Source organism: Synechococcus sp. MIT S9509 (assembly GCF_047303035.1).
GTDB lineage: Bacteria > Cyanobacteriota > Cyanobacteriia > PCC-6307 > Cyanobiaceae > Synechococcus_C.
Genome location: NZ_CP138940.1, coordinates 334,734 through 790,981, shown reverse-complemented (window position 1 = coordinate 790,981; position 456,248 = coordinate 334,734). Strand labels below are relative to the sequence as shown.

The following is a 456,248-nucleotide window of genomic DNA, read 5'->3' as shown; positions in this document are numbered from 1 at the left end:
AGCGAGAACGCCGAGATGATCAGTTCTTTCAAGAAACACCTCAACAAGATCAGCTCCTGCATTGGCTCCGAAATTCAGAAGGGTGTCGAGACGTTGACGCCAGGGGTGGTGGCCTGGGTCCAGATCATTGAACCCAGCCGGAGATTTTTGAAGAGTTGACTGCATCAGCGAACACTGGGCTGATAATTTTCACTCCGAACAGGAGACATCAGAAAAAGGGAGGCCATCTGCCATCCATTGGCAACCCAGTGGGGAAGTTTGCGAACAAATTTGAGTGGAGCAGATGCAGGGGTCTTATCCACCGAGTCGAGTGATTCGTTGTTGGTGACTATTTTTTCAAGACGCTCATAGAAACGAGGATTCTTGACGTCCAAAACCACTGGGAACACCCTCGCGGAAGTTTCATTGGTCTTGTCAATCACCATGCGGTCGTATTCACGGGCATCGAGCCCAAGTGCCTCATAAAATTCTTTTCTCGCAACGTCTCTCACGTACATCGTTGCAAAAACAGCCAGCAGGAAGAAGCGACACCAGAGCCTTGCACGAAGACCACGGACAGTATCCGGCTGGGACTTCATCAAGGCATCAAAGAAGTCACCATGGCGGTTTTCGTCCTGACACCAGTTTTCAAAAAAGTTGAAAATAGGAAAGATTTTACTTTCAGGATTCTTTTCAAGATGCCTGAAAATTGCTATGTAACGCCAGTAGCCAATTTTTTCAGAAAGGTATGTGGCATAAAAAATAAACTTAGGCTTAAAAAAGGTGTATTTCTTGTTTGCAGTCAAAAAACCAAGGTCCAGTTGAAGACCAAAATCACTCATGGATTTGTTCAGGAAACCTGCATGTCTTGCTTCATCTCTGGCCATATGTGCAAAACATTCGGCAAGAAGAGGATTTTTTGCCTTGATGCGACGACTCAACTCTTTGTAGAGAAGAAATCCAGAAAACTCTGAAGTACAACTCTGTTCAAGGAACTCAATGAAAACGCGTCTTGTTTCCGGATCAAGTTTATCGGCAGCACCATCGAACTCTTCATTACGAACGAAGTGGTGACGGTTGTAGTCCTTGCGGAACTCCTCGCAGATCGCCTCAAGCTCAGCCTCATTGGGTCGGAGATCCATCTCCGCCATGGCTTCAAAGTCCGTTGTGTAGAAGCGCGGAGTCAGGATCGTGTCTTTGACCGGATCCTTCACGGCGACGCCGGAACCCCCGGTTTTTGCGGTATTCACAGCGGTGGGAGGCACCATCAGATCCAGCGTGTCTTCACTTCATCGTAAATGCAGTCCCGACACAGTCGGGGCTGGGTGTAACCCATTGGATCAGTTACCTCCGAACCATTTCTGACCGTTCAGGCGCTGAAGCAATCGGGATTCCAATAAGGCCAGGTTGATGCGTTTCTCATCAATCAAGAACGACTCGAGCAGACTTGGATCTGAACCGGATTCCGCAAGAGCAATTGTTTTGCCGGAAGTGATCGCATCGGATGCAAAACAAAGCCAGAAACGTCGTTCAGCAGGTAAAACGCCCTGAACCATCCAACAAGCTCCTCCCACGACAGGTCTTTCGCCTTCAACAAGTTCGAGGCTGATCGGCGCACTCTCGCGCTCGGTCAATGACTTGGTGAGTGTCGGCAAAAAGTCTTCCTGTATGAATGTTGCAAAAGGCTTGTCTTCGGGCTTTTGTTTGGCGGCTGGTTTGGCTGGCTTGTCCGGCTTGTCTGTTTTGGCCGGTTTGTCTGCTTTGGGCTGTTTTTCAGCTGTATCAGCCTTTGCGGGTTTGGCTGCTGGATCAGCCGCGGGCTTGTCAGCCTTGTCGGTATCGGCCTTGATCGGTTCCGCGGCCGCGGATGGCTTCTCTGCCTTGTCCGACTGGGCTGGCTTGTCCGGCTTGTCTGCTTTGGGCTGTTTTTCAGCTGTATCAGCCTTTGCGGGTTTGGCTGCTGGAACAGCCGCGGGCTTGTCAGCCTTGTCGGTATCGGCCTTGATCGGTTCCGCGGTCGCGGATGGCTTCTCTGCGCTGCCCGACTGGGCTGGCTTGGCCGGCTTGTCGTCTTTGGGTTGTTTTTCAGCTGTATCAGCCTCCGCGGGGTTGGCTGCTTGATCAGCCGCGGACTTGTCAGCGGCAACCACTGCTTCGGTTTGCTCCGATGGTGCAGAGGCCTTCTGTTCTGCTGAACCCGCAGCTTTGGTTGCCGTATCCGGAACGGAACTTGCTTCCTGTTTTGGAGGAGTGTCGGGGGTTTCGCTCACCGAACCTGTTTCGCTCGCGGGACTGTAGACAGCCCGGTGCACCTCTCACCAGTTTCACCAATCTGTCGGAAGCGGCTGATTCCAGTCTTCGCTTGATGTTGTTGAAGTCTGAACAGACTGCGCGGCAACACTTTCTCTGGGGTCGGCATCGGCGTCACTGCTCCTGGACGCACGTCCGGTTCTGATCACCCTGAACGGCACTGAAACAGTAGGAGCAGGCTCATGCACGTCTCTCTGGGGCCAGGGCATTGTTGCCGCTGTGGTGGCGGTGTGATGCGTTTCCTGCTCAGACGATTCTTGTTGCCATGCAAAGGGGCGACGGACTTCTCTTTGCATGGACTGTTGTGATGACGATCCTGCCGCCAGAACCCCTCCAGATCCAAGAACCGCTCCCGAGGTGGCGGCAACAGCCATCCAGACCCCGATGGGCAGCTTGGGTAACTCCCAGGTGAGAATGCGCAGACCGCCAGCCTTGCCCAGATTGAGTCCACCAATGAGCAAGGTGAGCAACAGTGGCGAAAGACAGGGGATCAGCAGAAGGCGCTGAAGAGATGTCATGACAGAGGCCCCTGCCAACGCTTCTGATCGGTGAGGGACTCACCTAACGAATCAAAAAGCCGCATCACCAGAAAATCAAGCATGTCGTCGATGCTTTCAGGCTGTGTGTACCAGGCCGGAATTGGTGGAGCAATTCTTGCTCCCGCTTCAGCGAGTGTGGTGAGGTTGCGTAAATGCAAGAGGTTCCATGGCATTTCCCGCGGTGCGATCACGAGAGGGCGCCCCTCCTTGAGATGAACATCCGCGCAACGCTCAAGCAGGTCACCTGCAAGGCCAGCAGCCAGGCGACCAACGGTTCCCATGGAGCAAGGCACCACCACCATTCCCCTGGTTGGAAAGCTTCCACTCGCGACAACAGCCGATTGATCATTCCACCGATGACAAATCAGCTGTCCTTCACTGACTCCGAGCCTTTCCCTCCAGAAACGTTCCTGAAGTCGGGGATCAACTGGAACAGAAATCGACCTTTCAGCCCTCCAGACGCCGTGGGCCCCTCGACTGAGGATCACATGCACGCTGAGATCACGGCGCAACATGCATTGCAGTGTGCGTTCAGCCAACTGCTGAGCGGACGCACCGCTGATACCGATCACATAGGGAGTCATTCCTCGCTCACAGCCACCGGCAGAGGATCATCTGAACGAGCGGCAATGGAAGGAACCACCTCGAGATCAATCTGATTTCTCAGAACATCAACCTTCAGTACCTTTACTTCGACGGTGTCACCCAATTGATAAACACGCCTGCTTCTACGACCAACAAGACGGTTCTGTCTTGAACGGTATTCATACCAGTCGTCATTCAGTGAGCTGACATGCACTAAACCCTCAACCATGGAAGGTGCGATTTCAACAAAAAATCCATAGCTCTGAACCCCGCTGATGACGCCGGTCTGCTGCTGATCGATCATCGGCTCGGCGCTGCGGGCCTTGGACATTGCGAGCACATCCCGCTTCAGTTCGGCCACCAGGTGGCGACGGGCATTCAAACGCTGAACAGTGCGCTCACGGATCAGGTCTTGAATTTTCTGTTCCTGTGATGCTGTGAACAGAGGCCAGTTCAATGAAGCGGCAACTCCCTTCTCTCCCAGTTTCACTTTGTTCTTCTGACGAACAGTCGGGCGATCCTTGCCGTCATTGAGCAGCGAACAGAGCACCTGCTGGTTGATGACATCGGCCTGATGCAAGGTTGGGCAGCACCACGGTGCGAAGGGATTCAAACGCTTCTTGTTGTTGGTAATGACATCGGAAGGATCCGAATCATCAATCTGAGGCTCATCTACCGAAGCAATCGAAGCCTCATCCGAGGAATCGGACGGGATTTGGTTGCTCTGACTGGAAACCCGGTAGCTGCTGTCAGGCAAAGCCAGCTTCAGTTGCAGGTTAAGGACATGACTGGATTTGCTGTTCGCAAGAGCCAGAGCCAGCTCGGATGCCATGGGGGCTCCGTCCTCATCCAGTTCGAGACAAACGTCCAGAGCGACGGCAGCCTTGGCAACATCGTTGAGAGCCGCATCATCCGCTGGTGGTGCGTCGAGGAGTATCGCCGGCAAACCAAGCTGACGACTGTGTTCTTCCCAGACACGATGAGCATGCCGGGTGAGAACGGAGAGTAAGGAATTCGGACAACTGGTATTCAGTGGTATCGCCCAGTTCTGCCCATCACCGTCGGGGGAGACCCTGTTGAGATCACCCAGATCATCCGCTTGAGCACGATTCAGATCCAGTTCGATGCGACCTTCCGATCGTTCGGCCTCCTGAAGCTTTTTTGCACAGAAAATCAGTGTTTCAAGCTGACCGATCTGATCTTTGATCGGCTTCAGAGCGGCAGGGATCGCTCTTGATTTGGGTTTACGAGATTCAAGAGCCTGGAGAGCATCAGTATCGACCTCAGCGACCGGGCAAACGCGACTGAGACAAAATTCCCAGTCACGCCATTCACCTTCCGATCCGATGTCAAGGCGTAACGAGACAGCGTCCTGAACCTCACCGACACGGAAACAACAGGCTTTCTCAAGCGCAGGACCGAGCAGAGGCTGCCAATGTCCACCGAGACAAAGGCTTTCTGCCTGATTGAGGAGCCACTGGTCGTAACTGTTCCCCTGGCTAAGACGTTCAGCCACAGCAGGGGCATGGATCCACAGTCGTGCCCCACCTTCGTGGGGAATGACATGAACAAGCGGCAATGCAGGAGCTCCATCGGCAGTCCATCCCCTGAGCATCAGTGCAGGTTGTTTGCTCAGATCCTGACGTTTCTTGGAGGTTGGAGCCTTGAAACTTGCACGAGGAGCAGCCGGACGCTGATGAAGATTGGCTTTCGTGAGCATCAGTTCACGATCAGCATCCGCACCACCGTCGAGAGGAAGCGATCGAGCAACGTGACCACGTGCCGGGAACTGCGCAATCGGAAAGCGATCAAGGACCACTTCGGCCACAGCCGTCCCGACGGGCTTGTCCGCGTGGCTTGCATCGTCTGGAGACAATTCGATCGATGCCAGCAAGCGATCGTCGAGAGGAACGGCAACAACCCGTTCATCCTGCTGTTCAACTGATGCAAGCAGGCTGGTGGTGGCCCGCTCAAGAATGCACTGCACCCCACCTTCAGGTGAGCGGCGTCTGCCGCCTTCACGGGTCAGCCTCACTAGCACACGATCGCCGTTCCAGGCGTGATTGAGCTGATGATCTCGGATATAAATATCATCTCCGCCGTCATCACGAATAGCGAAGCAGAATCCCTTGCTGCTGCAGCGAAGACGTGCCTCAACCAGATCAACAGCTGTTCCCCGACTGATGGCTCCATTGCTGTCGAGATCGAGGATTCCAAGGCGTGTCAGACCCTGTAGTGCAAGCCCAAGGGACTGTTTCTCAGCGCGATTGGTCAGGCGCAGAATCTTTTCGAGCCTGGCGGTCTCAAGGTTTCCTTCTGAAGGAACCTGATCAAGCAGGTCAGCGACCGTGAATTTCATCGGAACGGTGTACGGGAAGCGGCCTACAGGACCGGGAGGAGTCGTCTCGGGAGCGCTTGCAGCGGAAGAGTGCGCAATCCCTAAGGAACCAATAGTACGGGCCATGCGCGCACTTGGAGTTTCAGTCGTCAGCTGTTGCTGCTGACTCTGTCCCACTGAGAAGCGGCCAGAGCAATTTCAGTCCAATCGCAAGAAATCCAAGCGATGCCATGAGTTGCAACCAGTCGGCGGGAACGATGCCTGACAGAGATCCACCTGCAATGGCACCGATCAGGCTTGCCAGCACGAGCGCCGAGGCTGAGCCCAGAAACACAGCCAGCGGGCGGTTGGAGGTTCCGCTGATGGCAACCGTGGCCAGTTGTGTCTTGTCGCCGAGTTCCGCCAGGAAAACAGTGGCGAATGTGGAAAGAAGCAGGGGCAGATTCATGAAGGAGAAAGGTTCAGCGGCAGCTCGATCAGGACATGCCTCTCAGACAGGATTCGAGGACATCAACGATTGCAGTGCCTGAGAACCAAGCCAGAGGCCCAGGCCCAGCATCAACAATCCAGCCATCTGCTCAAGTCGCTCCGGCTGCATCACCGTTGAAAGCCAGCGTCCGACCAGGACACCGACAAGGCTGGAGCAGATCAACGCCAGTGCAGCACCGCCGAACACCAGCCAGGGCTGACCTGATTGTGCCGACAGCAGCAGTGTGGCGAGCTGGGTCTTGTCGCCAAGCTCAGCAAGGAAAACCGTTGTGAAGGTTGTCAGCAGAACAGTCGTGAAACCAGGACGTTGTGAGGTGCCGGAATCAGTCATCACGAAGGTTCCGATGAACGGATGAGACGTTCGAACTTACGCAGTTCCCTGCTGCGACCGCCATGAACCGAACGGATCTGTTGTCGGCAACAGGCGATTGCGAATGAATCCGCCTGCTCAGGATCAACACCGAACAAACCGCAGAGACTGCTGACTCGGCAGAAATCAGGACGGGAGTCATAGATGCGACAACTCCTCGAGCCACTGTCGAAATGGATGCACCAGCCGTCAGTTCCCACCATGGAGAGATATTGCTGTTGCTGCAGCGGATCCAGTGATTCGACAGCTTCCGGACGTTCATCAGGTGCCAGGCGGCAGCAGGCGCCGCATTGATTCATGCACGACCATTTCTCTCCATGGCGTGTCACGGGCAAACCCCGGAAACAGCGACAGCCCCTGGCAGCTGTGACAAGCCATCACAGAGGGAAGGCAGCTCCTGTACGAGAAGGGGGAGTGCCCCGTAGCCTGGACAAGGCATCATGCCTTTCAACTGCTTCCGTTTCATGGGACTCGATTTCCACCTGATCGCCAATTTCGCGGCACTGGCCCTGATCACCCTGGCCGGCCCCGCTGTGATCTTCATTCTCTTCTATCGCCGCGGTGCGCTCTGAAGCTTGCTGAGTCCGTGATACACCGGATCTCTGCAGACAAGTCGTCCGGTGTAAGCAGCCAAGACTGCTGCAAGCACAACTCCAGCGAACAGCTGTTGGTCTCCCGCCAGCCTCCAGGCGAAAACGATGGATACCAGCGGCAGTTGTGTTGCTCCTGAAAGGCCTGCTGCCAGTCCCAGGCCGATGCCGACCTGCGAACTGATTCCTGCGACGGCGCAGATTGTGTATCCAAGAACTGCACCGAAGGTGAGTGAGGGATCAATCAGTCCTCCAGGGACCCCTGGACTCAAAGCCAACATCGGCCCGATCACTCTGACCAGCGTCATCCATATGCTGATGATTCCCGTGATGATGTCGTGCTGAGGGCTCAGGGGAGTTGGCATTCCCTCTGCGATGAGCTGGCGAACAAGCGCTTCACCATCCGACGTGGAGGTGCCCCAGCTCATCAGAGCCAGGGCTGTCAACCCAGCACCGAGCCAGAGACCTGTCTGCAGGGGCCTGGTTCTGACAACCGGAGCCAGACGCCCGGTCAGCCAGACAAGTCCCTTGTTGAACAACCCACCGACGAGTCCGCAGACGATTCCGATCGGAAAAGCCAGCATCAGCTGCTCGATTTCGGGTGATGCGATGTTGAGGACACCAAGTCCGAACATCGGTTCTCCTCCGATGTTTGAGAAACCTGCAGCGGCGACGCTGACAACCAGCGCCGGCCAGATCGTCACGATCGAATACTCAGCGGTGAGTTCCTCAAGCATGAAGACAGCACCCAGCAGCGGTGTGTTGAAACCACCTGCAAGTCCTGCACCACCACCGATGGCGACGATCTGGCGTTCATTCAGGGAAGGAAGCCAGCCGCGGAAACGCTGATGAAAGGACCTCGCCACAGCTGCACCGAACTGAACCACCGGTCCTTCCCTGCCGAGAGGAAGCATCGCGACGGTGGCGATCGACCAGAGAATTCCTCGCTGAACAGTTCCCGGAGCTGCCATGGCTCGAGGCAGTTGTGACGGGTCTTCAAGTCCATTCATCGTTGATGGAATGCCGGAACCTGCTCCGGCGTTCCATGGACCCCGCTGGAGAAGCAGCAACAGCGGCATCACTCCCAGCGGCATCAAGGCCACGCCCACTCCTCTCCAGGTCCACTGCTCGGCCGCTGATGTCGGCATCAGTGCGTAAAGCTGATCCTGAATGCGATCGACGAGATTCAGCGGTAGGCAGGCCAGTCCGATCAGCACCCCGACCAGAACAAGACCGATGAAATGACGCGCAACACCTTTGAGCCGACTCTGTGACGGCAGCGTCCCAGGAATCAGGACGGGTTCATGGCGGCTGTCCGGACTCATGGGCGTAAACCGAGACCGATACAGGCCTCCTGCAGTAATGCCGCAACGTAAGGGTGCCTGGCACGACTGTCGTCGCTTTCAAGTTCACCCTCGCGATTGACACGGCTCACCAGAAACTGCCCGTCTGAATTGATCAACTTCAGGCTGTTGCTGTCAACGCGATGGACGCGATAGCACCCACGCGAACGCTGCAGTTCCATCACTTCAAGGTGAGGACGAAGGGCCTGGATCTCAAGTTGAAAACGTGTCTCTCCTCCCCAGTGATTCTGAGTCACTGTGTAGGTCGCATCAATCATCTGACTGAGTTCAGCCTTTTCAGGCCAACGCCAGACAATCGCCTGACGCTCAACTCCACGTTGTTCAAGTTTCAGGCGTAGATGTCCCCCACGCAGCACCTTTTGATCAGTGATCCGGCACCCCCTGGACCAGAACAGCGGTTTTGGATGACCAGCCCCGAACGGTTCCAGCTTCTGCAGAGCGTCCCAGAATGAATGATCGATTTGATCGAGCTCCAGAAGCGCCTCAGGTTCGACCAGCAGATCCTCGCCTCGTTTCTGCAGCCATTCCGCCGCAAGCGTGTTGAGAGCCTGATGCAAGGCACTGACAGCCGTCACCTGCACAGTGAATCCGCCCGCGGCGGGATGGCCTCCGTGTCTGACCAGAAGATCACTGCAGTGCTGCAGTGCACGATCAACAGCAAAACCATCCGGTGCGCGCACCGAAGCACGCATTTGCCCGTCTCCGTCACTGGCCAGCAACGCCGCTGGGCGTTGATAACGCTCAACAAGACGCGCGGCAACAATGCCGATCACCCCGTGATGCCAATGGCCCTGAGCAAGCAGCAGAAAGGGAGGCAGCGGTGAGGGATCACTTTCAAGCAATGCCACAGCCTCCGCTTCGATCGCATCGCACAGCTCGCGTCGCTGACGGTTGAGAGCATCACACCGGCGCCCGAGCTCAAATGCACGATTCGGATCGTCAGCAGTGAGAAGGTCGACCACGAGGGAGGGTTCGCCGATGCGGCCCACCGCATTGATTCTCGGAGCCAGCTGGAAACCGATGTCATCGGCACGCAAAGGACGATCTCCAAGCCCGGCCAGTTGTTGCAGGGCCTGAACTCCAGGGCAGCGGCTTCGATGCAGATGATTCAGTCCTTCCCGCAACAGGATTCGGTTCGCACCTGTGAGTGGAGCCATATCAGCCACTGTGCCGATGCAGAACAGATCTCTCGCTGTGCTGATCGAAGCAGGGTGATTCAACTCCGCGGCCAATGCTCTGGCCAGCACGTAGGCCAGTCCGACCCCTGCCAGACAGCCATAGGGAGAGCCTTTTGGCGTGGTGTCGGGATGAATCAGAGCCAGCGCCTTCGGTCGGTTGGCAGGAAGAGTGTGGTGATCGGTCAGAACCACCTCCAGATCAAGCTCTGAAGCTCTTTCGAGAGCTTCATGAGCGGCGACTCCGTTGTCGACCGTCACCAGCAGACGGACACCATCCGCATGGAGCTGTTCCACCATGCCTCTGTTGAGTCCGTATCCATCCTCCATTCGGCTTGGAATGGCCGCCAGAGGATTCGCCCCCATGGCTTCGAGAGCACGCATCAGCAGTGCAGTGCTGGTCATGCCGTCGGCGTCGTAATCGCCGCAGATGGCGACAGACTCCTTGTTGAGGCATGCAGTCTTAAGTCTCTTGAGCGCTGTCCTCAACTCGGGAAAATGACGACCCGCATCCGGCAGCGGTTGATCACTGAGCAACCAAGTGACCTGTTCAGGACTCTGAAGTCCGCGTCTGAACAAAACCGCTTTAAGAGCCAGAGGCAGATCCACTGCTGGAAGTGGATCACCCTTGATCGGTTGTGGGAGTCGCCACTGCTGATCCCGGGCGCCTGCCACCATGCCGAATGCAAACGATCGCTGCATTGTGGGCCCTCATCGCCTTAAAAGCGATCGGTCAAGCTGGTGCCCGATCGAGTCCTCGGCATGACGCGTTTGCAGGCTGTTTTCTGGGATGTGGATGGAACGCTTGCCGACACCGAACTGAATGGTCATCGTCCTGCATTCAACAGGGCATTCGCAGACTGTGGCCTCAGCTGGAACTGGAATGAGCAGCTCTACCTGGATTTGCTGAGCATCCCGGGTGGAAGGCAGCGCATGAAGTTCTTTGCTGAAGAGATGGGCGAAACACTGGATCCAGCCTCTCTCGAACGGTTGCGTCTTTCCAAACAACAGCACTACCTCAGGATCGTTTCGTCTGGAGCCGTGACCCTGCGACCCGGTGTCAGACGGCTTCTGCTCGAGCTCAAATCCGCAGGAGTGCTGCAGTGGGTTGTGACCAGCAGTGGACATGCTTCGGTTCAGGCGCTGCTCAACTCCCTGCCCAGCGAGTTGATGGACGTGTTTCAGGGAATGGTCACCGCTGATGACGTCGAAAGACACAAACCTTGTCCTGACCCCTATCAACTGGCGCTTGAACTGAGTGGATCAGAGCGGGAAGCCGTTGTTGTTTTCGAGGACTCATTTCCTGGTCTGCAGTCTGCCCACACAGCAGGTCTGCGCTGTGTGCTGACTCCGTCGCCATGGGACAAGCAGCTTGAAAACAACAGGCAACATGCTGATGTCATTGTCGATCAGCTTGGAGAGCCTGACCAGCCGGCAAGAATCTTCAGTGGACCCCCTTGTGCAGATGGTCTGATCACGCTGGAGTACCTCAAGCTGCTAATCACGACCCCCTCTCGATGACCCTTCAGGCCACGCGCTACGAGCAGTTGCAGCGGCGAATCGGCAGGCAGCTGAATCAGGTTCTTGTTGGTCCCTGGCGGAGACGCAGTGTGGGTGTTCTCGCTCTGCTGTTCGGCTTCATCATCGGAAGTAACGTCACGATGATCTGGTTTCAGAGATCCGGTCAGAACCGTCCTGTGGCAGTACTGGTGATGGTGCTGATCATTGAACTGATCGTGCGACTGCGCACCAGGGTGCGTCCGGGACCCTGGCCACTCCCCTGGCTCGCCCTCGACAACCTGCGTATCGGCACGGTGTATGCCGTGGTGCTCGAGGCCTACAAGCTTGGATCCTGATTGCTGGAACAAGTCAGTCCCCCTTCAGGTGACGGATGGGCACCAGCTCCTGGTCGCCAGTCTCGGCTGGCCCAATGTTGATGACTGGTGGAACCGCTGGGAAGGCGTTGGTGGTGTGAACCTCGCCAGAGATCGGTGGTCCGTCCCGGTCATGGATGCCTGGGTTACTTTCGTTGGTCTGCCATTGCTCAGCCGGGTTGAATGCGCTCTGTCAGAGGGCAGACGAGTGCTTCTCGGTGTCAGCGCTCTGCCTGGCTGCGGCAAGTCAACCCTTTGCAGCTGGGTCAAATCCGCGAGTCAGACGCTGGGCTGGCCCGTGGAACATCTGTCGCTTGATGATTTTTACTGGCCTGCCGAGCAGCTGGATAAAAGTGTTCAGGGAAATCCCTGGTCCGTTCCGAGAGCGCTTCCTGGAAGCCATGACATCGATGGCATGCTCCAGTCGCTTGAAACGTGGAAAGAAAGCGGTCTGATCACTGCTCCCCGCTTTGACAAAGCACTCCGCAACGGCCGGGGGGATCGTTTCGGAAGCAGCAGTTCCCGATCACAAGTGGTGCTGCTGGAAGGCTGGTTTCTGGGTGCATCGCCGCATCCCTCAATCGAAACGGAAATCGTTGAAGGGTTGTCCGATCAGGAGCTGGAATGGCGATCCAGAGCTGAGTCCCTGCTTGCTGATTATCGGCAGATCTGGACATGCCTGGATGACCTCTGGCATCTGCGAGCCATTCACAGCGGTCTGTCATCTCAGTGGAAGCGACAGCAGCTGGCCACGTTGGAACAACACAGTGGCGTTGGGTTCCGCCCGAATGAGCTCTCCGACTTCAATCGAATGGTGCTTGCAGCTCTGCCGCCGAGCTGGTTGCACAACATTGCTCGAGCTGGAGTGGTGATCGATCTCACGGGATCACGCAGCATCCGTGAGATCAAAGTGTTGAGAACTCAGCTTTCAGCTTCTTCTTCTTCAGCAACTGGGTAGACAAATCCCTGAGCCCGTCCGCTCAATACGGACTTACCAATGGAAAGCGCACGTTGAGCTGCAGTGGCAGCCTTGGCCTTCCAGACAGCATGACGCTGATTGCGCTTGCTTTTCGAGGTTTTCTTCTTCGGGACGGCCATCGCGGGCGTTGCACTGCCAAACAGCCATGATCCACTTCGAAGTCGCCACTCGTCAAATCGCTAATCTTGGTTCGACGCATCAGCGGTGTGAGTTCAGAGCAGCCGACCCAGTCAGAGCAGGGAACTCCAGCGCCCAATTCAAAGCCTGACGAACAACAGACAAGTCCGTTCGCTCTGTTCCGCAAGCAACCGGATGTGAGTTACAGCACCCTGCTGAAGCAAATTTCATCAGGTTCCGTCAAGGAACTGGTGTTGGTGCCAGCCCGGCGTCAGGTGATCGTCACCTACCGCGATGGCAAATCAGTCACAGTTCCAGTCCTGGCGAATGATCAGCAGATTCTGAGAGTTGCCGAGGCTTCGGGTACTCCGCTGAATGTCAAGGATGTGCGCCAGGAACAGGCTTTGGCAGGGCTTGCCGGGAATCTGGCTTTGATTGTGCTGATCGTTGTGGGCCTTTCATTGCTGTTGCGCCGTTCTGCACAGGCAGCCAACAAAGCGATGGGTTTCGGGCGCAGTCAGGCGAGAACAAGTCCTCAGGAGGACATCACTGTTCGGTTTGAGGATGTCGCAGGCATTGGTGAAGCCAAGGAGGAACTGCAGGAGGTCGTCACCTTTCTGAAACAGCCGGAGACCTTCATCAAGCTTGGTGCTCGGATTCCCCGGGGAGTGTTGTTGATCGGCCCTCCAGGAACCGGTAAAACTCTTCTCGCAAGGGCTATCGCCGGGGAAGCAGGCGTTCCTTTCTTTTCCATCGCTGCTTCTGAATTCGTCGAATTGTTTGTTGGTGTCGGAGCCAGTCGGGTCAGAGATCTGTTTCGAAAAGCCAAGGAAAAAGCTCCGTGCATCGTGTTCATTGACGAGATCGATGCTGTCGGCCGACAGAGAGGTGCCGGGATCGGTGGAGGAAACGATGAGCGTGAACAAACCCTGAATCAGTTGCTCACCGAGATGGATGGGTTTGCTGACAACTCGGGGGTGATTCTCCTGGCAGCAACAAACCGCGCAGATGTTCTGGACACAGCGCTCATGCGTCCTGGACGATTTGATCGGCGTATTCAGGTCGGTCTCCCCGATCGCCGCGGTCGTGAATCGATCCTGGCTGTACATGCACGAACCCGTCCCTTGTCGGATGAGGTGTCTCTTGCTGACTGGGCGAGCAGAACCCCTGGTTTTTCAGGAGCGGATCTGGCGAATCTTCTCAATGAAGCGGCCATTCTCACGGCCCGTCATGAAGCATCTTTCCTGGGTAACAGAGAGCTTGAGGAAGCGCTGGAACGCATCACGATGGGCCTCACAGCTGCTCCGCTCCAGGACGGAGCAAAGAAGCGATTGATTGCTTATCACGAAATCGGCCATGCACTCGTGGCGGCGCTCACACCCCATGCCGACCCGGTGGATAAGGTCACCCTGCTTCCACGCAGTGGTGGTGTTGGTGGGTTCACCCGTTTCTTCCCTGATGAGGAGATCATTGACTCCGGGCTTGTCACGCGTTCCTATCTGAGAGCAAGGCTGGTGATGGCCTTAGGCGGTCGTGCAGCGGAGATTGTGGTTTTCGGAGACTCTGAGGTGACCCAGGGTGCCAGCGGTGATCTCCAGATGGTGTCGCAGCTCGCACGGGAAATGGTGACGCGCTTCGGCTTCTCCGATCTTGGACCGGTTGCTCTGGAAGGCCAGGATCAGGAAGTGTTCCTCGGACGAGATCTGGTCAACACCAGACAGGCCTATGCCGAAAGCACAGGTCGTGAGATCGACCGACGGGTCCGATCGCTGGCACAGGACGCTCTGCAACAGGCCATCGATCTTCTGAAGCCGAGGCGGCAGCTCATGGATCGCCTCGTGGAAGCGCTGATCGAGGAAGAGACCCTCCAGTCCGATCGCTTCCACGCCCTGGCAGGGCTCGACGTCTCCTCGAGGAGTCCTAGCCTGAAGCAGCTGCCGGCCGGGGCTTGAGCCTGCTCAAACGGGGCCTTCCCTCCCTCTCGAGTTCATCAGCGGTGGGGTTGCTGCTGATCTTTCCCGTCTTCTGGCTGTTCGCCAGGCTCCAGGTTGAGTGGTCCTGGTTCGCTCAGTTCGGCCAACAGGGAACCTATGGGCAGCGGCTTGGCTTTCAGCTTCTCGGCGCTGGTTTGGCGTTTCTGCTGGTTCTGTTCACGGCCTTGTGGCGACACCGCTGGATGCAGGCCTATATCCCCACACCCCGAGGGGAGATCCCCGCATCGAGTGGAGGCATCTATTTCCTTTCGCTGTTCGCCTGCCTCTCCATCCTTCTCAGCGTTCTCGCAGTCACAACAAGACTGGCGTGGCTGGCATGGAAGCAGCCCTTTCTCCTGGCCCACTGGTGGAGTGTTCCGTTTCGACCGGAATGGAGTGTTCTGTTCATCAGCATCCTGCTGATCGTGCTGATCACTTTGGGGCTTGGCCGGAGGCGAAGAATCAACCTGGCCTTTCTGTACGGAAGCCTTTGCCTCTGTGTTGTGGCAGGTCGCAGCTGGGGCCTCTGGGCGCTGGCCATCACGATTCCAGATTCCGGGACGGCGGACCCACTGCTGGGAGCTGATCTCAGTTTCGGCTTGGCGCGATTTTCAGCGATCGCACTGGCTCTCCAGCTGCTGCTCCTTCAGATCCTTCTGACTCTGAGCACCTCGGCATGGAGTCGACTGACCCGTTCCCCCTGTCTGAGTGACTGGGGATTCCCTGGCTGGAATGAACAGGAACGGGCATTGCTTCGACCTGCACTGGTGGTTCTGTTGCTGGTGCTGGCTGCTCTCACATGGCTCGTACGTCATCAACTCCTCTGGACTCAAAGCGGGCTTATCGCCGGCGCAGGCTGGATTGACATCCATCTGCGGCTTCCGCTTCGTGAATGGGTTGCTCTTCTGCTTGTGCTGATGGCCGGCACTTGTCTGCCATGGCCGGGGAAGAGGCAGCGCCAACGACGTCGCCTCAGAACAGCACTGTTCACGCTTGCTTTGATCGCCGTTCTGTCGGAACTTCTGCTTTCACCGATTGTCCAGTGGATGGTGGTTCGGCCCCGTGAGCTGCAACTCGAGACTCCGTATCTCAGCCGATCGATCGCTGCGACCCGTCAGGCCTATCAACTGGATTCGATCAGGGCCCGAGGGATCACACCGACCCAGGAGATCAGTGAAGAGGACCTGATCAAGGGAGCCAGCACCCTGCAGAACATCAGGCTCTGGGACAGCCAACCAATGCTGGACACCAATCGCCAATTGCAGCAACTCAGGGTTTATTACCAGTTTGCAAATGCATCCGTTGATCGTTACCCACTCAATGAGGGAAGTAATGAGAATCAACAGGTGATCATTTCAGCGCGCGAGTTAGACCAGGCCTCACTTCCTGCTCGCTCGAGAACCTGGCAGAACAAACATTTTGTTTTCACTCATGGCTTTGGTTTCACTATGAATCCTGTGGATACACGCGAACCGGACGGACTGCCGGCTTACTTCATCAGCGATCTGGGTCAATCCACACAAATTGAAGGAAACAAGTCTCTAGGCATCAGCAAGGAAACCGTGGAACGTGAAGTTCCCATTGGACGCGCTGCACTTTACTTTGGATCACTGTATTCACCTTACGCGGTTGCACCAACAAAAATCGATGAATTTGATTACCCCGAAGGTGACGAGAACACTTACAACCATTATTCAGGTTCAGCAGGCGTTCCCCTTGAACATCTTTGGCAAAGGATTACTGCAGCGACCTATCTAGCGGATCCACGTTTTCTGAATACAGGAGCTCTCACAAAAGAATCTCGTCTGCTTCTGCGACGTGACGTCAAAGAAAGAGTTCACGCACTGGCGCCTTTTCTGGATCTGATGGGTGAGCCATATCTTGTCTCCGTACCTATTGACGATGCTCCCAGTGGTTATCAACAGGGTCAGCATCAGTACTGGATTGTTGATGCATTCACATCATCAAGAACCGTTCCCTATGCATCAACACTTCCTGATGGTCGACCTCTTCGCTATCTACGAAATTCGGTTAAAGCTGTTGTGGATGCTTACAACGGCAAAGTTCATTTTTATATCAATGAACCGAACGACCCAATGATTCAAGGTTGGACCAAGGTTTTTCCATCATTGTTTGAAAATCTTGAAAATATGCCCACTAGCCTTAGACGTCACCTGATGGTTTCTCAGGCACAGTTTGAACTTCAAGTGCAGCAACTTCTCCGTTATCACGTCACCAACCCTCGCATTTTTTACAGTGGCGATGATGTTTGGCAAGTACCCAAGGAGTTGTACGGAAATAATCAGATTCCTGTAGCTCCGTACCACATCACGGCCCAGGTGAAACCAAGCCCGAATTCAGAGTTTCTGCTGCTTCAGCCGTTGACTCCTCTTGCACGACCAAATCTCTCGGCCTGGTTGGCGGCAAGAAACGACGATGAACACTATGGCGAGTTGATTCTTTTGCGGTTCCCTACTGACATTCCGATTTTTGGCCCGGAACAGGTTCAGGCGCTGATCAATCAAGACCCTGCAATCAGCCAGCAGTTTGCCCTTTGGGACCGGGCAGGCTCACAGGTGGTTCAGGGAAATCTCCTTGTTGTACCTGTCGGTGATTCGCTTCTCTATGTCGAACCGATTTATCTGCGAGCACAACAAGGTGGGCTGCCAACACTGACTCGAATTGTGGTCAGTGACGGACGTCGCGTTGCAATGGCAGCTGATCTGGATCAAGGATTGAAGTCATTGCTGGAGAGACGGCAGCAGGAAACCCTCAAAGCCACATAAAAAAGGTCCGCTGTGAGCGGACCTTGGAGGTACCAGGCAGAGTTCAACGACTCAGTTAATGGCAGCAAAAAATTCCTTGCTGCCAACAGGGTCAGGCTTCATTGTCTTTTCCCCAGGTGTCCAGTTTGCAGGACATACTTCGTCAGGATTTGACTGAACGTACTGGAAAGCCTGTAAAACACGAAGCGTTTCATCAACGTTCCTTCCAACAGGAAGGTTATTGATGGTGGAGTGCATGATCACTCCATCTGGATCGATAATGAACAAGCCACGCAGCGCAACTCCCTCAGCTTCGTCAAGGACGTTGTAAGCAGATGCGATCTCTTTTTTGAGGTCAGCAACCAGAGGATAATTGATGTCACCGAGACCACCCTGGTTACGAGGACTCTGAATCCAAGCCAGATGACTGAACTGACTGTCGACAGAAACACCTAGAACTTCTGTGTTTTTGCTTGAGAAATCAGCGTAACGATCACTGAAAGCGGTGATTTCAGTAGGGCAAACAAAGGTGAAATCGAGCGGGTAAAAGAACAGTACGACGTACTTGCCGCGATACTGCGAGAGAGTGATTTCCTTGAATTCCTGGTCTACCACTGCTGTGGCAGTGAAATCGGGGGCCTTTTGACCCACACGCAACGAAGACATGTTGGTGATGCGAGGTTTGGCAAGGAAGTGAACAGGCCTAGGTCGTAGTCGTTCCGACTTCCAGTTGCTCGCGTCAAGTTATCACGGCTGACCCAGTGACTGCGGAGCGACCAGATACCTGGCCAGGCATGCTCAACTTCTAAAATGCGTTCATGATTCAATCCTCCATGAGCTGGGATCCAGCACTTCTCAGAAAATTCAGCAGCACAGGTCATTTCCGTTTGCTGAATCAGGTGCGAAGTGAGCTGAACAGTCAACCGCTCGAACGCGATCCAAAAACGCGTGCTCTGCTACTCAAGGCTCGTCCGCATCGTGGCCAACCGGTCAGGCAACAACGGCGCCCCAATGCGATTCCTGAGGGTCACGTCTCATTGAGTGATGAAGGGACAACAGCGCAATCATCTCCTAAATCGTTCAGGGAACGCCTCAATGCCATCGAGATGAGATAGCTCCGAGGACATCTCAAGATGTATGATGGCGACTGGCCTGAAGGCCTTTGGTCAGAGTAGCTCAGCTGGTTAGAGCACAGGATTCATAACCCTGAGGTCGAGAGTTCAAGTCTCTCCTCTGACATTTATTTTTTGAAACTTGAAGTCAAAAATTGAATGGAAATTACGATAACGCAGCTTAAATTATAAATTGAACCCTAGAAGTTGATTTTCAGGAACGCTTGGCAGGAAGCATGGCCATAGGGTCCATGGCTGCTCCACCGGGTCGACGAATCTCAAAGTGGAGATGTGGACCAGTGCTACGGCCAGTGCTGCCCATCAAGGAGATACGTGACCCTTGTGGAACCATCTGACCTTTCCTGACCAGCAGACGACTGTTGTGGGCATACCGCGTGGAGGTTCCATCACCATGCGACATCTCTACGAGATAGCCATAGCCACTGCTCCAACCAGCGAAAACAATGACACCATCCTTGGCGGCGATGATTGGAGTACCCACATTATTGGCAATATCGATTCCTTTGTGCATCCGACCCCATCGCCAGCCATATCCGGAGGTGAACACACCTTTCGTCGGCCAGATAAAGGATCTGGCTGATTGAACAGGATCCGATCCAGAAAAAGAAGGAAGTTTCGGATAGCTCGCACCCCCCGATTTCAATGGACGGATCGCCAGAACAGGACGGGCTTTGGCCACACGGACCTCATTCCCTGGCACCAGCATTCGGGAAATCGGAACCCCTGGATTCAGATCCTTCAGTTGTTGAAGAGTGATGCCATGATCTTTAACAAGAGAAGCCAGACTCTGACCTGATTTGATTTTCACCACAGCTTTTGGTGTGGGCGGCGAACTCAGAGGAGCTGATGTGCGAACGGAACCTTTGACGAAACGGGATAAGTCGCTCAGGTCATCACGACTTTTTTCAGGAAGGACAAGCCATGAACCTGATTTGAGCAAAATCGAAGCTGACTTTTCATTCAACTTTGAAAGCTCATTCAATGAAAGATCAAGTTCTCGAGCAATCACACCCAGATCACTGTCCGCCGACAGCTTGACCCAGATCAGCGATGGCGATTTGGGTAAGGCAGCGAGAAGCTGGTGGGAACTGTGGTGGTCTCCATCTGCATGCCCTGAAAGCTGAGAAGCCGCAAACAGCACACTGCTGGAAGTAATTGCGGTTACAGCTAGAAATAGGGGCTTCATTCAGGCAGGATTGAAGATCATTCCCGATGGAGCCACCACAACCCGGGATTCGGCAGAACGTAGCGAGCCGAACACGGCCACGCAAGGGCTTTCGTGGCAGATCTCCAATCACCACAGCTGAAGCTGTGATCCGACGTGATAGCTGACGATGCCACAGGCGACAGACAGATTCAGACTTCTCACACCTCCGCTCCCATCTTGCGCAGCGCTGCAGGGCATCGGAATCGTGAGAATCTGATCGCATTGAGCCCGGATGTGATCGGGCAGTCCGATGTCTTCACGACCGAACAACAGAACATCGCCTTCCTGAAAACTCATGGTCGAAAGGATCTGCCCACCGCGTCGACTGCAACCGATCAACCGTGAGGGCTGTGGAAGGCTGTTCAGAAAATGATTGAAGTCAGGATGAACGGAAAGATCAACAAAAGGCCAGTAATCCAGTCCGGCGCGCTTGAGATGGCGATCATCAATCGAGAATCCAAGTGGTTCTATCAGCGAAAGCGGTAAGCCGAAGGCGGCGCAGGTGCGAGCAATACTGCCGGTATTGGGCGGAATTCTTGGTTCGAACAGCGCAATCCTCAGAGGTGTTGTGGAATCCGCTGTCATGGTTCGGGAACCGCGACTCCGAACGCATGAAGATCAAGAGCTCGTCCCTGAACCACGAGCCAGCTCGCTGAGGCAATGGCTTCAAGCTCAAGGGCAAGGCGGCCCTGACGATCGCGGAAACGTCCGCCGATTGCCGTTGATGGCACGACCCCCCAGCCCGTTTCCTCAATCACCAGAACGACAGGTCGATGACGTTCCTGAAGGGTTTTTATCAGATCTGTCTGAAGTTGGATCCAGTCAACAGCGGAAGCTTCGAGATGCCACGCCGTGAAGGCTCCGAGAGCGTCAACAAGAATGGTGTGATCACTTGGGATAGTACTGAGGGCCTTGGAAAGATCGGCTCCGCTTTCAATGACCTGCCAATCTGAGGGACGGCGTTCGCTGTGAAGACGAAGTCTTTCCTGCCATTCGCTGTCGTCTGGACGTGGATCGGATGTGGCGACGTAGCTGACAGGACTGTGCTGAGAGACAAGGTGTTCTGCCCAGCGACTCTTGCCACCACGACTTGGTCCCGTGACCAATACAAGTCCATGCAAGGATTCAGCCACCACCGTTCATGCCGCGAAGAGTGGCCACGGAAGAGGGACTGACACGATTGAGATAACGGAAGATCCAGTATTTGAATATTGTCGCCAGAATCACTGGGAACGTTGCGATGAACAGAAGAATAAAGTTCTCCCTGGCAGGGAATCCGAAGTGATTGGCGATTCCGTCGAGAAGCACAGTCCATCCCTCCGGGCTGTGAAAACCGACAAAAATATCTGTAAAGAGAATGATTGCAAAGGCCTTGGCAGAATCGCTGAGACCGTAGACAGCCTCGTCAAAAAATCCACGGAGCACCCTTAGTTCTTCGCGACTGAACAGACAGACCACAACGAATGCAACCGTTGCCGCAAGATCAGCCAATACATTTTTCACTGCATGGGTGCTTTCTGAGTCAGCTTCTTCCTTTAATTCTTCTGCTTTTGCAGAGAGTTTTTGTTGAAGCTCCTCCTGAGTAGGGATTGAATCACCCCGAAGCAGTGCATCAAATTCAATCTCAGCCTTGAAGACCCTCAGTTTTTCAACGGCCTGTTCCTCAAGTTGAGGCTTGGGATAACTGAGAAACGGAAGATCTGGAGCAAAATGATCAACAGCTGGGCTGATGATGTAAGTGCGACTGACCTGTTGAACCAGAAGCGGCACAAGAATCAAAAGAAGCAGCACCTTGAGGGAGATCAAGGTTGAATCTCTTCGGCGTCGAAATCCCGCCACCAGAGTTGCTTCGGCAGCAGGATTCAGCTGCCGGCGCAATGTATCGAAAATGCCCAGTAAAGAGCGTGGGAGGGGATCAGGCGCTCGGCTGATTGTTGGAGCTGATGCAGTACGCCTGGGACTGTATCGATTGACTACACTTTCAATTAGTTGAAGCTGTCTTAATTCCTGAGTGTCAAATTGTGCACGCTGATATTCAAGTTTATCGAGCGATGAGCGGCAGACGTTGATGGCAGCCCTGAACTTTCGAAGAATTGTGGCCTGAACTGTTGCAGGAACAGATAGTTCCAGATCAGGGCGGATGGGACGGTCGCCGTAATATTCAAGTTCAAGACTCTGAATCAGAAGCGCGGCTTCGTAACCACGATCCAGTTCTGAATTCACGTTGAAAGAATTCGTTCCGCCGAAGGTCCCAAGCCAGTTACGTCCTGCCATCGTGTCGTCAGCTGGAGAAAATCCACCAGGTCGCCATTGGCACTATGGTGCCGACGACCAGGAGAACGACAACCCATGTGAAGGCGTTGCTGTTCTCTGTCTCTTCAGCAGTGGGAATATTGGTGGGGATTGACGCACGTTCCAGCTGAACGGGTGGACCTGGATCTTCCCCACCGTTCAGCACGGTTTCAATCCTGGTCACACCATCGAGAGTCGCCTGTCGGAATCGATCACCATCCCGCAGGGGCTGACTCATGGTGGTGCGCCCCGTGCTTCGCAACAAGGATTCCGGCAGCTGCTCGAGCAATGCCTCAGCGGCGACCACCGTGGCCTGTTTGCTCTGTGTTTCCTCGAGGAAGATCAGCAGAGGACGATCAGTGAGGCTGTCACCCTGTCCCCAGCGCTCGAGCAGTTCCTCACCGAAACCGGAAAGAGTGAGCCCGTAATCAAGTCGCCGCAGTGTCACCAAACGGGCGTCCACATGAAACTGATTCAGATCCTGCAAACGCGTGCTGATCTCGTTTCTGCTGGCCCTGCTGAGCACATCGGCAGAGTCAAGTACGGCTGCATCCGGCAGAGATTGCGGAAAATCCTGTGCAGAGACCGCCACTGCTGCTGGAGCAGCCAGCACAAGACAGATCAAAGCAGACAGAAACCCTCCGACGAGTTGGTTCAGACGCTTCATGGTCAGGAGCATTGCGGTGCCAGTCTGCCTTCAGGTGGACAGGCTGTCGCGATGAAGAGCCATGATCGATTCCATCACCGCCGCTGCCCTTCCGTCTGGAAGCGAAAGACGATCGCAGAGTTGGTTCAGAAACAACTGCTCTGCTGTCGAGACATCCCTGTCCGCGTAAGTGAGTTGAACGGCAACCGCGAGAGCTGTTTCCTGCTGGACAGGTGACAACGCCGGTAGTGCATCAGTCACCAGCTGGTTCACCCCCTGCTCCCGGAGCGTGACCAGCAGTCGATCGAACAGGGCTCCCATCTCCTGTTCAGTCCTGTTCTTGTAAGGGGTGCGGTACTCCAGCGATCGTCGGAGTGCATGGGCCTCCTCGCGGCCCAGTGTTCCGTCGCAGGCCACTGCGGCAAGTGCGATTGAGGCAAAAGCTTCCGCGTCCGTCATCACCACTGGTCAGTGCTGCCCCATTTGAGCAAGAGTGTGCCCTTCTGACCGCAGGACACTTGAGACCATGCCAGGCTCCGCGCGACTTTGCCTGATCTCCGGGCTGCTGGTGCTGGGGCTCGCTGTGTTCAATGCGTTGACGGCTGGAGCTTTCACTCCTGCTCTGCAACGGGCGGAAGTGTTGTCCGGTATGGCGGCGGTCGGCCTGATGCTCGTGGCGGTGCTCTGGACCCGGGCGGTGCCACGCACCCCCAAGGCGGTGAATCTCGAAGGGGAGCAGGGTCTCGAGATCGCCGCTGGGCTCTCCGACTGCCTGCGAACGGAACTGGCCTGGGGTAGTCACCAGTTTCTGACGGCGACATCTGCGGCAACGATCCTGGTGAACTGGGATGAGAGGGTGTTGCTGAGAAGAGGTCTGATCACCCGAGAACCATTCACTCCAGGCGACATCTGTCGTCGCAGCACGCAACGGCAGGCGCTGGTGTCTTTGGTCAGAACCGCTCTTTACCCTGGACGCCAGGAATTTGACCCGGTTCTGCCAGGTCTGCCGGCGGTGATGGTTCAACCCCTGGGTCAGCGTGGATGGATCGTGCTCGGTGGCTGGACAGAGCGCTGCTTCACTCGATCCGATGAACGATGGCTTGCAGGTTGGGCAGAAAGGCTCAGAACTCAACTGGAGCTGATTTCCTCGGTCGAGGAGTCCGATCAACAGGTCGATCCGCAGGGAATCTGACCTGTGATTCAACTCTGCCACCCGGTGCAGTGAAAGTGATCCGGCCTTTCTCTCCAACCCGACCAACCAGCTTGCTGGCACGAGTCAGCTGGTCATTGGCGTCGCGTTTCACCACAACATTCCCCTCAGCAAGAACCTCCTCTGTGCCCCAGTTCCAGGTGCAGGTTCTGGCATCGAGAGATTCTCCAGGCTGTTGAATCCTGCAATCGTCCTGAATCAGAACAGTTGTGTTCTTCAACTCAGCCTGGAAGGCACTGCCGAAAATCCTGGTGCGATCGAGTTCGGCTTCAAACGGCTGCTCGGTGCGCACAATCTGGGAACGGAAATTCCACATGATGTCCTGAGCCTTGAGCACTCCCTTCTGGGGTGGCATCCGGACCACGACCGGAGCCGTCACCTTCAGGTCACCGGCACGCGTATTGCCCTGAAGACTCCTGCCCTGAAGCTGCTGAAGCACCGTTCCCTCCAGGTTGCGTCTTTGTGCAAGAACGGGGCCTTCAGCGTTCAGCACACCGGAATCGAGATTCCACTGGGCCTCTCCGGTTCTCAATGTCGTATCCGGCTTGGATGGATCGGAGCTTTCGGTCCATCGCTCCAGCTGTACAACTCCCTTGAGGGTCAGATCATTGGTGGTCTGCAGCAACTGCGCCTTGCTGGAGCTGATCCGGGAGTCCTGATCGAAGGCCCTTGGACGCTGTTCAATCAGCAGCACCCCCTCCTGTGGTCGCCAACGCAGACGATCTCCCTGAATCAGAAGCTTGGACCCGTTGAGCTGCTGGAGCTTCACATCACCTTCGAGCAGGATCTGCTCGCCATCGTTCACGACCAGTGCAAGATCTGATTGCACCTTGAACGATGGTTTTCCCTTCCTGTAGAGAACACCCACAGGTTGAACGGCTCGAACCAGTCGTCGATTGAGCTCATAACGAGCTTCAGGACTGTTCAGGCTCCAGTCCATCAGTCCTTTCCTGGTCTTCTGCTCGAGCTTCAGCGAGCGGAAGACGAAGGGAGGGGATTGGACCGTTGCTGAGGGTTGCTCACTGACACAGCCTGTCAGCAGCAACAGGGCAACGAGACAACCACCACGACAATGATCACTTGAATGCGACAGGAACATCAGAGAGGCGCTTCGAGCTCGAGTCTCTGCATCACAGGTTCCGGCTTGGGTAAGACTGATCCGGGCACCAGCATGCCCCAGGTCAGATGGTCGTTCCAGGCGCCTGAAACAGAGCCAAGCCCCAGCTGCGTGAGGATACGTTCACTGAGATCGGGCACGATCGGCTGAAGCAGAATGCCGACAATCCGGGAAGATTCGAGAACGGCATAGAGATCCTGGCCAACCTGAACTTCCTGACCGGGTTGTTTCATCTGACTCCAGGGAGCTTGCTCATTCAGAAAACCATTGGCATCGATGGCCAACTGAAGCACCGCTTGAGAAGCCTTCTGAAAATTGAGCTGCTGCATTGATTCACGAACCTGCTGAATGGTCAGTTCGGCTTTGTCGCGGAGGAGGTGGTGTTCACGAACTGCTTCATCAGCAGGGGGCACTGCGTTCTCAAACCATTTCCTGGACATCGATGAGGTGCGGTTCAGCAGATTCCCGATGGTGTTGGCGAGGTCGTTATTGACAAGATCCACAAACCGCTGTTGCTGAAAATCACCGTCATCTCCGAATTGAATATCACGGAGCAGGTACCAACGCACGGCGTCCGTTCCGCAGCGATCCAGCAAGAGCTCAGGATCGAGAACGTTACCCAGGGATTTACCCATTTTCTGGCCTTCTCGTGTGAGGAAGCCATGGCCGAAAACGCTCTTCGGTAAAGGCAGACCAGCGGACATCAGCATGGCTGGCCAGTAGACGGCATGAAAACGCAGGATGTCCTTGCCGATCACATGCACACTCACAGGCCAGCCTGCATCGCTCAGACGATCCAGATCCACAGACCCTCCGTCGTCCAGCAGAGCAGTCAGATAGCCGAGCAGAGCGTCGAACCAGACATAAAACGTGTGACCGGGATGGCCAGGCACCGGAAGACCGTGGGAGACATTCACCCGGGAAATGGAGAAGTCACGCAGGCCGCCGGCCACAAAGTTTTCAACCTCCTTGCGCCGGCTGGCTGGTGCAATGAATCCTGGCTCCGCGATCAGCGACTCGATGGGCTTCTGAAACGTCGAGAGACAGAAAAAGAGATTCTCTTCATCGCGCCACTCGAGGGGTTTCAGGTGGGTTGGACAGCACGGTGATTGAGCGTCGGCCGGGTCGTCCTTGAATTCTTCGCAGTCAACGCAGTACCAACCCTCCTGGTGGCCCGTTCGGATGTGACCTGCGGCTTCACAACGTTGGAAGAACGCCTGCACCAGAGGCAGGTGACGCTCACTTGTTGTCCGGACGAAACGATCGTTGCTGATCTCCCACCGCGACCAGAGATCCATGTATTCACGGCTGATCAGATCACAGTGTTCCTGTGGACTGATCTTGCGGGCCTCGGCCGTGCGCTGGATCTTCTGGCCATGCTCATCGACACCGGTGACAAACAGCACCTCCTGACCTTCAAGGCGCTGAAAACGGGCCAGTGCATCACAGGCGATGGTTGTGTAGGTGCTGCCGAGATGGGGCTTGGCATTGACGTAGTAGAGCGGGGTTGTGAGGCTGTAGGTCATCGCTGCGGCGCTCTCCTTTTGCCCCTGGCTCTGGGGCTGGATCTTAACGACCCTCTTTCCAGGGTCCTGATTTTGCGGCTGTGTCGCCTGGTGGCTGAACTGCAACTGAACATCGTGAATGCCGTACCTGTATTGAGAACCGAAGGACCATGACCATCAGCCTTGATTCGGTGGATGTCCTGGTCTGGGGTGGGGGGACCGGCGGTGCTTCAGCGGCGATTCAGGCAGCCCGTGGGGGTGCCACCACGCTGCTTCTCACCCCGGGGGCATGGCTGGGTGGAATGGTCAGTGCTGCAGGTGTGTGCTGTCCTGATGGCAACGAACTGACCCCATGGCAGACGGGGCTTTGGGGAGCGTTTCTGCGTGAACTGGAAACGCGTGAACCGGAAGGACTGGACCACAACTGGGTGAGCTGTTTCGGGTACCGGCCACTGACCGCTGAAACCATTCTTCAGAACTGGCTCCAGCAGGAGGAAAAAGTGGTGTGGTGGTCTTGCTGTCAGCTGCTGAGCGTTGAGCGTGAAGGCTGCCTGATCACAGCACTGAAGGTTGATGTGGGTGGAGAGATCCGCAGGGTGAGGTGCCGCGTTGTCATTGACGGCAGTGATCGAGGCGATCTTCTGCCTTTGGCGAATGTTCCGTTCCGACTGGGTTGGGAACCCCAGGAACAGTGGACCGAACCCAGTGCGCCTTCACAGGAGCGTTTGGATGCAGATCCGTTTTTCAGGATTCAACCGGTGCAATCGCCCACCTGGGTGGTGATGGGACAACTGCGGGGAGATCAGCCTGCAGATCATCCCCTGCAGAATGATCCACGGGTCCCCGTTCAGCTGCCTCCACCGTTCCGCGGTGCGTGTGACACTTTCGGGCTGGAAAAAACCATCACCTACGGCCGCTTGCCGTCAGGACTGGTGATGCTCAATTGGCCATTGCACGGCAATGACTGGCATCGAGGGCTGGAACGAGCATTCCTCACTGATTCAAGCCAGGAGGCCGAGCTGTTCAGGGAGATGCAGCAACACAGCCTCTGCTTCGCCCACGAGTTGCGCAAGGCAACTGATGGATGGCTACAGCTGGGTGAAGCCTTTCCCAGCGACGCTGCAAGCCCAGCCCCCTGGCTTGCGGCGATGCCGTACTGGCGCGAAGGCCGGCGGGTGGTTGGTCGCGCCACGGTGATCGAACAGAATCTGCTCCCTCTCGCTGAAGGACGACGTCTGCCTGGTCCACCGGTCAATGACCGTTGTGTTCTGGAATCGATTGCTGTGGGTAATTACGCCAATGACCATCACTACCCAGGCGATGACTGGCCATTGGCGCCGAAAAGTTGTCGTTGGGGTGGCCGCTGGACGGGAACACCCTTCTGCATTCCCTTTGGAGCCCTGCTGAGCAATGAAACTGAGAATCTGCTCATGGCAGACAAGGGATTCAGTGCGAGTCACATGGCCAATGGGGCCACCCGATTGCAACCGTTGATCATGAACATCGGCCAGGCCGCCGGTGCGGCCGCCGCGCTTGCCGTGGAAACAGGTCGGCAACCTTCCGAACTGTCGTTGCGCAGTCTGCAGGATCGATTGATCGGCGATGCCATGGCGCCATCGGCAGTCGCTCCTCTCTGGGATACACCCTGGCATCACAGTCAGTGGTTGGAGCGGCAAACAGCTGTGCTGGACCAGAACTCCCTGGCAGCAGCACGCCCCGAGACACTGGACAAGGGAAGATCAGGGCACGGCATGGTCAGCCCGGACGGCGAAGGTGGCTACACAGTCCAACTGGAGGATGATGAGCCCCGCCAGTTGATCACCTTGGAACCAGCCGTCAACGCAGGACTTGAGACGCTCGACAAGCCGACGAAAGTCATGATTCAGGGCACTGACAATCCCTGGGGAGGATGGTTTCGTTGCTCCTCCATGCAGTGATCAAGCAGCCAGGGCAATCAGTCTGAGCTGGTCACACTGAGAATCAACCTGATCGACCTTCAGCATCAGTGCTTCTCCCGGCACCGATCCCTGAGGGCACTCAGCGGCAACATCCATGGCCAGATCATCAAGACGAACCAAACCCAGTCGGTCCTGAGGCCTCAGCCAGCGCAGAAAATCAACAGGCCACTGATCACTCTGATGACGCTCGAACCAGACCTGTTGCCAGTGGCGCTGATCTTCTCTTGCGATGGTCAGCCCTTCGCGCACAGCTGAATCAAAGCTTTCGATCAGGTCCTGCATCGACTCCTCACTCAGAGGAGTTTCAGAGTTGATGACTGCGGCGATCTGGCGTTGGACAACGAGATCCCCGTAGCGTCTGATTGGCGATGTGGCCTGGGCATAGGCGTTGAGGCCAAGGCTGAAATGAGCTGAGGGTTGCGTTCCCATCAGACCACGGCTCAGGCAACGTTTGATGGCAGCAAATCGAACGGCACCATCGGGAAGCTGCTCAAGCTCGACTGCAGAGGGCAGGTCAGCAGGAAGCTGACTTCGATAGGGGAGCGCCAGATTGTGAGTCGATCCGAACCGGGCCGCAACGGCACCCGCAAGAATCATGGCCTCGGCAACCATCATCCTGGAGGCACCAGGCTCTGTGATTTGCACGGACAGGTCGCCGTCGCGGCAACGAATGCGACCCTCCGGGAGTTCCATCTGGAGTGCGCCCTGATCAGTTCGCCAGCCTCGGCGACGCTCCAGCAGCTTATGGAGGTCTGAAAGATCTGCCTCTTCAGGTGGAGCGAAATCAATCAGTTCGTCGGCGTCGTCATAGGTCAGTCGGTAACGGGGAGTCACCCAGCTGCGAACGATCCCGAAATCGCTGATGCCACCGTGTTGATCGAGGTCCACCCAGGTGCTCCAGGCCGCGTTGCGCTGACCGGTTCTGAGACTGAAGGGGCCTGTCGAAAGCTCGGCTGGGAACATCGGCAGATTGCCCCTGGTGAGATAAAGACTGCTGCCACGGCGTCGAGCTTCAAGATCCAGTGGTGAGCCAGCTGTGATCAGACGACCCGGATCGGCGATATGGATCCAGAGACGTTCGGTTCCGTCTTGTCGACGTTCAAGAGCGATGGCGTCGTCAATGTCGGTCGTCTCTGCGTCATCGATGGTGACGCAGGCCTGGGCGGTGAGATCGAGTCTTGTCTCATCTCCGGGATGCGGCGCATCACACTGTTCGAGCAGTTGCCTGGCCTCGAGAAGCAGCTTTTCACTGAATCCGTTGCTCCAGGGCGTTCCCGCGATTGATGCAGGTCGATGCTCATCCCACTGGCCGAGCTGAATCAACAAGAGACGTAGATCTCTGGAGGTGGCATCCACGCGAGCTGTCTTCAGCGACTGCGACAGCTGAGCATCGAGTTGAACCCCTTCAACGCCTTCTCCGACCAGTTCCTGCATGCTCTTGATCCATCCCTGGTGGAGAGGATCAAGCATGTTGAAAACCACGGGTTGACGTGCCTTCAAGACCTGGAACCATCGCTGATTTCTCTGTTCGGCTTTGAGCTGAACGCAGCGCTCAGCCCGACGGCTGCGGATCTCGGAAGCAGGTCTTGCCTGAACAAGACCCTGCTTCCAGCGAAAAAAGTCCTGGTCGCGATTGAGTGCCAACCAACAGGCTGCCTTGTTGATCACAGCATCTGATCCGCAGGCGAGCTCAGCGAAAGAAGCGAGATCAGCCGTCTCGGATGATTCCAGCAGCAGGACCCATGTTTCGCCCCAGTCGCGACAGCCGGGACTGGCCTGTTCAAGATCCTGCTCGTTGAATGTCCATGGGAAAACCCCCAACCGTGTCGATGGATCAACATCGAGCGGCAGGGGGTGAATCAGATCAATCGTGCGAGCGGGAACAACTTGCTCCTTAGCCCGGTATCCGATGCATAACCTTCGTTTGCTGCCCTGAACGGCAAGCACTACAGCGAGCTGGGATGATTTTGAGTCTCTGAAACCGACCAGATCCCCAGGTTTGCAATCAACAGCGGCCAGGAATCAACCCTCAGGGTTCACGAACGGCAGCAAGGCCACGATTCGAGCTCGCTTGACAGCATTGGTGAGATCACGCTGCTGCTTCGCAGTGAGGCCGGTGAGGCGGCGGGGCAGAATTTTGCCGCGCTCTGTGATGAATTTCTTGAGCAGATCCACATCCTTGTAATCGATGGGATCGCCAGGCTTGATCGGGGAAAGACGCTTCTTGAAGAAGGAGCTGGACATGAATCAGAAACGGTTGGAAAACTGAATGAACTGCAGACTCACTTGATCTCTTTGTGAAGAGTCATCTTGTTGAGCTGCGGGCAGAACTTCATCAGTTCCAGCCTTTCTGTGGTGTTCCGGCGGTTTTTCTCGGTTGTGTAGCGGGACACACCGGGGGAACGCTTTTCGGAAGCGGGAACGGACCGGCATTCGGTGCACTCAATGGTGACAACGATCCGGACGCCCTTGTTCTTGGCCATAAAGGACGTAGCGCCGCAATTGCGAAGCGAAATGACAAGGATCCACATTACAGGTCAACCTCACCCCACTCCAACCTTCGAACAACGTTTGTGAGTTCGTAGGATCACGCGCTGACTTCAAGCTCCCGATGCGGGTTTCTCTCTCCTGGCTGCAGGATCTGGTGCAGGTGAATGAGCCCGCTGATCAGCTGGGTGAACGGTTGTCGATGGCAGGCTTCGAAGTGGAGGAGATGGAGGATCTCTCCCTGCTTGCCCAGGGCGTTGTTGTGGGTGAGGTCGTGGCCTGCGATCGGCATCCCAATGCCGACAAACTCAGTGTCTGCAAGGTGGATGTCGGCAATGGGCAGACTCTGCAGATTGTCTGTGGGGCCAGGAACGTGCGCGCGGGAATTCATGTTCCCGTGGCCATGGTGGGTGCAGTTCTTCCTGCCGTTGATCTCACGATCAAGGCGGGTGAACTCCGCGGCGAGCGCAGTGAAGGAATGATCTGCTCATTGTCGGAACTCGGTCAGACAAGCGATGTGGATGGAATCGCAATTCTTGAGGATCTCCTCGATGAAGTGCCATCACCGGGAGAGTCAGTTGCTGAATCACTTGGTCTGAACGACAGCGTTCTCGAACTCGCCATCACCGCCAACAGGCCTGATGGCCTCTCCATGACAGGGATTGCCAGGGAGGTGGCTGCACTCACCGGAGCTCCGCTGTCACTGCCTCAGGCAACGACTCCGTCAGATCCTCAATCACTGGCAAGCGATCAGGATTCCTCAACAGCGATGCAGGCAGGAGGGCTGTATGGCTTGACCGAAGTCAAGGGCATCGATGGCAGATCACGCTCACCGCGATGGCTTCAGCAACGGCTGATGCGTGCTGGTGTGAATCCCGTGAACGCCGTTGTCGACATCACCAATCTGGTGATGCTTGAACAAGGTCAACCTCTGCATGCCTTCGATGCAGACGCACTGGAATCAATCTGCGGAACGGCAATCAAGGCAGAGGATTTCGGACTGCGTCAGGCACGCGACCATGAATCCTTCACAGGCCTGGACGGACGCGACATCGAACTGGATCCGCGTGTTCAGGTGGTGACCTGTCGTGATCGCGCCGTCGCAGTGGCCGGTGTGATGGGCAGTGCCGAGAGCGGCGTCACCGTCAACACTCGCAGGATCTGGCTGGAATCAGCTTTGTTCAGCCCCAGTTCCGTTCGGAACAGCAGTCGGGCCACAGGACAACGCACAGATGCCAGCACGCGTTATGAAAAGGGCCTTCCGAGGCAAATCACACTGCCCGCTGCAGGCCGTGCGCTGACTCTGCTGGGGGAGATGCTTGATGCTGAAATCGGCACAACCTGGGTCTGCGCTGCTGAACAGGAAGCCGATCCGGTGGTGATTCTGCGCCGCAGTGCTCTGCACCGTCTGCTTGGTCCCCTTGAATCCACCAACGGCGATGGTCAGCACGAACCACTCGACGATGCACAGGTCGAGGCCTGTCTGACGGCACTGGGCTGTGACCTCTCCTCTGATGCAGATGGATGGAGTGTGATCGTTCCGCCGTCAAGGCGGATGGACCTGTTGCGTGAGGTTGATCTGATTGAGGAGGTGGCGCGACTGGTTGGATTTGATCGCTTCCAGTCCCATCTTCCAGAGCCACTGGAACCCGGTCAGCTGACCCTCACTCAGCAGGCGGAACGACGCTTGCGCCAGCGTCTGACTGCCTCAGGACTTCAGGAAATCAGCACCCTCTCACTCACTGGCGCGAACGAATCCGAACCCAATCGCATCGCGATCAGCAATCCTCTGCTGGCCGAAACCAGTCATCTGCGAACCGCCCTGTGGCAGGAGCATCTTCAGGTGTGTCAGCGCAACCTGCAGGCCTCACAGCCTGGTTGCTGGGTGTTTGAAATCGGGCATGTGTTCAGCTCCGATGGAGCAGCGATCGATCAGGAGGCTCGTCTGTCAGGTGTGATTTGCGGAGAACGTCGTCTGTCCAAATGGCAATCCAGCGGCAAGACGCGCCAGCTCGATTACTACGAAGCCCGTGGTGTGATCACCACCGTTCTGGATGCATTCGGCATCGAGGCCCAGGATCGTCGTCTCAGCGATGACGTCCGCCTCCATCCAGGTCGAGCGGCGAGCGTGGTGGTTGAAGGGCGCCCTCTCGGCTGCTTCGGCCAGCTGCATCCTTCACTGTGCGCAAGCCATGAGCTGCCCGCGGACACTTATCTCTTTGATCTGCAGCTTGCACGTCTCCTTGAAGCGGCAACCCGCAGCAATCGCTGGAGTCCTCAGTTCAAGACCTACTCCACCCTGCCGTTCTCGGAGAGGGATCTGGCCATGGTCGTGCCCAAGAGCCTTGCGGCTGGAGAGCTTCTGCAGGCCATCCGCAAAGCCGGTAAACCACTGCTTGAGTCGGTGGAACTGATCGATCGGTTTGAAGGTGGTCAGCTCGGCTCAGATCAGTGCAGTCAGGCGTTTCGCCTGCGTTATCGCGGCAAAGACTCCACATTGACCGACGAGATGATTCAGCCGGTCCACGACAAGGTGCGCAAGGCACTGGTCAAGCAGTTCCAGGTGGAGTTACGCAGCTGAACCTCGTCATCAACACCAGACATTCCAGGTGAGACGTCTGTGGGAAGAAATCCATCGGCTGCACGCGTTCAATCCGGTAAGGACCTGAATCCCCTGCAAGTTGTCTGAGATCCCTCGCCAGGGTGGCCGGATCACAACTCAGATAAACAAGCCGCTGCGGTGGATGGTTGAGGATCATGGCCAGCACTGTCGTGTCGAGGCCCTTACGGGGCGGGTCAACCACCAGAGCATCGTGCAAAGGCAACAACTCGCGCAGATGCCGAGCCACATCACCATCGAGGAACCGTGTTCTTTCAAGCCCGTTGCGCGCTGCATTGCGATCGGCGTGCCTCACGGATGCAGCGCTGATCTCAAGGCCCGTGACGCTGTGACCGGCTGCCGCCAGCGGCAAGGCAATCGTGCCGATCCCGCAGTAAGCATCAATCACCCGTTGATTGGCCTGCGCCTGGGTTAACCAGCAGCGGATCTGTTCAACAACGCGCTCAGCTCTTGGTGTGTTGACCTGAAAAAAAGTGGTGGTCCCGAGCTCAAGAGAGAGATCACAAAAGCGTTCCTCGATGCCATCCCTACCCTGTAGACGGATGGTCTGTTCCCCGAAGACGGCATTGCTGCGTTTCGGCTGCAGATTGAGCGTCACACCCTTCAGCTGTGGCCAACGTCGCATCCAGACTGCGCTCAGCGCTTCAACTCCATCCAGTGTGCGGGTGGCGGAAATCAGGGTGATGAGCACTTCACCGGTCCTGACGCCGATTCTCAATCCCAGGTGGCGCAGACCGGGCTCGCCCTGCAGGTCTGAATCCATGGGCCAGGAGGTTGATTCAAGATCCTGTTTGATTGGCGCAATCAGGGCATCCAGGCGTGGATCAAGAACAGGGCAGTGATTGAGGTTGACGATGCGATGACTGCCACGTTTGTAATAGCCCAGTCGCACTTTCAGGCCATTGCGACGGACCGGGATCAAGGCGCGGTTTCTGTAGCCCAGCGACTCTTGATCAGGACTCACCAGAGCATTCACATCAGGATCGAGCTGGCCGATGCGATTGAGCGTGCTGGTCAGTCGCTCCTGCTTCCAGGTGTTCTGAGCTTCGACGGAAAGGTGCTGCATTGAGCAACCGCCGCAGTCGCGGGCAAGAATGCAGGGTGGGCGACGTGCATGGGGCGAGGTGGAGATGATCTCCACCCTCCGTGCCATCCACATCCGTCTCTGACGCTGCTGAACCTTGACCCTGGCCTCTTCTCCTGGCAGCAGTTCAGGCACGGTGATCACCCAGCCGTTCCAGCGGGCCAGTCCACGCCCCTGCTGGTCAAGATCCTCACCGACAACATTGATGGTGAGTCCTGGATGCGGCGTTTCATGCATCGCTGTCATTGCAATGGCGTAACACCCCTCAGCTCCTACCCATGACTGGCGTTCATGCCCCTTAAACTGTTCTAAGCATGTCAGCTGCCATGAGCGTTGTAAGGGATCTGATCCTCCAGGCGGATGACGATCTGCGTTACCCCAGCAGTGGTGAACTGCGCTCGATGGTCGAGTATCTCAGCCAGGGCGCCGTTCGTCTGGCCGTTGTCAGGATTCTCACGGACAGCGAAAAGAAGATTGTTGATGAGTCAGCAAGGCAGTTGTTCGGTTTGCGTCCTGAATATGTGGCGCCAGGTGGTAATGCCTATGGTCAGAAGCAAAGGGCCCAGTGTCTGCGTGATTACAGCTGGTACCTGAGGTTGGTCACTTATGGAGTTCTCGCTGGCAGCACCGAGATGATCGAGCAGATCGGTCTGATCGGTGCCCGCGAGATGTACAACAGTCTCGGTGTTCCCATGCCAGGGATGGTGGATGCCATGCGTTGCATGAGAGAGGCCTCCCTGGTGTTGCTATCCGAAGAGCAACAGAAACTTGCTGGGCCTTATTTCGATTACCTGATCAAGGGCATGCAGACCAGCACCTGATTGGCTTTTTGATGCGAATTTTTCATGGCCCCAGGCGGGCCTTTTTTATTGTCCACCGCTCTCGAATGAGACACCAAAAAAGACCAGTACCGAGTCTTAGCTTGGACAGCTAATACGTGCGTCGCTCTCTTGAGTCTCGGGCAAGTCGCAAAATGGGTTGCATTCCGATTCGACTCGAGACAATTGAGATGCTTGTCAGTTTTTGCTTGGATTTTTGTTGACGAGCGCAACAGGCCGAATCAATGAATCATGTCGCTCGCGAAGACTCCTCTGTCTGGCCCGGAAGCTCTGCGTCACTGTGTCAACAGCAGAGACGCAGATTGATGAATCCTGTGCCTGACTGACTTAAAGACGGGTCGGGACAGCCGTTGGACAAGACTCACAGAAGACTGGACACGACTTCTGGGTATCGACACCACCTGATCAGACCGGATTCATAGGGAGCCAGGGGGCTGGCAATTGCTGAACGCCAGGAGATCGCTCCTGGGTCATTGCGTTAGACGCAAATAAAACAATGGAAAAATTCGATGTTGATGGAAATCAGGCACCGAAGCTCAACTCAAGAACCAACAACAAGGCGCAACAAGAAAATCTTGCTGATCACAATTAAGACCCAATACGAGTCCAATTTCGGGGCCAGGCAGTGACTAGCGAGACTCTTCTTTCTGTCGATAGAGCTCTTTGAGCATCTGATAAGCCTCATTCAAACGGCGCATGGCATCTGTTGAACCTCCGGAGTCAGGATGAACCTCGACTGCTTTGCGTTTATAGGCATCACGGATGGCGCGCAAGGTCAGTGACTGGCCAGCCTGCGTAGGCAACTCGAGTTGCTTGAGAGCTCCATGCAGAGTCATCGTCGACTCCAGCGTCTCGAATGATGTGACCTTGCGGCTGCGTTTGAAGCGACTGACAAAACGACGGATCAGGGTTGGAATGCGATCCGGTACGGAAGCGCTGGCAAAAGGATCCTCAAGAACTGCCGCAGCAACAATCACCTGTGCAAAGTCTGGAGAGGGAACCATCCAGCCTTTGCAGAACTCCGTCATGGAATGATTGACCTGGCTCCAGGTGAATGTGCGCCCTTCGGATCCATCGATATGGGGCCAGATGTCACGAGCCATCCAGAGCATCACAGCCTCCATCACCGTGGGACCTGGGTGAGAGCCATACAGATTGAGCCAGTGGTTCAGAGCCACTTCAGACCAGTCCTTGATCTGTTGATCACTGATCACCGGCACCAAAGGAATCTCAGTGCGAGGTGGAGTGCTGGCTGTCAGGCTTTCTCGAATCGCGGATCCGCGCTTGCGAACAAATCCGGGCAGGTCAATGCCAACAGTGGATGTTTGATTGCGTTTCTTTGGACGGGGTGAGACCGACGGGTCTCCACTCTGCTCGGTCGTATCCAGTTCGCCACCTGAGTCCACCAGAACAATCGCTCGATCTTCGTCGTATCGAGGTTGCAGGGTCGGTTCACTGATGAAGAGAGTCCCGGCACTGACATCAGTGTCTGATGACCTTGATTCCGTTGAACCAGAGGATGTTGGATCACTGTGTTCAGGTTCTGGCTTCTCAGCATCAAGGTCGGTCTGGAAAATTTCCTCCAGCAGTCGACTCAGGCATTCCCCTCTTGAACGGATCTTCCAGTCCTTGCGAAGCTGATCAATCTGGTCAACGAGCTCCTCAGGTAATTCCAGGCTGATGCGCTTGCCGCTCATAGGGCTGTGTTGTTCAGACCGTCAAGCAGGTTGATTATCGACTCTTCAGTCGTTGCAACCATTCCTGTTGAGCACGGATGGCGTCACGGTAACGCTGCTCGAGGCTGCTGTTCACTCTTGACGGCATGATCATTGCAGGAGGCATGGAGTTGGTGCCACCTCCCGGAGCCACGATCAGAGGAGGGGGTGGAGGGGTTGTTCTGACGGGCTGCTGAGCCGGCCGGACAACAGGTTCCAAGATGGGCTTGGCGACAGGCACGGCAGGCTTTTGCTCGGGAACCGGCTGCGCATTGACCGCCGGGGGAGCCACATCAGGCTTGACCTTGCGGGACTTCGCTTCAGCCTGCGCCTTGCGTGCCGCCTCCAGCATCTGCTCACGCCGACGCAGCATGGCGAGCTGAGTGACGGGGACTACGCTGAGCAGGTGACCCGGCGTTGCATCGGCCGGGTAAACAACACTGACAGTGACAGGGTTGTTGACTCCACTCTTGAGATCAAGGTCTGCAATGGAAAGGCTCTGTCCGGATCGCATACCGACATGGACCTCCTGATAGCCCTTGTTGGATTTGATGCCGATTGATCCTCGGAAAGCGGTGAATGGTGAACGACCGGAGGCAACCGGATGACTGAGAACCAGCTCATGTGCACCCTCGCCTGAAAGATTCAGATCAATGTCAAAGCGCACTCCGTAAGTGCCTACGTTGTTGACGGCTGAATCAATCATTCGTGTGCTCAATTCGTTGACCTGAATATCTCGGGTTCCGAAGTGATGCTTTCGCGTGCTGGTCATGGGTACATGCAATGAGCCTTGTGAGAGATCGTGTTGAATCGATGCTTTGTACTCATCGCCCACTGCAACACCTGCAACACGAGAGAACACCTGACCTGACTGAATTTCTCGAATGCGATTGAGATAAATTCTGCCTGGTGCAAGTCTTCCACGATCAAGTACTGCTATGAGTGCACGTTCATCCTGGGTCTCTTCCGCAGCGATCACAGCCATCTGAAACGGCCCGTCACTGCTGCCTCGAAGAAGACCATTCATGATTCCACGCGCAGGAAGAACAGTGCTCACAATGACTTTGCGACTGTTTGGAGGGAGGACGATTTTTCTGGGAAGTTTTCGATCAAGTTCTCCACGAAGAATCTGAACAGCAGTTGCGTCACCCGGTCCTGTATTCCAGGGTCTTGGTCCAAGTGGCTTCACCCCCATTAATTTGTTGGATCGATAAGGAGCTTCGAAGCTATTTTTTACGGAGCCTCTTTTAAAGCTCAGAGTGACTGGTTTTGAACCAGGGTTGATGGCAATTGCCGCAACGGTCAGAAGACCTCTGGCTCTTCGACCTCCTAGTTTGCTGGTGTCCTGGGGATAATATTTATGATGCATATGAACTCCAAAATCACCGTTGAAAGTGAAATTTGAGTTCTGAAGCGGTTGATTTGTTTCGGCCGCGATTGAACTGCCAGGGGATGTATCAACCAGGATTCCAGGCCCTTTGACGATCTCCGGTTGATTGGAGTGCAGAACAGGCACATTGTTGAAACTGCCGTTCAGGGGCCTGGCCCTCTGACCAGCCATCAACGGCACATAGGCCTGAGCAGGCCTCACCCATTCAGTCGCAACCGTTCCAGCCGAGACGCCGATCAGGACCAGTGCTGGGATTCGGTGAGACACTCGCGACTGACTGGCTGCGACCCTGGGTCGCCTGAAGTTCCAAACTTAATCGCCAGAGTAAAAACCGCCAAGCAATCTGGATGACGCGTGAACGGCTTGTTCTCGCCAGGATGTTCGAAACCAACCATTCCCCGAATGTTCCCTCCTTTTGGCTGCTCACCCTGCTCAGACGGTGACTGGCAGCGTCATCACCAGGAGCGCAAACTGCGCATGATGCGCAGCTGGCGCGATGGACTTGAGCGCCAGATCGCAGCTGTGAACGCAGCAATCAGCACCCTTGAGCAGCAGATCGAACGGGATCAGGCCAGCTCCAGCTGAACGTTGAGCTGCTCGCGCAGCTGGGCAAGTCCACGTTTGACACGTCGCTGAACGGTCATCGCACTGACGCCTGTCCGGCGACCCACGTCCCTGAGACTTTGCCCTTTGAGGATCACTTCCACCAGAGCGTTTCGCTCCTGTCCGGGAAGTTCCTGCAAAGCCAGAGCAATCTCGCGTCGATTCTGATCCTGATCCAGGTCGCTGCACAGATCTGCGTCCTGGCTGCTCAGGTCATCTCCCAATGGCAGCATCAGACGTCGCTGAGTGGCCGCATTAAATCCTGCTCCGGTGTCCAGATCACTCTCCTGCGCAGCCCTTGGGAGCCGAATGATCGCCGCTTTGTCTCTCAGATAATGAAGGATGGCGCCCCGGATATGAGGACGGGCGAAGGCCGGAAACGGCACTTCCCTTTGATCCTCGTAGCGTTCAGCAGCTTTCAGTAAACCCAGCAATCCCACCTGCTTGAGATCGTCTGGGTCCAGACCGCTGTTGGCTGCGTAGCGCCTAGCCAATGGATCCACAAGTCTCATATGGCGTTCGACCCTTGCATTGCGTCTTGTCTGCTGTCTGTTCATGGATTGCTTCAGTGGAGCTGATGGGCTCCTTCAGCCAGACACCACTGATCAGTTCAGTTCCTCCGTGGAATCACTGGAACCCGGAACAACTCGTCTGAGCAGCTGCTCGCCTCCATGGCTCTGCAGCCAGGAGAGATCCGAGCGTTGCGTTGCCAGCAGATAACCGGCAAACCCCAGCGCATTGATGCTGAACCCCATGACGTGCTCCTGACTGCGACTGATCAGTGCCATCCACGATTCAGTCATCAACAGGTTGTAGGGAAAGGCTGGCGGCTCTTGAGAGAGGGCATCTCCGAGCCCCAGACGCGACGACAGGGAGCGATACAGATCGTGGAGGAGGGTTGCTTCCTCGTCTGGGTTCTTTGACAGAGGACGTTCAGCGATGACACAGCTTTGATGGAGCGGATCGATGGTCTGCCCCTCGCAGGTGAGCGCTGCTGTCATCTGCAGCTGCTCAGTGAACCATGACTGTCGCGGACAGATGCGTTCTCCGCGATGACGAGGAAGCAGTTGGAGATGACGATGTGGCTGACTCGCTCCGGCTCTGGGACCGCTGTTGAAGAACCACAGACCTGTGCAGTCGCTGTCGACATGCGCCAGGGCACGCCAGTCCTCGGCACTCAGCCAGTGGACCTGGGAAGCCCAGCATCGGGTGATCAGCAGCATGTGCGCACGCTGAACGGGGTACTTGTTGAGAATCAGAACGTGACTGTGATGGATACGCTCCACCTCAAGCCTCGGATCCCAGGGAAGGAAGGGATTGGGCTTGGGCCCTTCAGGTCGATGATGCCTGGGGAGAGCCGCGTTCAGCTGACGTAGTTCGAAATGCTCGGCACCGGTGCCTGAGAGCTTGATGTTCGATGTGCTGAGAGGGATCAAAGCACCGCTTTTCCAGGCCTGATCAGAACGTTCCAGAGCCTTCGACCAGAATTGCTTCTCAGCCATCGGTTTTGATCCTCGCCAGCGACGCACCGGCGTAGTACCTGCCGAGGATCTCGTTGAATCGAAGCCCCTGAAGTGCCAGGTTCTGAGCCCCGTGCTGACTCATGCTTGCACCGAGATGTCCGTGAGCCTCATCGGAGATGTCCTGAGTCGCCGCATACAGCGACTCAACCAGACCTCCCTTGAAACTCAGCACCAGTCCTCGCGTTGCCTCAGTGGCCTGAATCGTTGAATCGGTGCTGCTGGTTCTTCCCGCATAAGCCTGCCAGCGGGTGGTGTCGCCAAGGTTCCAGTCGCTGGTGGCTGGGCGGAGCATATGAACAAGACCGTAGGAGCGGGCAGCGACAGCCTGGGCCTTGAGAGCTTCATGATCCCAGTGGCTGGGCATTTCAGCTCCCACAACCGAAGCCACGTAGCTTTCCAGATTGATCTGGTTGATGGCGAGCCATCCCTGCCCCCTGTTGAGCAGATGAATCGTCCCTTCGTAGGCACGACCGTTCACGAGCACTGATCCACCGTTTCCTCCGCAGCTCACCAGGCCTGGGGAGGTTTTGGCAAGCATTCCGTTCACAACCTCTGGAAGAACGCGGATTCCACCCTGATGTCTGCACCCCGCACCATTCCTGGTGCTGACCTGCCGAAGAGGACGCTGACTCAGCAGGGCTATGCGCACCTGGGGATTCAACGTCTCAGTCGGTGCAGGCACCGGGGGGACAGCTGCAGCTGAAGGATCAGTGCTTCGCTGCTCTCTCTGCCGCTTTCCGGCTGATGAAGGCGCCTGATCAGAGCCTCTGTGATTGTCATCAGCTTCAAACAGTGCGCTGATCAGGGCCTCCGTGTCCTGGCTGGCTGTGTTGGATCTCCCCCCACTGGTGGACCAGATGACCAGTGCAGCGAGCCCCGCGCTCGCCGTGAGAGTCAGCAACAGTGGTCGAACAAGACGCATACCCGCTGAGGCGGAGATGGAATCATGCCTGAAACGAGCACAAACGGCTGGCAGGGACGTGCGCTGGTGGTTGGTGGTGGTGGAATCGGGCGGGCTTTGAGTGCTGAACTTGCACGCCGCTGTCCATCACTGTTTGTGACGCTTGCCACGCGTCATCCACTGTCGGATGCGGAGTGGACCGTTGATCTTGAGAACCCTGAAAGCCTCGCTCAACTCACCGAACAGCTGCGTGCCGACTCGCATCCTCTGAGAGTGGTGATCAATGCCACCGGACGTCTTCACGGTCCCTCCTATCAACCAGAAAAACGTCTGCAGCAGGCTGAGCAATCTTCGTTGCTTGACTCATTCGCCATCAACGCGGCCGGACCTTTGCTGCTCGCCAAGTCGGTCGAACCGGTGCTGAGCAGAAACACGCCTTTTCATTTCGCCAGCCTGAGTGCACGGGTCGGCAGCATCGGCGACAACCAGAGCGGAGGTTGGTACGCCTATCGAGGTGCCAAGGCTGCACAGAACATGATGCTGCGCTGTCTGAGTCTTGAGTGGGCTCGTCGCCTGCCGCTGGCCACCGTGACCCTTCTGCACCCTGGAACGACAGACACAGCACTCTCGAAGCCTTTTCAGAGCTTTGTACCCAGGGAGAAGCTGTTCAGCCCTGAAAGAGCGGCAGGGCATCTCCTGGATGTGTTGCTGCATCAGACGCCATCCGACAGCGGCCGATTCATCGCCTGGGATGGTCAGGACATCCCCTGGTGAGCATGTGCTTTCAGGATGTGCAGTGGAATGATCTCAACCGTGGTGCTCTCAGTGGAGTTGAGCACTACCGGCGGAGCCACCCCATCCTCCTGAGCCTCCTTCCAGCGTGGTGCACACACACACCAGTGATCTCCGGCCTGAAGACCAGGGAAACCGAACTCAGGCTTCGGAGTGCTCAGATCATTGCCCTGAGCCCTGCTGTAGCTGAGGAAACTTTCCGTCATCACACAGCAGACACTGTGACGTCCGATGTCGCCCACATCGGTCCGACAGTGTCCATCTCTGAACCAACCCGTCATCGGCTGACAGCTGCACACTTCCAACGGCTTACCCAGAACGTTCAGATCGGTCGCCTGGCCTACGTTTTCAGGGAATGGTTCAGAGCTCATGACCCCATTGAATCCATGAGGAGTCTGCCGAAGGAGTGGCACATTGCGCGACAAGATGGTTGACGGATCCCGGGGGCGAGGCGTTAAAGGTCAATCAGTTATGCCTCCTCGATGGATTGGGAGTTCACTGAAGACGCAGCGTTCCTCGCCCTCTGCGACGCCTTCCGCGAAAGCGGGGAATCCTCGGCGATTGAGTTTCTTGCCAATGGTGAGGGGGCATTCCACTTCCAGGACCTGTCTCAGAATGCAGCCGGGGAAGGAATCGACCTCAGCGAATCAAGCGCTCTCGAGGAATTCCAGCAGGAAGTGATCGACACGATGGAGAAGCTCTGCCAGGAATGATCGGCAGAGCTCCATCAGCGGCCTGGGTCAGCCGTAGAAGAAGTTGATCTCCTTCGCCTTCAGACCTTCCCATCCAGCATCGATCAGGCGCTGATTGAGTGTCGCCTGATCAAAATGTTTTGCGCCTGTCCTGACCACCCGGTTCCGCATCGACTTGCGGACCCCACTGCGCTTTCGCTGGCCCTCAAGTCCCATGACCTCCCTGTAAAGCGACAGCATCCCGTCTGGAAGAGGTGACCCATCCAGATCGATCCCCGCATTGATCGCCTCATCGATGGCGCCGGGCCCACTGAGATCCATGGTGATGCTGTTCAGGAAAGCCTCAGTCTGCTGCAGTGATCAGAATCAGGCGCTGAAGTAGCGGGCTTTGCTGTGCAATGCCACCAGTGCCGTTGTGCTCTGTTCCGGATGAAGCTGGTCACCCTCATCCATGCTCAGGCCAACCCGTTCAGCGCCAAGCCACTGCAGCTGCTGGCGAGAATCGGCAACGTTGGGACAAGCCGGGTATCCGAAGGAGTAACGACTGCCCCTGTAACGCTGTGCCAGGACATTCCTGAGTTCCATCCCCTCTGGATCTGGAAATCCACATTCACGTCTGACACGGGCATGGGTCCATTCAGCAAGGGCTTCAGCCATCTGCACAGCCAGTCCGTGGAAGAACAGGTAGTCGCTGTAGGAATCGGCCTCGAACAGCTTCTGGGCGAAGACCGAAGCCTGTTCCCCCATGGTGACCGCTTGCATGGGAAGAACATCAGTTGGACCGCCGTCAACAAGGTCCTTGTAGAAATCGGCAATGCAGTAGCGGTTGCCGCCACGCTGGCGGGGCAGCGAGAAGCGGCCAAGCTGACGTGATCCGTCCGGATCAAAAACAACCACGTCGTTGCCCTCTCTTCCGCAGGGGAAATAGCCATAGGCAACAGCGGGATGGAGCAGACTTTCATCGATTGAACGCTGCAGCCAGGACTGAAGAACGGGTTCAGCCTTCGCCTGCAGATCGGCCTCATAGTCTTCCCTTGACTGGCCCTTGGCCTTGCGCATCTGCCATTGCCCAGCGAACAGAGCCTGTCGGTCGAGATAGGCCATCACCTCAGGAAGAGGAATTTCAGCGTCTCCCTGCAAGACCTTTGGACCCAGGAAAGCAGGTTCCACTGCCTGTTCCTCGGGGACAGTCTCGGATCGCTCAAAACTGACTGGAACCGGGTCGATCTTGATCTCCTTGCCGGCGTCCGTCGGCTTCGAATCGTCGGATGTGGCGGGCTCTGAATGCGAACCCGATTCGCCTCCGAGGGAGAGGCCCTCAGGAGTGCCGTTCAGGAATCCCTGTTCGTTGTCCCAGGAATCGGACTGACGTGCGTCGACATAGGCATCCATGAAACGCAGATCGGTGAATGCGTCACGCCCATAAAGAACCTTGCCGTTATAAACCTCGCTGCAGTCCTTGTTAACAAATCTGGGGGTTAAAGCTGCTCCACCAAGAACAACCGGAACGTTGATTCCCGCTTCATTGAAAGCAGAGAGATTGTCTTTCATGAATGCGGTGGATTTCACAAGAAGACCACTCATAGCGATGCAATCGGCTTGGTGTTCCTGCTGAGCGGCAATAATCGCTCCGACATCCTGCTTAATGCCAAGGTTGATCACCTCGTAGCCGTTATTGGTCAGGATGATGTCGACAAGATTTTTTCCAATGTCGTGAACATCTCCTTTCACTGTGGCAATCAGAAATTTGGCCTTGGCCGACCTCTCTCCATCACTTTTCTCCATGTGAGGCTCGAGAAAAGCAACAGCTGATTTCATCGTTTCAGCGGATTGCAGAACGAATGGAAGCTGCATCTGACCTGAGCCAAACAGTTCTCCAACAACCTTCATTCCGTCGAGCAGGAATGTATTAACGATTTCAAGAGGCTTGTAGTTCTCAAGGCCTTCGTTCAGAGCGTCTTCAAGACCGATGCGCTCCCCATCAATGATGTGTTGTTTCAGTCTTTCCTCAACGGGAAGATCGGTCAGAGAGGGACCTGAGGAGCGGGCTTCCTTGGTGCTGACACCTTCGAAGAGCTTGGTGAGCTCCGTGAGTGGATCATAGATACAAACATCTCCTTCAAAACGACGTGAATCCTTAATCAGATCACGACAAACCTGCTGGTGATCCTCCTCAATTTTGATCAGGGGAAGAATCTTCGCTGGAGAGACAATCGCTGCATCCATGCCGGCTTCGCAACAGTCGTGAAGGAAGACTGAGTTGAGGGTGATTCTGGCCGCTGGTGAAAGTCCGAAGCTGACATTGGAGACGCCTAGAACAACATGAACCCCTGGTAATTCGCTGCGTATCCGACGAATGGCTTCAATCGTTTCGGTTGCATTGCGCCTGTCTTCTTCGATGCCGGTTGAAATCGGAAGTGCAAGTGGATCGTAAAAAATCTCGCGCGCCGGAATACCAAACTCGACAGCATCTCTGTAAGCCCGCTTTGCGATTGCAACTTTTTTGTCAGCTGTTCGCGCCATTCCTTCCTCATCAATGGTGCCGATCACCACAGCAGCGCCGTAGCGTCGAGCCAGTTCAAGCACCTTGAAAAAGCGTTCATCTCCATCCTCGTAATTGGTGGAATTGAGAATGCATTTGCCACCGGCGACTTTCAACCCCGCTTCCATTTTCTGCCACTCAGTTGAGTCGAGCATCAGTGGCAGATTCACATTGGTGACCACACGGGTCACCAGTTCATGCATGTCTTTCTCGCCATCGCGTCCCACATAGTCGACATTGACATCGAGAACATGAGCGTTCTCCTTCACCTGCCCACGTGCCAGACCAACAAGGCCATCCCAATCTTCTTCATTCAGCAGTTCACGGACCTTTTTGGACCCGCTCGCATTCAATCGTTCGCCGATGATCAGGAAGGAGTTGTCCTGGAAATAGGGCGTGGAGCCGTAAAGCGACGAAGCAGAAGGTTCGTAGCCCAGCTGCAGACGTTCAAGATGGTGCGTTCGCACATCCCGTTTGGCCGGTTTCAGTTCATCGGAGATTTCTGACAGCGCTTTGATGTGAGCCGGAGTGGTTCCGCAACATCCACCGATCACCTGAACACCGAGATCCTCCACAAAGTGCATCAGCTGCATCTTCAGCTCGATGGGGGTGAGCCGGTAATGCGCAACTCCTCCGATGTTCTCCGGAAGCCCGGCATTGGGAATGCAGCTCACCACAAAGGGCGAGTACTCGGCCAGATACTTGATGTGCTCCTTCATCTGTTCAGGACCGGTGGCACAGTTCAGCCCGAGCACATCAAGCGGGAACGGTTCAAGAATCGAGACCACGGCTGCGATATCCGAGCCAACCAACATGGTTCCCGTGGTTTCCATCGTAACGGACACCATCAGTGGACGGCGTTGACCGCTGGCTTCAAAGGCATCCTCAACACCCTGCAGCGCCGCCTTGATCTGGAGCACGTCCTGGCAGGTCTCGATGATGAAGAGATCCACATCACCGGCAATCAGACCTGCTGCCTGATCACGGAATGACTCCCGCAGGGTGTCGAAATCAATGTGGCCAAGGGTTGGAAGTTTCGTGGTCGGCCCCATCGAACCGGCGACGAAGCGCGGCTTGTCCGGTGTGCTGTATTCGTCTGCCATCTCACGTGCCAGTTCCGCGGCACGTTTGTTGAGAACAAAAGCCTGATCCTCGAGGCCATATTCCGCCAGCACCACAGACGCCGCACCGAAGGTGTCCGTCTCGATCACGTCGCAACCCGCCTCAAGAAACAGGCGATGCACGGCCTGAACCGCATCGGGACGAGTCACAACCAGGTTTTCATTGCAACCCTCAAGCACCTCACCACCGAAATCATCAGCGGAAAGATCCATCTGCTGCAACGATGTACCGGTGGCACCGTCGAAGACCAGCACAGGCCGACTGGGATCGTGCAGACGCTTCAGGAAACGGGAGGATTCAGTGATGGATTTCGTCTGAACTGCCTGCATCACCACTGGATCGATGAGGTCAGTCTAGGAAATGCTGACTGTCAGACCTCTGCTGCGGATTGGCAGGACACGAACGCCGCGGAAGTCCTCACTCCAGCTCGATTCGGGTGATCCAGTGGGCATATTGCTCATCACGCCCTTCGGTGATGGCCACCAGTTTGGAGCGCAGGGCTTCCATCAAGGGTCGTTGTTGCGAGAGAGGTGTCGATTCCAGCTGACGGATCGGAGTGATCTTGGCCGCCGTTCCTGTGAGGAAGACTTCATCAGCGATGAACAGTTCGGTCTTGTCGACCGGTCGCTCGATCACGTCAATGCCCATGCCCTTGGCCAATTCGATGACACTGGCCCGCGTGATGCCCTCGAGGATGTCCTGATCCACCCCCGGTGTGATCAGCTTGCCGTCACGGACGATGAACAGATTCATCCCACTGGCTTCACTCACCTTGCCGCGGGTGTTCATCAGCAAAGCCTCGTCAAATCCGCTGGCGACAGCTTCCGATTTGGCCAGCGAGCTGGTGATGTAGGCGCCGCTGATCTTGCCGCGCAACGGCAGCGAACGATCCTCCTGACGTGTCCAGCTGCTGATGCGACAACTCACGCCATCGGGAGAGAGGTAATCACCCAGCTCAAGCCCGTAGATCAGAAAATCAGTCTCGATGTTGTGCAGTCTTGGCGCGATGCCGAGATCACTGGTGTAGACAAACGGTCGCAGATAAATCGGGGTGGTGGGTTTGTTGGCGAGGAGCATGGCCTTGAGCGCTTCCATCACGGTCTCTTCGCTGAGCTCAGCCATCAACAGATGGGCGCTCTGGGACAGCCGACGCGCATGCCGGTCAGCACGAAACAAGAGCATTCCTCCCGGTTTCGTGGGATCGGGGATGGCTCGCATTCCACCAAAAGCTCCGGTTCCGTAGTGCAACGCATGGGTCGCCACCGACACCTTGGCTTCCTCGAAAAGTACGCAGCGTCCCTGAAACCAGGCGTAGGGAAGGAACTGATGCATCGCTGAGGATCCGTTGACCAGATTTTCTCACCCGTCAGTTCCGGATCGACTGGTCCTCTGGAGAATGGAGCCATGCATCGTCTAAGCAGCCTGCCGGGGGCCGACATCGACGGGCCGGTCTCCTACGTGGAGCAACCGAGCGCACCGGTGTTGTTTCTCACCAGTGCAAGCTCGGACATCTCGGCACTGGCACGGGTTCTGGACACACAGGAGCCGGGGTTCTGGCAGAACGGGATTCGCGCACTGCCGCTCGATGCGCTCTCCCATCCAGCCCAGATCGATCATTACCTGGCCGTCTGCACGCAGTCGACGCAGCTGATCGTGATCCGACTGCTCGGTGGCCGCGGGCACTGGTCCTATGGGCTTGAGCAATGTTGCTCTTGGCTTTCGGAACAATCAGGCCGGCAGCTGCTTGTTCTGGCCGGCACATCCGATCAGGACCGTGAACTGCATCCGCTCAGCAGCCGGCCTGAGCCCTTCTGTGATGCCATGGCGCTTCTGCTGCGAGAGGGAGGAGCAGTCAATCTGCAGCGTTGGCTTGACGGTCTGGAATGGATCCTGGCCACGGCTTCAACCGGGTCGTCTGGCATCGATGCACCGTCATTGACGCTGACGCCCAGCCCCGATCCCGATCCCTATGACTGGCGGCAGGAGGAGGGGCCGAAAATCGGCGTGCTTCTTTACCGAGCCCATCGCCAATCAGCCGATGTTCACTGGTGCGATGTTCTGCTCGAATCGCTTCGGGCGCGTGGACTGGTACCAAAAGCGCTCTGGGTGAGCAGTCTGCGCGATGTTGCCGTTCAGAAGGCGGTGAAGGACCTTTACCGGCAACAGGCCGTGGAGCTGGTGATCACCACCACGTCATTTGCCTCGGTTCAATTCTCGGAAGCAGGTCTGGGGGCACCGCTCTGGGATGACCTGGATCGTCCTGTTCTGCAGATGCTGAGCTCCGGACGATCCCGTGAGCGCTGGCACGAATCGTTTCAGGGTCTCGATCCCGTCGATCTGTCGTTGCAGGTCGTGCTGCCCGAGTTGGATGGACGGATCACCACGCGCATCGGCGCCTTCCGGGAAGTGGACCACGCGGATGAGCGTTTGTGCACAGCCGTCAAACGGCTGGAACCTGATCTCACGGGCCTGATCTGGATTGCCGAACATGCCAAGGCCTGGGTCGAACTTCGGTCCACACAGGCCGAACGGCGTTCAGTCGCACTAGTCCTGGCAAATTACCCCCTCAGGAACGGACGCCTGGCGAATGGCGTGGGTCTCGACACGCCCGCCAGCTGTCACAACATCCTGTGCTGGCTTCGCGAAGAGGGATTCGATCTCGGTGAACAGCATCTGCCGGAGGATCCTGATCAGCTGATCCAGCAGGTTCTCAACGGTCGTACCAACGATCCGGAAAGTCAAAACCGACCACCGCTCACCTATCTGCCGCTTTCTCAGTATCAGAGCTGGTGGTCATCACTGCCTGAAGCAGCCAGGTTGCCGATTCTTGAACGCTGGGGTGAACCGGAGAATGCGGTCGATCTTGAACCCCATGGCTTTGCCATCCACGGATTGCAATTCGGTCGTGTGGTGGTTCTGGTGCAGCCCAGTCGTGGTTATGACGCTGATCGGCTGAGTGATCTGCATTCTCCGGATCTCCCCCCTCCCCATCGCTACCTAGCGCAGTACCTCTGGCTGAGGGAGATCCATCACTGTCAACTGATGCTGCATGTGGGAAAGCACGGCAGTGCGGAATGGCTGCCTGGGAAATCAGTCGGGCTCAGTTCGTGCTGTGCGCCTGCACTCGCTCTGGGCGCCATCCCCCATCTCTATCCCTTCATCGTCAACGATCCGGGAGAAGGATCACAGGCCAAACGACGTGGCCATGCCGTGATTCTGGATCACCTCACCCCTCCCCTTGGCAGAGCAGGGCTGCACGGACCGATGCTGTCTCTGGAGTCACTTCTGGATGAATACATCGAGGCAAGACAACTCGGTGCCTCCCGATGTGACCAGATTCAGCAACAGCTGCTCCAGCTGCTGAACGATCTGAACTGGCCTTCGATCGACACGACCGTGGCGAAACAAGGCTCTTCAGCAGAGATCAGTGATTTGTTCGAACAGGTCGAAACCTACCTGTGCGAACTCAAGGAGGCACAGATCAGAACTGGCCTGCATCGGCTAGGGGATCAGCCCCATCCAGCCCAGCTGGCTGAGTTGCTGCTGGCGATCGCCCGCTCGCCGGCGTCTGATCGCCCCGGACTCACCCAGTGGATGAGTCACTGCATCGGCCTGGAATGCGATCCCTGGAAGGACGAGGACGGCGATTTTCTAACCGATCAGGATCGGCACATCCTGGAACGCCATGGCTGCCATCAACCTCGGCGACTCAGTGATGCTGTGGAGTGGATCGAGGCACAGGCCACGCGGCTTCTGTTGCTGCTGATCGACGGCGATGATCCGCCGCAGCACGACATGGCCAAGGCACTGGACGACTGTTTTCAGGTCCTGCTGCGTCAAGAGCCCCTGCCCGGCCCACTCCGGTTCATCAAGACTGACCTCTGGCCTCGACTGCAGCAATCCGCGGTTCAAGAGCGTCAGTCACTGCTGGCTGCAGCTTCCGGACGGCGTATCGCCAGCGGTCCCTCCGGAGCACCAACCCGTGGACGGGACGACGTTCTGCCCACGGGTCGCAACTTCTATTCGGTGGATCTGCGGGGTCTGCCAACCGAAGCGGCCTGGGATCTGGGACGTCGCAGCGCAGAGCAGCTGCTGGATCTCTATGAACTCGAGGAGGGTGAACCGATGCGGAGCCTGGCCTTGTCCGTCTGGGGAACAGCCACCATGCGCAATGGTGGTGAAGACATTGCTCAGATGTTTGCCCTGGTCGGCGTGAGACCTGTCTGGGATGGTCCGACCAGACGCATGGTGGACCTCGAGCTGATACCCCTGAGCCTGCTCGAGAGACCGCGGGTGGACGTCACCCTGCGCATGTCTGGCCTGTTTCGGGATGCCTTTCCACAGTTGCTTGCCTGGGTTGATCGAGCCCTGGCCATGGTGGCTGAACTTGATGAAAGCGACACCGACAATCCGCTGGCAGCGCTGACCCGCAGAGATGGCCCTCAGGCCAGGCTGTTCGGATCCGCACCAGGCTCCTACGGCGCAGGTCTTCAGGCTCTGATCGATTCAGGTCAGTGGGAAGAACGGGAAGAGCTCGGAGAGGCTTACCTGGCCTGGAGTTCCTGGCGTTATGGCGCCGACGCGACGGCTCATCAGGACCGGAACGGACTTGAACAGGCTCTTCAGAATGTTCAGGTTGTGCTGCACAACCAGGACAATCGGGAACATGACCTGCTCGATTCCGACGACTATTACCAGTTCCAGGGGGGACTGGCTGCTGCGGTGCAGAAAGTCAGTGGCAGAGATCCCAAACTGATCGTTGCTGATCACTCGCGCAGCGAGCGATTGAGGATTCATGCACTGGCACGGGAAATCGACAAGGTGGTTCGCAGTCGACTGCTCAATCCCCGCTGGATCGAGGGAATGAAGCGGCACGGCTACAAGGGTGCTTTCGAGATGGGCGCAAGCCTCGATTACCTGTTTGCCTATGACGCCACCACGGGGGCTGTGCCTGACTGGTGTTACAGCAGGATCGCCGAGAACTGGCTGCTGGCCGAAGACGTGAAGGGCTTTCTGCTTGAACGCAATCCATGGGTCCTGAGAGACATGGCTGAACGCTGTCTGGAGGCAGCCACAAGAAAGCTGTGGGCCGACCCAGAACCAGAACTCCTGGAAGCGATCAGACGCGTGCTGCTCGAATCGGAGGCCGCAGTTGAAGGGAGTGGATTCAACCGATGAGGTGACCTCTGAAGTTTTATTTATTGAGGTCCCGAACCATGGACAGGAAAGGATCGATCGAACCTGGTTTGTCGCTCTTCTGCGAACCTGAGGAAGACGCTTTCGGCTCCTCCTTGGGCTTGAGCTCCTCTTTACGAGCCAGCGGAGCCGCATCCGGTGCAGCGAGTGCATTGACACCTGCCTGCTTCAAGGCGTTGCCCTTGAGGCGTTCGTCCAGTTCCGATTGAGACATCGTTTCTGCGAAGGTCTTCTTCACAGCCTTGGGAACCCCCGTATTGACGCTGACAACCTCCTTTTTGACGACCTGGTCTCCAAGACCTTCACTGCGTTTGTCGACTTTGAGATCGGTGGCGTCAACCTCTGTGATCATCTCCTTCATTCCAGGACTGTCGAGAGTTCCAGGAAACGTGTGGCGGATGGTTTTGGACTCGCGCATGTAATCGCGGTTGCCAAATGTGGAAGCACTGTCGCTGTCGAGGAAAAAAGCTTCCTGCTTTGGCTTTTTGGCCTTAGGCCCCTTTGGAGGCTCGTTTTGATCCGAGCTGGAATTAAGCAGACGATCGAAGAGGCCCATACCCAAGGACAGGGAAGTCTGAAGAACTTAGCGGCCTTCCAGGTCCATGCCGTGGCTGTCTGTTCCACACGTACGTAAAAGGCCAAGGTTCTTCAAGCGGCGATCGATGGCTTCACAGACCACGGGGGACCAACTCCAACGGGTTTGCATGTCGTAGTCGTACCAGGCTTCACCTCCGTCAAATCCAAGTTCTGCAGCCGCATCAATCAGATCAGCGAAGCCGACTCTGTACCGCCCTGGATGGGCAAGAATCGCAAGCCCTCCGGCGTCATGAATCGCCTGACAGACACTCTCAGCTCTGAGAGCTTCTCCCACAGCTGCATCACCCCGGTTGTAGACGGCGAGTGACCTGTGAGCTGGTTCGAAACCGAGTGCCAGCACGTGGACCAGGCACCCTCGCAGGATCGCACTGATTTCCATGCCGCTCCAGAGGTTAGGGACCGTCTCTCCAAGATCACGCTGCTTCTCGAGCCAGTCCTGCATGGGTTGGAAGGACGCACTGGAATGGTGATCCGTCACAGCCAGTTGAGTCAGTCCCTTGGCGGACGCCTGATGAATCAGCGCCAGCGGTTCAAGGCTGCCGTCGCTGCAGAGGGTATGGCAGTGGAAATTGAACTGGCCCGGGCAGCTGTCGGGACCAACCGTCTCGAGAACAGATCTCAGGGGATGGCGATCAACTGGCATGGGACGCCTTTTTGGAGGCGGCTTCATGTTCAGCGGCAGCCATCCCTGCCGAACTGATTGCAGCAGCTTCCAGGGCAGCAGCCTCATTCGCAGCAGCCTCAGCCCGAAGCCTGCGCCATCGGGCATAAAACTGGATCGAGCCAGCCATGAACACCACCAGCGCGACGATGAACCAGGTGGCGGCGCTTGTGGGGAACTGGGTCTTGAACACCACCAGCATCACCACGATCACCAGCAGCAATGTCGGCAGTTCATTCAGTGCCCTCAGCTGTTTTCCGTTCCAGCTGAAGGTGCCTGCCTGCAGCTGAGCCATCACCCGGTAGCAGAAGGCGTGATAAGCCAGCAAAGCAGCCACGAAGGCGAGCTTGGCGTGCATCCAGCCCTGTTGGAGCCAGGCAGGCTGGGCAATCAACAAACAAATCGCCATCGAGACCGCAACCACCATCCCCGGAGTCGTGATGATGTTGGCGAGGCGCTTTTCCATCAGGCTGTACTGCTGCTGGAACGCAACACGCAGTTCCGGTTCCAGCTCTTCAGCTTCCACGTGATAGATGAACAACCTCACCAGATAGAAGAGGCCTGCAAACCAAACCACGACACCAACGATGTGCAGTGTTTTGAACCAGAGATAGGCCTCAGGGGGAAGCGACATCACAGGGAACGGTATGAATTGACCATAGGCAGGGTTCAGGTCATCGAGTCAAGGAATGCCTCAGCCCGTCGTTGATGAGACACCAACACCTCCGGATCCATGCGGTCCAGATTGCGCGCCATCATCGCCAGCCGGAACTGACCACGGAAGAAGTCCTCGTGTGTCTTGATGAAACTCCAGAACAATCCATCCCAGATCTCGCACCACTCGCCTTTGCGGTAGTCCGACATCTTGCGCACGTAATTCGAGCCGGAGAGATAGGGCTTGGTGGAGAACAGGCCTCCGTCAGCAAACTGACTCATGCCGTACACGTTCGGGACCATCACCCAGTCGTAGGCATCGACGAACAGCTCCATGAACCAGCGGTAGACACGGTTGGGATGAAAGCCGCAAAGCAGCATCACATTGCCAAGCAGCATCAAACGCTCGATGTGATGGCAATAGCCGGTGTCCAGAGCGTGGTGGATGGCGTCATCAATTGGGGGAAGGCCGGTTGTGCCCTGGTAAAAGGCCTCGGGGATGGGTCTGTCGTCGAAGTCCCAGAAATTTCCGGTGCGCATCTCCACCCCGTGACGCTTGTACATCGCGGCCATGAACTCTCGCCAGCCGATGATCTGGCGAATGAAACCTTCCAGTGAATTGAGCGGCACATCCCCCTCAGCAGCTCGTTCCAGCGTGCGATCGAGAACCTGCTGAGGTGTCAACAGACCGATATTGAGCATCGGTGTGAGCACGCTGTGCCACATCACCCGATGCTGAGTGCTGATGGCATCCTCATAGGAGCCGAAATCCCGTAATCGCCGGCTGAGGAAGTCCTGAAGCCAGGCATCCGCTGAATCGTGATCCAGGGGATAGGCAAACAGCTCCCAGCGACCGATCAGCGGCAGATTCTCCTGTTCCAGCTGCCGACGCCATCGATCCGGAACAGCAGACGAGCTTGCTTTGGGTTCCTGAGGAACAACGATTCCCTTCGGCAGCTTCTTGCGGTTGTCGGCATCAAAACTCCAACGACCTCCCATGGGGCCACCATTCTCTTCAAGCAGAACATTCAGACGTTTGCGCTGCATCTCGTAGAACTTGGCCATCAGCGGCTTGCGTCCCGAGCAGAAGTGATCGTTGATCACGGAATCAGGCGTCAGCAACATCGGGGTCGCGCTGATCTCAAGGCTGCAGCCGTTTCGCTCAGCAAAGCGATGCAGGCGCTTGTTCAGCACATCGTCAACTGGATCCGCCAGATGTAAGCGCTTGTAACCCATGTTCAAAAGAGCCTGAAGATGCCCTTGCGTGTCTGAAGCCTGGTGATGGCGTTGTTCCAGAACGGAGAACCCTCGTCCACGAAGAGCTTCTGCGTAGACAGACATGGAACATCGATGCAGCAGCAGGCGTTGACGGTGCACCTGCATCGGCCATTGAGGGTCCGTGCCGAAGAAAAGAGGATCCTCGATCAGGGCAACCGGCCGGCCTGTCTGGAGGCTCGGGTGCTCGGCAAACAGCTGATGTGGATAAACGACGGTGACGTCCACCCTCAGCCCTCCCCGGCCAGACGACAGGCACGACGTCCGATGGATGTGGCATAAGCCCTGTCCACCGGTCCCGCCAGGGGACTGAGCTGTCCTGCTCTGCAGTTCATCACAACTTTTTCCCTGTGGCCCAGCTGGTCGTTGAGTTTCAACACAAGCTGCCAGTGATTCTTGGCGCTGCGGGTGATGTCATCGGCACAGACGGGCCCGGTGCACAGCCCGGGCGAGGCTTCGGCCACACAGGGGGACATCAGCAGAGCGACGATCAGACCAATCACCATTGCGGCCCTCTTGAAAGCACGGATCATGGCGTCGCGGAACCTGGGTCTTGAATCTGCCCATCCTGCTCGGCATCCGGATCAGGATGAAAAAAGCGATGGATATCTCTCGCCAGTGCAAGACCAACACCTGGCGCCTGAGCGAGGGTCTCCACCGGTGCCATCTGAATGGCGTCAATCGAATGGAAATGGGCCAGCAGATCCTTCACCCGTTTTGGACCGACGCCGGGAATATCCGACAGTCGCGAACGTTTCATGCGCTCACCTCGTTGCTGGCGATGGAAACTCACAGCAAAACGATGAGCCTCATCACGAAGACGTCGCAGTAGAGCCACACCCAGCTGATCGGGTTCACTGTCCAGCGGACGACTTTCACCTGGCAGAAAAATCTCCTCCCTCTGCTTGGCAAGCGAGCAGACGTTGAGATCCTCCTGCAGGTCGAGTTCTCTCAAAGCTTCCATCACAGCCGAGAGCTGGCCCTTGCCACCGTCAATCATCACCACATCCGGCCAGTCGTTGAGACCATCGGTCTGCAGAGCACTTCCGCCCCGGTGACGCAGCGCTCCGACATCGACGCCTTCAGCCTTGGCACGTGCCCAACGGCGGAAGCGGCGGCGCATGATTTCAGCCATGGCCATGAAGTCATCGCTGTGCCCAGAGCTGATGCTGCTGCTGCGGATCTTGTATTTGCGGTAATGCTGTTTGGCGGGCAGCCCATCAATGAACACCACCTGGGATGCAACGGCATCACTGCCCTGAATGTGACTGATGTCATAACCCTCGATCCGTCGTGGCGGAGAGGGCAGCTCCAGAAGCTGAGCCAGATCCTCGGTGGCAAGAGCCTGCTGCTCCTGCCCTTGTTTCGCCCGCTGAAGTTCGTAGTCGGCATTGCGTTGCACCAGTTCGATCAGATCAGCTTTCTGACGCTGCTTAGGGCAGTGAATCTGAACCTTGCGTTCGCGCTGTTCCGTCAGCCACTCCTCAAGCAGCGACTGCTGAAGCAGGGGATGTTGAACCAGAAGCTCAGGAGGAATCTCAACGGAATCAACCTGGCTGTAGTGCTCTTCGATCACCCGCTGAAGGATCTGTCCAGGATCCTGATTGCAGGCATCAGCCATGTATCCGAGCCGACCCACGAGCTTGCCCGCACGCATTTGAAACAGCTGAACGGCGGCCAGCCGATCATCGGCAGCCATGGCAATCACATCACGACTGACGGAAGCATCGGGCAGGCTCATCTTCTGATCCGCCGTGAGCTGATCGAGTCCCTTGAGCTGATCACGCACTTTCGCGGCTGCTTCGAAATCCAGTCGTTCGGCATAACGCTCCATCTGTTCAAGAAGGAGTTTCTGAAGCTCATCACTGCGCCCCTGGAAGACCATGGCCACCTTGCGCAGAGTGCGGTGGTAGTCCTCTGAGCTGATCTGCTCCTGGCACACACCTGGACAGCGGCCGATGTTGTAGTTCAGGCAGGTGCGATCCTGATGGAGGGGCCTTGGGCGCTGCCTGAGCGGGAACACACGCTTGACCAGAAACAGAGTCCTTCTCAGCAACCCCACATCCACATAAGGACCGTAGAAACGATCCAAAGGACTGCGAAAACGTCGACGCCGGGTAATGAAGATCCTGGGATAAGCCTCGCTCCAGGTGATGCAGAGATAGGGATATTTCTTGTCATCCTTCAGCAGCACATTGAAGTGGGGCTGCTGGTTCTTGATCAGATTGGACTCCAAAGCGAGTGCTTCCGCCTCGCTGTCGGTCACAATGAATTCGATTTCACAGATCTGACGCACCATCAAGCGGATGCGAGGGCTCAGATCGTGGCGGCTGCGGAAATAACTGCGCACCCTGCTGCGCAGGCTCTTGGATTTACCCACGTAGAGCAGCCGATCCTCAGCGTCCCGCATCAGATAACAACCGGGTTCTGTCGGGATCTCTTTCAGCCGGCGTTCCAGGCGATCCGGTTGCTCGAGCAGGGTGGGCATGCCGAGAATCTAAAAGAAAGTCTGTTTGCGCAGAAGGGAACTATCCAGGCTTTGAGAGAGCTGTTTAATAGAAAAACAAGCCGACAATGCGTCTGCAGGGCAAGAAAAATCTGACTCAATAAGTTTATGGCCTGACTTTGAAGTCATTAAATTATCTGTTTAACCAGCGCCATGTCCAGAGTTTTCTTTACCTGCAGAATTGCCGATATTCCACGCCATACCAATTACGATTCCGACTTGCTTATCATTTTTCATTTTTGCATTCGAGTCATTTTCAATTTCTTCCAGCCAATCAAAGACCGGAGCAGAATCTGAGGATTTCGCGGTGATTGTCATGCATTTCAAATTCTCAGATCGCCCCTCATTGTTCTTCAGATCTACCGATCCCCACGTTTTTACAACATTTTATGATGACCTTCAAGCCACGCCTGCTTCAGTTCTTGAACGATAGATGCAGCCACATTTCCACCACCATTCACTTAAATTGATCAATTCAAAAACTAGTCAAACCTTTTTATATTACACGCCTCAGCCCACATTCAGACCATCGCAAGGATGATCGGAAAGTCAATGATGTTGTCCAGTGCCACTCCCATACCCAGGACTTCGAACAGTCCAAACAATGTCCAAGTCAGCGGGGTTGTCATAACCAAACACTGGCATCATCATCATGTCGAAGACATCACCCGATGTGCCCCTTTCAGGCCGATGTTTAAGTAAGATTGGGTGCGGGCACCTCCATTGATGCGATCAACAGTGGTCCTTCACCTTTGGCAAAGCACTGGCGATATGACGCTGACCAGCGAACAGGAGTGTCTTGACTCCCCGATACTGCAGGCAACTGGTTAAAGGCCTCTCACGAATGGGAATCACCACACCACCACAGCAGCACGAGATTGGTTTGTGGCAATAATGAGGCGGATGAATGAGAAGCTTCTAAATTGTGCTTGTTAGACACTCACCGGATGTCCAGCAAGCCGAAGCTGTTGACAACAACCCAGACCGTATCCTTTTGGGTTGGTTTAATTATTGCCATGTCGCTGTGGGTTCAACTCCTTTTGAGATGGACCCGAAATGGTGCTATCGCTCTCCAGCCTGAAACTCTGCCTGATTACATATCAATATTAGGGCTGTTTGTAGCGGTACCTCTTGCTGTTATTGCTTTGTTTGTGGGATTGGCGGTTTACGTGGCTTTAAACAAGGCCAATTCTGAGCAGAACTCTGAAGACTCGTAGTTAGTGAATCCGTTATGAGTCATTGGGTGAAAGCACATTTGGTGACGCTTATCCCGTCAAAGCTCTGGCAGTTATCCCTGTCACGGCAAACCAACTCAATTGTTAGACTCATTTAGCTACTTAAGCAGTGGTGATGACGATTAGGGAGAGGTGATTCTCGCCCTGTTTTCTATTCAATTCAGAAGCATCCATGCTTTACCTGTTGATTGCTTTTACCTGGTTTGCAGTGTTTATTGGCATCGCCAAAAGTGACCGGTCATAATTTTATAAATTGCAGATGCAGGCGAATCTCTCCGCAATGCAGAAAAGCTGAATTCCTTTAAGGTGTTTGCTGCTTAGTCGTTATCATCGCAAGAACCCTCATCAAAAGACAGTCTTTTTAACGCAAAAGGACAAAGAATAATCACATCAACTCGCAATCATTTCAGGGATTCCTGGACCAATCGGGGGCCTCTTCTGTTCGCTTGCTACTGACACTTTAGAACGTGTGTCGGGGAAATACGAAAATTTGTACATTAACAGTCGATCAACTAAGACCACAGTTGATTAATGCGAAGCTTTATCTGGCCACCAGCCAGCGCCGACAAACGACACAGCCAGACACACCTGCCTGCAACATGAGATCGAGAAGCACACCGACAAACACAAATCCAATCCACTCAACCGGCTGGAGATAACGAGGAACAGCATCTCCCACTGCATAGGTGCCGAACAGATACAGCGTGAGTGGCAGCAACAGCACTAGGCATTGCAAGCGCTGACCCGAAAGCAACACACCTGCCCCTGCTCCGAGCAGAGCCATCAAGCCGAGTGGTCGTGCTGTGAATCCTGGATAACCACCACCGGAGGGATCGTCTGGTGTACGCCCAAGCCAACGCAAATTTCGATCAACCCAAGACATAGAAGGGAGCAGCTGGAAGCGCCGATGACGACCCTGTTGGCGCTTCAGCTCAAAACCCGACTGATTCACTCCAAAAAGGCGATTGAAATATCGAGGATTGTTCAGCCAACGTTCAGCAATCCTAGTCTGCTGTTCTCGCCAGAAATGAGTTGGATCAAGGCGATGGTCTAACAGTGTGCTTGACATGGCAATGGCCATAGTTTTTAAAGTCAGGCCTGCAAATTGAAGTGGTTGATTAATAATTGCTTCAGACCAGAATGAGCGCGCCACCTTAGAAAATTCAGGTTTATTTCGATTCAATTGGCCCCAATCTGAATGCACATCATCAGGAGACTTTTTATTTAATCGTTTCTTATAGATCTTCATCACCCATGGATAATCATCGCCGTACTGACGAGCCTCCAATATCTGCTCTTTCAATGCAGTGCGATAACGGGAATAAGGCTCTCCCTTCATGCGCACCAATGGCAATGTGGAACTCAGCGCTAACCAGTCTCCCTGTGAATTCTTGCCAATCGTAGACACCAATAAAACTGACAAACAAGCTAAAAATAGTGAGATTTTTCCCCACAGCCAGCGTCGTGGATCATGGTGAATCACAAACAAACCCAACACGGACCCCATCCAGAGGAATCGACCCGCTCCCTTCATCCCGGCCAGCAAAACAAAAGCCAACATCAAAACAATCAAGCCATAACGGCTATGAACAATGTCAGGCGTCAGAAGCAGTGCGATAACAGCCACAAATGCAGCCAGGAAAAGTGATTCGGCAATGAATTCATGCTCATACCAGAGCATTCGAGGCCAAAGTGCCGCCAGCGTCGTTACGAGCGGAACCACCACCTTTGGTCGTTCCACCAGCTGAGCAGAACACCAACCAATGCCAACAATTGTCAACAGTCCTGTCGCATGTTGGATCAATGGAACGAGAGACCAACCTGGCATTGGGAATCCATCCCAAAAAGCCAGGAAAAGGGGATATAACCATCGCCGTTTTTCATTTAAATAAATCACACCATGGTCATATAATTGGTGAGCGAATTCATAGTAAGAATGACTATCAGATCCAAAATATCCCTGCGGCAAAGCGACAATCAACGCAACTCTGAGTACAAAGCCAACTAAAAGAGCAGGCAATGCAAGCAATAGCAGTTGCCTGAATGTGATTTCACCAGGCTTCAGAAGCGCATTGATCAAATCGCGCATACGGTACAAACCAAACGTTTTGAGTTTCAAGTCATTCGATCCAACAATAGAACTCTTTCATTGAGTATCTCGGAGGTTTGATCCTGCAATGACTGGTTCAAAACCACAAGCAGACATCAAATGAACCATTTCCGCACAAGCGACGCCTGAGTGACACAAGGCTTTCAATCAGGTTTGAGTGTCCTGGTGAGAGTCAAGACAGCCAGGGAAAGCGACCACCTGTCGAAGACCCTGGGAAACGTTTACATCAGTGCCTGGAGCTCTCAGTGGCTGATCTGTTCACCGCTGCATTGATGGATGCAGTGCACAAACAATCAGCAAGAAAAGTTGAATCGTCGCTGTCGCTGAAATAGCTTTCAGACAATCTTTGATCTCTGCGGTTAGCACAGGATTGATTTCACTGATTTGATCACTTTTGGCTCAAACGCTACCCGCTTAACCCTGACAACTCTCAGATCCTTGGCTTGAACTTGTGCCGCATGAAGATCAAGAGATGGTGATGTGCATAGGATCCGGCCACTACCCGCTGAGGTCGTCGCGATGAAAGCGCTCTATCCAGGCAGCTTCGACCCTCTGACCCTTGGTCATCTAGATCTGATTGAACGAGGAGCCTCCCTGGTTGAGGAACTGGTGGTGGCAGTGCTTCAGAACCCAGGTAAGTCGCCAGCATTCTCGTTGGAACAGAGATTGCACCAGATCCGTTGCTCAACAGGCCATCTCGCCAATGTGAATGTGATCAGCTTCGACGGTCTCACCGTTGAATGCGCCAGGTCCCACGGCACACGACTGATCCTGCGTGGTCTGCGTGCGATGAGTGATTTCGAATATGAACTTCAGATCGCCCATACCAACCGGTCACTGGATCCGGACTTTGAGACGATCTTCCTCAGTACGTCAGCTCACTACAGCTTTCTCAGCAGTTCCGTGGTGAAGGAAGTGGCCCGATTCGGAGGTTCTGTTGATCACATGGTGCCGCCTGTAGTGGCGGAGGACCTCGTGAGGTTCTTTAATTCAGCTTTCAGCCAGCCGCAGCGATGAGCGAGATCCGGTTTTCTGTTCTCGACCAGCTTGATCAACTTGAGGAGATCCTGCTGGAGGGAAGTCGCATCCCCTTCAGCGGCGGAAGACTCGTCAATGAGCAGGACGCCGTTGAGTTGCTTGATGCTGTGCGTGAAGCGATGCCTGCTCAGATCGAACAGGCCGATCAGCTGCTCCAGAAGCGTGATGAGTTCATCTCCACGGCTCGCACCCAGGCCGACGACATCGTCAGCAAGGCCCAGCAACAGCGTGAGCAGCTTCTTGCCCAGGCATCAATCCGTCAGGAAGCTGAGCGTCAGGTCAACGACATGCGCGAACAGGTGCGTCAGCAGTGCGAACAGATGCTGCAGGGCGTCCGGCAGCAGGCTGCCCAGATGGAGCAGGACATGCAAAGCAAGCATGCGCAGCTGGAACAGCAGTTTGCCTCCCGTCGTCAGCAGCTTGAACAGGAGTCGTTGCAACGCCGTCAACAACTCGATCAGGAAGCCAACGAGCTCAAGCGCCAGCTGACCGAGCAGCATGAACGCAATCGGCAGCAGTCACTCCAGGAGCTCGAACAGATCCGTGTTGAAGGACTGCGTGTGCAGAAGGAAGCTCAGGCCGAAGCCGAGCGATTGCATCAAGATGCATTGCAGTTCAGACAACAGACCCAGCAGCAATGTGAGTCGTTGATTCAGCGCAGCCGCCAGGAAGCAGGAAATGTTCAGGACGGGGCAAATCGTTATGCAGAACAAACCCTTGGTGAGCTCGAGCAGAGATTGAAGGAGATGGCTCAGGTGGTGCTGGCCGGACGTCAGGAACTGGTCAAGATCCAGACCGGACGACAGGAGACATCGGAGATGGAACCCAAAGATGCCAAGACCGTCCCGATCAGCCGAGCGCGTCGCGCCGCTTCGCGGGTGCGACAGATGAGGGGCATGGGCTGAATCTCTGAACGGAACGCAGGATCTGCCCCATCAAGGTGTTGGGGCGAACGGATCCGTTGGAGATCATGCTCACATACCTCGGACCATCAGCGGTCTGCAGATAACCGGAAATACTCCGCACACCACTGATGGTTCCTGTCTTTCCACGGAAACGGCCATCAAGAACCGATCCGCGGTAGAGGTTGCGCAAGGTTCCCCTCTGGCCGGCGATCGCCATCGATGCCTGGTAGTAAGCGGAGAACGGATGCTGATCCATGCGCATCAGCAGAGCAGCGATTGTGCGGCTTGTGACCCGATTGTTGCGTGACAGCCCACTGCCATCGGCAACCCTCAGCCCCTGAATCGGCAGACCCTGCTCGTACATCCAGCGCTCTGTGGCTCGTGATGCCGCTCTGACATCCCAAAGCCCTGAAGCCTGGCGCATCAGAACCTCCGCAGTGAAGTTGTGGCTCTCCGTGTTGGCGAGACTGAGCAAGGCGTGCATTGGAGCTGATGTCTCCTCGTGCAGCACGATCTGTGGGTCCATCCGTTCGGCATCTGACGTGCTCAGGGGCGGCTGCCCCCTCTGGATCCGAACCGCACCGCCACGTCGTTGCGCTTCTCGCTCGAACAGGCGCTGAAGACGCGCATAGGGGTCACTAACGGCACCACCGACAGCATTGCTGGTGAGGGCCAGACGGGTGATTGGAGCTCCGTAGGCGTAGCCACGATCGGCAGGGTGCCAGTCACTGGGCCACCAGTTGCTGCGTGGCTCCTCACGCACCATCAGCTGGACGGTGTTGGAGGACTCTCCAGGACCACCACCCTGACGAAGAGCTGCAAGCACGAATCTCTGCAGACCGGCGATACCCAGATCGGGATCACCCTGTCCATTGAGTTCCAAAGAACCGTCTGGGTTCTGAAGAAGGCGGGTTTTGAGTCGGAAATCGGGCCCGAGGCGATCAAGCGCATAGGCCGTGCTGATCAGCTTCTGGTTTGAGGCGGGAATTCTCGGAACCGATCCATTCACATCGCCGAGAACATCTCCATCACTGTTCAGAACGGTGACGGACCAGACCTTTGCTTCTCCTCCAAGATTGACTCTGAGAGCCTTCTCAAGAGCCGGACAGACACGGGCAGGTTGCAGCTGAGGCAACGGCTGCTGAGTCTGAGGAGGCGGGGGAATGATCAGTGGGACTGCCGCTCCTGCGGCAACAGGCGCTGAAAAAGGGATCAGCAGCAGACCAAGGCTCAGAACAGTTTTTTTCATTGCAGGGAGACTCCGCTCACAATTCCATTGACCCGGTAGAAACGACCCTCCAGCTCCACGGGAGTGCCCACCTTCAGATTGGTGCCGGCCATCACGACACCGGAGGACTTGACCGTTGCGTCACCTTGGAGAACAAAACGCGCGTCAAGCATCCCCTGGATCTGCCTGTTTGGGTCATCAGCCGTCACGACACGGCCATCAGGAAGGACGGACACCAGCCTGCGCCTGATGTCATCCACCCTGATCAGCTTCACGCTTCCAGCGGGCTGATTGCGGATCACCAGGGTGGTGCGCCCGGATTTGAGGGCTTCCGCAATCAGTTGATCAGGATCCGCGGCACTGGTGTTGCGGACATCAACCGTGACTTCAACAGGCTTGATGGCTCCTGTTGCTCTGGCAACCGTGTTGCTGAGCTTCGGACTCCACAACACACCTCCCACGGCAACCAATGCAACAATCGCCGCTGCTGCGTCAATGACTGACATCGATCGAAGACGATCAGAGAAGGCCATGGGAGAGCGCTGAAGACGGCAACACTAAAGATGTTGGGCTTGAGGATCAACCACGCAGATCGTCAATGAAGCGGTCCATCGCCCCGAGAGTCTGCTTTAAACCAGCTCCACTACTGGTAAGAGCCTCATCAATCTGTTCCTGATCCGGACGAGCTTCAAATTGCTTCACCCAGCGAAAACCGTCAGGATCCTGTCTGAAGAGCTCCCACTGCTGCTGCTGTTCCTGCAGCAGAGCACCTTGAACGAAGGGTTCCAGGTGAAAGGCTGATTGCCAGGTGGACATGAATCCTTTACGTCTTTGGCGAGCAACGCTGCCGATTCCAACTGCGGCGTCTTCGAGACGGCTGTTGAGCAGCACCACAGGTTGAAACCACTGGGCACAGATGGCCTCAACCGTTTCGTAATCGTTTGGCTGAGCACCCACAATCAGCAGGAGATCGCCACGTCCTGCCCAGGCGGGATCACGTTGCAGCTGATTCAGATCAACACAGCACTCGGCAAGCTCAGGGCCATCGCGCTTGGCCAGCGCAGCAGCGCCCGCATCAGGCCAGGCCAGCAGCAGGCCGATGCCACTGTCCTTGAGGGCCAGAGCAAGCCGGATGGAAGGGCCCAGCAAACGAAGACCTTCGAATTTCCAGGTGACTTGCCAGCGACCACGACGTTTGGTGCCGAGAACCTCACTCAGAGCTACGAATGTCCGCTGTTCAGCTTCGGATAGATCAGCGGGAAGAACGGCGCTCACAAGGATCTTTCAGATCAGTTGGCCGGAGCGTACAGCCGCTGACACGTCAACTGCAGAGAGCCTGCTCAAGACCGGCATGGAAGCGCTCCACAATCACATCAAGATCCTTGTGTTCAATCCAGTCTCCGAGGCTGATTCGGATACTGGAACGACGCATTGCCTTTGGCAGTGCCATAGCCGTCAAAACCGAACTATCGCTGTCCTTTCCCGACGAACAGGCACTGCCGCTGCTGACGGCAAGCCCGCATGCATCAAGACTGCGGACGAGTCGCCGGCCTGACACTGGGGTGCCATCGTGATCGCTCACCAGCAGTGAAAGATGGTGAGGCAGCCGAACTTCCGGATCACCACAGACGGTCAGCCGTTCATCCTTGATCAGACGGTCCCGTAGATCATCACGCAGAGCAGAGATCCCATGTCCTGATCTGGCGAGATCAGCTGGCGCACAGCATTCGATCCGAGACAGCGCTTCGGCCATGCCCGCTGCCAGAACGACGGATTCAGTACCACTTCTCAGGCCTGCCTCCTGTCCACCACCGGAAAGCAAAGGATTCAGCGCGGAACGGTTCCGATCCCTCGTCATCAGCAATCCGATCCCCCTCGGGCCTCCGCATTTGTGAGCCGATGCACTCAACAGATCAACGGAAAGTTGAACCCAGCTGGGAACCCCCTGGCTGAGGGCCTGCGTGGCATCTGTGTGAATGAGAATTCCTCTCTGCCTGCAGGCTTCTGCAACGGCAAGCAGTGGCTGAATTGTGCCGACTTCACCCTGGCCCCAAACCAGAGACACAATCCGGGTCGGAGGTGCCAACAATTCATCCAGACATTCAAGACGGATTCTTCCAAGCTGATCAACCGGCCATTCGCTCACATCCCAACCGCTTTTCGCAAGCTGATTGGCACACCCAGAAACGGCGGGGTGTTCAACGGAAGAGATGACAAGCCGCCCTGGTTCAAAGGAGGAGGCCATCCCATGAAGTGCAAGGTGGATGGATTCGGTGGCCCCGGAAGTGAACACCACGTCTTGAACATCCGAACGGAGCTGCTCAGCAATCTGAAAACGGGCCCTCTCGAGAGCTTCGGATGCTTTCAGACCAAATCCATGGAGACTCGAAGGATTGCCCCAGGCCTGATCCTGGGTCGCAATCATGCGGTGAAGCACCCCAGGCCTGAGGGGCGCTGTGGCGCAGGCATCGAGATAGATCAAGCGTCCTTCAGGGTTGAATATCGCGCTGAAGACGCGACAGGGTTCGCTGTTCCAGGGATTCAGTGGCGATGCTGATCATCGAATCCAGGGAATTGGAGGCAAGGAACTCCTGAACCCGTGATTGAGCCTCTTCCTCGGAACAGTCATCAACTGATTGGGAGATCGCGGAGTCACTGATGAGGGGCTTTGAAGACACAGGTTGTTCTGCAGTCGGCAGCGTCCCATCTGCCGGTGATGAGTGAAACGGAAGACATTCAGGGTTGAGAACACCATCGAAGACGGCCACGGCAGGACCGGTCATGAACACTGATGCATCGGATGTCTCCCAGCTGATGTGAAGAGGACCTCCGGGCAGCTCGACAGTGGCCTGCCGATCACTCAGACCGAGTTGAACTGCAGCCACAAGCGTTGCGCAAGCCCCTGTGCCACAGGCAAGTGTGGGACCGGCACCCCGTTCCCACACTCTGATTTCGAGCCGGGAAGGGCCATGCACCTTCAAAAAATGCACATTGGTCTTGGCAGGGAAGACCTCATGACACTCCAGCTGCGCACCCCAGCGTTCAAAGGGAATCGAATCGAGATCCTCAACAGGCACGATGGCGTGGGGATTTCCCATCCCCACCGCTGCCAGGGCAAGAGTGTCTCCGTCCAGTGACAGTTCCCCCACCGGAAGTCCCCTTTCGTCAGCAGTGAGAGAGGTTGGAACAGCGGCTGGATCAAGGAAAGGAGCTCCCATGTCCACCCGGATCTGTCCGTCATCCTGAAGTGCGGGAATGATCAGACCAGCGGGAGTTTCAATCGGCCATTGACGACCAGGACCATCCCCATCGCTGTCGGCCAGGAACCGTGCCAGGCAGCGGATTCCGTTTCCGCACATCTCCGCCTCGGAGCCATCGGCATTGAAGATGCGCATACGCAGTTCCCCGTCACCCTCCGGAGGCAGAGCCAGAATCAATCCATCGGCTCCGATGCCGAAACGACGATCACACAGGCGCCGGACCCAGCTTGGATCAGGGTCGCGAATCTCAGCAGGCAGTTGACCGGAACGACCCTCCATCAGAATGAAGTCGTTGCCAAGACCTTGATATTTACTGAATGTCAGCATTCAGAACAACACTGTGATTGCAGTACTTTACAGGATTTCAACACCTGATTAGTCAGACTCAATCTCAGCTAATGCAAGCTGTTCAACCGGAAGGTTAATGGCGATTGATGTGCCTGCAGGCAAGGCGAAACCCACAAAATTCCAGCTGAGAAAAACAATGGTCCGACCAGGTCCATTACTGCCCACTCATTTCAGCCGAATCTCCATTCAGCTTGCTGATGACAGAACAGCCCAGCCTCCGAGCATCGCCACCAGGGGCAAGATCAGAAGCAACAGAAAATTCAACACAGAAACCCCAGCAAGATCCGGGCAAAGTAGCGACACAAGCCGAAGTATGAGGAGCAAAGATCAGAGAATTTCCTCATAAAGCTGTTGCAAAGGATACGCGCATTGAACACTTTGATCCAATTCGTGCACTGCAAACAAGAAAGATTTTCCAGGAATCACCACACACGACAAAGATGATTGAAAACCTGTGAGCCTTTGTTCAGAAATTTTTTTTAGCAATCATGCAATTGGCGTCCTCGCACAATTCAACAGAGATTCATCACATGACCACGAAGCAGGGAATCCATTCGTCCAACTACTTTTTGCTGTGAAAAATGATCCACAAAGATCTGCATTGATCACTATTGGCATTCTACTTAGTGTCGAGGGTTTGGTGATCTTTTTGATCAAGGTGATGACCAGAAGCCGCTGTAATACCAGTCATCAATAAATTTGTTCAGTTCTTCGGCCGTTTGACAGTCACACTCCCTGATCAGCTCATCGTCTGAATCAACTTTACGGATTTCATAAAAATCTTCAGGGGTGAAGTCCCCCTCATCCAGCTGATCCAGCATGGAAGCCCACTGATTCGTCAGCGCGATGAGCAACTGCTCTCTTGTCTCAGAAGTTAAATTCAAAAAAAACCCGATCAGTGTTTAAGTAGTAGAGAAATAGCCATGTCTGATCATTATTTCAACAGGTTCTGATACAGGGTCAATCCAACACACAAGCGTGCATCCCCCATCCTGATTGACGTTCCCAGATCTCTTTGCTGAAGTGATGATGGCATGCCGTATTTCATCTCAAAACCATGGATTCAACGGGCTTTGATCCCAGCTTGCCCGGTATCCGGTTGATTCAGTCGTGGATTCGAGAGCAGCGAATACTGGGCATCGAGCTGAACGACGGTCGCAGATTGGACGGTCGTCTCACCTGGCAGGATCCTCAGTTTTTCGCACTCCAACGGGAGGAAAGCAGCGAACCTCTCCTGATCAATCGGCTTGCAGTGCTCACCATTCGCCCCTTGGCCTGAACGACTTCGGCACTGCCTGCAGAGGAAGGCCTCGAGCTGTGTCACGATCTCTCGCAGGTGTTTTCCTGATGTGACAGCCCCGCAGTCCTCGCCCAAGCCCGACTCCACCCCGGGGCTGTCCGATCGCTACAACCCCGCTCTCCTCGAAGAACAGTGGCAGCGGCAATGGGAAAGGAGAAATCTCTATCAGACCCAGGAGCCAAGCTCAGACCAGAGGGCGTTTTACGCGCTGTCGATGTTTCCATACCCCTCCGGCAGCCTTCACATGGGGCACGTCCGGAACTACGTGATCACCGATGTGATCGCCAGGGTTCAGCGCATGCGCGGTGATGCTGTGCTGCACCCGATGGGCTGGGACGCCTTCGGTTTGCCGGCTGAAAACGCAGCGATTGAACGCAACGTGGACCCCGGAGTCTGGACAGACAGAAATATCGAACAGATGAGAGATCAGCTCGGACGTCTCGGGCTATCGATCGATTGGTCGCGGGAACAGGCCACATGCCATGAGGACTATTACCGCTGGACACAGTGGCTTTTTCTTGAGTTGCATGCAGCAGGCCTGGCCTACCAGAAGGAAGCAACCGTGAACTGGGACCCCATCGACCAGACGGTGCTTGCCAACGAGCAGGTTGATTCGGAGGGTCGTTCCTGGCGATCCGGCGCACTGGTTGAACAGAAAAACCTCAAGCAGTGGTTCCTGAAAATCACTCAGTACGCCGATGACCTGCTCGACGATCTGGATCAGCTGGAGGGCTGGCCTGAGCGGGTCCGCACCATGCAGGCCAACTGGATCGGACGCTCCATCGGAACAGAAATCGACTTCCAGGTGAATGGCCATGAGGACGCCACGATCACCGTGTTCACCACCAGGGCTGACACCCTGTTCGGTGTCAGTTACGTGGTTCTGGCCCCTGAGCATCCATTGGTCGATGCACTCACCACAGCTGCTCACAGAGAATCCGTCGAAGCCTTCCGCGATCTGATCAGCGACCTCTCAAACGATGAGCGCACGGCGGATGATCGTCCAAAGCGTGGCGTCGCCACCGGTGCCGAAGCGGTGAATCCTGCCAACGGAGAGAACGTTCCGATCTGGGTTGCTGACTACGTCCTTGCCGAATACGGAACCGGAGCGGTGATGGGAGTACCCGCCCATGACGAACGCGATTTCCGTTTCGCGCGGACCTATGAGCTGCCCGTGCAGCGCGTCATCCAGATGGATGGGGCTGACGAACACCTCAATGACGGTGAGGCATGGACCGGTCATGGAACCCTGGTCAACAGCGGGCCGTTCGATGGACAGACCAATGAGCAGGCCAAGCAGTCGATCACCGAACACGGCACGAGCAAAGGCTGGGCGCGAGCCAAACGTCAATACAGGCTTCGGGACTGGTTGATCTCGCGACAGCGCTACTGGGGTTGTCCGATTCCGATCGTCCATTGTCCGGATTGTGGTGCCCAGCCGGTTCCAGCCGATCAGTTGCCGGTGGCTCTGCCCAAAGACGTGAATCTTGCCGGCAAGGGTGGATCCCCTCTTGCCGCACTCGATGCCTGGGTGAATGTCCCCTGTCCTGTCTGCGGAAAGCCGGCACGACGCGAGACCGACACCATGGACACCTTCATGTGTTCATCCTGGTATTTCCTGCGTTTCGCTGATCCTCACAACTCAGATCGTCCATTTGATGACGAAGCCGTGAAGCGCTGGCTTCCCGTTCAGCAATATGTGGGAGGTATCGAACACGCCATTCTGCATCTGCTGTACTCCCGATTTTTCACGAAGGCACTGAGGGATCGCGGCCTGATCTCGATCAACGAGCCTTTTGAGCGGCTGTTGACTCAGGGAATGGTGCAGGGGGTGACCTACCGAAATCCGCGCACCGGGAAATATGTCGCACCTGCTCAGGTGGCTGATCAGGGTGCTCCCACTGACCCCGAAGACGGCGGGGAACTTGAGGTGCTGTTCGAAAAAATGTCCAAGTCGAAGCACAACGGAGTGGATCCGGCAGTGGTGATTGACCGCTACGGAGCGGACACAGCACGGATGTTCATTCTCTTCAAAGCACCACCGGAAAAGGATCTTGAGTGGGATGACGCCGATGTGGAAGGTCAGTTCCGCTTCCTTCAACGTCTCTGGCGTCTGGTTGACAGCGTCAGGACTGTGACAGCTCCGGATTCACTGCTATTCACAGTCTCCCCGTCCATTCCCGAAGTGCTGACGGAATCCGAAACCGCGATCCGACGCGCTGTGCATCTCGCCATTCAGGCTGTGGGTGAGGATCTCAGCGGAGAGTTCCAGTTCAACACCGCAATTTCGGAGTTGATGAAACTGTCGAACAGTCTTTCAGGGGCTGTGCTTGAGGCATCAAGACCCATCCAGGTGGAAGCGATGGGTGCGCTGGTCAGACTGCTTGCCCCTTTTGCTCCGCACCTTGCAGAAGAGTTCTGGTCACGGCTCGGAGGCCAGGGCAGTGTTCATGGCCAGAGCTGGCCTGAGCATGATCCTCAGGCCCTGATCCAGGACAGTGTCGAACTGGTGATTCAGATCAAGGGAAAAGTCCGTGGAACCATTCAGGTCCCGGCGGACTGCGACAAGGAAACTCTCGAAGCCCTTGCATTGGCCAGCGAAGTGGCGAAGAGGTGGCTGGAGGGCAAACCGCCAAGAAGGGTGATCGTGGTGCCTGGAAAGCTGGTGAATCTTGTTCCGTCCTGAACGCGGATCACAATTTGCTGAAACGCAGAGTGGCCGGTTTGTTCCAGTCACCCTGCGCTTGATAGCCACGGTTGTTTCCGGTGAGATGACGCACAATCCAGAAAACGGCTTCAACTGATCCTTCGCCGATGGCCTGCTGAATCTCCACAACCGAACGGGACACTCCATCGCTGAGCACCTCCTCCACCTGGCCCTGAAGTTTGAGAATCGCTGCTGCTGCTTTCTTACCAGCCTCCACGCCTGGCTGGTGATAGGCATTGATATTGACCAGTTCTCCATAAAGGCCCACGGCACGCTCGAACAGTGCAATCAACGCACCGAGTCGGCGGGGATCGAACTGACGCATGCTGATACTCAGACTCTGGCGTCCTCCCTCTGTGAGTGCCGAGCGGGTTCCCTGAAGGAAGCCGTCAAGGAAGTCTCCGGGGCGCTCGCCGTTGATCTCAGGAATCGCCTCTACATCACGAAGCACTTCGATGAACGTCACAAAAAAATTGTCGACGCCGTCCCGGAGTTGTTGAACGTAGGCGTGTTGATCCGTTGACCCTTTGTTGCCGTAGACGGCGATGCCCTGGTGGGCAACGTCACCATTGCGATCAAGGCGCTTGCCGAGCGATTCCATCACGAGCTGCTGCAGGTAACGGCTGAACACCTCCAGACGATCGCGATAGGGAAGCACCACCATGTCGCGCTTGCCCTTGCCATCCCCGGCCGCATACCAGGAAGCTGCCATCAACGCTGCAGGGTTGCGGCGCACATCACTTTCACGAGTGACTTCATCCATCTGTGAAGCACCTGCCAGGAAGCTGCGGATATCAGTTCCGATCAACGCCCCAGGAACCAGGCCAACGGCGCTGGTGATGCTGGTGCGCCCTCCGACCCAGTCGAACATGTCGAAACGCTGAAGCCAGTTTTCCCGAACAGCCTGTTGATCCAGCTTGCTGTCGGCCATGGTGATCGCCACAGCCTGAGCTGACCACTGGCCTCCGACCGCTTCCAGGCGATGACGCGCCTGTTCCATACCGAGATGGGGCTCGGGTGTGCCTCCGGATTTGCTCACCGTCACGACCAGAGTGGTGCGCAGGGCATCACCAATCCCATCAAGGACCCGACTCATTCCGTTGGGATCCACATTGTCGAAAAAATGGAAAGGAAGACCGGCATCCTTGTCCTGCAGGGCACGGATCATCAAGAGGGGGCCAAGCCCACTGCCACCGATGCCGATCCACAGCACATCGGTGAACGGTTGACCTGTCGGAGACTTGATCCTTCCGTTGATCACCGCCTTGCCGAACTGCTCGATCTCATCAATTTCCGAAGCAATGTGCTGACCGACGTCCGGATCGGGTGCCAGTTGAGGATGTCTCAGCCAGTAATGACCAACCTGACGATTTTCATCGGCATTGGCGATGGCACCGTTCTCAAGAGCCTTCATGGCCTCAAAGGCCTTCTCCAGCCTGGGAGTCAGCTCTTCAAGCTGGGCGTTGTTCAGGTGCATGCGACTGATATCAAGCCACATTCCGAGGTCCTCGTGATGCCAGAGAAGATCACAGAATCTCTGCCATTGAATCTGGGCATCCGTGGCACTGAAATCCGGGAAACTCATCTAGTGGAGAGAACTCTCTGTGCCGAAGTTATCCAGGATCCAGCGGAATGCCCATGAACTGAGACGACACGGCTAGTCTCCGTCAATACTTCCTGACAGGCTCAGTTTCTGCACCGCAATGGTCCCCAGAGCAATCAAAAGCCTGACAACTCTGGCAGTCGTGGCGATTGCCATATCAGGGTCGTTTCGGCAACCGCTGGATGGGATCAATTCCCAGGGCGATGCTGCGCAGTCTTCCTCACCCCTTTCTCAGGAGAATGACCCTGACCCAACCGATTTCAGCGCGGAAGAGCTTGAACTGCTTCAACGCCGATTCGGTGTTCATGGTCCCCAGACCCAACTGGCCCAGCTGTTCACCAGGGGGGTCGATCAATTCCAGCCTCTGCGTGCCAACACCCTGTCAAGACTCAACAGGCTGAAACCCTCAATCCAGAGGGAAGCCGCTCGCCACCGGATCAATCCGATGCTGATCACGGCCATCCTGTTCGACGAAATTCAGCACTCGAAACCGGGGGAGGACCTTCCTTTCGTCGTGCATTCAGGACTCGTGGAGACCCATGGCCCTGCACAACTGGGAATCAGTGAGCTGATTCATCAAGGTCGATTGCCTGCTGATCCCACCTATCAGCAGATCGCTGCCGCCCGGGACCTGCTGATGGATCCCGATGCCAACATTGAACTGCTTGCGGCGAAGCTCTCACGCTTGAAAGGGGAGCTTGGACTGGAGCGTGATTCCATCCTGATTGCCAGTCGTTCCTACGTCGACGCCAAAGCGATCGCCACCCTTGCTTACCTGCATAACGGCAAACTTGACTACCCCGCCAGGGTCCTGCGCTACATGCAGGACCCGGCACTGCACGGGCTGATCTACTCAAGAATCCGCCCAAAGCCGCTTCCTTTGATCTGAGCAGGAATCACTCGTGACTACGAGTGGCACATCGTTCCTAGAGCAGCGAGCCGCTGCTGCAGATCGGACCAGGAGAAACTCCGGGGATCAGCCCTTGCACCGCCAAGATCCACATGACGATGCGTGGTGATCGCAGCAGGATCAATTTCAAAACGTTCCAGCCAGCCATCAAGAACCAGAGCAAGGGCGTCGTACTGAGCGGCTGTGTAGCCGCTGTGGTTGCCGGTGCGACCCTGCCCATCATCCGGCGTTTCCAGACTGAGATGGAGAGCAAAATTGTTGACAGAACCATCAAACTCGGAGTTGGTGACGGCCCACTCTCCGAGGAACGCCGAATATCCGGCGCCATAGGCCCTCTTAAGAGGGTCGACAACATCAACGATCGATCCATCCAGGCCAACCAGAGTGTGGTAACTGACCTGATCCTCATCACGGGGATGGGGTGTGAGAAATGTGTTCAGCGCTGAAGTGAGGGAATAGACCGTTTCATGCAGAACCACAACCCGTGGAGCGGGATCGATGGCCTGACCCCAGGGATTGCTGCGGAACCGGTCTCCATAGTTGGTGGGATCGGCTGGGATTGATTGACGAAGCTGAGCGAGTTTGCGCCGTTTCGAAAGCAGCCGCTTGCGCATCGACTGATCAATTCCGGAACATTGCCGGGCCAGAGGTGAAGACCAGGAAGCAGCTTTTGGAACCTCCGGCGGCAGTCCTGGAGGAGCCTCTTTCTGCTCGGCGTCGCGAGCGACTTCATCCAGCAGATCGAGCAGGGAAGGCTTACGGGCGTCCTGTTCAGTCGACTTCTCCGCTGTGAAGCCGACGAGCGACAGAACAAGCAACAGCGTAGAGGTTGTCCCCAGCAGAATTCCAGCTCCCGGACGGCGCAGCCGATCACGAGCCTTCAGCCAGACACGGTTCAGATGATCTGGAACCATTGATCGCGGAGCAAACGAGCCTCCCTGGGTGCACCAGGGTCCCAGGCCAATCGGTGACGTTCCACCCCGGCCTTTTTAAGGGATAGCTGCGTGTTGGCGATCCGTCCACGACGGCTGTAGATCACCTGACAATGATCAGAACCCTGCAGCAGCTGTTGGCTTCGTTTCAGAGTCCGGCAGCGCCAGTTTCTGATTGCCATCAGCTCATCGCCGGCAACCAGACCTGCTGACTCAGCGGGCCCGGAGGAGGTCGTGCGATCGATCCACACACTTCCATCTCCTTCACGCAACGTCCACCCAGCATCGGGATGAGCCGCCATCACCGGCTCAAGCTCGAGACCCAGTGCGTTCAGGCAGGGCTCAATCGGTATCGAGCCGCAGTCATCCAGCCAGTCGGGCAGTTGTGCGGCCAGTTGAGCTGAACTGGCTCCGATGGCTTCCATCAAGGCAACACGCGTGTAACCCCTTCCGCTGACGCCCAGTTGGTTCCAGAGCAGACGCAGCGTTTCAGCCAGTGATCCCCCGACCTGCCGCAGGCGCACATCAAGACAGAAGGCCAATGCGGTGCCAAGCCGGTAGTAGCTGATCTGGCTGCGAGCGTTGGCGGGAGATTGTTTATACAGGCGAACCCAGGCCTCCCTTGAACTGTCGGCGAGGGACTGGATGCCCGTACCGGGATTCAACAGCACATGGGAGAGATCGGCAGCAAGATCCTCGAGAAGATCCAGACGGCTGGAAAAACCGGAAAGCAGAGGCAAAGCCAGATCGAAATAACTGGTGATGCCTTCAGCGAACCAGAGCCCCTCACTGATCACAGGCCGGTCATAGCGATAGGGAACGTATTCACTCGGACGGAGTCGTCTGACGTTCCACTGATGAAGATATTCATGGCCGATCAGCTGAAGCAAACTGCGGGTTCCCCCCTCTTCGAGCAGCCGCGTCCAGGGGAACTGCATGACCGAGGAGTTGTCGTGCTCCAGCCCTCCGTAGCCCTGATCCAGCAATTGCAACACAAGCTGATAAGGCTCTCGAGAAGGTGGGTCCGAATCCATCAGATCGCAGACGGACGAACAGATCGCTTCAATCTCCTGCGGCAAGGTTTTCGACCAGCCCGACGGTGGAGTGCCGATCAAGACCAGTTCATGGGCCACCTTTCTCACGTTCAACGTCTCAACCTGGAGCTCGCCGGCATGAACCGGAGCGTCAACAAGATGGTCGAAGTCCTCGGCCAGAAAGGAGCCGTTGGTCCGTGGCAACGGACAGACCACAGACCAGGAAGCCGGAAGCAACACGTCTAGAGCATGTGGATTCCAGCGCTGCCCCTCAACCAACATCACCACTGCTGAAAGGCAGAGAGAGGCAAAGACGGGATCGAGGTGGTTGGTGCGGACTGTCAGCTGCCTTGCTTCCAGCGCGTACCGCAATGTGATCGGCTCTGAAACTCGGCATTCCAGGTCCCATGTCTCCGGAGATCGTCGACGAGGGACCAGGACTTGACCTGCCTGCTCAACGGTGAGGCTGTGAAGATGCTGTGAGGGATCCCTGACGGTGTAGGACCCAGGCGTCCAGACAGGCAAGGTCCATGTCTGCTGGGGTTGTGTGGGACTCCACCGCAGCTCGACCCAGAGAAGCTGTGACGCAGGTGAACCAAGGTCGAGCGCAACGTGAACGTCGGCCATCAGCTGCCGGCTGTGACCGTCTCGGCATCAAGAATCTCCGCATGCCGCATGGCCTGATTCATGGCGTAACGACGCAGCACACGTCGCAGAGCTGATTCGGTCTGTCCTGAGCCCTCAGGTGCGGCCAGATCCGCCACCAGATCGAAATGGAGCTGATCGTCACTCTGTCTCCAGCCCAATTGCAGACCGGAGGGGTGAACAGCGGCAAGGTCCACCGAATGATGAGTGTCGAAGGAGCTGACGATCCCTCGTCGAAAGACCTTGAATCCTTCGCTGCGTAGAGCGAACTCAAGCAGATCGAGATCCGTCACCAATGTGGGCAGGATGGACAAATGGGACATGGATTCGGAATGCCCGCGCAATCTGACCCTAGCCAGATGGACAGCGGGTGCTACTCCGCATTGATCGTTCCAGCCATCGGGACATGGCCCAGGTTCGATTCACCCTTGCGGCTGGGGGTGATGGCCTCAGGAGCAGGTACGAATTTCGAAGCACTGCACAACGCCATCAGCTGCGGCGACCTGGATGCCCGGATTCATCTGCTGGTGGTGAACAACCCCGGTTGTGAAGCGATTCAGAGAGCCAGTCGACTGAATATTCCCTGTGAACTCAGAGATCACCGCCAGTTTGCGAGCAGAGAGGCCATGGATGAAGACCTGGTGACCACATTCAGAAACGAAGGTGTTGAAGCTGTGGTGATGGCCGGTTGGATGCGCATCGTCACAGCTGTGCTGATCGACGCATTTCCAGGCAGGTTGATCAACATCCATCCATCACTGCTGCCGGCCTTCCGAGGAATGGATGCCATCGGTCAGTGTCTGACATCAGGAGTCACCATCGCCGGCTGCACGGTGCATGAGGTGCAGAAGGATGTGGATACCGGACCGGTGCTTGCTCAGGCCGCCGTTCCAATCCTTGAGGGCGACGACCGGGAGCAACTTGCCCGCCGCATTCAGAAACAGGAACACCAGCTGCTTCCCTGGGCAACAGCTCTCGCGGGTCAACGCTGGAGATCAGCGGCGGGAACTCAGGGATAGAAGGGTGCCAGTGGTAGCCCCTCACTCACCGGGAGGCCCGCCATCAGGTTGAGACACTGCACTCCCTGGCCTGCCTGCCCCTTCATCAGATTGTCCACAGCGCTCATCAACACGAGACGTCCGGTGCGACCGTCCACCTGGACAGACAGAAGAGCCAGATTGGTGTGCCTGGCCCATTTTGTGGCGGGATAGGTGCCAACAGGCAACACGCGGACACAGGGGTGATGGCGATACACAGCCTCGAGAACCGTCGTGCAGTCTTCCGCGGTGAGACCGGGATCCCGCAAACGTGCATAAACCGTGGACAACAGCCCTCTGACCATGGGAACGAGATGGGGAGTGAACTGGATCTGGATAGGGCATCCCGCCACGCTGCTGGCAAGCTGTTCGATTTCCGATGTGTGGCGATGTCCCACCACGCCGTAGGGACTGATCGACTCGGATGCCTCGGCCAGCAGTAAGTGCTCCTTGGCAGCCCGACCTCCACCGGAGGTGCCGGTTTTGGCATCGATGATCAAGCCTTCGGTCTCAATCAGCCCCTGCTTGAGAAATGGCAGCAACGGCAGAAGGCTTGTGGTGGGGAAACAACCAGGAGCAGCCACCAGCAAAGCGTCGGCGATTTCAGCGCCATGCCATTCAGGAAGGCCATAAACCGCCTTCCGACAGAGATCAGCATCCGTGCGCTGGTGAGTTCTGGCCTCATGGACGTAGACCGCAGCCCATTGATCCAGGCTGCGGTAGCGGTAATCAGCGGAGAGATCAACCACCCGCACTCCTTTGTCAAGAAGAGGAGGCACCAGCTGACTCGCCAGTCCGTTGGGAAGACTCAGCACCGCAAAGTCGGCAGCGGCGGCGATGCGATCCGGATCCGGACTGTCCACAGTGAGGTCATCACCAAGCGGAAGAAAGGGGCAGATCTCGCTCCATGAGCGACCTGCTGATCTTTCACCACCCAGGTAAGTGATTTCAAACGCTGGATGGGCGTTCAGGAGGCGAAGGGTCTGCAGACCTCCGTACCCGGAGGCACCCACCACAGCAACCCGTTGAATCCCCATTCCGGCGACGGCACATGAATCGATCGTACCGACGTCGATAATGGCTAAAGCTTTAAGGGCACCTGGAATGGTGTCCGATTCCGTTGTTCATACCGAGGGGACTGGCCCATGTTCGATTCGATTCCCGATGCACTTGCCGCCATCAGAAATGGGGAGTGCATCGTGGTCGTGGACGATGAACGCCGGGAAAACGAAGGTGATCTGATCTGCGCAGCTCAGTTCGCCACGCCTGAACAGATCAATTTCATGGCCACTGAGGCGCGTGGTCTGATCTGTCTTGCCATGGAGGGTGAGCGCCTTGATGCGCTTGATCTGCCTCTGATGGTTGATCGCAACACCGACTCCAATCAGACGGCTTTCACCGTGAGCATCGATGCCGGCCCCGAAAATGGAGTGTCCACAGGGATTTCTGCAGACGACCGATCGCGCACGATCCAGGTGGCGATCCAACCGGGTTCCAAACCGTCGGATCTGCGCAGGCCCGGTCACATCTTCCCGCTCAGAGCTCGACCGGGAGGTGTTCTCAAGCGTGCAGGGCACACCGAGGCTGCCGTTGATCTCGCCCAGATGTCGGGCCTCTATCCATCCGGTGTGATCTGTGAGATTCAGAACCCCGACGGCTCCATGGCACGACTTCCGGAACTGAAGATCTACGCGCGTGAACGCGGATTGAAGCTGATCAGCATCGAAGACCTCATTCGTTACCGGCTTGATAACGAACGTTTTGTGGTGCGATCGGCCCAGTGTTCACTGCCAACGGAATTCGGCTCCTTCCTGGCCATCGGATACTCCAATGAACTGGATGGCAGTGAACATGTCGCTCTGGTCAAGGGCGACCCCAACAATCTGAACGAACCCGTGCTGGTACGGATGCATTCCGAATGCCTCACAGGTGATGCCTTCGGATCCATGCGTTGCGACTGTCGTGCCCAGCTGCACACGGCAATGAAGCACATTGAAAAAGAAGGAGAAGGAGTTGTTGTCTATCTGCGCCAGGAAGGCCGGGGCATCGGTCTGATCAACAAGTTCAAGGCCTACAGCCTCCAGGAGGGAGGACTCGACACCGTTGAAGCCAACGAAAAGCTGGGATTTGCTCCTGACTTGCGCAATTACGGAGTCGGAGCACAGATTCTCAGTGACCTTGGGATTCACAGGCTCAATCTGCTCACCAACAACCCAAGAAAAATTGCAGGACTCGGTGGCTATGGCCTTGAAGTCGTGAAGCGTGTGCCGATGAAGCCTCCTGTCGGTGATTTCAATGCCAGATATCTGGCCACCAAGAAAGAAAAGCTTGGCCATCTGCTGGATGCCATCGAATTCAGTTCCCACTGGGTGCTGTGTCTCGACAGCAACTCAACCGATGACGGAGTTCTTTCCGACCTGCTGCATCGGGTTGAACTGCTGAGCGAAGCAAACGGACTTCAGCTGCAGGCTGAACAGGGACCTCGCCTGCTGGCACTGTGGGAACGCCCACGCTTTGTCTGGTCCCTGCACGACTCGGATCCTGATTTGAATTCAATTCAGGCAGTACTCAGGGCCATGGCGGCCTGGCCGGAAACATCACGACTTGGTCTTCTGCACACAGTGAATGAGCAGCAGATCACTCACCCACCCCAGACGCTGGAGCGCAGGGAACTGAAACGCAGTTCACTCGTCGAGGAGCAGGAGGGGAGCGCCTGGTTCCCCGATGGAAACCAGGCTGCCTTGATTCACTGGTCCTGAACCGTGACCTTCTGAATCCTTGTTCCGTTTTTGATGGCCATCACCACATCCATGTCGCCGGTCAGGCCGAAAACGGTGTGCACACCATCGAGATGAGGCTGGGCTTCATGAACGATGAAGAACTGGCTGCCGCCCGTGTTGCGACCGGCATGTGCCATCGACAGCGCGCCCGGTACATGCTTTTTGCTGTTGATTTCGCAATCGATCATGTAACCGGGGCCGCCGGTGCCAGGAGTTCCTCGTGATCCCTCGCGGCTGTTGGGGCATCCGCCCTGAGCCATGAAACCGTTGATCACCCTGTGGAAGGCAAGTCCGTCATAGAAGCCGTCGCGAGCAAGCTTGACGAAGTTGGCAACGGTGTTTGGAGCGTCCTGTTCGAACATCTCCAGCTTGATGTCGCCGGCGTCCGTGGACATGAGAACGGTCGTCAAGGCGTCAATCCGAAAACACCATGCTAGGCAGATGATTGTGAAGGACGACCTCAACCGCTCCATGCCTCAGACAGCCTCAGATCCACAGCTCGATTCCGCCCGGGTGGGAGTGATTGGTGGCAGCGGTCTTTACTCCATCAACAGCCTTGAATCGATCCGGGAGGTTCAGATCGAGACTCCATTCGGCAGTCCATCGGATGCCCTGAGGATCGGAACCCTGAACGGGGTGGAAGTGGTTTTTCTGGCTCGCCATGGACGACAGCACCATCTGCTGCCCAGTGAGGTCCCCTATCGGGCCAATGTCTGGGCCCTACGCAGTCTTGGCGTGCGCTGGCTGATTTCAGTGTCCGCCGTGGGCTCGCTGAGAGAACATCTGAGACCGCGCGACATGGTGGTTCCGCATCAGTTCATCGACCGGACCAGGCAACGTCCTCAGTCCTTTTTCGGAAATGGATGCGTCGCTCACGTCAGCCTGGCAGACCCGTTCTGCCCCACTCTGAGTGAATGGCTGGCAGCAGCTGCAGCGGGCGAGATGCCCGTTGGACATCATCTTCATCGAGGCGGGACCTATCTCTGCATGGAAGGTCCCGCCTTTTCAACCCGCGCTGAAAGCGAGCTTTACCGCAGCTGGGGTTGCGATGTGATCGGCATGACCAATCACACGGAAGCACGACTGGCCAGAGAAGCGGAAATCGCTTACGCCTCACTCAGCATGGTGACTGATTTCGACTGCTGGCACGATGACCATGACGCGGTCACCGTGGAGATGGTGGTGGGCAACCTCAAGGCCAATGCAACCGCCACTGGCCCGATCCTGGAACGGTTGATGGACAGCTTCAGAGAGGAAAGGCCAGGATCTCCTGCCCACAACGCCCTGGAACATGCTCTGATGACATCTCCTGATGCAGTGCCTGCAGAGACCCGAAAGCGTCTCGATCTCTTCACCAGTCCTTACTGGGGAAGCATTCAATCCTGAACCGGGAGAGATTGACCCTGGCTGTTCAGCGCAGCTCTGAGATCAGCTGAGTGAGCTTCAAGGAGAACATCAGCTTCATCCGTTTCAAGACCACAGCTGCCCATTAACAGAGCACGTTTCACAGATCCCTGGGCGCGTTCCAAAAGCAGCAGAGCAAGCTTTCGATCCAGACCGAGAAGATCCCCGAGAATTCTGATGGAACGGTCGACAAGCTTGCTGTTGCTGGCGGCAACATCAACCATTCTGTTGCCGTAGACCTTGCCCAGCTTCACCATCACTCCGGTTGAGAGAATGTTGAGAGCCATTTTTGTTGCCGTTCCTGCTTTCAGACGCGTTGAGCCTGTCAGCAGCTCGGGGCCAGTGAGCAATCGAATGTCGATTGCGCAAGGTAGAGGAGCCTGGTCTGAGGGCACACAGGCCATGGCGATCGTCAGTGCACCGAGATCCTTGGCATGGCCCAGTCCACCTCGAACGTAGGGGGTCGTTCCTCCTGCGGCGATACCGACCAGGCAGTCATCCGAGTTGAAGCCTCGTTGCTGAAGATCATTCACCGCCGCGGATTCAAGATCCTCAAGGCCTTCGGAACTGCGCAACAGAGCCGGAGCACCCCCGGCAAGAATCCCCTGCACGAGCTCCGGAGGGCTGCAGAAGGTTGGCGGACATTCAGCTGCATCCAGCACACCGAGTCGGCCCGACGTCCCGGCACCCAGATAGAACAGTCGACCGCTTCTTTTCAGACGTTCCGCGATGGCATCGACGGCCTGACTCAAAGCTGTTCTGGCCCCGAAGACCGCTTGCTGTGGTTTGAGATCCTCTTCGATAAACAGCCCGACAAGTTCATCGGTTGAAAGCTGATCGAGCTGAGCACTCGCAGGGTTCACCTGTTCGGTCAGCAGATAACCACGGTCGCCGGAAGGAGCAACCAGGGAGGAAGATTCGCAATCAGGGGATGGGGAGTCAGCCATGCCTAGAGAAGGCCCTCGAGACGACGACGCACATCATCAAGGTCCTTAACCGCGGAATCGCTTTCTTTTGATGATGCTTCCCCAGCCTGCGATTGATCGGGCTCCGACTCCTGCCAGTTCGTCACGTCGCGGTTGGCACTTGGAGGAGCAAGCATCAAGCGCTCATCATCGGTCTTGGGAACAAACCCATCGGATACGAATCTGGCCTCGTACCCGGCTTCACGGCAGAACAATTCAATCTCCTCACGATCGAGAGCCTCAACGCTGGGAGTCGGAAAGTCCTGAGCCTCCAACAATCCGGCGTAGCGATCTGCGTCGTCGCGGTTCTCAAACATCAGCACCACGGTCTGACCTGAGAGCTCAAGGGAGTGGATACCTTCGCTGTCCTGTCCTGCGTCGTACAGGAGCACGTGAACCAACATGCTGATCAATCGTCGGATGCAGTCTCTCATCGAAACTGCGACTTAGAAACCGTTTGCGCGCTCGAGACTGAGCTCCTGCAGTCGTTGATAAAGCGCACGTTCATCATCATCGAGCGCCGCTGGAATCACAATCACAATCTCCACAAGCTGATCGCCGCAATCGTCTCCGAACCGCAGACCACGACCGCGCAATCTCAGCAAACGTCCGCTGGATGAGCCCGGTGGAACCTGAAGCGTCACAGGACCGGAAAGGGTGGGCACGTCAACGGCACAACCCAACGCTGCATCCGGTGGAAGCAATTCGAGTCGGTAATGCACCCGAAGCCCATCGATGCGAAGGCCGTCATCCGTCATCACCCGCAGATGCAGGAAGTGATCACGCCCACCGGGGGCAACACCTTCAAGTCGTAGGCGCCAGCCATCCCCGGCCCTGGGCGGAGTGCCGACCTCCACCAAGGTGCCATCGCCCAGCTCCAGCTCCACGGTTGTGCCCTGCAGAGCCTGGTCAGGGGTGAGATCAACAACCGTCTCAAGATCATCATCAGTGCGGACCGGAGGAGGTGGCTGCGGCGAAGCCTCAGGCCAGTGAGATCCATAGGCATGATCAGAACCCTCGCTGTGGTCAAACGACCGTTCCTGTTCTTCCTGATCCTTCGACGCCTGCTCTCTCCGCACAGGTTCACGCTCGAGACCCAGAACGACAGCGAGGTAGTCCTCAAAATCGGGAAAGCCGGTGCTGAAGGGATCAGTTGCCGCGACACCTCCGCGTTGTCGCAACTGCCATTCCTTTCGCCTGTCAGGGTTGCTGAGAACGGCGTAGGCCTCATTGACGAGCTTGAAACGTTCCTCAGCATGACGATCATTTCCGTTCAGATCGGGATGCCAGCGCCTGGCCTCACGCCGGAAAGCCAGCTTCAGAGCATCGGGAGCGGCACCGGGCTCCAGACCAAGCAATGACCAGTAGTCCGGGTCAGCGGAAGTTGTCATCGTCCCAGGGGTCAATCCCTCTTCGGCCGCCTCTCATCGGTCCGTCATAGCGGGACTGTGGCGATGCCCAGGGGTCATCATCCCAGTCGTCCTCGGCGAACAGCTCGTCCTTGAGGGTTCCGAGAGTGCTTTTCAGACCCTGCAGAGGACCATTGTCGTTCTGTCGTTCAGCCGTAAGCCGGCGGTTCAGACCGAACAGCGCTTCCTGAAGTCCGCTCACGGCCATCTCAAGTTCCTGAAGGTCGTCCTGCTGCAGAAGATCCTGGACGTCGCGAACCGACATCTCAACCGCTCTCTGCTGGCGTTCTGCTCCGTAGGGGCCAAGTTCCAGAGCTGCGTCGCGAAGACGACGCTCCGCCTGTGCAACCAGGGTCATCGCCGAATTGCGACGCTCGATCGTGGAGCGCTTGCGACGGTCTTCATCAGCACGAGCCTCCGCTTCGGCAAGAAGACCCTGAATTTCATCCTCGCTGAGGGTTGAGCCTCCTTGAATCGTGACCGACTGCTTGCGACCGGTTGTGCGGTCTGTGGCGCTGACCTGAAGAATACCGTTGGCATCGATGTCAAAGGCAACCTGAATCTGAGGCACTCCACGAGGTGCGGGGGGAATTCCCGAAAGGCGGAAACGTCCGAGCGATTTATTGTCTGCCGCCATCTGGCGTTCTCCCTGCCAGACATGAATCTCGACTGAAGACTGGTTTGGCTCCGAGGTGCTGAACACATCGGACTGACGCACAGGAATCTGCGTATTGCGCGGAATCAACACCTTCATCAGTCCTCCGATGGTTTCCAGCCCCAGCGAGAGCGGTGTGACGTCGTTAAGAAGCAGATCGCGCAATTCGCCGGTGATGATTCCCGCCTGAACGGCAGCTCCCACTGCGACCACCTCATCGGGATTGACCGACTGGCATGGATCATTGGGAATCAGGGTTCTGACCAACTGCTGCACCATCGGCATGCGGGTGCTTCCGCCAACTAGCACCACGTCATCGATGTCTTCAGCCGCCCAACCGGAATCCCTGAGTGCCGTCTGAACCGGAACCAGCAAACGATCGAGAAGATCGGGGCACAAAGCTTCGAACGTTTCGCGGTCCAGGGTTGTCTCGATGTGAAGAGGTCCATCTGTGCCCGTGGCGATGAAGGGCAGGGAAATTGGTGTGGAGGTCACCCCGGAGAGCTCCTGCTTGGCTTTTTCAGCAGCTTCGGTGAGCCGTTGGAGTGCCTGTCGATCACGCCTCAGGTCGACCCCGTGCTGCTTGAGAAAGGCTTCCGCAAGCCAGTCAACAATGCGTTGATCGAAGTCGTTCCCACCCAGCTGGGTATCGCCGTTGGTGGCTTTGACATCAAAGACACCGTTGGCGATCCTCAGCAACGAAACATCAAAGGTTCCGCCTCCGAGATCAAAAACGAGAGCACGGCGGACCGCACTGCGATCGAAGCCGTAGGCGAGGGCGGCTGCGGTCGGTTCATTGAGAATCCGTTCAACGCTGATTCCAGCCAGTCGACCAGCATCACGCGTGGCCTGACGCTGAGCATCGTTGAAGTAGGCCGGCACGGTGATCACCGCGGATTCCACCTCCTCTCCGAGATAGGTGGAAGCGTCATCCACAAGCTTGCGCAGGATGCTGGCCACGAGCTCTTCCGGTGCATACTCACGCTCGGTCTGCGGACAGGCCACACGGACGTTGCCCTGACTGTTGGAACGGACCGTGTATGGAACGGTGAGTGATCCTTCGTCGAGCTCATCCCAGGCACGACCGACAAAGCGCTTGAGATTGGAAAAGGTGTTGCGCGGATTGAGAACCAGCTGACGTCTGGCCGGCTGACCAACCAGCAGTTCATTGTCTTTGGTGTACCCCAAGACAGAGGGGGTCGTCCGGGTCCCTTCCGCATTGGCGATCACCACGGGCCGCCCGGCCTCAAGAACAGCCACGACGGAATTGGTGGTACCCAGGTCGATTCCGACGATCCGGCCCATAGAAGCCTGTGTGAAATCCCACGGTAACGGCCCAAACAGCTCTCACCCAGCCCCCCGCACAAGCAATCCCACAGGGGGCGTTAACGCGCTCTTAGTGATCCAGGTCCCGTTGGACCGGTACGTTTCAAGGGTCTGTTCAGTACAGAATGCCCAGGCCGTTGGAGCTGTATCGCTTACGGCGACGTCCGCCGATGGAGAAATCGGTGGATGGCGGCTTCAGGATTCTGGCCATCATGCTGGCCTCGGTGGTGGCCATGGTGTTGCTGGCCATTCTCATCGTGGTGTTCTGGGGATCGCTGGATTCGATGGGCCGATATGGCTGGTCATTTCTCGTGACCTCCAACTGGAATCCCGTCAAGGATGAATACGGCGCCTTCACAGCCATTTACGGAACGCTGCTGACATCGATGCTGGCATTGCTGATTGCCGTGCCTCTCGGCGTGGGAACAGCGATCTTCATCACCGAAAACATCATTCCTCTGAAAATCCGAACGCTGATCGGATTGATGGTGGAGCTGCTGGCGGCGATTCCTTCGGTGGTGCTGGGTCTCTGGGCCATCTTCGTGTTGGAGCCGTTCATTCGTCCGTTTCTTGAGATCCTTCACAGGACCCTCGGCTGGTTGCCCTTCTTTTCAACTGATCCAATGGGGCCTGGAATCGCACCAGCGGTTCTGATCCTGGTTGTGATGATCCTGCCGATCATCACAGCGATCGCAAGAGACTCACTCAACCAGGTACCCATGAAGCTGCGTCAGGCTGCCTACGGCATCGGCACAACACGCTGGGGGGCGATTCTCAACGTGCTGCTGCCCGCTGCCATCTCAGGCATCGTAGGTGGCGTGATGCTTGCACTGGGACGCGCCATGGGTGAAACGATGGCCGTCACCATGATCATCGGCAATTCGAACACCTTTAGCTGGTCTGTGCTGGCACCTGGAAACACCATCTCAGCCATGCTGGCCAATCAGTTTGGCGAAGCTGATGGAAGTCAGGTTTCGTCGCTGATGTATGCGGCTTTCGTCCTGATGATTCTCACCCTGGCGGTGAATCTTCTGGCCCGGTGGATGGTCAAACGTCTCAGTCTCAAGTACTGAATCATGGCACTTTCACCAACAGCCAGTCTGAGAAGAGACACTCCTGACCTGAGCTACAAAAAGGGCCTAAAGCGCAATTTACTCAACAGAATTCTCACATCCCTGGTTGGATTGTTTTCAGCGATTGCTGTTCTGCCACTCGTTGCAGTATTGACTTATGTGCTGATCAAGGGGGGCAGAGTGCTCAACATTAGCCTGTTCACTTCACCGTCAACAGGACTGGAAGGTGGTGGCATTGGCAATGCAGTGATCGGCACCATTATTGTCACTTTTCTATCAGCCCTGATCGCCATTCCAGTCGGCGTTGGAGGGGGAATTTTTCTAGCTGAGTACTCAGGCGGGGGGATTTTTGCGCAGTTCATACGATTTGGGACCAACGTTATGTCAGGAGTCCCATCCATCATCGCCGGTGTTTTTGTTTACTCCGTCATTGTCAAGACAAAGATTATTTTTGGAAATTCCTACAGTGCAATTGCCGGTGGAGTTGCACTATCAATTTTGATGCTGCCCACGGTCATCAAGACCACTGACGAAGGGCTGAAACTGGTTCCCGACGATCTCCGCCGCGCCGCTCTTGGAGTGGGCGCATCCAAATTTGTCACTATTTTGCGAATCACTCTTCCTTCAGCCTTCACACCGATTGCCACAGGCGTGGTGTTGTCGATTGCAAGGGCAGCAGGAGAAACAGCACCATTGATTTTCACAGCTTTGTTCTCACCCTTCTGGCCGCAGGGATTTGAATCAGTTTTCAACCCAATAGCAACACTATCAGTGTTGATATATAACTTTGCAACCCTGCCGTATGAAGCACAGAACGAGCTCGCATGGGCTGCATCTTTTGTACTCGTTCTATTCATCCTACTGATCAATCTTTTTGCTCGATGGTTACGACGATTTGCTGCCAACTGAACTTCAAATCTTCAATCCATTGCTTCTGTTTCAAGTCTTTCCATAAAGCCAACCGAGAGTCATGACTTCCACCAGCAAAACGAGCTCCGAAGCATCAGACGATATCTGTCTGTCAATTCAAAACACCACAATTAGCTATGGCAGCCAGGAAGCTGTCAAGAACGTTTACTGTGACATTCCACGTGGCAAGGTCACCGCATTCATCGGCCCTTCTGGTTGCGGAAAATCAACGGTTCTGAGAGCGCTGAACCGCATGAATGATCTGATTGAAGGTTGCACTCTGAAAGGTCGCGTGCTCTTTGATGGAGCTGACCTTTATGCCCCTTCGGTTGATCCGGTGGAAGTGAGGCGGCGAATTGGGATGGTATTTCAGCAACCCAATCCTTTTCCAAAAAGTATCTACGAAAACATCGCTTTTGGAGCACGAATCAATGGCTATACCGGAGATATGGATGAGTTGGTTGAACGCTCTCTGCGCCAGGCGGCTGTATGGGGTGAGTGCAAAGACAAACTCAACGAGAGTGGCTACTCACTATCAGGAGGACAACAACAACGTCTCTGCATTGCACGCACGATTGCCATTCAGCCTGAGGTGATCCTGATGGATGAACCCTGTTCAGCCCTGGATCCAATCTCAACATTGAAGATAGAGGAAACAATGCATGAATTAAAAAAGAGTTTCACAATCGTCATTGTGACGCACAATATGCAACAGGCCTTGAGAGTGAGTGATATGACCGCATTCTTTAACGCTGAAGCTGTGGATGGAGGTTCCGGCAAAGTCGGCTATCTGGTGGAGTTCAACGAAACAGAAATGATCTTCAATTCTCCCTCTCAAAAGGCAACTCAGGATTATGTCTCTGGTCGATTCGGATGATTCCGTGGTGATTGAGCCGAAGCTGTCAAAGCTTTGAAGCAATTGTTGTTTCGCTCTGATTGAAACAGACAATCTCGACAGATCGATCATTCAGACCGAGAAAATAACCGGAGCAAAAAAAAACCGGTCCTAGAGGACCGGAGAAAAACGGAGAGGGAGGGATTCGAACCCTCGATAGAGTTGCCCCTATACAGCATTTCCAGTGCTGCGCCTTCGACCACTCGGCCACCTCTCCAGGGGCTCGTCTGGCAAGTCAGAATGTAGCAGGGCGTTTCCAACTGCACTGAATGAGGCCGACTCATCGGGTCACCATCCATTGGAGACAGAAGGGGCGTGTGATCTCCCATGAGGTGCCGGAGGGTGATTACATCCTGCAGAGCTTCGAGAAACAGGGAGATCCCTTGCCGTTTTCGTGTCGGAACGGATGCTGCACAAGCTGCGCTGTACGTGTTCAGCAAGGCGAGCTCGATCAGCAGGAAGCCATGGGCCTGTCCAGGGAGTTGAGGGCCAAAGGTTATGGACTTCTCTGTGTGGCAAGAGCCATCGGTCCGCTTGTTGCGGAAACCCAGGACGAGGATGAGGTCTACGACCTGCAGTTCGGCCGTTACTTCGGCAGAGGGTCGGTCACACGTGAAATTCCTCTTGAGGAACTCGAAACCTGGAAGGAATGACCAAGCAGCAACTTGATTGCAGCGCTGCAGCCGCAAACGCCGGCCTGACGCCCCTGAGACTTGAGGAGCTCAGTCAGATCGCCAGAAAGGCGGCTGATCTTGGTGGCTCAGTGCTGATGCAGCATTACGGGCGACTCGTCTCAATTCAGCAGAAAGCCAGGGCTGGAGATCTGGTAACTGATGCCGATCTTGCCGCGGAAAAGGCCGTGCTCAGCGCTCTCGGTGAATCCACACCTGAAATTTCAGTTCTCGCTGAAGAATCCGGTGCACGGGGAGACGTCTCAGAGCTCAGCTGGTGCGTTGATCCTCTCGACGGCACGACGAATTTTGCCCACGGCTACCCCTTTTTCGCCACATCGATCGGGTTGCTTTGGAGGGGTCTTCCAATCCTGGGAGCCATTGCTGTGCCTTTCCTCCAGGAAGTGTTCTGGTGCTGTCCCGATGTGGGAGCATTCCTCAACGACCAAAGCATCCAGGTCAGCAACTGCTCATCGCTGCAAGACAGTCTCCTGGTCACAGGATTCGCCTATGACCGAAGGGAACGTCTCGACAACAACTATGCGGAGTTCTGCAAACTGACACACAAAACACGGGGCGTTCGTCGCGGTGGTGCGGCTGCTGTTGATCTGGCCTATGTAGCGGCAGGACGACTCGACGGCTACTGGGAACGAGGCCTCTCTCCCTGGGACCTGACAGCTGGAGCGGCACTGGTGGTGATCGCAGGAGGTGAAGTCAGCGATTACGGAGCCGAGAGTTACAACGTTTCATCCGGCCGGATTCTTGCGACGGGCCCTGGACTTCACTCCGCACTTCGCCAGGAACTGCTGGATACCGAGCCCCTGGCGGAACAGCTCTACGCAAGCTGAAACCCCAGCCATGGGATCCTGATCGAAGCAGCGACAGGTGCGATGGCCCTGCAACCCGCCTCAGGCGTGAGAGATCTAAATCCTCAGCAGGTTCAACGCAACCAGGAACTCAGGGAAACCTTGGCTGAAGTGTTTCGTCTCTGGGGATACGAGGAAGTCACTCCCCCCAGAATCGAACGGATGGACACGCTCAAGGCAGGTGGAGCCATCGATAGTCGTGACATTGTTCGACTTGTTTCCGATGAACCGCTGGGATTGAGACCGGAACTGACTGCCTCCATCGCCAGGGCAGCCTGCACCAGATTGCTGGAACGTCAGCGACCGCTGAGACTCTGGAGCTGCGGAACCGTCTTTGAATCGAGATCCGCTGATGAAGGAGGCCAGTGCATTGAGGAGAACCTTCATTGCGGTGTGGAACTTTTCGGTGGGCTGGGTGTCGAATCGGAACTTGAATTGTTCAGTCTTTTAATGGCATCACTGAAAGGCCTGAATCTGAACAGGTCCAGCCAGCCCAGGCTGTTGATTGGACACACCAGCTTGATGGACCTGTTGCTGGAACCCTTTGAACAGAAGCAGAAACACAGGATACGAACCTGCCTGAGTCAGTACGATCGGCTGGGTCTGCAGGCGCTCGGGTTAGCACCCGAAGCGGAGCAGAATCTGGGCCGATGGCTCGACCGACGCGGAAACCCGCAGGAGATCCTGGCGGCACTCAGTGCGCAGTTTCCGAATCAGGAGGTTCTAAACCAGCTGCAGAGACTGTTCAACCATCTGAACCCATTGGCGGAGAAATCCGAACTGACACTTCAGCTCGACCCCACTTTTCAGCCTCATTACGAGCTGTACGACGGCATCGTTCTTCAACTGGTTTGCCAGGGAGCGTCGGCGCCTGTCGTGATCGCCCGTGGCGGAAGATACGACTCACTTGTCAGGAAACTTGGCGGCGAGGGAGCGGAAGCAACAGGGCTGGGTTTCAGCTACTGCGTTGATGACATCAGGGATCTTCCGGGAGATCAGATCACCACGACGCAGGAAGAGACAGCAGCATTGATCTGTTTCGGGCCAACAGAAACCCTCGAGTCGGCATTGGAGCGCCAGATGGAACTCCACCAGCAGGGCAGAATCAGCGTGCTGGATCAGCGTGCCTGTGGAGATAAGCTCGAAGCGCTCGATCGCCTCAAACAATCGGGCTGCGACAGGCTGGAATGGATTGATACCTAAAGTCTTTCGGAACTGAACAGATGAATGGCTCATACAATCGTGACCGACGCTTGCGAAGGCGCAGCCGATTGCGTTGACGCCTGCCCTGTGGCCTGCATCACACCTGGAAGCGGTAGAAACACAAAGGGAACTGAGTATTTCTGGATTGATTTTGAAACCTGCATCAACTGCAGTGTCTGCCTGCAGATCTGTCCAATAGAAGGGGCAATTCTGCCGGAAGAGCGATCGGACCTCCAACGGCCATCTTCGAAGTGACGTACGGGAAACTCACCAAGGGATCTCTTGATCTGCAGCACCCACCCTGATTAATTTTCAGAGAGCTCACGCTTGCTGATGTCGGTGCTTGAACAGGGTCAAATTCAGATCCATACCGAAAATATCTTCCCAATCATCAAAAAGGCCGTTTATTCAGGCCACGAAGTTTTTCTGAGGGAACTGGTCAGCAACAGTACTGATGCCATCAGCAAGCGTCGCATGGCTGCGATGGCTGGTGACTGCTCAGAAGGTGATGAAGGTCTGATCAATATCACTGTTGACAGAGAATCGAAGACAATCAAAATCAGCGATAATGGAATCGGCATGACGGCCGAAGAGGTGAAAAAATACATCAACCAGGTGGCATTCTCCAGTGCTGAAGACTTTTTGGAAAAATATAAACAGGAGTCTGACGCAATCATTGGCCACTTCGGGCTTGGTTTTTACTCCAGCTTCATGGTCGCCAAAGAGGTGGAGCTGATTACGCGTTCTGCTCGACCCGACAGTGAAGCAGTGCGTTGGGTTTGCGATGGATCCCCTTCATTCAAACTGGAGAGTCACGAACGATCAGAAGCCGGTACAGACGTCATCCTTCACCTAATGGATGACGAACTGGAGTATCTGGAGCCTGCAAGGTTACGCACACTGATCACTCAGTACTGCGATTTCATGCCCATCGACGTTCAGCTCGAGGGAGAAAGTGTCAACAAGCGAAATCCGGCATGGAGAAGAAATCCCAGGGAAATGTCTGATCAAGACTATATCGATCTTTACCACTATCTATATCCGTTTCAGGGCGACCCGCTGCTCTGGGTTCATTTAAATACGGATTACCCCTACACATTGCAGGGAATTCTTTTCTTCCCACAATCGGTGGGACGGGCTGACTGGGAAAAAGGGGATATCCATTTATATTGCAATCAGGTCTTTGTCAGCGATTCGATCAAAGAAATCGTACCCAGATATTTGCTGCCATTAAGAGGAGTGATCGACTCCCCTGATATTCCTCTCAATGTCAGCAGGAGCGCACTCCAGACTGATCGGAAAGTCAGATCAATTGGAAATTTTGTTGCGAAAAAAGTTTCTGACCGGCTTAAAACTCTTAAAGCAGATCATCCCCAGCAATACGCTGAAGCCTGGGAATCACTCGCGCCTTTTGTAAAGATCGGTGCAATGGAAGACGATAAATTCGCCGATCAGGTTTCGGATCTGATTTTGTTTGCAACAACCGCAGAATCAATCGAAGGAAAACAGGAACCCATCAAAGCAGGAGACAAGAGATATACGACACTTTCCTCTTACCAAAACAGGCTTTCAGATCCACAATCAAAGAGAATTCTTTACTGCACTGATGAAGTTGCGCAAGCAGGAGCACTGACACTTTGGAAAAGTCAGAACGCTGAAGTGATTTTCGCTGAAACAGTGATCGACAGTCAGTTTCTGCCCTGGCTCGAAGCAACAAAGGATCAATACAAATTCCAGAGGGTTGATGCGGAGCTTGACGAAAGTCTCCGTGATGAAAAACCGGAAATCAGTGACCAGGGTGGTGAAACACAGAGTGAGACGATCAGAAACCTGATCAAGGACGCTCTCAACAATGACAAGGTCACCATTCAGGTGCAGGCACTGAAGGGAGGTGAGGACGCACCACCAGCGATGATTCTGCTTCCCGAACAGATGCGTCGCATGAACGACATGGGGGCTCTGATGGATCAGCGGTTGCCTGGATTGCCTGACCATCATGTGTTGCTGATCAACCGTCGTCACCCACTCGTTGAAGGACTCTTGAGGCTGTCTTCGGGGGGGGTCCTCATCGGCGCAGAAGAAGCTTCACCCAGCAGACGATTGGCCTCCGAGCTCGCCTTGCATCTCTACGACATGGCACGCCTGGGCGTTGGGGGACTGGAACCCAATGAGCTGGCGGGATTCCAGACACGCAGCGCCAAGCTGATGTCGGAGCTGGTGAGCAAAGGAACCTGACCAGGCCTGGCTGCTAAAGTGTTGTCTTGGCTTTTGGCCACAGAAACAAAGGAACGTCATCATGTCCCGGGTGTGTCAGCTCACTGGAACGCGTGCCAACAACGGAATGGCAGTGAGCCACTCCCATATCAGAACCAAGAAGCTCCAACAGGCCAACCTGCAGCAGCGTCGACTGTGGTGGGCTGAAGGCAATCGCTGGGTGAATCTGCGGATCACGACCCGTGCTCTGAAGACCATCCAGAAAAAGGGTCTTGGCGCCTACGCCAAATCTCTTGGCATCAACCTGGCCAAAGTCTGAGTTGGTATTGACATGCCTCAGCTTGCGCTGAAACGCCGAGACTTCCTTGGCTTCACAGTCACTGGGGCAGCAGCTCTGTTGTGGATTCCATCGCGAGCAAGAGCGTTGGGGGGAAAGCTTCCTGAGATTGGGGAGCCGGCTCCGCAATTCAACCTTCCAGGCACACTGGGTGGGGGGCCTTCAAAAAACTGGGGATTGGACACCTGGACAGGTCGATGGTTGGTTCTGTACTTTTATCCGAGAGACTTTACTTCAGGTTGCACAATTGAGGCTCACGGATTTCAGGAATCAATCCAAGACTTCAATGCTCTGAAATGCGATATTGCAGCTGTTTCGGCTGACAGCGTTGATGATCATGAATCATTCTGCAGCAGTGAAGGGCTCGGTTTCACTCTGCTTTCTGACCCAGAGGGGGAGGTGAGTCGTCAGTACGGTTCCTGGATGGCTCCTTACTCACTGCGCCATACATTTTTGATTGATCCAGATGGGATATTACGTGCACGCTGGACTGGTGTCAGACCTGTTGGACATGCAGAGGACGTTTTGAACACACTCGTTTCAGAACAAAGTCAATTAACCGCATAACAACACCATTGAAGTTCTGAATGGCGATATTCATTACAAACCATGCAGGAGGTTGTCAAAATGAAAACAAGTATAGGAAGTAGTAAATTTATTATTCTCTACCATCGAACACCATTTGATGAAGCAAAAAATGAAAACGGTGAAAGAGTTTGGAGAGATCAGAAAAGTCCAAATGGAATTATTCCCACTCTGAGAAATCTGTTTCGCGACCGGCTGAATGGAACCTGGATTGCCTGGCGTAAGGTCAACGATCTGGCCAAAGCCGAGGATGAAAGAATTGCGATGGAGAATCCAGCTTCATTCACGCTGAGGAGAATACCGCTTGAGCAGGAACAAATTTCAAGTTTTTATCACGTCACCTCCAAAGAATCTTTCTGGCCGATCCTGCATACTTTCCCGAATTTCTTTAATGTTAACAATACTGATTGGAGAATCTTTGAAGAAGTCAATCAAAGATTTGCAGATGCGGCATGCTCAGAAGCGGCGCCAGGCGCAACCATATGGGTTCACGATTATAATCTTTGGCTTGTTCCAGGGTATATTCGCAGCAAACGCTCAGACCTGAAAATCGCTTTCTTTCATCACACACCTTTTCCAAGTAGTGATGTTTTTTCGATTCTTCCATGGCGTAAACAAATATTGGAAAGTTTATTAAGCTGCGACGTTGTTGGCTTTCATATTCCTCGTTATACAGAGAATTTTGCAAGAGCAGCTAACTGCCTCCTGGGTGTAGAGAAAGGAGATAAAAGAGCTGTTCCGTTTCGCTTTCTTGGTTGCGGATCTGCATTGACCGAACCATCTGAAACACCATGGTTGAACTACAGAGGACGAAAAGTACGTCTGCTTTCATCTCCCGTCGGCACCTCTCCAGACGTGATTCAAGCCATGACAAAAGATTCTGAAATTCTTCAATTATCGGAACGCATTGACGAAGATACAAAAAAAGGCAGGAAGCTTATACTTTCAGCAAGCAGAGTCGATTACACAAAAGGGAATGAAGAATTATTATTAGCCTTCGAAAGACTTCTTGAGCGGCGACATGACCTACACGGGAAGGTTGTATTGATGCTGGCATGCGTTGCTGCAGCCTCAGGGATGAAAATCTATGAGGATACGCAACGACTCATTGAAGAAACAGCTGGACGAATCAACGGTCGATTCAGCAAAATTGATTGGGTTCCAATTCGATTTTCAACTCGCAGGATTCCTTATGAAGAAATGGTGGCTTGGTTTTCGCAGGCAGATATCTGCTGGATCACTCCACTGCGAGACGGACTCAATCTTGTTGCCAAGGAATATGCAGCTGCAAGAAAAGGCAAATCCGGAGTTCTCGTGCTGTCTGAATTCACAGGAGCTTCAGTCATTCTTGATGGGGCCATTCTGACCAATCCTTACTCGCACAAACAGATGGACTCAGCAATTGACTCTGCCATTGATATGCCTTCGTCAGAGCAATTTGAAAGAATGGAGAAAATGAGTTCAGCCGTTGAAGCCTTCACCGTATCCGACTGGGCTGATGAACAAATGGGTGCACTTGAGTTGCCGGAATAAATCGATGTTCACGATCAGAAAGCGGTCACTAATACTATTGACAGCAGCAATATTGTTCATTTCCAGTAGCCTTTTTTGTCTGTCTGTCCTTGCAAAGCGCCCGGATAATGTTTCCATATTGATGGCAGCTCCTTTCGCTGATTCAACGTCTGAACTTGTCAAGATCTTCAACCAGAAGAATAGGGGTAGAATTCATCTTGAGGTGATAAAAGGGCCTCTGGAGACTGAAGCGATCTCAGATCTGGCAATCAGCAGTCTTCTCCTGGGTAATACACCATTTGACGGACTGTTGATGGACGTAACGTGGGTACCAAAGTATGCCAAAGCAGGTTGGCTTGAATCCCTTGATAACTATTTCAATGAAGACGATCTGAATGCTCTTGCAGAAGGTGCAGATGAAGGCAATCACTACCAGGGCTCTCTACTTAGATGGCCATTGAATGCAGATATCGGACTTCTTTACTGGCGAACAGACTTGATGGATGAGCCCCCACGGACTCCGCAGGAACTTGAGAGCATCAGTCAAAAGCTTCAGAACGGCGGCAGAATACCCTATGGCTATGTATGGCAAGGCAAGCAATATGAGGGACTAAGTTGTGTCTTCCTTGAGATTATTGACGGCTTTGGTGGTGAATGGTTTTCACCAGATTCAGGGCGCATCGGGTTGGACGAGTCACCAGGACTGGACGCTTCAGAATGGCTGAATCATCTGATTCAAACCGGTGTCAGTCCGCGGGCTGTAACAAACTTCGCTGAGTCTGAGGCCCTGCAGAGTTTCAAATCCGGTCAGGCAGCTTTCATGCGCAACTGGCCCTACGCATGGGCTGAATTGCAGAAAAACGACAGTCAAGTCAGGAACAAGGTCGGGATTACAACAATGGTGGCGGAAAAGGGACATCAACCTGCGGCGACACTTGGTAGCTGGGGGTTAAGTCTGTTGAAGGGTTCAGCACATCCTGAATCGACTGTTGAAGCTTTTAAATTTCTCACCAGCGAAGAATCTCAACGCTATCTATATACCAAATATGGAAATACGCCAACTAAGGCCGAGATCTTCAATGATCAGAAACTCCTTGAGAATTATCCTTCCCTTCAATCCATCGGCGAAGCCCTGGCCTATGCCCGATCGAGACCTGAAACTCCCCTTTATGCACAGATCAGTGTTGTATTACAGCGAAAGCTGAGCAGCTCATTGACAGGTATGACAACTCCTGTGGAGGCGATGCAACAAGCGGAACGATCCACAGCTCAGGTGCTCGAAGCCGCAGGAGAGTCTCCCTGATGCCGTTGCTGATTCTGCTGATTCCATCTCTGCTGTTTCTCGTAGCGGTTTTTGCTCTACCTCTGTTTCGCTACACATGGCTCAGTTTCCATGCAGATTCCGTGATGACGGGTCTTGTGGCGATCCCGAATCAGGGGGCCAACTGGCAGCGATTCATCCATGACACCCGTTACCTGCAGGACCTCTTCCAGACCCTACGGTTTTCAGTGGTCTCAGTGACCGCTGAAATCGTGCTCGGTTTGGTTATCGCCTTGATCCTGCATCAGCCCATGCGCAAGCGGGCATTGATCAGGTCATCAGCTTTGATTCCATGGGCTTTGCCCACAACAGTGATGGCGCTTGGGTGGAGATGGATCTTCAATACTCCCTACGGCCCTATTGATCGACTGACGCAATCGTGGCTGGGTCAATCGCTCAATGCTCTGGGAGAACCATCCATCGCATGGATCACCACCGTCTACGCCGATATCTGGAAAACAACTCCTTTTGTGGCACTGATTCTGCTTGCGGGCCTGCAGACCATACCTTCTGATCTCTACGAAGCGGCAAAGCTGGAAGGGGCAGGTTCCTGGATTTGCCTTCGACGCATCACAATCCCCCTGTTGCTTCCCTACCTCGGCCTTGCCTTGATGTTCCGTCTTGCTCAGGCATTCGGAGTGTTTGATCTTGTGCAGGTGATGACTGGAGGCGGTCCCGCCAGCAGTACGGAGAGCATCGCTCTCTACGCCTATTGGAATGCCCTGCGATTTCTCGACTTTGGCTACAGCGCCACCATCATGATCGGAAGCTTTGTGATCCTCAGCTCACTGATTCTCATTACTTGGCTTGTGGTCACAACAGCGCGAAACAGGTCTCAGCAATCCCTAGCAAGATGAAAGCAACACGGTTCCTGATTCTCGCTCTACTGGTCTGGTCACTGGCTCCTTTGACTTGGCAGCTTTACACATCGTTCTGTACTGATCAGGCACTGGTCACACCGTTTGCTTCACTGAATCAACGCTGGACACTTGATCATTATCAGAGTGTTCTGAACAGCAACCCACCGTTCATTCGCTATTTGTTGAACAGCTTGTTCGTAGGAGGACTTTCTACATTTCTAACCCTTTTATTAGCAATCCCCTCAAGCTACAGTTTAAGCAAAATGGGGCGACGAAGTTCACTTGTCATCAAATTCTTCTTGATTGGCTGCGCACTTTTTCCCTATGTTCTTCTTTTTCTTGCATTGCTTGAAATCGCGCGCTATCTGCAACTGGGGAACAGTCTGATTGCACTGGCTGTTCCCTACGCAGCATTATCCCAGCCATTGGCAATTCTTTTATTGACAAATGCCTTTTCTGATCTTCCTGCAGAACTTGAAGATGCTGCCAGAGTTGAAGGTTTAAGCGTGGTGCAGAGGTTTCGATGGATTCTGCTCCCACTCATCTCACCGGCAATTGCAAGTACAGCAATTCTTGTATTCCTTTTTTCATGGAACGAATATCCAATTGCCCTCACATGGATCAGCGACTCAGGCAAACTGACTCTTCCTGTTGCAATGGCAAGAATTGCTGGCTCCTCAATTCATTCGGTTCCCTACGGTCCTTACGCAGCAGCCACAGTGATAGGTTCAATTCCTCTTATTCTCTTGGTCATGGTTTTCCAGAAACCAATTGTTTCGGGTTTAACCACTGGAGCTGTTAAGGGATGACGCTTGAACTCGAAAATGTAGGGCGAAATATCAACAAGCAATGGATTGTTGAAAATATCTACCTGACTGTTGCTGACAATGAATGCCTTGCCCTGGTTGGGCCAAGTGGTTGCGGCAAGAGCACAACATTGCGGCTGATCGCAGGGCTTGATCCTGTCAGTGCTGGTTCCATTCATATCCGTGGTCGTGACATCACATCCCTTTCACCTTCTGAACGAAGTGTTGGGATGGTGTTTCAAAGTTATGCACTGCTTCCACACCTAACTGTTTTTGAGAACCTTGAACTCGGACTTCGGGTGCGTGGCGTTCCAAAGCCAGAAAGACGATTCAAGATCAAGGGGATTCTCGATCTGGTCCAACTCTGGAATCGTGCAGACAACCGTCCTGCTGAACTCTCAGGTGGTCAACGCCAAAGAGTGGCTCTAGCTCGCGCACTGCTCAGGGACCCTGAGGTTTATCTTCTCGACGAACCGATGAGCAATCTTGACGCACAATTGAGGGAAGATATTCGTCCAGAACTTCGAAGGCTTGTTCTGGAGCAACGTAAACCGACCATCTATGTCACCCATGACCAACATGAAGCCATGGCGATGGCACAGCGAATTGCTGTTCTCCATGAGGGAAGGATTGAACAGATCGATACTCCATACAACCTTTATCACAATCCTGAAAGTCTTTTTGTTGCTCGATTCATCGGTCGGCCGCAAATCAACTGCCTGAAGGGTGACTCTGGATCTATTCGCGCCGTGAGACCGGAGTCCATTCGTTTTTCTGATGAGGGATTATCAGGCAAACTGCAGTCAAGGGAATGGCTGGGAAATTCCCAGTTGCTGTTTCTGGAGACTCAGCAAGGCGTGATTCGGATGATGACATCACCCGACCAGGGGATACCCGCACAGATCAGGTTGACCTGGCGGGCTGAGGACGAAATTCTCTTCGACGCTGATACAGGACTTCGATCACGCCGATAATTTTTGGAGCTCCTCAACGAGCATCTCCTCATGCAGCTGTGCGTCACGCTTCAACTGCTCAATGTCTGAGTCACTGCGGTCGGCCGTCATGACAGATTGCCATTGACGGCTCAACCGGTCGACATCAAGTGCGTCGTTCAGATCCACCCATGGCAAGGCTGCGAGTTGCGCCGCTGCCTTCACTTTTGGGTCATAACTCAGTGCCGCAGTTGGACAACCCGCCGTTGCAGCCAGGATCAAGGCATGCAGACGCATTGCGATAACCAGTGCAGATTCACTGAACAGTGACTGAACCTGTTCCAGAGACTCTGCCTGCATCTGAACGGATCGCCGATCCAAACCTTCAGGGATCAGATCACGATTTCGCAGGTCATCCCACAATGATGCGTCCTGCTCAGTGTGAAAAGCCAGCCAGATCACCTCAGAACAGTCATTGGCACTCAATCGATCGACGGCTTCCAGAAGAACACCCCACTTCTTGCTGTTCAACAGCGGAGTAGGTCTCCAACAGAGGATCAGCCGGGTTCCGCCTGTCCAGGGTGGCGAGGGATGACGCCACACCGGATCAGGTCCCATCAGCATTGGAATCTTGAGTCCCCAACGCTCAGCCAGACCAATGGAGCTGGGATCTCGCCATGACACAGCCCTGACTCCAGAAAGTGTGTGTTTGACCAAAACACGACTCAGCCGATGTTGAAGTGGACCCAGCCCCTGACCCCAAAGCAATATCGGCACACGTTTGAAACGGGCACTCCAGAGAAGAACGAGATAGTAAACAAGGCTTTTGAAGCTGGTTCCGTCCTGCAGCAAACTGCCGCCGCCAAGAACCAGCGCATTCACCTGATCCAGGCCTCGAATGGTGTCTGAAAGTGATCGCCGATTCACGCTTGATACCCCGGGAACCAACGCCTGTACGGCCTCTGAATCCCTTGCTGTCACGACAGGTTCCCAATCGGAAGGGATCTGCGACACCAGCACCTGAAGCAAAGCATCGTCACCGAGATTGTGCTCGCCGTAATAACCACAGAGCATCACCCTCAACTTCCGCCCACTGCGCAGTGCCTTCACCAGCAAACAAGAGTTGATCGACCCATTATCCAAGTCTCCAACCGTTACGGTGAATGACGCCATTGAAATGACATGCACGCACTATCCCTGGGGACGTGGTGGATTCATTGGGCGTCAGTGGCTGAATGGCTGATGGCCATCGTGCTGATTCATCAATACAAACCGGATGGACAGAACGTTTCGACTCAGCGCATCGCCTGGGCGATGCTTCCTGCGCTGGTCAGTGCAATGGCAGCCTGCACCTGGCACATTTACGACAACGCTGAACAATTGCGCTGGCTGGTCACGCTCCAGGCATCATTCACCCTGCTCGGCAACGCCACGCTGGCCTGGGCCGCATGGTCAATCAAGCCGCCAACAGAATTGGAGGAACAAGCCTGATGCCTGACTTCGATCCATCACCGTTGTTCGCACTCTCGCTGTTTCCATATCTGGTTTTTCTCTATTACCTGGGACAGCGTCGGCTGCTTCCCGCTCTCAGCCGTCGTGGCTTTCAACTCACGCTGCTGTTTGTTGGAGTCACCATTGCAGCAGCTGTCGTTGCTGATCTGCGATTTGGAACTGAACTGGTGGCCGTTGATGCTCTTCATGGTGGAGCCGAGGCATTTCTGACGCTCAGCAACGCCGTGATCGTGGCAGGACTGATCGGGTATCAAAAAGCACTGCGATGAACAACTTTTACAAGAATTAGGCGTGCGTGCCTAAAAGCTGGAAGATAAATCGTTGCCTCTGATCTTCATGCTCGCTCCACTTCTGGCCATTGCTCCAGCAACGCTTACCTGGTCTCCGAAAGTGGGGCTGGTGATGATTGTCTGCAATGTGATCGCCATTGTCATCGGCAAGGCTGCGATCAAATACCCCAACGAGGGAGCTCAGCTGCCCAACCCATCATTTTTCGGTGGCATGAGCCATGCTTCTCTCCTTGCCACGACAAGTCTGGGACACGTCATTGGCATGGGGGCCATTCTCGGTCTGGCAACCCGGGGAGTTCTTTGAAACACCATTGAGCCGAAAACAACGTTGAAAGGTGGCTCAGCCACCTTTTTTCATCAGCTGCGAATTGAAGGCACTTCCACACTCGATTCAGAGGCAGTCTGAATCGGGACACCGACCAGGTTGAATCTCTCACTGATCCTTGCGGCCATCTGATCAGGGAGAAGGCCAAGCGTTTCAAAACTCTGTTGTGGCGTGGCGTGGTCCACAAGGACATCAGGAATTCCCAGTCTCAGGACAGGACGATGCAGATCAGCGTCCTGAAGCGACTCAATCACTGCGGAACCGAAACCGCCTTCAAGGGAGCCTTCCTCCATGGTCACGACACGACCGATGGTCCTGACCAATGGATGCAGCAGCGCCGTGTCGAGCGGTCTGAGAAAACGGGCATTGACCACCGTGGACTGAATTCCCTGAGCAGCGAGGATTTCAGCTGTCGCCATCGCTTTTGCGTTCATGGCGCCATAGGCCACGATCAGGAGATCCTCTCCTGAACGCAAAAGCTCACCACAACCGATCGCAAGAGGTTCCCATCCTTCCTCCATGAGGGGAACTCCTTCACCGGGACCTCTGGGAATCCGGATGGCGCAAGGCCCTTCATGCCTCAGAGAGCTGACCAGCATCCGTTGGAGTTCAGCTTCATCCTTGGGTGCCATCACCGTGAAATTGGGGATGGAACGCATATAACTGATGTCGTACTGGCCTTGGTGTGTTGGCCCATCGGCACCCACCACGCCAGCGCGATCAAGCACGAATGTGACCGGCAGTTTCTGAATCCCAACATCGTGGATCAACTGGTCGTAGGCCCTTTGCAGAAATGTGCTGTAGATGGCCACCACAGGACGAAGACCATCCGATGCCATGCCAGCGGCCAGGGTCACCGCATGTTGCTCAGCGATACCTACATCGATGTACTGGTCAGGTAGAGCCTTCTGCAGCAGGTCGAGACCGGTGCCGGTGGCCATTGCTGCTGTGATTCCGACAACGCGGGGATTCTGTTCGCAGATTTTGACGAGCGTCTGACCGAATACCTTGCTGTAGCTGGGCGGTTTGGGAGTTTTGCTTGGGCGGGCCTTGCCTGTGTTGAGGTCAAAAGCCGACTGAGCGTGATAGCCAACCTGATCAGCCTCCGCATAGGGATATCCCTTGCCCTTGGTGGTGAGCACATGGACCAGCACCGGACCACCTACCCGATGGGCATCCTGGAATGTTTTCGTCATCTCAGCGATGTCATGACCATCCACGGGTCCCATGTAGGTGAAGCCGAGTTCTTCGAACACCGCACCGACCTTCGGCACCGCCAGGCGGCGCATGCTGCCCTTGAGTCGATTGAGCTCAGCGGGAAGATCACCACCCATGAAAGGGAGATGACGCATGCTTTCTTCAACACTTCCGGAAAGAAACTGCAAAGGAGGGCTGAGCCGCATCCGATTCAGATGACTGGAGAGGGCTCCAACTGGCGGGGATATGGACATGTCATTGTCATTAAGCACCACCAGCAGAGGGGTGTTGGGCATGTGGCCCGCATGATTGATGGCCTCAAGAGCCATGCCGCCGGTGAGCGCTCCGTCACCAATCACCGCAACACATTTGTGATCCTGGCCGAGCCGATCCCGTGCCATGGCCATCCCAAGTGCCGCTGAAATGGATGTGCTGGCATGACCGGCACCGAAATGATCAAATCTGCTCTCACAGCGTTTGAGATAACCGGCCACTCCGCCCTTCTGTCTCAGGGAGTCGAAATCGGAGTAGCGACCTGTGATCAGTTTGTGTGGGTAAGCCTGGTGGCCTACATCCCAGACAACCCGGTCACGATCCAGATCAAGGGTCTGATAGAGCGCAAGCGTGAGTTCAACAACCCCGAGACCTGGACCGAGGTGGCCGCCGCTGTTGGACACCACTTCCAGGTGACGCTGGCGAATCTGAGCGGCAACATCCTCCAGTTCCGTCACTGACAGACCATGCAACTGATTGGGATGCGATAGATCGCTCAGTTGCATGAGCCTCCCGGCAGATCAAGTCAATCTACGGGGCCCACCTGCCACCCGCGAAAGCCCTCGGTTGTCAGACTGACTCGATGGATGATTACCTGCAAAGGATCCTGCGCGCGAGGGTTTACGACGTCGCCCGCGAGAGCCCGCTCGAGTCAGCGACCAATCTCAGCCGGCGTCTGAACAATCATGTGTGGCTCAAACGCGAGGATCTGCAACCGGTCTTTTCCTTCAAGCTGCGCGGTGCGTACAACCGCATGGCTCAGTTGTCGGACGACGAACGTTCACGGGGTGTGATCGCCTCGAGTGCTGGCAATCATGCCCAGGGCGTTGCTCTCAGCGCAGCTCATCTGAGCTGCAGAGCCGTGATCGTGATGCCAGTCACCACTCCCAGCGTGAAGGTAGAAGCGGTTCGTCAGCTCGGTGGAGAGGTGATCCTTCACGGAGAGACCTACGACGAGGCCTATGCGGAGGCCCGCAGACGAAGCGAACAGGAGGGCCTCTGTTTCATCCATCCATTTGATGATCCGGAGGTGATCGCCGGTCAGGGAACGGTTGGGATGGAAATCCTGCGCCAGTGCCACCAGCGTCCGGACGCGATCTATGTAGCGATCGGCGGAGGTGGTCTGATCGGTGGGGTTGCTGCCTATGTCAAAAGCCTCTGGCCTGAGATAGAGGTGATTGGTGTTGAACCCCATGACGCCGCCGCGATGACCCTGTCGCTTGAGGCAGGTGAAAGAATCCGTCTGCCTCAAGTGGGATTGTTCGCCGATGGGGTGGCTGTTCGAGAGGTGGGAGAACACACCTTCCGACTGGCTCAGAGCTATGTGGATTCCATCGTCACGGTGAGCACGGATGAGATCTGCGCCTCGATCAAGGATGTCTTTGAAGACACTCGATCCATCCTCGAACCGGCAGGTGCTCTGGCCGTTGCAGGGCTGAAGGCTGACGTCACGAGGCGGCAACTCAACAACAAGCAGCTCGTGGCGATCGCCTGCGGCGCCAACATGAACTTCAACCGTCTGCGCTTTGTTGCGGAACGCGCAGAGCTCGGCGAAGAGCGTGAGGCCATGCTTGCGGTTGAAATTCCGGAACAGCCCGGCAGCCTGCGCAAACTGTCAGAACTCCTTCAGAAGCGCAGCCTCACGGAGTTCAGCTATCGGATGGGTGCCGGCGATCAGGCGCACATCTTCATGGGTGTTCAGGTCAGGGACCTCCAGGATCGTTCTGATCTGCTGGCCTCCCTGCGCAGCAATGGATATGAATGCCTGGACCTCAGTGACGACGAACTGGCCAAGGTCCATCTGCGTCACATGGTGGGAGGTCGTTTGCCGCTGAAGTCACAGGAGCCAACTCAGGAGCTGCTCTACCGCTTCGAGTTCCCGGAACGGCCCGGTGCACTGATGCGGTTTGTGAATGCGCTCCACTCCAACTGGAGCATCAGCATTTTTCACTATCGCAACCATGGTGCCGATGTCGGTCGGATCGTGGTGGGTGTGCTCGTCAGCCCTGATGATCTCGAGTCATGGCAGGCGGTCCTGAAAGACCTGGGTTATCCGAGCTGGGAAGAAACATCCAATCCCGCCTACAGGATTTTTCTTGGTCCCGATGGCACTCCCTGAGATGAGCGTTACGTTGGCCTGTCGGATCAATGGAAGCCGGTTTGGACCAGGGAAGCGACCAACAACGCAGTCACAACACGCAGGACGCTGCGTCGATGGTGTCACTCCCCGCTCGTCTTGAGGCGATCCTCTACCTGAAAGGTCGGCCAGTCACGCTGCAGGAACTGTCTTCATTGGTGGGTCTGTCCGAAGCGGAGACCGAGCAGGGAATGCTGATCCTGATTGCGGGCTATGCCCAACGGGACACCTCTCTGGAAATCAATCAGAGCAACAGTCGTTACAGCCTGCAGTTACGTCCTGGCCTGGGAGAACTGGTGCGCGATCTGCTTCCGGTGAACCTCTCCACAGCCACACTCAGAACCCTTGCCACGGTTGCACTGAAAAAAAGAATTCTCCAATCCGACCTTGTGGATCTCAGAGGTTCGGGGGCCTACGACCACATCAAGGAGCTCGTGAACCAGAACTTCATCGAACGCAAGCGTCAGAGTGAAGGTCGCTCCTACTGGATCACCTTGTCCGAGAAGTTCCACAGAACCTTCTCGGTCCTCCCGGACCTTGGCGGTGGCTCCGAACCGTCCCAGGCTGCATAGAGTTCCATTAATCCCGCGATATCCATGGCAACCGAGCTTGTGTCCACAGTCCTTCAGGTTCTCGCCCAGACACTTCAGATTTATTCGCTGGTGTTGATTGTGCGTGTACTTCTGAGCTGGTTCCCCAATCTCGACTGGGCAAATCCTGTGCTCAGCACCGTGAGTTCGATCACCGATCCCTATCTGAATGCGTTCCGGGGATTGATCCCTCCTCTCGGTGGACTGGATCTCTCAGCGATTCTGGCCTTTATCGCCCTGAGCTTGATGCAGCAGTTGCTGATGTCTGCCAGCTTCGCCTTCGCAGGCGGCTTCGGCATGTACGGCTGATTGCAAATCACTTGCTGATCAACGGTGATCGCCTTCGCCCTGGAGAGTTCCCCGCTGAGATCTGCTTTTGAGTTTGCTGAGGTTTGCTGAGGCAACCTCCTCGAGGCTGAGCCCAAGTTCCGTGGCCAGTTGCGCCAAATACCAGAGCACGTCTCCCAGTTCCAGAGCCACATCCTCACGGAAGTGCTCGTCAACAACGCCGCCACGGTCACGAATCAGTTTCTTGACTTTGTCGGCAACCTCCCCGGCCTCACCGGTCAGGCCCAGGGTTGGGTAGATGAGATTCTCACCGGCATTGGGGTAGCAAGCCGTACTGCGCGATTCAAGTTGGTAGTCGTTGAGCAGCATGGAGGGTCATCGGTGGGTTGAGGGCATGACGGTAGATTCCGCTGGTTTCCGGCGCCAAGGATGGCCGAGCTCGATCTGACACGTAGAACCAAGATCGTCGCCACGATCGGCCCAGCCACAGAGAGTCCCGAACGCATTCGAGACCTTGTTCAAGCAGGCGCCACGACATTTCGTCTGAACTTTTCGCACGGAGACCACTCCGAGCACGCCACTCGCATCGCCACCATTCGTCAGGTGGCCCATGAGCTAGGCGTTCACATCGGCATCCTTCAGGATCTTCAAGGGCCGAAGATTCGATTGGGCCGCTTCGAGGAAGGTCCGATCACCCTGGGCAAGGGGGATCACTTCGCTCTCACCTCCAAGCAGGTTCGCTGCAACCAGACCGTTGCCACGGTCACCTACGACAGGCTGGCGGAGGAGGTCACCGCAGGCAGTCGCATCCTTCTCGACGATGGTCGGGTCGAGATGAAAGTCGACCGCGTTGATGAAGCTGACCAGACCCTTCACTGCCTTGTGACCGTTGGTGGAGTGCTGTCCAACAACAAGGGCGTCAATTTTCCTGATGTGCAGCTTTCGGTGAGAGCTCTTACCACCAAGGACCGTCAAGATCTTGCGTTCGGCCTGCAGCAGGGAGTCGACTGGGTCGCACTGAGTTTCGTGCGCAATCCCTCGGACATGCAGGAAATTCGTGAACTGATCAGAAAACATGGCTTCTCGACTCCGGTGGTCGCCAAGATCGAGAAATTTGAAGCCATCGATCAGATCGACGCCATTCTTCCCCTCTGCGACGGCGTGATGGTGGCTAGAGGTGATCTCGGCGTGGAAATGCCAGCCGAGGAGGTGCCTCTGCTGCAGAAGGATCTGATCCATAAGGCCAACAGCCTTGGCATTCCGATCATTACGGCCACCCAGATGCTGGATTCCATGGCCTCAAGCCCTCGTCCAACGAGGGCCGAAGTCAGCGATGTGGCGAACGCCATTCTCGATGGCACGGATGCTGTGATGCTCTCCAACGAGACTGCTGTAGGGGATTTTCCGGTGGAAGCCGTCGAAACGATGGCCACGATTGCCCGGCGTATTGAAAGGGACTACCCGCAGCGGCCGATCGACACGCATCTGCCAAGCACCATTCCCAATGCCATCAGTGGCGCAGTCAGCAGCATTGCCAGGCAGCTCAACGCTGCTGCAATTCTGCCGCTCACCAAAAGCGGTGCGACGGCTCACAACGTCAGCAAATTCCGTCCATCCACCCCGATCCTTGCCGTCACTTCTGAGGTATCAGTTGCCAGAAAACTTCAGCTTGTCTGGGGCGTGACGCCCCTGTTGATCGAAACGCAGCAGAGCACAACCGCAACCTTCACGCTCGCCATGGGCGTTGCTCAGGAGCTCGGCGTGCTGAAGGACGGCGACCTCTGTGTTCAGACAGCAGGCACCCTGGCAGGCGTCAGCGGCTCGACCGATCTGATCAAGGTGGGCATCGTGAGTGCTGTGCTTGGACGTGGAACAGGCTTCGGCAACGGTTCGATCAGCGGAAAAGTGCGCATCGCAACCTGCGCAAGCGACTGCGCCAAGATCGAGCCCGGGGAAGTCCTCGTGGCCATGGATACCGACGCCGACTATCTCGATGCCATCAGAGACGCCGCGGCGGTGATCACTGAAACGCCGGCCGAAAGCTCTCATGCCGCCGTGATCGCTCAGCGTCTCGGCATCCCCGTGATTGCTGGAGTCGCCAATGCCACCCGTGATCTGCTGGACGGTGAGGTGGTGACTCTGCTCGTCAAGGAGGGAGCTGTACATCGAGGAACCGGCAGCAACATGGCGGTGAAACTCGACACCATGCTCTAAGCCTGATCAGTCATCCATGGCGAGCAATCTGCCCATCGCCGAAACCGTCGGCATGGCCCTCAACACCCTGAAGGCCAACAGGTTGCGCAGCCTGTTGACGATGCTCGGAATTGTGATCGGCAATGCATCCGTGATCACGCTAGTCGGCGTGGGACGTGGTGCCCAGAATCTTGCTGAAAGTCAGTTGAGCAACCTGGGAGCCAATGTGCTGTTCGTGGTGCCGGGCAGCAACGACACAAGGCGTCAGGGCGTGGCTTTTCCACGCACTCTGGTGCTGGAGGACGCTGAGGCGATTGCCCAACAGGTTCCCAGCGTCAAGCGGGTGGCGCCCCAGATCAATGCCAATGAAGTGGTGCAGTCAGGTGCGAGAAGCAGCACCGCCGCCATCTTCGGTGTGACTCCTGAGTTTCTGCCGGTCAGAAGTTTTGAAGTGGGCCGGGGCCGTTTCATCAGCGAACAGGACGTCCAGGCAGCACGAACCGTGGTGGTGATCGGTCCTGATCTGCGCGACAAGCTCTTTCCTGGCGGTGGAGCAATCGGCAGTTCCCTGCGAATCAAAGACCAGAGTTTCAGCGTGATCGGTGTGATGGCTCCCAAAGGGGCTGTGTTCGGATCCAATCAGGATGAAAACGCTTATATCCCACTCAGCACGATGGTCAGCCGCCTGACAGGGCGCGACCCCACCTACGGCGTCAGCCTCAGTTTCATCAGTGCTGAAGCAAGAGATGAGAACAGCACAAGTGCAGCAAAGTTCCAGATCTCCAATCTTCTGCGTCAACGGCACCGCATCCTCAGGGATGACGATTTCGCTGTTCGCTCTCAGCAGGATGCTCTGACAATCGTTGGAACCATCACCGGCGGCCTTACCCTGATGCTTGGTGCCATCGGAGGAGTATCGCTGCTCGTTGGTGGGATCGGCATCATGAACATCATGCTGGTTTCGGTGAGCGAGAGAACTGAGGAGATCGGACTACGCAAGGCGCTCGGTGCACGCAGCTCGGATGTTCTGCGTCAGTTTCTTGTCGAATCACTGGTGCTCTCCAGCCTGGGAGGCGTGATCGGAACTGCGGTCGGTTACGGAGCGATCGCGGCGGTGGCCTTTTTCACCCCTCTTCCCGCCGCCATCGGCGTTCCAACAGTGCTCCTGACCGTAGGGCTTTCAGGCTCAATCGGACTGTTTTTCGGTGTTGTTCCCGCAAGGCGTGCCGCTCGGCTTGATCCGATTACGGCTTTGCGGAGTCTTTAGGTAGAACAACTGCACAGTTTGTAACCCGAAGCTCTTACGATCATCGGATCTTCATCATTGCCATGAATCAGCGCTGGCGGCAGATCCTTCTCTGGGGACTCCCTATCACTGTTGCTCTGCTGCTGGCATTGCAATTTTTTGGCAGTGGTGCGCTGAACAATCTGAAGCCGGGGGGGCCAACAGTGGCTCCTCGCAACACGGCTGTAGCGAGAATGAGTTACGGCCGTTTCCTTGATTATGTGGAAGCGGGCCGTGTCACGTCGGTCGACATCTATGACGGGGGAAGAGATGCGGTGGTCGAGGCTGTTGATCCCGATCTCGACAATCGAGTTCAGCGATTGCGGGTTGATTTGCCTGGTCTGGCACCTGAGCTGATCAACACGCTCAAGGCAGAGGGCATCAGTTTTGATGTTCATCCGCCGAAAACCGCACCCCCGGCTCTTGGAATTCTTGGCAATCTCCTGTTCCCGCTGCTGCTGATCGGTTCTCTGATTTTCCTGGCACGACGGGGCAACAACATGCCTGGCGGACCTGGTCAGGCCATGCAGTTCGGGAAAACAAAAGCCCGTTTTGCAATGGAAGCTGAAACGGGTGTGATGTTCGACGACGTTGCAGGGGTGAACGAAGCAAAGCAGGATCTTGAAGAGGTTGTGACGTTCCTGAAGCAGCCGGAGAAATTCACCTCCGTTGGAGCTCAGATTCCCAAAGGTGTGTTGTTGGTTGGCCCTCCCGGCACAGGCAAAACCTTGCTTGCCAAGGCCATCGCTGGAGAGGCAGGTGTTCCGTTCTTCTCGCTTTCAGGTTCTGAATTCGTGGAGATGTTTGTTGGCGTCGGAGCCAGCAGAGTGAGGGATTTGTTCAAGCGAGCGAAAGAGAACAGTCCCTGCCTGATCTTCATCGACGAGATTGATGCGGTCGGCCGCCAGCGTGGAGCTGGAATCGGTGGAGGAAATGACGAACGTGAGCAAACACTCAACCAGCTGCTCACGGAGATGGATGGTTTTGAGGGCAACAGTGGAATCATCATCATTGCGGCCACAAACCGCCCGGATGTCCTTGATTCGGCCTTGATGCGTCCTGGTCGTTTCGATCGTCAGGTGACTGTCGATGCTCCTGACATCAAGGGACGTCTGTCCATTCTCAAGGTGCATTCACGCAACAAGAAACTCGCAGAAGATCTTTCACTCGAAAGCATTGCACGCAGAACACCTGGTTTCACGGGTGCCGATCTGGCCAACCTCCTCAATGAGGCAGCAATCCTCACAGCCCGTCGCCGCAAGGAAACCATTAGTCTTGCTGAGATTGATGATGCCGTTGATCGGATCATTGCGGGACTGGAAGGTCACCCGTTGACCGACGGACGCAGTAAGCGACTGATCGCTTATCACGAGGTTGGGCACGCTCTCGTCGGAAGTCTTGTCAAGGACCATGACCCCGTCCAGAAAGTAACCCTGATTCCACGAGGGCAAGCACAGGGTCTGACCTGGTTTTCCCCTGACGAAGAGCAGATGCTGGTGTCCCGTTCTCAGCTCAAAGCACGGATCATGGGTGCCCTTGGTGGTCGCGCTGCTGAAGATGTGGTGTTCGGATACGCAGAAGTCACCACGGGCGCTGGTGGAGACATCCAGATGGTTGCTTCAATCGCTCGGCAGATGGTGACCCGCTACGGGATGAGCGGCCTTGGACAGATGTCAACCGAGGGAGGAAGCCAGGAGGTGTTCATCGGCAGAGATCTGATGACTCGCAGTGACACCTCCGAGGGCACTTCGAAACAGATTGACGAACAGGTTCGTGGCATCGTGATGCAGTGCTACGAAGAAACACTCAGCCTTGTTCAGGGTCAGCGCGAAGCGATGGATCGTCTTGTTGAGCTCCTGATTGAAAAAGAAACCATGGATGGAGATGAATTCCGTGAAGTTCTCTCGAATTACACCACAATCCCTGAGAAGGATCGCTTCTCCCCGGTTTTGAACTGAACCAGTGATTCATCAAGAGATTTTGCCCAGTCACCTCATGTGACTGGGTTTTTTATTGACTTATTCGCCTCTGTTGAATCATCAGAAACTAAAAAAGCTTCCATGAAAGGAAGCTTTTTTAAAACCGGAATTGGAGTTCAAACTGAATGTACCGGTCGCTTATCAATCACGCTGTCGATCAAACCATAATCCTTGGCTTCTGAAGGAGACATAAAGAAATCCCGATCTGTATCTGCCTGAATTTTATCGAGAGGCTGACTGGTCCTATCAGCAAGTTCCTTGTTTAAGCGATCTTTCAGAAAAAGAATTTCATCTGCCTGTATACGAATATCACTGGCCTGCCCCCTTGCACCACCGAGTGGTTGGTGAATCATGATGCGTGAATGCTGAAGACTGCTGCGTTTGCCTTTGGTTCCGGCACACAGAAGGAATGCACCCATGCTGGCGGCCAGACCAACACAAACCGTTTGAACATCAGGCTTGATGTGTTGCATGGTGTCAAAAATCCCGAGACCGTCATAGACGGAGCCGCCCGGTGAATTGATATAGAGGTAGATATCCTTTTCAGGATCCTCAGCTTCGAGAAACAGCAGCTGAGCAACAATCCTGTTGGCTGACTCACTTGTCACAGCTTCTCCAAGAAAGATGATTCGTTCGCGCAGCAACCGCGAATAAATATCAAACGCCCTTTCCCCGCGTCCGGATTCCTCAATGACGATGGGGATCATGCTGGATCTGCTCACTCGCTGAATCTTAACGGCGGCAACAGCGGCGCTATGGTCTTGCCTTAAAGACAGCCTGAGAAAAGCTTGACTGGGTCCCAGACGATCGCTGACAGCAAGAAAGCATTTCACACCGCTTTCCCATACGTCATTCCTTCGCTGTATCGACGCACAGCAGATGAACTGCTGGTGGAACTTCACCTGCTGAGTCACCAAACCAACTTCACGATCAACGCGTTGTTCGCAGTGGGACTCTGTCAGGTCTTCCAGGCCTTTACAAAGGGGTATCGCCCGGAGAACCAGCTTGACCCGCTGTTCTCCGCCCTCTGCAGTTGCAATGGCTTTGATGGCGATGAAATCAAGGCCCTCGCTCAGGGGAGCAGCAAGGCTGTTCAGGGTCACACGGTTGAAGACGTCCAGGAATGGTTGAAATCGAAGGGGAAAGGAGCTCCGGAGCCTCTGGCCAGTGGCCTCACAGCGGTGACCGGAGATCAGTTTCATTACTCCCGCCTCGTGGCTGTTGGATTGTTCAGTCTCCTCTCCGAAGCACAGGGAAAGGAAAGTGATGACCCCGAGGAACTGAGCAAGACCGTTCACTCCATCGGTGAGCAGATCGGTTTGTCTCGGCCTCGTCTGGAAAAGGATCTCGGTCTGTACCGCAGCAATCTCGAGAAGATGGCCCAGGCGGTTGAACTCATGGAGGAGACACTCGCTGCAGAACGACGGAAACGCGAACGGCAAAAGGCTGAAAAAGCTGCCCAGGATTAAGGCTTGGCAGACAGCGTCAGGTTTCCACTGACCTTCCACCAGGACTGCTGGTGTGAGTGGCCTGTTCCTGAGCTGTTGAGGGGCAGGATCACCATGTTCAGTGCTGATGCGCGCTGAACAGGTTTGGGCCAGAGACCGGCCAGCAGGCCGAGTTGCGTCAGACGTTTCGGGTCACCTATGACTCTCAGCGCTGATGATTGCTGTTTCGAAAGTGGCGCGAGGAAAGGCTGAACGGCAGGTTCCGTTCCAAATCCGATGCTCAATAAGGAAGCTGACTGATCTTTGATGATCTGCCAGCCTCCGACAATGGTCTGATCAGGGTCATCGCGCTGCTGCCAGAGACTGCTTGCCCCACCCTGCGACGGGTCCTGAATATTCTGGTGTTGCTGAAAATTTCTGGAAAGAAGACGATCCGAAACCGCTTCCAGGATCGAGGACCATTGCTGCCGACTCCCGCTCATCGGCAATTGAATCTGAAGACCAGCCTTGTAGGCACCGCTTGAGAGGCTTTTCAGTCTCATGGAGAACGGAAGATCAGCGATTCTGCTGCGCATTGCACCATTGATTCCGTAATGCTCCTCGAGCGGAGCCTGAATGATCTGACGAGACAGCAGCGTGCCCAGAATCAGATCAAGACGCTGTCCATCAACCTGAAGCAATGTGCGATCGCGGGCTGCTCCACCCGATGCGCTTGAACTGGGCTCTATTGGACTGGGCTGTCTTGGACTGGTGCTGCTCTGATCCAAACCCGCTTTGAAACCTCCTGAGATCATCCCTGCACTCGGTCCGGTGAGGGAGCTGAGCGGTCGACGACCGATCACTCCATTCCAGACAAGAAGATTATTTTCGAGCCGGAGCTGAACGCACCCCTCCCGACCTTGCTGGAGCAGCGGCGCCAGCGTTCCACTGAGTGTTGCCAGAGCATCTGCATTCCAGATCACCCCTGGACCCTCCGACAGATCTCGAAGACAGGCTCCCAGGAGACTGTCCGGTTGCAGGGTGGCCTTTGAACCCTGACCGGCTTTCAACCTTTGCAGCAATTGCTCGCGGTGCAGTGCATCGGAAGCAACAACTTCCATCGAACCCACACGCTGGAGATGCAATCCCTGAATCTCTCCGGGGAATGTCGACGAAGAAAGAATCAGATAAGCATCACCGTCCTGTGCCCATCCCTGCCACCAGATGGAACGACCGTATCGTCGCCAGAGTTCAGCGGCGGGCTGGACGCCCAGACGCTCTGACCAGAGTGACGGTGGCGTCCGCGATGGATCACCACGAAAACTCTGGACAAGACTCAGAGCCCCGGACAGCTCAGCCAGACTCGATGCTGAACTGCCATAAGCCCACTGCAGTCGCTGATTGCTCAGTCGCAATCCAACCAATCCGGAACCGATGAGCAAGGAAACACCGGCCACAGTCGCCGTTGAACCCAACAGCTGCGTACGCCAACGATTCCAGCTCTGATTCAAGAAGGCAGATTCAGACAAACGGTTACCTTCGCCGGCGCCTGTCCTTCCACTCAATGGTGGACAGGTAGATCACAGCTCCACTGACGAACACGAGCAGTGCTATTGCTGTAAAGGCGAGTCCCTGATTGACCAGAGGAGACTGAAGTGTCTCGTACACGTCAGAAATTAATGGAGCCGTCACCATTACGACCCCACACCACCATGGCGATCGAAAAGCTGAACACAGCTGCCAGAGAAGCCCAGCCCAGGGTGAAAAGCATTGTGGATCTCTTGATTTCCGGAATTGTAACTAAGCTGCCCAGCGGATTCATCCCGTCTGTTCACGAGACCTCATGACTTCGTCATCACCCGGTGCAGCAACGGTTCTTGAGCGCCAGAAGACAACTCAGCGTTATCCACAGGCCCGCGTGATCGTGCTTGACGATGACGTCAACACGTTTGAACACGTGGTCGAGTGCCTGTGCAAGATCATTCCCGGTATGAATTCCGATCGTGCCTGGGCACTGGCTCGCCGCATCGATGGAGAAGGTCGTGCCGAAGTCTGGTGCGGCCCCCTGGAGCAGGCGGAGCTCTATCACCAGCAGCTTGGCTCAGAAGGGTTGACGATGGCTCCGATCGAGCGCTGCTGAAGCCCCACCTAAGGTCAGCCAATCGCTTCTGAAGTCCGTGGGATCAGCACGGTTCATCCTCCTGGCCCTGAGGCTTGGTCTGTTTCAGGCCTGTCTGGGTGCACTCTCGGTCCTCACCCTTGGAATCTTCAACAGGCTGCTGATCGATGAATTTGAAGTTCCGGCCGCTCTGACTGCACTGGCTCTGGGCAGTCAGCAACTGGTTGCTTTTTCCAGAGTCTGGTTTGGACAGCAATCGGATCGCTGCCGCTGGCGGGGGTTAAGGAGAACACCCTTCATTGTTGGTGGAGCAGCGATGTTCTGCGCACTGACCTGGATTGCAGGCAACACCGTTCTCTGGCTTGCTGAAGCTTCCCAGGCAGGCAGCCAGGCTGATGTGATCTGGCGAGGGTTGATCCTTGCACTGGTGTTCATGTTCTACGGGTTGGCCATTGCAGCCAGTTCCACACCATTCGCAGCCCTGCTGGTTGACGTGAGCACGGACAAACAGAGACCTGGGCTGGTCTCCATCGTGTGGTCGATGCTGATGGTTGGAATCGTCGCAGGTGCGATTCTGCTGAGTTCGTTTCTCGGCTCCTCGTGCGCCACAGCCGAGCTGAGTGATCTGATCTCCGGAGTGGAAAGACTGATCACAGTGGCTCCCCTGACGATCTTCACGATTGTGGTGGTAGCAATCGCAGGAGTGGAGCCGCGTTTGAAGCCTGGCCAGGAGAAAGATCAGTCACGGCAGGCAGCCAACCAGGAAATTTCTCTGCGTGGAGCCTGGACTGTGTTGAAACAGTCTCCCCAGGTGGGGTATTTCTTTGCTGTTCTCTCCTTGTTCACCTTCGCTTTGTTTCTCCAGGAAGCTGTCCTGGAGCCCTACGGCGGTGCGGTGTTTGCCATGGATGTCTGCACAAGCACGCAGCTGAATGCGGTCTGGGGAGTCGGAACGTTGCTGGGTATTGCTGCCACAGGCTTCGTGATCACACCACGTCTTGGCCCACAGCGAACGGCACTGGCAGGTGGAGTGCTTTCAGCCCTGTTTGTTTTGCTGATGGTATTGGCGGGATTCATGGTTTCAACACCGCTTTTCCGTACAGCTCTTTTTCTGTTTGGTGTCGGAGCGGGAATCAGCACCAATGCAAGCCTGACATTGATGCTCGGTCTGACCTCACCACTGATGGCGGGAACGTTTATCGGTGTCTGGGGGCTGGCCCAGGCCTACGCAAGAGGGCTCGCCACGATCAGCGGCGGAGCGCTGCTGAGCGTGTTCGGCGAATTCACCGGATCTCAGAACAGTTATGAGGCCTACGCAGGTGTCTTCATCGTCCAGGCGTTCGGTCTGCTGGCGGCAGGACTGATGCTCCTGCGCGTGAACACCGAGCTGTTTCAGTCCAAGGTCGAACAGGCACTCAGTTCGGTCCTGGTCAGTGAGCTCGAGTGATCCGAAACAAAGATCTGGCTGTGTGTTCAGGCAGCAGGCTGCCTGCTGCTGCGAGCCAACCGCAGCACCTCAGTGGTTTTGATGGGTCTGTTGTGAGCTGTCAGCACGTATCTGAGCACCTTGCCGGGACAAAAGGCCAGACCACGGACCTCATCACCGTGAACCTCCGTCGTCAGAACTCGGGCCTGAGGACCACAACGATCCTGCAAAGGACCAGTCACCTCACGAAGCAGCCTGTCGACAGATTGAAGCATGGCTGGCAGATCTCTCTCTTCTCTGTAGCCAGATCCATTAGCTTCGACCAACTCAAATTTCATCAAACAGCAACTCTCGGTGGGGCGCCTCGTAATCACACACAGCACCTACGTGGAAGGGTTGATCCCCTGGCTGAAGGTTCTTGCGAAGGACCCTGAAATTCAGACGATCACTCCAGGGGTGATTTCCAGAGTTCGCGGTCACAGCTCAGGCCTGCAGTTGCGTGTATCGATACCGGTGACAGGCGGTTTCAAGATGCTCGCTCGCAAAGGCACCACGGCCCAGGAGGTCTTCGTAGTGACGCAGCTGGCCAGGGATGAGCTGCTCAGAAGAATCAAGACCTGCAGCCCCTGAAAGCTCTCAGGGAGGCCCCGATTGGTAGTCGGAACGATGAATGTTCGTCTTGACGAGGGTCAAAATCGTTGCTTCGTCAGCCTGAGGTACTGATTTCAAATTCAGAGATGGCATCGCCCAATCGAAGCCAGGAGATGAACCCACATCACTGGAACTTCACTGATGACACTGCAATTCCTATGAAGGAGCTATTCAGAAGATGAGCAAAGCAGTGTCGAAGAGTTGGAACATCAAATCAAAAGAATGACTTATTTCGATTTCTACAACATCAAGAGCGAACCGTGTCAAAAATCTACCAAATTATATTGAAAACTGAATCTTCGACGAGTAACCACAAAAACCTGCAATTGCCAACCAGAGAGACATAGCAATTAACATTATCAATGTAATTTGCAAACACAATCAAGATCAATGTTTGTTTAAAACGAATCAATCCAAACGCAAGCAAGTATCACCGAGCCTGAATAACAGCGAAAAGCTCACCGGCCTCTCAAGCAAGTGAAAGCAAGCTGGCCCATTGATCAGCCAAAGGAAAGATGCCTAACGAGTGAATGCAAACCGTAGGCAATCAGTATCGAAAATGCCTGACAACTTTCCACTCACCCTTTTTACCAACTTCATCCTGATACGTTCCATTTTTAATCTCATTGTTCTGATAACCCAGAAACTGCGATGTCTGCTCTTCTTCCTGACAGTAGCGTGGATTGATACTGATAGTTTCACTGATTGGCTCTGACGCAAAGGCAAGCTTTTGCTTCTCCCACTCTTTGATTTCATCGTCCCAAAAAGCAGCATCAGGGCGTGGATTGTCTTGCTCGAATTTTGTTCTTTTCTCAAAACCAAGCAACTCTCGTTCATAATCAACTTTCTTTTCACTCGCTTCCCACTTATCGCAGGCACTCTCTGCTTCGGTTCTTGAGGGGTAATCCATCGAACAAGCAGCTGTCACCATCATCACAACACAAACCTCTGTCAAATGATGGCGTTTCACAAGTGCCAGGAAAATCTTTGATCATCATAGCGACATCGAAACTGCACTATCTTCTCAGACGTTGATGGCGCAGATAAACAGAACAACAAAAAACTCGACCTACTGAACAATTGATTGCGCAACCAGCGACAACACATTCCAAATTTCATTTCAACGCACATCAAAACAATCAATCAATAGTCACGCCGACAGGGGTATTGATGACTTTTGCTGTACGAGACAGCTTCAGAAGATGTGTGCACTGATATTCGGAATTCGGACCAACCTGAGCGAACAAGGGTCATCATGACCTTTCAGTCCATCTGAAGATTGATAAAAACTATTCAGAAAATCGGTCGGAGTTCCTCCCGCACGGCCAGTGCCTCTTGATCAAGCCCTTGCCTGTGGAGGTGGCGGGCACGAAGAATCAGTGGATCGATGTCACAGTCGAGACACCAACAACGCTCAAGACAACGACGCCATGCTGGCTCTGGACCGGAAGTGAAACGAATGATGGCGGCCATGGCAGCAAGGGCCTGAACCCGAAGATTGGTGATGGCGACTCCTTAATGTTGGCTTAAGGCGAAACAGTTCCGCAACACGTTTCTGGCGCCACGCCACAGGGCTGGTCTCCACTGGCCAAAAAACTTCAGGATCTGGATCAATTGTGATGAACCACCTGACCGTGCGAGCCCCATTGTTCGACCTGGAGTTGTGGGACTAACTCCAAAAGCCACTCCTACCCAACAAATGATGAAAGGCAAGTCATGATTCCACGTTGAGGTCAATGTTCCGAAGTGGGTTCGAGAGAGAACAGACGCAGAGAGCAAGATCTTCTGAAGCTAGGGAGGCAAGACCAGGCAAGAGGCAACACGCCGAGCACTGGTCATTGAGGCCAACAGAACAGGAGAGAGGCTGGATGTGGTGGTTGATGACCTGATGCGTGCGGCTGGATGGTCAAGGGAGTCAGAGGCTGTGTCGTGACTGCTCGTTCTGCCACAGAGGAACAGCGTGAAATGCAAGGAATCGAAGCCTTTATGGGAGAGCTGAGAGGGCAGGTCGAAGGCTTGTTGATGGGTGTTGGCACCTGGCAGCAGTGGCTCGAGACGCGATCACTGGATCAAGTCGGCACCTCAGCATCAACAAAGAGGAACTGAGAAGGAAGGCAGAGGGGCCAGAGCATTGAAGAAACAACGACATCCACCTATCTCTCTCTGTTGTCTGGCTTTTGGAATTGGGCAAAGGAAACAGGTCAGCTAAAGGGTGAAAACATTTGGACAGACGTGGAGAAGAGTCTGAAGAGAGATACAGAGAAAAAACCAATAGACAAGGCAAAGCTGCTTGAAGCAGAAGCAAAGGCAGACGCAAAGCAAGACATCCCTTTGGTTTTGCGGGTATCGGGGCCTTGGGAAAGAGGATTACTGCGGCCTGAGGTGGTGTGACCTTGATCTTGATAAGGGTGTCCTGCATTGGAATAAGTACCAATGGACTGCTCCTGATGGAAAGGTTCAAAAACCGGACCTAAAGCTCAAAAAGAAAGGTGAAAGAAACATCTCAATCCACAGCGAAGTGCTGAGGAGACTGAAGGAGTGGATGCCTGAAGCAGCTACCAACAGCAGCAAGGATCCAATCTGGGCAGATGACTACAGGGCAACGATTGAAGATTGGGGCAGCAGGTTTGCTGAGCACTTTTAACCACGGAATGGATTGACCAGTCATGAGCTGAGGTCATATGGAGTGACACAGATGATGCAGAATGATATCAATCATTATTACCTAAATACAACAACCAGCCACACAGATTAAGGATCTAGCGAGATTCTCAAAAACTATTTAGTTCCAGCAATCCAATAGGTGCGAGAAGATCTGGAACTCCTGGACTGACTCGCAGCGACTCAAACCAAATGCACTAAACTTTCTTCAAAATACGTAAGCAATGACCACTTCAAACGAACCAACGGAAGACCCTGTTGAAGTTCTTTCAAACATCATCAAGCTGCTCAAAGAGAAAAAACTATTCATCGCACGTCATCAAGTGCTATGAAAAGCGTCTGAAAGATGAGTTGAAAAGAAGAGAATCTACGTAGTTCTCCCTCTCAAACCTCAGTCAACATGCAGACCATTGCAAAGGTAATCGGAAAGTAAATGATATTGTCCTGTGCAACTCCGATGCCCAGAGCGCATAACAGTCCTATCAATGCCCAGGTCAGTGGATGTGTCATGACATGACACTGATATCACCATCATGTCGAAGACATCACCCGATATGACCATTTCAGCCCTTGGGTTTTAGTCAGAACGGGTGAAGACAACCCGATTCATAGGGGCAACACTGGTATTTCACCACTAACGGGGCAAGGGGGGATATGACGCTTACCAAGGAGCAGGAGTGCCTTTACCAGGAGCTGATGGACACTGATACCGAACTCTTTTACCTGAGTTCCAGAGACTGCAAGCAACTGGTCAAAGGGCTGACGAGGATTGGGATCACAACACCTCAGCTGCTTCAGGAATGGTTCGATGCATTGCTTGAAGCAGACGACTGATCCTTACCGCCTGGCCTGTAGTAGGCCTGTGCTGCTGCTGCGCCTATCGATCACGGTTACTACAACCAGCCTCCAGGGAAGCGACCAATATCCCTGAACGTGACACTCAGGATGATTGTGGTGATCACGCACCTCCAATCAAACATTTAAAACTCAAAAATCTTCAAGTAAGTCTGATAATCGATACAAGCTCAATGAATTTGGTTCGGCTGTGATCCCCATTACCTCTAATGAACTTCAGCCAGGTTTGACTAGGCCAGATACTCCGGTAATTCTCTTTTGTCGCTCGCGTCAATGGTTTTCTTCTATATCTTTTCATCGCTGATTGCTCTCCTGACTGCAGGAATCATTCTTTATGCTCCTCTGAGCTGATCTTTTCTCGAGATGCTGCAAGATATCGAAGTAATCTCAATCTCTTTCAGATCGCTAATATTGATTTGGGTGTTATTCGTTTTAGAAGCAGGACTATGATGGATTTCTACTCCCGATTAGCGCGATGCTGAAACCTTTAATAGCCATTGTGGCTTGGCTTGTTTATACCTTTGCATATATCTGGGCACTAGGGCTAGTTAAATCCGCTACAGGCTACGACTTGTTTGTAGAAATGAATAAACACAGAAGAGGCTGGAAAGATGGATTTTATTTCTTACTATTGTTGACGATATACGCTGCTGGATTATTTTACTTGATACTGCTTTTTGCATGAATGAGCAGCTTTGACCAAAAAAGAGATGAACGCAAACAGACTTCTATTCGTTGTTTTTAATCTCTGATGCAAAGATGAGTTCCTAGAAGGTGCCTGTAATCTTAACTGGACATGATCTGGTAAGAAGAAGTTTTTGAGCCGTTCAAAGGCCTAATTCACCCAATTTGTGATATGACTGTTTCTACGTAACCCTCTTTAACTTCCTCAACTTCTAACCGCTCTCCCTTAGACAGCCCTTCCTTAAGTTGATTGAAGAGCTTTAATGCAGGTTCGTACGTTGTCCAGCTTCCGAGACAACTCTCAACTTTAACAACTCTGAACTCTTTGGCTTTGTCCACTGCTTATTCTATGACCATTGATAATAGTAGTCTGTTATAAACACGACAGAAATTCCTGAAGCCTGTTCGCTGTAGGGGCTGGATTCTTAGACCCCCAGTGGCCTCTTCTATGTCGCTGTGTATAACTGGGGTTACAAGAATTAATCGTTTTAATTGTTATTCAATCGCAGCCATAGCAACACATTGACCATCAGCAGTGTATCTGGTAAGGACTGATGGAAGAACAACAACCCGATTACAGACAAACAAATAGCTCTGTGCGTCTGCTTAGGAGTAGAGATATCACTGCGCCTCCCACTCATAGGTACGTCCCAGCCAGTCATGAAGTGACTTCTGCTGGTACTTGCAAGCAGGTAAAGAAAGCCTCTTAGACCGCCCGTGCGCCTGAGCAAGAGTTAATTCAGGAACATCTATTGAATCTGGACAATGATGATTTTGACCGCTTACATAGGCTCAGAGCTGCCTTAGAGAAGGCTCAGGAGATACAGGGTTCACCAGACATAATCAAATCCCTGCTAGAAGCTATTCATCAAATTCAAAAAGACAATGACGTGTAATCACCCAAACCTAAAAGACAAACTAGAGCAAGCTCAGAACCAATATGAAAAGGGCTCACAACAGCTGGAACAGTTGCAGACCCAGTTGTTGCAGATTTCAGGCGCGATTCAGATGTTGCAGCAGCTTGTCGAAGAGACAGAATCGACGTGTTCTGCCAGTGATGACGCTGAAGAGCTGATAGAAGCAAAACAGGGCTGAACTCAATAATTTTGCAAATTGATTGGCATAATGTATTGCAGGCTACTTAAGTATTGTAAGGATTAACTGGTGCAGGGAGGAAAACCCTCTTAAATACTATTAATCAAAGGAGATTTATGGAACAGCCTAAATACACCTTTGTTAGAAAAGATGCTGGAATGATTGAGCAGTGGTGGAAAGACCGTATCAATCATCTGCTTTTAAAAAGGCAATTGCAAGATGCTGATGCACTTTATCGTGAGTTTGATATCGCTGATGATAGTCAATAGTAAGGGTCTCATGATGTCGCGTCTGATGGATTAAAAGTCCCATATCCGTGCCAGGGCCAGGGCTTGATAACTAAGGATTGCACTTTGTGATTAGTGAAATAATTCCTTAGGATAATTCAAACCAGGGAATATTTCTTCTCTTTCTTCTTTTTCTTCTCATTCCATAAGCACACCACTAACCCAATAACGGCTGAAGTTAAAACATAGGGAAACAGCCAGGGGAAGATAATTAGCAGGATTATGTCAAAGTAACTGTTCTGATTTTGCTCTATATGGACCTAGAAGGTGCTTGTTTTGTGTCATGCGCGTTGGGCCCTATGCTGTTTTGAAGGCCTCTGAGGGGCATATTTAACCCCCTTAAATTTCAGCATAAATTTCTGAACCCTCATCGTATATACAGCGCGCAAACTTACACCCCCAGCATGGGTATCGCTGCGTTTTGAATCTGCTGACCAGGGGGGATGGTCATCAATCTTGCCTACCTGACCCTGTCTCATGGCCCCTTGTGCCACGGGCTGGGCCACTATCCTTTCCTAGCGCCAACGACTGGGAACAAGATCCTAGCCATATCAATGAATCTGCCGATTTGCCTTGGCCAATAGATCTAGCATCTAGCAATGCTGCGGTAAATCCATCAAGAAGTCACGGCACTAACGCGTTGCGCTTACCATTAGTTATCTATTAGATGTTACTCACATTGGCTTCACTTGGTGCCGATATTTATTGGTAATTACTCTCACTTAACTCCCTGTTATTGTTGAAATCAGTTCGATTAACACATGCACCCGTTTATCAAACCCAACACACATTGAGTGACACCTGCAAGCCTCTGCAGCAAGCCTAAGCATTAATTAGACATCTTTCATCATCAGCATACGCAAGCCTTTCAGGGCCTTGCAGCCACCTTAGAGGGCATCGCTAAATATAAAATAAGCCAGGCCAATCAAAGACCCCTCACGCCTTAAGCGTCAAAAAAGAGCATTGACTTGAGTCTGGCTGAAACTGCATGGCAACCAGGCATCAACAGAGGACGCTTGATTGACCTGAACCAACGCCCGCCTTAGCCTTGGTACAGGCGTACTAAAACAATGGATGGCTGGCTTGCTGATCCAAAGGGATGCTGGTTTACTCGGTTTCACCGAGATCCATCAAGCACCTGGGTCAAAGACCAAAGAGTGTTCGTCGATCACGGCAAACCCATGCCTGATGACCAACCCGCCTTGCTCAAGACACGACGGGAGATGCGTTACGAGGATGCAGCCAGTCTTTGGTTTGAACTGAAGAGCGTTGGTTGGACCGTGGCTAAAGCGGCTTGGTGATCAACCGCTGAAGTCTGGGAGACCATGCAGAAGTTAGGCGGGTGGAAGCGATGTCAGCCCAGGTGGTGATTCATTCAGTTGCTGGTGAAGCTATGAAGCCCGGCAACCAAGGCAGAAGTGGGGCCTCTGTAGGGGTCTGCCTCAGCGCCCTCGGGCGTCAGTCCATCAACTGCAAAAAACGCTGCCGCGCCCAGAAGACCGCCAACAGCAGAACCTATTACGACAGAAGCAATAGCGGCAGAGCCGACAACAACACGTCCGAAGCCTTCCATTGGTTGATTGCGAACGCACGCACAGTCGCTGAAAGATTACCGAAGGTGCATTCCCCAAACGGGCCAATTCGATTCGTTACGAGTGGGATCAGCGAATCCGTCCGACGACGTAACCCACCAGCAACCCTGCAGCACCGCCCAAAACACCACCGCTCAGTGCGGCGCGTTGGGTGACGTTGAGGCGGCCCCCGAAAACGATCGCAAAAGCCACAACTACAAGCAGACCTGATGTTGCAATGACTGCATCAAGGCTTCTGTGTTTTTTTGCTGGGTTGTCTGGCTTCTGGTCCTTGGCGAGCTTTCCTCCCTTTGTCTCTAGATCACGCTCAATTCGATTGGTCTGGTCGTGTGGGCCTGCCATGCAATTGAGTGCGCTCAAGCGATTCTGGCTTCTGCAACTCAATCCAGCTTGTAGCTTTCGACTTGTTGGCGAACCCAGCTGCGCTGCTCTCTAAAGATCCTCAGGTAGATGCGTACGAGGACGCAGCGAACCTTTGGTTTGAACTGCAGGGTGTTGGTGGACCGCGAGTGAGGCTGCTTGGTGAATATGTGTCCGCAGACACAAGCCACTGGTTGTAGCTTTTGTTTGTCGAGACCGCGTCAAATGAAAGGCTTGCTGACCATTGCGAATAAGTGCCAGACGGTCAGCTTCCTTTCCGATCCGAACTCCAGCTGTTCAGCAGATGACGTCTTTGTGATCGTTGACCACATCAAAGACATGCCAGAAGGTCATCCGCCGCTTCTCAAGACACGCCGGAACATGCGCTACGAGGATGCCGTCGCTCTTTGGAAAGAGCTTCAGCGTTGTGGATGGACCACATCTGAAGTTGCTCCTAGTGATCGTCTTGATACGGGTCACTGAGTCAAAGCAACAGAGAGCCAATCGTGTGCTTTCTCGCCACTTCCTCACTGGTTTTGAGTAGCGCTTTAGGTGGTGATTTACCGACGTCTTCCAACAAACGCAGTGGCCCTAAACCGTTACCACCACTGCGCTTGCTAAGAGGTGGACCACCTGACCGTGCGAGCCCCAGTGTTCGACCTGGAGTTACCAGAAGGGGCGACAAAGCGAGGATTCGTTTCCGGCTACAAGGCCGGTCTACGGCACCTTCACGACAGTCACCCCAAGTCGAAAGAGAGTCAGATCAGAGCACTAGAAAAGGCTGTCACCAACCAGGCAGTCCACTGTCAATTTAAGGGATTCGGCCAGATTTCACGGACTTGGTTCAGAAGGCTTTCAGCCTCCTTGCCGCGAGCATCAGAGTCGGCTTGCTCGAGCAGGACAGTCACGTGCCCCACTTTTCTTCCGGGTATTTCCTGTTTGCCGTACCAATGCAGGTGAGACCTGGGAATGGCCTTCAGTGCAGCAAGCCTCGACTCCAGTGATTCGGAGCCTTCAGAGGGCAGTCCAAGGAGATTCACCATGATCGCGCCCGGCACCACAAGGTCTGTTGATGGAACCGGAAGACCAGCCGTGATGCAGAGCTGCTGATCGAACTGACTGCTGCTGCAAGCCTCGATGGAGAAATGGCCAGAGTTGTGGGTTCGCGGGGCAATCTCGTTCACCATCAACCCTTCCGGGCCGTAGAAAAACTCAAGTGCCATCACTCCCACGTAATCAAGGCTTGTCAGCAGTGATGCGGCGATGTTGTAGGCGGTGGCTTCCAACAGTTGCTCCGACGGAGCAGGAGCAAGAACCCAGTCACAGACCTGGTTGCTCTGATGCGTTTCCACCAGCGGAAGGCTACGGATTCGGCCCTGCCGATCACGACTGACGACGAGTGCCAGTTCACGCTCGTAAGCAACCCAGGTCTCAAGCAGCCATTCCTGAATCGAAACGCTGCTCAGCAGGTCCCTGAGAGCCTTGATGCTGCCGATCACGCAGGTCCCCTTGCCGTCGTAACCGCCATGGGCGGCTTTCGCCATCACCGGAAATGTCCATCCTGCGGGCAGGGATGGTGAGTCGAGGTTGATTTCATCCAGGGCAATCCAGGCCGGACTGGGGATCGCCAGATCATCCAGCATTCGTCGCTGAGACAGCTTGTTCACCAGCGGCAGAAGACTCACGAGTGAAGGGGAAAACATCACCCCATCACGGTCCAGTGTCCGCAATGCATCCACCGGAACCCACTCATTCTCGAAAGTGACGTTCTGGCAACGCTTCAACAATTCCGCCGTGGCGGCAGCATCGGTCGGCGCACCCGTGACCTGCTCCTGCGCCACAGCCATTGCCGGGTCCTGCCCGGATGCGCTCTGCACAATGACATCAACATCGCGCGATGACGCGGCTTCACAGAGCATCAGTGCGAGCTGGCCACCCCCAACAACACCAATTGTTCCGGCAGCACTGGCCATGGCCGTTGATTTCATCCCCTGAAGCTTGCCATCCGACCCTCAGGAAAGTTTTTGTCTAGATCAGTGACTGGTCCTCAGCGAATGCAAATCTGATCGCCGTCAGCAGCAGAACGATCAGAAACAGTGCAAGACCAACTGTGCAGGCGTAACTGATCTCCAGCTCTGCAAAAGCCTGGTCATACACGTAATAGACAAGGGTCCTGGTGGAGTCCGCAGGTCCTCCCTGCGTCATCAGAAACACTTCCTCGAACACCTTGGTGGCGGCGATGGCTGAGATCACCGCCACCAGGGTCACGTAGGGCTTCAGCAAAGGAAGGGTGATATCGAGATGTTTCCTCCAACCCTCACTGCCGTCCAGTTCCGCTGCCTCATAGAGCTCCTTGGAGATCCCCTGAAGACCTCCAAGAAAGATCACCATGTAGTACCCCAGCCCTTTCCAAAGGGTCACCAGCATCACGGAAGGCAATGCCAGCAGGGGATTGGTCAGAAAGTCGATGGGGATGAAACCGGACCCGATCAAGGCTTCGAGCCAGCCATTGATCAGGCCGTTCTCCGCATACAGCCAGCGAAAGGCAATGGCGGCGACAACGATCGACACAAGCACTGGCGTGTAGAAGGCAGCTCTCAGCCAGTGGATACCCGGCAGAACGCGATTCACGAGGACGGCCAGAGCCAGGGCACCGAGAACAATCGGAGGGACCACGCCGATGAGGTAGACGAGGGTGGTCCCCAGCACGCGGTAGAACATCGGATCACCGGCAAGCCTGCGCAGATTGGCCAGGCCGATGAAGCGCAGAGGTTCCGACACATCAAGCCCGGTCTGCGTGAAGCTGATCAGCAAAGCCATCGCGGCAGGAATCAGCACCGAAAGACTCAACAGTGTGAGCGCAGGCGCAAGAAAAGCCCATGCTGTGAGGGTGGTTCGCCGGTCTGGCCTGGAGACAGGGTTCATCGAACTCGAGAAGCCTCCGGCTGAGGATAAGGTCAGTCGATCGAATCGCCAGCGGATTGCAACCGCAGCATCGGCCCATGAGCACAAGCACAGCGCAGCCAGCTGACTTGCAGGAACGCACCAGGATCACGGTGTCGCTGGAACGCAATCCCTACGACGTCATCATCGGCCGTTCGATGGTGAGTTCGATCGGAGCGGCACTGGCCGAGCTGTCGATTCGATCAGGGACCAAAATTCTTGTGGTGAGCAATCCCGACGTGGCCGGGCCCTACGGCGAGAGCTGCCTGAAAGGACTCAAAGCTGCTGGATTCAAACCGGCGCTGCTGGAAATCGATGCGGGTGAAGAACGAAAAAACCTGCACACGCTGAGCCTGATTCTGGACAAAGCGCAGCAGGAGGGCCTGGAGCGCACTTCCCTCATGCTGGCGCTCGGTGGTGGTGTTGTCGGCGACATGACCGGCTTCGCGGCGGCATGCTGGCTGCGCGGTATCGGAGTTGTCCAGGTTCCGACAACTCTTCTGTCCATGGTGGATGCCTCCATCGGCGGCAAGACCGGTGTTAACCATCCGAAGGGAAAGAATCTGATCGGAGCCTTCCATCAGCCACGACTGGTGGTGATTGATCCATTGACGCTGAACACCCTGCCTGTGAGGGAATTCAGAGCTGGAATGGCAGAAGTCATCAAGTACGGAGTGATCGGAGACCCTGAACTGTTCCAGCGACTGGAGCAAGCCTCAGATCTCTCTGATCCAGCGGCCATGGATCCGACATTGCTCCACGACATCCTCGTGCTCTCTGCGGAGGCCAAGGCATCGGTTGTCGCTGACGATGAACGGGAGGGCGGTCGGCGGGCAATCCTCAACTACGGCCATACCTTCGGTCATGTGGTGGAGACTCTGACCGGATATGGAACATGGCTTCATGGCGAAGCGGTGGCGATCGGCATGGCGGCGGTGGGGCGGCTCGCTGTCCAGAAGGGACTCTGGAGCGAAGCTGATCAACAGCGCCAGGTGAAGCTCATTGAGAAGGCCGGATTACCCGTTGCCTGGCCGGCCCTGAACCAGGAATCAGCACTGCAAACCCTGCAAGGCGATAAAAAGGTCCGCCACGGTCAGGTGCGTTTTGTCCTGCCGACCCGGATCGGCAACGTGATCATCAGTGACGAGATCAGCAAGGAGGATGTCACCCGTTGCCTTGATTCACTCAATTGATCAGGAGGGTGAACGCAGAAAACGACTGACGATCAAGTCTTCTTCAGCTGCAGCGGGTGCATTGCGATCGAAGGCGATCCAGCGCAGCTCACCGAGACAGTGTGGATCAACAAGTCTCAGCAGAGCCTCTCGACGCCGCAACGCTTCCGCCAGCTGATCACCCGGCATCTGCTGTAGTGCGGTCAGTCTCTCCGCAAGACCCAAGGCAAGCAGCGCCTCTCCCTGGCGGCAATGCCCGGCGCAACTCCAGCCAGCTTCTTCAGCTGCTCCCACCAGCGATTCGAGGCACAGGTGGGCGGTGATGTCCTGACAACCCGCATCACGCAGAACGTCCGACGATGCCTGCTGACGCCTGTAGGCCATCAGGGTTCCGTCAGCACGATGCGGAGCGTAATAGCGGCTGGATTCCAGGGCGTAATCCACCACCAGCAAAATGCCATCGTTCATGGCCGCCCAGGCCTCTTTCATCCAGGGCGCCATGGAGTGATGCCATTCCGTCGCCCATCCTTCCCTCGCTCCCCTGGGCGGCAGCTCGAAAGCATCACGATCGGCTTGCTTCAGGATCTGAGCCTCCAGTGGCGGTGGCAGAGGATCCTCATCCCACCTGAGCACGGGGACTGATGCGTCTGAGGTCTCGAGAGCGACCATCTGACGACGCAGTGATCCTTCTCGAAGGATGAGGCGTTCAACCGGCAGAGCATCAAGAAGCTCATGAGCAAGCATCACGCCGTTGACGGGTGCTGCGGCGAGCTCCTGCAGGGAAACCCAGCGGCAGGGAACACTGGCCAATGACTCGAGCCGCTCCCTCTGGCGGAGCTGCATTCCAGAGTTGATTTCAACAAGCACGCACTCCACGCGCGGCAGCCATTCAGCTCCGGCAGCCGGGAGCATGTGGATCAACTGGGCAATCAGATCGCCCTCACCTGGACCCACATCCACGATTGACAGCGGCGAATCCGGATGCCGAGACGCCAGGATCTCCAGCCAGTCGATGAGCTGATGCAGCAGAAGACCTGCAAAATCCTCGCCAAGGGAAGGAGACGTGACGAAATCCCCGGTCACACCGACACGCAGTTCCCCCCGTCCGTAAGCACCGTGATCAGGGTCATGAAGAGCCCATTCCATGAAGGTGGAAAAGGGCACGCGGTCACCATGGTGCTGAAGTCGCTCCTGCAGCCACGCTGGGCAGGGCACATCAAAGGCCTTCATGTGGTGAGAATGGCGTGCACTCGCACTGAATCATGGGTGTTCAAGCAATGATGCGCGGCCTGAAAGCACTGCTGAGCCTGTGGGTGTTGTTGGTGATGTTCGCTGCACCCGCCGGGGCTATCGACAATCCCGATCTGCTTCCCGACCATCCGACACCGGTGATTGACCTTGCCAAGGCCTTGAGCCAGACGCAGCGGCAGTCACTGGAAACCTCTCTCGACGCCTTTGAACAACGCAGCGGCTGGAAGCTGAGAGTGCTGACGCAGTACGAGCGAACCCCAGGACTTGCCGTGAAGGACTTCTGGGGACTTGACGAGCGCAGCCTTCTGCTGGTGGCGGATCCTCGTGGGGGCAACCTGCTCAATTTCAATGTGGGGGATGCCCTGTTTGCGCTGATGCCGCGTACCTGGTGGGTGGAGCTGCAAACCCGCTACGGCAATCAGTTTTATGTGAAGGATCACGGTGAAGACGGAGCCATCCTGGCAGCACTGGATGCCGTGGAACTCTGCCTGGATCGCGGAGGGTGCCAGGTCGTGCCGGGCCTGCCCACGGAACAGTGGCTCTGGACGCTCAGCACCTCAATCCTTGGTGGTCTGATTGCAGGTTTCGCTGCCTATCCACGCAAAGAGGGGGAGCGTATTGCCTGGGGCTGGCTGCTGTTGCTGTCGCCTCTTTGGGTGATGCTGTTCGGTGTGTTCGGGGTTGCACCTGTCGTCACACGAACCAGTGAACTGCTGCCGCTGATTCGCAACGGCATGGGATTCATGGCTGGAGGAGTTGGTGCTTACCTGATCGCCGGGGCCACGGTTGGACGAAAATTGAACGAATCCAATCAGGATGGCTGAGTCAGGCGAGAGGCCTCAGGGCTACTTGCAAGAAAATGCTGGACCCAGACAACCAGCATCGGACTTGGCCTGAACGGTTTTCTTAGCCGAAAGAGCCGAGCGACGCTGATCGCGAATCTTGCGCAACTGAGCGAGATTCACGTTGAAGAACCCCTGCAGATTTGCAAAGCGCTTCACAGGTTGCCCGTAATAGCTGCTGCCACGCAAGGTGGGGAAGGAAGCCCACTCGGGAGCCAGTTTTGCTGCAAGGTGAGGACTCATCACACCGGTGTCAGTCAGCTTCAGAGCTTTACGTCGTTGGATCAGGAAGAGAGCGCCCTGGTCCTGTACCTCTGGGCCGAAGCCTCTGACTCCCAGGCGGCGTTTGACCATGTCCCAGGTGAAAGGCATGAACTGGTAGGCACCGGCAGCAGCACTGGCGTACCGGGAGGAATAAATCACCCTGTTGGGGTGGCGGTCCATCGACGGCATCAGACCACCACCGAACATGACTCGATAGCCGAGGTCATGACCACCCTTCCAGGTTCCTTCAGCAAAACGGATGGTGTTGAGCATCGCGCGACGCTCTGGAGTGATGATGTAAGGGAGAGCTGATGCACCGGATTCCTCCTCAAGCATCACAAGCCTTGAGCGGGAACTCTCCAACGCAGGCAGGGCTGCATGAGCCTCCGATAAAGGCAGGGAAGCGAGGAGAGGAACAACACTTGCGACAGCGCCTGGAATGAAACGACAGGCGGTGAGAGCAAGGGAAGTCATACAGAAAATTCGAGGAACAGAATCAAACGTCGAATCCAGAAGAGAACTGGGACGGCGAATAATCCATGGATTCGATGAATCCAGTGCCGTAAAACACGGCCAAACTGTGTCGAACAGATGCCGCCGATCCCAGGGACTTTGTGACAGGCGGGAGATCGTCACGCCAACTGAAGCTGTCGCAACAGGAGCCAGAGCCCAGGGGCAGAGATGCTTTGAAGCACCGATAAGCCGAGCTGATAGAAAAAATCAGCCTTCCTGAACTGTGTTGGTTGCGACCAGTCGAATCGCTTCCGCGGCCTGCGCAGCCCCGCCAACCTTCAGAGGTGTGCCTGCGGCAGGCTGCAGGGGCTGATCCAGCTGCCAGTCACCCGTTTCCAGCGACTGTCGCGTGAGAATTCTGTGATCTGCATGGCGTTGCAAGCCATCCATCAGCACAGCAGCCTCTGCAAATCCCTGACGCTCCACCACGTGAAGCCCAAGGCGACAGCTCATAGCCTCGCAAAAACTGCTGAATCCAGGCTTGCCGAGCAATCGGGCACAGAACGGCATCACATCCAGAAACCTGATCGATTCAGGCAACAGCAGCACATTCGTGATCTGATGAAACTGTTCGTACTGCCTTGAATCCTTCGGTGCAGGCAGGAGAAATTGATGTTGAGGCCAGCTTGTGAACAGCTCGGGGGCAAGTGGAAAACCGAGGCCACCAAAACCCACCAGGACTTTTGCTCGGCCATCCGCAAGAAGACGCCCTTCCAGATCTGAGGGAAGCGGCTCCGGATCTGCAGAAACAAGACCCAGGGCCCGTTCAGGCAACGACCAGTTCATCGCCAATGAAAAGGGACAGCGCAAGAGCAGCGCCCCGCGTTGATAGGCCGATGTGGCCTTGTCGGCCCAGGCAAGAAACGGGCCGCCCAGGGGGCCGTAGATCTCATCCCAGCCGAAGTTGCCCATCCACAGCAGCGGTGCCTCCAGCTGACGGGCAAGCTCAGCTGCCGCGGGTGGAATATCCCCCAAAACAACACAAGGGCTGTTCTGCTGCCGAATCCAGTCGACCTCACGTTGCACGAGCTTGGGGAGCTCGATCTCGAGCTTCTGAAGAGCTCTGAGAGTTGCCTGCTCATCAACGCCGAGGGCATCGGCCTGAAGCATGCCGACATCCCAGCGAACCGTTCTCCTGCTCACCGGCAGATCGCGAAGGACAAGATCGAGGAAGGTCTCATCCACGCCGGAACTGATCACCAGATGCCAGTCGGGCCTGAGTCGATGCAACTCGATCAGCACTGCGGCCTGGCGCGCGGCATGGCCATACCCATGCGTACTGACACACACATAGATCAGCACGGCTTCTGACCTGACAGAGCTGAACGGAGCAGGGGCTGTTCATAAGTCAGCTCACCACTGGGTCGGTACCAACGGTGACTGATCCAGGCTGGCTGAGTCCCTGCGAACTCAACCCAGGTGAAGTGATGCAGCGGCTGACCTGATCCATCCACACCAACCCGCGGCACACATGCCGCATTCACAAAGCAGGTGCCTCGGCGGTTCCGGTGGAACGTGATCCGTTCACCGCGTCGTCCCTTGAGCTGATGATGCATGTGACCAAACACCACAAGGTCAGCTGGACGGGTTCGCTGCATGCGATCGAGAGCCAGGGCCAGATCCCGATCGCCCCAGTCGATATGAGGTTGCTTCCAGTCGCGACCGCAGGGACTGTTCGCCTCTGATCCCAGCCCCGTGGGACCCGAATGTGCCAGTACCACCAGGGGCCAGTCAACGGGAGCCTTCCCGGCCGCATCAACGATCCAACCAGCCGACTGCGCCTCTGTGACTGGACCGAACACCGCTTGAACAGCCTTCGAGAGATGAAACCCACCCCCTGCACTGCAAGGTCGGGCACCAACCACAGCCAGCTCGGGCTGGCTCCATTCACGCAGTTTCCAGGAGCAGTGGCGGTCTCCAAGCATCGTGATCTGCTGTTGAAGCAGACCACCGCTTCTGTCGCGTCCACGGTCATGGTTTCCAAGCAGGACTGCCACAGGCAGGGACAGCTGGGTGATGCTCTTTACCAGGCGCAGATCTCCATCACTGAGATCTCCCACAAAGAGAAGGGCGTCCGGTTGCAGTCGCTGTATCAGATCCGCATCTCTTTCCCCCCAGTCACCATGGAGGTCTCCGGCAATGGCAACACGGAGTGATGTCAGAACGACTTCTAGGCTGGTGCCATCCTGCCCCAGAAGGCCCCGATGAGCTCTGACACCGCACTCGTCGCGGCGATCAACCAGCTCCGCCAGGAACGCAATGCCGTGATCCTGGCGCACTATTACCAGGAACCTGAAATTCAGGACATCGCTGATTTCATCGGTGACTCGCTCGAGCTTTCAAGGAAGGCTGCCAACACCGATGCCGATGTGATCGTGTTTTGCGGGGTCCATTTCATGGCGGAGACCGCGAAGATCCTCAGCCCTGAAAAAACAGTGGTGCTGCCTGATATCGATGCGGGCTGCTCACTGGCCGACGACTGCCCAGCCGATGAGTTCGCAAGCTTTCGCGAACGTCATCCGGATCATCTGGTGGTGAGCTACATCAACTGCACTGCAGCAGTGAAGGCCCAGAGCGATCTGATCTGCACCAGCAGCAACGCCGTCGACCTGGTGAAACAGCTGCCCGATGAACAGCCGGTGCTGTTTGCTCCTGACCGCAACCTCGGACGTTGGGTGGAGCGCCAGAGCGGCCGCGAACTGACCCTCTGGCCCGGGCGCTGCTTTGTGCACGAAACCTTCAGTGAAGAAGCACTTCTCAAGCTCAAACTGGAGCATCCGGATGCGGAAGTGATCGCCCATCCGGAATGTCAGGAAAATCTCCTGGACCTAGCCGACTTCATCGGATCGACCAGCAAACTGCTGATCCATTCCGAAATCAGCGACTCCCAGACATTCATCGTTCTCACAGAACCCGGAATCCTGCATCAGATGCAGCAGCGGGTTCCCGAAAAGACATTGCTTGATGTTCCCGGCCTTGATGGTTGCAGCTGTAACGCCTGTCCCTACATGCGCATGAACAGCCTCGAAAAACTGCGCGACTGTCTTGAGACACTGTCGCCGCAGATCACCATGGAGGAATCGATTCGTTCCAAGGCGGAAGCACCGATCAGACGAATGCTGGCGATGAGCAAGTAACGCATTCAGGAGCCCGAGACACAGCTGCAGATCAGGCTTGCCAGAGTTGAAGGATGAACGTTCTCGAGAGAACCGACAGCGGCCTGTATTGCAGAGCAGCAGACGCCTGGATCGATCCCTCAAGACCAGTATCGAGAGCCTTGATCACGCACGCCCATGCCGATCACGCCAGACCTGGCTGCGGCGAATACTGGGCTGTGGACATCAGCGAGGGAGTGCTTCGTCAACGCCTGGGAAGAGACATCCATCTCCATTGCATTCCTTACCGCCAGGAGTTCTGGCTCAATCAGGCATGTCTGTCATTCCACAGCGCTGGTCATGTGCTCGGATCCGCTCAGATTCGGGTGATGGTCGAGGATCAGGTCTGGGTGGTGACCGGCGATTACAAACGTTGCCCGGACCCGAGCTGCGAACCCTTTGAGGTCGTGCCCTGCGACGTGCTGATCACCGAAGCCACATTCGGGTTGCCGATCTATGCCTGGGCCCCAGGGACACTGGTGGCAACACAGATCCGAGACTGGTGGCATGGCGACCGCGAGCGTCCCTCGCTTTTGTTCTGCTACTCATTCGGCAAGGCTCAGCGTCTGCTGGCAGAGCTGAACGCCATTGGTGTGGACGAGGAAGTGCTGCTTCACGGCGCCGTTGAGACCGTCACGCGCCACTACCGCGAGGCAGGGGTGGCCATGACCTCAAGCAGGCCTGTGAGCGAGCTGCCACGCAAGGACTCACTGGCGGGACGACTGATCCTTGCGCCCCCTTCAGCGCATCGTTCCGCCTGGATGCGGCGGTTCAGGTCACCGCAGACGGCCTTTGCCTCCGGATGGATGGCCGTGCGTGGAGCCCGTCGTCGCCGGGGCTATGAGAGAGGTTTCGTTCTCAGCGACCATGCCGACTGGCAGGGGTTGGTTCAAACGGTGCTCCACAGCGGTGCCAAAACCATTTATGTCACCCATGGCCAGAGTGATGTGCTGGCACGCTTCCTGCGCGAGCGACACGGACTCGATGCCCAACCACTGGATCAGCTCATCTGAACTAATCTCAGACATCTTCTCTGGAACGATGGCCACCCGCTGTTCTGCACTGACCGGCCTGATTGTTTTGATCGCTTCAACGGCAGGACCGCTACTGGCACAGCAGGCCACGGTCACCATTGAACAGATCAACACTGTGGTGTTTCCCGCTGATGGTGCCGCAGCGGCAAAGGCCATCTGCGACGGTCTGGCGAGCGGTGCACTCACTCGTGATCAGGTCGGAATCGATCTCGCCCGACTGCAAAGTGCACTCGGCGAAGTCGGCGAATCCGAATCAGCAAACAGCTACGTGAAAGCCTTCAACAGCACCACAGCCGCAATCAAGGGCTGCAATGTTCAGGTGACAGGTCCAAGTGAAGACAATCTCTGGAATTACTGATCAGAAGCCTGAGACCCTTTCGGCATGAACGCTTTCGCGGCTCTGATCGAGGAACTGGATCAGAGCACAGGGACGAAACGCAAAATTGATCTGATCGCAGATCATCTTCAGCAGGCGGATGCTCATGACGCCGCCTGGGCTGTGTTGCTGCTGATGGGTGAACGACGCAAGCGATTGATCACCGGCCGCCGACTGCGCGAGATCCTTCAACAGGCGAGCGCCATGCCTGACTGGCTGTTCGACGACTGCCAGAGTCATGTCGGCGATTCAGCGGAAACACTGTCGCTGCTCTGGCCACAACTCAGGAACGATATTCCGGCACGAATCCACAACCCGGAGGTGGCGTTCTGGATCGATCAGCTCAGCAGTGCACCACCCATGCACTGGTGGATGGAGACATTGCTCCCTGCCATTGCGGCCATGGAACCCGATGAGCAGACCAATGCTGTGCTCACAATCTGGGAGTCACTGCCGGATGAACGCCTGTTCCTGTTCAACAAGCTGCTGACAGGCGGCTTCCGCATCGGCGTCGCACGTGGCCTTGTCGTGAAGGCAATTGCCGCAGGCTTCAACCTCGAGGAGGCGCTGGTTCTTGAACGACTGATGACGCCATGGGCGGCATCGGAACGGTGGTTCCAATCTCTGACAGCGATCAACAGTGAAGAGCGTGCCAACAGAGGCCCCGTTCCCTACCCCTTTTTTCTGGCCAGCCCGCTCAAACAGGAATCGATCGATGCCGGACCTGCATCGGAGTGGTGGGTGGAAAACAAATGGGACGGCATCCGTGGACAGCTGATCCAGCGCGGCAGCGGAACATACCTGTGGAGTCGCGGCGAAGAGCTGATCAATGAGCAATTCCCGGAACTGATTGACATGGCGGCTGCGATTCCTGAAGACACGGTGCTTGATGGAGAAGTGATCTGCTGGGCTGAAACCGAGCCACAACCAAGACCCTTCAGTGATTTACAGCGACGACTTGGACGAAAAACGGTTGGCCGCAAACTGCGTTTGGAGTGCCCGGTGAGTTTTGTGGCCTATGACCTGCTGGAACACAATGGAGACGATCTGCGCTCCACATCACTGCAGCAGCGACTTCGACAACTGGATGAACTGCATCAGAGGATTGGAGAGAAACCGTCGGGATGGCGTTGCCGTCTGAGCAGTGGACAACAACTGGGACATTGGGATCAACTTGATCAGCTCCGGGCACAGGCCGTTGAGCGGGGCGCTGAAGGGGTGATGCTGAAGCATCTGAAATCTCCCTACCTGAGCGGTCGCAAGCGCGGTTATTGGTGGAAGCACAAACGTGATCCGATGACTCTCGATGCCGTGCTCATCTATGCCCAGGCAGGACGTGGTCGCCGCGCCAACCTCTTCACCGATTACACCTTTGCGCTCTGGGGGCAGCCACAAGAGCCATCGAGCAACCCTCAGCTGGTGACGTTCGCCAAGGCCTACTCCGGACTCAACGACAGCGAGATCCTTGAGCTGGATCGCTGGATTCGAAGTCATACGCAGGAACGCTTCGGCCCAACCCGCTCGGTGGCACCTGAACTGGTCTTCGAGATCGGGTTTGAAGGCATCCAGACATCCAAACGCCATAAGTGCGGGCTGGCGGTTCGCTTTCCAAGGATTCTTCGTTGGAGGCACGACCGCACGGCCGAAAGTGCCAACACCATCGTGGACGCTCAAACGCTTTGTGATCAGTTAGCCAAAAGAGGCGAGGCGTCTTGAATCTGAAAACTGAAAGCATTAACGACCACACAGATAGAGACACGCAGCCGCAACGGACCCTCGCTCCGATCGAGACCTGGTTCAGGCGGCAGGGTTGGTCACCACTGCCTTTCCAGATGCGCACCTGGGAGGCCCACCTGAAGGGGCTGAGTGGCCTGATTCAGGTGCCAACCGGGTCTGGGAAAACCTACGCCGCAGTGATGGGGCCGATTGCTCGGATGCTGGAGACGGCGAATGAGCGATCAGGCGTCAGGTTGCTGTACATCACTCCCCTCAGGGCGCTGAGCCGAGACCTTGCAGTTGCCCTGAAGCAACCCATTGACGCCATGGGCTGGCCTTTGCGTGTAGGGATACGCAACGGAGATACGGCATCAGCGGAACGAACCCGCCAGATCAGAACACCACCGGAAATTCTGATCACCACTCCGGAATCGCTTTGTGTTCTGTTGGCAGGCCGCCATTGCGAAGCACTGTTCAAAACGCTCGAGACCGTTGTCTTGGATGAATGGCATGAGCTGATTGGAAGCAAGCGCGGTATCCAGACGGAGCTGGCTCTGAGCTGGTTGCGCCAAGAGCGCCCTCAACTGCAGACATGGGCGATCAGCGCCACGATCGGAAATCTTGAGGAATCGGCCCGGCATGCACTCGGAGAGGGTTCCCAGCCCTGTTTGATCACTGGGGCTCCCAAGCGGGGGCTCGATGTCACAAGCATTCTTCCCGACAGCATCGATGGATTTCCCTGGGGTGGTCATCTCGGTCTGAGGCAATACGAAGATCTCGTCGCACAACTGGAGCCATGCACCAGCACCTTGCTGTTCACCAATACACGCAATCAGGCTGAACGCTGGTTTCAGTGCCTGCGTTATGCCTGTCCGGAGATGGAGGGGCTGCTGGCACTTCATCACAGCGCACTGGATCGCAGTGAAAGAGAGGCCATCGAAGCAGCAGTGAAAGCCGGGTCAATGCTCTGGGTGGTCTGCACGAGTTCCCTTGATCTGGGAGTGGACTTCCAACCCGTGGAGAGAGTTGTTCAAATTGGATCGCCTAAAAATCTGGCACGTCTGCTCCAGCGAGCAGGCCGCTCAGCGCATCTTCCAGGTGGAACCTCCAAGGTGCTGTTCATGCCGACCAATGCCCTTGAACTGTTGGAACTCAGTGCAGTTCGCCGTGGGCTTGAAAACGGCATGGTGGAGGAGAGACGCCCACCAAAACATCCACTGGACGTATTGCTGCAACATCTCACGACACTCGCTTGCGGTCCTGGATTCAGATCTGGTGAAACACTCAGGGCGATTCGTGGAACCAGTTCGTACAGGGCCATCACGCAAGAGGAGTGGGATTGGTGTTTGCGTTTCCTCGAACACGGCGGTGACTGCCTGGGCGCTTACCCCCGCTACCGAAAACTGGTCACCACGCCTGACGGGCGTTATGTGATCAGCAGCAACGCGATTGCAAGACTGCATCGGTTGAACATCGGAACGATCACGTCCGCTCCCTCAATCCGGGTTCGCTATGTGCGGGGATCCGTTCTGGGACACGTGGAAGAAACGTTCATCAGCCAGTTGAAGCCAAAGGACGTTTTCTTTTTTGCCGGACGCCAGCTGGAATTCGTGAGGCTTCGCGACATGACGGCCTATGTAAGAAACACAACCAAAAAAAGCACTGCAGTGCCAGCCTGGGCTGGAGGTCAGATGTCGCTGTCCGATCTGCTGACCCATCATCTTCGTGAAGAGGTTGCACGAGCCGGTCGAGGTGAACTGGACACACCGGAACTCAGCGCACTTGAACCACTGTTTGAACGTCAGATGGATCTGTCGACCCTGCCGTCCAGCGGACAGCTGCTGATTGAAACCTGCCGAACGCGGGAGGGGATGCATCTCTACGCATATCCATTTGAGGGACGCTTCGTGCATGAAGGTCTTGGTTTTTTGTGGGCCACCAGATTGACAAGAGAACACCGTGGCACCATCACAGTTTCGGTGAATGACTACGGATTCGAACTGTTGGCACCGAAGAACTACCCCATCGATGACTTACTGGAGGAGCATCTTGATGACCTTCTGGATGACAGTCATCTGGAAAACGATTTGGAGCAGGCGTTAAATCTCTCAGAACTATGTCGACGTCGATTCCGCGGTATTGCCCAGGTGGCAGGACTGCTCGTTCAGGGATTTCCAGGGAAAAACAAAAGCGCTGGCCAACTTCAAATCAGTGGATCATTGCTATGGGAGGTCTTCAACAAACATGAACCCGACAATCTTCTACTTCGCCAGGCTCAACAGGAAGTGCTTCAGGAACAGCTTGAACTGTCTCGACTGCGAAGCGCATTGAAAAGGATGCGATGTGGAGAGACACTCCACTGCCCAACACCTCGTCCAACGCCATTGGCATTTCCACTGCTGGTGGAACGGCTCAATAATCGAATGAGCAATGAATCAGTGCTTGAACGCATCAAACGAATGCAAGTTGAGGCACTCCGCTACGAACAGTAGACGGCTGACTCCACAACCTGAGTCACAGCCTGGAGAACTTCAAGCCGGATTCGCCCCCAGAACCCCCTCTCTGATTTACCAAGAGACCTGAGGCAAGCAGCTGGATCCATCGATCATTTCCTCGCGTTCAACCTTGCATCTGGTGTGAAGCGCAAGGACTTGGCGACACGTCGTGAGATCAAGAAAACAGAAGCTTCAGTGACAGCTGCAACCACCGTCGCGCACCTGGAGATAAGAAACTGATAACAAACCGAGATCGCGAGACACCTTCTGTGCTGTTAGGGAATGGTTATGGCTGGAAAACAGAACGGAAGACTTTTAAGGCACACCTGAATCCCAAACTGAAAGCATTGTGCAGAAGCCTCTTAAGCAACTTTTGTCTTACAGGATATTTATTGCAATAAAATTTTCCTTGAAAACAAACCAGTAACCAAACCCAGGGATTGCAAGTCTTACAGAAGACACCTTGGCCTCAAAAACCTAGTCTCTTAACAAGACAAATCTCTGCGACATGAAAATATGAATTGAAGGGCATAAACTGATTTATCAGTTTGCCTGACAGAATGATTATTGTTCGGCGAGAAGCATGAAGCCATTACGGGGACGCTAAAAACCTTTAAAAACCTTGCTCGGAAAAGCAGAGGGCGCTGTGTGGACGTAAATCCCCGGGCAAAAAGGCCTGAAACCAATCACGCCCCGCCAACGGCGGGGTTTTTGCTGCCCCTAAGCCTTGGGTTCAAAACACCTTGATCACTAATTCAATAAAAGCCAAACAAAAAATACGGACAATCAGTACGAAGCGTTGCTATTGGATAAACGTACACCGTCAACCGACTTAGTCCATAGTCAATTCTGTTATTTGTAATATCGCAACGAAATTCTATGCCATCAGAAAAGTATGTCGAAGGCATGCAAGAAATGCGTACTCATTTTGGCGATGCTGCCGATCAATGGATCAAGGTGATTCACTCAATTTATCCTGAATTTGCAAAAGTCAATGTCGAATTTCCGTTTGGTGAACTCTATAGACGTGATGTTGTCGATGACAAAACACGTGAGCTTTGCACTGTTGCAGCATTGACAGTACAGGACTTTGCTCTTCCAGAACTTAAGGTCCACATCAAAGGCGCATTAAATACAGGATCAAGCAAAGCAGAGATCCTTGAAATTATCACTCAGATGATTGCCTATTGCGAATTTCCAGCCGCAACGAATGCACTGCTGGCAGCGAAGGAAGCATTCAATGAACTTGAGGAATGAAGTTTCAAAATGATAAACAAAGGCATAAAATTTTGGCGGGTGTGGGTCAATAAGCAAGGTGAAAGTTGTCAGAATTTTCATTGTCTCTCAGGTCACAAGCTATCAGTTTTTGCTGATGGAGCTGCTCCCATCTGGAGTGCACTTCACTACAGCGGACCTACCAAAGTCTTCACATTAATTCTTATGCCGGGAGAAGTTGGTGAGTGGCATGAAAACCCAAAGCCTCAATGGATCATTCCCCTTCGTGGCCGCTGGCGCGTCGAGACGATGGATGGAATGGTCGTGGAAATGGGGCCCGGAGAAATCAGCTTTGGTGGAGATCAGGGAACAAAACAACACAGAGGACATCGCTCATGGGCAGTAGGCGAGAAACCTGCTGAACTACTTCTGATTCAAGTACAAGATCCTCCTCCCTGGAATCCTTGTGATGAATCACAATGATGTTAATTCTGAGGCTTGAAACTTTCACTTACTGATCGGCCAGCTACCAGCCAGCGCCTTTTTCCGCTATGTGGTGATGTATACCAACAGGCACTCTTTGTCTGGCCTAACACTTCACTTGAGAATCCACGCGTATGCAGGATGGGGATGCAAACCTCGATACCGAAAAGAAGAAAGATTATCACTGCCCTGGCACTACCTACGTTAATCTGTGGAAATGACATCAGCCATAAACTCTCGTGTGATCACTGTGAAACAGAAAAAACCAACCTGCAACCAAGCCGCCACCAATGATGAAGTCAAACAAAGCATGCATCAACACAATGCTTGAATAGGTTTTCAATACAAATAATCACCATAAAAAGAACAATTAAGCAGCAAGTTCAAGCCATTTTGGATGTGATTCCCATTGAGTCAGGTACTGCGATAAGCTATGGCGCAAGCAGAAAATAAATGGCAATCGCTGATGACTTGAATCAAGATCAATTACTGAATAGAATTGCAGCAAATGCTCGACGATTAGATCAATTCTAACTGAACAAAGAAGGAATTTCTCTAAACAAGCAAGCGGGGAGAATCACTCATGAATGCAATACAGAGATTTCAATAAACAGGGGGATTAAAGCTGAGAAGGCCAACTGCCCTGCTCCCAGGCTGTGCGGAGTAAGGGAAGCAACGGCTGCCAATCCAGGTCGTAAAAAGCCAGCCAGTCGGGGTTGTAGTAGTTGTCGGAATACAACTCGCCACTGTCACAGATCACAGTGGCGATGTTTGTGGAACGCCCATACTGATGGGCTTCGCAAGCTAAGTGAAGTGCACCAACCAGGTTCAAACCAGTGGAAGGTCCGACACGAAAACCCACCAGATCGTTGGCCAGGTGCATCCCTGCAACTGTGAGGGCATCGGGCACCTTGAGCATGCGATCCACAACACCCCGCTGAAGACTGAAAGTGCTGCCGAAAATGATGGGCCCTCTACTACCTACACCTTCAATCAAAATTGGCTTTGAAGAGCGCAGTTCTGCATTCCCGGTGCGGTACCAGTCGAACAAAACAGAATGCTCCGGATCAGGCACAAGAAGTTGGGTTTTGGATCCGGGTGACCAACCAGGATTCCATTTACGCATATAGCGACCAATACTGGTAGCCGTCCCCCCACTGCCAGCAGCCATGACAAACCACTCGGGTCTGCTTATGCCTAGCTCCTGAAGCTGAAGCACCAGCTCGTTGGCGAGATTTTCAGTTTCAGCCTCCGGGCCCTGGAAATAGGAGATGGCCTTTTCTGCATTCGCGAACTGATTGATGTCGTAGGAAAGAGGGTCGTCTGCCAAGACCTGCCGGTAGTAGGCCAAAGGGCTAACACCCTGCGGAATGAGTAAAACTCGCCCTCCATAGCGACGAATCTCCTTCAGCTTTAGGGGGCTGATGCCTGCTGCCGCAACAGCGGTGTAGCTCAAACCTAGTCGCTGAGCGAAATAGGCTTCAGCGATGCCGGTATTACCGCTGGTGCGTTCAAAAAGGTGAAGATCACGCCGGATACCACTGCCAATAAGACCCCACATCACAAGAGCCCAGGCAACTCGATGCTTAAGGCTGCCCGTCACACTCATTGCCTCATTCTTGAGCAGCAGTTTTGATCGCGAATTGAATGGAAACTGATGCACAATTAACGGCGTAGGCCCTGCTTTTTTGTGTTCATGCCAGAGCCTGGCAATGGCTTGCCGCCTCCATTGAGCATTGCCCAAAGGAATGGAAGCATCCCTCAATGGTTGTTTCAGACCAACTGATGCCTGTGTTCCTGCAGACATCCAGCCAGAAGCTGCCATGCTGGATAGGATCGAAAATGTCCCAATGCCTAGAAATTGCCGCCTGGAAATTGTCATGAATCCATGGAGCCATCTTGAGCTTGGCTGCCATCAACGACAATTGGCAACCAAACATTTTTAAAGAAACAATAAAACAAGCCAATCAGCGAGGAGCTGGAAGCTGCAAATAACCATATTAGCTACCCAACACATTAACCTTGCAGCAGAAGAATATGAAAAGATATTAGATGTCAACCATCGCTAGAATGAAGCAAAAATAATCAGCACTCAACATACAGCTTTAACAGCAAAACTTTTCTAAATTCAAAAATCATCAATCAAAAACAAGAAAAAATATGAAAATCGATAATTGAAATAGATGTGAAAAATTACAAAACAAATTGATTTTTTAAAACAGCGGAAATACATCAACTAGTGGAAACGAATTAGCTAAATGAGCTCCCACCAATTTGGCCTCAGAAAAGAATCTTCGTCAGACTGCTCTACAAGCTTGCCGCCTTGATAACTATCGAAATCATGTGGGTGAATACTAAAACCATACTGCTTGGCAACCACACACTGATCATCAACATCGGAACACTTCGTGCTGACACACATTTCCCTCAAGCTGGCATCTGACTTAATGGCTTTGGCCAATTCGACAATTTGTTCAGCGGACATAACAGATTTTTAATCCATAATTTTTTAGCATTAATGCAGCAAAAACAATGCAACTTTTACGCTTTGAGACACGATACGAATACCATACAGTTCATGGTGCTAAACAAAAATAATTCAACCCAATCATAGCTTAGAGTGAAGTTATCACAGAGAAAAAAGAGGTAGACTTTACTGGCGGCTAGGTTGACGCAAACAACTCAACTCCAGGATGGTGATGACGTGGAGAATTCCGAGCATGATCAACAGCAAAAGCACCGTCATCATTGACAACTACCCTCGGACTTGAGAGATCACCAACAATGGAATCAAATTCAATACCTGAATCATTCAATTTAGCAATGGACAAATTTAGCTGAAGCAATGGAATATTATTATTAGCAGCTTTTCTAGCCGTCGTAAAAACAATATTGTGACCCTCATCTTTGATCTTTTTCAAGTAACTCAAAGCCCCGTCATTGAATTCCATTGTTGAATGCTTAGAAATCACTCTATCAAGATCGATCAGAAAAGTAGCCATTGAATCAAAAAGAGTGTAATTCTTTATTACATAGGCAGCAAAAAACCAATTTGCGACCACCACTAATAATCATCATTGCGCCATTCAAATATAAGTACACGTTTGGAACCAAAAATACAAATACTAGAAGTGTTCAACACGCTGATAGTCATAAGCCAGCAAGAAGTTCGGCTGCTTGACGAGCCAAGTCCAAGATTTATTACTAAGCAAGTAAAACTCCAATTATAAACTTTCTGTCAAGTTTGCAAGGGATAAATACAATGGTCAAGTCTGTGAAACAACTAAAAGATTGCCGCGTTAGATCTAATAACACTTAAGAAAACTATTTTATAAAATATCTGACATTTGGCATAAGAAAACCACGCGTAAATGAGCCATAAGACATGTCACTGACCTGATCACCAATGCTTGGCCCAATATTCCAGCCGTCATTGATAAGAAGTTGACGAACTTGGTATTTCCATTGCGATGCTGAACCTTTATATTCATGCGGCTTGAAATGAGCACCTTCCCACTCTGACATGCCCATCGATTCGAGACAATTCAGAGTAGATTTCCGCTGATTCTCAGATCGGCCAGTGACAATAAAGGTAGCAATTCCCCAGGAACGAAAAACTTGATAAGCTTTTCTTACAGGCTCAATGACTGGGGTTTTGCAAGATTCAATTGCATTGTTTAGAAGTTTTCCATTATGAACAAATGGAACTGGAGAATTCAGATCAACAAAATAAGAACTCAACATAGTATCGTCTACATCGAATACCGCCGCTAATCTACATTGACTAAAATCTAAAGACTTAGGTACATTACATCGAGATTGAGACCATTGGTTAGTCCATGCAATAGCAGCATCTGCCACACTTTGTTGATCAGCAGCAGACTGTTTATTGTGATATTTTTCAATCTCTTCTTTTGGAAAATTACCAATTGCCCAGACTCCGGATGAAGAAAGAGCAGGAAGGTTTTGACCAGTTCCAATGATTGCACGTCCTCCAGTCAGCTTGTCGTCTTTATAAACTTGAAAAGTTTCCGCAGACGAAGGCAAAGGGCTTATTGCAATGACCAATGGGTTCAAAAATACAGCACTGGTAATGATTGCAAATGATCGTATTTGTAAAAACATTAAGACTGGATTAACTCCTAACAATGCTATTTAAATTGATAGAATGCGGGTCAGATCATATTATTGAATTAACAATTCATGAAAGCCGTGATTAAGTCGTCTTATGCATAAATGGCATTTTTGAATAAAAGAACACAATTCAAGCTTGCTTGCAATGATGCGTCAATAAATGAACAAATCGATCCTCAACGCAAACCAACACAAATACGCGTTACAACGCTTATCGATTCTCCTTGCCAAAAAAGGCTACAACATAGTTAGTCAACTTCAAAATAGTGCTTAAAAGCCTCAATACAGTCAGATTACGGGGTCGAGATTGGGTGCAAAATTATTACAGTTTTTACTTCATAGCTGACTGGCCTCAAGCGAGTCGCTGCAAGATGTTATGAGCTCCTAAGGAACTATTCGTTTAAACAACCCTTCAAAAGGAAAATCATGCCATCAATCTCGTACATTTGTTGGACATTCCATACTAATCACCCAGGTAATAAATATTGAAGTGTTTTCTATTAAGCACTAAGAAAAATCGTTGCTTTTATAGTCAGCCAAAACTTACAGGAGACTTGAGAATTAAGAAGACCTGAGGCGCACTATTCCATTAATGCTTGATCAAGTGCAGCTCCAAAGCCTGCAAATGAGACAACTCAGAAATCCTCAATAAAAAAGCAAAGCTTACGGCCTCAGTTGACAACTGCCGATAACTTATATTGGAGAGGAACCAGCAACCAAGTTGGTGAAAACATTAGGTAATCCATTCATCCAGAATATTTCATTCGGTTCTCACGCCTTGTGCCAGTGTCACAGCCGCCCTTTAATGAAAGGGTAGCGTTCTGGAGGTAGGCAAATGATTGGCATCGATTGGGCTGGTGTATGTGCACTGATCTCGATTATTGCTTTGATAACAATTATCGGATATCGGGAGGGACACTCAATTCTTTGAAATTCAGCCATGCAGGCATCTGATCTTGCTTGATTTTGCCATAATCAGTCTAAAATAAAGCTTTCGACACTTATACTATCAATAAAAACTAAAGATATTCGCTTTAAATTACAATTTATAGTTTTTGGCAACAAGGACAAAAGCATTGATTGTAATTCTTAAATCCAACAAAAGTGCATTTTAGTCATCCGAGCGATCAGAACAATGAAGTAGTGCTGATTAAATACAGTTTTGTCTTATCATCCAAGGTTGTGGAAGCTACTTCAATCTCTTCAACAACAGCCGATCACACTCTACCGAACGTTAAATCACTTCAGTCTAGATACGAAACACCAGCAATGCATCATCAGACTGCTAGTGGATACGAACTTTTGCAGTATGCGCTGTTCGCTTTACAATGACGCAAGCAAGATGACCATCAGAACTATCAAAATTCGGCTGCACAACGTAGTTCAGTTGTCATTGCCGATGAAAATCAATGCAACCACGAGTATCATCAAAAAATTGGTCATACTGATGAAAAACAAGCCAATAATGGATGAACCAACACCAGAGGCCCGATCGATCCTTCGGATGACTCTGACTTGACCGGTAATGTGTGTTGATGTTTGATCGTCGCTGTGCCCGTTGCGGATCTATCAGCTTTCGTGCTGACCGCTCGCTTGGTGGTCGCCTCGTGTGTTCACACTGCGGCGTTCCTGCTGACCAAAAGGCCCGTGGATCGAGCGGCAGACCACGCTCGGTGAGGACTCAACAACAAATTTCGAAAGGTTGGTGGTTCTGGATTCTGCTGGCAATGATCGCCTTTGTTGTGATCTTGCTGCTTCAGTCCACCTGAATGATTTCATCCAGTTTGTCGACCACTATGCAGAGAGCGCTAGCTAATGGACGGTCCTGATTAAGTTTTTGGCTCCAAAGCCTTCCGGAGCGGATCTGTTCTGTACTAGCGAGGGTCATGTCCTGACCTTCAAGCAGCCGCAGATCTTGAAGAGGGACACTGAGCTTGCCAGTGAAGACATGAACAATGCGCTTCTCATCCTGATGCTGGAACCAGGAGTTGAGTTGATTCGGGCACCAACCGATTTCTTCGTTGAGTTCGCGACGTAAAGCCACCAAAGCGGTCTCACCGTGCTCCAGATGTCCGCCGAACAGACCCCAGCAGCCTGGCGCAACGATTTCGGGGTTTTCATCACGCAGTTGAAGAAGCCACCGATCTTCCTGGTGCAGCATTGCCAATGCAACTTCAACAGTCATGGCCTTGTTCAATGGGTGTCAAGTTTCTTCTAGCCCTGGAGCATTCCGTGAATTGATAGAGCACAACTGGAATTGACCGGATTTTGATCGACGTTTCGACACTTGAAAATTTACTGCGTTCCATTTGAATGACTTGCCCTGTTCTCATGCCGCATGACAGAGCTGTTGAAGCAGAGCAAGAAAGAAAGTCATTATAGAAATCCACTGACAGGCGAACGCGCTTCAGCCAATATAAAGGATATGGAATTCGAACAGTTCACAGCCAAAATCAAAAATCTCGACATTGGTTGCAAAGAGCGCATCGCACTCGCCAAAAGATGTCCAGATCATGAAGCGCGTGTTCAGGTCGGCTTGGGTAAAGCAAAGAATATCCCACTCAAAGGGAAGCTTCTGGAGTCTGACTTTGCCAGCGATGGCAAGCAGTTCACTCAGGACGAGCTCGACTATATGAGTAATGAACAGGCCTCAATGTTGGCCGGAATGGTGTTCATGAAGTTGTTTCCCAATGCTGCGCGCGTGAGCGAAGACGACATTCTCGAAGTTGAAGACGAGGATGATTCCTGGTCAGGAACTGTGTATACGGGAGAGGGAAATGGATGGGTTTTCGGATGGGTCATTGAAAAGAATCAAAGCGACAACCACTACCTGATCTCATTCAGTGATTACGAAAACGAGGACGAAGCATAAAGGATCATTGGAAACAAATAATTTTGAGTTTGAGGATTGTGCTTGTGATTTTATACCCTTTACTGAACACAATTCATAAGAATAAACAATCCAGGTGGTAGTTGAACGGAATAGAAGCTGGCGATGCTCGCTGCCTAGGAAGCTTGTACTGAAACACGATCCTTTCAGCAATAAGGTTCGGTATTGGCGATCAGGGGTTAGTCGACCTGTTCTGTGACAAGCCGGACAAGCGATGAAGTCAGCTGCTGTCAGACCCATTGTTTTGGGTCTTGATCATTCTGCAGTGGACTGCTTCGACCAGCAGCAGTGATTTGCACTCCGCCGTGTGGCTTGCCAGCCCCTCTGCCAGGGCAATTAAACAAGAAAAGCCGCCCACCGTGAGAGGTAGACGGCTTATCTGAATGTTGCTTGAACCCATTACTCGGAAGGCCGAGTAGGGCGGGTCGAAGCGTCTGGCTGTGTGGCTTGTCGGGCCAGTCAGGCAGCTTCTAAAGCATGCTCAGTTGGACCATCGTTGCTCATTGAACGCCTCCGAATGCCGTTCGTACGTTCAGTATCCATCAACAAGAGAGACACTGGCATCAGTGAAATCGCTTATTGCATCAAGGCACAGTTCATACCAGTGTGAAAAATGCTTTGCTTACTGCTGAAACTTCGGTTACCCCACGGTTCATAGGCATCAACATGAGCTCAGACACCACCCTTGAACCAGCCTGAACCTGTTGCCCCAGCAAGACACCAATAGACGGCATCTCCAAATACGGGTAGTCCGTTGGGCCCCCCTGGCCACCCACTCAGCAGATCCTTGGTCCGTCAATCATTTCTTTTACCAGTGTTGGACTGCTTGCAATCCTTACTAGCCTCCATCATGTTCAGGCACGACAGATGACTGATATCGAGAAACAAGTGCCTTAAAACACAATGGTCGCTGGCTGTAGAGCACTGACTAGCTCAAGCCTATAGGCTTGATTGTCGCAGCCCATAATGTCATAAGACTTGACAAAATTGAAATCAAAAACAAACAGAACTGGCCTCGTTAATCTGCAGCATCAGAAACAAAATAATCATATTTTCCTGCAAGTACTCCTATTTACGGGTAGAAAAACCAGAGCGACGAGTTACTACAGTAAACTAATCATCTCTTGAACAGCCAGAAAAAATGAAAACGCTATTAGAATTAAATTTAATTCACATTAAAATAAAACAATTATCATTTAATCCATAATCATATTTCAGTGAAAAAATCCGAAACAGACTTGTCATGACGTTTGAGTAAAGCGAAAGTTGTGCCTGCGTTGCCTCTACAGATACGCAGATCCTTCGTGAGTGTTGTGATATCAAGCCAAGCTGGAAATGACTGATTTACAGCTTTAAAGAGTTGGAGTCGATTACCACCAGGTATGGTTGGTCCTCTCCACCCCCCCTTCTTAAAACGCACACCGACTCTGTTACGTCCATCAACACTGAGTTCGGCCTCAACCGCAATTGCTGCAACTGATCCAAGCGGGCCAGCAAGCTGCAGAAGATTCATACCCCTTGCATTTTCAGGGTCAAGAACCTGGAGATTTTCCAACCAGTCAGCCTGCTTCAACCAGGGTTGCTTGGCGCTGCTCCAACGAAGTTCCCAGACGCCGGTCAACAAGTCGAGGTTGCCATCAAGTTCAATCGTAGATTGCGATTCAGAAGCTGCGACAAGCTCAGGAATTTCGCTGTTTCGTGGCTGTTCTCTTAACAAACGGATCAGATCCTGCATCGTGAATTCAATCCAGTAAATAAGGTTACTTTAAATCTATTTGCAGCAATCAGCAGGCGATAATTTTTATCAAGCGGCCATCCCTCGATTAAATCACAAAACAACAAGAGCCAATGAATAGACAACTCTAAAAATAACGGCTTAAAAATTTATTATCCCAGTGGATTGACAATTGATGCCATAATTAAAAGAACGCAGACAAACTAATCTCAACATTAGTTCCAGTTCACAGTACAGCGGTATTTATTGGCTCCTCCGGAAGGCATACCGATTTTCTCGCAATTCGTACCGGTGATGTTTGCACCCTCTGGCACCCTTGATTTAAGGTCTTCAACTGTGGATGCTTGATCAAAACCTGTTTGCGTCAACGAGCCGGCATTGACGGCTGTATTCAAAGTGACAAGAACCAAACTGACAAGAAAGATTAATGAAATTTTCATCGATGAACTCATCTCTCCAGAAAGCTAGCCATGCTTCAGTTAGTTGTCATTGGTAGTTTTCACCGACAGCTGTCTTAGGCCGTTGTCAATATCGCTTCAAAAACTCGACAAGTATTCGCGCATTGCTTCAATCGTAAACTATGAAAAAAAAGCTTTTTTCCCAAGCTTCGGGCAGCAAAGACACGCTGAAGAATCCTGAGACACTGATGACGATAAGACACACCATCACTGCTCAATTGTTCCATCTTGGCATTATATGATTGGCTAAAATAGGTTTTTATGATTTTATCAACTTGGCAATTCCATCCATCGTCAACTGGCTGAATGATGACATTGACAATGGCAATATTGCATCTGCTTTATATGTCACCGAATTGAACCAATACCCTGGCTTGATTGCAATTGGACATTGCAGCATCGAAGCTGTTAATCAACTGGAAACAGATGTGAAGCTAGGTCGACTTAGATATGTAACCAGCGCAGATCCAGAAATCTGTGAAAAACGTTCAAACCTATCGCTCAAAGATTGCTGGCTTGGCGAACAGTTTCTGCTCTACCAACTCTCAGACTACCGGGAACTCATACCACAAGGTGAAAACAAAGAGAATCAGAATTATATCGAAGCAATCAAATTACCGGAAACTGGATCATCCAGATTCATAGAATGGATCGCTGAAACATCACAGAAAATCTTTTGCGATCCGCTTTCAGGCTACAAACTGTGCCTGGATTCCTTAGTAACAACTTCAAGACAACGACTTCTTTATGATGAATTAAAAAAAGATTGGACATGCAACAACTGAAAACCACTCCAGGGAGATACTTAATCATTAATCAATGATCAATAATCACCCATCGATACACAGTCCTGTTCAATCAGATCAGTTCTGGATGATTGGGATCACCTTTGAATGGGCCTTCAACTGCTGAACTGATCCATCCACCATAAAATCCACCCGGTTGAGCGGTGACCTTTTCCCCGTTAAGCCAACAACCATCCATTAATCCAGGATAAAGAGCAAACCAGCCTGAAATTTCTTTAAAGGGTTCTGTTGGAGATGAGTAACACCAGACAGCCCGATGCACTCGATTCTCACGCACCACAACATCAAAATAGTCAGCAACACCCTTCCACTCGCAGAAGCTGCGACCGGCTGATGGAATCAACAGCTTCCGGTTTATCTTGTCTGGAGAGAGGTAATAGGTGGGAGGATGAAAGGTTTCCAGTACACGCATACAGCCTTCTCCATCAAAAAGAATTTCACCACCTACCTTCACAAGCACATGATCAGCACTGGGCTCGAGCCGTGGAGGCCTGGGATAATCAGCAACTCTCTCTGTACTCATGAAATGCTCCTTCTCTGCAGGAATGATGACGGTGTTTCGGCATGATTGGTGAAATCACAGCTGTCGATCCAAACCAGCCGGTGGTGATTCTCGGTGGTTTCCTGATCACTGAAGAGGCCTATCAACCGATGGCCAAGTGGCTGACGGAGCGGGGTGTTGTCGACGCTCAGGTAGTCAACGTATCGCGATATGACTGGCTGCTCACAAGTTGGAGCTTCGGCTGGCGGCGCGTCTTGGATCGTGTGGACGAACTCGTCAAGCAACTACAGCCAAAGTCACCTTCGGACCAGATCACACTGATCGGCCACAGCTCTGGAGGGGTCATGTTGCGGCTCTATCTGAGCGATCAAGCTTTTGAGGGCCGTCGTTATGGAGGAGCGTCGAGAGTCAATCGTTTAATCAGCCTTGGCAGCCCCCATCAGGCTGTCCGCGCAACCCCTCTCAGAGCCATGGTTGACCGGTGCTTCCCCGGATGCCACGAGCCAGGGATCGATTACGTAGCCATTGCGGGTGACCTGCCCCTGGAGAGCACCAATGCCTCTGCATTCTCAAGACGGAGTGCCAAAAGCAGTTATCGCGCGATTGCAGGAGCCGTTGATGTCAGAGGTGATGGTCTTGTACCAGTGGAGTCGGCATTGCTTCGCAATGCTCGCCAACTCACCCTGCAGGACACTGCCCATGGAGGCCTGTTTGGTTCCACCACCTATTTCACGGAAGAACGATTGGAGCAATGGTGGGAATTTGCCAATAGCGTAAATTAGCTCAAAGATTATTACAAACGAATCCGTCATTGATCAATCTATACAAGGACAATAACAACCAAATCATAACAGAATGAAGCCGGCCTGAATTTATTGATCAGCAAATTGCCAGCGCTGGATGTAAATCCTTTTCATCACTCATGTCGAGCAATTATCAATAAGATGGATTCTCTTAAAGGCAACAGGTGTTGACTGGAAACAGTATTTCATCTGTCATTGCTTTTACGTCAAGTCAATTCTAATCGGCTGAAAATAGCAATTCATTAACTCAGAATCCAATATTTAAACGGGTGAACTGAGGAGACTCTGATATATTTGCTACCCCCTAAATAAACGAGAAAAAGACTGATGAAGATCGGCAATAGCTAAACGACCAAAAGTGTGCAACACTGGGCGCAACAATTTATTTCGCACTCACTATTGTGTCCACGAAGAAAAAAGACTGGTCGTTTTACTCTTGCCTATTCTTTTTAATCGTTGCATTTGTCGACATGATAAAAGAGGGTGTCATCATTCCAAATGCATATTTTGCAATCATCTTTGCGTTTGGAGCAGGCTGGAATGGCGCCAACCTAAAAAACAACAGATGACTACATCGTGAAAATGCCGACAATAAAATCTAGACAGTTTGAAATGAGGCAATGCCGCGGGAATTAAAATGAATTTGAAAATTGAATAAAACAGAGATATTCAGACCATGAAACTCAACTGGCAAGGAACGGGAGTAAAGCAAATAATCAATTATCTATTAGAATTCTTTTACAAGAATATCCTGACAGTGCAAATGACGAGCAGTGGTCACAGACTTGAATTTGCATTTGCAATCTTCTTCTTGTTAAGCGGCTTGCTTGCAATGGTTACGGGATTATTTTTTATCCCCTTGGCATTTGCAGTGATCGCATATCCAATCTACAGAATTGCCCGGTATGCGAGAAAGCACCCAAGCCAAGACAAACTACCTCCCCAGTGAGTCGCCAAGATATTATTTTGAAATTATTAAATACTAAGCAGGCGGTCAAAACATCAACTAAACAGCAAGTAGCAAAACAAATAATTTTTGCTGATTAATCCTGGCTACGTACATTTACGCCAGACCTCTGAATCAACTCCATCATCAATTGACATCCCATTAACACCACGCCTGCACTAAGCACTTCCTTCATTGAGATGCTCGCCAAACGCGAAAAAATCAACGCAAAAGCGGAGTAGCTTCCACCTAAAAAGATGATATAAGAGACCACCAACGCTTTTTCTGGGAGTCATTCAGTAATTCACCAAGACGATCATAAGTCAAAGCAACGGTCATGTAAGCCCAAGCACCAATTAAAAAAATTGCAGTCATTTCAATATAAAGATCGCTTGCAATCAGAAACATCACACTACCCAATAATCCAAAAAGAGAAACTAATGGCAACATCGTTCTGTTAGACCATTGACTTGGGAATGCACTGGCAACAAAACATCCAACAACTGAACCAATTCCGAAGAGTCCAAAAGAGTCGCTGCTCATAATCGGACTTGCGTCTAAACGCTGAGTCGCAATCAAAGGTCCATACAAAATGACCGGTACCATTCCAGCACCGATCAATGAATATCCCGAAGCGAGGCCTGCAAGTTTAAAGTTTTGATATTTCACACGAACCCTCTGCTCTGCAGCACCAGGCTGCAAAGCGGTTGACTTTCGTTCACCTCTGACCCTCGAAGATTCCACCAGCAACCATGCGACAGGTATGGCCAAGAGGGTTGCACAAGCTGAGATGACAATCCAGGCGAAGGTAGGAGAATTGTCTGCGATCCAACCAATCGAGATGGTTCCAATCAACGATCCGATACCTGCACCACTCACTAAAAATGCTGTATATCTCCTGGCTTGGTGTTTGGAGATCCCTCTTAAAGCAAGGGCTGGAATTCCACAAACCAAATGAGCTGCTGACCAACCATTGATGAACCTGATCAATAAGCGCACAGGAAAAGGCCAATCAACCGATTCAAGCCACAACGAAAAGATTAATAATAATAATGCCAAAAACAGAAGTTTGCACAGGTTCTTATGACTTCTTTCTCTGGAGTGATGAATGCAGCCAATCACATATCCAGCAACATTTAATCCCGCAAGTTCACCGATTCCTGTGATTGAAATCCAATCATCATGCTGCATCAACCTGGCGACGATGCCGAAATCAAAGCGCGACAGCCCGAGTGCAATTGCAATAGCGCAATTACCAGCAAAAACCTGCTTTTTATGCAACGACGATGGCAGGTTTGATGTGATTCCTGCCATGCAAGCAAATCCCTCTAACCACGCACCTCTAGCCACAGGCTTGAACCTGTTCAACTGTTGGACATAAATCCATTCAAAAGGAAGGATTCGCCACACAACTCAGCGGATACAAATCAATCGCCACAGCCTTGACACGACAAATAAAAAAGAAGAGGCAGCGAACACAGTGGCTAATTTGTAATAACTGCTACTTACACATTTCAGCGATAGTTTTACATTCCAAATTCTATCCACTATCAATCTGTCTCTTTGCAGGTACATTCATGCGTATTCCACCACATTCATTCATCAAAAAAGATGCAGGTCCAATCAAGGAATGGTGGAAGAGTCGTTTAATTTTATTAATTGATACCAGAAATGAACAGGCCGCCAGAGCCTTATACAAGGAGTTTCATATTGATGAAAAACCAGGGCTGCGTGATCACTATTGGTTTTAGTTTAAGACACTCGCTTGAATCGTTATCCGATCAACGTTAGTTCAATAAACAATTATCCTTAACATTAATCATGACAACTAAAACATCCAACTCTTAAAAAGCCTCTATATTTTTTGGTTGCAGACTTATTTGCAATTAGTCTCTATTAAACATCACAATCAAACAACTTGGGTCAATTTCTAGCACTTGTCATAAGCGCTCGAAATGAATCAACCAATGACTCAAGTGGTACAGAAGGGTTAGCTTTACAGACATTCATCTGAATCACGGTTCAGAACCAGAGGGTTGTCTTAAGTTTCATGCGACCAATGGGTGATGACCAATTGGCTCTGCTGGAGACCTGAAAGATGTTGACGGTGCTGTCGCCGTGCATGTCTGGTGAAAGACTGTGAAGGCTTGAGAGCATCAGGAGATTGCAATCGTGATCAGAAGAGTGTCTGAGCTGAATGTTTTGAACCTGTTGATGGTGATCGGCGGGGCTGCCTTCCTACTTCTCTTCAATGACGTGGCTCAACAGTCCCGGGATCAGAACCGCTGTGTGGCCATCAGCAAAAAGGCACTCAGGGCCAAAGGAATGGCGGAAGCTCAATCACATGCTGTGGCAGTCAGCGAGTGCAATGGGAATCCACATTTTCTCGGTGAACAGTAAAGAAAACAACCTTGCTGGACTTTGGTTTTAGCTGTGGCTGTTTGCTACTTCGTATCGAAACCAATTGACCATCTGCTTGACCAACCTGGTCTAAAAGCCTCGCTTAACAAGGCTTCAGTCAGTCAGGGCGAGGCTTTGGGACTTTCCCATCAATTCTCCAGTAACCAAACCAGTCGGGTGTCAGATCAACTTCAGAGACACCAGGGTCTGGTCTCAGATGAACCTGCCACCCCTCGACATTGAAGATGGGCAGGCAATCGTCAACCGTGTCCAGGTTGTCAATGCCATGCAGATCATCCTTGTGAACCTGTAACGCACCATCCAACCAACGCCTTCGGGCCCTTGCCTTCGCTGCCTGTTGACTGCCTGCAACCACCAGACCGAACTGGTGCAATTCCTGCAGAGAATCGCGGTCGTACCCCCCGAGGTTGATGAACCAGAGCCGGTCGCTTTTCGAAGTTGACAACGATTGCTGTGTTGCCGGCGACTGGGCATGTCCCCTGATCAGATCAATGGCGTAGCCATCCACATGTCGGATGGCTTTGTAGCTGTCGATATGGAGGCCACTCAGTAGCCCGAACCATTGTTGCCTCAGAGTCGGAATGGTGGATTCGATGCTTGGTCCCACCACCCAGCGCACATCATGGAGCTCAATATGGCTGCTGGCAGTGCGACCACCCAGCACAACCAGAAACAGACTTGGAGTGATGGTCATCGCTCAACGCTGAATCGTTGGAAAAACGCGATCTGTCCGTCGCCGCGCGCACCGTTCAAGTCTGACCAGGAACTGCTGCTCTCGGGCATGCTTTCACTACAACCAACCGACTGGCAGTCATGACTTCGCTCTCACAGCTGCTGTCAGTCGTACTGATTCTGGGGTTGACAGGACTCGGATGGTGGCTGGCTGAGGTGAACAGCCTGGCCCGGAAGCTTGGAACCACCATGGTGATTCTGGTGCTTGGACTGTTGGTGGCCAACATCACCACCTGGACACCTGAACCATCGACTGTGTCGTGGGTGAACGGTCCATTGACCTCTCTGGCCATAGCGGAACTGCTGTTGGCTGTTGAACTACGCAGCGTGCTGAGCGATGCACGCCGCTTGCTGTTCCCCTTCTTCACCGCTGTTGCAGGAACTCTGGTGGCTGTTTTGCTGGTGGGGGGTTTGCTATCACCATGGCTGGGTGAAAATTGGATTCCACTGACAGGCCTGTTCAGTGCGACATTCACCGGTGGAAGTCTGAACTTTGTCTCTGTTGCCAGAAGTCTTGAGTTGCCGCCCACACTTCTATTGACTGCAACAGCTGCAGATCACGTCGCTTTCACAGCCTGGTTTGTTGTCAGCTTGCTGATTGGACGTGAGCGAACACAGTCTTTGCCGGCAAAGCGTTCAGACCTGAATGATCCATCAGCGTCAACGGTTGAATCGTTGCCATGGCCTTCCTCTCGGTTGGTGATGGTCGGGCTGCTCTGGGGCGGTGCCGTGTTGTTGATCTCAGACCAGCTGGTGAGGTTAACGGGACTGTTCGGCATCAATCCACCATCGATTCTTGTGCTGACAACAGTGGCTTTGATTGCAGCCCAGTTACCCCAGGCGCAGTCGCGTCGCCCCTGTTATGGAATCGGTTTGGTCTTGATTCAGCCCTTTTTTGCGGTCATCGGGCTCAGCTCAAAACTTGCGGGTCTGTTCGGTGAGGGGCTGCCGGTGCTGCTGTACGCCTGCCTAGTGGTTCTCGTTCAGGCCGTTGTTGTCCTTCAAGCACAACGCTGGTTGCGCTGGCCTTTGGCTGAATGCCTGGTTGCTTCTCAAGCTGCTGTAGGCGGACCAAGCACGGCTCTGGCACTGGCAGGGAGCCTCAACCGACCCAGCCTTGTCCTGCCATCCGTGGCTGTTGGGTTGGTGGGGTATCTGCTGGGGACGTACGTCGGTCTGGCAATGTCGGCTTCACTGCAGTGGCTGACTGGCTGAATCCCGATCGAAAATTGCGCTCATGGCCTTAGAGTCGCCCGACTCATTGAGCATTGATGGCCTGGGAATACACACAACTTCGCTTTGTTCCCCGAGGCAAGAGCTGGACTGGAGAGATTGAAGAGCTCTGGCTGGATGACCAGCCATTGATCTCCAGGAACCATCCTCAGAAGGTGAGCCTGGTGGAGCTGATGAATGAGCTTGGTGCTCAGGGATGGGAACTGGTGACCTATGCACAGCCCTTCACCGGATACCACGGAGGCTGCTACACCTTCAAGCGTCAAACTTGATGAAAGCAATCAAGATTGAATAAAAAACGCAGGGTAATTAAAGCGAGACTAGATTCAATATTGCATCGGCAGATCATCAGTAAATTGAATATTAAATCAACGGCTTGCATTCGGTAACAATGAGCGCATTATATCAATGTCGAGTTCAATGTTTGAAGCTAAAATAAACAGATCAGATCATTGCTAGCGATGCAGATTCGGGAATTCAACAAGAAAGTTGCACTGTTTGTAACAGAACGGGTAGGCACAATGTCGTGCGCTTATTTATTCGCAGCGATTGCACTGGTATCGCTACCTGAGGCACTATCTTCTGAAGATCCTTTGGAAATAGTATCGTGGGTGGCTGAAACATTTCTGCAATTAGTACTGCTGTCAATCATTATTGTTGGTCAAAATATTCAAAGCGAGATTGCTGAAGAACAAGCCCAGACTGACCGTGAAACATTAATTGCAATCAAGAAGCTGGCAGAGGAAATCCATATTGTCGCTACACAACAAACACCGGATAGCCAATGATTTATGATTGCCTAAGGCGAAACAAATGATCCAGCTTGACACTTTGCCGAAAAGCTTAAGTGATAGAGTTTTCAGATATTTTCCTCATGACTAAGCTAAAAGAGTGATATTCATTAATCCATGACTTCTGAAAATTCAGCATCGGATATTGATTCAAAGAATCATTATGGCTCAAAACCAAAAAAAATAGCCTTTGGGATCGCTCCACTAGGTGTTGTAGCAATCGTAATCGTCCCCATGGGCGTGGTTTGCATCGGCGTGGTGCCGATGGGTGTGATCGGCATCGGACTTGTGTCGATGGGCGCAGTCACCGCTTCAGTGGTGGGAATGGGTCTACTTTCAGTGGGGTTAAATACAATGGCTGTTTGGACTGCAGGCCCATTGAGCATGGGATTTGTCAATTTGAGCGGATCAAAGCAACAAATTCCTCACATTCATCATCTACACTCGCAAACGTCGAAGAAGCATTCAAAGCTCGAAGCAGAATTGATGTTTAGCAATGAAAACCTGGCACAACTAGCAGCAAAACGAATGGGCTGCAATAAAATCACCAAAGTCAATAACCACTGGAAGCCCTGCAGTCAACCTGCGGCGATCAACATGAATTAGATCATTAATCAAAAACCGTTCATCTTTAGCTTAGACAGAAATACGGTTTCTTTAAGATTATGACTATCAAAAATCTTGATTTCGCATACCAAAAATATTCCCAGAGATACAACTGAACCAAAATTCAAACACAAAAAGAAGTTCCGCTGTACAGCAATGAATCAATACCAAGCAGGTGGATATCTTTCTATAATTTTTACCTGAAAAATCATGTCAAAAAATGTATAGATTTTAAAACTATGGAGGCGAACTAAACTTCAAACTGGATGATCAGATTCCCAGAAAAATCAATCACACGGACAGATCGGTTGATTTGATCACTGAGAGACTGGGCCCAACTCATTGCTTCATTAATATCATCCGTTGATCCATGCAGATGCCATTCTAAAAAAGGGTTCAATTCTTCAATACGAAAATTTTTGCAATGAACCATTGAGAAAGCTGGATTATTGATGCATGTAGCGCAGTTCTGCCTGTTGACTTCAACCAGAAGACATCACAAGGATATTAACGTAGCTTTTTCGAAAAGCAAAACTAGAAAAGGATACCAATATTACACGAAAAGGGATTATAAAAAATAGAAACTAACCGCAGACCTTGAAATAATAGAGTCAAACACGACTCAGCAACATCAATCAACGCGTTAAAGTCTGAATAACAACAGAATCAGTTAATATAACCTGAACGGGTCAGCAAATAAACTTCCAGCGACCAGCCAAACAAGAATGACAAAACAACAGAAAAAACAAGATAAAAATATTGATTACTTAGAGGAAAGTAGGGCGCGTTACGTTTGCTCATTAAATTCATGAAATAATAAACAAGTTAAAGACAATCGTCTTTAACTGTCGTCCAAAATTGGTCTAAACTGTCATAAACATGCGACTCATTTTAGACTAACGCTCATTTGTTACAGACTCAATAACGTCGATGGTTGCTTTAAAGAAAAAATCAACAGAAGTAAAAACATAAAACACTACCCAGCTCCAACGCAATAATCGCTTTAATAAAAAACTAGATAGAATTAAATAGAATAAATTTTAAGCTTCACATGAACTACAAGAAAGACACTTACAGCGGATGATCAAACGGATGGGGATGATCAGGAAGGCTGACTTTATAGAGTGTGTCTTCGACTGGCTTCCACTGAACAAGATGGAGTGGATTAATTTGATGCTTGTCCAAGCAATCCCAGATATCGTTACCAGGCAATATGGCAGTTGACCAATGATCACCCTGGCTGATCATCTGTTCACGTACATAATCTTTCCAATTTGCCCAAGGAATGTCAGGGTAATTGGAGAGAAACTGATTGAGAACCACGATGTCAAATTCCATAACTCACCCTAATTTGCGATGATCAATAGTAATCATTGTAACCTCAAGCAATTCCAATGTTGAAATGCCAAACAAACTTCATTAATCACGGGTCAGTCATTCGCTGAAAGTGGGAATTTAGATCAATCAAAGGTTTCTAAACTCCAAGATAGGAAGCAACCTTCTATAGGCATAGATGCTTTCTGATATCGAGACATAAGAGACAGGTAAGATTATTGCTCTGTATAAGCAGTGATGACAGTGCTTTCGATGATATGGCCTGCTCCGCGGATCATTTCCTTGTTGTCTTCGAAAATCTTTTGAGCAACACCGACAGGAGCTTGCTGAACAGCACAGACCCTGGTTGAATCGTCTTTACAAACCCCTCGAAACAAAGATTTGATGCCGACTGATGCGTGCATCTTGGTAACATCATCGCTGTCATAAATTTTGGCCCACTCTGAAAACGGAACACTCAGATTAAAAGTCCAGACTGTGGTTTCCATCATCTTGAAACAATGCAGAGCAGGATTCTTACATCTTCAAGCTGAGCGAACCAGCACTATGTGACAGTCTATTGACCAAATTCATTTAGAGGACTTAAGAAATGATTGTCAGCATAACTTTAATCAGATGTTCTTCTCTACAACGATTGGCGTAGTCATCAATCATCAGTCCCCAAAAGGCACAATGTGATACTCCTGACCAATAGAACAATTCAAATGATGACATCAACCAATTTAAAGGTTCTCCCCATATAGAAAATATTATGAGATTCCGATTCAAAGTTTCAGCCGATGCGTGGTCGGTTGAACACTGCAGATAATATGCAAACCAACAAATGCTCTTATGAATCACAGCTGATTCTCACCATCAGCTCAGCTGTTGAAACAGTTCCAAAGGTGAAGATCAAGATATTACAAAAGAGCCATGGTTGATCAACCACTCAGCTTCACCAAAGGATGGAGAAGTTTCATTGCCACTGCAATTGTTAGTACTGGAGCGGTCAGCGCATCTTCATTAGTCCTTATTCCAGCCGCTGAAGCAAATCATTATCACCACAGACATCATGCGAGAAGAAAGCTAAAGCGCGAATTTCGGCGCGATGTTCGTGACTTTAACCATTACCGAAGGTCTTACAACCGTGATTGGCGACATGGACGCAGGATTCATAACCGCGCCTTGTATGACTACCCACGTGTGATCGCACCTTATGGATACGGCTATTACCGTCAGCTTCAGCCTGGATTCGGAATCCAGATCAGGCTCTGAAGTTCATTGTTGTCTGGAAACCTGCAGAGGTTGTGAAATAGCTGAAATCAATGCGAAATCCTTAAAGAACATAACAGGGAACCTTTGACCGGCAATATCGATGTTGCCACATCAACAGATTGCGGTTTCTACACTGAAGACGTATATTTATGTCTCTAAATTATAAAATTTTCTCTGATCTTTTATATTTGAGATCTAATTCTGTTTAAACGACTTCGTGTTTCTGGCTCATACTTCAATCGACCAGGCGGAACAACTTGCTGCCGCTGTGGCTGGGGCTGCTCGCATGGCTGATGGCTGGTGTACAGATTTTCAACCTTACTTTCTTGGCCTCATCTTTCGGGAGCTGCTGGGAGTTGAAATTGATTTCAAAACAATTCGTTCTATTCGTGTGGATGAAGCCGCTGTGATCTTCTCTGATCACTTGCAGCGAAAAGAATTAATCGAACTGCTGGTTCTGGCTGAGGTGATGGTGAACCCTATCCCTCCCCAACTGGAACGCTCTTTGGAGAACTGGGCTGAAAAACTTCAAATAGAGGATCGATCGCTGGTCTTAGCCAGGGACGTTGCCAACACTGCTCGGGCACAGGCCCAGAGCGACTTTTATCGCCTGTTCTGGATGGGTGAGGAAGACCGCCAACAGGAAAATTTTGAGGATCTGCTCAGCAAACACGGCCCAGACGCCTGGACCTTCACTGTGGAAGAGGACCCAGAACTTGCCATGCAGTGGCGAGGTCTGGCAAGTCTTCCAGAGGGGACCCTTGGTGCGGCTGTCTGGAACCACTATCAAAGCCATGGATTCACCACACCAGGAGAGATCGGTGGTGCAAATGCTGCACTCGCGCATCATGACTGGCTGCATGTGATTGGTGGATACGAGGTTGACCTGATCGGAGAAGTGGAGAATGCTGCCTTTGGAGCTGCCAGTAGCAGCATGCCAGGTTCCACACTCTGGTTTCTTGGTGTCATGGCGATGTATGAAGGGGGGCTTTTTGACAGTGTCGTTACCGGCGCCAATCCCCATCAGATTTCAATGGCTGGAAATCCTGAACGCGTCGTTCACGCAATGAATCGCGGCAGACAATGCAAACAGGATTTACTAGCCATTGACTACTTCAGCATTGCAGATCAACCACTTGAATCGCTTCAGAAGGAATGGGGATTAATTCCTGAATTACAGCCACAATAAGTGGCTAAAGGCAGTTGATTTGATCGGTTACGAAATATCCAGTCACAGTGCTGTGCAAAGCAAATAATGATCCAGCGGGTTCGTTCGCCTAACGCATTTATGAACCAATCCAAGCAGCGGCAGATTGTTTCTTCAGGTCTTGAAGACCTGGCTCCAACAGGAACTCACCAAACGGCCAGAACTCAATGCTGAACCATGCACCATTGCTTCCGGCGTTGCATTCTGCTTTGGCTGGTAGGAGGACTCAGGAACTCAGCTCGTGAGCAGTGCAATAAGTGACAAACCCATCGGCCCAAAATACGTAGCTGTGCGGGAGCCCCTGTCAGTGGTGTAGCTGACAGCAACGTCCAACTTGCTCTTCGTACAGCTGATACAGGTTGACAGATTAACTGTGATGCGCTGACTGGTATCAATCAAGGCTGTTGTTAGTTCAGACAATACAGCGACGAGCAGTGCACAGAATCAGAGAACAGCTATACATGGACAGGTCGGCTCTCATGGCTGAGACGCCCGACACTCCACAACTACTGAACATCAGGCCGAAATCCTGATCTTTTTCCTTAAAACCAACTGATTATGGATACGGTTCATTCATACCTGCTGACGTGGTGGGACGGAAAGGAGAAGCGGGAATACGAAATGTATTGCTCTGAAAGAGACGATGACAGAATCACCCGGAAATTCAGAGACGACACTCCACCAGACGAAATGATCGAGGACTTAACCGTGGAATACCAGGGCGAAGGCCCTGGAAATCTGGACCTCAGAAATGCACTTCGGTACAGGGTTTTCTGACTGAAATCGCAGCTGACACAGTCATGGAAAAAGCGCTTTAGTCAACGTCCAGACATCAGGCGGAACACATCATTGACGCGACTGGAAACAACATCCCTGCTCTGATCTCATATCGCCCTCAATATTGATAAGGAACTGCTGAAGCGACTTCGGCAAAACACCAGAATCAGTGTTCTACACACAGTCGATCCTTCCTCCGCCCATGTGTGATCCAACGTCACCCCTTTGGGGGATGTGAGAGAAGCAGTGCCCCACTAAAACAGCAATACATCAATGACAGATCGTGCTTCTTACACTCGCCACTGTGGGGCTTCTCACCACTACGCTACTTCGGATTTATTTTGAAGAACCTGATACACATGACAGCGAGTAGCTGAGCAACGACACCATAAGCGCATCGCAAAGTCTCAGATGCTTAATTACTCGGCAGAACAATGCCAAAATCCTTTTAAAGAGTCAGCAATGTTCTCATCACCCCTAAACAATACAATGCTGATCTGTCAGTGGCATTGACATGACCTACAGCACGTCTACAAGTTCAAACATTTCATCTGCAGAACAGCAATGCAGTAACACCTCATCCTTCTACTCCTACAAGGGACTTCTGACTTGTATTTGACGAGGTATCGCCGACTATCACAATGAAGTTGAACGATTTTTGATGCAATGACAAGCCTAGTAATTCAGGGACAACAATATTTTCAACCATGAAGCTGAAGCAGCACTGATCTAGCTTCGTCAATGACAATACATTTCCCCTAAAGGCCGATGCTGGCAGGCATGGGATGTAATCACTGATTCAAGCGAAAAGCTGTTAAGATACAGAAAATTTTGCAGAAGATCACTGACATTCATAAAGTCTTAGGATAAACAAATATGAATTACACAGTTACTCTTGAGACACCGAACGGAACTCATACAATCGAGTGTCCTGATGATGAATACATTCTCGACGCAGCAGAGCAAGCTGGCATCGATGTGCCTTTCTCCTGTAAAGCAGGAGCATGCAGCACCTGTGCCGCCAGGGTCGTATCAGGAACAGTGGACCAATCAGATCAAAGCTTCCTTGATGACGACCAACTGGGGGCTGGCTTTGTCCTCATGTGCGTTGCCTACCCAACATCTGATTGCGTAATCTCATCTCACCAAGAAGAGTATCTATATTAATCAATGGACCCCGAATTGTATTGTTGCACTATCAACAATACCAGAGATAAAGGGCTTACAATAAACATCTAGACCAATTATTTGACAGCCTGATTCAGTAAGTCTTTGAAGAGAGAGCTTATGATTAAGCTAGCGCTTTTCATAGACATCGCAGAGTGACTTTGCATTGCTGGCCAAACAGCGAGGATTAATCTTGAACTAAAACTCAAAGACCTGCTTCATGCTCTGATTTTTAGAGTGACACAATGTTCGGCATGCATGGTGCCGGTTTGATGCGTATACAAATTTGCTGACTCACGACTGAATGGTTCCTGCCTCACAAAATCAGCAGTCAATCAACTAATACTCAAATCAACAGATCTTGCAGCCTAAAGCTGACAAGGAAATCATTAATGAACAGTTACTATTAGATTGAGCAGTTGAATATACATTCCGTGTTGAATTATGCATTCAAAACACAACTTAAAAGCTCTCGATTTGACAGTACTGCCTCATAGAGGAATACTCTCGATTGCGCCTGTTTCACCAACTCAAAAGAAGTGGCAATCAATCGTGTCGCCAGTTGTGTCTGCCAACTTCACAGACTCCGCATCCTGCAGATCTTCTATTGCTCTCTCATAAGCTTGCCTTGCGTCCTCTAATTCGTCGTACGACTCGTAGTCATAGTCAATACCACCATCCCTATAGGAAATGAGATATCTCATTGCATTTGAATTTTCTCTTACTTTACCAAGCCTTGAATAAATGACTGGACATCCACATGCATTTAACGGTGGTAGTTAATTCAGCTGCTATGTAAGCACCAGCCTGTAGCGAGACGTCCTCGATGATGACGGCAAGCCAAAGACCGATCACAACGGTGACCCACAGGTAGCTACTCGAGTTTCATACAAGGCTGTAGCTGACTTCAATGACTCGAAGTCTTGAGCATATAAAAAGCATGTAGAGATGATTTGTATTTTAGTTTTTATCGAGAATGGGATCGACCTAGAATCAAAGCGATCAAGATTGCTATGTACAGCTGACCACTTACTGTGATGATCGTGACGATTACCTGTGATGTCGTATCACCTGAATTGACAACACCTGATCCAACTGTTGTCAAAATATTGAAAGCTGCTGCCATTAGTACAGGTGAAAACAGACTGACACTGTTCGAAATGTTTTCCAGTCCATTATGTGCATGAGCGTTAGTTAAAACACTGAAATCAAAAGCTGCAGGGTGCATCTCCATTGTTGCCGTCATTAATACACCACCAGCCACGCCAATCAATAGATAACCCTCCACAGCTGCCATTACGACTGCAACGGTTACGAATGGCTCGCGTATAAGTGATTTTATAAGTCTCAAAATACTCAACAAATAAAACAGGATCCAAACGAATACGTGTGAAAGCGTCAGCCAATGGCCAAGAGTTGGTAGAACTTCCAAACTTAAACGCCAAATCACTTCAAGGCTGATAGCCAAAATCCCAAGACCGAAAAAGAATGAATTCAATCTTTTAATTTGTGTATATCGACTAACGAGGCCAAGCAACACCCCGGCCAGAGCTATGTTCAGAAAAGATTGAAAACTTGGGAAACGTTCGGCTACAGGTAGCAGTATCAGAAAGATAACTTGCGCAATCAGAAGTGCGATGTACCCACGATGGCGCAAGCGCAATCGCCTGATAAATTCGTGACTATAACGGACCATATTATTGAATACAACCAATAGCTGTCACTTATTGTTAGCGAGGACTCTGGAATTTGTCTTCTGGACTTACCGATCGGACATATCAGTCAAAAGCCCTACCCCCGATAGAGGCAAAGCGAAGATTTAGCGAGAACAAAGCTAACGCACTCCTCCTTCTCTCCACCAACAGGAATCAGGCGGACGGCTTTCAGAAGGATGCAGTGGTTCATTTCTATTCTTCTTCAGATACTTGCGGCACGCCTGTACAGACGCATAGCGCTTACTGAACTGGGGAAGAAAATATTTGAACCTTCCTTTGCTGTCTTCCCCCTGCGTGATGATGATGGTGTTTCCATTAGGGGTCTCTAAGTCGCAGCTAATAAAGTCGCGAATCCCTACCTCTTCATTGGTGTAGGTGCTCCACTTCCACTGAGGCTCAGCGCCGTTGATGAATTCCTTGAGTTCCATTGGCAATTGCGACTCTCATTTTATACATATGAAAGTCACTGGCATCTCTTAGAGGTCTCTGAGAAGTCATGGGATTGATGTCCAAGAAAAGAGGCAGAGCCGCTGGTCAGCTCTGCCTGCTATGGACTTACTGATTAGTGAAGAGACTCACTCCTCCTCTTCACCACCAACAGGGATCAGGCGGACGGCTTTTTTACCCAGCTTAATCTCGAATTCGTCCCCAGGTTGCAAGTTAAGCATTGCTGTGTAGGCCTTGCCCACCAGTAGATTACCGTTGCCCTGGACCTTGGCTGTGTAGCTGAGCTTACGTCCGCCTTTGCCCATACCAGCGGACCCACCACCAAGTTCAATGCCTTTTGCATTCAGTAAGGCTTCGTAAAACGCGGTGAAGTTGACCCGATCACTGCCGTCCTTTTTCTTAGAGACGTAACCGCAGGCTGTCGCAAGATCGGTCTTGGAAACATCACCGAGGTCTTTGACCTTGGCCAGTAATTCGGTTCCAGTAAGCATGTTTCTACACGGATGACTTCTCTATTAATCACTTACTAGGTTGAGATCGTCAACTCTTTAAAACCTGACGGATAATCGTCCTCCTCTGATGCCTATGCCTCCAATGGGGTGTTGCAAGCGAGATATTGCCGCTTAACAGAAGCTGTTTCTTTTGGTCGTCATTCGTAGCTCACATGGCGACATCCACCAAACAAGACACGGCTTACTCACTACCTGCCTTCAACATCAACGGCGCCTCACCTCGATCAGTAAAGAACGAGTACCACGAAGCACTCAAGCAATGCGTAGTGATGAACGACTACTCGTTGCTGCCTCCCGTCATAGTCGTGACTTCCAGATGCTGTCTGTTGCTGTATATGAGGGAGCACGTGACCAGAGAATGCAAATTCCCAAGCATCTTTATGAGGTGCATGCCTATGTCGAGGCTTGGTCCTGGCACGCCATCAACGCTCAGTAAATCCAATACCCACGCCGCTTAACAGCGGCTTTTTTCTTGCGTGCTCTCATTCCTATGAACAACCTTGTCTATGGACTGGATGGATTCGAAGAAAGCATCAGCGCCTTACGTGCTCAGGACATGACAACCCTGTTCGTGACTTCTCCTACTGCGGAGAGCGATGGACGTTGGATGTGCCTCATCACCTCAGGGGGAGGGAAGGCTCTTGACCCAACAACATCGTTAACGTCTGAATCACCGACCACTCCATCGGAACCATCACGTACAACGACTCGATGCTTGGAGTACAAAACAAACTGACCTTGCAGTTCGTCACCAAATCAGGCGAGCACTGGAAGATCAGAAACGGACTGACGTCCTGGGCTTCTTGATTAGTACTACTGGGCATGCTTCAGCTCACGTCCGAGCAGCTGGTTGAACCACTGTCAATTGCTGTTACTAACAAAGGCCTTGCATGTTTCTTGAACGTGCATATCCCTGACAGTTCTGGTGGTTGGCAGCGTGTGAATATTCGCCGAAAAGATCTGCACAAACTTGACCATGAATCGGCACTTGATGCCATCACCAAGACCAACCAGACAGCACAACCTGTTGAGGTTGTCGCTGTCTGTGAGCCTTTGTCAAAAACCTTTGTTAAGGACAAACAGGAAGGTCGTTGCCTGATGAAGCAACCAAGCTTGACGAACTCATCCAAGAGATTCCACGCAAGCCAAAGCGCCAGCAACGCTGCTCTGCCAAGCCAAAGTCCGAAGCACCTGCTGGATCCATAACTTTTTGCCCCGGCCAACTCGGGAGATTAGTTCTATTTTTCCATAAGTATTAACACTCAACAATGCAGCTTGCCTGCCGATAAAACCAGTGACTGAGTGGCATCTCGTAAAGCCTCCACGAAGCCTTTACATTCGTTAATATTGAACAATCGCATCCTGTCCCATGCCTGAAGCAACCGACAAGTTCACCCCTGACTCAACCAAAGTCTTCAGCGAAAAGCTCAATGGACGTTCAGCAATGCTCGGACTTGCCATTGGCTTGGCAACTGAAGCTCTGACCGGAAGAGGAATTATCGACCAAGTTTTTGGCATTTTTGGCTGATAAACTAATTTGCCATAGCTTTCATCCGCAATAACTACTAAGACCTTTTCGCTTTCGCTCAGGTCTTTTTTTATGCCTAACCAGCATTTGTTGGCATCTATTGATGGAGAGTCTTATTGTGAATGATGCTATTGATTTTTCTACTGAGTATCAACAACACAATGCGCGCCAATCTAAATCTCGAAAAGCATCTACTGCGTCTATAAAGCTTTCTGCAATCTCTAGGACGCTGATCAAAATGAAAAAATTACTTAGTGCTTAAGGCTTTAACACCGATCTTGTCGCTGTCGGCACCAAAGCAACAGCACTGGGGACTAACAGCACGGCTCAGGGTGCGTATGCCTATGCCGATGGGACTAATGCGGTTGCGATTGGTACCTCTCGTGCCATTGGAACCGAGGTTGTGGCAATCGGTGCTCAAGCCACGGCCACCTATGACCGTTCCTCTGCCGTTGGAGCTGGAGCAGCTACCACCCGTAAAGACCAGATTGTTCTGGGAACGTCCAAAACAGAAGTGACCGCACCGAATCTGGCTGGTGATGGCACCGAAATCATCGCTGCCAATGAAGATGGAACCCCTGAGCGCACTTCAATGTCCTTTAAGCAGCTCGACAAAGCTGTTAATAGGAAGCTTCCCAAGCTGGAGTCTGCTGCCAGAGGTCTTGGTCAGGCCGTGCAGGCCAGTGGTGCCATCGCCTCCGCGATGTCGGCGATTCCGGAAGTGACCCTTCAGGAAGATGAACCGGCTCGCTGCGGAGTGGGCACGGGTGCTTATGGCTCTCAGTACGCCATCTCCGCAGGTTGTGCCGTGAGAGTGGGCGATCGTTTGCACCTCAACGGTGCACTGTCGTACACCCCATCGGTGGATTACGAATATGGCTCCACCGCCTCCATCGCCGGCCGGTTGGGTTTCTCCTTCCCCCTTGGCAAGAAGAACACAACAGCAGACAAGAACAACACAACGAATGCGAGCAGCGATGAAATCTCATGGCTGCTTTAAGGAGTGACCTCAACAGTCGTGACCAGCAGATCGAGGAGCTCAAAGCCAAACTTGAAGCACTGCTGAAACAGCAGCCAAATCAAAACAATGCTGAATCAGCACCGGGAGCTGAGGCAACCGCAGAATTGGTAGCTCTGCTGCGTAAGCAAATCAAACATCTTGAAGAGCAGACTTCGTCTCAAGAGGGGGAGATTTCCAAACTTCGCGATGAAAACAGGTCACTTCGCACCAACTTAAATGCTGTTATGAAGAAACTAGGACTCAAATTTCAGTGAATCACACATAACTCATTAGCCTTGCCTAGCAATGAGTGTTGCTACATAGAAATTGAAACACCCAAGAATGACAACAAGACACTGAACGTTGCAGCTCCCGAACCCAAACGCAAATCAGTTGAGCAGATAACAACGATAGACACCCAGAAAGGAGCAAGAATATTATGAATGTCTAAAAAATTGCAGCTGATCTTTTCTCTAAAGCTGTCAGTTAATTGCTGGCATTGAAAACTTTCACTCCAGAACCGACAGCATCTCTAAAATCAAACAATCAGTTTTGCACTTATAACAGAAACAAAAACAGCACAATCCACGCAGTACCGATCATAAAAAGCTTGTCTGATCCCCTGTCAATGTCGAAGAGCTCATGTGGTTCCGGAATCATTGTGTGTCCTCAGGGATCGAAAATATAGTTCATTTCGACAGACTCCAGGTTACGGATGTCCCTCGACGAGGCGACAGCCTCCATGATCTGCAGTAACCCATCATTCCCTAAGCATGCCCGGGCCGGAGCTTGGGGTCATCAGACAACTCATGAACAGGAGACACTGGATTAGCCGTCAGAGGAAAAACAGTTCAAACCCACCCCGCAGATCCAGAAGGGTCGGTTCAATGAAACAAAGCTGAAGCATCAGGCACCGGCTGAACAAACAAAGCATGGTGCGCTGCGCTCAGAACGCAGAAGATCTTCAACAACTCGCGCCAAACACCCATGAAGGTCATAGCGTCTGACGTCTTTGAGCGAGTTGGCCAGATTATCGAGCAAGCATAATTGATCTTCCTCGTGAATTAGTGAGGTGATACCACATATTTTGAGGCTCCAATCTGAATGAAACTCAAAAAACCTCGCTGAAAATCAACGATTCACTCCTTACCTTAAAAACCATATCAGCGAATTGAAGTACTCATGGATCCAGCAAGATCAACCTTAACGCCAACAGCCACTCAAACATTTCAATATACGCTTGGAATCCAGTCACGACAAACAAGCCAAGAAACTCTTCGGCCATCACTAATGCTTTCCATCGCTTTAACAGACACACTTATTTCACAGTCTTCCGATCAAGATTATTCTAACTTTAAAATAATTATGCCCTTGACGTGGCCGCAAAAAGATCGATGGCACATGTCAACGATCTGACCATTTAGACAAATCGCAACTGCAACAAGCCTGTGCTGATATTTTCCTTGGATGACCAACTAAAAAAATTTCTTTGATCATTATAATCTTTCAGCCAGATACGTTCGAATAAACAAGATCAACACTGTTAGATAGTATAAAAAAAGCGAAAGCTCTATCAACTTAAATAGCGCTTGACTCAGCGAGTCGTTGAGTGACAAGACAATCAAATACCCTATCTCACAGTTCACAAACCAATGGAATATGAAATTTATCAGGCGTTCCGTTGAACTAGGAAATATGTGTGATTAAGCAAATAAAAACAGGATTTTAATCGATGTCTTGCGTGTCTCTCCCTCTACAAGCACAGGCGAGCAATACTGAGGCACTAATCCTGGCTTTGCAGCGTGCCGCATCTGTACTTGCCTCTAAAAGCTGGTCTGTGAGGAAATTTGCGAATGCGTTCCATGCTCCCGTCGTACCCGGTGAGCCGTCGGTGTCATTGGACAGCCAAGTCCTGGACTCGCTGATGCCCTATGTCGAGCAGTTCACACCCTTTGGCGAAGGATTGACAGGGTATGAATCAAATGATCTGGGTCAAGATCAGTTTCGATTTGAATTTGAAGACCTGGGATCTGGCCAACTGATTGCACATCTCTACAACACATTCAGCCGGCCAGGTGAGACAACTCTATCGGAAACCTTTTTGGTGTAATTAGTTGCAGAACCAGGAGAGAAAAGTTCCGGAGAAAGCGATGATTTTGACTTTCAAAATATAGACAACTTTTAACTCGCTTTCATCGGAATTGATGATCAAGATGGATCAATCTCTCGAGCCATTGGATCATTTAATTTAGATTCTGAAATTATTTCTTTGGTTGAAAACAGCAAAGAGGAATTCAACAGAGTTGCTGCTTCTGCATCGATTTTAACATCGGATCCCTTCAAGCAAGATCAACTGCAGGCAGCTGAAGTGGCGAATCTGGCACAGAACAGTGCTGCTGAATTTTTAGCCAGTCAAAATTGAACATTTCAGAATTTTGCCAACCTGTTGCACGACGCTGATTTACCAGCAGAGCCAATCAAGGAATTCAGCAAAGGATCTACAGATCCCTTAATTCCTTACTTGGAAAGCTACGACCATCCGGGAGACAAGTTCACAAGCTATGAACTTAATCAGGATGGGCTTGACCAGCTTGGTTTCGAATTTGAAAATCTTGGTTCTGGGCAGTTGCTGGGACGTCTTTTCAATCAACTGCAGCCAGGCCAATCAACCCTGGCCGAAACATATTTGATTTCCGTTATTGCAGAGCCTGCGGAGAAAACGACTGATGGTGGTGATTTATCGGTCTGCGACTTTAAAAATTTTGAGTTGGCATATATTGCCTATGAAGATTTTGATGGCTCAAAGAATGGTGGTCTCGGTTCTTTGAATTTAGACTCGGGGATGCTTTCTTTGGTCGAAAACAGCAAATCATTGGCATCAGGTGTCAGCGCTACAAAGAACATGATCTTGACCTCAGGTGCGGGGGAACAGGACGAGGAGCAGGCTCAGATTCTGGGATTGGCACTTGAAGAAGCTGCAAATTATCTGGCTGATTCAACCTGGTCTTTCCAGCAGTTTTTTCAAAATTTTCCAAGATGCGGAGTTACCAGACGAGCCGGAAACATCCTTGGAAAACCTCAGTGCAGATGCCTTGATGCCCTGTGTGGAAAAGTTTGACGTTCTTCCTGACGCATTAATTAGTTTCGATCTTAATAGAGTTGGCCTTGATCAACTACGCTTTGAATTTGACAACAAGGGGTCTGGTCAGCTCATCGCTCGTCTTTACAGTGAGTTAGAGCCAGGCGATTCAAATCTTGCTGAAACTTATTTAGTATCATTGATTGCCGAGTCTGAAGAAAGAGATGGTGATAGATCAGTTGACGAATTCAACAATTTTGAGCTTTCGTTAATTGGAATAGAAGATAAAGACGGATCCCAGAGCATTGGCATGGGTTCATTGAATTTGGATTCGGGCCTCTTGCCTTTAGTCGAAAGTTCCAAAGGCTTTCAAACAGGTCTTACCTCATCCGCTGAGATGATTCTGGCTGCTAGCAGCTGACTCAATGAAGACCATTGGGGCTTCTCCCTAAAACGGCGAACACATCTGGATTTGCTGCTGGCACAATCCTTGCTTCTATAAAAAACCAGCAGCAAATGCATTGTGTGCTTGTCCTGGAAACAGTTTGCTGATCAATACTCAAATTAACAGTAGAAACATATAGAGCATATAAAAAGCTGAATCCGCAAACCGAATAACAAGTGATCAAGAAGGCATTGAGCTATTTTATTTACTGATAAAAAGTAGATCAACAAGGGTACTCAGCAAATTGCGAATCACTGAACGAAGCGGCTCAAACAACGAATGATCGACCCATTGGTCAATACAGTTGGAAAGCCATTGCTGTTGATCAACTCAATGTGCGCTGAAGCTCAGTGGCCGTCTAGGTCTTGCTTTGGTCATCGACACGCAATCAAGCGATGGGTCTAGATCAGAACAGAAACTCCGGTTCAGCCTGGCTGGATTGTCAGGCCATCGAAGCCTGGATCGATGGTCATCGCGTCGTGAAGGATCTTTCACTACGTCTTCTCAAAGGTGAGTCGACTGCCGTCCTCGGTCCCAACGGTGCAGGCAAGACCACACTCGTGAAGTTGATCAGCCGCACTCTTTACCCAGTGGTGAAGCCGGGGTCGTACTGGCGCCTGTTTGGATCGGAGACAGTGAACCTCTGGGCACTTCGCCAACGTCTCGGGGTCGTGAGCACCGAGCTGGAACAACGCATCCCGGCTTCGCTTACAGGGCGGGAGCTGTTGCTGGCAGCGTTCTTCGGCGCCATCAGGCTTGGCAGGGACAGAACGCCTTCGGAGCAACAGCGATCACGCTCAGAAGACGTTCTCCGTTCCATGGATCTTGATGGTCTGGCTGACGAGAAATACGGCCAGCTGTCCGAGGGCCAGCGCCGACGTCTGCTGATTGCCAGAGCTCTGGTGCATGCACCGGAGGTGCTTGTGCTTGATGAACCCACCAATGCGTTGGACCTGCGCGCAAGGCACACGTTGCTGAGAGCCCTGCGAAATCTGTGCCAGCAAGGCACAACCCTTGTGCTGGTGACACACCAAGTTGATGTCATCATCCCGGAGATCAAGAGAGTCGTCGGACTGCAGAACTGCCTGATCAGCCTGGATGGCTCAGCTGAATCAACACTGACAGGGCCAAAGCTTTCAGAACTGTTCGACACACCGCTGACCGTGGTGCAGTCTGGTGGCTTCAGGCAGGTCTTGCCAGGATGAAGCGGATGGATGTTGTACACCCGAGCGTGAAGTGCTTCTGATCCTCCCGGCCATCAGCATGGTGTTGGGCGGTCTGCTGGGCAGCCGGTTCAGACCTGGCAAACGCTTTCGAGCAGTTGTTGCCCATCTCGTGGGTGGTCTGGTTCTTGGCATTGCAGCAGCCGACCTGATGCCGGCTGCCAGCGACAGCGGCCACCCATTGGCTCTCGCCATTGGTTTCTGTCTCGGCTTCTCCCTGCTGCTGGTGATCAATGCGGTTCTGGAAGATCCCGACGACAACTCTGAACAGAGCCGGCCTCGTCCGATGCTGCTGCTGATGTTGCCCTTTCTCATTGACAGCCTGATCGACGGGCTTGTGGTGGGCATCAGCAGCAAAGCCGCAGAACAGCAGTGGGTGATTCCTGTGGCCGTTGCCCTTGAGATGGGATTGGCAACCCTCGGACTCGGAACGTTGCTTGGACGTGGAGCGGGTCGCTGGCGAAGCAGGGTGTCAGGTGCACTGATGGCCGTCACCTATGTGATCGGTCTGAGCGTCAGTCTTGTGATCACCAACGGGTTGCAGGGACCTGCACTGACCGGCACACTCGCCTTCGGCACTGCAGCTCTGATCTACCTGGTTGTTGAGGAGGTGATGAAGGAAGCTCATGCAAGAGGGGAAGACGATTCAGGAGTTGTCAATGTGGCCTTTTTCATCGGTCTTCTCTGCATCTGGCTTCTCGACAGCGTCACCGCCTGAATTGAGAACCGCCTCCATTCACAGCGCCTGATAGGCACGGCAATGGCTGCAGTGCTGTGTTCGACTCAGACCTTCTCGGTTTCCCCCCAAACGCAACATCTCGAGCCGGCGTCGACAACAGTTTCCCCCAAGTTGCGAGAACTGTTTCGAAAAGCGGATTGCGCATCAACACAACCTCTGCAGGATCGCTATCAGGCTGCAGATGTTCTCCACCAATGCCTGGAGAACACGGTCACGATGACCGATCCGCTCTGGCGACTGCTGAGCGAGATTCAATCTGAACTGAGCGCGCTCAACCTCCAGATCGAGCGCGTCGAGCAACGCACCACTGAGCTGGAGAACCTCGGTTTTTCGCCGACCACGAAGCTGCGGGGAGTCAGCTCGTTCATTCTCGGCGGCAACCTCTTTTCCGGAAGCGATGCGGATCTCCTGAGCTCTATCCGCAGCAGCTACGGAGCGCTGCAATCCGGGTATGACCAGAAATTGACTCTGCGTACAAGCTTCACCGGCAAAGACCTGCTCAACATCAGGTTGCGGGGAGGCAATCTCGACACAAGCGCAGACAGCTTCGGAGGGGGCGGACCAAGCAAACTCTCCGAGCTTGAAGTGGCCTTCCAGCAAAGCCGCTCTCCCGACCTTATCGGCGTGAACCGGGCCTGGTACCAGTTTCCTCTCGGCAAGAACTGGACCATCACGCTGGGCAGCCGCGTGAACCAGACCGTGATGCTCGGGATGCGACCAAGCCTTTATCCAGAGGACACCGTTCTGGATCTGTTCACTCAGGCCGGTGCTTCAGGTGCTTACAGCAGCAATCTTGGAGCTGGTGGCGGCGTGATCTGGGAACAAGGGTCCTTCAGTGCGAGTGCGAATTACATCGCCGGCAGAGGCAATGAAGGCTCAGGTGGTTCCGGGCTGATTGGTGAGGAGTTCGGCAGCAGCAGCACTTTGCAGCTCGGCTATGCCAGGCAGAACTGGGGAGTGGTGGCGGCAGTGGTGGCCATCGAGAATGGTTTCGGGATCATTGATTACGCCAGTCCCTTCACCCTGCGCAGCTTCGAGCAACCTGGGATCACCACAAGCACCGCGCTCAGCGGTTACTGGCAACCCTCTGAAGCGGGCTGGCTTCCCTCGGTGAGCCTTGGCTGGGGATGGAACAGCACGCGCTACCGCAAAGAAGTCGATCGCCAGGGACTCGTCGCCATTTCCCAGTCATGGACTGTGGCAATTCAGTGGAGTGACCTGTTCAACACGGGAACAGCCATGGGAGCAGCCGTCGGTCAGCCGATCTTCGCAACAGCTCTGGTTAGCGGAACAAGCCCCGATGATGCTGGCTACGTGATGGAGTAGTGGACGATGCTGCCGGTGACGGACGCAATCACTGTCACACCTGCAGTGTTCTTTCTGAGCAGACCACTTGGGGCTAACACCCCGGAAGACCAGCGGCTGAGCCAGTTCGGAGCTCTTGTAAAAACCACATTGCGCTTTTAGTTGATCGGGGAGGCGCTGTCATAACCTCGCCTCGCCCGCAGGCTGAAGCCTTGAACAGCAACGCCAGAATCGACGCCCTTCAGTTGATGCTGACCGATCTGCGCATGCGCAACGAACCGATTCGGCACAAGGCGGCCTTCCGTGGCTGCCAGCCGGAGTTTCAGGCTCTTGTCACCAAACTAATTGAGCAGCTGGAAACTGAGTTGATGGAAGAGAAACAGCGGTTCAGAACTGCTCAACGCGGCTGATTTCTGTAGGCGGCAGGCGCGATCACAAGAAACAAGACCCACCAGGCCAGAACGAGCAGAGTTACAGGGATGGTGACCCAGAAGCGATGCAGCACCAGCCAACTGCCTGAGATGGCGAGAACTCCGGTGAGAATGATTGTCCAGGGCTGACACCACCAGGGTTTTTCAGCCCAGAGATCGGGTTGAGACGTCTCAGACACCGCGGGTTCCCAAGCACTCCTCGGTCAAGGAGTCGTACACCAATGGTTCATAGCAGTGACTTCACTGCTGATCCTCGGATCTCCATCAAAATCCGGATCCTCAAGCCAAGCGGTCGAAGTCGCAGAGACAGCAGAGGATCAGCGCGCAACTGATGCAGAACAGTTTTCAATCAATCATCCACAAAATGAACAGTTATGGAACTTTGGAGAGAAGATGATTCATCAGATGCGCAGACATAACCGCTGCTGAAGCAACATAAAAGCCGGGAGATCGATAGCGAACTTCCTCTGAATTGTTTTCTGCAGCGGGTTTCATTCGTTTCAATCCTGCAAGAACTATCGGCTCAAAGCTGGATCACAGGGAAATCGAAATGAACTGGTTCAACACTTTGTTGCAAGCCTGTTCATCGCCGTGAAGCTGGCTAGTTTTCACCTCACCTGAATGCCCCACCCCACCTTCACACCTTGAGCATCACAAAATGGCTGGAAGCGCGGGCTCAGCTCGCTGAACTGATCGAAGCCCTTGAGGAAGAGGCCCTGGCTTGCGACCTCGACAGCGATCAACTCTGGCCTCCTGGCCGCCGCGAACTGGCCCCCTTGGACCACATCAATGGGCTGCGGCATGAAGTGGAACAGTTGTGCATTGAACTCCCGGAATTGCCCGGTTCTCACTGATTTTGGACCGCGATGACACCTCAGGAAACTGGCCTGTTTCGATCAGGAGGGTTGGGAAATATCGCTTTACAGCTGTTGAGCCAACGCCCTGAACGATGGTTGCAGGGAGATCTCAGCGAGTTCGTCATATCCCCCCAGAACTTCTCCATCAATGAAAATCTGGGGAAATGTGTTCATACCGCTGCGTTGCCGGAAAGCCTCGAAACGATCGTCGCTTTCGATGGTCTCCAGGCGATGAGGAATCGCCAGCCTCTCCAGCAGCTGCCTGGCCCTGAGACTCCATGGACAACCGGGGAGCACTGCCAGCTCCACTCGCGCACTGGACTGACTGGGATCATGAACAGGGTTCTGGCTGTCCTGAGCAGGAGGCAGACCGCTCAGACCGAGAAGCAGCTGTGCTCCCTTGAGCACTACCGTTCCCGGTTCAAGATGCCCTCCCCAGACCTGACAGGCACCGTCTGAAAGGCTGAGGTGAAGATGAACGCCGGAGGGTGAGAAGGTTCCGTTCAGCGTGATGACCTCAAGTTCACCACTCATCTGGGTGGGCTGACTCTGACCCGGACAACGGAAAGTGGCCTGAGAAAGATTGCCGACCACTCCGAGCACAAATCCACTGAGCTGTTGATTCACAGCCAGCTCAGACAGAGAGAGATGGAGATCCTGACCGGGTTTCAACTCAAGGGGCAGGGTCTCCATCCAGTCAGATCTAGAAACCGGGCCAGATTACGCCACGCCACAGAGCTGCCCGGCGGTACGTTTTTGTTACGTCAGCAACACGCAATCGTGTCATTTCTCAAGGGTCTGCTGGAAGAACTGCAGGAGCAGCTCCAGAGCGAAACAACCTCCATCACAGTGGCCCAGGTCGCCGAAGCCGCGGACTCAGAGCGGCTCAATGTCACGCTGGCCGTTGGTGTCATGGGCCGCCTCAAGCAACATGCACTTGCAGAGGGACGCAGCTGCAGCAGCCTTGCCAACTTTCTGATTGAAGACGGTTTACGCCGGCATGGAACTCTCAGATGAATCTCCTGATGCGCGAAAGCTGGCCATCACTGCAACAGACGATCAGTGATCGACTTGACCTCTCCGCTTCGCTGCATTTGCAAAAGCACCACATCAATCGGTGTGCGCAAATCACTGCTGACCGGAATCACAAATCCGTAGGTCTGATTCGCCAGTGCGAAAGGCGCCATCTTGAAAGGTGCTTCGGGGTTCTGCTGCAGGTAGTAACGAAGCGGAGCCTCATCGAACAGCACCGCCGCAACCTTTCCCTTGGCCAAAAGATCAATGGCAGCATCAAGGTCTGCAGATTCAATGGCACTTGCGCCATACATCCTTGCCCATTTTTCACTGATGGTCCCGGCCACCACTGAGACAGCCTTACCGCGCAGATCGGAACGATCCTTGATTGCTGTGGGCTGAAGATTCGACAACGACACGGTGAAAGCTGAAGCCAGACCTGCCGTGATCGATGACAGCGCCAGCAGCGACATCAGCATCCAGACTCCTGTGATGGTGCGACCGGTTCTGGTGACGGGAGATCGATCTCCGTAGCCGACCGTTGTCAACGTCACCAGGGCAAACCACATCCCGTTACCGACTCCATGCAGGTACTGGCGAGGAAAGTGCTCGGTGTTGCGACGGCGCTCAGCCAACCAGATGAGATTGCCGACCAAGAACAGCAGAATCATCAAGCCACCCAGTGATGACAATGCCGCCCAGCCGAAGAAGGGTTGAAACCTGACCCAGAGCCCCGGAGCCTTCACCGGTATCATCAATCCTTCACGGCCGTAGAAGTAGGGCTGGGTGAAATCAATTTCGGGATTAGCCAGTCGATCGGGGGTGATGCTGATCGGACCGATGGCGAGATCCAGATCACCTTTTTTCACGGCTGCAATGTTGGCTTCCGTATTGGGCTGGTGGATGAATTCATAGGTCTTGTTGAGACGGCTTGCCACTTCTTCCCAGATCTGGATGCTGATTCCCTGAGCCGGATCACCCTTCGACAAGACGAAAGGTGGTGCGCCACTGACACCAACCCGTAGAACCTCGGCCATCGCAGCCCCTGGGACAGCAACGCTGATCAAACCGGCGAGCAACAGACCAACCCTTGGAACTCTGATCACGCCTTTCACCCGTTGTTTTCAAGACGCTTGACGATCACGCCCATGGCGATCAGTGATCCCAGTAGGGCAAGCAACAAAGCAAGTGTCATCAGAAGTCAATCGACTCAAGCATTCTGAGGTTGCCATCCCAAACACTGAGCGGCCAATACCGGAGCCCAATGAAGGGGAACATCCTTTTGAAACATTTCCGCGATTTCGAAGCAAGATGGTGCATACCTCAGCTGGTCAAACCACCGTTGACTGTCATCAACGTCAAAAACAGCTGCACTCAGGCTGATGGCGAATCAACAGACCATGCTGAGACGGATCCAACGCAATGTCGCTGGCAGTGGCAGGACGAAGAGCTGGTGCTGCTGGCACAGAAAGCCATCTGGAGACCGGCCGGTGAGGAACTTTTTGTTGCGGATCTGCATCTAGGCAAGGCCGAGGTTTTCCAGGCCTGCGGCATCCCGCTCCCAAGTGATAACGACCGGGGAACATTGCTGCGACTGGAGAATCTCTGTAAGCAGTGGCGTCCTCAACGCGTCATCATTCTTGGGGATCTAATCCATGGCCCACTCGGTGTCACCGAGCGCCTGCGGGCTGATCTGAGAAATCTGCACGAGCGATTGGATGCCGAAGTGCTTTTGATCGGTGGCAACCATGACCGCCACCTGCATGCCGCTGCTTTTCCCCAGCATCCTTCCTTCAGGCTTGGAGACCTTTGGCTCAGCCACGAACCGGAACGACCCTGCGACGGGCTTGCAGGACTGAATCTCTGCGGACATATTCACCCCACAACCACCCTGCGCCAGGGCTCGGACCGACTGAGGCTTCCCTGCTTCGCCTACGACACTGTCGAACAGCGAATGTTGATTCCTGCATTCGGAGAGTTGACGGGAGGGCATGACTGCCGTATCCGTGGCCCTAAATGGTTGGTGGCTGAGGGCACCATTGTTCCTTGGCTCGACAACGCACAGGCATTCAGAGGGTCAAGTCTGAAATGGTGACGCGGACCCGTACCGGAACTGCTGCGCCACCACGCAAGAAGCGCGTACGGCGCCGTCGTCCCCGTCAGAAACGTCTGCAAAAACGCTGGCTGATTCTCAGTGCGCCCTTTGGAATCTTTGCGGCCCTTGTCGCACTGGCACCGGCAACTCCTCAACCTGATGCCCTCTCAACACTGAAGGAGCAAGCCAGTGGCGATTCACTTGGTGCCTTCCGCTACCAATCCGATGACGAGGTCTACGCCCTCGATTTCGATCCAAGAAAAGTGCGTTTGGGACTGCTCGAGGGCTGGGACCGCGAACAGGACGCTTTTGAGGATTCAGCGGCTCTGGCTTATGTCTCAGGTCCGATGTACGAGCGTCACATCGACGACGGCGGCCAGGAAATCACCGTTCCACTTGGTGATCTGAAATTCGGTCAGAAAGTCTGGCAGGGCAGGAATCGAACAGCATCACGGCAACGTGCGTTTGTCGGCATCAAGCGTGATGGAACTGTGGATTTCGGCTACGGAGAACTCACTCCCGAACGAGCTGAGATCTACGACATGTTCGTGGGTGGTTTGCACAGTGTCTACAACGATCTGAACCAACCGCCTGACAGCTACAAAGGGGCCTACAGCATCAGCATGGGCCAGCGCATCCGCTACTACCTGCCCAGGATCCGCATGGTCTATGGACTGCGCAGCGATGGCCGGATGGAGATGCTGATGAGCAGAGACGGCCTCACACTGGAGCAGACAAGGGAGCTTGCCCGTCGCCGAGGTTTCGTGGCCGCTTACATGCCAGATCATGCTTCCAAGAGTCGCCTGATCATCCCGGGAGTGAAAGGATTCACAGAGGAAGACGCCAACTGGATCAGCGGTGGCGCGACCAGTTTTGTGCACGTGCCGTACCTGCTGCGGCTGAGTGAACGCCGCTTCCACCTGCAAGGCGGTTTGGTTGGGAACTTCACGGAAACTCTGCGATCAAAGGTGGAATGTCAGAGCCCACTGGACTGTGCTGAAGCCGCCGGTCACCGTCTGATTGACAGAGCCCTTGCAGGACTGAACCGCGTCATGGAGCAAGGGGTGGAGCCCGTTGCCCGACTGATCTGGAAACCGAAACGCCAGCCCCTGAAGCCTGGCTCGTCTCAGGACGAACAGAGGGGCAGTCCTGATCGTTCGCCATTGCCTGAACCGCCGATCACCGCTGATCCCCTCGTGTTGCTTGAACAGCCGCGGCCAGATGGAAATGCTGATGCTGATGGCCCTGAGATGGGGCTTCCTCCCTATGAACGCGATCTTCCCCCCGATCTGCCACCACCTGTTGTTCTGTCACCGGAAGAGGTCCCCGGCGACGAGTCCTCCGCCCGCCCTTCCCAGGACTCCGATCAACCACAGGCAATCAATGAACCCGGTGAGGAGTCACCACCTTTTGAGGATCAGAACTCAGGCACTGACCAGCCAGATCCCCTTGTAGGGGCACCACCACCACCCGAGCTTCCACCACCGGCCTCCTGAGGTCAGCTTCGCTTCAGATCGGATAACAATCAGCTGTTTTGATCAAAACCAACAATTCACTTGAAGCCAGACTGAATTGATGGGGTCCTGAATTAAGAGGAGAAGTTGACTTTTGCTGACATAACAACATAAGGCGATTCCCATCACTGAATCGTTCACAAGCACGATCAAATTCCGCAGATCTCAAGGAACAAATGCAGGATCAAAACATCACCAGCTTTGGCCAATCACTCTCTGACAATGAGCAGCTGTGATGCCTGACTGACAATCCAATGTCGACGCATTTTGCAGTCAGGACGTCGTTTGAATCTGATCAATTTCTCGTTTTCGCAGTCAATCTGAACTTTAAGTCAGCATCGAATAGCTCCAGATGCAGTGCTGAGGTATTTCGCTTGAATTCTCAGGGCTGCCGGTAACGACTAACGCTGGAAGAGGCCGTTGCAATCTCCCGTTGCGGGTGTCTTGAAACAGATGTTTTCCGGAGACCAGTAGCCGACTGCTGGGAAGCGAAGGCCCTGGCGACGCGCCTCAGCATTGACGGCTTCAACGCCTCGTGCCGTCACCAGTACGTGGCCTGGGGCTTCAACCTGATCGAGGAATGTCTGTTCAGGCATCTCCTTCTGTGGGGTGGACAATACAGGACTGGCGAGCAGTGCCAGCGCAGAACAGAACAGGGAACAGGCGTTGCGAACAGACATCATTCAGCGGCGAAAAATCAAAGAACAAAGCAATGGAATCAGTTGTTGGTCACAACCACAGGAGTCCCTACATCCACCTGCTGAAACAACTTGACCACATCCTTGTTGAGCATGCGAATACATCCAAGGCTTACTGCGGAACGCAGTTTCACCCAGTTTGGCCAGGCGGTTCCGTGAATTGCGTATTCACCTGAGCCGACCTGGAAATAAGCCATGTAACGAACGCCCACCGGATTCTTGGGGCCTGGCGCAATCACCTTCCCCCCCTTGTGATACACCGGCGCATCTTCCATCCGGGTGATGGCATAGCTGCCCGCTGGAGTCGGGGATTCAGGAGCGCCGATCGCAACGGGGAAACGCTCGAGCACCTTGCCGTTGTCGAACAAGGTGAGATAACGCTCCTTGAGGCTGATTTCTATCGATTTCTCAGCCCGTGCAGGCATCTGGATCAGACCGAGAGTCAGCGCAGCCAACCCCGCAGATAGGGCCATCCGCCTGAATCGAAAAACCATGCCTCGGGACTCAACATTCCGCGACATTGTGACCCAAGATCGGGTCCGGCTACCGTCTCACCATTCCTGCTCAGACCTGTGACTCACTTCCAGGCGCTCCATTTCGCACTCAGAAAGCGTTCCGCAAGGTGGATGGCAGCTGCCGTTCTCGGTGTTTCCTGCGGGATTGTGCAGAGAGCTGAAGCCGGATTCTCACCGGAACAACTGGAGGCTTTTGAGGTCACGGAGATGAGAGCCACCGTGACCACCGCACTTCCTGCGGAGAAAGTGATCGAGGTGATCGATCCCCATGGTCATAAGGAAATCCTCACTGTGGGGATCGATCTTGAGCCCCTTGCACTGGAGAAAGGCGACGAGGTATCCCTGTCCATTCTCGATGGCCTGGTCGTCGAGCTGGAAGCCAGCACCAACAAAGACCTCAGTTTCAACCGCGAAGACATCATTCTTCCCGAAGACATGGGCAAGTTGAAAGAGGGGATGCGTGTGGCCCTGGCCTCCGGAACCGCCCGGGTGGTCAGCATCGATCGACAGGACAACAGCATCGATCTTCTCGGGCCCCTCGGTGGCATCAACAACCTGGATGTGGTGATCACAGATGAGGCAAACCCCTTTGATCGCATCAAGGTCGGAGACACCGTCGATTTCCGACTGATCCAGCCACTGGCAGTGAATGTGCGCAAGTTGGCGCGCTCCACAACAGGTGAAGCGCTCAAGGGCTACCGGAGCAAGGGGGAACCACTGCTGGTCAGCCCGCTCGCAGCTCAGGAGGTCAACCTGAAAAGCGAGCTGCTTGAGGCCTTCGAGCTCGCGCAGCTCACAGCCACCATCGAACGGCTGGTCCCTGGCCAGAAACTGTTGCGGGTGAAGGGCGCTCGAGGCCACAGCATGCTCATCACCTCAGCGATCGACCCTGCCGAAGCGGGGCTCAAGGTGGGAGATCAGGTGAATATTGAAATGCTGCAGGGTCTGGTGGTGGATCTGCGCAGCTCCCAGCAGAAGCGACTCAATCTGCAGCGTGAAGACCGCAGGTTGGGCCGGGATTTCGGACCGGTGCCTGCTGGTGCTCGCGTGGCCATGGCCAGTGGAACAGCCGAGGTTGTGCGCCTCTCGCGCACCGATCACAAAGTCACGCTGAGAGGCCCCCTAGGCAAAATTCACAAGCTCGACATCCGCCCTGAGCTCGAGGATGAAGTGTTTGCCGGCTTAAGCGTCGGAGACATGGTCGACTTCCGTCTGATCAAACCCATCGCCATCCGAATCAAGCCGGTCGCCAGTCGTTAGCCCTGAGCTGATGCCAGTGCCCTGACGACATCACCGCGGGTGAGAACCCCGACAGGACGACGCTCGGCATCAACAACAATCAGGCGTTGTGTTCCCTTCTCATGCAGCATCGAAGCAGCCTTGGGTAGCGGAAGACTGATGTCGCAGCTGTGGCTGTCGCGGCGCATCAGGTCACCAACACTGTTACCCAGCACCTGATGCACCTGACGATCCCAGTTCAAGGGATTGCGCAGGTAGATGACGCTGTCGAGAAGCATCACGTAGGGACCGACATCCACACCGCTCTCACGAACCATCAGATCCTGTTCAGTCAGTTCGCCGATCAGGACACCCTGGCTGTCAGTCACTGGTAATCCACTCACGTGGTGGTCGTTGAGCAGGCTGACTGCATCCTGAAGCAGGGTCTCCGCCGTCACCGTCAGCACCGGAGCGGACATCACCTCCCCGACCGTCTGCTGGAGCACCATGGGACCTGATCAACTGCACGCATTCTGAGCCTTGATCTCTCCCTGGCGATTGTGGGCCGATCGACTCACACTCCTGCGAGCCCTGCTCGGCGCACCGTTGCTGCTGCTTCTGGCTTCTGGACAGCCTGCCTGGGCATGGATGCTGCTGCTGATCGGAGCCCTGAGCGACTGGGCGGATGGATGGATGGCCCGCAAGGCGGGTGGAGGCAGCAGCTGGGGCGCGAGGCTTGATCCATTGGCCGACAAACTGTTGATCAGCGCTCCGTTGATCTGGCTGGCGGTCGATCAGAGACTGCCGCTTTGGGCCGTCTGGCTGCTGCTGGCCAGGGAGCTGCTGATCTCCGGGTGGAGGTCAGGCAGCCAGGGAGGGGCCCCGGCCTCCTGGCTGGGCAAGTGGAAGACCACATTTCAGTTCCTGAGTCTGTTTCTGATGCTGTGGCCCGCAGGCTGGACATCAGTTCGGATCACCCAGGTCATGCACGCACTGGGCTGGTGGCTGTTCTGGCCAGGTCTGGTCCTGGCCCTCTGGTCAGCCGTTGCCTACCTCAGACCCCGATCAGCACCTGATCGGCACTGAAGTCTGGTGAGGCTGTGGGTGCCAGGGCGTAGTCGCGCTTGTAGCTGTCTTCCATGCAGGCACGCGCATCAAACCTCGGGGTCCAGGCCAGCTCACGTTCAACCCGACTGATATCGGTGAGAAAGTGGCTGAGTCTCAACGGGAAGCCCTTGCGGGCCTTCGGGTCGAGACCACTGGGATCGAAGCTGCGCAGGTCGAGACTGCCAGGCTCCCGACCGCAGGCCAGAGCGGCCGCCTCGATCAGGCCTCGGAAGGTGATTCCTTTCTTGGCGGAACAGTTGTAGATGCGATTGCAGGACGCATCCACCTCAAGGCTGCGCGCCATGGCTTCAGCAAGATCCTCAACATGACCGATCTGGGTGATGGTTGAGCCGTCTCCAGGCAGTGGGACGGGTCGGTCATTGACGATTCGATCGAAGAACCAGCGCTCCACTGGGTTGTAGTTACCAGGGCCGACGATGTAGGTGGGCCTGAAACTGGTGAAGGCAATACCCTCGCGCATCAGCCATTGCTCGGTTTCCGCCTTGCCCGCATGGCGACTGGCGGGATCAAGCGCGCTCTCCTCATCGAGGGGCCATGAGGGGCTGCCCGCGTAGACACCCGCTGAACTCACATAGAGAAAACGATGGGTGGGTGCACCGGTGCGCTCCACAACCCTCTGACTGTCGATAAGGGTGCGACCGGAACTGTCGACGATCACATCAAAGCCGCGGCCCTTGAGCTGATCAAGCGCCTCGTCATCACCACGATCCCCGTTCACGGCCTCAACACCTTCTGGAACGGGCTGACGACCGCGGGTGAACAGCGTGAGGCTGTGACCCTGCTGAAGCAGACGGCTTACCAGGGGCTTGCCAACGAAGCGGGTTCCCCCCATCAACAGGATTTGCACAACCACCCAGGCAGACCAAGGGGTATTGAAGCGTGCTCAACCCATCCATGCAGGATGGGAGTCACTCCATCGCAACGACCATGCAGATCATTCCAGCCATCGACCTGCTGGGTGGGGCCTGCGTCCGTTTGCACCAGGGGGACTACGACCAGGTCACCCGCTTCAACGATGATCCTGTGTCTCAGGCCAGAAGCTGGCAGGACCAGGGTGCCAGCCGTCTGCATCTCGTGGACCTCGACGGAGCACGCAGCGGCGAACCGGTCAATGACACAGCGGTTCGCGCGATCACGGCGTCACTGTCGATCCCTGTGCAGCTCGGCGGAGGAGTGCGTTCGGCGGAGCGGGCAGGGGAGCTGCTGGAGTGCGGTCTCGAGCGGGTCATCCTGGGAACGGTCGCCCTTGAGCAGCCTGATCTTGTGGTGGAACTGGCGAATCGATATCCCGGACGGATCATCGTGGGCATTGATGCCCGACAAGGCAAGGTCGCCACAAGGGGGTGGGTTGAGAACAGCGACACGGAGGCCACGGCACTGGCGGCGCGCTTCAGTGAATCAGCGATCGCCGCAATCATCAGCACCGACATCAGTACCGATGGAACCCTGGCGGGCCCGAATCTGAGTGCCTTGAGAGAGATGGCAGCTGCCAGCTCAGTTCCCGTGATCGCCTCCGGTGGGGTTGGTTGCATGGCTGACCTGCTGGCTCTGCTGGCCCTGGAACCTCTCGGCGTTGAAGGCGTCATCGTCGGCCGAGCTCTCTATGACGGACGTGTTGATCTGCGGGAGGCTCTCAAGGCGCTCGGCGAGGGACGGCTACAGGACCCGCCGACAGGACTTTGGCAAGACCTGGCCTGAGGGCATCCGGAGGACGGTTTCGTATCACGGGTCTAACCTGAAATCGTTACGACGACTGCCGTGGAGTCGCTGGTCGAGTCATTTCTGCCAGAGGGAGCCAGTGAGCAGCGCACCCTTCAGGACGCACTCGATCGTTGCCGACACCTGGGCATGCGACTGAGCAGACAACGGCGAATGGTGCTCGACCTGCTGTGGAGTGAAGCCAGTCATCTGAGCGCAAGAGACATTTTTGAAAAGCTCAATCAGCAAGGCCGGAAAATCGGCCACACCTCCGTGTATCAGAACCTTGAAGCGCTTCAGAGCGCTGGCCTGATCGAGTGTCTCGATCGAGCCAGCGGGAGGCTTTATGGATATCGGAACGATCCGCACAGCCACATCACCTGCCTGGAGACAGGTGCCATTGAGGACCTGGATGTCACGCTTCCCGATGATCTGCTCAGGGAAATCGAGCGCCGGACCGGTTTCACCATCGAGTCGTACACCCTGCAGTTGAACGGTCGGCGCAGAATTGCCACTGGAGCATCCTCGCCAGTGCCGTTACCTTGACGCTCATCAGCACAGTTTCAGGGCATCGTGATCGACCAGGACCGGGAGATTCTGCTTTTCGCTCCCGATCTTCTCGGTGAAAGCCTTGCCGCGGAACTGCCCACTGAACAGCTCTCCTTCCTAGTAAGGCGCTCGGCCGATCAGCTTCAGAGACATCCATCACTGGTGATCTGGTCGCTGCCAGCAGACTTGCAGGCTCAGAGTCTTGAGCGGGAAATTCTTCAGCTGCAACAGCGCTGGACTCCTGCACCCACTCTTCTGCTTTTACCCGCTGACTACGGTCGTGATCCTCAGGCCCTGCTGGCGCTGAACTGTGACGGCATCCTCCAGGACCCGAACCTGGAAGCTCTCAGGGAAGCCGTCGAGATCCTCCTCAATGGAGGCAGGGTGCTGAAAATCAAGCCACAGTCGACACACTCCAAAAGCGCTGATCAGAGCCTGGGCATGGCGCAGGGGCTTCTGGTCAGCGGTCTGCAACAGATCGGCAGGGATCTTCAGGTCATCGAAGCGCTGCTCGACCCCCCACCAGAGCACCTGGTGCTGCGCCTGATGCTGGAGGGTCGTTGCCGTGAACTGCGCAGTGCCAGAAACCTGCTTCTGTGGCTCTGGGGACCTCTTCACACCGGTCTTGCTGAAGCAATGCCCTTGCGTGATCACAGCAAGACCCTTGAACTGACCCTGAATGACCGAGAACCAACGGCCGTCTGGCATGCGATTCAGCAACGACTCGAAGGTGCCGTGACCAGCGGACTGGGAAACGACACAGGCCGCCTGCTCGCCATTGAGGGACTTCACCCGGAGCGACGCCGTGACCTGTTGCTGGCTCTTCTTCAGCAACTGCACCAGGTTCTTCTGCGTCTTCGGGGCGATGAGCTCATCCGCACTCGCGACCAGGAGGCACTGAGCGCTCGCTGGCAGTCCCTGCAGACGGAAGTGAAACAACAGGCCTTGCGCAGCGTCGCTGGCAATTACGTGCGACTGCCTCAGGGAGACGGTCTTGTCGCGGTGGCAGATCAACTGGTGGATCGGACCGATCTCCGACAAGACGATGATGAGCTGCCAGACCCGCAGTCGATGCTGGCTTCACTGGTGCTGGATCAACCGGTGCTTGTCGATGGTCAGCTTCTCCCCTCAGACGACCCAAGAGCTTTGCTGCAGCTGGAAACCCTGATCAGCAACTGGCTTGTGCGAACCGCTGAACTGATCGGTTCCGAACTGCTCGGAATCTGCGGCGAATGGCCCGAACTGCGCCGATATCTTCTTCAGCAGAACCTGATCTCCACGCGTGAGCTTGAGCGGCTGCGCAACCAACTCAACAGTCAGTCGCGTTGGCAGGACTGGATCGAACGACCAATCCGCTTGTACGAGAGCCGGCGCTTGCTGTTCAGCCTCAAAACCGGGCGCATCGAACCCCTACTGCTGACCGAGCCGAGAGACGAGGAGCTCAGGCGCCTACGCTGGTGGCAACAACAGGTGGCACTGATTGTCGAGGCTCGCGATGCAATCGCTCCACAGGTTCAGGCTCTGGTCAAACGTCTTGGAGACCTGATGGTGGTGGTCCTCACCAAAGTGGTGGGCAGGGCGATCGGTCTGATTGGGCGTGGCATCGCACAAGGTATGGGTCGCAGTCTTGGGCGCAGCTGATTTCCAGCAGCCAGCCTTCACCAGGGCTCAGAATACGAAAACTGTTCCGCTGCCATGACCGCGTTCCTGCTCCGTTCCATCGTCGCGGTGCTGTCGCTGATGCTGTTGGCGATGCCGGCTATGGCCATCAGGGAAACCGACAGTTACGACGGCAACATCTTCGCGCTCTACGCAGGCAACGGATCACTGGTGCCTCCTGCAGTCAGCCTGGCCGATTCACAGCTGGCGGGACGCACGAGCGTGATCGTCTACTACCTGGATGACAGCCGAACGAGCAAAGCCTTCTCACCGGCCGTATCGGAACTTCAAAGGCTCTGGGGGAACAGCGTGGACCTGCTGCCTTTGACAACCGATGCGCTGCAGGGCAAAGAGACCAGTGACCGGACAGACCCTGCGCACTACTGGCACGGCATCGTTCCGCAGGTGGTGGTGATCGCCGGAGATGGCCGGCTGCTGCTTGATGAGGAGGGTCAGGTCCCTCTGGAGCAGATCAACGCAGCCATCAGTGAGGCGACCGGACTTCCTGCACCGCAGGGAGAAAGCAAGAGCTTCAGTTTCAACGAACTCAACACGGAAGTGATCTCCCGGTGATCCGCTCTTGAAGGATCACGAGGACGCCTTACGCTTCGCGCCATTGAGACCGGCCGACTGCCGACGTTGACATGTGTGTTCTGCTCGTGATCCTGCTCCTGCTCGGACTGGGAGTGTTCTGGATCGAGGCGCGCCATCGGCTGAGACCCACATCACCGCTTCAGCTGCGTCAACTGGACTGGAACGTTCAGGTACAGGGAAAGGATCTCGAGCTGGAGGGGTGGATCGAAATCAGTAACCCTCACCCGCGCATGGAAGTGATGGTGCCTGAGATCCAGGTCAATCCTGTTCTGATCGGCAGCTCGGACCTCAGTGATGTGACTGTCAGAACACGGATCACTCCCCACCACCCCGACGAGGACACCCGGGCTGACGGCTATTGGCCCGCCTACATCGTGAAAGGGCGCAAAAGCACCCGTATCCAGGTCAGTGTCATCCTCAGCGATCAGACAGGTGCTGCGATTGCGGATCGGGTCGATACGCTCTGGATGGACGTCAACTGGGTGAACTACGGACCTTTTGGACGGCTTGCTCGTCGCCAGGGCGTGGTCGTTCCACTGCGCAGACCTGCCGTGGTGCAACCAGCAGAGGTTGAATTCCGCTCAGGCGAGAGCTGCAGGGTGCTTCCGCTGAAAACACACCTGCTCGGCCCGCTCGACAACACGCTTGAAGTGCTGCGTGACTATGCGGGCGAACTGGTGCAGCCTGGCGACATTCTCACAATCGGTGAGACCCCCGTCGCAGTGATTCAGGGGAGATACACCCACCCCTCCATGGTCAAACCGACCTGGATCGCTCGATTGCTCTGCCGCGTGTTCCACCCGACCAGCAGCCTCGCCACCGCCTGCGGATTGCAAACCCTGATTGATCAGGTCGGACCAACAAGGGTCATTCTCGCCTGGTCGATCGGCTTGGCACTGAAAGTTGTTGGCCTGAAGGGCTGGTTCTATCGCCTTGCCGGCGAGCAGGCGCGCCTGATTGATGACATCACCGGAACAACACCTCCATACGATCAGACAATCGTGCTGGGGCCTGCAGACCCTGTCCAGCTGTGCCAGGACGCCGCAGAAGCTCTCGGAGTCTCCGTGGCAATCGTTGATGTGAACGATCTCGGACGGGTGAAGGTGCTGGCCTCCAGCAGCGGTTGTGATGAAGCATTGCTGCATCGCGCGCTGCGACCGAACCCGGCAGGCAATGCCAACGAGCGCACACCGCTGGTGCTGGTCCGACCCGCCTGACCCCTCTTTTTGTGTAAAGCGGCGATAGATTTATAAAGTGGTGGAGGCCTGCCGTGGCAGCGACAGCGGGATTCCGGCTCCGGGTTGAGCCATTGAAAGTCAGTCATCTGGGCCAGATCGCATCGGTTCCCGATGCCTGCTCCTCCATTCAGAACAGCGCTCTGCAGAGCTTGCTCGTTCAGTCCTGGTTCAGCCGTCTCGAGCAATTTCTTCCCGACCCCCTCAATGCGCGACTCACCAGGGTTCTCGCCCTAATTGAGTCTTCCTGTGAATCAACAGACCAGATTGAGACTCTGCTGCTGATGCGCTCCGGCAACCGCCGCAGCAGCTGCTGGAATCTCGACCTTCTCTCCCTTGCATCACCACGTCACTTCAGTCGCCAGCAAGGCCTGCGTCTGCTGGTGCAGCAGGCACTGAGTGATGACATCGCTCGCTGTCGCAGCTGGCTCGTTCGTTGCGATCCCTTGGATCAGCCACAGCTGGATGTGTTGAGGGAGTTTGGATTTCAGCCGCTGCGACAGGTGCGCGTCTGGAATCCACCCAATGCAGCCGCGTCATCATCCCCTGAATCGAAGAGCAGTGAGCTGCCTCCCGATGGTCTCTGCTGGAACTCGCTCAACCGAGACAATGCACGACAACTGCTGGCCCTTGAACAGGCCAGCATCAGCCCTCAGCACAGGCAGATTCTTGATCGACAGTGGTGCGACCTGCTTGACCTGAGCGGCAGCGGATCAATGGTTCTGACCGTTGACAGAGACGGAACCAATGCGGTGATTGCAGGTCTGATCAGGCGCCCCTGGGGGATGGATTCACCCCGCCTGGAAGTGTTGCGTGGACCGGCATGGGATGAACGCATTGGCTCTGGTCTGCCCGCGGCGTTGTCGCAGCTGCTGAACCAGCAGTGTTCCCCGTCTCTTCTTGTCCCGGAGGAGGATGATCAGCTGAGAGCCGTGCTTGCCAATCATGGATGGCAGGAAGGAAACCTGGAAATGATGTTGGGACGCAGCATCTGGAGGCGTGTGCACCAACGCAACCTGGGTGGTCTCCGGCCACTTGAATCAATGCTCGGCCGCCTGCAGCCACAACAACCTCCCCTGCCTAATCCGAGCCTTGCCCCGAGGCGATGAATGAGCTCACAGCCCCGAGCGCGATCAGCCCTGAGTCTTGATGTGGGTCGTCGCAGAATCGGCCTGGCTGGCTGTGATGGGCTTGGTTTGACCGTCACACCACTCATCGCCTTGAAACGAGGCGACTTTGACAATGATCTCAGCTATCTGAAGCAACTCTGTGCGGAACGCAGGGTCGAGGCCCTGGTGGTGGGCTTGCCCCTTGATGACGGTGGCAATCCCACCTTGCAGGCCAGACACTGTCAGCGCTATGGAGCTCGGCTGGCTCGTGCCCTCTCACTTCCGATGGCCCTTGTGAACGAACACAGCAGCAGCTGGGCTGCCGCTGAACGCCATCAATTGCATGGGGATCGAAGTGGACGACTGGACAGCGCCGCGGCGGCACTGCTGCTGGAACAGTGGTTAGCTGATGGGCCTGAGGCGCAACCAGTCCAGATGGCGCCTGAAAGTGATGGCGAAACGGATGCTGATGCAAGATCGTGGACTTCAGTCTCACCAGCGCCATGAGTTCAAGCGGACCTGCAACCAGCGGTGAGGTGCCCACCGTTCTCGTCAAGGACCGTGACGGACACGACCTGCTCTGCTTTCTTGAGCAGCTGATCCCACTTGATGACAAGGATTACGCACTGCTCACTCCAGTGGACACGCCTGTGTGTTTGTTCCGACTGCGTGACGGGGATAATCCTGAACTGATCGACAGCATCACCAGCAGCGAACCAATCCTTTCTGTTGCTGACGTCGTGCTCCAGGAACACGATCTCACGCTTGTCCGCTCAGCGGTGACGCTGACCGTCAACGGTGAGCTTGATGAACCTGATCCTGAGGATCTCGAGGAAGAGGATGTTGACGATGAGTCTGAAACCTATGAGCTGTTGGTGAGTTTTCTGGTGGATGAACAGGAGTATGGCCTTTACATCCCTCTGGATCCATTCTTCGTGGTGGCGCGGATGGAAGACGGTGCAGCACTTCTTGTCGAAGGTGAGGAGTTCGACCGTGTTCAACCACGTATCGAAGCCGAGCTGGAAGAACAGGGACTGCCTGAGTGATGCAGCGTCACTGGCTCACACCGGATTGGGATCCGGGCCTGACTCTGGCCCATTTGCCGCTTGAACCACTGCTGGGGAGAGGCATCAGGGTTCTCTTGCTCGATGTGGACAGGACTCTTCTGCCCGGGCGGGATGTGGAACTGCCCCTCCCAATGCGTCGATGGACAGAGGATGCTTCGCGTCTGCTGCACATCCATCTGATCAGCAATAACCCCTCGCGCCAGCGGATCCAGGCTGTGGCGAACCAGCTGAATGTCACTTACACCTGCTCGGCATCAAAGCCTCGCAGTGGCGCGATTCGTCGAGTGATCGGCAACTTGCCTCACAGACCGGCAGAGATCGCGATGGTGGGTGATCGTCTGTTCACTGATGTTCTTGCCGGCAACAGGCTTGGGCTTTACACCGTTCTGGTGAAACCCCCCAACTCCGACGGCACACCCTGCAGTCACGATCGTGTTCAGAGGCTGGAGCGACGCCTGGCCCGATTCATTGGAGCTGTGGGTCAATGACACTCAGGGTTGTGAAAGTGGGGACCAGCCTGCTGCGACAACGCCCTGAGACATCCACGGCGGAGGCGATTGCAGGGTTATCCAGCAGCCTGGCGGACAGCATGGGCCGCGGAGATCGAACCGTGCTGGTGTCATCCGGAGCCGTTGGTCTCGGCTGTCAACGATTAGGGATGAGTCTCCGTCCCCTCAGCCTTTCAGGACTTCAGGCTGCGGCATCCGTTGGCCAGGGCTATCTGATGAGCCTTTATGAGAAAGAGTTCTCACGCCATTGCATTCCAGTCGCGCAGGTGCTTCTCACTCGCGCAGATCTGGCAGACCGCCTGAGTTATCACAATGCGTCCGCCACCCTCAACCAGCTGCTGGAGTGGGGAGTGCTTCCTGTGGTGAATGGCAACGACACGGTCTCCGCCGAGGAGCTGAAATTCGGCGATAACGACACGCTCTCAGCACTTGTTGCCGCTGCCGTCAAAGCGGATGAACTGATTCTGCTCACTGATGTTGACAGTCTCTATTCAGCGGATCCCCGCAGTGATCTTTCCGCCAAACCCATCAAGGAGGTGCACGACCCAGAACAGATCGACGAGCTCGAGGAAGGCGCAGGCAGCGGGGGCCGCTGGGGCACCGGAGGCATGGCCACCAAACTTGCCGCGGCTCGCATCGCCACCGCAAGCGGAGTCACGGTGCACCTTGGCGATGGCCGGGACTCCCTGGCGTTGCAGAACATTCTGCGAGGGGGGCGAGGCGGCACTGTCTTCCATCCCCATCCAGAACCGCTCGGCAACCGCAAGAGCTGGCTGGCTCACGCACTTAAACCAACAGGCACATTGAACCTTGACCAAGGAGCCTGCAGAGCGCTGCTCAACAAAGGTGCTTCGCTACTGCTTGTTGGAGTCACAGATCTGGATGGAGAGTTCGAGGCCAACCAAGCCGTGCTGCTGCTCGATGAGAACGGTCAGGAAGTGGCTCGAGGCCTGGCGACAATGAGCAGCGAGAGATTGCGCAGCATGCTCACAGAGACAGCTTGCAATCTGAACAAAACCGGTGGTTCACCTGTTGTGGTGCACCGCGATGCAATGGTTCTAACGAAATCCTTCTCTCGCCAGGAATGAGTCTAATTTGAAACAAACAATTGATCATGCATTATTTCATCAAAGAATATTTAATCAAAATTTTCTATACGCTTAAACGGTTGAATTAAAGATTATTTATTCGCAGACAAACCGAGATAATACCCAAATCCGTTGGCGCAGATCATACTCAGAAACAGAAATGGAATAATGATGTTGGCATAATCATGGGCCAGCCAGGACGTGAGCAGAAAAGCACCCACGGAGGCAGCAGCGAACAGACTGATTATCGGGTCCTGATTAGACGACATAACACGAATCAAACCAATTTCAAATTTAATGGCTGAATTGATGCATGGATGTATCAGTATCTACAACATGAATCAACATCAGAACTGAAATGCCACCTTGACGACACTGTTGGCACAAAACCGCAACGACGGTTCCACACACTGATTCCAAAATGAAATAATCAAATTCTCAAAAGACAGTGCAAAGACCCCGCCAGTGATGAATGCAGCCAGATCGAGCCTGAAAATTGAATCTATTTAAGAGCTGGCAAAACAACATAGATATAGAGAAGCAGACCCGAATACAAACCCCCGAGAATCAGAATCCACTTCGACATGATCAATGATTTGGTTGCTCCAGCATAGCCAACAGGCCGGGGAGCCTCTTGAGCAGCAGAACCTCACCGGCAAAGTGAAAGACCAGAGACAAATAGAACTATCTGAAACCCTGAGAGATAAGCTCCTCCCGCAATAACCATTACCTTGAAAACAGGAAAGACTCCAACGCAGTGTTTCAAGAAATCTAAATTCAATAACTGGAGCACGAAAACGTGCCCAGAAAATCAACATACCAGCAGAACAAATAGATCAGTCGCTCATCAAAACATACACGAAATATTTTTTTTCAAGATCGCCAACTGGCTCGAACAGCACAAAAGCCTGATGAGTCGTGATTTCGAGACAGTTTCATCCGCATCATTGACGTCTTTGCCGGCTAACTTTGCAGAGACTTTTCACTGGTTTCTCAAACCCTGCAAGCAACGGGTGCGTTGCATGCAAGCGCTAGAGCTTCAGCTGTGAAAAGGATGTTCAGTCAATTGGTAGGTTCCCATGCGCTTCAGCGAGTTGATCGCGATCCTTGAGCAGGGCGAGTCTGGCGTTCTCAAGGTTTCCACAGCGCAAGATCCGGAACTGCGTGGAGCCGCATCACTTGAATGCGCACAAATCGATCAGATCAGCTTCCTTGAACAAGGCAATGCTCTGGTGGCAAGCCTTGAGACAAGCGCGGTGGGTGCGGTGCTGCTTCCCGATCAGGAAGAGCTGAAGTCGCTTGCGGAACAGAGACAACTGGCATGGGCGGTTTGCCGCGATCCAAGACTTGCTTTCGCTGAAACGCTGGAACAACTACATCCGCGTCGCGTCCTGCATGCGGGCATTCATCCAAGCGCTGTGATCTCCGATCGCGTTCAGCTTGGTGTGGGGGTCAGTGTGGCAGCCAACGTGACGATCGGGGATGACTCGAGGATCGGAGCTCAAACCGTGATTCACCCAGGTGTGGTGATCTACGGCGACGTGGAAATCGGGGAAGGCTGCGAATTGCACGCCAATGCCGTCCTTCATCCCGGTTGCCGCATCGGCAATGGGTGCGTTGTGCACTCCAATGCGGTTGTGGGTTCTGAAGGATTTGGGTTTGTGCCAACGCCCAAGGGCTGGCGCAAGATGCCACAAACAGGCCTGGTGATTCTCGAAGACGGTGTCGAGATTGGTTGCGGCAGCACGATTGACCGTCCTTCCGTCGGCGAAACACGCCTCGGTGCCGGCAGCAAAGTCGACAACCTCGTCCAGATCGGACACGGAGTGGTGACAGGACGGGGCTGTGCTCTGGCCTCTCAGGTGGGCATAGCGGGTGGAGCCCGGCTGGGCGATGGTGTGATTCTTGCTGGGCAGGTGGGTGTCGCCAACCGTGCAGTGATCGGCGACAGAGCGATTGCAAGCTCCAAAAGCGGCATCCACGGCGAGATCGCCTCAGGAGAAGTCGTCAGTGGTTACCCGGCCATTCCCAACAGGCTCTGGCTTCGTTGTTCAGCTGCCTTCAGCAAATTGCCTGACATGAGCAAACAGCTTCGTCAGCTCCAGCGTCAGGTGGCACCTTCGATCTCGCGCACTGAAGAACCAGGGACCGCTCAGTAGTCTCAAACCAATAGTCTTCCGCTCGGCACCATGGATCAGCATCGAGTCGTGCTTTTACCCGGTGACGGCATCGGTCCCGAAATCACCGCCGTGGCACGTCATCTGCTGGAAGTCGTTGCCGAGCGGTTCAACTTCGGCCTCTCATTCGATGAACAACTGATCGGTGGAGCAGCCATTGACGCAACCAATGAGCCCTTGCCGGCATCCACTCTGGACGCCTGCCGCTCAGCGGATGCTGTGCTGCTCGCTGCCATCGGCAGTCCCCGTTTCGATGATCTGCCCAGAGAGAAAAGGCCGGAAAGCGGACTGCTGGGGCTGCGCTCAGGCATGGCGTTATTCGCCAACCTCCGCCCCGTGAAGATCGTGCCTGCCCTAATTGATGCCAGCACACTGCGCCGCGATGTGATTGAAGGCGTGGATCTGATGGTTGTCCGTGAACTGACAGGCGGGATTTACTTCGGCAAACCCAAAGGTCGGATTGAAGCTGACGGAGAAGAGCGTGGTTTCAACACCATGACCTACTCGGATTCGGAGGTGGATCGCATCGCCAGGGTGGCGTTCGAGCTGGCGAAGGAGCGCAGAGGCCGACTTTGCTCGGTGGACAAAGCCAACGTTCTTGATGTCAGTCAGCTTTGGAGAGACCGGGTAGATGCCTTGTCAGGCAACTACAGCGAAGTGGAGTTGAGTCACATGTATGTGGACAACGCCGCCATGCAGCTTGTGCGGGATCCACGTCAGTTTGATGTACTGCTCACAGGCAACCTTTTCGGCGACATCCTCAGTGACGAGGCCGCCATGCTCACCGGTTCCATCGGCATGCTGCCGTCAGCATCACTGGGGAGTGAGGGGCCGGGTCTGTTTGAACCGGTGCATGGCTCAGCACCGGACATCGCAGGACAGGACAAGGCCAACCCCATGGCCATGGTTCTCTCCGCAGCCATGATGCTTCGGACGGGCCTCAAACAGCCAACGGCGGCAGATGCACTGGAACAGGCCGTCGATCAGGTGCTGGCGAAGGGATTCCGCACAGGCGATCTGATGGCGGAGGGCTGCACACCACTGGGCTGCAGTGCCATGGGTGAGGAGCTTCTCAAGGCACTCTGATCCGATTTGATCCGTCAAAATTCGAAATTGGTCCGTTGACCTGCCAAACTCTTCGGGCCTGATCTGCCTCCGTCGATGTCGAAGCGTCACCCAGTCGTGGCTGTCACCGGTTCCTCAGGTGCCGGTACCAGCACCGTGAAGCGTGCCTTCGAGCACATCTTCGCCCGTGAAAGCATCACACCGGCTGTCGTCGAGGGTGACAGCTATCACCGCTTTGAGCGGATGGCCATGAAGGATGCCATGGCTGATGCACTGGCCAAGGGTGAGAACTTCTCCCACTTCGGGCCTGAAGCCAATCTGTTTGACAAGCTTGAAGAGCTCTTCCGTGTCTACGGCGAAACGGGCGGAGGTCAGAAGCGCTACTACCTGCACAGCCCTGAAGAGGCTGCTGAACACAATTCGCGTCTGGGAGTTGACCTGAACCCAGGCCAGTTCACACCGTGGGAAGACATTCCATCAGGCACTGACCTGCTGTTCTACGAAGGACTTCACGGCGGCGTCAAAGGCGATGCCTACGACGTGGCATCTCTGGCAGATCTTCTGGTTGGTGTGGTGCCGATCACCAATCTCGAGTGGATCCAGAAGATCCACCGTGACAACGCTGAGCGCGGCTATTCAGCAGAAGCGATTGTTGACACGATCCTTCGCCGGATGCCTGACTACATCAATCACATCTGCCCGCAGTTCAGCCGCACTGATATCAATTTCCAGAGAGTCCCAACAGTCGACACCTCCAACCCCTTCATCTGCAGGAACATTCCGAGCCCCGATGAAAGCTTTGTGATCATTCACTTCCGCAAAGGTGCACGCGAGAAGTGGGGGATCGACTTCAACGATTTACTGAACATGATCCACGATTCCTTCATGTCCAGTCCCACCAGCATCGTTGTGAATGGAGGCAAGATGGGATTTGCCATGGAACTGATCCTTACTCCGATCATTCACCGCATGATTGAAGAGAAGAATAAGTTGAACTGATCTCTGTTCAACAACACTCCCAGTCAGTCCTATCGTGGGTTCATCTGATCGTTCAGGTGAGCCGATTTCAGTTTCACCTCCCTCCTTCGTGATCGCTGGAGCCGGCGGAAACGCCAGCCTCACACCACGCTGGGACCGAGTTGACAGCAGAAGACTGATCGCTCTGGCCCGCAGAATTTATTTTCAGCATCTGAGTGAATCAACGCATTCACCTGAACCCTGCGGCGTGGTGGTGAATATCGATCTCAACGAAGGACGTGTTGTATTGGAGACCCCCACACTCCTGCCCGATGAACACTTCATCGGTGCCGAACTGATCAGCAGAAAGTTCAAGCGTCCTCGAACTGCGAGAGAGCGGTACAGAGGACAGGGATCTTGAACACAACCCTGTTGTGGATCCTGCTTCTGACAGGATCCTGCGTCGGCAGTTTCATCAATGTCGTTGTCTGGCGGCTGCCGAGGCAGGAATCTGTTGTGTGGCCGGGAAGTCACTGCCCTCAATGCGGGCATTCCGTGGAATGGCACGACAACATCCCCATGGTCGGATGGCTTTCCCTTCGGGGTCAGTGCCGGAACTGCCGTCAGCCGATTTCACCCCGTTACCCCGCGGTGGAGGCAATCACAGCCGGGTTGTGGCTGAGTGCCGCCTGGGCCGTTGGTTTCAATGCAGATCCTGTTTCAAACGACGTTGCAACGGCTCTGATCACGCTGATGGGCGGAGTCGTTCTGGTCAGTCTGCTGTTGCCGCTCGTGCTGATCGACATCGACCACCTTTGGCTGCCGGAACCCATCTGTCGAGCCGGAGTGGTGACAGGACTGCTGGCCAGCGCCTTGGTTGCAGTCTTTGGAGAGCCTCAGACTGGTGGCGGTGTTCTCTTTGATCATCTGCTGGCTTCAGCAGCTGGGCTGCTGATTCTGGAAGGGCTCAGTGCGCTGACGGAACGATTGGTTGGTCAACCTGCCCTGGGGTTGGGTGACGCCAAACTGGCTGCTCTGGCGGGGGCCTGGCTGGGACTGCAGGGACTCGGCGTTACCATGGGAATAGCGGTGATCTCCGGTGCCCTGTTCGGGGTTGTTGCCCGGATCACAGGTCAGCTGAAGCCAAGAGAACCGTTTCCGTTCGGTCCTTTCATCGCTGCAGGCATCTGGCTGGTCTGGATGATGGGCCCACAATGGTGGTGGAGTCAGTGGGTGACATTGATCGGCGCATAAAAAACTCGTTGATCCTGGATTGACAGGCCAACGAGTTTCAAAAGGGTTCAATCAACAGACCAGGCAAGCAAATCTGCAGACGATCAGACCGCAGCACCGCCTCCGCCGGCACCTGCGATGTCAAAGGCTCCTCCTGCTTTGACATTGGCCAACAACGTTCCGTCGAGAAACTGCTGATCAAGCAGAATCAATGCTGCGGAACTGGTGTCCGCAAGACGCAAACGCTTCAGAACAAATCGGGCTTCTGCTTCTTCCTGCAACTGCTCGCCTACAAACCAATCGAGCATGGCAGTAGCAGCTCTGTCATTCTCCTTTTCGCAAAGTGCGTAAATATTGCTGATCGACTTGGTGACTGTTTTCTCCATCTCGTACACCTTGTCGAAGAGGGCTTTAACGGATTGCCACTCCCTTTCAGGTGAATTGATTGTGGGTAGCTGCACTTCACTTTCGCTGTCCACAAGATAAGAAATAAACCTTGAAGCATGGCCTCGCTCTTCAGTGCTTTTGTTCAGCATGTAGCTGGAGAATCCAATCAGATCTCGCTCACGCAGCCAGATTGACATCGCCAGATATGTATGACTGGCCTGAAACTCAAGCGCGAGATGATCATTGATTGCGGAGGTATGCGATGCCATGAAAAAAAAGCTGATAATTTTTTATAGGCATGTAGTTGCAGTCAAGCCAGGAAGCAAAGATTAAAACCGAGCAAAACCCAATGCAGGGGTGACAAATGTTACGTGCTGTCAAAGCGACGTCTCAACTCGCATACAATGCCACGACTGAAAAGAATCAGAAAAATATTTTCAAGGGCAGCAAAAACACATCATCGCCACCTTCACCAGAATGAACAAGCACTGGACTCCATCTGGCCCGGTGGTTATTAGCGAGGGGAGACAATACAAAATGAACCCATCTGAGCGACCACTGATAACAGGAGGGCAGAATCAAGCAGAGCGAGAGAGGGTGTACATATGCAATTAAAACCAAATTATCCGCTCAAGCACCAGCTTCAAAACGAGTCAAACAACAGAACATCGCACGATCAGAAGAGCAATTCAATCCTTGTCAAAATGAATGGCATTGGTCGAACAAAACTGACCCAAAAAGCCAAGTCGTGCAAGTGAAGTCTTTAAAGAATTTGCGAACTGGAGAATGTCATCACCACATCGGTGAAGCTGTCATTATCGCCTGATTCTAATGCTGCAAGAAATCCAAATTGATTCTCGTCAAGCACCTTGAAATGATCAAGCCCATCACTGTTAACCTCGTCCCAAGCGAACCAGGTACTGCCCTCCAGCACCGCATAAGGCGCTAGATAGACCCCATTTATGGAACCACTTAATACATAGTCAATTGAGTTTGAAGTGTTCGCATCTAAACCTATGCCGTCAAGTTGATCTACGACATTTCCAGCACCAAGCGCAACGGATTGATAATTAGCATCTCCTGGCTTAACAGGATTACCCAGCGCATCAAGCACGGTGCCTTCTAGATCAAGAACCTGATAAAAACCAATAACAGGATCCTAGGGAGTTTGCCCACTCCAGTCGAGCGTACCTGTCAGACGCTGCGCTGTCGTGAGTGATGAAAGATTGAGTACAGGAGCAATATCCTGACCAATACCTGTGAGCGTGTCCGGCCCCTGCCAGCCCTGTGCAAGCAGCAAAGATCGATAAAGATTAGCTTGAAAATTTTGATTCACTCCAAATCTGAGACGTCGATTCTGAATAGCTCCAGCTCTTAAAATTGCCAGTGTTTCAGTCGCAGTAATGGACGAATCCTGCGAACGAATCAGTCCCGCCATACCTGCAATCACCGGTGAGGCCATTGATGTGCCGACGGAATACCCATAATTTCCATCACCCACATCCCAAGTCCCTACAGGCAAAGTGCTGAGAATTTGCGCCTGATCTGTGGATGCATATCGAGGTATCCCAAATTCGTCGCGGTCAACCACGACAGTGCCTCCATCACCACCCGGCGCACTGATCGAAATCGACTGCCCATAGTTGCTGTAACTCGACTGATAGTTTTGAGCGTTGGAAGACCCTACGGATGCAATATTGCCGAACAGCTGGCTGAATACAGCCGGCGCAACCGTGAATTAATCAAAGTTACCCACGTTATCCCATTGACGCCGATCAGAAAATTCTGAGCCTTCATTACCAGCAGCAATCGCAATGAATACATCATGCTCATAAGCATATTCAAACACTGCTTTGTATTGCTCAACAAAAGAGTCTGAACGGGCTAGAAAATCCTGTGGACTTATTTTTTTGTTCCCTCCCAATGACATATTGATCACCTTGGCACCATGATCGATCGCGTAATAAAGCGCTTCTTGAACATCAGATTCCTCTGTTCGTTGATTACCACCAAAAACATCAAGCACCATCAACTGAGTGTTCCAGGCGACCCCTGAAACACCAATCCCATTATTTCCTTGAGCACCACTGATTCCTGCCACATGCGTGCCATGAGCATCAACAGTCATGTCAGGCGTATCATTTACAAAATTCCAGCCATGAATATCGTCGGTGAATCCATTATTATCATCATCTTCACCATTTCCCGGAATTTCACCAGGATTGACCCAAAGATTACTGATTAAATCTGGATGCGTAACATCAACGCCCGAATCGATGATAGCTATCGGAATATCTGCATTGAATACCAAATTCCAGGCCTCAGGTGCACCAATATCCACATTGGGAGCAGAGAGCCATTGACCACCTATATCACTCCAGTTACGACGATACCTGTATTAAACAAATGCCATTGCAAAGGAAGAAATTCATCGTTGCTTAACAACGTGATTTCATCAAAGGTTTGCCCATCCAAAGACCATTCAAATTCGACATCCAGCAATTCCTCGTTTCCACCAACCCGTGTAACAATCTGCAGCCAGTAATCACCTGGATTCAAGCGACCAAAAACAAGCTCCGGCTCAAGACCGGGATTTGTAGAACTATTGTAAACAGTATAAATGTCATCATTAACATCAAAATATGGCCCGTTAGTATCTGGATTAATCTCGCCGATGTACAGATCAAAATCGGCTGGCAAACTCGACAAAGTCACATATAAATTTGTTGTATCAAGAACTGAAAACCTGACCGCTGCTTCGAGATCTTCGACATTTGCATAAGCCGCCAGCAGCTCTGCAAATGAAGTGCTGAATGTTTTCACTTCACCTGGCTGAATCTGAATTCCCTCAAGGTTCATGGAGCGATTTCTGGAGGCTCAGCTTTCAAGATGTGCACCAGGGGTTAAGAGCATATTTTCATCTGAGAATTTTCAGAGATGAATTCTAAGCCTGAAAAACAATCAACACTACAGAATCCAAAAATGCAGTGAATCAACGGCCAAGCATTTGTTCAATGCTGGAATGGGCCAACACATTGAATGAAAGCCACTGTGCGGGTCCAGGCAGCTCACTGAAGATGTAACGGTTCTGTGATACGTACATCCTCCAAGATGGAACCCGACGCTGTTCCTGCAGGGGGCTGTTGTTTTGGTCGATTGACTAGCAGCAATTAAGATCTCAGGTCAGACCTGAGCACCGAAGAGATATGAGCCTTTTCGACTGGTTCGCTGATCGACGTAAGGGGCAGTCCGTGGTCAAGGTCGCACAGGAGCCTGAGGAAGGAGATGGCCTCTGGAGCAAATGTCCGGAATGTTCCCAGGTGGTCTACCGCAAAGATCTGCGTGCCAACGCAAGCGTTTGCAGCAACTGCAGTTATCACCACCGCATCTTCAGCGCTGAACGAATCGCGATCATTGCTGATGAAGGCAGCTTTGAAGGCCTGGATGAAGACCTGACTCCCACCGACCCACTTGGGTTCAAGGACCGACGTGCCTATGCCGATCGACTGCGTGAAACCCAAGCCAGCACTGGGCTTCGCGATGGAGTGATCACAGGTTTGTGTCGGGTGAATGAGATCCCCATGGCCCTTGCAGTGATGGATTTCCGTTTCATGGGTGGATCCATGGGTTCAGTGGTGGGTGAAAAAATCACCCGTCTGATTGAGGTGGCTACAACCAAGCGCCTGCCCCTGCTGATCGTCTGCGCCTCAGGGGGTGCACGCATGCAGGAAGGCATGCTCAGCCTCATGCAGATGGCCAAAATTTCCGGGGCCCTGGAACGCCATCGAGAGGCAGGTGTTCTTTACATGCCATTGCTGACACACCCCACCACAGGAGGAGTCACGGCGAGCTTTGCCATGCTCGGCGACTTGATTCTTGCCGAACCGAAGGCTCTGATCGGCTTTGCCGGACGGAGAGTCATTGAACAGACCCTGCGGGAAAAACTTCCCGATAACTTCCAGACAGCGGAATACCTCCAGGAGCATGGATTCGTTGACACAATCGTGCCGAGAACTCAGCTGAAGACCACATTGGCAACGCTTTTAAATCTGCATGGCTGTCGCCCTGAGGTGACGGTCCAGGCATGAAATCAAGTCTGAGGAAATCCCTTCAACAATGGCTGGCATCAACACTGCTGGCACTGCTGATGGTCTTTGGGGCTCAACCGGTGTTCGCTGGTCCTGTCGATTGGCGGGAAGTGCCGTCAACCAGCGAAGGTCAACAATGGTGGGACGCAGGAAGCGTCCGCAGAACGAAGGGGGGAAATGTGTCGGTTCTCAGTCGCTACAGCCTCAAAACCGAAGACGATTCACCCGCTCTGGGAACTCTTGTGGTGATGGAGATTGATTGCGATCAGTCGCTGTACCGCGACACTCAGAAAAATGGACTGCCGCGGTTCAAAGCTGACTGGGAAGCTCCCGCCAAGGATGATCTGATCACGGAAGTCATCAACGCCGTCTGCAGTTCCGGGCTGACCTGACTGTTTCACCTCCATTTGTTGCACGGTTCACAATGACCTCCAGTCCTTCAGCTCATCACCCGATTGGGGTTGCCATCGCCGGTCTCGGCTTTGGCGAGGCGGTGCATCTTCCAGCTCTTGAGACTGTCCCCGGGTTGGAAGCTGTCGCTCTCTGGCACCACCGTCAGGAGCGTCTTGACCAGGCCTGCAGCCAATCCGGGCTGAAGGGACACGCGTCCTGGACTTCGCTCCTCAATGATTCAAGGATCGAGGCAGTGATCATCGCCACACCTCCGGCCCCCCGGTACGAGCTGGCGATGCAAGCTCTGAAAGCGGGAAAGCACCTTCTGCTCGAAAAGCCTGTGGCCCTCAACGCTCAGCAGGTGGCGGATTTGCAGCGCGAATCCATCAGCAGAGGGCTCAGCGTTGCCGTTGATTTCGAGTACAGAGCTGTTCCTCTGTTTCAGCAGACCGCGCGCCTTCTAGAGCAAGGTGCCGTGGGACAGCCCTGGCTCGTGAAATTTGACTGGCTGATGAGCAGCAGAGCCGACCCGCAGCGAGCTTGGAACTGGTATTCACAAGCCAACCAGGGGGGAGGGGTTCTCGGGGCACTCGGGACCCACGCCTTCGACACATTGGCGTGGCTGATCGGTTCCGTCGGTGAGCCCCAGACAGTGACGTGCACAGCGATTAATCAGCGACCTGATACCGCGGGGCTGATGCAGCCCGTTGACGCTGAAGACATCGCCCTGATCAATGTGAACCTGAGCAGCCATCAGGGAGAGACGGTGCCCGCACAGGTGGCATTGTCTTCAGTTGCTCGAAATGGTCGTGGCTGCTGGATTGAGATCTATGGATCCGAAGGTAGTTTGGTTCTCGGAAGTGAAAATCAGAAGGATTACGTGCATGGCTTTTCACTGACCATGCAGCGAGATGGAGAAGCTCCTCGCAATGTCCAGCCGGATGAGGATCTGCGCTTCCCGACAACCTGGAGTGATGGACGCGTGGCCCCGGTCGCCCGTGTGCAGAGCTGGTGGGCTGAAAGCATTCGCAGCGGACGCCCGATGGTGCCTGGACTCGCCGAAGGTCTTGCCAGCCAGGTCGCCTGCGACCAATCACTATCTTCCTGCTGAGAGCTAAGGGAAAACCCCTTGAATCGCCGTATCAACAGCAACAGTCGGGAGTAACCAACAAAATGTTATCGATCGATGAAATCGCTTTAATAAAAGAAATTCATTTGATCAATGCTTAAAAAAGCAACCTGTTTTGCTGCTCTCCTGCTGATGGCAGCCTGCTCCTCAGGATCAGTCAGTGATGATTCATCCAAAGATCAGTCAAAACAGGCTGATGCAAGTAACAGCCAGGTTGAAGCTTACGAGCAGAATGACACCACTCTTTCCGGAGAACAGAACGGTGAGAACTTTGTCAACAAACTCGACGACACTGACCTTGTCAGCGCTTTGAGAGATGGTGGTCATGTCATCTACATCCGACACGCCAAGACTGTTAAGGACTGGGGTGATCAGGCCAGTCCAGATCTGGATCTTTCCGATTGCAGCACCCAGCGCCGCTTGAGCGACGAAGGCAAAGCCGATGCCAAAGTGATCGGTGAAGGCATCAAGGCAGCAGGAATACCTGTTGGAGATGTCATCTCAAGTGACTACTGCCGTGCTTACAACACAGCTGATCTGGCTTTTGGCAGATACACAAAGAATTCAAATCTGAACTTCCTGCCCTGCGTTGAATGCACTCCTGAGGAATACAAGGAATACGCAGCACGCGTCGCTCCCTTGATGTCGGCCCTGCCTGAGACCGGAAAAAACACCGTTCTCGTTGGACACGATGATCCCTTCCAGGGTGTGACGATGCCAATCATTCCTGAGAATGGAATTTATCCGGCACCAATGGGCGTCGCCTACATCGCAAAGCCTCTTGGTGATGGCAAGTTTGATCTGGTGGCCAAGATCAATCCCAATCAGTGGCAATCACTCGCACAGAACTGACACGGTCGGTCCCGACTAAAACGCTGATTGAAGCAAAGCTGGCTCCCAACAGGAGCCAGCTTTTTTATGACTGAACAAATCAACAGGCAGAAATCTGGCCAAAAAATTGAAATCCAGCTGCGACCCACCCTCGATTGCCAAAATCGCTTAACCGAGTTGACGCTTCAAGGCAACCATCGCCACCCTTGCGAATCAAATAATACGTTTGCTAAGCAACAAATACTACTCAGAGGTGTAAACGGCGTAAATAAGGCTGTCTTCAAGACCCCGAGACTCCTTCAATTCCGAAGAATCAAATGGCACTGTCTGACTATTCCTCTGAGCTAATCGCAACAGCGCAATCCCTTGCTTCTCCTGGTAAGGGAATTCTTGCCGTTGATGAATCCACCAAAACCATCGGCAAGCGCCTTGGTTCCATCGGAGTCGAGAACACCGAAGCCAATCGTCAGGCTTATCGCGGGATGCTCTTCACCACCGCCGGGCTCGGAGAATTCATCAGCGGAGCCATTCTTTACGAAGAGACCCTTTTCCAGAACCATGCTGACGGCGAGTCCATGGTGAGCAAACTGGGCAAGCTGGGCATCATCCCAGGCATCAAGGTTGACAAAGGCCTGCGCCCACTTGCAGGCGCAGGCTCTGTTGAAACCCTTTGCACCGGACTTGACGGGCTCATCGAACGTGCGGCCGACTACTACGCCCAGGGAGCACGTTTCGCAAAATGGCGCGCTGTTCTTCAGATCACGTCTGATGGCTGTCCTTCCCCCCTGTCCGTGCGCGAAAACGCCTGGGGGCTTGCTCGCTACGCCCGCTCAGTGCAGGAATCAGGCCTGGTGCCAATCGTTGAGCCTGAAATCCTGATGGATGGTGATCACACCATTGAAACCACAGCTCGCATCCAGGAACACGTGATCCAGGAGGTTTATCACGCCTGTCAGGCCAACGGTGTTCTGCTCGAGGGAACTCTTCTCAAGCCATCGATGACCGTCCAGGGAGCAGATTGCTCTGACAAAGCAGATCCGGCCAAAGTTGCCGCCATGACGGTGCGCACCCTCGAGCGCAGCGTTCCCGCCAGCGTTCCCGGCATTGTGTTCCTCTCAGGTGGCCTGAGCGAAGAAGCCGCTTCGGTCTACCTCAACAACATGAACACCATCGAGCGCAAAGCGAAATGGAATCTTGGCTTCTCCTACGGAAGAGCACTGCAGCATTCCTGCCTGAAGGGATGGGCTGGCACAAATCTGGAAGCTGGCCAGAAAGCTCTGCTGGCTAGGGCACAGGCCAACTCGGAAGCATCACTCGGCCGCTATGTGGCCGGCTCCCAGCCATCCTCCGACGAGCAACTGTTCGTAGCCGGCTACACCTACTGATCCGGCATCACGCACCCGCCTAAGCCACTTGCGCAACGAAAGTGCGTGACAAATTGAACACCATTCAGTAAAGTCTTTGCCCTACGGACCTTTGAGTCCGATAGGGCTTTTTTTTGGACTTTCTCTATGGCGCTCGTTCCGCTTCGGCTTCTGCTTGACCATGCTGCCGAAAACGGCTACGGCATCCCTGCATTCAATGTCAACAACCTTGAGCAGGTGCAGGCAATCATGGAAGCGGCCGACGAGACCGACAGTCCGGTCATCCTGCAGGCTTCCCGTGGCGCGCGCAGCTATGCAGGTGAAATTTTTCTGCGTCACCTGATCCTCGCCGCAACCGAGACCTATCCCCATATTCCCGTGGTGATGCACCAGGATCATGGCAATGCTCCTGACACCTGCTATTCGGCAGCAATCAACGGATTCACCTCCGTGATGATGGATGGATCGCTGGAAGCTGACGCCAAGACACCTGCCAGCTACGACTACAACGTCTCTGTCACCAAACAGGTTGTTGATTTCGCCCACTCAGTCGGGGTGAGCGTCGAAGGAGAACTGGGATGCCTGGGCTCACTCGAAACGGGGAAAGGCGAAGCTGAGGATGGCCATGGTTTCGAGGGTGAACTTTCGAAGGACATGCTGCTGACTGATCCTGCAGAAGCCGCCGATTTCGTGGCCAAAACCAAGTGCGATGCGCTGGCCATCGCGATCGGCACCAGCCACGGCGCGTACAAATTCACCCGAAAACCCACCGGTGAAGTGCTGGCGATCAGCCGAATCGCTGAGATTCATAAAGCGATCCCCAACACGCACCTCGTGATGCACGGTTCTTCTTCTGTGCCCCAGGAGTGGCTGGAGATGATCAACAAGCACGGTGGTTCAATTCCAGAAACCTATGGGGTTCCCGTGGAGGAAATCCAGGAAGGTATTCGCAACGGTGTTCGCAAAGTGAACATCGACACCGACAATCGCCTGGCCTTCACTGCGGCAGTGCGTGAGGCGGCGATCGCTGATCCGGCCAATTTTGATCCCCGCCATTTCAACAAGCCAGCGCGCAAATACATGAAGCAGGTCTGTCTCGACCGCTATCAGCAGTTCTGGGCTGCTGGCAACGCCAGCAAGATTCAACAGCAGAGCATCACCTACTACGCCGGCCTCTATGCCAAAGGCGCACTGGATCCCAAAGCTGCTGTTGCTGTCTGATCAACTGATCTCACAACATGCACCGAACAGGGGCCATCAGGCCCCTTTTTTTATGGTTATTCGAAGAATTCAAAGATTCAGCGGCGACTCGTGCAATGGCGAATCAAACCTCCATCAATCATCATCTGCCCCAAGAAAACTGATTGAACAAAGCAATCTCAGAGAGCAGCATCCAAACAAATAAACTTACAACATTCGATTTAATCATCAAACTGATCGAATCACCCACGAAGAGGTGAGCAAAGAGCAAGGAGAGATCTAGCATAGGAATACTTTGATCAAGCACGAATGGACGGCGAACAGAATTCAATCTCGCCCGTTCAGCGGCGATCATTCGACCGACTGATCAACTTCACTGATGCAGTTGTTGCGATTGCTATCACCCTTCAACTGCTACCACTGGTTGACATCAAATCGACAGGAGAAGACTCAATATGGCAACTGATTGGCGAGAACTCATCTCAGATTTTTGCATTTTGGTTGAGCTTCTTAATCCTTTCCCTGCTGTGGCTTAAGCACAACCAGGTCTTCAATTCGATGAGAACTTTTGATGGAACGATTTTCTGGCTAAATTCATTATGGATGGCATTAATTGTTTTTCTTCCCTGGCCCACAGCACTCTATGGTTCTTTGAATGATGAGCAGATGAATGCAAGCAAGGGGGTTGGCCTTCTCTACTGGTGGACTCTTGCATTGATTAGCGGCATTGGATGGCTCATCGCAATCCATGCCTGGGAGAAGCCCGAGCTGCTTGAGCAGTCAGTCCTCATCAAAGGCCGTGAGGGTTCAGGACTCAAAAATTATCGTGGTGCAAGCTTCGCTGCCGCTTTTCTATTGATTGGTTTTGCCGCAGAATTTTCGCCTCAATTCGTGCCCTTTCTGGCTCTTGGGATGATTCCAATGGACTTGCTCTTGAGAAAAAGAAGAGGCAAAAACTGAAGACATGAGACACACAAGAGGCGCTGAACGAGACTCTTTAGGCCTGCAGAGTGAGCTGGCCTGATGAAGCATCGAGCAATGCTTCGCGTCCAAGAGGTAGTGCCCAATTCGGCAGACCATGACCAAGGGGAAGATCCATCAGAAGAGGTACGCCGAGATCACTGAGACGTTCTTCAAGGATTTCCGGCATGGAGAAATCGCCGGGAAGAACATCGTCTTCTTTCCAGCTGAAGCGACCACAGGCCACTCCTGCCAACCCCTTGAACAAACCAGCGCTGCGCCACTGGGTGAGCATGCGATCGACCCGATAAGGCGCTTCGCCCACATCCTCGAGCACCAGAATGGATCCGCGTAGATCAGGAAACCAGGGTGTGCCGATCAGATGTGTTGCAACCGTGAGGTTCGTCACCACCAGACGCCCCCTTGCCATGCGACCGCGTACCCCTCGCCCTTGAAGAGGTTGCGTTGGTCGTCCGCTCAGCAGGTCAACCGTGCGTTGCCACTGTTCATCCAGTCCCCAGGCAGAGCCGTGAATGGCTCCCAGCAAACCGGCCTGCCACTGTGCAAGCAGAAGGGCACTGCTGTCGGAGAAACCAAGAGACCAGAACGGGCGCTTGGGAAATCTCAGTCCGGACTCCAGTACTCGCGCAGCGCCCCAGCCGCCGCCGACATAGAAAACCCCATCGAGCGTGGGATCGTTCCAGGCGTCTTCGATCGAAGCGCGCCGCTGATTGTCGGTTGCCGAGAACCATTGCCACTGACCTTTGACGTCCTCCGGAATTTCAAGAATCCAGCCCTGCTCTTCGCAACGCTTGCTCAGAGGGCTGAAATCGGTATCAGGGTCAATCCAGGTACCAGGGTTGATGGCTCTCAACCGTGAACCCCGACGAAGTGGAGCGATTGCTCTCGGTTGGCGCGGTCTGGACATCGATCTGGCATGACCACCGAGGCTGCCGAATAGTGACAGACCAACTCCCGAGCTGGCGGACAACGCCAGAAGAGAACGACGACGCATGGGTCAGGAGAGAAGCGCTTCGAGGATGGCCCGACCTGCAGTGCCGCCAGTCTGTGGATCACAGGCTCGCTCAGGGTGAGGCATCAGACCAAGCACCGATCCCGAGGCATTGGTGATGCCTGCGATATCGGAGACGGATCCATTGGGATTGCTGCAGTACCGAAGTGCAATGGCGTCATCGTCCTGGAGCTGCTTCAGCGTGTCGTCACTGCATTGATATCGCCCCTCACCGTGGGCGATGGGCAATGAGAACCGACGTCCACCGCCGCAGGAAGACAACCAGGGCGTGCGACCGCTGACCACGGAAAGAGGCGTGTCCTCACAAATGAAATGAAGATCTCGATTGCGGGTCAGTGCACCTGGAAGCAGTCCCAGTTCCGTCAACACCTGAAAGCCGTTGCAGATGCCCAGAACTCTCCCACCGGCTGAAGCGAAACTCAGCAGTGATTCGAGGACCGGCGCAAATCTGGCGATTGCACCACAGCGCAGATAGTCCCCATAACTGAATCCCCCTGGAAGAACAATCGCGTCCAGTCCGCTCAGATCCCTTTCCTCATGCCAGAGGTACCGCGTGGGCATCCCCAGACAGCCCTCGGTCGCCCAGCGAACATCACGGTCACAGTTCGATCCGGGAAAAACGACAACCCCGATGCTCATGACTGGGTCAGCTCAAGAGTCCAGTTCTCGATCACAGGATTGGCAAGCAGCCGATCACTGAGCAGCTCAAGGCTTCGACGTGCTGCGGCCTCATCCGAGGCCTCAAGCTCCAGCTCCACGGCCTTGCCGATGCGCAGGCGTTCCACACCATCCACACCCAGGCGCGACGCTGCAGCCCTGGCCGCCTCACCGGCTGGATCGAGAACCGATGGGCGCAGGTGCACCAGAACGCGGGCTTGGTAACGCGGCACGGGCTCCGAAAGGCAATTGTTAAATATTGGCAGGCCAGGGGACCGCTTTCGTTCGACGAAATGCAGGTTGAAAGGAGACCCTTGCTGCGCAGGCCAGTACGTGCCCCATTCACTGGCTCAACTGATCCGCTCAATCAGCCAGGCCAGTGTGCTGCTGACCGCTGGGCTCGGCCTGGCTGCGCAGGCGCGCCCAGCGGTCAGCGTGCCTATTGAATGCAGGCAACAGCATCAGGAGTGGCAGAACTGTCGATACGAAAGCGATCAACCGGGCTCCAGCTGGCAGCTGGCATTCGAAGACCATGTCGTCCGCTTCAACCATGACGGCAGCGGCCACATGAAGATGCAGCTAAATGACAATGGCGACTGGACAGGCGTTCAGGCCCGTTGGATCGCGGAACGAACGCTCTGCTGGAACGACGTTTGTGCCCGAGGAGAGATCCCTCTGGATTGATCAGCGCTCAAGCGATGCATTAACAGCACACTCAAAGGGGACTGCCGCCGATGGGAGCGTGAGCAGATGCGCGCAGAGGCTGGCCAGATCCTCGGGCTGGGTCATCTGCTCAGGAGGCATCGTCTTGACCCCTGCAGCCATCCGAGTATTCACCCAACCGGGACAGACGGCGGTCACGCGAATGCCGTTCTCCCACCCCTCGTTGCGCATGGTCTGACAAAGGCCCATCAATGCGAATTTGGAAGCGGTATATCCAGCAAGCGAACCTTTGGACCTCTTGCCGCTCATCGAGACCAGCACCTGAATCCGACCCCGTCCAGAGTCAACGAGGGCTGGCCAGGCAGCTCGGGTCAACCACCAGGGACCCATCACGTTCACCTTCCAGAGTTCATCCGGTTCAGACCGTTGCTCATCACTAAACAGCAGGGGCGTGCGATGCAGGATTCCGGCGCAGTGGATGAGCGTGTCCAGCGATCCAAACCGGTTCAGGGTTGCCTCGACAACCCGTTGAGCATTCTCAGGAACGCGAGCGTCATAGGGGCATGACATGAGGCGGGCTGGAGCTTGCGCTGGATCCAGATCAGTTCCCAGCAAGGCCTCGGGATCCCGCACTGCCAGGCAGAGCTGATGCCCCTGATCGATCAGCCTGCGAGCCACCGCAGCTCCAATCCCCCGGTTGGAACCTGTGATCACAACGGTTCTCATCGTTCATGGGAGGTCAGGATTGGAGCATGGTCCCATCGACGGGACAGCCTTTGCAGTAGTGGAGCCACCTCGCCGTGACCGATTGGAAAGCCGCTTTCAAAGGCTGGGGGCTGAGCTGGGGCGGCTGGTTCAGTAACCGGCGCGGTGAGTGGTGGTTGCTGGCGCAGCTGGCCCTGATCACCTGTCATCTGATCCCTGCATGGCCAAAGCCAGGATTCTTCGGGATCGCCTGGCCTCATACTGCTCAAGTTGTGGGCCTGATCACCCTGGCCATCGGACTGATTCTCGCTGTCCAGGGATTTCTGAAACTGGGGCCGAGCCTGTCTCCGCTACCGGATCCGAAACCGGGAGCTGATCTGGTCACCAGCGGGGTCTACGCACACTGCCGCCATCCGCTCTATCGGGCGGTTCTGGTTTGTTCTCTGGGAGTGGTGATCGCTTTGGCGAGCCTGTTCCATCTTCTGCTGTTTCTCGCTCTGGTCTCTGTGCTGACAGGCAAGGCCCGACGCGAGGAGCGCGCACTGCTTCGAATGCTTCCCTCCTATGCGGACTACATGAAAACGACGGCGGCCATCGTCGCCCATTGCCCGGGGTTGGACTGGCGCCGACTCGAGGCCAGCTGAACAACCGTTTATTCATTCATCAGGCAATAATCATCCCCTCTAGGAAAGGCACGTTTTTCTGCCAACGGGATGCAAATCGCCAGAACTCGTCCTCTGTTCAGCAGCCTGCTCTCAGGTCTGACCCTGGCCACGGTTTTGGCAGGCGCTTGGGTGATGCCTGAGGCAAAGGCCGATGTCAAACCGTTCAAACGCCAGTCCTTGATGGCATTGCTTGAACCTGCAGCGCCAAAGCCAGATCCCGTCCCCACCCTCGTTCTGAAACGCACCGATCGACGACTGCAGACGACCGGAGACCCCATCTGGGACCTCAAGATTGAGATTCCAGGTGAACCGCTGCGACGGTTCGATGCCGTCAGTGGCCGGGCGAACCGACAGAACGCCAATCGTGACCAGCTCGGCAGCCGTGCGCCCCTGCCCATCGGCCGTTACAGCGTGGGGGTCGTCGAACCCCTGATCGATGGTGATTACCCCGAGCTTGGTCCTGTGTGGATCAGCATCGAGCCAACCTTCACCACCGGCCGCCGCGTGCTCGGGATCCACCTGGATCCCAGCGCAGGACTTCAGAACGACAACAGCGGCACCCTCGGCTGCATCGGCCTGGTCAACAGATCCGACATGCTCGAACTGGCTCAATTGATCGAACGCAGTGGCACGGATCGACTGGAGGTTCTCAATTGAATGGTTGATCTCATAGACCCCGGCAGCGACAGTTGCCGCTGTTCAGGACTCTTTGTCACAGTCCTGAACAGTGACGCACCACTCACGCTCTGAGTGTCGCTGTTGAGGGAAGCCACTTGTTTTTTGTTGACGTGGTGACCCTCAGGATCCACTGCACTGACAGCAGTGATTCTTGCTGAACCAGCTCCGAAAAGAGCTGCAACCGTGTTTGCAACGCAGAGCTTCAGATTCAGGCGGTTTGCAGACAGTCGTTACGCAGAAGGCTTTCCAGTTGCTGGGTGGAGTCCTTCTGCAAACCGATCACCACCAACTCAAGGCCAGTTGCCTCGCTGGGTTTCCAGGCCTCCGTCGGAGCCGACTCGAACCAGCTCTCCAGCCGGGGACCGACCATCTGGATCTGAAGAGGGAGCGTTTTTCCCTGAATCCAGAGCCGTCCCTTGAGCCGGATCACATCGTTGTCGATCACAAAGCTGCTGAGCAGCTGTTCGAGCTGCCCACGCTCGAACGAACCCTCCAGTTGGATCTGACCGCTGACAGCCTCAACGTGCGTGTGATCGTGGTGATGGTGATCCCCGTGATTTTGGCCATTGCTGTCGTGACTGTGGCTGTGATGGGAGGGGACATCGTCAACGAGTAATGGCTGTCTGGAAAGATCCATCCCCAGCACAAGCTCTGGATCGACAACGCCGCGACTGATCGCCAGGATGCCCGCTCCCGATCTGACCCGACCGGCAAGGTTCTGTCGAACTGACTCCGTGCTTGCGGCATCGAGTCGGTCAGAGCGGCTGATCAGAACCAGGTCTGCCGCCTCAAGCTGATCTTTGAACAGATCATCGATGGCAGTGAGGTGATCAAGACTGGGATCTTCCTGACGCTGACGTTCAAGGGCTGCGGGATCGCCAACGGGGCTCCCGGCGTTGAGAGCTTCTCCGTCAACAACGGTGACCACTCCATTCGCATGGACCCTCTTACGGATGGCTGGCCACTCAAGAGCCTGTAACAGCGGCCTGGGCAGAGCCAGACCGCTGGTCTCGACAACGATTCCATCAAGCTGATCCGAGCGCTGGAGCAAGGTCTCCATCGTCGGCAGGAAGTCATCCTGAACCGTGCAGCACAAGCAACCGTTGTTGAGCTCAACCAACCGGCCATCAACCTCGTCTTCCGGACAGAAACCACAGCTGCGGATCAGATCCCCATCCAGCCCGACCGAGCCGAATTCGTTCACCATCACAGCCAGACGACGACCGCTGTTGACGAGCAGATGACGCAGCAGCGTTGTCTTCCCTGCCCCAAGAAAGCCGGTGATCACGGTGACAGGTAGCCGTGAAGGCATCAGCGACACCCCAGGGAATCACGGGTGCTGAGACCGGTGCGGCTGTTGACACCGCTGGCTCTGCCACAGAGAGCCTTGAGTTGTGGAAGATCAATCACGGCATTCGTGAAGTCAGTGCCCTCGATCTCAGCATCGTTGAAGCGGCTCTGCATCAGCATCGCGTTGGTGAAATTGGCATCACGAAGATCGGCTCCGTCGAAGCGGCTTGAAAAGGCAACGACATCTTCAAGATCAGCACCCCGCAGATCAGCGCCCTGCAGTTGAGAAGTATTGATCACAGCACCGCGCAAGTCTGTCTCGCTGAGATTCACCTCTCGCAGATCGGCCTTGAGAAACTCCTTTTCCTTGAGATCGCGCCCATGCATATCGGCGCTGATCTCCTGAACGGCCCGCTGACCACGCAGCTCCGGGGCGGTGATCGCCTCTGCAGCGTCAACACCGATCAGCAATCCGCTCAGCGAGAGCAGGCCGCAAACCATTGACGCGACGATGAAGCGGAAAACAGAGGGGAAAAAAGCTGACAAGGCCATGGTGTACGAACGTTCAACAGCTACCCGGAAACAGCTGCCGTAACTTGAGCGGTCACGATATGGCAGACGACTGCCAAGCCACGCGTCATGGCCAAGACTCTCCGGGTGGTGGTACCGCCCCACCCACTGATTGCCCACTGGCTGACCGTGCTGAGGCATGAAGGAACACCCCCGGCCTTGTTCCGCACAGCCATGGAGGAGCTGGGGCGCTGGCTCAGCTACGAAGCGATGCGTGACTGGTTGCCTCATCGCAGGGATGTTGTGAAAACTCCACTGGGCAGCGCGGAGGGAACCGTGATTGAAACGGGCGTTCCACTGCTGGCGGTTCCGATGATCCCCGGCGGACTGCACCTCTGGGAAGGGGCCCGCCAGGTGCTGCCCAGCGCAGAGCTCTGCCTGGGAGGACTGCCGGAAGCGATTGAAGCCAAGGCCGGAGTGGTGCTGCTGCTGGATCAGATCCGTCATGGCGATGAACTGATCGAACTGCTTCGGCGTCTGGAGCAGCTCAAGGTTGAACCGCCGAGGCTGCGCGTGATCACGGCACTCACCGCCAGCCCGGGACTCAAACGCATCGGAGAGTGCTACCCGGAGATCAGCATTCACACAGCCTGCATCGATGCTGACCTGGATGAGCGTGACAGGATCCTTCCAGGCATCGGGGATCCCCTGCAAAGACTGGGGATCAGAACAGCGCAGCCGAACTAAGCTGGGGACATTCAAAGGAAGCCCATGGCGAGGCACCAGGACACCGCATCAGGAACTCTGACCACCCTTGTCAGCGGCGCCGTTCTGGGTGCGGCAGGATTCGGCTGGTGGCTTCTGTCCGAGGCTGATCGCCGTCGTCGTCTTCGCAACCAGCGCTCGATGCTTTATGCCCCGCGCATGCAGGACGGCAGTGAAGCCTTCAGCGCCGGTGATCGACCTGAGCCTGAAACCGACAGCCACCTGGAGGCCCGCGTCGAACAGCTGAATTCGGCAATTGCTGATGTGCGCCGTCAACTTGAAGATCTTGGCTCCAGGCAGTGACAGAGCGGCCGGTAGGTTGACCGAAGTGATTCGCGGCAACGCAAGACAATCCATGCTCCGCTCCGATGCCGTCACCAAGGGGATCCAGCGCTCCCCTAACAGGGCGATGTTGAGAGCAGTGGGGTTTGGAGACCAGGATTTCGGCAAGCCGATCATTGGCATTGCCAACGGATACAGCACCATCACGCCCTGCAATGTGGGCCTGAACGATCTGTCGAAACGTGCTGAAGCGGCGGCGCGACAGGCCGGAGGCATGCCTCAGATGTTTGGAACGATCACCGTCAGTGATGGGATCTCCATGGGAACAGAGGGGATGAAGTATTCCCTCGTGAGTCGTGAAGTGATTGCTGATGCGATCGAAACCGCTTGCAACGGCCAAAGCATGGATGGCGTTCTTGCCGTGGGCGGATGTGACAAGAACATGCCTGGCGCCATGCTGGCGATGGCCCGGATGAACATTCCGGCGATCTTTGTCTACGGCGGCACGATCAAACCGGGAAAACTCGGTGGATGCGATCTCACCGTGGTGAGTGCTTTTGAAGCGGTGGGTCAGCTTACGAACGGCAAGATCGACATGGAGGAGCTCATCGCAGTTGAAAAAAACGCCTGTCCTGGAGCAGGAAGCTGCGGCGGCATGTTCACCGCCAACACGATGAGCGCCGCAATCGAAACCATGGGCCTGAGTCTCCCCTGCAGCTCCACGATGGCGGCTGAGGATGCGGAGAAAGCCGACAGTGCCGCACGGTCCGCCGAAGTGCTTGTGAAAGCGGTGAAAGCGAACATCAGGCCCCTGGACTTACTCACCAGGGAAGCGTTTGAAAACGCCATCAGCGTGATCATGGCCGTTGGGGGCTCGACCAACTCGGTTCTGCATCTGCTGGCCATTGCACGAACAGCCGGAGTCGAGCTGAACATCGATGACTTTGAGCAGATCCGACAGAGGGTTCCTGTCTTCTGCGATCTGAAGCCGAGTGGTCGCTACGTCACCGTTGACCTTCACAGAGCGGGTGGAATCCCGCAGGTGATGAAACTGCTGTTGGATGCAGGGCTCCTGCATGGAGACTGCCGGACCATTGAAGGCAAGACGCTGAAGCAGCTGCTCGAAGATGTGCCTTCAGAACCCCCTGCTGATCAGGACGTGATCCGTCCGATCAGCAAACCCATCTATCAGAAGGGACATCTGGCGATACTCAAAGGCAACCTGGCACTTGAAGGAAGCGTCGCTAAGATCAGTGGTGTCAAATCACCTGTGCTGACAGGCCCTGCACGGGTCTTTGAAAGTGAAGAGACCTGCCTTGAAGCCATTCTTGATCGCAGGATCAAGGCGGGAGATGTCGTGATCGTCCGCTATGAGGGGCCGGTCGGCGGACCGGGCATGCGCGAGATGCTTTCACCCACTGCAGCCATTGTCGGGCAGGGGCTGGGCGAGAAAGTGGCCTTGATCACCGACGGGCGCTTCAGTGGTGGTTCCTACGGACTGGTAGTGGGGCATGTTGCTCCCGAGGCCGCCGTCGGCGGCAACATCGGACTGGTGCAGGAGGGCGACAGCATCACTGTTGACGCCAATCAACTGCTGCTTCAACTCAACGTGGATGATGCCGAACTGGAACGCAGACGCGCTGCCTGGAGCTCTCCCACACCCCGCTACCGAACCGGGATTCTGGGCAAATATGCCCGTCTGGTGAGTTCCAGCAGCAGAGGGGCGGTCACCGATCAGCCCTGATCAAACCAGCAGGGACCTCAGACGTCGAGCGAGAGCTTCAAGAGCAGCTCCATCTGCTGGGGCAGAACAGCGCTTGCCGGTCTCACCATCCATCCAGACAGGGTGCTGACCGTGCCACAGGATTGGCCTCAGTGGTTGATCAGCCCAGGCAAGCGTGAGATTCAGATCAGCGCCGCTGCGATACAGCTCAAGTTCGAGATCGAATTCTTCGAGTCGCTTCCCATCTCCATCACGACATTCAATCCGTCCGCGGTAGTCGTCAAGCGTTGCATCCTCGGCCGACAGAACGGCATGGTGAAAAGGCTTGCAACAGAGATCCGCCGCCGAAGCGATCAACGTCTCCAGTGCGGAGCATGCGCTCATCTCAGAACGCTTCAATCGAGCGAATCAGCAGCTTGATTGCACCATCCCGGTAGCCGGGGTTCGGCTCGCCGTCGTCGCCGAATCGCGAATGCAGCAGCTGAAGACGCGTGATGCAAGACGAATCAAATCGAACCGGAAGAGTGACAGGCTTCGCGCGCACCACCGGCTGAAGACGCTCAAAGGGAAGTTCGACGACCGTGGTCCCCGTTGACTGAGTGGCAACCGTCGTCACCCATCGCAATCCTCCCGGAATCAACTCGGTGAGTCCGAAAACTCCGTCACGGCAGGCCACCGCAAACTTGAAACTTCGTCCTTCCCCATCCAGCGTCAGACGCAAACCTTTGTAGGGGCTGAGGTCGAGAGGAGGTCGAAACACCGGCGAACGGCAGCTGACAAAGCCTCCCCCCTGACTCACCACCTCACCTTCAAGCACAAGACCTTGATCGCTCATCCTGCAACCGGCGCTGCTGGATCCACCCATGATCGTGTCGTTCAGGCTGGCCCAGTCTCGAAAGGAGTCACCTGAGGCGATCACGCGAATTTCCGGAGGCGGTTGGTGGGGAGGTGTCGTCAAAGCCCTTGAGAAGCAGCCTGATCGGCGAGCACGAGAATCTCGGAACTCGGTTGCACCAGCTTGGCTGGAGTGCGCTGAGGCGATTCAGCGGCAGCCACAAGTCGCGACAGCGCCTGACGCTTGGCCTCTCCGCTCACGAGAAAGACCACCTGACGCGCGGCGCTGAGCACCGGCGCCGTGAGTGTGATCCGCTCAAGACCCTTGCCGCGACCGATCGTTGTCCAGCGATCCTGAACGCCAGGCGCCTCTGTGCCAGGGAATAGCGATGCCGTATGGCCATCATCACCAAGGCCAAGCAGCATGAAGTCGAACACGGGTGGTTCGCCATCACAAACACTGCCCACAAGTTCCGCAAAGGCATCAGCACTGGCTTCCGGAGAACACAGTTCCACTGTCGGAACAGGATGGAAGCAGGCTCTGGCTCCCGGCTGGCCCGCTTTGAGCAGGGTGTTGCGCAGCATGCGCGCGTTGCTCGATTCATCATCGGCGGCCACCCATCGCTCGTCACCCAGAAACACGTCAACCCTGTCCCAGGGGAGATGTTCCTGGCCCAGCAAGGTGTAGGCCAGCGCAGGAGTGGTTCCGCCTGACAAGGCAATCTGTGCACGATCCCTCTGATCAAGCGCCAGGTCAATGGCGGCCCCGATGTGCTCAGCGGCACGCCGGGCAAGAACCTCCGCCGATTGAACCTGCTCGATGCGATAGGAACTCATCGCGGGGTCCTCAGCTGAGCCACTCGGTGTGGAAGATGCCGTCCTTGTCCACACGCTCATAAGTATGGGAGCCGAAGCAATCGCGCATGGCCTGCACGATGTTCTGGGGCAGACGAGCCGTGCGATAGCTGTTGATGTAATCGAGTGTGCTGCTCAGACAGGGCACGGGAATCCCAGCTGCAGCAGCGCCTGCAACCATTCTGGCCAGACCGGGCAGTCGACGGTTCACCTGGTCGGCGAACCAGGGGTCGATCAGCAGGTTCGCCAGCTGGGGATCGGCTGTGAAAGCATCCTGAATACGCTTCAGCAGGCGAGCCCGAATGATGCATCCTCCCTTCCAGATCTGTGCGATCGAAGGCATGTCCAGGTTGTAATTGTGCTCAGCTGATGCAATGCGCATCAGCTCCATGCCCTGGGCATAGCTGGCCATGCAGGCCAGAACCATGGCATCCATCAGAGGAGCCATTCCATCGGCTGATGTCCCCATGTCGAACGACTGCAGGGCAGGTCCTTTCAGAATCGGTTCGGCCTTGATGCGCTGATCTTTCATGGAGCTCATCACGCGTCCATTGAGAGCGGCATAGATCGTCGGGACAGAAGCCCCCATCTGCAGAGCGCTGACAACCGTCCAGAGACCGGTTCCTTTCTGACCGGCCTTGTCCTGGATTTTTTCCACCAGAGGAGTTCCATCATCGGGGTCCATCGTGCGTAGACACACCTCCGTGATTTCGACGAGATAGGAGGAAAGCTCTTCAGTGCTGTTCCAGTGGGCGAACACATCAGCCATCTCAGTGCTGCTCAGGCCGCCGGCCCGCTTCATCAGGTCATACCCCTCCGCGAGGATCTGCTCAATGCCGTACTCAATACCGTTGTGAACGGTCTTGACGAAATGGCCCGCACCTCCGGGACCGATGTAAGTCACACACGGACCATCTTCAACCTGAGCCGCCATCTTGCGAACCAGACTTTCAATGGCGTCGTAGGAGGTCTTGGTGCCTCCCGGCATCATGCTGGGTCCCTCTAAAGCACCTTTGGCTCCACCCGAGACACCCATTCCAATGAATCCGAAGCTCTTGCTTTCAAGTTCTGCAACCCGGCGTTCGGTGTCGTGATACTCGGAGTTCCCACCATCGATCAACAGATCTCCTTCATCCAGATAGGGCGAAATCTGCTGGATCACAGCATCAACAGGTCCACCCGCCTTGACCATCATCAGGATGCGTCGAGGACGTTCAAGCTTGTCAACGAAATCCTGAAGGTCTGTGGCTGCCTGGATGTTTTTGCCGGCGCCACGACCGGACATGAATTCTTCCGTCTTGGAATAGGTGCGGTTGTAAACGACGCTCGAAAAGCCATTGCGCTCGGCGTTGAGGACAAGGTTTTCCCCCATCACGCCGAGACCAATCAGACCGAAGTGGGCCTTGGACATGCTCAGCTGAACCATTCACTGCCGACAGTGTGACCACAACAATCCAAGTCGGCTGCAATATGGTCTGGCTCTGTCAGGAATGAACGATCAGATCACGCTGCCATCTGGAATGGACGCATTCTTCACCACAACAACGATTCCATTGCGGATGTAAAAACCGAGTTCCGGACGATCAGCCTCCTCTACATGGTCCTTGTTCACGATGGTGACGTTGGAACCGATGCGAGCATTCTTATCGAGAATGGCACCTTTGACCGTGGTTCCCTGACCGACACCGAGGGGAATGCCACCTCGTTCTCTCAGAACAGCACGCTCTTCGCTTGATTCAAAGAAATCGGCACCCATCACCAGGGTGTCCTGGATGACGACATCGGACTCCAGACGACTGCGAACACCCAGAACACAGTGGTGAACACTGCAAGACTTCAGAATTGAACCCTCGCCGATGATGGAATTGGTGATCTGAGCATCCACGAGTTTGCTCGGCGGTAAATAACGAGGCCGGGTGTAGATCGGGAACTTCTCGTCATAAAAGCTGAAAGGAGGTTTCGGCTGTTGTGTGAGTGCGAGGTTGGCCTCATAAAACGCACCGATCGTGCCGATGTCTTCCCAGTAGTCATCAAAGACATAACTTTGGAGCTTGTCTCCACGAGCCAGGGATTCCGGGATCACCTCCTTGCCGAAATCCTTGTGATTGGTATTCCCGTCCAGCAGATCAAATAAAGTCTGACGACTGAACACGTAAATCCCCATCGAAGCCAGATAGGGACGCTCCTTGGCAGATTCAGAACTGAGCCCGAAGCGAGCTGTATCCACAGCCATTTGAAGCAGGGATTCACCCTTGGGCTTTTCTCGGAACTCCTGAATGTTGCCGTTGTCATCAGTTCTCATCAGGCCGAAGGATTCAGCCTGTTTGGCATCCACAGGAAGAGCAGCAACAGTCAGATCGGCACCTGTGCGCCGGTGATGTTCAATGAAAAGGCTGTAATCCATGCGATAAAGCTGATCGCCGGAAAGGATCAGATATTCATCAACATCCCATTCCTGAAACAGCCACTGATATTTGCGAACTGCATCTGCGGTGCCCTCAAACCAGGAAGGACTGTCGGGAGTCTGTTGAGCCGCAAGAACCTCAACAAAACCGCCACCAAAGGAATTGCTGAGATTGAACGTCTGACTCAGATGGCGGTTGAGTGATGCGCTGTTGAACTGCGTCATCACATACATCTTGTTGATGTCGGAGTTGATGCAGTTGCTGATCGGAATATCGATCAGTCGGTACTTCCCTGCGAGAGGAACTGCGGGCTTGGCCCGCATCTTGGTGAGGGGATAAAGACGCGTTCCCGCTCCTCCCCCAAGAATGATGGCCAGAACACGCTTCATGCCGCCCCCGCAGATCGGCTTTGCCGGGCAAACCTACAGGAGTTTTGGTGCTCCCAACCAATGCTTGGGACAGATCCGGCAAGAATGCTGGGAATCAGATTTAGACAGGGAACGATTCGGTAGAAAAGCACTCAACGATCCGAATCATCGTCCTGAGCCAGATCAAACAAACGCTCAATCACGATCAACGCGTTCTGTCTCTCACTGCGTTGCTGAGGTGCTCGCAAGGATGTCACCGGAGTGTGCAGAATTTTGTTGATGATGCCTTTACTGAGAGCTTCAACCACCTTTCGTTCGCGAGCCGAGAAGTCGGGTCCCATACGGCTGAGCGCTTTCTGCAGTTCCTCTGAGCGGATTGACTCCAGAGAAGAACGCAGTCTGTTGATGGTCGGGACAGCCTCAAGGCTGTCCCACCATTCCAGGAACAACCGAGCTTCTTCATCGAGGAGTCCCTGCGCTTCACGGGCCACCTGCTGGCGAGCTTCCTGATTGCGTTCGACAACCTCCTTGAGATCATCAACGTCATAGGCCTCAACACCGGTGATTCCCTCCACATCCGCATCAATATTGCGGGGAACTCCGATATCGACCAACCGCAGTGAACTGCGACGATTCAACTGCTGAAGACGAGCAGCATCAATGATCGGATCGTCCGCAGCTGTGCTTGTGAAAACAAGCGAGCATGTGCTCAGGCAATGGTCAAGATCCTCAAGAGGACGACACTGAACTGGAAGATCGGGAAAGTCTGCAGCCAGTGACTGTGCGCGAGCCACGGTTCGGTTTAACACCACCACACCTGAAGCACCCTTTGCCTTGAGGTGTTGCAGCAGTAAACGACTCATTCTGCCGGCGCCGACGACGGCCACCTGTTCATCCTCAAGGGTGACCAGATCATCGACACCTCGGCTCTGACCCAACTTCAGCTGGGCAAGTTCAACAGCTGCCGAGCTGATCGAGACAGCCCCCGTGCCCAGATTCGTTTCACTGCGAACCCGTTTGCCTGTGCTCACAGCTTGCGTGAGCAATCGATTGAGAATCGGCCCCAGAGACTTGTGCTCCTGGCCGAGACGCATCATTTTTTTGACCTGAGAGAGGATCTGGCCCTCCCCGAGCACCAAGCTGTCAAGGCCTGCGGCAACCCGCATCAGATGACCAACGGCATCCTCGTGGTGAAACGTGAACAGATGCGGCTTCAGATCACCGGTGTCCAGTCCGGAATGTCCACTGAGAAACTCCCTGACAGCGGAAATACCCAGTTCAGGATTGCGTACAAGGGTGTAAATCTCAAGGCGATTGCAGGTGCTGAGGATCGAAGCCTCAAGCACCTGATCATGGCCCCTCAGGTTCTGCAGGGATTCCTCCATGGTTTGCTCAGGAATACTGAGCTTTTCGCGCACTTCAACCGGTGCCGTTCGATGACTGAGGCCGACAACGGCGATATGCATGGAGAAACCCTCGCTGCTTGAAGAAAGAGATCAGCTCAGAGCGATGCTCTGTGCGCCTTCCTTGATATGAACCGTGTTGGTGAAACGGCAGGTGTCGTCAAGATTGCTGATCACAAGGCTGCTGGTGCGGGTGCAGTCCTTTTCGAACTTAACGCCGTGGAACAGCAGACCATCGGTGATGCCGCTGCCAGCAAATACCACATGCTCACCGGAGGCAAGTTCATCAGCCTCGTAAATCTTGTCGGGATCACTGATGCCCATCTCTTCAAGACGGGCGAGGTTTCCCTCCTTGGTGAGGTCCGCCCATTCCTTGGTTTGGGCCACAGCGGGGTCATAAACGAGCTGACCCTGAAAATGACCTCCCAGAGCACGCATGGCGGCTGCAGAGATCACGCCCTCGGGAGCAGCGCCAATACCCATCAGGCAATGGGTCCCCGTGCCGGCGAAGCCGCAGGCGATGGCTGCCTGAACATCACCATCTGAGATGGGTTGAACACGTGCTCCCGTTGAACGGATTTCGGCGATCAGGTCCTTGTGGCGGGTGCGGTCCATCACGACGATGGTGAGCTCGTCAACAGCAAGACCGAGACATTCGCTGAGAATCTTGATGTTTTCGGTGGCTGACTTGCGAATATCCACCTTGCCTTTTGCAGCTGGGGGAGCAGCCAGCTTTTTCATGTAGAAGTCAGGTGCATTGAACAGACCGCCACGATCGGAAGCCGCCAGCACAGCCATCGAACCGCGCTGGTTGTTGGCACAGAGATTGGTTCCTTCGCAGGGATCAACAGCGAAATCGACGCCAGGGCCCTTACCGCTGCCCACCTCCTCTCCGATGTAAAGCATGGGAGCTTCATCACGCTCGCCTTCACCGATGACAATTCGGCCTTGCATCTGGATCTGACCCATGCGCTGACGCATGGCTTCGACGGCAGCAGCATCGGCTTCATCCTTCTTGCCGAGGCCTGTGAGGCGAGCTGAGGCGATGGCTGCCTGCTCAACGACCTCGAGAATTTCCTGGATGAGAGTGCGATCCACTGGAGTGCGGCGGGGAACTAAATGCGGTGAGGATCAGCTCTCAGGACTTGGCGCCACTGGGCTTTTCGCTCAAAAGCGCGGCTTACTGTATCAGTGACTTCGAGCAGGCCTTAGATCAATGGTGCTTCTCTAAAGTCCCTCGAGTTTTAAGCCCTTCAATGACAGCATCCGAACGCCCCATTCAGATCATTCCATCGGTGCTTCCTGCTGATTGGGCCGCCATGGGTCAATGCGTGAAGGATCTCGAAGACGCGGGTGTGGACAGAATTCAATTCGATGTGATGGATGGCAACTTCGTTCCGAACCTCACCTTTGGCCCGGAACTCATCAAGGCATGCCGCAGGTACTGCAATGTGAAATTCGAAACACAGCTGATGGTGAGCCAATACAACGCGGAAACGATGCTTGATCAATACGTCGATGCCACTAAGGGACCCAATGGAGAACCAGGGGTGGTGATTGCTCACGTGGAAGCCAACACACACCTACACCGAGTTCTGGGAAGAATCCGCCAGCTCGGTGGCAGTCCATCGGTTGCGATGAATCCGCACACACCGATGGAAATGGTCAAAAACGTGCTCGACATGGTCGATCATGTCTTGGTGATGACTGTGAATCCAGGTTTTGGTGGACAGGCCTACATCCCCACCATGCTGGACAAGATTGCCCAGCTGAGAAAAACCATTGATGAACGTGGACTGACGGTTGATATTGAAGTCGACGGCGGAATCAAGGCCAACTGGACCATCTCCCAGTGCTGCGCCGCGGGCGCCAACTGCTTTATCGCAGGAAGCGGAATGTTCGCCTACCCGACCTTGAAAGAGGGATGCGACGATCTGCGTCGTGTTGCTGAGGAGGCCAGAGCAGGCAAGGTGCTTCCAACTCCTGCCTGAAGCAGCCATAGGTCTAAGCGAAGGCATGCCCCGGTGCATCCGGGGCATCAGCCGACTCAACTCTCCTGGTCGGCCACATCAGCTCCCGAACCCAGATCAGCATCGAGCTGCTGACCTGGTTTCCAGCCACTGGCCCAGATTTCCCTGCAACGGGCGTTCAGACTTTGGGAGTCAAGCCCCCAATCAGCGAGAAGCTTCTGAATGTCTTGTTTGATGTCGTGGGCACCTGGAAAATCTCCATAGCGCATCAAAAGTCGAGCCGCCACAGTCAGCTGCAAAGGTCCAGGATTTCCTTGGTGACCAAGCAGAGAATCCACCTGATCACGGTCAGTCTTATACAAAGGATGGGTCTGGTCTGTGGAGGTCTCCATGGAATTAACAAACTTTTTTTCGATGATACAAAAATAGAAAAATCCCATTAAAAAAACCAGCCACAATGAGAGGCTGGTTTCGAAAAGGAAAATGGTGAGAGAAAAACTCTCACCAGGTTTAGTTAATCAGAATGTGAATGTGGTACGAAGCACACCACCAAACTGGTTAAAGGTTCCATCCTTTCCTTGCTGACCCAAGTAGGTGAATTCACCCAAGGGACGACTCAGATAGAAGACTGCGGGGGTGACAGTGATGTTGTCTGTGACTTGGAAACCGTAATAAGCCTCCATGGCGTAGTTGCCATCGAAAGGTGTATCGCCACCCTTCAAAGCTGTCGCAAAAGTTGGCTGACCGATCGCAAAACCTAAGGAGTTGCCACGAAGGAAAGCGTCATCCCAATGCAGTGAGACCTGCCAAGACTGGGAAGTCGTGACAATACCATCAGGAGAACCATCGGTATCGTTAAGGGTATTGATGCCCCAACCAGCGCTGATTGCGGGGAACCAGCCTGAATCTTGAGGCTGCCAATAGCCAGAAAGAGCAAAGGCATTGAGTGAACTGTCGCTCAAGCTATCGCTAATTAAATAGCTGAACTGAGTAAATGCAGTTGAATAGGGAACCAAAGATGCGTCTTGCAGATAGGAATAGACGCCAGCAATTCCCCACTGCTCAGCCTGGTAGCCAATTTGAAAAGTTCCAACTCCAGCAGCAGCATCGGTTGCGATGCCACCTTGACGTGGATTACCAACCATTCCGTTGGCAGCTACGTACTGAACACCAGCGACGAAACCATCATTTTCGAAGTTCAGTGCAGCACCGGGGCCTTGAGTCTTGTTGTAAGCACCCGGAGCACCGTTGAGAGTCAGTACATCGAGCACTGTGTTGGCATCGCCTGAGGGATAGACAGAAGGCCACATCGGCATCATGTCGTCCTGACCGACGTTGGCACCCAGAACAAAACTGAAGCTGCTACCAATTGGCGCAGAATAAAACAGTTTATCAATGTAAACCGAATCAGATCCGCCGCCTGTGTCAAGGGAATCAGAAGCTACTTCAAGCGTCGAGAGCGTTGAAGGGGCACCAAAGAAACTTGTCGAACCAAAATTTCCAGCCCTGAGGGTGGTGGTCAGCAAATCCTTTCCAGTAAAGCTGGTGTTGAGATTGAGCTGAATGTCGTAATTGAAAGTGGTCGCACCATATTGAGTATTTTCGTAATCCTGAGCGTTCTGTCCACTAAGCAACAGGTCGCTGACTGCAGCATCACTAGCACCAATATTCTCAAAGAACCCTTGAACAGGATTGGCACCGCCATTAATAAACGCATCAATTGCGGCATCAGTAATTTCTTGATTACCGAAGAGACCACGATCCCTCAACTCAAAGAGGTCAAGAGCATCTAGATCTCCACCAAAGTTATTGGCACCGATGTCGAAGGTTGCCTGACCTTCAAGCTTGGTGGTGGTGGAGAACTGGGTTGCTTCCAGTTCACCAACGCGGGCTTCAAGACCATCAACACGGCCCTTGACGATGGCAAGCTCCTTCTCGAACTCCTTCATCAGACGCTTGAGCTCGTCGGTCACCTCGGTGACCCGGTCGAGGCAGGCGTTGAGCAGTGCAGCCGCTTCAAAGCGTGTCATCGCACGGTTGCCGCGGTAGGTGCCGTTGGGATAACCGGCGACACAGCCGTAGCGCTCAATCAGGTTGCTGAGTGCCTGATAGGCCCAGTCAGTCGGATAGACATCGGAGAACTGGGTGATGCTGGTGACCTGATCCACAGCAGCCGCGTCCCGAGACACGGAGGCATAATCGGAGACACCTGCGACATTGACTTCAGTTGCGCCAGCAGCCACAGGAGCCAAAAGGCCCAATGCTGCGGGAGCAACAAGCAATTGCTTGAAGAGTTTCATGGAGTTCCTCACACCAAAAATAGAGGAGCCCAAATAGTAAGGGAAAAGGGAATGGATGCAAGGGATCGAGACAATTCAAATGACCCAAAGAAGCGACTCACGGATACACAGAAACAAGTCTCAAAAGACTCACAGAAAAAGCTTCCGACTTTTTAGGAATATGGGCTTATTTGCTTGATGTCGTCGTACAACTGCTTTGCAAGCTTGTTGTTGTACCCAGTGCACAACTCGCGCATACACAACGCATCAAATATGGAAAACAGAGCTGGAAGCAGTGTCCAAAAGAAAATCAAGTAAATGATTCCATTGTTGCGCTCCTTAAGCCAGAATCTGTGGTATCCGAACCATCCGAGCAAGAGCGCATAAACCACACCTAACGAAGGCTGCCTGCAACGAAGTTCAAACTCATTCTCGAAAGCCATGATCTCACCATGTGACATCTTTTTGGCGAGATGCTTGTATTCTTTTCTCATCTGCTGCAACGTGAGCGAAACAGACCAAGACTAACAACTTGACAATTAAAGATCAAGTGAACTGGTGCAAATAAAAAGTCTCCGCCAAACACCCCAACGTTGCAAGATCAGCACCAATTTAAAGACGAAGCAGTGATATCAATGATCAACAATGGTAGAGAAACTAGAAAGTTATTTTCAAAAACGAACAATCTCTGCATTCAATGCAAATACGCACGTGTCAGAAAAGAATTCCAAAGAAAATAGTCCTCATCGACACCCGTGCCTATTATCAAGAAAGATGAATCCGGGACAATGCCCCATTGCAGCAAGTGTGGAAAATTACCTCCACTCGGAATCAAAAGATTTTTGCAGGCATTTACAAAAATAATTCAAAAAATAATCCTAAAGATCAGCAACGCAATGAGATCAAGGGATAAGAAACCAAATCGAACTACTTATCAATGAATTGAAAGACGATCGTAAATGAGCTAAAGGATAGAATTCCTCTAGCTCAATGAAAGTCAAACTGCAATCCAAGCTTCTTCCTGGCCATCACGACTTATAGATCCTGAGAAATTGTCTTTCCAATGCTCGTAAGCGATATCAAATTCACGATCCCAAAGAGGAGGGATATCAATGGTGGATTTTTAAAAATAACCGTCTTCAATGGCACTTAAATATAACCGCCGCAATGCAACCCAGCGTGGCTCGTTTTTGTGTGACATACGAAGGATGATATCTTGCATCTCTCCATCTATGTTTTCAGAAGGAATACAATAGAAAGCTCCTACACGACGTTTGGAGCGCAAAAAATTACCTTCCTCAAGCAAGTGATTAGTAATAGCAGTTTGACCATCCTTTTGGTCCAATAGCTGAAAAAGTTTGCGCGCCCTCTTAAGACCTGTTTGATATCTCCTGTTGGCAAGCCACTGCGTAATGGCCGTTCGACGCGTGATTGCTACTAAAACAAGTATCAGCGCAATGAGCAGTTCAATTTCAATAATCAGCATGATTACGAACAATCTTTTCTCAAGCTAGCAACGATTTGGACACCGGCAAGCATCATCGCCATTCGGGTATCAAATGCCACAACGCGGATCTCTTGATTCAATGCAAATGCTGGGCATTGTTTCAGATTTAAAACAGAGAAACTAGATTATGCGTAACAAATTCTACTCGCATTGCACTTTTAAGCCTTCTTTAATTGCCACAAGAAGCCTCGAGCACTAGCATTCGAAGAGATGCTTTGACAAAGCCAAGAAATGAATCTAAGTGAACTGGCAGTTCATCATTCTGCAACTGTTGTTGCTGTGAGCAGTGATGGAAGTGAACTAAGCAATTCCTTTAAAGACCGATTAGAAGCAATGGGTATAAGGAAGGGTAGAAAAGTTCAGGTCATGCGAAAAGCTCCGGGTGGAGACCCTTATGAAGTGAGGGTCGGAAGTACAACTGAGATTGCCATACGAAAGGCAGAAGCAGCACTGGTGGAAATTACGGATGTAGAAGATCTCAAGAAAACCTGAATCAATTTTTTTCAAATTCAACAATTCCTAAATCATCACCATGATCACTGCAGAAGCCGGCAAAACGACAGAACCAAAAAATGAATTACCTAGGATAGTTTTCATAGGTCAGCCCAACACGGGTAAATCAACTTTTTTCAATCGTGTCACCAACGCCACAGCCGGGGTCGCCAACTGGCCTGGGCTGACTGTCGACTTTATGCAGGCGAAAGTAGAGCGCGAAGGAAAAAGTGTTGAATTCGTAGATTTACCAGGAATCTATGATTTGGACGGTTTCACAGAAGACGAAAAAGTTGTTCAGGATTTTCTTGAAAAATATAGCTTTGATTTAATTGTTTGTGTCATTAATGCTTCTCAGATTGACAGGCAGATATTGCTTCCACTCCAGCTTAAAAAATTAGGGTTGCCTGCACTGGTTGCTCTGAACATGGCTGATGAGGTCAAACGTTTTGGAGTAAAAATCAACACCCAGCAATTATCTCAATATCTGGGTATGCCCGTATTCTCCATCAGCGCAAAATATGGTGCTGGCTGTAGTCTGGCAGTCGACGGAATTTGGAATACGGTTAACGACATCAAGGACTCTTACAAAGTCTCAGAACTTGTTGAATTTTGTCGTGAAAACAAAATAACTGATAATGAAATACAGGAGTCTTTAGATCAAGGAATAGAAATGCCACCAGAAAATCTGGTGACATTTACAAACCGGCTTGACTCTGTGCTTTTGCATCCGGTCTTTGGTCTACCAATCTTCTTCCTAACAATGTTGGCTCTTTTTGCCTTCATATGGAACGTAGGTATGCCAGCACAGGATCCTGTTGGAGAATTCACTGATTGGTTGCAATCGACAGTGCTGGAACCTGGATTAGCTTTTTTACCTGAAGTCGTTAAAGATTTTGTCATTAACGGTCCATATGCAGGTTTTGCAGCACTGCTTGGATTTGTTCCGCTTGTCGCCTTCTTCTTTGTTGTGATGACGGCACTGGAAGACAGCGGATACTTATCCAGAGCTGCGTACTTGATGGATAACATCATGCGCAAAGCAGGTCTTGATGGACGAGGCTTCGTCATGCAGTTATTCGGGTTTGGCTGCAATGTTCCTGCAATCATGGGAACAAGAACCATTCGCTCGCGAAGCCAGCGGCTTCTTTCCATTCTTGTAATTCCCTTCGCACTCTGCTCAGCCAGATTGCAGGTGTTCGTATTCTTTTTGGGCATTATTCTTCCCAAAAACGGATTCTACGCGCTTTGGCTTCTCTACATCATTAGTTTTGTTGTCGCCTTTGTAATGGCAGCAATCTTTAATGCTAGTGGTCAATTCAAATCAAAAGATCCTTTCGTTATCGAATTGCCCCCTTACAGAACTCCAACATTCAAACAGGTTGCTTTGAATGTATGGAGTGAAATGAAAACTTTCGTACAAAAACTCTCAGTTTTCATGATTATTGGTACAACAATCACTTGGTTCCTTACTAACTATCCGGGTGGTTCAGAAGGTTTAAACACTTACGCTGGTCAGATTGGAACATTCTTTGCACCCCTAATGAGCCCCCTGGGAATTAATCCATTGCTCACAGTATCTCTAATTATTGGATTTGTTGCAAAAGAAGTGCAGCTTGCTGCAGTCGCAACTATGTACGGATTGGGCGAGGGCAGCGATGCATTAAAAACAACATTGGGTGGGGCTATTAACTTTCAACAAGGCTTCAGTTACTGCCTGTTTAGTCTTCTCTACGTTCCATGCTTGACAACTGTTGCAACAATCTGGGGAGAAACAAAATCAACAAGATTTACTCTCTTCTCCGTTGCAGTTTCGATGATCGTGGCATGGGTCGTAGCTTTTGGATTTTACCAAACCTATAATCTTATATTTGCGTCTTAAGTTCTTCATTTCAACCAAAATAGAAAAAGCACTGTCTCAGTCAGACAGTGCTTTTTTTGTGAATGCCTACGGCTGAACAAGCTGTTACGCGACCCTTTTTTCTAATGGCGTGAAATCCCAACCAATTGGAGAAGAAGTCTTATTTTTTTCACGATGTTGCTGATAGAGGTCTTCAATTTCCACACATGCCTTGTCATAGGCATGCCAACCAACCATACGTCTTGAATGGGCTCTGCCTCTTTTATCAACTGATTGATCCACAGTCACTCCATTGGTTTCAGCACTCTCAAAAGCGCTCAAAAGGGGAATCTGGGATTGCAAAACACAGATATCAAAACCCTGAAGGATTTCAACGGCTGCTTCCGCTGATGACTTTTTACGTGAATCAACCTTCACCAATAAAGCGGCGAAAGGAATGCGATAATTATTGAGTAAGGTTGACATCTCAACAGTTAACTCTATGGAACGACTTTGAGGAGTTGTCGGTAACACAATAATATCGGAACCCTCAACAAGATTTTTTAGTTCTTCTTCATTGCTGCTTGCCTGTCCATCTGTCACAACAATATCTGCACCTCGAGCTGCCTTAGCTGCCGCTTCTATAGGAATGACGGGATAGGGCAACAATTCTCGAGCACCATAAGCAGTAGCCGATCGATTTCTATCGGCATCAATCAAAGCAACCTTTTTATGTTTGCAAGCCCAGATGGCAGCCAGATGCACGCTAGTGCACGTTTTTGCCACCCCTCCTTTCTGGCCGAAAACAGTGATAAACATGTTTAAAACAACTTTCTGGCATCATTACGTCATCAAGAGCGATGTCAAGTCCCATTCATTTCGCTGCCATGAGCTAATTAATGGAATGAATCCGTCATACGTAACAACTGAGCAAAACTAACGATGACAAATAAGCAGATCCAGTGATCTGGAGTGTCATAACCCCGATTGAGTGTATGGGATCAATCATTCAAAGCAATCAGCAATGCAGAACGGTGGTTGCAACAAGCCAATCCATGGTGTGCCGGCTCGCTGATATCGTCGGCATCTGAACCAACAGGCAGGAACCCGAAAATGACTAAACAGTTACTGCTCAGTGCATGAAATGCAACACCTTCATCATCCTCCTTGATCAGATTGTTCACTATGGACGAAAAATCATCCAACGAAACTCTGCCTCAAAATGAGGAAAGAGAAACCTTCAACGCCTGGTTGAAGCGTAACCGTCTTGACAATGGACAACCTTGGCTTTTCTATGGCGAAGACGAACAGTTTCAGGATGGTTAAACCAAATAAAGAATTAAAATCCTGCAGAGCAGATTTCAGAAAAGATTCTCCTATTAATTAATTCACACCTGTTTTGTTTGCCGTATATGAATTAAGAGCCTGTGCACTTAAAATTCACGAAAAGCTTAGTATATTTTTTTTAATTAGACTAACTATACCCGCAAGGATTCCGCTGATCACAAATATAAACCCAGGACATACACTAAGCTGCTTGCATAGTGGTGCTGACCTGGCTGATCAATCTGGGCGCGTCAGTTAGTGAATTTGGGTCCATCAACCACTGATCGAGTTCAATTGTTTGAATCATTTCAAAGATTTCAGTTACTGACGTCAAATCTTGCTGCATAAATTCCATAATCACCCTGATTTTTGCGCACACTTCCGACTCTGATTTGCAAAAATATCTCACAGATCCTTGAACTCCTCTGCTGACATATTGGTTGAGAAACCTCTCAAGGCTGTCCTTTTCATACCCATCCTCAATCGAACCCTTGAGCTCAATGCTTCGTATCGTGAAGTAGCCAACTGTTGTTTCAGGCATCACTCATAGAAAAGTACCAATACCTTAGAGGTCACTTTTTGGGATTGTGGGTCAACTCGATACTTCACCAGCCTTCTTAAAGCACTCTTGAGTCAATGTGGATTTATCGATAAACATCTTCATTGATTGCATATAGCTGGTGGAAATATTTACTGCTGGCAAAATCTTGCAGAGTTTATTGTGACCGAGACAAGCATATTGCCATGCGCGATTAAGACAATTGGCAATGATTACGAGGAGAAACCAAATCACTTGCCGACAAAATGGTGAGTCGAACCAATAGTGATTCCTTCCCGTGCAAGGTATTAAGCGAAACAAATAAACTATGAATAAGGGTAAGCATTGGGAACGAAAAATTGTTCGTTAATTGGAGGACGAACATAGTCACTATTTTTAGGTCTTGGTGGAAGCTTGATTCCGGGCGGTGTCATGTCTTCCCATGGCACTTTGCTGAGTACGTGGCGGAGACAATTGAGTCTTGCTCTCCGTTTGTCATCAGCCTCAACAGTGAACCAGGGAGCCTCAGGAATATTGGTCCGCGTGAACATTTCGTCCTTGGCTCGTGAAAAATCAATCCAACGATTGCGCGCCTCAAGATCCATGGGGCTCAGCTTCCAGCGACGGGTGGGGTCATCAATCCGCGACTGGAAACGCACTTCCTGCTCTGTATCACTTACTGAAAACCAATATTTGAGAACAAGAATGCCGCTGCGCACCAGCATCCGTTCGAATTCAGGGGCATCATCAAGAAACTGCTCCACCTGATCGGGGCTGCAGAACCCCATCACACGCTCAACTCCAGCACGGTTGTACCAGCTTCGATCAAAAACAACGATTTCACCAGCAGCCGGGAAATGTTCAACATAACGCTGGAAATACCACTGACTTTTCTGACGCTCCGTTGGTGTTCCAAGTGCAACAACCCTGCAACCTCTAGGGTTCAATGGTTCAGTCAGTCGTTTGATTGTGCCCCCTTTGCCGGCTGCATCACGACCTTCAAAGAGAACGATCATCCGATAGCCGGTTTCTCGAATCCAGTACTGCATTCTTACAAGATCAGTCTGCAAACGAATCAATTCAGCCTCATACAGCTTCTTGTTCAACCTCACAATTTTTTGATGATGATCTTCCATCAGCCCTCCAAGCAAATCAGATGGAGTTTCAATATCCTGCGTGCTACCGCTAAGACTTTCAAGAGCAACGTCAGTCACTCGCTCTGAACATGTTTTGTCCTTTGAGTGGTGATGTTTTTTTGCCCTGTTCTTGTCTTTGTTGCCCATGGTCAGAACAAATCCATTCCTATTGGAGGCAGCGAAGAGGTGAACACGCCGTCTGCTCCATTTTTTCTCAGATTTCAGCTCGTCGGAGAGATGCCCTTGCCATCCAGCAACGGCAGGCTGAAGCGGATCGCGAACCTGCCTGGAACAGACCCAGCATCGATCTCACCGCTATGGATGCACTCGAGACTGCCGCCATGGAGACGGGCCACGTGGGACACAATGGCGAGCCCCAGACCGCAATGACCCTGCTGACCTCGGGATGAATCAAGTCGGTGAAAAGGTTGTAATGCCTCATCCCATTGCTGAGCTGGCATCCCCTCACCCTGATCCCAGACCTCGATGCAGCAGCGAGCATTTTCGACATGCAGGCGCAAAATGACCGGAGCAACTCCGTAAGAGAAAGCATTGTCGACCAGGTTGGCGATTGCACGACCGAGAGCAACAGGTTTGACCGAAACTGAAAGCGGAGCCAGGTCGAGTCGCAATTGATCAGCGGGGTGGCTGCTGGCCACTTCCGCCAGCAATTGATCCAGGGGAACCTGCACTGAGGTTTCACCGTCACCACCGCCGGCAAAAAGCAAAAACTGCCCGGTGATGCGTTCAAGAGACTGGAGATCTCCAGCACAACGCTCCCGCTCATCTGCTGACAGCTGCGGCATGGACAGACGGAACTGAAGACGGGTGATCGGTGCTCTCAGATCATGGGCAATGCCGGCAAGCATCGTCGCTCGTTCGCGACGATTGGCAGCCAGCCTCTGCACCATGGCGTTGAAACGCTGCGTGAGGCGCTGAACTTCAGGAGCTCCACGTGCCCTGACCGCGTCAGGATCCTCGCCATCACCCACTCGAGAAAGCGCTTTCTCCAAACCCCGCAGCGGTGCCTCCACCTCCACCAGCAGAAAAAGTCCGCCGCAGATGATGCCGGCGCCGACCAGTGAAAGCCCAAGCAGCGTGGGCTCCGGAGGCCATCGCATCATCGAGGGCACGTCAACACGCAGCCAGATGGGCTCAAGAGGAGAAATCAGTTCAATCCACACACTGCGTTCACCGCGCGCAGCTCGGTCGGGCAGCACCATTGGACAGTGAGAGAGTCGTCGACAGAGCTGAAGCTGGAGCGCTTCGGCTTGACGTTTAAAAGCCGCTGAGGGGGGGAGCGGTGCGGGTTTGGGACGAACCGTGACCTCAAGATCAAGACCACTCAATTCAGCAACCAGATGAGGGGGGTAACGCTCCAGTGCCAGCTCAGTGAGCCGCACGTTGAGGGCGAGATCCCTTCCGAGCTGAATCGTCTGCAACTGTTCCAGTTGGCGACCGAAGAGAGCCTGGAACACCACCAGACAAAAAGCCGAACTCCCGAGAGCCAGGCCTCCCCATCCCAGCAGAGCAATGAGACGCTTCTGCCAGGGACGGGAAGGCATCGACAACAGCCGTGAGAGAGAAATCAGCGAGATCGCGGCTGGCCGTCAGGGACGAACACATAGCCGTAACCCCAGACTGTCTGGATGTAGCGCGGACGGGTTGGGTCCGGCTCCACCAGTTTGCGCACTCTTGAGACCTGCACGTCCATGCTGCGACTGTCTGTGTCGCAGCCGGGCCCCCGAGCAAGCTCTATCAACCGTTCCCGCGACAGAGGGCGGTGCGGGTGCTGGACAAACGACGCTAGAAGACTGAACTCGCCACTGGTGATCACAACAGGCTGACTTTCACGAGTCAGCGTTCGGGCAGCCAGATCCAGCACATTGTCTCCAAACACCACATCACCACCCTCAGCCAGAGGTGTGCCTGCGGGCAGAGCACTGCGCCGCCTCAAAACAGCTTCAATCCGCGCTGAAAGCTCCCGGGGGAGAAAAGGCTTGGCCAGATAATCATCAGCCCCCTGCTCCAGGCCGATGATGCGATCCACGCCTTCTCCACGAGCCGTCAGCATCACTACCGGCAGGTCATCGCCAGCATCCCTGAGGCGACGAAGAGCAGTCAGCCCATCATCACCGGGCATCATCAGGTCGAGCACGATCAGATCAGGTCGCTGAAATTCCAGACGGGCCTCCAGCTGCTTCACGTCGCTGAGACTGCGTACGTCGTAGCCCTGATCCAGCAGATAGGTCCCAACCATCTGACGCAAATCAGGGTCATCATCGACCACCCAGATCATCGAAGTGCGGGGCATGGGTTCTGTCGCTGCTTCAAGGTGCACTGATCGTATGGATCCCTTTGCGTCCTGTCGCGCTGAAACGGACCTTGTCACAGCTGAACGGGGCATTGTCATGGGTCAGACATGTCCGTGTCAGCGAAAGTCCATATGCTCGGTTTATGGCGAAGCGCTTGTCACAACCGGTGTTGATGGTCTTGGTGCTGACTGGGATCCAAAGTGTTATTCCGTACGCCTCTGCACTGGCGAATCCACTGAACGTTCAGATTTACGGGCGCCGAATGGAAGCCCTTTTCCTGCAGATGGACGTGAACGGGGATGGTCGACTGGAGTCAGGCGAAGTCAAAGGGCAACTCTATTTCGAACGGCGCCTGCAACGCCCTGATTCACGCGGTTATCTGTTACTCGAAGATGTCAGCCCTTTGAGCCCCCATCCGAGTGGGCAGCGACTGCAGAAACGCTTCAACCAGGCTGATCGCAACGGTGATGGACGAATCGATCGCAATGAATGTCAAGCACTGCCCTGGTTGAGCCGGAATTTTGTGAGCTTCGATCTCGACGACGATGGTGGACTGACGCTTGAAGAGCTGTGGACAGTGCAGAGATCACTCGCTCCGCGCCACTGACATCATTGTCTGGACCGTGGCCGACGCTGGATTGGTTTGCTCGGCTTGGTTCTGACAGGGTTGATCAATCTTGTGAAGGATCTAACAAGGCGAAATCCACCCGACAGCAAGGCCAGAAGGCCAGCCACCAGCAGCAGTGCAATCAGGATGACCGCTGCCAGACCGAGGAATGCCTCAAGAAGCTGACCAAGGCCTCGGATCAGGTCTGCGATGGCTTCACTGACCACCACCATCGCATCAATCCTCTGAGGCAACCAGCTCAGAAACGCCAGAAGACCTGAGCCAAGCGCGAGCAACAGAAGACCTTCAACCATCTGGCGGCCGACTGAAACTGACCGAGCCCGAGTCCGTTTGCTGAACACTCTTCGGGGCTTGGACACGGCACTGAGAGATTTCAGATTGGGCGCATTCATGACATGAGACCCCGGCTGAACGATGTGACAAGCCCAGGATTGACACTGCTGATCGAAATCGAGCGGGATCCTGGTGGCAGGGACTCAACCGTCCAAACAAAAATGGGCTTGATGTTGAACTGAATCATTGCCATTTGACGACTGGAACAATCCAGGCATTCTGAGCTGACTCGCTCAGAGGTCAACGATCTTGCTCGGATTGCGAGGAACCGTTGAGAGGAGTTTCCGGTTTGACTTCGTTGGCCGGCTCAGGCTGGGGGGGTTGCAGTTGAGGCAAGGGCAGCAGAAGCCCGAGAATGGCCAGAGCAGCGACGCTGGCACCCCCGAGCAGTGGAGTTGTCAGCCTCTGCGTCAAGGGAATCCGCTCGACTAGATCCCGACGAGGAAGTGGCTCGTGCTCAATGGATGGCCAGGCGAGACAGACACGGGCGTCATCACGCAAGGCATCGAGACAGCGGACGAGATCGGCCAGTTGGGCATCATCGAGGTGGATCGAGAGTGGAGGAATATCCGCTTGACCACTGGTGAGGTCAAGACGATGCTGAGATCCATCGGGGACGAGCCGCACTGGATCATTCAGGGCTCCAATGGAGCGAACCACCCCTGAAAGCCGTAAACGCACGTAGGGAATTACAACCTGCATCAACGACTCGAGATGTTCGCGTTTGCCTTCGAGCTCCGAAGCACCAACGATTTTCAAGCGCCATGAAGAAAGGATTCCGATGGCCTGGCCAGCATGACCGGCAGACAAGTCGGGAAGGCCGTCAACTTCGAGACGTGCAGTGGTCTGGTCGTAGCGGAAGGACTGTTTGAGCATCGCCATTCAAGGTGTCGGATCAAGAAGACTGGCTCGAAGACGATCCACACCGCCGGGCCCTGCAGACAGTGCCAGCGTCAGGACCAGCTGTCGCAGCAAAGGCCCTTCGGGCTCACTCCCCAGGAAACGCTGGATGGCGCCACGACGGAGGTTCATGCGCTCTTCGATGAGATCGCGTAAACGCTGATGCACCAGTCCCCAGCGCTGGCGGGTGAGATCTGGCGGCTCTTTAGAGGAGAGCAACTGGTGAAGCATTGGATAGAGCCGGTCGGCCATGGCGCAGAGGATTCTGATCAATGCCTCTGTTTCCACAGCACTGAGCTGACCGCGCCTTGTTGAACGTCTGAGCGGGTTATGGCAACGGCGTTTCCACAGCTCAACCCGATTGGGAAAGATGGTCTCAAAACCAAGCTGACGAATGGCCCAGAGCATGGCTTCGCCCCCGTTCAGATCAAGTGATTCGACCGTGAGCAGAAGCAGATCAAGACGCTCGAGAGCTCTGCGACCAAGCAGCGCATCAGGGATTGAACGCTCCACAACATCGCTAGCGATGACTTCGGTCATGTCAGGCATGACACATACAGCAGAGGAAGACAGGCAAAGCGCGTTTTCCAACCTCGCCGTCGATGTAAACCTCTCATCACAACCAAGGTGAAAAGCCCCGGGAATCAGTCCAACGCGGGAAGAATGGCACCGAATGCGTTTGGTTGCACCTGTATGACTGACGGGTGATAAACAGTCTGGAGTTTCGGCCTCTCTCAGGGCACCAGTCAGACCAAGCCACACGATCGCAGCATGTAGGTGGGGCTTGTCAAGCAGACCGGAACAGTTAGTCAGGCAATGAACAGGATCCTGCAGGTGCAAAACCTGAGAACCCATTTTTCAGGGGCCAAATGTGACGCAGACATCCATGACGCACCGGGAACTCCTTCAAGCATTTGATCAACTGAGACAACGCGCAATGAAATAAGAGCAAACGGCATATCGATGGGAGAGCAGGGTTCTGGCAACAATGAGCAAAAACAGGGCCTAGTCCTTTAACAACCTCACATTTAACGTTTAACCCTATTGTGTAGGCGATCAGAACTTCAGCATCCCGCCAAATCAACAAAGTTACAGAGCACGTGGAAGTTGAATCATCCCTTCGGAATAATAAGTAAGAACATATAAATTGAAAGTCGGTCAAACGAACGCCCTATCAAAGCTTCAATCCTATTTTGACGCGATTGAGAGGCAAAAAAAATCCCAGAAGAGATTGATCAACAGCAGGTTGATCTCCAGTGACCACGTTGAGATATGGTGGCATCGTTATTGCACAAAGCTGTTTAACGAGTGAACAATTCAAAGCGCTCCACAGACATCTTCAGTGCTTTCAAGCACTTGCTTGGTTTTAAACAAACAACAAGCCAACAAATGCTTAGTCATGAGTTAGTTGGAATAGATTATTTGTGCGTAATCCTGGTGTGCATAGGGGCTGGATACTTTGCTGCCCTGCAAGGATTTGACTCACTTCCTGTCAATGCAGATTCATTCGCTCCATTCGAAGAAGCAAAGAGCCTGATCAGCAACCCCGAAACGCATCTATTCAATATTCACTTTTCAAGAATACCAAGCATCTTTCCAGACATAACAATCAATGCATTAGTACAACTCATATTCCCGAAGGCGGGATTTCTGGAGATATTCAGCATTTATTCCTGGGTAACGTCATCACTCTTTCTACTGCTGGCGACACTTTTAATTCAACAAATTCAATCAGTCACTCAATCCTTAACTGCTATTTCGATCAGAGTTAGCTTGGTCACAGTCAGCCTGCTGAACATAAGCCATCAATTCAACATAATTTATGCCCACGTCATCACTCCTGTACATCATGGCGGCAACATACTAAACACCTTACTTCTGCTGACTCTTGCCTTACAGCTGCTCAAGCGAACAGAAGCGAGAAACATAAGGCTTGCGCTCTTGATCTTGACAACGCTGGCTGTGCTGTCCAACAAAATCGCAATTTTCACCGCAGTGTTTCCAATAGGATTTTTAATTGTCTGTTATCTACGAGGCAATGAACGGAGAAATTCGCTCATTCAACTGGCCCTGTCAACGGCAGCAGGCCTAGTGCTTGGAAGCTTGTTAAATGAACAATGCGCCAATCCAAAAATAAATTTATTTGGCACAGGTTCCGCCTTTATTCACTATTTTCAACTCAGCTGGGTCACATCAGTGAGTGCGGTATTTTCGATTTTTTCCCTTTGGTTTATTTATAGATCAAAAAGTACATTGTCGCAATCAACCAGCGCAGGATTGACGGCAATATCATTAAGCAGTCTCTCTTATTTTTTATACCTGCCGGTCATAACAAGCAGTGGAGACGCTCCCATTCGCTACATTTGCATCGCATATGCGTTGATTGTAGTATTTTTTGGATATTACATCAACACTATGAGGAATTACCAGTATCCCATAGTGTTAATTACGCTCGTTACTGTTACTGTACTTTCCTTTAAATCGCCGGTAGGCCCCTACCTTAATTTAAAAGAACATCAATCGCTGAAGCAAGCGCTCCTAGAAAGGAGCGAGAGAATTGAACCGTTCAAGAATGATGCTGCACGTTTCATTCACAAAATGGGATATGACAACTATCTTGGCCTGGGTGATTACTGGACAGCGGGCGCGGCACTGGTCACTAATTCAAAGCTTCAGATTGTTCCCATTCTTAAATCAGGCAATCCAGATTTCTGGGGAGCCACACCACAAGACATCAAACAACAGATTGAACCTCTCGAAAAAAGCAAAGCTTATGTAGTAGTAGAATATTTGCAGAGTCGGGTCAATCAAAAATTCCAAAAAAAGATCCAAAGCAAATACGGGGAACCAGATATCATATGGAATTACGATGATGAAAACAGAACATTTACGAGAGACGAAATCGATACCAACAACAAGATACTTGTTTATGATAATCCTGAAATCTACAAGAGAATCTCCAGAAAATCAAAAAAATTCAAGAGAGAATGCAATAAAGCGAGTCCGAACTATAGGGTTCGCTGAGAGCCTCTAAATGCTTGAAACAAAAAAGTCCTTTTAGCTGAAGCCATTGCTTGTCATAGATTGTTGTTGTCACATCCTTTTAAGGGATCTAAAGCTCAGACCATAGAAAAGCAGAGAGGGAATCAACCTAGCTATCAATATTGTTAATCATGTTCAATTAAGAATTGGCTGCACCGCAAAAAAGCTGAAATTCACTCGTCAAACATGACTTTTATATCAACTTTTTCATGTGAGCGTTTTTCAATGGTGACAAACAGAGCAAAGTCAAAATTGCAATACCTCTTCAGCAGGAACAGTATAAAATACAAGATATGATTCTCATTTTTTAAAGAGTGGAGAGCTCGAAGCAATTGGCGAACAGTTTCAAAGCCATTGGAAGTCTTATAGGAATCAGCAAAGCATCCAGCCAAACGATACGAACAAAACAATTAGTAAAAGTTGATTACCTATGCCTATTTCTCGTTTGCATTAGTGCAGGTTACTTAACAACTCTACAAGGATTTGCTGCGCTACCCATTAATGCAGATTCACTCGCGCCATTCGAAGAGGCAAAAAGCCTGATCAGCAATCCAGACACTCATCTTTTCAATATTCATGTTTCACGAATTGCAAGTATTTTCCCAGATCTGACAACCACTATTCTCTTACAGCAGATTCATCCTCAAGCTGGTTTTCTAGAGATCTTCAGTCACTATGCCTGGTTTTGCTCTTCACTGTTTCTCCTGCTTGCCACAGTACTGACCCATACAATCAATTCAAAACAAAATACGCTCACAGCAGTTTCGATACAAATTAGCCTTGCAACTATTATATTGCTAAACATCAGCCTGCAATTTAACATTGTATATGCTCATTTAATTACGCCTGTTCACCATGGCGGAAACATATTAAATACAATATTAATTCTGATACTGTCAATAAATACGATTAAATCTCAAAACAAGAATATAATGATTCTTGGCATGAGCTTGCTGACTGTTCTTGCGACGATGTCGAATAAGATCTCAATATTTTCAGCCGTCATACCCTCTATCATCATTTTCATAACTTTTTTAAAAAGATCACAGAAACGGAACTATTCAATATCGCTGATTCTTGCAACAGCAGCAGGAGTCTTCATAGGCAGCCGCTTTAATGAACAATGTGCCACACCCCAATTCAATCTTTTAGGAACACTGTCAGCATTGAGTCAATACTTTCAAGCAAGCTGGATCACGTCAGCAAGTGCAATACTATCAATTGTGTCAATTATTTATGCAATAAAGTCTAATCAATCAAGTTTAGATTTCCCAATACAAACAAAAGCTGGCTTACTCACTATTTCACTAAGCAGCCTTTCCTATTTTGTTTATTTGCCAATGCTTACAAGCAGTGGCGAAGCACCAATTCGATACATTTGCATTGCATACGCATTGATACCCGTTTTCTTTGTTATCTACCTCAACAGAATAAAAAATCATCAACAGTCCATTGCACTTTCAGCAATGCTGGTCATTACCTTGGTTTCTTTTCAGGGTACAGGAAGACACAATATTAATATTACCAAACTTCAATCTTTAAAAGATACTCTGATCCAGAGGAGCGAACGTATCTTACCTTTTAAGAATGATGCAGCAAAGTTTATTAATGAAATGGGATATAATGCCTATTTGGGTTTGGGGAATTACTGGATTTCAGGTGCCACACTGGCTACGAATTCCAAAATACATGTTATTCCAATTCACTACACAGGATTTCCAGACTTTTGGGGAGCAACACCTCAAGACGTACGTTTGCAAATCGAATCCTTAGACCAAGAAAAAACGTATCTTCTCACAGAAGATGATGAATTTAAGCAAAATTTTGAAGAAGAATTTGGACCAGCAGTGAAAACATGGAATTACAATAAAACTGAGCGGGCATTCACACTCGAACCAATCCAGACAAGCCAGAGGATTCAAATTTACACCAACCCAAGCATCTTTAAAAGAGTGAGAAAACATTCGATTGATTTCAAGCGTCAATGCAACCCCTCATTGCCTAATTACAGCGAAAGATAAAAGTATCAATCCCAGAGCCTTGACTGATCGCTTGTGTTAGCCAAAAATTGGTTATTGAAGTAATGGCGCCTCGTTACGAGAATTGATGGGAGTGGGCCTTGATTGCCAGAGGATGCACTGATTCTTCACGAATGACACCAACTCAACGTTGATAAACCATCGAAACATTAACTGAACATCCTGCCCAACAGTTGGTGATGAAAGCAGCAAGGTAGAGAAACTAAGTCCACTACCACCTGAGTTTCAGGCGCTGCCCAGAGGCGCCTCAGATACTGAAAGCGTTCAATCTTCGCAGCGGTGCAGAGCATACGCAGAGAGCAACAGGTTGCTTGTGTGAAGCCAAATGCACTTGGATCCGCTCGAAGCACTCTGCAGAGAGCTGAAAAGTGTGATGGTCTGAAACTGATATGGCACCTACCGCATCCAAGTATGAAGACAATTTTTTCAGTAACGCATAGAAATCCATCAGCCCGGAGACTGAACTTGATCTGTCGATCTCGTCTCCGCTTCTGACGGGTGTGTTCAAGCGCTCAAACGGATTCGGATCATCGAAAAGACTGCCGTCAGATAACGACCGTCAGCAACGACTGCGATGATGCAAGGGTTGAGGCCTTTCAATCAACAGCCTGTGGATCTTCGTCAGTTCATTCGCGATGTACCGGACTTTCCAAAATCAGGAATTCTGTTCCGCGATATCTCACCAATGCTGCGTGACCCCCGTGGATGGCGCGAAGTGATGCAGCAGCTTGGCCGCGTATGCGATCAACTCAAACCTGATCTGATCGTGGGAATTGAGTCGAGAGGCTTCATCGTGGGAACTCCACTGGCCTTTCAGCAAGGGCTTGGCTTTGTACCGGTGAGAAAACCTGGGAAACTTCCAGGCGCTGTGATCGGTGTTGATTACACCCTTGAATACGGCAGCGACCGTCTTGAAATCCAGAGCGATGCTCTTGTTGACGGCTCAAGGGTTCTGCTGGTGGACGATCTGCTGGCAACAGGAGGAACAGCAGCCGCCAGTGTTGAACTGATTCAGAAAGCCGGAGGCAAACTCGTGGGCTGTGGGTTCGTCATCGAACTCTCTGGTCTGCAAGGACGGAATCGATTGCCGGAGGGACTGCCGGTTGAATCACTTGTCCGTTACGGCTGACAAGACTTCGTAGCCTGCTATCCAGCCTCTGCGATTCAGCAGCAAGCAGCATCAGTCCTGCTGCTGCTGCCAGTCGAGGACCTCCTGATATTGCGTGAGGTTGAGCAATCCAAAGCTCCAGAGCACAACAGGCAGAGGCGCCTGCTCAAGCTGGGCCTGACGAATTCCCAGATTGATGGCATTTTCGCTCAATCCCAGCCTTTGCTGAAGGAATCTGATCAGCGCTCGGGAAGCCACTGGTTGTGGATCACTGCTAATCACCATCACTGCAGAGCGAGGTCTTTATTTTGGCAGCGGTTTCAGCAGGTTGCCCGGTCCGTCGCTCATCGCCGACAGACTGAGTCGCCTGATCCAATTGAAACGCTTCAGCATGAAGAGCGAGAGACGCCTGAAAGGCATCAGCAGAGGATTGTGATTGGAAAAGAAACGAATCAGCAGATCCGTTGACAACAAAACTCCCAACAGATCAATGCGTCGACAACGGGAATAACGTCGAGCCAGCGATGGGTAAGCGATCTCTCCGCGCTGCATTGCTGCGGTCAGATTCAAAAGGCCACTGACATCTCGCCAACATAGATTCAAGCCCTGACCGCCGACCGGGTGGCAACGGTGACCAGCCTCTCCCACCAGAAGCAGGGATCCACGGTGGAGACGTGGCGCCAGACTTAATTCCAGTGGGAAAGCTCCAGGTTCGTCGAGCAGTTCGACACCATTAACACCATCAGGAAGGAGGGTGTTCAATGCCGACAAAAGTTCGGATGGAGAAGAGGCCGCTCGATCTCGACATCGCTGCAGCGGTGCACTCCAAACCAGCTGGTAACGGTCCTGCCCCAGAGGCAGAACGGCCATAGGACCTTCCGACCGGAACAGTTCGTAAGCACAGTGTTGGTCGGCTCCAGTCAAGCGCATCTTCACGGTTAGGCAGCCCTGGCTGTAAGCGTGGGACCAGTAGGGAACCTCAGCCCTGCGACGCAAAATGGAGCGAGATCCGTCCGCAGCAATGATCCACTGGCGGGATCGAGAGTTGGAGAGAGCCTCCACTGCTGGGGTGGCGTTATCCAACTGCAACAGAACCTGATCAGAGGCCTTGAGCCTCTCCAGCAACAGACTCATCAAGGGTCGATGGTCAAGAATCCACCCGATCGCCTCTGAGGCGCGGTTGGCAGGTCGCAGATCGCGAACATGAAACCAGGCCGTGCAGAGGGCGGAGCAGTCATCAAGCCGCAGAGAGCGGAAGGGCTCCATCTCGCCCCGCAAGGCATCCCAAAGACCGAGATCGTGCAGTAGACGCCTGGACGAGTGTGTGATCGCATAGGCACGACTTCGCGCCAACAGCAACTCCGCACTCAAGCGATCCTGAAGAACAACGGAAAAGCCCTGTTGCGCAAGACCTAGTGCTAACAGGGCTCCCGTTGGACCGGCACCAACGATATGAAACCTGTGTTTACAGGCTGTGACAGCCGAATCTCGCAGTTGAGGGTCAGCTGTCACCACATCAAACAATCAGCCAATGCCGAGAAGACCACGAGTGAAAGCTTGACCACCCAGAGCGAATTCCGTGGCCAGCAAAGCAATGAAACCAAGCATGGCCATACGACCATTCAGCATTTCTGCGCGCTCGTGGAAGCCCCAGCCACTCTCCGTATCCACCACTTCCATGCGGGGTTCTGTTGCGAAAGCATTGAGACGACCACCATCTTCGGTGGTCACGGTGGCGCCGCGGATGCCGGGAGCGTTGGAAGGTGCCTGAGACATGTTCAACCTGACTTATTTACACAGCGTAACGCATTATTAAGAACTTTTACGCAAGCGAATTCTGCAGAGATCCTCAAATGCCGGTCTGAGCAGGAAGGGATACTCCCCGACCCAGAGCTTGAGCTGGGGAAGCCAAGCATCGGTCAGTGCACCGACACTCGAAAAATCCTTGCGCTCACTGAGAACAATGCAGCGAATCAGAACGCCTGGCCGAATGGCCGAGTGGGTTTTGGTCATCGGGAAACTGACTCTTCCCAGATAGCCGTCTTCATCTGCCAGCTCGAGGATCAGCCAGGTTCGGCGGTTCTCAACCAGCTCAAGACGCCCGCTGGAGTCAGCCTGCTCGCGCTGATTCACCACCCGCTCTTTGGTGTAAGCCTCGATCACCTCCCCTTCAAAAAGCGCGGCCGATGGATACCGACGCAGAGACGCATTCCTGCGACCCGCCTCAAGAATCGGACCCCAGAGGATGTAGAGGAGCAGAACAACCCCGGCAATCAGCCAGACAGATCCCCAGCGGTTGAAGGAAAGGCTCTGACTGATCAGAAGGGTGATCACACCACCGATTCCTGAGATCAGAAGACGCTGCAGAATTTTGCGCGGATCTCCCAGAGCAAACCTGAACTGAGTACCGGTCGCCACTGCCGGTATCAACGTCTGCAATTCACCGGGACGCAGTGGAATCAGCATGAAAAAGTCAGATCAGCCTCTCCAGGCCATAAACGAGTCCTGGCAGCTGTCTCACTTTGCGCACGCACAACAGAACGCCAGGCATGTAAGCAGCACGGTCAATGGTGTCGTGGCGAAGCGTATAGGTCTCACCCGGAGCACCGAACATCACTTCCTGATGAGCCACCAGCCCGGGCAGGCGCAGGGAATGCAGACGCAGCCCACTGGGACGTTCACCACCACGGCTGCCCTCGAGCGACTCGTGCTCATCAACCTCTGCGGAATTGAATGTTTTGCCCAGCTCCTCCATCAGCTCTGCAGTTTTGATGCAGGTTCCACTGGGGGCATCAGCCTTGCGGTTGTGGTGAAGCTCAGTGAGTTCTGCATGGTTATAAAAACGTGCTGCGGCAGCCGCGGCCTGCTGGAGCAGCACCATTCCCACAGAAAAATTGGGAATCACAGCTCCGCCCACGGAGGCCTTTTCTGAAAAACTCTGCAGATCCTTGAGTTGCTCAGGAGAAAGACCTGTGGTTCCGATCACGGGATGGATGCCGTAGGCGATGGCGGCTCGGGTGTTCGCGTAGACCACCGATGGATGGGTGAAATCCACCATCACCGCACCTTTTTGGGGGCCAGCATCCCGTACTGCCTGACTTGTGGCGCAAAGACAGCCCTCAAGGTCTGCCGTAACGGCGATTTCTATGGGCCCCAGGCCAATCAGCTCGCCGATATCGGCTCCTTCCTTTCCAGGTGTGGTGTCTACAGCCCCCACCAGGTGGCAGTCCGCTGAGGAGTGAACCGCACGGATCACCTCTGCGCCCATGCGCCCCAGTGCTCCGGTGACCAACACGGGGATCGACTGATTCTCAGCAGCGCTCATGCCAGGGATGTCTCTCGTCAGAGCCTATTGGCAGATCGAGTTGTAACACCGCGAGAAAACATGCGCGTAGAACTGCTCGTCGCCGTAAAGTTCTTTACACAGCTCAATGTGCGCCGATGTTCACACAGGTCCGCTCCGCCAATCGCCGCGTGGCTCCTGTGGAGGGTCAGAACCATCAATCCGTCATGAAGGCGGTGTACGTGGTGCTTGAGCCCCAGTACCAGAACGCACTCACCCAGGCGGCCACCGCTCTGAATGCCAGCGGAGGCGAGCTCGGCATCGAACTCAGCGGCTACCTCATCGAGGAACTTCGCGACGACACCAATTACGACGACTTCAAGCAGGATGTCGCTCAGGCTGATGTGTTCATCGCCTCGCTGATCTTCATTGAAGATCTGGCTCAGAAGGTTGTGGATGCCGTCACACCGCATCGTGACCGCCTCAAAGCCGCGGTTGTGTTCCCCTCCATGCCGGAGGTGATGCGCCTGAACAAGCTCGGCAGCTTCTCGATGGCTCAGCTCGGACAGAGCAAAAGTGCCATTGCAGGGTTCATGAAGAAGCGCAAGGAAGCTGGTGGTGCAGGTTTTCAGGACGCCATGCTCAAGCTCCTGAACACCCTGCCCACGGTTCTCAAGTACCTGCCCGTTGAAAAGGCGCAGGATGCGCGCAGCTTCATGCTCAGTTTCCAGTACTGGCTGGGTGGCACGCCCGACAACCTGCGCAACTTTCTGCTGATGCTGGCGGATAAATACGTCTTCCCGGCGGCAGAGGGAGAGGAGCGTCCTGTCATGGACGTCGCCGACCCTGAGGTCTTCCCCGATCTCGGCATCTGGCATCCACTGGCACCGTCGATGTTCGAGGACCTCAAGGAGTACCTCAACTGGACGTCGAGTCGAACGGACCTTTCCGAGGATGCTCTCAAAGGCCCAGTGATCGGTCTTGTGCTGCAACGCAGCCACATCGTCACAGGAGATGACGCTCACTACGTGGCCACGATCCAGGAACTGGAGTTCCGCGGGGCTCGCGTGATTCCGATTTTCTGCGGTGGTCTCGACTTTTCCAAGCCCGTCAACGCGTTTTTCTACGACCCTCTCAATCCCGAGCAACCTCTGGTTGACGGAATCGTTTCGCTCACGGGTTTCGCCCTGGTCGGCGGCCCTGCTCGTCAGGATCATCCGAAGGCCGTCGAGTCGCTGAAGAAGCTCAACCGCCCTTACATGGTGGCTTTGCCACTGGTTTTTCAGACAACCCAGGAATGGGAAGACAGCGACCTCGGACTGCATCCCGTGCAGGTTGCACTGCAGATCGCGATCCCGGAGCTGGACGGAGCGATCGAACCGATTGTTCTCTCCGGCAGAGATGACGCCACCGGAAAGGCACACACATTGCAGGACCGTGTCGATGCCATCGCTGAACGCGCCATCCGATGGTCGTCGCTGCGCATCAAACCCCGCGACGAGAAGAAGCTGGCGATCACGGTGTTCAGCTTCCCTCCTGACAAGGGCAATGTCGGCACCGCGGCCTATCTCGATGTGTTCGGCTCGATCCATCGCGTTCTGGAGGAAATGAAAGCGAAGGGGTATGTCGTGAAGGATTTGCCTGCCACACCCCGGGCACTGCTGGAAGCGGTGATCAACGACGCCGATGCCATGCAGGGATCACCGGAGCTTTCGATCGCCCACCGGATGAGCGTGGAGGAATACGAACGTCTCACCCCTTACTCGGAACGGCTGGAAGAGAACTGGGGGAAAGCTCCCGGCAACCTCAACAGTGATGGACAGAACCTGCTGGTGTACGGCAGACACTTCGGCAATGTGTTCGTCGGAGTGCAGCCCACCTTCGGCTACGAGGGTGACCCCATGCGTCTTCTCTATTCGCGCAGCGCCAGCCCTCATCACGGATTTGCTGCTTACTACACCTATCTGGAAAAAATCTGGAAGGCCGATGCGGTGCTCCACTTCGGCACTCACGGTTCTCTGGAGTTCATGCCCGGCAAGCAGATGGGGATGAGCGAAACCTGTTATCCCGACTCCCTGATTGGATCCCTGCCGAACCTCTACTACTACGCAGCCAACAATCCATCGGAAGCCACCATCGCCAAGCGTCGTGGCTACGCCTCAACGATCAGCTATCTCACCCCGCCGGCGGAGAACGCCGGCCTTTACAAAGGTCTCAAGGAACTTGGGGAGCTTGTTGGCTCCTACCAGCAGCTGCGTGAAGGTGGCCGAGGCATTCAGATCGTCAACACCATTGTTGAAACGGCTCGTCAGTGCAATCTCGACAAGGATGTTGATCTTCCCGAGAACGATGCCGCTTCCCTCGAACTCGAAGGGCGGGACGCCCTGGTGGGTGCCGTTTACCGGCAGCTGATGGAGATCGAGAGCCGTCTGCTTCCCTGCGGACTCCACACCATTGGCAAACCTCCCACCGCCGAGGAAGCCGTTGCCACCCTCGTGAACATCGCGGCTCTGGAGCGGGATGAGGACGAACTTCGCTCACTTCCAGGCCTGTTGGCTGAATCGATCGGACGAACGATTGAAGACGTTTACAAAGGAAATGACAATGGTGTCCTCGCTGATGTGGAGCTCAACCGCACCATCACCGAAACATCGCGTGCAGCAATCTCCGCCATGGTCCGGTCCGTGACCGGCAGTGATGGACGGGTCAACCTCCGCAACAACTGGTCATGGTTCAGCGATCTTCTGAACCGCTTCGGCTTCAAGCTGCCTTCCCCATGGCTCAAGGCCTGCAAAAACAACGGGTTCAGTGGGATCGATGCAACGGAACTCGACAGGCTGTTCGGCTATCTGCGTTTCTGCCTCGAGCAGGTCTGCGCCGATATGGAGATGGAGAGTCTTCTGAAAGCACTCGATGGTGAGTACATCCTCCCGGGGCCTGGCGGCGATCCGATTCGCAACCCCGGAGTTCTCCCCAGCGGTAAGAACATCCACGCTCTCGACCCTCAGGCGATTCCCACCAGGGCTGCTGTCGCAGCGGCCAAAGGGGTGGTGGACAAGTTGATCGAGCGTCAACGCGAAGAGCAGGGAACCTGGCCCGAAACCATTGCCTGTGTCCTCTGGGGGACAGACAACATCAAAACCTATGGGGAATCTCTGGCCCAGATTCTCTGGTTTGTGGGCGTGAAGCCCATGCCTGACTCAGTTGGTCGGGTCAACAAGCTCGAGCTCATCCCTCTTGAGGAGCTGGGACGCCCCCGCGTTGATGTGGTCGTGAATTGCTCTGGAGTCTTCCGAGATCTGTTCATCAACCAGATGGCACTGATTGATCAGGCCGTGAAGATGGCAGCCGAAGCTGATGAGCCGCTTGAGCAGAATTTTGTTCGCAAACACACTCTTGAGCAGGCTGAAAAGGAGGGAAGCAGCTTGCGAGATGCGGCGTGTCGAGTGTTCTCCAATGCCAGTGGCAGTTACAGCTCCAACGTGAATCTGGCCGTGGAAAACAGCACCTGGGAAGAGGAAGGCGAGTTGCAGGAGATGTATCTCTCCAGGAAAACATTTGCTTTCAACGCTGATAATCCCGGTGAGATGAATCAGAAGCGTGATGTTTTCGAAAATGTGATGAAAACCGCTGACGTCACCTTCCAGAATCTGGATTCCGCCGAGATCTCCCTAACCGATGTGAGTCACTATTTCGACTCCGATCCCACCAAACTGATTGCCGGTTTGCGTGATGACGGAAAGGCACCCACCAGCTACATCGCTGATACCACCACAGCCAATGCTCAGGTGCGATCCCTGAATGAGACGATTCGTCTCGACTCGCGCACCAAACTGCTGAATCCGAAGTGGTACGAGGGCATGCTCGACTCTGGTTATGAAGGTGTACGAGAAGTCGCAAAGCGCCTTAATTTCACTCTTGGCTGGAGTGCCACCAGTGGTTCAGTTGACAACTTCGTCTATGAAGAAGCCAACGACACGTTCATCAACGATCCGGAAATGCGCAAGCGTCTGCTGGATCTGAATCCCAACAGTTTCCGCCGAATTGTGGGAACGCTGCTTGAGGTGCACGGTCGCGGTTACTGGGAAACTTCCGACGAAAACATCGAACAGCTTCAGGAGCTCTACCAGGAGGTTGAGGATCGGATTGAGGGTGTCACGACCGCCGAACCCTGACTTGTTTGATCAGATTTGAGGGAGCGATCAATTCACTGCGGAAGCGAACAACGCTCCTGACAAAGTTGATCGAGCGAGGCGCGGCTGGTGATCTTCAGCCGATACCGAGCCCAGACGCCATAAAGAATGTCAACCACTGGCCCGATCACTGGCCAGCGGGTTGGCGCGTACAGCCAGCCGAGTCCGATCAGGCGATAAGCCTCGCGAAACACCGCTACATCCGTGAGCACTGTTCCGTCCGCCTGAATGGCATGAATCCTTGCCATCGCCTGGCGATAGCTGATGCCGGACCAGTCCTCTGAAGAGTAATCCTGTGCATCAATGTCAACGAAGCGGATGGACTGATTGCGATCCTTACGACGCAGGAACGTCACCTCGCGAACACAGAGTGGACATCCCCCGTCGTAAAGCAGGGTGAGCTCAGGGTTTGTGCTCATGAATGCCTCACGGAAGGATCTGTTCTAGCCAGCTCAGTCACGAACGTTGGCTGGTGAGCCTTGCCGGGCGACCGCCGCGGCCATGGTCACCACCTGACTGATCGGTCCTACATCGTGGACTCGCACCACGTGGACACCAGCCTCCACAGCCCTGGCGCAGACAGCAGCCGTCCCCCAGATCCTTGCCTTGGCACGGGGCTGGTCAAGAACAGCGCCGATAAAACGCTTCCGAGAAGGTCCAAGCAAAAGTGGAATGCCGTCCTGTTGAAGCTCGTCCAGCTGTCTGATCAGCTGAAGACTCTGATCTGTGGTCTTCGCGAAGCCAAGACCTGGATCCCAGATCAGCTGTTCCTGGCTCAGGCCTGCCCGGAGAGCTCGGTCGGAGCTGAGCCTGAGTTCCTGCAACACTCCGGCGACAACGCCCTGTTCGCCGTAATCGGTGCAGTCGTCCATGGTTTGACTGTCACCACGACTGTGCATCAGCACATACGGGCAACCAGCATCAGCGACCAGGGACAGCATGGCCGGGTCGCGCCTGCCCCCACTGACATCATTGATCCAGTCGGCACCGGCCTCCAAAGCTGCTCGGGCCACGGATGCCCGAAATGTGTCGACGGAAAGAATCACCTGCGGATGGGCTGCACGAATGGTTTGAAGGCAGGGGAGAAGACGCGACAGCTCTTCTTCCGAACCAACATCCAGAGCACCAGGCCGGGTGCTCTGGGCACCGAGATCCAGCACCTGCGCTCCATCCCGCAGCTGACGTGACGCCTCGTTCAAAGCCAGATCCACCCGATTGAATCGTCCTCCATCACTGAAGGAGTCCGGGGTGAGGTTGATCACCCCCATCACAGCCGGGCGATGGCCCCAGCAGGCGGGATGACGCATGACGAATCAGGCGACTTGATAATTGGCGATGCGGGCGAAGCTTTCAGCATCCAGTGATGCTCCACCCACGAGCACACCATCGATATCACTCATGCTCATGAGCTCATCGATGTTTCCGGGTTTGACCGACCCTCCGTACTGGATGATCAGATCAGGAGCACCAACCCAGCTGCGGATCAGACCACAGATTCGGTTGGCCTCCGACGATTCACAGGTCTTGCCGGTGCCGATGGCCCAGATGGGTTCATAGGCAACCACAAGACGATTCGGATCCAGTCCTTCGAGGCCCTGCTCCACCTGACGCCGGATCACTCGCTCGGCTTCACCGCGGCTGCGCTGTTCATCACTTTCTCCCACGCAGACGATGGGAATCAGTCCATGGGCCTGGGCTGAACGTGCCCGATGGTTGATCTGCTCATCACTCTCACTGAAATACTTACGCGGCTCGCTGTGACCAACGATCGCGTAACGCACTCCATGCTCTTCCAGCATCGATGGAGCGATCTCACCTGTGAATGCGCCCTCGGCTTCCCAGTGCACGTTCTGGCTTGAAATCTCCAGCCGTGATCCTGAAGTGACTTCAGCAGTGGTGCTGATCGCCGTGAACGGAGGCGCAACCACCAACTCACGATCATCAGGCGTATCCGCGATCAGCGGCAGAAACGTGGCCAACCAGTCCCTGGCCTGGGCGCACGTCATGTGCATCTTCCAGTTTCCAGCAATCACCGGTTTGCCCACGCTTGCGTCCTCTGCGGCTCAGCAGCAGCCAACTTACGTTCCTACGGGAGCAAAGTCGTCTCAGATCTTCGTGACGACCGCCTGATCTCCTCCCACATCAACTCGATCCCCGAGCTTGAGCTGACGACCTCGCTGAGTCACAACGCTGTCGTTCACACGCACTTGCCCGCCCTGGATCAACATCTTGGCTTCACCACCGGTGCCGACCCATCCTTGCCATTTCAGGAACTGATCGAGTCGCATCAGCCCAAGAGATCACGAAAGAGCATTGATAGTGTGACGCGATGCTGAAAACCTCCGAGGCAGGATTCCGCAGGCTGCTGCCATTGCTGCGTCCGCATCTGCCCCAACTGAGCCTCGGGCTGGTCTGCATGCTCATTTATGTGAGCAGCTTTCTGTTGCTGCTCAACCTTGCCGGTTCCCTGTTTCCCGCACTGGGTTCGAGAGATCTCGGGAGGGTGCTCGGGTTGATCGGGCAGGGCGTGCTGATATTCGCGATCCAGAAACTGGCTCAGTTCGGTCAGGACTCACTGCTGGCAGGACCAGCTCTGCAGGTGAGCAAGACCCTGCGCAGCGATCTGTTCCGTCGTCTGCAGACTGTTGAACTGGGAGCACTGGAGAAGCTCTCAGCAGGCGATCTCACCTACCGACTGACTGAAGACGCCGATCGTGTCAGTGAAGTGCTGTACAAATCGATTCACGACACACTTCCCAGTGCGCTCCAGCTGCTGGCAGTGCTTGGGTACATGCTCTGGCTGGACTGGAAACTCACGGCTTCCATCCTGCTGCTCGCACCGTTGATCATCTGGCTGATCAGCCTGTTCGGCGCCAGGGTGATGGCGGCCACCGAACGCAGTCAGAAAAAAGTGAGCGAACTGGCCGGTTTGCTCGGAGAAGCCATCGAGGGCCTTCCGCTCGTACGGGCATTTGCAGCGGAGCCCTGGCTTCAAGGTCGATTTGAAGACGAGATTGATCAGCATCGTCAGGCCAGGCACCGCACGTACAGCCTTGTGGCGCTGCAGCATCCGGTGGTGGGCATGATCGAAGTGGTGGGCCTGTTCTCCGTGCTGGGGCTGGCCGCCTGGAGGATTCAGAACGATGGTCTGAGCATTGCCGGCCTGAGCAGCTACCTCACAGGCCTGGTGGTGTTGATCGACCCCATCGCCCATGTCACCAACAACTTCAATGAATTTCAGCAGGGACAGGCTTCGCTGCGACGACTGCGACAGATCGAACAGGAGCCTCAGGAAACTGCGGACCCTCATCCGGCCTTGCCGATTGGTCGGCCGAAGGGTCACCTGAATCTGCATCGCGTCCATTTCGCTTACGGCAATGGCGAACCAGTGCTTCGAGACATCAACCTGACCATCGAAGCCGGACAGGTGGTTGCACTGGTGGGCCCTTCAGGTGCAGGCAAAAGCACGCTGTTCTCCCTGCTGCTTCGCTTCAACTGTGCCCAGTCAGGAGAGATCGAACTGGATGGGAAAAACCTTGCACAAGTGAAAGCAAGGGATCTCAGGCAGCAGATCGCTCTCGTACCCCAGCGAACGAGCGTGTTCTCGGGAAGCATCGCGGAAGCGATCCGTTTTGGGCGGCCGGCGAGTCACGGTCAGCTGATCGAGGCGGCAGGTCTGGCCAATGCTCATGATTTCATCATGGCCCTGCCGGATGGCTATGAGACGAAACTGGAGGAACGCGGCACCAACGTCTCGGGAGGTCAGCTGCAGAGAATTGCCATTGCCAGGGCCGTTCTTGGCAACCCCGCGGTGCTGCTGCTTGATGAAGCGACAAGCGCCCTGGACGCTGAGGCTGAAGCTGCTGTGCAGCTAGGGCTGCGCCAGGCGATGCACGGCCGCACTGTGCTGGTGATCGCCCACCGACTGGCCACGGTGCAGGAAGCCGATCAGATCGTGGTGCTCGACCGTGGTCAGATCAGCGAACGAGGGAGCCACGATCAGCTGATGGCGAACAACGGTCGCTATCGAGATCTGTGCGAACGCCAGATGATTCGCGATGGACGCAGCTAAATTGCGGCCGATTCAGTTTGATGGCAATGACCGCAACACCCGGAGAAAATCCTGTGCTGACCTTCGAGGGCAAGCGCTATGACCTCAATGCACTTCCGGATGATCTGAAGGAATTGGTGCGCGGCATGCAGGTCGCTGATGCTCAGCTGCGGATGCATGAAGACACCCTGAAAGTTCTCGCCGTTGGTCGCCAGTCCATGGCCATGCAGCTGAATGACCGCCTGAAGAACGTCGCCCCGATGCCGGACCAAAGCTGACGAGCAACAGACCGGCAACAATCGACCTCAATAAAGAGCCTCCGGCCGATGGCGGAGGCTCTACATCAAGGGGGGGGCAGACCATCCGATCAGTCGGATTGTTCCGACGTGTCGGGGAAGTGATAACGACGGGTGAGTTCAAACACTGTTCCTGACAACAGAAGCAGCGCAATCAGATTGGGAATGGCCATCAGGCCGTTGAGGGTATCTGCAACACCCCACACCACACCTCGATCACCCACAAGCGAACCGATCACCACCACAGCGACCCAGACGCCCCTGAAAGGAAGGATCGCCTTCACACCGAACAGATATTCGGTGCAGCGTTCGCCGTAGAAACTCCAGCCGAGAACAGTGGTGAAAGCGAAAACGAGCAGGCCGAAGGTGACAATCCAGCCCGAACCGTCCAGCGCCTCATTGAAAGCAGCGATCGACAGCTCTGACCCGGACAATCCTCCCCCGGCACTCCCGCTGACCAGAATCACAAGTGCGGTGAGCGTGCAGATGATCATCGTGTCGATGAAAGTGCCGAGCATCGCCACCGTGCCCTGACGAACGGGATCATCAGTGCGCGCGGCCGCATGGGCAATCGGTGCGCTGCCAAGACCTGCTTCGTTGGAGAAAATACCCCGTTTGAATCCCATCAGGATGACCTGAGTCAGCGTGCCCGTGGCGGCTGCCTGTCCGGTGAATGCATTGCTGAAAATGCTTGAGAGGGCATCGCCGATGCTGCCGATGTTGGCGATGAGAATGATCAGGCAGGCGAGCACGTAGGCGATCGCCATGAAAGGCACGATCGCTGAGGCGGCCTTTGAAATCCGGCGCACACCTCCGATGATCACGGCAAAGACCAACACCCCAAGAACGAGGGCAGTCAGTTCTCGAGGTACTCCAAGACCGAGAAGAGCACTGGAGACTTCGAAGCATTGAACGCCGTTGCCGATGCCGAAGCCGGCCAGCATTCCGAACAGAGCGAATACACCTCCGAGCCAGACCCAGCGAGGTCCAAGGCCCTTGCTGATGTAATACATCGGGCCACCGACGTGGTTCCCCAGTTCGTCAACCTCGCGGTAGTGGACCGCCAGAACGGCTTCGGCGTATTTGGTTGCGATACCAAAGAAAGCAATCAGCCACATCCAGAACACCGCACCTGGGCCACCGATCGCAATCGCTCCTGCCACACCGGCGATATTCCCTGTGCCGACGGTGGCCGCCAGCGATGTCATCAGTGCCTGGAAGGAGCTGATGTCGCCCTCAGCTCGCGGGTCTGACGGGGCCAGCATCATGCGCACCCCGTAGGAGAGACGCAGGATCGGCATGAATTTCAGTCCGACCATCAGCAAGATGCCGGTGACCGAAATCAGACCCACGGTCGGCCATCCCCAGGCAAAGGCACTGATCGGGCCGTTGATCGCGGTTACGACGCTGTCGAAGCTGTCAGTGTTGCCGGCTGAAACAGACATCAAAGTGCGACCAGATCGTTGAACTCAAACACCTGAAGCGTGTCATGTCCGTCGGAATCCTTGGAGCTGATCGCTCGGCGCTCAAGCACCCAGCTGCCGTTTTCCCCAATGGGCACAAAAGTGTCCTCGAACTTGCTGGAGGGCCCCTTGGACTCGCCGCTGGCAGGATCCGAATATTGGCTGGAGTAATGACGACTGAGGTATCCGGATCCGGTATCCGTGGTGCTGCCGGTGTGGATCGTGACCACAGTTCCGTGAATATGTCGGTGAACCATGGTCACCACATCATTTTTGATGCGGTAACGATCACCTTCACCCTTTCCTCCAATCAGGACTTCCAGCCCCTCGTCCGTGATGTCACCGGCGGTGAAGGTGTTAGCACCATGGACCTGGTCGAAGGAACGACGGACACGGTGAATCGCGACTTCCCAGAGCTGGGAAGCGATCGCCTTCTCCACCTCGGCATCCTCGATCCCTTCAACCTTGGCCTTCAGATCAGCGCCGATCTGAAAATGTCCTTCAACGCGCCGGTCGCCCTGCTCCCAGACACAACGGCCCCGGTAACCGCCGAATCCTGGCTCCCAGGTGTAGCGGTTCTGATAGGCCGATCGAAAAGCATCCCGGCAGTCACTGCCGGGGGCGACGTCGGGAATACTGGTGACGGTCACGGAAAGACAAGGAAACTTCGGCGACCTTACCGGGACTCGCCCTATCGATGAACATCCTGTAGGGCATGAATATCAAACTTCTGCGATTGAAGCGCTTCAATCCCTTCGACGGCTGACCTTGCTCCGGCAAGCGTGGTCAGGGTGGGTACGGAATAATCCAGCGCGGCTCGCCGCAGGTAGCGATCGTCATAAGCCGCCTGACGACCGATCGGCGTGTTGATGACAAGCTGTACAGCTCCTGAACGGATCAGATCCTCGATGTTTGGCCGCCCTTCATGAACCTTCAGCACCGGTTGCACCTGAAGACCTGACTCATTGAGAGTGGTCGCTGTGCCAGCAGTTGCGGTGAGCGAAAAACCAAGTGCAAGCAAACGCTCGGCCACAGGAACGAGAGCTGGCTTGTCGCGGTCATGGGTGGACAGAAAAACATTGCCCTTGGTTGGCAGTGCCTCCCCAGCGGCAAGCTCCGCTTTGGCATAAGCCATGCCGAATTGTGGAGCCCACCCCATCACCTCTCCGGTGGAGCGCATCTCAGGTCCCAGGAGCGAATCAGCACCGGGAAAGCGCTTGAACGGCAGAACTGCTTCCTTCACCGCTTGAAGTGGCGGAGAGGGCTCGCGAATGAGACCGATATCCGCAAGGGTCTCCCCCGCCATCAGGCGAGTGGCGATTTTCGCGAGAGGCACACCGGTGGCCTTGGCGACAAATGGCACCGTGCGTGATGCGCGCGGGTTCGCTTCGATGATGAAGACACGCTCTTCGCCTGAGGAAGTGCGTTGCACAGCGAACTGAAGATTGATCAGACCCTGAACCTCGAGGCGCAGGGCGAGGGCCTCGGTCCAGGAACGGATGGTGTTGAGGGCTTCATCACCGAGCGAAACCGATGGAAGACAACAGGCCGAATCACCTGAATGAATCCCCGCAGGTTCAATGTGCTCCATCAGGCCGCCGATCACCACCACACCATCCCGGTCGCAGAGGGCGTCCACATCCACCTCAACGGCGTTCTGCAGATATTGATCAATAAGCACCGGATGATCCGGCTCCACCTGCACCGCCTCGGTCATGTAGCGATTGAGCTCCAACTCGTCGTAGACGACCTCCATCGCACGACCACCCAGCACGTAGGAAGGACGCACCACCACCGGATATCCCACGGTGCTGGCGACCGCGCGTGCCTCCTGTTCGCTGCGAGCAAGGCCGTTGCGAGGCTGACGAATGTCAAGTTCCCGAAGAATTGCCTCGAACTGCTCGCGATCCTCAGCTCGATCGATGGATTCGGGAGACGTTCCCCAGATACGGGTGCCAGTGGCCTGCCCTGCCGGAGAATTCAGCCAGCGCAGCAGAGGAATCGCCAGTTTGAGTGGAGTCTGACCACCGAACTGAACAATCACGCCTTCGGGGCGTTCAGCCTCAATCACATTGAGAACATCCTCAAACGTGAGAGGTTCGAAATACAAACGGTCACTGCTGTCGTAATCGGTGGAGACCGTTTCGGGATTGCTGTTGAGCATCACCGTGGCGAAGCCACGATCCTGCGCGGAGAAGGAGGCATGGCAACAGCAGTAATCAAATTCGATGCCTTGGCCAATCCGATTGGGGCCACCCCCAAGGATCATCAGTTTGCGCCTGTTGTCCTCCGACACCTCCGACGCCGGGGGCTGAATCGTCAGGATTCCATCCGCATCCAGATGGAACCACCGTCGCTCATAGGTTGAATAGTGATAGGGAGTCGACGAGGCGAATTCAGCAGCACAGGTGTCGACGGTCTTGAAAACGGGGAGAACGCCGAGTTTCAGCCTCGCTTCGCGTACTTCAAGCTGATCCGACGATGTGAACCAGGCAATCTGACAATCGGAGTATCCGAGCTGTTTGAGCCTGAGAAAATCCTCAGCGCTTATTTCCGACAACTGCCGATCATTCAACAGTTCCGATTCCGTGTTGATCAGCAGGCGCAGCTTGGCCAGAAACCATGGATCGATGCGGCTGAGCGCGTGAATCTGCTCATCCGTGCGTCCCGCAATCATGGCGGCACGAACAAAGAGGATTCGTTCCGGCGAGGGCGTCCGCAGGGAGCGATCGAGTTCAGCTGGCGTGATTTCCGGCTCAGCTCGATCTCCGCCCCAGCCTGCCAAGCCGGTCTCCAGTGAGCGCAATGCTTTCTGGAATGACTCCTCAAAACAACGTCCGATGGCCATGGCCTCACCGACGGATTTCATGGCCGTGGTGAGCACCGCAGGAGAGCCCCTGAATTTTTCAAAGGCGAAGCGGGGGACCTTGGTGACGACATAATCGATCGTCGGCTCGAAGCAGGCGGGAGTCTTGCCTGTGATGTCATTCAGGATTTCGTCGAGTGTGTATCCCACCGCGAGACGGGCCGCGATCTTCGCGATCGGGAATCCTGTGGCCTTGCTCGCCAGAGCAGAGGAACGGCTGACACGTGGATTCATCTCGATAACCACCACTTCGCCATCGGCCGGATTGATGGCGAACTGGATGTTGCTTCCGCCTGTTGCCACTCCGATCTCGCGGATGATGGCGATGGACTGGTCTCTCAGCCGTTGGTATTCGCGATCCGTAAGGGTCTGAGCTGGGGCAACGGTGATCGAATCACCGGTGTGGACACCCATGGGATCAAGGTTCTCGATGCTGCAGACGATCACCACGTTGTCGGCGAGGTCACGCATCACCTCCAGTTCGAATTCCTTCCAGCCCAGAAGCGACTGTTCGATCAGGATCTGCGAAACGGGGCTGGCATCGATTCCGGTTTTGCAGATCGAGACGTATTCCTCAGGGTTGTAGGCGATCCCACCACCACTGCCACCGAGAGTGAAGGCGGGGCGGATGATTCTGGGATAGGTCCCGATTGCCGCTCCAACGGCTTCGGCTTCCTCCATCGACGAAGCGATTCCAGAAGGACAGACCTTCACACCGATCCGTTCCATGGCCTGCTTGAACAGCAGACGATCTTCCGCTTTTCTAATCGCCTGCAGATCGGCACCGATGAGCTCGACCCCGAATCGTTCCAGTGTTCCGTTCTCAGCAAGAGTGACAGCCAGATTGAGAGCGGTCTGACCTCCCATCGTGGGAAGCAGTGCATCGGGTCGCTCCTGTTCGATCACCCTCGCGACCACCTCAGGAGTAAGCGGTTCCACATAGGTGCGATCCGCCATGTCCGGATCGGTCATGATCGACGCCGGATTGGAATTCACCAGTACGACTTCATATCCCTCGGCGCGAAGTGCTTTGCACGCCTGAGTTCCTGAGTAATCGAACTCACAAGCCTGCCCGATCACAATCGGACCCGAACCCAGCAGAAGAATGCGACGAAGATCATTCCGCCGGGGCATGGGCGTTCTCCTCAGCGGCCAAACCTTCTGAGTCTCCCACGCAGCCCCATGTCCACTTGCGACTGTTCAGCGGCAGGTGACTGGCAGTCGCTAGCGTTGGGGGTCAGGAGAACAAGCGACAATCATGAGTGAGCTCCAGCGTCTGAAAGGGTTGCTCCCCCCGGAGATGCAGAGCTGGGTGTTCGTTGAGGCAGCTGCTGCCGTGGAGCCTGCTTTGATCACTCTTGAGGAAATCGGCAGGGACGAGGTTGAGATCCAGGTTGATCTCGACGCCTGGGACAACCTCGCTCTCGACCACCGCAATCTGTTGTTCTGGCATGAGGTGGGCCGGATTCAGAACGACACCATTCCACGCGATGGCTGGGAAATGGCAGCCCTTGCCATCGGCCTTGGCGGAGCCATCGGCGAACTCTGGGTGCAGGACGGTCTGCTGTTGTTCATGGCTCTGGGTCTGTCGGGATTCGCCGGTTACCGCCTCTACCTGAAGAACAATGCGGAGAAGCGGCTTCGTGATGCGATCTCGGCTGATGAGAGAGCCATCGATCTGGCCTGTCGTTTTGGCTACAGCGTCCCGAATGCTTACAAAAGCCTTGGCGGCGCTTTGAAAGACCTCGTCGAAAAAACGAGAAAGAAGAAAAAACGCAGCTTCTACGAAGACCGGCTGGAAGCATTACGCAAGAGTGCAGGGAAGGCTCGCGCTGAAATGGCGCAGCAACAAGGATCCCGTCAGTCCGTCACCAGCGAAAATGTCTATGGATAGCGAGCAGCTCGCGGAACTTGCAGCCGACGCATGCGACGACCGTAAGGCGGTGGATATCCAGCTCATTCGAGTGGATGAGGTCTCAAGTCTGGCCGATTGGATGGTGATTGCCGGCGGCCAAAGCGATGTTCAGGTCAGAGCGATTGCACGATCCGTTGAGGATCGGATTGAGGATGAGCTCAACAGACTCCCCCTTCGCAAGGAAGGAGTCAACGAAGGTCGCTGGGCTTTGCTGGATTACGGCGAACTTATCGTGCACGTGCTCCAGCCGGGTGAACGTAGTTACTACGACCTTGAAGCATTTTGGAGTCACGGGGAACGTCGTCCCTACCTAACGTCCAAAGTTGTTGTCGATTGACAGGCAGCCCGGCATGGCATCGAGCATCCCCTGCCCTGTTCCACCTGAGCAGAGACCTCAGGAGGAATTTGCTCAATTCAGTCGTTCCTGGTTTTTTGCCTGGCCCTGCACAGCGCAGGTTTCTCTGGACAGGGCCCTGCTGATCAGCTGGTTGCTGATTGCACCGATCACCGTTCTGGTGGCCAGTGGCAGCTGGACTCTGCGCCACGATCCAGTGCGTTTGCTGCTGGCCGGAGGAGTTGGTGCTCTTGTGATGCCGATGCTGCTGCTGGTCAGACAGTGGCTTGGCTGGACCTATGTCCACAAACGCCTGTTGTCCGAAAAAGTGGAATACGAGGAATCTGGCTGGTACGACGGCCAGGTGTGGGAAAAACCAGTGTCCTGGAGGGAACGTGATCTCCTGCTCGCTCAGCATGAAGTCAGACCGATCCTCGGCCGCCTTGGCAGGGCGATGGCCCTTGTCACTGGCCTGATGCTGGGTGGAGCCAGCATCTGTCAGGCTCTCTGAAGCACAGAATCATCAGGGCATGTCGATCCCATCGGGTTACCGCGGCTCGGCGCGCTCCCTGAGTACAGCGCCTCTGGAAGTCCGGCTGCGGCGAGGGTCCTCGATCGAATCCACCCACACTGTGCATGCCGTTGTCTGCGACAGCCGCGGCCGTGTGCTGATGAGAGCCGGACAACCAGACTTCGAAACCTTCATTCGCTCGGCGCTCAAACCCTTCCAAGCGCTGCCACTGATCAGCAGCGGCGCATCCGAAACCTACAGCTGTGGTGAACGTGGCATCGCCATCAGCTGTGGGTCCCACTCAGGCACAGCTGTTCATGCGCGTGAAGCGTTCAGAATGCTGTGGAATGCGGAGCTGGAGAGCAGCAACCTGCAGTGCCCCGTTCCTTCGGGTTGTTCAAGCCCTCTTGAACACAACTGCTCGGGCAAGCATGCAGCATTTCTGATCACAGCCCGAAAAATGGGATGGCCGATCGAAACCTACCTCCAGGGAGATCACCCTCTGCAGCAGGAGATTTCACGGCGAGTGGCGGAACTGCTTGGACTGCCCCCGGATGAACTGGTTGCTGAACGCGATGACTGCGGCGCACCCACACTGCGCCTTCAGCTTGATCAGATGGCGCTGCTGTTCGCCCATCTCGGATCTTCTGCCCATGCGGAACTGGAACAGATCAGCCGGGCGATGCTGGCCTACCCCGAATTGGTGGCTGGAGAGGGGCGCTTCGATACGGAATTGATGCGACGGTCCCATCATCAGGTGATCAGCAAAGGGGGTGCCGAAGGGATTCAGTGCCTGAGCCGAACAGGTGAAGGCCTGGGCGTGGCCATCAAGGCTGAAGATGGCGCCAGACGAGCCAAACAGGCCGTGGCTCTGCATCTGCTGCGTCAGCTCGACTGGATGACGCCCAGTGGACTGAAGGAACTCGAGGAGCAGCTGCTGATCCTCAACCCTGGTGTTCATCTTGATGTGGAGGGTGAGCTGCGCACCTCCTGACCACAATTTAGTGGTGTCTTCGATCACCAAGTTGTATGATTAAAAGGCCGACGCGGGGTAGAGCAGTCTGGTAGCTCGTCGGGCTCATAACCCGAAGGTCGGGAGTTCAAATCTCCCCCCCGCCACCACATTCAAGAGCTCCGTGAAAGCGGAGCTTTTTTATTGAATTTGCTGATCTCAAGTCGGCAAACGGCTTGCTTTAAACGCAATGCCTGCGTTGGGAAAGCGAATTCAAAATGTTGCTGATGAAAGCAGCACTCCTGTTGCAGATCGACCCGATATTGCAGGCGAAATTCATGCTGACAGCCTCCATAAGCGACAAAAATTTAATGGCTAATATTAGGTAAAAAGTCATCACTATTCACGAAATAAGCACGCCTGAATCAAGCATTTTCCACTGATTCAACGGCTGACTGAATCAAACCAGGAATCTTTTCCATCTGATCTGCTGACTCGCAGCAGGTTCACCGATCATCTTAATGACACCTGTCAGAGGCACAGACATTCACACCAGCTCTCGCAGAATCGACGTGAAGCAGAACCGCAAGGCAACCCCCAACCCAGCGCGTCATGGCCAAAACCATGCGGGGAGTCATGGTCATTGGCCAGAGCTGCAGTGCCCATCGGAAACTATCTGTTGGTCATCGTGATGCTGTGCCTTTGAATCCGTTCGAAGCGATTGTGATTGGGTCAGGTGCCACAGGCGGGGTGGCCGCAATGACCCTCGCTGAAGCAGGACTCCGGGTTCTGGTTGTGGAAGCAGGTCCGAATCGATCGATCGCTGAAGCCTTCGGCCGAGAACCGGGCAACAGCGTCAAACGAGCCGAGGGTCTGCTCAGCGGACGCCACCGACGTCAGGCCAGACACCCCGGCTACTGGAAACAGAATCCCGACCTGTACGCAGATGAGCGCCAGTACCCCTATAGCACACCGGATGATCAACCCTTTCTGTGGACGCAGGGCCGGCAGGTTGGCGGCCGCAGTCTCACCTGGGGAGGCATCACTCTGCGGCTCTCTGACTACGAATTCCAAGGCGCTGATCAGGATGGGTACGGCCAGAACTGGCCCATCACTCATGCCGATCTCGACCCTCACTACAGCGCACTCGAGCAGCTGTTTGAAGTCCGTGGAGGGCGGGATGGTCTTGAGCAGCTCCCTGATGGTCGGACAGCACCGGCGATACCGTTCATGCCTGAGGAGGAGCGGTTCCGAGAGCTGCTGACCAAGGAACGCGGCATCCCCTTCATTCATTCACGGGGATTTGAGGCCCACCAACGCAGTGAGACCTCCCTCTGGCCGAGATCGAGCAGCAATGGCTCCAGCCTTCAACGTGCTCTCGCCACGGGTCGGGTGGAAATTCTCTCCAATTCCATGGCGGAACGGCTGGACATGGATCCAGCAGGCGAACGAGCCAGCGCTGTTGTTGTGGTGAATCGCAGCACTGGAGAGCGTCAGCGACTGGAATGCAATCTTGTTGTGGTCTGCGCCTCAACGATCGCCACGCTCCGCTTTCTGTTGCAGTCCGAGAGACAGGCAATATCCGGTGGGTTCAATGATCCCTCTGGCCTCCTTGGGAAGGGGGTGATGGACCACGTGTCCTGCTGTCGGTTCTTCTCGGTCGCCAGCGAAACCGGACGCGGTGCGGCTCAGCAATCCGACCCATCCAGCACGCTTTCAGGAGCAGGCAGCTTCTTTTTACCGTTCGGCAATGCCCCAGAGGTCTGCGCTGGTCGCCCCTTTCTACGCGGCTATGGAATCTGGGGGGCCATCAACCGATTCGATCCACCCTGGTGGCTCAAACGCAATCCAGACAGGCGACTTGGCTTTCTGATCGGCCACGGCGAGGTGCTTTCAGACATCAGGAATCAGGTTTGCCTCTCCGAACGCTGCGATCCACTGAACGTACCGATGCCCCACATCAGCTGCCGGTGGAGAGCTAACGAAAACGCCATGGTGCGAGACATGCAGGACACGATTGAGGACTGCATCAACGTTGCCGGGGGTGTATCAACCTCACTCGCAGATCAACTCCACCTTCCGCTGGTGAAGCCTCTTGTTGGCAAGGCCCTCGCCGCTCAGGAGGATGCACCTCCTCCCGGTTACTACATCCACGAGGTCGGAGGAGCGGCCATGGGAGCCAGTGAGGAACACAGCGTTGTTGATCGCTGGAACCGTCTCTGGCGCTGTCCCAACGTGCTGGTGGTGGATGGAGCCTGTTGGCCCAGTTCAGGCTGGCAAAGCCCGACACTCACAATGATGGCGATCACCCGCAGGGCTTGCCAGGCGGCCGTTACGCCTGGGAGCGACTGAAAAGATCATCGAGATAGCGCTCGGTGACAGCGCGCTCGGAACAGCCGTTCTGGAACAGGAACTGCGCCAACGCCGAGCTCATCACCTGGTATTGATCCCAGGCCGGATTGGATCCGATGAAGGCTTTCAGGCCCTGGTAGAGAACCTCAGGGATTTCAGCCTCAAGGCTCACGAATGGTGATTCACCATCAGCGGACAAGGCCTGCTGCGAATCCATGCAGCGTTGCAGGTGATTGCGATTCATCCGCGCTTCAGCGTCCCAGTTCAAGCAACAGAAAGCCACACAAAGGGGTCGATCGTCAAAGCGCTGAACAGACTGCCGCCGAATACTGATCTCAAACGAGACTCATTGCGGCGCAGAGGATTGCCCCTCAAAAAGAATCCAGATCACAAGTCAGTGGTTGAGCGGGGGCTGCTGTCAAGTCACGAAAAGCACCGGAGTCCAAAACCACAGCTTCAGCCCCAAAGCGACTGACCACAGGAAATGGCAGTGGAAAACCATCCTGAACCTGTGGAAAAGCCGGACCTTTCTCCACACTCCAGCGACACATCAGCCACGCTTATACAGCTTAGTCTCACAAGACTCAGGTAAGACAGAGACGTCTGAGCACGTCGTTTCAACTGAATTGCTTCAGGTTTGAGGCTCGGTCGCCTGCTGTGATACGAGCCGACGCAGCGTGATTGGCCCAAGCGGGTGTTCAGCGTGGGGGTAGGGATGATGCCCATGGTCATGGCTGTGATGTTCATGGCTCTGATGGTCATGGCTGTGACCGTGGGCATGCTCATGGTCGTGAGGGTGGACACCGCCCACAGGGATTGGAATGCCGTCGGGTTGACAAACTCCGGTGCACTCCCTTTCACAAAGAGCGCAAGCTTCCGTAAGCCCCTCGACGTGGTGGTGATGACTTGATTGGTCAAGGCCCACTTCCTGTTCAAAACCCAGTACCTGAGCCCTGTATTTGCAGAGAGAGCAGTTCATGGGGGCTTCACCGCCCATCACCTCCTGAACCCGCTCCATGAAGGTGTCCAGAACCAAGCTGTGATCACCCAGGTAGGAGGCGTTGACAAAGTCAATATCCGGATGGTCGTCCGCAACCCGTTCGGTGTGTTGCCGGATGCGGCTGACCAACACTCCGGAAAACAGAAAATAGGGAAACACGATGATGCGCTTGAACCCAAGCTTCACCACATGACGCAGCCCGGGTTCCACCAGTGGAAACGTGACTCCCGAATAAACGGTTTCTCCCCAGCCGAAGCCAAAACCCTCCACCAACATCCTGGTGACCTTGGCAACGTTGGAATTGGCGTCCGGATCGGAGGAACCACGTCCGACAACCACAAGCATGGTGTCGGAGAGGTCAACACTGGATGTCCTGTTCAGAGCCTCCTGAATCCGAGCTCCTGCCGCGGCGATCATCAGCCTGTCCACGCCGAGTTCACGGCCGTAGTCGATCTCCAGTCCGGTTTCAGCGCTGTACGTGTTGAGAACGGAAGGGATGTCGTTCTTGGCGTGTCCGGCGGCAAACAACATCGCCGGCACGGCAAGCACCTTGACGACGCCCTGCTCGCGCAGCCTTTCCAGACCATCTCTCAGGATGGGCCGTGCGAATTCCAGAAACCCATATTCGACCGGCAATCCCGTAAGACGCTCTTTGAGTCCGTTGGCCAGCCCCTCAAACTCGGCAACCGCCAACCGGTTGCGACTGCCATGACCACAGATCAGAACTCCATGTTTGGTTGCAGCAGGAGCAACGGTCTGCTGGGTCACACGTGCGGTGCATCTGTATCAAACCTATTCGCGGCCGTAAAACAAAGACCATGAATCCGCTTGCGAGTGACGCAAAAACCCTCGGTTGCCTGACTCCCGGGCCGGAGCTGTTGAAACAGCTGATGTTGCAACCGCTCGCCTCAACACCCCTGCGGGTTTGCTCAGGAGGAAGCACCAGTCGCTGCGCAGGCAACGGCTGCTGGACCGTGGATCTGCGACGACATCGGGAAGTCAGCTATCACCAGGACTCCATGGAGGTCGAGTTCGGCACCGGTCTGACGATGGGCGAGCTGCTGCTGAGCTTGCGAGCATCTGAGCGCAGCATTCCCATTGGACTCTCCGGCCTGACCGGAAGCGGCTTCATCCTCACAGGAGGGATGGGTCCCCTGAGCCGCTTGCAAGGACTTGCTCTGGATTCCATCACCGCAATCGAGGGAATCTGGGGGTCTGGTGTGCCCTTTGCCCTTCAGAAGGATCAAACAACAGAGGGTGACCACCGCTGGCGGGGCCTGATGGGTGCATCCGCTTTCCTGGCTGTCGTGACGCGTCTACGTCTGCGCACGCAACGACGCCAACCGCTGCGCGTACGCCATGGCTTGATCGATCCGTCACAACTGCCAGAGCTGATCAACATCGCGGAGGGCTGGCCTGAAACCTGCAGCCTGCAGTGGAACTGGGGCGACAGGTTGGAGATCTATGCGGTGGACTGCAGCTCCGAACAGCCCACACCACAAACGCTGAAAGACCTTGACCCCATCCTTGGAACAGGTCAGCAGGCTGTGATCCAACACTGCATGGATCAACTTGAGCAACCGACTTTTGGCCGTCTCGCCTCTGAAACCACTGATTCCATACCGTTTCACAGCGAAGTGGTCGCACGGTTGGGGCCAGCTATGGGGCCGGAGGCAGGGCCGTTGATGCAGCTCCTGAGCTCGCGGATGCAGGAGAGACCGCATCGCGGATGCCGCATCAGTGCTCAGCAGCTGGGTGGTGCGACAACAAGAATCGGCCGCAGGAGCACATCGTTCATCCACCGAGACTCCGTCTGGAAACCCTGGATCACAGCGGCCTGGACTCCAGGAGATCAAGCCGAGCGACAACAGAGCCTTCAGTGGATGCATCAGGTGAGTAAAGACTTCAGCACGACATGCCCTGGGGTGCATCTCGCGCAGCTGCATGACCACCTGCCCAGCCACCAAAGCGAACTGGTTGATGCCTTCGGCGAGTGGTTACCGGAACTGCGCCAACTCAAGAGCGAACTGGATCCGCAAGGACGATTGCCACCGCTCTGAACTACGGTCCCAGCACTCAACAGATGATTGATGGCCTCAGGATCCGTGCCCCGGCACTTGAATCTCGGCTTCGGTAACCCAAGCAAGGATCTGCTGTCAGGTCTCGTCGTGGCCTTCGCGATGATTCCGGAGGCGATTGCGTTCTCCGGCATTGCCGGAGTGGATCCGCAGGTCGGCCTGTTTGGTGCCTTCCTGCTTTCAATCACGATCGCTTTCGTGGGTGGGCGCTCGGCGATGATCACCTCAGCCACCGGCTCCACAGCGCTGTTGATGACCGGTCTTGTCGCAACCGGAGAGGCGCGCGGTGAAGGGCTGGGATTGACCTACCTCCTGGTCGCGGGGGTCGTGACAGGAATCCTGCAGATTCTCTGGGGCTGGCTGCGTCTGGCCTACCAGATGCGTTTTGTGCCGCTTGGGGTGCTCAGCGGCTTTGTGAACGCACTGGCACTGCTGATCTTCCAGGCACAGTTTCCCCAGCTGGGCATCAACTTGCACTTCGGAGAAACGACGGAGGTGAGCGGCCATGCCCATGATCTTCTGCCTCACGGCAATCAGCTGCCAATCATCTGGGGACTGGTGCTGCTGGGTCTGGTGATCATCTACGGATTGCCGCGCCTGACACGACTGGTGCCATCACAACTCGTGGCCATCATTGTTTTGACGGGGATCTCAATCGGTTTCAACTTCGATATCCCCACCGTCAGCAGCCTTGGCGACCTTCCAACCGGACTACCGGTGCCGAGCTGGCCCTTTGGTTCGCCTGACAACTTCAAGGTGCCCTTCAATCTCGAGACCCTGGGAATCGTGCTGCCGACAGCACTGGCCATTTCACTGGTCGGCCTGATGGAGACCTTCCTGACCCAGGACATCCTCGACGACCGCACTGACAGCAACTCCAGCAAAAATGTGGAAGCCAGAGGTCAGGGCATCGCCAACATCGTGTCCTCTCTTTTTGGCGGTATGGCGGGCTGTGCCTTGGTTGGTCAGTCGGTGATGAACATCGACAACGGCGGACGCACCCGACTGTCCACACTTTTTTCAGGGGTCAGTCTGCTGGCGATGATTCTGCTGGGTCGGCCATGGCTCGAACAGATTCCCATGGCGGCGCTGGTGGCGGTGATGATCAGCATCGCAGTGAGCACAGCTGATATCGCTGGACTTCGCAGCATCCGAGTCATCCCTAAAAGCGATACAGCTGTGATGCTGATGACCTTCGCCGTCACCATGCTCACGACACCCCACAACCTGGCGCTTGGGGTGATTGCTGGGGTCGCTCTGGCAGGCATCCTGTTCAGCCGCAAGGTTGCCAAGGTGATTCGCGTTGAGTCAGAGGATGTGAATGAGGAGATGCGTCGCTATGTCGTGAGCGGTCAGTTGTTTTTTGTCAGCAAGATTTATTTTCTGCAGGGGTTTGACATGCATGACCACCCCAATCAGATCACGATTGATATGTCTGCAGCTCATGTTTGGGATCAAAGCGGTGTGAGTGCACTGAACCAGGTCATTCGCAAGCTTCAGCAAGGTGGGTCCAATGTTGAGGTGCTGGGATTGAATGAGGAAAGTCTTAATCTGTTCGAACGAATTGGATCTCAGCCAGAGGGAAGTCATGGCTGACATGCAGAAGCCTTGAGGACTGCCATTGGAGCCCATTCATCAAACTGATTCAAGGATTGTTGTTGTAAAGCAAACCAAGGCAGGCAGTGAAGTCATTGCGCATTCCTTTTAAGCGCTGCTTAATCAGCTCGTCGCTTGGATGCTCCTGCAGGTAGCGCTCGGTCACATCATTGCCAATGCTCATTACCAAACAAAGTGTCTGAAGATCATTTTCTCTACAGCACGCTGCCTGGCACCCTCCAGCATTACTTTGAGCAGTGCCATCTTGTTGTTGTATGCCTGTCGATCAGACTGCTGCCAACTCAAAACAGGAGAACCAACAGCTGAGATGACAAGCAGCAGTGCAAAGAGCGATCTCGTTCGTAACCGAAACATCTTTCGGTAGTTGTTCAACATCCTCTTGACCGTAGAGATTCTTGCCAAAGAAGGCAGAGATTGATCTCAGAACACTCGAAGCTCTGACAAAATTGCCCCTCACAGACCACTGGCATGACCAAGCGCCGTTCACTTGTTGCTCTCCTTTCCATCGGCCTGGCAATGTCAGCCTGCGCATCTCTCGGTGAAGGCAGCGCTTCCCGAATTGACCTGATTAAGAAGAGAGGTGAACTGCGTTGTGGAGTCAGCGGCAAGATCCCAGGTTTTAGCTTTCTTCAGAGAGATGGCCGCTATGCCGGCCTGGATGTGGATCTCTGCAAGGCCTTTGCTGCAGCGATCATGGGTGACCCCAACAAGGTGCAATACAGGCCGTTAACGGCGCCGGAACGATTCACAGCGTTGAAAACCGGTGAAATCGACCTTCTCTCCCGAAACACAACCTTCAACCTCAGCCGTGATGCCTCAGGAGGCAATGGCGTGACCTTTGCACCCGTGGTTTTCCACGATGGGCAGGGATTATTGGTGCGGAAGAACAGCGGAATCCGCAGCCTTGCAGATCTCAAAGGTCAGTCAATCTGTGTGGGCTCTGGAACCACAACCGAACAGAACCTCAACGATGCATTCCAATCACTCGGACTTCCCTACAAACCGATCAAGTACCAGGATCTCAACCAGGTGGTTGCTGGATATCTCCAAGGACGCTGCCAGGCAATGACCTCAGACCGGTCCCAGCTGGCATCAGCCCGTTCGGGCTTCGAGCGACCTGAAGAGCATGAAATTCTGACGGACGTTCTCAGCAAAGAACCGCTAGCTCCCTTGTCATCCGGTGGAGATCAACGGCTTTCCGATGCGATGCGCTGGGTGGTTTATGGCCTGATCACTGCTGAAGAAATGGGAATCACTCAAGCCAACGTGGACGACAAGCTGCAGGAAGCCCGCGAGAATCCCGATCTCACAAAGTTGAGACGATTTCTTGGCATCGAAGGCGATCTAGGCACCAAGCTTGGGCTCAGTAATGATTTCGTGGTGAACGTGATCAGGGCTACTGGAAATTACGGCGAGATTTACAACCGACATCTGGGACCGGATAGCGCTGTTCCCATCCCACGGGGTCTCAATCAGCTCCATCGCGATGGGGGCGTCATCACTGCACCTCCATTCCAATGAAACGGCAGCGATCTCGCTGGCTGGAACTACTCCTGGTGGTTGTGGTTCTCACCCTTGTGGGAATTCTGGTTAACAACCTGGCCGTGAATCTGATCCGCACAGGACTTGGCCTGAGCTTTGAATGGCTGTGGCAACCAGCAGGATTTGCACTCAGCGAACACACACTTCCCTACCAACCTGGTGACAGCACAGCCTGGGCTCTGCTGGTGAGCTGGCTGAACAGCCTTCGGGTGATTGCCTGCAGCATCGTGTTTGCGACAGTGCTTGGTGTTGGTGCTGGCGCAGCCAGACGCAGCCTCAATCCTCTGTTGCGTCAGCTCGCGGGGTTGTATGTGGGCTTGATCCGCCAGATTCCACTGCTCTTGCAGCTGCTGTTCTGGTATTTCGTGGCTTTTTTAGGGCTTCCCTCTGAGCCTTTAGCTCCCATTGGTGCTCTTATACGTCTGTCGAATCAGGGCGTCAGCATCCTGGGGCTCACTCTGAGCGTGGAATTCTCTGCCGTTCTGGTGGGTCTGAGTGTCTTCACTGGTGCAGCAATCGCTGAGGTGGTTCGTGGTGGGCTCGACTCGGTACCGCGGGGACAATGGGAAGCCTTCCGCAGCCTTGGCATCGGCGAAGCCCTTGGACTGAGACGAGTTGTTTTGCCCCAGGCTTTACCGGCAATTCTTCCCGCACTCAGCAGTCAATATCTGAATCTGGCCAAAAACAGCACTTTGGCAATCGCTGTTGGATATGCCGATCTCTATGCCGTGAGTGATACGACAATCACCCAGACCGGCCGTGCCATCGAAGGATTTCTGATTCTTCTGCTGAGCTTTCTGGCCCTCAATCTGCTGATCAACGGAGGGATGCAGCTGCTCAATCGAATCGTGGTTCATCCAGCACAACGGACGTAACATCCACGAATCACTTCTCGGCCCATGAATTCCCGTCGCATCGCCGCAGTGCTGCTGATGATCGCCGCAGTTGCGGCGATTTTGCTGCCATTTGCATCAGCCACGCTTCTCACAATCGGACTTGGTGGTGTCGCATTCGCCGCTGGTATCGGTCAGTTTCTCCGACTGGGTGATGAAACCAGTAACCAAGGAAAACTGTTTCGTGTTCTGTCGGCACTGCTGTACGTCGGCGGCGCAATCTTCATCCTGGTTGATCCAATCGATAGTGAAGTCAGCCTCACCCTCTTTGCTGGTATCTTGCTGCTCGTTGAAGGTGTGATGGAGCTTGCCTCCGGTGCCAGTGCATCCGGTCCAGTCCGCGGTCTCAGCATCATTGATGGCTTACTCACCAGCCTCATTGGTGTTCTACTGGTAGTGGAGTGGCCTTTCGACAGCCTCTGGGCGCTGGGGACACTGTTCGGTGTTGCCCTCTTGATGTCCGCACTCAACCTGTTCAATTCACCAACGGAACAGCCTGGGAACTGATGAGCGGGTCCCGAACTACGTATCGGAAGCGACTTCTCCAGGCAAGACGTCATCCACTCCAAACCCTGCTCAGCGTGGTGATCCTGGCCGTGATTGCTTGGATCATCTGGTCAACGGGCTCCTGGCTAATTCTCGGAGCTGACTGGTCTGTCATTACAGAGAATCTGCCGCTGTTCGCCGTTGGGGCCTATCCCGAAAACGAGCGCTGGAGACCCTTACTTTGGCTTGCTCTTCTCTGCCTGATAACGGCAGTCACCTTGCTTCGACCACTAATCGCCTCCAAATGGCGCATTAGTGGTTTAGCGCTCTCATGGGGCTGGCTCGCCATGCTGCCCATTGGCTTGGTCTTGCTCGCTGGAGGAGCAGGGCTGCAGGCGGTGACCTCAAGGAACTGGGGTGGTCTGACCCTGACGCTGATGCTGACGGGCTTTAGCGGTTTACTGGCTCTGCCTTGGGGAATCCTCCTGGCTCTGGGGCGCAGAAGCAAACTGGCCCTGCCACGCCATCTCTGCCGCGTTTACATCGATGGGTTGAGAGCCGTTCCGTTGATTGCCGTGCTCTTTTTTGGGCAACTGCTACTTCCCTTATTTCTTCCGGTCGAGATCGAGATCAATCGTGTGCTCCGAGCCGTCTTGGCTTTCGCACTCTTCGCAGCCGCCTATGTAGCCGAGGATGTTCGTGGAGGTTTACAGGCCATCCCAAGCACCCAACTCGAGGCGGCTGCGGCACTGGGGCTGGGCCCATGGCAGATCCAACGACTGGTATTGCTCCCCCAGGCACTGCGAGTGGCAGTGCCGGCACTCACCAATCAAGCCATAGGCCTGCTTCAGAACACCAGCTTGATGGCCATTCTTGGTCTGGTGGAGCTGCTGGGAATCAGCCGCAGCCTTCTGGCCAATCCGGCTTATATCGGCCGGCACCTCGAGACCTACATCTGGCTTGCAGGGTTGTATTGGCTGGTGTGCACCGCTATGGCTCTCATGGCTCGCCAGCTTGAACGTCAGGGCCCCTCATCCGCCACTTCAGCCATCCCCTCATGACCATTGCTGTCAGAGCCCAATCAATCACCAAAAGCTTCAACGGGTCACAAAAAGCCCTCGATCAGGTGGACCTCAGCGTGAAGCACGGCGAAGTGCTGGTGGTGATGGGGCCATCCGGTTCCGGCAAAAGCACGCTGATTCGCACATTCAACGGACTTGAAGCGATCGATTCCGGGCAGCTGGAGATCGTCGGCATCCCGCTGGATACGGATCAAGATGAACGCCAGATCCGACGGATTCGACGCCGGGTGGGAATGGTCTTCCAACAATTCAATCTGTTTCCGCATCTCTCAATCCTCGACAACATCACCCTCGCGCCGATCCGGGTCAAAAAGATCGGCAAAATCAACGCAGAAGAACGGGCTCACGGTCTGCTGGCACAGATGGGCATCGCCGATCAAGCGATGAAATATCCAGCTGAACTGAGTGGGGGACAGCAACAACGGGTAGCGATTGCCAGAGCGCTGGCCATGGATCCAGAGCTGATGCTGTTTGACGAGCCCACCAGTGCACTTGATCCCGAAAGGGTCAAAGAAGTACTGGATGCAATGCGCCGGCTTGCTGCCGATGGCATGACGATGATTGTCGTGACCCATGAACTGGGATTCGCCCGTGAAGTGGCCGACCGGGTGTTGTTCATGGACGCAGGCCGGGTGGTGGAATTGAGCGACTCAACCACGTTCTTCACTCAGGCAAAAGAGGAACGAAGCCGTCGTTTTCTCAATCAGATGAAGCACTAGATCGTCAAGCCAGTCTTGGCCTCACAGCTTCTAATTCGGAAGGTGGGAGAGAGCCAATTGTTTGTGCGAAGTGATCTCTACTGGATGAAAAATAACCGCCAAAGCCAAGGATCAAAGAGAGATTAAGGCTGAGTCAAATCGTCCCCAACACTGGTAGGTTTTGCGATAAGAAGGAATGGGTAGATTAGCTGCCATTAGTCATCACCAAGCCTGGAACGATTCAGCCTTGGCAACAGTGAAGGTGGTCCAATCTGTTCCATTGTGAAATGTTGGCCGTAGCTGATCGTTGGTCTCTCAGAGAAAAAGCGTCTTCGCTTGGGAGCCCAGACACGTCGGACTGTGCAGAGGATTAAGCTGCGGCAATGGAGCACAACGCGCACGGCTTGGATCTGCCACTCCGGAGCGGGCGGCCAGTTCAAACTGCTGAGCGTTTCTGGTTCTAACAAACTGCGCATGATGGAACGAAGCCATCGGTGCAACACTGCAGGCCACGGAGCCAGCAACATGGCCACCGTGGCTTCTGCGACGCGCTGGTTGCTTTCAGCGCTGGCAAATAGTTCAACATTGGCGCGCTGATTGAGCTCCATCATTTGCCGCAAACTGCGTGGACGTTGCTTAAGGTTCATCAGGCTGCCCACATGATCCCAGAACAAAAACAAAGCCTCTTGCTCTCGGGGGTGAAGAGCTCTCCAGCCGTAACTCTCGATCCAGCGAATCGGTTCGGCCACGAAGCCGGAGAGCACATAGGCGTAATCCTCCTGGCGAATGGCATAGGTGGAGTGAATCCGATTGAGGCGTTGGATGATGGCTTGCCCCCTAGGGGTATCAGGACCAAGCCGCACCAGTTCTGCCACGATTAAGGCTGTGTCGTCGTAACGCTTACGAGGACGTTGCTCAAACTCACCGGTCTGGTGCAGTAAGCCTGAAATCGAAGGCAAACAGAAGGTCTTAAGCAAGGCCAGTTCCAGTGCCCGGTTCATGTCCCATGGGAAAAGCAATCCCACCAGATCGCGACATCGCTCCAGGACGATTGGATCCAAGGTCTTCTCCGTTTGTTGACCGGAGACTGGTTCTGATCCAGAACTTGTCATGGATGCTTTCTTGGCTGAAGGGTTGTTCTGCGCTTTGGGGCACGGTGTGTGATCAACAGTGGTCCTAGTTCACCATCTTCAACGATCGGTGCCTTAGCAATCGTTGGAGCGATCGTTGATGCCAAAACGCTGCTGCTGAATTAGAAGGCAGCGGTTCGATTCGGGTACTGATGGATGGAAGATTGATGACCACTTAAAAATAAACCAGAAGGCGAGTCATTCGCCTTCTCAACCACCATGCGGCATTGTGAATACGCGTTTTGTTAACGAACTTCCCTTCAGTACTAGACCGTGAACTTAGGCATGCGCCTCATTCTCATCGATCAGTTGTTGGACAAGTGCTGAATCAAGATACGCTCTAACTTCCACAATCGTCTCGCCGTTGAATCGCACAACCCAGCAATAGCGATTGTCAAATCGCATTCCACTTTTAGCGAAGGCATAGGAGCGCAACTCCACCACCGCCCAGTCACCATCAGTGAGCACATTCTGGACATGCAGCTGAGTGCCCTCTTGAAGAATTGTGTTGAGCCTTGCAAAAGTATGGGTGAAAAACTCGTTCTTTGATTGATAGTGTCCGGCGAGTGGGTGAGTGCCCTCCACTGTCCAGTCAACATTCTCTGCAACACACTCAAAAAACTTTTCTCCATCACCTGACTCAAGAGGCGAGAAGATGCGGCGAACAGTGTCTGCATGAATGGTCATGTTGACTCCAGGGATCGAAGAGGCATCAGTTGGATGCACCATCTCTTCATAATGCCCAAATTTCCACAAAATCGCCCGTATTGTTGGTTGAATTCGAATCGATCAACAATTCAGCACATGTGCTCTCATGCCGAAAGCAATTAGTGGCCAACCTTCAGGCCAAGACCCTGACCCTGCAAAAACATTCATCGTTTTCGAATGGTTGCCTGTGGAAGCTCTTTGCGCTTAAAACGCAGCCAAAGATGGAAAACAGGCTTCACGCTTAACCATTCCTTTGATAGCGATGCCCTCGAGACGGTATCAATACGCTGAATACAGAAAAACCATCAGCAACTGAGATCATCCTGTTTGCAGAATGCCCGAGATCTATTGCCACTACGAGGAGGCAAGAAACCATTGATCAAAACAATTTCAAAAGCCAAAAACCGCCTAATACGTTTTTTCTTTTGATCATTCATTACAGAGATTTTTAATCAATCTAATTTATAACATTTAAGCCAACATGCTATTTCGAGCCTGCAAGACAAGAATGCTAATCAACAGGACAATCAGACTCCTTAAAAATCAACTGACCAGCGGGACCAATCACGATTGGCCCTTCTCGCTTAAAGACAACTACACAGCCTGAGCCAAAACGAACCGTCGCATTTCTAACATCAACAGATTCAAGAGAACTAGCAACCTTAGGGTGATCTTTGATGAACTTCGTCATTGCTTCCAAGTCAATAACATTCTGGTATCGAGGTGGAAGTGCAGACTGCACTGGCAAGCAAGTACTTAACAGCGTTGCGATTGAAAACGAACCCAGAACAAGCTTTAAACCTCCAATATTGCGCACTTCAGCTTTCATTTTTATTCATGCGAGGATACAAAATGGGTCGGCAAAATTTGCACTTATCACTATAGCCTTGAAAGAAATAATCCATACACCCCGGGTCAATCAAATCCTATTGACAAGCTTATTTTCCTGTTGGAGTCATCTTTGGTTTTGCCTAACAAGTGAGTTGGCCGTCATTGGATGAGCTTCGTGCACACTGATCAAAAGCCACCCTTCATCACTTGAGGAACTGGATCAGCTGAGAGCTGCAGTCCCACATGCTCCGAAGCGCACCGGTGATCAAGCGTTGCTGTCACCGACAACCAGCCAGTGTTCAGCTGGTGCACTTGCACTCAACGTTGCAGCTGACCCAACAACCTCAACGATCAGAGGCTCCGCGATCCTTCATCCCTGCAACGGCGCGCTGATCTGGCGTTGCAACCAGCCCAGCAGATCAGGTTTGATCAACAACTGATGCTCAGAAGCCTGTTTTTTCCCAAAGGCATGGCCATGGTGAAGCTGGGCTCCGCCCCTATGCACCAGCGTCTCCTCGTTCCCAACCGTCAACAACAGCATTGGACTTCATGAGCGATTCCCGGAACCATCCACTCACCAATGGAGGATCACCAGAGATCTCAACCTGGTGGCGGGATCGGGTTTCAAAGCTGATTGTGGAAGACCGCAAGCAAGACGCTGCAAGCCTCTATCTCGAGTTCTGCCGTCCGGAAAGCCGGGCAATCGAGCTGTCGGTGCATCCCCACCACTAAGGCGCTATGGGCCAACGAGAACGGGTCCAGCAGCTTTGCGAAGACCACGCCGATGATCTCCGCAACCTGGCGGTCAGCGTTGCCCAACATCCAGGTTGGGACTTGACACTGCCCGTGGCCGTCATCGATGCCCGTTCCGACAGGAGACGGTTTCATGTCACCGCAGTCGGAACGATCGGCAATGTTGTTCGGGTCTCCACGACCATCGACCATCCGTTGATGCAACAGCTGTTCGAATTGATCCAAACCCGAAGCGATGACTCGGCTTTAGAGCTGATGCTCAGCAATGCCGACAACGGAGAGGAGTTTGCAGCCGTGTTCGAGATGTATCGCGAAGAACGCAGCGCTGGAGCACCTCTGTGGAGCGCATCGGATGCTGCTTCGTTCGTCGTCAAATCCAGGGAAGCATTCGATGACCGTGAGCTCGCAATCGTGGCCCTTCTGCCCAGCGATCCACATGATGTTGTGACCTTTGGCATCCCGCTCCGGTATTACGGGATCTCAACAAGCTGAACCGGGGTGCTGGGCTATCAGCCGTCAGTCAAGACTGAAGATCCACCCGAGCATGCAGGCGCAGCAGCGCATCTTCTGCAGCCGAGAGCTCACGCTCGGTCAACAACCAACGCTCATTGCCGAACGGAAGACTGGCCACCTGATCAGACAGTTCCAGCTGCAGCTGCTGGCACCGCTCAGCCAGCGTCGCGCTGAGCTGAAGGAAATGCCGTTGAATCAAGCAGGAGGGTGCAGCAATGGTCAAAATGGCCCCTTGGAACGGACGGATGAGATTCTGGCACAAGAACCTGGATACAAAAGCTTTTTGATCGTCCCCCAGCTCCGGTGCTGAACCTCCTCTGGGAGATGGCTCCCTGCCTCCTCGGGGGGGCAGTCATTGGACGATGGCGATCACAGTGGATCGCTCCCCTGGCCTCTCCGCTGGTTCGTTTCGGCGTTCCTGTGAGCCTGATGGGACTGCTGCTGCATGGCGGCCTCAACAGTTCATTGTTCGGCATTGCGCTGCTCGCGGTTGCGGCCATCACCCTGATGCTGGTGATCCTGCACTGGCTCGGTGCAGGCATCACCACCCTGGGCCGACCGGATCTGCAACTGGGCAGCTGCATCGGCAACACGGCCTACTTCGGGATTCCAGCCACCCTGGCCCTGCTTCCACCGGAGGCACTGCCGGTGAGCATTGGTTACGACCTGGGTGCCACCCTTTTGGTCTGGAGCCTGGGGCCTCTCTGGCTGACCAGGAAAAACCAAGTCGACACCTCCCACAGGCGTTGGCGCGATCTGCTGGGACATCTCAGTGCCAGCCCTGCAACACGTGGACTGCTCGGGGCACTGATCGTGAAAGCGAGCCCATGGCATGAGTCGATCCGTGATGCTCTTTGGCTGCCATCACGCGCTGTCATCGTGCTGGCGCTGGTGGTGGTGGGAATGCGACTTGGGGATATCGCAGCACGGAAGCTGAAGGGTCCAGGCCTAGATCTGGGTGCACCGCTGCTCTGCAAGCTTGTGGTGTTTCCCACTCTGGTGCTGCTGATCAGCCTGGCCTGTCCACTGCCTGGCTACGCACGGCAGGCGTTGGTTCTGCAAGCAGCAGCTCCTACAGCAATTTCCGTTTTGCTCATCGTTGAATCAGAACAGCTGAACGCCACGGGACCGTCACAACTGATCCTGATCAGCACGATGGCAGCTCTGATCAGCGTCCCTCTGTGGGGATTGCTGGTCAGTCCACTGAGCGGAATACCCGGAACGTGAGGTTGAGCCTCGCTTGTTTCACACGCTTTCGCACCGGCAAGCCATGCATCCAGAGTTTTTGACAATCAGGATCCATCAGCAGAAGGTCGCCGTCATCAAGATGGACATCGCAACGCGTTCCACTGAATCGATGGCGGAACTGCAGATCTCTGCTCGATCCAAGCGACAAGGAAGCAATCGGAAATGACGGATCAATCTCAGGTTCGTCATCAGCATGCCAACCCATCCGGTCCTGACCATCCCGGTAGAGATTGAAAAGACAGCCATTGAATGGCGCTGAGCTCCGGGACGAGACAAGATCCAGAAGAGGCAGGAACCAGTCAGGCCAGCCCTCGCCTCGATGCACCGCTCCGCTGTACCGATAGGACACCTGGCGATCGGCCAGAAAAGCCGTGAGTCTTGGCACCAGATGCCATCGTCCATAAACGCGCACCTCCGGTTGCTCCCAGCTGATCAGCTCAACACAGCGGTCCATCCAGATCCGGCTGATGTCCGCTGGCAGCCAGGCCGGTTCGTGAGTCCAGTTCACCGCCACAACGTCTTCGTCTGCGGCCATCCCCTGCACACCATCAAGGTGAAACACTTTGGCGCCCACTCCGCACTGATGGAGCATGAAGACGGATAACAGCGTGATCGAAGTTGCCGGCCACAGCCCATAGATTGCAATGATGGGAGCAAGGATCACTCTGGAAACGTTTCTGAAGCGAGCCAAACAGCGCTTCGGTGATCAGTTCGACTACTCCGGCATTCAGTGGCGCAGCTACAAGAGCCCGGTGAAAATCCGCTGTTGCAAACATCCTGTACAGGAAATCACCATCACTCCTGAGCGGCACCTACAGACCACCGGCGGTTGTAAACATTGCCTGCGTGAGCGCCGGGTGGAAGCCCTAGAGCGTGAACTCAACAGATCATCAGCTCAGCCTGCTGCAGAAGTCCCTCGACCCACAGCCGAGGCGATAGCAGCTGAATGACGTTTGGTTCAGCCGTGCAGCTTTTCAAACCAGAACCCTGCCAGCTGCCAGCTGGAGAGCAGAAAGATTCCCAGGAACAACCAGTTGAGCCATGCAGGACGCTCCTTCTTTTCGAACATACAAACTGGGGACGTTGAACTCATTTTCGCCCAAGTCAGCGTCAAATCAATCAGAATTATCCAAACGACATTGATTGATTAAACACTGTCAATCTGCAGGGCTCTCTTGAGATCATGCATACCCTCAAGCTGCTGATGCACAGACTTTAATTGTCTCTGAATGTGATCGCTCTGGGGGAGACCATTGAGTGATGCGAGTGCGAGCTCAAGATGCTGCTTGGCATCAATGAGAAGACGACATTCAAGACTGCCAGGTTCATAGCTCATGCGCAGAAAGCACCTCTCACCATTCAGCAACAGACCTTTAACAACAGCTGTGTGAATCACAACAATCTGATGTATTGATCATGGCTCCAGCCCCTGATCACACACTTCGACATCAACAACCCTCACCGTTTCCATGCACTGGTTGGAGAGGTAGCGAAGGGTGCGGTTCCTCACCACCTCAACTTCCATGGCGTTCCAGGCACCACCGATCACGCAGCCGACGAGGGGGATCGTCTTGGTGATCAAGGCCCTCTGAGTCACCCTGCGACCGAAAACCTTTGTGATCACTGCATTGATCAAACGCAGGCTGTGTTGATTAATCAGGAGCAACACAAAGTCCCGCGTAGCTGTCTTGGCAGCCTTGAGACCGAACTCGGCAGCAAACTGACTGATCACACTCGAGCCCAGCACAGGAACGAGCAATTCGAAACGAGCTGTATCGCTGTCGAGGAAACCGGGAATCAACAGCTCGGCGGCACAGGCAGCGGCAAATAACTGAGCTCGGGTGGCGATGGAAAGATCTGCCAGCGCACCAGCCATGCTCAGCAGCGGATTCGCGGCAAGGCCCATGGCAGCTCCAGCCGTGATCACGCGCAAACGCACGTCGCCGAAGGCCTGCTCTGCGAGCTCCTGGGTCGTCGCCTGCGGAAAACGTCGCCGAAGCAGCATCACTTCCTGGCGGACTGTGCAGACATCGAAACCAATAACCCAGTCGAGATACTCGGCAACCGAGCTGAGCGGCAAAGCAGTCCCCCGAGCGATTACCTCAACTTATCGGCAATGAATGCTGGCTTCATGCCCAACTTGTGGAAGGCATCCCCCAGCACTAGCGGGCAAGACGATCATGGTCTGAAACCTGCTGAGATTCTGGCTCGAAAGCACCCTGGACAACAAATCAAACGGTCCATCAACGGGCCGGTCACCACAGCCCTGATCGAATGAATTCCAGCTTCGGCGATGAACGCCTGTTCTTCCCAGCAACCCAGCGCAACCGTGCCCCCATCGGCGATGTTCTGGCGGAACAACTCCAGTGCACAGGATTGGTTCTGGAAATTGCCAGCGGGTCAGGCGAGCACGGCGTCAGCTTCCAGAAACGCTTCCCGAAGCTCACCTGGCAGTGCAGCGATCCTGATCCTGAGCATTGCCGCAGCATTGATGCCTGGATCCGCCACGAGCAGCTGACGCAGCAGATGCCAGCAGCCCTGACGCTGGATGTCAGAGACCCCGACTGGCTGGAACAGCTGCAGGAGCCTGTCCAGGCTGTGGTGGCGATCAACCTGCTCCATATTTCAGCCTGGGATTGCACCACTGCTCTGTTGCGGCAATCGGCAGCTCTGCTGCCGAGCGGAGGAAAGCTTTGCGTCTATGGGCCCTTCAGTGTGGATGGCCGTCACGTCAGCGCAAGCAATATCAGCTTTGATGCCTCTCTGCACCAGAGCAATCCCGCCTGGGGAGTAAGGGACCAAACAACGGTTTTAAGAGAGGCCTGTGAAGCTGGCTTGACACTGCAGAACATCGCTCTGATGCCTGCCAACAACCGCATGATCACCTGGATCCGCTGAGTCCACGAGACCCTGTGCAGGCACTCAGCAGAGACTGAAGGCGGACTCCACGGGTTCAGAGCGGCAACAAACAGGCTTCAGAGGTTGAAAGCGACCCTCAAGCAACTGCACAGTAACTCTCAGGTTGCCGTGCAGTATCTCCAGGCTATGGTGCAACCGAAGCAAAGACCCATCGGATGGCGCCCCCACGGGAAAATCAGGTGAAGCTCACTGTCTCCGTCCCGCCGAGCCTGCATGTCCTGCTGCGCAGCTGGGCTCAGTGTGAGGGGCGCGAGCTGACCAGCGTGGTCCTGCAGTGTGTGGAGCTGTCAGTACGACAACTGAAAAGCAACGGATCAATCCCCGCTGGTGCTGTGCGGAACTACGAACTGGCCTGTGAAGAGCGTCTGGCCGCCGGCAGCGCAACGCCATGAACATTCTTCAGATCGAAGACGCACTGCTGGCTCCCTGCATGGATGCCGTGATCGCCGTCACTGAGCGCTACCAATTCCTCGAACTCCACCGCGGTGCGCGTGTTTTCACCGCTTACAGAGAGATTGACCATGTGATGTACCTGGGGTTCCACGACGATCTGACGGAACGCTCCCTCACGCAACTCAGGGAGCGGGATTTCCAGTTGCTGGCGGCCAGAGAAGGGACTCGTCGCGAGCACCGGTTGCTGCTGCTCACCCTGAAGGAGATCGGCTATGCAGCAAGTTATGGGGAGGGTTACTACAAAGCCTCACGATCCCTCGCCCGCCATCTGCGCAACCTCGGATGGCCATTGGGAACGCTCGCACAGCTACTCAACACTCCGCGCATCAACAGGGAAGATCCCACCGGTTGACACTAGAAATTCATCCAGTCGCCCGATCCGTACCAGCCGAAGGGCATGTCACCCCAGTCGTCACCGACCAGTTGCTGATCGGTGGGCATCGGCCCCGAACTGGGTTGGGAACCGTCAATACAACCTTCAGGTGAGGTGAAACCACTGGAAAAGGCCTCACAGTTCACGAGACCTTGCTCAGACCTCGCCACCGAGGCCACACCAAACAACAACAACGAGGCTGCAGCACAAGCAAGCAGGCGCATGATCAATCCGCTGACAACTCGATTCTGATGCTGATCAGCAGGGCATAACTTGTTGCAACGGCTGGAGCCCAGCCCATTGTTGGAGCGCACTCCATGTGCGCAGGCGCTGCTCGATCCATGAATGACCCAGTGCATTGAGGTGAATCCCATCGGACTCCAGCCACTGCAGCCAGTCAGGCTCAGCCTGCATGGCCCTGTGAAGGGAGAGATAGGGAACATCCGCCTCCAGACAGGCTTCCTCGATCTGGGCTTCATGCAACGCAATGTCGCTGTTGCGGTACCAGAGACAGTCGGCAAACGGCATCGCGTATTCATCAACAGGCGTCAATCCGAGTGCAAAAACGGAGCAGTGGGGCTGAATGGCCCGCAGCAGCTGTTCAAAGCCGTAGCGAAAGGCCTGCGCGTCTAGGGGTTGTCGGCCGTCAGCGCGACCGACCCGAGCCGTGTCGTTAAGCCCCACCGACAGCAACATGGCCTCGGGCTTCTTCCGGCGCAATTCTCCTCGGCAAGACCACTCTCGTTCCCATCGGGCTGACACCGCCTCGAGACCGTCACCGCGAACACCCAGCCCGTAGATCAGTGGTGCATCCGGAAGCTGCATCCAGTGACAGCGAAGACGTTCACACCAACCGCCCCTCTCACGATCACCCCAGCCCACCACGCCGCTGTCTCCGATCACGATCAGTTGACGGGGAGCCCGCATCCATTCACCGCTGTTGAGCTGAACAGAGTCAGCTTTGCAGCCAGTGCTGCCGTGACCGATCACTGAGCCATTCACCGATCAGGGTCAGCGCCGCATAAGTGGTGATCAACAACAACACCGCCGCCCAGTGAAAAGAGCTGAGCGATTCCAGCAGTTGCCAGCCCAGACCACTTCCACCGATCAGACCAACCACCACCGTTTCTCGCAGAATCACATCACTGCGATAAGCCCCATAGGCGAGATGGGCAGGACTCCTGGGGCTGAGTGATCCATACAGCCAGCCCACCTGCGGGGACGCTCCGCTGCTGGTCAGAGCAACTTGTGCGGAGTGATCCTGCTGCTCCAGCCCCTCCTGCAGCAATCGCCCCATGACACCGCTGTTGTGTAGTCCCAGTGCCAATGCGCCAATGGCCAGGGTTGGTTGGTTGCTCAGCAGGAGCAGGAGCACCGCGAGAGGTGGAGGGATCACCCGCACCAGAATCCAGAAGCCACTGATGCAGTGTTGCCAGGGTCTCGCTGGGTTGAGCAGCAGCAGCAATGGCGGCAGGCCAATGGCAATGCCTGCTGCCAGAACCGTCAGAATCAGTGTTTCCCACAGCATCGACAACCAGGGGAGCTCCTGAGCAGCGAGCTGGAGGCTGTGAAGATCAGGCCATTGCACAGGAAGCCAGTTCAGGGAGCCTGCCTCGGGAAACAGGTGAGCCAGCCAGAGGCCCCCAAGACCTCCTGAGAGCCCGACCGCGACGGCAAACCCCATGGCCTGGCGCTGTCCGAATTGCGCCTGTTCACCCCAGCTTCTCCAACAGCGGAGTCCCTGCTCCAGAGCGATGGTGACCAGCGTCAACAGCCAGAGTCCCGACCACAGTTCATGGAACTGCAGAGATTTCAGACTCAGTTCCAGATCCATCCCCAGACCGCCAAGCCCGAAGACCCCAAGCAAGGTTGCACTGCGCAACGCACACTCCAGTCGGTAGCCCCCGTAACTCACAAGCACCGATCCCATCGCAGGCGATAACGCCGTCATGCAGGCGGCCATTGGAGACGAGCCGGTCTGAAGAATGGCCTGCAGTCGTGAAGGATCCAGACTTTGCAGCTGATCGCGCCAGACACGGGCGATCAGGCACGAATAGGGAAGCAAGATCGCCATCACCGCCACCCAGGGATGCAACCCAAGCACCTGAAGCAGCAGCAATCCCCAGATCAGCTCATGGATGGAGCGGGGCAGGGCCATCAGGCGCCGAAGCACGATCGCTGGCCAGGCTGGAAGAGACCAGGTGAGCCAGAGACGCTCGGAACTCAGGCACCCCAGCAACACGCCGAGCACAAGACTGCAGCTCCATCCAGTGAGCGCAGTGGCGACCGTCACCTGCAGACCGATCAGCAGGGCCTTCAACAGAGCCGGGTCCATGGAAGGGCTGACAGCACCGACCACAAAAGAGCCCAGAATCTCGGCCCCACCCCCATGGGCTCCGTTCAGCACCACAATCAGCACCGGCAGCAGGGCAAGAGCCGGCAACAGCACTAGGGCTGGCGCCGTGGGCCGCACTGGAACGATCACGGCGCATACAGATCGCGCAGATCATCGACTGAGACAGCCGATGCAGGCGCATCGATCACAAGCCGTCCAGCGCGAAGGCCAAGCACCCGATCAAAACGATCGATCAGCTCCGGTCGATGCAGAGACACCACCACTGCCTGCGCACCACCGCGCAGCTTGCCATCGGCTTCAGAGGTGAGAAGTCTCTCCAGGACCTCGGCCGCAATGGCCGGATCAAGACTGGCAAGGGGCTCATCCGCCAGCATCAGATCAGGTTGTTGACGAAACAGTCGGGCCAGGGCCACCCGCTGCCGCTGACCTCCCGACAGCTGCCCCACAGAGCGATCAAGCCCCGTGTCAGCCAGCAGGGATTCCTCCAGACCTGCCTCACGCAGACAGGATCGGCTGGCCTCCGCATCGACCCGAAACAACAGGTTGGCCAAAGCCCACGGCAGGCGACGGCGGCCAAGAGCGCCGGCATTGACGTTCTGACCAATGCTGAGCTCTTCGATCAGACGCAGGTCCTGCCAGAGGGTGCCGATCCGCGCACGCTGTCGCCGGCTGAGCGACGCAATCGCCATACCCTGAAACCGCGCGTGCCCTGCTGCTGGGGTCAGGCTGCCGTTGAGAACACCGATCAGTGAACTCTTGCCGGCACCACTGCGTCCGAGCAGGGCGATGCGCTCACCGTTCTGGAGCCTGAAAGTGACAGCGTTCAGCCGGTCCCCATGGGGACCGGCAACACGCACCTCATCAAGCTCCAACAGCGCTGTCACCTGATCTTGCCCAACTCACGGCCCACCTTTTCGATCGGCTTGTACTGACTCGCCTGCGCGGGAATGAACCGCTTCGCCGCAAACAGCTCAAGAATGGTCACCTGACGCGGCGTGGTGGGCTTAAGACCGAGGATCGCTTTCTGAAGGCGCGTGGTGAAACGCTTACCAAAGCGCTGATCCAGCTTCGGGCGAACGACCCAGTGGTAGTCCACGTATTCAGGCGTTCGCCAGATCACAGACACCTTCTTGGTGTTCACGCGCCCGTTGTTCACCGCAGAGGTCCAGACCTGCTCATTGAGCGCACCCGCTTCATAGGCACCGCTCTGCACCACAGCGATCGTGGCGTCATGGCTGCCACTGAATCCGGCTCGACCACCACTGAACTGACTGGGAGTCACCCCGGCTTTGGCAAGAAAATGCTGTGGCATCAAACGGCCGGAGGTCGAACTCTCTGAACCGAAAGAAAACCGCTTTCCTCGCAGACTGGTGAGACCGTTGATCGAGCTGATCGGTTGCAGCCCGGAGCTTGTGTTGGCAATGAAGACACTGCGGAAGCGGGCGTCAATGTCGCGCTGAGCAAGCACCTGTGCCCCTGGCGTCTGCAGGCGCGCCTGCACACCGGTCAGGCCGCCAAACCAGACAAGATCCAGTCCACCGGTGCGAAAAGCGCTCACAGCCGCGGGGTAGTTGCTGACCGGTACGTAGCGCACCTTCACGTTCAGGCGGTCACTCAATTCGTCTGCCAACTGGCCATAGAGACGATTCAGTCGCTCGGGATTCTGATCCGGGATGGCCCCCACCTTGAGCGTGGGCTGAGCAACAACGGGCAAGAACGTAACCCCTTGGCAGAGCAGCACTGCCAGCAGGGAAACGGCCCGGCGTTCTCGTGAAGCCATGTCGCAAAAAAACCTGGGTGATCGAGTTGTCTGCCGACCTCAGCCAGCTGGAAGCAAGCGCGCTAGGCGAGACAGACCATCAGCGATCGTCTCACGCGAGACAGCGCAGGACAGACGCACGCAGCGGTCATCGCCAAAGGCCCCACCGGGGACGATGGCCAGGCCCTCCTCCTCAAGAGCCCTCTGGCAGAAACTCACCGAATCACCACAGCCTTCAGGAAGCTGGGGAAAGGCGTAGAAGGCTCCATTGGGGGGAACGAGCGTGATGCCTGGTAGGGCCTGAAGCCCCTGCACCAGAATGGTGCGGCGCTCGTTGTAGCTCTCCGCCATCTGTCTCACGCAGTCCCTGGAAGCCTCGATCGCGGCGGTGGCTCCTCGCTGAGCAAAGCTGCACACATTGCTGGTGCTCTGGCTCTGGAGAGCGGAAGCTGCCTTGATCACTGAGGAGGGGCCACTGAGATAGCCAAGGCGCCATCCGGTCATCGCCCATCCCTTGGCGAAGCCGTTCACCATGAAACATCGATCTCTCAGATCGGGCGCCAGAGCCGCGAAGCTGTGGTGCACAGCGCCGTCATCAAGCAGATATTCATAAATTTCATCAGTCATGACCAGCAGACGTGGATGACGCCGGACCAGCTCAGCGAGTTCCTGCAGCTCATCAAGACTGAGGACACGGCCGGTGGGGTTGCCCGGCGAATTGATCACCAGCAAACGGGTAGCCGGAGTGATCGCTGCCTCGAGCGCCTGCAGATCCAGGCAGAAACCGTTGCTCGCCGATGAAGGGACTGAAATCGGCCGCGCACCGGCCAGGCGAGCCATCTCGGGATAACTGAGCCAATAGGGCGCAGGAATCAACACCTCATCGCCGGGGTTGAGCAACACCTGAAACAGATTGAAGATGGCCTGTTTGCCCCCGTTGGTCACCAGCACCTCATCTGCTGTGGTGGGGAGACCGTTCTCATTGGTGATCTTGCAGGCGATCGCCTGCCTGAGGGCAGGATCTCCAGCAGCAGGTCCATAACGCGTGACACCATCACGCAGCGCCTGGATGGCAGCCTCAACGATGAAAGCAGGGGTGCCGAAATCGGGTTCACCCGCACTGAGGCTGCAGATATCGCGACCCTGCTGCTGCAAGGCCTTGGCCCTTGCACTGATCGCCAGGGTGAGAGACGGCTGGAGGGCTTCAGCCCGGCTTGAGAGGGATGGCGGGCGTGACATCAGGGCGGCACCCCTCCAGTGGATGCGCAAGTAGAAGCCTGATCATCCTGCCTGATGTGGTGTCAAAAACAACAGTGATGACGTGTAGCCCACGAGAAGACAGCAACGGATTTCGCAGCCAGCCTCGAGAGCAGGGATCATGTCTGAATGACTGGTGACGACATCGCTCTGAGCTGGGTTCTTGCTGCACGCAGGCCAGAGCAGCTGGCGAGGTTCTATGGGGATCTTCTGGGCATCACCCCCCAACCTGGCGTGGCCGTCCATCACTGGATCGTTCCTCTGCAGGGGCAGGGAAGCCTGCAGATCTACACACCCTCACGCAAGCGTCCATGGCCTTCCTCAGGTTCGGCTCTGGCGCCTTGTCTGCAAAAGCGGGCGAAGGCTGAACCCCTGCTGGAACTCCGGCATTGGCATCAGCGCGTGATTCGACTCGGAGGCAGAAGCACTGAGGAGCCGAGACTGGAAGCCTTCGGCGCGGAATGCTGGTTGGAGGACCCAGAGGGGCAGAGATTCCTTCTGCTTGTGCTTCGGCCAGAACCGACTGATCAGCCGACTCGATGACAGAACCACAGCAAAACCCGACGAACCTTGGACAGCAGAAACCACGATTGGTGGTTGGACGCGGCAATCCGAATGCACGCCTGATGCTGATCGGCGAAGCACCCGGGGCTGAAGAAGATGTTCAAGGTCTCCCATTCGTGGGTCGCTCAGGGCAACTGCTCAGTGAACTGATGATCGAAGCGGGCCTGGATGAACAACACGAGCTCTACATCTGCAATGTGATCAAGTGCAGGCCACCCAACAACCGCAAACCCACAGCAAAGGAGATTGAGATCTCCCGACCCTGGCTGAAGCTACAGATCGAACTGATCGATCCAGAACTCGTGTTGCTCTCAGGCGCCACAGCCCTGCAGGCAATGCTTGGTATCCGAAGCGGCATCAGCAAACTGAGGGGCCAGTGGCAGAACCATGACGGCCGCGACTTCATGCCGGTGTTTCATCCCTCCTACCTGTTGCGCTTCCGCTCTCGCGAAGTTGGAACACCCCAGGACCTGACCCTGCAGGATCTGCGAGAAGCCAGACGCAGACTGCATCTGCTCTCGGAGAGCTGAGCCGTTCCGAGGCATCGGCAAGTCACTGCGCTGACGTCTATGCCAAGGTTTGGCTCAGAACCAGCCCGATCCATGACCGGCACCTTGACCAGTGCTCCTGAAAGCAGCAGTGAAGTTGCCATCAATCCCCGTTACGACACGGTGATTCGCCGGCGAATCACGCGCACGGTCATGGTTGGCGAAGTCCCCATCGGCAGTGAGCACCCGGTGGCCGTTCAATCGATGATCAACGAGGACACCCTCGACATCGAAGGATCCGTGGCCGGGATCCGCCGACTCGTTGATGTGGGCTGCGAAATCGTGCGGGTGACCACTCCCACCCTGGCTCACGCCAAGGCCATGGGTCAGATCCGCGCTGCCTTGCGCGCCCAGGGATGCAATGTTCCGCTTGTGGCCGATGTGCACCACAACGGCATTCGGATCGCCCTGGAAGTGGTCAAACACGTGGACAAGGTGCGGATCAATCCCGGTCTGTTCGTGTTCGACAAACCTGACCCCAATCGGCAGGATTTCAGTCAGGAGGAATTCGATGCCATCGGAGAACGCATCAAGGACAAATTCTCACCGTTGGTTGAAGCACTCAAAAAAGAGAACAAAGCTCTGCGCATTGGTGTGAATCACGGATCCCTGGCGGAGCGCATGCTGTTCACCTATGGAGATACTCCCGAAGGAATGGTGGCGTCAGCCATGGAATTTGTTCGTATCTGCGACGACCTTGACTTCCACAACATCGTGATCTCGATGAAGGCGTCCAGAGCTCCTGTCATGCTCGCGGCCTATCGAATGATGGCTGACACTCTCGACAACGCAGGGTTCAATTTTCCATTGCACCTCGGAGTCACCGAAGCCGGTGATGGGGATTACGGACGCATCAAAAGCACCGCAGGAATCGCAACCCTGCTCTCGGAAGGTCTTGGGGACACGATCAGGGTTTCGCTGACTGAATCTCCTGAGAAGGAAATCCCAGTCTGCTACTCGATTCTTCAGGCTATTGGCTTACGTAAGACCATGGTCGAATACGTGGCCTGCCCGAGCTGCGGTCGTACTTTGTTTAATCTCGAGGAAGTGCTGAATCAGGTGAGAAATGCAACCTCTCACCTCTCCGGGCTGGACATCGCCGTGATGGGATGCATCGTGAATGGGCCTGGCGAGATGGCAGATGCTGACTACGGTTATGTCGGAAAAGGTCCAGGCACCATCGCGCTCTATCGAGGTCGTGAAGAGATCCGAAAAGTGCCGGAAGCCGATGGTGTTCAGGCTCTGATTCAACTGATCAAAGACGACGGACGCTGGGTGGATCCTTGCTGAATTCGTTAATCTGAAGGATCGGACCTGAAGGACATCAATGACCACCAAAAGTCCGCAGTCGCGCCTCGCACAGCACAGAGGTTTGCTGCTGTTGCTCGGAGCCGGTGGTTTGACAGCAGCTATCGCTGTGGCAGCACCAGGCCTTGGGCTGCCCAGCACCAATTCCTCCTCGATTACCAACAGCCCCAAGGAGGTTATCGACCAGGTCTGGCAGATCGTCTACAGAGATTTTCTGGATTCTTCAGGCAAATATTCCCCTGATACCTGGACCAGTCTGAGAAGAGATCTGCTGGCTAAAAGCTATGCAGGCACTGATGAGTCCTATGAAGCGATCCGAGGCATGCTGGCCAGCCTCGACGATCCCTACACCCGTTTCCTGGACCCGAAGGAGTTCAAGGAGATGCAGATCGACACCTCCGGCGAGCTCACGGGAGTTGGCATCCAGATCACTCTTGACAAAGACACCAAAGAGATTCTTGTGGTGTCTCCGATTGAAGGAACACCTGCTGCCAGGGCAGGGGTCCAACCCAAGGACGTGATCGTTTCGATCGACGGTAAATCCACGAAAGGAATGACCACTGGAGATGCTGTCAAGTTGATCCGAGGGCAGGAAGGCAGCCAGGTGACCCTCGGGCTGCGGCGCAAGGGTGAAGTGGTGACTGTTCCGCTCAAAAGAGCGCGCATTGAAATCCATGCCGTTGAGAGTCGAATCAACACCTCGGCGGATGGCAAGAAGGTTGGCTACATCCGTCTCAAACAATTCAATGCCAACGCTGCCAGGGAGATGAGGGCCGCCATCCGTGAGCTCGAAAAAGAGGGTGCTCAGGGCTACGTACTCGATCTGCGCAGTAATCCCGGAGGGCTACTGGAAGCCAGCATCGACATCGCACGGCAATGGCTGGATGAAGGCACGATTGTCAGCACCAAGACTCGTGACGGTATCCAGGATGTACGGCGTGCCACCGGCAGCGCGCTGACGGACAGTCCTGTGGTGGTGCTGGTGAATGAAGGTTCAGCCAGTGCAAGTGAGATTCTTTCCGGTGCGCTCCAGGACAACAAGCGAGCTGTGCTCGTGGGTCAGAAGACCTTTGGGAAAGGATTGGTCCAGTCAGTTCGCGGCCTCTCGGATGGGTCAGGGCTGACGGTCACCATCGCCAAGTACCTCACACCCAAAGGCACCGATATCCACAAGAACGGGATCCGCCCTGATGTGGATATCAAACTCAGTGACAAGGAGATCCAATCGCTGACCGTCGAGCAGCTCGGCACCGGCAAAGACAGTCAGTACAGAGCGGCTGAAACAACTTTGATCAAAGCACTGCGTTCTCCGCAGCGCGGTCAGGCTTACAACCCTGGATCCGCAAATCTCCGCTCCGCCCTTCAACGGTAGGGATATAGACCGAATCCTTCACTCTCACTTCGGCTGCCAGTGCGAACGGGGTTTCGAGTCACAGGCACCGCTGCCATTGGCGGGATGGAAGCCGGGCTGTCTTGAATCCTGCGCACCATTGCTCTGCAGCCTCCAGCTGAATTAATTGCTCCATCGACAGAGGCCAGCTCGAAGCGCTGTCCCCAGCCCCGTTGCCATCCCCAGATCTGCCCCTGGCGATCAAGAAGATCGACAGCCTGGGCACGGCTCAGCCGTCTCTCCCGCATCAGGCATGTGGCTGTGGCCAGTGAAGCAAGTTGCAACGATGAGGTCCGACCAGACATGGAACCCCTGGGATAGCGAGGCACCGGTCTGGAAACGGGCATCACGGGGACACCCCTGCCTGACGGGAACCCTCCAAGGGGGAGTCCTCCTGTCGGAAAACCACCCATGGGAACACCCCCCATCGGAACACCGCCCATCGGCATGGGGCCATTGCCACCGAATTGACCAAGCGCCGCCAGCGCCAGTTGCATCAACAGTGAATTCATGAAAAATCTTGGTTTTGTTTGTGAACAATTGGTGACGGTTGTCGATCAGACGCGGATCTGAGCCCCGCAGTAGCGATCAAACAGCCGCAGTACATCACCAGGTGGGAGCTTTGCGGTGTATCTGGCCTCCAGTTCCGCTAACTGCTGCTGCCTTGGGTAGACACGCAGTGAACGCACTTCAGCGGGATGGCTTCGCGCAAGCGCTGAATACATGGCGCGATGGTGCTGTCGGTCTGAGATGGAGCCACCTGCACAGCGCTGCATACGGTGGGTCGCCTCATGGGCAAGAGTGTCCCAGACCTGGGCGGGAGACCTGTGCGAGCGACAGACCACAACGGTGTCGCTACGCGGGTGATAAAGACCCTGCAACCCCTTTTGAGCACAATCCCTCTGAAGTACACGCACACCAGATCGAGTGAGCTTGTTGCGCAGAACATCAATCGCCTCCCATGACACCGCTTGCGCCGGAATGGCACTAACCAGTGGCAGCCAAATAATTGAGAGACAACAGCACCAATCTCGAAGTAAAGGTCGGTTCAAATGCCCTGAACAAATCGGAACCGGTCCAGGCTCTTATACGACTACAAAAAAACCATCACCCAAATGGGTGATGGTTATGAGGGAATGTGACTGATCCAGTGACTGATGCATCCGCAGAACTCATGCAACTGGCTGCATCAACCCTCCACCAGGTGAGGAATCGTCGTCGTCGTTGTTCTGAGAATCGTCTTGCCAGAGGGCATACACACCAAGAGCGGCGGCACCGATCAAGCTCGAAAACAAACCCATTGAACTCATGCTGCCGATCGGATCGATGAATTCGCCCACAAGGTCATTTTCTCTCCCAGCAGTGTAACGAAGAATTGCGCATTGTGTCGGAACTTTCTCATTTTTGGCCGAGCCGCAAATGCCGAGCCGCGAATCAGGCCAGATCAGACGCTGAGAACGGCCTCATTACGGGAGATCTGCTGCTTTTCACGCTCTTCGGCCGTGAGCCCATCAGCATCGGGAATCTGCGCAGCCATCTGCTCAAGCCAGCCCTTGAGTTCCTCCAGCTGCTTCTCCATCGGCAACACACCAAGACCCCGAGCCATCACCTTGGCGATCGCACCAGATCCGGACTGATACACCAGACGCCCGTGCAGGTGCTGGGGCAAACCTTGACGCAGCAGTCGAAAAGCCGGCTCTTCCATCGGTGTTTCCAGAGCGATGTTTGGCTTTTCAGGCCGGATGCGCGAAAAACCGCAGCGTTTGGCCAGAAGTTTTAGGTCCATCAGCTGGAGCAGCGACTGCACCGGGCCTGGCAGAGCGCCGTAGCGGTCAGCCCAAATCACTGCGAGTTCCACCAGCGACTCGCTCGTGACACACTCAGCGGCCGATCGATAAGCCGCCATCTTTTCGTCGGCATCGGTGATCCAGTCAGCAGGGATGAATGCAGTGACCTGCAGATCAACCTGGGTGTCGTCGACAGCAGGGATGTCCTGCCCCTGGATCTCAGCCAGAGATTCCTGAAGCATCTCCATGTAAAGGTCAAAACCGATGGCCTCCATCTGACCGCTCTGCTGAACTCCCAGAAGATTGCCCACACCACGGATCTCCATATCCCTCATCGCCAGCTGGTATCCACTGCCCAGCTGGGCAAATTCCTGAATCGCCCTCAGTCGCTGCCGAGCTGCTTCGCTGAGAGAGGAGTGACCGGGATAAAACAGCCAGGCATGGGCCTGGATCCCACTGCGGCCGACACGCCCCCGCAGCTGATAAAGCTGCGCCAGACCGAAACGATGCGCATCCTCAATCAGAATTGTGTTGACTCTTGGAATATCCAGTCCGCTCTCCACAATCGTTGTGCAGAGCATCACGTCAGCTTCACCACCGTTGAAAGCCACCATGGCGCTCTCCAGCTCGCCTTCGGCCATCTGGCCATGTGCAACAAGCAAACGCAGGCCAGGAAGCATCTGACGCAGCTGACCCGCCACCTCTTCAATCCCCTCAACCCTCGGAACCACGTAAAACACCTGTCCACCCCGGTCGAGCTCCTGGCGTATTGCACTGCGAACCGCTTCCTCATCGAGCGCGGCCAGATGCGTCTTGATCGGTCGGCGTAATGGAGGGGGCGTGGTGATCAGACTCATTTCCCGCACTCCTGACAAGCTCATGTAGAGCGTTCGCGGTATTGGAGTTGCCGAAAGAGTGAGCACGTCAACGTCCTTGCGCAGCGCTTTGATCTTCTCCTTCTGATTGACACCGAAGCGCTGCTCTTCATCAACCACCAGCAGGCCGAGCTTGTCGAACACCGTGCTCTTGCTCAGCAATTGATGGGTTCCCACCACAGCATCAATCGTCCCGTTCTGAAGACCTTCAAGAATCGATTTACGCTCGCTGGTGGTCCGAAAGCGATTGAGAAGCGCCACCTTGATGGGATAGGGCGCGAAGCGCTCAGAAAGCGTTCGCCAGTGCTGCTGAGCAAGCACGGTTGTGGGAGCCAACATCGCCACCTGCTTGCCTGCGGTGATCGCCTTGAAAATGGCCCGGATCGCCACCTCGGTTTTGCCGAAGCCCACATCGCCGCAAACGAGACGATCCATCGGTTGCGACTTCTCCATATCCCTCTTCACATCTGCTGTGGCCTTCAGCTGATCCGGAGTCGGTTCGTAAGGGAATGATTCCTCCAGCTCGTTCTGCCAGGGACCATCGACAGGGAACGCGAAGCCAGACGCCTGATGTCGCTCGGCGTACAGCTTCACCAGGTCGAGCGCCACCTTGCGCAAGGCCTTCCCGGCCCGTTCCTTGGCCTTGACCCAGGCTGATCCGCCCATCCTGCTGAGCTGGGGGGGGGCATCACTGTTGGCGCGGTAACGACCGAGACTCCCCAGCTGGTCTGCCGCCACACGCAGGATTCCGTCTGCGTACTGCACCACCAGATAGTCACGCGCCTCGCCGCTGATGGCCAATTTCTCCAGCTTCTGAAAACGACCGATGCCGTGATTGCGATGCACCACGTAATCCCCGGGCTGCATCTTGTTGGGATCGACCGTGCGGCTGGCCGCTTTGCGGCGGCGGCGCACATAGCCGGTGCTGGTAAGTGTCTGCTGCCCGAAAAACTCCCGGTCAGTGATGAGAGCAATCCGCCAGGCGGGAAGCTGCAGCCCCTCGAGGTCAGCTGTGCCGCGAGTCTTCAAAGCAACAGGGGTTCCCTGTTCAATCAGACGCTCAATCGCCGGCGCATCCGCCGCATTGGGAACGAAACGACTGATGCAGTCATGCTCTTCCAGCAACGCAACAGCTCGACTGGGCTGGGCAGACAACAGCCAAACGGCCTGTTTCTCCTTGCCATAGCTCTTGATCAGTTCTCCAAGCTTTCCGAATTGATTGGGATAAGCCGGCACAGGACGACTGTTGAGATCAAAAGCATTGGGATGGCCATCACTTTCCTGCAACTCGGCCAGATCAAAGCCGGGGAAGGCTTCTGCCAGCCCCATCGCCTCCTCGATATCGCGGTGCAGGATCGGCAGCGGCAACGCCAGTTCGTCGTGATGCTCCCTGGCATGGTCGAGCCATTGGTCGCCATGGGAGCGGCCATGGCGTCGTTCATCAATGGCCACACAGCTGTCGGCCGGGAGATAATCAAGCAGCGAGGCAGGCTGCTGCCATGCCAGGCCAAGCAGGCGGCGCATGCCCTCGGGAGTCCCGCCCTCCAACAAATCAGAGAGGCCTTCCTCGCTGAGAAGCTGATCCAGACCATCGGGCATGGCCTCGCGAAGCTGTTCGGCGATCAGAGGACTGAAGCCTGTCGGCGTCAGTCGCAGGCTCTCGATCGGGTCGAGGGAACGCTGGCTGGCGGGATCAAATTCACGCAGCTTGTCGAGCTCATCACCGAAGAACTCAAGACGCACCGGCAGCTCACTGCTGACAGGGAAGACATCAACGATGTCGCCACGCCGGCTCCAGGTGCCCTCCTGATCGATGGTTGAAACCCGTTCGTAACCGAGCTGGGCCAGGCTGATGGCCAACTCCTCAAGGTCGACGCTGTCACCTTTGCGAAGGGTTCGGCATCGATCAGACAAAGCCTGCGGCGGTGGCAGATGCGGTTGAAGACAGCGCTCCGTGGCCACAATCGCCAGATCGCGGCTCCTTTGATCCACCTGCAATTCACTCAGCACCTGCAGCTGGCCCCAGGTGATTTCACTGGTGGGATCAAACGGTTCGTAGGGCGAACCCTCACTGGTGGGATAAAGCTGGGCACTGCGCCAACCCATCAGTTCCAGAAGAGCCGTCCACCGCCCCGCCTCCTCGAGGGTCGGCACCACCACAAGCAGAGGCCGGTCCTGATGGCGGGCCAGGGCACTGGCCACGAGAGCCCTTGCTCCACGGCTGCCGCCGCGCAGCAGAAGCCTGTCGGGGCGATCGATGCGTTCGCCAAGCTCACTGGTCAACGCTGAGCACTGCAGCAGGCGCACCAGGGAGCTGAGGGGCATGGCAAGACCACCGACGGCAGCGCATGATTGTCGCAATTCATTGTTCGCCACTGCGTGCATCACGCCGCGCTCTTCGGCCATGCCTCGATTCCGCTGCCCTGATTGCTGTTGTGGTCCTGCGGTTGTTCTGCGTCCGCCGAAAGGGGCCCTGCCCGTGTGCTCCCGCTGCGGCAGCGTGATGGAACGGCAGCCACTGGTCAGGCCCATTCCGCTGGCTGTTTTTCTGACGGTGAGCTCAGCCCTTGTGGGACTCTCCATACCAGCGCTTTTAGGTCCTCCACCGCCACCCAGGCCTCCGTCATCGGAAAGCCTCGCTTAAGCCTTTCCCTCACACCTGAAAACAAGCAGACCAAGCGCCACCATGAGCAAGCCGAGCATGCATCGATCAAGCCGACTGGAACGCAGATTCGAGGGGCTGATCTGGAAGTTCCGGCTGGTCACGCTGATTCCCGTGGTCATGAGTCTGCTGGGAAGCATCAGCTGCTTTGTCATCGGAACCTACGCAGAGATCAGCGTTCTGAGAAAGGTGATTCAGGCTGACTTCACCCATGACAGCAGCACGCTTCTGATCGGGAAGGTGGTAGGAGGCATCGACTACTACCTCATCGGCATCGCCCTGCTGATTTTTGGTTACGGCATCTACGAGCTTGTGATCTCCGACATCGACCCACGTCAGGCCGATGAATCGTCCTCAAGACGCAACCTGCTGAACATTCAGGATCTCGATGGTCTGAAACAGAAACTCACCAAGGTGATCATCGTTGCCCTGATCGTGACAGCTTTCAAGGTGATGGTGAGCTTTGAAGTGAAATCCATCACTGAACTGATTCAGTACTGCGCAGGGGTGCTGATGCTCGCCTTCAGCGCTTACCTGATCGGGCGCACCGGCAAACACTGATCGAGTGAACAGTCCTCACCCTTGAGGATGAATCCATTCATCACCAGGGGGGAGGTGCACCACACCTGACTCGGCGGAGCTTGAAGTGGCTCATGTTCGATGTCAGCGATGACCAAAGACTCAACACCCAAAGCAGTTCAAAAACGGCTGGAGCGTCAGCGCCGCCATGAACATCGCCGCCGGATCCCACCCCGGATCCTGCAACGAAATCACACCGTGCTGAAGCACCTTGGACTTGCGCACCTCGGAGCCAACCGCCTGCTGCACAACGGCTGCGGCGAACACGATGATCTCGTTCAGGAAGGCCGCTATGGACTGATCCGCGCGGTGGAGAATTTTGAGGCCGACCGCGGCCACCGGATCAGCAGCTACGCGATGTCGCGGGTCACTGGCCAGATCAGGCATTACCGCAGAGACCGGCTGCACCTTGTGCGAATCCCATGGCGACTAGGAGATCTGCATGCGCGCGGAATGAAAGAAAAGGAACGACGGTGTCATGCAGGCCTGCCGCAGTTGAGCGATGAAGACCTCGCCCAACAACTCGAGGTCACCACTGATCGCTGGCGAGACGCCTGCATGGCTCACAGGTCGCGTCGAATCGAGTCACTGGATCATCAGCTCAGCAACAACGATGGGTCCTCTCAACCAGAGACCCGGATCAGCTGTCTTCCAGATCACGGGGGCCAAGAGGCTGATCCACAGCGCGAATGGCTGAGCCGAACGCTGAAAACGCTGAAGCCGGATCACTGCCGTTGGATCTGCGCCTTCTGGATCGACGGTCTGTCGCTGACGGAGATTGCAGAAGGCGAATGCGTCGACAGGCAAACCCTGCGCACTGCACTGGAGGAAATCCTGATCACCCTGCGTGCCGAAGCGGCTCGACATTTCAAGCCGACAATTTCAGAAGCCAGGCGGCAATCATGGCCAGTGCTGCCGCCCAGGCGGTCTGCAGGCCATTGACCAGTTCGTTGGTCAGCCAGGGCCATCGGTCCTGGCCGAGAGCCCCAAGCAGACTCTCCAGCAATGTGGAGATAAAACCCACCACCAGCACGATGGCGAAGGCAGCGCCGGATTGAAGCAACCCAAGAAGAGCCATCACGAGCGTCATCAGCAGACTGCCGAAAGCACTGGCCAGGGTTCCTTCCACACTCACAGCACCCTCGGTGCCTGCGGGCACCGGCCGAAGGGTGGTGATCAGCAGGGTGGTGCGGCCCCAGCGCTTGCCGATCTCACTCCCGAAGGTGTCGGCCAGTTTGGCTGCAAAACTCGCGGAGAAACCAATCAGCAACAACGTCGGCGAGCCGATGCGAGCGGCGATCAACAAAGCCAGCACAAGACCGGTGAAGGCTGAGCCCCAGACATTTTCCGGTCCGCGACGGCCGCCTCGACCCTCGGCAAGCCCCAGCTCATGCTTCCTGGCAAAGCCCAGCTTGGTGACAAGGGAACCAAGCACCAGGTAGAGCACAACAGCCAACCAACCACGCCAGGCCAACGAGCCCCAAAGCACCGTGCCGAGGATGCCTGCATGGCACCAACCGGCCCTGGTCAGCAGTGGAAAGCGCTGCGCCAGACTGATCAAGAGCGCATTAACCAAAAGCGCGGTGAGCCACAGCGAAACGGTTTGAGACGGAAGCTCAGGAGGCGCTGAAAACATCTGGCTGTGTTGCACTGCCCTAAGCATCAGCGCTGATGGCAGCTTCGGCACGGATAATCATCGTGATGATTTCCGCGCTCCGGCATGGTGCTGAACAGAAAGGGCTTCTTCCTTGAGCTGGGAGACCATGAACCAACAGCACCAGAGAGCAAGGCTGCGACCAAACCTGACACCAAGCCGGCGAAGGTTGAGAACGCTTCGAAGTCACCCCAGCCCGCAGCGACTTCTGCTCCAATCGAAGCAATCGCTTCAGCTCCAGTTGCCGTTGCGTCCGAAAGCAATACCAACAGAACAGCAGAGAGTGCCGAGGTCGTGGCCAAGGCGAAGCCATCACTGACCACTGCTGAAGCCATCGCCGCGGAACTGGCTGAAGCAGATTCAGCAAAACCAGAGGTTGAACTCGTCACCTTCGCCCCACAGGCTCTTCAACCCGGCAACTCCATTCGTCCTGGCAAGCGTCGCCCTGGCAACAATCTGGCTGGATTTCGCAGCATGGCGAGCGACCTGTTCAAGAGCTGATGGATCCGGCTCATCTCTGACAGATCCGCCCATCAGAGGTGCATTGCAACACCGGAATCTCAGCAGCTGAGAGTGCGCCAGTTGGTCAGGCTGCTGGCAGCAGCCACGGCGGCGGTGGAGGTCCGGAGGATGGTGTCTCCAAGCGAAACAAACAGCCAACCTGCCGCTTGTGCTGCAGCAAGCTCCTGATCACTCCATCCCCCTTCAGGGCCGATCGAGAGCCAGATGGAACGATCCTTGAAGGATTGAATCGCCAGCAGTTCAGCCAGTCGGAGAGTGCCTGCCTCACGGGTGACCGCAATAAGACGCAGGTCGTTCTGATCCGGTTTCGCCCACCAATCCGCAGCGGCACACAATCCCGGCAACTGTGGAGCCCAGAGCCGCTCACACTGTTCCACAGCTTCCTGAACGATCGAACGCCAACGCTCCGGACGATGCTCCGCCTGTGGAACGCAGCGTTGACAGTCAATCGGCTGAAGCCGATCCACTCCCAACTCACACGCCATTCGCATCACGTCATCCATTCCTCGACGGATTAACGCAATGGCCAACCCCACCTTCGGCAAGGGTGAAACCACGTACTGGCTTGGCATCGTGAGATCAGTGCACAACTCGAGATGTTGTCCGTCCAGAAGACGTGCCATCCAGAGATGACCGCAACCATCAATGACATCAACCAGGGAACCCTGCTTCAACCGCAAAACTTTGCGCAGGTACCGCGATTCATGATCCTCGAGCTGAAAACGACGTTGAGCATCCGCAGACTGCAACCGGTGAGAGTCGATCAGGAGGCGCCGTCGTTCCGCCACGTCAGCGATCAACCCATACCAGGGAAAACACTGTCGGGATGGTCCTCCACCGGCCAGTCGTCATTCACACCCCCGATCAGCAGCTCCTCAAGCTGCACCACATCAGAGTCAAGCTGACGCAGGGCATTGATCAGAACATCAAGGGCAATCCCATCACTGGTGCCCAGATCAATCCAGCAACGGGCCCAGTCCTGCTGGTACTCCATCTGCCCCATGTTGTGCATCAGAGCTGGCATCACTCCTGATGAGTCCTCGTTTTCGTAGCTCATCCAGCTGAGCTCATCGCCTTCCTCATGCACCTGCAGACTTTCAGCATTGAAACCGCCAAGACGTCCCAGCACATACCAGCTGTCAAAGATGCCATCGACATAATTCCGCTCTCCCTGACTGGGAATTTCGCTGAATCGCAACCAGACCCAGCAGTTGAACGGATCAACCTCTCGAAAGCGAACGCGCATGACCCACCGCTGACATCTTCATCATCGCCGGCAAGCGCACAATCGACCATGCTGGAGAGCCAAGGCAGCCCGGATCGGGGCATTCGATCAGAATGCTGGAACTCAGCGATATCAATTACAGACCTGCAACCGCGGAGCAGTCTGTGTTGAACAGCATCCAGCTGAAGGCCGATGCCGGTTGCCCACTGCTGATTTCCGGCGACAGCGGCAGTGGCAAGACAAGCCTGCTGGAGGTGATCAGCGGCATGGCAGGCGCTGACAAGGGCAGCATCAGCTGGAACGGTCAGCCACTCAATCAGCGCCAGCGACGCTGGCTGTGCGGAGTGGTCTTTCAGTTTCCGGAACGACACTTTCTGGGCTTGAGCGTGAGCCAGGAACTGAAGCTGGGCCACCGGCGGCTGAGCAGTGAAGCCATGATCTCAGCACTTCGAAAGGTCGGACTCAGCGGGGTTGATGGACGTCAGGCGCCCGAGCGTCTCAGCGGCGGACAGCAGCGGCGACTGGCCCTTGCAGTGCAGTTGCTGCGCGAGCCTGATGTGCTGCTGCTCGATGAGCCCACCGCAGGGCTCGACTGGTCAGTGCGTGCCGAGGTTCTGGAACTGCTTGACCGGCTCAGCCAGGACCGTTTGTTGATCGTGGTCACCCATGAGCCGGAACTGTTCCAGGGCTGGAACTGTGTGCACCTGCGCCTTCGCAATGGCCGTTTGCATGCTCTGTCACCATGACGCCTGGATTGTTGAAGAGCCATGGCTGATCGGCTGGTCCGTGCCACCGCAGCAGGTGGTGGAATCAGGCTTGTGGCGGTGACCACAGGCGAAACCACGCGTACCGCACAATCACGTCACGGGCTCTCATACCTCACCACAGTGATGCTGGGTCGTGCCATGGGTGCAGGACTGCTGCTGGCCAGCTCCATGAAGGTTCGGCATGGACGCGTCAACCTGCGACTGGGCTCAGACGGCCCTTTGAACGGCCTGACGGTGGACGCCGGCCGAGACGGGAGCGTGCGTGGCTTTGTTGGCAATGCCTCGCTGGAACTTGATCCGATCCGTGATTCGCAAGGGCAAGTCAGTTTCGATTTCAACTCGGCAGCTGGAACGGGTTATCTGCACGTGGTGAGGGACGACGGGAAGGGCGAACCGTTCAGCAGCACGGTGGAACTGGTCAGCGGGGGAATCGGAGAGGATGTCGCCTCCTATCTGCTCCACTCCGAGCAGACGCCCTCTGCAGTGTTCGTAGGCGAAACAATCAACAGCGAAGGCCTGCAGAGCAGTGGAGGTCTCCTGGTTCAGGTGCTGCCCAAGGCAGCGGAGGAGCCAGCGCTGGTGGCACTGCTTGAAGAAAGATGCCGGGAGATAGAGCACTTCAGCGAGAAGCTCCATCACTGCGGCGACCACCCGGAACAATTGCTGACCGAGGTTTTTCCGGATCTAGATCCCCAGCCCATTCCAACCAGTGAACCGAGCCAGGCGGTGCGCTTTCACTGTCCCTGCAGCCGGAAACGAAGCCTGGGCGCTCTGGCGTTACTGGGCACAAAAGAATTGCACTCCATGCTCAAAGAGGACAAAGGAGCCGAACTTACCTGTCATTTCTGCAGTGAGGTTTATCAATTCAATGAATCTGAGCTGCAGAGCCTGATCGATGACATGAATCGATCAGGCCAGTAACAGCGCTCCTGCAATCAACAGCATCAGAGTCGGCAAGGCCTGGCATTGTTCAACACCCAGAGGCAGGCCTGCCTGAGCAGTGGCAGCACTGAGCAATGCACCCACAGCAAGACCCGCAATCAGAAGCAGAAGGGTCCAACCGAGCGAACCCAGGGGACGGCGACCACGCTTGACCTGACTGATGAACACACCGATCGTTGACAAGGCCAGCAGCAGATCGATGGTCTGAGGTGCGAGCAGCAGCAGCAGCAAGGCCAGAGCACCGGCGATGGATCGCACTACAAGTCCCTGACCCTGCACCAGCTGCAGGTCGGGCATGAACCCGGCGCCACCAAGGGATGGAGCCGGCAGCGACATACCTCGCAGTCGCGTCAGCAGAGCTGAAGGACCATTACCACTGCTGGGCACTCCGGCGGAAACCTGTTGGCGCTCAACCTGCGACGCGGAGGCTGCAGCGGAACTGAGACGACCGGACTGGCGGTCACGCAGACGCTCCATGAGCACAGCGTCATAAGCAGCCTCCACACGGGCACGGGCTACTGCATCTTCACCACAGGAGGCAACAACTCGATCTCTGGCTTTCTGTACGTCATCGAAACCAGCTCCGGGACTGACGCCGAGCAAGGAATAGGGATCTTTCGGATCAGAATCAGAACCTGGATCCAGCCCAGCAGCCATTCGTCTACGAAAATCTGAATAGAGATTATCGAGAGACCCACCCAAACGAGCACAAACTCTGGATTTGGAAGCGACTCAGAACAGTGGGGGGCCGTGACGAAATCCATGCAGACGCTCGAAATGATTCCGAAAGCTGGGAACCTCTGTGTCCAGCAAAACCTGACGATGTCTGATCAGAGGCATCTGTGGTGGCAGGTGATAGCCCTCAAGAAGCTCAACGTGGTCCCGATGGTCACGAAAACAGACGTAATCGGTACCGCCATCATCACAGGGACGCAGAAGCCAGAGGGTGTCCACAACAAACCGCTTCAGTGGCAACATTCTGGCGATCGAATTGCTGGCCCGTGAGCGAATAGCAGTTGTGGTTGAATCTCAACATTTCAATAAGGATTGGGATTCAAACTGCAAGTGATTTTATTCGGATTTCATCAAGTCTCTGAGATGGTTGAGCATTAAAGCCAGGAAGAACAGGACCAATGAGTTGAAGATCTGATCAATGGAAAACATCACTATCGGCAGACGAGGTTGATCAATTTGTGCCGAATCTGATCTCCTGCTGAAGATCAAAGAACTTTGTGAAAATGACAAATCAACACGCACAGTTCTATCAATAGACCACGAACTGGAAACGGAAAACAGTGAGCCACTGTCGCGGCCTTAAACGAGGGAAAGAATGAAAAAATATTGCCATGATCACCATCCAGTGTGGAATGCATAAAAGCCTTCCGTTGGATGAAGCGTTTTGAATACCTGACATCCTGAGGATGCTGGAATCAGAGGCTGATCGGCTCCACTCCACTCACAACAGGAGCCACTGCATTGAGCTCAAGATCAGGATGCTCTTCATGAAGCTGATTGAGATTCCAGTCATTCTTGAACAACAACACGGGTCGATTCCAGGCATCCCGAACGGTTTTGCAGTTGAAGATTCGGCCTACTCTCTCCAGTGACGACCATCCACCTGTGACCCAGCGCGCCACCTGATACCCAAGCGGCTCCAGCCGAGTTTCAACACCGTATTCATTTTGAAGACGATGCTGAACAACCTCAAGCTGCAGCTGACCAACTGCGGCAAGGATCGGATCCCTTTTACTTTCATCATTGTCATAGAGAATCTGAACCGCCCCCTCCTCACGCAATTCGTTGACCCCCTTTCGGAAATTCTTGAATGCTGAAGGATTGGGATTACGCAGCCAGCTGAAGATCTCCGGACTGAAGCAGGGAATTCCCTCGTACTCCACCTTTGATCCTGTGTAGAGGGTGTCGCCGATCGAGAACATCCCGGGATTGTTCAGTCCGATCACATCTCCAGGGAAAGCATCCTCAACAACCGCTCGATCCTGCCCGAACAGTTTCTGAGGACGTGACAAGCGAATGGACTTTCCCGTACGTGCATGACGAACAGTCATGTCCTTTTCAAACCGACCGCTGCAGACCCGCACAAACGCCACCCGGTCTCGATGACGAGGATCCATGTTGGCCTGAAGCTTGAACACGAAACCGCTGAAATCAGGCCGCAACGGATCGACCGGACCGTCTTGCCCCTGACGTGCCACAGGTTTCTGAGCCATCTCCAGAAACGCATTCAGGAATGGGCGCACGCCGAAATTGGTCATCGCTGAACCAAAGAACACGGGTGTCAGCTCACCGGCATGGACCAACTCAAGATCAAGTTCAGCACCTGCGGCTTCCAGCAACTCCATCTCCTCAACCGCCTGCTCCAGCAGCTCGGGTTCCACGAGCTCCTTCAGCTCTGAATCATCCAGTGAAAGATGACGTTCCTCTGATTGGCGCCCACGTTCTGCACGACTGAACAGAATCACCTCGTGGGAGCGGCGATCAATCACCCCTCGGAACTGCTCACCACTTCCGATCGGCCAGTTCACTGCCCATGGAGTCAGTTCCAGTTCGGATTCAATTTCATCCAGAAGTGCGAGTGGTTCCCGGCCTGGACGGTCCATCTTGTTGATGAACGTGAAAATGGGTATTTCACGCATGCGGCAAACCTCGAAGAGTTTGCGGGTCTGCGGCTCAAGACCTTTAGCCGCATCTTCAAGCATCACAGCGTTATCAGCTGCTGCAAGGGTTCGGTAGGTGTCCTCGGAAAAGTCCTGGTGGCCGGGAGTATCCAGCAGATTAATGGTGTTCCCCGTGTAATCGAACTGCAGAACGGTGGAGGTGATCGAAATGCCCCGTTGCTTCTCAAGCTCCATCCAGTCGGACGTGACTTTGCGCTGCTCACCCCGAGCCTTCACTGCACCAGCCTGCTGAATGGCACCCCCGTAGAGCAGCAGTTTCTCCGTAAGCGTTGTCTTACCGGCGTCAGGGTGAGAAATAATTGCGAAATTGCGCCGTCGCGCCACCGCATCCAGCAATTCACGCTCGTCCTGCAGTGCTGAATCCGTGCTCATGGTCTGGATTGATCGAATCCAGCCTGACAGCCCGTGATCCAGCCACTCACCTCGAGGTAGCGATCGCCAATGGCAGCCACCCGCAGATGCCCCAGACCGGCATGCACCAACTGAGCGCTGACTTCATCCACTGTGAAGGACGCATGCAGTGATGCCCGGTAATCACGTTGGAGCACCGGTGGTGCATCGGCGACATGGTGTTGGCACAGTCGGTCAACGCTTGCCTCGCTGTCTGGACGCCGAAGATCGCGATGCACCACCAGACAATGTGTCGATGCCAGTGGAACCAATGACGACCACAGCTGATGAGGATCGTGGAGGTGATGCAGCAAGCTGTTGCTGACAATCAGATGCGCGGGATTGTCAGCCCGACTGAGAGGAAGAAGGGCCTTGTCGTAGCGGAGACGTTCCGAGGAAATACCGTCTGCACGACGGCGCTCATCAGCCACTTCAATCATCCTTTCGGCCCCATCGAGTCCAAGCACTGAGCAGTTCGGCCAACGCTGGGCAAGCCGAGCGGAGATGTTGCCCGGCCCACAACCCAGATCCAGCAGACGTGCCCGATCCGGGAAAGAATCACCGGATGCTTCGAGCAAAGTGTCAACACGGTCAACAAGCGCCTGGTCCGTGTTGCTGAAATCGGCTGCTGCATAGGCATTCACCTGCAGCGGCTCATTCATGACCTCAGGCTCAGGAATGCGCAGCATCATTGACTCGGTTGATTGGCATGCGGCTCGAGAACCTCCCGAATGCTGCGAATGAGGCGGAGCAGGCTGTTCTCGGAATCATCCTGGGCGATGAGGCATGAACGGATTTCAAGCTCAGGGGCATCACTGAGGCTGAACTGCGCAGGAACCGACAGGTTTCGAAGGCGAGTTGAACGTTCTCGGACACCACTGATCGCATGAACTCAGAGATTCTCTCCGGCTGTTCCGGGGTGGTGCTCCAGGCACCTCCCACCACAATCTCACTGGGCGAAACACGTCTCAGCAATTCCTCCAATGCCACCAGAAGGGTTTCACGCAATTTCAGGAACGCTGTCCAACCAGCAGGAAGCCACAACCGTGTGAACAGGTGCTGCGCCAGACGCCTGGAACGAGCCATGAACCATTGCACCTTGGATCGGTGCAATGGTGGCAACCGCTCAGCCTTTTTGAGCTGCGACACTGCTGATAGTGCCACCAACCACTTGTTAACCCCATTGCTGGCGTTAGTGTGCTTGAACTGACCCGTCTGACCACGTGACCCTGTCTCCGAGCCGCAGTGACACCACGGACATCACTGAAACCGTGAAGAGCAATGGCGACTTTCCCGCCACAGCACCAGCAGCAAACCCTGTTTTCTACCGGACCTATAGCCGACGAAGCACTGCCGGGCGCGAAAGCTGGAGCGAGGTCGGATCTCGCAATCTCAGTGGTCTCCAGAAGCTTGGAAAGCTGACCGATGAAGAGGTGTCACTGCTGGCACGGATGCAGACCGAGAAGAAAGCGCTGCCATCAGGACGCTGGCTGTGGATCGGCGGCACCCCGTGGATTGAACGTCAGGAAAACTTCTCCGGCTCCTACAACTGCACATCAACCAATCTGATCGACTGGGAAGCCTTCGGTCTGATGATGGACCTGGCGATGATGGGCTGCGGAACCGGCGCCATCATCGAGCCGCACCTGATCGATCGGCTGCCGGTCATCACCAATCCGATCGACGTGGTCAAGGTCACCGATATCGGTGTCACCCCTGCAGGGGAACGTCAGGAGACAACCACCCACAGCATCAAGGGCGACACGGTGTCGATCCGCGTGGGAGACACCCGTCGTGGCTGGGTCGACAGTTATCAACTGCTGCTGAATCTCGGCAGTGATGAGCGGTTCGCAGGACGCACCGTCAGGGTGGAAGTGGATCTTTCTGACGTGCGGCCTGTAGGCGAGACCCTCAAGGGCTTCGGAGGCATGGCCAATCCGGTCAAGCTGAAGGATCTCTACGGACGTGTCGCCCGCCTTCTGGGCAAGGCCGTTGGCCGCAGACTCAGCTCAGTGGAGTGCTGCCTGCTGATTGATGAGGCTGCTGTCACGATCGTTGCCGGCAACATCCGCCGCAGCGCAGGGATGCGTCAGTTCGCATCCAGCGACACCAGCGCCGCCGGCGCCAAAGACAATCTCTGGCAGCAGGATGCTGAGGGCAACTGGCGCATCGATCCCGAGCGTGATGCACTGCGCATGGCCAATCACACCCGTGTCTATCACACCCGCCCGAGCCGCGAGGTGCTGCTCGAAGCGGTCACCCGCCAGTTTCACAGCGGAGAGGGCGCCATCCAGTTTGCCCCTGAGGCAATCGCCCGTTCCAATGCGGATTTGCTCTCGACTCCCGAGCTGCGTCGCGAATTCATCGACATCTACTGTGACCAGGGCAAGGAAGAGGCCGGCCGCTGGCTGAACCTCAATCACGGTCCAATCGCTGAAGCCGAACTCGAGCACCGCCTCGGACGCTATGGACTCAATCCCTGCGGTGAGATTCTCGGCGCAGATTTCCACTGCAACCTTGCGGAAGTCCATCTCAACCAGATCGACCCAAGCGATGACGAAGGTCAGCGTGATGCCTTCAGAGCCGGGGCTCTTTCAGTTGCTTGCCTGCTGAACCATCAGTTCGAAGTGGAGCGCTACCGCCAAAGCCGCGACTGGGACCCAATTGTTGGCGTGAGCTTCACGGGTCTGTTCGACTTTTTTGTACATGCTTTCGGAACTCCCTGGCTGAAGTGGTGGGAAGCCGGACGTCCCGACACCGATGAGGGGCGTGAATTCAAGCGTCAGGAAGCCGAATACCTCAGCCGCTGGAAAGCAACAGTGAATGAGGCTGTCTGGGAGTACTGCGACCGCCAGGGCCTGCGTCGCCCCAACCGCTGCACCACAGTTCAACCCGCTGGCACGAAAAGCCTGCTCACCGGTGCCGCCCCTGGCTGGCACCCACCTAAGGCTCAGCGTTTCATCCGCCGCATCACCTTCGGAAAGAACGATCCTGTGGCCATGGCCTGCATGGACTACGGGTACACCGTGGTGCCTTCCCAGTCCGACAAAGACGAGCAGGGAAGACTTCTCGACGATCCTTTTGATCCCCGATGCACGGAATGGCTCGTGGAGATTCCAACAGAGGTGAGTTGGGCGAATCTGCCGGGCGCCGATGCCGTGGACATCAACGCCTTCTCGGCCATGGCCCAGTTCGATTTCTACATGCAGGTGCAGACGCACTACACAGCCCACAACACATCGGCAACGATCGAGTTCCGTGAGCACGAAATCGAGCAACTTGCCGATGCACTTCACGGCAGCATTGATCGCGGCGAGGGCTACATCTCAGCCGCATTGCTGGCTCGCTTCGATGCCAATGCCACGTTCCCCCGGCTGCCCTTCGAACCGATCGACGCCGAGACCTACGCACGAATGCAATCCGAAGTGATTCAGCGGCGCGTCAGTTCAGACTTCTTCGTAGCCCTGCAGCGCTACGACTTGGGTGAGATCAGCGAAGCCGGCCCAGCCGGCTGCGATTCAGACAAGTGCCTGCTGCCGCTGGCCAAACCCAAGAGCTGAACATCTGAAAGGAGTCATCGAGTGGTGACTCCTTTAAAATGGTGATGCGAGCGACATAGCGATGTCACGCAGCCAGGAGAGGTGGTCGAGTGGTTTATGGCTCTGGTCTTGAAAACCAGCGTGTCTGCAAGGGCACCGTGGGTTCGAATCCCACCCTCTCCGCTTACGACCACTGAAAAGCCCAGTCTCTGACTGGGTTTTTTAGTGCCTGGAATTCGGTGGGTCTTGCCGATTCGAGAGGGATCTTGCAAGCTCTTTGGAGATCTTGGACCCAAAAACAGTCCACTTTCGATCCACCGGTCCATGCCCCTGGAGCAGCTGCATCCGAGACCACGCCTGGCTTCGCTTTGCGGCGTCCCAGGTTCGCGCCATGAGCTGACTTTTCTTCAGCAGCTCCCCTCAGGTGACCGAAATAATTCCAATAAAGGACCTGCCCATAAGGCAGTGCCCAGGGATCCCTGCAGGCCAAAGCGATTGACCGGTGCTCGGGCGTCCCGGTGGATCGGGCAGCAGCTGAACGAGTGTTAGCCGGAGTTGCAATTTAATTGCAGGCTTGATTACTAATTAAGCCTTGACTATCTCTGCTCAACTGCGCTCAAGCATGCCAGGTATTGGATGGCATTTAGGCGTGATTAGGCAGTGATTAAAGAAATAAAAACCTCTGCTGTGACAATGGCTTTGGCGTTTAGTTTCTACCCAAGGTATTCGCAAGGTCTAAATGTAACATCTCGAGGTTCATATTTAAACTTTGGTATTTTCGGTTATTTTGACTTCATATAAACCGCATCGTCCCCTTTGTCCACGTCCACTTGGCTTTTTGGTGTTTTAAATTTTGGCACTTTCACATAAACCGCATCGTCCCCTTTGATTGCATTTAGCTCGTCGTGCACTCTCACATCCCTATTGCTTGGTGTTGATGTTAAGGCATTTATTACAGGTAATTGTTGAACTTCTTTCCGTTGCGCTGTTGTACTTGGACCACCAAAGCGAACTTTAATATCCGCTGAAACTCTTGTATCAAAAGCCTCGTCGTAGGAGATATGGACGCCTGCTATGACTCCATTGATCATTTCATAAGCCAAACGTCCACGCAAACCAGAACCATCAACATTTTCTTGATTACGGTGTTGGTAGTAATAACCAGCTGATGCTTTCAAGACTGGAGTGATGAAATAACCAATATCAAGACCGTAGGTATCAAGCGCGCCGCCTTGGTAGTACCAGTTCAGGTCCTGCTCGATTTCTCCAACAGGAATCAAGGCATAGGCATTGAAGTTCCAGTCATTGGAAACAGCTTCTGCATTGACTGCGACCTGCTGGAAGAAAGCACTCTTCTCTGTACCAATGACACTGATGCCTGTATCGGTTCCGCCTGTATTCATCGGGCGGCTGTCATAACCACCATTCAGCCCAAACACCCAACTGCGGTCACCATTCAGCCAGCGAAAACCAAGCCGGGTAGACGTGCTGACGGTGGTACCCGCCACATCGGTGTTGATGATGCTGCTCTCACCCTCACGGTCAGCGAAGTTGGCGTTGATCAGGGCATCAACGAACCACACGCTGTTGTCGCCAACAGAGAGGGGCAAGAATCCGCCGATGCCAGCTTGATTCGGTGTTCCAGCACCTTGCAATGCGCCCTGGAATCCAAAGGTGGGTTTGACCACATCCTTGAGGCTGATGCTCATCACATCACCGAGATCCTCAGCATGGCCGTCATCTGCCTTCAAAGGCAGTGGGGCGATGGCAACAGCGGAAGCCAGCAGTCCGATGGAGAAGCGGCGAAGCATCGGACAGGAGTCAGTGTGTGCATGATGCCGAGCTTTGCCTGGGTGCGCCCGCTGCGGCAGCAGACCTTTGCGTGCGTGGCTAGTACTGGCGTCCTAGTTTTGCAAGGATGTCGATTGACCACGGGGTTTACAGCTCACCCGAGTCAGAGAGGCCGGTGTTTCTGGACGTTGCTCCAGGGATGACGGTGATCGTTGAGCACGAATATCTGCCTGGCGAAAAGCCTGAGAAAGACTGGTGGATGGGGCAGGTGCTCCACTGCGGTGGCGCTGCCCGTGATCCCTCCATGCACAACCTCTTTCAGATCGCTGATGTGGATTCAGGCGTGATCCGATGGGTCAACGCTGATCTGGTGTCGCACATCCTGCCGAGGGAGCCAGAGAGTCGCTAAAAGAGACTCTGTGCTTTGGAAATGTGCACAGAACCATGATTGAGACGACTGTTCTTGACTTCAAGCTGAGCAATACGTTTGAGGAATATCGTTCATATATGAATGCGCCTGAGCAACAGGCGATGTTTGCTCAGATGGGTGTTCAAACCTTTTATATCGGAGTTTCTAAGGACGACCCTGCTAGAGCAACGGTTATTTTCCAGGGGCCTGAAAACGTCCTCTATGACATCTTCATGAATCCAGAAACTAAGCCTGTTGTCGAAGCTTCTGGTCATATTTATGACGGAACTATCATTACTCGTTGGCTTGCTTGATATAAAAACCCCGCACGTGGCGGGGCGAGGTTGATGATTGATTCTCTGGGGAGTTTCCTTTTCAGCTCAATCTCTGCGACTGGTCAATAAGTGCGATATCCATATCCAAAGCCTCCGCCGTAGACAGGCATCACATCTGGATAACGATTGAAATCGCGTTCGTAACGTCTTTGTGCGCGGAGGTCACGACGGATGTCATGTCGGATTTCTCTGCGCAGTTGCCTCATCTCATGTCTCCATGGGTGATGCTGATGAGCTTCTGCAGCAGGAGCTAATGCACCGGCGGTACCTCCAATAACCCCAGCGCAAAGAACAGCTGCGGTGACTTTGTTGAATCTGTTGAACATAGTCATGGCCTTAAGGAGTGAATGATTGGGGGTGTTGCCCCCTCGACTCCTTCACGACAACAGCCCTTTTGGTGAACTCCACTGCAGAGCTCAGGTGATCACACCAAGAGGTGCTGGTGAAGTGCTGGTGAATAACTCAGCGCCTGTTGCCAGCCCGGGCTCAGCTCAACATGAAGCCAGTCACAGCAAGGCTCCAGAGCAGTAACTCCCTTCGGCGATGTGATCAGCGCGTCCAGAAGCATTGGCTGGCGTACTTCCAAAAGATCTCCGCATGGCGGCTTGCGACCATGGCCTGCTGAACATTCATTCCGCCCACGAATAGCTCTCCGACTGTCCGGCCGTAACGGTCGGTGGTGATCCGGCGAAGGCTGACGGGCTTGCCGATCACCATGGCCTGAAGGTGATCGCGGGCAGCTCTGGCCGGTTCCGGCTGAGCCGATCGCAGCGGATCGAAGTTTCATCTCTTCTGCCCCTCATCAGAGCTTGGGCAAGCCGTCCTCACTATTGGAGGTTTTGCCAGTGAAGGCAATGCGCGAATCGACTGATGGCAAATCCCCCACCGCGGGTGGAAAGTAAGGCCACGAAATCGGAGGAGCCCATGACGGCCGATACTCCACCCCAGCAGATCACAGAAGCAGACTGACTTCTGGCCCCTGCTCCAACAGTCTCAACAATGACCTGGGTTGGTCCTTTGGTAGGCAGACCTTGTACGCCACGCCAATCGCCGCTCCGTTTGCACCGTCCTAGGTGCCCCAGGAGACAACAACCCGACACCTAGAGCCAATGGCCCCAGGGTGCCTCCAGCCAGAAGCTTCGACCCCTTCCTTTCCCTACAAGTGATGGGTTGAAAATGCACAAACGAGCGATCTAGGCCGTCTTTCCATCTGGAAGAGCGGCCTAACACTTTGAGATCGACTGCAGTATCTGATATGAGTCTCCATGTGCATCAATGTGAAACCTCACATGGTTTCTCACATTCCAAAGAGGCGCGTAGGCCGAGTGAATGAGCCCCCTCTGTTTCACTAAGCAGCTTCAGTAACGGTCCATCCACAGCGTTGAAGATCTTTCCAGTGAGCAACGGCATCCTCGTAGCGCATTGTGCGGCGCGTTTTCAAAAGCGGCATTAGCCCAGATGGCATGTCATTGACGTGATCAACAAGGACCAAAACGTCATTCGCTGAACCACTTGGATTTGGATCTGAAGAAAACTCATGTCAATTAGATACAACCTTATTAGCATTAAAAATACTTGCAAAGACGACAATGACTATTCATGAAGTCACTTACGAACATGCAGCAATCAACTACGCAGACTGCTTTTTTATCCAGAGTCATTTGACAAGCCTGTTCCGGCAGTACTCATTATCCCTGATTATCATGGGTTAACTTCTTACGCCAAAGCTGAAGCGAAATAGTTAAGTAAGATAGGACTTGTTGGATACTGTGTAGATATTTATGGTGAAAAAGGAATGCCAAGAACATCGCAGGATGCAGCCGAAAAGGTGATTCCTTTGTTCAATAATCGTGCTGCCGTTCTGAATCGATTATCTATTGCTCTGGAACATGCCTGCTCCTTGGAGGGAGTCGATGCGAGCAGATCAGGTGTCATCGGTTTTTCCAGTGGGGGGCTTTTCGCTCTAGACATGGCACGTCGTATTAAGAGCATTCAAGCTGTTGCTTCTGTGTGGGGAGTCTTCTTGCCGTGGGAGCTGAAGCCCTCAGCGATGATCGAACCTAGTGTTGACGGAGCGAGCTTGCTGTTCATTCATGGAACTGATGATGTTTTTAATCCTATGGATTCGAATATGAACCTTATTCGAGAGCTTGATCAAGCGGGCACTGATTATCAGCTCATACTTTTGGGAGGCAAAAAGCACGCTTTTAGCCTAAAAACTTCAGATAATCTGGAAGTTTTGAGTGGAGAGGAGCCGCAAGCTCTTTTGTATGACGAAGCAGCTGATCTGCGAGCACGCCAATATGTGAAGTATTTCTTATCCGAAGCGCTCTGAAATAGCATAAAACAGAAGTTTTGATTCGGCTTTTTGATAAAAGAAGAGCTCGCTGGTTGGTCGACATTGATTGATCATGCACTGCGGGCGACTAAATGAAAAGACCGAACGTGCGGCTAGAGTTGACGTTTGCCCGTTGAGTATTCCGTTGGCCAGTTGTTTTAGCTTTAAGCATTGACTATACTATTGATCATGCCACATGCAATCGCTGAAAAGAAGTTAACAGAAGCCAAGGTGGCTCTATCTTCTTTATCATGCCTTGGATTCTGAAGGAAGTTTCTATAAATCTATAGCAGTAACATTCAGTGCAATTTCAGGTGAAGCAGTTTCTGTAGATCTGAAGCATTGCTTGTTCGAAGTTCGGTCATAGATGCACGAGTAGTAATAAGGACGGTTCTCATATTTGATCAACACACATTCAGGAAACCCTGTGGGGATTTTCTCAACGATTCCTCCCTTTGACTTGGCCACCAGACAGACAGTCCATGCCTAAAACGTTTGCATAAAGATCGTTCTGCCGACGAAGATATTGAAAAAGCATGTTGACATTGGCAGATAAAAACTCAGGCTCTGTTGCACGCACACAAGCTGAACCCCCTGGAGACCAAACCTCTCTAGAGCCCATGAAAGAGATTCGTCTTCACAAGGAATAGATATTACACAAAAATGATATGATCCATGAACCGAAATAAAAAACATTGAGATTCAAAGCCATAAAATCTGAGAACCTCGAAAAGCTTTCTATTTTTCTGAGCTTTTTCCCTGTAGGCATCATGATGTTTATTCAGTCACTGGGCTGGCCGAATAATTTTGATGACTTCTACAGAGGATTTAACGGAATCAATCCTGATCACAACGTACTCAGCTATGGATGGATTAAATCAGAAGAGATGGTTAAACATATTATTCACGACCCGTTACTAACTTTGAGTAACCAGTTTGATTATCGCTTCCCAATTCTGTCTGGCGTTATCGAAACAATATTGCTTATGTATTTTATGTACATCGTGACGGAATTATCGCTAAAAAGCAACAAAAAAAGTGCTGCTTTTTCAATCATTGTGCTATTCAATATCCTAACTGGCGTTCAAGCTTATATATTTTTACCGCCAGGAGCATTCCCATTGGCTTTCTCGGCGACCTTTTTAATCACGGTACTGGCCAACATTAAATTTGACGCATTATTAATAAGCGAAACTAATAATGCCATCAAAAAGATGCAGGCCGGCTTTGAAATAGTATTAACAGGAACATTGATCCTATTAGAACAAATTGCCTTTATCTTTTACGCGTCTAATTTTTTCCAATCCACAATATTCTGGGCGGCGAGCAATATTCAAAGAATTTATTATCAGCGTCAAACTAAAAATTCAGTAGCACCCTTGAAAAATCTCAATCTATGGTCTGCGGTTAGATTCATACCCTTCCTTATCATTAATCTGATTTGGCGATCAAAATATGGCGCCAATGGTTCAGAAAATTTTAGTAAGTCAGTAAACATCCTTGATGGTGGCATTGCTGCAATTAAATGGAATCTTGCAGGAACAAACCTGGGAGGATTCTTGGGAATGCGTCCCAGAGCGTCAGACCTCTGGGATCAACCACTTTGGATACTTGCAATCTCAGTCCTGGCTGGAATAGTGATTTTCTTTTTAGCACGCTGGGCTGTCAATCAACAAAAACAAGATGGGGTAAATACATCAACTTCCAAACAATTAATTCTGAATTTGCTTTTGTTGGGCATCAGCATTTCTATCGGATGGACAATTCCAGCGTTCAGTGAGCGTTATTACCAAGAACTAATGGAGGTTAAAACTCAGACTTATGCGGCATCGCGTTTCGCTGCATTGGGCTTCATCTTGACCATCGGTGTTCTGACCGGATTTGTTATATCTCACCTGAAAGCACGACAATGGATGCTACTAGCAATCATAGTGATGATTAGCAGTGTTTCAATACCACAAAACATTGAATCACTTTCGGATGAGCACTCAAGAACATCCTTGAGATTAACTGATGTTTGCTCGGGGGAAGGTGAATGGAATCAAAAAGAATTCTTACCAAAGACCATCATCTCCCCAGGTGTAGATACACGAATTTGGCTGACAAGCTTCGAGAAAGACTATTTAAATTCTTCTATAGAAATCAAAAGACAAGTGGCAATTAATCAGTTTGAGACCAACTCGCTACGGTTTTGCCGTTGAACAGCTGACATTGTCGAGAAGCTTTGACAGTCGTGAAGAAGAACGACTGAACTTAGGATGTTAATGAGTCGATATCGATAGCTTGGGAAGTTGTAAACCATATAAAAATCTTGAATCAGGATTCAGGGCGATCAAGTGGTGCAGGGTTTTCGGTGATGCAGGAGTGTCGATCAGCTGTAGATCTCAGTTGTTTGCGGGCGGCTGCTGACCTGCCTTTCAGAACAACTTCAACGATGCCGTGCAGAAGAGCGGCACGCCGTAATGGAGGATCTGAGCCATCCGGCAATCCTTGTTGCGCATCGCACCAGTCAAAAAGCCGTGTTTAACAAGCATGGTCATGGCTGGTGATCCGCTTCCCGCTTGGATGCAAATCCAGCTCACTCAGCGCACAACGATCAGCACTAAAGCCCGGAGCGCAGCATGGGTATAGGATGATACCCGTATAAGACTCATTGGTCTCAATGCCATGAGGTTCCTTCCCGTTCTCGCTGGACTGATGCTTTGCGCTATCCCAGCTTCAGCCACGAGGCAGATCATCAGGGGAAGCCATGGATTTTCCTCATCAGAAATCGAAAAAATTGAACTCAGCGTTCAACGCTTAGGAGCCCGTGTCATCTGGAAAAGAATCAACTCAGGCGTCTGCGCAAGACAAGGGCTGCTTGGCGTGTACAAACCGGAACAACGAACTATTTTCTTGTGTCAACAAAGCATCAGACATAACGCCGAGCCATTGATTGAGACGCTCAGGCACGAGGGGTGGCATGCCGTACAGCAGATTTGCAACAACGGTCGACCCGTTCTGAACAAAAAGAAAATATTTGCAAAACTTACTCAATCTGACAAAAAGAATCTCAAAGAATTTTATGATCGAAGTCAATATCATTTAGAAGCTGAAGCACGTGCAATCGAGAAACTGCCAACAGATGCTTACATCAAAGACATTCAACTTCACTGCAAGCACATTTCATCGGACACGATGAAATGAAATTCCAACTGCAGTCACCGCATGACAACGCAGCATCTGAAATTTGCGACTGCTACCAGCGCAAATGACTCCGCCTCACAGTAGGCGTGCCTGCAGCTCGCAATTGCCCGGTTCAGCGATGATTTTGGGTTGCGAGAATGCCTGTCTCCCTGACAGGTCGTGCTTCCCGCAGATTTTCTGCAGGGCCAACCATGGTTCGAAACGCGACACAAGCCACAGCGATGAGACTGTTCCAGCCCGTGACCTCCATCCTCACCCGGACTCAGCAATAAAAAGACCCCACTGCTGGTGCAGTCGGGCCAGGGTGATGGGGATTCACATTTTGGTCTTACCAATACGTCCCGTCAACGCCACATATGGTGCACCAAGCCTGAAATTGATGACAGGGTGTTCCTGGCTACCTATTCCACAGGATTGAACCCTACTCTTGCCTTATCAGGGCCGGGTGATGGGGTTACCCGAGTCAAGACATGAGCCACTGCCCAAGCAGTGGCTTTTTTAATGCCTTGAGATCCAGCATCTTCAGGTGTTGCTGGCTGATCGGGTGATGACAACTCGTGGACATGACCTCAACAGGTTGCCTGGATGCCGGGGTCCACCATGGCTTGACGTTGCATCGATCACTGACGTCAGCAGAGGCCTTCGACAACACCTGTGCGGAGTTCTGAAAGAGAAAACGTTTCTTTCCCATGTCTGAGCCGATATTCCTGCATGGCCACTGAGCTACTGCTGCAGCTTGCACTCACTGCAATTGCTGTTGTCGCCAATGCCTTGTCAGCTTTTGCTGGCGGAGGTGCGGGCCTCATTCAGCTGCCTGCACTGATCCTCCTTGGGCTTCCCTTCGCCTCGGCCTTGGCCACACACAAACTGGCCAGCGTGGCGCTTGGGGTTGGCGCCGCTGGTCGCCATTGCGGGCCAGCAGCCTCGATTCCCGTTTAAGCCTTTTGATTCTCCTGGGGGGTCTGCCTGGAGTGCTGATCGGGGCACGAAGCGTACTGGCCATACCCAATGACGTCGCCACAGCAGGACTCGGCCTGCTGACACTCTTGCTTGGGATGTACTCCAGCCGTTGACCGGAACTCGGAAAGAGCAACCGGACGGTGAGTCACAACAGGCTGCAAAAACTGATCGGAGTGGCTGTGATCTTCATGATCGGCATCCTGAACGGGTCACTGACCTCAGGTTCCGGTCTCTTTGTCACGCTGTGGCTGGTGCGCTGGTTCGGCCTGAGTTATCCAAAAGCGGTTGCACACCCCCTGATTCTCGTCGGTCTGGCCTAGAACGGGACCGGCGCACTGGTGCTCGGTTTCAGCGGTGAAATCCACTGGAACTGGATCCCGGCACTGATTGCGGGATCTCTGGCAGGGGGATATTTCGGTGCTCACCTGTCGCTCAGGAAAGGCAGCAGGCTTGTCAAAAGCGCCTTCGAATGGCTCGCACTGCTGATGGGAGCCTCACTCCTGATCCGAAGCCTTTGAGCTGAAAGCCCTCAGGGAGACGGCAGGTGGCGTATCCGAGTGGGCCGGTTCTCTGGGTCTCGCTAGCAAAGAAGCAGCTGAACAATCCCTGAAAATGTCAGATCCTCATAACATGATCAACAACCGTCTTTTAACAATCTGTGCAATTATTGCAACAGTAAGTTCCATTTTTGGTGTTGCTTATCTGAGACCAATTGCAAAACAATCAAGCAACTGGAATGTCTGCTACCGAGATAGTATTGCCTGGTACGAGAAAGCCAAACCGGACTGGTCAGTGCAGGACAAGGAAGTTTTTGCTTCAAATTTCTGCAACGGTGGGATCCCTGTGAGGCCGGGTCCAGGCTTCCAGCTGGCTCCCAGATGAATGGACAAAAGAGGATCCGCTTCGACTGAACCGGAGGGAACCTGATCCTTCAAACACTACAGTTCACAGCTTTACTGAAACCCCAGACTTGCACTGCAGAAGTCAGATCTGATCGGTGCAAGCCAATGACCAGCAAGCCCGGTAAGTGCACTTTCAATCTGAGATTGAAGTCATGGCCTTGCCACACCACCAACTGCTCCTGAAATGACAATGGTCAGCTGATTGTCAGAAGCGCAGCCGCATCCCAGGGCCTGCAGGTGTTCCATCAACGGAACCATGGTCTCAGAGTTGCACCCCCTGAGCGCATGTCAGTAGCCATGCTTGAAAGATTACACATCACAGAACAGTTGCCTGAGCTCATGCTGCCTGGACTGGTGATGTCAAAGAAGCACACATCAGCAAACCCTTCATGGAGGGGCGTCCGTTTAACAACTGCGTCATCCACAAGCGCGCACAGAACATTTGTTGAACATTCAGTCCAGCGCCAATTCAATCAAAACAACAGGATTTCCTTCCTCGTCTTCAGCTTTCAAGTAGATAAACCGGTCGTCACCTCCGAGACCAAAACAAGTGTCACTGCAGTGTTGATCACCAGCCTGAAGGCTGATGCCATAGTCCTCAACGAGACGGATACAAGCGCTGATGATGTCCTCATCACTCGCTTTCCAGGGGTGTACACCGCCAAGGTCCTCAGAACTGAGCTGAACGCCCTCCAAGACTGCCGAGATGGGATCTGTCGTCATACTGGACACACAGGGCCTCCAAGGAACCTCACCAGAAGGCTGGACAATGCAACCAGCCAATCTGCTGGAGCTCTCTGTAGAGGGACACAGCATCTGCATAGGCCATATGGATGCGTGACTTGATCAGAGCTGGCTGACTATGGGGCATGGGCCTGCCGTTTTCCACAACCACCTGCACCTCTCCATCAGGGGTGCGGGATTCCTGATGGAACCTCATTGCCCAGTGCGTCTTGGGATCTTCAAGCCAGGCATCCGACATCTTCACTTGCTGATATGACGTCCTTATCGATAGAGGGGCGTACTACCTGATGCCCAGCTCAGTACAAATAAGTACAAGTTGTGCCTCCTGCCCAAGCTGAAAAGGGAGGGACATCAAGGCAGCGCCAACCACCACGGAGTATTAAGGGAGAGTGCCTCCCAGCAGTTGCTCCTGTTCGCTCTCCAGGATTTTCATCAACTGATGAAGCAAAGCCGCCTCTTGCGGATCTGGAGTATTGCCGCAACCAACCCTGCAAAGCGCAGCCCTGAGCTTTGAGAAGTCAGAGGCAGGAATATTGATTTGAATCTGGTCTTTTGCCATGGGGCAGAATTCGATCCTGTTGTTATCCAAGTTGAATGACTGCGAGGTTCAATCTCAAAAGGGATTGAACTGATAGAGCAAATTCCGCTGTCGTCCAGACAGGACGATCCGACCTGGTACTGGCCAAACCGCCTGAGCTCAAGTCCAAGTCACCTCTAACAGGGCGAGAGCTCCTGCATTTGCTCTAGCCGAAGGCAGAAAACAGTTGCCAGTTCATTTGCTACCTGCACAGGTTCAAAAAAGTAACGCAACACAAACACCATCACACTTGATTCATAAGCCATGAAGTCAATCAATAACAGTTATTGAGCAAAGAACGTTGATCAGAAGCGAAAGACTGCAACGGCACAATTATCCCTGTCGTTCGTTTTTAGGAAGAAAGGGTAGAAAAAGATTGGCATCATCTCTCTTTGCGACAGCCAAGCGCAGTGCATGCAGAACAGCTGGACGCTTTGCGTAGGGAGAAAAATCGAGCAGACCGTCCACGATCTGCTCAGGGCGCCCGTTCTCACTGAGAACATTCAAAACATTGTCCATATCCGCGACAAGCTCGTCTGTTGTCCAAAGACAGTTCTGACGAATGAAATAGCGAACCTCGCCGAACACAACGCCTGAAGGAAGATCAAGCTGTTCTGACAACTCACATACCTTGTCGTCATTCTCATCAAATGGCTGGTCGAAACCGACTGTGGCAAGCAGTCCGTAGTCGAGAAACATCTGTCGCCAACATGAATTGGATTCAAGACCGGACTCGAGCAGATCCCATACCCTCAAATGAGCCTCTCTGAAATCTGTTGGTGCGATGGTCATCCGACTGACCCTGAAATCAGCATGCATCCAGGATGGCCACGGTTTTTATTTTTCGCAGTGGTGGGTTGTACAAGGTTTCTCGCAGGAAGCAAGCTGAGAAGACGGATCAGGCAACTGAACCATTGGTGCCATCCAAACCGAAACCCTCTGTTCTGCAGATGAAACACTGGGGGAATGACAGCCCCTTTGCGCTAAGCGTCTTTAGAAAGATGCAGATTCGACAGCAAAACAGCGGTTAAGCCAGTGAATATCAGCCACAAGCTTACACTTTCTGCGAGCAATCATCATCAAAAAATCACGACGCCGATTAAACCCATAGGCCAAAAACTCACTTTGAAGAATATTTTTCTTAGCAATATCATAAAAGCAAAGAGCATCGATCGCTGGTACACGATCCACAAAGTCAAAAAAAGTCGTCATGACAAAACAAATAAAAAACAAAGAGATGATCATCTCCGGATCAATCCACTATCTCCATTTCCATCAAAGAGTCCATCACCCATCCGGGCGTTCTTCAGCGCAATTCCTTCACCCATTCAGGTGGAGCTAGCAGGGCTGGCAACCAGGAAATGCGAACCATGCCTGAGCGACGCATCAGCAGGACAACGTGCATGACAGGTCGAATTGGCCACTGAAAGTGGAAGGCTGGATGCTTGAACCGAGCTCGTGGTGGTGCGGCAAGGAAGCGGCAAGAGTTGCGGTTGACGCAGATCCTTGCAAATCAAGGGGAAGGTCACGCTGAGACATTCGCTTGATCACAATCAGGATCTCCTCCATCGCATCTGACGTTGACCAGCACCCAATCCGCTGAACCGCAACTGCTCCTGATTCATCCCATCGGCGTTGGCCTGTCTTCAAGATTCTGGGATCGCTTCGTCGGTGTCTGGGAAAGGGGAAACGACACACCCGTCATGATTTCTCCAGATCTTCTCGGCTGCGGGACCGCACCGTGCCCTGCCAGACCTATCACACCGGAAGACTGGGCTGATCCGCTCATCAATCTGATTCAGGAACAACACTCAGGACCTGTCGTTCTGGTCTCGCAAGGAGCTTCACTGCCCATAGCCCTGGAATTTCTGGCCAAGGCTCCAGAACTGGTCAGCGCTTTGGTGGCCATCAGCCCACCAGGCTGGCCAGTCCTGAAGCAGAACGTCTCTCTGAGCCGAGCACGATGGCTCTGGCGGTTCTTTTTCAATGGAGCGTTCGGCAACCTGTTTTACCGATACGCCCGACGACGCGGATTTCTGGACAAATTTTCCAGGAACAACTTGTTTGCCAGGGCTGAGGCGGTCGACGCTGAATGGCTTCAGATGCTCAGGGAGGGGTCACGAGCCATGGAGACACGCTGGGCGGTGTATTCATTTCTCGCAGGTTTCTGGCGGCGTGACTGGGAACCTCAGCTAACGGGACTGGACATTCCTGTACAGATCATTTTCGGAACGGACGCCACGGGAATCGGATCGTCAAAAAGCTGGGACGATCTCAACCAGCGACTTCGTACCTACAGAGAAAAAATGCCCAACGCTTCAATCAGCACGATCCCCGGCAGGAACGTTCTCCCCTACGAGTCATCTGAGGAATGCGTCCTGTGCATCAAGGACTGGATCGCAGCGCTTCAACCTTGAACACAGGCGAAGCACGGTGACAGATCAAGTTCAAGTCCGCCTTGGCATGTTTTCATGCACTCAAAACAACGTGAGACGAGCATCGATGCTGAGGGGGCTTCATCAAAAGCCAGTTGCTCGCACTTGCGTCGAAGCTGACAGCCCGAATGGTCGTCATCTGTTAAAGAGGTCTGAACAAAGGCCCAATGAACGATGCCCGTAGATGTCACGGCAATTCTGGTTTCGTCCACATTCATGGGTGCTGGGCTGGCATTGGCGAAATTCTTTCCCGAATCCTCGCTGCTGGCCGCTTTCTTTTTAGGCGGGCTGGCCCTGGTCAATATTGCGCTTTCACTCGCTGGCTGAAGCAGGGCAAAACGAAGCAGTGATACAACAGGGCCGAAGCTTAAAACCAATACGGAGTCTTAATTGAGCTCGACATTGAACTATCAGGAAACACGTCTTTTCTTAAAGGCATGCATTGACAGTTAGCAGCCATCTCGAAAAGCCAAGCAACCGTTAGAAACAATCATTAAATAACCAAGCAAACATCACCACTCTGCAGCGATCTCTACACCGAAATGTTTACCGATCCAGCAAGAGGTACGGTCTACCGTGAGCGAATGCAACGATCAAACCGGGAGCTCATCGACATGATCCGCAGGGACCTGGGACCAGCGACCTTGGGACTCATGCAGAGGAACGTACGATTTGATACGTTATGGAGTGTCATGAGAGGCAAGTCGAGCAGCCGGCTCATGCGTGCTGGGGAGAGGGAGACGTCACACTCCCTCTTTCCGCAAAAATTGCCTGAAACGTCCAGCAAAGGGCGAAGAGATTTTAAGTGGAAATACCCTGAAAGAATCTGGAATAGCAAAACAGCTTGTGCCAGGCGTCTGCAGACTGATCCAGTCAAATCAGACGGTGAATGAACAGTCGGATCGACAATCCTTACTGACGATTCACAGGAGCACCGTCCATTGACTGCAATGTGAAGATCGGCTGACGGCTCAGTGGCTCCTGCATTGGGATTGGAGAAGCCACATGGACTTGCATGAGGCCTTCCCAGACAGCTAATGCCGTCATCAAGCCAGCGGCGATCACAACAGCCAGGCAACGGAGTCCAGCAACGATGCCGGACACCATGATCAACCTTGAGCTGAGATCAACAGACATCCGTCAACCAGGGCTCGATGTCATCGCGAAATTTCTGCTTCATCCGCTCAGACCTTTCCTGATTGCAGATGCAAGTGAAAACACCAACCAAATCCTTAGGGAGAGACCATTGGAATCAATGCGAATATCAATTAAAACTATAAAAAAGCAACTAAATACCAGTGGGCACAAGCTCAAGTTTGACGTTATCCCACAATATCAACTTGAAACACGAAGGAATTTCATGCAAATAAAGAGGCTTTACGTCATCTAAAAGATGGAGATTAGCTCGATGGCAATCTCGAAGTCGATAATTGGGTATCCGCTCAGAGAGATGATGTATGTGATGATAAGCAATATCTGCAGTAAACCAATTCAAGATTGGAGGCATCTGCAGAAAAGAGGAACCCTCGATTGCTCCCTTGAAATAGCTCCAATTCGACTCATCGCTAGCATAGGAGCCAGGAAAATTATGCTGAACGAAAAAGACTGCGATCATGATCGCAGCGCTTGTACTCATTACCAAGAAATACAGAATCCAAAAATAAAAATGACCTATCGCACTACCTAAAAAGCCCCAACATCCGAGCAAGCACATGGAGTTCAAAACAGTGTCATAAACTTCTTCTCTGGTGTAAAAATAACTGGATTGATGAGTGTCAACAAAAAGCAGCAGATTAGTACACTTCCCATGGCGAAGATCAGAAAAAACCATTTCAGAAACAGCAATGATAAGCTCAAGAAATCCCAGTAGAAGAGCAATTCTTGGCTTGATGATGAGATAGTAAAAACCTCCAGGGAAAAGAAGAATGGGATGGCGCAAAAGACGATAAAAGAACCTAGAACTTGAATTCTTGCTTTTATATTCATCACGCGTAGTCAATGCCGAGGGCCCTCTATATCGGTCCCAGTTACCATTATATTTATGATGGAATGCATGACCTCTTGACCATGGATGATGAGGCATTCCATGAATAATGCTCAAAAAGAAGGCAACGACTCGATTTAACCTTTTAGAGCGAAAAAGACTCTGATGCCCACAATCGTGCATCAGCGAAAAGCTTCGACTCATCAATAAAACGATCAGAGCAAAAAATACAGGAGCCATCAAAAAAGATAGCAAGCTGAATGACGAAGTAAAGACGATCAATCCCCATATGCAAAAACAAAGAGGAATAGTCGTGCTTAAAACTTGCCATAAAGCGATACGATTATCGCTTGACATGTACGGCTTGAGCTCAAAATCAACTCTGCGAACAGACTTCGGATTTTGAGAACGGTTGATAAAACTATTCAATTGGTGATTGCATTTTGATTTTGTATGAAGCTTTAAAAGAAAACTTTAACGGATATCCCTGGTAAAAGAGGATCATATTTTCAAGACAACGGCATCCAAGCGACAAATGGAGGCATCAGTGGACAGATTTCATTCAGGGCCAGTGGCAACGTCGCATGAATTCAGTCAGATGCGAAACCCTCTGTCTGAACTGGTTCAGCCGAACAAGTCGATTCGCATTGGAGCCAACAGGCCTATGTAACCGTTCATGCACATTGACCTTGATCGTGCATTGAAAAGTGGCGTTGAAGAAACACGTACTACACAGTCACGTACACATACTCATGCAATCGATCTCGCAAATTCACTTGAGGTCAGCACAAGATCTGAGCGCTGTGCAACAGAGAAGCATCGAAACACCGCTGTCAGCAGATCCAGAAGGTTGCATCCAGATTCGCTTCTGAAACAAATTCGACGCAGTATCTACGAGAGCTATTCAACAAAAGCAACCAGACAGGAAAATCTTCAACCTCTTTACCACTTTAATCGCTGGACCCAAAGAGGAATGCCGTTAGGTTTATCAGAGAATTGACTTGCAAATGGATTCGATCGATCTGGAAGTTATCAATGTGCTCTGCTTTCAGCAGATGCTCGAAGCCGTTGAAGAAGAGGATTGGAACGAGGCGGCCATGGCTCTTTACAAGTTGTATGCCATCGAAGAGGGTGAACGCTTCAGTGATCTCAATGAAGAATCATCTGAGTTAAATCAAACACGTGAACCAAAAGCAGCTTAAGTTGGGTAATTCATGCAGATACGATGTCAATTAATGGTCAGACAATAATTTATTGCTTACACTTTAGACCCAAAATTGACTTGAATGCTAGTACGCAAACCATAATTCATCTGAAGAATTTTAAGTAACTTTGATTCTGATTAATCAATCGGCAGAGCAAAACTGCATCAATCCCAAGACATAGCCGTACGGACTTTCAGAATTTTCAATCGATTGCAGGAGACTGAACCTGTCCGATTTTGGTCTTAGCCAACATCGAAGCGGCATCAATTGAATCAATCTTGCAGGTCATAGCAAAAGCAAACAAACAGAGCCTGTCCGCAACATGAGGTGACTTTGAAAATCACAATTAAATCAAGCAGAAACGATATATACTCAAGAAAACAAGAGCAGTGAGTTAATAAGCAGCACTCCCAGCAGAAAATACGATAGTCAACAGCAAACAGCAAACAGCAAACAGCAAACAGCAAACAGCAAACAATTGAACTTAGTTCGCGAAGCCGGAATAAATTAAAAACTTGTTTTGTCGATTAAGAATCATTTTTGTGCAGACCATGCAACTTTTCTACAATTGTTTTTTGCAATTTATCTTTCTTAGAAGTAAGCCAAGTATTAACAGAGATTTTCTCTTCAGCAGTGAGATTCATTTTTTGTACATATTCCTTGGAAGCATCCCAGACAAGAGCCGCAAACTCCTTGGAGTGCTTCAGCCTTTCAGCCACGCTTCCATGAAAATCATCCTCATCCAATAAAGGATGCGAATCAACGATTGCTGTGACATCAACGATTTTCGGTTCAGATTGCTCCGACATGATACTGACTAAGGCAAACCAATAGATAGCCAGTGAGAGAACAAACGGCTTACAGAATCAGAAATCAGCAGCTGAAAAAAACAAATCAACATAAAAAGCGCTCACTCCTGGCAAGTGCATTTCTGTCAACACTATTCAGGCTGCAGGGCCGAATTCGGATAGCTCTGCAGCTGTAGGAGACATTGCCTTGGCCAGAACGAGAAGGTCAGAGGCCAAACCATGCTCTCCTTCACGCAGAAGCAGTTGTCTCAGGCAAATCACATCACCATAACCAGCAGCGGAGGTGCCGTTAATCAGGCCACGTGCAGTGCCGCGTGCGACAGCCAGTTGAAGGGTCATAGTCATGATTCCAGACTGAACCAGACTGATGAACTGGTGGCAAAAACAACCTACAAAGATCCATAATTCGCTCTACATGAAGCAAACCAGCACGTTGACTGAACAAAACGTTCAAATGCCAGAGCAACTCAATCATTGATGAGATAGGTTTAATCTTGATTCAGAAAACGCTTGGACAAATCTAAAAATAATGGTAAATCCTAGAGCTTTAATGATTTTTGAAAACAGAACCAAGTTCAATCAAGAAGACAGAGCGAATAAATTTCGAACCTTATTATTAAAACAGCTTGATTCCGACCTGGTAATGCAAACCATTTGAATCATTCAGCAAGGAGTGAACCGCTAGGGACGTCGTCTGAAAAGGGGCATACGAACAAGTGCACATGATGCGCAATCCATACATCAAAAATCTTCAAAATCACAACAGTTTTCAAGCCACAGTCACCAGCAAAGGTAAGCGAAAATGATGACATGAATCACGAAGCAAAACTAATAACGGGCTTTTTGGCAATCAACTCAATCATTATCTTTATTGCGCTTTTGATCATGCATCGCATATGACAATCAATGTTATTTAGATATATTGATTGAACTGAACCAACGAATGTGACAGTCATTAAAAGACCTGCTCAAGAAAACTTTTTTAACCAATGACCACCGATTCTATTCAATGCATGGGATTGAAATGATCAATGGCATCAAAATATTGATCCACCAGTTCAATTGCTGTAACTCCATCAGGCAAGCAATCTTGACAATGATTTTTTAAATACTCAAACCTCAGCATGGCTTCGTTCAACGTTGAGTAATCACCATCCGACACTTCAACACCATCGACCCAATAAAGAATTAAAAAGTTTGTCTTGTGCAAAACCATCAATCAGTTTTTTAGGCGTAATAAAAAAACATCACTGAGTTAACTGTGTGAAATTTAAATACTGTGCTACGCAGCGAATAGATTCAGAATTCTAGCGCTTTACTATTCTGCCAAGCAAATGCCTGAAATGAGATCGAAGCATCCTCAAGGTCAGATCAAGCAATAAGCTACGTTTCATTAGATTCAGCAAAACATACTTTCACGGAATGTGACTGCTTGCCGGCAGGTCTTTCAAACTGCTGGACACAAATCGAGATACATATTTTTTGAGCAGCAACTTATATACTTGTAGGCCCATAAAAAAGCCAATAAAAACCAGCTTGACTCTCACAAAAAGCTGTTAACTGTCACACCACTTCAAAATAACTATGTCTTCATCACTTTCTTCAAGCATTTCAGGATTGAAATCATTAAACCAAGCAACAAATTCATGAGAGTAGCATTCACCATGAGGGGTTTGAGTGTAATTACCACTTGAAAAGTCAAGTCCGTCCTTGGTCATGGAAAAAGCTTCCGCGTGGTGAATATAAAATGCAAAGTCGTATTTTTTCAAATAAATAGCCTTGTCCAATTCATTTAACTTGCAATCATTAATCCAAAGGCAAATATCATCGCTTTCGTGCATTTTCAGCTGGTATTTATTGACTAACCTGCTGGAAAGCAATAGCAATCCCGAATGCAGCTTGTCGTTCCAGTAAAAACCACTCTCATACCTTGCATAATCTTTTGTATCTTCAATGAAATCATCTTTGATGGAATAAAATTTTTCTTCCCATCTTCGATTGTCTTTCGGCTTGTTACTGATCATCATTCAAAGCTAATTTCAAATGGTGCAGACATTTACCAATCTGAATACCATAATTTTAACAGAGATGCCCAAAAGAAAAATTCAAGATCGTTAGCACCTAATCCCAGACGACCTTTATTCCATCCGGATGATCAAAGATATCAATGCGGAACCAATGCTGATACTGGCACAGAACTGCAGCACACTGACTTACTGAAAGCGGTTTAGTGACCCGACAGTCGGATAGTTCTGCATTACAACACTATACAGATAAACACAAAGACCAATCTATTGCCAGTGGTTGCATTCAACTTGACAAAGGTCATTCTCGACAAAGTATCAGAAGCCGTAAACAAGACAGAGCATGATTTTTGGCCTCAGCAGAATTAAAATTTAAGATTACAATTATTGTCAGCATTACCTTGAATAGCAAAGATGATACTGAGAGAAACAGGCCTCAAAGAAGAGTAAGCTATTCATATTAATATTAAAGGGCTAATAGATCTATCTGAATCAAGAAAAAATCTTAATAGCTAGGCATTGGTCTCGCAAACGTCAAACTCACGACAAAGAGCATCAGCATCCTGAAATTGTTGCTCTATAAGCAAGTATCTGACGCGCCCTTTCCACCAATCATCAAGCAGTCCAGCATCCCTCTTGCTCAAACTGAACTTCGGTAAATCCATAATGATCCTTCGAATTAAAAGATCTATATCGCAATCTCTGACGTGGAGAAAATAATCCTTACATAACTTAAGTGCTCTGGACTACATGTCAAAATCCTATTAGCTGTTGCTTGCTGCGAATGCTTGCGAGAGGGATCGACTTGTTGCACCAGGAATTCATAAGAAATCTTTGATTAACTTCTGAAAATTGATCACTTCAGGATGAAAAGGATTGACAACTCAGCGGGTTGATTCTCAATCGTTGGCGACATCGTAATACTCTTCGGGTATTGAAATGAGCGGACAATGCGATTCTCTTGTGAATTCAATCTGCTGCGCAAAAGAAAGGAATGCGTAGATTTCATGTTGGTGTCAACTCATTTAGTCATATCTCCATGTACCGTGAACAACTAACAGTTGCAAAGATTTCCTCCAGAGCTTGAGATTTGACTGTGCCTAACGATGACTGGTGCTTCATGATTGTTGATTAGCCGCCAAAAAAAGAATGGAAGTTAGAGCTGGTCAATCCATATTCAATTTGACCCAACGTGTAAATCAAACAATTACAAGTTTCAAATAAGAACTCAAAAATTGCTGAGGCTTTGGAGCTTGCTGTGTCTACGTTGACGACACGAAACAACTTTAAAGAGGGCTCTCATTGACCATTGAGTGGGAGCACACCAATGCCAACACTTGCCTCTGAATCACTTTCCAATCGTGATCGGAGCCTCTTTATTCTTCCACCAAACCCAGTCGCGGATTGGCGGAGTATTTCGTAATTCTTCCCGCGTCAGTCCTAACTTGAGCTTCTGTGATGCCCCGACCAGCACATCAAGCATCTCTTCTCCATTGCTGCAGCGAGCTAAGGCCTGATTTGTTTTCTTGGCACCATCGAGTGCCCTAACAAGCAACGCCACACGACGAAAAGGGGAAAGAGAACGGGGATCCATATCCAGAGCTCTTTGGCGTCCCACCGTAATCACATTCGCTGACAGCTCTGGTTCACACAGTCAGAATCAGGTGATCGAAGCACTCTAAATGGCGTCAACTCGGGGCCATCACTGGGTTATCGGTGACGTGCATGGATGTCACAAGGCCCTGCTTCGCCTGATTTCAGTGCTGCCAGACGATGATCATCTGGTGTTCTGCGGCGATGTGATCAACCGCGGGCCTGGAATTGCCCTGTGCATCAATCAGGTGTGGGGATTGGTGACCAGCGGTCGAGCCACCTGGTTACGAGGAAACCACGAGCAACGTTTGGTGGAAGGCCTCCTGGCTGTCTCTGTTGAGGGGAAAGATGACCTGCTCGCCATCGAGACCTACCGACAACTGGGAGACGCGCTGACGCGGCAATGGCAACAACGCCTGAGCAAGCTTCCTTTGGTGTATTCCGGTGATGGATGGGTGGCCACCCACGCCGGCTTTGATGAACAGGGTCAACCAGACCTCAATGTGCGCGAACCCTTCTGGGAGAGCTACGACGGTCGTTATGGAACCGTGGTGGTGGGTCACACGCCTCGACCGGCTGTGGAGCATCGCGGCCAGATCGTGATGATTGACACCGGCGCGGTCTATGGCGGTCTGCTCACAGCCTTCTGCCCCGAAACTGAGGCGGTGGTGCAGGTGATCGGAGAACCCACCGACCGGACATTGCCCGCAGACAGGGCAACACCAGCCGAAAGGCATGAGCTCATTGCGGAGATACCTTGCTGAGGGTCTACCGCAGCAACCGAGCGGAATTGCTCGCCGAGCTTCTGGCGCAGGAGCTCAGGCTTGAGCCGCCTGGCCCTTTTGAACAGATCGAGGTGGTGGTCAACACCTGGCCAACCAGCCGATGGCTCGGTGAACAGCTGGCCAGAGTGAACGGAATCAGTGCACTGATTCGCTTTCCATTCCCTGGAAGTCGCCTGCGGCAGCTCGTGCAAACCGTGCTCAGCGATGCGCCTGCCATCGAGGATCCATGGAGAGCGGAGCGTCTGGTCTGGAAGGTCCTGGAGGTTCTTCCGGACCTGCTCGAACAAGAGTGTGCGTCAAAACTCAAGGAGTGGTGGGAGCTCCATGGCGATCAACAGCGACGACTGACTCGTGACCAGTGGCAACTGGCTCGCAGCCTGGCCGATGCAATCGATGATTACGCGCTTTACAGGCCGGAGGAGCTGGCCGACTGGCTGGCAGGAGGAACGGGTGATCAACTCCCGGAGAACCTGCGCTGGCAACCTGGCCTGGCCCGTGCTCTGGCCGAGCGGTTGCCATGCAGGCCTTTCGGGCTGCAGGTGCAAGAGGTGGTGAAACGACTCAGCAGAGGGGAAAAGCCTGCACTGCCGTTGCCACCACGCCTGCGCCTCTTTGGCATCAGCAATCTGGCCCCGGTCCAGATCAATTTGTTGCAGGCCCTGGCTGGACGCATCAGCGTTGATCTGTTTCTGCTCACACCCTGTCCGGACCTCTGGCAGCGGTCGCAGCAACGACGCAGACAACTGGGTGACGACTGGACAAACTCGCCCGATGGCTCCTGGCTGATTGAAGCTCCCCGCCTGGAAGGAATCCTGGGCCGCATGGGTGCCGAATTTCAGTTGCTGCTGGAGGGAAGCGGCGAGTGTCTGCTTGGCAGCTGGGAACAGGGAGACCTGTTCGCCGATCCCACTGTGATGAGAACGCCGGAAGACTCCCCGGCGTCTGTACTGGAACAGCTGCAACGGCAGCTCGCGAGCAGCGCATCGGACGACCAGGCAGCCCTGTCACTGAGGCAAGGCGATCATTCGCTGTTGTTCATGGGCTGTGCAGGGCCCTGGAGAGAAGTGCAGCTTGTGCGTGATCGCATCCTCAGCTGGATGGCCGCTGATCCAAGCCTGCAACCCAGGGATGTTCTGGTGATGACTCCCGATGTGGAGCGCTATGCACCGCTGCTGGCTTCTGTCTTTTCAGATCGGGATGCCACGGGTGTGGACCTGCCCTGGCGATTAACCGATCGCAGTCAACAAAATTGTCCCGGACTTCAGCAGGCTTTCATGAGCCTGTTGCGCTTGAGCGCTGATCGGCTCACCGCAAGTGGCCTGGAGGCACTGCTTGGTAATCCGGCACTGCAAAGCCTGAAACAGCTGACATCGCAGGATGCGATGGCCATCACCGATGCACTGCAGCGCAGTGGTTTCCGCTGGGGGTTGGATGCAGCGGAACGCAATGGAGATGACACCAACAGCTTGCGCTGGTGCCTGGATCGCTGGCTGCTGGGCCTGGCATTGCCGGAAGAGCCGGGGCTGGCCGTTGATTCCTGTGCACCCGCGCTCACCGATCTGAGCCTGCAGCAACTCGAGATGTGGTGGCCACTGCTGGATCAATTGGCTGGGTGGATCGCCCAGTTGCGTTGCAGTGCTCCATGCCCTGAATGGGTGGCTCGGTTGCGCAGACTGCTTCAGGAGATTTTCAACGACGGTGGCAGCTGGGACTGGGAGCTGCAGGCCATTCATCAGTGCCTTGAGAACTGGCAGCTCCAGGCCAATGACTGTTTGCTGGAACTGGATGTTGCCGTTGTGATCAGCGTGCTTGAGGAAGCGCTCTCCACCGAAAGCGGCCGCTTCGGGCACCGCAGCGGTGCCCTCACGATCAGCGCTCTGGAGCCGATGCGAGCGATCCCACACCGCGTGATCGCCCTGATGGGTCTCGATGCCTCCTCCTTCCCAAGACATCAGGAACGTGCGGGCTTTCATCTGCTCGAATTACAACGTCGACTCGGTGACCCCAGCAGCACCGACCAGGATCGCTATGTGTTGCTTGAGGCACTGCTCTCAGCTCGACAGCATCTTCTGGTCAGCTGGAGTAGCCGAGATGAGCGACAAGGCGACATCCTGCCGCCATGCCCACCGGTTCAACAGTGGCTGAGTCTGCTTGCAGAGAAGCTCGACACTGCACAGATGAGCCAGCTGCTGATTCACCCTCCCGCCAATCCTCTGGATGCAGCCAATTTCATGGTGACTCCGCAGACAGACGCAATCAGTTGCGACCGCAGGCTGTTGAACGCACGACGCAATCTCGACGCACAGATCAGGGGAGAGCAGACACATCGTGATCAGGGCCTGGCCTTACCGCTTGTTTGGCAATCTCCGACAACGGATGCAGCCTTACCCATCAACTCGGAAGCGATCGAACGACTGGAGCGCTGGCTGCAGGCCCCCCAAAAGGAATGGTTGAAACGTCAGGGCATCGATGCGGGTGAATGGTGTGATCCTGTCAGCGATCTTTCCCCCCTGTCGCTGCAGGAGCTGGACTGTCATCAGTTGCTCAACCAGCGGTTGTCTGAACAGCTCGATCTGCTGGCGCACGATCCCGAAGCCAGTTGGGATGTTCAGGAGCCGGAGGACTGGATTGCCCGGAGTTACGGCCAAGGCCTGATGCCTCCAGGCTCGGCTGCTCAACTGGAAGACAGTCGTCTTGAGCGTCGCTGGCAAAACCTCCAAAAAACTGTTCTGAGCCTTGGACCTCTGCGGCAGCAGCAGCAGCCAACGTCCCAGCATTCATCCTTGTTGATGGCAGGAAAGACAGCTGTTCACATCAGCACGTCAAGGCTGAGGTCGCGCTCTTTGCTGCAGAGCTGGCTGAAGCATCTGCTTGCCCAACGGGATGATGCTGGCTGCAACACCGCTGTGGTGTGCCGGCAAGACGGCAGTGCAAAAGCCGATCAATTCCACATCGCCGTGCGTTGGAGAGCGCTGAACCCCCAGGAGGCTGATCACGAAATCAAAAGTTTGCACAGCCTGGCGCAGCAGGGAGATGAGCTGTGCTGGCCAGTCCCTCCGGACAGCGGTCTGGCCAGGGCACTGGCATGGTCGAAAGGGGAAGAGGCCGCGGACAAGGCCTTCATGAATCGCTGGCAGGGAGGCTTCAGCGGCTGGGCCGAACGGGATCGGCCCGAGCAGAAAATCTGCTTTGGCAGTCATTGCGATGCCACGTCGCTGTTGGGCTTCGAAGGCTTTGAAGCCGCTTTTCAGATGTTGTATCAACCGTTGCTCGAGGCGCGGTGCTGATGACGATGACAACAGCTGGAAGCACGAGACGATTCGAAGCCAATACCTACCCATTGACGCCCGGCGTTCGACTCCTGGAGGCAAGCGCTGGAACAGGGAAAACCTTCGCCCTGGCCCACCTCGTGCTGCGACTGGTGACGGAACAGGGATTGGGCCTCGATCAACTGCTGGTGGTGACTTTCACTGAGGCCGCGGCCGATGAATTGCGCGACAGGATCGGACGCCGACTTGATGCGGCGCTGCAGGGCCTCCTGCACAAGGAAAGGAGCAGAACGCCGTTGCCTGAAACGGACGCAGTCCTGCAGAACTGGCTTGAACAGCACGGACGGGATTCCCAGCAACGCAGACTGCTTGCCAGTCGGCTGCTCGAGGCCCTAGAAGCCCTGGAGCGAGCCGACATCACCACGATCCATGGCTTCTGCCGCCGCAGCCTTCGCCGGCAAGCGCTTCAGAACGGTCAGGCCATTGATCTTGCCCTCGATGATGATCCACAGACCCTGGCCATCCAGGTCGCCCATGATCTCTGGCGAGCGGAGGTCCTGGAGCTTGAAGCGGGACACGTTGCAGGACTGCTGCAAGCAGGCCTGTCGCCCGAAGCACTCGCTTCGGCACTTCAGAGACTGGATGGTGACTGTGCGGTGCGTATCGCTGAGGATGCGGAGCCGATCAATCCTGATCAAACTCTTCGCGAGGTTTTTGAAGGTTGGCTGCAGAGCCGCTGGGAGCACTTCGTCACTGAATGGAACTGCGGTGGAGCGGCTCTGGAACAAGCCCTTCGAGGCTGCGCCGCCGAGTGGCGCAGCCTCGGTTGCACCGACACCAAACCCTTCAGTGCCCGCCCCAGAAAAGACCGAAGCCAGGAGCTCGACACCTGGACTGACCAGATCAGCAAGACCTGTGGAGATTCGATGCACTACGTCGACGTCCGCAATCAGGTGCTTCTCGGTGGTTATTTCCATCCAGGCAGCTTTCAGAAAACGGCGCGGTCCTGCGCTGAGGCCGAACCAAGCCTTGCTTCAGCCGAACTGCAGACCGCCATCGCCGAACTCTGGGACGGACCAGCCGAACAGACCTGGCGCCACCTGCTGATCAAAGGCCTGAATCAACTCAACGACCGGCGCAGACAACGCGGGGTGATTGGATTTTCAGGGCTGCTGGATGCACTCGACCCCGCTCAGTCGGATGCAGCAGAAGCTTGGCTCACTCCTCTGCGGGCACGCTATGGGGTAGTCCTGATCGATGAGTTCCAGGACACCGACCCGCTTCAGTGGAGACTGCTGAAAAACGCTTTCTCAACACCAGACCATCTGCTGCTGATGGTCGGGGACCCCAAACAGGCGATCTACCGCTTCCGCGGCGGAGATCTGAATACCTACAAAGCTGCACGGCGTGATGCGGACTGCATTGATGACCTGCTCGACAACCGCCGCACAACACCACTGCTGATGCAGGCCATGAATCAGCTGATGGCGCCTGGACTGCTGCAATCCGAACTCTCGGTGCCTGAGGTGACGCCAAGATCTTCCGCACAACCCCTGCCCTTGCTGAAGGGAGGTGCATCACTCCAGATCCACGACATCAATCCGGATGACGACGACGGAAACAGCAGCCGTACATCTATTGAGGAGCGGATTCCCCGCATTGCGACCGACCTGATCCTGCAGACCCTGAGACACGATCCAGGCCTGGATCCCTCCGAACTCTGCATCCTTGTCAGCAGGCATCGCCAGGCCGAAGACATCCGCGCAGAGCTGGCGGCTGCCGGGCTGCCGAGCCGCCTTGTCAGTCAGGGAGATGTCTTCAGCAGCCAGGGAGCATCGGATCTGCAGACATTCCTCGACGCACTTTCACGCCCTGCCCACGCCGGTGGATTACGGCAGCTGGCCGTGTCCTCACTGCTGCAGTGGAGAAGCGATCAACTGGCAGACGCCGATGGCAACGGTCAGCTGGATCAGCTGGCCTCTCTGCTCCAGCAGCTCGCCATCGATCTACCGAAGTTTGGGCTGATGGGGTGCCTGGCACGCCTGATGGATGGGCAGACCGTGGCCGATCTATCGAGCCGCGGGCGCTTGCTCGGTGACCTTCAGCAATGTGCACGGCTTGTGCAGGACACGATGCACCGCCAGGGCTTGGATGCTTCAAGTGGCGCCGATTGGTTGCGACGCCAACGCCTGTACCCTCCCGACACGATCCCGGAACAGCGTCAGCCCTTCAGTGATCTGGCCGAGAGTGCGGTTGCTGTTGTGACTGTTCATCGAAGCAAAGGGTTGCAGTATCCGGTGGTGATCTGCCCCTACTTATGGGAAGCGCCCTCCCCTTCAAAAGGTCCGCTGTGGCGAGTGCCCACTGCTGACGAGTCCGGCAGCTGGCGCGTAGCGCTGAATCCATATTGGGGACTGGGGCATACGGCAAGCCAACGCGATGAACTGGAACGTCGCGCTGAAGCGGAACGTCTCGCCTACGTCGCGATCACGCGGGCCGAACGCCATCTCGTTCTGTTTCAGGCCAGGGCAGCTCGGCAGGAGGGCAATCCACTCACCGCATGGCTGGAGCAACTCGCTGACCCACCGGGTCCCTTGATCAGCCTGCACCGAGCCGAATTCAACCTTCCATCAGACCGCTGGCACCCCCTGATGGTTGAACGGAACCTGCAATGTGGCGCCGTGCCAGGTCATGCTTTTGACCGCAGTTGGGGACGCAGCAGCTACTCGGCCTGGATCTCAGGCCACGGCAAGACGACAACCGCCAGCCCAGACCCGCGCAACCTTGAGGAAGGACGAGATGTGGATGCGCAGACCGGCGCAGATGAAGAAAGCCTCTCCTTCAGCGATCAAAGCGATCCGTTGGATCCCGAAGACAGTCCGTTGGGAGCATTTCCCAGGGGCGCAGCAGCCGGTGATTGCCTGCACCGCATCCTGGAGCAGATCCCATTTGATCAAGACATCGAACAGGACGACAACCGCGCTCTGGTGGAGCGAGAACTCACGCGTTCAGGCCTGGAGAGCGACAGGGTGGACGCAGTTCTCGAGGGTCTGGAGACACTGATGCAGGCCCCCTTCGGAGGGCCACTCGGTGATCTGCAACTGAGGTCGTTGCACAGTGGACGGCGTTTGCATGAACTCAGCTTTGATCTGCCTGTCGCTCATCAGGGCAGAGCGGTTCAGCCCAAGCAACTGGCGCGGGCCTTTCGCGTTGAACCAGATCATCGATTCGGTGAAAGCTACGCCGATTCCCTCGAAGATCTGGAGTTTTTCAGCAGAGGCTTTCTCACTGGCTCCATTGATCTGGTTTTCACTGATGGCGACGATTCCGCCACGGCTCGCTGGTGGATTGCGGACTGGAAAAGCAACTGGATCGGCGAAAGAGACGTGGATGGGCGTCCATTGCACTGCGGACCCCGACACTATTCACAACGCGCCATGGAGGAGCAGATGTATCAGCATCACTATCCTCTGCAAGCTCATCTCTACCTTGTCGCCCTGCATCGGTTCCTGCAGTGGCGACTCGACGGCTACCAGCCCGAGCGACATCTCGGCGGATACGCCTACGTTTTCCTTCGTGGTGTTTCCAGGTCTGGCGGAAGCGGCGTGATTCTTGAAACAGCACCTCTGCAACGCCTCCATGCGCTCGACTGTGTCCTGCGAGGTGGTGATTAATGGATCCCAGTGATCGCACAGCGGTCTCATCGCCTCTGAGCAGAGGAATGATGTCGATGCTGCTGCGTCGTTATCCACCTCCGGCGGAGTTCGGAAACAACGAGCTCAGGGCTCTTGAAGATCTTGTGCAGGCGATGTTCCAGGCTCTCAGCCGGGGTGAGATGAGCATCGATCTGGGCACCAGCAAGCTGAAACCCGTTGAGCTGGAGGCTGATGGCTGGCCCGAGACGCACCGACGGGTGATTGAAGCCAGCGGCTGGTTGCAGAAAGAGCCTCTGCTGATGGTGATGGAAGGGAATCACCTGATCTGGCGACGTTGGCATCAGGGCATGGAGATGCTGAAGAAGACTCTGATCCAACGCAGTGCACTGTCCCCTGTTGGCAAGCCAAGCAGACGTTGCAGCGAAGATGGCACCAAAAAATTAACGTCGGAGCAGACGTTCAATCCGGAGCAGCGAGCAGCGATCAATGCGGTCAGCGATCACAGGGTGGTGCTGCTGAGCGGAGGACCCGGTACCGGTAAAACCAGCACCGTGCGCGCCATGCTGATCCGAGCGATGGAGGATCGCGGAGACCTGCGCATTCATCTGGCCGCTCCAACAGGAAAAGCAGCACGACGACTGCAGGATTCCATACGAGGCGATCAACGCACAGCTGAATTGCCCTGCACCACATTGCATCGGTTGCTCCAGGCCAGACCAGGCGGCTTCAGCCGTCATCGCCGCAATCAACTGGCGCTGGATCTGCTGGTGATCGACGAAGCGTCAATGGTCGACCTGACACTGGCGCAGGCCCTGATTGATGCTCTTCCAGCCACTGCGCAACTGCTGCTTGTTGGTGATGCCAACCAGTTATCGCCGATCGGAGTGGGTGCTGTCTGGCAGCATCTGCAGAAAGAGGAACTGCAGCGGCGATTCGGAACTGCTGCTGTACGTCTCCACCAGGTGTACAGAAATCGAGGGGACCTGGCTCGACTGAGCTCGGTGTTGTGCCGTCAGGGAACGGAAACCTTCTGGAACGAACTCGCTGATCTCGATGACAAGACCAACGTGCATCAACTGGTCTCTGAGTCTTCTCGGTTGCCGGCGTCGGTGACCGATGCCGTGAACCAGCAGCTGAAGAACCTGAGGTTGGCGGCCAACACCCTGGAGATCAGACCTGATGGATCTCCCGATCCCGGCCAGTCCGGTGCCCTTCTCGAGCGACTCGATGCCTTGATCGTGCTCTGCCCGCGTCGTCGGGGGTTATGGGGCGTGGACAGTCTGCATCGACAGCTGGTGTCGGGCAGTGATGTCCGTGATTGGCCCGAGGGGTTGCCTGTTCTCTGCAGCGACAATCAAATCGAACTGGGTCTTGCCAACGGAGACCTCGGACTCTGCATCGGCAGTGGCGAAACACGCAGGTTGCTGTTCCGATGCAGTGATGACTCAGGCCGCAGTGTTTATCGACTGCTGCATCCAGCCAGGGTCCGCCGAATTGAGCCTGCTCTGGCTCTCACGATTCACAAAGCTCAGGGCAGCGAAGCTGATCAGGTTCTGCTGCTTTGGCCACCCTGCGAAGAAGCTGGCAAAACTGCTCTTCTCTACACCGCTGTCACCAGGGCTCGTCATCAACTGACCGTGGTGCGACTGGCATCCTCAATAAGCAGCGGCATGCTGGGGACGATCGATCGTCAGGGGTCGGTGTGACGACAAGAGTGGAGCGTCCCTGGGGCTGGTACGAAGAGCTGGCCGAGGGAGCCGGCTACAAAGTGAAACGACTGCTCGTGAAGGAGAACGCGCGTCTCAGCCTGCAACGCCACCAGCATCGCAGCGAACATTGGGTGATTGCCGCTGGCAGAGGATCCGTTTACTGCGATGGCATCTGGATGGATGCCGCAGTCGGAAATACGTTTGACATCCCCGTTCAAGCTGTTCACCGGGCCTTCGGGGGCCCCGGAGATCTTCTGATCATCGAAGTCCAACAAGGTGCAATTCTGCTGGAATCCGACATCGAACGTCTGGAGGACGACTTCGGGAGGGTGATACCTTAAGTCTCCACCTTTGAAAAGAAGGCAAGCAATACAGCGCGGCACAACTTGCCGATGGGACGTTGCAGGCCTGATTTGAAGGATCAATCAGGCAGAGCGCCATCATCGACATGACCCAGACGCAACCGCAGGCCGTTGAGCCCTGCGCAGTGGATCTCAGTGTTTCAGAGCTCCATGAACCGACAACCTCAACCAGTGATGACACGCTCTTCACCACTGTGATTGAACCGATCGGAGACGACAAATCAGCTGCTGAACAAAGCACTGAGAAGTCCCATTCCTCCGGCTTCTCAGGCTTTGGATTCAGCGGGGCGCTGCTGAAGACCCTGGAGGAAAAGGGCTACAAGGAGCCATCGCCGATTCAGAAAGCGGCGATTCCAGAACTGATGCTGGGCCGTGATCTGGTCGGCCAGGCTCAGACCGGCACAGGCAAGACCGCTGCCTTCGCGCTTCCCCTGCTTGAACGCCTGGAAGGACGCAGCAATCTGCCGAGGGTGCTGGTGCTCGCACCCACTCGTGAACTAGCCATGCAGGTGGCCGACTCTTTCAAGGCCTACGCCGCCGGACATCCGCATCTGAATGTGCTGGCGATCTACGGCGGATCCGATTTCAGATCGCAGATCCATGCCCTCAAGCGAGGGGTGGATGTGGTGGTTGGGACACCTGGAAGGGTGATGGACCACATGCGCCAGGGAACGCTGAACACCTCAGGGCTGCGCAGTCTGGTGCTGGATGAAGCCGACGAAATGCTGCGGATGGGCTTCATCGATGATGTGGAGTGGATCCTCGAGCAACTCCCTGAGGAGCGTCAGGTGGTGCTGTTTTCGGCGACGATGCCGAATGAAATCCGCCGCCTTTCGAAGCGCTATCTGAGCGAACCGGCAGAGATCACGATCAAGACCAAAGACCGGGAAGCCAAACGGATCCGTCACAGATCCATCACCCTTCAGAACGCCCACAAACTCGAGGCCCTGAACCGGGTCCTGGAGGCTGTCACTGGCGAGGGGGTGATCATTTTCGCCCGCACCAAAGCGATCACTCTCACCGTGGCTGAGTCACTGGAGGCGTCAGGTCACGATGTGGCGGTTCTCAATGGTGACGTTCCTCAGAACCAGCGCGAACGAACTGTTGACCGCCTGCGCAAAGGCACGGTGAACATTCTGGTGGCGACAGACGTGGCGGCCCGTGGTCTCGATGTGGACCGGATCGGGCTGGTGATCAACTACGACATGCCGTTTGACAGCGAAGCCTACGTGCACAGAATCGGGCGAACAGGTCGTGCCGGTCGCACAGGAGAAGCCGTTCTTTTCATCACTCCAAGGGAGCGTCGCTTTGTCGGCAACCTCGAACGGGCCGTGGGGCAGGCCATTGAACCCATGGATATCCCCAGCAACGCCCAGATCAACGAAAGCAGATTGAACCGGCTGCGCAGCCGCCTCAGTCAGGCTGCTTCAGCAGAAAGCAACGAAGAAACCTCGCTGCTGCAGGAACTGATTGAGAGAGTTGGCCAGGAGAACGAGCTGAGCATGGAGCAGCTGGCTGTGGCAGCTCTGAAGCTTGCAGTGGGTGATCAGCCCTTGCTGGTGCAGGGTGATGAAGGCTGGCTCAAGACACCTGCCCGCGCTGATCGTCGTGATGATCGTCGTGATCCGCGCGGTCGTCGTCGCGTGGATCGAGAGTCACGCCCACCTGAAGACAACATGATGCGTTACCGGGTTGAAGTGGGTTATCGCGACCGTGTCAAACCCGGAAACCTTGTCGGTGCCATCGCCAATGAGTCAGGTCTACAGGGTCGAATGATCGGGAGGATTCAGATTTTTGATTCCCACAGCCTTGTCGATCTCCCCAAGGGCATGCCGGAGGATGTCTACAACGCTCTTCGCAGACTGAAGGTCATGAACCGGGAGCTCCAGATCACCCAAGCATCCTGAATCGGATGGCCAATCGCTTTTGGAACATCAGCGTGGCTCTCGCCACGCTGATAACTCTCTCTGATCCCGCAAGCTCCACGGAAGCTGAAAACAAAATCACCCAGCTTTGCCTTGCAGGCTTCAAATCAGCCATGAGCCAGGCAGGAAAAATCCCTCCAGCGGGGATGGGTGATTTCACCTGTGACTGTTTTCTCAGAGAAATGAACAAAGGCAATTCAATTCAGTGGCAATCTCTGCTGGGCACCATTGAATCGGCACAGAAAACCTGCAAACAGAAAGCAGCTGAACGCTTCAAAATCTGAATTTCATCCACTATTCGTCAGCTGCAGACGGAACAAGGGTGTCTTTCTCTGAAGGTGAAACGGTGACCCTAAAACCGCTCATCACCTCTTCAGAAGGCCCAGCTGCGAATCGAACACTGTATTTCGCATCTCTTTTCTGTCCAGGCTGTAGCGTGTTGCAGCATCAGCTTCATCGTTCGGCTCTGATCGGCTCGCTCCCCCCGGCTTCAGCTTCTCGGCTACAGCATCAAGGACTTTCCAATTCGGACCACGGCTTCACTGATCAAATGTCCATCGGTCCCAACAGGAAATGACCATTTACATCGGCAATCTCTCCTTCCAGGCAGAGCAGGAAGACCTGCTCGACCTGTTCAGCCAGTACGGCGAAGTGAAGAGCGCCAGCCTGCCTCTCGACAGAGAAACAGGGCGCAAGCGCGGCTTCGGCTTCGTTGAAATGAACACTGACGAAGACGAGCAGAAAGCAATTGACGATCTCCAAAACGTCGAATGGATGGGTCGGATGATCCGTGTGAACAAAGCCACACCCCGTGAGCGCAGCGGTGGCGGCGGCGGTGGACGTGGTGGATATGGCGGCGGTGGCGGCCGCGATGGCGGTGGCGGTGGCTACGGCGGTGGTGGCGGAAACCGCTGGTGATCACCGGTGGGAGTCAGTTCAGAGAGCTGGCTCCTGCTCCCGGACTTCCAGCCACAGATCACGCTCAAGAGCATGCCGTTTTAGGCGATTTCCCGCATCCGGTGTTCAACTTCGCCCCCTCATCTGAGCGTCCGGAATCCTGCAGACCAAAGTCTGCCGTGACATGAGCCTCATACCGACGCAATCGGTTCAGGGCGCGTGAACGGGGCATGCAACCTCCTCGTTCTGCTTTCTCGTTCCAGCTCGGCTGTGAACAGTTCCAAGAGCCTGCCCAACTCAACGCTTGAATGAAAGTGTGCGCGCACCGAGCGGATGCCCCATTCCAAGACCCACGCCAGTGAGCAGGCGCCTCTGATTCGTTTGTTCCAGCATCTGCGCCCCTACCGCCGCAGGGTTTGGTCTGCGGCCACCTGCTCGGTCATCAACAAAATCTTCGATCTGGCACCGCCAGTGCTGATCGCACTTGCTGTCGATGTCGTTGTTCAGCAGGACACGTCCTGGCTTGCTCGGCTCGGAGCCACCAAGGTGATCAGCCAGCTGATCGTGCTGGCAGTGCTGTCTTTCCTGGTCTGGACGACTGAATCGTTTTTCGAATATCTCTATGGCCTGCTCTGGCGCAATCTCGCTCAGAGCGCTCAACACAGCATGCGGCTGGAGGCCTATGCCCATCTTCAGAAACTGGAGATGGACTTCTTTGAACACGACAGCAGCGGAAGGCTGCTCACGGTGCTCAACGATGACATCAATCAACTTGAGCGATTTCTGAACCACGGAGCCAATGAAATTCTGCACCTCATCACCACGGTGCTGCTGGTGGGAGGGGTGATGTCGGTGTTAGCTCCAGGTGTGGCTCTATTCGCCTTCCTGCCGATCCCGGTCATTCTCTTCGGCTCACTGAATTTCCAGCGCAGACTTGCTCCACGCTACGGCGAAGTGCGAAAGCGAGCAGGAGACCTGGCCTCAAGGCTCACCAACAACATCGGAGGCATGCTCACCATCAAAAGCTTTGCAAAGGAGGGATGGGAACTTGAGCAGCTGCGCCTTGAAAGTGATGCCTACAGGGAGTGCAATCGCCATGCGATCAGGATCTCCGCCGCATTCATTCCACTGATCCGATTCGCCATTCTGTTTGCATTCCTGTCAATTCTGATCGTGGGAGGGATTCAGGCCAGGAATGGTGTGATCGCAGTTGGCACCTACAGCTTTCTTGTGTTCATCACCCAGAGGTTGCTCTGGCCGCTCACCACTCTCGGCCGCACACTGGACGACTACCAACGCTCCATGGCCTCAACGAATCGAGTTCTGGATCTGATCGACACACCGATCGAGATTGCTGGTGGAAGCCGCCGCCTAGCCCCCGAGCAAGTGCATGGAGACATCCGCTACGAGCTGGTCGATTTCGCCTATCGAAATCGACCAGCTCTGCTGAACAGATTCAACCTGGCCATTCCCGCAGGCAAAACCCTGGGAATTGTCGGAGCAACCGGCTCAGGTAAAAGCTCTCTGGTGAAACTGTTGCTGAGGCTTTATCCCCTGAATGCAGGAAGAATTTTCCTCGATGACATCCCGATTGAGCAGCTTCGGCTTGATGATCTTCGGCGATCAATCGCCCTTGTCAGTCAGGACGTCTACCTTTTTCACGGGAGTGTGGGTGAAAACATCGCCTACGGCGCCGACCATGCCTCACCTGAGGACGTGCATGCCGCGGCGCGAGAGGCCGAAGCGCTCGAGTTCATTCTTGCACTGCCTGAGCAGTTCGACACAATTGTCGGCGAGAGAGGTCAACGTCTCTCCGGAGGCCAGCGCCAACGCATCGCTCTGGCGAGAGCGATTCTGAAGAACGCTCCTGTGTTGATCCTCGATGAAGCAACCGCTGCAGTGGATAACGACACTGAAGCCGCGATCCAGCGTTCGCTGATGCGCATCACCGCGAACCGCACCACATTGGTGATTGCACATCGACTCAGCACGGTGCGACATGCTGATCGCATCGTCGTCATGGATCACGGAAGCATCGTGGAAGAAGGCACCCATGAACAACTGCTGCATCAAGCTGGTGTCTATGCCGATCTCTGGCGCGTTCAAGCCGGACTTCGCCGCGATGAAGCACTGATCCTTTGATGATCCACCTGCTCTCTGCGGCATCACCGGGGTTTACATCGCTGTCCCATCTGGCCCAACAGCCATTGGGCAGCCTCGCCTTGCTCGTCGCACTGGCAATGCTGGTTCCGCCCCTGTTCAGGCGAACAGGTCTTCCCGATCTCGTCGGCCTGCTTCTCGCTGGCGTTCTGATGGGCCCCAGCGCTCTCAATCTTCTGCAGCCAGACGGTGAAACCCTTCAACTCGTTTCTGACATCGGTGCGATCTACCTCCTGTTCATCGTCGGACTCGAGATTGATCTCGATGAATTCAACCGTGTTCGCAGTCGATCTCTGACCATCGGAATTCTCCATTTTACCGGTGGCATGGCAACCGGGGGAGCCATTGGACTCCTGCTCGGCTATCCACTGGTGCCCTGTCTGCTGATCGGGAGCCTGATTGCAACCCATACCCCTTTGGGCTATCCGATCGTGCGCAGTTATGGAGCCCAGCGAGATGAAGCTGTGGTGGTCAGCGTTGGCAGCACCATTCTCACCGATATCGCCTCTCTGGTTGTTCTCGCAATCGCCATTGGTCTTGGCAGGCAGTCTTTTTCACTCACCAATCTGGCCGGCCTGATCGTCAGCGTCGCCATCTTTGCGGTGGCCGTCGTCACGATCATTCGCAGGGTCGGACGCAGGATCTTCCGCGGAAGCGTCAACGATGAAAGCAGGATCTTTCTCACCATCCTGCTCATCCTGTTCATCGCTTCGATTGGAGCTGAGCTTGCCGGTGTGGAAAAAATCGTTGGAGCCTTTCTGGCTGGACTGGCGGTGAATTCCGTGCTGCCGGAGGGCAAGTCAAAACAGCAAGTGATTCTGGTTGGTGCAGCTCTGTTCATCCCCATCTTTTTCATTCACCTCGGCCTCCTGCTTGATCTGAACAGCCTCAAAAACTCCATCAGCGATTTCCAGCTGCCTGTTCTGATGGTGATCGGAGTGATCAGCTGCAAAGGCGTGGTGAGCCTGATTGCCGGTTGGGCCTTCCGGTACAACGGCAACCAGATGGTGATGATGTGGTCGCTGGCCATGCCGCAGGTCGCCGCCACACTGGCCACGGCATTCATTGGCTACGAAGCCGGATTGCTCGACCAAACGGTGCTGAATGCCGTTCTGGCGATGATGGTGGTGACCGCAACCCTTGGACCGATCCTCACAGCACGTTCCGTCAGGCAGCTGGTGGAACCGAAACGAACACGTCACAGTGGCGCAGCGCCTGGAGAGGAGGCCCTCACAGCAGATAACACCCCCCTTGATGTGGTCAGTCGGCCTCTGACCATTGTCGTTCCCATCGCCAATCCTTCCACGGAACAGGGGCTTCTGAGCATTGCGTCACGGCTGCTGAGTGGCAGTGCCGAAGTGCAGGGGCAGTTACTGCCCCTGGCGCTGGTCTGCCCCAGTCTCGAAGAAGCGCGGGGGGGATTGACTCGCGCCGTGGCATCCGCCAGGGAGCGGCTGTCCCAGGCTGCGACCATTGGCAAACAGCTCAAGGTCAGAACCCGCTGCCTGCTGCGACTGGATGAAGACATTGCCGGCGGAATGAGTCGCAGCGCCCTGGAACAGGGTGCTGATCTGTTGATGATCGGAGCGGGACGGCCGGACAAGCTGAGGCGCTGGTTCTTCGGTGACCTCGTTGACGGTGTCTGCCGCAGCGCACACTGCCCCGTTGTGGTGGTCAACCTGGCCGAACGCCGGGTCGAAACGCTTCAACGAATTCTTGTACCCATCAAAGACCTCTCCGCGAGCGCCCGCGAACAGTTTGAGCTTGCTCAACGGCTGCTCGCGAGCCAATCCAGCGACCAGGGCCTGGTCACGCTTTTGCACATCGTTGATCCTCGGCTCAATCGATCTGAACGCAGCCGGATCGAACAGGAGCTGCGTCGCTGGCAACCCCGCAGCAGCATGGGCAGCGTCATTCGGATTCAACTCGCAGCCGGACCAGGGGTTGAGACCAAGATCGAACACAGCAGCCGCGATCACGATCTGGTGATCCTGCGTTCTCAGCGACGCCAGGTTGCGGGACTACCCATCCCGGCGAGTGATCGAACCAGCAATCTGGTGTCTCTGCTGAAGTGCGCTTCGATGGTGATCAGCGAGCCCCTGACCTAAACCCCTCAAAAAACAAGAAATGATTAAGAAAAGGAGATTTCAGGCTTAAAATTGCGAAATGGATGTTGTGCGAAGAGTTCGACCCAAAACCTTGCTCCTTTCAGCTGTTGCTGGGCTGACGGGAGGTTTTTTATTGGCGATTCCCCTCAGCCGCTCGCTCTCGCCAACGTCCGAAGCCCCGGTTCTGCTGCCTGTCAGCAATCCCTTTTCAGCCTGGTCAGGCTTTGGAAATCGAGAAATCCTCGTGCTCGGGCTTGATGACGGGGGCGGAAACACCGACGCGATCTTCACATTGAAGGTGGAAGGTGGTCGGACCTCCATCACCCAGATTCCGAGAGACAGCTACATCGATTCCCACAGCTTTGGGCCTGTAAAGGCCAATGCTCTGTATGCCTATGGAGGCCATGAAGCCGTGAAGGCTGAGTTGACAAGGCTGATGGGTCGTCCGATTGACCATCACATCCTTGTGAACCTCAATGGAATCCGAACACTGAGCGATCTGGTGGGCGGTGTTGAAGTCGATGTCCCGAAACGCCTTTACTACCGTGATGACAGCGGTGGTCTGCTGATTGATCTGCAACCGGGACCTCAGCTGCTCAAAGGTCGCGAACTGGAGGGTTTCCTTCGTTGGAGACAGGATGAAGAAGGTGACCTCGGTCGTTTGGCTCGACAGCAGCTCGTGCTGAAAAGTCTGTTCAGCCGACTCACCAGGCCTGACCACCTTGTCAAACTGCCTGCATTGATCAAAGAGGCCGGCAACAACCTTGAAACCGATCTCGGCGCCATGGAGCTGGGCGGACTGATCACGGCGATGGGTTTGACGGAACTGGAAACCGAACGCCTGGATGCACGCCCCTTTTACCGAAACGGAATCAGTTATCTGGATACGGCATGGCCTGCCCATCGGAGCAATGGCGATTCAAGCGAATCCAGCGGCTGGCGCTACCGCTTCCTCTACTGAGCCAACGACGAGCCTTGATCGCCGAAGGCATTCACAATGGCGATTCCGGCGTTTGCTTCTGTGGACAGGAATCTGCTGCGACAGAGCATCAGAGTCGGAATCAGCATTCTGATCACATGCGCTATTGCTCAGCATTTTGAGCGCATCACCTATCTCTTCTATCCGTTGATGGCCGTCAACGTTGTGGTGGATGATCAGGATGAAAACAGCCTCAGAGCTGCAAGGGGGAGGATTCTCGGAACGATTACAGGCGGCCTAGTCACTTTTCTGGTGCATTCGATCATGACCGGCTGGATTGGCATCCTTGTGAGTTTGCTGATATCAATCCCCTTGTTGCGACGCCTGGGCTGGGCGAGTGGAATTTCAACCGCGGTAATCATCACTGTGGTGTTTCTGGGCGTCAACAGGTACGCAGAACTCGACTGGAGCTACGTTTTCAATCGCAGCATCGATACGGCGGTGGGGATCGCAGTGGCTCTGCTGATGGGTCGGCTGCTCTGGCCGAAGAACCGACTGGCGCGCATGAAAGACCTGCACAGGCAACTCACCAAACTTCTGCAGACCAGAATCGAGGCTCACAGCCTTGCACTGCAGGGCAAGGGCACCCCACCAGCTGAGATCCAGCCCGCGATCATCACCAGACAGCTCCTGGAACTGCAACGGCTCATCAATGTGGAAATGAGCCTGGGACCTCGACATGTGCAGCGACTGGAGAGAGAACACTGGCAACAATGCCTCGGTCTATGGCGGTGTCAGCAGGTGCGTTGGCTACTCGTCGAACGACTAATCGAGCGTCTTCACCGGAATCAAGGGACTGAATATCTACCTGCTCTGGGTCGTTATCTGACTGAACAACCAGCACCCCGCAGACGACTGGATCTCAACGGCTGCGATCAAGGGTTATCGCTGCCCCAGCGAATCGCGCTTGAAGAGCAGGTCACGCGATTCCGACGTGTGCTGACCTGCCAGCAACTGCTCAATGCCGAGCGGTCATCATGAGCGACCAAAGAAGACAAAACAGACCTTGGATTCTGCGATCCGACCTCAGGCTCGCCCTGGTGACGGGTCTGAGTGCTGGATTCGGATTGCTGAACTCTGTTCCTTTCGGCTACTACGTGCCCCTAAGCACCGCTGCGGTTCTTTCGGGAAGCTACGGCAACTCCATGAAGCTGAGCATTCAACGCATGCTCGGATCGGTGATGGGTGTGGTGATTTTGTTGCTTTTCTCTCGCGGTCTTCAACTTCCGCTGCCCCTGGCCCTCGGCCTCGCCCTCGCCAGCGTTCGTCTTCTCGGAGGAGTTCTCAGACTGCAGGTGGGCTACAAGGTCGCCGGCAATATCGTGATCATGGGCTGGCTTGCCCACAGTGCCGAGACAACAATCTGGGGCATGTCACGCCTGTTCTGGACTGCCTTCGGCATCGCACTGTCGTTGTGGGCGACACGCTACGTCTGGCCTAGCGGCACAATTCCGACGCTTCACCAGAGGTTCGCGAGCCTCATCGACGTTCTGACCCAGGAGTTTCAGCTTGAACAACTGCGGCTGGGAGCCGAAACCCCAGCCCGTATGTCAATGACCAAACGAAGGGACCGACGGACCGAGATCCTGCAACAGATCAACGCTCTGAGGCAACAACGCGACACCGCACAGGTGGAACTGGGGCTCAATCCGGAGAACCACCCGCTGCATCAGCTCTGGACAGAACTTGACTTGCTGATCTCACAGCTGATCTCAGTGCTGGATGGCTTACGAGGTTTGCCGGCACCGATTCAGTCGCCGACCAGCATCAAAGCCCTTCATCTCCACGAGGCAGATGTCTTGAAGCATCAGATCAAGCTGCTGACAGTCCTTGCCAGGAACCTTCGAGAACCTGATCTTGTGGAAAAACAGTGCCTGGATTTGAAGAACTTGGGCGAACTCAACAGAGATCTGGAAACAGTGGCACAAGCGCTGACAGCAAATCTTGAAGTGCACGCGGATCGTGCCGGGCGAGAAGAAAACATCTCCTCTGAACGCATGCGACAGATCGTTCTGCGGACATCCCTGATTGAACATGGGGCTTCCGTATTGCACGACTGCCTGCCGGGCATGGCCAGATCGAAGCCTGTCACTGCAACTCGCTGAAGTGGTTGTACGGCGTCAGGATCAAGGCCCTCAAGGACACCAGGCTCATCCCTTGATCAGGTCATTCATCAGGGGGGCATTTTTGATCCCGATTGTTGGCCTGGTAGTGCCGGCGGCCTCGAAGGCCACTCCTGTTGCAGAGACTCCAGCGCGCCTGAATTACGGCGGCAACACGTATCAGCTCGAACGCACCTGGAACAGACTGAACCAACAGCTCGACAGCCTTGACACGCTGTTGGGCCCAGCTCCAGAGCTTGATCAATCAGACAACCTGAAAACGCCGGAACTACCGTCCAACCTTATGGACGCCAACCGTCCAGCCAACGAAGCGCTCAGCCGGGAAGACAGCCTTCCAGACGCCCCCCTCAGCCTTCCTGGGCTGACAGGACAGAAGTCCAAGGTGAAGTCCGTGAGCCTGCAACAGGCCATCTCGATCGCCTTCCGCAACAACCCCGAACTTCAGATTCAACGGGATCGAATTGCTGCGCAGGGCGCCACGGTCGCTTCACTGTCAGGGGCTTACTGGCCCACCATCAGTGTGTTTGCCGATCTGGAAGGGTTTCAGAACGGCGGCACCACGTTTTCGCCTTATGGCAACAACAGCTTCGGGTTTGGTCCTTTGTTCGCCAAAGACGGCCAGACCCCCAATTTCGCGCTCACCAAGAACGGCGACAACGTCAGCAACAGCTCCGCCGGGCCGTTCTACGTACCGGCCGGTGGGGGGTTGTATGCCAACTCCAATGGGGTTGACTCGCAGGCTGGGCTACAACTCAACTACGCGCTGGTCGACTTCGCCCGCACGCCAAGGGTTCGCTCCGCAGATGCCAAGCTGCAGCAGTTCGAGCAGCAGTACGCCAACCAGCTCAGGGCACTTCAACTCGAAGTCAGTGAGGCCTACTACCAGCTTCAGCTCAATGAGCAGTTGGTGCGCATTCGCGATGCGGTGGTGCGCACCGACCTGATCGTGTTGGAGGACACGCTCAATCTCAAACAAGCAGGACTGGTGCCGCGCGTGGATCTGTTGCGCCGAAATGCCACCCTCGCCACCGACCAGGAGGAACTGATCCAAGCGCTGGCCGATCGTGCCGTGTCCCGAAGAGCGTTATGGACCCTGTTGAATCTGCCCGCCAATGTGGTCCCCAGCGCAGGCGATGCCATCAGGCTGGCACCGGCCTGGCCACTGAGTCTTGAACAATCCTTGCTGGCCGCCTACAACAGCAATCCCGAACTCGATGCGATCCTGGCCACACGCAGGGCCCTGGCATTACAGCAGGACGAAGCAGCAGCTCAGCTTCTGCCCAAGCTGAGCCTGTTCGCCTCCATTGGAGGCTTGGCATCAGTGGAACGCACCTTCAACATCTCCTTGCTGGGCGACGGATGCTGTGGTTCCACGTTTTTGCCCCTTGAGCAGGAGGCGGGATACGACTGGTCCGTGGGACTTGCGTTCAATTGGATGATTTTCAATGCCGGCGCAACTGCCAACGCCGTCAAAGCCCTTTCGCTGCAGGAGCAGGCAGCAAGCCAGTCGTACGCTGCCACCCGCAACAGCATCCGGCTTCGACTCGAAAGGGCTTTCCTGAATCATGAGGCAAGCCTGGCGAAGCTCGTTTCGGCGCGGCGCGCAGTAGGAGCCAGCAAGGAAGCTTTTCGCGACAGCACACTCCGCTACAAGACAGGGCTCACCAATGAAATTGACCTCTCAGTGACCCAGACGCAACTGGTGAATTCCCTGGTGAATCGCCTGATCGCAACGGTGGATGTGAATGTGACCTACGCCCAGCTGCTGCGCGAGCTGCTGCCGATGCCACTGGATCCAAACTCAACCGTTCCCACTGAACTCACTTTGGAAGGTTTCTCGCTGCGCGAACTGAATCAGCCCTAACCAGCTTCACAACGGGGGAGTCGAGGTCCTGAAACCGAACCTTAAGGGGCGGATGTTGCACCTGTTTAGTGGCATTCAGCAGGACTACAGGAAGATCATCAATCCCGGAGTCACCGATGAATGCTGATCTCATCAGGTGTCAATACCAAGTCTGTCAGTGCACAGTTCAAGCCACAAACGCTGTGATGCGTCTCGGCAAAGCCTTCTGCTCTGAGGGCTGTGCATCCGGCCATGGCTGCGGTTGTCATCGGGGATGGTGTCCCTTGGCCATGGTGATCTGAACCGGTACTGCGCTATTTGTCTGCCGGCTTGGACGACCACCACCGCTCGATCCGATAGCCAAAAATCACCAGAAACACCACAAGCCAGAACCACAGTTCGGGCGGATTGGCATTGAGCAGAACGATCAGTAGAACAAGTTCCGAAACCAGCCAGGGAAGTTCCTGACGAAGAAGAGGACGGAGTGCCATAAAAAATCAGAACATCACCGAGGGGTTCCTGGCTGCCGCAGGAAGGGCAGATCCCAGATCCAGTCGATGCGGAACGTGCGGAATCCACCGGTAAGCGAACGAAGCCCAGGAACGACATACGTGACCGGTGAGCGCCACTCCACATAGGCAAACGTATCCACAGTGAGCCCCTCACGGATTGGAAAGACTCCACTGCCCTTCGACAGCGTCCATCGATAGCCGTCGTCGGTGCGGGGGTGACGGTCCAGTTCGATCTCAGCACGCATCACCGGGCCATCTTTGACGAGAGCCTCAGCGAGCTGGTTGTTGCCAATGGTGGTGGAGATGTCTTCCTGGGTGGCGGGGAGCGTGAGCACACTGCGCACCTTGCCGACAATCCCACCAAAACGACCGCGCTGATTCCAAAGGGGCACAACCTCTACCGGCAGACCCATGGGAAGCCGACGAGCATCTGCCGGCGAAAAATACGACACAGCGATGAGATCACCACCGGTTTTGTTGTCGCCCTTGGGAGGGCGGGTGTTGCGACCGATGGTGCCAAGACGATCGCCAAGCTTCACCGTTTGTCCCTGAATCACCTGGAGATCGAGCACCGTGCCACGACGTACCGCGGTGACATTGCCGTCAAAGGAGATCCTGGCCTCCATCACCTTGATCTCACGCTTGAGATCATCGATTTGAAAGCGTCGATCAAGCTTCTCAGACTCGATGTTGAGCTTGATCTGCTGGAAATCAGTGATCTGATCTCTGCGCTGGATCTTTATGTCATCCAGCTGAACACTGGTGGTGGTGAGGCCTTGCTCCGCAGCGACCACCTCCTGTGCCAGAGGTGCGACCACCTCTCGCCTCGCCAACCAGTTGAGATTGTCGACCTTGCTGTTGTAAGTCGCCTGAAGTCTGGCCAGGCGCTTTTTGTCATCGTCGAGCTTGGCCAGCGCCGTATCGAGGGCGAGCTTGGCCGTGCGGATACGCAGCGCATCGCGTGCATCGAGTTCCTCGTTCTGACGCACCAGCTGACGCAGGTTCCCCTTCTGCTGATCAAGCTTCCGCTCGAGCACGGGCAGATAAAGGGTCATCAGCACCTGTCCCTTGCGGACTTGCTCGCCGACCTTGGTGTTAATGCTCAGCACCTGACCCGCCGCCCTGGCATTGAGGATTCCGGCGTTATCGGGATAGATCAGAACACCGCGTCCCTCCACTTCGGTGGGTACGGGCCAGAGCAGAAGCCAGGCACCAAACAGGGCACCCACGCCGGCCAGTGAGGCGCCGACCTGCTGATGGTCGGAGAGGCCGTTCCAGCGGCCCCGAAGACGCTCAACGCGGGAAGACGTGGTCATGCTCGCCATCTTGCTGGCGATGAACTGTCACTGCCGGGGCCGAGAGGACAGTTCTGAACAACGTCCGAAGCTTCAGATCAACAGCGTGAATGAACTGATCACTGATTCGAACAGTCCCTGCACCTTCGACCAGCGATCTTCATTGGTGCTGGTTGCCAGGGTGTAGAGCCGACCACGGTCGACCACCACTGTGGCCAGCTCGTGCCGATCGCGGTCCTCCAGATGCACGGCATATTCCAGGTCATAGAAGACATGCCCATCGGAATCCCGCTCACGGGCTTCAATCAGTTCAGCATTGCGGCCACTGCCGTCGGGAGCGATCACCTCACGCCGTAGCCGCTCGCCGACCGCAACTGCACTGCCGAGAGTCTCCAGGTCATCATCGGCGTCAACCTCTGAGACAACCAGACTCACCGTTTCATCACTGTGGATCAGGTCGTGAAACACCACAGCGGGCCCGCCGGTGACGGCGACCCGCGTCCAGCCGGTCGGGTAAAGGAAGGCGTAGCGACCGTCTGGACTCTTGAAGGAGTTGAGACCGGCGCTGGCACCGCCGCAGGCGCTGAGCATCAGCACACAGAGCAGAACGAGCAGTGACCGGAGCGGTTGACGCAGCAATGAGCCCATTGAGGAACTTGGATTGAAGTTGACCGAATGCGCGCCATTCTGCCCGCATCATCCCCTGCTTAGATTTCCGCCACTTGCCTCAGTGTTCTGAGCGGATTCACCCGACCCCTGGCTCGTCTGATCGACCAGTTCGAGCGACTTCCGGGGATTGGACCCCGCACCGCGCAGCGACTGGCCCTGCATCTGCTCAGGCAGCCGGAGGAACAGATCCGCAGTTTCGCGGATGCCCTGCTGGCCGCACGGACCCAGGTTGGGCAATGCCAGACCTGTTTTCACCTCAGTGCTGATCAGGTCTGTGAAATCTGTCGCAACGAAGAACGTTCCAACGGCCAGATCTGCGTGGTCGCTGATTCACGGGATCTTCTTGCACTGGAACGAACCAGAGAATTCAGCGGCCGTTATCACGTACTGGGAGGTCTGATTTCCCCCATGGATGGAATTGGACCCGATCTGCTGCAGATCAGCAGCCTGGTGAAGCGGGTGGCCGCCGATAACGTCGAGGAAGTGATACTGGCTCTCACCCCCAGCGTCGAAGGCGACACCACAAGCCTTTATGTGGCGAGGTTGCTCAAACCGTTCACACGGGTCAGCCGCATTGCCTACGGGCTCCCCGTTGGCAGTGAACTTGAGTACGCCGACGATGTCACCCTCAGTCGTGCACTGGAGGGCCGGCGCGATGTGGATTGATCCGCGCTGAAGACTCAAATGATGCGATGTATCAAAGCTGTTGAGTCGGCCATCTGGTTTTCCCTTTGAGGAAATGGAGCCACCCTGAAAGCAGACCCTTTCACCGGCGTGCGCAAGACCAGCCGCTTTTCAGCCATCCAGCCGCAGGAGCGGTTGCCCGAGTGGCTGCGTCGCCCCCTGGGAGAAGCCTCTGCCATCGAAAGAGTGCAGGGGCTGGTGAAGTCCAACGCCCTTCACACCATCTGCGAGGAAGGGCGCTGCCCCAACAGGGGCGAGTGTTATGCCGCCGGCACCGCCACTTTCCTGCTCGGGGGCTCGGTCTGCACACGCAGCTGCGCGTTCTGCCAGGTGGAGAAAGGTCGCGCGCAGGCCGTCAATCCGCTCGAAGCCGAGAGAGTTGCCGATGCGGTTGAAGCCATGGGGCTGCGATACGTCGTGCTCACAGCCGTTGCGCGGGATGACCTCGACGACCATGGGGCATGCCTGTTCACCTCTGCCATGGACGCGATCAGGGCAAGAAATCCCATGATCGCCATCGAGGTGCTGACCCCTGATTTCTGGGGAGGACGCGCCGACTTCCAGAGCTCAATCAGTGCTCAACGTGAGCGATTGGCGACGGTCCTTAACGCGGCGCCGGTGTGTTTCAACCACAACCTTGAAACCGTGAAGCGCCTGCAGCGGGAGGTTCGCAGGGGAGCCACCTATGAGCGATCACTGGGACTGCTTGCCGCCGCACGAACGCTGGCACCTCAGATTCCAACCAAAAGCGGTTTGATGCTGGGGCTGGGAGAAAGCCGGGATGAAGTGATCGAAACAATGCGCGATCTGCGAGCCGTCGATTGCCAGAGGCTCACCATCGGGCAATACCTGCGCCCATCTCTGGCGCACATTCCTGTCGCCCGCTACTGGCATCCCGATGAATTTGAAGATCTCGGATCCATTGCCCGCGACCTTGGCTTCGCTGTGGTGAGAAGTGGGCCTCTGGTACGCAGCAGCTATCACGCAGCGGACTGACGCCAACGTTTCAGAGCCCTCTCCCGCACCTGCTCACAGTTTCCAACCATCAGTGCTCCTGCTCCTCCCCAGATCATGCGCAGCGGCAAATCCCAGAGAGCGGCTTGCACCTCGCGCACGGATTCAAACCCTCGACACCTGAAATAACGCACAAGACGTTGATGCTGGCGTTCGTCATCACGAATGGCCAGCAGTCTTGCCTGTCGGCAAGGGGTGGCCTCAACCGCCCAGGCCATGGATGCCGCCCAGATGAGATCACCGCAACCTGCAGGAGCCGCCGGCAGCACGCGCATCGTGTCCAGTTGCAATCCACGGGGGCCGCTGTATGCCCAGGCTTTCATCTCGCCGAGAAGCTGCAGTCGTTCCGACTGCGAACGAGCCACCACAAGCCTCAGACTCCACAGCCCCAGAGGTCGGCCAACTTGCAGTCTCAGCAACAGATCCCGTTGACGAGCCTCCATTTCCAGTTGATCCAGCATCACAGCTCGGAATCGAAGTAAGGAGATGAATTGACAACTGCCTCCATGGGCAGTGGTCCATAAAGATGCGGAAACAACTCTCCGCTTGGGATCGCATCGGCACGCAGAGGGGCGGTCAGCCGCGCCGCATCAATTGTGAGCAAGACCACAGACTCCACATCCGCATAGAAGCGCTCATGGGTGGCTGCCACCTGTTCCCGCCAGGACAGATGAATGAATCCCACCTGGTCAAGTCGCAGTCCTCTGGTGGACATCTCGTAGTGACCCGACTGGGTTGCGGTTTTCCAGTCTTCAGCCATCGCCAGATGAAACAAGGGTTGGTCAGCTGGAACATCGACGGCATCAGCGGGGAACAGGGGCTGAAGTCCCCCGGGGTGCCAGGGATCAGCCCTTTGCATGAGGCGCTCAAAATCAGGATCCTGCAGAAAACGCATCAACCAACCACGCAGCGGCTGCAGGGATGGATCGACATCAAATCCCTCAGGATCAGCAATGCGCCACTGACGAACAAACGGCCACAGCGCGACATCCGCGAGGGAACAGCTGGCATCCACAAGCCAGCCACCACAGGCATCGATCTGATCAGACCAGCTCCGCAGCACCTCCAAGCCCTGCTGCTGATGCTCCTGTCTGGACTGCCCCGGATAGCGATCGGTGTATTTGAAACGGTCGAGATGGTGTTTGAAGGTTGTGTCGTTGAGCTCGATCAGCTGCAGGATGCGATCCTGCGCTTTGCCAGTACCTTGCCGGCGAAGATCGCAAGGATCGGCCTGGGTGAGTGCCCAGTGCATGATCGCAAGGCTTTCATCGATGACAGTGCCGTCAGCGAGAACCAGGACAGGCACCGTCCCTTTCGGAGAAGCCTCGAGCATCGGCGCTGGTTTGTCCTTGAGTTCAATTTCTCTCCATTGGACAAGCTGGCCTGCCATCAACAAAGCCCAGCGGGCGCGCATCGCATAGGGGCAGCGACGAAAGCTGTAGAGAACAGGCCGTGCGCTCATCCGTGGGTGTCGGGCTTTGATCGCCAGCCGGTGGATTGCGAAAGGACGCCTTGATTGAGCTGGCTCTGCCGCATGGCGAAGCGTGCCCTGTCGGCATCCGTGAAACGATCCCTGCACTGCAGACACTGCACCCCTGGGATGTAGCTCTCCAGTTGCCTCTGCTCCGGCGTTAGCGGCAGACCACAGGCATGACACAAGCTGTGCCGGCCAGGCTCGAGCTGATGGTTGAGGGCGACCCGCTGATCAAACACGAAACACTCTCCTTCCCAGCGGCTTTGCTCTTCAGGCACCTGCTCCAGATAGTTGAGAATTCCGCCCTGAAGATGATGAACCTCGGGGAATCCCCGCTGTTGCAGAAAGCTGCTGGCCTTCTCACAACGGATCCCACCGGTACAGAACATGGCGATGCGCGCCGGCGACGTGCGCTCAACCAGAGGGCGTAGATGCTGTTCAACCCAGTCAGGGAAATCCCGGAAACTGTCAGTTGCTGGATCCAGAGACCCCACAAAGCTGCCGACAGCAACCTCATAGGCATTGCGGGTGTCGATGACCAGCGTGTCGGGGTCATCCACCAGCTCATTCCAGTGACAGGGGTCCACGTAGATACCCACATTGCGGCGGGGGTCGGCGCAAGGCTGCCCCAGGCTCACGATCTCGCGCTTACGACGGGCTTTGAAACGACGGAACGCCGGCCTGCTGCAGCGGCTTCGCTTCACCTGCAGGCGCTCGAAATGCGCGTCACCAAGGGTGATTCTGGTGCGGAGGCACTCCAGGATCCCGTTCACGCCCCGATCAGAACCACTGATGGTGCCATTCACACCTTCCGGAGCAAGCAACACTGAACCGACAATCTGTTCGCGAGATGCCAGTACAGGCAGATCCGTCAGCAACGAATCCAGCTCTGGTGGGGCAAGCGACGTGAAGGCGTAAAACGCTGCCACGAGAAAAGATGGACTTTCGGCTTGGGCAGCCGTCATGCCGCGGCTTTCTCCTGCTCAGGCTGCGTCTCGAGTAACTGTGCCTGCCAACTGGCCTGAACTCCGGCAGCTTCCAGCAGGGCCCTGTCGGCATCAACAGCAGGGTTGCCCGTTGTGAGCAATGTGTCGCCGTAGAAGATGGAATCTGCCCCTGCCTGAAGGCAGAGGATCTGAGCTTCCCTGTTGAGTTCTTCCCGACCGGCGCTCAGACGCACACGACTGAACGGCATCAGGATTCTGGCAACGGCCACCATTCGCACCAATTCAAGCGGATCAACAGTGGGCAGGCCTTCAAGAGGCGTTCCTTCGACAGCCACCAGACCATTGATCGGCACACTTTCAGGGTGTGGATCAATGCAGGCAAGAACTCGCAGCATCGAAGCACGGTCGCGAAGCGTTTCACCCATGCCGATGATTCCACCGCAACAGAGGGTGACTCCTGCACGACGCACGCGTTGCAGGGTTTCCAGCCTCTCTTCATAGGTGCGGGTGGTGATGATCCGGTCGTAGTGCTCAGGGCTGGTGTCGAGGTTGTGGTTGTAAGCCGTGAGGCCCGCCTCGGCCAATCGCTCCGCCTGGGTATCGGTGAGCATTCCAGCGGTGACACAGGCTTCAAGACCCAGCTCGCGCACGCCTCGAACCATCCTCAGCATCGACTCAAAGGCTGGGCCTTCACGGATCTCCCTCCAGGCCCAGCCCATGCAGAAGCGATCAGCGCCGGCATCGGCGGCTGCACGAGCCCTGTCAAGTACAGCCTTCACCTCCAGATCGGCCTGACCACCCACATCACTGCTGTGGTACATCGACTGGGAGCAGTAGGCGCAGTCCTCCTCGCAGCCACCGGTCTTGACGCTCAGCAGTGAAGCCAACTGGACCCGATATCCGGGATTGGCGGCTCGATGAACACTTTGAGCGCGCCAGAGCAGATCCATCAGTGGAAGGTCAAGAAGGGTTTGTATCTCCTCAAGACTCCAGTCATGGCGAAGGTCCACCGTGTCCGTCATTGAACCAGCCACCATTGCTGCTGCTCTCAGGATCCCAGAGCGCGGGACTCCATGGCATGGAGTCCACCAAAACGTCGCTGACGGCCCTGATAATCCTGCAGTGCCAGCTGAAGAGCCCCAGCGTCGAAATCCGGCCAGAACAGATCGGTGACATGGATCTCGGCGTAAGCCAGTTGCCAAAGGAGGAAATTGCTGATCCGCCTTTCGCCGCTGGTTCGGATCAGCAGATCCGGATCACGCTCATCAGCCGTAAACAACTCGGCCGCCAGTTCTTTTTCATCGATCTCCGATGGCTGCAATTCCCCACGGGCAACACGTTCCGCCAGCCGCTGGCTGGCACGAACCAATTCACGACGACCTCCGTAATTGGTACAGACATTGAAGTGAATGCCGGTGTTTAGGGAAGTTCGCTGCGTGGCCTCAGCGATCAGCGACTGCAGCTTGATGGGCAATGCATCCAGATCTCCCAGGAAGCGAATCCGAACCTGTTCTTCCTCAAGCGCCTGCAGCTCCCGCTGAAGAACACTTTCAAACAGTGTCATCAGAAAATTCACCTCATCCCCTGGCCGGGACCAGTTCTCCGTGGAGAAGGCATAGGCGGTGAGTGCTCCGACACCCCAGTCGCTGCAATGCCGGAGGGTCATTTTGAGCGCCTCTACACCAGCTCTGTGTCCCATCACCCGCGGCAAGCCGCGAGCTTTGGCCCAGCGTCCGTTGCCGTCCATGATCACGGCGACATGAGCAGGCATCCTGAGTGGATCCAGGTCTTCGGGACAGCAGCGTGCTGCGGCTTGATCAGTACTGATGGCCAGTGGTCGGCTCAAGGCAATGAATCCTGAATGCCTGGACTCACGCTACGTGGGGGTGGTGATTTCGCCGGCACGGTCGACACAGACGCGGCAATCAACTCGGTGAGCAGATCCTGCAGACGTGAGCTGGTGATCGGGCGTTCAAGTCTCCCCTGATTGGCCAGAGACAGTGTTCCGGTCTCTTCGGAAATCACCACGCAGATGCAACGATCAAAGCGTTCAGTGATCCCCAGAGCCGCCAGATGGCGGGTGCCGTACCGACTGATGCCCTGGCGCGACAACGGCAGGATCACTCCTGCGGAAATAATGCGACTGCCTTTGATCACAACGGCACCGTCGTGAAGAGGCGTGTCGGAAGCAAACAGATTTAGCAGCAGTTCACTGCTCAACTGGGCATCAACGGTGATTCCTGGATTGAGAAAATCTTCCGGCCTCAGATCACTGCCAAGGTCAACAACGATCAAAGCTCCTCTCCGACTTTTGGAGAGGCGTCCTGCTGCGTCGGTGAGCTGTGCAACGGTGCTGGCGGTGGCCCGCATTTTGCTCTGGGGATTCCCAAGCAGCACAGCGAGGCGGCCGGTGCCGAGAAGTTCCATCAAGCGACGCAATTCCCCCTGCCAGAGGATGGCCAGCGACAGTGAACAGGCGAGAACCAACGCATCAATGAGCGTTGAAGTGAGCGGGAGATTGAAAAAGCGCTTGACAAACCAGGCCAGTGCCACGAGCAGGAGGTAGCCACGCAACAGCCAGAGCGTGCGCTGCTCATTGACTCTGGTGAAGAGCAGAAAGCCAAGGAGTGAGGCACAAAGAACGTCGAGAAGAAGGCGCAGTTGCAACACCTCCAACACTTTCGCCTTCGCCCTTTAATGGCCTCAGTTTACAGAGCGCAACCGTTCAGGCATCAGGTCGTAACGCAGCAGATCTTCAGGCTGCTCGCGACGCTGCACCAGCTCGGCATCCCCTGCATGCACAAGCACCGCAGCTGGTCTCGGAATACGGTTGTAATTGGAACTCATCGAAGCGTTGTAAGCCCCGGTTGAGAAGACCGTCAGGATTTCACCGCTGCTGCAGGCGGGGAAGGCGAGATCCTTGAGCAGCACATCTCCCGATTCACAGTGTTTGCCGGCCAGAGTCACGGTCTCTTCAGGTTCTGCGAGTGGACGGTCCGCCAGACAGGTGGTGTAAAGAGACTGGTAGGTGATCGGCCTGGGGTTGTCACTCATGCCACCATCAACGGAAAGATACGTTCGGATTCCAGGAACGACCTTTCGGGAACCGACGGTGTAAACAGTCACCCCTGACGAGGCAACAAGCGATCGTCCCGGCTCGCAGAGCAAACGCGGCAGTTGGAGATCTCGCTCTCTGCAGGCCGACACGACGGCTTCAGCCACCACTTGCACCCAGGCATCGATGGACGGGGGATCGTCACTGTCCACGTAGCGAATGCCCAGGCCTCCTCCAACATTCAGATCGCGAACAGGATGGCCGAGTTCAAGGGCCAGGCGCAGAGCATCAGCCATGACAGCGGCCAGATCGCGGTGAGGCTCCAGTTCGAAGATCTGGGAACCGATATGGGCGTGAAGACCTTCAACTCTTGCCCACTGACAGTCCTGAAGACTGCGGAGAACGGGATCAAGTTGATCAGGATCAAAACCGAACTTGCTGTCGAGATGTCCGGTTCTGATGTATTCGTGCGTGTGGCACTCAATGCCGGGCGTGAAGCGGAGCATCAGACGAACAGGCCGACCACCGGGAGGCACAATCGTTTCCAGGCAGTTCAGATCGTGCTGGTTGTCCGCCACCACCATCACGTCATGGCGATAGGCCAACTCCAGCTCCTCAACAGACTTGTTGTTGCCGTGAAGCACCATGCGGTCGGCAGGCATGCCGCCGTCGAGCGCCGTCAACAGTTCACCGGCGGAAACGGCATCAAGCCCTAAGCCTTCGGACGCCACGATGGCGGTCAGAGCCATTGAACTGTTGGCCTTCGAGGCATAGATGGCCAGCGATGGCCCGGGGTAATGACGAGCGAGCGCCTCGCGGTAGGCCTGGCAGGACTTACGGATACCTGCTTCATCCAGCACGTACAGCGGAGTTCCATATCGCTCGGCCAGATCGCTCAGGGCACAGCCCCCGACGGCAAGGCGGCCCTGATCGTCCAGCTCTGCCGTGATCGGCGCAAGATTGCGATTCGGGCTGTTCAGGTCACAACCTGATTCGTAGGGCTGTGGCATGGAGCGTCAGGTCGGTCGAAGGAGCAATGTAAGAAGACACGTTGCCTAGGCAGTTGTGTTTTGGGTGTTGAACCGCCAATCAACCCACGACAATTGGGAGCCGACGACCTCAGCGCTTGCCTGCGGCTTGATCAGCTTGCCCTGAAGGGGCTCTGGACAAGACAACAATGGGAACGCGAGCTTGCGGACGACAACAGGCTGGTGATGGGGATCGACGCCGAGGATCGACGCCTGATCGCACTTGCCTCCGCTTGGTTGGTGGTGGATGAACTGCAGATCACGGCGGTGGCTGTGGATCCGATGCACCAACGCTGCGGGTTGGGCGCAAAGGTGATGCAGGCCGTGATGGATCGCGCTGCAGGCCTTGGTGCGGTGACCGCAACCCTTGAAGTGGCCTCATCGAACGCTGTCGCTCAAGCCTTTTACTCCCGGAGTGGATTTTTGATCACTGGTCGCAGAAGGGGTTACTACGCCAACGGTGATGATGCCCTGCTGCAGTCACGATCAATCGGAAGGGGTAGGGATTTCCGCACTGATCGAACTGAATAAAGGAACATATTTCGGCATTGATTAATACTTTCTCAACCGACCAACCCGCAACAACACTGGGATGTGCCTTTGGTTCAACGATCCACAGCAACCCGTTCAACCCTGATAGGTTGGGTTGAACAGCTGTCGGCCTGATCAATGTTCGAGAGGTTTACCGAGAAGGCCATCAAGGTGATCATGCTTGCCCAGGAAGAGGCAAGGCGGCTTGGTCACAACTTCGTTGGGACCGAGCAGATTCTGCTTGGATTGATCGGTGAGGGTACCGGCGTCGCAGCAAAGGTTCTGAAGTCCATGGGAGTCAATCTCAAGGACGCACGCGTCGAAGTCGAAAAAATCATTGGCCGGGGGTCCGGTTTCGTTGCGGTGGAAATTCCCTTCACGCCGCGAGCCAAAAGAGTTCTCGAGCTATCCCTTGAGGAAGCCCGCCAGCTAGGCCACAACTACATCGGTACGGAGCATCTGCTTCTTGGCCTGATCCGTGAAGGGGAAGGTGTTGCGGCGAGAGTTCTTGAAAACCTCGGTGTCGATCTCGCGAAGGTCCGCACTCAGGTCATCCGCATGCTTGGAGAGACCGCTGAAGTGGGAGCCGGAAGCGGTGGTGGTTCCGGAGCTAAAGGTTCCACCAAAACCCCCACGCTTGATGAATTCGGCAGCAATCTCACCCAGCTGGCCAGCGAAGCCAAGCTCGATCCGGTGGTGGGACGCCACAACGAAATCGATCGCGTCATCCAGATCCTCGGTCGCCGTACCAAAAACAACCCCGTGTTGATCGGTGAACCAGGAGTCGGCAAAACCGCAATCGCCGAAGGTTTGGCTCAACGCATCCAGCAAGGTGATATCCCCGACATCCTTGAAGACAAGCGTGTTCTCACCCTCGACATCGGTCTTCTGGTAGCCGGCACCAAATATCGAGGTGAATTCGAAGAGCGCCTCAAGAAAATCATGGAGGAGATCAAAGGCGCCGGCAACGTGATCCTCGTGATTGACGAGGTGCACACACTGATCGGTGCTGGTGCAGCGGAAGGCGCCATCGATGCCGCCAACATTCTCAAACCTGCGCTTGCACGAGGTGAGCTGCAATGCATCGGAGCCACCACGCTTGACGAATATCGCAAGCACATCGAACGAGACGCCGCACTGGAACGTCGTTTTCAGCCGGTCAATGTCGGTGAACCGTCGATCGAAGACACCATTGAAATTCTGCGTGGACTGCGTGAGCGCTACGAGCAACATCACCGCCTGCGCATCACCGATGAAGCCCTTGAAGCCGCGGCCACTCTTGGCGATCGCTACATCTCGGATCGTTTTCTGCCTGACAAGGCCATTGATCTGATTGATGAAGCAGGCAGTCGTGTGCGTCTGCTGAATTCCAAACTTCCTCCTGAAGCCAAAGAAGTCGACAAAGAGTTGCGCACGGTTCAGAAAGACAAGGAAGATGCCGTTCGCGAGCAAGATTTCGCTCGTGCAGGTGAGCTGCGAGACAAGGAGGTTGAACTGCGCGAGAAAATACGCACCCTTCTGCAGAACAGCCGCCAGGACGCTTCCGGCGATTCTTCTGAGCTCGGCGAATCCGTCGAATCATCCTCCGAGTCGACTGCTGTTAATTCCGAACAATCGTCCATACAGAGCGCACCTGCCGAAACAACCACTCCGGTGGTGAGTGAAGAGGACATCGCCCAGATTGTGGCCTCATGGACGGGTGTTCCGGTGCAGAAACTCACCGAGAGCGAATCCGTGAAGCTGCTCAATATGGAGGAGACCCTTCACAAACGCCTGATTGGCCAGGACGAAGCTGTGAAAGCAGTTTCGAAAGCGATTCGAAGGGCACGTGTTGGCTTGAAGAACCCGAATCGGCCGATTGCCAGCTTCATCTTCTCCGGACCGACCGGTGTGGGCAAGACAGAGCTCACCAAAGCTTTGGCTGCCTACTTCTTTGGCAGTGAAGACGCCATGATCCGCCTTGACATGTCGGAATTCATGGAGAGACACACGGTCAGCAAACTGATCGGTTCACCTCCCGGTTATGTGGGCTTCAACGAGGGTGGCCAGCTCACGGAAGCGGTCCGACGCCGCCCTTACACCGTTGTTCTGTTTGACGAGATTGAAAAAGCTCACCCTGATGTGTTCAATCTTCTGCTGCAGTTACTGGAAGACGGACGTCTCACCGATTCCAAGGGCCGCACTGTTGACTTCAAGAACACTTTGATCATCATGACTTCGAACATCGGTTCGAAAGTTATTGAGAAGGGAGGCGGTGGCCTTGGTTTCGAATTCTCTGGTGATGAAAATGCAGAGGAAAATCAGTACAACCGCATCAAATCACTGGTCAACGAGGAGCTCAAGCAGTATTTCCGACCTGAGTTCCTCAATCGACTTGATGAAATCATCGTGTTCAGACAATTGAATCGCGATGAAGTGAAGGAGATTGCAGAAATCATGTTGCGGGAAGTGTTCAATCGCATCGGAGAAAAAGGCATCAACCTGTCTGTATCCAATGCTTTCAAGGAACGTCTCGTTGAAGAGGGGTACAACCCCGCCTACGGCGCACGTCCATTGCGTCGAGCGGTGATGCGTTTGCTTGAAGACAGCCTGGCCGAAGAGGTGCTGTCCGGTCGGATCAAAGACGGCGACTCGGCGGAAGTGGACGTGCAGGATGGCAAGGTGGTGGTGAAACATCTCACCCCTGTACCCAGCGAGACGCCTGCGCTTGCTGGTGCTGGTCTCTGACCTGGATGACCCAAACAGACTCCGGTTGCAGTTCAATTTCAATCCACTCCATCGCTCCTGCCCAGGTCATTCGTGGTTCAGGAGCATGGATTGAGGCTCAGAAATCCCTCTCCAATCTGTTTCGAAATCCGCTTCTCCTTGGCAGAAGCGAGTCAACACAGTTAACTCGATCCAGGCTGTCTCGTGAGCTTAATCAGAGCGGTCTGCGTGTATTTGAGCAGAATCTTGAACACGATTGCTGCGAATTGGATCTGCAAAGGTTGCAAAAAGAGTTCGTCAGGCAGTCGTGTGATGGCGTGATCGCCGCTGGGGGTGGCAAGGTTCTCGACAGCGGGAAACTTCTTGCCGACAGACTTGATGTTCCTTGCGCCACAGTTCCACTCAGCGCTGCAACCTGCGCCGGTTGGACAGCACTCTCGAATCTCTACACCCCAGGTGGAGCCTTCGAGTGTGACCAGACCCTCAAGCGCTGCCCGGACCTCTTGGTTTTCGACCACGACCTGCTGCTGAAAGCGCCTGAACGAACCCTGGCCAGCGGCATCGCTGATGCTTTGGCCAAGTGGTACGAAGCTTCCGTGAGCAGCGGATCGAGTCATGACGGTGTGATTCAACAGGCTGTTCAAATGGCCAGAGTTCTTCGTGATCAGTTGCTGATCGACAGCCTTGATGCCATTCGGGACCCGGGGGGCGAGGCCTGGAAGCGCGTGGTTGATGCCTGCGGGCTGACAGCAGGAGTGATCGGAGGTCTCGGTGGGGCACGCTGTCGCACGGTCGCCGCCCATGCGGTTCATAACGGTCTCACCCAGCTTGAGGATTGCCACACCGTGCTCCACGGAGAAAAAGTAGGCTTCGGCATCCTTGTTCAATTACGGCTGGAGGAGCGTCTGGGTGGCAATCAATTGGCCGGTCAGGCCCATCGCCAGCTGCTGCCCCTGCTTCGGAAGCTGGGACTTCCGGTCAGTCTTGATGACCTCGGGCTTGGCCACGCCACCATCAATCAGCTTCAGCAGGTCTGCCAGTTCGCCTGCAGAGACGGGTCAGACCTCCATCACCTTCCCTTTGAAGTCACGCCAGGTGGGTTGATGGAAGCCCTTGTGGGCGCAGCCGAAACAAGTCAGGCACTGCCTTGAGAGAACTGCTGAATTCCATCAAAGACGAGCTGCTGGATCCGAAGGCCAGAACTCTGATTGAGCAGCTCCAGTGGTGGGAACTGCCTGAACTTGGAATTGAAGAGCCCTTTCCCGTCGCCGTTGTTGGGCAAGGTCCTCCTCTGGTGCTGTTGCATGGCTTCGACAGCAGCTTTCTGGAATATCGGCGACTTGCGCCGCTTCTGAGCCGGCACTTTCAACTCTTCATTCCCGATTTGTTCGGCTTCGGTTTCTCACCTCGTCCATTCGATGCGGTCTACGGTCCTGAAAGTGTGCTGAACCACCTGAATGCCTTGCTGAAACGCCTGCCGAACGACTCCCCATGCGGCTTGATCGGTGCCTCCATGGGGGGAGCAGTCGCCGTGGAAGTGAGCCGCCGTCACCCTCAACGGATCGAAGCTTTGATGCTGCTTGCTCCGGCAGGATTGACCGGCAGACCGATGCCTGTGCCCCCCTTGCTGGATCGCTTCGGTGCCTGGTTTCTCAGTCGCCCTGGAGTGCGTCGAGGTCTTTGCAGGCAGGCCTTTGCTGATCCCGACTCCAATGTGGGGGCAGCGGAGGAGCAGATTGCTTCTCTGCACCTCCAGTGCCCCGGCTGGGCCAGGGCACTGGCGACTTTTGCACGAAGCGGAGGATTCTCCGGATGTGGCACGCCTCTCCCCGATCAGCCCCTGCATGTGATCTGGGGAGCCAATGACAGGATCCTCAGAGCTCCTCAGAAAACAGCAGCGGGTCTCATCCTTCAAGACAAAGTTGAAGAGTTCGAAGCTTGCGGCCATCTCCCGCATATCGATCAGCCCGATCGGGTCGCTGAGCGCTGTCTCAACTGGTTCCAATCCAGGCTTTCCAGCAGTCATTCGTCGGATCCCGTCAGATGATGGGGTCCTGACCCGCCACCGTGGTGCTCAGTTTTCATGCCTCAGACCAGCTCCGGCCCCGTTCTGCAACTCCTGGCCAGCGGTCTTCAACGCTGGGTCCGCAGCCGGTGTGACTCTGTCGATGAGTTGAATCTGGCCCTGCAGGGTTCTGCTGTTGAGTTGCTAAAAGGTCGCCTGAAAGGGGTCTCGCTTGAAGCTCGACGCGTGAGTTTCGACCAGTTGCCGTTGATGCGCGCCGAACTGCAGTCCGGCGAGCTGAAAACACTGTTCCGACCCGGTCAACCCAGCCAGCCTGTGCAGCTCAAGGAGCCTTTCACAATCAGAGGAGAGGTGGTGCTGAGTGGAACTGATCTGAACAAAGCACTTGCCACCGATCGCTGGCGATGGCTGGCTGATCTTCTGGCTGAAAAGTTGATGGGGCTTTCACCTCTGCGGTCCCTTGAGATCGACAACGATCGCCTGGTGCTGACAGCGGAAGTGATCACTGGTACCAAGCCTGTGCAAGGCAGCTTTCATCTCTGCGCTGATCAGGGGACCATTCGTCTGAACAACTGGAAGGCGGAAGGAAAATTTTTGCTGCCGATGGATCCTTCCATCAGGATCAACGACGCTCGGCTTCAGGGAGGTCAGCTGGTGATCAAGGGCGACGCCACGGTCCAACCCTGACACAGTCGAACCCAGACTCCATCAGCACCTGGGCGGTATCACCCCTGCTCGATCACAGGCATCACGAGGGTCACGACGTAAAACACGACAGCTGGCGTGAACAGGTAGCTGTCGATGCGGTCCAGGATGCCCCCATGGCCAGGCAGCGCATCTCCGGAATCCTTCACGCCTGCATCCCGCTTCATCATCGATTCGGTGAGATCACCCACCAGGGCGAAGAGGGCCACGAGCGCTCCGAGAGAACCTCCTGTGAGAGGTCCATAGGGCCACTCCAGCAGTGCACCTCCCAAAACACCGAGCAGAACCGCAGAAGCCAGGCCTCCATAGGCCCCTTCAATGGTTTTGCCTGGGGAGATCGGAGAGAGTGGATGGTGACCGAAGCGGCGACCGATGGCATACGAGCCGATATCACTGGCTACCACCATCAGGCAGGCCATCAGCGTGACCAGCAGACCCGAGCTGACCCAGGTCCACGGAATGTGATTCACCAGTGGAGCGATATCCACTGACTGAAGGTTGCGGAGGCGAAGCCAGTGACTGGGAAGGAACCCCAGATAAAACAGACCGAAGATCGAGGCGGCGATGTCAGCAATCGAACCGGTGACAGGCTGCAGCAGCAACCAACCGCAGATGGCAGCCCCTGAGAGAGGCAGGACCGCACTGGCGAGGGAGGAGGCAATACCTCCATCCACAGACCACTGGGTGCTGATCAGCAGTAACTGACAAGCCACGAGTGTGGTTTTTGTGGCTGGCCGCATGCCTTTGAACTGGGCCATGCGGAAGAACTCCAGCAAACCCAGATGCACGATCACCCCCAGCGCGATCGTGAACCACCAACCACCCAGACCCACAACCACCAGACCAAAAAGACCCACCAGCAACCCGCTGACCAGGCGTTTGTGATCAGCGGCGCGCCGCGTCCTCAAAGCCTTTGCGGTAGTGGCGTCTGAAATCACCTGTCAGATCCCAGGGCCCGTCAGGACAGAACCTTCACCATACCGGGCACCTGATCGGGCCAACGCTGATGCTGAGACTGGAGCCATCGGCATCGATCTGCCGAGATTCTCTCCCCCGGCACAAGCAGGGGAACACCAGGTGGGTAGGGGCAGATCAGCTCAGCGGCGATGTGATCGACGCACTGAGCCAGAGGGCGAATGCAATGGGCACGGCGCTGTGCCTCATCAGGGGTGAGCTCAGGAATCGAGGTGCTCTGCAGCGGCGGATCCGGAATCTGAGTCAGCGGTACACCACCACCCTCAAGAGCCAACGCTCGCCAGATTCTCAGCAGTCGTTTCGCAAGACCCCGATGGCGAGCGAACCCCAGGCAGAACGTGAGGCAAAGAGGCTCAGGTAACTCGGCGATCACGCCCTGACGCATGCAGAGATCATCCGCATCCAGGCCGCTCACACCAAGCTCACCCGTTGCAAGGATCAGTCGCAGGGGATCATCACTGGCGTGGATATGGACCCCACGTCCGCGCAGATCATCCACGAGGTTGATGGCTTCCGATCGACGGTCCTCATAGAGAGATGACCAATGATGCGAGAACAACCAGTTCAGGGTTGTTTCGCATGAAGCCAGCAACAGGGCGCTGGGACTTGTGGTCTGAAGTCTTGCCAGCGAGCGATGCAGCCTTGCGTGGTCGACCCGTTGAGCGCGGTGCCACAGCACTGCAGTCTGCGCCAGACCTGGCGCGGATTTATGCAGGGAATGCACAACCAGATCAGCTCCGGCGGCAAGCGCCGACAAAGGCCTGGACCGCTTGGCAGCAAAAGCCAGATGCGTTCCATGGGCTTCATCCACCATCACCGGCAGCCCCTTGGCATGCAGGAGCTCAATCAGTTCGCGGATCTCAGCGGAATATCCGTGATAGGTGGGGTGAACAAGCACCGCACCGGAAATGGGGCGACCTGGATCAGGCCATGGGTCGAGGCTATGCCGCAGGCCCTCAGCGTTCATCGACCCGGCATGGCCGCGATCAGCAAGAAACGGCACCGGCAGAAAGACCGGCATCACACCCCCCAGCTCGCAGGCAGCGATCAGGCAACGATGGGCATTGCGAGGCAGAAGCACAGCATCTCCCGGCTGCGCCATCGCCAGCAGACCTGCCTGAAGAAGACCTGTGGCACCGTTGACGCCGAACCAACAGTGATCAACCCCCATCGCTTCAGCCAGCTGCGCCTGGCTTGAGGCCACAGCCCCCTGACGCTCGAGCGGTCCACCGATCTCCGGCAACTCGGGCAGATCCCAGCTGCCCGGAGATTGACGCAGCAAACGCCGCAGTCGCGGCGGCAGCGCTGCACCTCGACCATGCACCGGCAGATGCATGGCCAGGCGTCGATCCGGTCGCAAAAGCTCGAGAAGCGACGGCATGAGCGCAGGCAACAGGCGACAGAGTGCTACGTAGACGGTCCGCTGATCTCAGATGGACCTTCTGGTTGCAGCATGGCAATCCCTGATGCTGTCGGCGGTGCTGATCGGTCAGCTCTCCGCAACACAGAGACATCGTCGAGCCTTGAGGAGTCTTTAGGATCGATTCTCCCTAGCACTGCTGGGCGTGGATTCGCTTCGCTACAACCCGGACCGCGATGTCCGATGGCTCCTGTTGCGCCCCTGGATCGGTGTGCCACGCCTGATTCAGATTTTCTGGGCCCTGCTGGGTCTGATTCTGAGTTTGCTGCTGCGCGGCGGCAGCAATGACCCCCGCATTCAGCGCAATCTGGCCCGCACCCTGCTGCGCACGCTGACGAACCTCGGCCCCTGCTTCATCAAGGTTGGACAGGCCCTTTCCACCCGTCCGGACCTGATCCGTCGTGACTGGCTGGATGAGCTGACACGTCTTCAGGACGATCTGCCATCCTTCGACCACGCGATCGCCCTGAAAACGATCGAAACGGAACTGGGCGCTCCTGTTGATCAGCTTTTCGAAGAATTTCCCGACACACCAGTTGCTGCAGCAAGTCTTGGACAGGTCTACAAGGCTCGTGTGGGTCTACAGCGATGGGTCGCAGTCAAAGTTCAGAGGCCGAATCTGACTTTCATCCTGCGGCGGGACATGGTTCTGATTCGCAGTCTTGGCATTCTGGCCGCTCCCTTTCTTCCACTGAATCTGGGCTTTGGACTCGGAGAAATCATTGACGAGTTCGGACGAAGCCTGTTTGAAGAAATCGATTACTGCTGCGAAGCAGACAACGCCAGGCACTTCTCAAGGTTGTTCTCGGACAATGACGCGGTCACCATTCCCGAGGTTGACGAAGCTCTTTCAAGCCGTCGGGTTCTGACCACAAGCTGGATCCAGGGCACCAAACTGCGTGACCCGCAGGAGCTCAAGTCCCAACGCCTCGACCCGTCGGCCCTGATTCGAACCGGCGTGATCAGCGGACTCCAGCAACTTCTGGAGTTTGGTTACTTTCATGCCGATCCCCACCCGGGCAACCTCTTCGCTCTTCCAGGCCGGAGCGGCGACCTCGGACACGTGGCCTACGTGGATTTCGGGATGATGGATTCCATCAGTGACCAGGACCGACTCACGCTGACAGGAGCTGTGGTGCATTTGATCAACCGTGATTTCGAAGCGGTTGCCAGAGATTTTCAGGAGCTCGGCTTTCTTTCCCCCGATGCTGATCTGACACCGATCATTCCCGCACTGGAGGATGCCCTTGGGGGAAGCCTCGGGGATTCGGTCGGTTCATTCAACTTCAAGGCGATCACGGATCGTTTCTCGGAATTGATGTATGACTATCCATTCCGGGTTCCCGCACGCTTCGCGCTGATCATCCGAGCTGTGGTCAGCCAGGAAGGTCTGGCTCTGAGATTGGATCCCGATTTCCGCATCATTGCGGTGGCCTACCCCTATGTGGCCAAGCGGCTGCTCGCCGGCGACACCAGGGAGATGCGAGAGAAGCTGATGGAAGTCATCTTCGACGAGCAGGGAAATCTTCGCGTTGAGAGGCTTGAAAGTCTTCTCGATGTGGTGGGCAACTACTCGGGCGGTCAGAGCAGCGGAGAACTGCTGCCGGTGGCCGGGGCGGGTCTGCGTTTGTTGCTGAGTCGAGATGGTGGAGACCTGCGTCAGCGCCTCCTGCTGACCATGATCAAGAACGACCGCTTGAACATCTCAGATCTGAGAGAGCTCACTGCACTGATGCGGAAGACCTTTGGGCCTCGTCAGATTGCGGAGGGTGTGATGCAACGCCTGAATCCACTGGCGGCATGATTCAGTCCAGTCCCACCGTCGCACCCTGCAGTTGCACCGCGATAATGACTTCTTTAACTCTCTTTCTCTGAAGTATGTCGATCGCGCCCGACACTGCTCCCATTGAGCTCGATCAGGCTCAGATCGACCTTCTGACCGAAGCCTTCGGCGGTCTCAGCATGGATGACATCCTGCTCGACTACGCCAACCTGCAGCAACCGCCCTACGCGATGGCAGGGCTGGGGTTTGCCATCAGCGTGGTTTGCGGACTCACGTTCTCCAGACTCGTACAGAACCGTCTGGACGGTTGGAAGAAGGACAGGTTGCCGTTACTTCCCCTTGGGAATACCGAAACCGTGATGAGTTTCACGGGGATTCTTATTGGTGTCACCTTGTTCATCGGTGGATCACTTCAGATTTTCGGTTTTGCCTCCGGCGCGGCCTATCTCAGTGCACTGGTGCTCTCGATCCTCACAGGTGGAGCTCTCTGGGCTCAGCTTGAGCGCCTGATGACCCAGGTGGAGGCTGGAAACTTCAAGGCGGTGGATTTCGACAACTTCGACGAATTCTTTTAAGTCCGTGCACGTGCGGAGCTGTTGTCAGGCCAACACATAGGCCTCAAGTTGAACATCACCACGACGCAGCATCTCCAGACCTTCACGTTCGAGCTTGCGAGTCCGATCCCGGCTCATTTTCAGAGATTTGGCAATCGCAGTCAGGCTCATGGGGTCTTCACCGTCCATCCCGTAGCGCATCCGCAGCACTCGCTCCTGCAGCTCCGGCAGCTGGCCCAGCAGATCACGCAGATCTCCCTTCAGGCACTCACCCTCCACCTGCTCACTCGGCAGTTCTCCATCTCCCGCCAGCAGATCCAGCAGTTCCGTGTCATCACCATCACCCACCTTCATCTCCAGGCTCACTGGCTGACGCGCACGGCACATCAGGTCCTTCACCTCCTCCTCAGGCAGCTCCACAAATCCCGCCAGTTCCGTCACCGATGGCGTGCGGCCAAGTTCCTGACTCAGTTCACGCTGACCTTTCTTCAGTTTGTTCAGCATCTCCGTGATGTGGATCGGCAAACGGATCGTCCGGCTCTTCTCCGCAATCGCACGCGTGATCCCCTGACGGATCCACCAGTACGCATAGGTGCTGAACTTGTAGCCACGCGTCGGATCGAACTTCTCCACACCACGCACCAGACCGATCGTTCCCTCCTGGATCAGATCCAGCAGTTCCATATTCCGCTTGGTGTATTTCTTGGCAACACTCACCACCAGACGCAGATTCGCCGCCACCATCCGCTCCTTGGCGCGGCGACCCGCCTGCAGCTTGCGCTTCAGTTGCGCTGCACTCAGTCCTGCAGCCTTGGCCAGTTCCGCCGCAGGCACCATCTCTCCTCCACGCTGATCACTCAGCTCCGCTTCCTGCGCCTCCAGATCCATCAGTTCCTGCACCTGACGCCCCAGCGTGATCTCCTGCTGGTGGCTCAGCAGCGGCACGCGACCGATGTCACGCAGATAGGAACGCACCAGGTCCGCATCCGGTAGCAGGGCCAAGGGCGACATCGTCCAATTACGAAACCTATCCGTTTCTTAATTTACCATCGTTCACAGGAGTTTCTCGCTAAGCGAGGCCCAAGCCGAGTTCCCTGATCAGAATGCGGACACTCCTGGAGTCCTCTGTGACCTCAGCAACCGCCAGCAGCAAAACCAACAACAACAGCAGCAACAGCATCAGCACTGCTCACCTTCTGGTGGTTGAAGACGACACCTCCATCAGAGAAACAGTGCAGGAAGCGCTCAGTGCCGAGGGTTTTGAGGTGAGCGCCTGCGGGGATGGGAACGAAGCCCTGGCCATGCTCACCGGAGCGCAAGCCGACAGCATTGATGCACTGGTCCTTGATCTGATGCTTCCGGGGATGGGTGGGCTCGACCTCTGCCGCGAGCTCAGGCAACTCAATAACACCACCCCGATCCTTGTCATCAGCGCCATGGACAGCGAAACCGATCGAGTCCTCGGCCTCGAGGTGGGTGCCGATGACTATCTGGTCAAACCATTCGGGCTAAGGGAGCTGGTGGCCCGATGCCGCGCCCTGCTGCGCCGCTCCCAGGGAATGAGCCCCGAATCCACGGACAGGGATGACGTCATAGAACACGCCAACCTCTGTCTTTACTGCCAGGAATGCAGGGTGACGAGGGACGGAGAGGATCTCAACCTTGCCCCCAAGGAATACAAGATTCTGGAACTGCTGATGCGCAACCCAAAGCGTGTCTGGAGCCGCGATCAACTGCTGGAACAAATCTGGGGCATCGACTTCGTCGGAGACACCAAAACCGTCGACGTGCATATCCGATGGTTGAGAGAAAAAATCGAGACCACTCCCTCCTCTCCTGACCACATCCGAACCGTGCGTGGATTCGGTTATCGATTCGGCTGATTGATGTGAGCTCAGGTGCTTCGTTCATCCTTGGCATCACGTTCGGTGTGATGACCGGCTGGGCGTTGCGCAGCCGCTTCAATCTGAACGCCGCTTCCCGAAGGCACACAGCACAGATCTCGCCGGTGTTGTCCGGTCACTCGCTGAGTACAGCGCAACTGCTGGCCTGGATCGATGCCGCCACTCAGGGATGGATGGTTCTCACACCGGATCTCACCATCGGTTTCATCAACTCAAGAGCAGAACGATTGCTGCAGTTCTCCAGCAATCGGCTCGTGCGCGGACAGGCGCTCGACGACGTTCTCAGCGTGCCTCAGCTTGAAGAGGCGATTGTCAGTGTGCGTTATCAACAACGGCCGCAACGCTGTGAATGGGAGCAGCAGGGTATGCCTCTCGAAGCCATCGTTCTGCCTGGTTCAGACGAGTGGTTGCTGGTCCTCCTCCAGAACAGACAATCGCTGGAAGCACAGCAGGAGCAACAGGAGCGCTGGGTGAGCGATGTCGCCCATGAGCTGAAAACCCCACTCACGGCCCTGATGCTCGTGAGCGATCGACTGGAAACGACAGTCTCAGACGGTGACGGTATTCTTGTTGAGCGCCTGCAGAGGGAACTCAGACGTCTGCAATTGTTGGTGGAGGATTTGCTGGAGCTCTCCAGGCTGGAGAACATCCTTCCCCATGAGCAGGGAGACTACTCACCGGTCAATCTTGAAGAACTGGTTGAGGCAGCCTGGAACAGCATCCGCCCGCTTGCAGATCAGCGCGAAGTGAGGCTCTCCATCAACACGCAAGATCCAGGACCACTTCTGGGAGACCAACGCCGATTGCATCGAGCCGTCCTCAACTTGCTCGACAACGCCTTGCGCTTTTCCCCTCGAGGAAGCAGCGTTGACGTGAAGATCCTCCCCAGTGGGGGGTGGTGGCTGGTCTGCGTCAGGGACCATGGACCTGGTCTGAGCGAAAGCGATCTCAGCAGCATGTTCCAGCGCTTCTACCGAGGCGACGCATCCCGCGCCCGTTCCAACCGAGGCGGCAGCGGACTCGGACTGGCCATCGTCCAACAGATCGCCGTGAACCATGGAGGCCGGGTCCAGGCCAGCAATCATCCTGAAGGTGGCACATCGATTGAACTGCTGCTGCCCCGCGGTGACCACTGAGAGAAAACCAAGCTCAATGCGCCAGAGACTTCAGAAACTGATGTCAGCCGCGGGACACTGCTCAAGGCGTCAGGCCGAACAACTGCTGCGCCAGGGTCGCGTTGAAGTCAACGGAACGATCGCAGGACTTGGGGATCAGGCAGATCCGGAGACGGATCTGATCTGCGTGGATGGCACGCCCTTGGCCAAGGGCGCTGCGGATCGGGTCCTGTTGCTCAACAAGCCTCCAGGCGTGATCAGCAGCTGTCACGACCCTCAGGGGCGAGACACCGTGCTGGATCTCATCCCCTCTGAGCTCAGGCGGGGACTGCATCCGGTTGGGCGTCTGGATGCCGACAGCCGGGGGGCTCTTCTACTGAGCAATCAGGGAGAACTCACTTTGAAGCTCACCCACCCCCGCTATGCCCACAGCAAGACCTACAGGGTGACAGTGACTGGAACACCTGATCCAACGACTCTGGAACGATGGAGTCAAGGGGTGGAACTGGATGGCTCTCGCACCCTTCCTGCCTGCGTGAGACTGCTCAGGAGTGAACCTGAACAAAGCACGCTGGAAGTGATCCTGCGCGAAGGACGCAACCGTCAGATCCGCCGAATTGCCTCGCTTCTCGGTCACTCCGTGATCGACCTACAGCGGGTAGCGATCGGTGGACTTGCGCTTGGATCCATTGCAGAGGGGTGCTGGCGCGAACTGTCCAGGCAAGAATGGCGAAGCCTGATCAGTTCTCAGGCAGGCGAGGCGTAAACGGCCATGGCACTGTTCAAACGTTCCTTCCCATGGCGCTGGCGGCGAAGGCGTCAAAGTGAGGCCAATGCAACGGATCCTCCGTCCAACGCTGCCCCTCTGATCGAAGCTGGACAACGTCTGAAACAGCACCGTGAACAATGTGGGCTGAGCCTGCGAGATCTCTCCAGGGAGGTCCGAATCACCACACCCGTACTGGAGGCACTGGAAAGGGGCTGGTCAGATCGCCTGCCGGAGCCTGCTTACCTCGTGGCCATGCTGCAGCGGCTTGAGCAGTACCTCCAGCTTGAGCCCAGGAGCCTGAGCGGAGCACTGCCTGAAGACTGTTTTCAGCAGCGACTCCCGCAGACAGGGCGGCGATCACGCTTCACGCTCGGAAGTATCGACATCTTCACAACCTGGCAGGGGAGTCTCGTTTACATCGTTGTCATCACCGCGTCCCTGCTCGCGTTGAATCAACAGCAACGGCAACTGGCGATCGACAACACCAAGTCCTTCACGCCCATTCCTCTGAGTCTTCAGCAGGATTCCGATCCACTGCTGCAAGGCCTGCGACCACTGGCTGAGCTCCGATCGCGGCAGACGAGCGAATCGGCGGCGAAGCTCCTCAGCGACCAACCACTGCCTGGGGTGCTTGAAGTGACCCTTCAGCAACCGAGCACCCTGACGCTCAGCAGTGAAGGAGGCGATCGCAGTTCTCTCAAAGGGGCAACCGGAACGCTCACCCTTCAGCTGCTGCCACCACTACAGCTCAACATTCAACCGGCACCCGCTGCAGGGGATGTTCGATGGGACGGGCTTCCGCAGAAAGCGCTGAATAATCAACCAGGCATCTACCGCCTTGACCAGACTTCAGCGCGCAATCCATAGCCCTGAAGTGCTCCCGCAACCGAGTCGTCAAAAACCGGGAGACGCCAGTTCCAGTTGCCTCCAACCGTCCCTGGCGTATTGAAACGGGCCGCATCATCGAGGTGCAGCAGATCCTGCAGTGGTGCCACCACCAGCTGGGCGCTTGAAGACAGGCCCAGCTCGAGCAACTGCCAGCCAGGGGCTTCAACCGGGCAATTCAGACACCTGGCAAACCGAGCACGGGAGTCGTCATCAAGCCGTTGCCACCAACCCAGACTGGTTGGGTTGTCGTGTGTTCCTGGATAAACCACCCATCCGGTGCCATGGATGTTGGACGGAAGGTACGGGTTGTGCGGATTGCCATCGAAAGCGAACTGAAGCACCTTCATCCCGGGCAGACGAAAGCGATCACGCAAACGCTCGACATCCGGAGTGATCACTCCAAGGTCTTCAGCCACCAGAGGTAACAATCCGCCTGCATCCCGGCGAAGGCAACTGAGCAGCTCTCGCCCGGGGGAACGTCGCCAGGCCCCGTTCATGGCCGTGGTGTCACCCCCTGGAACAGACCAGTAGGACGCCAGCGCCCGAAAGTGATCCAGCCTCAGTCGGTCTGCAAGCTGCCACTGACGCCGCAGTCGATCTCTCCACCAGCGAAAGCCGGTGCTGCGATGTCGGGACCAGCGATAAACCGGTGTTCCCCACAGCTGTCCTGTCTCAGAGAAATAATCAGGAGGTACACCACTTTGTTCTCGAAGTCGTCCGTCCGCCGCAATGGAAAACAAACTGCGATGGCTCCAGACATCAGCACTGTCGCGGGCCACATAGAAGGGAAGATCTCCGAGGATCTCCACCGAAAGCTCATTGGCAAGCTTGCGCAGCCGCATCCATTGACGGCTCAGATGCCACTGCAGCAGCTCCTGCTCAAGAAGACGATTCTGATGCGCTTCACGCCACTCTCCTAAAGCGTTCTGATCATGAACTGCCAGCTCCCGAGGCCATTTCCACCAGGGAAGCCCCTCATGCTGCTCCCGCAGCACCATGAATGCTGCATGGTCCTGAAGCCAGCGGGACTGATCCCGTCGCCATCGCTCAAAGGCCGCGTGATGTGAGTGCGACACCTGGTCCCAGCTTCGGCACAATTGCCTGGCGAGACATGAGGCACGCCTGTCTGCGAGGGAAAAATCAACTTCAGCACAGCCAGCTTCAGCACCGGGCAGCGCCTGCAGATCCCCGGATTGCAGAAATCCCTGGTCACTGAGATCCTTCGCATCCAGCAGCCAGGGATTGATGGCGAAACTGGAGGGAGAGCTGTAGGGGGAACCCGTCCCGTCCGGAGGTGACAGGGGCAAGATCTGCCACAGTCCGATGCCGTTTTCAGCCAAAGCCTGGATCCAGGAACGAGCGGAAGCCCCCAAAGCCCCGCAGACAACCGAACCTGGCAGTGCTGTCGGATGCAGCAGAACGCCGACACGACGTCGCAACAGAGAAGTTCGTGTCACGCGTGACTCGCTTTCACTGGCAACGACATCACTTCAGAAGAGGGCGGCATCCCCGAGGTCCTGGCCGTCCATGCCATCACGCACAACGCGTTCAAAAAACTGCTCCAGGGTGTCCTTGCCGTAGGAAGGCGTCGCCGCACTGTCGTATTGCTGACGCTGTTCGTCCCACACAAGCATTGACTCCCCAGCGTAGTAGCGGCCGATCTTTCCAAATTCAGCCGTGTCTTCAAGTGAAGGAAACTTTCCCGAGAGAAACTCAAGACATCCAACAGGAACATCCATCAATGCAATCGGAAGCGAAATCATCCAGGGTTTTTTTCCTAATGCCCTGAATAACAGTTCTCCCTGCTGTCGAGCACTTAAGGCCTCACCAGGACCCCCTATGGGAAGGATCTGATTGATCTTGTTTTGATCAATCACACAATCACAGATATAGGAAGCCAGATCAGACTCACTGATTGGCTTGCAGCTCGCCAGTTCGCCATCTCCGAACATCACGTATGGGGCACCTTTGCGGCAACTTTCAACCTGTGCTCCCAGACTCTTGAAAAAAGCCGTCGGGCGAACGATCGAGTAGCTCACTTCAGAGGCGCCTTTGCGGAGCTCAGCCTCAAGAGCAAGTTTCGCCTTCTGAAATTCCAGCAGTGGTTTTTGCACACAGATTGCTGAAAGAAGAACAAAGTGCGAAAGCCCAGCCTTCCTTCCCTGCTGGTAAGTGTTGAACGTGGCCTCATAATCGATTGCCCAGGAGTCCTTCCGTCCACCGGTACGTGATGCAAGGCAACTGACCACCACATCCACAGGGTGATCGAAGGCATTGCGAGCAAGGGAATCAACCTTGGTCACGTCACCGAAACGAACCTCCGCCCCGGCGAAATCAGCCCTCACGCTGTCCTGGTCCTGACGGCCGCCGACACCACTCCGCTCGCGCGCGAAGGCGACAACGTCATATCCCCGTGCGATCAGCTCCTTGACCACGAAACGGCCGATGTATCCAGTGGCTCCAAAGACCACAACGCGCACCTGGTCAGGAGAACGGTCACGAAAGTCATCGTTCAGAAGCATGGGCATGGGGTCGACACCATCCATTATTCGCTTAGAACCAGGCGAGACTCTGACTCAGTTCTGGAGGATTCGGCGCAATGACGGACGAGGGACCGACCGGTGATCCTTCACCGAGCCGATCGAAGCGATGGCTCGGGAGCAATCCATTCAGAACGATCCTGAGAGTTGCTGCTGCTGTGGCGGGAGCCGGCCTCATCGCAACAGGACTGGCGACCATCTGGCCGGAACCAGACCCGATGGCGGCGGAACCACCTGCAGCGGATGACCCTTCCAGCCTGGGGCCGCTTCCAGAACGTCCAGTCATGGTGTTGATGGTGGGAATCGATGCCGATGGCATCAATGATCCAGATAACAAGGCCGCTCCGAAGGGACCACCGAATGCCGACAGTCTGATGCTGGTTCAGATCAGCGCCGGGGAACCATTGCAGGTGCTGCAGCTGCCGACAGAGCTGGCGGTGAATCTGCCTGGAAGCGAGACACTTCAGTCGCTCGCTGATGCCTATCAGCAAGGCGGCGTGGCCCTGACAGCCGATGTGATCGCCGAAGTGGTGGGATTGGAAGAGGGGGAGCCCGAACGGTTCGTGGTCATGACACGTCAGGCCCTCCGCAGTCTTGTTGATGGCTTGGGTGAAGTGGAAGTCACTCTCAATCAGTCCTACGAGCACAAGGACAAAGCACAGAACTACAGCGTGAACCTCCAGGCAGGACGCCAGACACTGAACGGCCGCCAGGCCGAACAACTTGCCCGCTACAGACCTGAACCGAAGCAGGATGCTGACCGGCGCAGCCGGCAGCAGAGGCTCGTGCAGGGAATCCACGAGCAGCTGCTTCAACCGAATGCGATCGCCCTACTGCCCAGTGTGATTGGAGAAGTCAGCACACAGATGGAAACGGACCTTACGGTCACGGAAATCATGAGCCTGACAGCTGCAGCACTGAGCAGTGATCAGCCCCCTGTGATCAGCCAGCTGAAACTGGCACCCAGAACAGGGCAACAACTGCTGCGGGAACTCAAACCGAACCAGCAGCTCCCTCTCTGGCCATCAACAGCTGACGTTGCTTCAGACAACTGATCACACCTCTCGGGTCATCATCAGGACCCTGCAGACATCCACACCAAGGAAGACCATCGGTCCGTCGTGCAGGCGCATCCCAGTCGCCACCGAGTTGAACCAGTCCCAACAGGGAGAGGTTCAATTCTCTGGCGAAGGCCACGAACGCTGGGACAAGGCCAGGGAAGCGGCCATCAGATCGTGGCTCCGCCAGCATCAGAACTGGAATTCTCCAGGACGCGAGAGCATCGATCCAGCTGCCCTCACAGCTTTCATCAACACCAACATCACCATTGAGACTCAGCAGAGTCAAGCCGCTGGAATCGCTGATCTCTGATGTGAGGTGACCGAGCATCGGGTGGGGAGAACGACTGCAGCTCTCTTCAAGGAGAACAGCGCCGATCTCGGCAGCAAGAGAGCGACAGGCTGCGGACATCTGCAGCTCAGGCAAAGCGCCGGCGCCGATGACAACCAGAAGGTTCTGAGACATTCGGGAACCCTAAGAGGCCCGCTTCAGGAGTCGGCCATGAATCACGGGACCACGCACCTCTACGATCAGAAAACCAGTTTCTCGTTCGCGGGCATCGTGACCGGATTCCTGACTGCAGCCCGCGCCGAACAGGAAAAGATTCAGCACGATACCCGGCGTCTACGACTTTTCACAGGAACGTCAAATCCTGCGCTCTCCCGCGAAATCGCCGCCTACCTGGGCGTGCCCGATGGCCCAAGAGTCTGCAAACGCTTCGCTGACGGAGAGCTTTATGTTCAGATTCAGGAGTCCATCCGTGGCTGCGACGTTTTTCTGATCCAGCCCACCTGCGCCCCGGTGAATGATCACCTGATGGAGCTGCTGATCATGGTGGATGCCTGTCGACGCGCCTCCGCCCGTCAGGTCACTGCTGTTGTTCCGTACTACGGCTATGCCCGCGCGGACCGAAAAACAGCAGGGCGTGAATCGATCACCGCGAAACTGACCGCCAATCTGCTGGTGACCTCCGGCGTTGATCGGGTTCTGGCGATGGATCTCCACTCCGCTCAGATCCAGGGTTACTTCGACATTCCCTGTGATCACATCTACGGCTCACCAGTGCTTGTTGATTACCTGTCCGACCAGGATCTTGGAGAAGTGGTCGTGGTGTCACCCGATGTGGGAGGCGTCGCCAGGGCCAGAGCCTTTGCCAAACAGATGAATGATGCGCCTCTGGCCATCATCGACAAGCGGCGTACAGGTCACAACATGGCTGAAAGCCTCACTGTGATTGGTGATGTGCACGATCGGACCGCCGTATTGATCGACGACATGATCGACACCGGCGGCACAATCTGTGCCGGTGCTCGTCTCTTGCGTGAAAAGGGTGCGAAACGGGTGATCGCCTGCGCCACGCATGCCGTGTTCTCTCCCCCGGCGGCGGAGCGTCTCTCGGTGGATGGTCTGTTTGAGCAGGTGGTCGTGACCAACTCCATTCCAATTCCTTCAGACCGCATGTTCCCGCAGCTGCAGGTGCTGTCGGTCGCGAACATGCTGGGAGAAGCGATCTGGCGCATTCATGAAGAGAGCTCCGTCAGTTCGATGTTCCGCTAGGGCAACTTCAGCAGACCTGAGATATTCAGTCACGGAGGTTCGACGGTCGACAACGCTGATTGAAAATCACCGATCTGGGTCGACCCAAACATCCGATCCAGCTCAGACCAAGCAGGAGCTGTCAGAGCCTGACCCTGGCCATTGATCCTCCATGCATCAGGAGCATGGAGACCAGAAACGAGCGAATGGCCACCGAGCGATCCGTTCAGAGAGACCGAAAGCCGGTGTCTTTGAAGAAGCATCAGACTTTGACAACAGCGAAGAAGAAATTCAGGAAGCAGCGATAAGGATCTCATTCACAATGTTTTCTTTTTATCTCTATCGCTGAAAGGAGGTACGCCTCCACTGACGTCATTGCTGCCGTCATTGCATGAACAATCCAACTGTGAAATCAACCGCTGGAACACAAACACATCGTCCCTGACAACTGGTTCATGCACTGAACTACCGAGAAAAATGAGAGAAAGCTCTGAAGCTTCAAGGCAGGGCCAGACCTGCACGGGCATCAAGGGGCACAACAATGCAGTGACAACCCAACCAGTCAGCGACTTCAACACCAGTTCGGAATTTCCCATCGCTGAAGAGTTCAGCCTGATCTACATGGCTAGCTTTTGAGAACTCATGAATTCTCATGAGTTCTCAAGCAAACAACAAAACAGCCAACTCTGATTAATCATTCAGGTCATGATCAGTGATCAAGTTGCAGCACCAAGAGTGCTTGGCCTGTTTGGCCTTGCAATGATCAATATCGTTGCCATCGCCAGTCTTCGCGATCTCCCACAGATGGCAAGCTATGGCGTTGGGGCCATTTTTTTCTATGTGTTAGCCGCGCTCGTCTTTTTCGTGCCGGTCTCTTTGGTAGCAGCGGAGTTGGCAACAGCGTGGCCCGAACGGGGAGGCGTCTATATCTGGGTAAGAGAAGCTTTTGGAAAACGCTGGGGCTTTGTTGCCGTTTTTCTGCAATGGTTTCAGAACCTTTGCTGGTTTCCAGTTGTACTCACCTTTGGAGCCGCATCACTGGCCTATGCCATCGCGCCTGGAGATTCCGAAGCACTGGCCAATAACAAAACCTTTATTGTCAGCATCGTTCTCACTACTTATTGGGCTGCAGTTCTTTTTAACTTCCGAGGCCTCTCAGGTTCAGCAAAATTAAGCGCCCTCGGTGCTTTCTCTGGTGTATTTATTCCTGGCATAACACTGATCATCTTGGCAGGAGTTGGGCTGGCGACAGGCTATCCATCACGATTGCTAGAGAATGGCAACCAGGTCATTCCAGATATCAGCAAGTTTTCCAATATCACTTTTGCAGTCAGTGTCTGGCTTGCTTTTGCCGGGATGGAAATGACCGCCGCCCACGCGCGCGAAGTCAAATCACCAGGCAGAAACTTTCCGCTAGGAATCATGCTTGCGGCGATGATCATATTGACTATTTTTATTCTTGGTGCTCTTTCAATTGCAACAGCTCTGGCTCCAGGCGAATACGAACTGCAAAGTGGAGTGATCAAAGCGCTCAAGCACATGCTGAGTCGCTACAAACTTGACGGGTGGGCTCGGCTGTTTGCACTTGGGATGGCATTGGGTGTTTTCGGAAGCGTCAATGCCTGGATCGTTGGACCCAGCAAAGGCATGCTGGCTTCAACTGAAGACGGCGCTTTGCCGCCAACTCTGCTGAAAGTGAACCAGAACAACGTGCCAACTCATATCCTGCTGATTCAAAGTGCAGTTGTCTCAATCATCTGCTTGGCATTTCTATTACAACCAACAGTCGCTTCGGCCTATTTCATGATTAGCGTTCTGACCATTCAGATGTATCTTTGCATGTACGTGATGATGTTCCTTGCCGCCTTGAGACTAAGGCAAAAACATCCAAATCATTCAGGCAGATTTCGCATCCCCGGAGGTAAATTTGGCCTGTGGAGCACTTGCATCATAGGAGGCCTTGGTTCACTTTTTGCAATCATCCTTGGCTTCTTTCCCCCTGACCAACTTGAGAGTTCCGGAATCAATTCTCAATCCTTCATTTTGTTTTTAGCCGCAGGATTATCAGTGGCAATAGCATCTCCGCACCTGATAGGCTTCAGGAGGCAGAGTCGACATGCACATCAAGAGTAAGCAACACCAATACCGACTCAGCTACTCCCCGATTTTTACGCTTCAAGCCAGCCAATATCGAAGTATTGACCCCTTCAAAATTCATCTTGACATTCAAACACAATTCATGCACTTGAAAGAGGTTAATCCCATCAATCTCTGCAAACAGCAAGCAAGCATTTATCGAATTGAAATCCATCGATAACTTTCAATGAAGTCAAAGCAACGATAAAAATGGTGACTGGTATCTCGCTGTCAGATCATATCTGTGGCATTGAACGAATGCGGCATCTGATCTCCACAAGCAACCTCAGACTTCCATCACACCTCATCCGAGGCCTGGATCCATATGCTGAATCCCTGTTCTCTTTGCTTCTCAAACACTCGCGCAAAAAAGTGCTTGGCGTTATCGATCGCCGCACACTCAACACATGCGCAACGATGCTCTGGCGAAGAGAACTGTCATCCCTGTCAGCCAACCCGCAAGTGAAGAAGAAGACAGTCCCAAACAAATTCGTAGCGGAAGCATCCATCCAGTGCGAGGGTTTGCAACGTTTTCGGAGGCTCCTCAGCGAGCTAGAACACTGACCATGAACCCCCTCGTCCGATCGAAAACGTCCTGAGATGAAGAGGGTTGACAATCATTGTTCCGTTGACTCATTGACCCGAGTTCAGCAGCAACGTCGCCGAAATGCTGCAGGGGTGGCGGCTTGGTTGCTGTGCCTGTGTGCAGCAGTGCCGGCATCAGCACAGCTTCCCAGCGCGCAGCCAAGACGAACGCTGGGGGTCTGGTTGACCAACAGTCCGAGCGGTCTTTACTACGACCGTCAGGCCCTCATCCGAGCCATGGATGAACTCAAAGCCGCAGGATTCAACGCCATCTATCCCAATGTATGGAGCCGCGGCACCACCTTTCATCGCAGTCGCTTCGCGCCGGTTGAACCGGCATTGAAAAAAGCAGGGACCCAACTTGATCCCATCTGCACCCTGAGTCAGCAAGCCCGCAAGCGAGGGATGAAAGTCATTCCATGGTTTGAGTACGGCCTGATGGAGCCTTCTGATTCGACCATCGTGAGTCAGAACCCTGAATGGGTGTTAGCTCATGCAGACGGAAACACCGTCATGACGATGCATGGCAAAAAAATGGTCTGGCTCAACCCGGCTCATCCAGAAGTGCGTGAACGTTTCGTCGGTTTGGTGGTGGAGGTGATGAAACGCTGCAGGATGGATGGTCTTCAACTTGATGACCACTTCGCATGGCCTGTGAAACTCGGATACGACCGTTACACCAGTGCTTTATACGAAAATGAAACAGGCGCACCACCTCCCAAGGATCACACCAATCGTTACTGGATGACCTGGAGACGGCGACAACTGACTGGTTTATTAAGGGAATTGCGGGAACGCCTCGAGAAAGAATCACTGCCGAAACGAATCAGTCTTTCACCGGGGCCGTTTCGGTTTGCGTACAACCACTGGCTGCAGGACTGGGAACTGTGGGCGGTGGGAGAGCTGATCGATGATCTTGTCGTGCAGAACTATGCCTATTCACTCAAGGGGTTTGCCAAGGATCTCAATCAGCCCGCATTACGCAAAGCGCGTCAATGGGGATTGCCAGTACAGATCGGAGTTCTTGCTGGTTTCGGGAAGAGAACCACACCCATTCCTGTTCTTGCAGAAAAGACAAGACTCAGCAATGAGCAGGGCTATGGAGTGATTTACTTCTACTGGGAAGGATTGTGGGGAGAACATTCCGGCAAGGAAGGTGCTGCATTCAGAAAAAAAGCCCTGCAAAAACTGGGTACAAATAATAATTGATAGAGACGCAGAAATAATCCAAAATTCATAATAAAACCAACTCATTAAAGGTCGATCAAGCCAACTCAAGCATCAAATTTAACAGGAAAAATCTATATCTCAGAAGCACAAAATGTACACTGAGTGCTCAACGCATCAAAAACCACACAGCGACAGCACCGATTCCAACCCCTTTGAAGAACTGAATCCAGGTCAAGCTGTAAGTGTCGAGTTGGAACATTCTCATCATCAGATTAAGGAGCTCTTTATGCTTGCGAATCAGGAAAAAACCTTCGGAAGCATTGAGTTGCTGAATCTGTTTTAACTGAATACGACCGAGTTTTGCCACTTGCACATGATTAATCAAGTCATCATAGAACGGTCGTGGGGCGTGAGTCATCAGCAGAACTTGAGCTCTTCAGGCAATGGAGTGTGCCCTGGGCAACTCCATTGCCTATTCACGCCGTACACAGCAATGAAGGGTTCAGCTTGACTGAATCACTGTATTGAGCATGGCTTGACTTCTCTTCACAGGTGCAGATCCATACCTCAGATCCGATTGCTTCGAAGCATTCCAGACTGAGTGGATTGAATCGCACCTTCAGATCCAGAAAAGTTTTACTCTCAATACATGAAGGATCCAAACCTCATCGTGAGACAACTCATCAGAGAACTTCGCGAAGAGATGTCCGATGCTGCAAGAGAACTGCGCAACCGAGCTGCCTGGGATCTGCAGTGCCCTTTGATTGTCGTTGATGCCAGAGAGCGCCCCATGCGAGTCCTGAAAACTTCAGTGCGAGGCCTCACTGGAACGATCACAACAAGCAATGTGATCGACGATCCACTGATTCGCACGTTTCTCAGACGTCATCGGGAGATCGGAGGCGAAAAAGCCCTCGCTGAATTCATGAGCGGGCCAGTTGCAACACGGTTCTCCATCCTTTGGGATCGTTATACCGACGAATATCGTCATCATGGAAACGCTGTTTGGTCGTATACCGATGCAGCGAAATTCGCAGTTAAATCCAGGCAATGTTTTGAAAAAGGAGAGATTGCCTGCGTGGCTATCACCGAGGGAAACGAGACAGAAGATCACGGAGTTCTCACTTTTTCCATTGACTCCGACTGGCTCTCCTGAAACAGGTGTATCCACAACATTGAATTGTCTTCCGACAGAATGAACGAGTTAGTCCGACTGGGACCTGGCCAAGAACACGCATGACATCGAATCGAGCTCGTCTGGACGTATTGGTTTCTGAGTGCCGACACACATTCGTGGAAGCGGCTATGCAACTGAATGCTGTCAGCACCTGGAGCTTCTCCTGTCCTTGCGTCGTTATCGACGGTCGTACGGATCAAATCAAAGCGGAGGTGATCGGTGTTGGCAGCATCGGCAACCTGGTGCCGACCTCGGCAGCCATCGACAGCCCCGAAGTCAAGGAGTGGCTTCGGATCGCCACAGAAAAAAGCCCCGAAGTGGCCTTCGCAATGATGCTCAATGGCGACGAGGAACGCGCTGCACGATTCAACGAGGCTTACGAACGGTTGATCGAGGAACGTCGAAACGGAATCAAAGGCCTCTGGTCTGCCGATGATCTCTGTTCATTTGTCTCCAGAAGTCAGGCTGCCTTCCCAAAGGCCGTGAGCGCAATTGCATTATTACCGGGGAAAAAAGGTCAAAGCCACAGCATTCTCACATTTGAAAGTGACATCACATCCTTGCTGTCTTAATGATCACGAATTAACCAAAGCAGCTGCACCATCAGCAGTAAATTTCCACAATAAAAACAGCAAAAATCACAGCTCTAAAGCTCACTTCTATATGGACTGAACTCTTTAAAAACAGCTTCAGCTTCATGAAAATCTTGATCCTGCCTCAAAAAGAAGAGCTGAGCATTCCACCAGTCCCAGGTGTCTTCGTGAATGTCTTTCTTGAAGAGATGCTCAAGAGTTTCGCTGCCCATACCCCTATTACGATTGATTGCAAACTAAAGAGCCTCACTCCACAGTCAATTGAGTTTCACAGGGCGTAACGCGTTAACAGGAGAAAACCGGAAAGACTCCGCCGGGTGATGATTGCTACTGAGCATTCAGCGTGCTGTAGTTCCTGAAGGATCAAAAAAGATTTCGTGTGAGCAATTCAAGGGTTTTAGGAGTCGCGCTGCGAGAACGAAACATTGATCTCATCCAACTTTGAAACAGCAGCTCATGCGTCCATCAACGTCACCACCTCACGGGTGTTCGTTGACAGATCGGCAGCGGCCAATCTTGACAATGCCAGCTTCACAGCAGCCTGACGTTCACTGCCATAGGTGCGCCAACGACTGAACACCTTGGCCAGACGAGACGCTGTGATGGCATTGCGCTGATCCACAGCAATGATCTGTTCGGCCATGAATTGATATCCGCTTCCATCGAGAGCATGAAATACACGGGGATTGCTCGCTAATCCGCCAAGCACGGCACGAACGGAATTGGGTGCCATCGGGTCATAGCGAGGATGTCTCAAGAGAGAGGCAATCCTCTCAAGAGAATCAGACCGCGGTGTTGATGCTTCCAGCGAAAACCAGGTATCGAAAATCACTGGACGCTCCTGCCATCGATCGTGAAACGAGTTCAAAGCCTGGTCGCGCTCGACACAGTCGATGGGCTGCAATGCCCGCAGTCCGGCACGAGCCAAAGTCATCGAAGGGCCATGAACTGCCTGAGCGGCGTCGGAGAGGGCCTTGGGGTCTCCGGCAGCGGCAAGCCAACTCCAGACCAGACCGGTGAGCTGTCGCTCGCCCTGGCCTTCAGGCCAGGAGTGGCCAAGACCCTTCGCGACTCCAGCAAGTCTCGACATCAACATCGTAGCCAGCTGATGTCCGAAGCTCTCTCTCAGTTCACAGAGTGCCCGCTCAAGCGCAGGAGGGTCGGCTTCTCTCTGCAGTGACTCAAGCTCGGCGAGGCCAGGAAAAGCCAGAAGCGTTGCCAGCACCGATGGATCCTGTTCGCCGTTGTCAGAAAGCAGCTGGCGAAGTGAATCAAGCATCCTTGACTCCAGCCCTGATTCAGGAGTTCCCTCAGCGCGGTGAAGGATCAGTTGCTTCCAGAGTTGCTGACCGGCATCCCAGCGCGCAAAAGCATCATCGTCTCTGGCAAACAGCACGAACAGATCGTCCGTGGTTTGGCCTGCATCCCAGGTCACCGGAGCTGAAAAACGACGGAAGACTGAAACAACCGGTGGCTGCGCAGCAGGAGGCAACCCTTCCAACACAACAGTTGCTTCGTCCTGATCAAGCACCATCAGACGCTCTTCCCCGGCACCTCCATCGGGTTGCAGGACCGACCAGAGCACTGGAATCACAAGCGCTTGCTTGCTCTCCTGCCCGGGGGTGGGAGCCGTGGACTGCTGCAGCGTCAGGCTCAGACGACCGTCACTTGCATCCCAGTGAGTCTTCACCGACACATGAGGTGTTCCCGCCTGGTGATACCAACGTCGGAATTGCTCGACATCAAATCCGAGGGGCAGACCATCCGCTCCTGCACCATCCACAACCGCCGCAACGAAATCCTCCGTTGTTGCAGCTTCTCCGTCATGCCGCTTGAAAAAAACGCTCATGCCCCGCATGAAACGTTCAGACCCCAGCAGCGTCCTCAACATGCGTATCAGTTCCGCGCCCTTTTCATAAATCGTTGTTGTGTAAAAGTTATCAATGGCCTGATAGGAATCAGGCTTCACCGGATGAGCTGTTGGGCCAGCATCTTCACGGAACTGCGTATTACGAAGCATCGCTGCATCTTCGATACGCTTCAGAGGCTCGGAATGAAGATCGGCTGTGAAGCACTGATCGCGAAACACCGTGAGCCCTTCTTTCAGCGACAACTGAAACCAATCACGACAGGTGATTCGGTTGCCGGACCAGTTATGAAAATACTCGTGTCCAACAACACTTTCAATCCGTTCTAATTCTCCATCCGTTGCGGATTCAGCATCGGCTAAAACCAGTTTTGAATTAAAAATATTAAGACTTTTATTCTCCATTGCACCCATGTTGAAATGACGTACGGCGACGGTATTGAACTCATCAAGGTCGTACTCAAGTCCATAAACGGATTCATCCCATTCCATGGAACGCTTCAAAGACTCCATGGCATGGGCGGTGAAGGGCTCATCACCAGCTTCCACGTGTAAACGGAGAGTCACCTCCCGTCCGGTGGCGGTCACGTAACGGTCCCTGATCTCACGCAGATCGCCAGCCACAAGCGCAAACAGATAAGAGGGCTTGGGGAAGGGGTCTTCCCAGACAACCTCATGACGAGAGGCATCGTCAGCCAGAACTGATGCACTGACCTCATTACCATTCGAGAGCAGCACGGGGAAACGTTGTCGATCAGCCTCAATGCGTACCCGATAACGACTCAGAACATCAGGACGGTCAGGATGAAAGGTGATGCGTCGAAAACCCTCCGCCTCGCATTGAGTGGTGAGCATTCCGCCGCTTTCATACAAACCTTCAAGTGAAGTGTTGGCCTGAGGATCAAGACGACTGACAGTTCTCAGCGTGAAGGGCTGGGTCGGCGGTTCAAAGATTTCCAGCAGATCCTCATCCAATCGATAAGAGCCGGTCTCCAGTGCCTGCCCATCAAGAGTGATTGAGATCAACTCAAGATCAACTCCGCGCAAGACCAGTGGAATGGAGGCTTCTCGATCAACAGGTTCCAGTTGCAGATCAGCAGTCACCTGAACTGAATCAGGCTGATCCACCACCACATTCAGCTGAACCCTAGGAATAAGAAAAGGAAACGGCTGGTAGTCACACAAGCGCTTGGGAGGTGCGACCCCTGCCCAGGCGACGCTTGACTCAGGAGATGCGGTGGAAACCATGGGCTGCTGTCGCTCCACTCATCCTGACTTGCTAAACCAGCTTGTGAGGGAAAAACAAGCACAAACATCTGGAATCACGAGTCTCGTGTCGCATCAAAGCGAGCATTGGAACGTCTTCAAACCACCAGTCATTGATTTAAAGATGTTATTGCAGTCGACAAAACGATTGCTTTTTGCGTGATTCCTGGCGGACCTGCAAAAGACTAAAGGCTGACGACAAACAATTTAACTACGCAGACTTGATTGCATTTAAATTGCAAATTAATCGACAGACTTTGCATACAGAAGAAAATTCACCTGGTACGCAACAAATTCTTGAAGCGAATCAGGTGAATTACTAGCTAAATTTTTACTGGCCTTTCAGCAACTTTTCCGCTTTGGTCACTTCTTTTTTATAATCCTGGGGCAAGTCCTTGCCGCAGCGAACACCCACAACTGGCAATAATTGCATCGCCAGACCATTGGCAACCTCCTCAGATGTCAAAGCCTGCCCGTCTTTGACTCCAGAAATCTTGGAACCATTGACTTCCTTGATGTAACTCACCATTGGAACCATGTTTGCCTGCATTGCAGTCATGAATGGAACCTTGCTTTTAGACAAAATGCACATGTTGATCGAGGCGATCGACACCATCCGCTCGATTTCAACCGCTGTGGCGGGGCTTGTCGCTCCACCTGCCCCTTGAGCGAATGCAGTGGAAATATTGAGAGGCAGCACTGCGAGGAGCAGACCAGTTCTGATCGCCTTCTGAAGACTGAGACGGGAAGTAGGCACTGACTGACTTAAGGGAGCGGCACCATGCTGCCTCATACCAGCGAAAAATGGCTAGGAATTTGTTGCGACAGGATCCATTCCTGACCAACAGCTGAACCTTTTAAATTCTCAGCCCTGCGGTCTACAGACACCTGGCACAGAACAAATGAGATTGTGAGAATCGCAAAATGTCATCGATTCAAGTTTCCAGAATGCGATCTGGCACTGATCCATGGCTGATGCTCAAAAGGCGTCTGGAGTGCATCGGATGACAGGACGCTGCAAGTGAACAGCGACTCTTCATCAAGGCATCCACAGTGTCCGGTGACCATTGAGATCAGGGATCAATCGGAGCTGAAGCATCCTCAAGACGGGTTTCATGGTGATGTTCCACGATTTCCAGCTCACCTTTCTGCCAGCTGTAGATCGCGCGCGAGCGAAAGCGATCCTGGTCGATCAGTCGAGTGTATTCCTGAACATCCCAGTCGAGATAGTGCGATTCGAACACCACCTCATGCTCATCCACCTGACGAATCCGGGTTCGCGATTCCACTTCCTCGAGATAGGCACGACTGCGCAGCAACTGGTGGCCCATCAGAGTTGCTTCCATCACACCTTCGCGCTGATAGCGCGGTTTGCGTTCAAAAAAATCTGTTTCATGTTCAGGCCACCAGCTCATGCGGTAATGCGGCTTGCCCACCCGTGATTCAGCGAAAATCTCGACCCGAATCATCATGTCCAGAAACAGCACCTCCTCGTTTTTAAAAACGTATTGACGACGGGAACGCCAAAGGCCGAGGTTTCGAGCAAACCAACGTCTGAGATTACTGTCGAGATAGACCCGCTGTGAGGCCGGGGACTCTCCATCAGGAGGAGGTGCGCCACGGCGTTCAACAGGTAGAAGGGCCATGCAAAGTCCTGACTGACAACAGTCTGTTCAAAATCTTCTTAGCGGTTCTGCTGAGCTTTGCAAAAACCCATAAGGTAAGGCTCATCTTTTGGAGCAACACCTGGTGGGCGGGATTGATCCCACACCACGTCAACAGCTGACTCTGCTCTTGGTCGCAGGTCGTCACCATCTCTCCAGTGGTGACCTGCGTTCGCTGATCCAGTTTCTGGAACAGGAAGACTGCGGCTTTGACGTGACACTCCAGGTGGCTGATCCTGTCGAGCACCCGGAACTGCTGGAACTCCATCGCTTGGTTGTCACGCCTGCACTGGTCAAGCTGCAGCCCATGCCGAAGCAGGTGTTTGCAGGCAGCAGCATTTTTCAGCAGCTGCGTGGCTGGATACCCCGCTGGCAACAGGACGAAGTCGTCAGTGGACTGGGCTTGAGCCTGAAGCCCACGGAACTGGACGGAAGCCGAACGCAGCGCGAGCTTCAACTCGAGGACCAGCTGCTGGTTCTGAGGCAGGAAAATGAAACACTGATCGATCGGCTGCAATCTCAGGAACGGCTGTTGAGGATGGTGGCCCACGAACTCCGCACACCTCTTACGGCAGCGACACTGGCACTGCAGAGTCAGCAACTTGGCCAGATTGATCTCAACCGTTTCCGCGATGTGCTGAAACGACGTCTCGACGAGATCGCACTTCTCTCCAAGGATCTGCTTGAAGTGGGAAGCACACGCTGGGAGGCTCTCTTCAACCCCCAGCGACTTGACCTGGCCAGCATTGCCGCAGAAGCAATCCTTGAACTCGAGAAGCTTTGGCTCGGCAGGGATGTGACCATCCACACAGATATCCCAGCCGATCTGCCGCTCGTCTTCGCCGACCAGCGGCGCATGCGACAGGTTCTGCTCAATCTTTTGGAAAACGCGCTCAAGTACACACAGGATGGCGGCACGATTTCACTCGCCATGATGCATCGCACCAGCCAGTGGGTGCAGGTGAGCGTCAGTGACAGTGGTCCAGGAATTCCTGAGGCTGAACAGCAACGCATTTTCCTGGATCGTGTGCGACTACCTCAAACGTCAGGAGGAACATCAGGGTTCGGAGTTGGACTCTCCGTCTGCAGACGAATCGTGGAAGTTCATGGTGGACGCATCTGGGTTGTATCAGAGCCAGGCAAAGGAGCCTGCTTTACCTTCAATGTGCCGGTCTGGCAGGGACAGGAACAGGAGAAGTTGACCGCAACCTTGACGGAGGGTCAGTCGGAACCGTAATTTCATTTGGTGCTCAGGAGAACACCATCGAGCACGGCCTCGCCCCCATCGTCTAGAGGCCTAGGACACCTCCCTTTCACGGAGGCGACAGGGGTTCGAATCCCCTTGGGGGTATTAATCGGTTAACTTCGATCAGAAATACATCCTTCGAAGGGATGTTTTTTTATGACAATTGATCACCACCTGAAAAGCTGATTAAGGCACTGGAAAGTTCATGAATAGAACCTTTCAGGGTTCAGCGAATCGTCGAATGGTTTCTTGTTCAACTGCAAGAAGATTGTCATTGAGATCCTGACGCAAACGTTGCTCGATCAATGCAACGGGCATGCCAACACATCCCTGAACTGTGAGTTCGTAAAGCAGAAGGGTTTGATCAGGAACGGACTGCAGACGCCAGGCACCTTCGAAACGACGAAAGTCACCTTTCAACATTTTGAACTGAAGCAATCCCTCGGGACGGTGCTCTGTGAGTTCCAGCTGCACTTCTGCTGAAAATTTGAGGCCCAACACCAGTTGCTGACTACCGACTTGAGCGAGTGTGACTCGATTCCCCGATCGCTCAATCAGTTTGCTGCTGCTGAGATTGGGAATGAATGTGCTGAGCTTCTCGTAGTCAGTGATGACCTGCCAAAGGTGGTCAAGAGACTGATCGGTGCGTAACTGAACCGCTAGCCGACGCACACCCTGGGGCAGACGCTCAACAGTTTGTTCAATCGTCTGCTGACGACCTCTGGTTCCTCGCTGAAGAATCGTCAAGGAGTCGGCGAAGTTCAACCTGAAGAACGTAACAAGAGAATCCTAATGAAAGTCAGACTCAAGGCCAGACAGCAATCTGCTGTGAGGTTGAAAACGCTCTGGGCTTGAAGTTGATGACACGACTATGATCGCGCCGTCTTTCAAGGGAACCGACATTCCATGCGTGTCAGCTCGGCGGGAACCAGCAGCTACGACGAACGGATGTTCACGCTGGTCGTTGTCTGGCCGCAGGCCGGCAAACATGTTCGATCCGAAGAGCGAATCACCGTTGCCTACGACCGCCTGCAAACCACAGTCCAGACCATCAATGGCAGGGGCGGCCGGATTCAGTCTGTGATTCCAAACATTGAGCCGATCCAGGCTGGTGCGCAGGCTACAAAAGCTACATCCGCTAAAGCTGCTGCTGGCAAGGCTTCCCCTGCAAAGGCATCCGCCTCGAAAGGGTCTGCCGAAAAGGCTGAAAAGCCGAACGCCGCAAAGCCTGCTTCCAAAACAGCCGCAGCCAAAGCCCCCACCAAGCCTGTAACCAAAGTGGATGCTTCCAAGGCTCCTGCAAAGCCTGCTCACCAGTCGGTTCCTGTCAATCTCTACAAGCCCAAAACGCCGTTTGTCGGCACTGTTCTCGACAATTACAGCCTTCTGCAGGAAGGCGCCATTGGTCGTGTCCAGCACATCACTTTCGACCTGAGTGGTGGTGATCCTCATCTGGAGTACGTCGAAGGCCAGTCGATCGGCATCATTCCCGAGGGAACAGATGCCAAAGGCAAACCCCACAAGCTCCGCCTCTACTCAATCGCCAGCACCCGCCATGGGGATGACATGGCGGGCAAGACCGTTTCACTCTGCGTCCGACAGCTCGAATATCAGAATGAGGCCGGAGAAGAGATCAAGGGTGTCTGCTCCACTTATCTCTGCGACATCAACCCCGGAGACAAAGTCAAGATCACAGGCCCGGTAGGCAAGGAAATGCTTCTTCCTGAAGATGAGGAAGCCAATGTGATCATGTTTGCCACCGGCACCGGCATCGCCCCGATGCGCACTTACCTTCGCCGGATGTTTGAAGCCAGCGAGCGTGACAAAAACGGTTGGAAGTTCAGAGGCAAGGCGTGGCTTTTCATGGGTGCTCCAAAGACTCCAAACCTTCTCTATGACGACGATTTCGAGAAATATCAGGAAGAATTTCCAGACAACTTCCGCTACACGAAAGCCATCAGTCGCGAGCAGAAAAACTCCAAAGGTGGTCGCATGTACATCCAGGACCGAGTCCTGGAGCACGCTGATGAAATCTTCTCAATGATCGAAGATCCAAAGACGCATGTCTACATGTGCGGACTTCGCGGAATGGAACCCGGCATCGATGAGGCCATGACAGCTGCTGCAAGCTCAAAGGGCCTTGACTGGGCAGAGCTGCGTCCTCAGCTGAAAAAAGCCGACCGCTGGCACGTCGAGACCTACTGACCTCCATCAGCTGGATCCGGAACGAACAACCCACCGCATGGTGGGTTGTTTTTGTTTGGGTTGTCCCGAGACGACCACAAAACATGGCGGGATGTTCCTGAGCACTGTCATCACGGGGATTCCTGGTTAAACCTTCGTCAGAGCTTCCGGTGTCATGAGCGCAACGATGACAAACCCGCTGAGGGTCGGCCTGCGTCAGGAGCGAGTGATTGCTCCCCAATGCCTGGTGATCTTCGGTGCAAGCGGTGACCTCACACATCGCAAGCTGGTGCCAGCACTGTTCGAGCTGTTTAAACAGCGCCGGCTGCCCAGTGAATTCGCACTGCTGGGATGTGCTCGAAGGCCATGGAGTGATGAGGAATTCCGCCGGAAAATGGCGGAGGCCATGGAAACAACAGTGAATGAGAACCTTGCCGCCTGGGAGCAGTTCTCGGCAGGCATGTTCTATGAACCGGTTGATCTTCAGAAGCCTGAGGATCTGGTGAAGCTTGGCCACCGACTCGACGAAATCGACAGATTGCGAGCCACCCGCAGCAACCGGACGTTCTATCTATCGGTGTCTCCGAAGTTCTACGGCAGCGGTTGCCGTGCACTCGCCGACGCTGGATTGCTGAAGGATCCGCAACGCAGCCGCGTGGTGATCGAGAAACCCTTTGGCAGAGATTACGGAAGCGCGCAGAACCTGAATCGGGTGGTTCAGAACTGCGGGCAGGAAAATCAGATCTTCCGTATTGACCACTATCTGGGAAAGGAAACCGTCCAGAACATCATGGTTCTGAGGTTTGCCAACACCATTTTCGAGCCGATCTGGAACCGGAACTACATCTCCAGTGTTCAGATCACAGCCGCGGAAACGGTCGGTGTTGAGGAACGGGCCGGTTACTACGAGACATCCGGAGCCCTCAGAGACATGGTGCAGAACCACCTGACCCAGATGCTGGCGATCACAGCAATGGAGACACCTGGGCGCTTTGATCCTGAGGCGATCCGCAGTGAAAAAGCCAAGGTTCTGCAGGCGGCACGACTGGCTGATGAGAATGAACCATGGAACTGCTGCATCCGCGGTCAATACGGACCCGGGGGAACTCAGGACGCTCCACTGCCCGGCTATCGCCAGGAAAATGGCGTGGATCCCAACAGCACGACAGAAACCTATGTGGCGATGAAACTCTTCATCGATAACTGGCGTTGGCAGGGCGTTCCTTTTTATGTGCGGACGGGTAAGCGGTTGCCGAAACGCCTCAGCGAAGTGGTGCTCACCTTCAGAGAAGCCCCTGTCCATCTTTTTGATGCCGCGGGAGGAGGGCCAACCGCCAATCAGCTGATCTTGAGAATTCAGCCGGATGAAGGCGCTGAATTCCGTTTTGAGGTGAAGTCACCAGGGTCCGGGATGCGCAGCAGGCCTGTGGAGATGGAGTTCTCCTACGACGAGTCGTTCGGCGAACCCTCCGATGAGGGCTATGTGCGCCTGCTGGCTGACGCCATGCTCGGTGATCCCACCCTGTTCACCCGAAGTGATGAGGTGGAAGCCGCCTGGCGTCTCTACACCCCTCTTCTTGAGCTGATTGAAGACAGCCCCTGGCAGCTGCCGATTCACCCCTACGAGTCAAGAACCTGGGGACCGGCCGCATCAGATGCGCTGCTTGCCCGTGATGGCCTGCTCTGGCGACGCCCCTGACCAGATCCGACCGATTCATCCTCTTCCACTCAACCGGCTGCTCCATGTCACCCCAGCTCACGCTTCAGACCCCCCTCGAACTGCCGCCCTCCGAGGTACCCGGCTACCTCGAACAGCTCTGGTCTCGAGATCAGCCCAACAACGTCGGTGCCCACACGTTCTGCCTGCTGGTCTGGCAACCGGCCTGGGTTGAACAGCAGCTGGTGCGTACAGGGCGCCTGGATGGACCGATCACGGGCGTGCAGAGAACACAGCTGATTGCCGCAGGACGCCAGGCTGTAGTGGATGGCGATCTGCCCATCAGCACGCCACCACTCACAGAAGCTGTGGCGACATGTCTCAGCCACATGGATGGGGGGCATACCAGCGAGGACCTGCGTGGCCAGCATGTGGATGCAGCTCTCAGCAACCTGCGCCCACGCCGCCTGATCACGCTGGCACCCAGTCTCGATCCGGAACAGAGCCTTGAAACCCTGGTAGCTGCCTACTGCCCGCTTCCGGAAGAAGGCGGTGGAACGGTGGCCTGCGGAGATGTGGTGGTGTTGCGTGGTGGCAAGCCGGAGCTCCAGCAGGGCCTCGCGATCCTTGATCCGCTGTTGCCTGAGGAACTCCCCTCCTGGGTGTGGTGGAACGGAGCACTGGACGAAGCTCCTGAGCTTCTGCAGCAACTGGCCAGTTCACCCAGACGACTGATTCTCGATTCCGCCCTGGGTGATCCTGGTTTCTGCCTCAACCTTCTGGCCTCAAGGATTGAAGCGGGGCAGGCGGTCAACGATCTGAACTGGCTGCGCCTCGGCAGCTGGCATCAGACCCTTGCCATGGTCTTCGATCCGCCGCATCGACGCGATGCGCTTGGCCATGTGGTTCAGCTGGACATCGATGTCGAAGGGAATCATCCGGTACAGGGCCTCCTGCTTGGATCCTGGATTGCTGACCGCCTGGGCTGGGAACTGAGGCACTCTCAACACAACCCGGACCAGAGCATCAGCACCACCTTCAAGCGTCATGACGGAACCGAGGTTCAGATGCGTGTGTCGCCGGTGCCGATGGGGCAACCAAGCATCCATCCCGGACAAATCGTGGGGCTGCGGCTCATCTGCAAGCCTGACAACCAAGCTGCGATCTGCGTGATCCTCTGCGCAGAGTCGGGTGGGTGCATGCGACTGGAGGCCGGCGGCATGGCCAGCATGGAGCTCATTGAAGAGGTGGTGCCCGTGCAGCATTTGCCTGTGGAAGCGGATGTGTCTCGCCAGCTGGAAGGCGGCCACGACTCCACCAATCCACTCCTGGCCGCTGCTGCCCCGCTGGCTGCCAAGCTGATCAGCTAGTTCCCCGCCGAGCGGGGTCTCTCCTGTGGCTCCGCTCCAACCATGGCCTGCGTGATCGCTGCTCCGGCCAGCGGCAGCGGAAAAACCCTGCTCAGCCTCTGCCTGGTTGCCTGGGCCCGCCAATTTGGGCACAGCATTCAACCCTTCAAGGTCGGTCCCGATTATCTCGATCCACAGCTGCTCTCGCTTGCGGCAAATCAGTCTTGCAGAAACCTAGACCTGCCTCTGTGCGGAAGAGACTGGGTTCAGCTCAGCTTCAACGGTTACGGCGGGCGTTGCGAGATGGCTCTGGTGGAAGGCGTGATGGGCCTGTTCGATGGCATTGGATCCAGCTCCGAGGGGAGTACTGCCGATGTGGCCATAAGCCTGTGCCTTCCGGTTGTGCTGGTGGTGGATGCCGGAGGTCAGTCCCGTTCTCTCGGTGCGCTGGTTCAAGGCTTCAGAGATCTCGATCCACGCCTCAACCTTGCTGGCGTCGTGCTGAATCGAGTGAGCAGTCCCAGGCATCGGGAGCTGCTTGAGGAGGTGCTCACGGACATCGGAGTTCACTGCCTGGGTTGCTTGCCTGGCGATCCCAGCCTGGAGCTACCGAACCGGCATCTGGGTCTTGCTCCGGCCCATGAACTGAGCTCTGTGCAAAAGCGACTGGGGCGCTGGGCAGCTCTGGCAGAGCAGCACCTCGACATGGGGGTGTTCCGTGCTCTCCTTCAGGCACCAAAACCTGGCTCTGATCCGGTTCGACATGTGCTGTCTGCGGAGCTGGAGACTTCACAACGGAAATCGTTGCCGGTGGCCGTTGCGCAGGACGAGGCCTTTCACTTCCGCTACCCCGAGATGCAGGAGTGTCTCGAGGTGCTGGAGATGCCTGTCTTGCCCTGGAGTCCACTGAGCGATTCCGCTCCACCACAGCAGGCATGCGGCCTGATTCTCCCCGGAGGATTTCCCGAGCTGCATGCAATGCGCCTGAGTCAGTGCAAGGCCACTTTCTCAGCGCTGCAGCAATGGATCCAGCACAAGCCTCTCTATGCCGAATGCGGAGGAATGTTGCTCCTGGGCCGAAAACTGGCCGATCTGGAGGGACAACTGCATGCCATGGCCGGACTGCTCCCTTTCGAGGCCAGACGTGGACGGTTACAGGTCGGCTACCGATCACTGGAGGCCCACGGAGAAAGCCTGCTGTTGCATCAGGGGGAGACACTCAGAGGTCATGAATTCCACCGCTGGCAACTCAACATCGAATCGGATCAAAGCGTTGGCGGCAGAGGGCCGCTGTGGCAGGTTGAAGGGTGGAAAGTTGAGCGGAGAGCCGAAGGATGGAACCTGCCCAATCTTCACGCAAGCTGGGTCCACCTCCACTGGGCCGGATCCTCGATGATCCCCTGCCGATGGCGCGACGCGCTCGGCTCCGCAGCGAGGCGGAACGCCGTCGCTTCGTGACCCGCAGCACTCGGCTGCGCCCCGCATTTTTTCAGGAACGCTGGCGTTTTCTGGTGGAGGGAACAGTGCAGGGAGTGGGTTTCCGCCAAGCCTGTCGAAGACGGGCGATGGAACTGGGGCTGAGCGGCTGGGTGCGCAACTTGGATGACGGCCGGGTGGAAGTGGAGGCCGAAGGTGAACAGCTGCCTCTCAATGAGCTGAGGCTCTGGTGTGAACAAGGTCCAAGCGAGGCGAGGGTTCGTCTCGTGAGACCTTGCAAGATCCCCATCACCGGGGCCGACTGGTTCGAGATCCGACACTGACAACGTTGTCGCGATCTGCTGTTTGTGCAGGAAGTCAGATCACGCCTTGAGGGGCACAATCTGAGCAGAGACAGAATTTTCCGCCAATGGCCGATGAACGCCAACTCTGGCTCCTACGTCACGGAGCCACCGAGTGGGCCCGCAATGGACGTCATACAGGCAGCACCGACATTCCTCTGCTTGCTGAAGGTGAAGCAGAAGCACGCCAACTTGCTCCCGTTCTGACTCAAAAGCATTTCTCAGCAGTCTTCAGTTCACCTCTGCAACGCGCTCGACGAACCTGCGAGCTTGGAGGTCTGGGCGAATCCATGACTGTGATGAAGGAGCTGCAGGAGTGGAATTACGGCGATTACGAGGGAATCACGACTCCGGAAATACGCCGGACGGTGCCTGACTGGAGTGTCTTCACCCACGGATGCCCCAATGGCGAAGACGCCACAGCGGTGCAGAAACGCTGTGAGACCGCCATTCGGATTGCTCTGGACGCTCCTGGAGATGGAGACGTGGCGCTGTTTGCACACGGACATCTTCTAAGGGCTCTGGCCGGCACCTGGCTTGGGCTCGGAGCCGCGGGCGGGCGCCTGCTGATCTTGAACACAGGAAGTCTGTGCGTGCTCGGTTTCGAACATGGAAACCGTGCCATCGTGCGCTGGAATGCGCCTGCCAACGGCCGTTTCTGATGAGTGACACCACCCTCTGGGCCGAACTGCTTGCCTATGGCACCGGAATCGGCCTATCCCCGATCCATATCGCCGTTCTTCTGCTGCTCCTGCTTGGCCCGAATCCGATCAAAAGAGGCGGATGGTTCCTCGCAAGCTGGGTGATCACAACACTTCTCGCCGCCACGCTGCTGGTGACGGTTGGGCACTCGCTGGTTCTGGACATGAGCCATGGCTCCCATCACCGCACAGGTCTGGATCTTCTGGCAGGTGGCGCTCTGGTCGCAATCGGTGGGCGTGAACTGATCAAATCGTTCACTGAGGGTTCAGAGCCACCGGCCTGGACAAAAGGCATCGACCGTTTCATGGCCATGCCCTTGCCGCTGCTATTGCTGCTGGGATCAGTCGGCGAAGTCATCAGCCCAGATGACATCGTGTTGTTCGCCAAATCAGCGGGTGTGGTGTTGTCTGCAGAGTTGCCCACCTGGCAGGAAGCAGTGGGCCTGATCGCTTTCACCATCGGAGCCAGCCTGTTTCTATTCACCCCGTTCCTGGCGGTGATCATCGGACGAGACAAGGTCATCCCCCTACTCGAGAAAGGGAAGGAGGTGCTGTTCGCCAGGGGCAGCCTGTTGGTGGGAGGGGTGAGCCTGGGACTGGGGGTTTACCTGGGATGGCAGGGCATCAGCGGCATGACAGTGATCTGAAGCGAAATGCGATCACAAGAACAGGTGAATTCAGTTCGCCGCAGTTGACCCGCGCAACGCTTTGCTCCAGGTTGCGGCATTGCGTTGGCCATCCCCGACCAGATACACCCCATACCTGGCACGACTGACAGCCACGTAGGCCAGCTGTTGATGGAACAGCTGTCTGTCGGGAGCCAGGCGTTCGAGCGTGCGTGGGAACACGTCATCAGCCACGAACACTTCGCCAAAGCTGCTGCCTTGACTGCGATGAACGGTGAGCACAGCAGCAGGTCCAAGTGACGCGAACGCGTCTCTCACCAGGAAATAACGGCGCCAGAGAGGTCTCCCGCCGCGTTTGCCGGCGGTTCTGGCGTCCTGAGCCAGACGCTTCAGCAATGCATCCAGCTGCTCCCGGGCCTGGCTGCCAGAGGGAGGCTGAAGCCTCAGGTTGAGCTCGAGCTCACCACTGCGGACCTTCGCGTTGAGAGTCTCAATCACCGGCACCCCAAGTCCAGCCAATGACAGCTGGGCTTCGCCTGCGACTCCGAACTCTGCCAGGTCGCAGCGTTCGGGGGTCACGTCTTCGACCACAAGTTCCCGGTTGGAGCCAAGCACCAGATCGGGCTCCTCACCGGTCTCGCCCCCATCACTGGAGGCAGGTGCCATCACCGCTGTGCGCGTGATCAACACCTCACCAGGCAGCACGGCCATCTGATCCGCCATTTCACCGTGAATGGCCCTGCGGGCATGGGGCACCAGGGCTTCCAGTCTGCGGTTGGTGTAACAGAGAATCCTCGCTGCATCGGGGTTGTCAGAGGCCGCGGCCTGACGCAGAGCCTCCTGGGCACGCGACAACCAGTCGCTTCGGTTGAGCACGCCCACCTGACCTAGATCAGAGCGCACGGGAGGCAGCAGGGGAGGGACCTCACAGGGCAGGCGCGCATCACGCAGGCAACTGGCAAGCTGCAGGACAGGTCCCTGGTGACGGACAACCTCTCGAAGACAGGCGGAAACGGCACGGTTCATGGCGAAGACAGGACTTTCGCCTTCGCCCACGGGTGGCAACTGGGCAGGATCACCTACGAACACGAGTCGTGTTTTGAACGGGTGAGCACACTGCAAGGCGATCGACAACAGCGAACTGTCGACCATCGAGGCCTCATCGATCAGCACCAGACCGAGATGCTCCAGCGCAGCAGCCGTTTGCTCAGTGGATTCGCAGAGCTCACGGTCACCCTGACGCTTGAGCTTGAGTCGAAGCAATCGATGAATTGTCGAGGGGTACCAGGTGGGCTGCAGGCCTTCGAGGTTGAGAGCCTGCCTCAGAACACCCACAGCTTTGTGGGTGGGAGCGACAACGGTCCAGCAGAGACCACTGTTTTCGACTTCCTTCAGCAGGCGCATCGACAGGAAGGTCTTGCCACTGCCGGCAAAACCGCTGAGCACAAAGGGAAGACCGGCATCCTTCTGCTGCAGCCAACCTGAGAAAGCTTCCGCAGCCTCTTTCTGATCCTCGGTGAGGCTCAGATCGGCATGAGGGAATGACGTCACCCCAGCGCTTTGCCGAGCAGCTGGGCCAGCTGCAGCGGAGATCCCAGATAGTTGAGCCCGAGCAATGCGATCGCAGGACCCAGAAGGCTTCCCACCAGCACCTCCAGGCGGGAATGTCCCAGACGTTCCTTGAGTGGTTTCTCCAAAGGAGTCACCCAGAGAGTGTCAGGCAGAGCATTGACCCGTTCGGCGGTGAAGCCGGCGGCTCTGCGCACGCCACTGGCGTCGTACATCACCACAAAAGCGACGGTGGAGGCGAGAGCGAACACAGGCGATGCGAATCCCTCCTGCCAACCTGCGGCCGCGGCCGTGCCGGTCACCAATGCGGAATGGCTGGATGGCATTCCTCCTGTTTCGATCAGCACCGCAGGCCTGAAGCGGCGATGGACAACAAGTTCAATCAGCAGCTTGGACAGCTGAGCGAGACCGCAGGCGGCAAGCCCCCAGGCAAGCACTGCGTTATCGAGAATCTGGAGAGGGATGCTCAGGGAGACGTCATCCATGCTCAGCGATCCCTGCTGGCCACATAATCCGCCAGTGCGAGCAGAGGTTGGGCCTTGTCTTTCCAGGGGTGAAGCGCAGCTTTGGCTTCACGAACCAATTCCAGGGCGCGGGTTCGTGAAGGTTCCAAACCAAGCAGTTTCGGGTAGGTGGTCTTGTCGGCGAGAAGATCCTTGCCCGCCGTCTTGCCCAGAACCTCACTGCTCGCCGTGACATCGAGAATGTCATCGACGATCTGAAATGCAAGCCCGATTCCATTGGCATAGGTGCGCATGGCCTGGACCTGAGCATCACTGGCACCGCCGATCAAGGCGCCGGACACCACACAGGCTTTAAGCAGAGCAGCGGTTTTGTGCAGATGGATGTATTCGAGCGTCTCGAGATCGACCTGCTTCCCCTCGCATTCCAGATCCACCACCTGCCCACCAACCAGTCCGGGAGCACCGGAGACCAATGCCAGCTCACCCACCACCTTCACCAATCTCTCAGCAGGCACACCCGCACTGCGGACAGCCACCATCTCGAAAGCACGACTGAGCAGGGCGTCACCGGCGAGGATCGCCATGGCATCTCCGTACACCTTGTGATTCGTCGGCCGTCCACGCCTCAGGTCGTCGTTATCCATCGCCGGCAGATCGTCATGGATCAGCGACATGGTGTGGATCATCTCCAGCGCGACCGCCGTGGGCATCGCCTGAGAAGCATCACCACCCACCAGCTCGCAGGCTGCGAGACAGAGAATGGGACGCAGCCGCTTTCCTCCCGCAAGCAGGGAATAACGCATCGCTTCCCTGAGAGATTCAGGCCGCTCCGGACCCATTGAGGCATCCAGCGCTGCTTCAACCCGTTGGCGAGCCTGATTCAGATAAGCCTTGAAATCAAAATCCCGAAGGGGCTCACCCGGCGAAGGAACGCCTTCAGGGCTGGTCGCCGTGGCGGTCATGGGGAGCGCAATTCTGGAAGAATTCTGTCAGGCCGACGGGCCCTCAAGCACCATCAGATGATCAAGTCGGCCAGATCGTGATCGATCCCGTGCCGACGGCACCAGGCCACAACGGTGTTCACGAGCAGCATTGTGACCGTCATGGGGCCAACCCCTCCAGGCACGGGCGAAAGCGCGGCGGCAATGGGCTCGAGCTCGGCTGCCTTCACATCACCACAGAGTCCCCCCTCAGGACGTCGGTGGATCCCGACATCGACCACAACCGTGCCAGGACTCACATGATCCGCTCCAAGCATTTCAGGACGACCCGCCGCCACCACGAGAATCTCGGCCTGACGCGTCAGGGCGTTGAGATTCCTTGTGCGTGAATGCGCAATCGTCACCGTGGCGTTTGCAGCCTGCAGCATCAGGGCCATCGGCTGCCCCACCAGAATGCTGCGTCCGATCACCACGGCCCGACGACCAGCGGGATCGATCTCAGCGCTGCGCAGCATCGCCATCACGCCGGCCGGCGTGCAGCTGCGGGGGCCCTGCTCACCTTTCAGCAACCGACCCAGATTCAGCGTATGTAGACCGTCGGCGTCCTTTTCAGGATCAATCGCCGCCAGCAGAGGTGCTTCATCCAATCCCTGCGGGAGCGGAAGCTGCAACAGGATCCCATCCACCCTTTGATCAGCATTCAACGCACGGATCGCCTGCAAAACCTGTTCAGACGATGCCTCTGCGGGTAGGTGAGATCCGTAGCTCTCTACACCGATCCGGGCGCAGGCCTTTTCCTTGTTGGCCACGTAAACGGCGCTGGCCGGATCATCCCCCACACGCAGCACGGCCAGACCGGGCGGGCGACGGGCGGACTGAATCGCTGCTTGGACCTGAGACTGCAGCCGCAGCTCAAGCGTCCTGGCGAGAGCCTTGCCATCCAACCTGAGGGCCATGGCCATCCGATGCATGTGAATCCAGCATGACGCTCCAACAGAGCTAGCGTTCGTGAAGGATTTTCCCGGCCGACTTGCGTTCGCATCGCCTTGCACGTCTCTGGAGGTCCTGGCTCAGGAGCGAATCACCTCGCCGCCCTGTGTTGCGCTGGAACAGGCTGCAGAAAGGCGCACTGCTGATCCTCTGTGTTCTCGTGGCGCTGGTGTCCAGCTGGCCCTGGCTGGTGGAACCTGACCTTCGACCAGGACTGGCGGCTCCTTTTGACGCAGTAGCACCCAAAGACGCCAGGGTCGTTGACAGTGAAGCACTGGAACAGAGGCGTTCAAGCCTGGGATCAAGCACCTTCGTGCAGGTCCTGGATGCTCAGGAAAACCAGCGGATCCGCCTGCGGCTGGAGCGACATCTCAGCGAACTTGAACGGGTCGCAAACAGCGACGACGCCGAGCGCATCGGTCCGGTCAACCTATCCCTGGACGAGCAGCTGTGGCTGGAACAACGAACCCAGGAAGACCGTCGCAACTGGGATATGGCCCTGCGCAGGGCCCTCAACAGGATGCTCAGCCAGGGACTTGTCAACACCCTGGCACTGGAACAACTTCAGAAGGCCAGCGATCTGCAGCTCAACGAGTTGAACGAAGGCGCAAACCCAGGTCGCAGCCTGGGAAGCAAGGTGTTGACCACCACGCTTCAGGGCGCCAGCAACCTTCAAACCGATCCACTGCGGAGCCAGCGACTGATTGAAGAGCTGATCACCCAACAGGGAATTCCCACAATCGAAGTGAATCGAGGGGATCTCATCACCCGCAAGGGGGAGTCGATCAGCTCACAGGCCTATGACGTCCTCGATTTCTTCGGGATGGTGAATCGCCGACCAAAGCTGGGAATCTGGATCATCCGATTCACGGAAGCCCTGGCCAGCTGCGGAGTACTGCTGCTGGTGATGCGGCGCGAACGTCCCTGCCTGGAAGCACCCCACGGCCTGCTGGCTCTGGGGCTGCTGCTGCTGAGCCAGGCCTGCAAACTCTGGTTCGGGGCCTCGGTGAGCCCATTGGCGGTGATCGTGCCGCCCACCCTTCTGCTGGCTCAGGGACTGGGCACAACCAGTGCACTGGCCTGGATGGCTGTGGCCAGTCTGCTCTGGCCCACCCCGGTCACAGGACTGGGGGAGGGGCGCCTGCTGATTGCTGCAGCAACGGCCACCGTTGCTGCATTGCAGGCAGGTCGGTTGCGCAGCAGAGCCCAGCTCCTGCAACTGGCGGTCCTGCTGCCACTGGGTGCGTTGCTGGCAGAGCTTTTGCTGATGAGCCGAGACGGCAAACCGCTTGCCGTCTCATGGATTCGTCTGCCAACCGATGCCGGTGGACTCGCCTCGGAAGCTCTGCTGCTGGGGCTGACAATGATGCTGGCAATCCTGGTGATTCCCTTGCTGGAAAGCTCCTTCGGGTTGCTGACAAGAGCACGGTTGATGGAACTTGCCGATCAGGAACGTCCTTTGCTTCGGCGGCTCTCTTCAGAGGCACCAGGCACGTTTGAGCACACACTGATGATCTGCGGTCTGGCCGAGGAGGGCGCGCGCGCGATCGGCGCCGATGTTGACCTGATCAGAACAGGCTCTCTTTACCACGACGTTGGCAAGCTCCATGCCCCCAACTGGTTCATCGAGAATCAGATCAGCGGGGAAAACCCACACACTCGTCTGAACGATCCCCTGGCCAGTGCAGGAGTGCTGCAGGCACATGTGGACGAAGGCCTGAAACTGGCAAGGCGACATCGGCTTCCAAGACCGATTGCCGACTTCATCCCCGAACATCAGGGAACATTGCGGATGGGGTATTTCCTTCACCAGGCTCGCGAGCAGAATCCCCAGATCTCCGAAAAGCGCTTCCGCTATCACGGTCCCACTCCCAGGTCCAAGGAGACTGGAATCATGATGCTGGCTGACGGATGTGAGGCCGCTCTGCGCTCGTTACCGCCGGACACAAGCGATCAGGAAGCCCGAGAAACGGTCAAACGGATCGTTGAGGCTCGGATCAGCGACGGCCAACTCAGACAAAGCAGCCTCAGTCGGGCTGAACTGGAGCTGGTCATGCACTCGTTCGTGCGCGTCTGGCGGAGGATGCGTCATCGCCGGATTCCCTACCCCATCCCCGCCAAGCGCAGCTTTTCCGCCTGAACTCAGTCCGCCATAACTGAGTCCGGCTGAGCCCAGATTGGCAGTCCAGAACGCACACGAACGCGTCGGTGATCGAAGGGGTCCCGGAAACTGAGCGCATGAGCGTGAAGATGCATCGGACCGGGATCGTTGCATGCGGAGTAGATGGGGTCTGCGCAGATGGGGGCTCCAACAGCAGCAAGATGAGCCCGCAACTGATGGGAACGACCAGTCAGAGGTCGTAACCACAGACGCCTGCAGTCGCCGTCCGGTGACCACTTACGCCATAACGTGCAAGAAGGCTTGCCGCCCGGATGCGGTCCATACACAGGTGGGATGCGCTGCAGCCTGGCCAGAGGGAGTTGAATGCGCCCTCTCCTCCCTGACAAAGGCCTGATCACATCAGCGAGATAAAGCTTTTGCACTTGGCGGGCTTCAAACAAAGCACTGAGACGACGCAGACTGCCTTGATTTCTGGCCACAAGAACGAGTCCTGACGTGTCCCGATCGAGGCGATGCACCAAGCGAAGCTCTGGGCAACAACGCTGAAGTCGGGTGATCAGGGAATCGTTTTGGTGGGATCCAAGCCCCGGCTGACTCAACAGACCTGATGGCTTCTCGACCACCAGGTACTGCGGATGCTCGAGCATGAGCGAACAACCTGCAAGCTGAGGGATGGCTGCTGCCAATCCTTCAAAGCCTGACGCCACGCCGATGGGCTGGACGACACCAATAGATCAGCGCCAGCACGTTGATCAACCCGAGCAGGACAGGTCCCAGCCCCATGGTCTGCGGTTCAAGCCCGAGAACCAGGCGAACGAGTCCGTAGGGAATGGCCCCTGCAAGGCTCATCGACAGGGCAACAATGGCCAGAATCACCCCCCAGCGCCGTCGCGCCAGCAGGCCTGCCGAAGCCACGATGCCCACGATCGCAGCGGGCCACGCCAGAGAGAAAGCGAGGGTGATGTTGGTGATGGCGATGCCGGAGGAGGCTCCCTCACGAAAGGCCAGAAGGCCAATCACAGGGAGAGCGATCAGGTTGGCCACCAGGCCTAGCCAGGTCATCAACCAGTAGCCGTTGAGCCGAGGACCCATTGAGAAATGCCAGACACCATCACACCGTACGGTCCATGGACCACCTGTTGAACCGGCTCAGCGAGGAGACACAGGAGCATCAGGAGGCTGCACCACACTGCGGGGACTCAGGCGTTCAGCACAGAAACTGCGAAAGAGTGCTTCAACTTCGTCGGGGGGCATCCCTTGCACAAGACGTGCCTCGATTTCATCCCGACGCTGTGACTGGTGATAGAGACGCAGTTCCTGAAACGTCGTTTTGGATTGAGCCTCGATGCGCGCAAGAGCGTTGCCGACCTGGTGATCCGCGAGCAGATGTCCACCATGACAATGCTGCATGACATGTGCTGACTCGTGGGCCAGAACAACCCAGACCTGCCTTGGGTCATCCGCGATGTTGTTGGCACAGATCAGCAGAGCATTGCGAGGTGCATGAAAGGCACCCAGAAGTGCGGATGGACAATCCTTGGCCACAAGGGTGTGGGTCCCCGCCTGGCGGATCAGAGCGGCATAGGTTCCAATCCGGTCCCAGGTCTCAGCTTTCGATGACCCGGAGAGGAATGGAGCAACCAGGGTCAGCGCAAGAACAGCGAAAGAACGCGCACGACCCAACGGAGCCAGACCCAGCAAACCAACACCTCCAGTTCCTGGTCTCATTCAAGACACGCTGGACCAAATTGGCATCCCTATTGCCGGGATTCACGGCATGAGGCGCTTCACGCTGTCCACCTTGTCGCGAAAGGACTGGTTGCGATCAATGCGCGTGTTGACACGAAGCGTGGCGTGAATCCGCTGCACTCCCTCCTGATGAAGACGCTCATGGCATGCCTTAACACAGGCGAAGACCTGATCCCACTCTCCCTCGATGGCAGTGCCATCAGGCCCGAGCTGATGGTCCAGCCCCGAGGACTTGATCACCTGCTGACACAAGGCGATGGAAGGACCCAGCGACACACCCAGACCCAGCGGGACCAGACAAAGATCAACACTTACCCGCACCAATCGCTCATCCAGCTCCGCTCATGGTCGAACGGGATCAGGCTGGGATGCAAGCGCTGACGGATCCGACCCCAGAAGGCAGGCGCTCGGATATCCGAGGGTGCGCCATTCCCCGCAGCGGGTTTGCACTTCAAGGGCAATCCCACGCTGAACGACCGACATCGAACGCCCCTGCCCAGCACACCAGCGACTGGCCGCAGCTTCCGCAGCAGCAATGGATTCATAGGGTGCGTCCAGCACCGGATGCGGCTGACCGTCCAATGCCACGAGCCTGTACAGGGGGCAGCCGGGCTCAGGCATGGGACCACTTTTGCATCTGTCTACAGTGTTCCACGGCGCAGTGTGGCGCGCCAACCCGGACCGTTTGCCCAGCCATCCTCGCGCGATGCCAAGTCAAACTCTCACGGACGCCTACTCAGCGCTGCTGAGCAACGCTCCCGCACCTCTTTTCGCACGAGCAAGACGGCTTTATCTCAACAAATATTGCCTCGATGGACGCGGCACCAAAAGCGTTCTGCGCCTATTCGTTGCACAGGAGACCATCGAGGAGAGGGTGGAGGTTGATCAGGATGCCGGTCCTCTCGGCAGGATTGCCACACTTCAATCAAGCACGCTGGAGCTGGCGCTTGTGCACTGGCAGCAGGATGCCCCCCCCGAACAGGCGCTGATTGAGACCTACCTCCGGCAAAGCTGGCAACTCCAACCCTGTCTGATCGCGCCGGCCGAAGAGAGCTGGTTCCGCAACGGGGGCTTTCAATTCACTATCACCTTGCAGCAGCCCCTGATCTGGGTTCGAAGCAGCCGATATCAGGACGCGGATAATCAATCAGGAAAAGGAAAACCCACGAAAAGCTGAAGTCATCGTCACCAACTGCACAAGGCTGGCTAGGCAGAGTTCAGGACTCGCAGAGAATCATGATGAGATCATCACTCCTTGAGCGGTATGTTCTGCGTTTCGCAAACACCGGTCATTACCTGCGAATCAACGACGAAAGCCAGGAGATTGAACGCAGCTCCAGCGCGGAATCAGCATGGGAATTTCACTCTCACGAAGGAGCTGTGACCCATGCACTCTGGATCGGCGAAGTGTTTGGACAAACGCCCGATGTCGTGAAAATGGTTTGAAGGAGTGGAGATTCAGTCCGCTCAAGGCCACCGTTCAGGTCAGTACCTAATCGCTTTATCCGCACAAACTCTCCATCAATTGACAACCAATCAGTTGATAACCAATCAACCCTGAATGAAATGCCTGAGGCGTCTGGACTCATCAGCCATCCGCCTTTGCAACTCTTCTGATGGAGCTTCGGAATCTTCCCTCAACTGAGCACTGATCACGTCGTTTTCTGTGATGGAAAGTCCGCGCTCACGGCCAAGCTCGATCAGGGTTTCCACTGACACCGGCTCCGAGAGGCGCTCTGCCAGCTCCCGTTCCTGATGGCGTTGCTTGAGAAGGGTATCGAGATCCTGAAGGGACATGAACAGCAGCGCACAGCGATCACAATCCCATTCCACCAGACCATTGCTAAACATCGCGAAGGACTTTTCAAGACCATGAGGACCACCAGTTTCATGACTGCTCTGCTCGGGCTCAGTGCTGGCCTGATCAGCCTTGAAGCCGGAGTGTCAGCGTCACAGGCTGGCTGTAACTTTCTGCCCCCGGTCGGCGGCGACGGCAGTAGCAACATCGTCAAAAAACGGGTCAGCAGAGAGAAGCTGATCGGGCGCACCAACTGGAACACGGACTTCGCTGTCGATGCTCCATACAGCAGTTTCAAGCTTTTCTTCACCGCTGACTCCACAGCCAGCGGCACCTATCCCGTTGAAGCATTCCTGAAGTTCACCGATGGCAGCAATCTGCGAGTCGTGAAGGAATCCATGCGACCACCGATCGGCACCGGCAAGGAGTTCGGACCGTTCTCTGTTCCCCAGGGCAAACAGGTGAGCCAGGTGAACTTCAAGATCGGTGCCGGCAGCGATCCCAGCTCAACAGGTTTCAGCTATCGCATTTCTGTTCAGGGCTGCAACTGAAGCAGGGCAGAGAGCAATGCGGGAGCGCCTCTGGATCATCATCCCCGCAGCTGGATTTCCATTCCTGCTGGTGCTGTTCATTGTTCTCTGGCAATCTCTGCAGCAACAGAGCAGCACCATCCAGGAACTGGTGAAACAGCTCGACAAACTTGAGGGGCTGGAGCTGCGAGACAGGGAAGACAACCGAGAACTGATTGAACAGCAACTCGGAGCTCTGCAAACACGACAACAGGCCTTGCAGAGAAAAATCACCAACCTGGAAAGTTGGCAGCGTGCATCCAGCGATCGCGAACGGGCTCTCTGGAACAGGCTCGAGACTCCATTCCCCTACGAGCATGATGAGGGCCATAAGCAGGAGCGTGACATCGAGCCCACAGCACCACCCAACGTCCCTTCCTTGGGAAGGCCTTCATTGGGACGACCTTCCTCGGGTCAGCCTTGAACTGCTCAGCCCTAATCAGCCCTTGACGGCATCTCCGCTGGCACTTGGAAGAATGAAGCGCTGCAGAAGAATGAACAGCAGCAGCACAGGAAGAATCGAAACCACAGATCCTGCGGCCACGATTCTCCAATCGAGGGAAAAACTGCTGGCCAGCTGCTGAAGCCCCAGGGGCAGCGTGAACAGCTGGGGGTCATCGAGGATCACCAGTGGCCAGAGAAAATCGCTCCAGGTGCCGATGAACACGAACATCGCCAGCGTGATCAGATCAGCTCGCGCGGCTGGAATCATCACGTTCCACCACTCACCGAGCTTGCTGCAGCCATCCATGCGGGAGGCTTCTTCCAGCTCGGCAGGAACACCGAGAAAGCTCTGGCGAAGAAGATAAAGGCCGAAAGCCGTGGCGGCCTGTGGAATCACTAGAGCCATCAGGGTGTTGCGAAGACCCAGCTGCACCATCAGCAGATACAGGGGGATCATCACCACCTGAAACGGGATGAGGATGGTGGCGACAACGAGGCCCAGAACCAAGCCACGCCCTGCAAAGCGCATGCGCGCCAGTGGGTAGGCAGCGAGAGAACAGAACAGGAGATTGGCCACCACAGCAAGCAGGCTGACCACTGTGCTGTTGAACAGATAAAGCCCCAGCGGATTGTCTCGAAACAACCGTCCGTACGCATCAAGGCTGGGTTGCGAGGGCAACAGGGCCGGAGGACTGGTGAAGATGTCCTCGGCGGGACCCTTGAGAGATGTACTGACCAGCCAAAGAAGGGGAACGAGCACCACTAGGGCAAGCACAATCAGCAGCAGCAGCTGCAGTAACGCCCCGGCTCGAAGCCCAGACTTGTCAGCCGGGGCTCGGGTAACTGAGGAGGGCATCAGCTCAGAGCGTGGGACGGGCGTCAAGAGGTGCGGCATCCCTCTGAGGATGCAAGGCCGGTTGTGCAGACCCGGCCACCAGACGATTGAGAGCATTGACGAAAGCCTGGGCCGCGGCCACGACCACATCCGTATCTGCGGAATGGCCTGAATACAACTCGCCGTCGCGTCTGAGCCTGATGGTCACCTCTCCGATGGCATCAATGCCCTCGGTCACAGATTTCACGGAGAACTCCACCAGCTCATTGGGCTCCCCAGCCAGGGCGTTAAGCGCCTGGCACACAGCATCCACAGGACCGGTGCCGATGGATGCCATGGTCTGCTCTTTGCCATCTTCATCCGCCAGGGTGACGGTGGCGGTTGGGCTGAGGCTGCTGCCGCAACTCACCTGAACCAGTTTGAGCTGATAGCGGGCCTCCGGCTGCTGCACCTGCTCGCTGACAATGGCTTCGAGGTCACGGTCGGTGATTTCACGTTTGCGATCAGCAAGATCCTTGAAACGAGCGAAAGCATCATCAAGATCTTCTCGGCTGAGGTCATAACCCAGCTCTTCAAGGCGCGCGCGCACGGCACTGCGACCACTGAGCTTGCCCAGGGAAATGCGGTTGTCAGTGAGTCCCACCGTGCGGGCATCCACGATTTCGTAGGTCAGCCGGTTCTTGAGCACGCCGTCCTGATGGATCCCTGATTCATGGGCGAATGCGTTGGCGCCCACGATCGCCTTGTTGGGCTGCACCACCATGCCGGTGAGATTGGAAACGAGACGTGAGGTTTTGGTGATCTCCTCTGTTCGCACCGCGGTGAGCGGAGTCGGCGAATCCGCATCCCGCCCGAAGAAGGGGTTGAAGTAGCGGCGGCGCACATGCAACGCCATCACCAATTCTTCGAGAGCAGCATTACCGGCTCGCTCACCAATGCCGTTGATCGTGCATTCGAGCTGTCGGGCACCGTTCTTGACGGATTCCAGGAAATTGGCAACGGCAAGACCGAGATCGTTGTGACCATGAACTGACAACACCGCATCACCGATGTTGGGGACATGGCGGTCAATGCCCGCGATCAGCTCACCGAATTCAGTCGGTGTGGTGTAGCCGACCGTGTCAGGAATGTTGATGGTGGTGGCGCCGGCAGCAATCGCTGCCTCGATGACCTCGTAAAGAAATTCCGGATCACTGCGACCTGCGTCTTCGCAGGAGAACTCAACGTCATCGACCAGAGAATGGGCATAGGCCACCATGTCGGGGACGATGGCAAGCACCTCCTTGCGGCTTTTGCGCAGTTTGTGCTCTAGGTGAATGTCACTGGTGGCGATAAAGGTGTGGATGCGCCTTCGTGGGGCAGGAGCCACAGCTTCCGCGCAGGCTTTGATGTCGCCTCTCGACGCCCGGGACAGCCCGCAGATCACCGGCCCGTGTTCACCTCCGACCTGCTGGGCGATGCGCTGGACAGCCGCAAAATCACCCTGGCTGGCGAAGGGGAAGCCCGCTTCGATGACATCAACGCCCAGTCTTGCCAGCTGCTGCGCGATCGCCAGTTTTTCCTCAAGGTTGAGACTGGCTCCCGGAGATTGTTCACCATCCCTGAGGGTGGTGTCGAAGATCAGAACGCGGCCTGGGTCGTGGGCCATGGCGGAAGCCTCGACGCGATTTAGTCGGAATGACTATGGGTAACCACACTCTAAGCGAGTCAGCCATGGCCAATCCTGTAGATCACGCCCGGAATCCCGGTACATTCACACCGTTGATGGGACGGAAAAGTGGCCAAAGGGGCACTGGCTCTTGTTCTGCACGCCCATCTGCCGTACGTCCGCGGAGCGGACGCTCACTCGCTCGAAGAGGACTGGTTCTTCCAGGCCCTGATCGAGTGCTATCTACCCCTGCTTGAGACTCTCGAACAGGCGGCTGCAGATCCGCGACAAAGCCCACAGCTGACCATGGGGTTGTCGCCGACCCTGCTGTCACTTCTGACAGATCCGACACTCAGACAGCGGTTCCCGAACTGGATCCAGGCACGCCTCACCCTGTTGCAGCAGGCGCCGGCTGACCGACGAGCGGCAGCTGAGCATCTGAGCAGCAGCTTCCGGCGCCACCTCGCAGCCTGGCAACGCTGTGACGGCGACCTGATTCCACGCTTCTCAGAACTCCAGCGTCAGGGCGTTCTCGATCTGCTCACCTGCGGGGCGACCCATGGGTATCTGCCGCTGCTGAGAGAGCACCCGGAGGTTGTGCGCGCTCAGTTGCGAACTGCCGTCAGAGAGCACCACAGATTGCTGGGAGAGAGACCTCTGGGCATCTGGCTGCCCGAATGCGCTTACTACGAAGGACTGGATCGCTGGATGCGCGATGCCGGACTGCGCTACGCCGTGCTGGATGGTCACGGTCTTCTGCATGCAGAACCCCGCCCGAGGTACGGAGTTTATGCACCGATTGTGAGCCGTCAGGGAGTGGCCTTCTTCGGTCGCGACAGTGATGCCACTCTTCCAGTCTGGTCAGCAAAGGATGGCTATCCAGGCGATCCCTGGTACCGGGAATTTCACAGGGATCTGGGTTGGGATTTGCCAGCTGAGCAGATCGAAGCCATGGGGCTGCCGGCACAACGGCCGCTGGGACTGAAACTGCACCGTGTCAGTGATCCTGCCGGTGGCCTGGATGGCAAACAGCCCTATCAGCCAGAACAGGCCAACGCACGCACCCGTGACCATGCCCGGCATTTCCTGGAAGGGCGTCGGCGGCAACTGGATCGGCTCAGCGAAGGCATGGCCATCGAACCTCTGCTCGTTGCCCCCTTTGATGCCGAGCTTTTCGGCCACTGGTGGTTCGAAGGGCCAGGCTTTCTGGCCGAACTCTTCCGCCAGGCACCCGAACAGAACGTCCGATTCACCAGCCTGCGTGAGGTGCTGAACGCCCAACCGAGTCTTCAGATCTGTGATCCCTGCCCTTCCAGCTGGGGCAGGGGTGGCTTTCACGATTACTGGCTCAACGAAACCAACGCCTGGATCATTCCTGAATGGAGCCGAGCAGGTCGGGTCATGGTGGATCGCTGCAGCCGCGGTGTGGGCAGTGAACTGGATCTTCGCCTGTTGCATCAGGCCGGGAGGGAACTGCTGCTGGCTCAGTCCTCGGACTGGAGTTTCATTCTCAGGGCAGGTACCACAACGGAACTGGCCCGAGAGCGCATTGAGCGTCACCTCGAACGCTTCTGGCGATTGATCGCCGCCATCGAGCGGCGGGAGCAACTGCCGCAGGGATGGCTGGAAGAACTGGAGGGCGAGGATGCTCTCTTCCCCTTGATTCAGCCGGCTGACTGGAGCAGCCTCAATGCCTGAAGCCTGGAGCCTGCCGCTGCGCGGCACCCAGCACAAGACCTCGCCTGAGTTCCCATGGGGACTGGGCAAACAGTCGCAACATCACGCCCATCAGGCGGGGGAGCGGCAGGGTGTTGGTCAGGAAGCCGAACCAATCCTCCCGCGGTAGCGAGAAAAAGGTTGCGAAATGGCGACGCAGCAGCTGTTCGTTGAATCCCATCAATCGCCCCAGACCAAACTGATAAAGCTGATGGCGCAGCACCAGCTCCATTGGCCAGAGCGCCTTCCAGCCACGCCGCGCGAGATCGACTGATCCCAGCGACGGATCAGCCAGAGCGGCCGCCAGAGCTTCAGCCAATCCAGGGCCCCGACGCAACAGAGACCCCGCCATGTAGCCCGATGCCGGATGAACCATGCTTGCCGCACCACCGAACGCGAGCAGGGGTTGATTGCGATCGGGAAGAGGCAGATTCATCGGGAACAGACAGAACTCCTCATGGAGGACTTCGGTGATCTGAACTCCGCGATGCTCGAGGCGTTGCTTCAGACGCTGCTGCAGAACGTCGTAGGGAACACCTGGAGCAAGAGCCAGAGATGTCTCTTCAACGAAATAAACGCCATCACCCAGATCCATTGCATACAGGAACGTGGGAGGCTCCTGACGCTGCATCTCACTGAGATGATGACTGCGGTAGTCCATCAACACAAAACGGCCACTGCTGATGGGGGCCTCTGAAAAACGCCCCACGACGCCATAGGCCGCCTGCCCCGCAACAGGTCCCCGATCAGGCCTGCGGATGTGCGGGCTGGAGGCGCCGGACGCATCAATCACAAGCCTGGCTTCACGGACCTGGCCGGACGCGCAGGTCACAAGCGTATGGCCTGTTCCAGCGTCGACCTGTTCCGCAGAGTCCCGATGCCAGATCACTCCCGGTGCGCGTTGCAGCCAGTGGCTCTGAAGAGCGGCACGATCGAACAACCCGTAGTCGATGCCATGAACGATCGGCTGGTCGTCATCCGTTGCGTCGCCGGCGGCGAAATAGCTGACTGTGTCGGTCCAGCGATGCTCTGTCAGATGTTGAAGGTTCAGATCCCTCAGCTCGTCGACCCAGATGCCGTAGGTGTTTGGCCAGGGCACGTCCACAGGATCCGGAGCGATGCCCTCAACGACCACTCCGCGCTGGTGAAGCTCAGAAGCAATACAGAGAGCTGCTGGACCGCCGCCAAGCACCAGCACATCAGCGCAACTGGCCAAGGTCAGATGTCCGCCTGCTCGCTCTCCGCGTTGACGTCGGCAGCCTCGGAGGAATCAGAGTCGGCTGAGGCGTCATCAAGCGCATGCGTGTCGGCTTCCGGTGGAACAAGCACCACCTTGAGGAGGTGGTCACCCTTGTCGAGCTTCTGAAGACGTACACCAGTGGCTGCGCGCGATTGCTGCGGAATGGCATCAGCACTGGTCCGAACGATCACGCCTTTTTCACTCACCAGCAGCAACTCCTCCCCTGCTCCAAGAACGCTGAGACCCACAAGCTGATCGGCATCCGTGCGGAACTTCATCGCCCTCAGCCCCATTCCAGCCCGTTTCTGCAGACGGAACTGAGTCACCGGAACCCTCTTGCCGAGGCCTGCCGCCGAAGCAACTAGCACCCAGGGGCCCTCACTGGCCGTCCCTTCATCTTCACCATCGTCGGAACTTGCAGCGATCTGATCGGCAAGCTCGACCGGCAGCACATCCATGCTGACCAGTTCGTCTCCTGCGCGCAGATTCATCGAGCGAACACCTCGGGCCGTGCGACCAAGAGGACGCAGTTCATCGTCGCTGAGACGGAAGTGTATGGTCATTCCGGCTTTCGAGCCGATCAGCACACTGTCACCGGGAACGGACAAACGCACCCAGGTGAGCGCGTCACCATCTTCAAGGCCGATTGCGATCAGCCCATTGGAGCGAATATTGCTGAACGCCGACAGGCGAGTTCGTTTGATGAATCCTCCCTGGGTCAGCATCAACAGGTCGGTGTCGTCATTGAACTCAGAGACCGCCAGTAGCGATGTGATCGCCTCCTCTCTGGGAATCGGCAGCAACTGCACCACGGGCGTTCCCTTGGCTGTTCGGCTGCATTGAGGGACACGGTATGCCGGCAAGGCGTAGGACACACCTCTGTCACTGAACAGCAGCAGGGTGTCGTGATCGTTGCAGCCGATGAACAGCTTCACCGCATCTTCACCCTGGCTTTTCGTGCCGGCCTTGCCGCGCGTGCCCCGGCTCGTGGCCTCAAACTCACTCACCGGCATCCGCTTGAGATAGCCCGTTTCGGTCACCAGCACGACTGACCGCTCGTTGGCGATCAGATCGATATCTTCGAGACCGCCACCAAGATCAAGAATTTCAGTTCGACGGGGAACAGCATGACGATCTCTCAGCTGGTGGAGTTCGTCCTTGATCAGACCGAAGACGCGCTCCCTGCGTCCGAGGATGTCTTTGTAATCAGCGATCTTGGCAACCAGATCCTCATGCTCTAGGCGAATCTTGTCGGCTTCAAGGGCGGTGAGTCGACGCAGCTGCATCTGCAGGATCGCGTCGGCCTGAACCTCGCTCAAACCATGACGGTCCTGCAGCTGTTGACGAGCTGTAGCGGTGTCGGAAGCGGCTCGGATCAGAGCAATGATCGGATCGAGCTGATCGAGGGCCAGCAGCAGGCCAAGCAGAATGTGATCGCGTTCTTCAGCCTTGCGCAGGAGATAGCGCGTGCGGCGCTCGATCGTCTCAACCCTGAAGTCGAGAAACACATCGAGCATCTTGCGCAGAGTGAGCAGGATCGGCTCACCATTCACAAGCGCCAGCATGTAGGCGCTGAAATTGCTCTGAAGAGGGGTGAGTTTGTAGAGGTTGTTCAGCACCACCTGCGGATAGGCATCACGACGCAGTTCAACGACAATGCGCATGCCGTCGCGATCGCTCTCATCACGGATGTCTGAGATCCCTTCCAGTTTCTTGTCGTTGACCATCTCGGCAATGCGCTCAATCAGCGCCGCTTTATTGGTCTGATAGGGAAGTTCGGTGATGATCACGGCGTCGCGATCAGGACGGCCTGGAACCTCAAGGGTTTCGATGCCGGCCACGCCGCGCATCGTCACCGAACCGCGACCACTGAGGTAGGTCTCTTTGATTCCGGTGCGACCCAGGATCTGACCACCGGTCGGAAAATCGGGACCTGGGATCAGGGCCATCAGCTCCTGATCACCGATATCGGGATTCTCGATGAGGGCGAGAAGACCAGCGATCAGCTCTCCGAGGTTGTGTGGAGGAATGTTGGTCGCCATGCCAACGGCGATGCCTGCAGAGCCGTTCAGCAAAAGCTGAGGGATCCGCGATGGCAGAACCGTGGGTTCCTGCTGCGAACCGTCGAAGTTGTCGATGAAATCGACGGTCTCCGCCTCGATGTCCTCGAGCAGAGAGTCGGTGGTCAGCGCCTGCAACCGCGATTCGGTGTACCGCATTGCGGCTGGAGGATCATTGTCCACAGAGCCGAAGTTGCCATGCCCGTCGATCAGGGGCATTGACATGGAGAAGCTCTGGGCCATGCGCACCAGTGCGTCGTAGACGGCGGTATCTCCGTGGGGGTGGTATTTACCGAGAACTTCACCCACAACACGCGCGCACTTGCGGTAGGGACGATCGCTGGTGAGACCCAGCTCGTACATCGCGTAGAGAATTCTTCGATGGACCGGTTTGAGCCCATCACGGGCATCGGGCAGGGCTCTGCCGACGATGACGCTCATCGCGTACTCGAGATACGAGCGCGACATTTCGTTTCGCAGGTCCGTCTGGATGATCCGATCGTCGGAATCGCCGGGACCGCCGCTGCCGGGCCCCACTGAATCCGCCATACAAGACCTGTAGATCGCCTGTCAGTTTATCGCGGAAGCGTGATCGGATGACACCAGCTGCGTCACCTTTTGCTGTCTGTGTGGAATCAATCACGGATCAGGCCCTTACGCTTTGGCGGCGCCATTTGGACTGAAGTTGATGTCGTCCGACCAGCCCCCCGAAACTCAACCTCCTGCCGAACCGATCAAGCCGGATCGACCTGCCCAGGAAAACATCGATGATCGAGGAGCCAAGACAGACCTCAGCGCAGCAACCACAGAATCGGTTCCCGCCGCCTCTGCTCCATCCGACACATCAGCTTCACCCCAGTCAGCGGCGCAACCCGTCGCAGCGCCGACCTCACCCTCCATTGCAGAGCGCGTGAGCGTTCCGGCTCAGGCACCTGCTGACGACGGCGGAGTTGATGGAGGCGAATGGGAGATGCTGTCCGACCGCATCGGTCAGTTCTTCAAAGCGAACAACCTTCAGGAGCAATGGCAGAGCCTCCGGCAGCCTCTGCTTCTGCTGGGAGGACTCATTGTTGTGATCCTGACGATGCGGATCTATGGAGGAATTCTCGACGCGATCGCCACGGTTCCTCTTGCGCCCCGGCTGTTTCAGCTGGTCGGTACGTTTTATGCCGTCTGGTTTGCAGCAACGCGCCTGGTTCGCGCCGAAGAGCGGAAAAAGATTTCAGCCAATCTGAACGATCTCTGGACCAGCCTGCGCGGCAGCTCAAAATCCTGAGGCAATCGTCATGGAGCACGAATCACCGATTGGTAGCTTGATCCAACTCTGTTAGCTCCTGCGGTGGACATTCAGCTCGGACGCTCCAAGGTTGTACGCCGGGCCTATGGCATCGATGAAATCGCACTGGTGCCTGGCGGCCGAACCGTGGATCCGGAGGTGACCGACACCAGATGGTCGATTGGAGGTATCGAACGCGAAATTCCGATCATCGCCAGCGCCATGGATGGCGTTGTGGACGTGGACATGGCCGTCAACCTGTCCAGGCTGGGGGCTCTCGGTGTGATCAATCTGGAGGGTGTGCAGACCCGCTACGACAACCCGAACAGCGTTCTGGATCGCATCGCATCCGTTGGCAAGGATGAGTTCGTTCCTCTGATGCAGGAGATCTACAGCCAGCCGGTTCAGGAGTCGCTCATCCGCAAACGCATCCAGGACATCAAATCCCAGGGTGGCATTGCAGCTGTCAGCGGAACCCCCGTTGCGGCCCTGCGCTTCGGCAAGACAATCGCCGATGCAGGGGCCGATCTGTTCTTCGTTCAGGCCACCGTGGTGTCGACGAACCACGTCGGACCTGAGGGGCAGGACACCCTTGATCTGCAGGCACTTTGCAGGGACATGGGAGTTCCGGTTGTGATCGGCAACTGCGTCACCTATGACGTGGCTCTTCAGCTGATGCGCGCCGGGGCGGCTGCCGTGATGGTGGGGATCGGCCCCGGAGCTGCCTGCACCTCCAGGGGTGTTCTGGGAGTTGGCATTCCGCAGGCAACGGCGGTTGCGGACTGCGCCGCGGCTCGAGAGGACTACCGAAAGGAAAGCAATCGGTACGTTCCCATCGTTGCTGACGGCGGCATCGTGACCGGTGGAGACATCTGCAAGTGCATCGCCTGTGGAGCTGATGCCGTGATGATCGGATCACCGATTGCCAGAGCAGAAGAAGCACCAGGCCGTGGCTACCACTGGGGCATGGCGACCCCAAGCCCTGTTCTGCCTCGCGGCACCAGAATCAATGTCGGCAGCACAGGAAGCCTCGAACGGATTCTTCGTGGACCGGCCAGGCTCGATGACGGAACCCATAATCTGCTGGGGTGCCTGAAAACCTCCATGGGAACCCTCGGGGCCCGCACCATCAAAGAGATGCAGCAGGTGGAAGTGGTGGTTGCGCCGTCGCTGCTCACCGAAGGCAAGGTGTACCAGAAAGCCCAGCACCTCGGCATGGGCAAATAGGAGCATTCTCGCGTCAAGACAGGAGTGATCCTGCCGAGACAAGGGTAAAATTGAAACGTGCGAGTTTCGGCTCACACACTCCTCACACCCCCCGGCCCGACGCGTTCGGGCTTTCTGTAATCAGGTGATCCATCACAGTTCAGGTGAAGAGCTGGGCAATTGAGCAGCAACCTCAGAAACGGTTGCTAAATTTCGCCCAATTCGACCGATCCTGAATGTCCAGCGCTGCCGCTGTCACCGACGCCTCCTTCGAACAGGACGTCCTTCAGAGCGACGTCCCCGTGCTGGTCGATTTCTGGGCTCCCTGGTGTGGTCCCTGTCGCATGGTGGCTCCCATCGTCGATGAGATTGCCAAGGAGTTCGAAGGAAAAATCAAGGTGTTCAAGCTCAACACCGACGAAAACCCCAACGTGGCAAGCCAGTTCGGCATTCGCAGCATTCCGACTCTGATGGTGTTCAAAGGTGGGCAGAAGGTTGACACCGTGGTCGGTGCCGTTCCCAAGGCAACCCTCTCTGGCACGATCGCCAAGTACCTCTGAGTCCGCCACTGACTCCGTCAGACGACCACTTCCCCGAGACCTCAATCAAGCCGATTCGAACGATCGGCTTGATCGATTATGGAATGGGCAATCTTCATTCCGTTGAGACGAGCTTCAGTCGATTGGGCCAGGCTCTTGTCAGAGTGAGGAGTCCCAGGGATCTTGACTCATGTCAGGCGCTGATCCTGCCTGGAGTCGGAGCTTTTGATCCCGCAATGGAAAAGCTTGATTCCTCCGGACTGGTTGAACATCTGCGCAGCTGGCACAACAACAAACGCCCCTTGCTGGGGATTTGCCTTGGCCTTCAGTTGTTCTTTGAACGCAGTGATGAGGGAAGCAGGGAGGGATTGAGACTTTTTGAGGGAAACGTTCAGCGTCTTCCTGATCAACAGGGTGAACCGATACCCCACATGGGCTGGGGCCAACTGAGATCACAACAGCCCTGCCCACTTCTGCCAGCGGAAGCGGCGCAACCGTGGATGTATTTCGTGCACTCCTATGCCGCGGTCCCCAAAAGGGGCTCTGATCTTGCGGCAACCGTGAGCTTCGGCCAAACCAATGCCACGGCCATGGTGTGGAAGCACCGCACCGGAGCCTGTCAGTTTCACCCCGAAAAATCAGCGAAAGCGGGTGCCCAGTTGCTGAAATACTGGATTCGATGGCTCCAGTCCGGTGCTCCCCTATCCCAGTGAAAGCTGCACAACTGCGCTTGATTGGAGGGCGGCGGCTCCGCAGCCCTCAGGGTCAGGGCACACGACCCACCACCTCACGCGTCCGTGAAGCGCTGATGAACATCCTGAGTTCCAGGATCAAAGGATGCCACTGGCTGGACCTTTGCAGCGGAAGCGGTGTCATGGGTTGCGAGGCTTTGACGCGAGGTGCGTCCCACGTGGTGGCCGTGGAGAAGGATCCGCGAACTGCTGCGATCTGTCGGGACAACCTGGAGCTTGTGGCTGCCAAAGATGCCTGCGATGCAACGGTGAGGGTGATCAGGAAAGATCTGCTCAGCTGGCTGAAGGAGGGGCGTCTCCGCAGTGAAGAGAAATTTTCAATCGTCTATCTCGACCCTCCATACGCCTCGGGGCTTTACTGCCCTGCCTTGGACATGCTTGATCGCGGGCGATGGGTGCGATCAAAAGGGCTGGTGATCTGCGAACATTCGAGCAAGGAAACAATCCCGTTGCCCTCTGGCTGGAGCGCAGCCGATCAGCGTCAGTACGGAAGCAGCAGCCTGCTGATTCTCAACCCCCCAGAGCACTGCCACGGCGATACTGATTCCACGCCGCGACAAATAGGCCGAGAAGTGTGACAGGAATCAGACCAAGAACGATGCCGCAGAGCAGTGGTTCGATCATGGCGTCGCGCCGAGTGGAAGGATTGACCACAATTGTTCCATGCACGTGACGCAACTGTGACGACACCGTCATCAACTGCTGCAACCTCGGAACGCCGTGGTTTGGTGACGGCGTTGATCGTCATGGCTGTCATCACAGCGATCGTCCTCGGGGCATGGTTTTATCTCAGTACGCGTCTTGACCCCTACAGCAGGGCTGCACTGTCTGTGAATGGCGATGTCCAGCATGGGGCTCAACTCTTCCGCATCAACTGCGCTGGATGCCACGGCATCGCAGGGCAGGGCCTTGTTGGGCCAAGCCTCCAGGCCGTGAGCGAACGACGACCGGACCGCTCAATCATTCACCAGATCGTGAGCGGCGAAACACCTCCGATGCCACGATTTGAGATTGAGCCCGAGGGTATGGCCGACCTGCTGAGTTATCTGCACACCCTGAACTGATACCGACGTGAGCCTCACCGTGGTGTTGGTTGAACCAGCCGGTCCGCTCAACCTTGGAAGTGTGGCTCGGCTCTGCGCGAATTTCGCTGTTGAAGATCTGAGACTGGTCGCTCCACGTTGCAATCCGGGTGATCCCGACGCCCAACGAATGGCCGTCCACGGTGGACAGGTGCTGGAGCACGCACGTCAGTTCCCGACACTCTTCGAAGCACTGTCCGATTGCCAGCGCGTGGTGGCCAGCTGCGGGCGCATCGAACATGGAGAGATTCCCCTTCAGGCCCCAGAACAGGTCATGCCCTGGGTGCAACAGGGGCTTGAATCAGCTGCACAGGTCGCATTGGTCTTCGGCAGAGAAGACCGGGGACTGAGTAATGAAGAGCTGCTGCTCAGTCAGCGCGTTGTCCGGCTTCATTCCACAGAAGCCTATCCATCGCTGAATCTCTCCCATGCGGTGGCAGTGATGTTGCATGAACTGGAAAGGGTTCGACGGCAACCCTCCGGCACGACGCCGCAAATTCTTGAGTGTGCGGAAACAGCCGAGCCAACCCAGCTTATCGACTGCCTTGATGACGCGGAAGATCTGCTTTTGGAGGCTGGTTTCCTGCTGAAGCACACCGCCAGGGCGAGGATGGCCAAGATCAAAGGCCTGCTGCAACGATCTCTGGTGCGTCCTGAGGAATTGGCCATGCTGCGCGGCATGGTCAGACAACTTCGTTGGGCGATTCGTTGCCACCGCCCGTAATCTCTGGCTTTCCCGCGCAGTCCCTTGGTCTCCAGTCGATCCAGACGCCAAAAACCCGGATGGGGCGGTCCTCTGCGACTGATGCTTCGACTTGTTCTGATGGGCATCGGTCTCGGCGTCATCACGGGCTCCGTGCTGAAATTGGCTGGCCCGGCGGTCGAGAAGGGAGAGCTGGCACTGCCTGATTGGCGGCCGTTGTCCGGACAGAACCCAAAGAGCAATACCAGAACTGGTGCAACTGCCGCCACCAGCGAGGCAAAGTCTCCCAGTCGCACCGACTCTCTGGGCCGTTTCGAGACCCGCAATGAACTCCAGCCTTTGAGTGAACGCTGGCGGACACTGGCAGCGGAGCAACCCGACCTGGACGTCAGCGCCTTCATGCTCGTGCTGGACGACGGCCGCTATGCCCAGTTGGAACCAGACACTGCTCTGCCAGCGGCAAGCTCCATCAAAACCCCGATTTTGCTTGTTGCTCTTGAAGAGATTGATGCGGGTCGACTGAGCTGGAACGAACCCCTGCAACTCAACGAAACCGTGGTCGGTGGCGGTGCCGGATGGATGGCATCCAAGCCCCTCGGCACCCGTTTCCCAACCCACGAAGTCGCCACTGAAATGATCCGGGTGAGCGACAACACCGCTACCAATCTGTTGATCGAACGCCTGGGTGGTCAGGAGTCACTGAATGCCCGTTTCAATGCTCTGGGGTTGAGCGCCACCAAGGTGAATGATTGGCTGCCCGATCTCAAGGGCACCAACAGCACCAGCGCCAGAGACCTGGCTCGATCGATCGCGCTGGTCGACACCGGCGAGGCGCTCTCGATCCGCAGCCGGGATCTGTTTCGGGAGGTGATGGGCACATCCATCACCAACACCCTGCTGCCGCGGGGACTGCTGCGTGGTCTCGGCGGGCGCCAGGGGGAGCCGGACGACAGCCTGATGGTGAAGGGTTACAGGGTGCTGAATAAAACCGGCGACATCGGTATCGCCTACGCCGACGCCGGCTTGATTGAGTTACCTGATGGCAGCAGGGCCGTGGCCGCTTTCCTGGTGAAGGGACCGTTCAACGATCCCCGCTCGACGGAGCTGATCCGCAAGCTGGCAGCCGCAATGGCGCCGGTTCTCAAACCCAAACCCGCCGTTGCACGTTCCACGCAAAGTGCCGCCAGCATCGACCCATGACTCGTCTCCACCGCCTGCAGGCCATGGTCGCTCTGACCGTGGCGACGGCTTCACTGCCAACGCTGCTCGCGCCTCCACCTCTTGCCGCTGATCAGCAGAAACCAGCTGAGCAAACCCTGATTCGTCCCAGCCAGGTGCGTGCACTTCCAGGTCAGCTGGATGACCTGCTGATGGTGAATGACAACAATCCGGAACTGATCACCGGGGAGGGCATTCTCGTTTCAACCTTCCCTCTGGCGCCAGGCCTGAATGTTGCGCTGAACGGGCGCTTTGATCTGTTCAGCCATCACGTTTACGCCGGTCAGCCCGAGCAACTCGACTCCACGCTTTGGCTTGCGGTTGTGGCAGAGCCATCTGGTGACACCCCTGTGAAGCTACGACTTCTTGATGGCAGTACCTCTCTTTCGCAGGCGACCCGGAAGGGCCAGACCGCCTCGCCATTCCTTCCCTTGCCTGCCCTGATGGCTGAGTCAGGCACAGCACTCTCATCAGGTCCCGGCAGCAAGGTTGCTGGCGACCTGCTTCGCGGTGAGATCGCCAGGGAGCTGCCTAGGGAATGGCACATCGAGCCTGGATCGGTCACGCCATTGTTGGTGCTTCCGATTCCGGTCGCCGGATTGGACCCGCTTCTCAACGGCCGCAACCTGCAGCTGCGACTTCAGAGCTCAGGTCCTGTGCATATCGCCACGCTGGCCGCCTACGGAAACGGTGAAAAAGCTCCAGGACCTCAGACGTGGAGCAAGCTTCTCAAAACAGGCAAACACAGTCCGAAGGAACATCAACCGACCCCTCGTGGCGCCCGAGGACGCATGGTCTATTCACGGGTCAGCGGGGTGCAGATCGGCAGTACTTGGAAGGCAACCCTGGTCGATCCAGGAAGCGATTCCCTGAATGTGGCAGACGCCCCAATCTCCTGGCCAATCAGCAGCCTGGAACGCGGAGAGCTACAGACGGGCCAGATCCAGACCGCTGAGCTGAAGGCCTTCGATAAAGGCACCGCTTGGGCCGCACACGGGAACTACGGCGTTGAGTACGACCTGACGCTCCCCCTGCGCAATCAGGGATCAGAGCAACGAACGGTGGCCATCGCTCTGGAATCTCCAAACAAGACCGGAAGCGGCAACGGCCAGCTGGTCTTCAGCAGCAGCAACAGCGGTCCGGTGATGTTCCGTGGTCCGATCGAGGTGACTGGGCTCGACGGCCAAGAAGGGCGACCCAGCGGTCGGCGGCGGTTTCACCTCGTCTTACGCCGGGGGCAAGAGGGCCCTGAACTTGGGCAGATCACCCTCAAGCCTGGGCAAAGCCGCTCGGTGAGGGTGCGCCTGGTGTACCCAGCCGATGCCACACCTCCCCAGGTGCTGTCCCTCCGACCTGTGAAACAATCCACAGGAGCATCAGCCGATCGTCCGTGAGTTCACCGCGCAAGCGCAGAGTTTTTCCCTTCACGGCCGTGATCGGTCAGGAGGAAATGAAGCTGGCTCTGCTGCTCAACGTGATCGATCCCCGCATCGGCGGGGTGATGATCATGGGCGACAGGGGCACAGGCAAATCAACCACGATCAGGGCACTCGCCGATTTGCTTCCTGGTATTGAGGTGGTTGCAGGAGACCCTTACAACAGCTCACCCACCGACCCAGATCTGCAGAGCAGCGACGTACGTCAGCGGCTCGAGCATGGGGAGACCCTGGCGACCGAAGACCGCCAGGTCCCCATGGTTGATCTCCCGCTTGGCGCGACGGAAGACCGCCTGTGCGGGACCATCGACATTGAGAAAGCCCTCAGCGAAGGAGTCAGAGCTTTCGAACCAGGTCTGTTGGCCAAAGCGAACCGAGGCCTGCTTTATGTGGATGAGGTGAATCTCCTGGACGATCATCTGGTTGACGTCCTGCTTGATTCCGCCGCCTCAGGCTGGAACACGGTTGAACGGGAAGGTGTCTCTGTACGACATCCAGCCCGATTCGTGCTGATCGGTTCCGGTAATCCTGAGGAAGGGGAACTGCGCCCTCAGCTGCTCGACCGTTTCGGCATGAGTGTTGAGGTGAGGACCGTCAGAGATCCCGAACTTCGTGTACAGGTGGTGGACCAGCGCACAGCTTTTGACACAGACCCCGACAGCTTCGCCGCCTCGGTTGAGACGGGCCAGAAAGCGCTTCAGGAAAGGGTGGTGGAAGCTCAACAGCGTCTTGATCAGGTCGAAATCGATGATGACCTGAGACTGAGGATTTCCGCAGTGTGCGGCGAACTGGATGTCGACGGTTTGCGCGGTGACATCGTGACCAACAGGGCCGCACGCGCACTGGCAGCCTTTGAAGGCCGCACCGAAGTCACGGAAGAGGATGTGGCTCGGGTGGCGTCATGCTGCCTGAGGCATCGCTTACGCAAGGATCCACTGGAACAGATCGATTCCGGTGATCGAGTTGTGAAAGTGTTCTGCAAGGTGTTCGAACGCAGCGAAAGCGGCGACAGGGCCGAATTCGAACTGGCTCTGGTCGCCTGATGAGATCGCGGGCTTAGCCGTGCGCATTCTCGGCATCGACCCAGGGCTTGCCCGGGTTGGTTACGGAGTGATCGACACCGCTGATGGTGAACAGACCATGCTCGACTGCGGCATCATCCGCACCGACCCGGGGAGATCAGAAGGCGAGCGAATGGTGGAGATCGCCAGGGATCTTCGCCAGCTGATCAGAGCGTGGCGTCCGGAAATGGCGTCTGTTGAAAAGTTTTTCTTCTATCGCTCCAGCAACACCATCGCCGTCGTTCAGGCACGCGGCGTAGTGATCATGACCCTCAGCAGATTCGGACTGCCGGTGGTTGAATTCCCGCCGATGCAGATCAAGCAGGCTCTCACCGGCCATGGCCATGCTGACAAAGATGAAGTTCTCGAAGCGGTGATGCGCGAGCTCAACCTTGAGTCTCCGCCCAGACCCGACGACGCCGCAGATGCACTGGCCGTTGCGTTGACGGGCTGGTTTCAGAGATAGAAACGTAGATACAGAGCAGGATCTCTTAGCATCACTGGACGTTGCCCATAAAATTGCCTCAACCGCTGCCTAATCCCGGCAATGGCCCAAGCCCCCCTGCTGAAGTACCTGAAGCTGGATCAACAGGGTTCAGGCGTGATGAGAAAAGCTCATGGAGTGATAACAAAGAAATACTCTCCTGAGTTTTGATATACCCGCCTCCAGCGCTAGTTGTTGATGCAATGATGCGTCTATCAATCGATATTCGAATGCGCCATTCGGGACAGAGCAACACGATCAATTTTTCCGACCGAGTTAAGAGGAATGGACGTGAGATAATGAATCACTTCAGGGGCTTTATAACCAACACGCTCGCGTGAAAATGCAATCAGATCATTTTCTGAAGGTGCGGTGGCGGCCGGTTTCAGTGACACATAAGCATGGACATTCTGACCATGAATAGCATCCTCTACACCAATTACACCAGCGCAGTTCACCGAAGGATGTTCCATCAGAGTGTCTTCTACGTCCTGAGGACAGATATTGGAACCATCATGGATGATTATTTGCTTTCGACGTCCGCAGAACCATAAATAACCATCCGAATCAACCCTCATAATATCTCCCGTATTCAGCCACTCACCCTGAACCGTTTCCGCCGTAGCAATATCATTATCCCAATAACCAATGGTATTGGACGGTGATCGAATCCAAAGCAAGCCCTCCTCACCCTCACTGATTTCCAACCCTTTATCATCACGGATTGAGCCTTCAAAACCTGGACATAAACGACCGATTGAACCAAGACGATTCTCTCCGTCTACCGGAGAAAGAGTCGCAAATCCGATCTCACTCATGCCATAGGCCTCATCAATTTTCAAACCAGTGACATTATTAAACTCGTCTTGCAACTGATGATTTACCTTATCCCCACCACTGATACAAAGCTGTACAGAGTTGAAGTCATCACAATTTAAATTCTCATCACGCACAAGATTGAAAAGCGTTACGGGAAGGGCCATCACCAAAGTAGGACGGTGTCTTCGCAGCAAGATTTCAATACTGGAGCTGCTGAGATCATTTGGAATTGCAACCTGAGCTCCACGACTTAAGGCCGCTATCACCAATAACGTAGAAGCAATATGAGATAAAGATGTTCCAGCAAGAATGCGCTGTTTTTCCGTGATATCGGCTGCCTTTTGAATCGATGCGATCATCCAACCCATGCTTCTGAGGGTGTGGGTTGCAGCCTTGGGTCGACCAGTACTGCCAGAAGTCAGAAAAAGAAAGCAAGGTTCATCGCTATCTCTATGTTTCAATAAAAGATGGTGATCATATGAGCCATCATCGAAATAGTCTTCAACTCTGATTTCATCCGGTGTGATGCAACCCAACCGACAAAGACCGGGAGCCAGGCTGCAATCAATATCCTCTTGACGTTCAGGATGGAGGAGGATGAGCGAAGGCTGGGTCAGCTTTAAAGCATGATCAATCTCACGAATGGTGTATCGATAGTTAAGAGGAGTCAGGATTACTCCACAACGTAAACCCGCCAGATAATGAACAACCAACTGCAAACCATTTGGCATGAGCGAAGCAATTCGATCGCCTGGTTGAACTCCAAGCTTCAGATATCTGCTTGCTGTGATCAAACAGGCTTTCTCTAGCTCAGACCAGCTGAGACTTCCATGAAGATCATTCAATGCAGGTCCTTCAAGATCAAGACATGCATTGAACAGAGGCCACCTGCTCAGATCAAAGGGCGCAGATAAGTCACGTCCTGCAAAAGGCATGGTTCTCGGCTGGTGACCATTTATAAACGTTGATTTTGCCTGCTGCCAAGTCAGTGAGCCTCAGTGCAAGGAATCAAAGCGAAATACTAGAAATTTCCTGATTGAGACTTGCTCAACCACCTCTTGGTTAAATTGCTCGCTCCTGCTGTTGAGTAATCCCGCTGCCTAAGAATCGTGAGAATATAAGTACCAAAAAGAAATGTGACTAAAAAGGCAGCGATGTTCCGCAAAATAATGATTCAACATAAAAACTAAGGCTTTTTAGATGCAAACTGAAAATTACCAATTTTGCAGAATCAAGCCGTGCAGCTTGAAAGTATTGTGCATTCGAGCTCAGCAAAAACCTACGAGAGAAAAGTACAGAGGCTACGCGCCAGCAGTTCCAACCATTGCAGTCAGCTGAACATCAAACCCAGCAATCCCTTAATCCAGGAAAGATCTAGAACGGACGCTTGGTTGAACATAGCAACTTGTTCAACGATGCCCTTACCGGTCAGAGCCTCAACAGCCAAGCCGATACCAAGACCTAACATTGCAGCACGTCCATTCAGCTTCTCACTGAAAAGCTTGTAGGGATCTGGAGTGAACTTGCTGGATGCCGCAGGCATGGGAATAAACCAGTTAATTCAATATTAATAAATGTAACGACTGGTTGCTGTATTACGCAACACAGTTTCCTCACCTCCTTTCAAGGAAAAGCCGCATAACAAGACTTGCAGTCTCGAATAGGACAATTCTGTCCGCCTCAATCCACCTGGATTTACAGATTTTGCAAGACGCCATGACAAGAATGTCGGTTAAAAAATACTAACCGAAGGACTAAAAATTTTGGTTCACGTTGTGCATGTTCAATAAGCAAGGCTATCAAGCAAATTAGCTAGGGCCTTCCATTGATGAGAAGCCTTGGTGGCAACAGGACTGAAGTCGTTGAATCGATAATTAGATATCATCTTCAACATCACCTCGATCCTTCGCTGCTGAGGGATCGCAGACACCGTAAATCAGCTCATCAGTATCTATTGATCCATCAACAGTATTTGCTTCTACTTCATCATTGAGCCCCAGCCGATCCAAAGCCTCATCTTTAGTGAGTTCTTCGGATCTATATTGAGCGCAAATCTCTTTAATCCTTACATCCGAACCGTCTGGAGTCTTTGCCCCCATTTCGCATGAAACAGTGATCAAGGTCAAAGGCAATACTGGGAGAAGTTTGAATGTTTTCATTCTTGAAGAACTTCTAATGAACAACAAATTTAAAATATCTAGATTCTGATCAAAAGCCACCCATGCGAAAGATCTCGTCAATCAGTTCTGGTGTGTATCGCCATAAGTAGAACGGAAGTCCTTCTTATGGCCAGCGGCTCAGCTTTTGAGTAAGTCCAACCAATAAAAAAGACCCGGACGTCTATCGGGCCTTTGGTGGGTGTGAGGAGTTGGAATCTCTGTGAGGAGAACCAACTGCCTCAGGTATAGCCAAAGCTTGTGCCATTCATCCCGCTGGTCACAACTGGTTGCAAACAAGATCCCACTGCATAAGGTTGGGATGTGAGGAGAAAACACTCGCGGGGTGGAAACAAGGCAACACTCCCAAAAGAGTTTTAGAACCCCTGCCTTCGGCGGGGGTTTCTTTTTATCTGGTCTCGGTCCTTGGAGAAGCTTTCAAGCACTGTCGTCAGTGGTGTGGTGAGTTGGTCATCCCTCATTAGGTCTAAGGCTTATTCCCTTATGCCCGATCACCACAAACAACTACCCGTATGAGTGCTCACCCACCCCCTCACTCATCGCTCATCACATCATTGCGTTGATCATCAATGCTCATAAGGCCACAGGGAGGCCCCCCTAAAGGCCTTGGTGTGTGGTGTCCTCGCACCCCCTCCCCTGTCCCATCCTGTCTGGGGTCTTATGCCTCCTCCTATGTGTAGTAGGTCTTATTAAGCAATGACTCCCGTCTGGCGAGCAGAAAGCCGATCAGGTTGTGGGTTGCATTCAGTAGTGACTTGCTGCTGGCAGTTAGTTCGTGGCTTCGCCTTAATGAGTCCTCGATCCATCTCTGGTCATGGCTGTCTTAGTACTGGCTCTTGCCTTCGCTTTCGCTATCTTCTGTTCTTACGCGGTTTCTAGTGGGAATAGGTATCGACGTTGAGTATTTCTCACTAGGTACTGGTTTCGAGAACATCAAACTCTCGATAAAGCGCGTCAGCATCCTGGAATCGCTTGTTCAAAAGCAAGTCCCTGACTCTTATTTTCCACCAATCCTCAAGTGACCTGGCGTCACGCTTGCTCAAAGTGAGTTGAGGTAAATCCATAGTCGTCCTTTGACGATGAATAATTGAATCGTGTTATTCAATATGGACATAAAAATCCTTACATAACTTAAGTTTTTGAGAATGCGCAACTGCCTTGCTTTTTCCTCGCTCTTTGCTATGCTAATAAACTCCGCTGGCAACGGGATGCACTCAACAGATAGAGCATGGTTGCAGTGATGTAATTAGAAAAAAGGCAGGGACTATCACATCCTGCCCCTGGCTTTCACATCCTTCATCAATACGACTCAGAGACCGTAGAAACTAAGGGTTGGGCGGCAAGAGTTAATAACTGACGGTTGACCCAACCTTCATTAGCGACTCATCCAAGTTCGGGAATCACAGGGGTGATGAGCTCCCATAAAGGAGGGGGCATTTCTTCCCCCCTACCCATGAGAACTTTGTCATCACCAGAAGCAGGTGTTCCTCGGGTCTTCTTGATTTGTATGCAGACCTCACCAATACGAATGTTCTTGGGAACACAACTCAAAGAATCGAAACAAAAGGAAACCTCTTAGTTCTGCGTCTGTGCCCATAAAGGAGGGGGGCTCCCAAGCCCCCTCTTTAATGAGACAAAGCCAGCCAATAGGCAGAGACAGTGAGGACTCTTCAGATAGGAACGATTGCAGTGCTTGCCCTGGTGAGTGTGGTGGTGGTGGGAGTCGATCAAGGCAGACAGCGAAGCATTGATCGACCAGCTGAAAGCAAGGGACAACTGGAACGACTCAGGGATGAGCGTCTAGACAAGGCAGTTCCACTGAAGAGATGAGTGGACAGTCTTTGTTATGGAGTAGGTACGCTGAATAGCTCATTCAAGGAGTCGATAAAGTTCGACGGTGTAATCACCTGCACCCTTCCTGAGAGGCCTAATTTTCTGGTTGTAAATGGGAGATTTCCAGAATTCAAGAGCTGCACATTCTGAAGGGAAATTAATCAGCAATGTCACATGATTCTGGTTTCGATTCCCTTCGAGGATACGCAGCGGTCGAGGATCGTTTAAGTAATAAGAGCCCGCATTTTGGTGAAGTCCTGATGCTTTAAGTGCCTGCCCGTATACAGCCATCTGTTTACGATCATCGGTTACTCCATCGACCACCATGACTACCGGCTTTTGGCTGCACACGTCAGTATTTTCAGCCGCATGAACTGGGGTCGGTATAGAAGTTATGACCAGGAATGCAGCAATTATTTTATAGTTCATAGCTGTTAAAGAAGTTTTCCCGGCAAGTGCTTGAATTCTTGGAGCCACCATCGGTACTGACCACTACTAACATCCATCAATAGCTCAGAAAAACGAGAAACGACAACCAGCTTGCAGAGGGGCCCGGAGTTTGATTGACATATCGGGGTTTGATTCTATGCCAGTAAGTTTTTGCGGCAAGCACATAGATGTTCTTACTAAGCGATGATTGCAAGCTTGGATTTCATAAGTGCTTAATGAAACCACAAGAAGCTTGCTGCCTTACCCTGGCCGTAGCTTAAATGTTTGTGACATTGAATATGGTCTGATATTGAGTCACTTACTTGAATAAAGAACACAATTGATCATGTATCAAAAAGTCTTTGGCGTTTTTGCTTTGTCATTCATCATTGCTGGCTGCAATATTGATGCCAGCAGCTTTGAGGACTGCAAAGACAAAGACGGCAAACCTTTGCCTGAATGGGTATGCCGCAAAGGAGATCCTGATAGCAAGCCAAGTGAATAACAAATAAACAGCCCAATACTTAGCCAAGACTGGGCTGCAGTCTCACCTTGTAGAGATTGCAGTCCACGAGAAGCTCCAACAGATTGAGCTCAAACACGAAGGGCAACCCTGCTGTAGTTCAGTCAGTCAAAGAGCCCGTCAATTGAGTGGAGAATGTGAATCACCTCATCGGCATTGACCCACCTGACTGCACCGTCATCGACATCTGCAACTTGAAACAGCGAGTTGATGTTTGAGTCTCTGGCTCCGCCTTCACAGCAGAGCACCTGGCCCATCCACCAAAAGTCCTTTTCAGCACGGGTTACTTCCTGTGGTGCACGCACGATGACGAAGTTCCCTGACCTGACATCGCCTCTCTGACAGTACAGCTGCACTATCCGCGCGTCGGGCAGTTGGCAAGCGAAGCTTTCGCTGAGCAAAAGATTTGATTGCTGATAGCCCTCTACCTTTCAGGCAGTCGGGAGACCACGTGGCAGGCAGGCAATCCACCACACACACCAGAGGCCACATGATCCGCACCAAACTCACCGCTTCAGCCCTGCTCGTGGTTGGTTGCACTACTCAGATAGTTCTTGCTGAACAGGCAGAGAAAAAGCCTGAGCCCATCGCTTCTGAAGTGCTGCTTCAAGCATCAGCTTCATGGAAGGGAGATCAATACAAATATCCCCAAGGCACACCACAAATCACCGTTAAAGAAGTCATCTTCCAGCCAGGAGCCAAATCAAAACCACACTCCCATGACATGCCAGGAGCAGCTCTGATTCAAGAAGGAGAACTTCTTTGCGAGGTTCCTGCCACGAGAGTTTCGAAGCGCTTTGTGGCAGGAGATGTTCTCCCAACAACATTCAAAAATGATCTGCATACCTGTGAAAACACAGGGACAGAAGTCACCAAGGCATTGGTCTTTTATGCGGGTGCAGTTGGCCTTCCAACCTCCTATTACACCCAGAAATGAGCGGGTTCTAAGGAGCACAGTCAGTCCTGGGCAGTGTCCGCATCGAAGGGGGTGATTATGTGCCCTGCCGGACACCTGATTGACGGGTAACGTTCAAAGAGCCGAAGGATCTGCAAGTTGGCCCTGAGATTCCAGACGCCGCATGGTTTCATGCGTTGCCGAAGCAGCAGATCAAAGACATATGAATTGCTGCGGTGCTATCTCGCAATCCGTTTTCGCCAACGTGGTGTTATGCGAAACAAAAACCGAGCATCAGGCAATGGCAGCCCGTGCTCGGCAGTTAATCAGTGGTGAACCGATCGATTGGGGTTGATCGTTCTAAGGCTTTTCTTTCGCTGGCTTGTCATTTTTGTGATGGTCAGCATTTGGGTTGTCGCAGCACATGGGTTTCTCCTTTTGGATGCCATCAGCCTCGGATTAGTGCTTTGCATGGTCATCCCCCATACGAGTGAATTCGCCAAGGTGGCGCCATGCCGAATAAGGACCGCCCGCTAGTTGGCCGCCATGCAGCGAAGAACGGAGTCGGCTGGCTGGTGAATACCCAGGAACAGAAGGTCAGTCGGTTTAAGAACGACATTCCAACGCAGCAGGCGCAATGGGTGGAAGTCGAAACGCGGACACTGACAGGCAACGGTCAGCCAGTCATCAGACGAATGCTTCGCCACAACGCAATCGAAGCTTGGGAAACGATGCAGAAGTAAGGCGGGTGGAAACGCTGTCAGCCCAGGTGGTAACTACTGCAAGCGCAACAAAGCAAAGCCCGGCATCATGCGCGGACTGACGCCACCCCAATGCTCTGACATCTCTCGATTGGTTTGCTGGCTTCTGCTGTTGCCATCACCCCGCTGCCTTTGAAGGCACAGGACGGCAATGCTGAAGATCTCGGTGATGTGATGAGCATCAGCCTCAAGGATGTGGTCAAACCCACCTTTGGCTTCCAAGGCGCATTGCAAGGTGCTGGCACGCCGAACCAGGCAGGAATCGGCGGTTTCCTGCCTCTCTCTGTTGGCGACCACAGCGTCTGGTTCGTAGATGCCCTGATCAACGCCAACTTCGCTGACCGTGGAGGAGATAGCAGCATCATCAACACAGAAGTTGCTGGCACCACCGTCAGCACCTCAACGCGTATTGGCTATCGCTGGCTCAATGGCGATCGCAGTTGGATGTACGGGCTGAATGGTGGTTATGACAACCGGTCGTTGAAATCAGGTGTTGCCGATACCGGCGTCTATGAAGCAATGCAATGACTGAATTTTGTCCAAATCATTTGTATGGTGGTGCTATTTAAGGCATTCATATTGCAGGCCCTAACCCAAAGCTCTTGCAATTGCAGGGGATTTTATTTCTTCAGCCATCCTCAAAGGCTCACAAATCAGCCTTCAATACCTGGCACGATTGAGCACATCAATTATTAGTTAAAGGCAAAGCAACGCCGCTGAAAGGGTGGCGAAGGCGCATTACCTAAAGCAGGGAATCTGTTCAATTCAGCGGTCAGTGGACTCCTCATTTCCGGAAATGCTTGTTTTCAGAAGCGAGACATCAATCATCAACAGAGATTTTCAAAGAAAGTCACAACGATCATCATCAAAATCCGTCTCATAAGCCTGAATCGCCAATGCTGATATAGGCAGCAATAGTGCGATTCCAATAAAGAATTCCATGCGTGACGATAGCGCCTTCAATAAAGATGACTCTGGTTTACAATTATTTCCGAGCTATTGAATACCGTTTGCGAAGTGTATATATGGCGACAAGGAATTTGCCTGCCCAAAAGGGTCATACATGAACTTGCGAAGGTCTTTATCTCTGGCTGAAGTGGTTATTGCCTTTGATCATTTTCTTTACTCGATTCTTTTGAATGCATGAGTCGGCAGCTGGGACCTATTGGGCAAGCTAAGGCCCGGAATGGCTTATGAGTACCCTCGAGGATGAATTCGCCAATCGGTTCAGCGTGAGCGGTATGGATTTCCACAGAAAGAACAATCGATAACTATGTTCTAGAAATTTGCTGGGGTACGTTGTGGTGCGGATAGCTACATCTTCTGCCCGTATAAGTCCACCCAGTACACGGCAGCGATACCGCCATCAATCAACTGTCTGCAACGGTGCTTGCCGTGCAGCGTCGTTTTCAGCCTGCGTGTGCAGGGATTCATCGGAGTTGCATCAAATAAGCATTCAAGCCGTCTGCGGTGCAGCTGGATTGGTGTGGGTTTTGGTGCAGCCCTCACGCGCTGGCGTTTTTTGACTTTTCCCATTCAAGTCCGTTGCCAGTACTGGTGTCCTGGTTGGCGTACATGTCGATTGACCACGGGGTTTAGAGCTCACCCGAGTCAGAGCGTCTGACCTTCCAAGACGTTGCTCCAGGTAAGACGGTGATAGTAGAAACACGATTATCAAACTGGAGAGCCACACGCAAAGGATTGGTGGATGGGCCAAGTGATCCACTGCGGCGGAGCAGCAAGGGACTCAAGCATCCACAACATGTCCCAGGTCGCCGACGTGGACTCTGGGGTGATCCGCCAGGTCAACTCTTGACGCACATCCTCGCATCGATGTGATTGGACTGTGAGCAACATCACAGCCTTACTTGAGACAAACCATCAAGCCAGGTGCTGATTCCAGAGATGGTGAGTTCAACCGACACCATTGCTATGAATCGCACAGAAAATTTGTTCGCACTTCAAATGATTCTTAATTCCATGAGCACACTCAATCCTGAATCTTTAACGATGACAAAACTCCGTCGAGCTGCTTATTTACACGGCATCGTCGAAGCTGTTTTGAATGAGCAAGTCAGTAGCCTCCCGCACACGACTGAGATCTTCAGCTGATGGCGTTACTGCAGCAATAAAAAACCCCGCACTTGGCGGGGTGTGATTGGTGTGAGATGTTTTGTCGGGAGATTGATCAGTACTACCAAACTGCCCTGCTTTTCAGAACCTGGAATGAATTGAATCAGATCTTCTCAATCTTCGTACTCTTCAATTTCATCAAAAACAACGCAACGATGAGGATTGTCAGAAGCAAACCGGATCGACATCTGCTGGATATCCTGCGTTTCGTCTGGCAACCCTCGATAGGCGATGCCTTTTTGAAAAGAGCAGATTGTGACTGCGTCCGGGGTCTTCTTGAGGTCTGCGCAGTGCTCCGAGAGGTTTTTGATCGCAGCCTCTTTGTTATCGGCTTTGACTTTCCAAAGCACATCCTCCTCAACGGGCGTGGTGATCAGGTAAGTGGGGCTCATTCAGATTGCATGCACCTATGAATTGTGCGCTGCTGCTGTTGCATTGTCAGGTGACAAGTGAACCTGCTCCACTTGGAAGCCAGAGATTTGACGATCGAACGTGACACCGTCTTTTGATTGGAACTGTCTTTTGACCGAAACTGATGTTGCACTGGAACGGTCATTCCTCAGAGCAGTGCGCAGGCGGCCTGTGTTTCTACTCTGCGTCAGCGGAGCCATCCGACATCAGAAGGCGGCAATCACTGGACACAGCAAACTGTCCGACAATTCACAGAGGATTGCCGGGAGGACAAAGGCAATGGCATGAGAGTTCAATCTGAGCTGGACGACGGCACCGCTGAACCTGTTTCCGATTCATGTTCAGGGATCGATGCAGGAAGAAGACCCAGCTGCGTTTCAACAGTTGTTCGATAACGGTTGAGATCAGTTTCCAATTCCTGGATGCGCACTTGCTGGGCTTCAAAATCGCCGGATTGATGGAGACGATCCACACTGTTGAGCATCCCGCTCCATGCAGCGAACAGCCAGGCCGAAGTGGCACCAAGTCCAGCAGACAACAGCAGCAAGGCGGCTAGAGGAGTGGTGTACTCAAGGCCCGGCAGCACATGAACGGTCGTTGCAGCCGTGTTTTCCAACGTGAAATACACCATTCCCAGACCAAAGACAAAGATCAGGGTGAAATTGATCTGACGCATGGTCCGAGGTATGGGTGGACCAAAAACTACGCATATGGATGCTTGCAGACAGCTGAAGACAGCCGAAAGGATGAAGAACGTTAACCAGCGAAAAGATCGTTAACGAAAGCTGGATGCTTTAGGCATTCAATCGGCCGAACTTGGCCTGGTTGAAGTGGAACAGATTTGTTTCATCAATGTGAACAACAACAGCTACTGCAGAGCGAGTGAAAAGAGCACTAAACAAATCAGTGCATCTGCTGGAATCATGGGCAACGAATGCTCTATCCATTGAGACGTTCCATCACGACCCGTGAAAAAGCTCGCTCCCTGGCTGCAGTGACAATAAGCGCTTTCGAGAGTTGCTTGAGAGCATCAACATCGTTGCACTCGTCGATCTTTCGGCAGGCACGTTCAACTCGAAACTGCTGTTCAATGGTCAGGGGGATCTCAGAGGGTGACACTGCGATCAGACTTTATTACATATCAATTTGGCGTGTGCACCCCCTCGACCGTGGAGACTGCACCCTAAGAAAAACAAAAAATCCTAAGAATTCTCGAATTGGCTGCAGACAAGGCATCCAGTATCAGATTCAAGAGATTGATTACTGAAGAGGCCTGATTCAAGAGCTGGGGGGCCTGGGGTCAAAAAACATGAAAGCGTGAAACATCAAGCAATCCCCTTTAATTCCTGGAAATTATTGAGTTCCTCATGGAGATGCTGAGCTTGCAAGTAGTAATCAATGGATCATGAAACAGATGAGGGAGAGCTTCCTGTTGATGTCCTTTCAATGGTTATGGGAGTTCATGGCTTCGTCAGAAGCCAGACAGCTACTGCCGCTGGCATTGATTCAAGATGTCGCGATGAATCGCCAGGAAGCGAAAGTTCCCCAGGATGCAACGGCAACGGACAACTCCTGCAAAGAAATTGGAATGCCTGGTTTCGATATCCGGTTGTCACCACACCATTCAATGGCGGCAGCGAAAGGATCCACAAAAAATGCCGAGGAACTCAGCCTCACTCGGCTTCGACGTCAATCACCGCATCACTCGCATCAGGTTCCTCGTTCCTGATATCTTGCATGGAAGACATGAGTCGTTTCACAAGTCGACTCATAAAATAGACCGTAGCCAGCAGCCAGATAATCTTGACCATGACGACATTATGCCCTCTTCGAGGGAACCGGTTCAGCAAACGTCAGAAAGAGAGATCTCCGGTCGGGATTGTGATCTGAACACTTACGAGGGAAGCACCGGTTTCGGTCTGTCAAATCTGACGACCAACAATTTTTCTTTGGTCACACTGCCGTTTTGGTCGAACAGTTCCGGATGAGTGGTTTTAAGACCAGTTCTGTCCTGAGCTTTCAGAGATAGATGCATCAAACGAACTGCCTGAACAACAACAAATGCCAGGAACGCTGTGTATAAAAACGCGTTAATCGTTAAAAACACTGTTTCTATTAAATGTCTTGCGACGTTACTAAAACCGGGTCTCCAAGCTCAGCAGCAATGTTTTCAACGCTGCCATACAAATGACACTGACATTTCGCTTCAGACCAGGCTCCAGCGACCTCAAAAGCCTTCATCATGACTGAGGAGCCTGATGGAAGGCTGGATCACCTACTTGACCATTTTCGCCGCAATCAATCCGGTCTCGGCAAGCGGAGCAGAGCAGGTGACCTCTGCGTTTCCAGTAAGAGCGCTTGGAACGCTCAATTGACTGACCACACAGCAGACATCGAAAAAGAGGGGACATTGGAGCCGCAGGCTCTTGGGTGATCAATTAAGGCTGTAAAAAGGATGACAATCAGTCTGTTCACAACAAACCGTCCCGACAAAGCTGCTGGCGGGGCTTACCACAATGAAACGGCATGCAAGCTGATCAAAGAAACATTCCAGCCCCCTGAATACCAATCAGTCGTTCAGCTTTTCAACGCTGAGCCTCGTCAGGCCTGACTTTTCAATCCAATTTGGATTCAAATGAAAAATTCATAGAACAGTGCATCATTGACCTCTTTCCAATAACAATTTGCAGCCCTGAATATTCTGCTTTGGCCGCAGCCAATGCTCATATTCAACAGCTGACCTGCTGGTTGGGTCAGTGGGAAATCCTGCCCAACCGGAGGGAATGTGTCAGAGATCTCTTTTCTCGATCGATGTGGAGGGTGCAGAATCACAAAGGTTGCAACGCCTGATGGGGCTGTGATGGACCGGACCGAGAGCACGATCGATCTCACGCTCAATGCAGCAGGACTGCGACTGCTGCTTGGTGCAGTCAGTCATCAGCTCGACCGATGGTCTGGCGGAGATCCTGTCGAGCAGAGGAATCTTCAGGACATGAAGACGTTGCTGACAGCTGCACTGCTCGAGTGCACCTTTGCAGACAACTGAAACCGGATGTCCCAGAAGCGCCACCAGGCTCCTCTGGAAAAGCATCGACCAACTCCAGGCATTGAGTCATATCTGAAATGAACAGTCCTCCTTTGTTCCAACTGCCGGCGGCATCGCTGCCGTTCAGCGGCTGATGACACCAGCGGATAAAGGTTGGTTTGATTCCGTAGCGGTTGACTACGCGCGTTGCAGACCCCACTACCCGGACGCATTCTTCGCCTGGATGGCAGACCAGGCTCCGGCTTTGAATCAGTGTTGGGATGCAGCCTGCGGCAGTGGTCAGGCCTCCATCGGGTTGTCCCGCTGGTTCAATCACGTTGAAGCCACAGATCTCAGCCCTGGGCAGATTGCTGCAGCGAAACCCAGTTCTCGCATTCACTACCGGCAGGGAGCAGCGGAACAATCCGATCTGAACAGCGGCAGCATGGATGCTGTGCTTGTCGCCGCTGCCATTCACTGGCTGGATCTGGAGCGCTTCAACCGAGAGGTGCATCGTGTGATGCGACCTGGGGGACTGTTGGTCTGGCTGGGCTATGAACCAATCCAGGGAGCACCTGAGGACTTGCAGATCTGGCTCAACACGCTCTACCACGAGCGGCTGAATCAGTTCTGGCCACCGCAACGCAGCCATGTGGACAACTGCTACGCCGATCTCGAATTTCCGGCCTGCGATCAACCACTGCCCCAGGGGTTACACATCACCGAGCACTGGACGCGAACCGACCTGCTGGGATTCATCAGCACCTGGTCAGCGCTCAGACGGGCCAGCCAGCAAGATGATGGCGATGACAAGGTCTGCTCACTGATCAACACCCTCTCGGAAGAGCTGAATCAGATCTGGCCAGCGGATTCCGAAAAGCTGACACTGCGATTTCCGCTGATGGGTCGCTGGGGACTCCTGCCCTGATGCCGACGTTCGAGGGTGTATCGAAACCGGAACTGCGCAGGTTGTTCAGAACCAGAAGACTCCAGGTTCTGACCACAGAACCGGCCCTGCAGCAACGGATCCGTGATCAGCTCAAGCTCGAACTCAGGCGACGTCATCAACGGGGTGAACTCAGCGCGCTCATCGGCCTCTACTGGCCACTCCCCGGAGAAGTAGACCTGAGGCCACTGCGCGGGGATCTTCTTGTCGAATTCGGACTGCGAACCGCCCTGCCTATCGCCGATGGCAAAGGCCAGATGACCTACGGATGCTGGACAGAAGACCCCCTGGTCAAGGACGCCTGTGGCATCCCAGCTCCAGCGCGGCAATCCGTTCTCAAGGCTGATGAGCTGTCTCTGCTGCTGGTCCCTGCCCTTGCAGTGGACCGTATGGGTTTGCGACTGGGCTACGGCGGGGGGTACTACGACCGCCTTCGCAGCAGGTCCGGCTGGTGTGATGTCCCCGCTCTTCTTGTGCTGCCGGAGGCATGCGTGAGCCAGAAGCCACTGCCCAATGACCCATGGGACAGACCTTTTGAGGGTTGGGTCTGCGAAAACGGTTTCCATTGCAGTGGTTGCTGAATCAAGGCTGTTTGCAGACATCGCCGGCACAGATGAAGATTCGCGTGAAACGGCACTGGATCAACCGGTCAATTTCCCGCAGGATGGAAGTCCCGACGACAGGAATGCCATGGCCATCTCATCCCGTATCGCACTGATGGCCACTGCGTTACTGGGGCTCGCACTCACGCAGCCCTTGAAGACCGAGGCCCATGGTGTGGAAAGCAGCCTTCGCTATCTCGAGGGACAACTCGAACTCACGAGCAGCTTCTCCACCGGAGAACCAGTGGAAGGAGCCGTGGTGAGGCTGCTGCAGGCTGACGGCACACCCGGAAAGGAACTCGGACGTATTGATGCAGACGGCAAGCTCGAGGTGACCCTCCCAGAACTTGCAGATGGCCTGGTAGACCTGCAGGTGGATGGTGGACCTGGTCATCGCGACTACCTCACCCTTCCGCTTCAACAGGGACAGGTCAATCTGGACGAAGTGGTGATGGGACCAGGCGGCAGAGACAACCTGAACTGGGCCATGGCACCAGCGTTGGTCGGCATCGTGGGGCTGATGGTTAGGGTGCGCGGGATTCGCTCACGCTGACCCGGCCATGGCTGACCCAGGCAGCTCCACGACTCGCTACGGCAGCGAGGCACTTGATCAACTCGCCGAGCGGCTTAACAGCACTTCAGATCCGCGCAAGCGCTATGAGTATGTGCTCTGGCTCTCCAAAAAGCTGCCTTCAATGCCTGCTGAGCTGCAGACGGAGGAGCGCAAGGTCAAGGGGTGTGTGTCCCAGGTCTTCATCGCATCAGAGCTGGTGGATGGCCGCCTCCAATGGCAGGGGGATTCGGATGCCCTGATCACCAAGGGACTGTTGGCTCTGCTGATCAAGGGACTTCGCGACCTCACCCCGGCACAGGTGATGGCCGTTGACCCAGGTTTCATCGCCGCAACTGGCCTCCAAGCCAGCCTCACACCATCTCGGGCGAATGGATTCCTCAACATCCTGCGGATGATGCAGCAGCAGGCCAGTGCTCTTAGCGAAACGGGTTGATCGCAAGCTGCGGACCGATCGCTGCCTAAAGTCATGCCCTCATCGCAGTTAACGGACCCGCTCCATGGCGACAAGGATCGGCATCGGCCTGCTTGGCCTCGGCACCGTCGGCGCGGGAGTGGCAGGAATTCTGAGCAGTCCGGAAGGCCGCCATCCTCTGATCGCCGATCTTGAGCTGGTTCGCGTGGCTGTTCGCGATCTTCAGCGCAGTCGGCCTGTTGACATCCCCACCGAACGTTTGACCACTGATCCCAATGAGGTGGTGGATGACCCAGACGTGCATTTGGTTGTTGAGGTGATCGGCGGCATCGAACCGGCGCGCACCCTGATCATGAGAGCCATCTCGGCCGGGAAATCAGTCGTGACCGCCAACAAGGCCGTGATCGCCAGACACGGTGAGGAAATCGCAGCAGCAGCTGCTGCTGCCGGTGTCTACGTGTTGATCGAAGCGGCCGTCGGTGGGGGCATTCCAATCATCGAACCGCTCAAACAGTCGCTTGGGAGCAATCGCATTGAGCGCGTGAGCGGCATCATCAACGGCACCACCAACTACATCCTCAGTCGGATGGCCGACGAAGGAGCCGACTACCACGCCGTGCTGAAGGAAGCCCAAGAGCTGGGTTATGCGGAAGCGGATCCAGCGGCCGATGTTGACGGCCATGACGCAGCGGACAAGATCGCCATCCTTGCCGGACTGGCCTTTGGCGGCCCCATCGAGCGCAGTGCCGTTCCAACAACTGGCATATCCAATCTGCAGGGTCGGGATGTGGACTATGCGACACAACTCGGATACGGGGTGAAACTTCTTGCCGTTGCAGAACGCCTGGAAAGCGATGGCGACCCCATTGGATCCCTGCCCCTTGGTGTTCGCGTC

Annotated in this window: 481 protein-coding genes, 5 tRNA genes, 1 other RNA gene and 5 pseudogenes (2 of these 492 cut by a window edge); 259 read left to right on the top strand and 233 right to left on the bottom strand. The window is 54.6% G+C overall.

Translation table 11 applies throughout. The features are described 5' to 3' along the window. The 9 genes from SIB73_RS04375 to SIB73_RS04335 all read right to left on the bottom strand — a co-directional run. Positions 1-165, bottom strand: the start of a protein-coding gene (locus tag SIB73_RS04375) for a TldD/PmbA family protein (RefSeq protein WP_413402629.1). The gene continues 1,284 nt to the left of window position 1, outside the view; only the first 165 of its 1,449 coding nucleotides appear in the window; it begins with the start codon at positions 163-165; its stop codon lies beyond the left edge, outside the window. After that, positions 165-1,247: a magnesium-protoporphyrin IX monomethyl ester (oxidative) cyclase gene (acsF, locus tag SIB73_RS04370; protein WP_413402631.1), complete on the bottom strand. Its 1,083-nt coding sequence runs from the start codon at positions 1,245-1,247 to the stop codon at positions 165-167. The genes SIB73_RS04375 and acsF overlap by 1 nt, the downstream gene beginning before the upstream one ends. 72 nt (positions 1,248-1,319) lie before the next feature. Beyond that, positions 1,320-1,829 (bottom strand): DUF2996 domain-containing protein, encoded by a 510-nt coding sequence (locus SIB73_RS04365; protein WP_413406427.1) that lies wholly within the window; start codon positions 1,827-1,829, stop codon positions 1,320-1,322. Positions 1,830-2,303: 474 nt separating this feature from the next. Beyond that, entirely contained in the window at positions 2,304-2,807 is a 504-nt protein-coding gene (locus SIB73_RS04360) for a hypothetical protein (protein ID WP_413402633.1), read from the bottom strand. Beyond that, positions 2,804-3,412, bottom strand: coding sequence for a flavin prenyltransferase UbiX (locus SIB73_RS04355; protein WP_413402635.1), 609 nt, complete (start codon positions 3,410-3,412; stop codon positions 2,804-2,806). The genes SIB73_RS04360 and SIB73_RS04355 overlap by 4 nt, the downstream gene beginning before the upstream one ends. Continuing rightward, complete coding sequence (locus tag SIB73_RS04350) at positions 3,409-5,772, bottom strand: RNB domain-containing ribonuclease (protein ID WP_413406428.1); 2,364 nt, start codon at positions 5,770-5,772, stop codon at positions 3,409-3,411. Before SIB73_RS04350 ends, SIB73_RS04355 begins: the two co-directional genes overlap by 4 nt. A gap of 121 nt (positions 5,773-5,893) precedes the next feature. Continuing rightward, entirely contained in the window at positions 5,894-6,199 is a 306-nt protein-coding gene (locus tag SIB73_RS04345) for a TMEM165/GDT1 family protein (protein WP_413402637.1), read from the bottom strand. A 42-nt stretch (positions 6,200-6,241) separates the two neighbouring features. Further along, complete coding sequence (locus SIB73_RS04340; protein WP_413402639.1) at positions 6,242-6,571, bottom strand: TMEM165/GDT1 family protein; 330 nt, start codon at positions 6,569-6,571, stop codon at positions 6,242-6,244. Then, a complete protein-coding gene (locus SIB73_RS04335) occupies positions 6,571-6,909 on the bottom strand; it encodes a YkgJ family cysteine cluster protein (protein ID WP_413402641.1) in 339 nt (112 codons plus the stop codon). Before SIB73_RS04335 ends, SIB73_RS04340 begins: the two co-directional genes overlap by 1 nt. Before the next feature lie 141 nt (positions 6,910-7,050). Between SIB73_RS04335 and psb30 the strand changes: the two genes are divergently transcribed. Continuing rightward, positions 7,051-7,182 carry a photosystem II reaction center protein Ycf12/Psb30 gene (gene psb30 / locus SIB73_RS04330; protein WP_413439723.1) on the top strand — a complete coding sequence of 44 codons (132 nt, stop codon included), beginning with the start codon at positions 7,051-7,053 and terminating at the stop codon, positions 7,180-7,182. Here the strand turns inward: psb30 and SIB73_RS04325 are convergent. Next, on the bottom strand, positions 7,161-8,525 hold the full coding sequence (locus tag SIB73_RS04325) for a chloride channel protein (protein WP_413402642.1): 1,365 nt from the start codon (positions 8,523-8,525) through the stop codon (positions 7,161-7,163). The genes psb30 and SIB73_RS04325 overlap by 22 nt on opposite strands. Beyond that, complete coding sequence (gene recJ, locus SIB73_RS04320) at positions 8,522-10,417, bottom strand: single-stranded-DNA-specific exonuclease RecJ (protein WP_413406430.1); 1,896 nt, start codon at positions 10,415-10,417, stop codon at positions 8,522-8,524. Before recJ ends, SIB73_RS04325 begins: the two co-directional genes overlap by 4 nt. Positions 10,418-10,480: 63 nt before the next feature. Here recJ and SIB73_RS04315 point away from each other — a divergent pair, with 63 nt between their 5' ends. From SIB73_RS04315 to SIB73_RS04305, 3 genes are read left to right on the top strand one after another with little or no spacing between them, the layout of a single operon-like run. Then, on the top strand, positions 10,481-11,260 hold the full coding sequence (locus SIB73_RS04315; RefSeq protein WP_413402644.1) for an HAD-IA family hydrolase: 780 nt from the start codon (positions 10,481-10,483) through the stop codon (positions 11,258-11,260). Next, entirely contained in the window at positions 11,257-11,595 is a 339-nt protein-coding gene (locus SIB73_RS04310) for a DUF565 domain-containing protein (protein ID WP_413402646.1), read from the top strand. Before SIB73_RS04315 ends, SIB73_RS04310 begins: the two co-directional genes overlap by 4 nt. 28 nt (positions 11,596-11,623) lie before the next feature. After that, positions 11,624-12,571: a kinase gene (locus tag SIB73_RS04305; RefSeq protein ID WP_413402648.1), complete on the top strand. Its 948-nt coding sequence runs from the start codon at positions 11,624-11,626 to the stop codon at positions 12,569-12,571. On the opposite strand, the gene rpmF is transcribed toward SIB73_RS04305, so the two are convergent. Then, positions 12,535-12,711 carry a 50S ribosomal protein L32 gene (rpmF, locus tag SIB73_RS04300; protein ID WP_114992884.1) on the bottom strand — a complete coding sequence of 59 codons (177 nt, stop codon included), beginning with the start codon at positions 12,709-12,711 and terminating at the stop codon, positions 12,535-12,537. The genes SIB73_RS04305 and rpmF overlap by 37 nt on opposite strands. Before the next feature lie 87 nt (positions 12,712-12,798). Between rpmF and ftsH (SIB73_RS04295) the strand changes: the two genes are divergently transcribed. Then, positions 12,799-14,661: an ATP-dependent zinc metalloprotease FtsH gene (ftsH, locus tag SIB73_RS04295; protein WP_413406432.1), complete on the top strand. Its 1,863-nt coding sequence runs from the start codon at positions 12,799-12,801 to the stop codon at positions 14,659-14,661. Next, entirely contained in the window at positions 14,658-17,468 is a 2,811-nt protein-coding gene (locus tag SIB73_RS04290; RefSeq protein ID WP_413402649.1) for a UPF0182 family protein, read from the top strand. Before ftsH (SIB73_RS04295) ends, SIB73_RS04290 begins: the two co-directional genes overlap by 4 nt. A gap of 51 nt (positions 17,469-17,519) precedes the next feature. Here the strand turns inward: SIB73_RS04290 and SIB73_RS04285 are convergent, their stop codons facing one another. Beyond that, complete coding sequence (locus SIB73_RS04285; protein WP_413402651.1) at positions 17,520-18,113, bottom strand: peroxiredoxin; 594 nt, start codon at positions 18,111-18,113, stop codon at positions 17,520-17,522. Positions 18,114-18,265: 152 nt separating this feature from the next. Between SIB73_RS04285 and SIB73_RS04280 the strand changes: the two genes are divergently transcribed. Next, positions 18,266-18,562 carry a hypothetical protein gene (locus tag SIB73_RS04280; protein WP_413402653.1) on the top strand — a complete coding sequence of 99 codons (297 nt, stop codon included), beginning with the start codon at positions 18,266-18,268 and terminating at the stop codon, positions 18,560-18,562. Between the two features lie 50 nt (positions 18,563-18,612). Continuing rightward, positions 18,613-18,686 (top strand) — tRNA-Met (locus SIB73_RS04275). An 87-nt stretch (positions 18,687-18,773) separates the two neighbouring features. Here SIB73_RS04275 and SIB73_RS04270 read toward each other — a convergent pair. The 6 genes from SIB73_RS04270 to SIB73_RS04245 all read right to left on the bottom strand — a co-directional run bounded on the left by SIB73_RS04270 (position 18,774) and on the right by SIB73_RS04245 (position 23,184). Continuing rightward, positions 18,774-19,766: a peptidoglycan DD-metalloendopeptidase family protein gene (locus tag SIB73_RS04270; RefSeq protein WP_413402654.1), complete on the bottom strand. Its 993-nt coding sequence runs from the start codon at positions 19,764-19,766 to the stop codon at positions 18,774-18,776. Between the two features lie 108 nt (positions 19,767-19,874). Beyond that, entirely contained in the window at positions 19,875-20,372 is a 498-nt protein-coding gene (locus SIB73_RS04265) for a tRNA (cytidine(34)-2'-O)-methyltransferase (protein WP_413402655.1), read from the bottom strand. Further along, positions 20,369-20,923: a bifunctional adenosylcobinamide kinase/adenosylcobinamide-phosphate guanylyltransferase gene (locus SIB73_RS04260; protein WP_413439722.1), complete on the bottom strand. Its 555-nt coding sequence runs from the start codon at positions 20,921-20,923 to the stop codon at positions 20,369-20,371. The genes SIB73_RS04265 and SIB73_RS04260 overlap by 4 nt, the downstream gene beginning before the upstream one ends. After that, positions 20,913-22,061 (bottom strand): proton extrusion protein PcxA, encoded by a 1,149-nt coding sequence (pxcA, locus tag SIB73_RS04255; RefSeq protein WP_413402658.1) that lies wholly within the window; start codon positions 22,059-22,061, stop codon positions 20,913-20,915. Before pxcA ends, SIB73_RS04260 begins: the two co-directional genes overlap by 11 nt. 7 nt (positions 22,062-22,068) lie before the next feature. Then, positions 22,069-22,746, bottom strand: a complete 678-nt coding sequence (psb32, locus tag SIB73_RS04250; protein WP_413402660.1) for a photosystem II repair protein Psb32 — start codon at positions 22,744-22,746, stop codon at positions 22,069-22,071. Between the two features lie 30 nt (positions 22,747-22,776). Further along, positions 22,777-23,184 (bottom strand): tellurite resistance TerB family protein, encoded by a 408-nt coding sequence (locus tag SIB73_RS04245; RefSeq protein WP_413402662.1) that lies wholly within the window; start codon positions 23,182-23,184, stop codon positions 22,777-22,779. Positions 23,185-23,251: 67 nt separating this feature from the next. Here SIB73_RS04245 and SIB73_RS04240 point away from each other — a divergent pair, with 67 nt between their 5' ends. Then, positions 23,252-23,917, top strand: coding sequence for a cofactor assembly of complex C subunit B (locus SIB73_RS04240; RefSeq protein ID WP_413402664.1), 666 nt, complete (start codon positions 23,252-23,254; stop codon positions 23,915-23,917). On the opposite strand, the gene lptC is transcribed toward SIB73_RS04240, so the two are convergent. Together lptC and metG are read right to left on the bottom strand one after the other, a co-directional pair. Next, positions 23,847-25,034 (bottom strand): LPS export ABC transporter periplasmic protein LptC, encoded by a 1,188-nt coding sequence (gene lptC / locus SIB73_RS04235; RefSeq protein WP_413402666.1) that lies wholly within the window; start codon positions 25,032-25,034, stop codon positions 23,847-23,849. The genes SIB73_RS04240 and lptC overlap by 71 nt on opposite strands. Continuing rightward, entirely contained in the window at positions 25,034-26,620 is a 1,587-nt protein-coding gene (gene metG, locus SIB73_RS04230) for a methionine--tRNA ligase (protein ID WP_413406434.1), read from the bottom strand. Before metG ends, lptC begins: the two co-directional genes overlap by 1 nt. Positions 26,621-26,727: 107 nt before the next feature. On the opposite strand from metG, the gene SIB73_RS04225 reads away from it, so the two are divergent. Further along, positions 26,728-28,494 (top strand): FAD-dependent oxidoreductase, encoded by a 1,767-nt coding sequence (locus SIB73_RS04225; RefSeq protein ID WP_413402667.1) that lies wholly within the window; start codon positions 26,728-26,730, stop codon positions 28,492-28,494. On the opposite strand, the gene SIB73_RS04220 is transcribed toward SIB73_RS04225, so the two are convergent. From SIB73_RS04220 to rpmG, 3 genes are all read right to left on the bottom strand, one after another. After that, the gene (locus tag SIB73_RS04220; protein WP_413402669.1) at positions 28,495-30,462 is read right to left on the bottom strand and encodes a ribonuclease catalytic domain-containing protein; all 1,968 of its coding nucleotides are present in this window, start codon (positions 30,460-30,462) and stop codon (positions 28,495-28,497) included. Positions 30,463-30,537: 75 nt separating this feature from the next. Next, positions 30,538-30,759, bottom strand: a complete 222-nt coding sequence (rpsR, locus tag SIB73_RS04215) for a 30S ribosomal protein S18 (protein ID WP_006041316.1) — start codon at positions 30,757-30,759, stop codon at positions 30,538-30,540. 38 nt (positions 30,760-30,797) lie between these two features. Further along, complete coding sequence (gene rpmG, locus SIB73_RS04210) at positions 30,798-30,998, bottom strand: 50S ribosomal protein L33 (RefSeq protein ID WP_066907761.1); 201 nt, start codon at positions 30,996-30,998, stop codon at positions 30,798-30,800. Between the two features lie 128 nt (positions 30,999-31,126). Here rpmG and pheT point away from each other — a divergent pair, with 128 nt between their 5' ends. Then, positions 31,127-33,583, top strand: a complete 2,457-nt coding sequence (gene pheT, locus SIB73_RS04205) for a phenylalanine--tRNA ligase subunit beta (RefSeq protein ID WP_413402671.1) — start codon at positions 31,127-31,129, stop codon at positions 33,581-33,583. Here the strand turns inward: pheT and rlmD are convergent. Then, complete coding sequence (gene rlmD / locus SIB73_RS04200; RefSeq protein WP_413402673.1) at positions 33,552-34,952, bottom strand: 23S rRNA (uracil(1939)-C(5))-methyltransferase RlmD; 1,401 nt, start codon at positions 34,950-34,952, stop codon at positions 33,552-33,554. The two genes, pheT and rlmD, sit on opposite strands and share 32 nt — an antisense overlap. An 80-nt stretch (positions 34,953-35,032) precedes the next feature. Between rlmD and SIB73_RS04195 the strand changes: the two genes are divergently transcribed. Next, the gene (locus SIB73_RS04195; protein WP_413402675.1) at positions 35,033-35,527 is read left to right on the top strand and encodes an allophycocyanin; all 495 of its coding nucleotides are present in this window, start codon (positions 35,033-35,035) and stop codon (positions 35,525-35,527) included. Positions 35,528-36,174: 647 nt separating this feature from the next. On the opposite strand, the gene SIB73_RS04190 is transcribed toward SIB73_RS04195, so the two are convergent. Together SIB73_RS04190 and SIB73_RS04185 are read right to left on the bottom strand one after the other, a co-directional pair. Beyond that, complete coding sequence (locus tag SIB73_RS04190; protein WP_413402677.1) at positions 36,175-37,242, bottom strand: molecular chaperone DnaJ; 1,068 nt, start codon at positions 37,240-37,242, stop codon at positions 36,175-36,177. Positions 37,243-37,276: 34 nt separating this feature from the next. Then, the gene (locus SIB73_RS04185) at positions 37,277-38,821 is read right to left on the bottom strand and encodes a DUF3370 family protein (RefSeq protein ID WP_413406435.1); all 1,545 of its coding nucleotides are present in this window, start codon (positions 38,819-38,821) and stop codon (positions 37,277-37,279) included. A gap of 231 nt (positions 38,822-39,052) precedes the next feature. On the opposite strand from SIB73_RS04185, the gene SIB73_RS04180 reads away from it, so the two are divergent. Then, positions 39,053-39,235: a hypothetical protein gene (locus SIB73_RS04180; protein WP_413402679.1), complete on the top strand. Its 183-nt coding sequence runs from the start codon at positions 39,053-39,055 to the stop codon at positions 39,233-39,235. On the opposite strand, the gene SIB73_RS04175 is transcribed toward SIB73_RS04180, so the two are convergent. Genes SIB73_RS04175 through SIB73_RS04165 form a run of 3 tightly spaced genes read right to left on the bottom strand, consistent with a single transcriptional unit; the run spans position 39,217 to position 41,698 of the window. Next, on the bottom strand, positions 39,217-39,810 hold the full coding sequence (locus SIB73_RS04175) for a sigma-70 family RNA polymerase sigma factor (RefSeq protein ID WP_413402680.1): 594 nt from the start codon (positions 39,808-39,810) through the stop codon (positions 39,217-39,219). The genes SIB73_RS04180 and SIB73_RS04175 overlap by 19 nt on opposite strands. A 48-nt stretch (positions 39,811-39,858) precedes the next feature. Beyond that, positions 39,859-40,755 (bottom strand): ATP adenylyltransferase, encoded by an 897-nt coding sequence (locus SIB73_RS04170; RefSeq protein ID WP_413402682.1) that lies wholly within the window; start codon positions 40,753-40,755, stop codon positions 39,859-39,861. Further along, positions 40,748-41,698 carry a SpoIID/LytB domain-containing protein gene (locus tag SIB73_RS04165; RefSeq protein WP_413402683.1) on the bottom strand — a complete coding sequence of 317 codons (951 nt, stop codon included), beginning with the start codon at positions 41,696-41,698 and terminating at the stop codon, positions 40,748-40,750. Before SIB73_RS04165 ends, SIB73_RS04170 begins: the two co-directional genes overlap by 8 nt. A gap of 24 nt (positions 41,699-41,722) precedes the next feature. Between SIB73_RS04165 and SIB73_RS04160 the strand changes: the two genes are divergently transcribed. Then, entirely contained in the window at positions 41,723-42,451 is a 729-nt protein-coding gene (locus tag SIB73_RS04160; RefSeq protein ID WP_413402684.1) for an SDR family NAD(P)-dependent oxidoreductase, read from the top strand. Here SIB73_RS04160 and SIB73_RS04155 read toward each other — a convergent pair. Then, a complete protein-coding gene (locus SIB73_RS04155; protein WP_413402686.1) occupies positions 42,433-42,840 on the bottom strand; it encodes a DUF2237 family protein in 408 nt (135 codons plus the stop codon). The two genes, SIB73_RS04160 and SIB73_RS04155, sit on opposite strands and share 19 nt — an antisense overlap. Positions 42,841-42,951: 111 nt before the next feature. On the opposite strand from SIB73_RS04155, the gene SIB73_RS04150 reads away from it, so the two are divergent. Beyond that, the gene (locus tag SIB73_RS04150; protein WP_066907493.1) at positions 42,952-43,182 is read left to right on the top strand and encodes a hypothetical protein; all 231 of its coding nucleotides are present in this window, start codon (positions 42,952-42,954) and stop codon (positions 43,180-43,182) included. A 27-nt stretch (positions 43,183-43,209) separates the two neighbouring features. On the opposite strand, the gene SIB73_RS04145 is transcribed toward SIB73_RS04150, so the two are convergent. The 3 genes from SIB73_RS04145 to SIB73_RS04135 all read right to left on the bottom strand — a co-directional run bounded on the left by SIB73_RS04145 (position 43,210) and on the right by SIB73_RS04135 (position 48,157). Then, positions 43,210-43,482 carry a DUF4090 family protein gene (locus SIB73_RS04145; protein ID WP_413402688.1) on the bottom strand — a complete coding sequence of 91 codons (273 nt, stop codon included), beginning with the start codon at positions 43,480-43,482 and terminating at the stop codon, positions 43,210-43,212. Between the two features lie 45 nt (positions 43,483-43,527). Further along, complete coding sequence (gene metH, locus SIB73_RS04140) at positions 43,528-47,154, bottom strand: methionine synthase (protein WP_413402690.1); 3,627 nt, start codon at positions 47,152-47,154, stop codon at positions 43,528-43,530. A gap of 88 nt (positions 47,155-47,242) precedes the next feature. After that, positions 47,243-48,157: a branched-chain amino acid transaminase gene (locus tag SIB73_RS04135; RefSeq protein WP_413402692.1), complete on the bottom strand. Its 915-nt coding sequence runs from the start codon at positions 48,155-48,157 to the stop codon at positions 47,243-47,245. A gap of 72 nt (positions 48,158-48,229) precedes the next feature. Here SIB73_RS04135 and cobN point away from each other — a divergent pair, with 72 nt between their 5' ends. Further along, positions 48,230-52,003 (top strand): cobaltochelatase subunit CobN, encoded by a 3,774-nt coding sequence (gene cobN / locus SIB73_RS04130; protein WP_413402694.1) that lies wholly within the window; start codon positions 48,230-48,232, stop codon positions 52,001-52,003. Between the two features lie 16 nt (positions 52,004-52,019). Here the strand turns inward: cobN and SIB73_RS04125 are convergent, their stop codons facing one another. The 7 genes from SIB73_RS04125 to SIB73_RS04095 all read right to left on the bottom strand — a co-directional run bounded on the left by SIB73_RS04125 (position 52,020) and on the right by SIB73_RS04095 (position 58,032). Then, complete coding sequence (locus tag SIB73_RS04125) at positions 52,020-52,577, bottom strand: hypothetical protein (protein WP_413402696.1); 558 nt, start codon at positions 52,575-52,577, stop codon at positions 52,020-52,022. Between the two features lie 27 nt (positions 52,578-52,604). Then, a complete protein-coding gene (locus SIB73_RS04120; RefSeq protein WP_413402698.1) occupies positions 52,605-53,261 on the bottom strand; it encodes a PHP domain-containing protein in 657 nt (218 codons plus the stop codon). Beyond that, positions 53,251-53,913: a protoporphyrinogen oxidase HemJ gene (gene hemJ / locus SIB73_RS04115; RefSeq protein ID WP_413402699.1), complete on the bottom strand. Its 663-nt coding sequence runs from the start codon at positions 53,911-53,913 to the stop codon at positions 53,251-53,253. The genes SIB73_RS04120 and hemJ overlap by 11 nt, the downstream gene beginning before the upstream one ends. A gap of 35 nt (positions 53,914-53,948) precedes the next feature. Continuing rightward, on the bottom strand, positions 53,949-55,436 hold the full coding sequence (locus tag SIB73_RS04110) for a cryptochrome/photolyase family protein (RefSeq protein WP_413402701.1): 1,488 nt from the start codon (positions 55,434-55,436) through the stop codon (positions 53,949-53,951). Between the two features lie 2 nt (positions 55,437-55,438). Continuing rightward, positions 55,439-55,714, bottom strand: coding sequence for a hypothetical protein (locus SIB73_RS04105; RefSeq protein ID WP_413406437.1), 276 nt, complete (start codon positions 55,712-55,714; stop codon positions 55,439-55,441). 23 nt (positions 55,715-55,737) lie between these two features. Then, complete coding sequence (gene uvrC / locus SIB73_RS04100) at positions 55,738-57,696, bottom strand: excinuclease ABC subunit UvrC (protein WP_413402703.1); 1,959 nt, start codon at positions 57,694-57,696, stop codon at positions 55,738-55,740. Positions 57,697-57,855: 159 nt separating this feature from the next. Then, positions 57,856-58,032: a hypothetical protein gene (locus SIB73_RS04095; protein WP_413402704.1), complete on the bottom strand. Its 177-nt coding sequence runs from the start codon at positions 58,030-58,032 to the stop codon at positions 57,856-57,858. Positions 58,033-58,661: 629 nt separating this feature from the next. Between SIB73_RS04095 and SIB73_RS04090 the strand changes: the two genes are divergently transcribed. Beyond that, positions 58,662-58,931, top strand: coding sequence for a hypothetical protein (locus SIB73_RS04090; RefSeq protein WP_413402706.1), 270 nt, complete (start codon positions 58,662-58,664; stop codon positions 58,929-58,931). 559 nt (positions 58,932-59,490) lie between these two features. On the opposite strand, the gene SIB73_RS04085 is transcribed toward SIB73_RS04090, so the two are convergent. Beyond that, on the bottom strand, positions 59,491-61,038 hold the full coding sequence (locus SIB73_RS04085; RefSeq protein WP_413439721.1) for a hypothetical protein: 1,548 nt from the start codon (positions 61,036-61,038) through the stop codon (positions 59,491-59,493). A gap of 540 nt (positions 61,039-61,578) precedes the next feature. Here SIB73_RS04085 and coaD point away from each other — a divergent pair. Continuing rightward, positions 61,579-62,076: a pantetheine-phosphate adenylyltransferase gene (coaD, locus tag SIB73_RS04080; RefSeq protein ID WP_413402710.1), complete on the top strand. Its 498-nt coding sequence runs from the start codon at positions 61,579-61,581 to the stop codon at positions 62,074-62,076. Continuing rightward, entirely contained in the window at positions 62,073-63,002 is a 930-nt protein-coding gene (locus SIB73_RS04075; RefSeq protein ID WP_413402712.1) for a hypothetical protein, read from the top strand. Before coaD ends, SIB73_RS04075 begins: the two co-directional genes overlap by 4 nt. Here SIB73_RS04075 and SIB73_RS04070 read toward each other — a convergent pair. From SIB73_RS04070 to SIB73_RS04045, 6 genes are all read right to left on the bottom strand, one after another. Beyond that, complete coding sequence (locus SIB73_RS04070; protein ID WP_413402713.1) at positions 62,947-64,251, bottom strand: D-alanyl-D-alanine carboxypeptidase/D-alanyl-D-alanine-endopeptidase; 1,305 nt, start codon at positions 64,249-64,251, stop codon at positions 62,947-62,949. The genes SIB73_RS04075 and SIB73_RS04070 overlap by 56 nt on opposite strands. Further along, positions 64,248-64,763, bottom strand: a complete 516-nt coding sequence (locus SIB73_RS04065) for a DUF4330 domain-containing protein (protein WP_413402714.1) — start codon at positions 64,761-64,763, stop codon at positions 64,248-64,250. The genes SIB73_RS04070 and SIB73_RS04065 overlap by 4 nt, the downstream gene beginning before the upstream one ends. Before the next feature lie 46 nt (positions 64,764-64,809). Beyond that, positions 64,810-65,505 (bottom strand): DUF1995 family protein, encoded by a 696-nt coding sequence (locus SIB73_RS04060; RefSeq protein ID WP_413402716.1) that lies wholly within the window; start codon positions 65,503-65,505, stop codon positions 64,810-64,812. 46 nt (positions 65,506-65,551) lie between these two features. Beyond that, complete coding sequence (locus SIB73_RS04055; protein ID WP_413402718.1) at positions 65,552-66,712, bottom strand: cysteine desulfurase family protein; 1,161 nt, start codon at positions 66,710-66,712, stop codon at positions 65,552-65,554. Positions 66,713-66,719: 7 nt separating this feature from the next. Continuing rightward, the gene (dapF, locus tag SIB73_RS04050) at positions 66,720-67,817 is read right to left on the bottom strand and encodes a diaminopimelate epimerase (RefSeq protein ID WP_413402720.1); all 1,098 of its coding nucleotides are present in this window, start codon (positions 67,815-67,817) and stop codon (positions 66,720-66,722) included. A gap of 674 nt (positions 67,818-68,491) precedes the next feature. Then, on the bottom strand, positions 68,492-68,692 hold the full coding sequence (locus SIB73_RS04045) for a hypothetical protein (protein ID WP_413439720.1): 201 nt from the start codon (positions 68,690-68,692) through the stop codon (positions 68,492-68,494). Between the two features lie 203 nt (positions 68,693-68,895). Between SIB73_RS04045 and SIB73_RS04040 the strand changes: the two genes are divergently transcribed. Together SIB73_RS04040 and leuS are read left to right on the top strand one after the other, a co-directional pair. Beyond that, the gene (locus SIB73_RS04040) at positions 68,896-69,117 is read left to right on the top strand and encodes an Hfq-related RNA-binding protein (RefSeq protein WP_413402724.1); all 222 of its coding nucleotides are present in this window, start codon (positions 68,896-68,898) and stop codon (positions 69,115-69,117) included. 70 nt (positions 69,118-69,187) lie between these two features. Continuing rightward, positions 69,188-71,824: a leucine--tRNA ligase gene (gene leuS, locus SIB73_RS04035; RefSeq protein WP_413402726.1), complete on the top strand. Its 2,637-nt coding sequence runs from the start codon at positions 69,188-69,190 to the stop codon at positions 71,822-71,824. 7 nt (positions 71,825-71,831) lie between these two features. Here leuS and SIB73_RS04030 read toward each other — a convergent pair whose 3' ends face one another. After that, a complete protein-coding gene (locus SIB73_RS04030; protein WP_413402728.1) occupies positions 71,832-73,430 on the bottom strand; it encodes a glucose-6-phosphate isomerase in 1,599 nt (532 codons plus the stop codon). Positions 73,431-73,548: 118 nt separating this feature from the next. On the opposite strand from SIB73_RS04030, the gene SIB73_RS04025 reads away from it, so the two are divergent. Next, the gene (locus SIB73_RS04025) at positions 73,549-74,337 is read left to right on the top strand and encodes a helicase DnaB (RefSeq protein WP_413402730.1); all 789 of its coding nucleotides are present in this window, start codon (positions 73,549-73,551) and stop codon (positions 74,335-74,337) included. A 17-nt stretch (positions 74,338-74,354) separates the two neighbouring features. Here the strand turns inward: SIB73_RS04025 and SIB73_RS04020 are convergent, their stop codons facing one another. Genes SIB73_RS04020 through SIB73_RS04010 form a run of 3 tightly spaced genes read right to left on the bottom strand, consistent with a single transcriptional unit; the run spans position 74,355 to position 77,292 of the window. Next, positions 74,355-75,272, bottom strand: coding sequence for an N-acetylmuramoyl-L-alanine amidase (locus SIB73_RS04020; RefSeq protein WP_413402731.1), 918 nt, complete (start codon positions 75,270-75,272; stop codon positions 74,355-74,357). Beyond that, a complete protein-coding gene (locus tag SIB73_RS04015; protein WP_413402733.1) occupies positions 75,254-76,951 on the bottom strand; it encodes a signal protein PDZ in 1,698 nt (565 codons plus the stop codon). Before SIB73_RS04015 ends, SIB73_RS04020 begins: the two co-directional genes overlap by 19 nt. Then, positions 76,951-77,292: a DUF1257 domain-containing protein gene (locus SIB73_RS04010; RefSeq protein WP_413402734.1), complete on the bottom strand. Its 342-nt coding sequence runs from the start codon at positions 77,290-77,292 to the stop codon at positions 76,951-76,953. The genes SIB73_RS04015 and SIB73_RS04010 overlap by 1 nt, the downstream gene beginning before the upstream one ends. Positions 77,293-77,328: 36 nt before the next feature. Here SIB73_RS04010 and purN point away from each other — a divergent pair, with 36 nt between their 5' ends. Beyond that, a complete protein-coding gene (gene purN / locus SIB73_RS04005; protein WP_413402736.1) occupies positions 77,329-77,988 on the top strand; it encodes a phosphoribosylglycinamide formyltransferase in 660 nt (219 codons plus the stop codon). Here purN and argC read toward each other — a convergent pair. Then, the gene (gene argC, locus SIB73_RS04000) at positions 77,979-79,043 is read right to left on the bottom strand and encodes an N-acetyl-gamma-glutamyl-phosphate reductase (protein WP_413402738.1); all 1,065 of its coding nucleotides are present in this window, start codon (positions 79,041-79,043) and stop codon (positions 77,979-77,981) included. The two genes, purN and argC, sit on opposite strands and share 10 nt — an antisense overlap. Before the next feature lie 108 nt (positions 79,044-79,151). Between argC and ribBA the strand changes: the two genes are divergently transcribed. Continuing rightward, a complete protein-coding gene (ribBA, locus tag SIB73_RS03995) occupies positions 79,152-80,765 on the top strand; it encodes a bifunctional 3,4-dihydroxy-2-butanone-4-phosphate synthase/GTP cyclohydrolase II (RefSeq protein WP_413402740.1) in 1,614 nt (537 codons plus the stop codon). Here ribBA and SIB73_RS03990 read toward each other — a convergent pair. Beyond that, complete coding sequence (locus SIB73_RS03990; RefSeq protein WP_413406439.1) at positions 80,753-81,181, bottom strand: peptidylprolyl isomerase; 429 nt, start codon at positions 81,179-81,181, stop codon at positions 80,753-80,755. The two genes, ribBA and SIB73_RS03990, sit on opposite strands and share 13 nt — an antisense overlap. 46 nt (positions 81,182-81,227) lie before the next feature. On the opposite strand from SIB73_RS03990, the gene mtnP reads away from it, so the two are divergent. Next, on the top strand, positions 81,228-82,172 hold the full coding sequence (gene mtnP, locus SIB73_RS03985; RefSeq protein ID WP_413439719.1) for an S-methyl-5'-thioadenosine phosphorylase: 945 nt from the start codon (positions 81,228-81,230) through the stop codon (positions 82,170-82,172). Here mtnP and murQ read toward each other — a convergent pair. From murQ to dnaK, 4 genes are read right to left on the bottom strand one after another with little or no spacing between them, the layout of a single operon-like run. Continuing rightward, positions 82,163-83,137: an N-acetylmuramic acid 6-phosphate etherase gene (murQ, locus tag SIB73_RS03980; RefSeq protein ID WP_413402743.1), complete on the bottom strand. Its 975-nt coding sequence runs from the start codon at positions 83,135-83,137 to the stop codon at positions 82,163-82,165. The two genes, mtnP and murQ, sit on opposite strands and share 10 nt — an antisense overlap. A 2-nt stretch (positions 83,138-83,139) precedes the next feature. Further along, on the bottom strand, positions 83,140-83,559 hold the full coding sequence (locus tag SIB73_RS03975; RefSeq protein WP_413402745.1) for a DUF3110 domain-containing protein: 420 nt from the start codon (positions 83,557-83,559) through the stop codon (positions 83,140-83,142). Between the two features lie 42 nt (positions 83,560-83,601). Next, positions 83,602-84,546, bottom strand: coding sequence for a DnaJ C-terminal domain-containing protein (locus tag SIB73_RS03970; RefSeq protein ID WP_413402747.1), 945 nt, complete (start codon positions 84,544-84,546; stop codon positions 83,602-83,604). Then, positions 84,530-86,524: a molecular chaperone DnaK gene (gene dnaK / locus SIB73_RS03965; RefSeq protein WP_413402749.1), complete on the bottom strand. Its 1,995-nt coding sequence runs from the start codon at positions 86,522-86,524 to the stop codon at positions 84,530-84,532. Before dnaK ends, SIB73_RS03970 begins: the two co-directional genes overlap by 17 nt. A gap of 146 nt (positions 86,525-86,670) precedes the next feature. On the opposite strand from dnaK, the gene pstC reads away from it, so the two are divergent. The 3 genes from pstC to pstB all read left to right on the top strand — a co-directional run bounded on the left by pstC (position 86,671) and on the right by pstB (position 89,404). After that, positions 86,671-87,618 (top strand): phosphate ABC transporter permease subunit PstC, encoded by a 948-nt coding sequence (gene pstC, locus SIB73_RS03960; protein ID WP_413402751.1) that lies wholly within the window; start codon positions 86,671-86,673, stop codon positions 87,616-87,618. A 3-nt stretch (positions 87,619-87,621) separates the two neighbouring features. Continuing rightward, complete coding sequence (gene pstA / locus SIB73_RS03955; protein ID WP_413402753.1) at positions 87,622-88,527, top strand: phosphate ABC transporter permease PstA; 906 nt, start codon at positions 87,622-87,624, stop codon at positions 88,525-88,527. A gap of 61 nt (positions 88,528-88,588) precedes the next feature. After that, the gene (pstB, locus tag SIB73_RS03950; protein WP_413402755.1) at positions 88,589-89,404 is read left to right on the top strand and encodes a phosphate ABC transporter ATP-binding protein PstB; all 816 of its coding nucleotides are present in this window, start codon (positions 88,589-88,591) and stop codon (positions 89,402-89,404) included. Between the two features lie 148 nt (positions 89,405-89,552). On the opposite strand, the gene SIB73_RS03945 is transcribed toward pstB, so the two are convergent. Then, positions 89,553-89,639, bottom strand: a tRNA-Ser gene (locus tag SIB73_RS03945). Between the two features lie 52 nt (positions 89,640-89,691). Between SIB73_RS03945 and SIB73_RS03940 the strand changes: the two genes are divergently transcribed. From SIB73_RS03940 to SIB73_RS03885, 12 genes are all read left to right on the top strand, one after another. Further along, positions 89,692-90,075, top strand: coding sequence for a 2Fe-2S iron-sulfur cluster-binding protein (locus tag SIB73_RS03940; RefSeq protein WP_413402756.1), 384 nt, complete (start codon positions 89,692-89,694; stop codon positions 90,073-90,075). Beyond that, positions 90,072-90,941 carry an inositol monophosphatase family protein gene (locus tag SIB73_RS03935; protein WP_413402758.1) on the top strand — a complete coding sequence of 290 codons (870 nt, stop codon included), beginning with the start codon at positions 90,072-90,074 and terminating at the stop codon, positions 90,939-90,941. The genes SIB73_RS03940 and SIB73_RS03935 overlap by 4 nt, the downstream gene beginning before the upstream one ends. A gap of 42 nt (positions 90,942-90,983) precedes the next feature. After that, positions 90,984-92,162 (top strand): ATP phosphoribosyltransferase regulatory subunit, encoded by a 1,179-nt coding sequence (locus SIB73_RS03930; protein WP_413402760.1) that lies wholly within the window; start codon positions 90,984-90,986, stop codon positions 92,160-92,162. Between the two features lie 24 nt (positions 92,163-92,186). Then, positions 92,187-92,417 (top strand): indolepyruvate ferredoxin oxidoreductase subunit alpha, encoded by a 231-nt coding sequence (locus tag SIB73_RS03925; protein WP_413402762.1) that lies wholly within the window; start codon positions 92,187-92,189, stop codon positions 92,415-92,417. Between the two features lie 78 nt (positions 92,418-92,495). Continuing rightward, on the top strand, positions 92,496-94,397 hold the full coding sequence (gene htpG, locus SIB73_RS03920) for a molecular chaperone HtpG (RefSeq protein ID WP_413402764.1): 1,902 nt from the start codon (positions 92,496-92,498) through the stop codon (positions 94,395-94,397). 61 nt (positions 94,398-94,458) lie between these two features. Next, the gene (rpmB, locus tag SIB73_RS03915; RefSeq protein WP_413402766.1) at positions 94,459-94,695 is read left to right on the top strand and encodes a 50S ribosomal protein L28; all 237 of its coding nucleotides are present in this window, start codon (positions 94,459-94,461) and stop codon (positions 94,693-94,695) included. A gap of 12 nt (positions 94,696-94,707) precedes the next feature. Beyond that, positions 94,708-95,280, top strand: a complete 573-nt coding sequence (locus tag SIB73_RS03910; protein WP_413402768.1) for a peroxiredoxin — start codon at positions 94,708-94,710, stop codon at positions 95,278-95,280. A gap of 42 nt (positions 95,281-95,322) precedes the next feature. Then, positions 95,323-96,831, top strand: a complete 1,509-nt coding sequence (gene ggpS / locus SIB73_RS03905) for a glucosylglycerol-phosphate synthase (RefSeq protein WP_413402770.1) — start codon at positions 95,323-95,325, stop codon at positions 96,829-96,831. Continuing rightward, positions 96,797-98,113, top strand: coding sequence for an ABC transporter substrate-binding protein (locus tag SIB73_RS03900; RefSeq protein ID WP_413439718.1), 1,317 nt, complete (start codon positions 96,797-96,799; stop codon positions 98,111-98,113). Before ggpS ends, SIB73_RS03900 begins: the two co-directional genes overlap by 35 nt. Then, on the top strand, positions 98,113-98,988 hold the full coding sequence (locus tag SIB73_RS03895) for a carbohydrate ABC transporter permease (protein ID WP_413402773.1): 876 nt from the start codon (positions 98,113-98,115) through the stop codon (positions 98,986-98,988). The genes SIB73_RS03900 and SIB73_RS03895 overlap by 1 nt, the downstream gene beginning before the upstream one ends. Beyond that, positions 98,985-99,800, top strand: coding sequence for a carbohydrate ABC transporter permease (locus tag SIB73_RS03890; protein ID WP_413402775.1), 816 nt, complete (start codon positions 98,985-98,987; stop codon positions 99,798-99,800). The genes SIB73_RS03895 and SIB73_RS03890 overlap by 4 nt, the downstream gene beginning before the upstream one ends. After that, positions 99,797-100,771: an ABC transporter ATP-binding protein gene (locus SIB73_RS03885; RefSeq protein WP_413402777.1), complete on the top strand. Its 975-nt coding sequence runs from the start codon at positions 99,797-99,799 to the stop codon at positions 100,769-100,771. The genes SIB73_RS03890 and SIB73_RS03885 overlap by 4 nt, the downstream gene beginning before the upstream one ends. Here the strand turns inward: SIB73_RS03885 and csaB are convergent. Further along, positions 100,760-101,839 (bottom strand): polysaccharide pyruvyl transferase CsaB, encoded by a 1,080-nt coding sequence (gene csaB, locus SIB73_RS03880; RefSeq protein ID WP_413439784.1) that lies wholly within the window; start codon positions 101,837-101,839, stop codon positions 100,760-100,762. The genes SIB73_RS03885 and csaB overlap by 12 nt on opposite strands. A 72-nt stretch (positions 101,840-101,911) precedes the next feature. On the opposite strand from csaB, the gene SIB73_RS03875 reads away from it, so the two are divergent. From SIB73_RS03875 to psaK, 3 genes are all read left to right on the top strand, one after another. Further along, positions 101,912-102,220 (top strand): DUF2499 domain-containing protein, encoded by a 309-nt coding sequence (locus tag SIB73_RS03875; protein WP_413402780.1) that lies wholly within the window; start codon positions 101,912-101,914, stop codon positions 102,218-102,220. After that, positions 102,178-102,510 (top strand): DUF3593 domain-containing protein, encoded by a 333-nt coding sequence (locus SIB73_RS03870; protein ID WP_413439717.1) that lies wholly within the window; start codon positions 102,178-102,180, stop codon positions 102,508-102,510. Before SIB73_RS03875 ends, SIB73_RS03870 begins: the two co-directional genes overlap by 43 nt. Before the next feature lie 67 nt (positions 102,511-102,577). Then, positions 102,578-102,835 carry a photosystem I reaction center subunit PsaK gene (gene psaK / locus SIB73_RS03865; protein WP_413402784.1) on the top strand — a complete coding sequence of 86 codons (258 nt, stop codon included), beginning with the start codon at positions 102,578-102,580 and terminating at the stop codon, positions 102,833-102,835. Positions 102,836-102,888: 53 nt separating this feature from the next. Here the strand turns inward: psaK and dxs are convergent, their stop codons facing one another. After that, positions 102,889-104,832, bottom strand: coding sequence for a 1-deoxy-D-xylulose-5-phosphate synthase (gene dxs, locus SIB73_RS03860; RefSeq protein ID WP_413402786.1), 1,944 nt, complete (start codon positions 104,830-104,832; stop codon positions 102,889-102,891). A 77-nt stretch (positions 104,833-104,909) separates the two neighbouring features. Here dxs and ilvA point away from each other — a divergent pair, with 77 nt between their 5' ends. From ilvA to SIB73_RS03845, 3 genes are all read left to right on the top strand, one after another. Further along, positions 104,910-106,445 (top strand): threonine ammonia-lyase, biosynthetic, encoded by a 1,536-nt coding sequence (gene ilvA / locus SIB73_RS03855; RefSeq protein ID WP_413402788.1) that lies wholly within the window; start codon positions 104,910-104,912, stop codon positions 106,443-106,445. A 95-nt stretch (positions 106,446-106,540) separates the two neighbouring features. Beyond that, a complete protein-coding gene (scpB, locus tag SIB73_RS03850) occupies positions 106,541-107,035 on the top strand; it encodes an SMC-Scp complex subunit ScpB (protein ID WP_413406441.1) in 495 nt (164 codons plus the stop codon). Positions 107,036-107,059: 24 nt separating this feature from the next. Continuing rightward, the gene (locus SIB73_RS03845; protein ID WP_413402790.1) at positions 107,060-107,362 is read left to right on the top strand and encodes a YggT family protein; all 303 of its coding nucleotides are present in this window, start codon (positions 107,060-107,062) and stop codon (positions 107,360-107,362) included. Positions 107,363-107,380: 18 nt separating this feature from the next. On the opposite strand, the gene SIB73_RS03840 is transcribed toward SIB73_RS03845, so the two are convergent. Continuing rightward, complete coding sequence (locus tag SIB73_RS03840; protein WP_413402791.1) at positions 107,381-107,710, bottom strand: nucleoside triphosphate pyrophosphohydrolase family protein; 330 nt, start codon at positions 107,708-107,710, stop codon at positions 107,381-107,383. 60 nt (positions 107,711-107,770) lie between these two features. Here SIB73_RS03840 and pyk point away from each other — a divergent pair, with 60 nt between their 5' ends. The 3 genes from pyk to ftsH (SIB73_RS03825) all read left to right on the top strand — a co-directional run bounded on the left by pyk (position 107,771) and on the right by ftsH (SIB73_RS03825) (position 112,777). Beyond that, positions 107,771-109,555 carry a pyruvate kinase gene (pyk, locus tag SIB73_RS03835; protein WP_413402793.1) on the top strand — a complete coding sequence of 595 codons (1,785 nt, stop codon included), beginning with the start codon at positions 107,771-107,773 and terminating at the stop codon, positions 109,553-109,555. A gap of 16 nt (positions 109,556-109,571) precedes the next feature. Beyond that, positions 109,572-110,801, top strand: coding sequence for an ABC transporter permease (locus tag SIB73_RS03830; protein WP_413402795.1), 1,230 nt, complete (start codon positions 109,572-109,574; stop codon positions 110,799-110,801). 62 nt (positions 110,802-110,863) lie between these two features. After that, positions 110,864-112,777 carry an ATP-dependent zinc metalloprotease FtsH gene (gene ftsH, locus SIB73_RS03825; protein ID WP_413402797.1) on the top strand — a complete coding sequence of 638 codons (1,914 nt, stop codon included), beginning with the start codon at positions 110,864-110,866 and terminating at the stop codon, positions 112,775-112,777. 137 nt (positions 112,778-112,914) lie between these two features. On the opposite strand, the gene clpP is transcribed toward ftsH (SIB73_RS03825), so the two are convergent. After that, positions 112,915-113,505 carry an ATP-dependent Clp endopeptidase proteolytic subunit ClpP gene (gene clpP / locus SIB73_RS03820; protein ID WP_413402799.1) on the bottom strand — a complete coding sequence of 197 codons (591 nt, stop codon included), beginning with the start codon at positions 113,503-113,505 and terminating at the stop codon, positions 112,915-112,917. Between the two features lie 81 nt (positions 113,506-113,586). Here clpP and psb29 point away from each other — a divergent pair, with 81 nt between their 5' ends. After that, positions 113,587-114,267 carry a photosystem II biogenesis protein Psp29 gene (psb29, locus tag SIB73_RS03815; RefSeq protein ID WP_413402801.1) on the top strand — a complete coding sequence of 227 codons (681 nt, stop codon included), beginning with the start codon at positions 113,587-113,589 and terminating at the stop codon, positions 114,265-114,267. Here psb29 and SIB73_RS03810 read toward each other — a convergent pair. From SIB73_RS03810 to petN, 3 genes are read right to left on the bottom strand one after another with little or no spacing between them, the layout of a single operon-like run. Further along, positions 114,264-115,736, bottom strand: a complete 1,473-nt coding sequence (locus SIB73_RS03810; RefSeq protein ID WP_413402803.1) for a hypothetical protein — start codon at positions 115,734-115,736, stop codon at positions 114,264-114,266. The genes psb29 and SIB73_RS03810 overlap by 4 nt on opposite strands. Positions 115,737-115,758: 22 nt before the next feature. Then, complete coding sequence (locus tag SIB73_RS03805; RefSeq protein WP_413439716.1) at positions 115,759-115,893, bottom strand: hypothetical protein; 135 nt, start codon at positions 115,891-115,893, stop codon at positions 115,759-115,761. Between the two features lies 1 nt (position 115,894). After that, a complete protein-coding gene (gene petN, locus SIB73_RS03800; protein WP_066907630.1) occupies positions 115,895-115,996 on the bottom strand; it encodes a cytochrome b6-f complex subunit PetN in 102 nt (33 codons plus the stop codon). A 72-nt stretch (positions 115,997-116,068) separates the two neighbouring features. On the opposite strand from petN, the gene clpS reads away from it, so the two are divergent. Together clpS and SIB73_RS03790 are read left to right on the top strand one after the other, a co-directional pair. Then, positions 116,069-116,365, top strand: coding sequence for an ATP-dependent Clp protease adapter ClpS (clpS, locus tag SIB73_RS03795; protein WP_413402805.1), 297 nt, complete (start codon positions 116,069-116,071; stop codon positions 116,363-116,365). A gap of 37 nt (positions 116,366-116,402) precedes the next feature. Continuing rightward, a complete protein-coding gene (locus SIB73_RS03790) occupies positions 116,403-117,791 on the top strand; it encodes a BCD family MFS transporter (RefSeq protein ID WP_413402807.1) in 1,389 nt (462 codons plus the stop codon). A gap of 26 nt (positions 117,792-117,817) precedes the next feature. On the opposite strand, the gene SIB73_RS03785 is transcribed toward SIB73_RS03790, so the two are convergent. Then, a complete protein-coding gene (locus tag SIB73_RS03785; RefSeq protein ID WP_413402809.1) occupies positions 117,818-118,045 on the bottom strand; it encodes a hypothetical protein in 228 nt (75 codons plus the stop codon). A gap of 79 nt (positions 118,046-118,124) precedes the next feature. On the opposite strand from SIB73_RS03785, the gene SIB73_RS03780 reads away from it, so the two are divergent. Beyond that, positions 118,125-118,400, top strand: coding sequence for a DUF2103 domain-containing protein (locus SIB73_RS03780; RefSeq protein ID WP_413402810.1), 276 nt, complete (start codon positions 118,125-118,127; stop codon positions 118,398-118,400). 568 nt (positions 118,401-118,968) lie between these two features. Here SIB73_RS03780 and SIB73_RS03775 read toward each other — a convergent pair. Together SIB73_RS03775 and SIB73_RS03770 are read right to left on the bottom strand one after the other, a co-directional pair. Beyond that, a complete protein-coding gene (locus tag SIB73_RS03775) occupies positions 118,969-119,391 on the bottom strand; it encodes a hypothetical protein (RefSeq protein WP_413439715.1) in 423 nt (140 codons plus the stop codon). Between the two features lie 323 nt (positions 119,392-119,714). Next, the gene (locus tag SIB73_RS03770; protein ID WP_413402814.1) at positions 119,715-119,894 is read right to left on the bottom strand and encodes a hypothetical protein; all 180 of its coding nucleotides are present in this window, start codon (positions 119,892-119,894) and stop codon (positions 119,715-119,717) included. Between the two features lie 456 nt (positions 119,895-120,350). Here SIB73_RS03770 and SIB73_RS03765 point away from each other — a divergent pair, with 456 nt between their 5' ends. The 6 genes from SIB73_RS03765 (at position 120,351) to SIB73_RS03740 (ending at position 125,304) form a co-directional block, all read left to right on the top strand. After that, entirely contained in the window at positions 120,351-120,527 is a 177-nt protein-coding gene (locus SIB73_RS03765; protein WP_413402816.1) for a hypothetical protein, read from the top strand. Positions 120,528-120,587: 60 nt separating this feature from the next. Beyond that, on the top strand, positions 120,588-120,812 hold the full coding sequence (locus SIB73_RS03760) for a hypothetical protein (RefSeq protein ID WP_413402817.1): 225 nt from the start codon (positions 120,588-120,590) through the stop codon (positions 120,810-120,812). 924 nt (positions 120,813-121,736) lie between these two features. Beyond that, on the top strand, positions 121,737-121,916 hold the full coding sequence (locus SIB73_RS03755) for a hypothetical protein (protein ID WP_413402818.1): 180 nt from the start codon (positions 121,737-121,739) through the stop codon (positions 121,914-121,916). 1,590 nt (positions 121,917-123,506) lie between these two features. Then, complete coding sequence (locus SIB73_RS03750; RefSeq protein WP_413402819.1) at positions 123,507-123,716, top strand: hypothetical protein; 210 nt, start codon at positions 123,507-123,509, stop codon at positions 123,714-123,716. Between the two features lie 116 nt (positions 123,717-123,832). Next, positions 123,833-123,985, top strand: a complete 153-nt coding sequence (locus SIB73_RS03745) for a hypothetical protein (RefSeq protein WP_413402821.1) — start codon at positions 123,833-123,835, stop codon at positions 123,983-123,985. Between the two features lie 1,088 nt (positions 123,986-125,073). Beyond that, complete coding sequence (locus tag SIB73_RS03740; RefSeq protein ID WP_413402822.1) at positions 125,074-125,304, top strand: DUF1651 domain-containing protein; 231 nt, start codon at positions 125,074-125,076, stop codon at positions 125,302-125,304. Between the two features lie 360 nt (positions 125,305-125,664). Here SIB73_RS03740 and SIB73_RS03735 read toward each other — a convergent pair whose 3' ends face one another. Continuing rightward, positions 125,665-125,937 carry a hypothetical protein gene (locus SIB73_RS03735; protein ID WP_413402826.1) on the bottom strand — a complete coding sequence of 91 codons (273 nt, stop codon included), beginning with the start codon at positions 125,935-125,937 and terminating at the stop codon, positions 125,665-125,667. A 243-nt stretch (positions 125,938-126,180) separates the two neighbouring features. On the opposite strand from SIB73_RS03735, the gene SIB73_RS03730 reads away from it, so the two are divergent. Next, the gene (locus SIB73_RS03730) at positions 126,181-126,438 is read left to right on the top strand and encodes a DUF1651 domain-containing protein (RefSeq protein ID WP_413402827.1); all 258 of its coding nucleotides are present in this window, start codon (positions 126,181-126,183) and stop codon (positions 126,436-126,438) included. A gap of 139 nt (positions 126,439-126,577) precedes the next feature. On the opposite strand, the gene ssrS is transcribed toward SIB73_RS03730, so the two are convergent. From ssrS to SIB73_RS03715, 3 genes are all read right to left on the bottom strand, one after another. Then, a non-coding RNA gene (ssrS, locus tag SIB73_RS03725) (6S RNA) lies at positions 126,578-126,760 on the bottom strand. A 1-nt stretch (position 126,761) separates the two neighbouring features. Continuing rightward, a complete protein-coding gene (locus SIB73_RS03720; RefSeq protein ID WP_413402829.1) occupies positions 126,762-127,943 on the bottom strand; it encodes a 5-(carboxyamino)imidazole ribonucleotide synthase in 1,182 nt (393 codons plus the stop codon). Positions 127,944-127,983: 40 nt separating this feature from the next. Then, a complete protein-coding gene (locus SIB73_RS03715) occupies positions 127,984-128,880 on the bottom strand; it encodes a carbohydrate ABC transporter permease (protein ID WP_413402831.1) in 897 nt (298 codons plus the stop codon). 77 nt (positions 128,881-128,957) lie between these two features. On the opposite strand from SIB73_RS03715, the gene aroB reads away from it, so the two are divergent. Then, positions 128,958-130,091, top strand: a complete 1,134-nt coding sequence (aroB, locus tag SIB73_RS03710; protein ID WP_413402833.1) for a 3-dehydroquinate synthase — start codon at positions 128,958-128,960, stop codon at positions 130,089-130,091. Here aroB and SIB73_RS03705 read toward each other — a convergent pair whose 3' ends face one another. Next, complete coding sequence (locus SIB73_RS03705) at positions 130,092-131,300, bottom strand: class I SAM-dependent methyltransferase (RefSeq protein ID WP_413439714.1); 1,209 nt, start codon at positions 131,298-131,300, stop codon at positions 130,092-130,094. It lies immediately after the preceding gene. 50 nt (positions 131,301-131,350) lie between these two features. On the opposite strand from SIB73_RS03705, the gene SIB73_RS03700 reads away from it, so the two are divergent. Next, complete coding sequence (locus SIB73_RS03700) at positions 131,351-132,145, top strand: TPM domain-containing protein (protein ID WP_413406443.1); 795 nt, start codon at positions 131,351-131,353, stop codon at positions 132,143-132,145. A 21-nt stretch (positions 132,146-132,166) separates the two neighbouring features. On the opposite strand, the gene SIB73_RS03695 is transcribed toward SIB73_RS03700, so the two are convergent. The 3 genes from SIB73_RS03695 to SIB73_RS03685 form a co-directional block, all read right to left on the bottom strand. Beyond that, positions 132,167-132,901, bottom strand: a complete 735-nt coding sequence (locus tag SIB73_RS03695) for an endolysin (RefSeq protein ID WP_413402839.1) — start codon at positions 132,899-132,901, stop codon at positions 132,167-132,169. 246 nt (positions 132,902-133,147) lie between these two features. Continuing rightward, positions 133,148-134,242 (bottom strand): hypothetical protein, encoded by a 1,095-nt coding sequence (locus SIB73_RS03690; RefSeq protein ID WP_413402841.1) that lies wholly within the window; start codon positions 134,240-134,242, stop codon positions 133,148-133,150. Further along, on the bottom strand, positions 134,236-135,081 hold the full coding sequence (locus SIB73_RS03685; RefSeq protein WP_413406445.1) for a TIGR04168 family protein: 846 nt from the start codon (positions 135,079-135,081) through the stop codon (positions 134,236-134,238). Before SIB73_RS03685 ends, SIB73_RS03690 begins: the two co-directional genes overlap by 7 nt. Before the next feature lie 63 nt (positions 135,082-135,144). Between SIB73_RS03685 and nadA the strand changes: the two genes are divergently transcribed. The 7 genes from nadA (at position 135,145) to SIB73_RS03650 (ending at position 143,414) form a co-directional block, all read left to right on the top strand. Beyond that, on the top strand, positions 135,145-136,077 hold the full coding sequence (gene nadA / locus SIB73_RS03680) for a quinolinate synthase NadA (protein WP_413402843.1): 933 nt from the start codon (positions 135,145-135,147) through the stop codon (positions 136,075-136,077). A gap of 53 nt (positions 136,078-136,130) precedes the next feature. Then, complete coding sequence (locus SIB73_RS03675; protein WP_413402845.1) at positions 136,131-137,108, top strand: ligase-associated DNA damage response exonuclease; 978 nt, start codon at positions 136,131-136,133, stop codon at positions 137,106-137,108. Between the two features lie 28 nt (positions 137,109-137,136). Beyond that, a complete protein-coding gene (locus SIB73_RS03670) occupies positions 137,137-137,487 on the top strand; it encodes a DNA ligase (RefSeq protein ID WP_413402847.1) in 351 nt (116 codons plus the stop codon). A gap of 24 nt (positions 137,488-137,511) precedes the next feature. Continuing rightward, the gene (locus SIB73_RS03665) at positions 137,512-139,221 is read left to right on the top strand and encodes an ATP-dependent DNA ligase (RefSeq protein WP_413402850.1); all 1,710 of its coding nucleotides are present in this window, start codon (positions 137,512-137,514) and stop codon (positions 139,219-139,221) included. Between the two features lie 68 nt (positions 139,222-139,289). Beyond that, the gene (locus SIB73_RS03660) at positions 139,290-141,713 is read left to right on the top strand and encodes a ligase-associated DNA damage response DEXH box helicase (RefSeq protein ID WP_413439783.1); all 2,424 of its coding nucleotides are present in this window, start codon (positions 139,290-139,292) and stop codon (positions 141,711-141,713) included. Between the two features lie 882 nt (positions 141,714-142,595). After that, positions 142,596-142,973, top strand: a complete 378-nt coding sequence (locus SIB73_RS03655; protein WP_413402852.1) for a carboxymuconolactone decarboxylase family protein — start codon at positions 142,596-142,598, stop codon at positions 142,971-142,973. Positions 142,974-142,982: 9 nt separating this feature from the next. Then, complete coding sequence (locus SIB73_RS03650) at positions 142,983-143,414, top strand: cupin domain-containing protein (RefSeq protein WP_413402853.1); 432 nt, start codon at positions 142,983-142,985, stop codon at positions 143,412-143,414. A 619-nt stretch (positions 143,415-144,033) separates the two neighbouring features. Here the strand turns inward: SIB73_RS03650 and SIB73_RS03645 are convergent. The 5 genes from SIB73_RS03645 to SIB73_RS03625 form a co-directional block, all read right to left on the bottom strand. After that, a complete protein-coding gene (locus tag SIB73_RS03645; protein WP_413402855.1) occupies positions 144,034-145,221 on the bottom strand; it encodes a PLP-dependent cysteine synthase family protein in 1,188 nt (395 codons plus the stop codon). Continuing rightward, positions 145,109-145,381, bottom strand: a complete 273-nt coding sequence (locus SIB73_RS03640; RefSeq protein WP_413406579.1) for a hypothetical protein — start codon at positions 145,379-145,381, stop codon at positions 145,109-145,111. The genes SIB73_RS03645 and SIB73_RS03640 overlap by 113 nt, the downstream gene beginning before the upstream one ends. A 696-nt stretch (positions 145,382-146,077) precedes the next feature. Continuing rightward, positions 146,078-146,479, bottom strand: a complete 402-nt coding sequence (locus SIB73_RS03635) for a hypothetical protein (protein WP_413402857.1) — start codon at positions 146,477-146,479, stop codon at positions 146,078-146,080. A gap of 259 nt (positions 146,480-146,738) precedes the next feature. Then, a complete protein-coding gene (locus SIB73_RS03630; protein WP_413402858.1) occupies positions 146,739-147,461 on the bottom strand; it encodes an HAD family acid phosphatase in 723 nt (240 codons plus the stop codon). Between the two features lie 1,843 nt (positions 147,462-149,304). Next, complete coding sequence (locus tag SIB73_RS03625; RefSeq protein ID WP_413402860.1) at positions 149,305-149,733, bottom strand: NUDIX hydrolase; 429 nt, start codon at positions 149,731-149,733, stop codon at positions 149,305-149,307. 153 nt (positions 149,734-149,886) lie between these two features. Here SIB73_RS03625 and SIB73_RS03620 point away from each other — a divergent pair, with 153 nt between their 5' ends. Continuing rightward, entirely contained in the window at positions 149,887-150,420 is a 534-nt protein-coding gene (locus tag SIB73_RS03620) for a hypothetical protein (protein ID WP_413402861.1), read from the top strand. A gap of 1,225 nt (positions 150,421-151,645) precedes the next feature. Here SIB73_RS03620 and SIB73_RS03615 read toward each other — a convergent pair. Next, positions 151,646-152,173, bottom strand: coding sequence for a PAP/fibrillin family protein (locus tag SIB73_RS03615; RefSeq protein WP_413402863.1), 528 nt, complete (start codon positions 152,171-152,173; stop codon positions 151,646-151,648). A gap of 215 nt (positions 152,174-152,388) precedes the next feature. Beyond that, a complete protein-coding gene (locus tag SIB73_RS03610; RefSeq protein WP_413402865.1) occupies positions 152,389-152,625 on the bottom strand; it encodes a hypothetical protein in 237 nt (78 codons plus the stop codon). Positions 152,626-152,906: 281 nt separating this feature from the next. Here SIB73_RS03610 and SIB73_RS03605 point away from each other — a divergent pair, with 281 nt between their 5' ends. Continuing rightward, complete coding sequence (locus SIB73_RS03605; protein ID WP_413402867.1) at positions 152,907-153,416, top strand: hypothetical protein; 510 nt, start codon at positions 152,907-152,909, stop codon at positions 153,414-153,416. A gap of 73 nt (positions 153,417-153,489) precedes the next feature. On the opposite strand, the gene SIB73_RS03600 is transcribed toward SIB73_RS03605, so the two are convergent. Then, the gene (locus tag SIB73_RS03600) at positions 153,490-153,960 is read right to left on the bottom strand and encodes a DUF427 domain-containing protein (RefSeq protein WP_413402869.1); all 471 of its coding nucleotides are present in this window, start codon (positions 153,958-153,960) and stop codon (positions 153,490-153,492) included. Between the two features lie 41 nt (positions 153,961-154,001). Here SIB73_RS03600 and SIB73_RS03595 point away from each other — a divergent pair, with 41 nt between their 5' ends. Further along, positions 154,002-154,721: an esterase/lipase family protein gene (locus SIB73_RS03595; protein WP_413402871.1), complete on the top strand. Its 720-nt coding sequence runs from the start codon at positions 154,002-154,004 to the stop codon at positions 154,719-154,721. Between the two features lie 697 nt (positions 154,722-155,418). Continuing rightward, on the top strand, positions 155,419-155,691 hold the full coding sequence (locus SIB73_RS03590) for a hypothetical protein (RefSeq protein ID WP_413402872.1): 273 nt from the start codon (positions 155,419-155,421) through the stop codon (positions 155,689-155,691). 246 nt (positions 155,692-155,937) lie between these two features. Here the strand turns inward: SIB73_RS03590 and SIB73_RS03585 are convergent, their stop codons facing one another. Next, positions 155,938-157,002 carry a YbfB/YjiJ family MFS transporter gene (locus SIB73_RS03585; RefSeq protein WP_413402874.1) on the bottom strand — a complete coding sequence of 355 codons (1,065 nt, stop codon included), beginning with the start codon at positions 157,000-157,002 and terminating at the stop codon, positions 155,938-155,940. 263 nt (positions 157,003-157,265) lie between these two features. Here SIB73_RS03585 and SIB73_RS03580 point away from each other — a divergent pair, with 263 nt between their 5' ends. Next, a complete protein-coding gene (locus tag SIB73_RS03580; RefSeq protein ID WP_413402876.1) occupies positions 157,266-157,439 on the top strand; it encodes a hypothetical protein in 174 nt (57 codons plus the stop codon). Between the two features lie 433 nt (positions 157,440-157,872). After that, complete coding sequence (locus SIB73_RS03575) at positions 157,873-158,088, top strand: hypothetical protein (protein ID WP_413402878.1); 216 nt, start codon at positions 157,873-157,875, stop codon at positions 158,086-158,088. 118 nt (positions 158,089-158,206) lie between these two features. On the opposite strand, the gene SIB73_RS03570 is transcribed toward SIB73_RS03575, so the two are convergent. Continuing rightward, the gene (locus tag SIB73_RS03570; RefSeq protein ID WP_413402880.1) at positions 158,207-158,803 is read right to left on the bottom strand and encodes a DUF1543 domain-containing protein; all 597 of its coding nucleotides are present in this window, start codon (positions 158,801-158,803) and stop codon (positions 158,207-158,209) included. Positions 158,804-158,922: 119 nt separating this feature from the next. Between SIB73_RS03570 and SIB73_RS03565 the strand changes: the two genes are divergently transcribed. The 4 genes from SIB73_RS03565 (at position 158,923) to SIB73_RS03550 (ending at position 161,471) form a co-directional block, all read left to right on the top strand. After that, entirely contained in the window at positions 158,923-160,056 is a 1,134-nt protein-coding gene (locus SIB73_RS03565) for a DUF819 family protein (RefSeq protein WP_413402882.1), read from the top strand. Positions 160,057-160,112: 56 nt separating this feature from the next. Further along, positions 160,113-160,346, top strand: a complete 234-nt coding sequence (locus tag SIB73_RS03560) for a hypothetical protein (protein WP_413402884.1) — start codon at positions 160,113-160,115, stop codon at positions 160,344-160,346. A gap of 189 nt (positions 160,347-160,535) precedes the next feature. Next, positions 160,536-160,862: a hypothetical protein gene (locus SIB73_RS03555; RefSeq protein WP_413402886.1), complete on the top strand. Its 327-nt coding sequence runs from the start codon at positions 160,536-160,538 to the stop codon at positions 160,860-160,862. Positions 160,863-160,982: 120 nt separating this feature from the next. After that, a complete protein-coding gene (locus tag SIB73_RS03550; RefSeq protein ID WP_413402888.1) occupies positions 160,983-161,471 on the top strand; it encodes a hypothetical protein in 489 nt (162 codons plus the stop codon). Between the two features lie 1,071 nt (positions 161,472-162,542). Here the strand turns inward: SIB73_RS03550 and SIB73_RS03545 are convergent. After that, complete coding sequence (locus SIB73_RS03545) at positions 162,543-162,809, bottom strand: hypothetical protein (RefSeq protein ID WP_413402889.1); 267 nt, start codon at positions 162,807-162,809, stop codon at positions 162,543-162,545. Between the two features lie 212 nt (positions 162,810-163,021). Beyond that, positions 163,022-163,294 carry a DUF3764 family protein gene (locus SIB73_RS03540; RefSeq protein ID WP_413439713.1) on the bottom strand — a complete coding sequence of 91 codons (273 nt, stop codon included), beginning with the start codon at positions 163,292-163,294 and terminating at the stop codon, positions 163,022-163,024. Positions 163,295-163,718: 424 nt separating this feature from the next. Here SIB73_RS03540 and SIB73_RS03535 point away from each other — a divergent pair, with 424 nt between their 5' ends. From SIB73_RS03535 to SIB73_RS03515, 5 genes are all read left to right on the top strand, one after another. After that, complete coding sequence (locus SIB73_RS03535) at positions 163,719-164,060, top strand: hypothetical protein (protein ID WP_413402893.1); 342 nt, start codon at positions 163,719-163,721, stop codon at positions 164,058-164,060. A gap of 257 nt (positions 164,061-164,317) precedes the next feature. Then, entirely contained in the window at positions 164,318-164,470 is a 153-nt protein-coding gene (locus SIB73_RS03530) for a hypothetical protein (RefSeq protein ID WP_413439712.1), read from the top strand. A gap of 14 nt (positions 164,471-164,484) precedes the next feature. Beyond that, positions 164,485-165,249, top strand: a complete 765-nt coding sequence (locus SIB73_RS03525; RefSeq protein ID WP_413439711.1) for a hypothetical protein — start codon at positions 164,485-164,487, stop codon at positions 165,247-165,249. A gap of 576 nt (positions 165,250-165,825) precedes the next feature. After that, entirely contained in the window at positions 165,826-166,044 is a 219-nt protein-coding gene (locus SIB73_RS03520) for a hypothetical protein (protein ID WP_413439710.1), read from the top strand. A gap of 876 nt (positions 166,045-166,920) precedes the next feature. Further along, entirely contained in the window at positions 166,921-167,211 is a 291-nt protein-coding gene (locus tag SIB73_RS03515) for a 2Fe-2S iron-sulfur cluster-binding protein (protein WP_413402897.1), read from the top strand. Positions 167,212-168,178: 967 nt separating this feature from the next. Here the strand turns inward: SIB73_RS03515 and SIB73_RS03510 are convergent. The 3 genes from SIB73_RS03510 to SIB73_RS03500 form a co-directional block, all read right to left on the bottom strand. Continuing rightward, entirely contained in the window at positions 168,179-168,874 is a 696-nt protein-coding gene (locus SIB73_RS03510; protein ID WP_413402899.1) for a hypothetical protein, read from the bottom strand. Positions 168,875-169,045: 171 nt separating this feature from the next. After that, positions 169,046-169,354 carry a hypothetical protein gene (locus SIB73_RS03505; protein WP_413402901.1) on the bottom strand — a complete coding sequence of 103 codons (309 nt, stop codon included), beginning with the start codon at positions 169,352-169,354 and terminating at the stop codon, positions 169,046-169,048. A 147-nt stretch (positions 169,355-169,501) separates the two neighbouring features. After that, positions 169,502-169,864 carry an AbrB family transcriptional regulator gene (locus tag SIB73_RS03500; protein WP_413402902.1) on the bottom strand — a complete coding sequence of 121 codons (363 nt, stop codon included), beginning with the start codon at positions 169,862-169,864 and terminating at the stop codon, positions 169,502-169,504. 843 nt (positions 169,865-170,707) lie between these two features. Between SIB73_RS03500 and SIB73_RS03495 the strand changes: the two genes are divergently transcribed. The 13 genes and pseudogenes from SIB73_RS03495 to SIB73_RS03435 all read left to right on the top strand — a co-directional run bounded on the left by SIB73_RS03495 (position 170,708) and on the right by SIB73_RS03435 (position 179,614). Continuing rightward, on the top strand, positions 170,708-171,091 hold the full coding sequence (locus SIB73_RS03495) for a hypothetical protein (protein WP_413402904.1): 384 nt from the start codon (positions 170,708-170,710) through the stop codon (positions 171,089-171,091). A 163-nt stretch (positions 171,092-171,254) separates the two neighbouring features. Further along, the gene (locus SIB73_RS03490; protein WP_413402906.1) at positions 171,255-171,413 is read left to right on the top strand and encodes a hypothetical protein; all 159 of its coding nucleotides are present in this window, start codon (positions 171,255-171,257) and stop codon (positions 171,411-171,413) included. 283 nt (positions 171,414-171,696) lie between these two features. Beyond that, a pseudogene (locus SIB73_RS03485) lies at positions 171,697-171,783 on the top strand (hypothetical protein); the annotation flags it as partial. 33 nt (positions 171,784-171,816) lie between these two features. Beyond that, positions 171,817-172,413, top strand: a complete 597-nt coding sequence (locus tag SIB73_RS03480; protein WP_413402908.1) for a YadA-like family protein — start codon at positions 171,817-171,819, stop codon at positions 172,411-172,413. Continuing rightward, positions 172,401-172,688, top strand: coding sequence for a hypothetical protein (locus SIB73_RS03475; protein ID WP_413402910.1), 288 nt, complete (start codon positions 172,401-172,403; stop codon positions 172,686-172,688). Before SIB73_RS03480 ends, SIB73_RS03475 begins: the two co-directional genes overlap by 13 nt. A gap of 1,520 nt (positions 172,689-174,208) precedes the next feature. Then, the gene (locus SIB73_RS03470) at positions 174,209-174,523 is read left to right on the top strand and encodes a hypothetical protein (protein WP_413439709.1); all 315 of its coding nucleotides are present in this window, start codon (positions 174,209-174,211) and stop codon (positions 174,521-174,523) included. A gap of 159 nt (positions 174,524-174,682) precedes the next feature. Further along, a complete protein-coding gene (locus SIB73_RS03465; RefSeq protein ID WP_413402913.1) occupies positions 174,683-174,835 on the top strand; it encodes a hypothetical protein in 153 nt (50 codons plus the stop codon). Positions 174,836-174,859: 24 nt separating this feature from the next. Further along, positions 174,860-175,531: a hypothetical protein gene (locus SIB73_RS03460; protein WP_413402915.1), complete on the top strand. Its 672-nt coding sequence runs from the start codon at positions 174,860-174,862 to the stop codon at positions 175,529-175,531. Continuing rightward, positions 175,518-175,913 carry a hypothetical protein gene (locus tag SIB73_RS03455; protein ID WP_413439708.1) on the top strand — a complete coding sequence of 132 codons (396 nt, stop codon included), beginning with the start codon at positions 175,518-175,520 and terminating at the stop codon, positions 175,911-175,913. Before SIB73_RS03460 ends, SIB73_RS03455 begins: the two co-directional genes overlap by 14 nt. 419 nt (positions 175,914-176,332) lie before the next feature. Further along, positions 176,333-177,142 carry an ABC transporter ATP-binding protein gene (locus SIB73_RS03450; RefSeq protein WP_413402920.1) on the top strand — a complete coding sequence of 270 codons (810 nt, stop codon included), beginning with the start codon at positions 176,333-176,335 and terminating at the stop codon, positions 177,140-177,142. Further along, a complete protein-coding gene (locus SIB73_RS03445; RefSeq protein WP_413402921.1) occupies positions 177,114-177,878 on the top strand; it encodes a ZIP family metal transporter in 765 nt (254 codons plus the stop codon). The genes SIB73_RS03450 and SIB73_RS03445 overlap by 29 nt, the downstream gene beginning before the upstream one ends. A 237-nt stretch (positions 177,879-178,115) precedes the next feature. Next, positions 178,116-179,225: a porin gene (locus SIB73_RS03440; RefSeq protein WP_413402923.1), complete on the top strand. Its 1,110-nt coding sequence runs from the start codon at positions 178,116-178,118 to the stop codon at positions 179,223-179,225. Positions 179,226-179,416: 191 nt separating this feature from the next. Further along, the gene (locus SIB73_RS03435) at positions 179,417-179,614 is read left to right on the top strand and encodes a hypothetical protein (RefSeq protein WP_413402926.1); all 198 of its coding nucleotides are present in this window, start codon (positions 179,417-179,419) and stop codon (positions 179,612-179,614) included. On the opposite strand, the gene SIB73_RS03430 is transcribed toward SIB73_RS03435, so the two are convergent. Beyond that, complete coding sequence (locus SIB73_RS03430; protein WP_413402928.1) at positions 179,602-179,814, bottom strand: DUF6737 family protein; 213 nt, start codon at positions 179,812-179,814, stop codon at positions 179,602-179,604. The genes SIB73_RS03435 and SIB73_RS03430 overlap by 13 nt on opposite strands. Positions 179,815-179,869: 55 nt before the next feature. On the opposite strand from SIB73_RS03430, the gene SIB73_RS03425 reads away from it, so the two are divergent. Both SIB73_RS03425 and SIB73_RS03420 read left to right on the top strand, forming a co-directional pair. Beyond that, positions 179,870-180,064 carry a hypothetical protein gene (locus SIB73_RS03425; RefSeq protein WP_413402930.1) on the top strand — a complete coding sequence of 65 codons (195 nt, stop codon included), beginning with the start codon at positions 179,870-179,872 and terminating at the stop codon, positions 180,062-180,064. Between the two features lie 215 nt (positions 180,065-180,279). Continuing rightward, entirely contained in the window at positions 180,280-180,489 is a 210-nt protein-coding gene (locus SIB73_RS03420) for a hypothetical protein (RefSeq protein WP_413402932.1), read from the top strand. A gap of 66 nt (positions 180,490-180,555) precedes the next feature. Here the strand turns inward: SIB73_RS03420 and SIB73_RS03415 are convergent, their stop codons facing one another. Further along, on the bottom strand, positions 180,556-181,185 hold the full coding sequence (locus SIB73_RS03415; RefSeq protein WP_413402933.1) for a PCC domain-containing protein: 630 nt from the start codon (positions 181,183-181,185) through the stop codon (positions 180,556-180,558). Positions 181,186-181,272: 87 nt separating this feature from the next. On the opposite strand from SIB73_RS03415, the gene SIB73_RS03410 reads away from it, so the two are divergent. Then, positions 181,273-181,509 carry a ribbon-helix-helix domain-containing protein gene (locus SIB73_RS03410; protein ID WP_413402934.1) on the top strand — a complete coding sequence of 79 codons (237 nt, stop codon included), beginning with the start codon at positions 181,273-181,275 and terminating at the stop codon, positions 181,507-181,509. Between the two features lie 26 nt (positions 181,510-181,535). Here SIB73_RS03410 and SIB73_RS03405 read toward each other — a convergent pair whose 3' ends face one another. Continuing rightward, a complete protein-coding gene (locus SIB73_RS03405; RefSeq protein WP_413402935.1) occupies positions 181,536-182,612 on the bottom strand; it encodes a transporter substrate-binding domain-containing protein in 1,077 nt (358 codons plus the stop codon). Positions 182,613-182,848: 236 nt separating this feature from the next. Between SIB73_RS03405 and pdeM the strand changes: the two genes are divergently transcribed. Both pdeM and SIB73_RS03395 read left to right on the top strand, forming a co-directional pair. After that, on the top strand, positions 182,849-183,601 hold the full coding sequence (gene pdeM / locus SIB73_RS03400) for a ligase-associated DNA damage response endonuclease PdeM (protein WP_413402936.1): 753 nt from the start codon (positions 182,849-182,851) through the stop codon (positions 183,599-183,601). Beyond that, positions 183,595-185,097 carry a hypothetical protein gene (locus SIB73_RS03395; protein WP_413406449.1) on the top strand — a complete coding sequence of 501 codons (1,503 nt, stop codon included), beginning with the start codon at positions 183,595-183,597 and terminating at the stop codon, positions 185,095-185,097. The genes pdeM and SIB73_RS03395 overlap by 7 nt, the downstream gene beginning before the upstream one ends. Before the next feature lie 419 nt (positions 185,098-185,516). On the opposite strand, the gene SIB73_RS03390 is transcribed toward SIB73_RS03395, so the two are convergent. Continuing rightward, positions 185,517-185,795, bottom strand: coding sequence for a hypothetical protein (locus SIB73_RS03390; protein WP_413439707.1), 279 nt, complete (start codon positions 185,793-185,795; stop codon positions 185,517-185,519). 38 nt (positions 185,796-185,833) lie between these two features. Then, positions 185,834-186,307 carry a L,D-transpeptidase gene (locus tag SIB73_RS03385; protein ID WP_413402938.1) on the bottom strand — a complete coding sequence of 158 codons (474 nt, stop codon included), beginning with the start codon at positions 186,305-186,307 and terminating at the stop codon, positions 185,834-185,836. Between the two features lie 132 nt (positions 186,308-186,439). Here SIB73_RS03385 and SIB73_RS03380 point away from each other — a divergent pair, with 132 nt between their 5' ends. Further along, complete coding sequence (locus SIB73_RS03380) at positions 186,440-187,588, top strand: hypothetical protein (protein ID WP_413402939.1); 1,149 nt, start codon at positions 186,440-186,442, stop codon at positions 187,586-187,588. Here SIB73_RS03380 and SIB73_RS03375 read toward each other — a convergent pair. Beyond that, complete coding sequence (locus tag SIB73_RS03375; RefSeq protein ID WP_413402940.1) at positions 187,585-188,055, bottom strand: CBS domain-containing protein; 471 nt, start codon at positions 188,053-188,055, stop codon at positions 187,585-187,587. The genes SIB73_RS03380 and SIB73_RS03375 overlap by 4 nt on opposite strands. A 31-nt stretch (positions 188,056-188,086) precedes the next feature. Between SIB73_RS03375 and pgsA the strand changes: the two genes are divergently transcribed. Further along, positions 188,087-188,632 carry a CDP-diacylglycerol--glycerol-3-phosphate 3-phosphatidyltransferase gene (gene pgsA / locus SIB73_RS03370; RefSeq protein WP_413402941.1) on the top strand — a complete coding sequence of 182 codons (546 nt, stop codon included), beginning with the start codon at positions 188,087-188,089 and terminating at the stop codon, positions 188,630-188,632. Here the strand turns inward: pgsA and SIB73_RS03365 are convergent. Beyond that, on the bottom strand, positions 188,601-189,521 hold the full coding sequence (locus SIB73_RS03365; RefSeq protein ID WP_413406451.1) for an NAD-dependent epimerase/dehydratase family protein: 921 nt from the start codon (positions 189,519-189,521) through the stop codon (positions 188,601-188,603). The genes pgsA and SIB73_RS03365 overlap by 32 nt on opposite strands. A gap of 80 nt (positions 189,522-189,601) precedes the next feature. On the opposite strand from SIB73_RS03365, the gene hisA reads away from it, so the two are divergent. The 15 genes from hisA (at position 189,602) to SIB73_RS03290 (ending at position 203,635) form a co-directional block, all read left to right on the top strand. Further along, positions 189,602-190,372, top strand: coding sequence for a 1-(5-phosphoribosyl)-5-[(5-phosphoribosylamino)methylideneamino]imidazole-4-carboxamide isomerase (gene hisA, locus SIB73_RS03360; RefSeq protein ID WP_413406453.1), 771 nt, complete (start codon positions 189,602-189,604; stop codon positions 190,370-190,372). Positions 190,373-190,522: 150 nt separating this feature from the next. Continuing rightward, a complete protein-coding gene (locus SIB73_RS03355) occupies positions 190,523-190,918 on the top strand; it encodes a Fur family transcriptional regulator (RefSeq protein WP_413406455.1) in 396 nt (131 codons plus the stop codon). Positions 190,919-190,945: 27 nt separating this feature from the next. After that, positions 190,946-192,562, top strand: a complete 1,617-nt coding sequence (locus tag SIB73_RS03350) for a DUF3685 domain-containing protein (protein WP_413402942.1) — start codon at positions 190,946-190,948, stop codon at positions 192,560-192,562. A 54-nt stretch (positions 192,563-192,616) separates the two neighbouring features. Beyond that, positions 192,617-193,153, top strand: coding sequence for a thylakoid membrane photosystem I accumulation factor (locus tag SIB73_RS03345; protein ID WP_413402943.1), 537 nt, complete (start codon positions 192,617-192,619; stop codon positions 193,151-193,153). A gap of 71 nt (positions 193,154-193,224) precedes the next feature. Beyond that, a complete protein-coding gene (locus SIB73_RS03340) occupies positions 193,225-194,391 on the top strand; it encodes a F420-0:Gamma-glutamyl ligase (RefSeq protein ID WP_413402944.1) in 1,167 nt (388 codons plus the stop codon). A gap of 53 nt (positions 194,392-194,444) precedes the next feature. Next, positions 194,445-195,518, top strand: coding sequence for a hypothetical protein (locus SIB73_RS03335; RefSeq protein WP_413402945.1), 1,074 nt, complete (start codon positions 194,445-194,447; stop codon positions 195,516-195,518). Further along, positions 195,519-196,025 (top strand): Holliday junction resolvase RuvX, encoded by a 507-nt coding sequence (gene ruvX, locus SIB73_RS03330; RefSeq protein ID WP_413402946.1) that lies wholly within the window; start codon positions 195,519-195,521, stop codon positions 196,023-196,025. After that, the gene (locus SIB73_RS03325) at positions 196,022-196,564 is read left to right on the top strand and encodes a DUF3727 domain-containing protein (RefSeq protein WP_413402947.1); all 543 of its coding nucleotides are present in this window, start codon (positions 196,022-196,024) and stop codon (positions 196,562-196,564) included. The genes ruvX and SIB73_RS03325 overlap by 4 nt, the downstream gene beginning before the upstream one ends. Beyond that, positions 196,564-197,073, top strand: coding sequence for a YqeG family HAD IIIA-type phosphatase (locus SIB73_RS03320; protein WP_413402949.1), 510 nt, complete (start codon positions 196,564-196,566; stop codon positions 197,071-197,073). The genes SIB73_RS03325 and SIB73_RS03320 overlap by 1 nt, the downstream gene beginning before the upstream one ends. Continuing rightward, complete coding sequence (gene proB / locus SIB73_RS03315) at positions 197,070-198,182, top strand: glutamate 5-kinase (protein ID WP_413402951.1); 1,113 nt, start codon at positions 197,070-197,072, stop codon at positions 198,180-198,182. Before SIB73_RS03320 ends, proB begins: the two co-directional genes overlap by 4 nt. Positions 198,183-199,261: 1,079 nt before the next feature. Beyond that, complete coding sequence (gene lpxD, locus SIB73_RS03310) at positions 199,262-200,341, top strand: UDP-3-O-(3-hydroxymyristoyl)glucosamine N-acyltransferase (RefSeq protein WP_413402953.1); 1,080 nt, start codon at positions 199,262-199,264, stop codon at positions 200,339-200,341. A gap of 30 nt (positions 200,342-200,371) precedes the next feature. Further along, on the top strand, positions 200,372-201,445 hold the full coding sequence (gene leuB, locus SIB73_RS03305) for a 3-isopropylmalate dehydrogenase (protein ID WP_413402955.1): 1,074 nt from the start codon (positions 200,372-200,374) through the stop codon (positions 201,443-201,445). Between the two features lie 75 nt (positions 201,446-201,520). Continuing rightward, the gene (locus SIB73_RS03300) at positions 201,521-202,423 is read left to right on the top strand and encodes a phosphoribulokinase (RefSeq protein ID WP_413402956.1); all 903 of its coding nucleotides are present in this window, start codon (positions 201,521-201,523) and stop codon (positions 202,421-202,423) included. A 34-nt stretch (positions 202,424-202,457) separates the two neighbouring features. Next, positions 202,458-202,802: a hypothetical protein gene (locus tag SIB73_RS03295; protein WP_413402958.1), complete on the top strand. Its 345-nt coding sequence runs from the start codon at positions 202,458-202,460 to the stop codon at positions 202,800-202,802. Beyond that, positions 202,799-203,635, top strand: a complete 837-nt coding sequence (locus tag SIB73_RS03290) for a prepilin peptidase (RefSeq protein WP_413402960.1) — start codon at positions 202,799-202,801, stop codon at positions 203,633-203,635. Before SIB73_RS03295 ends, SIB73_RS03290 begins: the two co-directional genes overlap by 4 nt. A gap of 83 nt (positions 203,636-203,718) precedes the next feature. Here the strand turns inward: SIB73_RS03290 and SIB73_RS03285 are convergent, their stop codons facing one another. From SIB73_RS03285 to SIB73_RS03270, 4 genes and pseudogenes are all read right to left on the bottom strand, one after another. Beyond that, a complete protein-coding gene (locus SIB73_RS03285) occupies positions 203,719-204,270 on the bottom strand; it encodes a ferritin (RefSeq protein WP_413402962.1) in 552 nt (183 codons plus the stop codon). Positions 204,271-204,764: 494 nt separating this feature from the next. Beyond that, positions 204,765-205,115, bottom strand: coding sequence for a hypothetical protein (locus tag SIB73_RS03280; protein ID WP_413402964.1), 351 nt, complete (start codon positions 205,113-205,115; stop codon positions 204,765-204,767). A 45-nt stretch (positions 205,116-205,160) separates the two neighbouring features. Continuing rightward, positions 205,161-206,342 (bottom strand): annotated as a pseudogene (locus tag SIB73_RS03275) (S8 family serine peptidase). Between the two features lie 26 nt (positions 206,343-206,368). Then, complete coding sequence (locus SIB73_RS03270; RefSeq protein ID WP_413402965.1) at positions 206,369-206,860, bottom strand: hypothetical protein; 492 nt, start codon at positions 206,858-206,860, stop codon at positions 206,369-206,371. 347 nt (positions 206,861-207,207) lie between these two features. Between SIB73_RS03270 and accD the strand changes: the two genes are divergently transcribed. The 7 genes from accD (at position 207,208) to SIB73_RS03235 (ending at position 213,966) form a co-directional block, all read left to right on the top strand. Further along, positions 207,208-208,089 (top strand): acetyl-CoA carboxylase, carboxyltransferase subunit beta, encoded by an 882-nt coding sequence (gene accD, locus SIB73_RS03265; RefSeq protein WP_413402966.1) that lies wholly within the window; start codon positions 207,208-207,210, stop codon positions 208,087-208,089. Next, positions 208,086-208,481, top strand: coding sequence for a hypothetical protein (locus SIB73_RS03260; protein ID WP_413402968.1), 396 nt, complete (start codon positions 208,086-208,088; stop codon positions 208,479-208,481). The genes accD and SIB73_RS03260 overlap by 4 nt, the downstream gene beginning before the upstream one ends. 32 nt (positions 208,482-208,513) lie before the next feature. Next, the gene (locus SIB73_RS03255) at positions 208,514-209,593 is read left to right on the top strand and encodes a Gfo/Idh/MocA family protein (RefSeq protein ID WP_413402969.1); all 1,080 of its coding nucleotides are present in this window, start codon (positions 208,514-208,516) and stop codon (positions 209,591-209,593) included. Between the two features lie 150 nt (positions 209,594-209,743). Beyond that, positions 209,744-210,463, top strand: a complete 720-nt coding sequence (locus SIB73_RS03250) for a histidine phosphatase family protein (RefSeq protein ID WP_413402971.1) — start codon at positions 209,744-209,746, stop codon at positions 210,461-210,463. 296 nt (positions 210,464-210,759) lie between these two features. Continuing rightward, positions 210,760-211,827 carry a class I fructose-bisphosphate aldolase gene (locus SIB73_RS03245; protein WP_413402973.1) on the top strand — a complete coding sequence of 356 codons (1,068 nt, stop codon included), beginning with the start codon at positions 210,760-210,762 and terminating at the stop codon, positions 211,825-211,827. Between the two features lie 126 nt (positions 211,828-211,953). Next, positions 211,954-213,027 (top strand): class II fructose-bisphosphate aldolase, encoded by a 1,074-nt coding sequence (gene fba / locus SIB73_RS03240; RefSeq protein ID WP_186537713.1) that lies wholly within the window; start codon positions 211,954-211,956, stop codon positions 213,025-213,027. A 288-nt stretch (positions 213,028-213,315) separates the two neighbouring features. After that, on the top strand, positions 213,316-213,966 hold the full coding sequence (locus tag SIB73_RS03235) for a TMEM175 family protein (protein WP_413402974.1): 651 nt from the start codon (positions 213,316-213,318) through the stop codon (positions 213,964-213,966). Positions 213,967-214,003: 37 nt separating this feature from the next. On the opposite strand, the gene SIB73_RS03230 is transcribed toward SIB73_RS03235, so the two are convergent. Genes SIB73_RS03230 through purS form a run of 3 tightly spaced genes read right to left on the bottom strand, consistent with a single transcriptional unit; the run spans position 214,004 to position 215,889 of the window. Next, positions 214,004-214,981 (bottom strand): S66 peptidase family protein, encoded by a 978-nt coding sequence (locus tag SIB73_RS03230; RefSeq protein ID WP_413402976.1) that lies wholly within the window; start codon positions 214,979-214,981, stop codon positions 214,004-214,006. A 3-nt stretch (positions 214,982-214,984) separates the two neighbouring features. Further along, a complete protein-coding gene (gene purQ / locus SIB73_RS03225) occupies positions 214,985-215,638 on the bottom strand; it encodes a phosphoribosylformylglycinamidine synthase subunit PurQ (protein ID WP_413402978.1) in 654 nt (217 codons plus the stop codon). After that, positions 215,635-215,889 (bottom strand): phosphoribosylformylglycinamidine synthase subunit PurS, encoded by a 255-nt coding sequence (gene purS, locus SIB73_RS03220; protein ID WP_413402979.1) that lies wholly within the window; start codon positions 215,887-215,889, stop codon positions 215,635-215,637. Before purS ends, purQ begins: the two co-directional genes overlap by 4 nt. Before the next feature lie 100 nt (positions 215,890-215,989). Here purS and SIB73_RS03215 point away from each other — a divergent pair, with 100 nt between their 5' ends. Beyond that, on the top strand, positions 215,990-216,340 hold the full coding sequence (locus SIB73_RS03215) for a hypothetical protein (protein WP_413402981.1): 351 nt from the start codon (positions 215,990-215,992) through the stop codon (positions 216,338-216,340). Here SIB73_RS03215 and SIB73_RS03210 read toward each other — a convergent pair whose 3' ends face one another. Further along, positions 216,341-217,045: an SDR family NAD(P)-dependent oxidoreductase gene (locus SIB73_RS03210; protein WP_413402983.1), complete on the bottom strand. Its 705-nt coding sequence runs from the start codon at positions 217,043-217,045 to the stop codon at positions 216,341-216,343. A gap of 74 nt (positions 217,046-217,119) precedes the next feature. Between SIB73_RS03210 and SIB73_RS03205 the strand changes: the two genes are divergently transcribed. Both SIB73_RS03205 and SIB73_RS03200 read left to right on the top strand, forming a co-directional pair. After that, a complete protein-coding gene (locus SIB73_RS03205) occupies positions 217,120-217,668 on the top strand; it encodes a methyltransferase family protein (RefSeq protein ID WP_413402985.1) in 549 nt (182 codons plus the stop codon). A gap of 69 nt (positions 217,669-217,737) precedes the next feature. Continuing rightward, positions 217,738-218,346 (top strand): hypothetical protein, encoded by a 609-nt coding sequence (locus SIB73_RS03200; protein ID WP_413402987.1) that lies wholly within the window; start codon positions 217,738-217,740, stop codon positions 218,344-218,346. 229 nt (positions 218,347-218,575) lie between these two features. Here the strand turns inward: SIB73_RS03200 and cobW are convergent, their stop codons facing one another. Both cobW and SIB73_RS03190 read right to left on the bottom strand, forming a co-directional pair. Further along, entirely contained in the window at positions 218,576-219,679 is a 1,104-nt protein-coding gene (gene cobW / locus SIB73_RS03195; RefSeq protein ID WP_413402988.1) for a cobalamin biosynthesis protein CobW, read from the bottom strand. After that, positions 219,679-220,158: a pentapeptide repeat-containing protein gene (locus SIB73_RS03190; protein ID WP_413406456.1), complete on the bottom strand. Its 480-nt coding sequence runs from the start codon at positions 220,156-220,158 to the stop codon at positions 219,679-219,681. Before SIB73_RS03190 ends, cobW begins: the two co-directional genes overlap by 1 nt. Positions 220,159-220,296: 138 nt before the next feature. On the opposite strand from SIB73_RS03190, the gene SIB73_RS03185 reads away from it, so the two are divergent. Genes SIB73_RS03185 through ilvD form a run of 3 tightly spaced genes read left to right on the top strand, consistent with a single transcriptional unit; the run spans position 220,297 to position 222,958 of the window. Beyond that, on the top strand, positions 220,297-220,914 hold the full coding sequence (locus SIB73_RS03185) for a uracil phosphoribosyltransferase (protein WP_413402990.1): 618 nt from the start codon (positions 220,297-220,299) through the stop codon (positions 220,912-220,914). A 24-nt stretch (positions 220,915-220,938) separates the two neighbouring features. Further along, the gene (locus tag SIB73_RS03180) at positions 220,939-221,235 is read left to right on the top strand and encodes a hypothetical protein (protein WP_413402992.1); all 297 of its coding nucleotides are present in this window, start codon (positions 220,939-220,941) and stop codon (positions 221,233-221,235) included. Between the two features lie 52 nt (positions 221,236-221,287). Further along, positions 221,288-222,958 (top strand): dihydroxy-acid dehydratase, encoded by a 1,671-nt coding sequence (gene ilvD / locus SIB73_RS03175; RefSeq protein WP_413406458.1) that lies wholly within the window; start codon positions 221,288-221,290, stop codon positions 222,956-222,958. Here ilvD and SIB73_RS03170 read toward each other — a convergent pair whose 3' ends face one another. The 7 genes from SIB73_RS03170 to glpX form a co-directional block, all read right to left on the bottom strand. Next, positions 222,959-223,321: a hypothetical protein gene (locus SIB73_RS03170; protein ID WP_413402994.1), complete on the bottom strand. Its 363-nt coding sequence runs from the start codon at positions 223,319-223,321 to the stop codon at positions 222,959-222,961. A 1-nt stretch (position 223,322) separates the two neighbouring features. Then, positions 223,323-223,895 (bottom strand): CIA30 family protein, encoded by a 573-nt coding sequence (locus tag SIB73_RS03165; RefSeq protein ID WP_413402996.1) that lies wholly within the window; start codon positions 223,893-223,895, stop codon positions 223,323-223,325. Then, positions 223,892-224,608: a 6-phosphogluconolactonase gene (gene pgl, locus SIB73_RS03160; RefSeq protein WP_413402998.1), complete on the bottom strand. Its 717-nt coding sequence runs from the start codon at positions 224,606-224,608 to the stop codon at positions 223,892-223,894. The genes SIB73_RS03165 and pgl overlap by 4 nt, the downstream gene beginning before the upstream one ends. Before the next feature lie 10 nt (positions 224,609-224,618). Continuing rightward, positions 224,619-226,037: an NADP-dependent phosphogluconate dehydrogenase gene (gndA, locus tag SIB73_RS03155; RefSeq protein WP_413406460.1), complete on the bottom strand. Its 1,419-nt coding sequence runs from the start codon at positions 226,035-226,037 to the stop codon at positions 224,619-224,621. Between the two features lie 87 nt (positions 226,038-226,124). Beyond that, complete coding sequence (locus tag SIB73_RS03150; RefSeq protein WP_413403000.1) at positions 226,125-227,420, bottom strand: glucose-1-phosphate adenylyltransferase; 1,296 nt, start codon at positions 227,418-227,420, stop codon at positions 226,125-226,127. Positions 227,421-227,551: 131 nt separating this feature from the next. Continuing rightward, positions 227,552-228,865, bottom strand: a complete 1,314-nt coding sequence (locus SIB73_RS03145) for a glutamyl-tRNA reductase (RefSeq protein ID WP_413403002.1) — start codon at positions 228,863-228,865, stop codon at positions 227,552-227,554. Positions 228,866-228,895: 30 nt separating this feature from the next. Further along, the gene (gene glpX / locus SIB73_RS03140) at positions 228,896-229,900 is read right to left on the bottom strand and encodes a class II fructose-bisphosphatase (protein ID WP_413403004.1); all 1,005 of its coding nucleotides are present in this window, start codon (positions 229,898-229,900) and stop codon (positions 228,896-228,898) included. Positions 229,901-230,058: 158 nt separating this feature from the next. Between glpX and rpe the strand changes: the two genes are divergently transcribed. Next, positions 230,059-230,793 carry a ribulose-phosphate 3-epimerase gene (gene rpe, locus SIB73_RS03135; protein ID WP_413403006.1) on the top strand — a complete coding sequence of 245 codons (735 nt, stop codon included), beginning with the start codon at positions 230,059-230,061 and terminating at the stop codon, positions 230,791-230,793. A gap of 56 nt (positions 230,794-230,849) precedes the next feature. Here the strand turns inward: rpe and SIB73_RS03130 are convergent, their stop codons facing one another. From SIB73_RS03130 to SIB73_RS03115, 4 genes are all read right to left on the bottom strand, one after another. Continuing rightward, the gene (locus tag SIB73_RS03130) at positions 230,850-231,164 is read right to left on the bottom strand and encodes a DUF3288 family protein (RefSeq protein ID WP_413403008.1); all 315 of its coding nucleotides are present in this window, start codon (positions 231,162-231,164) and stop codon (positions 230,850-230,852) included. A gap of 126 nt (positions 231,165-231,290) precedes the next feature. Continuing rightward, positions 231,291-233,072, bottom strand: coding sequence for an iron uptake porin (locus SIB73_RS03125; protein ID WP_413403010.1), 1,782 nt, complete (start codon positions 233,070-233,072; stop codon positions 231,291-231,293). A gap of 152 nt (positions 233,073-233,224) precedes the next feature. Then, on the bottom strand, positions 233,225-233,494 hold the full coding sequence (locus SIB73_RS03120) for a TM2 domain-containing protein (protein WP_413439782.1): 270 nt from the start codon (positions 233,492-233,494) through the stop codon (positions 233,225-233,227). Between the two features lie 680 nt (positions 233,495-234,174). Continuing rightward, on the bottom strand, positions 234,175-234,537 hold the full coding sequence (locus SIB73_RS03115) for a hypothetical protein (RefSeq protein ID WP_413403012.1): 363 nt from the start codon (positions 234,535-234,537) through the stop codon (positions 234,175-234,177). A 252-nt stretch (positions 234,538-234,789) separates the two neighbouring features. Between SIB73_RS03115 and SIB73_RS03110 the strand changes: the two genes are divergently transcribed. Together SIB73_RS03110 and feoB are read left to right on the top strand one after the other, a co-directional pair. Beyond that, positions 234,790-235,050 (top strand): FeoA family protein, encoded by a 261-nt coding sequence (locus SIB73_RS03110; protein ID WP_413403014.1) that lies wholly within the window; start codon positions 234,790-234,792, stop codon positions 235,048-235,050. A 40-nt stretch (positions 235,051-235,090) separates the two neighbouring features. Beyond that, positions 235,091-236,932 (top strand): ferrous iron transport protein B, encoded by a 1,842-nt coding sequence (feoB, locus tag SIB73_RS03105; RefSeq protein WP_413403016.1) that lies wholly within the window; start codon positions 235,091-235,093, stop codon positions 236,930-236,932. Positions 236,933-237,016: 84 nt separating this feature from the next. Here the strand turns inward: feoB and SIB73_RS03100 are convergent, their stop codons facing one another. From SIB73_RS03100 to SIB73_RS03075, 6 genes are all read right to left on the bottom strand, one after another. Beyond that, positions 237,017-237,709, bottom strand: a complete 693-nt coding sequence (locus SIB73_RS03100; RefSeq protein ID WP_413403018.1) for a ParA family protein — start codon at positions 237,707-237,709, stop codon at positions 237,017-237,019. A gap of 182 nt (positions 237,710-237,891) precedes the next feature. Then, a complete protein-coding gene (locus SIB73_RS03095) occupies positions 237,892-238,074 on the bottom strand; it encodes a hypothetical protein (RefSeq protein WP_413439706.1) in 183 nt (60 codons plus the stop codon). Positions 238,075-238,418: 344 nt separating this feature from the next. After that, complete coding sequence (locus tag SIB73_RS03090) at positions 238,419-238,757, bottom strand: hypothetical protein (protein WP_413403020.1); 339 nt, start codon at positions 238,755-238,757, stop codon at positions 238,419-238,421. 323 nt (positions 238,758-239,080) lie between these two features. Next, positions 239,081-240,037, bottom strand: coding sequence for a polyphosphate kinase 2 (gene ppk2 / locus SIB73_RS03085; RefSeq protein WP_413403021.1), 957 nt, complete (start codon positions 240,035-240,037; stop codon positions 239,081-239,083). A 74-nt stretch (positions 240,038-240,111) separates the two neighbouring features. Next, entirely contained in the window at positions 240,112-241,455 is a 1,344-nt protein-coding gene (locus SIB73_RS03080) for an ATP-binding protein (protein ID WP_413403023.1), read from the bottom strand. Between the two features lie 23 nt (positions 241,456-241,478). Next, a complete protein-coding gene (locus SIB73_RS03075) occupies positions 241,479-242,204 on the bottom strand; it encodes a response regulator (protein WP_413403025.1) in 726 nt (241 codons plus the stop codon). A 143-nt stretch (positions 242,205-242,347) separates the two neighbouring features. Here SIB73_RS03075 and SIB73_RS03070 point away from each other — a divergent pair, with 143 nt between their 5' ends. Next, the gene (locus SIB73_RS03070) at positions 242,348-242,812 is read left to right on the top strand and encodes an EF-hand domain-containing protein (protein ID WP_413403027.1); all 465 of its coding nucleotides are present in this window, start codon (positions 242,348-242,350) and stop codon (positions 242,810-242,812) included. Between the two features lie 2 nt (positions 242,813-242,814). Here SIB73_RS03070 and SIB73_RS03065 read toward each other — a convergent pair whose 3' ends face one another. The 3 genes from SIB73_RS03065 to SIB73_RS03055 form a co-directional block, all read right to left on the bottom strand. After that, positions 242,815-243,225, bottom strand: coding sequence for a hypothetical protein (locus tag SIB73_RS03065; RefSeq protein WP_413403029.1), 411 nt, complete (start codon positions 243,223-243,225; stop codon positions 242,815-242,817). A 181-nt stretch (positions 243,226-243,406) separates the two neighbouring features. After that, positions 243,407-244,048, bottom strand: a complete 642-nt coding sequence (locus SIB73_RS03060; RefSeq protein ID WP_413403031.1) for a DUF4335 domain-containing protein — start codon at positions 244,046-244,048, stop codon at positions 243,407-243,409. After that, positions 244,049-244,606, bottom strand: coding sequence for a DUF3038 domain-containing protein (locus SIB73_RS03055; RefSeq protein ID WP_413406464.1), 558 nt, complete (start codon positions 244,604-244,606; stop codon positions 244,049-244,051). It lies immediately after the preceding gene. 768 nt (positions 244,607-245,374) lie between these two features. Here SIB73_RS03055 and SIB73_RS03050 point away from each other — a divergent pair. The 3 genes from SIB73_RS03050 (at position 245,375) to SIB73_RS03040 (ending at position 250,276) form a co-directional block, all read left to right on the top strand. Then, on the top strand, positions 245,375-247,090 hold the full coding sequence (locus SIB73_RS03050; protein ID WP_413403033.1) for a hypothetical protein: 1,716 nt from the start codon (positions 245,375-245,377) through the stop codon (positions 247,088-247,090). Between the two features lie 350 nt (positions 247,091-247,440). Further along, positions 247,441-249,129, top strand: coding sequence for a hypothetical protein (locus tag SIB73_RS03045; protein WP_413403035.1), 1,689 nt, complete (start codon positions 247,441-247,443; stop codon positions 249,127-249,129). 595 nt (positions 249,130-249,724) lie between these two features. Then, a complete protein-coding gene (locus SIB73_RS03040; RefSeq protein WP_413439705.1) occupies positions 249,725-250,276 on the top strand; it encodes an adenine phosphoribosyltransferase in 552 nt (183 codons plus the stop codon). Positions 250,277-250,327: 51 nt separating this feature from the next. Here the strand turns inward: SIB73_RS03040 and SIB73_RS03035 are convergent, their stop codons facing one another. From SIB73_RS03035 to dapB, 5 genes are read right to left on the bottom strand one after another with little or no spacing between them, the layout of a single operon-like run. Beyond that, positions 250,328-250,540, bottom strand: coding sequence for a DUF2949 domain-containing protein (locus SIB73_RS03035; protein ID WP_413403039.1), 213 nt, complete (start codon positions 250,538-250,540; stop codon positions 250,328-250,330). Between the two features lie 18 nt (positions 250,541-250,558). Continuing rightward, complete coding sequence (locus SIB73_RS03030; protein WP_413439704.1) at positions 250,559-251,767, bottom strand: FAD-dependent monooxygenase; 1,209 nt, start codon at positions 251,765-251,767, stop codon at positions 250,559-250,561. A gap of 12 nt (positions 251,768-251,779) precedes the next feature. Then, positions 251,780-252,031 (bottom strand): chlorophyll a/b-binding protein, encoded by a 252-nt coding sequence (locus SIB73_RS03025; RefSeq protein ID WP_413403043.1) that lies wholly within the window; start codon positions 252,029-252,031, stop codon positions 251,780-251,782. 36 nt (positions 252,032-252,067) lie between these two features. Continuing rightward, positions 252,068-252,721, bottom strand: a complete 654-nt coding sequence (locus tag SIB73_RS03020) for a hypothetical protein (RefSeq protein WP_413403044.1) — start codon at positions 252,719-252,721, stop codon at positions 252,068-252,070. Positions 252,722-252,728: 7 nt separating this feature from the next. Further along, positions 252,729-253,580 carry a 4-hydroxy-tetrahydrodipicolinate reductase gene (gene dapB, locus SIB73_RS03015; protein WP_413403046.1) on the bottom strand — a complete coding sequence of 284 codons (852 nt, stop codon included), beginning with the start codon at positions 253,578-253,580 and terminating at the stop codon, positions 252,729-252,731. Positions 253,581-253,696: 116 nt separating this feature from the next. On the opposite strand from dapB, the gene SIB73_RS03010 reads away from it, so the two are divergent. After that, on the top strand, positions 253,697-257,713 hold the full coding sequence (locus tag SIB73_RS03010; protein ID WP_413403047.1) for a magnesium chelatase subunit H: 4,017 nt from the start codon (positions 253,697-253,699) through the stop codon (positions 257,711-257,713). 32 nt (positions 257,714-257,745) lie between these two features. On the opposite strand, the gene SIB73_RS03005 is transcribed toward SIB73_RS03010, so the two are convergent. From SIB73_RS03005 to SIB73_RS02990, 4 genes are read right to left on the bottom strand one after another with little or no spacing between them, the layout of a single operon-like run. Further along, positions 257,746-258,150 (bottom strand): thiol-disulfide oxidoreductase DCC family protein, encoded by a 405-nt coding sequence (locus SIB73_RS03005; RefSeq protein ID WP_413403049.1) that lies wholly within the window; start codon positions 258,148-258,150, stop codon positions 257,746-257,748. Positions 258,151-258,183: 33 nt separating this feature from the next. After that, positions 258,184-259,038, bottom strand: coding sequence for a dihydropteroate synthase (gene folP, locus SIB73_RS03000; RefSeq protein ID WP_413403051.1), 855 nt, complete (start codon positions 259,036-259,038; stop codon positions 258,184-258,186). A 6-nt stretch (positions 259,039-259,044) separates the two neighbouring features. After that, complete coding sequence (gene tpiA, locus SIB73_RS02995) at positions 259,045-259,776, bottom strand: triose-phosphate isomerase (protein ID WP_413403053.1); 732 nt, start codon at positions 259,774-259,776, stop codon at positions 259,045-259,047. 60 nt (positions 259,777-259,836) lie between these two features. Then, a complete protein-coding gene (locus SIB73_RS02990) occupies positions 259,837-260,019 on the bottom strand; it encodes an RNA-binding S4 domain-containing protein (RefSeq protein ID WP_413403055.1) in 183 nt (60 codons plus the stop codon). Positions 260,020-260,060: 41 nt separating this feature from the next. Between SIB73_RS02990 and SIB73_RS02985 the strand changes: the two genes are divergently transcribed. Both SIB73_RS02985 and SIB73_RS02980 read left to right on the top strand, forming a co-directional pair. Continuing rightward, positions 260,061-261,803, top strand: a complete 1,743-nt coding sequence (locus SIB73_RS02985; RefSeq protein ID WP_413403056.1) for an ABC transporter ATP-binding protein — start codon at positions 260,061-260,063, stop codon at positions 261,801-261,803. A 26-nt stretch (positions 261,804-261,829) separates the two neighbouring features. Then, positions 261,830-262,060, top strand: a complete 231-nt coding sequence (locus SIB73_RS02980) for a DUF6447 family protein (protein WP_413403057.1) — start codon at positions 261,830-261,832, stop codon at positions 262,058-262,060. An 89-nt stretch (positions 262,061-262,149) separates the two neighbouring features. Here the strand turns inward: SIB73_RS02980 and SIB73_RS02975 are convergent, their stop codons facing one another. Genes SIB73_RS02975 through carB form a run of 3 tightly spaced genes read right to left on the bottom strand, consistent with a single transcriptional unit; the run spans position 262,150 to position 267,541 of the window. Continuing rightward, positions 262,150-263,523, bottom strand: a complete 1,374-nt coding sequence (locus SIB73_RS02975) for an alanine/glycine:cation symporter family protein (protein WP_413403058.1) — start codon at positions 263,521-263,523, stop codon at positions 262,150-262,152. Continuing rightward, positions 263,523-264,191, bottom strand: a complete 669-nt coding sequence (locus SIB73_RS02970; RefSeq protein WP_413403059.1) for a DUF3386 domain-containing protein — start codon at positions 264,189-264,191, stop codon at positions 263,523-263,525. Before SIB73_RS02970 ends, SIB73_RS02975 begins: the two co-directional genes overlap by 1 nt. A gap of 41 nt (positions 264,192-264,232) precedes the next feature. Then, the gene (gene carB / locus SIB73_RS02965; protein WP_413403061.1) at positions 264,233-267,541 is read right to left on the bottom strand and encodes a carbamoyl-phosphate synthase large subunit; all 3,309 of its coding nucleotides are present in this window, start codon (positions 267,539-267,541) and stop codon (positions 264,233-264,235) included. Positions 267,542-267,665: 124 nt separating this feature from the next. On the opposite strand from carB, the gene SIB73_RS02960 reads away from it, so the two are divergent. The 6 genes from SIB73_RS02960 (at position 267,666) to SIB73_RS02935 (ending at position 272,471) form a co-directional block, all read left to right on the top strand. Beyond that, positions 267,666-268,301: a DUF3318 domain-containing protein gene (locus SIB73_RS02960; RefSeq protein WP_066905371.1), complete on the top strand. Its 636-nt coding sequence runs from the start codon at positions 267,666-267,668 to the stop codon at positions 268,299-268,301. Beyond that, positions 268,294-268,659: a ribosome silencing factor gene (rsfS, locus tag SIB73_RS02955; RefSeq protein ID WP_413403064.1), complete on the top strand. Its 366-nt coding sequence runs from the start codon at positions 268,294-268,296 to the stop codon at positions 268,657-268,659. The genes SIB73_RS02960 and rsfS overlap by 8 nt, the downstream gene beginning before the upstream one ends. 13 nt (positions 268,660-268,672) lie before the next feature. Further along, positions 268,673-269,167: a CGLD27 family protein gene (locus tag SIB73_RS02950; protein WP_413403065.1), complete on the top strand. Its 495-nt coding sequence runs from the start codon at positions 268,673-268,675 to the stop codon at positions 269,165-269,167. Between the two features lie 19 nt (positions 269,168-269,186). Further along, a complete protein-coding gene (locus tag SIB73_RS02945; RefSeq protein ID WP_413403067.1) occupies positions 269,187-270,161 on the top strand; it encodes an asparaginase in 975 nt (324 codons plus the stop codon). A gap of 51 nt (positions 270,162-270,212) precedes the next feature. Continuing rightward, positions 270,213-270,289 (top strand) — tRNA-Met (locus tag SIB73_RS02940). Between the two features lie 526 nt (positions 270,290-270,815). Next, the gene (locus SIB73_RS02935; protein ID WP_413406466.1) at positions 270,816-272,471 is read left to right on the top strand and encodes a GMC oxidoreductase; all 1,656 of its coding nucleotides are present in this window, start codon (positions 270,816-270,818) and stop codon (positions 272,469-272,471) included. Here SIB73_RS02935 and SIB73_RS02930 read toward each other — a convergent pair. After that, positions 272,452-272,715 (bottom strand): DUF2811 domain-containing protein, encoded by a 264-nt coding sequence (locus SIB73_RS02930; protein ID WP_413403068.1) that lies wholly within the window; start codon positions 272,713-272,715, stop codon positions 272,452-272,454. The two genes, SIB73_RS02935 and SIB73_RS02930, sit on opposite strands and share 20 nt — an antisense overlap. Positions 272,716-273,102: 387 nt before the next feature. After that, a complete protein-coding gene (locus tag SIB73_RS02925) occupies positions 273,103-274,239 on the bottom strand; it encodes a sirohydrochlorin chelatase (RefSeq protein WP_413403069.1) in 1,137 nt (378 codons plus the stop codon). A 50-nt stretch (positions 274,240-274,289) separates the two neighbouring features. Between SIB73_RS02925 and SIB73_RS02920 the strand changes: the two genes are divergently transcribed. Both SIB73_RS02920 and SIB73_RS02915 read left to right on the top strand, forming a co-directional pair. After that, a complete protein-coding gene (locus SIB73_RS02920; RefSeq protein ID WP_413403071.1) occupies positions 274,290-275,531 on the top strand; it encodes an FAD-binding protein in 1,242 nt (413 codons plus the stop codon). A gap of 30 nt (positions 275,532-275,561) precedes the next feature. Further along, a complete protein-coding gene (locus SIB73_RS02915) occupies positions 275,562-277,145 on the top strand; it encodes a SulP family inorganic anion transporter (RefSeq protein ID WP_413403073.1) in 1,584 nt (527 codons plus the stop codon). A gap of 49 nt (positions 277,146-277,194) precedes the next feature. Here SIB73_RS02915 and SIB73_RS02910 read toward each other — a convergent pair whose 3' ends face one another. Then, on the bottom strand, positions 277,195-277,329 hold the full coding sequence (locus SIB73_RS02910; RefSeq protein WP_413403075.1) for a hypothetical protein: 135 nt from the start codon (positions 277,327-277,329) through the stop codon (positions 277,195-277,197). Positions 277,330-277,634: 305 nt separating this feature from the next. Between SIB73_RS02910 and SIB73_RS02905 the strand changes: the two genes are divergently transcribed. Genes SIB73_RS02905 through SIB73_RS02885 form a run of 5 tightly spaced genes read left to right on the top strand, consistent with a single transcriptional unit; the run spans position 277,635 to position 281,888 of the window. Next, positions 277,635-278,687, top strand: coding sequence for an amino acid ABC transporter substrate-binding protein (locus SIB73_RS02905; RefSeq protein WP_413403076.1), 1,053 nt, complete (start codon positions 277,635-277,637; stop codon positions 278,685-278,687). Then, positions 278,684-279,583 (top strand): ABC transporter permease subunit, encoded by a 900-nt coding sequence (locus SIB73_RS02900; RefSeq protein ID WP_413403078.1) that lies wholly within the window; start codon positions 278,684-278,686, stop codon positions 279,581-279,583. The genes SIB73_RS02905 and SIB73_RS02900 overlap by 4 nt, the downstream gene beginning before the upstream one ends. Before the next feature lie 24 nt (positions 279,584-279,607). Further along, entirely contained in the window at positions 279,608-280,108 is a 501-nt protein-coding gene (locus SIB73_RS02895; RefSeq protein WP_413403080.1) for an HdeD family acid-resistance protein, read from the top strand. Further along, the gene (locus tag SIB73_RS02890) at positions 280,108-281,148 is read left to right on the top strand and encodes an amino acid ABC transporter permease (RefSeq protein ID WP_413403081.1); all 1,041 of its coding nucleotides are present in this window, start codon (positions 280,108-280,110) and stop codon (positions 281,146-281,148) included. Before SIB73_RS02895 ends, SIB73_RS02890 begins: the two co-directional genes overlap by 1 nt. Continuing rightward, positions 281,145-281,888 (top strand): amino acid ABC transporter ATP-binding protein, encoded by a 744-nt coding sequence (locus SIB73_RS02885; protein WP_413403083.1) that lies wholly within the window; start codon positions 281,145-281,147, stop codon positions 281,886-281,888. Before SIB73_RS02890 ends, SIB73_RS02885 begins: the two co-directional genes overlap by 4 nt. A 194-nt stretch (positions 281,889-282,082) precedes the next feature. Here the strand turns inward: SIB73_RS02885 and SIB73_RS02880 are convergent, their stop codons facing one another. The 4 genes from SIB73_RS02880 to SIB73_RS02865 all read right to left on the bottom strand — a co-directional run bounded on the left by SIB73_RS02880 (position 282,083) and on the right by SIB73_RS02865 (position 285,068). Beyond that, positions 282,083-282,928: a DUF2236 domain-containing protein gene (locus SIB73_RS02880; RefSeq protein WP_413403085.1), complete on the bottom strand. Its 846-nt coding sequence runs from the start codon at positions 282,926-282,928 to the stop codon at positions 282,083-282,085. Between the two features lie 348 nt (positions 282,929-283,276). After that, positions 283,277-283,684 (bottom strand): nuclear transport factor 2 family protein, encoded by a 408-nt coding sequence (locus SIB73_RS02875; protein WP_413403086.1) that lies wholly within the window; start codon positions 283,682-283,684, stop codon positions 283,277-283,279. Between the two features lie 532 nt (positions 283,685-284,216). Continuing rightward, positions 284,217-284,534 (bottom strand): hypothetical protein, encoded by a 318-nt coding sequence (locus tag SIB73_RS02870; protein ID WP_413403088.1) that lies wholly within the window; start codon positions 284,532-284,534, stop codon positions 284,217-284,219. A 372-nt stretch (positions 284,535-284,906) separates the two neighbouring features. Beyond that, positions 284,907-285,068 (bottom strand): hypothetical protein, encoded by a 162-nt coding sequence (locus tag SIB73_RS02865; RefSeq protein WP_413439703.1) that lies wholly within the window; start codon positions 285,066-285,068, stop codon positions 284,907-284,909. A 17-nt stretch (positions 285,069-285,085) separates the two neighbouring features. Between SIB73_RS02865 and SIB73_RS02860 the strand changes: the two genes are divergently transcribed. Both SIB73_RS02860 and SIB73_RS02855 read left to right on the top strand, forming a co-directional pair. After that, positions 285,086-285,268, top strand: a complete 183-nt coding sequence (locus SIB73_RS02860) for a hypothetical protein (protein ID WP_413403091.1) — start codon at positions 285,086-285,088, stop codon at positions 285,266-285,268. 6 nt (positions 285,269-285,274) lie between these two features. Beyond that, positions 285,275-285,781 (top strand): hypothetical protein, encoded by a 507-nt coding sequence (locus SIB73_RS02855; RefSeq protein ID WP_413403093.1) that lies wholly within the window; start codon positions 285,275-285,277, stop codon positions 285,779-285,781. Between the two features lie 28 nt (positions 285,782-285,809). Here SIB73_RS02855 and SIB73_RS02850 read toward each other — a convergent pair whose 3' ends face one another. After that, a complete protein-coding gene (locus tag SIB73_RS02850; protein WP_413403095.1) occupies positions 285,810-286,001 on the bottom strand; it encodes a hypothetical protein in 192 nt (63 codons plus the stop codon). Between the two features lie 125 nt (positions 286,002-286,126). Here SIB73_RS02850 and SIB73_RS02845 point away from each other — a divergent pair, with 125 nt between their 5' ends. Continuing rightward, entirely contained in the window at positions 286,127-287,029 is a 903-nt protein-coding gene (locus tag SIB73_RS02845) for an AEC family transporter (protein ID WP_413403096.1), read from the top strand. Here SIB73_RS02845 and SIB73_RS02840 read toward each other — a convergent pair. Continuing rightward, the gene (locus SIB73_RS02840) at positions 286,998-287,585 is read right to left on the bottom strand and encodes an alpha-ketoglutarate-dependent dioxygenase AlkB family protein (RefSeq protein WP_413406468.1); all 588 of its coding nucleotides are present in this window, start codon (positions 287,583-287,585) and stop codon (positions 286,998-287,000) included. The two genes, SIB73_RS02845 and SIB73_RS02840, sit on opposite strands and share 32 nt — an antisense overlap. A gap of 112 nt (positions 287,586-287,697) precedes the next feature. Here SIB73_RS02840 and SIB73_RS02835 point away from each other — a divergent pair, with 112 nt between their 5' ends. Further along, positions 287,698-288,000: a hypothetical protein gene (locus tag SIB73_RS02835; RefSeq protein ID WP_413406470.1), complete on the top strand. Its 303-nt coding sequence runs from the start codon at positions 287,698-287,700 to the stop codon at positions 287,998-288,000. Positions 288,001-288,464: 464 nt separating this feature from the next. On the opposite strand, the gene SIB73_RS02830 is transcribed toward SIB73_RS02835, so the two are convergent. Further along, positions 288,465-289,130 carry a hypothetical protein gene (locus SIB73_RS02830; protein WP_413403098.1) on the bottom strand — a complete coding sequence of 222 codons (666 nt, stop codon included), beginning with the start codon at positions 289,128-289,130 and terminating at the stop codon, positions 288,465-288,467. 194 nt (positions 289,131-289,324) lie between these two features. On the opposite strand from SIB73_RS02830, the gene SIB73_RS02825 reads away from it, so the two are divergent. From SIB73_RS02825 to SIB73_RS02815, 3 genes are all read left to right on the top strand, one after another. After that, positions 289,325-289,948: a DUF938 domain-containing protein gene (locus SIB73_RS02825; RefSeq protein ID WP_413403100.1), complete on the top strand. Its 624-nt coding sequence runs from the start codon at positions 289,325-289,327 to the stop codon at positions 289,946-289,948. A 176-nt stretch (positions 289,949-290,124) separates the two neighbouring features. Continuing rightward, positions 290,125-290,361: a hypothetical protein gene (locus tag SIB73_RS02820; protein ID WP_413403102.1), complete on the top strand. Its 237-nt coding sequence runs from the start codon at positions 290,125-290,127 to the stop codon at positions 290,359-290,361. After that, complete coding sequence (locus tag SIB73_RS02815; protein WP_413403104.1) at positions 290,358-290,774, top strand: hypothetical protein; 417 nt, start codon at positions 290,358-290,360, stop codon at positions 290,772-290,774. The genes SIB73_RS02820 and SIB73_RS02815 overlap by 4 nt, the downstream gene beginning before the upstream one ends. A gap of 2 nt (positions 290,775-290,776) precedes the next feature. Here the strand turns inward: SIB73_RS02815 and SIB73_RS02810 are convergent, their stop codons facing one another. From SIB73_RS02810 to SIB73_RS02785, 6 genes are read right to left on the bottom strand one after another with little or no spacing between them, the layout of a single operon-like run. Next, on the bottom strand, positions 290,777-291,019 hold the full coding sequence (locus SIB73_RS02810) for a hypothetical protein (protein WP_413403105.1): 243 nt from the start codon (positions 291,017-291,019) through the stop codon (positions 290,777-290,779). A 34-nt stretch (positions 291,020-291,053) separates the two neighbouring features. Beyond that, on the bottom strand, positions 291,054-291,722 hold the full coding sequence (locus SIB73_RS02805; RefSeq protein WP_413406472.1) for a GDSL-type esterase/lipase family protein: 669 nt from the start codon (positions 291,720-291,722) through the stop codon (positions 291,054-291,056). A 28-nt stretch (positions 291,723-291,750) separates the two neighbouring features. Beyond that, positions 291,751-293,277 (bottom strand): phosphonate ABC transporter, encoded by a 1,527-nt coding sequence (locus tag SIB73_RS02800; protein WP_413406474.1) that lies wholly within the window; start codon positions 293,275-293,277, stop codon positions 291,751-291,753. Further along, positions 293,277-294,035 carry an ATP-binding cassette domain-containing protein gene (locus tag SIB73_RS02795; RefSeq protein WP_413403107.1) on the bottom strand — a complete coding sequence of 253 codons (759 nt, stop codon included), beginning with the start codon at positions 294,033-294,035 and terminating at the stop codon, positions 293,277-293,279. The genes SIB73_RS02800 and SIB73_RS02795 overlap by 1 nt, the downstream gene beginning before the upstream one ends. Further along, positions 294,032-294,931 (bottom strand): putative selenate ABC transporter substrate-binding protein, encoded by a 900-nt coding sequence (locus SIB73_RS02790; RefSeq protein WP_413403108.1) that lies wholly within the window; start codon positions 294,929-294,931, stop codon positions 294,032-294,034. Before SIB73_RS02790 ends, SIB73_RS02795 begins: the two co-directional genes overlap by 4 nt. Before the next feature lie 39 nt (positions 294,932-294,970). After that, on the bottom strand, positions 294,971-296,149 hold the full coding sequence (locus SIB73_RS02785; protein ID WP_413403110.1) for a pyridoxal phosphate-dependent aminotransferase: 1,179 nt from the start codon (positions 296,147-296,149) through the stop codon (positions 294,971-294,973). A 147-nt stretch (positions 296,150-296,296) separates the two neighbouring features. On the opposite strand from SIB73_RS02785, the gene SIB73_RS02780 reads away from it, so the two are divergent. The 4 genes from SIB73_RS02780 (at position 296,297) to SIB73_RS02765 (ending at position 299,959) form a co-directional block, all read left to right on the top strand. Continuing rightward, positions 296,297-296,710 carry a VOC family protein gene (locus SIB73_RS02780; RefSeq protein ID WP_413403112.1) on the top strand — a complete coding sequence of 138 codons (414 nt, stop codon included), beginning with the start codon at positions 296,297-296,299 and terminating at the stop codon, positions 296,708-296,710. Then, a complete protein-coding gene (locus tag SIB73_RS02775; RefSeq protein WP_413403114.1) occupies positions 296,707-297,261 on the top strand; it encodes a uracil-DNA glycosylase in 555 nt (184 codons plus the stop codon). Before SIB73_RS02780 ends, SIB73_RS02775 begins: the two co-directional genes overlap by 4 nt. Before the next feature lie 72 nt (positions 297,262-297,333). Further along, on the top strand, positions 297,334-298,569 hold the full coding sequence (ispG, locus tag SIB73_RS02770) for a (E)-4-hydroxy-3-methylbut-2-enyl-diphosphate synthase (RefSeq protein WP_413403116.1): 1,236 nt from the start codon (positions 297,334-297,336) through the stop codon (positions 298,567-298,569). A 37-nt stretch (positions 298,570-298,606) separates the two neighbouring features. Continuing rightward, positions 298,607-299,959, top strand: coding sequence for a S41 family peptidase (locus SIB73_RS02765; protein ID WP_413403118.1), 1,353 nt, complete (start codon positions 298,607-298,609; stop codon positions 299,957-299,959). Here SIB73_RS02765 and SIB73_RS02760 read toward each other — a convergent pair. The 4 genes from SIB73_RS02760 to mfd all read right to left on the bottom strand — a co-directional run bounded on the left by SIB73_RS02760 (position 299,950) and on the right by mfd (position 304,964). Next, positions 299,950-300,489, bottom strand: coding sequence for a hypothetical protein (locus SIB73_RS02760; protein WP_413403119.1), 540 nt, complete (start codon positions 300,487-300,489; stop codon positions 299,950-299,952). The genes SIB73_RS02765 and SIB73_RS02760 overlap by 10 nt on opposite strands. A 45-nt stretch (positions 300,490-300,534) precedes the next feature. Continuing rightward, positions 300,535-300,945: a hypothetical protein gene (locus SIB73_RS02755; protein WP_413403120.1), complete on the bottom strand. Its 411-nt coding sequence runs from the start codon at positions 300,943-300,945 to the stop codon at positions 300,535-300,537. A gap of 204 nt (positions 300,946-301,149) precedes the next feature. Beyond that, on the bottom strand, positions 301,150-301,317 hold the full coding sequence (locus SIB73_RS02750) for a hypothetical protein (protein WP_413403122.1): 168 nt from the start codon (positions 301,315-301,317) through the stop codon (positions 301,150-301,152). 104 nt (positions 301,318-301,421) lie between these two features. Continuing rightward, entirely contained in the window at positions 301,422-304,964 is a 3,543-nt protein-coding gene (gene mfd / locus SIB73_RS02745) for a transcription-repair coupling factor (RefSeq protein ID WP_413406476.1), read from the bottom strand. 361 nt (positions 304,965-305,325) lie between these two features. Between mfd and SIB73_RS02740 the strand changes: the two genes are divergently transcribed. Beyond that, positions 305,326-305,862, top strand: a complete 537-nt coding sequence (locus tag SIB73_RS02740; RefSeq protein ID WP_413403124.1) for a YqhA family protein — start codon at positions 305,326-305,328, stop codon at positions 305,860-305,862. A gap of 108 nt (positions 305,863-305,970) precedes the next feature. Beyond that, on the top strand, positions 305,971-306,822 hold the full coding sequence (locus SIB73_RS02735; RefSeq protein ID WP_413403126.1) for a sigma-70 family RNA polymerase sigma factor: 852 nt from the start codon (positions 305,971-305,973) through the stop codon (positions 306,820-306,822). On the opposite strand, the gene SIB73_RS02730 is transcribed toward SIB73_RS02735, so the two are convergent. Then, positions 306,749-307,516 (bottom strand): TIGR00297 family protein, encoded by a 768-nt coding sequence (locus SIB73_RS02730; protein WP_413406478.1) that lies wholly within the window; start codon positions 307,514-307,516, stop codon positions 306,749-306,751. The genes SIB73_RS02735 and SIB73_RS02730 overlap by 74 nt on opposite strands. 84 nt (positions 307,517-307,600) lie before the next feature. Here SIB73_RS02730 and SIB73_RS02725 point away from each other — a divergent pair, with 84 nt between their 5' ends. Further along, entirely contained in the window at positions 307,601-308,035 is a 435-nt protein-coding gene (locus SIB73_RS02725; RefSeq protein ID WP_413403127.1) for a hypothetical protein, read from the top strand. A 59-nt stretch (positions 308,036-308,094) separates the two neighbouring features. On the opposite strand, the gene SIB73_RS02720 is transcribed toward SIB73_RS02725, so the two are convergent. Both SIB73_RS02720 and SIB73_RS02715 read right to left on the bottom strand, forming a co-directional pair. Beyond that, positions 308,095-308,844 (bottom strand): 16S rRNA (uracil(1498)-N(3))-methyltransferase, encoded by a 750-nt coding sequence (locus SIB73_RS02720; RefSeq protein ID WP_413403129.1) that lies wholly within the window; start codon positions 308,842-308,844, stop codon positions 308,095-308,097. Between the two features lie 8 nt (positions 308,845-308,852). Further along, positions 308,853-309,302, bottom strand: coding sequence for a DUF3531 family protein (locus SIB73_RS02715; protein WP_413403130.1), 450 nt, complete (start codon positions 309,300-309,302; stop codon positions 308,853-308,855). Positions 309,303-309,394: 92 nt separating this feature from the next. Here SIB73_RS02715 and SIB73_RS02710 point away from each other — a divergent pair, with 92 nt between their 5' ends. After that, entirely contained in the window at positions 309,395-310,027 is a 633-nt protein-coding gene (locus SIB73_RS02710) for an ABC transporter ATP-binding protein (RefSeq protein ID WP_413403132.1), read from the top strand. 21 nt (positions 310,028-310,048) lie between these two features. Next, the gene (hslO, locus tag SIB73_RS02705; RefSeq protein ID WP_413403134.1) at positions 310,049-310,969 is read left to right on the top strand and encodes an Hsp33 family molecular chaperone HslO; all 921 of its coding nucleotides are present in this window, start codon (positions 310,049-310,051) and stop codon (positions 310,967-310,969) included. On the opposite strand, the gene SIB73_RS02700 is transcribed toward hslO, so the two are convergent. From SIB73_RS02700 to SIB73_RS02680, 5 genes are all read right to left on the bottom strand, one after another. Beyond that, positions 310,958-311,647: a CPP1-like family protein gene (locus SIB73_RS02700; RefSeq protein ID WP_413403136.1), complete on the bottom strand. Its 690-nt coding sequence runs from the start codon at positions 311,645-311,647 to the stop codon at positions 310,958-310,960. The genes hslO and SIB73_RS02700 overlap by 12 nt on opposite strands. 75 nt (positions 311,648-311,722) lie before the next feature. Continuing rightward, on the bottom strand, positions 311,723-311,968 hold the full coding sequence (locus SIB73_RS02695; RefSeq protein ID WP_413403138.1) for a hypothetical protein: 246 nt from the start codon (positions 311,966-311,968) through the stop codon (positions 311,723-311,725). Positions 311,969-312,420: 452 nt separating this feature from the next. Further along, positions 312,421-314,058: a peptide chain release factor 3 gene (locus SIB73_RS02690; RefSeq protein ID WP_413403139.1), complete on the bottom strand. Its 1,638-nt coding sequence runs from the start codon at positions 314,056-314,058 to the stop codon at positions 312,421-312,423. Further along, positions 314,055-314,738 carry a class I SAM-dependent methyltransferase gene (locus tag SIB73_RS02685; RefSeq protein WP_413403141.1) on the bottom strand — a complete coding sequence of 228 codons (684 nt, stop codon included), beginning with the start codon at positions 314,736-314,738 and terminating at the stop codon, positions 314,055-314,057. The genes SIB73_RS02690 and SIB73_RS02685 overlap by 4 nt, the downstream gene beginning before the upstream one ends. 10 nt (positions 314,739-314,748) lie before the next feature. Beyond that, the gene (locus SIB73_RS02680) at positions 314,749-315,225 is read right to left on the bottom strand and encodes a hypothetical protein (RefSeq protein ID WP_413439702.1); all 477 of its coding nucleotides are present in this window, start codon (positions 315,223-315,225) and stop codon (positions 314,749-314,751) included. A gap of 74 nt (positions 315,226-315,299) precedes the next feature. On the opposite strand from SIB73_RS02680, the gene nrdJ reads away from it, so the two are divergent. Both nrdJ and SIB73_RS02670 read left to right on the top strand, forming a co-directional pair. After that, entirely contained in the window at positions 315,300-317,636 is a 2,337-nt protein-coding gene (gene nrdJ / locus SIB73_RS02675; RefSeq protein WP_413403145.1) for a ribonucleoside-triphosphate reductase, adenosylcobalamin-dependent, read from the top strand. Positions 317,637-317,711: 75 nt separating this feature from the next. Then, positions 317,712-317,798 (top strand) — tRNA-Ser (locus SIB73_RS02670). Between the two features lie 599 nt (positions 317,799-318,397). On the opposite strand, the gene SIB73_RS02665 is transcribed toward SIB73_RS02670, so the two are convergent. Further along, entirely contained in the window at positions 318,398-319,426 is a 1,029-nt protein-coding gene (locus tag SIB73_RS02665; protein ID WP_413403147.1) for a carbamoyl-phosphate synthase, read from the bottom strand. A gap of 107 nt (positions 319,427-319,533) precedes the next feature. Here SIB73_RS02665 and SIB73_RS02660 point away from each other — a divergent pair, with 107 nt between their 5' ends. Then, a complete protein-coding gene (locus SIB73_RS02660) occupies positions 319,534-319,815 on the top strand; it encodes a DUF3104 domain-containing protein (protein WP_413403148.1) in 282 nt (93 codons plus the stop codon). Between the two features lie 35 nt (positions 319,816-319,850). Then, positions 319,851-320,129, top strand: coding sequence for a DUF3764 family protein (locus SIB73_RS02655; protein ID WP_413403149.1), 279 nt, complete (start codon positions 319,851-319,853; stop codon positions 320,127-320,129). A gap of 83 nt (positions 320,130-320,212) precedes the next feature. Here the strand turns inward: SIB73_RS02655 and SIB73_RS02650 are convergent, their stop codons facing one another. From SIB73_RS02650 to SIB73_RS02640, 3 genes and pseudogenes are all read right to left on the bottom strand, one after another. Then, positions 320,213-320,482 (bottom strand): hypothetical protein, encoded by a 270-nt coding sequence (locus SIB73_RS02650; RefSeq protein ID WP_413403150.1) that lies wholly within the window; start codon positions 320,480-320,482, stop codon positions 320,213-320,215. A gap of 217 nt (positions 320,483-320,699) precedes the next feature. After that, positions 320,700-320,921: a thermonuclease family protein gene (locus SIB73_RS02645; protein WP_413406480.1), complete on the bottom strand. Its 222-nt coding sequence runs from the start codon at positions 320,919-320,921 to the stop codon at positions 320,700-320,702. Positions 320,922-321,498: 577 nt separating this feature from the next. Continuing rightward, positions 321,499-321,672: pseudogene (locus tag SIB73_RS02640) on the bottom strand (DUF1651 domain-containing protein); the annotation flags it as partial. Positions 321,673-321,900: 228 nt separating this feature from the next. Between SIB73_RS02640 and SIB73_RS02635 the strand changes: the two are divergent. Further along, positions 321,901-322,485: a dienelactone hydrolase family protein gene (locus SIB73_RS02635; protein ID WP_413406482.1), complete on the top strand. Its 585-nt coding sequence runs from the start codon at positions 321,901-321,903 to the stop codon at positions 322,483-322,485. 698 nt (positions 322,486-323,183) lie between these two features. Next, the gene (locus SIB73_RS02630; RefSeq protein WP_413403152.1) at positions 323,184-324,689 is read left to right on the top strand and encodes a hypothetical protein; all 1,506 of its coding nucleotides are present in this window, start codon (positions 323,184-323,186) and stop codon (positions 324,687-324,689) included. A gap of 216 nt (positions 324,690-324,905) precedes the next feature. On the opposite strand, the gene SIB73_RS02625 is transcribed toward SIB73_RS02630, so the two are convergent. Further along, entirely contained in the window at positions 324,906-325,028 is a 123-nt protein-coding gene (locus tag SIB73_RS02625) for a hypothetical protein (RefSeq protein WP_413403154.1), read from the bottom strand. 127 nt (positions 325,029-325,155) lie between these two features. Here SIB73_RS02625 and SIB73_RS02620 point away from each other — a divergent pair, with 127 nt between their 5' ends. The 6 genes from SIB73_RS02620 to SIB73_RS02595 all read left to right on the top strand — a co-directional run bounded on the left by SIB73_RS02620 (position 325,156) and on the right by SIB73_RS02595 (position 327,516). Continuing rightward, positions 325,156-325,674 carry a hypothetical protein gene (locus SIB73_RS02620; protein WP_413403156.1) on the top strand — a complete coding sequence of 173 codons (519 nt, stop codon included), beginning with the start codon at positions 325,156-325,158 and terminating at the stop codon, positions 325,672-325,674. A gap of 711 nt (positions 325,675-326,385) precedes the next feature. Further along, positions 326,386-326,613 (top strand): hypothetical protein, encoded by a 228-nt coding sequence (locus SIB73_RS02615; RefSeq protein WP_413403158.1) that lies wholly within the window; start codon positions 326,386-326,388, stop codon positions 326,611-326,613. 5 nt (positions 326,614-326,618) lie between these two features. Continuing rightward, positions 326,619-326,747, top strand: coding sequence for a hypothetical protein (locus SIB73_RS02610; RefSeq protein ID WP_413403159.1), 129 nt, complete (start codon positions 326,619-326,621; stop codon positions 326,745-326,747). A 27-nt stretch (positions 326,748-326,774) separates the two neighbouring features. Further along, positions 326,775-326,954: a hypothetical protein gene (locus SIB73_RS02605; RefSeq protein WP_413403161.1), complete on the top strand. Its 180-nt coding sequence runs from the start codon at positions 326,775-326,777 to the stop codon at positions 326,952-326,954. An 18-nt stretch (positions 326,955-326,972) separates the two neighbouring features. Continuing rightward, positions 326,973-327,152 (top strand): TSUP family transporter, encoded by a 180-nt coding sequence (locus tag SIB73_RS02600; protein WP_413403163.1) that lies wholly within the window; start codon positions 326,973-326,975, stop codon positions 327,150-327,152. Between the two features lie 112 nt (positions 327,153-327,264). Next, positions 327,265-327,516: a hypothetical protein gene (locus tag SIB73_RS02595; protein ID WP_413403165.1), complete on the top strand. Its 252-nt coding sequence runs from the start codon at positions 327,265-327,267 to the stop codon at positions 327,514-327,516. A gap of 473 nt (positions 327,517-327,989) precedes the next feature. Here SIB73_RS02595 and SIB73_RS02590 read toward each other — a convergent pair whose 3' ends face one another. From SIB73_RS02590 to SIB73_RS02570, 5 genes are all read right to left on the bottom strand, one after another. Next, positions 327,990-328,259: a hypothetical protein gene (locus tag SIB73_RS02590; RefSeq protein ID WP_413439701.1), complete on the bottom strand. Its 270-nt coding sequence runs from the start codon at positions 328,257-328,259 to the stop codon at positions 327,990-327,992. Positions 328,260-328,287: 28 nt separating this feature from the next. Continuing rightward, positions 328,288-328,518 carry a DUF1651 domain-containing protein gene (locus SIB73_RS02585; RefSeq protein WP_413403168.1) on the bottom strand — a complete coding sequence of 77 codons (231 nt, stop codon included), beginning with the start codon at positions 328,516-328,518 and terminating at the stop codon, positions 328,288-328,290. Positions 328,519-328,659: 141 nt separating this feature from the next. Next, on the bottom strand, positions 328,660-328,839 hold the full coding sequence (locus SIB73_RS02580) for a hypothetical protein (protein ID WP_413403170.1): 180 nt from the start codon (positions 328,837-328,839) through the stop codon (positions 328,660-328,662). Between the two features lie 351 nt (positions 328,840-329,190). Then, complete coding sequence (locus tag SIB73_RS02575; RefSeq protein ID WP_413403172.1) at positions 329,191-329,649, bottom strand: hypothetical protein; 459 nt, start codon at positions 329,647-329,649, stop codon at positions 329,191-329,193. Positions 329,650-329,850: 201 nt separating this feature from the next. Further along, the gene (locus SIB73_RS02570) at positions 329,851-330,069 is read right to left on the bottom strand and encodes a hypothetical protein (protein ID WP_413439700.1); all 219 of its coding nucleotides are present in this window, start codon (positions 330,067-330,069) and stop codon (positions 329,851-329,853) included. Positions 330,070-330,437: 368 nt separating this feature from the next. On the opposite strand from SIB73_RS02570, the gene SIB73_RS02565 reads away from it, so the two are divergent. Beyond that, complete coding sequence (locus tag SIB73_RS02565) at positions 330,438-331,274, top strand: alpha/beta hydrolase (protein WP_413403175.1); 837 nt, start codon at positions 330,438-330,440, stop codon at positions 331,272-331,274. A gap of 192 nt (positions 331,275-331,466) precedes the next feature. Next, entirely contained in the window at positions 331,467-331,619 is a 153-nt protein-coding gene (locus tag SIB73_RS02560; protein WP_413403177.1) for a hypothetical protein, read from the top strand. Positions 331,620-332,204: 585 nt separating this feature from the next. Here the strand turns inward: SIB73_RS02560 and SIB73_RS02555 are convergent. Further along, entirely contained in the window at positions 332,205-332,429 is a 225-nt protein-coding gene (locus SIB73_RS02555) for a hypothetical protein (RefSeq protein ID WP_413403178.1), read from the bottom strand. Positions 332,430-332,580: 151 nt separating this feature from the next. Then, entirely contained in the window at positions 332,581-333,633 is a 1,053-nt protein-coding gene (locus SIB73_RS02550) for a fatty acid desaturase (RefSeq protein ID WP_413403180.1), read from the bottom strand. A gap of 650 nt (positions 333,634-334,283) precedes the next feature. On the opposite strand from SIB73_RS02550, the gene SIB73_RS02545 reads away from it, so the two are divergent. Continuing rightward, positions 334,284-334,478, top strand: coding sequence for a hypothetical protein (locus SIB73_RS02545; protein ID WP_413403182.1), 195 nt, complete (start codon positions 334,284-334,286; stop codon positions 334,476-334,478). 530 nt (positions 334,479-335,008) lie between these two features. Here SIB73_RS02545 and SIB73_RS02540 read toward each other — a convergent pair. The 5 genes from SIB73_RS02540 to SIB73_RS02520 form a co-directional block, all read right to left on the bottom strand. Then, positions 335,009-335,290 carry a hypothetical protein gene (locus SIB73_RS02540; RefSeq protein ID WP_413403184.1) on the bottom strand — a complete coding sequence of 94 codons (282 nt, stop codon included), beginning with the start codon at positions 335,288-335,290 and terminating at the stop codon, positions 335,009-335,011. Between the two features lie 135 nt (positions 335,291-335,425). Then, positions 335,426-335,635 (bottom strand): hypothetical protein, encoded by a 210-nt coding sequence (locus tag SIB73_RS02535; protein WP_413403188.1) that lies wholly within the window; start codon positions 335,633-335,635, stop codon positions 335,426-335,428. A gap of 661 nt (positions 335,636-336,296) precedes the next feature. Then, entirely contained in the window at positions 336,297-336,506 is a 210-nt protein-coding gene (locus SIB73_RS02530) for a hypothetical protein (RefSeq protein WP_413403190.1), read from the bottom strand. Between the two features lie 340 nt (positions 336,507-336,846). Beyond that, positions 336,847-337,314, bottom strand: coding sequence for a hypothetical protein (locus SIB73_RS02525; protein ID WP_413439699.1), 468 nt, complete (start codon positions 337,312-337,314; stop codon positions 336,847-336,849). Positions 337,315-338,662: 1,348 nt separating this feature from the next. Next, positions 338,663-338,908: a hypothetical protein gene (locus SIB73_RS02520; RefSeq protein WP_413403194.1), complete on the bottom strand. Its 246-nt coding sequence runs from the start codon at positions 338,906-338,908 to the stop codon at positions 338,663-338,665. Positions 338,909-338,996: 88 nt separating this feature from the next. Here SIB73_RS02520 and SIB73_RS02515 point away from each other — a divergent pair, with 88 nt between their 5' ends. The 15 genes from SIB73_RS02515 (at position 338,997) to SIB73_RS02445 (ending at position 361,025) form a co-directional block, all read left to right on the top strand. Then, positions 338,997-339,671, top strand: a complete 675-nt coding sequence (locus SIB73_RS02515; protein WP_413403196.1) for a metallophosphoesterase — start codon at positions 338,997-338,999, stop codon at positions 339,669-339,671. Beyond that, the gene (locus SIB73_RS02510) at positions 339,665-342,979 is read left to right on the top strand and encodes an exodeoxyribonuclease V subunit gamma (RefSeq protein WP_413403198.1); all 3,315 of its coding nucleotides are present in this window, start codon (positions 339,665-339,667) and stop codon (positions 342,977-342,979) included. Before SIB73_RS02515 ends, SIB73_RS02510 begins: the two co-directional genes overlap by 7 nt. 5 nt (positions 342,980-342,984) lie before the next feature. Further along, on the top strand, positions 342,985-346,635 hold the full coding sequence (locus tag SIB73_RS02505) for a UvrD-helicase domain-containing protein (protein WP_413406484.1): 3,651 nt from the start codon (positions 342,985-342,987) through the stop codon (positions 346,633-346,635). Next, a complete protein-coding gene (locus SIB73_RS02500) occupies positions 346,635-348,323 on the top strand; it encodes an ATP-dependent DNA helicase (RefSeq protein WP_413403200.1) in 1,689 nt (562 codons plus the stop codon). Before SIB73_RS02505 ends, SIB73_RS02500 begins: the two co-directional genes overlap by 1 nt. After that, complete coding sequence (locus tag SIB73_RS02495; RefSeq protein WP_413403202.1) at positions 348,320-348,667, top strand: phosphomannose isomerase type II C-terminal cupin domain; 348 nt, start codon at positions 348,320-348,322, stop codon at positions 348,665-348,667. The genes SIB73_RS02500 and SIB73_RS02495 overlap by 4 nt, the downstream gene beginning before the upstream one ends. Positions 348,668-348,774: 107 nt before the next feature. Next, the gene (locus tag SIB73_RS02490) at positions 348,775-350,595 is read left to right on the top strand and encodes a DEAD/DEAH box helicase (RefSeq protein ID WP_413403204.1); all 1,821 of its coding nucleotides are present in this window, start codon (positions 348,775-348,777) and stop codon (positions 350,593-350,595) included. A 5-nt stretch (positions 350,596-350,600) separates the two neighbouring features. After that, complete coding sequence (locus tag SIB73_RS02485; protein ID WP_413403206.1) at positions 350,601-350,897, top strand: hypothetical protein; 297 nt, start codon at positions 350,601-350,603, stop codon at positions 350,895-350,897. 289 nt (positions 350,898-351,186) lie between these two features. Continuing rightward, positions 351,187-351,531: an RNA recognition motif domain-containing protein gene (locus SIB73_RS02480; protein ID WP_413403207.1), complete on the top strand. Its 345-nt coding sequence runs from the start codon at positions 351,187-351,189 to the stop codon at positions 351,529-351,531. A 312-nt stretch (positions 351,532-351,843) separates the two neighbouring features. Beyond that, the gene (locus tag SIB73_RS02475; RefSeq protein WP_413403209.1) at positions 351,844-353,652 is read left to right on the top strand and encodes an ABC transporter ATP-binding protein; all 1,809 of its coding nucleotides are present in this window, start codon (positions 351,844-351,846) and stop codon (positions 353,650-353,652) included. Then, positions 353,652-355,778 (top strand): cation:proton antiporter, encoded by a 2,127-nt coding sequence (locus SIB73_RS02470; protein ID WP_413403211.1) that lies wholly within the window; start codon positions 353,652-353,654, stop codon positions 355,776-355,778. The genes SIB73_RS02475 and SIB73_RS02470 overlap by 1 nt, the downstream gene beginning before the upstream one ends. Before the next feature lie 58 nt (positions 355,779-355,836). Beyond that, complete coding sequence (locus SIB73_RS02465) at positions 355,837-356,739, top strand: LCP family protein (RefSeq protein WP_413403213.1); 903 nt, start codon at positions 355,837-355,839, stop codon at positions 356,737-356,739. Positions 356,740-356,775: 36 nt separating this feature from the next. Further along, positions 356,776-357,738, top strand: coding sequence for an FUSC family protein (locus tag SIB73_RS02460; RefSeq protein ID WP_413403215.1), 963 nt, complete (start codon positions 356,776-356,778; stop codon positions 357,736-357,738). Beyond that, a complete protein-coding gene (locus SIB73_RS02455; protein WP_413403217.1) occupies positions 357,735-358,862 on the top strand; it encodes an FUSC family protein in 1,128 nt (375 codons plus the stop codon). The genes SIB73_RS02460 and SIB73_RS02455 overlap by 4 nt, the downstream gene beginning before the upstream one ends. Further along, a complete protein-coding gene (locus SIB73_RS02450; RefSeq protein WP_413403219.1) occupies positions 358,792-360,744 on the top strand; it encodes a TolC family protein in 1,953 nt (650 codons plus the stop codon). The genes SIB73_RS02455 and SIB73_RS02450 overlap by 71 nt, the downstream gene beginning before the upstream one ends. A 116-nt stretch (positions 360,745-360,860) precedes the next feature. Further along, the gene (locus tag SIB73_RS02445; protein WP_413403221.1) at positions 360,861-361,025 is read left to right on the top strand and encodes a metallothionein; all 165 of its coding nucleotides are present in this window, start codon (positions 360,861-360,863) and stop codon (positions 361,023-361,025) included. Between the two features lie 12 nt (positions 361,026-361,037). On the opposite strand, the gene SIB73_RS02440 is transcribed toward SIB73_RS02445, so the two are convergent. From SIB73_RS02440 to psbP, 3 genes are all read right to left on the bottom strand, one after another. Then, complete coding sequence (locus SIB73_RS02440; protein ID WP_413403223.1) at positions 361,038-361,214, bottom strand: hypothetical protein; 177 nt, start codon at positions 361,212-361,214, stop codon at positions 361,038-361,040. A gap of 14 nt (positions 361,215-361,228) precedes the next feature. Next, a complete protein-coding gene (locus SIB73_RS02435; RefSeq protein WP_413403224.1) occupies positions 361,229-362,551 on the bottom strand; it encodes an NHLP bacteriocin system secretion protein in 1,323 nt (440 codons plus the stop codon). Positions 362,552-362,623: 72 nt separating this feature from the next. Continuing rightward, positions 362,624-363,178, bottom strand: a complete 555-nt coding sequence (gene psbP / locus SIB73_RS02430; protein WP_067098923.1) for a photosystem II reaction center PsbP — start codon at positions 363,176-363,178, stop codon at positions 362,624-362,626. A 117-nt stretch (positions 363,179-363,295) separates the two neighbouring features. Here psbP and recR point away from each other — a divergent pair, with 117 nt between their 5' ends. Together recR and lipA are read left to right on the top strand one after the other, a co-directional pair. Further along, positions 363,296-363,865 (top strand): recombination mediator RecR, encoded by a 570-nt coding sequence (recR, locus tag SIB73_RS02425; RefSeq protein WP_413406486.1) that lies wholly within the window; start codon positions 363,296-363,298, stop codon positions 363,863-363,865. Positions 363,866-363,973: 108 nt separating this feature from the next. Continuing rightward, positions 363,974-364,879, top strand: coding sequence for a lipoyl synthase (gene lipA / locus SIB73_RS02420; RefSeq protein ID WP_413403226.1), 906 nt, complete (start codon positions 363,974-363,976; stop codon positions 364,877-364,879). On the opposite strand, the gene SIB73_RS02415 is transcribed toward lipA, so the two are convergent. Genes SIB73_RS02415 through lysA form a run of 7 tightly spaced genes read right to left on the bottom strand, consistent with a single transcriptional unit; the run spans position 364,864 to position 371,383 of the window. After that, positions 364,864-365,358, bottom strand: coding sequence for a hypothetical protein (locus SIB73_RS02415; protein ID WP_413403227.1), 495 nt, complete (start codon positions 365,356-365,358; stop codon positions 364,864-364,866). The genes lipA and SIB73_RS02415 overlap by 16 nt on opposite strands. Beyond that, a complete protein-coding gene (locus SIB73_RS02410) occupies positions 365,358-366,359 on the bottom strand; it encodes a DUF952 domain-containing protein (protein ID WP_413403229.1) in 1,002 nt (333 codons plus the stop codon). The genes SIB73_RS02415 and SIB73_RS02410 overlap by 1 nt, the downstream gene beginning before the upstream one ends. Continuing rightward, positions 366,356-367,336, bottom strand: a complete 981-nt coding sequence (locus SIB73_RS02405) for a rhodanese-related sulfurtransferase (protein WP_413403231.1) — start codon at positions 367,334-367,336, stop codon at positions 366,356-366,358. Before SIB73_RS02405 ends, SIB73_RS02410 begins: the two co-directional genes overlap by 4 nt. Continuing rightward, the gene (gene bioB, locus SIB73_RS02400) at positions 367,333-368,340 is read right to left on the bottom strand and encodes a biotin synthase BioB (protein ID WP_413406488.1); all 1,008 of its coding nucleotides are present in this window, start codon (positions 368,338-368,340) and stop codon (positions 367,333-367,335) included. The genes SIB73_RS02405 and bioB overlap by 4 nt, the downstream gene beginning before the upstream one ends. 26 nt (positions 368,341-368,366) lie before the next feature. Further along, entirely contained in the window at positions 368,367-369,164 is a 798-nt protein-coding gene (locus tag SIB73_RS02395) for an isoprenyl transferase (protein WP_413403232.1), read from the bottom strand. Further along, positions 369,161-369,994, bottom strand: a complete 834-nt coding sequence (cdaA, locus tag SIB73_RS02390; RefSeq protein ID WP_413403234.1) for a diadenylate cyclase CdaA — start codon at positions 369,992-369,994, stop codon at positions 369,161-369,163. The genes SIB73_RS02395 and cdaA overlap by 4 nt, the downstream gene beginning before the upstream one ends. A gap of 27 nt (positions 369,995-370,021) precedes the next feature. Further along, positions 370,022-371,383: a diaminopimelate decarboxylase gene (gene lysA, locus SIB73_RS02385; RefSeq protein ID WP_413403236.1), complete on the bottom strand. Its 1,362-nt coding sequence runs from the start codon at positions 371,381-371,383 to the stop codon at positions 370,022-370,024. Positions 371,384-371,476: 93 nt separating this feature from the next. Between lysA and SIB73_RS02380 the strand changes: the two genes are divergently transcribed. From SIB73_RS02380 to SIB73_RS02360, 5 genes are all read left to right on the top strand, one after another. Next, complete coding sequence (locus tag SIB73_RS02380) at positions 371,477-371,932, top strand: GNAT family N-acetyltransferase (RefSeq protein WP_413403237.1); 456 nt, start codon at positions 371,477-371,479, stop codon at positions 371,930-371,932. A 138-nt stretch (positions 371,933-372,070) separates the two neighbouring features. Beyond that, positions 372,071-374,659 (top strand): ATP-dependent Clp protease ATP-binding subunit, encoded by a 2,589-nt coding sequence (locus SIB73_RS02375; RefSeq protein ID WP_413403239.1) that lies wholly within the window; start codon positions 372,071-372,073, stop codon positions 374,657-374,659. 5 nt (positions 374,660-374,664) lie between these two features. Beyond that, positions 374,665-375,789, top strand: a complete 1,125-nt coding sequence (locus SIB73_RS02370) for an iron-containing alcohol dehydrogenase family protein (RefSeq protein WP_413403241.1) — start codon at positions 374,665-374,667, stop codon at positions 375,787-375,789. Next, positions 375,786-376,685: an alpha/beta fold hydrolase gene (locus SIB73_RS02365; protein WP_413403242.1), complete on the top strand. Its 900-nt coding sequence runs from the start codon at positions 375,786-375,788 to the stop codon at positions 376,683-376,685. The genes SIB73_RS02370 and SIB73_RS02365 overlap by 4 nt, the downstream gene beginning before the upstream one ends. Positions 376,686-376,721: 36 nt before the next feature. Continuing rightward, positions 376,722-377,351, top strand: coding sequence for a DUF2993 domain-containing protein (locus tag SIB73_RS02360; RefSeq protein ID WP_413403244.1), 630 nt, complete (start codon positions 376,722-376,724; stop codon positions 377,349-377,351). Positions 377,352-377,389: 38 nt separating this feature from the next. Here SIB73_RS02360 and SIB73_RS02355 read toward each other — a convergent pair whose 3' ends face one another. Continuing rightward, a complete protein-coding gene (locus SIB73_RS02355) occupies positions 377,390-378,307 on the bottom strand; it encodes a phosphatidate cytidylyltransferase (RefSeq protein ID WP_413403246.1) in 918 nt (305 codons plus the stop codon). Positions 378,308-378,327: 20 nt separating this feature from the next. Next, positions 378,328-379,725: a lysine decarboxylase gene (locus SIB73_RS02350; RefSeq protein WP_413403247.1), complete on the bottom strand. Its 1,398-nt coding sequence runs from the start codon at positions 379,723-379,725 to the stop codon at positions 378,328-378,330. 184 nt (positions 379,726-379,909) lie between these two features. On the opposite strand from SIB73_RS02350, the gene SIB73_RS02345 reads away from it, so the two are divergent. Both SIB73_RS02345 and SIB73_RS02340 read left to right on the top strand, forming a co-directional pair. Further along, entirely contained in the window at positions 379,910-381,568 is a 1,659-nt protein-coding gene (locus tag SIB73_RS02345) for an ABC1 kinase family protein (RefSeq protein WP_413403249.1), read from the top strand. A 74-nt stretch (positions 381,569-381,642) separates the two neighbouring features. Next, a complete protein-coding gene (locus SIB73_RS02340; RefSeq protein ID WP_413403251.1) occupies positions 381,643-382,122 on the top strand; it encodes a hypothetical protein in 480 nt (159 codons plus the stop codon). A gap of 24 nt (positions 382,123-382,146) precedes the next feature. Here the strand turns inward: SIB73_RS02340 and SIB73_RS02335 are convergent, their stop codons facing one another. Beyond that, complete coding sequence (locus SIB73_RS02335) at positions 382,147-383,112, bottom strand: RpoD/SigA family RNA polymerase sigma factor (RefSeq protein WP_413403253.1); 966 nt, start codon at positions 383,110-383,112, stop codon at positions 382,147-382,149. A 92-nt stretch (positions 383,113-383,204) separates the two neighbouring features. Here SIB73_RS02335 and SIB73_RS02330 point away from each other — a divergent pair, with 92 nt between their 5' ends. From SIB73_RS02330 to SIB73_RS02315, 4 genes are read left to right on the top strand one after another with little or no spacing between them, the layout of a single operon-like run. Continuing rightward, positions 383,205-383,984: a response regulator transcription factor gene (locus tag SIB73_RS02330; protein WP_413439698.1), complete on the top strand. Its 780-nt coding sequence runs from the start codon at positions 383,205-383,207 to the stop codon at positions 383,982-383,984. Beyond that, entirely contained in the window at positions 383,984-385,141 is a 1,158-nt protein-coding gene (locus SIB73_RS02325) for a sensor histidine kinase (protein WP_413406490.1), read from the top strand. Before SIB73_RS02330 ends, SIB73_RS02325 begins: the two co-directional genes overlap by 1 nt. 16 nt (positions 385,142-385,157) lie before the next feature. Further along, positions 385,158-385,886: a pseudouridine synthase gene (locus SIB73_RS02320; protein ID WP_413406492.1), complete on the top strand. Its 729-nt coding sequence runs from the start codon at positions 385,158-385,160 to the stop codon at positions 385,884-385,886. A gap of 6 nt (positions 385,887-385,892) precedes the next feature. Further along, the gene (locus SIB73_RS02315) at positions 385,893-386,756 is read left to right on the top strand and encodes a helix-turn-helix domain-containing protein (RefSeq protein ID WP_413403256.1); all 864 of its coding nucleotides are present in this window, start codon (positions 385,893-385,895) and stop codon (positions 386,754-386,756) included. Here SIB73_RS02315 and malQ read toward each other — a convergent pair. Together malQ and SIB73_RS02305 are read right to left on the bottom strand one after the other, a co-directional pair. Beyond that, positions 386,720-388,234, bottom strand: a complete 1,515-nt coding sequence (gene malQ / locus SIB73_RS02310) for a 4-alpha-glucanotransferase (RefSeq protein ID WP_413403258.1) — start codon at positions 388,232-388,234, stop codon at positions 386,720-386,722. The genes SIB73_RS02315 and malQ overlap by 37 nt on opposite strands. 33 nt (positions 388,235-388,267) lie before the next feature. Next, on the bottom strand, positions 388,268-389,323 hold the full coding sequence (locus SIB73_RS02305; RefSeq protein ID WP_413439697.1) for an NAD(P)-dependent oxidoreductase: 1,056 nt from the start codon (positions 389,321-389,323) through the stop codon (positions 388,268-388,270). Between the two features lie 53 nt (positions 389,324-389,376). On the opposite strand from SIB73_RS02305, the gene SIB73_RS02300 reads away from it, so the two are divergent. Beyond that, positions 389,377-390,372 (top strand): LCP family protein, encoded by a 996-nt coding sequence (locus SIB73_RS02300; RefSeq protein ID WP_413403262.1) that lies wholly within the window; start codon positions 389,377-389,379, stop codon positions 390,370-390,372. On the opposite strand, the gene SIB73_RS02295 is transcribed toward SIB73_RS02300, so the two are convergent. Further along, positions 390,311-390,841: a hypothetical protein gene (locus SIB73_RS02295; RefSeq protein WP_413403263.1), complete on the bottom strand. Its 531-nt coding sequence runs from the start codon at positions 390,839-390,841 to the stop codon at positions 390,311-390,313. The two genes, SIB73_RS02300 and SIB73_RS02295, sit on opposite strands and share 62 nt — an antisense overlap. A gap of 96 nt (positions 390,842-390,937) precedes the next feature. On the opposite strand from SIB73_RS02295, the gene SIB73_RS02290 reads away from it, so the two are divergent. After that, positions 390,938-391,933: a ribose-phosphate pyrophosphokinase gene (locus SIB73_RS02290; protein WP_413406493.1), complete on the top strand. Its 996-nt coding sequence runs from the start codon at positions 390,938-390,940 to the stop codon at positions 391,931-391,933. Positions 391,934-392,229: 296 nt separating this feature from the next. Here SIB73_RS02290 and SIB73_RS02285 read toward each other — a convergent pair whose 3' ends face one another. Next, positions 392,230-392,508, bottom strand: coding sequence for a hypothetical protein (locus SIB73_RS02285; protein ID WP_413403265.1), 279 nt, complete (start codon positions 392,506-392,508; stop codon positions 392,230-392,232). Positions 392,509-392,617: 109 nt separating this feature from the next. Here SIB73_RS02285 and SIB73_RS02280 point away from each other — a divergent pair, with 109 nt between their 5' ends. Together SIB73_RS02280 and SIB73_RS02275 are read left to right on the top strand one after the other, a co-directional pair. Further along, positions 392,618-394,045 (top strand): amino acid permease, encoded by a 1,428-nt coding sequence (locus SIB73_RS02280; protein ID WP_413403267.1) that lies wholly within the window; start codon positions 392,618-392,620, stop codon positions 394,043-394,045. 702 nt (positions 394,046-394,747) lie between these two features. Next, positions 394,748-395,842 carry a glycoside hydrolase family 10 protein gene (locus SIB73_RS02275; RefSeq protein ID WP_413406495.1) on the top strand — a complete coding sequence of 365 codons (1,095 nt, stop codon included), beginning with the start codon at positions 394,748-394,750 and terminating at the stop codon, positions 395,840-395,842. 127 nt (positions 395,843-395,969) lie between these two features. Here SIB73_RS02275 and SIB73_RS02270 read toward each other — a convergent pair whose 3' ends face one another. Next, positions 395,970-396,221, bottom strand: coding sequence for a hypothetical protein (locus SIB73_RS02270; RefSeq protein WP_413403269.1), 252 nt, complete (start codon positions 396,219-396,221; stop codon positions 395,970-395,972). Positions 396,222-396,452: 231 nt separating this feature from the next. On the opposite strand from SIB73_RS02270, the gene SIB73_RS02265 reads away from it, so the two are divergent. Together SIB73_RS02265 and SIB73_RS02260 are read left to right on the top strand one after the other, a co-directional pair. Continuing rightward, positions 396,453-396,959 (top strand): hypothetical protein, encoded by a 507-nt coding sequence (locus tag SIB73_RS02265; protein ID WP_413439696.1) that lies wholly within the window; start codon positions 396,453-396,455, stop codon positions 396,957-396,959. Between the two features lie 80 nt (positions 396,960-397,039). Next, complete coding sequence (locus SIB73_RS02260) at positions 397,040-397,552, top strand: hypothetical protein (protein WP_413403273.1); 513 nt, start codon at positions 397,040-397,042, stop codon at positions 397,550-397,552. Between the two features lie 74 nt (positions 397,553-397,626). Here the strand turns inward: SIB73_RS02260 and SIB73_RS02255 are convergent, their stop codons facing one another. The 4 genes from SIB73_RS02255 to SIB73_RS02240 form a co-directional block, all read right to left on the bottom strand. After that, the gene (locus SIB73_RS02255) at positions 397,627-397,785 is read right to left on the bottom strand and encodes a hypothetical protein (protein WP_413403275.1); all 159 of its coding nucleotides are present in this window, start codon (positions 397,783-397,785) and stop codon (positions 397,627-397,629) included. 242 nt (positions 397,786-398,027) lie between these two features. Next, positions 398,028-400,688 carry an aminopeptidase N gene (pepN, locus tag SIB73_RS02250; protein WP_413403276.1) on the bottom strand — a complete coding sequence of 887 codons (2,661 nt, stop codon included), beginning with the start codon at positions 400,686-400,688 and terminating at the stop codon, positions 398,028-398,030. A 349-nt stretch (positions 400,689-401,037) separates the two neighbouring features. Then, positions 401,038-401,406, bottom strand: a complete 369-nt coding sequence (locus tag SIB73_RS02245) for a hypothetical protein (protein WP_413403277.1) — start codon at positions 401,404-401,406, stop codon at positions 401,038-401,040. 373 nt (positions 401,407-401,779) lie between these two features. Beyond that, positions 401,780-402,352: a hypothetical protein gene (locus SIB73_RS02240; protein ID WP_413403278.1), complete on the bottom strand. Its 573-nt coding sequence runs from the start codon at positions 402,350-402,352 to the stop codon at positions 401,780-401,782. 103 nt (positions 402,353-402,455) lie between these two features. On the opposite strand from SIB73_RS02240, the gene SIB73_RS02235 reads away from it, so the two are divergent. Both SIB73_RS02235 and SIB73_RS02230 read left to right on the top strand, forming a co-directional pair. Beyond that, a complete protein-coding gene (locus tag SIB73_RS02235; RefSeq protein WP_413406497.1) occupies positions 402,456-403,607 on the top strand; it encodes a histidine kinase in 1,152 nt (383 codons plus the stop codon). Between the two features lie 41 nt (positions 403,608-403,648). Continuing rightward, positions 403,649-403,721 (top strand) — tRNA-Glu (locus SIB73_RS02230). Positions 403,722-403,835: 114 nt separating this feature from the next. Here the strand turns inward: SIB73_RS02230 and SIB73_RS02225 are convergent. Beyond that, positions 403,836-404,363 carry an SRPBCC family protein gene (locus tag SIB73_RS02225; protein ID WP_413403279.1) on the bottom strand — a complete coding sequence of 176 codons (528 nt, stop codon included), beginning with the start codon at positions 404,361-404,363 and terminating at the stop codon, positions 403,836-403,838. 159 nt (positions 404,364-404,522) lie between these two features. On the opposite strand from SIB73_RS02225, the gene SIB73_RS02220 reads away from it, so the two are divergent. From SIB73_RS02220 to SIB73_RS02190, 7 genes are all read left to right on the top strand, one after another. Further along, entirely contained in the window at positions 404,523-405,821 is a 1,299-nt protein-coding gene (locus SIB73_RS02220; protein WP_413403281.1) for an FAD-binding oxidoreductase, read from the top strand. A gap of 154 nt (positions 405,822-405,975) precedes the next feature. Further along, the gene (gene zwf, locus SIB73_RS02215; RefSeq protein WP_413403282.1) at positions 405,976-407,499 is read left to right on the top strand and encodes a glucose-6-phosphate dehydrogenase; all 1,524 of its coding nucleotides are present in this window, start codon (positions 405,976-405,978) and stop codon (positions 407,497-407,499) included. Positions 407,500-407,543: 44 nt separating this feature from the next. Beyond that, positions 407,544-408,827, top strand: a complete 1,284-nt coding sequence (locus SIB73_RS02210; RefSeq protein WP_413403284.1) for a glucose-6-phosphate dehydrogenase assembly protein OpcA — start codon at positions 407,544-407,546, stop codon at positions 408,825-408,827. A 42-nt stretch (positions 408,828-408,869) separates the two neighbouring features. Beyond that, the gene (locus tag SIB73_RS02205; RefSeq protein ID WP_413403286.1) at positions 408,870-410,264 is read left to right on the top strand and encodes a cobyrinate a,c-diamide synthase; all 1,395 of its coding nucleotides are present in this window, start codon (positions 408,870-408,872) and stop codon (positions 410,262-410,264) included. Beyond that, positions 410,213-410,566 carry an acylphosphatase gene (locus tag SIB73_RS02200; protein ID WP_413403288.1) on the top strand — a complete coding sequence of 118 codons (354 nt, stop codon included), beginning with the start codon at positions 410,213-410,215 and terminating at the stop codon, positions 410,564-410,566. The genes SIB73_RS02205 and SIB73_RS02200 overlap by 52 nt, the downstream gene beginning before the upstream one ends. A gap of 86 nt (positions 410,567-410,652) precedes the next feature. Next, complete coding sequence (locus SIB73_RS02195) at positions 410,653-411,246, top strand: histidine phosphatase family protein (protein ID WP_413403290.1); 594 nt, start codon at positions 410,653-410,655, stop codon at positions 411,244-411,246. After that, positions 411,246-411,932 carry a GAP family protein gene (locus SIB73_RS02190; RefSeq protein WP_413403292.1) on the top strand — a complete coding sequence of 229 codons (687 nt, stop codon included), beginning with the start codon at positions 411,246-411,248 and terminating at the stop codon, positions 411,930-411,932. Before SIB73_RS02195 ends, SIB73_RS02190 begins: the two co-directional genes overlap by 1 nt. A 30-nt stretch (positions 411,933-411,962) precedes the next feature. Here SIB73_RS02190 and SIB73_RS02185 read toward each other — a convergent pair whose 3' ends face one another. From SIB73_RS02185 to folD, 4 genes are read right to left on the bottom strand one after another with little or no spacing between them, the layout of a single operon-like run. Then, positions 411,963-413,462, bottom strand: a complete 1,500-nt coding sequence (locus tag SIB73_RS02185) for an ATP-dependent DNA helicase (protein ID WP_413403294.1) — start codon at positions 413,460-413,462, stop codon at positions 411,963-411,965. After that, positions 413,459-413,965: a divergent PAP2 family protein gene (locus SIB73_RS02180; protein WP_413403296.1), complete on the bottom strand. Its 507-nt coding sequence runs from the start codon at positions 413,963-413,965 to the stop codon at positions 413,459-413,461. Before SIB73_RS02180 ends, SIB73_RS02185 begins: the two co-directional genes overlap by 4 nt. Positions 413,966-413,967: 2 nt before the next feature. After that, positions 413,968-414,906 carry a geranylgeranyl diphosphate synthase CrtE gene (gene crtE, locus SIB73_RS02175; protein WP_413403297.1) on the bottom strand — a complete coding sequence of 313 codons (939 nt, stop codon included), beginning with the start codon at positions 414,904-414,906 and terminating at the stop codon, positions 413,968-413,970. A 53-nt stretch (positions 414,907-414,959) separates the two neighbouring features. Next, positions 414,960-415,841 (bottom strand): bifunctional methylenetetrahydrofolate dehydrogenase/methenyltetrahydrofolate cyclohydrolase FolD, encoded by an 882-nt coding sequence (gene folD, locus SIB73_RS02170; RefSeq protein WP_413406499.1) that lies wholly within the window; start codon positions 415,839-415,841, stop codon positions 414,960-414,962. Positions 415,842-415,915: 74 nt separating this feature from the next. Between folD and SIB73_RS02165 the strand changes: the two genes are divergently transcribed. Further along, the gene (locus SIB73_RS02165; protein ID WP_413403299.1) at positions 415,916-418,015 is read left to right on the top strand and encodes an HDIG domain-containing metalloprotein; all 2,100 of its coding nucleotides are present in this window, start codon (positions 415,916-415,918) and stop codon (positions 418,013-418,015) included. Positions 418,016-418,017: 2 nt separating this feature from the next. On the opposite strand, the gene SIB73_RS02160 is transcribed toward SIB73_RS02165, so the two are convergent. The 5 genes from SIB73_RS02160 to SIB73_RS02140 are packed head-to-tail and all read right to left on the bottom strand — an operon-like array spanning position 418,018 to position 420,367. Continuing rightward, the gene (locus SIB73_RS02160; RefSeq protein ID WP_413403301.1) at positions 418,018-418,704 is read right to left on the bottom strand and encodes an RluA family pseudouridine synthase; all 687 of its coding nucleotides are present in this window, start codon (positions 418,702-418,704) and stop codon (positions 418,018-418,020) included. After that, positions 418,688-419,089 carry a hypothetical protein gene (locus tag SIB73_RS02155; protein WP_413403303.1) on the bottom strand — a complete coding sequence of 134 codons (402 nt, stop codon included), beginning with the start codon at positions 419,087-419,089 and terminating at the stop codon, positions 418,688-418,690. The genes SIB73_RS02160 and SIB73_RS02155 overlap by 17 nt, the downstream gene beginning before the upstream one ends. A gap of 57 nt (positions 419,090-419,146) precedes the next feature. After that, positions 419,147-419,725: a hypothetical protein gene (locus SIB73_RS02150; protein WP_413403304.1), complete on the bottom strand. Its 579-nt coding sequence runs from the start codon at positions 419,723-419,725 to the stop codon at positions 419,147-419,149. Positions 419,726-419,767: 42 nt separating this feature from the next. Next, entirely contained in the window at positions 419,768-420,067 is a 300-nt protein-coding gene (locus SIB73_RS02145; protein ID WP_413403305.1) for an MTH1187 family thiamine-binding protein, read from the bottom strand. Between the two features lie 21 nt (positions 420,068-420,088). Next, a complete protein-coding gene (locus SIB73_RS02140) occupies positions 420,089-420,367 on the bottom strand; it encodes a hypothetical protein (RefSeq protein ID WP_413403307.1) in 279 nt (92 codons plus the stop codon). 85 nt (positions 420,368-420,452) lie between these two features. Between SIB73_RS02140 and SIB73_RS02135 the strand changes: the two genes are divergently transcribed. Next, on the top strand, positions 420,453-420,923 hold the full coding sequence (locus tag SIB73_RS02135) for a hypothetical protein (RefSeq protein ID WP_413403309.1): 471 nt from the start codon (positions 420,453-420,455) through the stop codon (positions 420,921-420,923). A 62-nt stretch (positions 420,924-420,985) separates the two neighbouring features. Beyond that, positions 420,986-421,192, top strand: coding sequence for a hypothetical protein (locus tag SIB73_RS02130; RefSeq protein WP_413406503.1), 207 nt, complete (start codon positions 420,986-420,988; stop codon positions 421,190-421,192). A gap of 105 nt (positions 421,193-421,297) precedes the next feature. Here the strand turns inward: SIB73_RS02130 and SIB73_RS02125 are convergent, their stop codons facing one another. Beyond that, the gene (locus SIB73_RS02125) at positions 421,298-421,543 is read right to left on the bottom strand and encodes a Nif11 family protein (protein ID WP_413403311.1); all 246 of its coding nucleotides are present in this window, start codon (positions 421,541-421,543) and stop codon (positions 421,298-421,300) included. Positions 421,544-421,636: 93 nt separating this feature from the next. Here SIB73_RS02125 and SIB73_RS02120 point away from each other — a divergent pair, with 93 nt between their 5' ends. Beyond that, on the top strand, positions 421,637-422,095 hold the full coding sequence (locus SIB73_RS02120; protein ID WP_413439695.1) for a hypothetical protein: 459 nt from the start codon (positions 421,637-421,639) through the stop codon (positions 422,093-422,095). A gap of 16 nt (positions 422,096-422,111) precedes the next feature. Then, complete coding sequence (locus SIB73_RS02115; RefSeq protein WP_413403314.1) at positions 422,112-422,537, top strand: signal protein; 426 nt, start codon at positions 422,112-422,114, stop codon at positions 422,535-422,537. Positions 422,538-422,552: 15 nt separating this feature from the next. On the opposite strand, the gene SIB73_RS02110 is transcribed toward SIB73_RS02115, so the two are convergent. After that, on the bottom strand, positions 422,553-423,413 hold the full coding sequence (locus SIB73_RS02110; protein WP_413403316.1) for a carbohydrate ABC transporter permease: 861 nt from the start codon (positions 423,411-423,413) through the stop codon (positions 422,553-422,555). Positions 423,414-423,417: 4 nt separating this feature from the next. Continuing rightward, a complete protein-coding gene (locus SIB73_RS02105) occupies positions 423,418-425,040 on the bottom strand; it encodes a 2-isopropylmalate synthase (protein ID WP_413403318.1) in 1,623 nt (540 codons plus the stop codon). 129 nt (positions 425,041-425,169) lie between these two features. Between SIB73_RS02105 and SIB73_RS02100 the strand changes: the two genes are divergently transcribed. Next, positions 425,170-426,738, top strand: coding sequence for a glycoside hydrolase family 57 protein (locus SIB73_RS02100; RefSeq protein WP_413403320.1), 1,569 nt, complete (start codon positions 425,170-425,172; stop codon positions 426,736-426,738). Here SIB73_RS02100 and crtL read toward each other — a convergent pair. Then, a complete protein-coding gene (gene crtL, locus SIB73_RS02095) occupies positions 426,728-427,972 on the bottom strand; it encodes a lycopene beta cyclase (protein ID WP_413403322.1) in 1,245 nt (414 codons plus the stop codon). The two genes, SIB73_RS02100 and crtL, sit on opposite strands and share 11 nt — an antisense overlap. Before the next feature lie 2 nt (positions 427,973-427,974). After that, positions 427,975-430,605, bottom strand: a complete 2,631-nt coding sequence (gene gyrA / locus SIB73_RS02090) for a DNA gyrase subunit A (RefSeq protein WP_413403324.1) — start codon at positions 430,603-430,605, stop codon at positions 427,975-427,977. Positions 430,606-430,744: 139 nt separating this feature from the next. Here gyrA and SIB73_RS02085 point away from each other — a divergent pair, with 139 nt between their 5' ends. The 5 genes and pseudogenes from SIB73_RS02085 to rsmD form a co-directional block, all read left to right on the top strand. Continuing rightward, a complete protein-coding gene (locus SIB73_RS02085) occupies positions 430,745-431,332 on the top strand; it encodes a CAAD domain-containing protein (protein WP_413403326.1) in 588 nt (195 codons plus the stop codon). A gap of 63 nt (positions 431,333-431,395) precedes the next feature. Beyond that, entirely contained in the window at positions 431,396-432,559 is a 1,164-nt protein-coding gene (locus SIB73_RS02080; protein WP_413403328.1) for a GuaB3 family IMP dehydrogenase-related protein, read from the top strand. Positions 432,560-432,774: 215 nt separating this feature from the next. After that, positions 432,775-433,098: a thioredoxin gene (gene trxA, locus SIB73_RS02075; RefSeq protein WP_066909933.1), complete on the top strand. Its 324-nt coding sequence runs from the start codon at positions 432,775-432,777 to the stop codon at positions 433,096-433,098. Positions 433,099-433,142: 44 nt separating this feature from the next. Beyond that, a complete protein-coding gene (gene hisH, locus SIB73_RS02070; RefSeq protein ID WP_413406505.1) occupies positions 433,143-433,790 on the top strand; it encodes an imidazole glycerol phosphate synthase subunit HisH in 648 nt (215 codons plus the stop codon). Next, a pseudogene (gene rsmD, locus SIB73_RS02065) lies at positions 433,757-434,326 on the top strand (16S rRNA (guanine(966)-N(2))-methyltransferase RsmD); the annotation flags it as partial. The gene hisH and the pseudogene rsmD, both read left to right, overlap by 34 nt. 13 nt (positions 434,327-434,339) lie before the next feature. Here rsmD and petG read toward each other — a convergent pair. Further along, complete coding sequence (petG, locus tag SIB73_RS02060) at positions 434,340-434,453, bottom strand: cytochrome b6-f complex subunit V (protein ID WP_006041770.1); 114 nt, start codon at positions 434,451-434,453, stop codon at positions 434,340-434,342. 122 nt (positions 434,454-434,575) lie between these two features. On the opposite strand from petG, the gene SIB73_RS02055 reads away from it, so the two are divergent. The 6 genes from SIB73_RS02055 (at position 434,576) to ruvC (ending at position 439,795) form a co-directional block, all read left to right on the top strand. Continuing rightward, positions 434,576-434,893 carry a c-type cytochrome gene (locus SIB73_RS02055; RefSeq protein WP_413439694.1) on the top strand — a complete coding sequence of 106 codons (318 nt, stop codon included), beginning with the start codon at positions 434,576-434,578 and terminating at the stop codon, positions 434,891-434,893. Positions 434,894-434,900: 7 nt separating this feature from the next. Further along, on the top strand, positions 434,901-435,635 hold the full coding sequence (locus SIB73_RS02050) for an RNA methyltransferase (RefSeq protein ID WP_413403331.1): 735 nt from the start codon (positions 434,901-434,903) through the stop codon (positions 435,633-435,635). 81 nt (positions 435,636-435,716) lie between these two features. Next, the gene (locus SIB73_RS02045; protein ID WP_413439693.1) at positions 435,717-436,814 is read left to right on the top strand and encodes a serine hydrolase; all 1,098 of its coding nucleotides are present in this window, start codon (positions 435,717-435,719) and stop codon (positions 436,812-436,814) included. Continuing rightward, a complete protein-coding gene (locus SIB73_RS02040) occupies positions 436,811-438,226 on the top strand; it encodes a DUF3370 domain-containing protein (protein WP_413403335.1) in 1,416 nt (471 codons plus the stop codon). The genes SIB73_RS02045 and SIB73_RS02040 overlap by 4 nt, the downstream gene beginning before the upstream one ends. Continuing rightward, complete coding sequence (gene bchI / locus SIB73_RS02035; protein ID WP_413403336.1) at positions 438,223-439,311, top strand: magnesium chelatase ATPase subunit I; 1,089 nt, start codon at positions 438,223-438,225, stop codon at positions 439,309-439,311. Before SIB73_RS02040 ends, bchI begins: the two co-directional genes overlap by 4 nt. A gap of 19 nt (positions 439,312-439,330) precedes the next feature. Next, positions 439,331-439,795 (top strand): crossover junction endodeoxyribonuclease RuvC, encoded by a 465-nt coding sequence (ruvC, locus tag SIB73_RS02030; protein WP_413403338.1) that lies wholly within the window; start codon positions 439,331-439,333, stop codon positions 439,793-439,795. A gap of 233 nt (positions 439,796-440,028) precedes the next feature. On the opposite strand, the gene SIB73_RS02025 is transcribed toward ruvC, so the two are convergent. From SIB73_RS02025 to SIB73_RS02015, 3 genes are all read right to left on the bottom strand, one after another. After that, positions 440,029-441,567, bottom strand: a complete 1,539-nt coding sequence (locus tag SIB73_RS02025; protein WP_413403340.1) for a class I adenylate-forming enzyme family protein — start codon at positions 441,565-441,567, stop codon at positions 440,029-440,031. Positions 441,568-441,962: 395 nt separating this feature from the next. Then, positions 441,963-442,175, bottom strand: coding sequence for a hypothetical protein (locus SIB73_RS02020; protein WP_413403341.1), 213 nt, complete (start codon positions 442,173-442,175; stop codon positions 441,963-441,965). Positions 442,176-442,506: 331 nt separating this feature from the next. Further along, positions 442,507-442,851, bottom strand: coding sequence for a hypothetical protein (locus SIB73_RS02015; RefSeq protein ID WP_413403344.1), 345 nt, complete (start codon positions 442,849-442,851; stop codon positions 442,507-442,509). 1,617 nt (positions 442,852-444,468) lie between these two features. On the opposite strand from SIB73_RS02015, the gene SIB73_RS02010 reads away from it, so the two are divergent. Then, a complete protein-coding gene (locus SIB73_RS02010) occupies positions 444,469-444,639 on the top strand; it encodes a hypothetical protein (RefSeq protein WP_413403345.1) in 171 nt (56 codons plus the stop codon). A gap of 39 nt (positions 444,640-444,678) precedes the next feature. Here the strand turns inward: SIB73_RS02010 and SIB73_RS02005 are convergent, their stop codons facing one another. Further along, positions 444,679-445,122 (bottom strand): DUF1330 domain-containing protein, encoded by a 444-nt coding sequence (locus SIB73_RS02005; RefSeq protein WP_413403347.1) that lies wholly within the window; start codon positions 445,120-445,122, stop codon positions 444,679-444,681. A gap of 295 nt (positions 445,123-445,417) precedes the next feature. On the opposite strand from SIB73_RS02005, the gene SIB73_RS02000 reads away from it, so the two are divergent. Further along, positions 445,418-445,576: a hypothetical protein gene (locus SIB73_RS02000; protein WP_413403349.1), complete on the top strand. Its 159-nt coding sequence runs from the start codon at positions 445,418-445,420 to the stop codon at positions 445,574-445,576. A 122-nt stretch (positions 445,577-445,698) separates the two neighbouring features. On the opposite strand, the gene SIB73_RS01995 is transcribed toward SIB73_RS02000, so the two are convergent. Continuing rightward, a complete protein-coding gene (locus SIB73_RS01995) occupies positions 445,699-445,950 on the bottom strand; it encodes a DUF3104 domain-containing protein (protein WP_413406507.1) in 252 nt (83 codons plus the stop codon). Positions 445,951-446,084: 134 nt separating this feature from the next. On the opposite strand from SIB73_RS01995, the gene SIB73_RS01990 reads away from it, so the two are divergent. The 5 genes and pseudogenes from SIB73_RS01990 (at position 446,085) to SIB73_RS01970 (ending at position 449,362) form a co-directional block, all read left to right on the top strand. Beyond that, positions 446,085-446,531, top strand: a complete 447-nt coding sequence (locus SIB73_RS01990; protein WP_413403351.1) for a cupin domain-containing protein — start codon at positions 446,085-446,087, stop codon at positions 446,529-446,531. 470 nt (positions 446,532-447,001) lie between these two features. Next, positions 447,002-447,232 carry a DUF1651 domain-containing protein gene (locus SIB73_RS01985; RefSeq protein WP_413403353.1) on the top strand — a complete coding sequence of 77 codons (231 nt, stop codon included), beginning with the start codon at positions 447,002-447,004 and terminating at the stop codon, positions 447,230-447,232. Between the two features lie 108 nt (positions 447,233-447,340). Continuing rightward, a pseudogene (locus tag SIB73_RS01980) lies at positions 447,341-447,760 on the top strand (carbamoyl-phosphate synthase); the annotation flags it as partial. A 1,198-nt stretch (positions 447,761-448,958) separates the two neighbouring features. Continuing rightward, a complete protein-coding gene (locus SIB73_RS01975) occupies positions 448,959-449,066 on the top strand; it encodes a DUF3104 domain-containing protein (protein ID WP_413403355.1) in 108 nt (35 codons plus the stop codon). A gap of 74 nt (positions 449,067-449,140) precedes the next feature. Further along, positions 449,141-449,362 (top strand): hypothetical protein, encoded by a 222-nt coding sequence (locus SIB73_RS01970; RefSeq protein WP_413403357.1) that lies wholly within the window; start codon positions 449,141-449,143, stop codon positions 449,360-449,362. A gap of 134 nt (positions 449,363-449,496) precedes the next feature. Here the strand turns inward: SIB73_RS01970 and SIB73_RS01965 are convergent, their stop codons facing one another. From SIB73_RS01965 to SIB73_RS01950, 4 genes are all read right to left on the bottom strand, one after another. Continuing rightward, positions 449,497-449,733, bottom strand: a complete 237-nt coding sequence (locus tag SIB73_RS01965; RefSeq protein WP_413439692.1) for a hypothetical protein — start codon at positions 449,731-449,733, stop codon at positions 449,497-449,499. Positions 449,734-450,086: 353 nt separating this feature from the next. Continuing rightward, positions 450,087-450,470 carry a lipopolysaccharide assembly protein LapA domain-containing protein gene (locus SIB73_RS01960; protein ID WP_413403362.1) on the bottom strand — a complete coding sequence of 128 codons (384 nt, stop codon included), beginning with the start codon at positions 450,468-450,470 and terminating at the stop codon, positions 450,087-450,089. 263 nt (positions 450,471-450,733) lie between these two features. Continuing rightward, positions 450,734-450,913 carry a hypothetical protein gene (locus SIB73_RS01955; RefSeq protein WP_413439691.1) on the bottom strand — a complete coding sequence of 60 codons (180 nt, stop codon included), beginning with the start codon at positions 450,911-450,913 and terminating at the stop codon, positions 450,734-450,736. A 775-nt stretch (positions 450,914-451,688) separates the two neighbouring features. After that, complete coding sequence (locus SIB73_RS01950; RefSeq protein WP_413403366.1) at positions 451,689-451,901, bottom strand: DUF2973 domain-containing protein; 213 nt, start codon at positions 451,899-451,901, stop codon at positions 451,689-451,691. Positions 451,902-452,654: 753 nt separating this feature from the next. On the opposite strand from SIB73_RS01950, the gene SIB73_RS01945 reads away from it, so the two are divergent. The 6 genes from SIB73_RS01945 to SIB73_RS01920 all read left to right on the top strand — a co-directional run. Further along, positions 452,655-452,840: a hypothetical protein gene (locus tag SIB73_RS01945; protein WP_413403368.1), complete on the top strand. Its 186-nt coding sequence runs from the start codon at positions 452,655-452,657 to the stop codon at positions 452,838-452,840. Positions 452,841-452,973: 133 nt separating this feature from the next. After that, positions 452,974-453,747 carry a class I SAM-dependent methyltransferase gene (locus SIB73_RS01940; RefSeq protein ID WP_413403370.1) on the top strand — a complete coding sequence of 258 codons (774 nt, stop codon included), beginning with the start codon at positions 452,974-452,976 and terminating at the stop codon, positions 453,745-453,747. After that, positions 453,747-454,346 carry a 5-formyltetrahydrofolate cyclo-ligase gene (locus SIB73_RS01935; protein WP_413403371.1) on the top strand — a complete coding sequence of 200 codons (600 nt, stop codon included), beginning with the start codon at positions 453,747-453,749 and terminating at the stop codon, positions 454,344-454,346. The genes SIB73_RS01940 and SIB73_RS01935 overlap by 1 nt, the downstream gene beginning before the upstream one ends. Beyond that, positions 454,336-454,920, top strand: a complete 585-nt coding sequence (locus SIB73_RS01930; RefSeq protein WP_413439690.1) for a hypothetical protein — start codon at positions 454,336-454,338, stop codon at positions 454,918-454,920. The genes SIB73_RS01935 and SIB73_RS01930 overlap by 11 nt, the downstream gene beginning before the upstream one ends. A gap of 7 nt (positions 454,921-454,927) precedes the next feature. Further along, on the top strand, positions 454,928-455,374 hold the full coding sequence (locus SIB73_RS01925) for a SufE family protein (protein WP_413403376.1): 447 nt from the start codon (positions 454,928-454,930) through the stop codon (positions 455,372-455,374). Positions 455,375-455,438: 64 nt separating this feature from the next. Beyond that, a protein-coding gene (locus SIB73_RS01920; RefSeq protein ID WP_413403378.1) for a homoserine dehydrogenase crosses the window boundary here: on the top strand, positions 455,439-456,248 show its 5' portion. The gene runs 507 nt beyond the window's last position; 810 of the gene's 1,317 nt are visible here — the first part of the coding sequence; it begins with the start codon at positions 455,439-455,441; its stop codon lies off the right edge, out of view.

Bases quoted from the DNA above. Each gene is read 5' to 3' on its own strand.
- acsF (WP_413402631.1), bottom strand. From the start codon at position 1,247: ATGGTGCCTCCCACCGCTGTGAATACCGCAAAAACCGGGGGTTCCGGC.
- SIB73_RS04360 (WP_413402633.1), bottom strand. From the start codon at position 2,807: ATGACATCTCTTCAGCGCCTTCTGCTGATCCCCTGTCTTTCGCCACTG.
- SIB73_RS04355 (WP_413402635.1), bottom strand. From the start codon at position 3,412: ATGACTCCCTATGTGATCGGTATCAGCGGTGCGTCCGCTCAGCAGTTG.
- SIB73_RS04350 (WP_413406428.1), bottom strand. From the start codon at position 5,772: ATGAAATTCACGGTCGCTGACCTGCTTGATCAGGTTCCTTCAGAAGGA.
- SIB73_RS04345 (WP_413402637.1), bottom strand. From the start codon at position 6,199: ATGAATCTGCCCCTGCTTCTTTCCACATTCGCCACTGTTTTCCTGGCG.
- SIB73_RS04340 (WP_413402639.1), bottom strand. From the start codon at position 6,571: ATGACTGATTCCGGCACCTCACAACGTCCTGGTTTCACGACTGTTCTG.
- SIB73_RS04335 (WP_413402641.1), bottom strand. From the start codon at position 6,909: ATGAATCAATGCGGCGCCTGCTGCCGCCTGGCACCTGATGAACGTCCG.
- psb30 (WP_413439723.1), top strand. From the start codon at position 7,051: ATGCCTTTCAACTGCTTCCGTTTCATGGGACTCGATTTCCACCTGATC.
- SIB73_RS04325 (WP_413402642.1), bottom strand. From the start codon at position 8,525: ATGAGTCCGGACAGCCGCCATGAACCCGTCCTGATTCCTGGGACGCTG.
- recJ (WP_413406430.1), bottom strand. From the start codon at position 10,417: ATGGTGGCAGGCGCCCGGGATCAGCAGTGGCGACTCCCACAACCGATC.
- SIB73_RS04310 (WP_413402646.1), top strand. From the start codon at position 11,257: ATGACCCTTCAGGCCACGCGCTACGAGCAGTTGCAGCGGCGAATCGGC.
- rpmF (WP_114992884.1), bottom strand. From the start codon at position 12,711: ATGGCCGTCCCGAAGAAGAAAACCTCGAAAAGCAAGCGCAATCAGCGT.
- SIB73_RS04285 (WP_413402651.1), bottom strand. From the start codon at position 18,113: ATGTCTTCGTTGCGTGTGGGTCAAAAGGCCCCCGATTTCACTGCCACA.
- SIB73_RS04280 (WP_413402653.1), top strand. From the start codon at position 18,266: ATGATTCAATCCTCCATGAGCTGGGATCCAGCACTTCTCAGAAAATTC.
- SIB73_RS04270 (WP_413402654.1), bottom strand. From the start codon at position 19,766: ATGAAGCCCCTATTTCTAGCTGTAACCGCAATTACTTCCAGCAGTGTG.
- SIB73_RS04265 (WP_413402655.1), bottom strand. From the start codon at position 20,372: ATGACAGCGGATTCCACAACACCTCTGAGGATTGCGCTGTTCGAACCA.
- pxcA (WP_413402658.1), bottom strand. From the start codon at position 22,061: ATGGCAGGACGTAACTGGCTTGGGACCTTCGGCGGAACGAATTCTTTC.
- psb32 (WP_413402660.1), bottom strand. From the start codon at position 22,746: ATGAAGCGTCTGAACCAACTCGTCGGAGGGTTTCTGTCTGCTTTGATC.
- SIB73_RS04245 (WP_413402662.1), bottom strand. From the start codon at position 23,184: ATGACGGACGCGGAAGCTTTTGCCTCAATCGCACTTGCCGCAGTGGCC.
- SIB73_RS04240 (WP_413402664.1), top strand. From the start codon at position 23,252: ATGCCAGGCTCCGCGCGACTTTGCCTGATCTCCGGGCTGCTGGTGCTG.
- lptC (WP_413402666.1), bottom strand. From the start codon at position 25,034: ATGTTCCTGTCGCATTCAAGTGATCATTGTCGTGGTGGTTGTCTCGTT.
- SIB73_RS04225 (WP_413402667.1), top strand. From the start codon at position 26,728: ATGACCATCAGCCTTGATTCGGTGGATGTCCTGGTCTGGGGTGGGGGG.
- rpsR (WP_006041316.1), bottom strand. From the start codon at position 30,759: ATGTCCAGCTCCTTCTTCAAGAAGCGTCTTTCCCCGATCAAGCCTGGC.
- rpmG (WP_066907761.1), bottom strand. From the start codon at position 30,998: ATGGCCAAGAACAAGGGCGTCCGGATCGTTGTCACCATTGAGTGCACC.
- pheT (WP_413402671.1), top strand. From the start codon at position 31,127: ATGCGGGTTTCTCTCTCCTGGCTGCAGGATCTGGTGCAGGTGAATGAG.
- rlmD (WP_413402673.1), bottom strand. From the start codon at position 34,952: ATGACAGCGATGCATGAAACGCCGCATCCAGGACTCACCATCAATGTT.
- SIB73_RS04195 (WP_413402675.1), top strand. From the start codon at position 35,033: ATGAGCGTTGTAAGGGATCTGATCCTCCAGGCGGATGACGATCTGCGT.
- SIB73_RS04190 (WP_413402677.1), bottom strand. From the start codon at position 37,242: ATGAGCGGCAAGCGCATCAGCCTGGAATTACCTGAGGAGCTCGTTGAC.
- SIB73_RS04185 (WP_413406435.1), bottom strand. From the start codon at position 38,821: ATGGCTGGTCAGAGGGCCAGGCCCCTGAACGGCAGTTTCAACAATGTG.
- SIB73_RS04180 (WP_413402679.1), top strand. From the start codon at position 39,053: ATGTTCCCTCCTTTTGGCTGCTCACCCTGCTCAGACGGTGACTGGCAG.
- SIB73_RS04175 (WP_413402680.1), bottom strand. From the start codon at position 39,810: ATGAACAGACAGCAGACAAGACGCAATGCAAGGGTCGAACGCCATATG.
- SIB73_RS04170 (WP_413402682.1), bottom strand. From the start codon at position 40,755: ATGGCTGAGAAGCAATTCTGGTCGAAGGCTCTGGAACGTTCTGATCAG.
- SIB73_RS04165 (WP_413402683.1), bottom strand. From the start codon at position 41,698: ATGCGTCTTGTTCGACCACTGTTGCTGACTCTCACGGCGAGCGCGGGG.
- SIB73_RS04160 (WP_413402684.1), top strand. From the start codon at position 41,723: ATGCCTGAAACGAGCACAAACGGCTGGCAGGGACGTGCGCTGGTGGTT.
- SIB73_RS04155 (WP_413402686.1), bottom strand. From the start codon at position 42,840: ATGAGCTCTGAACCATTCCCTGAAAACGTAGGCCAGGCGACCGATCTG.
- SIB73_RS04150 (WP_066907493.1), top strand. From the start codon at position 42,952: ATGGATTGGGAGTTCACTGAAGACGCAGCGTTCCTCGCCCTCTGCGAC.
- SIB73_RS04145 (WP_413402688.1), bottom strand. From the start codon at position 43,482: ATGGATCTCAGTGGGCCCGGCGCCATCGATGAGGCGATCAATGCGGGG.
- metH (WP_413402690.1), bottom strand. From the start codon at position 47,154: ATGCAGGCAGTTCAGACGAAATCCATCACTGAATCCTCCCGTTTCCTG.
- SIB73_RS04135 (WP_413402692.1), bottom strand. From the start codon at position 48,157: ATGCATCAGTTCCTTCCCTACGCCTGGTTTCAGGGACGCTGCGTACTT.
- cobN (WP_413402694.1), top strand. From the start codon at position 48,230: ATGCATCGTCTAAGCAGCCTGCCGGGGGCCGACATCGACGGGCCGGTC.
- SIB73_RS04125 (WP_413402696.1), bottom strand. From the start codon at position 52,577: ATGGGCCTCTTCGATCGTCTGCTTAATTCCAGCTCGGATCAAAACGAG.
- SIB73_RS04120 (WP_413402698.1), bottom strand. From the start codon at position 53,261: ATGCCAGTTGATCGCCATCCCCTGAGATCTGTTCTCGAGACGGTTGGT.
- hemJ (WP_413402699.1), bottom strand. From the start codon at position 53,913: ATGTCGCTTCCCCCTGAGGCCTATCTCTGGTTCAAAACACTGCACATC.
- SIB73_RS04105 (WP_413406437.1), bottom strand. From the start codon at position 55,714: ATGGTGATTGGTCTGATCGTCGCTCTGCTGATGTCCCCCTGTGTGGCC.
- uvrC (WP_413402703.1), bottom strand. From the start codon at position 57,696: ATGCCCACCCTGCTCGAGCAACCGGATCGCCTGGAACGCCGGCTGAAA.
- SIB73_RS04095 (WP_413402704.1), bottom strand. From the start codon at position 58,032: ATGACAATCACCGCGAAATCCTCAGATTCTGCTCCGGTCTTTGATTGG.
- SIB73_RS04090 (WP_413402706.1), top strand. From the start codon at position 58,662: ATGTCCAGCAAGCCGAAGCTGTTGACAACAACCCAGACCGTATCCTTT.
- SIB73_RS04085 (WP_413439721.1), bottom strand. From the start codon at position 61,038: ATGCGCGATTTGATCAATGCGCTTCTGAAGCCTGGTGAAATCACATTC.
- coaD (WP_413402710.1), top strand. From the start codon at position 61,579: ATGAAAGCGCTCTATCCAGGCAGCTTCGACCCTCTGACCCTTGGTCAT.
- SIB73_RS04075 (WP_413402712.1), top strand. From the start codon at position 62,073: ATGAGCGAGATCCGGTTTTCTGTTCTCGACCAGCTTGATCAACTTGAG.
- SIB73_RS04070 (WP_413402713.1), bottom strand. From the start codon at position 64,251: ATGAAAAAAACTGTTCTGAGCCTTGGTCTGCTGCTGATCCCTTTTTCA.
- SIB73_RS04065 (WP_413402714.1), bottom strand. From the start codon at position 64,763: ATGGCCTTCTCTGATCGTCTTCGATCGATGTCAGTCATTGACGCAGCA.
- dapF (WP_413402720.1), bottom strand. From the start codon at position 67,817: ATGCTGACATTCAGTAAATATCAAGGTCTTGGCAACGACTTCATTCTG.
- SIB73_RS04040 (WP_413402724.1), top strand. From the start codon at position 68,896: ATGGATTCAACGGGCTTTGATCCCAGCTTGCCCGGTATCCGGTTGATT.
- SIB73_RS04030 (WP_413402728.1), bottom strand. From the start codon at position 73,430: ATGAGTTTCCCGGATTTCAGTGCCACGGATGCCCAGATTCAATGGCAG.
- SIB73_RS04025 (WP_413402730.1), top strand. From the start codon at position 73,549: ATGGTCCCCAGAGCAATCAAAAGCCTGACAACTCTGGCAGTCGTGGCG.
- SIB73_RS04020 (WP_413402731.1), bottom strand. From the start codon at position 75,272: ATGGTTCCAGATCATCTGAACCGTGTCTGGCTGAAGGCTCGTGATCGG.
- SIB73_RS04015 (WP_413402733.1), bottom strand. From the start codon at position 76,951: ATGGCCGACGTTCACGTTGCGCTCGACCTTGGTTCACCTGCGTCACAG.
- SIB73_RS04010 (WP_413402734.1), bottom strand. From the start codon at position 77,292: ATGTCCCATTTGTCCATCCTGCCCACATTGGTGACGGATCTCGATCTG.
- purN (WP_413402736.1), top strand. From the start codon at position 77,329: ATGGACAGCGGGTGCTACTCCGCATTGATCGTTCCAGCCATCGGGACA.
- argC (WP_413402738.1), bottom strand. From the start codon at position 79,043: ATGGGGATTCAACGGGTTGCTGTGGTGGGTGCCTCCGGGTACGGAGGT.
- ribBA (WP_413402740.1), top strand. From the start codon at position 79,152: ATGTTCGATTCGATTCCCGATGCACTTGCCGCCATCAGAAATGGGGAG.
- SIB73_RS03990 (WP_413406439.1), bottom strand. From the start codon at position 81,181: ATGTCCACGGACGCCGGCGACATCAAGCTGGAGATGTTCGAACAGGAC.
- mtnP (WP_413439719.1), top strand. From the start codon at position 81,228: ATGATTGTGAAGGACGACCTCAACCGCTCCATGCCTCAGACAGCCTCA.
- murQ (WP_413402743.1), bottom strand. From the start codon at position 83,137: ATGGCTGACTCCCCATCCCCTGATTGCGAATCTTCCTCCCTGGTTGCT.
- SIB73_RS03975 (WP_413402745.1), bottom strand. From the start codon at position 83,559: ATGTTGGTTCACGTGCTCCTGTACGACGCAGGACAGGACAGCGAAGGT.
- SIB73_RS03970 (WP_413402747.1), bottom strand. From the start codon at position 84,546: ATGACAACTTCCGCTGACCCGGACTACTGGTCATTGCTTGGTCTGGAG.
- dnaK (WP_413402749.1), bottom strand. From the start codon at position 86,524: ATGGGCCGGATCGTCGGAATCGACCTGGGTACCACCAATTCCGTCGTG.
- pstC (WP_413402751.1), top strand. From the start codon at position 86,671: ATGCCCAGGCCGTTGGAGCTGTATCGCTTACGGCGACGTCCGCCGATG.
- pstA (WP_413402753.1), top strand. From the start codon at position 87,622: ATGGCACTTTCACCAACAGCCAGTCTGAGAAGAGACACTCCTGACCTG.
- pstB (WP_413402755.1), top strand. From the start codon at position 88,589: ATGACTTCCACCAGCAAAACGAGCTCCGAAGCATCAGACGATATCTGT.
- SIB73_RS03940 (WP_413402756.1), top strand. From the start codon at position 89,692: ATGAGGCCGACTCATCGGGTCACCATCCATTGGAGACAGAAGGGGCGT.
- SIB73_RS03935 (WP_413402758.1), top strand. From the start codon at position 90,072: ATGACCAAGCAGCAACTTGATTGCAGCGCTGCAGCCGCAAACGCCGGC.
- SIB73_RS03930 (WP_413402760.1), top strand. From the start codon at position 90,984: ATGGCCCTGCAACCCGCCTCAGGCGTGAGAGATCTAAATCCTCAGCAG.
- SIB73_RS03925 (WP_413402762.1), top strand. From the start codon at position 92,187: ATGGCTCATACAATCGTGACCGACGCTTGCGAAGGCGCAGCCGATTGC.
- htpG (WP_413402764.1), top strand. From the start codon at position 92,496: ATGTCGGTGCTTGAACAGGGTCAAATTCAGATCCATACCGAAAATATC.
- rpmB (WP_413402766.1), top strand. From the start codon at position 94,459: ATGTCCCGGGTGTGTCAGCTCACTGGAACGCGTGCCAACAACGGAATG.
- SIB73_RS03910 (WP_413402768.1), top strand. From the start codon at position 94,708: ATGCCTCAGCTTGCGCTGAAACGCCGAGACTTCCTTGGCTTCACAGTC.
- ggpS (WP_413402770.1), top strand. From the start codon at position 95,323: ATGCAGGAGGTTGTCAAAATGAAAACAAGTATAGGAAGTAGTAAATTT.
- SIB73_RS03900 (WP_413439718.1), top strand. From the start codon at position 96,797: ATGAACAAATGGGTGCACTTGAGTTGCCGGAATAAATCGATGTTCACG.
- SIB73_RS03895 (WP_413402773.1), top strand. From the start codon at position 98,113: ATGCCGTTGCTGATTCTGCTGATTCCATCTCTGCTGTTTCTCGTAGCG.
- SIB73_RS03890 (WP_413402775.1), top strand. From the start codon at position 98,985: ATGAAAGCAACACGGTTCCTGATTCTCGCTCTACTGGTCTGGTCACTG.
- SIB73_RS03885 (WP_413402777.1), top strand. From the start codon at position 99,797: ATGACGCTTGAACTCGAAAATGTAGGGCGAAATATCAACAAGCAATGG.
- SIB73_RS03875 (WP_413402780.1), top strand. From the start codon at position 101,912: ATGCACGCACTATCCCTGGGGACGTGGTGGATTCATTGGGCGTCAGTG.
- SIB73_RS03870 (WP_413439717.1), top strand. From the start codon at position 102,178: ATGGTCAATCAAGCCGCCAACAGAATTGGAGGAACAAGCCTGATGCCT.
- psaK (WP_413402784.1), top strand. From the start codon at position 102,578: ATGCTCGCTCCACTTCTGGCCATTGCTCCAGCAACGCTTACCTGGTCT.
- dxs (WP_413402786.1), bottom strand. From the start codon at position 104,832: ATGCAACTGAGCGATCTATCGCATCCCAATCAGTTGCATGGTCTGTCA.
- ilvA (WP_413402788.1), top strand. From the start codon at position 104,910: ATGGATGATTACCTGCAAAGGATCCTGCGCGCGAGGGTTTACGACGTC.
- scpB (WP_413406441.1), top strand. From the start codon at position 106,541: ATGGTGTCACTCCCCGCTCGTCTTGAGGCGATCCTCTACCTGAAAGGT.
- SIB73_RS03845 (WP_413402790.1), top strand. From the start codon at position 107,060: ATGGCAACCGAGCTTGTGTCCACAGTCCTTCAGGTTCTCGCCCAGACA.
- SIB73_RS03840 (WP_413402791.1), bottom strand. From the start codon at position 107,710: ATGCTGCTCAACGACTACCAACTTGAATCGCGCAGTACGGCTTGCTAC.
- pyk (WP_413402793.1), top strand. From the start codon at position 107,771: ATGGCCGAGCTCGATCTGACACGTAGAACCAAGATCGTCGCCACGATC.
- SIB73_RS03830 (WP_413402795.1), top strand. From the start codon at position 109,572: ATGGCGAGCAATCTGCCCATCGCCGAAACCGTCGGCATGGCCCTCAAC.
- ftsH (WP_413402797.1), top strand. From the start codon at position 110,864: ATGAATCAGCGCTGGCGGCAGATCCTTCTCTGGGGACTCCCTATCACT.
- clpP (WP_413402799.1), bottom strand. From the start codon at position 113,505: ATGATCCCCATCGTCATTGAGGAATCCGGACGCGGGGAAAGGGCGTTT.
- petN (WP_066907630.1), bottom strand. From the start codon at position 115,996: ATGCTTTTCACCCTGGGCTGGGCTTCTCTGGCAGCTGTGTTCAGCTTT.
- clpS (WP_413402805.1), top strand. From the start codon at position 116,069: ATGACTTCGTCATCACCCGGTGCAGCAACGGTTCTTGAGCGCCAGAAG.
- SIB73_RS03785 (WP_413402809.1), bottom strand. From the start codon at position 118,045: ATGCTTCAATCTGTCGACAGGCTGCTTCGTGAGGTGACTGGTCCTTTG.
- SIB73_RS03770 (WP_413402814.1), bottom strand. From the start codon at position 119,894: ATGGCCGCCATCATTCGTTTCACTTCCGGTCCAGAGCCAGCATGGCGT.
- SIB73_RS03755 (WP_413402818.1), top strand. From the start codon at position 121,737: ATGACGCTTACCAAGGAGCAGGAGTGCCTTTACCAGGAGCTGATGGAC.
- SIB73_RS03750 (WP_413402819.1), top strand. From the start codon at position 123,507: ATGACGTGTAATCACCCAAACCTAAAAGACAAACTAGAGCAAGCTCAG.
- SIB73_RS03745 (WP_413402821.1), top strand. From the start codon at position 123,833: ATGGAACAGCCTAAATACACCTTTGTTAGAAAAGATGCTGGAATGATT.
- SIB73_RS03740 (WP_413402822.1), top strand. From the start codon at position 125,074: ATGGATGGCTGGCTTGCTGATCCAAAGGGATGCTGGTTTACTCGGTTT.
- SIB73_RS03735 (WP_413402826.1), bottom strand. From the start codon at position 125,937: ATGGCAGGCCCACACGACCAGACCAATCGAATTGAGCGTGATCTAGAG.
- SIB73_RS03730 (WP_413402827.1), top strand. From the start codon at position 126,181: ATGAAAGGCTTGCTGACCATTGCGAATAAGTGCCAGACGGTCAGCTTC.
- SIB73_RS03720 (WP_413402829.1), bottom strand. From the start codon at position 127,943: ATGAAATCAACGGCCATGGCCAGTGCTGCCGGAACAATTGGTGTTGTT.
- SIB73_RS03715 (WP_413402831.1), bottom strand. From the start codon at position 128,880: ATGAACCCTGTCTCCAGGCCAGACCGGCGAACCACCCTCACAGCATGG.
- aroB (WP_413402833.1), top strand. From the start codon at position 128,958: ATGAGCACAAGCACAGCGCAGCCAGCTGACTTGCAGGAACGCACCAGG.
- SIB73_RS03705 (WP_413439714.1), bottom strand. From the start codon at position 131,300: ATGAAGGCCTTTGATGTGCCCTGCCCAGCGTGGCTGCAGGAGCGACTT.
- SIB73_RS03700 (WP_413406443.1), top strand. From the start codon at position 131,351: ATGCGCGGCCTGAAAGCACTGCTGAGCCTGTGGGTGTTGTTGGTGATG.
- SIB73_RS03695 (WP_413402839.1), bottom strand. From the start codon at position 132,901: ATGACTTCCCTTGCTCTCACCGCCTGTCGTTTCATTCCAGGCGCTGTC.
- nadA (WP_413402843.1), top strand. From the start codon at position 135,145: ATGAGCTCTGACACCGCACTCGTCGCGGCGATCAACCAGCTCCGCCAG.
- SIB73_RS03675 (WP_413402845.1), top strand. From the start codon at position 136,131: ATGAACGTTCTCGAGAGAACCGACAGCGGCCTGTATTGCAGAGCAGCA.
- SIB73_RS03670 (WP_413402847.1), top strand. From the start codon at position 137,137: ATGGCCACCCGCTGTTCTGCACTGACCGGCCTGATTGTTTTGATCGCT.
- SIB73_RS03665 (WP_413402850.1), top strand. From the start codon at position 137,512: ATGAACGCTTTCGCGGCTCTGATCGAGGAACTGGATCAGAGCACAGGG.
- SIB73_RS03655 (WP_413402852.1), top strand. From the start codon at position 142,596: ATGCCATCAGAAAAGTATGTCGAAGGCATGCAAGAAATGCGTACTCAT.
- SIB73_RS03650 (WP_413402853.1), top strand. From the start codon at position 142,983: ATGATAAACAAAGGCATAAAATTTTGGCGGGTGTGGGTCAATAAGCAA.
- SIB73_RS03645 (WP_413402855.1), bottom strand. From the start codon at position 145,221: ATGTCTGCAGGAACACAGGCATCAGTTGGTCTGAAACAACCATTGAGG.
- SIB73_RS03625 (WP_413402860.1), bottom strand. From the start codon at position 149,733: ATGACTGTTGAAGTTGCATTGGCAATGCTGCACCAGGAAGATCGGTGG.
- SIB73_RS03620 (WP_413402861.1), top strand. From the start codon at position 149,887: ATGACAGAGCTGTTGAAGCAGAGCAAGAAAGAAAGTCATTATAGAAAT.
- SIB73_RS03615 (WP_413402863.1), bottom strand. From the start codon at position 152,173: ATGCAGGATCTGATCCGTTTGTTAAGAGAACAGCCACGAAACAGCGAA.
- SIB73_RS03610 (WP_413402865.1), bottom strand. From the start codon at position 152,625: ATGAGTTCATCGATGAAAATTTCATTAATCTTTCTTGTCAGTTTGGTT.
- SIB73_RS03600 (WP_413402869.1), bottom strand. From the start codon at position 153,960: ATGAGTACAGAGAGAGTTGCTGATTATCCCAGGCCTCCACGGCTCGAG.
- SIB73_RS03595 (WP_413402871.1), top strand. From the start codon at position 154,002: ATGATTGGTGAAATCACAGCTGTCGATCCAAACCAGCCGGTGGTGATT.
- SIB73_RS03590 (WP_413402872.1), top strand. From the start codon at position 155,419: ATGAAACTCAACTGGCAAGGAACGGGAGTAAAGCAAATAATCAATTAT.
- SIB73_RS03585 (WP_413402874.1), bottom strand. From the start codon at position 157,002: ATGGCAGGAATCACATCAAACCTGCCATCGTCGTTGCATAAAAAGCAG.
- SIB73_RS03580 (WP_413402876.1), top strand. From the start codon at position 157,266: ATGCGTATTCCACCACATTCATTCATCAAAAAAGATGCAGGTCCAATC.
- SIB73_RS03570 (WP_413402880.1), bottom strand. From the start codon at position 158,803: ATGACCATCACTCCAAGTCTGTTTCTGGTTGTGCTGGGTGGTCGCACT.
- SIB73_RS03565 (WP_413402882.1), top strand. From the start codon at position 158,923: ATGACTTCGCTCTCACAGCTGCTGTCAGTCGTACTGATTCTGGGGTTG.
- SIB73_RS03560 (WP_413402884.1), top strand. From the start codon at position 160,113: ATGGCCTGGGAATACACACAACTTCGCTTTGTTCCCCGAGGCAAGAGC.
- SIB73_RS03555 (WP_413402886.1), top strand. From the start codon at position 160,536: ATGCAGATTCGGGAATTCAACAAGAAAGTTGCACTGTTTGTAACAGAA.
- SIB73_RS03550 (WP_413402888.1), top strand. From the start codon at position 160,983: ATGACTTCTGAAAATTCAGCATCGGATATTGATTCAAAGAATCATTAT.
- SIB73_RS03545 (WP_413402889.1), bottom strand. From the start codon at position 162,809: ATGGAATTTGACATCGTGGTTCTCAATCAGTTTCTCTCCAATTACCCT.
- SIB73_RS03540 (WP_413439713.1), bottom strand. From the start codon at position 163,294: ATGGAAACCACAGTCTGGACTTTTAATCTGAGTGTTCCGTTTTCAGAG.
- SIB73_RS03535 (WP_413402893.1), top strand. From the start codon at position 163,719: ATGGTTGATCAACCACTCAGCTTCACCAAAGGATGGAGAAGTTTCATT.
- SIB73_RS03520 (WP_413439710.1), top strand. From the start codon at position 165,826: ATGGATACGGTTCATTCATACCTGCTGACGTGGTGGGACGGAAAGGAG.
- SIB73_RS03515 (WP_413402897.1), top strand. From the start codon at position 166,921: ATGAATTACACAGTTACTCTTGAGACACCGAACGGAACTCATACAATC.
- SIB73_RS03505 (WP_413402901.1), bottom strand. From the start codon at position 169,354: ATGGAACTCAAGGAATTCATCAACGGCGCTGAGCCTCAGTGGAAGTGG.
- SIB73_RS03500 (WP_413402902.1), bottom strand. From the start codon at position 169,864: ATGCTTACTGGAACCGAATTACTGGCCAAGGTCAAAGACCTCGGTGAT.
- SIB73_RS03495 (WP_413402904.1), top strand. From the start codon at position 170,708: ATGCTTCAGCTCACGTCCGAGCAGCTGGTTGAACCACTGTCAATTGCT.
- SIB73_RS03490 (WP_413402906.1), top strand. From the start codon at position 171,255: ATGCCTGAAGCAACCGACAAGTTCACCCCTGACTCAACCAAAGTCTTC.
- SIB73_RS03475 (WP_413402910.1), top strand. From the start codon at position 172,401: ATGGCTGCTTTAAGGAGTGACCTCAACAGTCGTGACCAGCAGATCGAG.
- SIB73_RS03450 (WP_413402920.1), top strand. From the start codon at position 176,333: ATGGGTCTAGATCAGAACAGAAACTCCGGTTCAGCCTGGCTGGATTGT.
- SIB73_RS03440 (WP_413402923.1), top strand. From the start codon at position 178,116: ATGACCGATCCGCTCTGGCGACTGCTGAGCGAGATTCAATCTGAACTG.
- SIB73_RS03415 (WP_413402933.1), bottom strand. From the start codon at position 181,185: ATGGAGACCCTGCCCCTTGAGTTGAAACCCGGTCAGGATCTCCATCTC.
- SIB73_RS03395 (WP_413406449.1), top strand. From the start codon at position 183,595: ATGGTGACGCGGACCCGTACCGGAACTGCTGCGCCACCACGCAAGAAG.
- SIB73_RS03390 (WP_413439707.1), bottom strand. From the start codon at position 185,795: ATGTCTGTTCGCAACGCCTGTTCCCTGTTCTGTTCTGCGCTGGCACTG.
- SIB73_RS03385 (WP_413402938.1), bottom strand. From the start codon at position 186,307: ATGGTTTTTCGATTCAGGCGGATGGCCCTATCTGCGGGGTTGGCTGCG.
- SIB73_RS03380 (WP_413402939.1), top strand. From the start codon at position 186,440: ATGGCAGCTGCCGTTCTCGGTGTTTCCTGCGGGATTGTGCAGAGAGCT.
- SIB73_RS03375 (WP_413402940.1), bottom strand. From the start codon at position 188,055: ATGGTGCTCCAGCAGACGGTCGGGGAGGTGATGTCCGCTCCGGTGCTG.
- hisA (WP_413406453.1), top strand. From the start codon at position 189,602: ATGCAGATCATTCCAGCCATCGACCTGCTGGGTGGGGCCTGCGTCCGT.
- SIB73_RS03355 (WP_413406455.1), top strand. From the start codon at position 190,523: ATGCGACTGAGCAGACAACGGCGAATGGTGCTCGACCTGCTGTGGAGT.
- SIB73_RS03345 (WP_413402943.1), top strand. From the start codon at position 192,617: ATGACCGCGTTCCTGCTCCGTTCCATCGTCGCGGTGCTGTCGCTGATG.
- SIB73_RS03340 (WP_413402944.1), top strand. From the start codon at position 193,225: ATGTGTGTTCTGCTCGTGATCCTGCTCCTGCTCGGACTGGGAGTGTTC.
- ruvX (WP_413402946.1), top strand. From the start codon at position 195,519: ATGAGCTCACAGCCCCGAGCGCGATCAGCCCTGAGTCTTGATGTGGGT.
- SIB73_RS03325 (WP_413402947.1), top strand. From the start codon at position 196,022: ATGAGTTCAAGCGGACCTGCAACCAGCGGTGAGGTGCCCACCGTTCTC.
- SIB73_RS03320 (WP_413402949.1), top strand. From the start codon at position 196,564: ATGCAGCGTCACTGGCTCACACCGGATTGGGATCCGGGCCTGACTCTG.
- proB (WP_413402951.1), top strand. From the start codon at position 197,070: ATGACACTCAGGGTTGTGAAAGTGGGGACCAGCCTGCTGCGACAACGC.
- lpxD (WP_413402953.1), top strand. From the start codon at position 199,262: ATGCGCTTCAGCGAGTTGATCGCGATCCTTGAGCAGGGCGAGTCTGGC.
- leuB (WP_413402955.1), top strand. From the start codon at position 200,372: ATGGATCAGCATCGAGTCGTGCTTTTACCCGGTGACGGCATCGGTCCC.
- SIB73_RS03300 (WP_413402956.1), top strand. From the start codon at position 201,521: ATGTCGAAGCGTCACCCAGTCGTGGCTGTCACCGGTTCCTCAGGTGCC.
- SIB73_RS03285 (WP_413402962.1), bottom strand. From the start codon at position 204,270: ATGGCATCGCATACCTCCGCAATCAATGATCATCTCGCGCTTGAGTTT.
- SIB73_RS03270 (WP_413402965.1), bottom strand. From the start codon at position 206,860: ATGAACCTTGAGGGAATTCAGATTCAGCCAGGTGAAGTGAAAACATTC.
- accD (WP_413402966.1), top strand. From the start codon at position 207,208: ATGAGCCTTTTCGACTGGTTCGCTGATCGACGTAAGGGGCAGTCCGTG.
- SIB73_RS03260 (WP_413402968.1), top strand. From the start codon at position 208,086: ATGAAATCAAGTCTGAGGAAATCCCTTCAACAATGGCTGGCATCAACA.
- SIB73_RS03255 (WP_413402969.1), top strand. From the start codon at position 208,514: ATGACCTCCAGTCCTTCAGCTCATCACCCGATTGGGGTTGCCATCGCC.
- SIB73_RS03250 (WP_413402971.1), top strand. From the start codon at position 209,744: ATGGCAGCCTGCTCCTCAGGATCAGTCAGTGATGATTCATCCAAAGAT.
- SIB73_RS03245 (WP_413402973.1), top strand. From the start codon at position 210,760: ATGGCACTGTCTGACTATTCCTCTGAGCTAATCGCAACAGCGCAATCC.
- fba (WP_186537713.1), top strand. From the start codon at position 211,954: ATGGCGCTCGTTCCGCTTCGGCTTCTGCTTGACCATGCTGCCGAAAAC.
- SIB73_RS03235 (WP_413402974.1), top strand. From the start codon at position 213,316: ATGGACGGCGAACAGAATTCAATCTCGCCCGTTCAGCGGCGATCATTC.
- SIB73_RS03230 (WP_413402976.1), bottom strand. From the start codon at position 214,981: ATGCGTCGTCGTTCTCTTCTGGCGTTGTCCGCCAGCTCGGGAGTTGGT.
- purQ (WP_413402978.1), bottom strand. From the start codon at position 215,638: ATGAGCATCGGGGTTGTCGTTTTTCCCGGATCGAACTGTGACCGTGAT.
- SIB73_RS03210 (WP_413402983.1), bottom strand. From the start codon at position 217,045: ATGAGAACCGTTGTGATCACAGGTTCCAACCGGGGGATTGGAGCTGCG.
- SIB73_RS03200 (WP_413402987.1), top strand. From the start codon at position 217,738: ATGCAAATCGCCAGAACTCGTCCTCTGTTCAGCAGCCTGCTCTCAGGT.
- cobW (WP_413402988.1), bottom strand. From the start codon at position 219,679: ATGCCTTCACGGCTACCTGTCACCGTGATCACCGGCTTTCTTGGGGCA.
- SIB73_RS03190 (WP_413406456.1), bottom strand. From the start codon at position 220,158: ATGGTTTGCGGCCTGCTCTCGCTGAGCGGATTGCTGATCGGTGTTGAC.
- SIB73_RS03185 (WP_413402990.1), top strand. From the start codon at position 220,297: ATGGCCAAGACTCTCCGGGTGGTGGTACCGCCCCACCCACTGATTGCC.
- SIB73_RS03180 (WP_413402992.1), top strand. From the start codon at position 220,939: ATGGCGAGGCACCAGGACACCGCATCAGGAACTCTGACCACCCTTGTC.
- ilvD (WP_413406458.1), top strand. From the start codon at position 221,288: ATGCTCCGCTCCGATGCCGTCACCAAGGGGATCCAGCGCTCCCCTAAC.
- SIB73_RS03170 (WP_413402994.1), bottom strand. From the start codon at position 223,321: ATGAGCGCATGCTCCGCACTGGAGACGTTGATCGCTTCGGCGGCGGAT.
- pgl (WP_413402998.1), bottom strand. From the start codon at position 224,608: ATGAGTTCCTATCGCATCGAGCAGGTTCAATCGGCGGAGGTTCTTGCC.
- gndA (WP_413406460.1), bottom strand. From the start codon at position 226,037: ATGTCCAAGGCCCACTTCGGTCTGATTGGTCTCGGCGTGATGGGGGAA.
- SIB73_RS03150 (WP_413403000.1), bottom strand. From the start codon at position 227,420: ATGAAGCGTGTTCTGGCCATCATTCTTGGGGGAGGAGCGGGAACGCGT.
- SIB73_RS03145 (WP_413403002.1), bottom strand. From the start codon at position 228,865: ATGCATATCGCCGTTGTCGGCCTCAGTCATCGAACGGCACCGGTTGAA.
- rpe (WP_413403006.1), top strand. From the start codon at position 230,059: ATGACAGCATCCGAACGCCCCATTCAGATCATTCCATCGGTGCTTCCT.
- SIB73_RS03130 (WP_413403008.1), bottom strand. From the start codon at position 231,164: ATGGAGACCTCCACAGACCAGACCCATCCTTTGTATAAGACTGACCGT.
- SIB73_RS03125 (WP_413403010.1), bottom strand. From the start codon at position 233,072: ATGAAACTCTTCAAGCAATTGCTTGTTGCTCCCGCAGCATTGGGCCTT.
- SIB73_RS03120 (WP_413439782.1), bottom strand. From the start codon at position 233,494: ATGGCTTTCGAGAATGAGTTTGAACTTCGTTGCAGGCAGCCTTCGTTA.
- SIB73_RS03115 (WP_413403012.1), bottom strand. From the start codon at position 234,537: ATGCTGATTATTGAAATTGAACTGCTCATTGCGCTGATACTTGTTTTA.
- SIB73_RS03110 (WP_413403014.1), top strand. From the start codon at position 234,790: ATGAATCTAAGTGAACTGGCAGTTCATCATTCTGCAACTGTTGTTGCT.
- feoB (WP_413403016.1), top strand. From the start codon at position 235,091: ATGATCACTGCAGAAGCCGGCAAAACGACAGAACCAAAAAATGAATTA.
- SIB73_RS03100 (WP_413403018.1), bottom strand. From the start codon at position 237,709: ATGTTTATCACTGTTTTCGGCCAGAAAGGAGGGGTGGCAAAAACGTGC.
- SIB73_RS03090 (WP_413403020.1), bottom strand. From the start codon at position 238,757: ATGCCTGAAACAACAGTTGGCTACTTCACGATACGAAGCATTGAGCTC.
- ppk2 (WP_413403021.1), bottom strand. From the start codon at position 240,037: ATGGGCAACAAAGACAAGAACAGGGCAAAAAAACATCACCACTCAAAG.
- SIB73_RS03080 (WP_413403023.1), bottom strand. From the start codon at position 241,455: ATGCCTTCCCGTCCCTGGCAGAAGCGTCTCATTGCTCTGCTGGGATGG.
- SIB73_RS03075 (WP_413403025.1), bottom strand. From the start codon at position 242,204: ATGCCCCGCACTTCGATGATCTGGGTGGTCGATGATGACCCTGATTTG.
- SIB73_RS03070 (WP_413403027.1), top strand. From the start codon at position 242,348: ATGGCGAAGCGCTTGTCACAACCGGTGTTGATGGTCTTGGTGCTGACT.
- SIB73_RS03065 (WP_413403029.1), bottom strand. From the start codon at position 243,225: ATGAATGCGCCCAATCTGAAATCTCTCAGTGCCGTGTCCAAGCCCCGA.
- SIB73_RS03060 (WP_413403031.1), bottom strand. From the start codon at position 244,048: ATGGCGATGCTCAAACAGTCCTTCCGCTACGACCAGACCACTGCACGT.
- SIB73_RS03055 (WP_413406464.1), bottom strand. From the start codon at position 244,606: ATGACCGAAGTCATCGCTAGCGATGTTGTGGAGCGTTCAATCCCTGAT.
- SIB73_RS03040 (WP_413439705.1), top strand. From the start codon at position 249,725: ATGCAAGGGTTGAGGCCTTTCAATCAACAGCCTGTGGATCTTCGTCAG.
- SIB73_RS03035 (WP_413403039.1), bottom strand. From the start codon at position 250,540: ATGGTGATTAGCAGTGATCCACAACCAGTGGCTTCCCGAGCGCTGATC.
- SIB73_RS03025 (WP_413403043.1), bottom strand. From the start codon at position 252,031: ATGTCTCAGGCACCTTCCAACGCTCCCGGCATCCGCGGCGCCACCGTG.
- SIB73_RS03020 (WP_413403044.1), bottom strand. From the start codon at position 252,721: ATGCTGATTCCACTGCGTCCCGGTGAATTGCAGACGTTGATACCGGCA.
- dapB (WP_413403046.1), bottom strand. From the start codon at position 253,580: ATGAGCGCTGCTGAGAATCAGTCGATCCCCGTGTTGGTCACCGGAGCA.
- SIB73_RS03010 (WP_413403047.1), top strand. From the start codon at position 253,697: ATGTTCACACAGGTCCGCTCCGCCAATCGCCGCGTGGCTCCTGTGGAG.
- SIB73_RS03005 (WP_413403049.1), bottom strand. From the start codon at position 258,150: ATGAGCACAAACCCTGAGCTCACCCTGCTTTACGACGGGGGATGTCCA.
- folP (WP_413403051.1), bottom strand. From the start codon at position 259,038: ATGCGTCATCCCGCCTGCTGGGGCCATCGCCCGGCTGTGATGGGGGTG.
- SIB73_RS02990 (WP_413403055.1), bottom strand. From the start codon at position 260,019: ATGCGACTCGATCAGTTCCTGAAATGGCAAGGATGGGTCGGCACCGGT.
- SIB73_RS02985 (WP_413403056.1), top strand. From the start codon at position 260,061: ATGCTGAAAACCTCCGAGGCAGGATTCCGCAGGCTGCTGCCATTGCTG.
- SIB73_RS02980 (WP_413403057.1), top strand. From the start codon at position 261,830: ATGACCGCAACACCCGGAGAAAATCCTGTGCTGACCTTCGAGGGCAAG.
- SIB73_RS02975 (WP_413403058.1), bottom strand. From the start codon at position 263,523: ATGTCTGTTTCAGCCGGCAACACTGACAGCTTCGACAGCGTCGTAACC.
- carB (WP_413403061.1), bottom strand. From the start codon at position 267,541: ATGCCCCGGCGGAATGATCTTCGTCGCATTCTTCTGCTGGGTTCGGGT.
- SIB73_RS02960 (WP_066905371.1), top strand. From the start codon at position 267,666: ATGAGTGAGCTCCAGCGTCTGAAAGGGTTGCTCCCCCCGGAGATGCAG.
- rsfS (WP_413403064.1), top strand. From the start codon at position 268,294: ATGGATAGCGAGCAGCTCGCGGAACTTGCAGCCGACGCATGCGACGAC.
- SIB73_RS02950 (WP_413403065.1), top strand. From the start codon at position 268,673: ATGGCATCGAGCATCCCCTGCCCTGTTCCACCTGAGCAGAGACCTCAG.
- SIB73_RS02945 (WP_413403067.1), top strand. From the start codon at position 269,187: ATGTCGATCCCATCGGGTTACCGCGGCTCGGCGCGCTCCCTGAGTACA.
- SIB73_RS02930 (WP_413403068.1), bottom strand. From the start codon at position 272,715: ATGAATCGCAATCACCTGCAACGCTGCATGGATTCGCAGCAGGCCTTG.
- SIB73_RS02920 (WP_413403071.1), top strand. From the start codon at position 274,290: ATGAATCCGCTTGCGAGTGACGCAAAAACCCTCGGTTGCCTGACTCCC.
- SIB73_RS02915 (WP_413403073.1), top strand. From the start codon at position 275,562: ATGGCCTCAGGATCCGTGCCCCGGCACTTGAATCTCGGCTTCGGTAAC.
- SIB73_RS02910 (WP_413403075.1), bottom strand. From the start codon at position 277,329: ATGAGCATTGGCAATGATGTGACCGAGCGCTACCTGCAGGAGCATCCA.
- SIB73_RS02905 (WP_413403076.1), top strand. From the start codon at position 277,635: ATGACCAAGCGCCGTTCACTTGTTGCTCTCCTTTCCATCGGCCTGGCA.
- SIB73_RS02900 (WP_413403078.1), top strand. From the start codon at position 278,684: ATGAAACGGCAGCGATCTCGCTGGCTGGAACTACTCCTGGTGGTTGTG.
- SIB73_RS02895 (WP_413403080.1), top strand. From the start codon at position 279,608: ATGAATTCCCGTCGCATCGCCGCAGTGCTGCTGATGATCGCCGCAGTT.
- SIB73_RS02890 (WP_413403081.1), top strand. From the start codon at position 280,108: ATGAGCGGGTCCCGAACTACGTATCGGAAGCGACTTCTCCAGGCAAGA.
- SIB73_RS02885 (WP_413403083.1), top strand. From the start codon at position 281,145: ATGACCATTGCTGTCAGAGCCCAATCAATCACCAAAAGCTTCAACGGG.
- SIB73_RS02875 (WP_413403086.1), bottom strand. From the start codon at position 283,684: ATGACCATTCATGCAGACACTGTTCGCCGCATCTTCTCGCCTCTTGAG.
- SIB73_RS02870 (WP_413403088.1), bottom strand. From the start codon at position 284,534: ATGAAAGCTGAAGTGCGCAATATTGGAGGTTTAAAGCTTGTTCTGGGT.
- SIB73_RS02860 (WP_413403091.1), top strand. From the start codon at position 285,086: ATGAGCGATTCCCGGAACCATCCACTCACCAATGGAGGATCACCAGAG.
- SIB73_RS02855 (WP_413403093.1), top strand. From the start codon at position 285,275: ATGGGCCAACGAGAACGGGTCCAGCAGCTTTGCGAAGACCACGCCGAT.
- SIB73_RS02845 (WP_413403096.1), top strand. From the start codon at position 286,127: ATGGCTCCCTGCCTCCTCGGGGGGGCAGTCATTGGACGATGGCGATCA.
- SIB73_RS02840 (WP_413406468.1), bottom strand. From the start codon at position 287,585: ATGGCCGCAGACGAAGACGTTGTGGCGGTGAACTGGACTCACGAACCG.
- SIB73_RS02835 (WP_413406470.1), top strand. From the start codon at position 287,698: ATGGGAGCAAGGATCACTCTGGAAACGTTTCTGAAGCGAGCCAAACAG.
- SIB73_RS02825 (WP_413403100.1), top strand. From the start codon at position 289,325: ATGAATTCCAGCTTCGGCGATGAACGCCTGTTCTTCCCAGCAACCCAG.
- SIB73_RS02820 (WP_413403102.1), top strand. From the start codon at position 290,125: ATGGCGCCCCCACGGGAAAATCAGGTGAAGCTCACTGTCTCCGTCCCG.
- SIB73_RS02815 (WP_413403104.1), top strand. From the start codon at position 290,358: ATGAACATTCTTCAGATCGAAGACGCACTGCTGGCTCCCTGCATGGAT.
- SIB73_RS02810 (WP_413403105.1), bottom strand. From the start codon at position 291,019: ATGCGCCTGCTTGCTTGTGCTGCAGCCTCGTTGTTGTTGTTTGGTGTG.
- SIB73_RS02805 (WP_413406472.1), bottom strand. From the start codon at position 291,722: ATGCGGGCTCCCCGTCAACTGATCGTGATCGGAGACAGCGGCGTGGTG.
- SIB73_RS02790 (WP_413403108.1), bottom strand. From the start codon at position 294,931: ATGGCTTCACGAGAACGCCGGGCCGTTTCCCTGCTGGCAGTGCTGCTC.
- SIB73_RS02785 (WP_413403110.1), bottom strand. From the start codon at position 296,149: ATGTCACGCCCGCCATCCCTCTCAAGCCGGGCTGAAGCCCTCCAGCCG.
- SIB73_RS02780 (WP_413403112.1), top strand. From the start codon at position 296,297: ATGACTGGTGACGACATCGCTCTGAGCTGGGTTCTTGCTGCACGCAGG.
- SIB73_RS02775 (WP_413403114.1), top strand. From the start codon at position 296,707: ATGACAGAACCACAGCAAAACCCGACGAACCTTGGACAGCAGAAACCA.
- ispG (WP_413403116.1), top strand. From the start codon at position 297,334: ATGACCGGCACCTTGACCAGTGCTCCTGAAAGCAGCAGTGAAGTTGCC.
- SIB73_RS02765 (WP_413403118.1), top strand. From the start codon at position 298,607: ATGACCACCAAAAGTCCGCAGTCGCGCCTCGCACAGCACAGAGGTTTG.
- SIB73_RS02760 (WP_413403119.1), bottom strand. From the start codon at position 300,489: ATGAATTCACTGTTGATGCAACTGGCGCTGGCGGCGCTTGGTCAATTC.
- mfd (WP_413406476.1), bottom strand. From the start codon at position 304,964: ATGCCCCTCAGCTCCCTGGTGCGCCTGCTGCAGTGCTCAGCGTTGACC.
- SIB73_RS02740 (WP_413403124.1), top strand. From the start codon at position 305,326: ATGAGCAAGCCGAGCATGCATCGATCAAGCCGACTGGAACGCAGATTC.
- SIB73_RS02735 (WP_413403126.1), top strand. From the start codon at position 305,971: ATGACCAAAGACTCAACACCCAAAGCAGTTCAAAAACGGCTGGAGCGT.
- SIB73_RS02730 (WP_413406478.1), bottom strand. From the start codon at position 307,516: ATGTTTTCAGCGCCTCCTGAGCTTCCGTCTCAAACCGTTTCGCTGTGG.
- SIB73_RS02725 (WP_413403127.1), top strand. From the start codon at position 307,601: ATGGTGCTGAACAGAAAGGGCTTCTTCCTTGAGCTGGGAGACCATGAA.
- SIB73_RS02715 (WP_413403130.1), bottom strand. From the start codon at position 309,302: ATGCGCGTTCGCTTTCGAGAGGTTGATCCGTTCAACTGCTGGGTCTGG.
- SIB73_RS02710 (WP_413403132.1), top strand. From the start codon at position 309,395: ATGCTGGAACTCAGCGATATCAATTACAGACCTGCAACCGCGGAGCAG.
- hslO (WP_413403134.1), top strand. From the start codon at position 310,049: ATGGCTGATCGGCTGGTCCGTGCCACCGCAGCAGGTGGTGGAATCAGG.
- SIB73_RS02700 (WP_413403136.1), bottom strand. From the start codon at position 311,647: ATGGCTGCTGGGCTGGATCCAGGTTCTGATTCTGATCCGAAAGATCCC.
- SIB73_RS02695 (WP_413403138.1), bottom strand. From the start codon at position 311,968: ATGTTGCCACTGAAGCGGTTTGTTGTGGACACCCTCTGGCTTCTGCGT.
- SIB73_RS02690 (WP_413403139.1), bottom strand. From the start codon at position 314,058: ATGAGCACGGATTCAGCACTGCAGGACGAGCGTGAATTGCTGGATGCG.
- SIB73_RS02685 (WP_413403141.1), bottom strand. From the start codon at position 314,738: ATGAATGAGCCGCTGCAGGTGAATGCCTATGCAGCAGCCGATTTCAGC.
- SIB73_RS02665 (WP_413403147.1), bottom strand. From the start codon at position 319,426: ATGCTTCGCCGCTTCTCCATCGGACTGCTGGCTTCCGCTGTTGCCATC.
- SIB73_RS02660 (WP_413403148.1), top strand. From the start codon at position 319,534: ATGTCGATTGACCACGGGGTTTACAGCTCACCCGAGTCAGAGAGGCCG.
- SIB73_RS02655 (WP_413403149.1), top strand. From the start codon at position 319,851: ATGATTGAGACGACTGTTCTTGACTTCAAGCTGAGCAATACGTTTGAG.
- SIB73_RS02650 (WP_413403150.1), bottom strand. From the start codon at position 320,482: ATGACTATGTTCAACAGATTCAACAAAGTCACCGCAGCTGTTCTTTGC.
- SIB73_RS02625 (WP_413403154.1), bottom strand. From the start codon at position 325,028: ATGACCATGCTTGTTAAACACGGCTTTTTGACTGGTGCGATGCGCAAC.
- SIB73_RS02620 (WP_413403156.1), top strand. From the start codon at position 325,156: ATGAGGTTCCTTCCCGTTCTCGCTGGACTGATGCTTTGCGCTATCCCA.
- SIB73_RS02615 (WP_413403158.1), top strand. From the start codon at position 326,386: ATGGCCACTGAGCTACTGCTGCAGCTTGCACTCACTGCAATTGCTGTT.
- SIB73_RS02595 (WP_413403165.1), top strand. From the start codon at position 327,265: ATGATCAACAACCGTCTTTTAACAATCTGTGCAATTATTGCAACAGTA.
- SIB73_RS02590 (WP_413439701.1), bottom strand. From the start codon at position 328,259: ATGACGACAGATCCCATCTCGGCAGTCTTGGAGGGCGTTCAGCTCAGT.
- SIB73_RS02585 (WP_413403168.1), bottom strand. From the start codon at position 328,518: ATGTCGGATGCCTGGCTTGAAGATCCCAAGACGCACTGGGCAATGAGG.
- SIB73_RS02580 (WP_413403170.1), bottom strand. From the start codon at position 328,839: ATGGCAAAAGACCAGATTCAAATCAATATTCCTGCCTCTGACTTCTCA.
- SIB73_RS02575 (WP_413403172.1), bottom strand. From the start codon at position 329,649: ATGACCATCGCACCAACAGATTTCAGAGAGGCTCATTTGAGGGTATGG.
- SIB73_RS02570 (WP_413439700.1), bottom strand. From the start codon at position 330,069: ATGACGACTTTTTTTGACTTTGTGGATCGTGTACCAGCGATCGATGCT.
- SIB73_RS02560 (WP_413403177.1), top strand. From the start codon at position 331,467: ATGCCCGTAGATGTCACGGCAATTCTGGTTTCGTCCACATTCATGGGT.
- SIB73_RS02555 (WP_413403178.1), bottom strand. From the start codon at position 332,429: ATGTCTGTTGATCTCAGCTCAAGGTTGATCATGGTGTCCGGCATCGTT.
- SIB73_RS02550 (WP_413403180.1), bottom strand. From the start codon at position 333,633: ATGTCAAGCGATAATCGTATCGCTTTATGGCAAGTTTTAAGCACGACT.
- SIB73_RS02545 (WP_413403182.1), top strand. From the start codon at position 334,284: ATGGATTCGATCGATCTGGAAGTTATCAATGTGCTCTGCTTTCAGCAG.
- SIB73_RS02540 (WP_413403184.1), bottom strand. From the start codon at position 335,290: ATGTCGGAGCAATCTGAACCGAAAATCGTTGATGTCACAGCAATCGTT.
- SIB73_RS02535 (WP_413403188.1), bottom strand. From the start codon at position 335,635: ATGACTATGACCCTTCAACTGGCTGTCGCACGCGGCACTGCACGTGGC.
- SIB73_RS02530 (WP_413403190.1), bottom strand. From the start codon at position 336,506: ATGGTTTTGCACAAGACAAACTTTTTAATTCTTTATTGGGTCGATGGT.
- SIB73_RS02525 (WP_413439699.1), bottom strand. From the start codon at position 337,314: ATGATCAGTAACAAGCCGAAAGACAATCGAAGATGGGAAGAAAAATTT.
- SIB73_RS02520 (WP_413403194.1), bottom strand. From the start codon at position 338,908: ATGGATCCCCGTTCTCTTTCCCCTTTTCGTCGTGTGGCGTTGCTTGTT.
- SIB73_RS02515 (WP_413403196.1), top strand. From the start codon at position 338,997: ATGGCGTCAACTCGGGGCCATCACTGGGTTATCGGTGACGTGCATGGA.
- SIB73_RS02505 (WP_413406484.1), top strand. From the start codon at position 342,985: ATGACAACAGCTGGAAGCACGAGACGATTCGAAGCCAATACCTACCCA.
- SIB73_RS02500 (WP_413403200.1), top strand. From the start codon at position 346,635: ATGGATCCCAGTGATCGCACAGCGGTCTCATCGCCTCTGAGCAGAGGA.
- SIB73_RS02490 (WP_413403204.1), top strand. From the start codon at position 348,775: ATGACCCAGACGCAACCGCAGGCCGTTGAGCCCTGCGCAGTGGATCTC.
- SIB73_RS02485 (WP_413403206.1), top strand. From the start codon at position 350,601: ATGGCCAATCGCTTTTGGAACATCAGCGTGGCTCTCGCCACGCTGATA.
- SIB73_RS02480 (WP_413403207.1), top strand. From the start codon at position 351,187: ATGACCATTTACATCGGCAATCTCTCCTTCCAGGCAGAGCAGGAAGAC.
- SIB73_RS02475 (WP_413403209.1), top strand. From the start codon at position 351,844: ATGCCCCATTCCAAGACCCACGCCAGTGAGCAGGCGCCTCTGATTCGT.
- SIB73_RS02470 (WP_413403211.1), top strand. From the start codon at position 353,652: ATGATCCACCTGCTCTCTGCGGCATCACCGGGGTTTACATCGCTGTCC.
- SIB73_RS02465 (WP_413403213.1), top strand. From the start codon at position 355,837: ATGGATGTTGTGCGAAGAGTTCGACCCAAAACCTTGCTCCTTTCAGCT.
- SIB73_RS02460 (WP_413403215.1), top strand. From the start codon at position 356,776: ATGGCGATTCCGGCGTTTGCTTCTGTGGACAGGAATCTGCTGCGACAG.
- SIB73_RS02455 (WP_413403217.1), top strand. From the start codon at position 357,735: ATGAGCGACCAAAGAAGACAAAACAGACCTTGGATTCTGCGATCCGAC.
- SIB73_RS02450 (WP_413403219.1), top strand. From the start codon at position 358,792: ATGGGGCTTCCGTATTGCACGACTGCCTGCCGGGCATGGCCAGATCGA.
- SIB73_RS02445 (WP_413403221.1), top strand. From the start codon at position 360,861: ATGAATGCTGATCTCATCAGGTGTCAATACCAAGTCTGTCAGTGCACA.
- SIB73_RS02440 (WP_413403223.1), bottom strand. From the start codon at position 361,214: ATGGCACTCCGTCCTCTTCTTCGTCAGGAACTTCCCTGGCTGGTTTCG.
- SIB73_RS02435 (WP_413403224.1), bottom strand. From the start codon at position 362,551: ATGACCACGTCTTCCCGCGTTGAGCGTCTTCGGGGCCGCTGGAACGGC.
- psbP (WP_067098923.1), bottom strand. From the start codon at position 363,178: ATGGGCTCATTGCTGCGTCAACCGCTCCGGTCACTGCTCGTTCTGCTC.
- SIB73_RS02415 (WP_413403227.1), bottom strand. From the start codon at position 365,358: ATGCTGGATCAACTGGAAATGGAGGCTCGTCAACGGGATCTGTTGCTG.
- SIB73_RS02410 (WP_413403229.1), bottom strand. From the start codon at position 366,359: ATGAGCGCACGGCCTGTTCTCTACAGCTTTCGTCGCTGCCCCTATGCG.
- SIB73_RS02405 (WP_413403231.1), bottom strand. From the start codon at position 367,336: ATGACGGCTGCCCAAGCCGAAAGTCCATCTTTTCTCGTGGCAGCGTTT.
- bioB (WP_413406488.1), bottom strand. From the start codon at position 368,340: ATGACGGACACGGTGGACCTTCGCCATGACTGGAGTCTTGAGGAGATA.
- lysA (WP_413403236.1), bottom strand. From the start codon at position 371,383: ATGCCACAGCCCTACGAATCAGGTTGTGACCTGAACAGCCCGAATCGC.
- SIB73_RS02375 (WP_413403239.1), top strand. From the start codon at position 372,071: ATGTTCGAGAGGTTTACCGAGAAGGCCATCAAGGTGATCATGCTTGCC.
- SIB73_RS02370 (WP_413403241.1), top strand. From the start codon at position 374,665: ATGACCCAAACAGACTCCGGTTGCAGTTCAATTTCAATCCACTCCATC.
- SIB73_RS02360 (WP_413403244.1), top strand. From the start codon at position 376,722: ATGCCTCAGACCAGCTCCGGCCCCGTTCTGCAACTCCTGGCCAGCGGT.
- SIB73_RS02350 (WP_413403247.1), bottom strand. From the start codon at position 379,725: ATGCCGTCGCTTCTCGAGCTTTTGCGACCGGATCGACGCCTGGCCATG.
- SIB73_RS02340 (WP_413403251.1), top strand. From the start codon at position 381,643: ATGTCGATCGCGCCCGACACTGCTCCCATTGAGCTCGATCAGGCTCAG.
- SIB73_RS02335 (WP_413403253.1), bottom strand. From the start codon at position 383,112: ATGTCGCCCTTGGCCCTGCTACCGGATGCGGACCTGGTGCGTTCCTAT.
- SIB73_RS02330 (WP_413439698.1), top strand. From the start codon at position 383,205: ATGCGGACACTCCTGGAGTCCTCTGTGACCTCAGCAACCGCCAGCAGC.
- SIB73_RS02320 (WP_413406492.1), top strand. From the start codon at position 385,158: ATGCGCCAGAGACTTCAGAAACTGATGTCAGCCGCGGGACACTGCTCA.
- SIB73_RS02315 (WP_413403256.1), top strand. From the start codon at position 385,893: ATGGCACTGTTCAAACGTTCCTTCCCATGGCGCTGGCGGCGAAGGCGT.
- SIB73_RS02305 (WP_413439697.1), bottom strand. From the start codon at position 389,323: ATGGATGGTGTCGACCCCATGCCCATGCTTCTGAACGATGACTTTCGT.
- SIB73_RS02300 (WP_413403262.1), top strand. From the start codon at position 389,377: ATGACGGACGAGGGACCGACCGGTGATCCTTCACCGAGCCGATCGAAG.
- SIB73_RS02295 (WP_413403263.1), bottom strand. From the start codon at position 390,841: ATGTCTCAGAACCTTCTGGTTGTCATCGGCGCCGGCGCTTTGCCTGAG.
- SIB73_RS02285 (WP_413403265.1), bottom strand. From the start codon at position 392,508: ATGGGAAATTCCGAACTGGTGTTGAAGTCGCTGACTGGTTGGGTTGTC.
- SIB73_RS02280 (WP_413403267.1), top strand. From the start codon at position 392,618: ATGATCAGTGATCAAGTTGCAGCACCAAGAGTGCTTGGCCTGTTTGGC.
- SIB73_RS02270 (WP_413403269.1), bottom strand. From the start codon at position 396,221: ATGACTCACGCCCCACGACCGTTCTATGATGACTTGATTAATCATGTG.
- SIB73_RS02265 (WP_413439696.1), top strand. From the start codon at position 396,453: ATGAAGGATCCAAACCTCATCGTGAGACAACTCATCAGAGAACTTCGC.
- SIB73_RS02260 (WP_413403273.1), top strand. From the start codon at position 397,040: ATGACATCGAATCGAGCTCGTCTGGACGTATTGGTTTCTGAGTGCCGA.
- SIB73_RS02255 (WP_413403275.1), bottom strand. From the start codon at position 397,785: ATGGGCAGCGAAACTCTTGAGCATCTCTTCAAGAAAGACATTCACGAA.
- pepN (WP_413403276.1), bottom strand. From the start codon at position 400,688: ATGGTTTCCACCGCATCTCCTGAGTCAAGCGTCGCCTGGGCAGGGGTC.
- SIB73_RS02240 (WP_413403278.1), bottom strand. From the start codon at position 402,352: ATGGCCCTTCTACCTGTTGAACGCCGTGGCGCACCTCCTCCTGATGGA.
- SIB73_RS02220 (WP_413403281.1), top strand. From the start codon at position 404,523: ATGCGTGTCAGCTCGGCGGGAACCAGCAGCTACGACGAACGGATGTTC.
- zwf (WP_413403282.1), top strand. From the start codon at position 405,976: ATGAGCGCAACGATGACAAACCCGCTGAGGGTCGGCCTGCGTCAGGAG.
- SIB73_RS02210 (WP_413403284.1), top strand. From the start codon at position 407,544: ATGTCACCCCAGCTCACGCTTCAGACCCCCCTCGAACTGCCGCCCTCC.
- SIB73_RS02205 (WP_413403286.1), top strand. From the start codon at position 408,870: ATGGCCTGCGTGATCGCTGCTCCGGCCAGCGGCAGCGGAAAAACCCTG.
- SIB73_RS02200 (WP_413403288.1), top strand. From the start codon at position 410,213: ATGGCGCGACGCGCTCGGCTCCGCAGCGAGGCGGAACGCCGTCGCTTC.
- SIB73_RS02195 (WP_413403290.1), top strand. From the start codon at position 410,653: ATGGCCGATGAACGCCAACTCTGGCTCCTACGTCACGGAGCCACCGAG.
- SIB73_RS02190 (WP_413403292.1), top strand. From the start codon at position 411,246: ATGAGTGACACCACCCTCTGGGCCGAACTGCTTGCCTATGGCACCGGA.
- SIB73_RS02180 (WP_413403296.1), bottom strand. From the start codon at position 413,965: ATGGATGACGTCTCCCTGAGCATCCCTCTCCAGATTCTCGATAACGCA.
- crtE (WP_413403297.1), bottom strand. From the start codon at position 414,906: ATGACCGCCACGGCGACCAGCCCTGAAGGCGTTCCTTCGCCGGGTGAG.
- folD (WP_413406499.1), bottom strand. From the start codon at position 415,841: ATGGCCCTCAGGTTGGATGGCAAGGCTCTCGCCAGGACGCTTGAGCTG.
- SIB73_RS02155 (WP_413403303.1), bottom strand. From the start codon at position 419,089: ATGGGTCCTCGGCTCAACGGCTACTGGTTGATGACCTGGCTAGGCCTG.
- SIB73_RS02150 (WP_413403304.1), bottom strand. From the start codon at position 419,725: ATGAGACCAGGAACTGGAGGTGTTGGTTTGCTGGGTCTGGCTCCGTTG.
- SIB73_RS02140 (WP_413403307.1), bottom strand. From the start codon at position 420,367: ATGCCTGAGCCCGGCTGCCCCCTGTACAGGCTCGTGGCATTGGACGGT.
- SIB73_RS02135 (WP_413403309.1), top strand. From the start codon at position 420,453: ATGCCAAGTCAAACTCTCACGGACGCCTACTCAGCGCTGCTGAGCAAC.
- SIB73_RS02130 (WP_413406503.1), top strand. From the start codon at position 420,986: ATGAGATCATCACTCCTTGAGCGGTATGTTCTGCGTTTCGCAAACACC.
- SIB73_RS02125 (WP_413403311.1), bottom strand. From the start codon at position 421,543: ATGTCCCTTCAGGATCTCGATACCCTTCTCAAGCAACGCCATCAGGAA.
- SIB73_RS02120 (WP_413439695.1), top strand. From the start codon at position 421,637: ATGACTGCTCTGCTCGGGCTCAGTGCTGGCCTGATCAGCCTTGAAGCC.
- SIB73_RS02115 (WP_413403314.1), top strand. From the start codon at position 422,112: ATGCGGGAGCGCCTCTGGATCATCATCCCCGCAGCTGGATTTCCATTC.
- SIB73_RS02110 (WP_413403316.1), bottom strand. From the start codon at position 423,413: ATGCCCTCCTCAGTTACCCGAGCCCCGGCTGACAAGTCTGGGCTTCGA.
- SIB73_RS02105 (WP_413403318.1), bottom strand. From the start codon at position 425,040: ATGGCCCACGACCCAGGCCGCGTTCTGATCTTCGACACCACCCTCAGG.
- gyrA (WP_413403324.1), bottom strand. From the start codon at position 430,605: ATGGCGGATTCAGTGGGGCCCGGCAGCGGCGGTCCCGGCGATTCCGAC.
- SIB73_RS02085 (WP_413403326.1), top strand. From the start codon at position 430,745: ATGTCGTCCGACCAGCCCCCCGAAACTCAACCTCCTGCCGAACCGATC.
- trxA (WP_066909933.1), top strand. From the start codon at position 432,775: ATGTCCAGCGCTGCCGCTGTCACCGACGCCTCCTTCGAACAGGACGTC.
- petG (WP_006041770.1), bottom strand. From the start codon at position 434,453: ATGATCGAACCACTGCTCTGCGGCATCGTTCTTGGTCTGATTCCTGTC.
- SIB73_RS02055 (WP_413439694.1), top strand. From the start codon at position 434,576: ATGGCTGTCATCACAGCGATCGTCCTCGGGGCATGGTTTTATCTCAGT.
- SIB73_RS02045 (WP_413439693.1), top strand. From the start codon at position 435,717: ATGCTTCGACTTGTTCTGATGGGCATCGGTCTCGGCGTCATCACGGGC.
- SIB73_RS02040 (WP_413403335.1), top strand. From the start codon at position 436,811: ATGACTCGTCTCCACCGCCTGCAGGCCATGGTCGCTCTGACCGTGGCG.
- SIB73_RS02025 (WP_413403340.1), bottom strand. From the start codon at position 441,567: ATGCCTTTTGCAGGACGTGACTTATCTGCGCCCTTTGATCTGAGCAGG.
- SIB73_RS02020 (WP_413403341.1), bottom strand. From the start codon at position 442,175: ATGCCTGCGGCATCCAGCAAGTTCACTCCAGATCCCTACAAGCTTTTC.
- SIB73_RS02005 (WP_413403347.1), bottom strand. From the start codon at position 445,122: ATGGTGGCTCCAAGAATTCAAGCACTTGCCGGGAAAACTTCTTTAACA.
- SIB73_RS02000 (WP_413403349.1), top strand. From the start codon at position 445,418: ATGTATCAAAAAGTCTTTGGCGTTTTTGCTTTGTCATTCATCATTGCT.
- SIB73_RS01990 (WP_413403351.1), top strand. From the start codon at position 446,085: ATGATCCGCACCAAACTCACCGCTTCAGCCCTGCTCGTGGTTGGTTGC.
- SIB73_RS01985 (WP_413403353.1), top strand. From the start codon at position 447,002: ATGCCGAATAAGGACCGCCCGCTAGTTGGCCGCCATGCAGCGAAGAAC.
- SIB73_RS01975 (WP_413403355.1), top strand. From the start codon at position 448,959: ATGGGCCAAGTGATCCACTGCGGCGGAGCAGCAAGGGACTCAAGCATC.
- SIB73_RS01960 (WP_413403362.1), bottom strand. From the start codon at position 450,470: ATGCGTCAGATCAATTTCACCCTGATCTTTGTCTTTGGTCTGGGAATG.
- SIB73_RS01945 (WP_413403368.1), top strand. From the start codon at position 452,655: ATGGACCGGACCGAGAGCACGATCGATCTCACGCTCAATGCAGCAGGA.
- SIB73_RS01940 (WP_413403370.1), top strand. From the start codon at position 452,974: ATGACACCAGCGGATAAAGGTTGGTTTGATTCCGTAGCGGTTGACTAC.
- SIB73_RS01935 (WP_413403371.1), top strand. From the start codon at position 453,747: ATGCCGACGTTCGAGGGTGTATCGAAACCGGAACTGCGCAGGTTGTTC.
- SIB73_RS01925 (WP_413403376.1), top strand. From the start codon at position 454,928: ATGGCTGACCCAGGCAGCTCCACGACTCGCTACGGCAGCGAGGCACTT.